This is a genomic window from Chromobacterium haemolyticum (assembly GCF_009936155.1).
In the GTDB taxonomy this organism is placed as follows: Bacteria; Pseudomonadota; Gammaproteobacteria; order Burkholderiales; family Chromobacteriaceae; genus Chromobacterium; species Chromobacterium haemolyticum.
Window position 1 is genome coordinate 4013957 of record NZ_AP019312.1, and the last position, 456149, is coordinate 4470105.

The following is a 456149-nucleotide window of genomic DNA, read 5'->3' on the forward strand; positions in this document are numbered from 1 at the left end:
GCGTCGGTATTGCTGTCCGCCGCGGTGACATAGTTGAGAAAAGCGATGAACACCACCATGGCCATCATGATTTCACTCATCGGCAGCTGACGGATGATGGTGTACAGCACATTCTCCACGCCCTGCTGCTCCAGCACGTTTTTGAGCAGGCCCGCCTGGCCCAAATCAATGGATAGGGCGGTGCCGCTGAAAATCATGATCCACAGCGCGGTAAAGCCGGCCGGCAGCAGCAAATTCATCACAATCACTTCGCGCACGGTATAACCACGCGAGATTTTGCCGAGGAACATGGCGCTGATCGGCGCCCAGGCAAACCATACCGCCCAGTAGAAGATGGTCCAGGATCCCGCCCAACCGTCCTGGCTGGCGGCTCCGGTGGACAAGCTTAGCCGGAAGAACTGGTTCAAATAGTTGCCGAACGACTCCAGGCCAAACGCCAGGATGAAGGTGGTGGGCCCAAAGATCAGCAAAAAGCCGGCCAGCGCCAGCAAGATCCAGGTATTGATGCTGGACAGCCAGGTCAGCCCGCGCTGCAGGCCGCTGAGCGCCGAGCAAACAAAGGTCACCACAATCGCGGCGATGACCAGCCCGAGGCTGAACGGACTGGCGGGCAGCGGCAAGTACTGGTTGATACCCCCCACCAATGCCAGCGCGCCGGTGCCCAGGCTGGAAGCCATGCCGGCCACCAAGGCGTACAAGGCCAGCGCGTCTATCAAATGCCCGCTGCGGCCGCTCACCCAACGCCCCAGCAAGGGCTGCAACATGCTGCCCACCGAGAACGGCAGCTTGAGGTTGTAAAACACCAGGCCGAACAGCAGGGCCGGCACGGTGTAAATCGCGTAAGGGGTGAACGTCCAGTGCAGAAACATGGCCGACATGGCGAAGCTGGCGGCCTCGGCGCTGCCGGCGCGCAGGCCATACGCCGCTGGCGGGTAGTACAGGTGGTAAATCGGCTCGGCCGAGGTCCAGAACAATACGCCCACCGCCATGGTGGTCATCAAAGTGACGGCGAACCAGCGCTTGCGACCCAGCAGCGGCTGGGCGCCCTCCCCTCCAATGCGCAGCTTGCCTATCGGCGAGCAATAGACCCAGACACAGGTCAGCAGCAAGCTGAAGCTGGCCAGACTGAACAGCCAGGAAAAATGGCCGAGTATCCATTTGTTGGCGCCGCTGGCCAGGCTGAGAAAGGCGGGCAGGTCGAGATAGCTGAGCAGCAAGGCCGCCAGCAGCAATAAGAAAGTGGGCCAGAACACCAGGGGCTTGATGCGATGATGGCTATGCATGATTTGTCTCCTCGATGGAGCCTGCCGCCGCTGTCGCCCCGAGGGCTGCCGGTCTAAGGCCGGCGCGGCTTGCAGACAGGCCAGGGCCTATTGCCCTGGCCTGGCCAGTGTCGGCGATGAGTCCAGCCCGGGACAAACGATAGTTTTAGATAGATTTATGTTGCCAGCTCATTAATCCATCTGCGCAACCCACGCATCTCGGCACCCCCGCAGCCATCTGCCGCCATTACTGCGCCGCCACCAGCGAGGTCAGCCAATCGGCGAACAGCCGAGTTGCCGGCTTGAGCTGCCGCCGCTCCGGCTGCAGCAGATAAAAGGCGCCGCTCATCATCACCTTGGCGTCCGCCGCCATCACCAACGCGCCGCTGGCCAGGTAGCTATCGATCAAATAGCCCCAGGCCAGCGCCACCCCTTGCCCGGCCAGCGCGGCCTGCACCGCCAAGTGGTGATTGGTCACGCTCAACTGCCTGGCCGCCGGCCGCCAGGCGATGTCTTGGGCGGCAAACCATTGCGGCCAGTTGAACCAGTCCCGCAAGCCGCCCTCCATGGTGATCAGCGTCTCATCCAACAAAGCCGTTGCCGACAGCGGCCCGGCCGACAAATATGTCGGACTACAGACTGCGTACATTTGCTCATCGAACAAGGCCATCGCATTAGCGGCCTTGGGAGGCTGGCGGAAGTAGTAAATACCGAGATCGAATTCACCCACCTGCAGCTCCTGGATATTATCGTTGGCCAGGATGCGGATAGAGAGATCCGGCTGCGCTTGGCGAAAGGCGGATAGATGGGGCATCAGCCATAAGGAGGCGATTGCGGTGGAACAGGCTACGGTGACCTGTTTGTCTTGCTGCCAATGCATCAGGCTGGCGGTGGCCCCAACCAGCTGCTCCAAGGCGGAACGGACTTCTTCCAGATACTGTGCGCCGGCCTGGGTCAACACCACCTTGCGGGTGCCGCGCTGCAGCAACTTGCAGCCCAGATAGTCCTCCAGCAGTAATAACTGGCGGCTCACCGCGCCTTGCGACAGATTCAGCTCCGCGGCGGCCTGAGTAAAGCTGGAGAGCCGGGCCACGGCTTCAAAAGCGACCAGGGTATAAAGTGGAGGCAGCGGTTTCATGGCCGCATTATGCCATGCTCCCGGCCAGAACCAGGTCCGGGGCGAACTCCCGGCGCCGCAATGCGAAAAGCCGAACTCAGGGAGTTCGGCTTTTTCAGGTATCTGGTGGCCAGTCGCGGAATCGAACCACGGACACGCGGATTTTCAATCCGCTGCTCTACCAACTGAGCTAACTGGCCGACGGGTGCTGAAGCTAAGGCGGTGATGGTGGCCAGTCGCGGAATCGAACCACGGACACGCGGATTTTCAATCCGCTGCTCTACCAACTGAGCTAACTGGCCATCACTGCTGCGCTGTCGCGCCGTCAGAGCCACGCATTTAATCAGAGGACGCTACTCGCGTCAAGGAATAATTACAAAAAAACGAGCTGCCGTCAGACAGGAAAAACAGACGGGCCGGTCCTCCGAGAAGACCGGCCCGCCGGATCAAAGACTTAGATCGCGTCCGGCTGACGAGACGGATGCGCGTCGGCGAAAGCCGACAACCGCTCCAGCGCGTCGGCTATGCGAACGATGTTTGGATAAGCCGCCAGATCCAAGCCGAAACGCCGGGCGCTGAATACCTGCGGCAGCAGGCAAACATCGGCCAGCGTCGGCTGCTCGCCCGCCGCGTAGCGGCCAGGCGTTGCGGCCAGCAACGGCTCCAGCGCGTCGAAGCCGGTCTGAATCCAGTGCCGTATCCATTCCGCCTTGCCTTCCTCGTCCTTGCCGTACTCGGTCTGCAGATACTTGCCAACCCGGACGTTTTGTAATGGGTGGATATCGGCGGCGATGGCCAGCGCCAGCGCGCGGACCCGCGCCCTCGCCGCCGCGCCGGCCGGCAACAGCCGCGGCGTATCCGGATAGGCTTCGTCCAGATATTCGCAGATGGCCAGGGACTGCGCGATCTTGACCCCGCCGTCATCCAGCAACGGCACCAAGCCCTGTGGGTTGATCGCCAGATACTCGGGGCTGCGCTGCTCGCCCTTGAGCAAATTGACCGCTTGATAACGGTAATCCAGCCCCTTGAGATTCAGCGCGATACGCACCCGATAGGAGGCGCTGGAACGGAAATAACCGTACAGCACGCGTTCAGTCATGCTTCACCACAATCTGCTCAATGGCGCCGAAGATGCTGGCGCCGGCGGCGTCCTTCATCTCGATGCGAACGCGGTCGCCCACTTTCATGAACGGAGTGGTCGGCGCGCCAGTCTCGATGGTCTCTATCATCCGCTGTTCCGCCAGGCAGCAGGAGCCTACGCTGCGGTCGTGATTGGACACGGTGCCGGAGCCGATGATGGAGCCGGCCGCCAGTTCTCGGGTCTTGGCTACGTGAGCCACCAACTGCGGGAAGCTGAACTGCATTTCCACGCCGGCGTTGGGATGGCCGTAAGGCGCGCCATTGTATTCAACCAGCAGCGGCAAATGCGCCTTGCCGTCGCGCCAGGCCGCGCCCAGCTCATCCGGGGTCACCGCAACCGGCGAGAAGGCGGTGGCGGGCTTGCTCTGGAAAAAGCCGAAACCCTTGGCCAGTTCGTTGGGAATCAGATTACGCAGGCTGACGTCGTTGACCAGCATCAGCAAGCGGATATGACCGGCGCAGGCGGCGGCGTCGGCACCAAGCGGCACATCGCCGGTGATCACCGCCACCTCGCCCTCAAAGTCCAAGCCCCAGGCTTCGTCGCGCAGCGGAATGGGCGCCAGCGGCGGCAGGAAGGCGTCGGAGCCGCCCTGGTACATCAGCGGGTCGTGGTAGAAGCTGGCCGGCACTTCCGCGCCGCGCGCCTTGCGCACCAGCTCGACATGGTTCAGATAGGCGCTACCGTCCGCCCATTGATAGGCGCGCGGCATCGGGCTATGACAACGCTGCGCCTCAAACGGGAAAGCGCCCGGCACCTCGCCTTCGTTAAGCGCGGCGTAAACCTCCTGCAAACGCGGCGCCAGCGCGTCCCAACCGTCCAGAGCCTGCTGCAGGCTGGCGGCGATCTGCGGCACCGCCACCGCGCGGGACAGGTCGCGGCTGACAACCAACAACTGGCCGTCGCGAGTTTGATTCTGATAAGTGGCGAGTTTCATCTTCTATTCTTTCTGCAGCTGGGCAGCTGAAATTCCAGTAATACGGTGTGACATCCACAACACCGCCTGAGCGCTATCGCGTCGCGAGCAGGTGGAGGCCGGCGGGAGAAGCGCAGCGGTACAAATGGCACCGCGAGCATCGCAGCGTCGAGATCGGCTTGCGCAGCAGCGATAACGCCAGGCGACTAGGGCTTGGGTTTCCAACTATCCACATATTGGGCCCACTCCACCTCCGGCATCTGCGGCCCCTGCTCCAACGCGTCGCGCGTGTCTATCATCACCGCCACTTCGTCGGTAAAGGTCTTGGGGTCTGTCATCGCCTTGGCGAAGGCTTTGGGATGGGGCCCGTGGGTGAAGCCGGCCGGGTGGAAAGTCAGCATGCCCGGCTTGATGTTGTCGCGGCTGAAGAAATCGCCGGCGTGGTAGAAGATCACTTCGTCGTAATCGTCGTTGTTGTGATAGAACGGGACCTTCAAAGCGCCGGGATCGGACTCTATCGGCCGCGGCACAAAGGTGCAGATCACGAAACCGTCAGCGACGAAAGTCGTGTGCGCAGACGGCGGCAAATGGTAGCGGTGGCTCATCAGCGGCCGGATGTCGCGCCAGTTGATGCGAGCGACGGAATGGTTGCCGTGCCAACCTATCGCGTCCAGCGGATTGAACGGATAGGTCACGGTGGACAGGGCGCCGCGGCGCTTGATCACCACTTGCCACTCGTCCTCGGTCTGCTGGGCGCGGAAGGCGTCGTTGATCGCCGGCACGTCCAGCATCGCCTCGTCGAAAATGGCGTGCGGCCCCACCAGCCCCTTGTCCGGCAACTGGTAGGCGCCGTTGCTCGCCTCAATCAATAGCATGGTGGTGGGCGCGGCCGGCTCGATACGCCAACTGGTGGAGCGCGGCATCAGGATGTAGTCGCCGTCGCGATAACTCAAATGGCCGTAATCGCAAAATAGCTCGCCACTGCCGGCGTGGATGAACAGCATGTCGTCGCCGTCGCCATTGCGGAACAGCTGAGTCATCGCCTGATCCACGCTCCAGATGCGCAGCTTGCATTGGGCGTTGTGCAACACCAGCGGAGCGGCCCAGGGCGCGGCCACGTTCTTGGGCAGCTCGTTCAGGTCAAAAGCGCGCGGGCGCAGCGGGCCCTCCCAGGCGCTCCAGCCGGTGGGCGGGTGCTTGTGATGCAGATGAGTGGCGGGGCCGAAAAAACCACTGCGGCCCACTTCGCGCTCATAGATGGCTGTGTCCGGAAAGTCGGCGTGCGCCTGGCGCGAGACGGTGCCTTCGCGGTGGGGATATTGAATCCATTTACGCATGGTGTGTCCTTCAATCCCGCCGCCCAGGCGGCGGGATGGCATCGATAGAACTGCGGGCTTAAAGCCGGTTCGTAGTCTGCCGCGCCTCAGCGACGCCGTGGTGGAACCGGCTGCGGAATGCTCATGCGCCGTGGCGCGCTCCGCTTCTTCAGCCGCAACGGCTGGCTTCGCCTTGGCCCGCGGGATCGTAAACCGCTATTTAAATGACGCCGCGGCGGATCTGATCTTCTTCAATCGACTCGAACAGCGCGCGGAAGTTGCCCTCGCCAAATCCCTCGTTGCCCTTGCGTTGAATGATCTCGAAGAAGATCGGGCCGATCACGGTCTCGGTAAAGATTTGCAGCAGGATGCCGGCACCGTCCACCGGCGCGCCGTCCACCAGGATGTGGTTCTTGCGCAGACGCTCCAGGTCCTCGCCGTGTCCCGGCACGCGCTCGTCCACTTTCTCATAATAGGTGTCGGGAGTGTCGAGAAAACGAGTGCCGGCGGCTTTCAGCGTTTCCACGGTCTTGTAAATGTCGCGGGTGGTCAACGCGATGTGCTGGATGCCTTCGCCGTGGTATTCGCGCAGGAATTCCTCGATCTGGCTCTTGTCGTCGGAGGACTCGTTGATCGGGATGCGAATCTTGCCGCAGGGGCTGGTCATCGCCTGGGACACCAGGCCGGTGAGCTTGCCTTCGATATCGAAGTAACGGATTTCGCGGAAGTTGGCGATATCGGTGTAGAAGCCCGCCCACTTGGCCATATTGCCGCGGAACACGTTGTGGGTCAGGTGATCGATCTCATACAGGCCCACGCCTTCCGGATGCTGGTCCACTCCCTCCAGCGGCACGAAGTCCACGTCGTAGATGCTGTGTTCCGGGCCGTAGCGATCGACGAAATACAGCGCCGAGCCGCCAATCCCCTCCACTGCAGGAATATTCAGCTCCATGAAACCGATTGGGCGCTCGTACTTTTTGGCGCCGTGGGCCAATGCGTATTCATAGGCCTTGGCCGCGTCCTTGACGCGCCACGCCATCGCACAAGCCGACGGGCCGTGTTCATGGCCAAAGGCGTTGGCCGGCTGCGACGGTTCGCCGTTCAAGATGAAATTGATATCGCCCTGGCGGAACAGGCTGACGTTCTTGCTGCGGTGGCGCGCGACTTCGCTGAACCCCAACGACAGGAACAGGGCCTTCAGCTTGGCGATGCCTTCCGTTGTGGGGGACGTGTATTCGACAAATTCAAAACCGTCGGTAGCCAGAGGATTCTGCAGCATAGTTTCCATTTTCATCTGTTTCTCCTGTTGTAGATGAGTGTGTGGCCGGTAGGCGGCAAGCGGAGCATGACGCCGCTCTGAACTGGCGACTTGATCTTGCGTTCCGCGCAACAAGCTTGTTTATAAACAAATAACAGTAGCTTTTGATGACATGTCTTGTGATAGTCTTGTCATGACATGTTGTAAAAAGCCCTGCGCAACGCATTTGGCTTCACGTGGAAAAGTCGGAAGAAAAAAGACTTATCAGGAGGGGCGCGCTAGCCGCGCGTTGATTAAGCTTGCCGTGACGCGCGGCAAGCTTCTCCTCAAAATGTGAATCTTATCTCCGCCGTCTTATTCACTCGACAAACCCCGGTGCTTTTTTAGCGCCGTGTGTAGAATGCGTTTTTAGGCTTTTTATTCTATGGAAACTACGGGGCAATTTTCTTGCTAAATACCAAGAAACCATTAATAACTAAGTATAAAACACTAATATTTTGCCTCTTTTAGGAGAAAACATGCCAAGTCTTACATTAGATAAGACAGACTTGCGTATTCTGGCCGAACTTCAGCATGACGGCCGCTTAACCAATGTGGAATTAGCAGAACGGGTGGCCCTGTCTCCATCCCCTTGCCTGCGTCGCCTGAAACAGCTGGAGGAGTCCGGCGTGATTCGCCAATACGTGGCGCTGCTGGACCCCGCCCGCATTGGCTTGGGCCTGCAAGCCTGGGTGCGGGTTACGCTGGAAAAACGCGGCAACGCGCATTTGCAAAGCTTCATCGAGGCGGTGCAAAGCTGGCAGGAGGTCATCAATTGCTTTGCGATGACCGGCGAGATGGACTATCTGCTGCAAGTGTATTTCGAGGACATGGAGCACTTTTCGCGCTTCGTGATGGACGAGCTGTTGCAACACCCCGGTGTCGCCGATGTGAAGTCCAGTTTCGTGCTCAAGGAGATCAAGCGGACGACCTCACTGCCGCTCGGCCAGTTGCGTGGTCTTTAAGGCGGAGCGGCCTTGCGCCGCATGTGGATTCGAAACAAAACGGCCCGGTGCACCGGGCCGTTTTGCATGGGAGCGCGTTCCCGTTCACAAACCTAGCCGCTGCCAAATGGTGGACACCAAGCCGGCCTGATTCAGCGTGTAGAAGTGCAGACCCGGCGCGCCGTGCTGCAATAAGCGATCGCACAACTCGGTCACCACGTCCAAACCCAGCGCGCGGATGGACGCGCTGTCGTCGTAATAGGCCTGCATGCGCTGGCGCAGCCAACGCGGCACTTCCGCGCCGCACATGTCGGAAAAACGACACAGTTGCCCGAAGTTGGAGATCGGCATGATGCCCGGAACGATGGGAATATTCACACCCCTGGCCTGAACTTCGTCGACGAAACGGAAATAGGCGTCGGCGTTGAAGAAATACTGAGTCATCGCCGAGTTGGCGCCGGCATGGACCTTGCGCACGAAGTTGTTGAGATCGTCCTCGGCCGAGCGCGCCTGCGGATGGAATTCCGGATAGGCCGCTACTTCGATGTGGAAATGATCGCCGTGCTCGGCGCGGATGAACTCCACCAGCTCGTTGGCGTAACGAAACTCGCCGGCCGCCACCATGCCGGACGGGATGTCGCCGCGCAATGCGACGATGTGTCGGATGCCGTTGTTGCGGTATTCGTTGAGGATGGCCCCGATATTCTCGCGGGTGGAACCGATGCAGGACAAGTGCGGCGCGGCGGCGTGGCCTTCACTGCGGATTTCCAGCACTGTCGCCAGCGTCCCGTCGCGGGTGGTGCCGCCGGCGCCAAAGGTGACGGAGAAAAACTGCGGCTTGAATTGAGCCAATTGCTGGCGCGTGGTGCGCAGCTTGGCAATCCCTTCCGGGGTCTTGGGCGGAAAGAATTCGAAACTGAAGGTTCGGCTCTGTGCTGTCATGATCTCTCTGTATCTCCCAACGGGAGACTCCTTTGTTTTTATATAGGATGACCGCGGTCCGCGGCGGCGGACAAGAAAAAACGGACAGCACCATTCTAATAGCCCTGTCCGTTTTTCTATCGTTATAAAAATCAATAACGATAGTGATCCGGCTTATAAGGGCCTTGTTTGGGCACGCTGATGTAGGCGGCCTGCTCGTCGGACAGCTCGGTCAGCCGGGCGCCGATGCGGGCCAGATGCAGGCGCGCCACCTTCTCGTCCAGATGTTTGGGCAGCACATACACCTGCTTGCCGTATTGCTGGCCGTTGGCGAAAATTTCCACCTGGGCCAGCACTTGGTTGGTGAAGGAATTGGACATCACGAAGCTAGGGTGGCCGGTGGCGCAGCCCAAGTTGACCAGGCGGCCTTCGGCCAACAGGATCACTCGCTTGCCGTCTGGGAAGATGATGTGGTCCACCTGCGGCTTGATATTGTCCCACTGGTACTGGCGCAGGCTGGCAACCTCGATCTCACTGTCGAAATGGCCGATATTGCAGACGATGGCGTTATTGCGCATCTTCTTCATGTGTTCGTGAGTGATCACGCCGACATTGCCGGTGGCGGTGACAAAGATGTCGGCCTGATCGGCCACCTCGTCCATGCGCACCACGCGGTAGCCCTCCATAGCCGCTTGCAGCGCGCAAATCGGGTCCACCTCGGTCACCCACACCGTGGCGCCCAGGCCGCGCAGGCTCTGCGCGCACCCCTTGCCCACGTCGCCGTAACCCAGCACCACCGCCACCTTGCCGGCCACCATCACATCGGTGGCCCGTTTGATGCCGTCCACCAGCGATTCACGGCAGCCATAGAGGTTGTCAAACTTGGACTTGGTGACCGAATCATTGACGTTGAAGGCCGGGAACGGCAAGCGGCCTTCCTTCTCCAGCTGGTACAGGCGATGCACGCCGGTGGTGGTTTCCTCGGTCACGCCCTTGATGTGCTTGAGCCGCTTGGAGTACCACTGCGGATCTTTCTGCAGATAGCGGGCAATGGCGGCGAACAACGCGGTCTCTTCCTCGTTGGACGGATGACTGATCGCCCCGCGATCGGTTTCCGCCTTGCTGCCCAGCATCAGCAGCAAGGTGGCGTCGCCGCCGTCGTCCAGAATCATATTGGCCGGCTCATGCTCCGGCCATTCGAAGATCTTGTGGCTGAACTCCCAATACTCGTCCAAGCTCTCGCCCTTGAAGGCGAACACCGGGATGCCGGCCGCGGCGATGGCGGCGGCGGCGTGGTCCTGGGTGGAGAAGATATTGCAAGAGGCCCAGCGCACTTCCGCGCCCAGCGCCACCAGGGTTTCAATCAAAACCCCGGTCTGGATCGTCATGTGCAGACTGCCGGCAATACGCGCGCCGCGCAGCGGCTGGCTATGCCGGTGCTCATCGCGCAAGGCCATCAGGCCCGGCATCTCGGTTTCGGCAATCGCCAGTTCCTTGCGGCCCCAGGCGGACAAATTAATATCGGCAACATGAAAATCGGTGAAATCAGCCATCGCGAGCATTCCTTAGTTCACGCAGCCGGCCAGGATGCGGCTCACCCGCTCCCGTGCCCGGCACGGTTTTGATCAGGTGAGCGCCGTTGAAACGGGAGCGGCCCGAGCCTGGGGATGGATCATCCTCGCAGCGCCCCTCGGGCCGACCGGCCGCCGGCGGCGTGGACACGCGGACGGCGACGTTTCGATTATACCTATGCCGCTCGGAAAAGGTAGGAGTCTGCATGCCAAGAAGATACACTACCGGCTTGCCGATTCATCGTCGCCCCATGACTTTCGACTTCACCCCGCTGGCCGCCCTGTCCGGGATCGCCGCGCTGATTTCAACCGCTATCGCCGCCATTGCCTGGTATCGCCGCCAGTTTCCTGGCGTGCGGTGGCTGGCGCTGCTGATGAGTTCGGTGGCATTCTGGGCCGCCGGCGCCATGTGCGAGCTGGCCGCCGCCAGCCTGTCCGCCAAAATCGCCTGGTCCAAACTGGAATACCTCGGCACGCTGAGCACGCCGGTGCTGTTCCTGCTGCTGGCGCTGGACTACAACCGCATTCAGCTGAGCCGGCGCTGGTTGGCAGCGCTGTTCGCCCTGCCCTTGCTCTGCTTCGTCCTGGCGCTCAGCAACGAAAGCCACCATCTGGTGTGGACCAGTTACCGGCCCAGCCCCTCCGGCTACAACCTCCTGGTCTATGGGCACGGCCCGGCATTCTGGGTCGGCGTCGCCGGCTACTCCTACCTGATGATGCTGATCGGCTCGCTGATGCTGATCCGCGCGCTGCACTACTATCCGGCCCATTTTCGCGGTCAGTCCATCGTGCTGATGATCAGCGCCTGCGCGCCCTGGCTGGGCAATATTCTCTACCTGAGCGGCGCGATGCCGCTGCAAGGGCTGGACCCGACGCCCCACTCCTTCACCGTGACCGGCCTGGTGTTCGCGCTGGATCTGCTCTACCTGCGTCTGCTCTATCTGGTGCCGGTGGCGCGCGCGCGCTCTTTCGAAGCCATGGGAGACGGAGTGCTGGTGATAGACGACAAGTTCCGCATCCTGGACCTCAACCCAGCCGCGGCGCGGCTGCTGGGTCTGCCGGGTCGACAGCTATTGGGCCGGCCCTTGCCGGCCGACTGGCCACATGCCCAGCTCCTGTCCAGCCAGGAGCAGCCACTGGAATTGTCGCTGCAGGACGGCTTGCGCATCCTGGACCTGCGGGTCTATCCGATCACCCAACAAAGCAAGCCGCACTCCAGCCGCATGCTGGTGCTGCGCGACATCACCGAGCGGCGTCAGGCGGAGGAAGCGCTGCGCAGCGCCAATCAAACCCTGGCCTTGCGCATCGCCGAAATCGAATCCTTGCAGGCGGCGCTGCGCGAACAGGCTTTGCGCGATCCGCTGACCGGCCTGTACAACCGCCGCTATCTGGATGAGATCTTTCCGCGCGAGCTGAGCCGCGCCCGCCGCGACGGCATTCCGCTGGCCATCGCCTTGATCGACCTAGATGATTTCAAGCGCATCAACGACAGTTTCGGCCACTTCCACGGCGACCAGGTCTTGCGCCGGCTCGCGGCTTTGCTGGACGCCGACGGCAACGGAGCAGACATGATCTGCCGGCTGGGCGGCGAGGAGTTCCTGGTATTGATGCCCGGCGCTGGCGGCGAACAGGCCTTGCGCCGCGCCGAAGCCTGGCGCACCGCCTTCGAGCGGCTGCCGCACGGCGCCGGCGACGACAGCTTCTGCGCCACTTTTTCCTGCGGCATCGCTCTCTTCCCTGAACACGCCGGCGCCCCGCCCCAGCTCTACCAGGCAGCGGACCAGGCTCTGTACGCGGTCAAGGCCGCCGGCAAGAATGCCTGCCTCCTGAGCGCGGCCCTCTAGCAAGAGGCAAAAAAAACGCCTGTCCGCGGACAGGCGTTTCTTGGCATAAAGCCCAGCGGGGCTTACAGGCCGGCGTCGGCGCGCAGCGCCTCCACCTTGTCGGTGCGCTCCCAGCTGAATTCCGGCTCTTCGCGGCCAAAGTGGCCGTAAGCGGCGGTCTTGCTGTAGATCGGGCGCAGCAGATCCAGCATCTGGATAATTCCTTTGGGACGCAGGTCGAAGTGCTTTTTCACCAGCTCCACGATCTTTTCGTTCGGAATCGAGTTGGTGCCGAAGGTGTCCACCGCGATGGAGGTCGGCTCGGCCACGCCAATGGCGTAGGAAACCTGGATCTGGCACTGGCGCGCCAGGCCCGCGGCAACGATGTTCTTCGCCACGTAGCGGCCGGCATAGGCGGCGGAACGGTCCACTTTGGACGGATCCTTGCCGGAGAAAGCGCCGCCGCCGTGCGGCGCCGCGCCGCCATAGGTGTCGACGATGATCTTGCGGCCGGTCAGACCGCAATCGCCCATCGGGCCGCCAATGACGAAACGGCCGGTCGGGTTGATCAGGAATTTGGTTTCCGGGGTAATCATCTCCGGCGGCAGCACCGGCTTGATGATGTCCTCAATCACCGCCTCGGTCAGCGTCTTGTGATCAATTTCCGGGGTGTGCTGGGTGGACAGCACCACGGTGTCGATGCGCTTGGGCAGGCCGGTGGCGCCGTCGTATACGCAAGTGATCTGGCTCTTGGCGTCCGGACGCAGCCACGGCAGGCGGCCGTCCTTGCGCAACTCGGCCTGACGCTGCACCAAGCGGTGCGCGTAGTAGATCGGGAACGGCATCAGCGTCGGCGTTTCGTCGCAAGCGTAGCCGAACATCAGGCCCTGGTCGCCGGCGCCCTGATTCAAATCCAGGCCTTCGCCTTCATTGACGCCTTGGGCGATGTCCTGCGACTGCTTGTCGTAGCAAGCCATCACCGCGCAGCCGCGGAAGTCGAAACCCAACGCGGAATCGTCGTAACCGATGCGCTTGATGGTCTCGCGGGCGATCTTGATGTAGTCGATATTGGCGCTGGTGGTGATTTCGCCGGCCAGCACGACCAGGCCGGTGTTCACCAGGGTCTCGGCGGCGACGCGCGCGTGCTTGTCCTCGCGCAGAATGGCGTCAAGGATGGCGTCGGAGATCTGATCGGCGACTTTGTCCGGGTGCCCTTCCGACACCGACTCAGATGTAAACAGATATTCGCTCATTTATTATTCGTTCCCGAAAAATGCAAAACCTTGTGATGATAAAATAGGTCGCTTTAAGACCAAGACTGAGCTTCATATGTCTAAGCTAGTCCATTTATTGCTGTCTTTCCTGGCGCACCTGCCTTTATCCTGGCTACAAGGCCTAGGTGCCGTTCTTGGACGACTGACTTATCATGCGTCCCCCCGCTACAGAGCACGGCTCCGGGAGAACCTAAGTTCTAGTAAAATCTGTGGAAATTATCAGCTTTTACCGCGTTTAGTCAAACAAAGCGCCGCGGAAACCGGCAAGGGCGCGCTGGAACTGGCCATCGCCTGGTGCCGCGAGCCGGACGACATCGCCGCCATGGTCAAGTCGTGCACCGGCTGGGAGCACGTCGAGGCGGCATTGGCCAAAGGCCACGGCATCGTCTTCGTCACCCCGCACCTGGGCAGCTACGACATCGCCGGCCGCTATATCAGCTCGCGGCTGCCGTTTCCGCTGACCGCGATGTACCGCCCTCCCAAGCTCTCCTGGCTGGAACCGGTGATGCAGGCCGGCCGCGCCCGCGGCAAGGGCAAGACCGCGCCGGCCACCGGCGCCGGAGTGCGCGTGCTTATGAAAGCGCTGAAATCCGGCGAAGCCACCATCATCCTGCCGGATCAAGTGCCCGGCAACGGCGAAGGCGTGTGGGCGCCGTTCTTCGAGCGTCCGGCCTACACCATGACTCTGGTGCCGCGGCTGGCTCAGATCAGCGGCGTGGAGACGCTGTTCTTCGTCGGCGAGCGCCTGCCTTGCGGCCAAGGCTTCCGCGTTCACATCGAACCGCCCGCGCAAGCGTTCAGCGGCGATAAGGAGCAGGACGCCGCTCAGCTCAACGCCCAGGTGGAGGCGCTGATTCGCCGCTTCCCCAGCCAATACCTGTGGAGCTATAACCGCTATAAATGCCCGCCTGGCGTCAGCCGGCCGGACACGCAATAACAGAGAGGCTCGGAACACTCTCGCCCAGGACGCGCGGCGGGTTGTTCGAGCTTCTCGACAAGGAAACCTATGAAATTCGCTTTTTCCCTGCTGTGGTTGATCCGCCTGCTGCCGATGTGGGCGATCGGCCTGCTGGCCCGCGGCCTGGGCAATATCGCCTACTGCCTGGCACATGGCCGCCGTCGCGTCGGCATGATCAATCTGAGGCTATGCTTCCCCGACATGCCGTTGGCGGAACGCCGCCGGCTGATCCGCCGCAATTTCCAGCACATGATACGCATGGTGCTGGAGTACGGCGTGGTCTGGTGGAGTTCGGCCGCTCGCATCGACAAGCTGGTCAAGATCAAAAACCTGCACTACGTCACCGAGCTGCGCGAGCGCGGCGAAGACGTGATCCTGTTTTACCCTCACTTCGTCGGTTTCGAAATGTGCGTGTACTCGCTGAACCAGCACATCCCATTGGTTAGCGTCTACTCCCACCAGAAGAACGAAGCGCTGGACCGCCAAATCTATAAAGGCCGCCAGCGCTACGACAACGCCTACATCGTGTCTCGTCAGGAAGGCCTGCGTCCCATCATCAAGGCAATGCGCAAGGACCACGCCCCCTTCCTCTACTTGCCTGATCAAGACTTTGGCGTGCGCGACTCGGTATTCGTCGACTTTTTCGGCGTCAAGGCCGCCACCATCACCGGCCTGTCCCGCATCAGCAAGCTGGCGCGCGCCAAAGTCGTCCCGGCCATCGCCCGACGGGTGGGCAACCGCTTCGAGCTGGAGTTCTACCCGCCCTGGGACGATTACCCCAGCGAAGACGTGGAGGCCGACACTCGCCGCATGAACGCCTTCCTGGAACAACGCGTCCGCGAAATCCCGGACCAGTACTTCTGGCTGCACAAGCGCTTCAAGAGCCGGCCGCAAGGCGAGGCGCGTTTCTACTAAGTCCACAAGCCTCACTCTATCAGGGTGCCGCACAGCGGCGCCCTTCTCCGTCAGACCTCGGCGAACGCGTCCATCAGCAAGAAAGTGCCAGCCTGCCGCTGACGGCTGTCTATCTGCGGCACCAGCCGCTGGAAATGCTCGGTGGCGCAATGACGGTCCAAGGCCGCACGGTCCGGCCAGGTTTCGATGAAGACGAAATGGCCGGGGTCTTTCTGGTCAATGAACAGCTCATAGCGGATGCAGTCCGGCTCTTGCCGCGTCTTCGCCAGCAGTTCGCGATACAGCGGCATCACCTCGGCCACCCGGTCCGGCTGAATGAAGTCCTGAGCGATCACTTTCAACATTCCATTCCCCCTTCTCTGCATTTTGCGGCTTGACACGCGCCGCCGCTCTCCCCAAAAAAACAGCGCGGACGGGGAAACCCCGTCCGCGCTGCGTATTGCGTCCACCCGGCTCGCGCTAGGCCCGTCGCCGCCAGAAATAGCGGTAGACGTAACCCGGAAACGCGAACACCAGGAACAAGGACAAGGTCGTCACATAGAACTGCCAATTCTGCGGCTGCACCGGCATCAACCGGCTTTCCAGCAGGTAGGCGAAGCCGCCCACCAGCAGATACAGCGCCATCAGTTCCAGAAAGCGCCAACCAAAATGCTTATTGGCCACTTTCCACACGCCGCCCACTTTCTGGGTCAAGAACGGCAGGTTGGCCGCCGCCAAGGCGATGATCAGCAAAGCGATGACGCTGGATTGCATGGTATGGCGGCCTTAAATCACGGTAAGCGATTGACGCACGACTTGCAGGCACAACTCCAGCGCGCGCTCCGGCAGCAGGCCGATGACGAGCAAGGCCAGCGCGTTCAGCGACAGCACCAGCTTCATATCGCCGCGCACCACGATATCGCTGCGGTCTTCGGCATCGTCGAAATACATGGTCTTGACCACGCGCAGGTAGTAGAACGCGCCGATCACCGACATCAGCACCGCGAAGATGGCCAGCTTGATCATGCCGATATCCACGATAGCCTTGATCACCGCGAACTTGGCGTAGAAGCCCACCAGCGGCGGAATGCCGGCCATGGAGAACATGGTCAGCAGCATCAGCAGCGCATACCAGCTGTTGCGGCTGTTCAGGCCCTTCAGATCCTCAACCTTCTCGCACTCGAAACCGGCGCGCGAGAGGGCCAGCAGCATGCCGAAGCTGACCAGCGACATCAGCACATAGCTCAGCGCGTAGAACAGCGCCGCCGAGTAGCCCACCTTGGTGCCCGCCAGGACACCCAAGAGCAGAAAGCCCATGTGCGAGATCGTCGAGTAAGCCAGCATCCGTTTGATGTTGGTCTGCACGATAGCGGTTACGTTGCCGATCGCCATCGACAGCGCGGACACGATCACCAGCATCAGTTGCCAGTCCGCCACCAGCGCGTCCAGGCCCTGAGCCAGGATGCGCAGCGTGAAGACGAAGGCCGCCAGCTTGGGGGCCGCGCCCACCATCAGCGTCACCGAAGTCGGCGCGCCGTGGTAAACGTCCGGCACCCACATGTGGAACGGCACAGCGCCCAGCTTGAAGGACAGGCCGGCCACGATGAACACCAGACCGAAGACCAGCAGCACGTCGTTGGCCTTATGCGCGGCGATGGACTTGGCTACCGTCGCCAGTTCCAGCGAACCAGTGGCGCCGTAGACCATGGAAATGCCGTAGAGCAGCAGGCCGGAGGCCAGCGCGCCCAGCACGAAGTACTTCATCGCCGCTTCGGTGGCCTTAACGGACTCGCGCTGCAGAGCGATCAGCGAGTACAGCGCCAGCGAGAGCAGTTCCAGGCCCATATACAGGGTCAGGAAATGCGAAGCCGACACCATCAGGTTCATGCCCAGCAAAGCGAACAGCGCCAGCGAGAAATACTCGCCCTTGAACAGCTGGCGATCAGCGGTGTACTGCCGGCTGTAGATCAGCACGATGGCGGTCACAGCGTACATGGCCAGCTTGACCACGCCGCCCATCGGATCCGCGACGAACATGCCGGAGAAAGTCACGACCGGCTGCGAAGAGAAAGTCATCACCTGCGCCACCGCCGCGCCCAAGAGGGTCAGCAGGGTCAGGCCCAGGGTGATGCCGCGCTTTTCGTCCGAAACGAACAGGTCCGCCATCAGCACGAACAGGATCGCGCCGGCGAGGAACATCTCGGGGATTGCCGGTATCAGGTTGAGATCAGCCCAATTCATTGTTTCCATTCCTTCCGCGCTTACAGCTTGCTCTGCGAGACATGCAGGATCAGGTCATTGACCGACAGGTGCATTTTCTCGACGAAGGCTTGCGGATACAGGCCCATGCCCAGCACCGCGATGGCCAGGATGGCCAGCACCAGGAATTCGCGCTTGTTGACGTCGGACAGCTCCGCCACATGGCTGTTGCCCACATCGCCGAAGATCACGCGCTTGTACATCCACAAGGTATAGGCCGCGCCGAAGATCAGCGTGGTGGCGGCCAAGGCCGCGTACCAGAAGTTCACCTGCACCGCGCCCATGATCACCATGAACTCGCCGACGAAGCCGGAGGTGGCCGGCAGACCGGAGTTGGCCATGGCGAACAGCATCATGAAGGCCGCGAAGATCGGCATCTTGTTGGCCACGCCGCCGTAGTCGGCGATATTGCGGCTGTGCACGCGGTCGTACATCACGCCGATGCAGAAGAACATCGCGGCGGACACGAAGCCGTGGGACACCATCTGCACCAGCGCGCCTTCAACCGCCCACTGGTTCAGTTCGGAACCGGTGAACAGGAACAGACCCAGAGTGACGAAGCCCATGTGCGAAATAGACGAATAAGCCACCAGCTTCTTCATGTCGGACTGCACCAGCGCCACCAGACCGATGTAAACCACCGCCACCAGCGACAGCGCCACCATCACGCCGGACAGCTCGCGCGCGGCGTCGGGGAGGATGGGCAGCACGAACCGCAGGAAGCCGTAGGCGCCGATCTTCAGCGTGATCGCGGCCAGCACCATGGAGCCGCCGGTTGGCGCTTCCACGTGGGCGTCCGGCAACCAGGTGTGCACCGGCCACATCGGCACCTTCACCGCGAAGGACAGGAAGAAGGCGACGAAGAGCAGGATCTGCCCCGTCAGCGGGATCTTGGCGATGTCGTGGAAAGCCTGGATGTCGAAGGACTTGCCGGCCTGGAAGTAAAGGTAGATCAAGGCCACCAGCATCAGCAGCGAGCCCAGCAGGGTGTAAAGGAAGAACTTGATCGACGCGTACACGCGACGCGGGCCGCCCCAGACGCCGATGATCAGATACATCGGAATCAGCATGCCTTCAAAGAAGACATAGAACAGGATGGCGTCCAACGCGGCGAAAGCGCCGTTGATCAAGCCGGACATGATCAGGAAGGCGGCCATGTACTGCGACACGCGCTTCTGGATCACCTGCCAGCCGGCCACCACCACCAGCAAGGTGGTGAAGCTGTTGAGCACCACGAACAGCATCGAGATGCCGTCCACGCCCAAGTGGTAGTTGATGCCGAGGGATTCGATCCACGGCTTCATCTCGACGAACTGCATGCCGCCGCTGAGATTGTTGAATTCAGTGAACAGCGGCAGCGACAGCAGGAAGCCCGCCAGGGCCCCCGCCGCGGCCAGCCAGCGCGCCAGCGTGGCCCGCTGATCGCCCCCGGTTGCCAGCACCAGCAACCCGGCCGCTATCGGGGCCCAGATCACCAGAGTCAATAGATTTGTGAACATAGTCAAACCCAAGTTGTTATTCCAATCCCGGAGTCCGGGCTCAACGCCAGATCAGCGGCCAGAACCACATCGTCATCAGCGCCAGCACCCCGATGATCATCGCGGTGGCGTAGCTGTAGATGAAGCCGGTTTGCGCGCGGCGGATGAAGCCGGAGAACGTCGCCACCAGCTTGGCGGTGCCGTTCACTACCAGACCATCGATCAGCAACATGTCGCCCACCTTCCAGAAGAAGGTGCCCAGAGCGCGAGAGCCCTTGGCGAACACGGCGAAATAGATCTCGTCCAGGTAGTACTTGTTTTCCAGAACCTTGTTCACCAGGCTGAACTTCTGCTTGATGGCGGCCGGAATCTGCGGCGCCTTCATATAGAAGAACCAGGCGGTGGCCACGCCGGCCAGCGCAAGCCACAGCGGCAGCGTGCTCAGCGAATGCACGCCCATGGCGGCGGCGCCATGGAACTCGCGGGCGATCTCTTCCATCGCCGGGTGCAGTTCATGGTTGACTGTGATCACGCCCTTGAAGAAGTCGCCGTACAGCAGCGGCTCGATCGCGAAGTACCCCACCAGCACCGACGGAATCGCCAGCAGCACCAGCGGCAGGGTCACCACCCACGGCGACTCGTGCGGCTTATCGTTCGGGCCCAGGCCATGGTGATGATCGTGATCGTCATGGCCATGGTCGTGATGATCGTCCTTCCTCTCCATCCAGCGCTCCTTGCCATGGAAGACCAGGAAGTACATGCGGAAGGAGTAGAAGGCGGTCACGAACACACCGGCGATCACCGCGAAGTAGGCGAAACCGGCCGCGGACAGATTGGACGCGTGCACCGCCTCGATGATGGAGTCCTTGGAGTAGAAGCCGGAGAAGAACGGCGTGCCGATCAAGGCCAGCGAACCCAAGAGCGAAGTCAGCCAGGTGATGGGCATGTACTTGCGCAGGCCGCCCATATTGCGCATGTCCTGATCGTGATGCATGCCGATGATCACCGAACCCGCCGCCAGGAACAGCAGCGCCTTGAAGAAGGCGTGGGTCATCACATGGAACATCGCCACCGAGTAGGCCGAGGCACCCAGCGCCACGGTCATGTAACCCAGCTGCGACAGCGTGGAGTAAGCCACCACGCGCTTGATGTCGTTCTGGACGATGCCGAGGAAGCCCATGAACAGCGCGGTGATGGAACCAGCGACCATGATCACGTTCAACGCGGTGTCGGACAGTTCGAACAGGGGGCTCATCCGCGACACCATGAAGATGCCGGCGGTCACCATGGTGGCCGCGTGGATCAGCGCCGAGATTGGGGTCGGGCCTTCCATCGAATCCGGCAGCCACACGTGCAGCGGGAACTGCGCCGATTTGCCCATCGCGCCGATGAACAGCAGGATGCAGGTCACGCTCAGCAGCGACCACTCGGTACCCGGAATCAGGCTGATGGTCTTGTTAGCCAGCGCCGGAGCGGCGGCGAACACATCGCTGTAATTCAGCGAGCCGCCGAAATAAGCCAACACCAGGCCGATGCCCAGCAGGAAGCCGAAGTCGCCGACGCGGTTGACCAGGAAGGCCTTCAGGTTGGCGTAGATCGCAGTCGGACGCTTGAACCAGAAGCCGATCAGCAGGTAGGACACCAGGCCCACCGCTTCCCAACCGAAGAACAGCTGGATGAAGTTGTTGCTCATCACCAGCATCAGCATCGAGAAGGTAAACAGCGAGATATAGCTGAAGAAGCGCTGATAGCCCGGGTCTTCCTGCATGTAGCCTATGGTGTAAATGTGCACCATCAGCGACACGCTGGTCACCACCACCAGCATCATCGCGGTCAGCGAATCCACCAGGAAGCCCACCGAGAACTCGTAGCCTCCCACTGTCAGCCAGGTGTAAACCGGACCGTTGAACACTTCAGCCTGCCCGGTCAGGAAGGCGTGAAGCACCTTGAGCGACAGCGCGGCGGACAGCGCCACGCCGGCTATCGTCACGACGTGCGAAGCGCGCCGGCCGATGGCCCATCCAAATAGGCCTGCAATGATGGAACCCGCCAGCGGGGCGAGTGCAATCAGCAGGTATAAGCTCTTCATATCCATGCTTGTGTGCTTTGTGTAGGTTCCGGTTTGCCTTAGCCTTTGAGGCTGCCCAAGTCTTCAACGTTGATGGTGCGCAGATTGCGGAACAGCACCACCAGAATGGCGAGACCAATCGCGGCTTCGGCCGCAGCCACCGTCAGGATGAAGAATACGAAGATCTGGCCCGCCGTATCCGACAGGTAATGCGAGAACGCGATGAAATTGAAGTTCACCGCGAGCAGCATCAGCTCGATGGCCATCAGCAGCACGATCAGATTTTTCCGGTTCAGGAAAACGCCTAGCACGCCGATGGCAAACAGGATTGCGGCCAGCACCAGGAAGTGAGTCAGTGTCAGCACATTTCCTCCCTTATGTTGATTGGCCGTCAGGCCTGTTGCTTACCGGATTCGGCCTCGGAGGCCTCCTCCACCGTGGATTCTTCAGCAGGCTGTTCGGCCTGCATTTTCACCAGTCGCACGCGGTCGTTGCGCTTGACCTTGACCTGCAGCGCCGGATCGATCGCCTTGGTGTCCTTGCGGCTGCGCATGGTCAGGCCGATGGCGGCCACCATGGCCAGCAGCAGCACCACCGCCGCCACTTCGAAAGGCAGCAGATAAGTGGTGTACAGCTGACGACCCAGCACTTTGACGTTGCTGAAGTCGGCCGCCAGCGGCGCGGCGGCCTGGTAGGCATCCAGCTTGGCGCTGGGGCTGGCCAGAATCATCGCCATTTCAAACACCATGATGATGCCGACGGCGGCGGCGACCGGAAGATTCTTCCAGAAGCCCTCGCGCAGTTTCTCGATGTTGATGTCCAGCATCATCACCACAAACAGGAACAACACCATCACCGCGCCCACATACACCACCACGAGGGTGATGGCCAGGAACTCGGCCTCCATCAGCAGCCACAGACCGGCGCTGTTGAAGAAGGCCAGCACCAGGAACAGTGCGGCGTGAATCGGGTTCTTGGCCGTCACCACGCGGATACCCGCGAACACCAGGATGACGGACAGAACATAGAAGACAAACATTGTGAAGTTCATGACCCCCCCTTAGCGATACTTGGCGTCGGCCGCCTTGTTGGCGGCGATCTCGGCTTCGTACTTGTCGCCGATCGCCAGCAGCATCGGCTTGGTGTAGTACAGATCGCCACGTTTTTCGCCGTGGTATTCGAAGATGTGGGTTTCCACGATGGCGTCCACCGGACAGGCTTCCTCGCAGAAGCCGCAGAAGATGCACTTGGTCAGATCGATGTCGTAGCGCGTGGTGCGGCGGGTGCCGTCATCGCGCTGTTCGGACTCGATGCTGATCGCCATCGCCGGGCACACCGCCTCGCACAGCTTGCAGGCGATGCAGCGTTCTTCGCCGTTGGCGTAGCGGCGCTGAGCGTGCAGGCCGCGGAAGCGCGGCGAAATCGGCGTCTTCTCTTCAGGGAACTGAACCGTGATCTTGCGGGCGAAGAAGTAGCGGCCAGTGACCATCAGGCCCTTGACCAGCTCCACCAGCAGGAAGGTCTTGAAAAAGTTGCGGATCGAATTCATCTTTTCACCTATCCCCGTCTCAGTGCCACAAGGACAGCGGGGTCATCATCCAGACGCCCACCACCAGGATCCACACCAGGGTCACCGGGATGAACACCTTCCAGCCCAGACGCATGATTTGGTCATAGCGATAACGCGGGAAGGTGGCGCGGAACCACAGGAAGCAGAACAGCACCATGGCTACCTTGAGCGCCAGCCAGAAGAAACCGCCCGCGCCCAGAATGCCCCAGGACGCCGGGAACGGCGACAGCCAGCCGCCGAGGAACAGCAGCGAGGTCAGCGCGGCAACCAGAATCATGTTGGCGTATTCGGCCAGGAAGAAGATGGCGAAGGCCATGCCCGAGTACTCAACGTGGAAACCGGCCACGATCTCGGATTCGCCCTCGGCCACGTCAAACGGCGCGCGGTTGGTTTCGGCCACACCGGAAATCAGGTAGACCACGAACAGCGGGAACAGCGGCAGCCAGTTCCACGACAGCACGGAACCGCCCGCCATGCCCTGCCCTTGCTGCTGGACGATCTCCACCAGGTTCAGGCTGCTGGACACCATCAGCACGCCGATCAGCGCGAAGCCCATCGCCAGTTCGTAAGACACGATCTGAGCGGCGGAACGCATGGCGCCGAGGAAGGAGTACTTGGAGTTGCCCGCCCAGCCGGCGATGATCACGCCGTAAACCCCCATCGAGGTCAGCGCCAGGATGTAGAGCAGCGAGGCGTTGACGTTGGCCAGCACCAGCTTGTCGGTGAAGGGAATCACCGCCCAGGCCGCCAACGCCGGAGCGATGGACAGCACCGGCGCCAGCAGGAACAGGCCCTTGCTGGAGTTGGTGGGCAGGATGATTTCCTTCATCAGCAGCTTGACCGCGTCGGCGATGGGCTGCAGCAGCCCCAGCGGGCCTACCCGGTTGGGGCCGATGCGGATCTGCATGAAGCCGATGACCTTGCGCTCGGCATAGGTCAGGTAGGCGACGCACAGCAGCATCGGCAATACGATGGCGATGATCTTCAACAGGGTCCAAACCACGAGCCCCGCGTCAGTGCCAAGAATACCTTGCAAGAACTCCATGCTTTACCCCTGGGTGATCTCGATAGCGTCGAACATGCCGCCCAGCGCCAGCGTGGCCGCGTGAGCGGTGGCGATGCGGACCGTACCCTGCGGCAGGCTGTCGTCGGCGACGATGCGCACGCGCGCCTGGCCGGAACCCTGGCTCAGCAATGCGGTGCTGTCGACGGCAATGCCCAGCTTCTGCAGCAGGCCGCTGTGAGCGGAAGCCACCGGCTCGGCCGCATCGCGGGTCTGTTGCAGCGACTTGGCGCGGCGGCAGATGGCGTCGGCCTGATACAGCGGCACTTCGCCGATACGGCTCAGACCGGCAGCAGCGGTAGCGGCGACGTTCAGCTGGCTCAGCGCGTTGTTCAGACGCGCGGCGATGTCGCCCTTGGCCAACAGCTCGGCGCGTACTTCCTCCGCGCTGTTGAACTCAAAGCCGGACAGATTCAGCATATTGCCCAGTACCCGCAGCACTTTCCAGGCCGGGCGCGCTTCGCCCAACGGACGCACCACGCCGTTGAACGGCTGCAGCTTGCCTTCCATATTCACGAAGGAGCCGGCGGTCTCGGAGAACGGCGCGATCGGCAGCAGCACATCGGCGTAATCCAGCAGACCCTGGCCCTTGAACGCGGTCAGCGCGATCACGGTGGCGGCCTGCTTCATCGCGGCGACGGCGGCCTGCGGGTTGTAGCTGTCGAACTCGACTTCGGTGTTCAGCAGCACGTAAGCCTTCTTCGGCTGCGCGATCATCGCGGCGGCGTTGGCGCCCGCGCCTTGCGGCAGCGCGCCCGCCAGTTCCGCGCCCACGCTGTTGGCGGCCTCGGACAGCACGCCGAAGCTGGCGCGGCTCAGGCGCGCGATCTCCTGCGCCACGGCCAGCAGTTGGCCGAACGCCGGATGATGCTGAGCCACATTGCCCAGCACCACGGCGGCGGTTTCCGCGCCGCTTAGGCTTTCGGCGATGCGGCGCGCCTCGGCGGAGACCTCCACCGCGGACAGATCAACGGAGGTTTCTCCGCCCTTGATTTCCGCCACAGCCTTCAGCACCTGGGCGAAGCCGTTGACCAGCGCCAGCGGCGACACGATCAGCTTGGCGTTGATCTTGATCAGCAGGTCGTCGTCGGCAACGTGGATAATATTAAGCTCGCTGCCTTTTTTGGCCGCTGTGCGGAGGCGCGAAGTCAGCAGAGGCTGTTCCTTGCGCAGCGTGGAGCCCACCACCAGTACCGACTTGGCCGCGGCCAGATCGGAAATGCTGGAGCCCAGCCATTCCGCGCCCTGCTTGGCCGCATCGGCGGCGAAGTCGCTGCGGCGCAGGCGGTAATCAATGCTTTCCACGCCGAAGGCGCGCGCCAGCTTCTGCGCCAGATACAGCTCTTCGGTGGTGGAGTGCGGGCTGGTCAGGAAACCGATGGCGTCCTTGCCGTGATCGGCGGACACGCCGTTCAGGCCCTTGACCACGTAATTGAGCGCGGTCTCCCAATCGGTTTCGTGCCACTTGCCGTCAAACTTGATCATCGGCTGCTTCAGACGCTCGGCCGAGTTCAAGCCCTCGTAGGAGAAGCGGTCGCGGTCGGCGATCCAGCACTCGTTGATGGCTTCGTTTTCCAGCGGCAGCACGCGCATCACTTCATTGCTCTTGACCTGAACGATCAGGTTGGAGCCCAGGCCGTCGTGCGGGCTGACCGATTTGCGGCGCGACAGCTCCCAGGCGCGGGTGCTGTAGCGGAACGGCTTGGAGGTCAGCGCGCCCACCGGGCACAGATCGATGACATTGCCGGAGATTTCCGAATCCACGGTCTTGCCGAGGAAGGGCAGAATCTCGGAGAACTCGCCGCGATGAGCCATGCCGATTTCCTGGAAGCCGCCGACTTCCTCGGTAAAGCGCACGCAGCGTGTGCAGTGAATGCAGCGCGACATTTCTTCCGCCGAGACCAGCGGGCCCATGTCCTTGCCCACCACCACGCGCTTTTCTTCCTGATAGCGCGAGGAGGAGTTGCCGTAGCCCACGGCCAGATCCTGCAGCTGACATTCGCCGCCTTGGTCGCAGATCGGGCAATCCAGCGGGTGGTTGATCAGCAAGAACTCCATCACGCCCGCCTGGGCCTTCTTGGCCATGTCGGAGTGGGTATGGACCTTCATGCCGTCGGTCACCGGGGTGGCGCAAGCCGGCAACGGCTTGGGCGCCTTCTCCACTTCCACCAGGCACATGCGGCAGTTGGCCGCGATGGACAGCTTCTTGTGGTAGCAGAAGTGCGGAATGTACGTGCCCACCGAGTGGGCCGCTTCCATGACGGTGCTGCCTTGCGGGACCGTCAGTTTTTTTCCGTCGATTTCGATTTCAAGCATCGCTCAACACCATTTGTGGTCCACCAAGGTCTTTCCGTGTTCGATCGCGTACTCGAACTCGTGACGGAAATGCTTGGTGAAACTGCGAACCGGGAACACGGCGGCGTCGGCCAGCGCACAGATAGTGCGGCCCGCCATGTTATTGCCCACGGAATCCAGAAGCTCCAGATCGCCCGGACGGCCCTGGCCGTTGGCGATGCGGTGGATCACACGGTACAGCCAACCGGTGCCTTCTCGGCACGGCGTGCACTGGCCGCAGGATTCTTCGTGGTAGAAGTAGGCCAGACGCTCCAGCGCCTTGATCATGCACACGTCTTCATTCATCACGATGACAGCGCCGGAACCCAGCATCGAGCCGGCTTTGGCTATGCTGTCGTAGTCCATCGTGCATTGCATCATGACGTCGGCGGGCAGAATGGGCGCGGACGAACCACCCGGGATCACCGCCTTAAGCTTCTTGCCGTCGCGCATGCCGCCGGCCATTTCCAGCAGCTCGGAGAACGGAGTGCCCAGCGGGATCTCGTAGTTGCCCGGACGGTTCACATGGCCGGAGACCGAGAACAGCTTGGTGCCGCCGTTGTTCGGCTTGCCCTTTTCCAGGAACGGCTGCGCGCCGTCGCGGATGATGAAGGGCACCGAGGCGAACGATTCGGTGTTGTTGATGGTGGTCGGCTTGCCGTACAGGCCGAAGCTGGCCGGGAACGGCGGCTTGAAACGCGGTTGTCCCTTCTTGCCTTCCAGCGACTCCAGCAGCGCGGTTTCCTCGCCGCAGATATAAGCGCCGTAGCCATGATGGGCAAACAGGTCGAAGTTGAAGCCGGAGCCCAGAATGTTCTGTCCCAGCAGACCCGCTTTGCGCGCCTCATCCAACGCCTCTTCGAAGCGCTCGTATTCGGCGAAGATTTCACCGTGGATGTAGTTGTAGCCGGCCTTGGTGCCCATCGCGTAACCGGCGATGATCATGCCTTCAATCAGCGAATGCGGATTGAAGCGCAGGATGTCGCGGTCCTTGAAGGTGCCCGGCTCGCCCTCGTCGGTATTGCAAACGACGTATTTGTCGCCCGGGAACGAACGCGGCATGAAGCTCCACTTCAGGCCGGTGGGGAAACCCGCGCCGCCGCGGCCGCGCAGGCCGGAGTTTTTCACTTCGGCGATCACGTCTTCCTGGGCCATCTTGCTGTCCAGAATGCGGCGCAGCGCCTGGTAGCCGCCGCGCGCCTCGTAGGCGCTCAGTTGCCAGCAATTGGGATCGGAAGTGTCGACGCCATCGAAAATCACGCCATTGACGAAGATTGCCATTATTTCAGCTCCGCCAGTTTCTTATCGATTGCTTCGGGCGTCATGAAGCTGCACATCTTGTGGTTGTTGACCAGCAAGACCGGCGCGTCGCCACAGGCCCCCATGCACTCCCCTTCCAGCAAGGTGTACTTGCCGTCCGCGCTGGTTTCGCCGATGGCGATGCCCAGCTTCTTGGAGATGTACTCAGCCGCGTTGACGCCGCCGGACAAGGCACAGGGCAAGTTGGTGCAGACGGTGATCTTGTACTGCCCAACCGGCTTCATGTCGTACATATTGTAGAAAGTGGCGACTTCGTAAGCGGCTACCGGCGGAATCTGCAGGTAGTTGGCGACGAATTCGATCACCTCGGTATTCAGGCAACGCTCCTCCGGAGCGGAGCCCGCTTCGCGACGTTCAGTCAGCGCGATGCGCAAGGCGCCCATCACCGCGGACCGTTTCTGGTCTGCGGGATATTTGGCGACTTCGCGATCGATTTTGGCTAGCGATTCAGCGGACAGCATCAGCGGTCAATCTCCCCAAACACGATATCCTGCGTACCGATGATGGCCACCACGTCGGCGATCATATGGCCCTTGGCCATCTCGTCCAGCGCCGCAAGGTGGGCGTAGCCGGGCGCGCGAATCTTCATGCGGTACGGCTTGTTTGCGCCGTCGGACACCAGATAGACGCCGAACTCGCCTTTCGGGTGCTCGGTGCCCACGTAGGCCTCGCCCTCCGGCACGTGCATGCCTTCGGTAAACAGTTTGAAGTGGTGGATCAGGTCTTCCATATTGGCCTTCATGCCTTCGCGCGAAGGCGGCGCCACTTTATGGTTGTCGGTGATCACCGGGCCTGGGTTCTTACGCAGCCATTCCACGCACTGGCGGATGATGCGGTTGGACTGGCGCATCTCTTCGACGCGCACCAAGTAGCGGTCGTAGCAATCGCCGTTGACGCCCACGGGAATATCGAAGTCCAGCTTGGAATACACATCGTAGGGCTGCTTCTTGCGCAAATCCCAGGCGATGCCGGAGCCGCGCAGCATCGGACCGGTCAGGCCCAGGTTCAGCGCGCGCTCGGGCGACACCACGCCGATCCCGACGGTGCGCTGCTTCCAGATGCGGTTGTCGGTCAGCAAGGTCTCGTATTCGTCGACATAAGTCGGGAAACGCTTGGTGAAATCGTCGATGAAGTCCAGCAGCGAACCCTGGCGGCCTTCGTTCAGGCGGGCCAGTTCGCGGGCGTTCTTGATCTTGGAGACGGTGTACTGCGGCATGCTGTCCGGCAGATCGCGATACACGCCGCCGGGACGGAAGTAGGCCGCGTGCAGACGCGCGCCGGACACCGCTTCGTAGCAGTCCATCAAGTCTTCGCGTTCGCGGAAGGCGTACAGAAATACGGTCATCGCGCCGATGTCGAGACCATGCGCGCCAATCCACAGCAAGTGGTTCAGCAGGCGGGTGATCTCGGCGAACATCACGCGGATGTATTGCGCCCGCTCAGGCACTTCGATGCCCAGCAGCTTCTCGATGGACAAACAGTACGCGTGCTCATTGCACATCATGGACACGTAGTCCAGACGGTCCATGTAAGGCAGCGACTGAATGAAGGTCTTGCTCTCGGCCAGCTTCTCGGTGCCGCGATGCAGCAGGCCGATATGCGGGTCCGCGCGCTGGACGACTTCGCCGTCCAGTTCCAGCACCAGACGCAACACACCGTGAGCGGCAGGGTGTTGCGGGCCGAAGTTGAGGGTGTAGTTACGGATTTCAGCCACCGTAGTTCTCCTCGCGAATGATGCGCGGCGTAATTTCACGCGGCTCAATGGTCACCGGCTGATAAATCACGCGCTGTTGTGTCGGGTCGTAACGCATTTCCACGTGACCGGACAGCGGGAAGTCCTTGCGGAACGGATGGCCGACGAAGCCGTAGTCGGTCAGGATGCGGCGCAGGTCAGGATGACCGTCGAAAACGATGCCGAACAGGTCGAACGCCTCGCGCTCGAACCAGTTGGCGCCGCTCCAGACGCCCACGACCGAAGCGACCACCGGGAAGGCGTCGTCTTCGGCGAACACGCGCAGGCGGATGCGCTGATTGTGCTTGACCGACAGCAGATGGTAGACCACGGCGAAGCGCGGACCGTCCCATACCTCGTCGCGGTACGCGCTGTAGTCCACACCGCACAAATCGATGCATTGCTCAAAAGACAGGTCGGCGTGGTCGCGCAGCGTGGTCGCCACGGCGATCAGATCCGCCGCCTTGCATACAATGGTCAGCTCTTCCAGAGCCAGCGTGCTTTGCACGAGCTTGTCGCCCAGCGCCTGCTGCACAGCCGACCCTAACGCTTCCATTTTCTTGGAGGCCATAAGTTTCTACCTTAGCGGGCGATGGTGTTGGTGCGTTTGATCTTGTTCTGCAGCTGAATGATGCCGTACAGCAAGGCCTCTGCAGTTGGCGGACAGCCGGGCACGTAGACGTCGACCGGCACAATGCGGTCGCAGCCTCGCACGACTGAATAGGAATAATGGTAATAGCCGCCGCCGTTGGCACAGGACCCCATCGAGATCACCCAGCGAGGCTCGGCCATCTGGTCGTAAACCTTGCGCAGGGCCGGAGCCATCTTGTTGCACAGCGTGCCGGCCACGATCATCAGATCGGACTGGCGCGGGCTGGGACGGAACACGATGCCGAAACGGTCCAGATCGTAACGCGCCGCGCCGGCGTGCATCATCTCCACCGCGCAACAGGCCAGACCAAAGGTCATCGGCCACAGCGAACCGGTTCGGGTGTAATTGATGAGCTTGTCAGCCGTTGTGGTGACAAACCCTTTCTCCAGAATACCTTCTACTCCCATTCCAGAGCTCCTTTTTTCCACATGTAGACGAAGCCCAGGGTCAACACGCCCAGGAACTCCACCATGACGCCCAGACCATAAGTCCCCAACTCCTTCAACACCACGGCCCACGGCAGCAGGAAAGCGACCTCTAGGTCGAACAGGATGAAGAGGATGGCTATCAGATAATAGCGGACGTCAAACTTCATGCGAGCGTCTTCGAAAGCCTCGAAGCCGCACTCATACGGAGACAGTTTCTCAGGATCGGGACGATTGGGAGCCAGCAGTTTGCCCAATAAAATAGGGCCTACGCCGACCAACAGTCCGACCATGACAAACAGCAGAATGGGAAAGTAATTTTGCAGCATTTCCCGTACACCCCCACGAAATAAAGGGGGTTACCCCCCTTTGGCTCCAAATAAAACAGGCCACCGGAGTCCCGGTGGCCTGTTTTTGAATGGTGGTGCCGACAGTGAGACTCGAACTCACACAGCTTTCGCCACTACCCCCTCAAGATAGCGTGTCTACCAATTTCACCATGTCGGCACAGCAAGCTTTAATTGTTACTCCGGTATTTTCGATGCCGTACCCGAAGCTTTATCGCTAGGCACACCGGCCGGGATTTGCGGTGCAACCTGTTCAACCTTGGTTCCCATTACGCCCAAATCGCTTTTTCCGCCCCCAGACAGAAAAACCAGAGCAAGGGAAGTCGAGAAGAACACGGCCGCTGCGACAGCGGTTGTCCTACTCAAGAAATTCGCAGAACCAGACGCGCCGAACAAGCTACCGGAAGAGCCGCTACCGAAAGCCGCCCCCATGTCCGCGCCTTTACCGTGCTGCATCAAAACCAGCACGATAATAGTCCCTGCAGACAGGAGATTTACGATCCAAATAAGCGTCTTAATAAGTTCCATACTATATCAATTTTCCTGCGGCTTGGCAAATTGCCCTGAATGAACCGGCGTCCAGAGATGCCCCTCCAACAAGGGCTCCGTCGACATTTTCAGTCGCCAGAATCGCTTCGGCATTCTCTGCCTTGACACTGCCGCCGTAGAGGACGCGAATATTATCGGAGGCCTTGACGTTTTGCAAGCACCATTTTTTGATCGCGCCGTGGATTTCGGCGATTTGCGCCAGCGTCGCCACCTTGCCGGTGCCGATCGCCCAGACCGGTTCATAAGCCACAACGTATTCACCATGGTCTATCTCGGACAGAAGCGCAAGCTGATCTCTAATCACCTCTAGCTGACGGCCGGCCTCCCGCTCTTCCAGGGTCTCGCCCACGCACAGCACCGGCACCAGGCCGGCCGCGATGGCGTTCCGCATCTTCCGCAACAAAGCGGCGTTGCTCTCGCCGAAATACTGGCGGCGCTCCGAGTGACCCACCAAAGTGTAGCCGCAGCCGATATCGGCCAGCATCGCGGCGCTGGTTTCGCCGGTGAAGGCGCCGTCTTGATCGAAGGCGCTGACATCCTGCGCGCACAGCCGGAGCGGCTGACCGCGCAGCCGTTCCGCCAGACCGGCCAGGTAGACTGCCGGCGCGGCCACGCCCACCCAATCGCGGTTGCTCGTCTCATCCGCCAGCAGCGCCTGCAACAGCGTCTGAGCGCTGTCGGCGCGGGTATTCATCTTCCAGTTGCCAATTACCAGCTTGCCGGCCATTTCCGCCTCCCGCGATTCTTGAATATCAGCCGATTATATCCGCAGCCGCCTTGTTGGCTCAAACCGACATCCAGCTGACATTGATTGTCCGCAAACGAAGCCGTTTCCACGACTTGTAATATTCCTGAAAAATTTCCGTCTTAGCATGCGCCCATTACCACGCACCTCATCCATTCTCAGGAGTAGGCATGAAACAGTCTGTTCGTCTGGCCGCATCGTTTGTTCTCGGTTCCGTCTGCCTGTCCGGCGCGGCCGCGGCCGCCGACATCACCGGCGCGGGCGCTACCTTCCCGTACCCGCTGTACGCCAAATGGGCCGCCGCCTACAAAGCCGGCACCAACAACAACCTGAACTACCAGTCCATCGGCTCCGGCGGCGGCATCAAGCAGATCCAGTCCAAGACCGTGGACTTCGGCGCGTCCGACATGCCGCTGAAGCCGGAAGAGCTGGAAAAATCCGGCCTGACCCAATTCCCCACCGTGATCGGCGGCGTGGTGCCGGTGCTGAACGTGCCCGGCATCGCTCCGGGACAGGTGAAGTTCACCGGCCCGCTGCTGGCGGACATCTACTTGGGCAAAGTCGCCAAGTGGAACGACCCGGTCATCGCCAAGCTGAATCCCGGCGTCAAACTGCCGGACCTGCGCATCTCCGTGGTGCGTCGCTCCGACGGTTCCGGCACCACCTTCATCTTCACCAACTACCTGTCCAAGGTCTCTCCGGACTGGGCCAAGGAAGTCGGCTCCAACACCGCGGTCAGCTGGAAAGGCAACCCGGTGGGCGGCAAAGGCAATGAAGGCGTGGCCAACTACGTGACCCGCATCAAGGGCGCGATCGGCTACGTGGAATACGCCTACGCCAAGCAGAACAAGTTGGCCTTCGGCCTGATGCAGAACCAGGCCGGCAGCTTCGTGAAGCCGGATGAGTCCAGCTTCAAGGCCGCCGCCGCCAACGCCGACTGGAAAAAAGCGCCGGGCTTCTACCTGCTGCTGACCAACCAGCCGGGCAAGGACAGCTGGCCCATCGCCGGCGCCACCTTCATCTTGATGCACAAGAAGCAGGACAAGCCGGCTCAAGGCGGCGAAGTGTTGAAATTCTTCGACTGGGCTTACAAGAACGGCGACAAGACCGCGCTGGATCTGGACTACATCCCGATGCCGGATGCGATCAAGGGCGTGATTCGCGCCAGCTGGAAGCAAATTGCCGACAACAGCGGCAAATCGGTGTGGAACTGAGCCGCATACCATGCACGCAGGCCGGGGAAGGCTTCCCCGGCTTTTTGTCTGATAAATGAGCATGCATATGCAAAAGTTGAGTCACTCGCAGCAAATCAAAACCCAGCTGCTGCTGGACAATCTGTTCCGCTGGGTTACCCGTTTCTTCGCCTTCCTGGTGCTGGCCTTGCTGGTGGGCATCCTGATTTCGCTGTTGATCGGCGCGCTGCCCAGCATTCAAGCCTTCGGCTTCAAGTTTCTGGTCACCAGCGACTGGGATCCGGTCAATGAGCAATTTGGCGCGCTGGTGCCCATTTTCGGCACCCTGGCCACCTCTTTCATCGCCCTGCTGATCGGGGTGCCGGTCAGCTTCGGCATTGCCCTGTTCCTGACCGAATTGTGCCCCACCTGGCTGAAGCGACCGCTGGGCATCGCGGTGGAACTGCTGGCAGGCATTCCGTCCATCATCTACGGCATGTGGGGCCTGTTCGTGTTCGCTCCCATTTTCGCCGACCACGTGCAGCCGCTGCTGACCGACACCCTGGGCAATATCCCGCTGCTGGGCGTGCTGTTCCAGGGCGCGCCGATGGGCATTGGCATTTTCACCGCCGGGCTGATCCTGGCCATCATGATCATCCCCTTCATCGCCTCGGTGATGCGCGATGTGTTCGAAGTGGTGCCGGTGATGCTGAAGGAGTCCGCCTACGGTCTGGGCTCCACCACCTGGGAAGTGGTGCGCTATGTGGTGCTGCCTTACACCAAGACCGGCGTGGTCGGCGGCATCATGCTCGGCTTGGGCCGCGCGCTGGGCGAGACCATGGCGGTAACCTTCGTCATCGGCAACTCCACCCGCTTCGCCGCCGGCCTGTTCGAGCCGGGCAATTCCATCGCCTCCTCTCTGGCGAATGAATTCGCCGAAGCCAATGGCGAGCTTTATCTCTCCTCCCTGATTCAACTGGGCCTGATCCTGTTCTTCATCACCTTCGTGGTGCTGGCGTGCTCCAAACTGTTGTTGCTGCGCCTGAAGAAACAGGAAGGTCGCCCGTCCTGAACACGAGAGACGCTAACCGCATGAGCCAAACCCTTATGAATTCCGCCCTGCGCCCGCCCCAATCCGCCATTTCCTCCAAGGCCGACAGCAGCGTTTACCGCCGCCGCCGGCTGGTGAACCGCATCAATATGGGCGCGTCGATGTTCACCATGGCCTTCGGCCTGTTCTGGTTGTTCTGGATTCTGAGCACCTTGCTGCAGCACGGCTTGTCCGGACTCAATTGGGAGGTGTTCACCGCCAGCACGCCACCGCCGGGCAGCACCGGCGGCTTGGCCAACGCCATTTACGGCAGCCTGATGATGACGGCCTTCGGCACCCTGTTCGGCACACCGATCGGCATCCTGGCCGGCATCTATCTGGCCGAGTTCGGCCAGCGCGGCTGGCTGGCGCCGGCCACCCGCTTCATCAACGACATCCTGCTGTCCGCGCCGTCCATCGTCATCGGCCTGTTCATCTACGAGGTCTACGTGGTGTCGGTCGGCCACTTCTCCGGCTGGGCCGGCTCCTTCGCGCTGGCCATCCTGGTGATTCCGGTGGTGGTGCGCACCACCGAGAACATGCTGCGCCTGGTGCCGGGCAGCCTGCGCGAAGCGGCGTCGGCGCTGGGCGCGCCGCAGTGGAAGGTCACCTTGCACGTCACCTTGCGCTCGGCCAAGGCCGGCGTGTTGACCGGCATTCTGCTGGCGGTGGCGCGCATTTCCGGCGAAACCGCGCCGCTGCTGTTCACCGCGCTGAACAACCAGTTCTTCAACAGCAATATGAACCAGCCGATGGCCAACCTGCCCATTGTGATCTTCCAGTTCGCGATGAGCCCGTACGAGGACTGGCACAAGCTGGCCTGGGCCGGCTCCCTGTTGATCACCTTCAGCGTGCTGACGCTGAACATCGTTGCCCGCTGGATGGGCAGCCAGAAAAACCAATCGCATTAAGGCTTGCAGACCATGGCTGAAATCCACTCCAAGCTTCAGGTCAAGAATCTGAACTTCTTTTACGGTAATTTCCACGCGCTGAAGAACATCCAGCTGGAGATCGCTTCGCGCAAGGTCACCGCCTTCATCGGCCCGTCCGGCTGCGGCAAATCCACGCTGCTGCGCACCTTCAACCGCATGTACGAGCTCTACCCCGGCCTGCGCGCCGAGGGCGACATCCTGCTGGACGGCCACAATGTCCTGGGCCGCGACGTGGACGTCAACCTGCTGCGTGCCAAAGTGGGCATGGTGTTCCAGAAGCCCACCCCGTTCCCGATGTCCATCTACGACAACATCACCTTCGGCGTGAAGCTCTACGAAAAACTGTCCAAGGGCGAGATGGAGGACCGGGTGGAATGGGCGCTGCGCAAGGCCGCGCTGTGGGACGAGGTCAAGGACAAGCTCAAGCAGTCCGGCAATTCGCTGTCCGGCGGCCAGCAGCAGCGGCTGTGCATCGCGCGCGCGGTGGCGTCCAAGCCGGAGGTGCTGCTGCTGGACGAGCCCACCTCGGCGCTGGATCCGATTTCCACCGCTCACATCGAAGAGCTGATTCATGAGCTCAAAGAGGACTACACCATCGCCATCGTCACCCACAATATGCAGCAGGCGGCTCGGGTGTCGGACTACACTGCCTATATGTATTTGGGCGAACTGATCGAGTTCGGCGACACCGACTCCATCTTCACCACCCCGCAGAAGAAGGCCACCGAAGACTACATCACCGGCAAGTTCGGCTGATTCCGCCCCAGCTCGCAGACCGCCGTCATGACCGTTTCCGGCATGACGGCTTTTGGCGTTCGCAGGCGCGGAAAAGCGCATGACGGCGGCAAAAAACCGCCTAAATCAGCCGGTCTCCCGGACCGGTCTGTCAAGGCGATTCCACATGGTTTGCCGGCAAATACGACACCATTTATTTTTTTTTTATAAGTACTTGACGGCATTGGCCTTGGACACAACAATCCCGCCTTTACGATACTGTGTGCACATTTCACCATGTTGGACCTGTTTTCCGGGCTTGAGACCCACGTCGCCATCACCCTGGTGCTTTCCCTGGGCTTCGTGCTCGCCTTTGAGTTCATCAACGGCTTCCATGACACTGCCAACGCGGTGGCTACCGTTATCTATACCCAGTCGATGAAACCGCGCCTCGCGGTGTTCTACTCCGGTATTTTCAATTTCCTCGGCGTCATCACCGGCGGCCTCGCCGTAGCCTACGCCATCGTGCACTTGCTGCCCGTGGACCTGCTGATCTCGATCAACACTACCCGCGGCATGGCCATGGTGTTCGCGCTGCTGACCGCCGCCATCGCCTGGAACCTGGGCACGTGGTACTTCGGCCTGCCCGCCTCCAGCAGCCACACGCTGATCGGCGCCATTCTGGGCGTGGGCGTGGCCAACAGCCTCATCCACGGCACTTCGCTGTCCCATGGCATCAACTGGAGCAAGGCCATCGACGTCGGCGCCTCGCTGCTGGCCTCGCCACTGGTGGGCGCCTTGCTCGCCGCGCTGATCGTCATCCTGCTGCGGCGCTACCGGCCTCACAGCAATGTGCACAAGACCCCTTACCAACGCCAGCAGGTCGAAGGCCGTAAACATCCGCCGTTCTGGACCCGCTTCATGCTGATCGTGTCTTCCATGGGCGTCAGCTTCGCCCACGGCTCCAACGACGGCCAGAAAGGCGTCGGCCTGATCATGCTGGTGCTGATCGGCATCGTGCCGGCCAAGTTCGTGCTGGATCTGGACAGCACGCCCTACCAGCTGGACCGCACTCGCGACGCCGCCATTCACTTGCAGAAGTTCTACGAGCGTCATCAAGTCGAACTGAGCAAGATCATCGTGCCGTCCAAGGGCTCCAGCCAGTACGAATGCCACCCGCTGGAAACCGGCGACACCGTCAAGCGCCTGCTGAACACCATGGGCGACGGCGGCGACTACCATGCGCTGAGCTCCGAACAGCGCTGGAATGTGCGCACCGAACTGCTGTGCCTGGACGACGCCGCCAAGAAGGCCTCCGCCCTGCCCAAGCTGTCCGCCGACGACAAGCAGATGCTGCAGAACCTGCGCAAGGATTTGACCACCACCACTGAATACGCGCCCACCTGGGTGATCGTCGCCGTGGCGCTGTCCCTTGGCATCGGCACCATGGTCGGCTGGCGCCGCGTGGTGAAAACCGTGGGCGAAGGCATTGGCAAGAAAGACATGACTTACGCTCAGGGCGTATCCGCGCAAATGACCGCCGCCATCTCCATCGGCCTCGCCAGCCAGTTCGGCTTCCCGGTATCCACCACTCAGGTGCTGTCCAGCGCCGTGGCCGGCACCATGGTGGCGGACAAGGCCGGCTTGCAGATGTCCACTATCCGCTCGATCGCATTGGCCTGGCTGTTCACGCTGCCGGTATCGATGTTGCTGGCGGGCGGACTGTACTACGTGGCCTCGCTCTGGTTGTAATATAAGGTCTTCCCTGCCTCTTCTAAGAACCTGCGCTTCAGCGATACGGCGTTGAAAACAAGCTCAAAATGCTCATGTACCACTTGTACATTCCGCTTTTTCGCTTGTTTTCGCCTTGTCTCGCCCTTGCTCGCGAGACTTTGAACAGGCTCTAAGGCTGTCGAGAAAGTCAAAGCCACCGCATTGCGGTGGCTTTTTCTTTTGGCATTTCCTTGTCGGAAAATTTTCGATTGACCTGGGTCAAGCTTTAAGCCGGCACTGCTTGTGCCAATATTTTATAAATTGCTAATATTTGCTCGCTTCATCATGGTTTCTCCTTTGTTGTTTGCAGCAATCCCTTTGCGCCTCAGCCCCCCAGCCGAGGCGCTTTTTTTTTTGCACTCGCCATGACGCACTTAAGCCTTGAGAAACTGCTCGCGCCCCGCCAGCCAACGGTCCAGATGAGCATCCACCGCCTGCGGGTGGCGCTCCAGCAGCAAGGGCGCCAGTTCCCGCGCCGCCTCCAACAGTTCCAGGTCCTCCTCCAGATTGGCGAAGCGCAGCATGGGCAGGCCGCTCTGGCGTGCGCCCAGTAGTTCGCCGGGCCCGCGAATCAGCAAGTCCTGCCGCGCGATCTCGAAACCATCAACATTCTCGTAAATCACTTTCAAGCGCGCCTTGGCCAAGTCGGATAACGGATTGTCGAACATCAGCACGCAGACGCTGCGCGCGCTGCCGCGCCCCACCCGGCCGCGCAGCTGGTGCAACTGAGCCAGGCCCATGCGCTCTGCGTGCTCTATCACCATCAAGCTGGCGTTAGGCACGTCCACGCCCACCTCGATCACCGTGGTGGCCACCAACACTTGCAGTTCGTTTCGGGCAAAAGCCGCCATCACCGCCGCTTTTTCGTCCGCCTTCATCCGGCCATGCACCAGCCCGACGCCAAGCTGCGGCAGGTCGGCGGTGAGTTGCTGATGGGTGTCCACCGCGGTCTGCAATTGCAGGGTTTCCGATTCTTCGATCAGCGGGCACACCCAGTAGGCCTGCTGCCCGTCGGCGCAGGTCTTGGCCACGTGGGCGATGATCTCCTCGCGGCGCGCGCTATTGATTAGCTTGGTGACGATGGGCGTGCGCCCCGGCGGCAGTTCGTCTATCACCGACACGTCGAGATCGGCATAGAAACTCATCGCCAGCGTGCGCGGAATCGGCGTCGCCGACATCATCAGCTGGTGCGGCTCGCCACCCTTCTCCTTCAACGCCAGCCGCTGGCCGACGCCGAAACGGTGTTGCTCGTCGACAATGACCAGGCCCAGGCGATGGAAGGCCACCTCGTCCTGGAACAAGGCATGGGTGCCCACCGCCAGCCGCGTTTCGCCGCTGGCGATCGCCGCCATCGCTTCTTGCTTTTGCTTCTTGCGCAAGCTGCCGGCCAGCCAGCGCACGGGAACGCCCAAGGGCTCCAGCCAGGCGGACAGTTTGAGGAAGTGCTGCTCCGCCAGAATCTCGGTCGGCGCCATCAGCGCCACTTGGTAGCCGGATTCAATCGCGGTCAAGGCGGCCAGGGCCGCGACGATGGTCTTCCCGCTGCCCACGTCGCCTTGCAGCAGACGGTGCATCGGATGCGGCTGAGTCAGGTCGGCGCGGACTTCAGCCAAGGCCCGTTGCTGCGCGCCAGTCAGCGAGAACGGCAGGCGCTCGACCAACGCTCGGCTCAACATGCCGTCGCCGCGCAGCGGCGGCGCGCGGCCCAGCCGTCGAGCGCGATAGGCCAAACGCATCGACAGCTGCTGCGCCAGCAATTCGTCGAACTTGAGCCGCTGCCAGGCCGGCAGTCTAGGGTCGGCCAATTGGCTGGCGCTGTAATCCGGCGTTGGCAAGTGCAGCAGGCGGATCGCCTCGGCGAACAGCGTCAGCCGCAACGGCGCGGCCAGTTCCTCCGGCAGCGTCTCGCCCAAAGGCTGGCTGTCCAGCTCGGCATGGATCAGCTTGCGCAGCGCCGGCTGGGTGAGGCCGTTGACCGTGGGATAGATCGGAGTCAGGCTGTCCGCCAGCGGCGCGCCATTGCCCACTTCGCGGATTTTGGGGTGCACCATCTCGTCGCCGGCGAAGCCGCGGCGGATCTCGCCCAAGGCGCGCACCCGGTTGCCAGTGGTGAATTGCTTGACCTGATTGGGATAGAAATGAATGAAGCGCAGCACCAGGCTGCCGCTGGCGTCCTCAATGCGCGCCACCAGCTGACGGCGCGGCCGGAACTGGATTTCATGGGCGATCACCTCGCCCTCCACCAGCACCGCCTGGCCATACGGCGCGTCGGCGATGGCGTACAGATGGGTCTCGTCCTCATAGCGCAGCGGCAGATGCAGGACCAGGTCGAAACGGCGGTGTATGCCCAGCTTTTCCAGCTTCTTGGCCAGTGCCGGCGCCACGGCCGGCGGCTGATTGGCGGGGTCGATTAGGGAGCTCATCAGCAGCGATTGTACCCAATAAAGAAAAAGGCGGAAGCTGTTCGCGCTCCCGCCTTGCTCATTCTCGCCGCGGCGCTTGCGCTTACTGGCGCTCCCACACCTGAGAACGGAAGAAGGGGCCAATGTAGCCGCGCACGCGCAGCTTCTTGCCATCTTCGATCAGCTTGGCGCCGGAGGTGTAGATCTTGCCGGACTTGGGGTCCAGAATTTTGCCGCTGCCCCACTCTGCGCCGTCTTTCTTCAGCCCCCAGAGGATTTGCATGCCGTTTACCGGCTTGCCTTTGCGATCGCCTTCGCATTTGTCGCACACCGCTTCCGGGTTGGCGAACAGCTTGATGATCTTGCCGTTCAGTTCCCCGCTGGCGCTTTCCGTGATCTGCACCAGGGCCTTGGCCTGCTTGGTTTCGTCGTCTATCGTCTTCCAGACGCCGGCGGCGCTGTCGGCCAGCGCCATGTGGCTGAACAGGCCCAGCACGGACGCCAGGCAGGCGGCTTTGGCGAATTTGCTCATCTTGATTTCCTCGCGAGTCGGGCCGAGAGGCCGCTCCGCGAACGGGCGGCCGCAGCGGCCTTTTAATTATCAGAACGCCGCCCCGGAACAGCCGGCACGCCGAAAAGAAACGTTGGTTTGGAGCAGCGGCTCTAGGATGCCAACAGCCAATGCCGCCGTCAAGAATGGAGACGAAGAGCGATGAAACTCACAAAAATATCTCTCCGCGCCCTACCCTCTGCACTCGCCCGCCCACTAGGATCTCGCCCTCGGCGCCCACTTGCAGATGCAGCACATTGGGCCGCGCCAGCGCCGCCCCCTGCTCCACTCGCCACTGCAAGGGCCCAAGGCCGTTGAGCGCGCACCAGCCGCCCAGATTGGCGCATGCCGATCCGGTGCCTGGATCTTCCAGCACTGCGCCCTGCTGTTCGAAAAACAGCCGCACGGTGGCGACGCCGCCGTCCTCGTGCCACAGATAGGCGACGCTGCGTCCCGGCCTCAAGGTGGCGTCGCGCAGCAGCAAGGCATGCACCGGACGGGCGCGCAACACCGCGCCGGCGCTGGCGGCGCGAATCAGCAGCTGTTCGCTGCCGGTGTCCACCCATACCGGCTCCAGCGCGATGTCCTCCTCGTCCAGCCCCAGCATCGCCGCGGCCTGAGCGCGGCTGAGGCCGGCGGCGCGCGCGCTGGGCGGGTTCGCCCGCAAGGTGTAAACGCCGTCGCTGTGGAGGATGGGAATCAGGCCGGCGTTGGTGCGCAACTGAAAGCGGGAGTCCAGCTCCCCGCGCCAGTGCAGCGCCGCCGCCGCGCCCAGCGTGGGATGGCCGGCGAACGGCAGTTCCTGGCTGGGGGTGAAGATGCGCAGCCGCGCAGCCGCCTCCCCGTCCGGGAACAAAAATACGGTTTCCGACAGATTCATCTGTCTGGCCAAGAGCTGCATCTCGCGCTCGTCCAGCCCGCTGGCGTCGGAGAACACCGCCAGTGGATTGCCGCCAAAGCGCTCCTCGGCGAACACATTGACCAATTCGAACGAATACCCGCTCATGCCCCCTCCCGGAATGGATGACACGCCGCCGCGGCCAGTTTTTCCTCGACGCCGGCCAGACGCTCGGCCAGGGACTTCCTGGCCGGCGCAGCCGCCAAGGACTGCCGCAAGCGCCGCTGTTGAAGCTCCAGACCATGACAGCGGCGACGCGCTTTGTCCAGTTCCCGCGCCTGCGTATTCTCGGCGCGGCTGCGTTGCGCCTGTCGCCGCCGGGCCTCGCGCGCCTCCTCGGCGGCCCAGCGCCGGCTTTGGGCCTGGGACTCGGCCACGCCCCGGCGCTGGCGCTCATCCTGTTCCACCACGCTCAACGGGGGCGGCCGGAACGCTTCCGCCGCGCCGCCGTCGGCGCAGGCCCGGTCGCGGTAGGTCAATCCGCCTTCCGCGTCCCGACATTTGTAAACCTGAGCCCAGACCAGGCCCGGCAGCAATAACAACAGTGCGATCCAGATGCTCATGCGACCTCCGCGGCAGGAATGAACGATCCAGATAGTTAACATGAAAAAAGGCGGCCTGGGCCGCCTTGTGGTCTGACATTTCGAGCAGTTGGGCTGCTCAGAGCCTGTTTACGATCTCGCGAGCAAGAGCGAGACAAGGCAAAACGAGCGAAAAAGCGGAATGGTCACGTGGTACATGAGCATTTTGAGGATGTTTTCAACGCCGTATCGCCAACGCGCAGCAGATCGTGAACAGGTTCTTAGAGCACCAGAACCGCTTCCGCCTCCACCAACACGCCCTTGGGCAGGCTGGCCACGCCCACGGCGGCACGCGCAGGGAAGGGCTGGCTGAAATACTGACCCATGATTTCGTTGAAGATGGCGAAATTGGACAGATCGGTCAGGTAAGCGTTGAGTTTGACGATCTGGTCCAGGCTGCCGCCGGCGGCTTCGCATACCGCCTTCATGTTCTTGAACACCTGGTGGGTTTCAGCGGCGAAACCGCCTTCCACCACGTTCATGGTGGCCGGGTCCAGCGGGATCTGGCCGGACAAGTAAACGGTGTTGCCGGCTTTCACGGCTTGCGAGTAAGCGCCGATGGCGGCCGGGGCCTTGTCGGTGTGAATGATTTCCTTAGCCATTATTCATCTCCTTCTTTCAGGAACAGGGTTAATAAGTCATTGAGGAAGCGTTGGCCCTTGAGCGTGGGCCGCAACATCACGGCGTCGCGCTCAATCAGGCCTTGCGCCTCGGCTTGCGTCAACGCGGATTGTATGCCGGACAGCGGCAGACCGGTGCGCTCTTGGAACAGACGCAATTCGAAGCCTTCGGTCAGCCTCAGCAGATTCATCATGAATTCGAACGGCAGTTCGTCGCGCGTCACCTTGCGGCTGCTTTGCAAGGGCTTGCCCTCGGCCACCGCTTTCAGATAGGCGGCCGGCTGCTTGTGACGCATCTGGCGGACAATGCCCGCGTGGCTGCTGATCTTGCCGTGGGCGCCGGCGCCGATGCCGATATAGTCGCCGAACTGCCAGTAGTTGAGATTGTGCCGCGCGCGGCGGCCCGGCCGCGCGAAGGCCGAGGTCTCGTAGTGCTCGAAACCGGCGGCGGCGAGCCGGGCTTCGATCGCCTCCTGCATGTCGGCGGACACTTCGTCGTCCGGCAGATTGCGCGGCGTCTCCACGGCGAACAGGGTGTTGGGTTCTATCGTCAGATGATAGGCGGACAGATGGGTGACCCCGTAGGACAAGGCGGTGTCCAGATCGGCCAGCGCCTCGTCCAGGGTCTGCCCAGGCAGCGCGTACATCAGGTCCAGATTGACGTTGTCGAAGTGGCTGAGCGCGATGTCGATGGCGCGGCGCGCCTCTTCGCCGTCGTGAATGCGGCCCAGCGCCTGCAGATGCGCCGGCTTGAAGCTCTGGATGCCGATGGACAGGCGGTTGATGCCGGCCTCGCGGTAGCCGCGGAAGCGCTCGGCCTCGAAGGTGCCGGGGTTGGCCTCCATGGTGATTTCCGCGTCCGGCTGCAGCCGCATGCGCGCGCGCACGCCGGCCAGCAACGCGTCCATCGCCTGCGGCGAGAACAGGCTGGGCGTGCCGCCGCCCATGAAGATGCTGCTCAGCGGACGGCCCCAGACTTCGGGCAGGCTGAACTCCAGATCGCGCAGCAAGGCGTCGACATAGGCCATCTCGTCGAAGCCGCTCTTGGGCTCGTGCGAGTTGAAGTCGCAATACGGGCATTTGCGCACGCACCACGGGAAATGGATGTACAGCGACAGCGGCGGCAGCTCCGTCAAAGCGGGCTGCCCGCCCAAGCCCCCAAGCGCGGACAGCGAGATCTTGGTCACCTGCACGTTGCGGATCCTTGTCGCTTCAGCCGGGCGCAGAAAGGAAGAAAGGGCTTCATGCCAGCGCGCGCAGCTTGGCCAGCAGCGCCTGCATCGCCTGGCCGCGGTGGCTGACGCGGTTCTTCTCCGCCGCGTCCAATTCGGCCACGCTACAGCCGTGTTGCGGCAGCCAGAAATGCGGATCGTAACCGAAGCCGCCCGCGCCGGCCGCCTCGTCTCTCACCTCGCCGAACCACATGCCGTCGGCCACCAGCGGCTGCGGATCGTCGGCGTGGCGCACCAAGACCAGCACGCAGTAATACCAGGCGCGGCGGTTGGCTTCGCCTTGCAGCGCCGCCACCAGCTTGGCGTTGTTGGCGGCGTCGGACTTGGGCTCGCCGGCGTAGCGGGCCGAATACACGCCCGGCGCGCCGGACAATGCCTCGACGCAGATGCCGGAGTCGTCGGCCAACGCCGGCAAGCCGGTCATGCGGCTGGCGTGGCGCGCTTTTTCCAGCGCGTTTTCCAGGAAAGTGTGGTGCGGCTCCGGACATTCCGGCACCTGCAGCTCCACCTGCGGAATCACTTGTATGCCCAGCGGCGCCAGCAGCGAGGAGAATTCCTTCAGCTTGCCGACGTTATTGCTGGCCATCACTAATTTATCGAACATGAGAACTCCATCGAATGCGACGCAGCCCCGACGACGCCGGGGCTGCGGACATAAGTATAAGAACTTATTCAAAGTCTCGCGAGCTAGCGCGAGACAAGGCGAAAACCGCTGAGAAAGCGGAACGTGCACGTGGCACATGAGCATTTCGAAGCGGTACTCACCGTGCCACCCCTCACGACACGCGGTAGACTTTGCTCAAAACAAGCTTAACGGCTGACCTTCACTTCCGTCCACATCCGCGCCAGCGAGCGCCGTTCCACCGGCGTCAGCTCACGCAGCACCGTCCATTTCTTCACGGTGTCCGGCGTCGGATCTATCACCGGATGAGCTTTCAAATCCGCTCGAAAGAAGGGCGCGGCGGTCTTGACCGGATTGGTGGCGCCGTTGAGATTGGTCAGTTGGGCGGCGTTTTTGCCGTCCAGCATGAAGTTGATGAACTGATGCGCCAGGTCCGGGCGTTTGGCGCTGGCCAACACAGCCATGGTGTCCACGCCCAGCTCATTGCCTTCCTTCTGCGCCACATTGACGATGTGGAAGCGGCGCTTGGCCTGCCGCGCATCTTCTGCGGCCTGGAAGAACTCGGTGGAATAGCCCAGCGACACCCAGATATTGCCCACCGCCAACTCTTTCAGATAGCTGGCGTTGGAGAAGGTGGCCCAGTAGGGCTTGGCCTGCTTGATCACCGCCTGCGCCGCGCGATAGTCGGCCTGGCTGGCGGTGTTGGGGTTCTTGCCCAGGTAGAACAGCGCGGCGGCGAACACCTCGCGCGAGCTGTCCAGCACGGTGACCTTGCCCTTGATCTTCTGCAGCACCTTGGGATCGAAGATCACCGACCAGCTGTGCGGATCGATGCCCAGTTTCTGCAGGCGCTCCGCGTTGTAGCCGACCGAAGTCAGCGACAGCACCGTGGGCACGGTGTAGCGGTTGCCCGGATCGTAACTTTGGGACAAATAGGCGGGGTCGACGTTCTTCAGATTCGGCAGCTTGGCGTGATCCAGCGGCCGCAGCAGCTTCTGTTTGCTCATCGCCTCGATCACGAAGCTGGATGGAAACACCATGTCGTAACCCTTGGCCCCGGCCGCCAGCTTGGCCAGCATTTCCTCATTGTCGCCGTAGTAATTCTGCACCACGCGGCAATCACAGCTTTTCTCGAACTGACGGAGGATGGCGTCCGACAGCGAGCCGCTCCAGTTATAGATGTGCAAGACGTCCTTGGGTCCGGCCCAGACGGCGGACGACAGGATGGAGGACAATAGGACAAGCTTCAGCGGTTTCAATTCAGATTCACCTCCAGACAGCCATGACCAGCATGGCGAACAGAAAAGGCGGCAAGCCGCCATGGCGGGTTTTCCTCTTGGGAAGCCCCGCGACGTAGAACCTGTTCAAAGTCCGCTTAGCATCGACAAGCGTCGCGTTCTGATACCCATGCGCGGTAGGCGCATTAACGCTTCTTCAACGGTTTCGGTCTTGTCTCGCGCTAGCCAGCGAGACTTTGAACAAGCTCTTAAATACGGCGGCGTCGGGCCCGGCCTCGGCAAGAACAACGCTCTCGCCTTGCTACAGCAGACCCCGTCGCCGCGAATCCGTTCCTGGCCGCAACGGCCAGGCGGTTTATTCGGCGCGGCGGGCTGCGCCCAGCGTCGCCTCCAGCGCCTGTTGCAGCAGGCGCTCGTCGGCGCCGTCCAGCAATTTGGCGTCGGACAGCATGCGCCGCCAGTTGCGCGCACCGGGAATGCCCTGAAACAGGCCCAGGATGTGGCGGGCGATATTGCGTGTCTTGTGACCCTCGGCCAGGCGCGCCGCCACATAGGGCATCATCGCGGCCACCACCTGCTCGCGCTCCGGCGCGGCGCCGCCGCCGTAGTAGCGCTGGTCCCAATCCGCCATCAGCCAGGGGTTGTGGTAGGCCTCGCGCCCCACCATCACGCCGTCGACGTGGCGCAGATGCTCGTCAATGTCGGCCTGGCTTTTGACGCCGCCGTTGATCAAGATTTCCAGATCCGGACGCTCCTGCTTCAGCCGATAGACGTAATCGTATTTCAAGGGCGGGATTTCGCGGTTTTCCTTGGGGCTCAGGCCTTTGAGGATGGCGTTGCGCGCATGGACGATGAAGGTGCGGCAACCGGCGTCCGCCACCTGGCCGACGAAATCGCTCAGGTAATCGTAATGCTCGATGCGGTCGATGCCGATGCGGTGCTTGACCGTCACATCGATGGACACCGCGTCGCGCATCGCCTTGACACAGTCGGCCACCAGCTGCGGCTCGGCCATCAGGCAAGCGCCGAAAGCGCCTTTCTGCACCCGTTCCGACGGGCAGCCCACGTTCAGATTGACCTCGTCGTAGCCCCACTCAGCCGCCAGCTTGGCGCAACGCGCCAGCTCCGCCGGCTCGCTGCCGCCCAGTTGCAAAGCCAGCGGATGTTCCGCCTCGTCGAAACGCAGGTGGCGTTCAACGTCGCCATGCAACAACGCTCCGGTGGTCACCATCTCGGTGTACAGCCAGGCATGCCGAGTGATCTGACGCGCGAAATAGCGGTAGTGACGGTCGGTCCAATCCAGCATCGGCGCCACCGATAAACGGCGCGGCGGCAAGCCGTCGCTGTTCCCAACCCTAGAATGCTGCACTCCGCTGTCCTGCATCGTATCCATATCCACCCGAAACCAGATCGCCGCTCAGCGCTGGCGGCAGACCGGCCCGCCATCGCGCTAAGCGTTTGAAAAAAGGCATGAATTATCCTCCCGCACCCGAACAAGGGTCAAGCATTTAGGCAAAAACACCGAGCAATCAAAGGGATATGGCGATTATGGCCCAACGATTCTCCCCCGCAGGCAACTTTTTCAAAAATTGAATTTCATAAGCTTTAACCTCGGCAGCGGCTTCTTCGCGCCGGACGCGCCTGGCAGGGGTGTCTGGCGTGCCAATCCATTACTAACAAGAATCATTCACAAATGAATATATTCAAGAAAAGAGAATCCAGCCCTCGCACCTGTCCGCCGGACCAGCGTTGCAGGCTGTAGGGCGGGCCTGCCCGCTATTCCGGATGTTTCCACTTCAGCACAAGGTTGACCCATGTTTAAACCACACTCCCTGCGCTTACCCGCGCTGATGCTATTGCCGGCGCTGCTGAGCGGCTGCCTGGAACAGCCCAGCGTCGAACAGCAAGCCGCGCGCATCGTCGAACAAATGAGCCCCCGCGAGAAAATCGGCCAGAAAATCATGATGGCCTTCCGCTACTGGTGCCCGGACGATCAGCCCGCCTGCACCGCCGGCATGACCGAACTGCCGGAAGCCGCCAGCCGCGCCTTGCGCGACAACGCCATCGGCGGCGTGATTCTGTTCGCCAACAATCTGACCGATCTGCAGCAAACCCGCCGCCTGTCCGAGCAGATCCGCAAGGCGCGGCCGCAAAACAGCCCGGTCGGCCTGTTGATTGGTTCTGACCAGGAGGGCGGCAATGTCTTCCGCCTGCCGCGTCCGCTGGCCACCAGCTTTCCCGGCAATATGGCGCTGGGCGCCGCCTATGAAGCGACTCGGGATAGCGGCCTGGCCCGCGACTCCGGCCGCGTGCTGGCCGCCGAGATCCGCGCCGTCGGCTTCAACGTCAACTTTGCCCCGGACGTGGACGTCAACAGCAATCCGCTCAACCCGGTGATCAATGTCCGCGCCTACGGCGACGACCCGGCCACCATCAGCCTGCTGGGCCAGGCCACGACGCAAGGCATGCGCGAGCAAGGCGTGATCGGTTCCTTCAAGCACTTCCCCGGCCACGGCGACACCGCCACCGACTCCCACTACGGCCTGCCGGTAGTCAACAAATCCCGCGCCGACGCCTACGCCATCGACCTGGCGCCCTACCGCCAAGCCATCGCCTCCGGCCAGCCCCCGGAGATGATCATGACCGCCCACATCCAGTACCCGGCGCTGGACAACAGCCAAATCACCGCCCGCAACGGCGAACGCATGATCGCGCCGGCGACCATGTCGCGCAAAATCCAGCACGATCTGCTGCGCGGCGAGATGGGCTACCAGGGCGTCACCGTCACTGACGCGCTGGACATGAAGGGCATCAGCGATTTCTTCGAGCAGGCCGACGCGGTAATCAAGGTGTTCCAGGCCGATGTCGACATCGCGCTGATGCCCACCGAGTTCCGCACCGCCGCGCAAGCCGGCCGGCTGCGTCAATTAATCGACCAGGTGGCCGCCGCGGTGGCGGACGGACGGATAGACCGCGCCGAACTAGACCGCTCGGTGCGGCGCATCGTGGCAATGAAGTTGCGCAACGAGGTCACCCCTGCCGGCGAAGCCAAGCCGCTGCCGGAGTTGAGCACCATAGGCGGCGCGGAACACCGCGCGGTGGAAGATAAGATCACCCGGCACTCCATCACCCTGCTGCGCAATCAGGGCGCGGCGCTGCCGTTGCGCTCGCCCAGCCAGCGCATCTTCATCCTGACGCCCTGGGGCGAACAGGCCGAGGCGATGCGTCGCCGCTTTGATGAGAAAGGCTATCGCCAAGTCAGCGGCGCCAAGCTGAGCGCCACGCCGTGGGAAGCGCAGAAACAGGCGATCGATCAGGCCGACGTGGTCGTCATCGGCACCTTGGCCACCGGCGTCAGCCCAGTGGAGCGCAACGGTGACCCCAACGCGCCGGCCATCGCGCCGCGGATGAAGCGCAGCCTGCAGACCGAGCCGGCGCCGGCCGCCGGCAACGGTTCCCTGGTCTTCAATGTGGCGGAAGACCTGCCCGCGCTCCGGACCCGCTTCGCCCGCAGCCTGTCCGCGCCGCCGCTCAGCGAGGCGCAGCAAATGCGCAATGCGATGGAATACGCCAAGCGGCAAGGCAAGAAGCTGATCCACGTGACCCTGCGCGCGCCTTACGACGTGATCAATTACGACGATCTGGCAGACGCCACGCTGGCCACCTACTCCTACTACGGTTATGAGAACGGCCTGCGCGGGCCCTCCATGCCGGCGCTGGTGGACGTGATGCTGGGCGCGAACCCGCCCGGCGGCAAGCTGCCGGTGGCCATCCACGCGCTGGACGAAAACGGCCAGCCGGGCGCGCTGCGCTACGCGCGCGGTTTTGGGCTGAGCTTCTGACAAAGCATCGCTCTTCTTAACCCTCCTCCTAACGCACCGCGGCCCTCCGGCCGCGGTGTTTTCTTTTGTCCCTGCGGCGGGCGGCTCCGCTGATCCAAGGCATTCGCATTGAAATAGACACAATTTATACTGTATGAATATTTTGTGCACTGCAGTATCATGAGCCTGAACCGACGGCTGAAGACGCCCGCACAACAGGGCCGCAAGCTGCGCGGAACCGGGCTACCCTCAAATAAGAAAGCAAGCGCATGGCCATAGAATCCAACGCCGTCCTACCGGACTTCGCCGCGTGGAGCATGTCCAAGGACTTTCCTAGCGGTCATCAAATCGGCCGCCACCAACACCGCGAAGGCCAACTGATTTTCGCCGTCTCCGGCGTGATGGAGCTGTCTACCTCCGACGGCCTGTGGCTGGTGCCGCCGCAGCGCGGCGTCTGGATGCCCCCGGCGGTGGAACACAGCATGCGCGCCCGCGGCACGGTGTCGCTGCGCACGCTGTACATCCAGTCTCCCCACTACCTGGCGCAGTTGCCGCTTTGCTCCAAGGCCATCGCCATTTCGCCGCTGATGCGGGAACTCATCATCCGCCTGATGCGCACTCGCGGCATTCCGCACGCGGACCAGAAGGAAGGCCGCTTGCTGGACTTGCTGATCGACGAAATCGAATGGTCCAGCGAAACGGCCTTGCCGCTGCCCCCGCTGGGCGATCCGCGCTTGCAACGGGTATGCTCGGCGATTCTGGCCAATCCAGGCGACCGCCGCGGCCTGAGCGAATGGGCGGAACTGGTGGGCGCGTCCAGCCGCACGCTGGCGCGCTTGTTCCAGCAGGAGTTGGGCGTGTCCTATCTATACTGGCGCCAACAAGTATGCGCAATGGCGGCCCTGCCGCGGCTGGGCGCTGGCGAGCCGGTCACCCTGATCGCCTCCGACCTGGGCTATGAAACCCCCGGCGCGTTTTCCTCCATGTTCCGCCGCATTATGAACGCGGCCCCCAGCCAGTACTTCTCCTGATCTCATAAGCTGTTCAAAGCCGCGCCCACATGAGCGAGGCTTTGAACAGCCTCTCCTCCGCCCCACGCGCCGGCACGGTTTTGCCGCAGCGCAGCATGATTGTCCGTTTTGAAGCAGTAATTGTCCGCTTGCAAGAAGCCTGAACCAAACCGTTTCAATATGATAAATGGCTATTGAAACCGCTGTCTGGCCAGGTGACCATGTCCCATCCCAACTACGACGCCAAACGCTATTGGCTGCTGATTCTGGCCGCCACCTTTTTGTTCGGCTCCACCTTTCCCACCTCCAAGATCGTGCTGTCGGAAATGCCGCCCTTGTGGGCCGCGGTGGCGCGCTTCACTGCCGCCGCCGCCGGCATCGTGCCCATTTTGCTGTGGCAGCGCTTCCGCTATCCGCGCGCTTTCGTCCGCCCGCACCCCTGGGGCGTGCTGGCCTTGATCGGGCTGCTGCAAACCGCCGGCTCGATGGGCTTTCTCAATATCGGGCTGCGCAGCACTACCCCGGCCAAAGCAGCCATTCTGATGGCCTGCACCCCACTGATCGTGGCCTTGATGTCGCGGCTGGCGCTAAAGGAAAAAATTCACCCCCTGGCCGCCGTCGGCCTGGTCCTGGCCTTCTTCGGCGTCGCCGTCTGCATAGGCTTGAACAAGCTGGACGGCTTCGGCGCAGGCGACGCGCTGGTGCTGTGCGGCGCCGCCTGCTGGGCGGCGTCCACGCTGGTGGTCAAGGGCAGCCGCATCGTAATCAACGTCTGGGCGCTGACCTTCTGGCAGATGCTGGTGGGTTCGGCCTGCCTGGCGCTGTTGGCCTGGGCCGGCGGCGAAGTCCCGACGCCGCCGCACAGCGAGCGGGTGCTGATCGCTTTCCTGTGGCTGGCGCTGCCGGCCACCACCGGGGCCATGGCGCTGTGGTTCATGGCGCTGGATCTGGGCGGCGCGGTGCGCACCAGCGGCTTCCTGTTTCTATCCCCGCTGTTCGCCACCCTGATTTCCTTCGCCGCCTTCGGCTATTCGCTGTCGCTGCATGAATTGATCGGCGGCGTGCTGATCGGCATCGGCATTTATCTGGTGTCCAAGCGCCCAACCTCCGCCGCGCAGCCTCAAACCGCTCCAGCAGGCGACCAGATCTGAGCGCCGTCGCTTTTTACCCTTTATTCACATGAGCTTTCCCACCATGCAAAAACTCATCATCACCGCCGCCGTCAACGGCGGCATCACCAGCCGGCAGAAACATCCGGGCGTACCGTTCTCGCCGGAGGAGATCGCCCAGGCCGCCTACGAATGCTGGAACGCCGGCGCGGCGGTAGTCCACATCCACGCCCGCAACCCGGACGGCACGCCCAGCTACGACGCGAACGTCTACGGCGAGATCGTCCGCCGCATCCGCGAGCGCTGCGACATCCTGATCAATCTGAGCACCTCAGGCCTCAACCTGCCGCCGCAACTGGAGAAGAAGGAAGCCTGGAATCACCTGCCCTTCCGCCCCGACATCGCCTCCTTCAACTGCGGCTCGGTCAACCACGGCAGCAAGCCCTTCATCAATCCGCCGGAGCTGGCGCGCGCGCTGGCCTTGGATATCCGCGAATACCGCGCCAAGCCGGAGATCGAGGTCTACCACCAGGGCATCATCGGCGAGGCGCTGAAACTGCAAGAAGACGGCTACCTGAGCGGCCCGCTGTGCTTCAGCTTCGCCATGGGCATACAGGGCGGCGCCGCCGCCACTTGCAAGAACCTGCTGCATTTCGTCGAAAGCATTCCGCAGGACAGCGTGTGGTCCGCGCTGGGCATAGGCAAACACCAGCTGGCGATCAATCTGCACACCCTGCTGCTGGGCGGCCATGTTCGCACCGGCCTGGAAGACAACGTCTATTACCGCTACGGCGAACTGGCCCGCGACAACGCCCAACTGGTGGAGCGCCTGGCGCGCCTGGCCGGCGAAGTCGGCCGCGATATCGCCTCTCCCGCCGAAGCCAAGCAGATTCTGGGCATTCACTAAGAACCAAGCCATTAAGTAAAGACACACTACATGAGCACGATCGATCCCAATCCGCATAAAGAACAGGGCCTGGAAATCTACGGCGCGCCGCTGAACCAGGCCAAACTGGCCGTGGTGCTGCTGCACGGCCGCCGCCAGAGCGCCCAGGACGCCTACAAGAACGGCGAGGCCATCGGCCTGGCCGACGTCGCCTACATCCTGCCCAGCGCCAAGGACCGCACCTGGTATCCGCACAGCTTCATGGCGCCGCTGGACAGCAATCAGCCCTCGCTGGACCAGGCGCTGGATTGCGTCGAGGCCACCATCGAAGAATTGCGCGGCTACGGCTTCGCTAACCGCCAGATCGTATTGATGGGCTTCTCCCAGGGCGCTTGCCTGGCCGCCGAGTACATCTATCGCCGCCCCGGCCCGATAGGCGGGCTGATCGCCTTCTCCGGCGGCCTGTTCGGCCCCGACGAGGCCGCCTGGAGCGCGCCGTCCGCGGCGCTGGACTTCCCGGCCTTCTTCGGCACCAGCGACAGCGACAGCTGGATGCCGCTGGAGCGGATCCAACGCAGCGCCGAGGCCTTCCGCCGCGCCGGCGCCAAGGTGGATTTCCGCGTTTATCCGGACATGCCCCACCACGTTTGCGCCGACGAAATCGACGCGGCGCGCGATTTGCTGTCCGCGCTGTTGCAACCGCAAACCAGCTTGAGCTGAGAGGAGACCGCGATGACCGACGCCTTCATCTGCGACGCCGTGCGCACCCCCATCGGCCGCTTCGGCGGCGCCTTGTCCGGCGTGCGCGCCGACGATCTGGCCGCGGCGCCGCTGCGCGCGCTGCTGGAGCGCAATCCGGGCCTGGACCCGGCGGCGATAGACGAAGTGATCCTGGGCTGCGCCAACCAGGCCGGCGAGGACAACCGCAACGTGGCCCGCATGAGCCTGCTGCTGGCCGGCTATCCGGAGAGCGTCCCGGGCCTGACCGTGAACCGCCTGTGCGCGTCCGGCCTGGACGCGGTGGCGCTGGCGGCGCGCGCAATCAAGTCCGGCGAGGCAGAGCTGCTGATCGCCGGCGGCGTGGAATCCATGTCGCGCGCGCCCTTCGTGATGCCGAAGTCGGAAAAAGCCTTCGGCCGCGACATGCAGATCTACGACACCACCATAGGCTGGCGCTTCGTCAATCCTGTCATGGAGAAGCAATACGGCGTGGACACCATGCCGGCCACCGCGGAGAACGTGGCTCGCGAATTCGGCGTTAGCCGCCAGGATCAGGACGCCTTCGCTCTGCGCAGCCAGCAGCGTTACTTCGCCGCGCTGGAAACCGGCGCCTTCGCCGAGGAAATCGTGCCGGTGACGATTCCTCGCCGCAAGCAGGACCCGCTCATCGTCAGCCGCGACGAGCACCCGCGCCAGACTTCGCTGGAGGATCTGGCCAAGCTCAAGGCGCTGTTCGGCCCGGAATCCAGCATCACCGCCGGCAACGCCTCCGGCGTCAACGACGGCGCGGCGGCGATGATCGTCGCCTCGGCCGCGGCGGCACAACGCCACGGCCTGCGTCCGCGCGCGCGAGTGCTGACATCGGCCAGCTCCGGCATCGCGCCGCGCATTATGGGCGCGGGCCCGATCGAGGCCAGCCGCAAGGCGCTGCGCCAGGCCGGCCTGGGCATCGAGGACATCGACATCATTGAACTGAACGAAGCCTTCGCCGCTCAGGCGCTGGCGGTCACCCGCGCGCTGGACCTGCCGGACGACAGCGAACGGGTGAACCCCAAGGGCGGCGCCATCGCGCTGGGCCACCCGCTGGGGATGAGCGGCAGCCGGTTGGTGTTGACCGCCGCCGCGCAGTTGCAGGCCAGCGGCAAGCGCTACGCGCTGTGCACCATGTGCGTGGGCGTGGGACAGGGCGCGGCTCTGATTCTGGAGCGGGTATAAGCCGGACGAGGCGGCCATGACGGCCGCCGCCAAACCATACGAGGGGGGAAACATGCATCAACACGCCAATATCAAAAAAGCCATTCAGTTGAGCAACAGCTTCTGGGACATCACCACCCAGGCCGGCATGGCCAATATCGTCACCCGCAACCTGGGCGACGGCCGTCACGAGGCGGTGGCCAACGGCCGGCGCTTCGTCAATATGTCGTCCTATTCCTATCTGGGCCTGGACTCGCACCCGGACATCCTGCAAGCGGCGGCGGACGCGGTGCTGAACACCGGCTCGTTGAATACCTCGATTTCGCGCATCCGCGTGCAGTTCGACATCCTGCAGCAGGCCGAGGACGCGCTGGCGGAACTGGTGGACGCGGAAACGCTGACAGTGCCGTCCTGCGCCGCCGCCGCCGCGGCCGCCCTGCCCCTGCTCGCCTCCGGCGCGCTGACCGAGGATGTGCCGCCCTTGATGGTGTTCGACAAGAACGCCCACTTCTGCCTGAACATGATGAAGCCGATCTGCGCCGACGAGGCCGAGATCCACACCATCCGCCACAACGATCTGAACGCGCTGGAAGACCTGTGCAAAACGCATGCGCGCGTGGCCTACGTCGCCGACGGGGTCTACAGCACCGGCGGCATGGCCCCGGTGCCGGAATTGCTGGCGCTGCAGGACAAATACGGTTTGTTCCTGTTTTTCGACGAAGCTCACGGTCTGTCCACGCTGGGCCGCCATGGCCGCGGCCTGGTACTGGAAACCATGGGCGGCATCAATGAACGCACCTTGATCGTCACCTCGCTGAACAAGGGCTTCGGCGCGTCCGGCGGCGCCATCTTCCTGGGCCCGCGCCACGACGCGGAGCGCCGCAAGCTGGCCACCCGCTTCGGCGGACCTGTGACTTGGTCGCAACGCATCAACACCGCCGGCCTGGGCGCCATCATCCAGTCCGCGGCCATTCACCGCTCCGAGGAGCTGCCGCGGCTGCAACAACGGTTGCAGGACAATATCCGTCTGTTCGACCAACACGTGGCCTCGGACAACAGCGGCGAACCGCTGCCCATCCGCTTTGTCTCCATCGGCTCGGAAGAAAACACCATCTTCTACGCCAAGAGCTTGCTGGAAGACGGTTTCTACACCTCGCCCATCTTCTTCCCGGTGATCGCCAAGGGCCGCGCCGGCCTGCGCATCATGATCCGCGCCAATATGACGACGCAGGAGATCGAACGCTTCGCCGCCTGCCTCAATCAGTTGCGAGCCGCCCATGAGTGAGAAAACCCTGACCGCGCCGCAAGCGGCGCTGGCGCAGCCGGCCGGCCGGCTGATGGCGCTGGCCTGCCTGATCGTGTTCATGGCGCAGATGGCCACCACCGTGTATCTGCCTTCGCTGCCGGCGGTGATGCGGGAATTGGCGATGAGCCAGAGCCTGGTGGAGATGTCCATTTCCGGCTATGTGGTGGGCGCGGCCTTGCCGGTGCTGTTCTGGGGCTCGGCGGCCGACCGCTGGGGCCGGCGCGGACCGCTGCTGATTTCGCTGGCGCTATTCATCGTCTGCAGCCTGCTGCTCGCCTTCGTGTCCAACGCCGCGGAGCTGCTGGCGCTGCGCGTGGCGCAGGGCATCGCCGGCGGCGGCGCGGCCATCATCGCCCGCATCATCGTGCGCGATCACTGGCGCGGCGACGATCTGGCTCGCAAATTATCCGTGCTGTCCATCGCCTTCATCACCGCGCTGGGCGGCGGCCAGTTCATCGGCGGTCTGATCGGCAAATACAGTCATTGGGAAGCCGGTTTCGCCTTGATGGCGGTCACCGGCGTCGCGGCGGCGCTGCTGAGCATGGGCCTGCCGCTGCAAGCCGGCCGCCCGGCCGCCGCGGCCTCCGGCCCCAGCCCGTACTGGAGCATCCTGCGCCGCCCCGGCTTCCTGTGGCCGGCCTGCGCCGGCGGTCTGGGCTTCGCCACCACGGTGACCTTGCAAGAGGTCAGTCCCTTTGTGTTTCAGGAGCACTTCGGCCTCGCGGTAGCCGGCTTCGGCAACGTCGGCCTGTTGATCGGCCTGTCCTATTTCAGCGGCGCCATGGTGGTGAACCGCCTGGTGGCCCGCGTGGGCGGGCTGCGCCTGATGCGCGCCGGCGCGGCGCTGCTGGCCGCGGCCACGCTGGCCATGCTGCTGGGCTGGCATCTGGGCCTGCTGGAGCGCCTGCCCGGCCTGTGGCTGTTCATCGGCCTCTACTGCCTGACCATTTTCGGCCAGGCCGTGCTGTTTCCCAACAGCATGGCCACCGCCGTCAGCGACGCCAAGGAGCACGGCGCGCACGCGATGGCGCTGTGCGGCTTCCTGCAGCAGGGGCTGGCCGGCATCGCCGCCACCGTCTCGGTGCTGCTGCATCACGATGGCGCCTGGACGCTGGCGGTGGCCGCCCTCGGCCTGTTGACCCTGTTCCAAGTGCTGTTCAAGGTGCGCCCGCGCGCGTCCTGAATCGAGGAAGCTTATTCATGTCCCGTATTGAATCCCGCGTTCCCGCCTCCGGCGAGGCGTTTGAACGCAATGCCGAAGCCTACCGCCAACTGCGCGAGTGCATCGCCTCCGCCCGCGACGCCGCCCTGCAAGGCGGCGGCCCCGAGGCGCGCGCCAAACAGGCGGCCAAGGGCAAGCTGTCCCCGCGCGAGCGCTTGTCGCTGCTGCTGGACCCCGGCACGCCCTTTCTGGAGATCGGCCAACTGGCCGCCCACGAGGTTTACGACCACGCGGTGCCTTGCGCCGGCATCGTCACCGGCATCGGCATCGTCGCCGGCCACGCGGTGGCGGTGTTCGCCAACGACGCCTCGGTCAAGGGCGGCACCTATTACCCGCTGACGCTGCGCAAGCATCTGCGCACCCAGCAGATCGCCCGCGAACAAGGCCTGCCCTGCCTCTATCTGGTGGATTCCGGCGGAGTCTACCTCCCCTTGCAGGAAGACATTTTCCCGGATGAGCAACACTTCGGCCGCATCTTCCGCAATATCGCCGAGATGTCGGCGCTGGGCCTGCCGCAGATCTCCGCGGTGCTCGGCTCCTGCACCGCCGGCGGCGCCTACATCCCGGCGATGAGCGACGAAACCATCATCGTGCGCGGCAACGGCTCCATCTTTCTGGGCGGCCCGCAACTGGTGCGCGCCGCCACCGGAGTGATCGTGGACGCGGAAACCCTGGGCGGAGCCGACGTGCACGCCCGCGACAGCGGCGTGGCAGACCACTATGCGCTGAGCGACGAGCACGCGCTGCGGCTGATGCGCGACATCGTGGCCCGCCGCGGCCGCGGCAGGCAGTACGCGCCGCCGCAAACGCCGCGGCCGCCGCGTTATGATCCGGCTGAGCTGGCCGGCATCGTCAGCGCCAACCCGCGCGAAGCGATTCCGGCGCGGGAAATCCTGGCCCGGCTGCTGGACGACTCCGCCTTCGCCGAATACCGCGCCCGTTTCGGCGCCACCATTCTGTGCGGCACCGGCCACATCGGCGGCTATCCGGTGGGCGTGCTGATCAACGACGGCGTGCTGTTCTCGGAGAGCGCGCAAAAAGCGGCCAACTTCATCGAACTGTGCGCGCAGCGCGGCATTCCGCTGCTGTTCCTGCACAATATCAACGGCTTCATGGTGGGCGCGGAATACGAGGCCGGCGGCATCGCCAAGCACGGAGCCAAGATGGTCAACGCCGCCTCCTGCGCCCGCGTGCCCAAATTCAGCATCCTGATCGGCGGCAGCTACGGCGCCGGCAATCTGGCCATGTGCGGCCGCGCCATCGGCCCGCAGTTGATGGCGATGTGGCCCAACGCCAAGACCACGGTGGTGGGCGGCGAACAGGCGGCGACGGTGCTGGCGCTGATCCGCGCCGAGCAGCTGGAAAAACAGGGCAAGGCCTGGACGCCGGAAGAAGAGGAAAGCTTCAAGCGGCCGATCCGCGACGCCTACGAGCGCCAGGGCCAGGCGCTGTACGTGGCGGCCCGCATGTGGGTGGACGCCATCGTCGACCCGGCCCAGACCCGCGAATGGCTGGCGCTCAGCCTGGCGCTGGCCGCCGCCGCTCCCGTCCAAGACACCCGCTTCGGCGTTTTCAGGATGTAAACACCATGTTCAAACGAATTTTGATCGCCAACCGCGGCGAGATCGCGCGCCGCATCGCCCGCAGCTGCCGGCGGCTCGGTATCGAGCATGTCGCCGTCTACTCCACGGCCGACGCCGGCGCGGCTCACCTGGAAGGGGCCGCGGAGCGGCGCTGGATAGGCGAGGCCCCGGCCAGCGCCAGCTATCTGAATGGAGAGGCCATCATCGCCGCGGCGCTGGCCAGCGGCTGCGAGGCCATTCATCCCGGCTACGGCTTCCTCTCGGAAAACGCCGACTTCGCCCGAGCGGTGACCGCCGCCGGCCTGGTCTTCATCGGCCCGGACGCCGACACCATCGCCCAGATGGGAGACAAAGCGCGCGCGCGTCAGTTGATGGCGGCGGCGGGCGTGCCGGTAACGCCGGGCTCGGCGGAGGCCACCGAATCCTACGGTCTGATCCTGGAGAGCAGCGCCGAGATAGGCTATCCGGTCATCCTCAAGCCGGTGGCCGGCGGCGGCGGCAAGGGCATGCAGGTGGTGTGGGAAGAAGCCGCGCTGCGCGAGGCGGTGGACGCCGCCGTGCGCGTCGGTCGCTCCAGCTTCGGCGACGGCCGCTTGCTGGTGGAGCGCTACATCGCCCAACCGCGCCACCTGGAAGTACAGGTGTTCGGCGATAGTCGCGGCAATGTGGTGCATCTGTTCGAACGCGAGTGCTCCTTGCAGCGTCGCCACCAAAAAATCATCGAAGAGGCGCCGGCCTGCGCGATGCCGGCCGCCACCCGCGCCGCGCTGCTGGACACCGCGGTGCGCGGCGCGGCAGCCATCGGCTACCGGAACGCCGGCACTTTTGAATTCATTCTGGCGCCGGACGGCCAGTTCTATTTCCTGGAGGTGAACACCCGCTTGCAGGTGGAGCACCCGGTCACCGAGGCCGTCACCGGCCTGGACCTGGTGGAATGGCAGCTGCGCGTGGCCGCCGGCGAAGCCTTGCCGCTGCGCCAGGAGGAGGTCCGCGCAGATGGCCACGCCATCGAATGCCGAGTCTACGCCGAAGACCCGCTGCGGGAATTCGCGCCCATGCCGGGCAAGGCGCTGCTGGCGCGCTGGCCGCAAGGCTGCCGAGTGGACGCGGCCTTCGACGGCGGCGGCGGCGAAGTACCGGCCTTCTACGATCCAATGCTGGCCAAGCTGATCGCCCACGGCGGCAACCGCGGCGCGGCGCTGGACACGCTACAGGCCGCCGCGCGCGACACCGCGCTGCCGGGCCTGACCAGCAATCTGGGCTTCATCGACCGGCTGCTGCGCGAACCGCGGGTGCGGGCCGGCCTGCTGGACACCCATCTGGTCGACCAGCTCGCCGCCGCGCCGGAAAGCGCGCCGGTGGCCGAAGCCGTCGCCTGCGCCGCAGCCGTCGAACTGGCGCTGAACTGCGCCGAATCATCCTCGCCCTGGCAGGGCGGCATCGGCCCCCACGACCGCGCCGCGCTGGACCCGGACGCGCCCTTGGGCCGCCTGAGCTATCGCGCCGGCGCTTCGCGCTGGCAGGCCCGGCTGCTGGAACGCGCCGGCGCCCATGCCCGCGTGGCGGTGGGAGAACGGAGCCTGTGCGTGGAACTGAGCCGCGACGGCGAGCTGTGGCGCGGCGAGGTGGACGGGCTGCGCTGGAGCGCCCTGCCCTGCGGCGACGACATGGAGCTGACGGTGGGCGGCCATCGGCTGCGCTTGCAGGCGGAGCAGCCGGAGGCAGCCGAGGCGGACGCCGACGCCGGCCAACGGGTAACCTCGCCGATGCCGGGCACGGTAGTGGCGCTGCCGGTGGCCGTCGAACAGCGCGTGGAAGCCAACCAGGTACTGGCCGTGGTCGAAGCGATGAAGATGGAAAACCGGATCTATGCGCCGCGCGCCGGCGTCGTCAGCGCGCTGCACTGCCGGGTGGGCGACATTGTCGCCGCCGACCAAGTGCTGGTCAGCGTCGCGGCCGACGACGTGTGATCGCGCTCTAGCCGCTCAGCCATGAAAAAAGCGCGGGCCACGGCCCGCGCTTTGTCTTGGCTTGCTGACATTCAGGACTGCGCGGTGGCGCTCAGGCCGGCCAGCTGTTGACGTTCCGGCTGCCGGAAATCCACCGCCATCATCACGGATAGCGCGGTGATGGTGATGATGGAAAAGAAGAACACCTGACGCGCCCAGACGCGGTCGTCGGTGCTGCTCTTGTAGCCGGACAAGGCCATCTTCAGCCACCACAGGCTGGTGGCTCCGGCCACCGCCAGATAGCCGTAGCCGGCGTATCCGCCGAAAGCCAGCATCGCGGTGGCGGCGCCGAAGGCCAGGATGTAAAGCACGATCTGGCGCTTGGCGCTGGAAATGCCCTTGACCACCGGCAACACCGGAATCCCCGCCGCCTGGTAATCCTGCAGGCGGAAGATGGCGATGGCGTAGGAATGCGGCATCTGCCACAGACAGAACATCAGCAGCAGAATAGCCGCGCCGGCGTCGAAACGGCCGGTCACCGCGCAGTAGCCGGCGACCGGCGGCACCGCGCCGGACAAGCTGCCCACCAGGGTGCCGTACACCGAATGGCGCTTCATATAGAGGCTGTACACCCCCACATAGATGACGAAGCCGAACAGCACGCAGCCGAAGGCCAGCGGATTGGTCCAGCGCCACAGCGCGTAGAAGCCGGCCAGGCCGAGCAGCAGGCCGTGAGCCAGCGCCGCCCGGGTGCTCATCGCGCCGGTGACCAACACCCGCTTGCGGGTACGGGCCATCTTGGCGTCGATGTCCTGGTCTATGCAGTTGTTGATCGCACAGCCGGACGCCACCACCAGCGAGAGGCCGGCCAGCGTGGCCAGCAGCAAGCTCCAGTCAACCCGGCCCTGGGCCGCCAGCAGAAAGCCGCCGACGGCCGAGATCAGGTTACCGAAGATGATGCCCGGCTTGGTCACCTGCAGATAGCGCTTGAATTTCAAGGCGGTCTCTCTCAACGCCGTCTCAACGCATCATCAGCGCGTCGGCGGTGTAGATGATCCAGATCGACAGCCCGACCAGCAGCACGATCACCATGCCGGTGAACAGGAAGGACATGGTGTTGAGCTTGCCCTCCTTGCTGAAGTCCAGGTGCAGGAAATACTTCAGATGCACCACGATCTGCACCACCGCCAGCGCGAAGATGCCGATGGCCGTCGCCTGCGGCGTGAAGGCGCCGCCCATCACCATCCAGAACGGAATGGCGGTGAGCACCACCGACAGCAGGAAGCCGATCAGATAGCTTTTCACGCTGCCGTGCGCGGCGTGTTCATGTGCCTGGCTCATCCCATGGCTCCTTTCAGGTAGACGACGGTGAACACGCAAATCCACACGATGTCGAGGAAGTGCCAGAACAGCGACAGGCAGTTCAGGCGCGTCATCGCGCGGCCGGTCAGGCCGGTCTTGGCCACTTCCATCATCATCACCGCCATCCAGATCAGGCCGGCGGTCACGTGCAGGCCGTGCAGCCCCACCAGGCCGAAGAAGGCCGACAGGAAGGCGCTGACCTGCGGGCCGTGGCCCTCGGAGATCAGGTGATGAAACTCGTTGATTTCCAGGCCGATGAAGGCGGCGCCAAACAGGAAGGTCATGCCCAGCCAGCCCAGCACCGCGGATTTATTGCCCTTCTGACCGGCGATCATCGCAAAGCCGTAGGTGATGGAGGACAGCAGCAGCGCCGCGGTTTCCACCAGCACGTATTGCAGATCGAAGATATCCTTGCCGGACACGCCTTCCGCCACATTGCGGAACAGCACGGCGTAAGCCGCGAACGCGCTGGCGAACAGGATGCAGTCGGTCATCAGGTAGAACCAGAAGCCCAGCACGGTTTGCGAACCGCTGTCGTGGTGCTCGTGGTCCTCATGCGCTTCGTGCGCGTCTTTTACATAAGTCGTCATGTCGGATTCAGCCCCTTACGCGGTGGTGGTCGGACGCACAGCCTTTTGCGGCTGGGCCGGATCACGCTCAGTGTAGTTGTCCACGTCGATGCCCAGCTTCTCGAAGCGCTCGCGCTCGATGGCTTCCACTTCCTCCGGCTGCACGTAGTAGTCCAGGTCGTTGTCGTAGGCGCGCGCCAGCATGCAGCCAACGATGCCCACCAGGCCAACGATGGCCAACCACCAGATATGCCAGATCAAGGCGAAGCCCAGCACCGTGGTAAAGCCGCCGATGTAGACGCCCACCGCGGTGTTCTTCGGCATGTGGATGGGCTCGTAGGACTTCGGCACCGCATAGGCCACGCCTTTTTCCTTCATGTCGGTGAAGGCGTCGATGTCATGCACCACCGGCAGCTTGGCAAAGTTGTAGAACGGCGCCGGCGACGAGGTGGACCACTCCAGGGTATGGCCGTTCCACGGGTCGCCGCTGACGTCGGCCAGCTTCTTGCGGTCGCGGATGCTAACCGCGATCTGCAGCAGTTGGCAGGCGATGCCGCAGGCGATCAACAGCGCGCCGAACAGCGCCAGGTACAACCACGGCTCCCATTCAGGATTGGTGGTGTAGTTCAGGCGGCGGGTCATGCCGAGGAAGCCCAACACATACAGCGGCATGAAGGCGAACATGAAGCCGATCTGCCAGAACCAGAACGAGGCCTTGCCCAGTTTCGGGTTCAACTTGAAACCAAACACTTTCGGGAACCAGAAGGTCACGCCGGCCAGGTAGCCGAACACCGCGCCGCCGATAATGGTGTTGTGGAAGTGGGCGATCAGGAATAGGCTGTTGTGCAACACGAAGTCCGCGCCCGGCACCGCCATCAACACGCCGGTCATGCCGCCGATGGAGAAGGTGACCATGAAACCCAGCGTCCACAGGATGGGAGTTTCAAAGCGCAGGCGGCCGCGGTAGATGGTGAATAACCAGTTGAACAGCTTCACCCCGGTCGGGATCGAAATGATCATGGTGGCGATGCCGAAGAAGGCGTTGACGCTGGCGCCGGAACCCATGGTGAAGAAGTGATGCAGCCACACCATGAAGCCCAGGATGGAAATCGCGCCGCTGGCGTAGATCATGGACTTATGGCCGAACAGGCGCTTGCCGGTAAAGGTGGACACCACCTCGGAGAAAATGCCGAAGGCGGGCAGCACCAGAATGTACACCTCGGGGTGACCCCAGGCCCAGAACAGGTTCAGATACATCATGGCGTTGCCGCCGGCTTCCGCGGTGAAGAAATGGAAATCCAGGTAACGGTCCAGGCTCAGCATGGCCAGCGCGCCGGTCAGGATCGGGAAGGAACTGGCGATCAGCACATTGGCCCAGGTGCAGGTCCAGGTGAAGATGGGCATGTCCATCAGCTTCATGCCCGGAGCGCGCATCTTGATCACGGTGACCAGGAAGTTGATCGCCGTCAGCGTCGTTCCTATCCCTGATATCTGCAAGGCCCAGGTGTAGTAATCCACCCCCACGTCTGGACTGAATGCAATGCCAGCCAAGGGCGGATAGGCCACCCAGCCGGTGCGGGCGAAGTTGCCCACGCCCAACGACAGGTTGACCAGAATCACCGCCGCCACCAGCAACCAGAAGCTCAGCGAGTTCAGGAAGGGGAAGGCCACGTCGCGCGCGCCGATCTGCAGCGGCACCACGATGTTCATCAGGCCCGTCATGAACGGCATCGCCATGAAAATGATCATGATCACGCCGTGGGCGGTGAAGATCTGATCGTAGTGATCGGGCGGCAGCACGCCATGGCTGCCGCCGGTGGCGATGGCCAGTTGCGCGCGCATCATCAGCGCGTCGGCGAAGCCGCGCAGCAACATGATCATGGCGACGATGATGTACATCACGCCGATCTTCTTGTGGTCGACCGAAGTCAGCCACTCATGCCACAGATAGCCCCATTTGCCCATTTTGGAGATCAGGGCCACCAGCATCAGCCCGATCAGGCCGGCGCCGCCCAGCGCGCCCATCACGATGGGTTCGTGGAAAGGGATGGCGTCCAGCGTCAGTTTGCCTAACAGCATGTCTTGATTACTCCTTCACCGTCAGCGGTTCACACAGGCTCTTGGCCAGCGCGGCCAGCTTGACGTCGGCCTCGGTGGCGGCCAGCGAGGTGCGGCCGGTCATGTATTTGTGCAACACGCCCTGGAACAGATAGGGGGTGACGGCGCCGTAATAGGCTACCGGGTTCTTTTCGCTAGGCAGCACCAGGCCGCGATAGCCGTTCACGTCCAGCGTCTTGCCGGAAGCCTTGACCTTGGCCACCCAGGCATCGAACTCAGCCGGCGTCTTGGTGGCGACGGCGTTGAACTTCATGCCGGAGAAGCCGGCGCCGCTGTAATTGGCGGAGAAGCCCTTGTACACGCCCGGCTCATGCGCCAGCAGATGCAACTGGGTCTGCATGCCGGCCATCGCGTAAATCTGGCCGCCCAATTGCGGGATGAAGAAGGAGTTCATCGCCGCGTCGGAAGTGATCTTGAAATTCACCGGCACATTGCTGGGGAAGGCCAGCTCGTTGATCGTGGCGATCTGCTGTTCCGGGTAGATGAACAACCATTTCCAGTTCAACGCCACCACCTGCACCTCGATCGGCTTCTGATCCGAATCCAGCGGGCGGTACGGGTCCAGCTTGTGGGTGGTTTCCCAGGTGAGCACGGCAAGGAAGGCGATGATGATGCAGGGAATCAGCCAGACCACCAGCTCGATCTTGGTCGAGTGCGACCATTTGGGCTCGTAGACGGCGTCCTTGTTGCTGGCTCGGTACTTCCAGGCGAAGAACAGGGTCATCACGATCACCGGGATGACCACCAACAGCATCAGCGCGGTTGCCGTGATGATCAGGGACTTCTGCTCCGCCGCCACCGGGCCCTTGGGGTCAAGGATTCCGCCTTGACACCCGGCGAGCAGCAACGCCGAAGCAACAGCAAGTCCCCGCCACAGGCGTGAGGGTCTTTGGTTTCTCATCATTTACGACTTTACGGGTTGAACATTCTTGTTATCTCGCCCGGGCGCTACGGCTGCGCGCCATCGGCCCCGGCGGCGGTAATCCAGGCCCGGCTCATGACCGGACGGCAACAGCGAGCCCTTGCGCGGCCGACGGCCATGCAAATGCTATCGTCATAATAAAAAACAATGCGGAACTCGCAGCGCGAGCTGATCAAAATCGAAAGGTCGGTATGATCAATCGACAGGGGCGACGTGAATCGCTCCAAGTGGATGACGCGACAGGAGAGCGGCGACAGCCGGCTTTCTCCTGCTGGGACATCACAACGCTGACAGCCGGCGAACCCTCGGGCGGAGACGCGTCTTCCAGCGGGCAAGCGGCCCTGGACGGCGCAGAAAGCGGCGGGAGCATCCCGGTTGTGAAGCCAGGCGGCGCTATTAAAAACAGTTCGCCCCCAACTTTCAAGGGCAAATTTGATCCAGGTTAATGGCCGCCCGCAGGGCAAAACCAGATCACTTGTTACAGATCAATGACAAAAATAACGCCCAAGCTCAGACATGGCGTGATCTAGAACGAAAGCATGAAGTAAATACTCGAACATATATACAGTTTCAAACTGTTACAAAAAAGCCGGAACTCCCCCCTTTGCGGTGCACAAAAACAACGCGATTCAACACAAATCGCAACAAAAACATAAACCAAACCGTATGGATTGACAGCCGCGGGAAAAGCCCTTCCCGCGTGCTTCAGGACTCAGGCAGGCATAGCAAGGCATTGCGCAGAAACTCTTCGAAGCTGCGGCTTTCCACCAGCCGAACGCCGGCGCGCTGGCGCATGAAGGAAACGAACAGTTCGTAGATCGCCATCGCCTCCTCGTACTCGGTCTTGCTGATCGCCAGCAGAAAAATCACCCGCGCCACGCTGCCCTCGCCCCAGGCGACGCCGTGCGGCGCGATGATGGTGCACACCGTGGTTTTGCGCGCCAGCAGACCCAGCGAGTGCGGCAAGGCGATACCGTCCCCCAGCATGGTGCTGAGAATGTCCTCACGCTCGCGCACCGAAGGCAGGAAATCGGCGTCGACATAGCCCTCCTCGCGCAACTGCCCGCAAACACGCTCGAACAAGGCCTGCTGACTCAGCCCCGCTTCCGCCACCCAGAAATGCTTGGCGGAAAAATAGCGTTCCAACATATAAGGCCGGGTACGGTCCACCGCCACCAGCCGCGCCAATTGCTCCAACTGGTAATCCGATGGAAACGGCGACAGCAGCGCCACGGGCTTGCGCTTGTCTTCCAAGCGCACCGTGGACACCACGAAATCCGCGCTCACATGCTCCAGCGCCTCGTATTCCTGACAGGACAAGGAGGCGCATACATCCAACTGCGGAAAACGACGCCGCAGCAACGCCTCCAGCGTGCGCAGCGTGGCGTTGCCGCCGTCGCACACCAGCAGGGCCTGCGGCCGGCGCAGATAGCCGATCTGGTAATGGCGCTCCAGCCCCACGCCGATGTGCAGCACCAGATAGCCGATCTCATTTTCCGAGATCCGGTACGGCGAGTGCTTGGCCCAGCTAGACACCGCCGCCAGCGTGAAGTCGTAGGCCAGCGCGTAATGCTGCTTGATGTCGGCCAACACCGGATTGGGCAGGTTAATCTGGTAACGCACCCGGGTGATCATGGTTTTAACATGGGTGATCAAGTCCTCTCGCAATTGCCGGTCGGCGCGCAGATCGTAACGGTAATGGCGGTTGATGTAGTCGAGGATGTAGCAGACCAAGGCGTCGGCGTCGTCGGCGTTGATCGCGCTGGGCAACATGCCGGTCAGGCTGCGCGCGGCGATGTTGACGCAGAGAAAGGCCCGCTCGGCGGCGGCGATTTCCACTCCGCTCATGCGCCTCAGCAGGCCGACGATATGCGTGGCGGCCTGATCCACCGCCGGCAGCGTCTCCTCGCCGCAGAAGTCCTGCAGCGGAAAACCGTCGACGATGCGCTTGGCCGCCACCGCGCAATAAAAGGTCAGAAACTGAGCGCCATCGTCGCTGAGACGGACGCCGGCGCGGCTCAAACAGCCCGGCAGGCCAGCCCGCACCGTCGCCAGCGCGTCGGCCAGCACCGGGTCAGCGCTCAACAGCGGGTGGTCCGGCCGCTCCGCCGCCAGTTGCGCCAATAGATCGCTAAGGCAGACGCGGATGGAGGATTCCGCGCCCAACAGCTTCATGCCGTAGTGCGGCTTGGCCTCTATGCTCAGACCGTAAGCGGCCAGACGCTCGCGCGCCTCGGCCATGTCCGTCTGCAAGGTGGCGCGGCTGACGCACCAGGCGTCGGCCAGATCTTGCAGCTTCAAGGCGTAGGCGGAGCCGAGAAACTGCGCCAGCAGATAATGCACCCGCTCGCCGGCCTGGCGCGGAATGGCGCGGTCGCTGCCGGCCTGCGGCCGCACCCGCTGGAAGCGTTCCGGGTCGTCGGCCTGCAGCCGGTAGCCCTCGCCGCGCTTGAGCACAAAGCGCGCGCCGTGCTCGGCCAGAATGGCGTTGAGCGCGTCGATGTCGTTGCGCACGGTGCGAGTGGACACCGCCAACCGACGCGCCAGTTCTTCCTGCGGCAGCGCTTCCGCCTGCAGGGCGGCAAAGGCCTGTGCCAGCCGTTGATAGGGGAATTTGACCATGAGCCTCTTTCTTGAACCCATCCGCGCCCGGCCTCCCCGGACGCGTCTACAACAAGGCTTTCACCATTGACAGCAGCCGCTCAACGTCGCCCGGCCGAGTTTCGCCGTTCGCGTCGATGATGGAGCTGTACACATGCGGAATCACCTTGGGCACGCCGGCCTCCAGCGCCAGGCGGACGATCTCGCTGAAGTTCTCCAGCGAGATGCCGCCGGTGGGCTCCAGCCAGAAATCATGGCGCGCGCAGGCTTCCGCCACCGCCAGGTACTCATCGCGGCAGTCCAGTCCTCCCATGGGGAAGTACTTGATCGAACTGCCGCCCATATCCTTGAGCATGGCGATGGCGGTGTCCACCGGCGCCGCGCAAACGGGCGATTCCGCGCTGAGCGGACCGGTGGACACCTTCACCAAGCCAGGAATGCCGCTGGGCGAAACCAGGCCGTTGACCACGGTACGCGCCTGGCCCAGCAGCGCGCGGCTGGCGCCGACGCCGGTGAACACCTGATTGACGTGCTGCGGCTGCACTTGGCCGGCAATGGCGCTGACCATGTCCGACTGGCGCGGATCGCCGGCACCCAGCCCCACCGACAAGGCGTTGTCGATCAAGGCCGCGTATTCGCGCATGTCCGCCACCGCGCTGTCCACGTCGGCGTAGTTCTTCGACAAGACCCCCACCAATACGTGTCCTTCCGCCGCCTGGTGGATATCTCTGGCATTGTGCTTGCTTCCCGCCAACACATTCAAGCAAACGCGGTCTTGATAAAAATTGGGTTCCAGTTTCATGCTTGTTCTCCCGTCAGCAAGCGGCGGATGCGCGCGCCGATCTGTTCCAGCTGGGCGGCGTCCACGCTGCGCGCGTCCACTTCCAGCTTGCCCTCGTTAGCCCGGTATTCCCGGAAATAAATGGCGATGTCGCCCTGTTTCAGCGCGGCGGCCGCGGCGGCCGCGCTGAGGCCGGACGCGGCGGCGTCAAAAGCGATCTCGGCGCGAGCGATGTCGCGGCCGGCGGCGTCCCAGACCAGCCGCGCGCTCACGCCGGCCAGTTGGTTCAAGCCGGCGATGAAGGGCCGCAGCCGTTCCGCCATCGCCGCCCCGCTTTCCTTGTCCTGTTTGAGATAGCGTTCGATCGCGCAGCTCAGGCCCAGGATGCCCTCCTTGCCCACCTTCATCGCCCGGCCTATGCCCTGGCTTTGCAGCTTGACCCATTCCACATACTGGCGGCGGCCCAGCACCAGGCCGCTGGTCGGCCCCTCTATCGCCTTGGCCCCGCTGTAAATCACCAGGTCCGCCCCTTGCAGGTAGTAGGCGCGCAAGTCCTCCTCCGCCGCCGCGTCGACGATCAGCGGCACATGGCGGCGGCGCGCCACCTCGGCGGCCTCAGCCACGCTGAGCACGCTTTTCTGCAAAGCGTGATGCGACTTGATGTACAGAATGGCGGCCGTGTCGGGCCCCACCGCGGCCTCAAGCTGCGCGGCCGAACACTCATTGCCCCAGCCGGCCTCCACCACCCGACCTCCGCCCAACGCCACCATGGTGCCGACCGGCGCGCCGAAATTGACGTTGTGCCCTTTGGGCAGCACGATTTCACGCGGCCCGTTGACTGCCTGCGCGTGCAGGTTCACCAGCAGGCGCGGATCATCGCGGACAATGACCGCCGCCACCGACTGAGCAATGCCGGCGGAAGCGCAGGACACCACGGTGGCGGCCTCCACCTCCAGCAAGCGGGCAATGTAGTCGCCGGTTTTGTCGATCAAATCCTTCATCTCGAAATACTGGCCCAGGCCCTGCGCCACCGCGGCCGTCACCTCCGGCGCAGGCGTGGACACGCCGAGCATGGTCATGCGGCCGGAGGCGTTGATCACCGGCCGCAGCTGGTACCGCTCATAGATCGAAGACATGACAAGCCTTTCCTTGTTCGGTGGGCAACAAGACGCCGCCCGCCACCGCCGCCAGCGGCGCCAGGTTACGCACGCAAGTCAGCGTGTCGCCGTCGCTGTCGCTCAGCGGCCGCGGCGCGGTTTCGATGTCGAAAATGGTGAGATCGGCGTCAGCGCCGACTTCCAGCCGCCCTTTGCCGCTGAGCCGCAGCGCCTCTGCCGGCCGCCGGGTCACGCAGTCCAGCACCCGATCCAGCGGCATGCCCAGGCTCAGGAATTTGGACATCACCACCGCCAGGCCGAACACCGGCCCGCTGACGCGGTTGCGGCAATAGATGTCCGAGCTGATAGTGTCCGGGTACACGCCCAGCGCCATGGCCTCGCGCGCTACGCGGAAACTGAAGCTGGCGCTACCGTGGCCGACATCCAACAACACGCCGCGCTCGATCGCGGCCCGCACCGAGGCGCGCAGCGCGCCGGCGGCGTCCAGGATGCGGTTGGGCTTGCCGTTGAAGCAGTGGGTGACGATATCGCCCGGCTCCAGCCATTCTGCGATCTCGTCCAGCGACGGCGGAGTATTGCCGATGTGCACCATCAGCGGCAGCGGCCCAAAGCGGCGCTGGATCTCCTTGGCCCGCGCCAGCGGCGCGATCCCGTTGGCGCCGACCACGCTGCCGCTCAGCCGAGCCTTGATGCCGACGATGAAATCGCGATGAGCGCGGATCGCCGCGCCCGCCAACGCCACATCGACATCGTCCAGATTGGCCAACTCATGCTGAGTGGCGAGACCGATGCGCGAAATATTCAACAGCGCGCGCACATCGGTGCGGCAGCCGCCGGCCAACTCGCGGAAAGCGGCGACATCGTCGGCTCCGACGCTCCCCGCGTCCACTACCGTGGTGACGCCGCCGGCCACGCCCACCTGGTCCGGCTCATCGTGATAAATCGGCGAAGCCGGGTTGCAATGCACATGGCCGTCTATCCAGCCGGCGCTGAGCCGCCAACGGCCATCCAGCCGCACCGTGCGCCGGGCCGGTCCTTCCTGGCGCCCTAGCCCGGCGATCTTGCCGTGACAGACGGCGACGTCCAGCACCGAGCCATCGGCCAGCAAGGCATCCTTGATCAGCAAGTCATCCATCAGCGCCTCCTCAGGCAATCGCCACCGGGAACAGCGTGCCCAGCAGCATCGCGCCCAGGATGGCGCCGCCGGTGATGGGCTTGCCCCACAGATAGAAGACCAGCGCGCCCAGCAGCGAGCCGACGCCGATGGGGATCGACGCCGCCATCGCCGACAGGATGATCAGCGGGCCGAGGAAACGGCCGGAGGAGTTGCCCGCGCCCATCATCACGTCGGCACCGTAAGTGGAATTGCCCTGATTGATGGTGAATTTGCGCGCGAAAATAATAACCGCGCCGATCAGCAAGCCAATCACCATCCCGGTGGCCAGCGCCGCGCCGAAGTTTTCCACTGGAAACAAAATCCCCGCGCCGAGGAACATCGCCGGAATACCCAGGCCGACGCCGGTCATAATGGCCCCGCCTATATCCAGAATGCCCACCAGCGAGCCTTCTATCACCCGGGCAAAGAGGAAGCTGGCGCCGAAGGCCGCCACCGCGCCGTAAACGCCGGTATCCATGCCCGCTCTCAGCATCGAGACGAAAGCCACCTCGTTGAAAGCACCGATGCCGTAGACGTAATACATATGAGTGCCGGCGAACACGCCGGCGGACAGCAGCCCCACCAAGAGCGGGAAAGACCAATCCGCCAGCCAGAAACCCCCGGTTTGTGCTTGTTCAGTCATCATGCTCTCCTTCAGCCTCAAGCGCCACGCACGGCGGCGTGCAGCAGTTCCAACCAGGACGGTGCGTTCAAGTGGAAGCTGCTGAGCAACTTCAGATCAAAGCCGCGGAAGAAGGCGCTGAGCGCGAACAAGGCCACGATAGCCGCCATCATCAACTTGGTGATCTTGTTCCAGCCGCCCTCGTCCACTCCCTTGCCGATCAGAATGCCCAACACCAGGCCCGGCACGGCATTGCCCATGATCAACTGGGCCAGACCGCCAAACACCGTGCCCCACAAACCGGAGCGACGGCCGGCCTCAATCGCCGCCAGCCAGAAAATCACCGGCATCACGGTATTGACCAGCAGATTGGCCGCGGGCACCAAGACCTTGACCGCGGTGATTTGCAGCGAAGCCGGCACCGCCGAAGCGGTGGTGTTCAGGAAGGCCACCAGCAGCATGCCTATCACCCCGCACACCAAGGCCATCTTGCGCGGGTTGTGCAGGGTCTCCGCCAGGTTGCGGTTGCGCGCCAACAGCGCCGCCGCCCCCCAATGCGGGATCACCCGGTGATCGATGTCCTGGGTGAAAGCCCCGGCCGCCACCGACGAGGCCCAGGCGTTGAAGAAGAAGCCCAGGCCGAAGGAAAAATGCGAGGCCGGGTCGCCCTCGCAGGAATTGAGCTCGCCCAGGGTGCGGAAGGCGCCCATGCCCTGGGAAGTCGGCGCGTGGAACATGCGGGCCGCGCCGGCGCCCACCGCAACCCCGACCAGTCCGCCGATCAACAGCGACTTGAGAAGAATGATCAGAAGCATGGCTTCCTCCTCTGGTATGAAACGACAGCCAGCGCCTAAGCTTGGCGCACAGTGAACGGCACGGCCTCGATATCCAGTACGGTCACGCTGACCTCTACCTCCAAGGTGACGGCATAGCTGAGCCGGTCCCGCGGCAGAAAGAAGAACAAAAAGCGCTCGCGACGGCGGACTTCCTCCGCCGCGACCACCGTCACCCGCAGGGGCTCAATGCGCAGCAGCACCTGATGGCCGGCCGCCGTCACCGCGCGCTGCACGCCGGACAAGGCATCGGCGCAAGCCTGCGCCTTGCTGTCGCCGCGGCCACTGACCGTCACGCTGGATTCGAAACGCCTTTGCATCGCTCAGCCGCCGTATTTCTTCAAATAGGCGGCCACCAGCCGCTGCCCCAGCTCTTCCTTGTCCATGAAACCGAACCCGAGCACGGTGTAGCCCTCCTCGATCGCAGTCACGCCCTCCTCCACCGAACGCATGCCGTATTTGGCCTTGTAGCCGTACTTGGTCTGCGCGGTGATCGCGCCGGCGCCGCCGCTGCCGCAGAAGGAAATCCCCAGCTGCGCGCCCTCCGCCTGCATCACGTCGCCCAATTTCATGTCCGCGGCCATGCCCGGAACCACCACCGCGCGCGCGCCGGCGGCTTCCGCCCCCGCGCCCACTTTCTGTCCCTTGCCCAGGCGGTCGCCAATCACTACGGTTATCTGCGTCATGGTCTTCTCCTCTATCTCTCTAGCTTTGCACGGCGGACTTCAGGCCTTGTTCTTGGCCATCTCGAAATGAATGGACAGCAGCAGCGCTTCTTCTTCCGGCAGGTTGCCGAACAGGGCCACCACCGCGGCGGACAAACGCCGCGTAGTGTCCGAGATCTCGTCGAACAGGCTCTTGTCGAAATCCGGCAGGCCCTCTCCGGTCAAGGAACGGCGCGCCATCGCCTGCACATGCGAATCCAGCTTCTGCTGCTGAACCTCGGTCAAATATTTGCCGGCCGCGTCCAGCAAGGCGGGAACCTGCCCCAAGACCTGGTCCGCCAGACGGCGGATAGCGGCCTGGTCGACGGCGATGGGATGGACTTGATCGTTCATGGGGTTTCCTTTGCAAAACGGTTGGCGATGTCGAGAAACTGTAATCAAGCCGCCGCCAACTGTGGACCGGTGGATTTTCCGCTTCGAAACGGAAATCGCCTGCGCGCCAGGCGGGAACAACACCGTCCTGACCGTGCTTGCAGTTGAAGCGCGCGGCGGCTCGGGCGATACTTCGCGGATTGACCACTGAATAGATGGATGCAAGGCATGACTCACCGCATCGTGTTTGTAGAAGACGACGCCGACCTGGCCGAGCTGATCAGCGACTTCCTGTCCCGTCATGAAATGGACGTGGTGGTGGAACCGCGCGGCGACGCCGCGCTGGACACCATAGCCCGCGAAGCGCCGGATCTGGTGCTGCTGGACATCATGCTGCCCGGCAAGGACGGTCTCTCCATCTGCCGCGAGCTGCGCCCCAAGTTTGACGGCCCCATCATCATGCTGACCTCGCTGGACAGCGATATGAACCAGATTCTGGGCCTGGAACTGGGCGCCAACGACTACATTCTGAAAACCACGCCACCCTCCGTGCTGGTAGCGCGGCTGCGCGCCCAATTGCGCAATCTGCGGCCCGCTCCAGCCAACGCCGACGCCTCCGCGCCCAAGTCGGGCACCCGGAAAGTGGTGTTCGGTCAGTTGGCCATAGATCCGATCAGCCGCGACGTGACGCTGGCCAACGAGAAGATTCCGCTGTCCACCTCGGACTTCGATCTGTTGTGGCTGCTGGCCAGCCACGCCGGCGAAACCCTGAACCGCGATATCCTGCTCAAGGAAATGCGCGGCGTCAGCTACGACGGACTGGACCGCAGCATAGATGTGGCCATCTCGCGGCTGCGCAAAAAACTGGGCGACAACCCCAGCGAGCCGTTCCGCATCAAGACCGTGCGCAACCGCGGCTATCTGTTCTCCTTGTCCGGCTGGGAGTAAGCGCGCATGCGCCGATTGTTCATCCAGTTCTACCTGCTGCTGATGACCTGTTTCCTGGTGGCGGTGGTCTTGGTCGGCGCGGTCTACAAACAGGCGGTGGACGATGTGGGCGAGCGCTATCTGTCCGATCTGCTGCGCACCACGCTGTCGCTGATCGAAGCCGACTTGCGCGGCGTGCCGGAAGACCGCTGGAGCGAAACGCTGGCCAACTCCGATCACGGCTTCACCTTCCGCGTCAAAGTGGAAAAAATGAGCAGCTATCTGCTGGACGACGAATCCAAGCAGGCGCTGGACCGCGGCGAAATCGTGATGCTGGAAGACAAATACGTATTCCTGCAAAAACTGGAGGACAGCAACTACCTGTTGGTGGCCGGCCCGCTGCGCTACCTCTTTTTCCTGCATCAGCTCAAATGGTTCGACTACGCGCTGCTGGGCTTCATCGGCCTGTCGCTGGCGATCCCGGTTTTCCTATGGATGCGTCCGCACTGGCGCGACCTGGTAGCGCTGGAACAGACCGCCGGCAAGCTGGCCAGCGGCAACCTTTCCGCCCGCGTCGACCTGCCGCCGCGCTCCGGCGTCAGCCAGTTGGGCGTCGCCTTCAACCACATGGCCGACAATATCGCCGCGCTGATCAACAGCAAGAAAACGCTGACCAACGCCGTGGCCCATGAGCTGCGCACGCCGCTGGCGCGGCTGCGCTACCGGATGGCACTGCTGGAAGGCGACGAGAGCAGCCCGGAGCGGCAGGCGATCGAACGCGACTTGTCCGCCATCGACAAACTCGTAGAAGAATTGCTGCTGCACGCGCGGCTGGACCGGCCGGAAGCGCCTCTGAAGCTCAGCAGCTTCGACGCCATTCCCTGGGCCAAGGACCGCATCGCCGGCCAAGCCGCGTTGACTCAGGACATTCAATGGCTGGAGCCCGCCGGAGCCAGCTTGGCCATCACCGCCGACGAACACCTGCTGACCCGGGTGCTGGACAACTTCCTGTCCAACGCCCGCCGCCACGCCAACCGCCTGGTGCAAACCAGCATCATCGTCGAGCAGCGCCACTGCATCATCATGGTGGACGACGACGGCCCCGGCATCCCCGAACAGGATCGCAGCCGGGTATTCGACGCCTTCGTGCGGCTGGACGAAAGCCGCGGCCGCAAAACCGGCGGTCATGGTCTGGGCCTGGCCATCGTCGCCGGCATCGCCCGCGCTCACCGAGGAGAAGTCAAAGTGGAAAGCTCGCCGCTGGGCGGCGCGCGCTTCCTGTTCCGCTGGCCGATCTGAACCCCGCCGCCGCCCCGTATGTACATTTCGTAACATTGGGATACACAGAGAGCATAGACTCAGCCCCTTGTCATGGTTAGCATTTCGGCCTGAAAAGGACTATGTGTCCACTTTCATACCAATCCAAGAAACTTAGGAGTTTCATAAATGAAAAAGCTGGCTCTGCTTGCTCTGACCGCTGCTTTCAGCCTGGTGTCCGTTAACGGCTTCGCCGCTGAAAAAGCTGCTGCTTCCGCCCCGGTTGCTATCCACAAGGCTAAAAAAGCCGAGAAAAAAGTAGCGAAGAAAGAAGCTTCCGCTGCTCAAAAAGCTCAGGCCGCCAAAGCCGAAGCTTCCGCTCCGAAGGCTAAAAAAGCCAAGAAGCACGTAGCTAAGAAAGAAGCTTCCGCCGCTCAGAAAGCTCAAGCCGCCAAAGCTGAAGCTTCCGCTCCGAAAGCTAAAAAAGCCAAGAAGCACGTAGCCAAGAAAGAAGCTTCCGCCGCTCAGAAAGCTCAAGCCGCTAAAGCCGACGCGTCCGCTCCGAAAGCTAAAAAAGCCAAGAAGCACGCTAAGAAAGAAGCTTCCGCCGCTCAGAAAGCCCAAGCCGCCAAGGCCGACGCTTCCGCTCCGAAAGCTAAAAAAGCCAAGAAGCACGTAGCTAAGAAAGAAGCTTCCGCCGCTCAGAAAGCCCAAGCCGCCAAGGCCGACGCTTCCGCTCCGAAAAAAGCCAAAAAAGCCAAAAAGCACGTAGCTAAGAAAGAAGCTTCCGCTGCTCAGAAAGCTCAAGCCGCTAAAGCCGACGCTTCCGCTCCGGCCAAAAAAGCCGCTAAAAAGCACAAAAAGCACGCTGCTAAGAAAGAAGCTTCCGCTGCTCAGAAAGCCCAGGCCGCTAAAGCCGACGCTTCCGCCCCGGCCAAAAAAGCCGCTAAAAAGCACAAAAAGCACGTAGCCAAGAAAGAGGCTTCCGCTGCTCAGAAAGCCCAAGCCGCTAAGAAAGAAGCTTCCGCTCCGGCCAAGAAAGCCGAGAAGAAAGCTTCCAAAAAAGCTGCTTCCGCTGCCAAGTAATCAGGCGGCGAGCATTGCCGGCACCTCCGGCAATCGCACATAATTCGGGGCGCTTCGGCGCCCCGTTTTCATTTGCAAGGCCACACTCGATGAAACTCCTCCTGCTTGTCCTCAGTCTGCTGCTGGCTCCGCTGGCTTCCGCCGCCCCCAAGATCTCCGCGGAACACAAAGTCCTGTTCTTCGGCCAGGACGACCGCGTCCGCACCCGCCCCGACCATCAACCCTGGCTTGCGGTAGGGCAATTGCAAACTCGTTCGCGCACCATTTGCACCGGTGCGCTAGTGGCCCGCGACGTGGTGCTGACCGCAGGGCATTGCTTTGTTGACGAGAAAGGCCGGTTCGACCCTGCCGTCAGCTTCACCGTCGGCCTGTGGGGCGACGAATACACCGCCCGCAGCAAAATCCTCGAAGTTCAGGTGGACAAGAGCTTTCTCAAAGGCCTGGACCGCCGGGCGGACGGGCTCTACATCCCCCCGCGCATCGCGCCGCGCGACTTCGCCTTCGTGCGCCTGGCCACTCCACTGGGCGATACCCAGGGCGTTCTGACGGTCTTCAGCGGCAACGCCAAACAGTTGCGCGAACTGCTGAACCAGCAAAGTTGGACGCTGACCCAAGGCGGCTACCCCATCGACGATCAAAAGCACCTGCTGGTGCATAATGCCTGCAAAGCCACCAAACTGCGCCCGGACGGCCGGCTGACGCACCGCTGCGACACCCTGGAGGGCAATAGCGGCTCGCCTGTGTTCGTGATGGGGCCGGGACAGCCCGTGATCGTCTCGGTGCAAAGCTCCGCCCCCGTCGCCGCGCGACGCAAACAAGAAGACAATATGAGCGTCAGCGCGCCGATGTTCTACGATGCGCTGCAGCAGTTCATTCGCAAGAGCGCCAAGCCATGAAAAAAGCCCCGTTTCCGGGGCTTTTTATTGAACTGGGCTTGACTCACTCCGCCAGCGCTTGGCGCTGCAAAGCCACCAATTCGCCGATTCCGGCGCGCGCCAGGCCCAGCATCGCCTGCAGCTCTTGATCGCCAAACGGCTCGCCTTCAGCCGTGCCCTGCACTTCAACAAAACGGCCGTCGCCGGTCATCACCACATTCATATCGGTGTCGCAGTTGGAGTCTTCCGCGTAATCCAGATCCAAGACCGGCACGCCCTGATACAAGCCGACCGAAATCGCGGCCACCTGGTCGCGCAGCGGATTCTCGCTCAGCTTGCCCTCGCGCAGCAGCAGGCCGATCGCGTCGGCCAAAGCCACATAAGCGCCGGTAATGCTGGCGGTGCGGGTGCCGCCGTCGGCCTGGATCACATCGCAATCAATCTGGATCTGGCGCTCGCCCAACTTCTCCAGATCCACCACCGCGCGCAGCGAACGACCGATCAGGCGCTGGATCTCCTGAGTACGGCCGGACTGCTTGCCGGCGGAAGACTCTCGCCGCATGCGGGAGCCCGTGGAACGCGGCAACATGCCGTACTCGGCCGTTACCCAGCCGCGGCCCTTGCCCTTCAGGAAGCCCGGCACGCCGTCGTCCACGCTGGCGGTGCAAATCACCTTGGTATCGCCAAACTCAATCAACACCGAGCCTTCGGCGTGCTTGAGGTAATGGCGGCTGATCCGCACCGTGCGCAGAGCATCGGCGGGGCGTTGGGAAGGTCGCATCATGTCATCGTCCAGAACGGGAAATGCCGACGATTATAACAGTCGTCGCTGCCGGCGCAGGCGCTCAGTCGTGCTTGCCCGCTACCCGGCTGGCCAGAATCTCCTGATGCATGGTTTCCAGGTTGGAATCCAGAATCATCCGTCCCAGCTGACGCGGTGTCGCCTTCTCGGTGTCCAGCACGTCTTCGCGCTCGCCGTAGTCCTGCGTCTCGTCCAGCAAGGTCACCGCCGCCGCGGACAAATTATCTCCTCCCGCGCCGGCGCGGCGTTCCGCCACATTCATCAACGCCGGCAACACCTGGCTGACGTTTCGTCGGACAAACACCTTTTCCAGTTCGGGGTCCATGACTTGCGACCACAGGCCATCTGAACACAGCAGGATGGAGCACCCCGCGCCCACGCTCTGTTTCTCGCCGACATCGATGTCCGGATCGCTGGCCGCCCCCAGACAGTTGTAGATCTTGTGACGCTCCGGATGCACCTTGGCGGCATCCTCGCTCAACTGGCCCTGATCGATCAGGCGTTGCACCTGAGAATGGTCGCGTGAACGCAGCCGCAGCCCCTTATCATCCAGCAGATAGAGCCGGGAATCGCCTACATGACACCAATACAACTGACCCTGCTGGATGATGGCGGCCACCACCGTGGTACTTGGCACCTCAGGCAGCCTATGATCTGCGGCGTAGTCGAGGATAACCTGATGCGCGGTGCTCACCGCGTTGACCAGAAAACGGTTGGGATGCGTCAAAAGCGGGGTGGCTTGCTGATAGAACAACTCGCTGAGCAGATCAACCGTGATCTGCGCCGCCACCTCTCCACGCAAATGCCCGCCCATGCCGTCCGCCACCGCCAGCATCACGGCATCGCGAGAATGCGCAATCACCAACCTGTCCTGGTTATACGCCCGCCCGCCGATTCGGCTTTCCTGATAAATGGATAGTTTCATGCCGATCCCCTCATCATGAGCGTCCGCCAGTCAGGTTTTTTATCCATCCCACCCACTTACTGCCCGCCAACTCTTCAGGCGGACTGTACTCCTCCGCCATCAGACGCTTTTGCATCCCCGGCACCGTGGCCGGCCTCTCTTCCGGAGACAGCGCCAGGCACTGGTCGGTCAACTCCAGCAACTCGCGGGAATACAAATGACGAAACGCCTTGCTCGCCGGCGTCAGCCTGTCGCTTTCCTTGCGTTCCTTGGAAATCTGCGGCGTACCGCCGCCCATGCAGGCATAAAGACAGGCACCCAAGGCGTAGATGTCAGTCCAGGGCCCAAGCGGCGCATCTTTCTCATACTGCTCGGGCGCAGCGAAACCGGGGGTGTACATCGAGGCGAAATGTTTGTCGCGGCGCGACAAAGTCTGCCTGGCCGCGCCAAAGTCCAGCAATAACGGCGCGCCGTTGCGGCGTACATAGATATTGGCCGGCTTAATGTCCAGATGCAGCAGGCGCTGCAGATGAACTTCGCGCAGCCCGGACAACAGCGCGGCGAACCATTTGCGCAAACGCCGCTCGTCCAGCCGGCCGCCAGCGAGCTCCAACTCGCGCACCAGCGAACGACCGTCGGCATATTCCATCACCATGTAAACCGTCTGATTCGCGCGAAAGAAATTGATCACGCGCACCACGGTGGGGTGGGAAATGCCGGAGAGAATCCGCCCTTCTTCAAAGAAACACTTCAAGCCCAGATTGAAAGCCTCCCGATCCAGCTCGTGTGGCACCGTCACGTGCCCATCCTCGTCCCGCAGCGCCAGATTGCGCGGCAAGTACTCCTTGATCGCGAACTTATTGTCCTGATCGTCCAAGGCCAGATAGACAACGCTGAAGCCGCCCACAGAGAGTTGGCGGACAATCGTGTACTCCCCCAGCCGGGAGCCGGCCGGCAGGGCTGTCTGCTGGTTCGATTGAGTCATGGGATGTCAGTTGTTATAGTGTCCACAGGCCTTGGATTGAGCTTAGCAAAGCAATTCGGGCCCAGCCTTGAGAATGTAAACAATCCGCTCATCTAAGGGGGTGTCTGATGATTTTAAGTATGACAGGCTTTGCCGCAACCAGCAGGGAATTTCCCGGCGGCTTGCTTAGCCTAGAAATTCGCTCGGTCAACCACCGCTACCTTGATCTGCAAATGCGTTTGCCGGAAGAGCTGCGCGTGATAGAACCTCAACTGCGCGAGCTGATTTCCGCCAAAGTCAGCCGCGGCAAGCTGGAATGCCGCGTCGGCATCAATCAGGTGGACAGCGCCGTGCCGACGCTGGAACTGAATCAGAGCGTTCTGCAGCGCCTGATCGAAGTCTCCCAGCAGGTGCGCGAGCAAGCGGGGGAGAACCGCGGCCTGTCCGTAGGCGAACTGATGCGCTGGCCTGGCGTGATGAAAACCAACGAACTGGCGCCGGAAGTGCTGCAACAACTGTGCACGGAAAGCCTCACCGTGGCCTTGAAGGACTTCAACGCTTCGCGCAGCCGTGAAGGTGAAAAGCTGAAGGTGGTGCTGGAGGAGCGCATCGCCGGCATGGAAGCCATCGTTGTCGCCATCAAACCCAAGCTGCCGGCCATTCTGGACGCTCATATGTCCAAACTGTCCAGCCGCCTGCAAGAAGCGCTGGGCAATATCGACGAAGACCGGCTGAAGCAGGAATTCGCGCTGTTCGCGCAGAAGATAGACGTCGACGAAGAACTGGCCCGCCTCAGCACCCATCTGAGCGAAGTGCGCCGCATCCTGAAGGCCGGCGGTCAATCCGGTAAACGCCTGGACTTCCTGATGCAGGAACTGAACCGCGAAGCCAACACTCTCGGGTCCAAATCGGTATCCACCGAAACCACCCAAGCCTCGGTGGAGCTGAAAGTCCTGATCGAACAGATGCGCGAGCAGATCCAGAATATCGAGTAAGCACGGCGCCGGCGGCCAAAGCCGCTGCAGCAAGCGTTCCTAGACCTTAGGGAAAGACCAAGACATGACCAAAGCAGAACTGATCGCGGCATTGGCGGAAACATCCGGCCTGAGCAAGGCCGACGTGCTCCGCGTATTGGGCGCTTTTGATGAAGTGCTGCAAAACGCGTTGGCCAAGGGCGATGAAATCACCACCGTGGTGGGTAAGTACAAAGTCAAGGAAAGCGCCGCGCGAACCGGCCGCAACCCCAAGACCGGCGAAACCATCGAGATCGCCGCCAAGCGTAAAGTGGTGTTTCTGCCCAGCAAGCAGTTGAAGGACAAAGTCGCCTGAGGCGTCCTCAGGTCTCACCGCTGTTCGAAAACGGCGAGGCTGAGCCTCGCCGTTTTCTTAAGCACCGATTCCCGGTCTGCTGCGCTGCGTCGATACGACGAAAACAAGCTCAAAACGCTCATGTCCCCCTCGACCATTCCGCTTTTTTGCTTGTTTTCGCCTTTGTCGCTCGTGCTCACGAGATCGGGAACAGGTCCTTATCCTCCGGCTCAGTTCAGCCGCCAGATCAGCCTGGCGATCGCCGACGAATCCAACTCGCCCTCGCCCTCGGCCACTAGCTGATCGATCAGGCCCGATACCCGTTCGGCTTCCGGCAAACGGATGCCCTGCTCGCGCGCCGTCTCCAGCACGATGCGCATGTCCTTGGCGTGCAACTTAGCCTTGAAGCCTGGCGCGTAATTGTCATCTATCATCCGCTGGCCATGGATATCTAGCACTTTGCTCTGCGCAAAACCGCCCAGCAAGGCCGCTCGTACCGGCGCGGGATCAACATTGCAGGCCTGGGCCAGCTTCATGATTTCCGCCACCGCGGCAACCCCGACGCCGACCGCGATCTGATTGCAGGCCTTGGCCACCTGACCGGCGCCGCTGGCGCCGATATGGGTGATGGTTTGCCCCATGGCCTGCAAGGCCGCCCGCGCCCGCTCCAAGGCTTCCGCCTTGCCGCCCACCATGATGGTTAGCGTGCCGTTGACAGCGCCCACCTCGCCTCCGGAAACCGGGCAGTCCAGGAAGTCCACGCCGAAAGACGCCAACTTTTCCGCAATGCGGCGCGCGCCATTGGGGGCGATGGTGCTCATATCGGCGCATACCAGGCCCGCGCTGGCTCCGTGAACCGCGCCTTCCTCGCCCAGCAACACCTGCTCAACATCCGCGGTATCCGACACATTGGTGATCAACAGCTCAACCTGGCCTGCCAGCTCGGCCGGGCTGGCCGCCCAACTGGCGCCGGCCTGCAACACATCCTCCGCCCGTTCGCGGCTGCGCGCCCACACCGCCACCTGATGGCCCGCCTTCAGCAGATTCAATACGCAGGGACGGCCCATGATGCCCAGACCGATATAACCGACTTTCATTTGCGACTCCAAGATGAAAACGACGACATTCATCGAGGATAAGGGGAAGCGCGCCGCAACGCCAGCGCGCGGCGAAGGGAAATCAGGGCTCGGGCAAGGGCGCCGGCTTGCGCCCGCCCAACCAGGCCTCGAACTCATAATCCTTGCCGGAGGCGTGATGCTCCAGAAAATAGACGAAGGCCAGCACCTCGGCCACCGCGCGGTAGAGTTCCGGCGGGATATTCTTGTCCAGGTCCACCTGCATCAGCAAGGACACCAGCTCCGGGGAGTCATGGACAAACACGCCGGCTTCCCGCGCGCGGTCGATGATGCGCTCGGCCAGCTCGCCATAGCCCTTGGCGACGACTTTGGGAGAACGATGCCCCTCCTGGTAAGACAAAGCCACCGCCGAGCGGCGCTTGTCCTCACTCGGCGGCCGCGCCATCGTCCTTCACCACCAAGCTGGCCAAAGCCAGACCAGCCGAGGCCAAACCCGCCTCCAGCCGGCTGGCGTTTTGGGTGATCAGCTGTCCCGCCTGTTCGTCTTCGGCGGCAAAAGACACCTGCACGGTCTGGCCCACCAGACGGATGCGCGCAGCCATGCCGCCCAGCGCTGGCAGATTCAGGGACAGGCTGGTGGACCAGGCTTGCATCTCCTGCTGGCCGTTGCCCTCGCGGTCGGCCTCGGTCTTTTCCTGCTCTATCACCATCTGCATCGGCTGGCCGGGCCAGGCCATGCCCTGAAACTGCAGTTGCTGGTTTTCCAGGCCATTGAGCTGCCTTTGCACCAGATTGCCCAATTCCTGAGTCGGAGCCTGCGGCCGCGCACTGGCAGCCGCGTGCTCGGAGCTGGCCAACGTCTGGCTCATTTTGGCCTGCGGTTCCTGTTTGATCTCGGCCAGGCTGGTGCGGCCGTCGGCGAAGTCCTTCAGATGAGACTCATAGAACAAGCCGCTCTTGGCCACACCCTGCTGCAAATCCTCCGCCACCTTGGGCGGCGGCTGCTGCGCCGCGTTGACCAGCACCGGCTTGCCGGCGTCGCTGGTCTGGGTGGACAACAAATGGGTCAGATACTTGGAGGCAGGGCTCAGGGCCACCTGCACCGAGCTGGCCTTGTTTTGCTCCGTGCTCTCCTTGCTGCCGTCCTGCAGCAAAAAGGTCAGCGCCGGCTGCAAGGACGCCACTTTCAGCTGCAAGGTGTCGCCGCTCACCGTCGCGCCTTGAGGCAGGTTCAGCGTGAACAGCGAATTCTTGATCAATACCGCCAGTTGGTTATTGTCCAGCCGGTCCGCCACGCGCGCGGTCACCTGCTCGCCCAGCAGCAGCGTCGGCAACCGGCTGGGCAGGGTCGCGGTTTCCAGCAACAGCTTGGCGCCCTCGCCCAACAGCTGCGAGGGGTTGATCTGCTGCGCCGGCAAGACGCCGGTATTGATCGACGGAATCATGAGGTGGGACTATTTCGATACAGGGAAACGATCAACTCGGCCTCGCTGCGGGAAATGCCGCAGCGGGAGGCCACTTCGGAAGCCGTCAGGCCCTGGCGTATCATCTCGATAGCTTGATTGTAAGGGCTGAGTCCGACATCCCCGTGAGCCTGCTGCTCCATGCGGGACAATAGGCGCGACATATCCCGCTGCATAGCGCTGATCTGCTGTTGCTGCTGGTCGAGATACATGGTGGTCAAGCTGTCGCGTTTGGTTTCCAAGCGCAGCACTCGCCAGTAAACATACGCTACCGCCATGGCCAGCATCAGCCAGAGCACAACCATCAGGTATGGGAAGAAGGTGCCGGACATCTTGGTTCCCCATGGAAAAGTTTCCGCCATGACTTAATTTTATGGCGAAACCTCCAACAACCCAAGGCCAACCCGCCATCAAATCTCCCCCGTCGTCCTGGCTGGGCAATCGCGGCGGCTTGAGGTCAACGATAGTGTTTGAGCACTCGGGAATTCTGATTGATCAGCACCAGTTCCGAGCGAAGCGCCTCCGACCATTGCGCCAGATCGGCCTGGATGGCCTCGCGCCGCCGCACCAGTTCGCGCAGCCTGTCGCGCTGAGTCCCCTCCAGGCCTGACAGCGCCTCCTGGGTCAGCGAAGTCAGCAGCCGGGACATCAGCTTTTCCTGCTGCGCCTGCAAGGCGCTGAAACGCTCATAGTCCTTGGCGGACACCGCGGCGGACACCTGGAGCGTCAAGGCCTCCAATTCCGCCACCAGTTGGACCAAGGCCGTCGCGCGCGTCTTCGTCGTCATGCGCCCGCCGCCGCGCTGGCCGCGGGCTGGCTACGGTCAACCTGCTGCCAAGCGGGAAGAATGGTTTCCAACAACCCACGTACCTCAGCCAGGATTTCCAGATCGTTCTTAAGGCTGGCCCGCCCCAAACGCGTCTTCATATAGAGGTATAGCTCGTTCAAATTGACTGCGGCCTCGCTACCGGCCTCGACATCCAAAGCGATGCGTAGGCCTTCGATGATGTCCATCGCCTTCGAAATCATGCGCGCCTTTTCATCGAAACGCTGTGCCTCGATCGCAATACTGGCGGTCATGATCGCCTTGATCGCGCCTTCGTACAGCATGACCACGATCCCAATCGGACTGGCGCCGTATACCGCGGCCTTCAAGGCGTCATTTTCATAAGCCTTGTTGAATTGCTTCAACATTCTGGAGTTCAGCATAATGTTACCACCAACAGAGCTAGGCCGACGGGCGCTTCAGCCCGATCCGACCTCAGCGTAAAGTCATGACGAGAGACCAAATTCATACTTGAGACATCAAACCGCTAAGATTATTGGTGGCAGCGGTCATTTTAGATAATGTCGAGTTCAGTGCGGTGTATTGCTGGATATATTGTTTTTGCCGCGCAGCGAGCCGGGCAGTCAACGCATCCTGCGAGGCTTTCTCGGTGCTGATGCGCGTATTGATAGAAGTCTTGCTGCTTTCCACGACTCCGGTGGGGCCTAGCAGGCTATTGATTTCTTTATTCAACAACTGCGCAATCCCGGTAGTGCTGGTATTTCCGAATAGATTTTTGACCGCGGTCGGATCTTTTTTCAGAGCATCGTTGAACTTGGTCTGATCCAGCTTGAGAGTACCGTCCTTTTGAATGGCAATCCCGACCTGGGACAGGTATGCATAGGAGTTAACCGGATCGACTCCCGGGATAGACTTGGTCAACACATCCTGTAGTTTTTGCTGAATCGACAAAACCGAAGCATTGCCCTTCATGCTGCCGCCACGCGCGTCTTTGATCGAACTCAGCACTTGATTATACGCGTCGACAAAACTTTGTAGATTCTTACCGATCCCCGCAGTGTCCTGATTCAGAGTCACCGTAGTGGAAACGCCTGCCCCGCCTTTGTACAGATCCAGCTCAACCCCTGGAATCGCATTGCTGACTTTATTACTACCGGAAGACACCTGAACGCCGTTCACGGTCAAGTCAGCATTGCCAGCGTCCTTGGACTCATTAGCGGCGGTCGGACTTTGCGTCAAACCCGCCAGCGTCGAACCACTAGTTGAACCCGAATCGGTGCCCCCAGCGCTGATGGTGAATTTATTGTCGGTGCCGGACGCGGTCGACGCCACCACCAGCTTATAGTTATCACCGTTTTTCACAACGGAGGCATTAACCCCCATGCCCTCGGCGTTGATCTTGTCGGAAATGGACTGCAGGGTAACTTTGTCGCCGGGCTTATCCCGCAACTTGACCGTCTGTTCCTTACCGTTGATGGTGAACTTTAATTCATCAGGCGCGCCAGTGATTTCCGCTTGCGCGTCCTTGATATCTACACCGTTAAACTGGTCGAAAACCAGTTGCCGGGAGGTTGCCAGTTTGGCTACGTTGACGACATAAGTTCCGTTTACACCGCCGGAGGTGGTGCTGACCCCGGCTACCGAAGTGTCACTGGATGACACCTTGAACGCTTGCAAGAACGATCCCGTCGACAAGCTGGTGATCGCGCTTTGCAGTGCGGACAAAGCAGAGCCAATTTTGCCAAGGTCGCTGAGCTGGGTATTGTAGCCGTCTAGTTTCTTCTGACTGGCGACCAATGGCCGGGAATCGATCGCCATCAGTTGGCTTACGATGGTTTGGACGTCGAGCGAGCCGACCGATGTTGTTATCCCTGCCATGTTCATCACCCTTTATGTGTATTTTGTTGAGCCGCTCCTGGGACTCAAGCTTTGTCCTTCAGCAGCATGCCCTTGAAGTCGCCGATCGCCTTGGCAATCCGGATGGCATCCTCGGAAGGGATCTGCCGGATCACCTTCTGAGTTTCCTTGTCCACGACTTTCACCACCTGCAAATCAGTGTCCTTGTCCACTGAGAACTCCAGCTGGTTATTGTACAGCGAGGCGACGCTATTCAGCTGCTTCAACGATGACTGCAGCTGCTCGGTAACCGATGGTTTTTCCTTGGCCGCGGTGTTCTGCGCTTGCTGCTGCTGCGCCTGCCCAGCGGCGGCGACAGCCTGAGCATTATCCGGCAAGGCGGAAGCAGCCTTATCGGCCCCTTGCCCACTCTGCGCCAGTTCCACCGTTTGCTGCCGCGGCGTAGAAGCCCCCGCGTTGGCAATCGGCAGTGATTGTAAAGAAGGTATTTGCATGGCAACTCTCCTGACGCGCGCAGCTCCGGTTGCCCAACCAACCGGAGCCGCCGCTGGCTCATACCATCATTCTAGACTTATTGCAGCAGGGTCAGTGCCGACTGCGGCAGCGAGTTGGCGTTCTTCAGAATCGAAGTGCCGGCCTGTTGCAAAATCTGGTTCTTGGTCAGGTTAGCAGTTTCCGCCGCGAAGTCCACATCCACGATGCGGCTGTTGGCCGCTGTCAGGTTTTCCACGTAGTTCTGCAAGTTGGCCACTACCGCATCGAAACGGTTCTGTACCGCACCAAAGGTCGACCGGATGTTCGAGATCGAAGCAATATCGGCATCCAGCGACGACAGCGCGCCGGATGCTGCACCTTGAGTGGTCACACTCACAGTGCCGGTGTTGGTCAAGCTCGAGTTGTAGCTATTCAAAACGCCGGCGGAAGTCAGGTCAGTCGACGAAATGGAAACTTGGTTGTTGGTCGCGCCGGACGAGCCCACCTGGAAGGTCAGTACCGAGCCACCGGACAACAGGCTAGTGCCGTTGAACTGAGTGGTTTGCACGATACGCGAGATTTCCTGGGTCAGCTGATCCACTTCGCTTTGCAGCTGCGAACGGTTGGTGTTGCTCACAGAGCCGTTAGCGGCCTGCACCGCGATTTCACGGATACGCTGTAGGTTGTTGGCAATCTGGCCCAACGCGCCTTCAGCAGTCTGGCCGACAGAGATGCCGTCGTTGGCGTTCTTGATCGACTGGTTGTTACCACGGATAGCAGCAGTCAAAGTCTGCGAAATCGCCAGACCTGCGGCGTCATCCTTGGCGCTGTTCACGCGCAGACCGGAAGACAGGCGCTGCAAAGAGACCTGCAACGCGTTGTTCGAGTTGCCGAGGTTGCGCTGCGCATTCAGCGAAGCAATGTTGGTGTTGACGGTAATAGCCATGTTAGTTCTCCTGAGATACAGTTGGGCAAAGCGACTTGCTTACTCACCATATCGTCAACGCTGCAATAAACTTTACAGCCAGAACGTGAATTTTACCGACACCTCTGCATCACCCCCCGCCCAGGACTCTGCTCCTCGGTGAACGAGCCCTAGCCCAAATCAGCCAGAGCCCGTTAATCCAAAGCTTACTGCAGCAGGGTCAGAGCCGATTGCGGCAACGAGTTGGCGTTTTTCAGAATCGAAGTGCCAGCCTGTTGCAGAATCTGGTTCTTGGTCAAGTTCGCGGTTTCCGCCGCAAAATCCACGTCGATGATACGGCTGTTAGCCGCAGTCAGATTTTCAGTGTAGTTCTGCAAATTGTTGACTACCGCGTCAAAACGGTTCTGTACCGCGCCAAAAGTCGAGCGGATATTCGATATCTGCGCAATATCCGTATCTAGTGCCGACAAAGCAGCGGAAGCCGCGCCCTGAGTCGTTACATTAATAGTGCCGGTATTGCTCAAGCTGGAACTATAGGTGTTCAGCGTGCCGGCTGAGGTCAAGTCAGTGGAGGAGATCGAGACCTGGTTTGTTGCCGCGCCGGAAGAACCCACCTGGAAAGTCAGCACCGAACCACCGGACAACAGGCTAGTGCCGTTGAACTGGGTAGTTTGCACGATACGCGAGATTTCCTGGGTCAGCTGGTCCACTTCGCTTTGCAGCTGCGAACGGTTGGTGTTGCTCACCGAGCCGTTGGACGCTTGCACCGCAATTTCGCGGATACGCTGCATATTATTGGCCAGCTGGCCCAAGGCACCTTCAGCCGTCTGACCAACCGAGATACCATCGTTGGCGTTCTTGATCGCCTGGTTGTTACCGCGGATGGCGGAAGTCAGGGTCTGGGAGATGGCCAGACCGGCGGCATCATCCTTGGCGCTGTTGACCCGCAGGCCGGAAGACAGGCGCTGCAGGGATACTTGCAACGAGTTATTGGAACTGCCTAGGTTGCGCTGCGCGTTCAGCGACGCAATATTGGTGTTTACGGTAATAGCCATGTTATTCCCCTTAAGAGATCAAAACTGCGTCAAGCGGAACGCCGTGATTTGCGCAGCATGCTTACTAGATCGTCTAAAGGTTAATAAACTTGACCGAAATGGTATTTTTACCAAACATCAGTCTCAACTAATCTACCCTTGACCTTCACCTCTGATATACATTTCCAATGGAAAAATAAAAATGCCCGGCAGTCCATCGCAGGGCATTTCCTCAAAACATACAGCTCAACGCTCACCCATGTAGTACACGGAACCAGTCTTCATTGTGCTCCTCCAGCCAGTAATGCTGCTCCACCCACTCCCTTAGCAGCCTCCCTTCGCGCTCACTGGCGTCCAGGTCATACACCCTGCTTCTGATTGCCTCAATCCAGGCCTCCGCCACATTAGGCACCCGGCACACTGGAGCCGCATTGGTCTGATAGGGATAAATATCCGTGCACACAACCGGCCATCCCAAAGCGCCATACTCCAGCAAACGCAGATTGCTCTTGGCCTCGTTAAAGGCATTGAGTTCCAGCGGCGCCACCGCCAAATCTAGGTTCAACTTGGCAATCGTCTCAGGGTATTGATCAAACGGCACCGAGTGATGCACCTCGGCCACATATGGGCGGAATTGAGGCAGGCACATACCCATGAAAACCCAATCCACCTCTCCAGCGGTTCGCTTGATAACCTCAAGCAACAGCTCCAAATCCCCCCTGTGTTGAGACGCGCCAACCCAGCCAACCCGAGGCTTCGCACCAAACCGCCTTTGAGATCTCAACTGCCCCCACACACTTTTCCGCAAGCGATTCGGCACTACAACAATCTCATCCACCATTCCTTGAGTGAACTCGGCCAAGGGCTCGGTCGACACCACCAAGGCGTCGCTCAACTTCAGAACCCTACGAAGCCTCTGCTTCGCATCCGGATACAAGCGTTTCCAATGGTCATACAGATTACTCTTCACCGGTGTCCCACCGACTAAGTCGTCAATCCCGAAAACCACCCGCATCTGCGGAATGAACTCACGATAAGCTGTCAGCGCATCATAGATTCCATCATTGATCCCTGTATGCAATAACAAGGTATCTGGAGCATGACGAGCCATCTCAACGACAGATAATACCCCCTGAGTCGGCTGGTGAATCTCTCCATCAAGCCGTCCCTGCTCTTGTAGGATGGAGAGGGGCTGGCTTAATCGATACTCACCACTTCCACCAGGAACCGGCATTCCTAACACACGCTTGCGTCCAGGCAACTCTGGATCCCAGGCAACGCAACGCTGCCATTCCACTTCCATCCTCCTGCCGCGCAAAGACAAATGGCGGTTAAAGAATGGGTCGCGCCGTATAAGCGGCAGCCATTGCCGCAACATCGCATCCATTTCATCACGCTCTCGTACTGCCGCCTGCAAGGCGATGCGAGGATCCGATGTGGTGCGGCCAATACTTTTCGCGTGATGGTGGTACAACACCACAAAGGGGTTATACACATTCCGGTAGCCCGCAGCTTGGACTTTCAGGCAGAAGTCCACATCATTAAAGCAGACCTTAAACTTGTCTTCATCCAAACCGTTTACCTGCAGGTAAATCTCTTTATTCACCAAAAGGCAAGCCCCGGTCACCGCCGAATAGTTCTGTCCAGTCAAAATCCGGTTCTGATACCCTGACTCCGAGATGTCCATCGGCTCAAACACATGATCAGCAACAGACCTCATTCCCCCCGGCAACCCGAGGATGATGCCGGCATGCTGTATTTGCCCCACTTCGGGATACAGCAGACGCGCGCCAACAACCCCCACTCCACTTTGCTGCCCCACCCCCACCAAACGCTCCAGCCAAGACTCTAAGATGACTTCGGTATCGTTGTTCAGCAACAAGACAAACTCACCGGCCGCTATACTAACGCCTAAATTGCATTGTGCCGAAAAATTAAATGGCGCGTCATACTCGACAACTTTGATCCGCTCAGGAAATCTTTCGGCCATATCCGCGTAAAACTCACGAGTTTCAGGCTGCTCCGAGCGATTATCGACAATAATGACTTCAAACGACTGATACCGGGTTTTCTCAAATAGACTTTCAATGCAAGGTTCCAAAAACTCCAGTTTATCCCGGGTTGGAATGATAATAGAAACCAGCGGACTACCCTGCACCTTGATATCAAAATGATGGGTTCCCTGTACATAACCGTCACCCACCTCCGCTTGCAACCCTAATCTTGCCGCATGGTTTTCCAAAGCCACTTTTCTCGCTGCCGTCGGCAGAGGGGCGATGTCACTCTTATCATATGGCAGGGACAACAAGACGTCATCCACATGTCCTATCGCCTCTTTCCCTTTCAACTCGAATAAGCGTAGCAGGCATTCATAAACATAAGCGCCCGGGTAAGGTTGCAAACCATTCAAAGCCACCAAAGCTCTGGTTGAAATCGTTACCGCGGCCCCTATATAGTCCATGGAACGCAAATATTCCGGGGAGAAGTCTGGCCTGAACGAAGGCAGAAAATACTCCCCCATCGGGGATACAACATCACTGTCGCAATAAATCGCCATCCACTCCGGGTGAGCGTGGGCTCCCTCGGCCAACCTAAGCAGTGCTCGCGGCTCCAAGCGGAATCCCGCAGGCAAGAGCATGGCCCAGTCGGCATAGGAATCGGCAACGACATCGTTGAATGCCTGGGCTAGCCGCTCCGGATCCTCCAGAGTAGGCAAGCTAACCCAGCCCAACTGCGGGCTGTTCTTAAATACTGGATCCGGCATTTCCCAATCCGCGAATACCAGCAAACGCCAATTTGGGTATAGTTGCTTCTCCATCGCCGCCAACGACTCGACTAAACGTCGCTTTTGTGCAGCGGGCACAACTGTCACCAAGTTGAATGTCGGCCGCACCGACCAAGCCTTCACCATTCTCTCCGCAAACTGTTCCGCATGGACTTCACGCAACTGATGATTGTTCTTCCAAATCTTGTAGCGCTGCTCCTCGATGGCATCCTCAGGGCATGAGGAATGCATAATCGGTTTGCCTATTGTGCTGGGAACGCTAATTTGAAGCGCCTTGGGTAAAACACTATTCCATACTGAAATATGCTGGCTAATCGCCCCTTCCAGCGTACGCTGCTGCGAAATGTAGTTTCGCGCTCTGGAAGCTATCGACTTTCTTGCCGCATGGTCCTCAATCAAGGAGACAATGGCGTTGAACCAAGCGTCTTCATTGTTTTCAACAGCTAGCGCCAACCCCTTTTCTTTAGCTTCAGCATAAGGAGGCAGATCCGATACAATGCTGGCCGCGCCAACCACCGCATAGTCAATCCACTTGATATCAGATTTGCACAAATTGAATCCATCTTCCTCTAATGGAGCCAATCCAATATCTATTTTCAAATCAGCAAGATAGGAAAAGTAGTCATGATACATTACCCCTTTGGGACCTTGTTTCACTCCTTTCAGGCCAATCATATTTTTGGGAACATTTCCCCAAAACACAAACTTCACCGCATCGGCATACTCATGATAAACCCGTAACAGAGCTCCAGAAATCAAATCCAAATCACGACCATGAGTGCTGGTACCCGCAAACCCAACAACCACCTGATCATCCCGCTCTCTTGGTTCGACAAAACGAAACCGGCTCAGAGAGTTAGGAATCACCACAACATTTTCATTATACGCAATAAATTTTTTAGCTAGCTCTGACGTACTCACCGTCACCACAGAACAATAAGGCAAAATCCATTTAATATACTCAGTAGATTTAAAGAAGTCATCATACATTGGGTTACTACTTGGCAACCCTAGCAACCAATCATCAATATCAAAAATAATTGGCTTCTTAGAATCAATAATAGCCTTCATTAAATCCACATAACATTTATCGACAAACCATCGCTGCACAATAAATGCATCCATGGACTCAATAAAATGTGTGTCGGACTCAAAACCATAGTCGCCCACCAAACGATGAGCCTCCAGGTTTTTGTAAAAATAAGTGTCAACCACACCGGCGAGCAAAGACAGAGGGTCACCTAATCGGAGCTTGAAACAAGCATGATCAAAGTGGTCTCTAGACAAGACGCCGATACGGGGATTTCTTTTTTCCATGAGATAAGGCCCACCTGCAGTGACGACACCACGCCCACTATAGTCAAACTACTATTTCAGCGGCAACTATCGCTACTCACACATTCAATTAGACTATTTAGGCATAGGTAGAAAAGCAACAAATAAACAAGAAGCGACCCCTTGGAGGTCGCTTCTCACTCAACAGTCAAACAACTCTATGCCTTTTCAAGCAAGAGATAAAATTGTAACGAGCACATTTCCAACATTTCATCATGGGTAACATTTTTAATTACCATGCGCTCTGTCTCAATATTGCACGGCAGTGAGCCTTGAGCCCTATTGAAAATATCTTGTAGCCTGCCATCAAGTGCATTCATTTTATTAACGACCTTATAGCCGGTTTCCTGGCAAAACTTAAGCAGCTCCCGCAAGGTAAAGAAGCGAATATGCGTAATATCTAGCAAGCCCTCCTTAGCATACGTCCAGTTACCTTTAGCCAAGTCATCCATCAGAGCTAGATTGCGCACATTCGGCACACTGAGCAACACTTGTCCTTGCGGAGATAAATAGCGATGGATTTTCACCATCACATCCCATGGGTTATACATATGCTCCAGCACATCGGCTAACACCACAGCATCTAGGCTGCCCACAGCCATCCCTTCTGCCACCAGATCAAAGTCCTCAAATTTTCCCAGCAGAACTTTATCCAATTGCCGGCTGGCCATCTCAGCCGCGGCATGGTTCATTTCAATTCCCCACACCTGACAAGATGGAAAGCGCTGTTTAATCAAAGCGCCATTGCCGCCACCCGCGCAGCCAATATCCAAAGCCAGACTAGGCTGATTGCTGAACAGGCTGATTAAATCCTTGCGTCCCGTTGTATGGTAGCCCGCCGTCAAATCTGTATTCTCATTATCCAGATATTGCTGCCATACCAATCTTTGCGGACGTACTTGCAGCCCCTGTGCCATACTTGCCATCAGTTGCGCTACCCGCGCCGCCGCCAAACCATCTACCCCGCCATGATGATAATAGACCAGCCGCTGGCGGGCCTGATGCAACTGAGCGTTTCGTTCGTCCTTGTCTTCCAACAGTTGCAAAATGCATGCAGCCAGCTCATGGGCCTCCACTTCCTTGATCCCAGTCTCGGCCTCAAAGCATGGCCCCATCAACATGCCTGCACTATTCATCAAGTTGATGACAGGCGTATCCGCCATCATCCCCTCCACTAAATAGTTGGAATCCACTGCTACCAACACATCCGCAGCAACGGCAAAGGCGGAAGTATCCTCCATCGCGTAATAATACTGACGACCATCTGACCCCAAGGCCGCCAGCAGTTCGGAGCAGCAACGCTCGCCTACCGCTTGATTAGCCGGCCGGTCCTTGATAACGGCATTGATTTTGCAGCCATGCTGCGACAAAGCTTCGCAAGCGCTCAAGAACGCTAGCATCGTGTCCGCATAAGCATGCTCATTGCAATGTGCGCTAAGATTAGCTGCCCATGTCGTGCCGAAAACCACAATCGGCAAGCTCGGGTCCATCTCATACTTTTCGACTAAGGCTTGTCGATAAGCTGCCTTTTGGACCCGCAATTGCGCATAGCAGTCCCAAGCGGGGTTGCCTGTCAACACCAGACGCTCCGGCTCTATCCCCAAATCCAAAAAGCCTTCTTTGCCACGCTCCCCATAAACAGCCATCTTATCCGCGATCAGCTCAGCGTGGACTGTGTAGGGGTCAACCAGTGCGATGCCATGGGAAAGATGCAAGCTGGGAATGCTATGTGCCTTTGCCCAGGCGGTTGCGACCTTGCCCAAACGAGTCACATCTTCGCTGGTGACAAAGAGCGAGACATCAAACTCGTCCGCCGCTGCGGCCAAGCCATCTAACAACTGTACCGACATCGGTAGTTCGAGGCCCAAACGCTCCTTGATCAACCCGGCCAATTGTTCGGTATTGTCCTCGTCAGCAAACTCTTCACTCCAGTTCAAGGCCGCCAAATGCGCACTCAGCGCAGCCAGAGATGGACTTGCTTCGCCAACCGCGTTATATCCATCCGGGAGCAGGCTCTCCAAACCCACTACAGCGCAGCCGCAATCTGCGGCCAAATTAAGTAGTGCGGGGGTCATGCCCGATGAAGTGGTCACAATCACCATGGGGTCGAACATCGCCAGAAATTGGCGCAGAGCTCCCAATTGGTTATCCCACAGCAGACTTATAATTGCCTTTGGTTTCATCCTTGGTTCCCGCCGAAAATGCCATAGTGTTTTGCCAACAAGGTATCTACCAAGTGGTAATCTGCCCCCAAGGTGAGGTCAACTCCATGCCTGAGCTTATCAGGGCAGCCAACCGACCACCCCTTGGCCAGACTCATAACCCGGCGATCCAGAGCTTCAGCCGCCAACCATACGGAGAACTGCTGCACTCGCTCTTCGGAGAGTAAGCCAGCAAAATCATAGCTAGGGCAACGTTGTACTAAAACTTTCAACAGGCAGTAGAAGAAATGTCGTGCCCGCAAAGGTTGCAACAGGCGGTCCAACTCTTGGGAAAGATCCTCGCTCGACAACAACATCCATGGCATTAGAGCTCGAAACGACAGCTGCTCTAGCGCCGCGTTTTTTTTCCTCTGCTCCTCAGCCCAAGCCCTGTTTCCTTCCGCATCTGTTCTGTTCTCCAAAACCACAAACATGCGCCCTGCGACTTTTGGCGTCAGGCGCGCCACCAAAAGCTCCTCAAGAAACAAGCCCAACTCTAGCAACTGCGGATCACGGGCAAACCATGACAGCACACGCGTCCAACGCTTGCTCTTCTCTAGCGGCTCGTACAAAAAGGCATTGATATTCCCGCCTCCGAGAAATGCCCCGTGCGGCACGGCATCCACAATGGCAAAACCTTCCTGGTCGGCAAACGCCACCAGCTCATCAACCCGGATCCGGGACATGTAACGGCCAAAGTTGGTGGGATCTTCCGCTTCGCGTATCACCGCCGGCCACTTATCGATATCCGCGCCATACGCCGCTTCAAAGTGATCTCGGGAGTGAATGTCGAACACGATGCGGCCGCCAGGCCTGACCACTCGCTTCCACTCCAGCAAAGCCTCCCGCCAGTTGGGAAAATGCACCATCACATTCAATGCAATCGCGCTATCAAAACTCTCCGCGTCAAACGGCAGCTTGGTAATATCGCCCAACTTCAACGTGATGGGTAAATTGCCAGCCAGCCTTCGCGTCTCGTTCAGCATGGCTTGGGAACTGTCTATGCCTGTTACTGCAAACCCTTGTTCGATCAAGGGAAGACTAGCCCGGCCAGTGCCGATTCCAATATCGAGCACCTCTTTGCCTCGGATATGGCGCTTGACAGTGCCCACCTCCAAAACATTTTTCAGATAGTTGGTACTGGTATTTTCCACCATCCTGCCGGAATACCAACTAACCATGCCCGCATCCTGCCACGCGTGGGTTTTCCAGTTGATCAGACTGTCGTCTTCGTGACTCGCGGCTGTAGCCGCGGCTTGATTACTCATTTCAACGCTTCCCATGTGAGCGGCATGCCCCGTTTCAGGGCTTTCGTGGCTGGCATACCAATGACAATGTCAAAAAATTTCGGAGCTAAGCCAAACCCTGGCCGAATGACTCTGATGTTCTCCGAGCTGAAGAGCTCCCCCTCCGCAATATCCTGAGCAACATAAAGGGATCGGCGAAAAACTTGTGATTTGCTTTCAATCGGGCTACTACCGTAACTGATATTTCCCAACGCCAGCCAAGCTCGCTCACTTTCAATTACCAACTGAGCTAACTCCTCGGGTTCTAGGGAAAAAGCTGAATCCACCCCGCCATCTGCCCGTCGCAAAGTGAAGTGCTTTTCAATCACGGAGGCGCCGAGAGCGACCGCGGCAATCCCAGCGCCAACCCCCATGGTGTGGTCGGACAAACCCACCTCGCAACCGAACAGATCGCGTAAATGCGGGATGGTACGCAGATCACTGTGCACAGGGGGGGCAGGGTATGAACTGGTACACTTGAGTAAGACTAATTGCTGGCAACCTGCCGCTCTTGCTTCCCTCACAGTTTCATCGAGTTCGGCTACCGAAGCCATTCCGGTTGAAATAATCATGGGTTTACCGGTTGCCGCCACTTTACGAATCAAGGGCAAATCCGTATTTTCAAAACTCGCAATCTTATAAGCGGGAACCTCGAGTGTTTCCAGAAAATCTACCGCCGTTTCGTCAAAAGGCGTCGAAAATACCAGCATACCCAGTGACTTGGCATAATCAAAAATAGGCTGGTGCCACTCCCATGGGGTATAGGCTTGCTGATATAGTTTATAAAGCGAGGAGCCGCTCCATAAACTGTCCGGATCTGAAATATGAAACTCACCCTCATCTAGATCGAGCGTCATGGTGTCCGGTGTATACGTTTGTAATTTCAATGCATGCGCACCACTGCTGGCGGCGGCGGCAACAATGGCCATAGCCCGATCCAGCGACTGGTTATGATTACCGGACATCTCTGCAATAATGAAAGGCGGGGCCTCTCTGGAAATCGGCCTACCACCGATATGAACGCCTTTTCCCATTAGACATCGTCCTTTTCAATTGTCAGCTTATAGCGGTGCCCAGCCCATTCAAAAAAAGCCGGATAGCGTTGATTATCAACCACTCGCAATAAATTAAACTGCTCCTGCAGAGACTGCCCAGGGTCAAGGCGGCTATCCTCAGGTCCCCGTCTCGGATACAGACTGGGCTCGCCTCGCTGCTCTTGAGGTTCCGCACCATCACAATGGTGTACAGCCCAATCCATCAAGCGCAACTCGCAGTCAAATAATTTGGCATTGATTTCCGTGCTAAGCTCATGCCCCTCTAGATCAAACGCATATTGTTGCCAAATGGCACCAGTATCTATGCCATCCTCGGCGTTCAATAAGCTAACCAGAATACGCTGTCGACCTTCAAGAACCTGCCAAATATGAGGAGACATACCCCTTCCTTTGGGTAAATCACTGGCATGCAGCACCAAGGTGTAACGGTAGCGCTCGCGACATGGCTTGGAAATCAATTGCTGGCAAGATACTAAAAAGAGGAAGTCCCCCCCGCCGGCCTGATTGCAATCAGTCAGCAGGCTTACGGAACATTGTGGATGCTCAACTTTCCATTGCCTCAACCATGGCCAAACCGGGTGTTCTGGGTCTGTGCACAAGATATCGACTTTGCTCATACCATTTCTTCCATTGCCAAGGCTACGCGGCCTGCGCCGCGGCCATCCACGAGTTCTTGTCCAAGCATGGACATGGTTCGTCGCAAGATGACATTATTGCAACAAGCATCCAGAGCTTGAGCCAAGTCATCAACCGTTACCGACATAGAGGGCCCCAAATACTCTATAGCCCCAGCCTTTGCTAGCGCCTCGCCTATTAGCAGTTGATTCTCCGCCACGGCAACCCCTACCGTCGGCAAACCCAGTGCGCAGCGCTCCCAAGCGCTACTTCCAGTAGCGCCAATCGCCACATCCGCCCAGCACATCCACTTGGCCATATCGTTTGTATGACGATAAACGCGCCACTGCGGTGACGCCATGTATGCAATATCCTCGAATTTCGGATTTGCGGCCCCCGCAATCACGGTCACCTCCGTAAACGCCAAACGCTGCAACGCCAACATGCTCTTGACCGTTTCTCCTGTTGGATCAGAACCGCCAAAATTCAGCAGAACCCTGCTTGCTCTTGATGGATGGTCTCTAACGCAAGTAGTAGAAAACTCATCACGCAACATGGCAAAACGCGGACCAAGCAATAAGACCGTCTCATCAGGCACCAATGATTGGTAGGCGGCTGCGTCCGCAAACAGGTTCTGGTTCAACAGTAGATCTACGTCATGGTTACGATTTGTAAGATCGTCTATCGCCAAAACGCGTTTAGCCAAACACTTCGCATCAGCCTCCCACTCCCTCCCCAAACCATAATGATCTACCACCACCCAATCAAAAACGGTGCTCTGCGGCAATACTGAGCGCAATGCGTGTAGATCAGCGGCCTCTCCCTCTGGTAGTTGTCCCGGCAACCAAAAACTAGACATGCCGGAATCAGTCAGCAACTCTCTGGCAGCTCCGGGCAGATCCTTGCACACAAAGCAGACCTCCGCCCCATTCCGTCTCAACAAGTCAGCCAGAGTCAGACAACGCATAACATGACCGCTGCCTATCTCAACTGAAGCATCGGCCCGGAACAGCACCTTCACGTAGCCTCCCCTGCCGCTTGCAATACCGCATACATCCACTCCGCCCGCCGCCAATCCTCTTCAGTATCAATATCTTGAACAAGATGACGTGGGAGACGGACTGCCAACGAACGCTCCGAAAAAAATGGCTCGCACTCAAGCCAAGCCTGACGCCGTCCCCAATAAAATTGCCCAGCATCTTGAAAAGACTCTTCAAGATCTTGCGATCGAGTATCCCGATATTGTGGATACATCGGTACCAAGTTGCCCTCGGATGAAATTTTTAACGCTCTCTGCACAGGAAAACCGAATGAGGTCACCGACACGGCATAGTGCTTTCCAGCATCCATTTCAAGCAAATTCAAGCCTCTGCGCAAGCAAGAGGCTTGCATCAAAGGAGCCGTCGCGTACAAGCAGCAGGCATAATCAAAAACCTCTCCCTGTTCTTGCAAAAATGCCACTGCATGACGGATCACAGCCACAGTCGTCGTATAGTCATCCGAGAGTTCCCGCGGACGCACAAATGGCACATCTGCACCATACTGCCTCGCCACTTGAGCAATTTGATCATCATCAGTGCTTACAATAATGCGGGAAAACAGACCACACGCCTGTGCTGTGCGTATCGAATACGCAATCAAAGGCAAGCCGTGAAATGGCTTGATATTCTTACCTGGAATCCGCTTGCTTCCTCCACGAGCCGGGATGACAGCTACGCTGCGGCTCATTGAATTGCCTTCTTCAAACTGGCAACAACATCGTTCTGCTGGCGCTCCGTTAAACCAGGAAACAAGGGCAGGGTCAATGCCTCGCGATAATGTCTTTCCGCCATAGGAAAATCTCCGAACTGGAAACCAAGACGACGGTAGTAGGGCTGCATATGTACCGGTATGTAATGAACATTGACCCCGATGCCATCAGCCCGCATACGCTCAAACACCTGGGCTCGACTGCTAGCGACCTGCTCTAAGCTCAGTCTCACTACAAACAGATGCCAGGCAGATTCATCGATAGGCTCTAGACAAGGTAAACTCAAGGGCTGCTGCGCCAACAACTCCGCATAGCGGCGGGCCAACATGCGGCGCTCTATCAAAAAACCGTCCAATTTACTCAACTGAGATAGTCCAATCGCCGCCTGTATATCCGTCATTCGGTAGTTGAACCCCAGTCCAGTCATTTGATAGTACCAAGCGCCGTCTGAATTGCCCTCCATGCGGCACTCATCACGGGTAATTCCATGACTACGCAATTCGCCCAGGCGCTGGTATAAAGCGAAATCATTGCACAATATCGCACCACCTTCCCCCGTCGTAATCACTTTGACCGGGTGGAAGCTGAAAACCGTCATATCAGCGTGACTCCCACAACCAACAGGCTGACCAGCAAACTCGGCACCAATCGCATGGGAAGCATCTTCGATCACAACAAAACCATAACGCCGTGATAGGGACTTAAGGGCAGCCATATCACAGCTGCGACCGGCAAACGCCACTGGCACGACTACCTTGGGCAAGCGCCCTAACTGCTCGCTCTGTTGCAGTTTGCTTTCCAGCTTGCCCATATCCATATTCCCACTGGCAATATTGATATCGACAAAATCAACCTCCGCCCCACAATAGCGCCCGCAATTAGCCGAAGCGACAAAGGTGTTAGGACTCGTCCACAGCCAGTCTCCCGGTCCCAAACCTGCCGCAACACAAGCAATATGCAAAGCAGCTGTCGCACTACTAACCGCCACGGCATGCGTAGCCTGACAACGCAGTGCCAGAGCCTGCTCAAAAGCAGGCACGACAGGCCCCTGCGTCAGCCAATCCGAACGCAACACCTCCACAACCGCCTCAATGTCGTCCTCATCGAGTTGTTGTCGACCATATGGAATCATGCTCATGGCGTTGCCTGATCCAAAATTTCTAGCTCGGGAATACTCAGAAACCAGGGATTGCTCTCGGAAGAATATTGAAACCCCTCCGACACTAATGTTCCGACCTCGCTCAACTGATTGGAATCATAACCATGGTGAACTGTAAAGCGAATCGAAGGAGCGATCACATAATGATCGTCAAACTCGTAGGTATGTAGGCTGTCATCAGCGGAAATCATCAGTTCATGCAACTTTTCCCCTGGCCTGATGCCAATCTGGTGTTGCAATAACTGGGGGGCCATTGCTGTCGCCAAGTCCACAATGCTCACGGAAGGAATCTTGGGCACAAAAAGCTCCCCGCCCTGCATCCGCTCAAAGTTGCTGAGCACAAAGTCCACCCCTTGTTGCAGGGTGATCCAGAAGCGGGTCATCCGCACATCGGTAATGGGCAGGCTATCAGCCCCGCTCGCAATCAATTTTCGAAAGAACGGCACCACAGAGCCCCGCGAGCCGACGACGTTGCCATAGCGCACTACCGCGAAACGGGTCTTGTGGCCGCCTACAATATTATTCGCGGCCACAAACAACTTATCCGACAACAGCTTGGTTGCCCCATACAGATTGATTGGACTAGCCGCTTTATCGGTAGACAGCGCAATCACCTTCTCCACCCCGCATTCGATAGCGGCATTGATCACATTTTCCGCGCCATTCACATTGGTGCGAATGCACTCGGTAGGGTTGTACTCGGCGGCAGGCACTTGCTTGAGAGCGGCGGCATGCACCACTAGATCAATGCCGCGCATTGCCTGCTTCAAGCGGTCGCCATCTCGTACATCGCCTAGGAAAAAACGCATGCAGGGATCGGAAAACTCCTGTTGCATCTCAAACTGTTTCAACTCATCGCGAGAAAACACCACCACCCGCGCCGGTTTGAACCGTTCCAATAGCGTGGTAATGAATTTACGGCCGAAGGAGCCCGTTCCGCCGGTAATTAAGATGGACTTGTTGTCAAACATCGCCAATATGCCTTGATTTCTTTGAAAAAGACGGAGCAATCGTCCGCCATCAGCGCCAGGCTTCCGGTCCCAGCCCGCCAAAACAACGCTTGCCGATAACCCGCAAGCCCACCTTCCAGTACCATGCCTTAAAACGACACAAGCACACCAATCCAACCATCCTACTGTTTGCTTGACAATAGCTCAGCCAGCACCGACATCACCACCTCCACCCCCATCGCGCCGGTGGTCGCGTCGAACTCCACCGTCGCCGCGCCGCCCTTGCCAGCGGCCCAATTGCTGACCAGGCACAGGTGCGCATAAGGCAGGTTCATCTCCCGCGCCAATGCCGCTTCCGGCATGCCGGTCATGCCGACTATATCGGCGCCATCCCGCTCCAACTTCAATATTTCCGCGGCGCTTTCCAAACGCGGCCCCTGGGTGCAGGCGTAAACGCCGCCCACCACCCCGCTGTGGCCGCTGTCCGCCATCGCGCGGATCAGCCGCTGACGCAGCGCGTCGTCATAGGGAGAGGAGAATTCGGCGTGCACCACCGGCCGGTCCAGACCTTCAAAGAAGGTATGCTTGCGGCCCCAGCTGTAGTCGATGATGTTGTCCGGCACCACCAGGCGGCCCGGCGGCATGTCGGGACGAATGCCGCCCACGGTGCCGATGGCGATCACGCCTTTCACGCCTTGATCGTGCAGCGCCCAGATATTGGCGCGGTAATTGATTTCATGCGGCGCCAGCGAATGGCCGTAGCCATGGCGCGCGATAAACACCACGTTCTGCCCGTTCAATAGGCCGAAGGTCAGCGCGCAGGAGGGGTCGCCATACGGGGTACGCACGACTTGACGATGGGTGACTTCCAATACGGGCAGCTGGGCCAGGCCGCTGCCGCCGATGATGGCCAACATGATGTGTCCCCTTTGTAATAGTGCGACGGATCGCTGTTTTTGCCGCGGCCTGAGCTGGATACGCCCGGCGCGGCTGCGGGATTCTTGCTTGCGGCGGAGCGCCGACGCTCCAATTATGGCCGATTATTTTCCGCCGGCACATGCCGCCGCGCGGTGAATTTGCCCGCGGCGGCAGCCACGACAATCACCGCTTTGAAAAACAAGCACTTGGCGGTTTCCTCCGGATTTCGCAAATTTTATACACCCGTACAAATTCGGCTTGCATAGGCTTATACGTTCGTATAAAAATACAAATATGAAATCGACCAACGCCACTCGACAGCAGCTGCTGGACTGCGGACTAATCATGGCCAAAGAAGCCGGCCTGCGCGCACTCACCGTACGCGGCCTGTGCCAGCGTGCCGGGGTCAACCCGGGCAGCTTTGTCTACCACTTCGGCAGCCGAGAACGCTACCTGAGCGAGCTGCTGGAACACTGGTACGCGCCGCTGTTCCAGCAACTGCAATGGCAGCAGCAGCAACAGCCGTCCGCCTTGCCGCGCTTGCAGGCCATACTGCGGCAGTTGCTGGACTTCATCACCGAGCACGGCGGCCTGATCGCCCACATGCTGCTGGACGCCGCCGCAGGCGAAGCCGCCGCACAGGCCTTCCTGTCCACGCTGGCGCCGCGCCATCCCAAGCTGCTGCTGCAAAGCATTGTCGACGCGCAGCAGGCCGGCGAGCTGGAGCGAGGCGATCCCTTGCACCAGGCCCTGTTCCTGATGTCCGCGCTGGGCCTGCCGGCACTGGCTCAGCACATCATCGCCGGCAAACCATTGCTGCCCGACCTGATCCAGCAGGCTTTCAACACCTACGCCATCGATCCGCGCCACATCGAGCAACGCCTGCAATGGGCGCTGCGCGGTCTGCGCCCATTGGAGCCACAGCCATGAAGCGTCCCCTTCTGCTCATCGGCCTCGTCGTCGCCCTGCTCGCCGGCGGCGGCTACGCCTGGCGGCAGCGGCAATTAGCCCAAGAACGTCTGAGCCTGTCCGGCAACGTCGACATCCGCGAAGTCAGCCTGTCCTTCCGGGTGGCGGGCCGCTTGCACAGCCTGAACGTGGACGAGGGCGCCGCCGTGCGCGCCGGAGACGTGCTGGGCGAACTGGACCCCGCCCCTTACCGCAACGCCTTGCGCGACGCCGACGCCGGCCTGGCCGCCGCCCAGGCGCGGCAGGCGCTGTACCGCGCCGGCCCGCGCCGCGAGGATATCGAGCAGGCGCAGGCCAATCTGGACGCGCGCCGCGCCGCGCAGCTCAACGCCGAGCAGACTTACCAGCGCCAGCGCCAGCTGGCCGACACCGGCGCCTCCGCCCAACGCGCGCTGGACGACGCCCGCGCGCAGCGCGACCAGGCCGCCGCGCAGGCCGAGGCGGCGCGCCAGCAGTGGCAGGCGCTCAAGCGCGGCTACCGCAAGGAGGAAATCGCCGAGGCCGAAGCCAATGCCGAACGCGCGGCGGCGCAACTGGCCCAGGCCAAGCTGCAACTGGCCGACACCCGCTTGCTGGCCCCGGCCGACGGCGTCATCCTCACCCGCGCGGTCGAACCCGGCGGCATGCTGCCCGCCGGCGGCGCGGTGTTCACCTTGTCGCTGACCCGGCCGGTATGGGTGCGCGCCTACGTCGCCGAGCCCGATCTGGGCAAGATGGCGCCCGGAACCAAGGTCAAGGTCCGCAGCGACGGCCGCGCCCAGCCTTACGACGGCGTGGTCGGCTTCGTCTCCCCCAGCGCCGAATTCACCCCCAAGAACGTGGAAACCCAGGATCTGCGCACCGCGCTGGTCTACCGGCTGCGCGTGGTGGTGCAAAACCCGGACGCCGCGCTGCGCCAGGGCATGCCGGTGACGGTAACGCTGGCGGACGGCGGCTGAGATGGACGCGCCGGACGCCATCATCCTCCGCGGCCTCTGCCAGCGCTTCGGCGCGCACGAGGCGCTGACCGGCATAGACGCGACGATACGCCGCGGCGCGATCACCGGCCTGGCCGGGCCGGACGGCGCCGGCAAGACCACCCTGCTGCGACTGCTGGCCGGCCTGCTGCAAGCCAGCGACGGCGCCGTCCGCGTCGAAGGGCTGGACCCCATCGCCGACGGCGACGCGCTGCGCGCGCTGATCGGCTATATGCCGCAGCAATTCGGCCTCTACGAAGACCTGACGGTGCAGGAAAACCTGGAGTTGTACGCCGATCTGCGCGGCGTCGTCGGCGAGCGCCGCCGACACAGCTTCGAGCGCCTGCTGGCCTTCACCGACCTGGCCCGCTTCACCCCGCGGCCGGCCGGCAAGCTGTCCGGCGGCATGAAGCAGAAGCTGGGCCTAGCCTGCGCGCTGCTGGGCGAACCACGAGTGCTGCTACTGGACGAACCCAGCGTCGGCGTCGATCCGATTTCCCGGCGCGAGTTGTGGAAGATGGTGGGCGAGCTGGCCGCGGATGGCATGACCGTGCTGTGGAGCACCTCCTACCTGGACGAGGCCGAACGCTGCGACCAAGTGCTGCTGATGAACGCCGGACAGCTGGCTTACGCCGGCGCGCCCGGCGAGCTGATCCGCCGCATGGAAGGCCGCAGCGTGCAGTTGCGCGGCATCGCCGGCAACCGCCGCCAGACGCTGCGGCGCGCCTTGCGCCAGCCGCAAGTGCTGGACGGCGTGATCCAGGGCCAAGCGCTGCGACTGGTGCTGCGCCAGGCCGGCCAGTCGCCTGAGCTGGCGGCGCTGCAAGCCGGGCCGGACGCCCATTTCACCGTTGTTCCGCCGCGGCTGGAGGACGCCTTCATCGAACTGCTGGGCGGCGGCCCCGGCGGCGATTCGGCGCTGGCGGAACGGATGCCGCCGGCGCAACTGCCGGCGGGCGTGGACCCTGACGCGGTGATCCGCGCCAAACAGCTCACCCGCCGCTTCGGCGACTTCGTCGCCGCCGACAATATCGACTTCCAGGTGCGGCGCGGTGAAATCTACGGCCTGCTAGGCCCCAACGGCGCCGGCAAATCCACCACCTTCAAAATGCTGTGCGGCCTGCTGCGCCCCAGCGCCGGCGAGGCCAGCGTGATGGGCATAGACCTGAAGCGCAGCGCCAGCCGCGCGCGCCGGCAGCTGGGTTATATGGCGCAGAAATTCGCGCTCTACGGCAACCTCAGCGTCGCCCACAATCTGGACTTCTTCTCCGGCATCTACGGCTTGAGCGGCCAGGCGCGGCGCGACACCGTCGCGGAGATGGTCCGCGTGTTCGCGCTCGCGCCCTATCTGGACATGCTCGCCGGCGCTCTGCCCCTGGGCTTCAAACAGCGGCTGGCGCTGGCCTGCGCGCTGATGCACCGCCCGCCGCTGCTGTTTCTCGACGAACCCACCTCCGGCGTCGACCCCATCACCCGCCGCGAATTCTGGACCCACATCAACGGCCTGGTGGACAAGGGCGTCACCGTGATGGTCACCACCCACTTCATGGACGAAGCCGAATACTGCGACCGCATCGGCCTGGTCTACCGCGGCCGGCTGATCGCCAGCGGCACGCCGGACCAACTCAAGCGCCAGGCCGCCGGCCCGGAAGAGGAGATCACGATGGAGGAAGCCTTCATCCGCCTGGTGGCGGCCAACGACCGCGCCGGAGCAGGAATATGAGCGCCGCCGTCAAGCCCGCCCGCCTGCTGGCGCTGTGCCGCAAGGAAGCCATGCAGATCGTGCGCGACCCCAGCAGCATTCTGATCGCCTTCGTGCTGCCTGTGCTGCTGCTGTTCATCTTCGGCTACGGCATCAATCTGGACGCCAACAAGGTGCTCATCGGCGTGGTGCTGGAGGACAGCGGCGCCGAGGCCCATCGCTTCGCCGCCGCGCTGGCCGGCTCGCCCTATCTGGAGGTCCGCCCCGGCCATGACCGCGCCGACATGCGCGCGCGGCTGGCCGCCGGCGAAGTGCGCGGCATGGTGGTGATTCCCGCCGATTTCTCCGCCAAGACCGCGCAGGGACGCGGCGCGGCCGCGGCGCAGCTGCTGACCGATGGCGCCGAGCCCAATACCGCCAACTTCCTGGCCAGCTATCTGCAAGGGGCCTGGCAAGTCTGGCTGACCCAGCACGCTCAGGACCGCGGCCAGCCGCCGCCGGCCCAGTTGCAACTGGAGCCGCGCTACTGGTTCAACCCCGACACCGTCAGCCGCAACTACCTGGTGCCCGGCTCGATCTCGGTGATCATGACCATCATCGGCGCGCTGCTGACCTCACTGGTGGTGGCGCGCGAATGGGAGCGCGGCACCATGGAAGCGCTGCTATCCACCCCGGTGACCCGCGCCGAACTGCTCTTGTCCAAAATTCTGCCCTACTACCTGCTGGGCATGGCCGCGATGCTGGTCTGCGTGCTGGCGGCCACCTTGCTGATGAACGTGCCGCTGCGCGGCTCCTGGTGGCTGCTGTTCGTCGTCAGCAGCCTGTTCCTCGGCAGCGCGCTCGGCCTGGGCCTGCTGCTCTCCACCATCACCCGCAATCAGTTCGTCGCAGCCCAGGGCGCGCTCACCGCCGCCTTCCTGCCGGCCACCATGCTGTCCGGCTTCGTTTTCGAAATCAACAGCATGCCGCCGCCGGTGCAAGCCGCCACCTATCTGGTGCCGGCGCGCTACTTCGTCAGCGCGCTGCAAACCCTGTTCCAGGCCGGCGACATCTGGCCGGTACTGCTGCTCAACACCGGCTGGCTACTGCTGTCCGCCTGCTTCTGGCTGGGGCTGACCGCGCTCAAATTCCGCCGCCGGCTGGATGCGAGCTAGGAGAAGACACCATGTGGCGCGCGCTGCTGACCCTGATCCACAAAGAACTGCGGGCCCTGCTGTCCAGCCCGCAAAGCCGCCGGCTGCTGATCATGCCGGTGCTGCTGCAACTGCTGCTGTTTCCCTTTGCCGCCACGCTGGAGGTCAAGAACAGCACGCTGGCCATCTACAATCAGGACGGCGGCGCGGCTTCCATCGAACTATCCCAACGCCTGGCCGCGGCCCAGGCCTTTCCGCACTTGCTCAACATCCATAGCGAAGCCCGGCTGCGCGAGGTCATCGACCGCCAGCAAGCGCTGCTGGCCATCCGTATTCCGCCGGATTTCTCGCGGCGGCTGGCCCAGGGTGCAGCACCGCGGCTGCAGGCCGTCATCGATGGCCGCCGCTCCAACAGCGCGCAGATCGCCTTCGGCTATGCCCAGCAAATCGTCGCCCAATACGCGCGCGAACTCAGCCCCGCGCCGCCGCCGGCCCAGCTGCAGCTCCGTCATCTGTACAACCCCAATCTGGAATACCGCTGGTTCGTGCTGCCCAGCCTGGTGGCCATCATCACTACCATCGGCTGCCTGATGGTCACCGCGCTGTCCCTGGCGCGCGAACGCGAGGAAGGCACTTTCGACCAATTGCTGGTCACCCCGCTGACCCCCGGCTACATCATGGCCGGCAAGGCGGTGCCCGGCATGCTGGTGGCCGCGCTGCAAGGCAGCGTCATTTCCGCCGCCGCGGTGTGGCTCTACCAAGTGCCCTTCGGCGGCGGCATCGCCCTGCTCTACCTCGCCATGCTGTGCTACGGCCTGGCCCTGTCCGGCTGCGGCCTGCTGATCTCGGCGCTGTGCGCCAACCAGCAGCAGGCCTTTCTCGGCGTGTTCGGCTTCATGGCCCCCGCGGTGATTCTGTCCGGCTATATGGCGCCGGTGGAAAACATGCCCTGGCCACTGCGCGCGCTCAGCGCCGCGGACCCGCTCAGCCATTTCATCGTCGTGGTCAAGGGCCTGTTCCTCAAAGGCTACGGCGCGGCGGAAGCCTGGCCGCACTTGTGGCCGCTGTTGTTGATCGCCGCCATCGCCCTTGGCCTCGCCTACCTGATTTTCCGTCAAAGGAGCGGACAATGAATTCATCCCGCCTTGCCGTTTCTCTGTCCCTCGTCCTGCTCGCCGGCTGCGCCGTCGGCCCCAACTACCAGCCGCCGACGCCGGCGCAACTGCTGCCCGCCGCTACAGCGGAAACCGAACCGGAAGCCGCCGGCTGGTGGCAGGCCTTCCAGGACCCGGCGCTGAACCGGCTGGTCGGCGCCGCGCTGCGCCACAGCCCGGACCTGGCCAGCGCCGACGCCAATATCCGCCAGGCGCGCGCCGCGCTGGAGATGAACAGCGGCGCGCAATGGCCGCAGCTCAACGCCGCCGGCCGCGTCAGCCGCGATCAGCTGAGCCGGCGCGGCGAGGCGCTGGCCAATATCCCCTTCGCCAACCCGCAGACCCTGTTCACCGATTACCGCGCCGGCTTTGACGCCAGTTGGGAAATCGACCTGTTCGGCCACACCGCCCGTAGCGTGGAAGCCGGCCGCGCCCGGCTGGAAGCCAGCCGCGAGCAAGCCGCCGACGCCGCGCTGCGCGTGACGGCGGAAACCGCGCGGCTGACGCTGGACTACCGCTACTGGAGCCTGCGCGCCGACAACGCCGCCGCCCAGGCCGGCTGGCGCGCGGAGCTGGCGCGGCTGACTCGGCTGCAATTCCAGGCCGGCCTGGCCGGCGCCGGCGAAGTGGACCAGGCCGAGGCCGAACGGCTGCGCGCCGACGCCCAGCTGCAACCGCTGCTCGCCGCCCGCCAGGCCGCGCTCGCCGCGCTGGGCCCGCTGACCGCGCTGCCGACGGCCGCTCTGCGCGCGCAGCTGGACGGCGTCGCGCCGGAACCGCGCCTGCCGCCGACGCCCGCCGCCGGTCTGCCGTCGGAGCTGCTGCTGCGCCGGCCGGACCTGCGCGCCGCGGAACGACAGCTTGCCGCCGCCAGCGCCGACATCGGCGTAGCCACCGCCGAGCAATACCCGCGCTTCAGCCTGCTGGCCAGCGGCGGCTGGGACAGCGTCCGCCCCGGCGACTTCGCCTCCCAGGCCAGCCGCTACTGGAGCCTGGGCCCGCAACTGAACTTGCCGCTGTTTGCCGGCGGCCGGCTGCAAGCCCAGGTCCGGGCTCGCGAGGCCGGCTACGACGCCGCGCTGGCGCAATACCGCAAGGCGGTGCTGCAAGCGCTGGCCGATGTGGAAACCGCGTTCTTGCGCAGCCAGGCCGGCCGCGTCCAGGAGGCGAGACTGAGCGACGGCGAAACCACGCTGCAACGCCAGCTCGGCTACGCCCGCCAGCGCGTCGCCGTCGGCGAAGCCGCGCAAAGCCACGCGCTGGAAGCGCAACTACAGCTCGCCGCGCTGCGCGAGCAAAGGCTGGCGGCGCGGCAAACGCTATCAGCCGACCTGATCGCGCTGTATAAGGCGCTGGGCGGCGCGCCAACGCGTCAACCACCCGGAGAATCTTCACGCTAAGCCGGCCCGAGCGCCGCGTTTAAGCTTGGCTTAAGCTTGCAATGTTCCAATCGTCTTAATCCCCCTATTAAAAGAAAGGATATGGCGATGAAGCGCAATCTTCCCCTGCTCAGCCTGCTGCTGCTCGTCAGCGGCGCCTTGTACGCCGCCGCCAGCCTGTGGCAAAACGGCTTGCCGGCCAGCTACTGGCAATGGCGGCGCGAACTGGTGATGCTCAGCGGCGTGCAATTGATGACCGTGATGAGCGCCGCCATGCTGCTGGCCGCGCGCCCGCGTTGGCTGGAGCCGCTGCTGGGCGGCCTGGACCGCCTGTACGCGCTGCACAAGCGCCTGGGCATCGCCGCCGGCCTGCTGCTGGCGGCTCATTGGCTGATCAAGCTGTCGCCCAAGCTGATGCTGGCGCTGGCCTGGGTCGCTCCTCGCATCAAGAGCGGCGGCGGCGGCAAAGACCCGCTGGTCTCACTGGCCAAGGATGTGGGCGAATGGGCGGCCTGGGCGGTGCTGGCCATGGTGACCCTGGCGCTGCTGCGCGCCGTGCCCTATCGCTTCTGGCGCAAACTGCACAAGCTGTTCGCCCCGCTCTACCTGATGGGCGCCTTCCACGGCCTGATCCTGATGCCGGCCGAGATGTGGGCGCAGCCGGTGGGCTGGCTGCTGGCCGCGCTGATGCTGATCGGTTCCGGCTGCGCGCTCTACTCGCTGGCCGGCCGTATCGGCAAACAAGGGCAATACGCCGGCCGGGTGGACCGCATAGAAGCCCTGCCGGCCGGGCAACTGGAAGTGATCTGCCAGATGGACGGCTGGCCCGGCCACCGCGCCGGACAATTCGCTCTGGTCAACTTCGCCGCCGCCGAAGGCGCCCACCCCTTCACCATCGCCAGCGCCGACCACGGCGACGGCCGGCTGCGTTTCATCATCAAGGCGCTGGGCGATTACACCCGCCGCCTGCCGGCCGAACTCGAAATCGGCCAGACCGTCACCGTGGAAGGCCCTTACGGCTGCTTCCAGCCGCGCGGCGGCGCGCGCCAGGCCTGGGTGGCCGGCGGCATCGGCGTCACGCCTTTCCTGGCCTGGCTGCAAAGCCGGGAACTGGCGGAGAAGCCGCTGGACGTGGATTTCTACTACTGTGTGCGCAGCCGCGGCGATGCGGCGCGGCTGGAGGAAGTGCGGCAAGCCTGTCATCAACGCGGCGTGCGGCTGCATCTGATCGAGAGCGAGGCCGGAGCGCTATTGAACGCCGACATGCTGCCGGAAGTGGACGAAGTCTGGTTCTGTGGTCCGCAGGGGCTGGGCGAGACACTGCGGCGCGGCCTGAAACAACGCGGCGCCCAGGCGCCGGCTTTCCACAACGAGGCGTTCTCAATGCGCTGACGCAAAACGGGCATTCCAACATGCCGGAACGCCCGTCATACCCTCAAGCAAGCCGCTGCAACGCGGCTTGCGCCTCGCCGGCTTTAGCGCGTGGCGTAGACGCTGCGCCTTCCCTGCTCGTCAAAACTCAACACCTGATACGGCTGCTTGCTCGGCCCTTCCATACCCGGGCTACCCATGGGCATGCCCGGCACCGCCAGGCCCACGATCTTGGGTTTGTCCTTCAGCACCTTCTTCACCAAATCCGCCGGCACATGGCCCTCGAACACATAGCCGCCGATCTCGGCGGTGTGGCAGGAACGCAGATCCGCCGGCACCTTCAAGCGGGCCTTGAGCGCGGACATGTCGGCCTCGTTGCGGCTTTGCATCGCCACCCCGTTTTTCTGCATATGCTCGGCCCAAGCGGTGCAGCAACCGCAATACGGGTCCTTGTGCATCACGCCGTCGGCGGCGGCGGCAAGCGGAGAAAGCAGGGAAACGGCCAGCGCGGCGGCGGCCCAGTACAAATGTTTATTCATGACATGAATTCCAATGCTGTTTGAATGAAAAAGCGCCATAGCCCGCAAACACGCGGCTGACGCAAAAAAACGGCTCATTCAACAGATTGGGGCGGGCGCTCCGGCGGCGCGGGGATGAAACCGGACCACACTATTTCAGCCTTGGCCTGCAGCACCGGGCGGATCGCCTGCAAGGGCAAGCTGGGCGCCGCCGGCCATGGCGCGGCCGGCAACTGACAACAGGCCGCGGCCTGCGCCGCGCTGGCCGGCTGGGTGTGGCAGGCCGCGCCATCGTCGGCCATCCAGACGCAGGGCGCGCTGGCCGCCACGCGTCCGCCCATGCTCCAACCCGCCTGCGGCAACAGCAGCAGACACGTTAGCAACAGTAGCAAGGGCAGACGAATAGGCATCGATTCAGATAGGGCGCTTAGTGCGGAACAGGCTTGGGACTGACGGCTAGCGCCTTGGTTCCCAAGCTGTTTCTCTATTTCATACGCTTCGCTCAAAGTTTGAGCCATGTCATGTTAGCGCCAGATCGTGGTCGCAAAGTCTGGATTGCTGACCAATCAATAACGATTCGCATTTGCGTTCGCATTAATTCAGTGGGATACTTATGGTCCCATTTGACATTCCTTGCGCAAACTAAACGCCAACGGCATGCAGGAGCGCCGGCCATGCCGAGACGCGGATCAAATGGGCCTCGTTCATGTGATGATTTCCTGGTATCCACGACAATGAAAACCAATGACTCCGCCACCCGCCACGGTGTGCGCCTCGCCCTGCTCTCCGCTGCCGTCTCCGCGCTCTACCTGCCCGCCGCCCATGCTGCGGAAGCCGAAGCCACCCTGCCCTCGGTGGTGGTGACCGCCTCCGGTTACGAGCAAAAGATCAAACAGGCTCCGGCCAGCATCTCGGTGATTACCCGTGAAGAACTGGCGAAAAAACCGTTCACCAATCTGACCGACGCGCTGACCGATCTGGAGGGCGTCAGCATCAATGGCTCCGGCCCCGGTGACAAGGACATCGCCATCCGCGGCATGCCTGGCGAATACTCGCTGATCCTGGTGGATGGGCGCCGTCAAAACACCCGCGAAACCCGCAGCCGCGGCACTGGCGGTTTCCAGCAGTACCAGATCCCGCCGATGGAAGCGATTGAGCGCATCGAAGTGGTGCGCGGACCGATGTCCTCGCTGTACGGCTCCGATGCGATGGGCGGCGTGGTCAACATCATCACCCGCAAAGCGCCCAAGGAATGGCACGGCTCGATGACTCTGGGCGGCACCATCACCGAGCATTCGAACGAAGGCAATACCGGCCAGAGCAGCTTCTGGCTGGGCGGCCCGTTGATGAAGGACCTGCTGTCGTTGCAAGTCTACGGCGCAATGAACAACCAGGCCGAAGACAATATCTACTACACCAAGAGCGGCGATGGCGGCAAAGTCGCCAGCCACGTGGCCGACATCAACGCCAAGCTCAGCTTCACCCCGAATCAGGACCACGAGATCACCTTCGAGGCTGGCCATAATGAGCTGCGCAAAACCACGACGCCAGGTAAAAGCGACTCAGTAATTTCGCGCGGCAAGCCGAACAAGAAGAATGACTATTTTGATGTCCGCGACCACTGGAGCCTGAGCCACAACGGCAAGTACGGCAATGTGCGCTCCAATGTCTCCCTGTATCAGGAAATCGACAAACCCAGCCACTCGCTTAATAACGTGGACGATGGCACAGGCCTGAAACTGACCAACACCACGCTGGACGGCCAACTGACCTTCCTGCTGGATCGCCACACCGTAAAAGTCGGCACTCAAGTAGGCCAGCAAGTCGGTTCCGGCATGCGTGCTCAAGAAGCCATTGTGGGCTTCATCGGCCCCGCCAACCCAGACAAAATCACCGTCAACACTTGGGCGTTGTTTGCCGAGGACAGCTTCGAAGCCACAGACAGCCTGACCATCACCGCCGGCGGCCGTGTCGACCACCACAGCGTGTTCGGCACCCACTTTACTCCACGTGTTTATCTGGTTGAGCACCTGAGCCCGCAATGGACGTTGAAAGGCGGCGTCGGCAAGGGCTTCAAGGCACCAACCATCCGCCAGAGCACCGACGGCTACTGCATGCGTACCGGTGCGGGCAACGAGGCCGGCATCCTGTGCGGCAACTCCAAGTTGAAGCCGGAGGAAAGCACTTCCTACGAAATCGGCCTGCACTTCGACAATGAGCAAGGCCTGAGTGCCAACGCCACCCTGTTCAACAACGACTTCAAGAACAAAGTGGTCAGCTACGGCACCGACAAGTTCTCCAACCAGTATGCGCCTGGCACAGACCCGGTTCGTATCTACATTTACGACAATGTGGACTCGGTCAACATCCGCGGCCTGGAACTGTCCGGTAGCTGGGCCTTCATGCCGAAGTGGACGCTGTCCGGCAACTACACCTACACCAAGTCCAAACGCGAAGGCGGCAAGGAAACCAGTTTCCTTGGCCAGTCGTTGAACGGCATGCCGCTGGACAAGACCCCGGAACACGCCGGCAATGTGAAGCTGGCCTGGGCGCCGATGGAAAAGCTGGACCTGTACACCCGCCTGAACTTCGAAGGCAAGCAGTACTACACCGGCTTCCGCAATGGCGCCAACGTGGCCCGTACCCGCGGCGGTTCCAGCACTTGGGACTTTGGCGGCAGCTACAAGCTGAACAAGAGCTTTGACGTCAACTTCGCCGTGTACAACCTGGCCGACCGCACCGTCGCGATCGACAATCGCGGCCGCTACGATGGCCTGGACGGCAACTGGATGGTCGACGAGGGCCGCCGCTATTGGCTGACCTTGACCGGCAAGTTCTAAGAAGGGGTTCACGATCTCGCGAGCTAGAGCGAGACAAGGCGCAAACGGTTGAGGAAGCGGAATGTACAAGTTGGTACATGAGCATTCCGAAGCCGTTGGCAACGCGGTATCGCCGACGCGCAGCAGATTGTGAACAGCTTCTAAGCCGCACCCTGACGGCCCGTCTCCCGACGGGCCGGAAACACCGCACGGCAGTTGCCGAATCCGCCGGATTCGCCAACTGCCTGTTCCCGTTTTTACGATTGGAGAATTGATGATGTTGAGCAGCCGCGCCCAATTGACCACGCCCAATGCCGACAAGGTGCTGTACAAGCTGTGCAAGCACTACGCGCTGAAAGTGCCGGTGGAGTTCGACAGCCACCAGGCCCATGTGCACTTCCCCATCGGCGAATGCCGGATCCAGCGCCAGGACGACACCCTGGACATGATCTGTGCCGCCGACGCCGCCGACAAGCTGGCCAAGATCGAATTCATCATGGACGAGCATCTGGGCCTGATGGCCAAGACGCCGGACTTGAAGCTGGACTGGGCCAAGACCGAGTAAGAGCCACAACCCAGCGGCGTTTTCCGAGCGCGCCGGGCCTGCCCTGCCGCTCCCGTTTCTGTATGATGACCCGCTCCGCTGCCAAAGCCCGTCCACCCGCCCCCACGGCGGGCTTTGACAGCGGAGCCGTATCGCTCAAGGAATCACAATGAAAACACTGTTCTCCCGTCTGCTGCTGGCCGGCGCGCTGGCTGCGGCCACGCTGGCGGCCCAAGCCGCCACCGTCACCGATATCGCCGGCCGTAAAGTGGAAGTGCCGGCCAAGGTCAACCGCATCCTTTTGGGCGAAGGCCGGCTGTTCTACGCGCTGGCCTTGCTGGAAGGCAAGCAGCCCATCGCCCGCATCGCCGGCTGGCAGGGCGATTTCCGCCAGCTGGACCCGCAAACCTACGCCCAGTACAAGCAGCGCTTCCCGGCCATCGACCAGATTCCCTTGATCGGCAAGACCAGCGAGAACTCGGTCAGCGCCGAAAAAGTGCTGACCCTGCGTCCCGACATCGCCGTGTTCAGCATCTCCGGCCACGGCCCGGGCCTGAACAATCCCATCGTGCAGCAATTGCAAGCGGCCAAGGTGCCGGTGGTGTTCGTCGACTTCCGCAACGCGCCGCTGGAGCACACCGTGCCCAGCCTGCGCATCATGGGCAAGGCGCTGCAACGCGAAGCCGAGGCTGAACGCTTCATCCGCTTCTACCAGGGCAAGATGGACGCCATCCGCAAGGTGGTGGCCGCCATCCCGGCGCAGCAAAAGCCCAAGGCCTTCCTAGACCTCCGCGCCGGCGCCTTCAGCAATGTCACCAGCGCCGGACGCGGCAGCCTGGGCGAGCTGGTGGACGCCGCCGGCGGTGTCAATATCGCCGACAAGCTGATCCCCGGCGCAGTGGGCGAAGTGAATATGGAGCATGTGCTGGCCAGCAATCCGGACCTGTACATCGGTACCGGCACCGCGGACGCCGCCGAGAAAACCGGCATCCAGTTCGGCGCCAACATCAGCGCGGCACAGGCTCAGGCCTCGCTCAAGCGCACCGCCGCGCGCAGCCCGGTGGGCGCGCTGCGCGCGGTGCGCGAAGGCCGCACCTTCGGCGCCTGGCACCACTTCTACAACACGCCTTACCACATCGTGCTGCTGGAAGCCTTCGCCAAGGAGCTGCAGCCGGCGCGCTTCGCCAAGCTGGACCCGGACGCCAGCTGGAAACAGCTGCATCGCGACTTCCTAGCCATAGAGCCGCAAGGCACTTACTGGGTCAAGGGCGTTAAATGAGCAGCGAGACCATGACGCTTTCCGCCGCCGCGGTGGCGGCGGACTACCGCCGCACCCTGCTGCGCCGGCTGCTGCTGGTGGCCGTGCTGCTGAGCCTGCTCGCCGTCTCGCTGACGCTGGACGTCACCACCGGCGCCAGCGGCATGCCGCTGGCCGAATTCTGGCAGACGCTGTGGCACCCGGCCGCCGCCGATCCGGCCACCGAAGTCATCGTCTGGCAAATCCGCCTGCCCTACGCGCTGATCGCCATCGCAGCCGGCCTGGCGCTGGGCCTGGCCGGCGCCGAAATGCAGACCGTGCTGCACAACCCGCTGGCGGACCCGTTCACCCTGGGCCTGCAGCCGGCGGCCGCCTTTGGCGCGGCGCTGGCCATTCTGCTGGACGTCAGCATCCCCGGCGTGCCCGGCCCATGGATGCTGCCGGTCAACGCCTTCGTGTTCGCGCTCGGCTCCGCTCTGCTGCTGGACGTGGTGGCACGCTGGAGCAATATGCCCACCAGCGGCGTGGTGTTGTTCGGCATTGCGCTGTTCTTCAGCTTCAACGCCCTGGTGTCCCTGCTGCAATTCGTCTCCACCGCGGACTCGCTGCAAGACCTGGTGTTCTGGCTGATGGGCAGCCTGTCGCGCGCGGACTGGCCCAAGATCGCGCTGCTGTTCGGCGCCTTCGCGCTGATCCTGCCCTGGTCGCTGAGCCAGTCCTGGCGGCTGACCGCGCTGCGGCTGGGTGAGGACCGCGCCGCAAGCTTCGGCATCAATGTGCGCCGGCTGCGGCTCAGCTCGCTGCTGCGCGCCAGCCTGCTCACCGCGCTGGCGGTGGCCTTCGTCGGCACCATAGGCTTCATCGGCCTGATCGCGCCGCACATCGCGCGCCGGCTAGTGGGCGAGGATCACCGCTTCTACCTGCCGGTGAGCGCGCTGACCGGCGCCGCCATCCTGTCCATGGCCTCGGTGGTGACCAAGAACCTGGTGCCCGGCGTCATCGTGCCGGTGGGCATCGTCACCTCGCTGGTGGGCATCCCCTTCTTCATCGCCATCGTGCTGCGCAACGGAGGCCGCCAATGAGCTCCGCCCTGTCCATCCATCAACTCTCGGTCAGCTACGGCAAGCGCCAGGTGATACGCGCGCTGGACGTGCCCTGTCTGCGGGCGGGCGACATCACAGCCTTGCTGGGCCCCAACGGCAGCGGCAAGTCCACCTTGCTGCGCGCCCTGGCCGGCCTGCAGCACAGCAGTGGCGACGTCCGCCTGGACCAGCGCGCGCTCAGCCGCCAGCGCGGCGAAGTGGCCTATCTGCCGCAAACCCTGCCGCCCAGCGTGCATCTGTCGGTGTTCGAATCGCTGATGGTGGCCGGCCAGGCCACCGCCGCGGGCCTGTCGCGCCGCCATGACGACCAGCAAGTGTTCGCGCTGCTGCAATCGCTGGGCATCGAGCAACTGGCGCTGCGCTATCTGGACCAGTTGTCCGGCGGCCAACGCCAGCTGGTGGGCATCGCCCAGGCGCTGATCCGCGAACCGGCGGTGCTGCTGCTGGACGAGCCGCTGTCGGCGCTGGACCTCAACTACCAGTTCCACGTGATGGACCTGCTGCGCCGCGAAACCCGCCGCCGCGGCATGGTCACCGTCATCGTGCTGCACGACCTCAACGTGGCGCTGCGCCACTGCGACCGGGTGCTGATGCTGAAGGACGGCGCTTTGCAAGCCAACGGCGCGCCGGACGAGGTGATAGACAGCCAAAGCCTGCGCCGCGTCTACGGCGTCAGCGGCCGGGTGGAGCGTTGCTCTCAAGGCGTGGCGCATGTGCTGGTGGACGGGCTGCACAGCGGTTTGCGCTGAGGACTGGTTTACGATCTTTTCCGACCACGGGTATTGCTCAAGGGAAAGCATTGAATCCGCTAAGCGGATGATGATTTTCATTGCCGGGGCTGCCCGGCGGGCAGGGAAAGGATATTTGCTTGGCCAAATATCCTCTCCACTCCTAAAGGCCACCCTGCAAACCTGGCCTGCGGCTTCCCGCCGGGTCCCGTCAGGCCCGAGGCGCGGCTGAACTCGCGATTTGCTAACGTCAAATCGCTCAAACAAAGCAGCCGCTTAAAACCTCGGGCCGGCCACCCGACGGCAGGCTTGAAGGGGCTCAGGGTACGTCGAATACGCGGTTTCCTACGTATCTACACAACGCTTCACCTTACTCATATAAAGATCATCACAGGCTCCAAGAAGCGCCCCACTCGGCCAAGATTGCCGGCAATACCCACACCGCTATCTCGAACGTTTGCCACGTCTGGCCTCAAGCCTTGCAAAACCCCAGTGCCGGATGGAAGCGCCAGCCATTGTCAGACTGCGGCAAGCTCAACCCGCCAAAGCGCCGCGCGCAAGTCTCCAGTTCCATGCCCAGCTCCGCCGCCAGCTCGGCCAAGGCCGCCGGATATTCGCTGACGCCCCAGGGCCGGATATTCGGCTGCGTCAACGCCGCCTCCGGCACCCGCTGGTTCAGGCTGGCCTCCACCGGCGTGAAATGCGGCGGCTCCGGCCACGGCCGGCTTTCCACTCGGTGCAGCGCGTAATCGTCCCCGTCCTCGGTGGGCAGCAACAGCAAGTCCACTTCCGGCTCGCCGCCGGCGCGAAAGGGCTGCTGCTGCGCCAGCACCCCGCTGAGCAGCGCCTGCGGCTGCTGCCAACAGCTATACGCACCCAGCGGCGCGATGGCCTGGCCCTCCCGCCCCGGCCGGCTGCTGGCGGCTCTGACCTGGCCAGCCGGCGACATCAGCTGCGCCAGCCGCGCGTGCTCCAGGTGCGACAAGCGCCGCTTCGGCTGCAGCGGCTCCGGTTGCACGATGCGCGGCCGCGCGTCCAGATGCCGGTACTCGTCCTCCTCCAGCAGCTCGCTCAACAGATGGCTGTCCAAGGGGAAGGCCTCGTCCTCGAAACCCGGCCAGCGGAAAGCCGGCTGATCCGGCTGTTCCACGCTGCTTAGATTGCGCTCGCAAATCAGCACGTTCACCGCCTCCCAGGGATCCGGGCGGTGGCGGCGCAGCCGGCCGGCCAGCTGGATCAGCGAACGCATGGACGAAGGCTCGACAATCGCCCAATCGTAATCATGATCCCGCCCCACCTCGGTCACCGGCGAACCCAGCACGATGAACACATGCTCGCGCTCCGGCTCCGCGTCCAGCTCGCGACGGATGGCCGGCAGCGTGAACACCGCTTCCGCTTGCTCGCGGTTCAGCGCCTGGTCCAGCTGGCGCTCGATGGCGGAACGCAGCAGCAAGGGGTATTGCGAGTGGTAAACGCATAAATGCAGCTGCCAGTGCGCCGGCCACGGCAGCGCGTACAAGGCCAGCGCCACCTCGAACAAGGGCTGGATATTGGCCATGCGCACCAGGCCGAAGCTGACCGCCTGGCCGCTGATTGGATCCCGCTGCTGATTGAGCCGGTGCAAGCGCTCTATGGCCGGCTGCAACTGGGCGGCGAACTCGCGGCGCAACGCCGGCGCCTGCCCCTGGCCAAAGCTCAACGGCAGCAGTTCGGCGTTGCGCCGCGCCGGCTGCGTGGCCAGCCAATCGGCGCGCCGGCCGGCGAACTGCCGCTGCCGCCGGCGGAAAGCGTCGACATCGGCGCAATCCTCCTGGGCCTGGTCCTGTTCATCCACCCAGGCGCAGCACGCCGCCAGCGGCCGCCCCGGCTGGCCGCGATTGGCCTGAAACTGACGACGGCCGGCCAGATACGCTTCGAACAAACCTTCAATCAGCGCCGGCGGCAAGGTGGCGGACGACAGCAACAGCCGGCTGCCCAGCAGGCCGGCCCAATGCGCCAGCCGGGTCAGCGCCGGCAAGTCCGCCAGATCGAAGTCGTCCGGCTCGTCCAGCACCAGGTCCCCGCTCATCAGCCGCAGCATGGGCGCAATCTGCCGCCCGCCGCGCAGGCTTTCCGTCGCTGGCGTCAGGTGGTCTATGGTGCACACCAGCAGCGGCGCCTGCAGCAGCTTGGCCGTTTGCGGATCGCGCAGCGCGCGCGACAACAGCGGGTGCTCGCCGCCGGCCTCGTAGCGCACCTCGCCGCCCTCGTCCCACAAGGCTTGGCGCGAGGCAGAGCCGCTGGCCTCCGCCTGCTGTTGATGGTGTTTGAACAACTGGGTGTTGGCGCTGCCGCCCACGCAGATGGCCAGATCGTCGTCGTTCAGGCGCAGCTGCTGGCAGAAGGCCTGACCGGTTTGCAGCGTCAGCGCGCGCAAGCCCAGCGCAAACGCGCAACGCAGGCCCAGCGCCGGGTCCGCCAAGGCATACATGATCCGCGCATTGCCCAGTGTCTTGCCGCAGCCGGTGGACGCCATATTGACGATGAAAGCGCCCTGCTCCGCCGCCCGCGCGCGCATCCCCGCGGCCAGATCCGCAGCCCGGTCCTGCCAACGGAAGCGTGTGTCGGCGCTGCGCTGCAGCAAGCGCTTGCGCCGCAACAGCCGCGGCAACTCCCGCTCAAAACCGGGCAAGGCGCGGCATACCAGGGCGCTATGCTCCGCCACGCCCAGTAAATGCTCGTCCAGCGGCTGATTGAAATCGCCGGACCCGCCATGGGTATTGGCCCACAGCGGATAGCCGGCCTGGCCGCGCTTGTGCCGCAGCTGCGCGTAATCCAGGCTGGAGAAATGATGGTCCGCCAGCATCAGGCTCAGCCGCGCCACGTGCATCGCGTAAAGATTGTCCAGCCAGCGCGTCTCGCCGCGCGCGGCCAAACGCGCGGCCAGCTTGTCCGCCAGCCGCGCGGCGCGGCGGCTCCAGGCCGGCGTGCTCACCGGCAGGCCCTGCGGAAAGCGCCAGTACGGCGCCAGCTGCGCCGGCTCGGCCTCAGCATCCCGCCATTCATTCCAGCGCGCGTCGATATGAGCGGGAATGTTCAACAACATCCGGCTTTGAAAACCCTGCAGCTTGCCGCCCAAGCGGCACTGTTTGCCCTCCGCGAAGTCCGGTATCAGCGGCAGCCGGTGATGCGTCAGCACCAGCCAGCCCACCGCGGCGGCCAGCGGCGGCAAACGGGAAAACGGCGGCTCGCACTCCGCCCCCATGCCGTCCGCCTGCAAGCGCTCCAACCAGATGGCATGGTCCTGCTCCGTCGGCTGCCGCAAGCGCGCCAGCCAGCCGGCGTCGTCGTCGTCGCCGACAAAGGCCTGAAACAAACGCAAGGACACCCACTCGTGGCGGTAGAGATTGCGCTCGGTCCGCTCGCCGCGCAGCCGTTGCTGAAACGCCTGGCTGGCCTTGCCCAGATCGTGCAGCAAGGCCGCCAGGCCAGCCAGCAGCTGGATGTCCTCGCCGCTGTGCCAATCGTTCTCATCCGCGCTGCGCAGCACATTGCGGCGGGTGCTATGCGTGGGCGTGGCGCCGTCGGCATTGAAGCGGCTGGCGTCGCCCACTATCCACAACAGCTCGCTATGGTCCTGGCCGCGTATCCAGTGGCAGGCCACCGCGGTATTCTTGCGCGCGCTCTGGCGCAGCAAACGCCGCAGCGTGTCCAGCCCGGCTTGGGTGATCGGCGTTTGCCAGACGCGGTCGCCGCGGCGTTCGGCGAACTGGTCCAGAATCTGCCGGCTGCGCGTCAGCGCCTTCTTGTCGCATTGCGAGATCAGCAGGATATTCATGCCGCCCGCCCCCGCCGCTCGGCAATGTCCTTCAAGGTGTCGATGATGAAATCCAGCGCCTCGCCGCGGGTCAGCGCCTCGATGCAGGCCTGGCGGAAGGTCTGCTCATCGTCGCCGCGCATCGCGGAGACAAAGGCCTGCGGCAGGATCAGCGCGTCCTTGACCAGGTCCGCCGCGTCAAACACCAGCCCTCCGCGCCGGGTCTTGCCGTGCAGCACCGCCAGGCCGTGCGGCAAGCCCAGCACCCAGGCCGCGGTGGCGCCCAGGCCGTAAGCCAGGTAATTGCCGTGGTCCAGAAACGCGTTGGCCGGGTCCGTGCCGGCGCCGCGCTTGGCGCGGCTGAAATCGCCATAGCCGGTGGCCTGCGCCGCTAGGCGGAACAGCAGCTTGGTCAGCCGCGCCTCCTCGGTCAGCAAATGCGCGTGGTCCGGCGCCTGGGCAATCGCCTGGCGCGAGGCCTGCAAGGCCGCCTCCAGGCTGGCCTCTTCCACCACGAAACCGGCTTCACGCAAAGCGCGGCTGCCCAGCCAATGCCGCTGCAAACAGCCCAGCCGCGCCAGCTGCACATCCTTGGCGGCCGCCAGCCGCTGCGCGTCGTCAAACCAGAAGCGCACCCAGTACTGCAGATATTCCGTGGGCCGGTACTCGCTTTGCGGCGCAAACCACGCCGCCTCCTGCTCCAGCTCATTGGCGCTGAACAAGGGCGTGCCGCCCCCGCCGCAAAAGCCCACCATCACCCCGGCCTTGGCCAGCTCCCGCATCGCCGCCTGCGTCACCGAAGTGCCGGTGCCCAGCAGGATGCAGCTGGTGTTGGCGATGGGGATATTCCAATACAACGAAGCCTTGCCGGCATCGGTGACGTACTCCACCCGCCCGCCGTTGACCAGCACCCGGCAGTGCTGCAGGTAATAAAGATTGGCGCGCTTGGAATGCAGAATGGTCTTGAGATCGGACGGGGAAAAATCGGACATGACGATACCTTCGGGATGGAACTCGATGGCATATTTTGCCATGGGCATGAACGGCATGGCAGCCTGCGCGACAAACCCTTTTTTTCCGCCCCCTGTGGCTGACATTTAAAAACAATGACTTAGCGATGGCATGGAAATTTGGGTCAAAGCCGGAAGAATCGCTGCAAATGCCCACGCCATAAGGACTGTGGGCGGTGTAGACTCTAGTTCACTGCCGGATAGGCAGCTTAGAAATCCTTGAGCTTGACCAAGGCCATGCTCAGGTCGTTCACTGCCGGATAGGCAGCTTAGAAAAAAGCCCGAGAATGGCGCCAGAAACAAGCACGGTTCACTGCCGGATAGGCAGCTTAGAAAACACGATGATCGGCGCGGCGGTGTTGTTGATCGTTCACTGCCGGATAGGCAGCTTAGAAATCGCCCCCGCCCCGCCGCCACCAGCGGCAGGGGTTCACTGCCGGATAGGCAGCTTAGAAAAAGGAAGTGGCCGGCGTAGAACTGAAGGGTGAGTTCACTGCCGGATAGGCAGCTTAGAAAACTATCGACACTGTGACCACGCAACTACACGGGTTCTCTGCCGGATAGGCAGCTTAGAAAAGACAGACAAGGCCGGCAAGATTTCGACCTCTGTTCTCTGCCGGATAGGCAGCTTAGAAATCTGCATGGGGGCATGACTATGAAGAGTCATGGTTCTCTGCCGGATGGGCAGCCTAGAAAGGCTCCCCAACCCCTCCCCCGCAATGCTTCCAATCACATTATTCTTAATTTGAATAACAATCTAATTTTCCAGATTTTTAACACATATGCAATCGTGCTAGATTTTGTTCTCCAAAATCAATAAAGGGCCGGCACAGCCGGCGTTCCACGATGGCATATCCACATTTCACCCTCTCCGCGCTGGCGCTGGCCTTGGCAGGGCAAGCCTTGCCGGCGCTGGCCGCCGACGGCAACACGCTGGACAGCGTCACCATCACCGGGTCGCGCATTGCGCGCGCCGGCAAGGAAGGTCCCACCGGGGTCACGGTGCTGAGCGGCGCCGATATCGAAAAACAGGGTTACACCAATGTCTACGACGCGCTGAACAATCTGGCGCAGAACACCGGCTTTACCCAGGGCGCGGATTTCGGCAATACCTTCACCCCGGCCGCCAACGCCATCAGCCTGCGCGGGCTGGGGCCCAACCATACGCTGACCCTGCTCAACGGCCGCCGCATCGCCGATTACCCGGTGGCTTACGAGGGTTCGGTCAACTTCGTCAATCTGGCCAATATCCCGGCGGCGATGATTGAGCGCATCGAGGTGCTTAACGGCGGCGCGTCGGCGATTTACGGCTCGGACGCCATCGCCGGCGTGGTCAATGTGATCCTGAAAAAGAAGGCCGACGGCACCACGGTCAACGTCAAGGCCGGCGGCAGCGAGCATCACGGCGGCGAAAACCTGCGCCTGCAGCTGAGCGGCGGCAAGAGCTGGGACAAGCTGAACCTGGTCTACGCGCTGGAATTGAGCCAACGCAACCCGATCTGGTCGCGCCAGCGCGGCTTCATGGCGGACAACACCGTCAACGGCGCGGCGCCCACCACGGTGTGGTCGCAGAAGGATGTGAAGACCGGCAAGTTCATCGATCCCGGCGCGGCTTGCGGCGAGCTGGGCGGCTTGTACGCCGGCAGCGTGCGCGCCTACCGCACCAGCAAGACCAATGTTTGCGCCAGCCCGCTGGCCAAGGCCTCGTACTGGACGGTGCAGACCGCCAACCAAAGCCAAAACGGTTATCTGAGCCTGAACTACGCGCTCAACGATCATCTTGAGCTCTTTGGCGACGCGCTGCTGGCCTTCAATCACAGCGAGAACAACACCCGCGGCCCCAGCTGGACCTCCGCCGGCGGCAACGGCGGCTATTTCCTGAACCAGAACAGCGGCCGCTACGAGGCCTGGACCCGGCTGCTGTCGCCGGAGGAGATGGGCGGCGCCAGCCGTTACAACCGCAAATGGGACGATGTGGCGGCCAACCTGACCTTCGGCCTGCGCGGCGCGGTGCCGGACAGCAGCTGGAGTTACGAAGCCGCTTACAACGCGTCTATCTACACCAGCCAGAACATCGCGCCGCGGCTGCTGGCCAATGCGGACAGCTTCTTCCTGGGCCAGCAGCAGGGCGTGGACGCCAAGGGGGTGCCGATTTACGCGCCGTCGGCCGGGCCGTTCAACCGCCGGCTGAGCCAGACGGAGTTCGACAGCATCGCCGGGCGCTCGGTGAGCCAGAACAAGTCCTGGCTGCAGGCGCTGAGCCTAAGCGGCAGCGGCGAGTTGTTCAAGCTGCCGGCCGGAGCGGTGAAGCTGGCCGGCACGCTGGAATGGGGCAGCCAGGGCTTCAGCAACGATCCGGACCCGCTGATCAATCAGGGCGCTTTCTACAATACCTCGCCGGCCGCGCACGCCGGCGGCACCCGCTCGCGCCAGGCGGCGGGCGGCGAGCTGTACATCCCGGTATTCAAGCAGCTGAACCTGACCCTGTCCGGCCGCTACGACCGCTACCAGCTGCCGGACAGCAGCGCCGGCAAGTTCACTTACGGCGCCGGCCTGGAGTTCCGGCCGCTGAACACGCTGCTGCTGCGCGGTAGTTACGCCACCAGCTTCCGCGCGCCGGACATGAATTACCTGTTCCTGACTCAGAGCCGCGGCTATTACTCGTCCAGCACCGATTACTGGCGTTGCGCCCAGGCCGGCCAGCCGCTGGCTAGCTGCGACTATAAGAGCATGTCGCCGGGCGCGGATTACGTGAAGAACGGCAACTCCGAACTGAAACCGGAAAACGGCAAGTCCTACGGCTTCGGCTTTGTGTGGTCGCCCAGCAGCAGCGCGGATATTTCGGTGGATTACTGGGACATCGCCATCAATGATCTGGTCACCGACCTGAGCGGCGACAAGCTGCTGCGCGACGAGGCGCTATGCCGCGCCGGCATGCTGGACGCGTCGTCCCAGCTGTGCCAGGACACGCTGCGCCGAGTGCAGCGCAATCCCGACAGCGCGCTGATCAACCCGGGCGCGGTCAAGCAGATCGTGGTCAACCCGATCAACGCCGCCAGCGAGCGCACCAGCGGTTTCGACATCGCCGGCAAGCTGCGCTGGAGAACCGCCAACTGGGGCGGCTTCCTGCTGAAAGCCAATTACACCAAGGTGTTGAAGCACACTTACCAGCAGTTTGCCGGCGATGCGGAAAAGAATATGTTGAACGACCCGGAAAACACCGATTGGCCGGACAAGCTGGACACCAGCCTGACCTGGGACATCGGCCCGTGGTCGTCCACCGTGCTGCTGACCCGCTACGGCAAGATCCCCAAAGCCAACGGCTCCGGCAATTTGACGCCCACGGTGCTGGCCAATTTCAGCACTCAGTACCAGTGGAACAAGCGGACGTCGGTGGGGCTTATCGTCAACAATGTGCTGGACACCATCAAGCGCGACGACACCAGCGGCTGGCCTTACTACCCGGTGGGCAGTTATCTGCCCTATGGCCGCCAGTGGTGGGTTGAGTTGAACCACAAGTTCTGAGCCAGACGGCCTGCGCCGATCCGCGCGGGCGGCCTGCCGCCGCCTGCGCTCAAAGCAACGGCGCAATGCAAAAAACCCACCGCTTGCGCGATGGGTTTTTCTAAATCTGGCGTCCCCACGGGGAATCGAACCCCGGCTACCGCCGTGAAAGGGCGGTGTTCTAACCGCTAAACTATAGGGACATCAAGTGGCGCACCCGGAGCGATTCGAACGCCCGACCCTCTGGTTCGTAGCCAGATACTCTATCCAACTGAGCTACGGGTGCGCTGACTGGCGGAGAAAGAGGGATTCGAACCCTCGATACAGGTTTAAGCCCGTATGCTTCCTTAGCAGGGAAGTGCCTTCGACCACTCGGCCATTTCTCCGTTCAGAGAGCGCCATATTAATTAGCGCTGCGCCCTCTGTCAAGCGTGAATCCGAAATTATTTACGCCGGCTGGTCCAGTCCAAAAACTTTATGCAAAACGCGAACCGCCAGCTCCAGATACTTCTCGTCCAACAGCACCGATACCTTGATTTCCGAGGTGGAGATCATCTGGATGTTGATGCCCTCTTCCGCCAGAGTGCGGAACATGGTGGAGGCGATGCCGCAGTGCGAACGCATGCCCACGCCCACAATGGAAATCTTGGCCACCTTGTCGTCGGCGTCGATCTTGGCGGCGCCGATATGGGTCTGCACTTCGCGCAGGATGGTCAGCGCGCGCTGGAATTCGCCGCGCGGCACGGTGAAGGAGAAATCGGTCGCGCCGTTTTCGCCCACGTTCTGGATGATCATGTCCACTTCGATATTGGCATCGGCGATCGGCCCCAGAATCTGGTAGGCGATGCCAGGCTTGTCCGGCACGCCCTTGACGTTGATGCGCGCTTCGTTACGGTCAAATGCGATGCCTGCGACAACGGCCTTTTCCATGCTTTCATCTTCCTCATACGTAATCAGGGTGCCTTCGCCTTCGTCTTCGAAGCTGGAGAGCACGCGCAAACGAACCTTGTACTTGCCGGCGAACTCCACCGAGCGGATTTGCAGCACCTTGGAGCCCAAGGACGCCATTTCGATCATTTCCTCGAAAGTGACGGTCTTCAGGCGGCGCGCTTCCGGCACCACGCGCGGATCGGTGGTGTATACGCCGTCCACATCGGTGTAGATCTGGCATTCGTCGGCCTTCAGCGCGGCGGCCAGCGCCACGGCGGAGGTGTCCGAGCCGCCGCGGCCCAGCGTGGTGATGTCGCCGTCTTCGTCCACGCCCTGGAAGCCGGCGACGATGACGACGCGGCCTTCATTGAGGTCTGAGCGCATCGCGGCGTCGTCGATATCCTGAATGCGGGCCTTGGTGTGGGCGTTGTCGGTGACCAGTTTCACTTGCCAGCCGCAGTAGCTCTTGGCCGGCACGCCGATTTCCTTCAGCGCCATGGCCAGCAGGCCGATGGTGACTTGCTCGCCGGTGGATACCACCACATCCAGCTCGCGCGGGTCCGGATAGTCCTGAATCTCCTTTGCCAGGGCGATGAGGCGGTTGGTTTCGCCGCTCATGGCGGACACCACCACCACGACATCATGTCCCTGCGACTTCCACTTGGCGACACGGCGGGCAACGTTCTTGATCCGTTCGGTGGTTCCAACCGAAGTGCCGCCGTACTTTTGTACGATGAGTGCCATGCTTGTTTCTTATATTCGAAAGGGTTGAAATGTCGAGCTTCGATTCTGACCCCAACTTGCCAAGAATTGCAAGACGGAATTCACCGCCGATATTGCATTGCAAAACCAGCTGCCGGCCCCTGCCGGAGTATCGCGACGCAAGCTGCCGGCGCTGCCGTGCTTGCCGGCATCAATCCACGGCAGCCATGCCGTTTACTGGCAGATTATTTCTGTTGGATTACATGCGCAAACGTTCGGGACAACTATAGAGATTGGCGCGGCCGCAGCCGGCGAAGCCGATCAAGGTCAGGCTGTAGCGCGCGGCCATCTCCACCGCCAGCGAAGTGGGCGCGGACATCGCTATCAGGATTTCGATGCCGGCGGCGGCGGCCTTCTGCGCCATTTCATAACTGGCGCGGCTGGTGACGACGGCTGCGCCATCGCGCCAGCCCTGGCGCGCGCGCGCGCCGATCAGCTTGTCCAGCGCCACATGACGGCCCACGTCCTCGCTAAGATGCAGTAGTTCGCCCTGAGGCGTCACCCAGCCGGCGGCGTGGGCGCAGGCGGTGGCTTGAGATAGGCTTTGCGCCTGCTGCAAGGCCGGCAAGGCGCGCGCTAGCGCGTCCAGGCTAAAGCTTTGAGTAACCGGCAGCGGCGGCAGCGGCCGGTGGATTTCGGCCAACTGCTCCACGCCGCACAAGCCGCAGCCGGTGCGCCCGGCCAGTTGGCGGCGGCGTTCTTTCAGGGCCATGAACCGGGCCGAAGCCAGCTCGATATGGACCTCCACCCCGCGCTCGCCCGGAAGGATGTCGACGCCGTAGATCTCGCCCGGATGGGCGATGATGCCTTCGGCCAGGCTAAAACCGAGCGCGAAGTCTTCCAGCGCCATCGGGCTGGCCATCATCACCACGTGGGACAGGCCGTTGTACACCAGCGCCACCGGGGTTTCCACCGCCACCCAGTCTTGCCTGGCCTGAGCGCCGCCATCGCGGCAATCTAGAATGCCCAGCTCAAGCGCCGCATGCTCCAGCGCTTCATTTTTTTTCATAGAATTTGGCCTGCCATCAGCTGCAATAGTTTGTACTAATTGATACCTAGGGCGATAATAGATTTTCCGCTGTGAGTGAGCAATGCGCCCTTGGTGGGTCAAGGGCGCCAGGTTCATACCAAGGAGACAAACCCATGCAAGTCAGCAGACGGCAGTTTTTCAAGCTCTGCGCCGGCGGCATGGCAGGCACCACCATCGCGACCCTGGGCTTCATGCCCGAAACCGCGCTGGCCGACACGCGCAGCTATAAATTGATGCGCGCGACGGAAACCCGGAATACCTGTCCATACTGTTCGGTGGGCTGTGGCATCTTGATGTACAGCCTGGGCGACGGCGCCAAGAACGCCAAAGCCGATATTTTCCACATTGAAGGCGATCCGGACCACCCGGTCAATCGCGGCGCGCTCTGTCCCAAGGGCGCCGGCCTGATCGACTTCATCCACAGCCCCAACCGCCTACGCTACCCCGAAGTGCGCGAAGCGGGCTCCAACGAATTCAAACGCATCAGCTGGGACGAAGCCTTCGAGCGCATCGCCGCCCACATGAAGCGCGACCGCGACGCCAACTTTGTCGAGAAAAACGCCGATGGCGTCACCGTCAACCGTTGGCTGACCACGGGCTTCCTGGCCGCATCCGCGTCCAGCAACGAGGCCGGCTGGCTCACCCACAAATTCACCCGCAGCCTGGGGCTGCTGGCGGTCGACAACCAGGCGCGTGTATGACACGGACCAACGGTGGCAAGTCTTGCCCCAACATTTGGTCGCGGTGCCATGACAAACCATTGGGTCGACATCAAGAACGCCAACCTCATTGTCGTCATGGGCGGCAATGCGGCCGAGGCGCACCCGGTGGGTTTCCGCTGGGCGATTGAAGCCAAGACCCGCAACAAGGCGAAGCTGATCGTCATTGATCCGCGCTTCACCCGCACGGCCTCGGTGGCGGATTATTACGCCCCCATCCGCACCGGCACGGACATTGCGTTCCTGTCCGGCGTGATCCGCTACCTGCTGCAAACCGGCAAGTACAATAAGGAATACACGCTGGCCTACACCAATGCCGCGCTCTTGGTGAACCCGGACTTCAAGTTCGACGATGGCCTGTTCTCCGGCTACAACGCGGAGAAGCACAGCTACGACAAATCCACCTGGACTTACCAGCTGGACGACAAGGGCATGGCCAAGCGCGACGACAGCCTGTCCGACCCGCGCTGCGTAATCAATCTGATGCGCGACCACGTGGCCCGCTATACGCCGGAAATGGTGGAAACCCTGTGCGGCACACCCAAGGACGCCTTCCTCAAGGTATGCGAATACCTGGCGGAAACCGGCGCCCACGACAAGACCACCTCCTTCCTGTACGCGCTGGGCTGGACGCAGCACTCCATCGGTTCGCAGAACATCCGCACCATGGCGATGATCCAGCTGCTGCTGGGCAATATGGGCATGGCCGGCGGCGGGGTCAACGCCTTGCGCGGCCACTCCAACATCCAGGGTCTGACCGATATCGGCCTGCTGTCCACCAGCTTGCCGGGCTATCTGAACATGCCCTCGGAGAAAGAGCCCACGCTGGAGGCCTATCTGGCCAAGTACACCAGCAAGCCGCTGGCCGACGGGCAGATGAACTACTGGCAGAACTATCCCAAGTTCTTCATCTCGCTGATGAAGGCGATGTGGGGCGACAAGGCCACCGCCGACAACCAGTGGGGCTATGACTGGCTGCCCAAGTGGGACAAGAGCTACGACGTGCTGCAGTACTTCGAGCTGATGCACCAGGGCAAGATCAACGGCTATTTCTGTCAGGGCTTCAACCCGGTACTGGCTTTCCCGGACAAGAACAAGGTGGTGTCTTCGCTCTCCAAGCTGAAGTACTTGGTGATCATGGACCCGCTGGCCACCGACACCTCCACCTTCTGGAAAAACCACGGCGAACAGAACGATGTGAAGACCGCGGAGATCCAGACCGAGGTGTTCCGCCTGCCCACCACCTGTTTCGCCGAGGAAGACGGCGCGGTGGTCAACTCCGGCCGCTGGCTGCAATGGCACTGGAAAGGCGCGGACGCGCCGGGCGAAGCCATCACCGACGCGGAAATCCTGGCCGGCATCTTCACCCGCCTGAAGGCGCAGTACGCCAAGGATGGCGGCAAGAACGCCGAGGCCATCATGAGCCTGTCCTGGGCTTACGGCAACCCGCACGAGCCCAAGCCGGAAGAACTGGCCAAGGAGCTCAACGGCAAGGCGCTGGCGGACATCCCGGATCCAAAGAACCCGGGACAGTTCCTGGCCAGGAAAGGCGAGCTGCTGTCCGGCTTCGCCCTGATGCAGGCGGACGGCAGCACCGCGTCCGGCTGTTGGATTTTCGCCGGCAGCTGGACCCAGGCCGGCAACCAGATGGCGCGCCGCGACAACAGCGACCCGTCCGGGCTGGGCAACACTCTGGGCTGGGCCTGGGCGTGGCCGGCCAACCGCCGCGTGCTGTACAACCGCGCTTCCTGTAAGCCGGACGGCACGCCGTGGGACAAGAAGCGGACGCTGATCAAGTGGAACGGCGAAAAATGGGTGGGCGTGGACGTGCCTGACTTCAAGGCCGACGAGCCGCCCGGCAGCGCCATGGGCCCCTTCATCATGCAGGCCGAGGGCCTGGGGCGGCTGTTCGCGCTCGACAAGATGGCGGAAGGCCCGTTCCCCGAGCACTACGAGCCGTTCGAAACGCCGCTGGGCACCAACCCGCTGCATCCCAAGGTGGTGTCCAATCCGGCTGCGCGGGTGTTCGCCGCGGACCGCGAACAGATGGGCAAGCACGACGCCTTCCCGTACGCGGCCACCACTTACCGGCTGACCGAGCACTTCCACGGCTGGACCAAGCACGCGCGGCTGAACGCGATCGCCCAGCCGGAGCAGTTCGTGGAAATCGGCGAGGCGCTGGCCAAGGAGAAAGGCATCGCCCACGGCGACACGGTGAAAGTGTCGTCCAAGCGCGGCTATATCAAGGCCAAGGCGGTGGTGACCAAGCGCATCCGCGCGCTGCAGTCGGGCGGCAAGACGGTGCACCAGGTCGGGATTCCGATTCACTGGGGTTATGAAGGAGTGGCCAAGAAAGGCTTCAGCGCCAACACGCTGACGCCGTTTGTCGGCGACGCCAACACCCAGACCCCGGAATTCAAGTCCTTCCTGGTCAACGTCGAGAAAGTATAAGGAGCGACCATGTCACTGCAATCGCAAGATATCCAGCGCCGCTCCGCCAGCCCCACCCAGCCGCCGGTGGTGCGCGATTACAAGGCCGAGGTGGCCAAGCTGATCGACGTGTCCACCTGCATCGGCTGCAAGGCCTGCCAGGTGGCCTGCTCGGAGTGGAACGACATCCGCGACGAAGTGGGCAGCAACGTCGGCGTCTACGACAACCCGGCCGATCTCACCGCCCACAGCTGGACGGTGATGCGCTACAGCGAGGTGGAAGAAAGCGGCAAGCTGGAGTGGCTGATCCGCAAGGACGGCTGCATGCACTGCGCCGATCCGGGCTGTCTGAAGGCCTGTCCGTCGCCGGGTGCCATCATCCAGTACGCCAACGGCATCGTGGACTTTCAGTCCGAGCACTGCATCGGCTGCGGCTATTGCATCTCCGGCTGTCCGTTCAACGTCCCGCGCATCAATCAGAAGGACAACAAGGCGTATAAATGCACCTTGTGCTCCGACCGGGTGATGGTGGGCCAGGAGCCGGCCTGCGTGAAGACCTGTCCCACCGGAGCCATCCGCTTCGGCACCAAGTCCGATATGCAGACCTACGCGCACGAGCGGGTGGAAGAGCTGAAGACCCGCGGCTACGCCAACGCCGGGCTGTACGATCCGGAAGGCGTGGGCGGCACCCACGTGATGTACGTGCTGCACCACGCCGACAAGCCGGAGCTGTATTCCGGCCTGGCCAAGGATCCCAAGATCAGTCCGGTGGTCAGCCTGTGGAAAGGCATCCTCAAGCCGCTGTCCACCATAGGCCTGGCGGCTTCAGTGTTGTTCGGCTTCTTCCACTACATCGGCGTCGGCCCCAATAAGGCGGAAGAGGAAGAGGAGGAACAGGCATGAGCAAGGAAAAGCTGATCAAGCGCTACAGCGCGGCGGAACGCCTCAACCACTGGATCGTGGCGGTGTGCTTCGTGCTGTTGGCGATTTCCGGCCTGGCCTTCTTCTACCCGGCCTTCTTCTGGCTGACCGGCGTATTCGGCACGCCGCAGCTGGCGCGCATCATCCACCCCTTCGTCGGGGTGCTGATGTTCGTCGGCTTCGCGCGCCAGTTCCTGCGTTACTGGCATCACAACTTCCTGGACAAGGAAGACGTGAAGTGGATGATGGCGGTGAAGTCGGTGCTGTCCGGTCATGAGGTCGGCGACATCGGCAAGTACAACGGCGGCCAAAAAGGCATGTTCTGGCTAATGACCGGCTGCATGCTGGTGCTGGTGTGCACCGGCTTCATCATGTGGCGGCCGTACTTCGCGATGTACTTCCCCATCCCGGTGATACGCGTGGCGCTGCTCCTGCACGCCTGGAGCGCGCTGATCCTGATCGCCGGCATCATCGTCCACGTCTACGCCGCCATCTGGGTGCGCGGCACGATACGGGCGATGGTGGAAGGCGTGGTCACCCACGCCTGGGCCAAGAAGCATCATCCGCGTTGGTATCGTGAAATGACCGGAGACAAGAACAAGCCATGAGCATACGCATCGTCCCTCTGGACGAGGCTGGCCGGCTGCAAACCACGGCGGGAGAGATCCCGCCGTTGTTGCTGCCCCAGCCCGCCGAACGTTATCTGGCCCGCAGCCAGCGCCTGACAACGCTGGCCGACGGCCACCCGATGGCGGCCTATCTGGCATTCGCCGCCCGCATCGCCGCCGCGCAGCACCGCTTGGTGCGCGAACAGCCGGTGACGCTGCCGCCGCGCGGCGACTACTTCCATCATTGCGCCGAGCACGGCCTGCCGCCGCTGGGCGCCGCCGCCTGGCCGCGCGATCCGGTCTGGCGCGATCTGCTGCGCGCGCTGTGCGCGGAGCTAGCCGCCCTGCCCGGCCCCGCCGGCGAAGTAGCGCGCGAGTTGGAACAAGCGAACGACGCGGCGCTGGAAAGCGCCGCCCGCGCGCTGCTCGACGGCGATTTCGCCGCGGTTGGCTCGGCGCGCGCGCCCTTGCTGTGGGCGGCGCTGTCGGTCTACTTCAGCCAGCTGGCCGCGCAGTTGCAGGTGACGGCGGTGGCCGAACCGGACGACGCCCGCCATCTGTGCCCGGTGTGCGCGATGCCGCCGGTGGCCAGCGTGGTGCGCCTCGGCAACGAGTCCGGCCTGCGCTATCTGCATTGCAGCCTGTGCGAGAGCGAATGGCATCTGGTGCGCGCCAAGTGCAGCAATTGCGAAGCCACGCGCGACATCGGCTACTGGTCGCTGGAGCAAGGCGACAGCCAGCAGGCCGCGGTGCGAGGCGAAAGCTGCGGCGACTGCGGCAGCTACCTGAAGATCCTGGCGCTGGACAAGGACCTGAACGCCGAGCCGGTAGCCGATGACCTGGCCTCGCTGGCGCTGGATCAGCAGCTGGAGCAGCGCGGCTTTGCCCGCAGCGGGGTGAATCCGCTGCTGTTCCCCGGCTGAGAAGCGCTTCTGTTTCCACCCTGCCAGCCTCCTTCACGGAGGCTTTTTTATTGCCTAAGCAAGCGGCTTGGCCGCGCCGGCCGTTTGCATAAGAAAAAACCAACAACTACAAAAAAGGTATGACTTTTTTCTATTCCGGTTAATCGACATGGCTCTGCTCCCGCCTCTGACGCCAAGAAACCGCCTGCTGCTGGGTCTGGCCATCAATGGCGGCGTCTTGTGCTGGCTGTTTTGGGGGCATGCCCTGCTCTGGGCCGGGCTGGCGCTCAGCTCCGCCGCGCTGGCGCTGGCGCTGAGCTGGCCCTCTCCGGTCGACGCCGCGGAGCAGACGCCGAACCCCGACGCCTACTGGCAAGGCTTCGCCAGCCATGTTTGCGCCTTGCTCCCGCTGTGGGCCGGCCACATCTCCTTGGGCAAGGAACAAATGGACGACGCCGCCAATCGGTTGACCCTGCGCTTTGACGGCATCTTGCGCCAAGTCGGCGGCGCGGTGCCCAAACCCGGCGAGCACACCGACCAAGCGGCGCTGGCGCAAGCGGAAAGCCGGCTCAAGCACATGCTGCAGCTCTTGCAAAACGCCACCCGGCAGCAAACCGACCTCGCCATCCATCTGCACACACTGGGCCAATCGGCCAATACCCTGCAAAACCTGGTGCGTAGTCTGATCAGCGGCCGCCAGCTGGACGGCGAGCAAAGCATGGAACAACTGGGCAGCGATACGCTGGAGCAACTGTCCCGCTTGCAAAACCAGATCGACAAGGCGATGGACAGCCTGGCGCAGATGGCGCACGAGCCGCTGCGGCCGCATGCGCCGCTAAACCCCGCCGACCCGGCCGCCCAGGATAAAGAAGCCATGCAGGACGAAGAGGCCGCTCAGTCTCAATCCTTGCAGCAGGCGCTGGAAGATATTCTGGTGCAACTGCAATTCCAGGATAGGGTGGATCAAATCCTCAGCGGAGTGCAAAACGACATGCGCCGGCTGGAAAGCGTCTTCAGCCAGGCGCTGATCGATACCGAACAGCGGCCGACGCCGCCGGACACGGCAGCCTGGCTAGAGGCCTTGAAAAACAGCTATACCACCCATGAGCAGCGCGTCCTGCACAGCAGCGACAAGACTGAATCGGGCAATAACCAAAACAACATCACCTTTTTTTGATCCGGGGAACGCTTCCGATGGCCAAAACCATACTCATCGTCGATGATTCGGCCAGCCTGCGACAGGTGGTGCGCATGACGCTTGCCGGCGCGGGCTATGAGGTGCTGGAGGCCGGCAACGGCCAGGAGGCGCTGGATGTGCTGGACGGACGCAAAGTCCATCTGATCGTCTCCGATGTGAACATGCCGCTGATGGACGGCATCGCCTTGCTGCGCAATATCAAGGTCCATCCTAATTACAAATTCACTCCGGTGATCATGCTGACCACGGAATCCTCCGAGGAAAAGAAGCAGGAAGGCAAGGCCGCCGGCGCCAAAGCCTGGGTGGTCAAACCATTTCAGCCGCCGGTGCTGTTAACCGCCGTTTCCAAATTGATCCTGCCCTGAACGGGAGCCCGACATGCCGCGCACCCGCAAAAAATCAGACGCCCGAGACGGCGCGCCCGCCACACTGTCCGCCGACGTTTTCCAACTGACGCTCAGCGGAGAACAAACCATTTACCAGGCGGCGGAACTGCATCAGCAGCTTCACGCAGCCCTGACCGGCCACGCCGCCATCGAGCTGGATATGTCCTGTGTAGGAGAACTGGACTGCGCCATCGCCCAGGTGCTGCTGTGGCTGCGCCGGGAAAGCCTGCGCAAGGGCGTCGCGTTGCGCTTCATCGCCCCCAGCCCGGCCTCTCAGGACTTCATACGACTCGTCGGCCTGCAAGGCGAGCTCTCATTGGAAGAGGCCGCGCATGGATCTTGAACTGGCGCTGCAAACCTTCTTCGAAGAGTCCAACGATCTGCTGGGGGAGATGGAAAGCATCCTGCTGGACGCGGAGGCCGACTCCACCACCACGGAACAGCTGAACGCCCTGTTCCGCTCCATGCACACCATCAAGGGTTCCGCCGGGCTGTTTGGTCTGGACATCGTCGTCGGCTTCACCCATGAAGTGGAAAACGTGCTGGACCTGCTGCGCGACGGCGCCCTGCGGCTGGACGATATGCTGACCGGCCTGCTGCTGCGCTGCCACGACCACGTCAAGGAGATGCTCACCGCGCTGGCGGCCAAGGACAGCCTGGAGCGCTTCGCCGACACCGAACTGCTGGACGAACTGATCGCCTACAACCGCGCGGCCGGCGGCGCCGCGGCTCAGGATGCGGCGGAAACAACCCCGCCCCCGGAAGCGCCGCCAGCAGCGGCCCCATCCGAACCTCCGGCCGCGCCCGACGCGCAAAAGCCGGAGCAGTGGCTGCTGTCGCTGCGCTTCGGCCCGGACATGTTGCGCAACGGCATGGACCCGTCTTCCTTCATCCGCTATCTCGCCACCATCGGCGAGATCGATCGGATCGAAGCCATCACCACCCAACTGCCGGCCGGCGACGCCTTCAATCCGGAAACCAACTATCTGCGCCTGGAGGCGCTGTACCGCAGCCCGGAAGAACAGCAGACGCTGCTGGATGTCTTCGAATTCGCCCGCGAAGACAGCGAGGTCCATATTTGGCCGTGGCCGCCCACTTCGCGACAACAAGCGCAGACGCTGGCCAGCGCCGCGCCGGAGGAGGCCGAGGCGGTGCTGGCGGTATGGCTGCGCTTTGGCCTGGAACCCGAGACCGCCGAGCCGGAAGCCGCGCCCGACGAGTCCTTCGCGATGGAGGTGGAAACGCCGCAGGCGGAAGTCGTGGAATTGGCGCAGGAGGAACATTCCACCGCGGACCTCGATCCTGTTTTGCTCGTCGACGCGGCCCAGGAGGCCCCGGCAGCCCGCGCCGGCGTCAAGACCTCCGGCGACGCCAAAAGCGGCAAGCAGGCTGAAAGCAAATTCATCAAGGTGGAGGCTGGCAAGCTGGACAGCCTGATCAACCTGATAGGCGAACTGGTGATCGCCGGCGCCGCCGCCAACCTGGTGGCGCGCCGTTCTCAGCAAAGCGCGCTGGTGGAGGCCACTCAAACCATCGCCAACCTGATCGAACAGATCCGCGCCGGAACGCTGTCCATGCGCATGATCCAGATCGGCGAAATCTTCAGCCGCTTCCCGCGCGTGGCGCGCGATGTCTCCCGCGAACTGGGCAAGGACATCCAGCTGCACATCTCCGGCGCGGAAACCGAGCTGGACAAATCCATGGTGGAAAAACTGGGCGACCCGCTGATGCACATCGTGCGCAACGCCATAGACCACGGCATCGAAACCACGGAGCGCCGGCTCGCCAGCGGCAAGCCGGCCGAAGGGCATGTCTGGCTCAACGCCTACCATGAGTCCGGCAGCATCGTGATCGAAGTGGCCGACGACGGCGGCGGCCTCAACCAAGAGCGCATCCTGGCCAAGGCGGTGGAACGCGGCTTGGTTCCCGCCGACTCCGCGCTGCCGGAGCAGGACGTGTTCCGGCTGATCTTCGAGGCGGGCTTCTCCACCGCGGACCAGGTCACCAACATCTCCGGCCGAGGCGTCGGCATGGACGTGGTGAGAAAAAGCATAGAGCAGCTTCGCGGCACCATAGACATCGAATCAGAACTCGGGCTCGGCACCACCTTCCGCATCCGGCTGCCGCTGACGCTGGCCATCATTGACGGCTTCCTGGTGGAAGTGGCCGCCGCCACCTTCGTGGTGCCGCTGGAAGCGGTGATCGAATGCATAGAACTACCCGCCGCTCTGGACAAAGACAGCGTTCACGACTGCCTGAATCTGCGCGGCGAGTTGCTGCCGCTGCTGCGCCTGGACAGCTTCCTGGATCTGCCGTCCGTCCCGGCCAAACGCCGCAACGTGGTGGTGGTCCACTACGGCGACCGCAAGGCTGGTCTGGTAGTGGATGCCCTGCTAGGCGAATTCCAGACGGTGATCAAGCCGCTGGGCAATCTGTTCCGCCATCTCAAGGCCATCAGCGGCTCCACCATCTTGGGCACAGGCGAAGTCGCCTTGATTCTCGACGTGCCCGCCCTGATCCACCATGCCACCCAAAAAGAGGCGGAGCGGTACGCGCTGCTTCCCGCCCGGGAATGGGACGCTGGCACGACAAACACCGCGGCGAAAACGGATAGGAGCGCCCAATGAGCCAATACAAACACGGCATGTCCATCGCGCAGAAGCTCGGGCTGGGTTTCGGCCTGATCATCGCGCTGATGCTGATCTGCGTCAGCGCGGCGTTGTACGGGCTGGAAATCAGCAATATCGCCCTGCGCGACATCACCCAGATCAACAATATGGAAAGCCGGCTGGCGCGCCAATTGATCAGCGACAATCAGGACATCCGGATTGCCTACCGCAACGTGATGCTGGCGGAGGGGCCTGCCGACATCAACAACGCGCTGCAAGCCTATCAAGCGGCCAAAATCATCTATATGGACCGGGAAAAGAAGCTGGCCGAAGTGTTCCGGCAAGCCAGCAACAACACCCCACAAGAACTGGAGCAGATGAGCCGCATCCAGAATATGCGCCCCGCCACGCTGGCCCTGGTGGACAAGGCGGTGGATCTAGCCAACCAGGGCCGCCAGGACGAGGCCAAGAAATTGATGCAGAACGAGATCGCTCCGCAAATGATCGCCTTCAACCAGCAACTGACCGCGCTGGCGGACCTGGAAGACAAACTCAACGACCAACTGGCCAATCAGGCCGACGCCAGCTATCAGCAAGCCCACTGGGTGATGATAGCGCTGTCCTTGCTGGCCACCTTGATCAGCGCCGGCCTCGCCACCCTGATCACCCGCAACCTGCTGCGCACTCTGGGCGGCGAACCGCACTACGTGTCCGAAGTGATGCGTCAGGTGGCCGACGGCAATCTGGACGCGGAAATCCGGTTGCGGCCGGGCGACCAAAACAGCCTGTGCGCCGCCATCGCCGTCACCATAGAGCGGATGCGCAACATCATCGCCGAGGTCAAGAGCGGCTCCGAGGCGCTGTCCAGCGCCGCGCAGCAGATCAACTCCACCTCCCAGGCGCTGTCCCAGGCCGCCAGCGAACAGGCCGCCGGCATTGAGGAGACATCGGCCTCCGTGGAAGAGATGTCCTCGTCCATCAGCCAGACCAACGACAACGCCCGCGTCACCGAGAGCATCGCCACCAAGGCCTCGCGCGAGGCGGCCGAGGGCGGCGAGGCGGTACGCCGCACCGTAGAGGCGATGCGTCAGATCGCCGATAAGATCGGCATCGTCGACGACATCGCCTACCAAACCAATCTGCTGGCGCTCAACGCCGCCATCGAAGCCGCGCGCGCCGGCGAGCACGGCAAGGGCTTCGCCGTGGTGGCCGCCGAAGTGCGCAAGCTGGCCGAGCGCAGCCAGATCGCCGCTCAGGAAATCAGCGGCGTGGCCGGCAGCAGCGTCAAGCTGGCCGAGCAGGCCGGCCAGTTCCTGGAGGAAATCGTCCGCTCCAGCAGCCGCACCGCCGATCTGGTGCAGGAAATCGCAGCCGCCTCCAATGAACAGGCCAGCGGCGTCAGCCAGATCAACTCCGCCATCCAGCAACTGAGCCTGACCACGCAGCAGAACGCGTCCGCCAGCGAAGAACTGGCCTCCACCGCCGAGGAAATGAACGACCAGGCCGAACATCTTCACGAATTGATGGGCTACTTCAAGCTGGGCGCCGCCGAATCCTTCCACCCCGCGCCGCGCGCGCGGCGCGAGTCCGTGCTGCAGCACAAACCGCTGCACCCGCCGCTGGCGGAAGAGTCCGACTTCATCCGTTTCTAACCGGACTAGCGCCATGAAACCGCTCCATCTGCAGCGCAAACACGACAACGCCGTCTCCGCCGAAGGGCAGACCGACGCACGCCAATACCTGACCTTCCAGCTGGGCGGCGACGTCTTCGCCATCGGCATCCTGGCAATACGTGAAATCCTGGAATATTTGAAACCCACCCATGTGCCGCTGATGCCGCCCTTCATTCGCGGCGTGATGAATTTGCGCGGCTCGGTGGTGCCGGTAATAGACCTGTCGTTGCGCTTCGCACGAGGCGAAACCGAAATCAATCGCCGCACCTGCGTCGTCATCATCGAGGTTGAAGGAGAGGACCAGCTGCAGTTGATCGGCATTCTGGTGGACGCGGTGCACGAAGTGCTGGCCATTCCCGACGCAGACATCGAGCCTCCGCCCCAGTTCGGCAGCAAGATCCGCGTCGACTTCATTGCCGGCATGGCCAAGCTGGACGGCCACTTCATCGTGCTGCTCAATGTCAACAAAGTGCTGTCGGTCGATGAAATGGCCCTGATCTCCAGCCTGGGCCAGCAGGAAACCGCAGCGGAAACCCAAACGGAAAAGGCCTGAGCGGCCATGCCGGCCCACTTCGCCTCCGCGCCCGGCCCAAGTTTTCTGTCCGTCTCCCGGCAGTTGAAACTGGGCTTCGGCGCGCTGCTGTTTCTGCTGCTGGCCTTGATTGGCGCGGGGCTGTACGGCCTGGAGCAATTCCATGTTCAATTGGAGGAGATCACCCAAGTCTATGGCCGCCACGCCCGGCTCAGCGACCGCATGCAGGTCCAGATCCAGGAAATGCGCATCGACTACCGCTCGCTGATCATCGTCTCCTCCCGCCACGACATCGACACCTGGCGCGAACGCTATTTGAGCGCGCGCAACCGCTACCTGGAGCTGGAACAGCGTCTGGCCGACGGCATCGCCCGGCAACAAGCGCCGGGCCGGGCCAGCCTGCAACAGGCCCTGCGGCAACTGCAAAATCGCCGCATAGAGGCCTTCATCCAGTTGGACCAGGCGATGCGCCAGGCCGCCGCCAACCAAAAATACGAAGCGCGCAAAGTCCTGGGCCACGCTACGCCCAATTTCCTGGCCGCCTTGCGGAGGCTGCGGACCGAAACCCACGCCTTGCAGCAACAAGCCGCCCTGCAAGCGGAGAGCCGCGGCCGGGAATTGAAAACGCTGTTGCTGACGCTGGCCGGAGGCAGCGCGCTGGCCGGCCTCCTGCTGGCTTGGGCCATTCACCGCAACCTGTGGCGCATCCTGGGCGCGGAGCCCGACGAGCTGGCCGAGCGCATGCGCGAAATGGCCGCCGGCCGGCTATGGCGCGGGGGAAAACCGCCCGCGGGAACGCGCCGCAGCGTGCACTCCACCTTGGAATACAGCAGCCGCCACCTGAGCGACATCATCCAAGACGTGCGTCACAGCGCCGACCAACTTGCCGACAGCGCCCGCGAAATCCGAGCCACCGCCGAGGCGCTGGCGCAAAACAGCTGGGCCGCCGCGCTCAGCGTTAGCGCCACCGCCCAATCCTGCGCTCAAATGCACGAAGTCAGCCAAGGCAACCTGGCTCAGGCCGAACTGACCAACGCCGCCGCGCACGACGCCGCGCGCCAGGTGGCTGACGGCAAACAAGCGGTGCAGACCGCGGAAAACGCGCTGGAACAGATTGCCGAGCGTATCGCAACCGTCGAAGACATCGCCTACCAAACCAATTTGCTGGCGCTCAACGCCGCCATAGAGGCCGCCACCGCCGGCCGGCACGGCCATGGTTTCGCCGTGGTGGCCGGCGACGTGCGCAAGCTGGCCGAACGCAGCCATCACGCCGCCCGGGAAATCAGCGAACTGGCCCGGCACAGTCGCCATGAAGCGCGTCAGGCCGCGCGCGCGCTGTCCGGCATTCTGGAACGCAGCGCGGCCACCGCGGAACTGGTGGGCGGCATCAGCGCCGCCAGCCGGGAAGAGGCGCGCGGCATATCCCAAGTCCGCGACGCGATGGAGCACCTGGGCGAGGTGTCCCAGCGCAACACCTCCAACAGCGAAGCGCTGGCGGCCACCGCCGCCGAAGTGCACAAACAGGCGGCGCGTCTGCAACAGCAAATCGCTTACTTTCTGATTCAGGAGACAAGCGCGGAGACGGGGAGCGCGTCGAATCCACCCTGAAACGGCGCGGCAACTGATCTACATTAAAACGAATGAACCGGTCGCTTGGCCACCTTCGGCACAAAGGCCCTGGTAATGACAAAACAAGACGTCGATATTTTCCTGCATCCCGGCGATTGGTACTTCGGCGACAAGCACCACAAGGTCCGCACGCTGCTAGGTTCCTGCGTCTCGATCACGCTGTGGCATCCCAAAGCCAAAATCGGAGGGATGTGCCACTACCTGCTGGCTCGGCGCACCGACCGCAGGGCATCGACACTGTCGGGCCGCTACGGCGACGAAGCCATGCTGTTGATGCTGCACGAGGTGCTGAACTCCGGACTGCCCTTGCAGGAATTCCACGCCAAGCTGGTGGGCGGAGCCGCAGTGCTGGCCGGCATTGAACGCGATCAGCCGCACGACGTGCCGTCGCGCAATATCGACATGGCCTACCAGTTGGTGAAACAACTCGGGCTATCCGTGCATGCGGAGGATTTGGGCGGCAACAGCCCGCGGTTGGTGATGTTCGATCTGGCCACGGGCGATGTGTGGGTAAAACAAACGCAAGACGCGGACATGAGCAAGATCTCCGCACACCATAAGGCAAGGACTCGGGCATGACTATCAAAGTGCTGATCGTGGACGACTCTGCAGTGGTTCGCCAAGTGCTGAGCCAGGTTTTCAGCCAGGCAACCGGCATGACGGTGATGGATGTGGCCACCGACCCCATCGCCGCGATGGAAAAAATGAAACAGCAATGGCCGGACGTCATCGTGCTGGACATCGAGATGCCCCGCATGGACGGCATTACCTTCCTCAAACAGTTGATGGCCAGCCGGCCGACGCCGGTGGTGATCTGCTCGTCGCTGACGCAAAAAGGCACCGACATCAGCATGCAAGCGATGGCCGCCGGCGCGGTGGAGGTGATCGCCAAACCCATGGCCGGGGTCAAGGGCTTTCTCGAAGAGAGCGCCAGCCAACTGGTGCATGCGGTGCGCAGCGCCGCCGCCGCCCGAATGAACCGAGTGCGGGTGATGCCCTCCGCCGGCGGCGGAGCGCCCTCTGGCGGCCCGGCGCCAACACCCAACCCGCTGGAAACCCGGCCCAAGCTGTCCGCCGACGCCATCCTGTCCGCGCCCACCGGCGGCAATATGTTCGCCACCACGGAACGCATCATTGCCGTGGGCACCTCCACTGGCGGCACCCAGGCCTTGGAAACCGTCCTCACCGCTTTGCCGCGCACCTGCCCCGGCCTCGCCATCGTCCAGCACATGCCGGAAAAATTCACCCGCTCTTTCGCTGAGCGGCTGGACAGCCTGTCCCAGATCGAAGTCAAGGAAGCCAGCAACGGCGACCGAATCCTGCCGGGCCGCGCGCTGATCGCCCCCGGCGGCAAGCACATGATGATCAAACGCAGCGGCGCCTTCTATCTGGTGGAAGTGGTGGATGGACCGCTGGTCAGCCGCCACAAGCCGTCGGTGGACGTGCTGTTCCGCTCCGCCGCCAAGTTCGCCGGCAAAAACGCGCTGGGCATCATCATGACCGGCATGGGAGACGACGGCGCCAAGGGCTTGAAGGAAATGCACGACTGCGGCGCCAAGACCATCGCCCAAGACGAGGAAAGCTGTGTCGTGTTCGGCATGCCCAAGGAAGCGATCCGCCTGGGCGCGGCCGACGAAGTGATGTCGCTGGACACCATCGCCAAGGCGATTTGCCGCTGAACGAGGAAACACCATGCAACTGGATATCCAGGACGTCCTGATCATTGACGACAGCACCTTGCAACGCCAGCACGGCTGCGAGATCTGCCAAGGCCTGGGCGCGCAGCAGATCCGCCAGGCCGCCAACGGCGAGGAAGGTCTGGAGCGGATGCGCGAGCAGCTGCCCAGCCTGATCCTGCTGGATTTGGAAATGCCCAAACTGGACGGCGTGCAAGTGATGCAACACATGGCCAAAGAGGGGCTGACCGCGCCGCTGGTGGTCACTTCCAGCAAAGACTATCTGTTGATCTCCACCGTGGAGCTGATGGGGCGGGAGCTTGGGCTGCCGGTGCTGGGCGGCTTAAAGAAGCCGCTGCGCCAGCCCGAGCTGCTGGACCTGCTCAAACGGGTCTGGACGCCCAAGGGCAGCGACGAACACCATGCCGAACTGTTCAGCGAGGTGGAGGTGCGCGAGGCCCTGGACAAGGGCGAGATCATTCCCTACTACCAGCCCAAGGTCACCCTCAACGGCGGCTTGCTCAAAGGCGCGGAAATGCTGGCGCGCTGGCAGCACCCGGAGCTCGGCATCGTCTCGCCCGCCCGCTTCATCCCGGTGGTGGAAGCCAGCGGCTGGGCCACCGAACTGACGCTCAGCATGCTGGACCAAGGCCTGAAGCAATGGCAGGAATGGGCGCGTCGCGGGCTGCGGCTGCCGCTATCGGTCAATCTGTCGGCGCTGTCGCTGAAGGGCGACGACCTGACACAGCAGATCGAGCAGCGGCTGCTTAGCACCCATGTGCCGCCGCGCTTCATCATCTTCGAAGTGACCGAGACCGCGATCGCCGACAACCTGGCCGAGGCCATCGGCATCGCCGCCCGGCTGCGGCTGGGCGGCCTGGGCCTGTCCATCGACGACTTCGGCACCGGCTTCGCCACCTTGCAGCAACTGACCCGCTTCCCGTTCACCGAACTGAAAATCGATCAATCGCTGGTCACCTCGGTGTCCACCAAGCCGCACCTGGAAGCCGTACTCAACAGCGTGATCGAACTGGCGCAACGCATGCAACTGACTACCGTGGCCGAGGGCATAGAAACCACCACCGATCTCGACTTCATGGGCAACCGCGGTTGCCTGATGGGCCAGGGCTATTTCATCGCCAAGCCGATGGACGCTCCCCACTTTGAAAGCTGGGTCAAGGAAAGAATGCAGCAGCATAAGGAGGCCAGCACCGGCTGAACCCCACGCTCAGGCAGACCACAACGGCGGCTCGTCCAACAGCGCGATCTGCTCGCGCAAGGTCAGAATCTGCTCCTCCCAATAACGCTGGCTGTTGAACCAGGGGAAGGCGACCGGAAAGGCCGGATCATGCCAACGCCGAGCCAGCCAGGCGCTGTAATGGATCAAGCGCAAGGTGCGCAGCGCCTCCAGCAGATGCAGCTCGCGCAGATCGAACTCGCAGAAATCCTCGTAGCCGGCCAGCACCTCGGCCAGTTGCGCCGACTGCTCCTCGCGGCTGCCGGACAGCAACATCCACAAATCCTGCACCGCCGGCCCCATGCGGCTGTCGTCGAAGTCGACGAAATGCGGGCCGTCGTCGGTCCACAGCATATTCCCGACATGGCAATCGCCGTGCAGCCGCAGCGCGCTCACCGCGCCGGCGCGCTGGTAAGCGCGCTCGACGCCGGCCAAGGCTTGCTCCAGCACGCCGCGAAACACCTCGCGCAATTCCGGCGGCAAATCCGCGTGCCGCAGCAGGTATTCCGCCGGCTCGCGGCCAAAACTGTCCGGGTCCAGCGCCGGCCGCCGCGCGTAGCCCTCCACTCGGCCCAAGGCGTGAATGCGCCCAAGGAAACGGCCGATCCACTCCAAGGTTCGCGCGTCGCCCAGCTCAGGCACCCGGCCTCCGCGGCGAGGAAACAAGGCGAAGCGGAAACCGCCGTGATGGTGCAGCGTCGCGCCGTTGAAAGCCAACGGCGGCACCACCGGGATCTCGCGTTCCGCCAGCTCCAGCGAAAACGCGTGCTCCTCCAGTATCTGCTCGTCGCTCCAGCGCTCCGGCCGGTAAAACTTGGCCACCAGCGGCGCGGCGTCGTCGATGCCGATCTGATAAACCCGGTTCTCATAGCTGTTCAGCGCCAGCAGGCTGCCGGAGCTGAAAAGGCCCAGGCTGTCCACTGCGTCGAGAATGGCGTCCGGCGTGAGACCGGCGAAGGGAGGCGTTTGATGTGTCTGCATCCGGGCATTATACGCAGCCGGCAGCTCTCGAGCGTAAGCGGGTAAAATGAAGGAATCTGACGTCGCGCCGGAAGCCCCCATGGATCTGAAAAACCTGTATACCCGCCTGCCCTCCGTAGACCGCCTGCTGAGCCACGACCGTCTGTCCCGCCTGCTGGGCCGCCACGGCAACGCCGCGCTGGCCGAAGCCGTGCGCCAGACGCTGGAGCAGGCGCGGCGGACCATACGCGAACAGCACGCGCTGCCGCCCTGGGCCGCCAGCGACGACAGCCTGGCCGCCGCGGTAGGCGACCGCGTCGCCGAGCGCCAGCGCATGCGGATGCGCCCGGTGTTCAACCTGTCCGGCACCGTCTTGCACACCAATTTGGGCCGCGCGCCGATGGCCGAGGCCGCGGTGGACGCGGTGACCGCGACGATGCGCGAAGCCGCCACGCTGGAATTCGACCTGCAAGGCGCTGGCCGCGGCCACCGCGACCAGGCGGTCAGCGAACTATTGCGCGAACTCACCGGCGCTGAAGCCGCCTGCGTGGTCAACAATAACGCGGCGGCGGTGCTCATCATGCTGTCCACCGTGGCCGCCGGCCGCGAGGTCATTCTGTCCCGCGGCGAGATGGTGGAGATCGGCGGCGCCTTCCGCATGCCGGACGTGATGCGCCAGGCCGGCTGCCGGCTGGTGGAAGTGGGCGCCACCAACCGCACTCACCTGAAGGACTATCGCAACGCGATCACGGCGGAAACCGGCCTCCTGCTCAAGGTCCACACCAGCAATTACGCGATTCAGGGCTTCGCCAGCAGCGTGGCGGAGGCGGAACTGGCCGAACTGGCGCGCGAACGCGGCCTGCCGGTGGCCACCGACCTGGGCTCCGGCGCGCTGATCGACCTGGCCGCCCACGGCCTGCCTCACGAGCCGATGCCGCAGCAGATGATCGCCGCCGGCGTAGACTTGGTCAGCTTCTCCGGCGACAAGCTGCTGGGCGGGCCGCAGGCCGGCCTGATCATCGGCAAGCGCGAATGGATAGACAAGATTCAGCAACACCCGCTCAAACGCGCGCTGCGCTGCGACAAAATGACGCTCGCGGCGTTGGAAGCCACGCTGCGGCTTTATCTGGAATCGGACCGGCTGCCCGAAACCCTGCCGACGCTGCGCCTGCTGACCCGCCCGCAAACAACGATGCGCGCCAGCGCCGAGCGCCTGCGCGCCCCGCTGGCCGCCGCGCTGGGAACGGACTATCTGGTAGAGGACGCCGCCTGCCTGTCCCAGATCGGCAGCGGCTCGCTGCCGGTGGACCGCTTGCCCAGCTGGGCGCTGGCGGTTTCGCCCGCCGACGGCCGAGGCGGCACGCTGGAACGGCTGGCCGAAGCGCTGCGCGCGCTGCCGCGGCCGGTAATCGGCCGCTTGGCCGACGGCCGGTTATGGCTGGACCTGCGCTGCCTGGAGGATGAAACCGGCTTTATCGACAACCTGGGCTCATTGGCGCGTCCATAGCCACACCAAAACGCCGGCGGCCATGGTCCAGCATGCCGCCGCGCCCAGCAAGGCCGCGCCCAAGCGCCAACGGTCGATCAGCCAATACAAAGCCAACAAATAAATAAAATAAGGCAGCAGCGAAGCCATGCCGAACAGCAAGGTGGTTTTCAGCTCGGCCACGCCGCGCTCGCTGCCCACAATATAATGCGCGATCAGCGCGAAGGTGGGAAACAGCGGCACCAGGCCGGCGATATAGTAATTTCTGGACCTGGCCAACACGCTGATCAACAAGACCGCCAGCGCGCCCAAGGCGCTTTTCAACAATAAAGCCATTTCCTTACCCACCCGCGGAAAACCACGATTGTGTCACAAGCCGTCCAGCCAACGGCTGAGGTTCATTCTTGTTCTCATTCTCATTAATAAAAACAATCAATTTTTTAAAATTAATAGCCAATATGCGATAATAGCGATATCCCACCCACTGCCGGACTGCACTGCCATGGCCCACACTCATCACGCCATCGACGGCGACAGCGTAGAAAAACGCCGCGCCGGCCGCATCAGCACGCTCGTCAGCGTCGCGGTCAACCTGATTCTCTCCACCACCCAGATCGTGGTGGGCGCCCTGGCGCACTCCTCCGCCTTGATCGCCGACGGCCTGCACTCGCTGTCCGACCTGATCGCCGACTTCGTCGTCTTGCTGGCCGGCAAACACAGCCACAAAGCGCCGGACAACGATCACCACTACGGCCACCACCGCTACGAGAACGCCGCCTCGCTGGTTCTGGGCCTGCTGTTGCTGGGCGTCGGCCTGGGCATGCTGTACAGCGCCGCCGCTAAATTCCACGACCCCGCCTCCATCCCCACCGTCCATGTCGTCGCCTTGTGGGTGGCGCTGCTGGCCCTGGTGGTCAAAGAGGCGCTATTCCGCTACATGCTGGCGGTGGCTAAACGCGTGCGCTCCAGCATGCTGGTGGCCAATGCCTGGCACGCGCGCTCCGACGCGGCCTCCTCCCTCGTGGTGGCGCTGGGCATTATCGGCAACCTGATGGGCTACCCGCTGCTGGACCCGGTGGCCGCGCTGCTGGTGGGGCTGCTGGTCGCCCGCATGGGCTGGCGCTTCGGCTGGGACGCAATGCATGACCTGATGGATCGCGCCGCCGACGACGACGCCGTCGCCGCCATCCGCCAGACCCTGCTGGCCACCCCCGGCATCCACGGCGTGCATGACCTGCGCACTCGCAAGATGGGCGATCTGATCCAAGTGGATGTGCATCTGGAAGTAGACGGCGCCATTAGCGTGGAACAAGCCCACGCCATCTCAGAGGCCGCGCGCCACCATGTGCTGGAGCTCCACCCGGTGCTGGACGTGCTGATCCATATCGATCCCGTCGGGCACTACCTTCCGGACGCCGCGCCCGCAAGCTGAGCGAGGCCCCATGGCCAAGCCCGCCGTTTCTGGCGATACTTGGCCTTTTCCCCCTTCAGCTTCGCCCGCCATGATTATCGCCACCGCTGGACACGTAGACCACGGCAAAACCACCCTGCTGCACGCCCTGACCGGCACCGACGCCGACCGTCTGCCGGAAGAAAAAAAACGCGGCATGACCATAGATCTGGGCTATGCCTATTTGCCCACGCCAGACGGCGGCGCGATCGGTTTCATCGACGTGCCCGGCCATGAACGCTTCCTCGGCAATATGCTGGCCGGCGTAGGCGGCGTGCGCCACGCCCTGCTGGTCATCGCAGCCGACGACGGCGTGATGCCGCAAACCCGCGAACACCTCGCCATTCTGCAATTGCTGCAACTGGACAGCCTGACCGTGGCCGTCAGCAAAAGCGATCTGGTCGGCCCGGAAGCACTGGAACGCGTCATGAGCGCGGTGCGACAGACGCTGACGGAGCACGGCCTGCAAGCGACAGCGCTGCTCCCGGTTTCCGCGCGCACCGGCGTCGGCGTCGATGCTTTACGGCGGCAACTGCTGCAACAGCGCGGCGACGCGGCTGGCACGGAACGGCGCTTCCGTCTGGCGATAGACCGCGCCTTCACCATAGGCGGCGCCGGCCTTGTGGTAACTGGCACGGCTTGGGGCGGCCGCGTCAGCATAGGCGACACGCTATGGCTGAGCGGCAAGGACGTTCCGGTCCGCGTACGCGGCCTGCATGTGCAAAACCAGCCGGCGCGGCAAGGCCAGGCGGGGCAGCGCATCGCGCTCAACCTGGCAGGCGACATCGAAAAACAACAGATTCAGCGCGGCGACTGGCTGCTGGCGCAAGCGGCCCCGGCACCGAGCTCCCGCGTCAGCGTCCGCTTGCGCTTGGCTCCGGGCCTTCACGCCGCGCTGCGCCATTGGCAGGCCGTACATATCCATCACGCAGCCAGCCACTGCACCGGCCGGGTGGCGCTACTGGAACGCTCGCAGCTCCATTCCGGCGACGAGGGGTTGGCGGAACTGAGCCTGGACCGTCCGCTCCACCTGGCCGACGGCGACCGGATAATCCTACGAGACGCCGGCGCGCAGCACACGCTGGCCTGCGCCACGGTGTTGGAGCGGCAACCGCCCACCCGCGGCAAGCGACACGACGAACGGCTGGCCTACCTTCGCGCCCTGGCCGCGGCGGGAATGGAGGATGTCGAGAATCTGCGGCTCCGCCTCAGCCGGCAAGCGGTTTCCCTGCCCGATCTGGCCTGGGACCGGCAATTAAACGAAACCGGCCTGGCGGAACTGCTGCGCGCCGCGCCGCTACGCATCGCCGGCCAACATGCTTATGCGCCGGAACACTGGGTAAGTTTGCTAGAACAACTGCTGCAACGACTGGCGGCGCTGCATCTTCAGCAACCGGATCAACTGGGCGCCAGCCGCGGCCGCGCGCGCCGGCTGGCGCTGCCGCAGGAAAGCGAGGCGGCGGTCAACTTGATGATTGATCAGTTGCTGGCGGAAGGGAGGCTGGCCAACACCCACGGCTGGCTGCACCTGCCCGAGCACGTGCTGGCTTTCAACGCAGAAGAGACCGCGCAGTGGCGGCGATTGGAACCGGCTTTCGCCGAGGAGAACCAAGCGCACTGGGTACGGGATCTGGCAACGGCTGCCGGCTTGGAAGAAGAACAGGCGCGCGCCTTGCTGCGCAAAGCCGCACGACTAAGTCATGTCCACGCCGTGGTGCGGGACCGCTATTGCTCTAGCGCGACCATACGCGGCATGGCGGCCATCGTTCGAAACCTGAACCAAGACGTCGGCTACGCCGACGCCGCCAACTTCCGCGATCAGTTGGGCTGCGGCCGCAAACTGGCGATTCAGATCCTGGAATACTTCGACCGCTGCGGTTTTACCCGTCGCTTGGGCGACAAACACCTTCTGCGCGAAGCCCGACTGTTCGACTAGCCGACATGCCCGGGGCCTGGCGGCGACTCCAAGGCCCGGCCCAGCACCGCGCGCAGCCGGCTGATGTCAAACGGCTTCTCCAGACGCGCGGCGAACCAAGCGGCGCGCGGGTCCGCGTACTCTTCCGGATACGCCGTCATCGCGATGATTTTCACGCCACGGTGGCGCACGCTGCGCTTCAGCGCTTCCGCCACTGAATAACCGCTCTCATTACCCAGCTGCATGTCCAACAACACCACGTTGAAACTCGCCTGCTGCAGCTTTTGACAAGCTTCCGCCACCGAGCTGGCGGTGGACACCGCGTAACCGTTCATCTGCAGACAATCTGAAAATGGCTCTCGGATATTCTTGTCGTCGTCCACCACCAACACCGAGCGCTCCGGCCCCGGCAGTTGGTCGGGCACCACAATCGGCAAACGGACGATGAATTCGGAGCCGACGCCTACCACGCTCTTCAGCTCCAACTCGCCGCCCAGCAGCGACACCAGCTCCTTGACCACCGCCAAGCCCAGCCCGCTGCTGCCCACTCGACGCGCATGCCCCTGGAAAAACGGCTGGAAAATGCGAGATTGAAACTCCTCAGGCACGCCGATGCCGGTATCTATCACCCGGATATCCAAAATATTGCGGCCATCGGCGGCGTCCACACCGGCCTCAACAGTAACCGTCCCGTGATCCGTGTAACGAATGGCGTTGGTCAGCAGATTCCCGACTATCTGCCGCAAACGGTCTCCGTCCAACCTCACCTTCGGCGGCAACTCGCCCAGCCGCACATGCAGGCCCAGCCCCTTGCCATCCAGCTGAGCGCGATGCACGTCGATCACCTCGTTCAGCGCCGCCGCCACATCCACATCGCTGATATGCAAGCGGAACTGCATGTTTTTGATCGCGGAGATGTCCATGATGTCCCGCACCTGGGTCATCAGATGCGCCATGCAGGTTTTCAAGCGCCCCACCGCCTTGGCCGCCTTTCCTGCCGGATCAATGTCGGGTTCGATCAGCTCCACGCATACCTGCATGGTCTGCAACGGCGAGCGGATCTCGTGGCTCAGCGTGGCGAGGAAGGTGGTGCGGTCCAGTTCCGCGTTCACCGTGGCCTTATGCGCCTCACGCTCTTGTTCCAATAGTTGCTGACGGGCGGCGGCGTCGCGACGCGCGCCCTGATAGCGGTACAAGAGCACGAAAATCACCATGCAAATACCGCCCAGCGCGAACCACAGTGAAGCGACCAACTGCTGGTTGTGCCGCAAATCCTTATTGCGCGCGTCGCGGGACGACACCTCGGCCACGCGCGCCTGAACCGCGAACTCCGCCAGCGAAGGCCTGATGCTGTCGATGCGGTCTATATTCTGCTGCGCGGTCCTTAGGCTGGGATGCAGAATATTCTCGTCCTCGAAGAAATCCTGCAACAGGCTGGCGGTGCCCTTGAAGCCGTCCACGCGGCTCAGCATCTCCTGCATCTTGGATGGAGTGACGAAATCGAGGAAACGGCTGTTGGCCACCGCCAAGCGAAATTGCACTTGCGACTCGGGGACTTCCCCCGCCTTCAACCTCAACAGGTCCGCGCGGGCTTTCTCAAGCTCAAGCTGCATCTGCGCCACCGACCAGTACAAATCTTCGCTGCGCCCCTCAAAGCCGCGCGCCGGCACATAACGCTCGATCGCCATGTAAACGCCGATGGCGAGCAACAAAAAGCCAAGCAAGGCCAGCGCCGGAATCCCCTTCCAGCCGGACAGCATCGATTTGTTCATCGCTCGTCCCGAGCCCTCCTGACCGGCCGGCATCAAAACACCACCAGGCGATTGATCTGCCATACCAGCTTGGCGTCCATCACCGGCCCTTTCTTATCCTCCGGCATTTGGTCCAGTGGATACATCAGCCAAAGCGGCCCGCGGTTGGTGATGTCCAAAGGCTTGTTGTTGACCGAGCGGGCCAGCACGACGTCGAAGTCGTAGAATTCGCGGCGGTCTATCCAGTACACGTAGTCGTTCAGCGCGCGCAGTTTCACCTTCTGGCCGCTGGCGCCCACCTTGGCCAGGATGTCCCGCATCAGCGGTCCGCTGAACACCGATTGCGGCGTCCAGCTGGTCCTGGTCACCACCGAATGCTGCTTCAAGTCCTGCAAATCCTGCTCGCGGAACTCGTACACATTCTTTTCTTTATTAGTGAACTGGCTGATCTTGCCCGACACCGTCAACACCACTGGCCCCGGTTCGGCATACAGCGCGGCCATGCAACACGCCAGCGCCATTCCGCCCAAGACCGCCTTCCAGCTCTTCCCCATGCCACGCTCCCAACCCTGCTCATCCCGTGCCCGTCGTCCGACGTCTTCCGGCGCCGGGCTCATGACATTTGAACTTTGATTTCACAAGCAAAACAATTAAATCTAATTAGAACAAAAATGCCATTAAAATATTTCTGGCCAATATATCAAGCTGCCCGACAAAAAACCATCCGCCCCTATCCGGACCAGTACCATGGGACAGTAGCCGTCGCTCGCGGCGCTCAATGCGAAAGCGGCCCTTCAGGGCCGCTTTCGCATTGCTCCGCCGGCCTCGCCGGCGATAGGCTCATTTGCCGCGACGCAGCCCCGGACGTCCCGCGACATGGCAAAGCTGGGTAAACAAAGACAGAAGGTGCTTCATGCTGATTTCCTTTATTCTCAGTAGACGGAATGACCCGCGCGCTCTTGCGGCGCATTGCAGCGGGCCATCCATTCTAATGGCATGAGGCTCTGTCTAGAAATTCATTTTATTTATAAGGCATAAAATTGGCTTATCGCGATTCCGCGATATAATGCCCGCTGGCGTCGGCTTGACGCCAGCGGGCCAATAGTCCGTTCACACTCTGGAAGAGACTCGTCCCCGGTGGGGCGGCTGGTCTTCAAAATCAGATGGGGCCGCCAGCGGTCCCGGGCAGGTTCGACTCCTGTTCTCTTCCGCCAGCTTCAAGCCGTTGAAAACCACGCCAAGCCAAGGAAAGCCAAGCAAGTAAAGGGCTTCCGGTGTGCATCACTCCAATCGCCGCCGGCCTTGAACGGCTTGCCGCGGCTTCGGAATTCGCACAACTATCGCACATATTTTCCAGCGCCCCACCATTCCTTATATATGGCATTTTGTGCATCACATTCGGCCAGGGCCGTGGCCTCTGCTGAAAGCCTTTGCGCTTGCTGCGATTGCATGCATAGCGCGCATGAAAACGCATGAACAAACCAACCCGCCAGCCTACCGGAGCGCCGCGCCTGGAGCGTTTGCAGGGCATCTATGCAGGTGCATAAATCCCGACCTATTTAGTGCGGGGGCGAGGCGGGGCTTCGATAGCGCGCGCCGGGTGCTGATGGGGGTTCTTTGCGGTCTGGAACCGGCAGACTGTACTACTTACAACAAAAAGCCCCGCTTCCGCGGGGCTGCTGGATCGAGAGGGCTGGCGTCAGCCTGAGACTGTGGCCAGTGCATACTCGCGGAACTGAATAATATCCTCGCGAAGTCCTAGCGCGTTGTGAGCCCAATCATTGGCCTCTTGCAGCCGCAGCTGCAATGGGCGGATTTCATTTTCGTAGAACACGCCAGCCGCCTTAGGCGCATCGCCGAAGCCACCGACGTTGCCAGGCATGATGCCAAGTAGTTGGGGCGGAACCCGATGTGAGGCCAGCACGTCGTCGCGCGTCACGCTCTTGATGTTGAAAAACTCATCCTTCGCAGCCACCTCGGCAAGCGGGATAACTTGGACTCCGTCCTTCTTGCCATTCGGCGTGTAGAGGAAAAGGTTTTTGAAGTTGCCCGGCCCCTTGCTGTCCTTCAGCGCCTGGCGCATGGCGTCAATGTCTTTCTCGTTGTGGGCGGTGTCGGATAGATGCAAGATGAAGCCGGCGTGCGAGCCGTTTAGGTAGTACTTGCGGCGGAACAGCGTCGCCGATTCGTTGAGCCATGCCGATTGCAGCGCGGCCAGATATTCCGGCAGTCCATACACCTCCTGATTGATGTCGGCATCCATCAAGTGCATCACCTGGCCGGCAAGCAGCTGCTCTTGATCGTATCCCGGCACCCACCAGAATCCGCGCAGGTCTTTGGCGCGTCGCACATACTTGGCGCGCGCCGGCTTCAGTTCCATCACTCCGCCCAGCCTGTTGGTGATGGCCTGCAGGTAAGCATTGCCGAAAACCAGATAATCCATCAGCCAGGCCGAAAACGCCGACCGGCTCAGCAGCCGATGCGGCTTGAAGGTGCTGACCAGCACATTGCGCTTTACCGTCAGCGCGCTGGCATGGTGGACATTGGCGCGCAGGCTACGCGCCAGGCCATCCCAACTGATGGGCGGTTCATACCAATGGTCATTGCCCGTGCACTGCAGATAGTCCATGATCTCGCGCCGATCCAACATCGGCACCGGCTCGCCAAAAGTAAACGCAAGCGGCGAGCCGCTGTCGCCGGAGGCTGCCGGCGTGCCAAGATGCGGCGGTGGCGTGTGGGGAAGAAGGCGATAACGGTTACGCATTAGAAAATCTCCATGAGGCTGGAATTGGTGGTGGTCGCGCCTTCAAGCGGCTCGTTGAAAAGGGCGTGCATTGTGGCCCACGCGAGATCCGCGTGACTGGTTTCTTCGGAGCGTCCGGCCTGGTATGTCGCCTGGCGGCCGGACGGTGTCAGGACTTTCTTGATGGACATGAAGCTGGCGGCGATATCGGTATGGCCGGCGTCGTACTCCAGTCGGCCATTGCCAAGCACGTTCATCGCTTTCAGCACCATCTTGGTTTTCAGCTCGACGTTGTATTCAAATGCAACGGCATCCGGCCGGAACTTCTGCACCAGTTGATAAACCGCAGACCCAAGCCCTGTCGTGTCGATACCAATGAACGCCACATGGAAGCGGTCGCAGGTGTCCTTGATGAATTTGGCCTGCGCCTCATAGTCCGCGCCCTGGAACTGGTGGCGCTCAAGAATGCGGAACTTGCCGCCGGGGACGGCCGGCGGCGCCAGCACCACCAGCGCCGATTTGTCGCCGCTCTTGGCCGGGTCATAGCCCAGCCACACCGGGCGATTGCCGAACGGTCTCAAGGTGAAGGGCTTCCAATCACCGCCCCACTCTTCAAGGCTATCCACCATGGCCCGCTGCATCAGGTTGAAGCTGAACACCGATGCACCGTCGTCGATGAATTGGCACAGGTAGAGCTGGGCGAAAACGTCCGGCGTGTTCTTGCGGCGCAAATATTCGATGTTGAACAGGTTGCAGCCACTGGCCTGGGCATCCTCAATCGTCACAATCTGGCGCCACAAGCCATCACCGCCGCGCGCGCCACCTTGCAACGCACCGTGGCTGACGTCGATTTGTACTTGCTCGGCCTTTGGCCTGCCCTGGTTGAACTCGTCGCCGGTCCACCACTTGTACGCCTCATGCGTCATGGTGGATGGCGTGGAAAAGTAAGTGCTGCGGTATCGGGACTGCGAGGCGATAGCGCCCGCCAAGTCCCTCAATTGGCGATAGCGCGGAATCCAGAAAAACTCGTCCAAATACAGGTTGCCGTGATAGCCCTGCGCGGTGCGTGAGTTGGTCCCCAGGAATGCCATTTCCGCGCCGTTGGGCAAGATAATCGTCTCGCCTTTTAGTTCCACGTCCGCCACCTGGGCGGCGAACTTCACGATGTAGTTGCGGAACAGCAGCGCCTGGCTTTTCGAGGCCGACAGGAAAATCTGATTCCGGCCGGTTTCGATGGCGTCAATCAGCGCCTCATGGGCGAAATAATAAGTAGCCCCAATCTGCCGCGACTTCAAAATAACGCGGTCGCGCTCCGCCAGGCCGGCTCTGTGCCAGTGTTTCTGGTAGCCAAACATCCGCTCCAGAAAAGCGGCCTTAAGCTGGGCTGCCTGTTCCTCGCTGATCGCGTTCTTGACCGGCTGGCGCTTCGGCGCTGCGTTGCGGTTCGCAACCTTTGGGTTGAGGTCCGCCGCGTTGCCGCCGTCGCGAAAGCGTCGCACTCGCTCCAGCCGCTCCATCTGCCGGCCGAGGGCGTCCAGCTCCTTGTATTCGCTGTTTCCCTTCGTCGGCAGGCTGATCAGCTGAATCATGCGCGTTTCCAGCGCGCAATCCACTCGCTCCAGTGGCGTGGTGTCGTCCCACTGGTCGCGCCGCTTCCAGCTATGGATGGTCGCCGGCTTCTGTTTCAGCGTCTCCGCAATGCGCGCCACCCGCCAGCCCTGAAAGTACAGATGCTTGGCCAGGCGACGCGGGTCCAGATCGTCGGGAATGGGAAAAGTGCTTGTCATGCCGCGAGTGTGCAGAGCGCTCCCGGCTAAATCCCGCCATGCCGGTTGTCCTGCGGCGTGACACAACGACATGTCGATGACGGCACGGCCTCACCGCCGGAATATGGGCGCATCGCCACGACCCATACCCGACCGAGGACAGCAAACCATGGCAAGCAAGGCAAAGAAATTCCGTGTCGCCACCGAGGGCGCGACCACCGACGGCCGCATTATCGAACGCAGCTGGATCGAGCAGATGGCCGCCAACTACAACCCGAAAAAGTACGCCGCCCGCGTCAACTTGGAGCACTTCAAGGGCTTGCTGCCCGATGGCCCGTTCAAGCGCTATGGCGACGTTCTAGAGGTGGGCGCGGAAAAGGTTGAAGACGAAAAGTTGGGGCTGTTCGTCGTTCTCGACCCGACCGAGGATCTGGTGGCGATGAACAAGGCGCGCCAGAAGATATTCGCGTCCATCGAAGTGGATACGGATTTTGCCGGCACCGGCGAAGCCTATCTGGTGGGCCTGGCTGTCACCGACGACCCGGCCAGCCTGGGTTGCGAAATGCTGAAGTTCAGTGCCACCCAGCGCAAAAACCCGCTGGCCGGCCGCAAGCTCAGCCCCGGCAATCTGTTCACCGAAGCCGTCGAATTCACCCTGGAGCTTGAAGAAGACGGCACCAGCGCGCTGGCCGGTTTCAACGACAAGATCAAGGGCTTGATTGGCAAGTTCACCAAACGTCAAAGCGCCGACACCGCCGAGCTGTCCGCCGCCGTCCAAACCATTGCAGAGAGTCAGGGCGAGCTGCTGGAGCAATTCAGGGGCATGCCGACCGCTGCCGAGTTCAAGACGCTCAGCGAGCAAGTCGCCGCAGGCAAGGCTGAGCATGAGGCTCTGGTCGTCAGGCTGAGCAAAGAGCCAGCCAACCCGGCGCGTCCCCCCGCCACCGGCGGCGACGTCGAACACGTCACCGACTGCTGATCAGCCCTCACCTATCACGGAGCCAAACCGAATGAAGACCAATACCCGCAATGTGTTCACCCAGCTGATCGAGCAAATCGCCAAGCTGAACGGCGTCAGCGCCAGCGCCGTCGAAAAATCCTTCAGCGTCCAGCCGTCGATCCAGCAAAAGCTGGAGACTCGGCTTCAGGAATCCAGCGAATTCCTGTCCCGCATCAACATTGTCGGCGTCGATGAACTGGAAGGCGAAAAGCTGGGCCTGGGCGTATTCGGCACCATTGCCGGCCGCACCAAGGTCACGCCAAACAACCCGCGCCGCCCGCGCAATCTGACGGACATGAACAGCCACAAGTATCGCTGTGAGTTCACCGAGTTCGACACCGCGCTGCCCTATGTTCAGCTCGACGCGTGGGCCAAGTTCCCGGATTTCCAGACCAAGCTGCGCGACGTCATCATCAAGCAGCAAGCGCTGGACCGCATGATGATCGGCTTTAACGGCGTCAGCGTGGCCGAACAAACCGACCGCGCTAAAAATCCGCTGCTGCAGGACGTTAACAAGGGCTGGCTGCAGCACTACCGCGAGAAAGCATCGGAACGCGTAATGGCCGAAGTCAAAAAAGGTTCCGGCAAAGTGGTGATCGGTAAGTCCGACAAGGGCGGCGACTACGCCAACCTGGACGCGTTGGTGATGGATGCCGTCGCCGGTCTGATCGACCCGACCCTGGCCGGCAATCCTGGGCTGGTGGTCATCCTGGGCCGCGACCTGCTGCATGACAAATACTTCCCCATCGTCAACCAAGACAACCCGCCGTCCGAGCAAATGGCGGCGGACATGGTCATCAGCCAGAAGCGCGTCGGCGGACTGCCGGCCGTCACCGTCCCGTTCTTCCCGGCTGGCGCGATGTTGATCACCCCGCTGTCGAACTTGTCCATCTACTACCAGAACGGCAGCCGCCGCCGTCATCTGCGCGAAGAGCCTGATTACAACCAAGCCGCCAACTACGAGAGCAACAACGAAGCCTACGTGGTGGAACGCTACGAGGCCGGTTGCCTGGTGGAAAACATCGAGCCGGTTAAAGCGGCATGAGCCACGCCCGCGCCCACTTCCAGCGGGCCAGCGCCGCCAAGGCTTCGGCCTTGACCGGCGACGAAGGCCCGGTCAATTGCTCCGCCTACGAGCTGATGCTGGTCAAGCTGGCGGAAGATCGCCGCCAGCTCAAACTGGTGCACTCCATGGAACGCAAGGCAGAGGTCAAACGCCAGGTGCTGCCGGACTACCTGCCTTGGGTGGAAGGCGCGCTGCAATCGGATAGTGGGCGGCCTGACGATGTGGTCACCACCGTCATGATGTGGAGCATCGACGCCGGCTGCTTCAGCACTGCCCTGGACATCGCTGAGTACGTGCTCCGCCATGATCTGCCGCTGCCGGACCAATTCACGCGCACGCCGGCCACGGCTGTTGTCGATCAGTTCGCCATCGCCGCCAAGGTCGCCAGAGATGGCAAGAAGCCATTTGATGTCGGCATCCTCGTCTACACCAACGAGCTGACCAAGGGGCATGACATCCCGGATGCCGCGCGCGCCAAGCTGCTCAAAGAAATCGGCCTTGCGCTCGCCGAAAGTGACCCGGCCGGCGCACTGGAGCATTTGCGCCGTGCTCAGCAGCTGTATGACAGCGTCGGCGTGAAAAAAGATATTGAGCGCATTGAACGCGCCATCAAGAACAACGCCCAGCCGCCCACAGGCGGACAGGCGTAACCGAGCGACCCCGCGCGACTGACGGCAGGGGGTGGACGCCGGGCGCCAGCCCACAGCCGAAGCCCCCTCCACCGTCACACCAAGGACAGCAGCCCATGATCATCCCCTCCACCGCCGCCCCGGCGCCCAACAGCCCGCTGGCCAAGCCCATCCGCGCCGGCGCGTTCTGGCCGGAGATTGACCCGGCCCACGCCCGCGCCGTGATGCGCCTGGACGGCACCGTCACCGACGAACGGCTGCGCCATGAACTGGTGGTCGCCATCGCCAGCGTCAACGCCGAGCTGAGCGAGTGGCGCCAGCGCCAGCAGGCCGCCGGCGTCCAGCGGCTGGCCGATGTGGCCGGCGAAGACATCGACGGCGAGCCCGTCCACTTGAGTCACTGGCGCCGCGCCATTTACGCCACCGCCGCCGCCGCGCTGAACGAACGTTTTCGCGGCTTCGACAGCACCGCCGAGGGCCGGCGCCGCGCCGAAGAGCTGGACCTGGCCGCCGACGACCTGCGCCGCGACGCGCGCTGGGCCATCAGCGACATCCAGAGCAAGGGCCGCGCCACCGTGGACCTGATCTGATGCGCACCGTTCGCGCCCAGCAGCATGACAGCGTCGACGCCATCGCCTGGCGGCACTACGGCAAAACCGCCGGCGTGGTGGAAGCCATCCTGGCCGCCAACCCCGGGCTGGCGGACCACGGCCCAACGCTGCCCATGGGCCTGGCGGTGCAACTGCCGGAGCTGGACGCCGCCGACGCGGAACCCGTCAAAACCTTAATCAACCTGTGGGACTAAACATGGCAGAACCCATCAGCACCACCACCACCGCCGGAGCGCTCGCCGCCGCCGCGCTGCTGACCCTGATTCCCGGCGTCGACGCCGCCGTCGTGCTCGGCGCCTTCGCCGGCGGCGCCGTCTTCGTCATCAGCTCCAGCGACATCGGCGTCGGCAAAAAGGCGGTTTTCTTCGTGCTCAGCTTCGTGGCCGGCCTGATTGCCGCCCGCGGCGTCGCCACCTTCGTTGACTGGCTGCTGCCGGAACCTGTGGAAGTCAGCAACGGCGTCGGCGCGCTGATCGCCTCTGCCCTCGCCGTCAAGGCGCTGCTGAGCCTGATCAGCGCCGCCGACAACCCGGAGTTTTTCCAAAAGCTACGCCTGCTCAAAGGGAAAGAGAAATGACCCTGCCCACCGCCACCGCCCTGGTTTGCCTGCTAATCGCCGCCCGCCTGCTGCTGTTCGCCCGCGGCGGCGCCACTCACCGGCCGCGCGCCGGCCTGTTCGCCTACCTGCTCGCCGTCGCCGCCGGCAGCGTCGGCGTGTTCGAGCTGTTCGGCCTGGATAGCCGCCTGCCGCAGCTGGTGCTGCACCTGGCCTTGCTGCTGGCGCTGCTGGCGGTGCGCGGCAATGTGGTGGAGCTGTTCCGCACCACCGACAACCGCCAGTCCTGGCTGGCCATCCTGTTGCGCAAAGAAAAGTGGATCTGAGGGAGGAAACCGCCATGCCCAGCCGTCGCATTGAAGACCTGCACCCGGCGCTGCAGCCGCTGTGCCGCCAGTTCCTGGAGCGTTGCCAGGCAGCCGGCCTCGACATCCTGATCACCTGCACCTGGCGCAGCGGTCAAGAGCAAGGCCAGCTCTATGCCCAGGGCCGCACCGCCCCCGGTGCCAAAGTCACCAACGCCCGCGCCGGTCAGTCCGCCCACAACGCCACGCTTGGCGGCAAGCCGGCGGCTCGCGCCTTCGACATCGTGCCAAAAGTGAACGGCAAGCCGGAATGGAGCGCCGCGCACCCGCACTGGCAGATTGCCGGCCGCATCGGCATGGAGCTGGGCCTCAACTGGTACGGCCGCCCCGGCGCGCCATTCCGCGAGTTTCCCCACTTCGAACTGCCCAAGGAAGTGCGCTGATGCTTGCCGACCTCGTCAAGCGCTACGCCGCCGCCCTGGCCCTGCTCGCCGCGCTGCTCGGCGGGCTCGGCCTGTGGCTGCAGTACCGCGTCATCCAGCAACAGCAAGCGGCGGCGCGGGAACGGATCGCCGCCTACGCGCAGCTGGAAGCCGCCCACCGCCAGCAGGCCGCGCAGCTACGCCAGCAAGAGCAGGATGCCCGCGCCCAGGCCACCGCCGTGCGTCAGCTGACCGAGCGGCTGGAAACCCTCGCCCGCAAACACGCCGCCAACGCGGCCAAACTGGAGCAAGCCTTCAATGCCACCCCGGAAACTCTCGCTTGGGGCGATGTGGCTATCCCTGCTGACATTGCCCGCCTGCTCGACTACGCCGCCGCCGGCGCCCACGGTGCTGAGCAGCCCGCGCTGCGCGCCGTTGACCCGTTGCCAGCTGCCGCCGACGGCGCCGGCCACCAACCGCCAGCTGGCCCAGGCGCTGCAACTGCAGCGGCAGGCGCTTGAAGTCTGCGCCGCCAAAGTCAACGCCACCATCGAATGCCAAGACCATGACTGACTTTTACGACCGCGCCCAGGCGCTGGAGCAGCTGCAGCGCGACGCCGCCATCGACGCCCACTTCGCCGGCGCCCGCGCCGCCGGCGACAGCCTCAGCCACTGCGAGGACTGCGGCGAACCCATTCCCGCCGCACGCCAGCGCATCGTCCCCGGCTGCACCCGCTGCGTGCCCTGCCAGCAATGGGCGGAAAGATGAACAAGCCGCACACCCTGCGCGCCGCGCTGGAGGCCGCGCTGCCCGAGCTGCGTCACAACCCGGACCGGCTGACCATGTGGACCGAGGACGGCCAGCTGGCCATCCGCCCCGGCGCACTGCATTTCACCCTGCACTACACTCTGAAGCTGGTCGTCATCGAATACGGCCGCGGCATCGAATCCATCTTGCTGCCGCTGCTGGACTGGATCGCCATCAACGAACCACCGCTGCTGCAAAACCCGGACGCGCGCGCCGATGGCCTCAGCTACCGCAGCGAAATCATCAGCCATAGCGCCGAGGACATCGAAATCACCGTCAAGCTGAGCGAGCGCGTCAAGGCGGTCAAAGACGCCGCCGGCGGCTTCGCCTTCGAATACCTGGGCGAGCCGGAAGACCCGCCGGGCATGTTCTGATGGCGGACGCCCTCGCCCAGTTGGACAGCAAGCTGTCCGGCCTGCTCGCCCAGCTCGGCCCCGCCCAGCGCCGCGCGCTGGCGCGCCAGATCGTCACCCGCCTGCGCGCCAGCCAGCAGCAGCGCATCCGTCTGCAGCAAAACCCGGACGGCAGCGGCTTTGAAGCGCGTCGGCCGCAGCTGCGCAAGAAAAAGGGCGCCATCCGCCGTCAGATGTTCGCCAAGCTACGCCTGGCGCGCTACCTCAAGACCCAGTCCAGCCCGGCCGGCGGCGCGGTGGAGTTCATCGGCCAGGTCCAGCGCATCGCCCGCGTGCATCAGCTCGGTCTGCGCGACCGAGTCAGCCGAACCCGCAGCGTGATGGCGCAATACCCTGCACGCCAATTACTGGGATTTTCTCCCCCGGATATTGAAGATATTAGCGACACAATACTTAAGTATTTGTCCCGATAAAAAATGCATTGAAATGAGGAATCTCGAAACTAAGATTTAAACACATCATTCGAATAAGGACTATCAAAATGGGAAAGAATATCATTTACTGCGCGGATGGAACGTGGAATGGCGCAGGCAACGACAATACTGGAAAGCTGAAATCAGAAATCGCCACCAATGTGGTCAAGCTATACAACTGGATAGCCGGAGATAACTCCGGCCCTCTGGAGCAAAGTGATGGTGAATATGAAAAAAAAATAACTCAAGGCAACTCGGTCACCCAAATTGCAAAATACATTCATGGCGTCGGAGACGACGACAATTTCTTGGCACGCATGCTGGATGGAATGACCGGCTATGGCCTGATGACGCAAATCATCCGCGGCTATACCTTTATTTCCAGAAACTACCATAATGGCGACAATATATATATTCTAGGATTCAGCCGCGGTGCCTACGCGGCCCGTGCACTCGCAGGCCTGATCTGCTCCCAGGGTTTACTAGCTGGCGATCACACTAAAGAAGATGCCTATAAATTAGGCTGTACTGCCTGGTATAGATACCAGAACCGTAACAACAACTCTCCAATCATGAGTGCCTTACATGCGCTGTTTGCCGGGATGAGTTTTACAAACTTAATCCAGGCCCTCACAGCAAACCAAATTCAGTTCATTAGCACCAATATATATGCAGTTGCAGTTTGGGATACTGTGGGAGCCATGGGCATCCCTGCCTTTAACGACACGAATCAACTGCTTGACACATTCCAATTTGCAGATCTTGATTTAAGCACCAAGGTCTCTTATGGCCTTCATGCCATTTCGCTGGATGAAAAGCGAAAAAACTTCATTCCAACACTGTGGAACTATCGAGACGGCGTCACTCAGGTGCTACTACCTGGTGCACATGCGGATGTAGGCGGCGGCTACCCCATCTCAAACAATGAGAGTGGCCTTTCTGACGGCTCCCTTCTGTGGATGAAAAGCCAGCTTAGCGCCTTACCCAGCCCAATTATTTTTGGAAGCCCCCCGAAGGATATTTCAGCGGACCCCTTGGCTGTCGCGCATCAGGAATGGGATGGCATTCAAGCCATTCTACATTCTCGCACATTTCCAAAATCCCAAAACATCGGCCGTGACACTTCCGTCACCCAACGCCTAGGAAGACTGGTTAGAGTCAATCTTAACGGGCCTCTTTCTAATTACAACCCCAAAAACCTAGTTTAACCACATAAAAATCCACTCCACATCACGCACAAATAGAAAATATAAAACACGTTGCGCGACAAATAAATACACCAAACAAAGCACACAACAGATTCATTAAGGGAGACAATCAAAGGAACCGAAAAATGACCACCGTACTCGCAAAAACGCTTGACCAAGCAATCCAACCCATATTACTACGGGCTCCTATTCCACTGCTTTCTTCAGTCTTGAGCGAAGCCAAGCTAAATAACATCATCATCAAACGAGAGCGCATTGAAGTTCACAAACTTGCCACAGCATACGTCACCCGTGTCAAGGTGATGTATGACGCATTCCACGACCACAGACAAGACGCCTCGACTACAGAATTAAACCCAATGCCTACATGGGAAGAGCTATTCAAACTAGAGGTAAAAATTATTAATGAAGCCAATCATGAATCATTGCCGTATTTGATTGCATACTATGCGGAAAATTCTTTAGATTACTGCACATTAGGAAGCGAAAACCAAGCCCCAATCAAACCCAACAGTAGAGTAGAACATAATGATGCAATCAAGCATCTCAAAAAATCACCTATACATCAAAACCTTCAAAACAAAACGGACGATGAAACCAATAAAAAGAAATACAAACTATTAACCGATGCAATAAATGGGCAACGTTCGTTCTACAGAGCAATCAGAAAGGAAAGAGCCGTTGATGGATTACGTTTAAAACTACTACTCGCCGCATTCCTAATAGAGGTTCCATTTTTCATAGCATTAATATCAGACCATACTGGACTACCAATAAAATCATTAGCAATCGCTGTAACATTTGGTGTACTGGGGGCATTCACCAGTGTACTAAGACGTTTGCAGGGCGTAGAAACCAAAGAAGAAATCAATCAAAAATCCGGAGTCGGCATATCCATTCTCATTGATGGATCATGGAGCCTTTATTTAGCGCTAGCCAGTGGAGCAGTATTTGGTGCCATGGGGCTTTTTATTTTTGGCTCAGGATTGCTCAAAGGAATAATTACCGAAAATCTAATACCTAAAATATCAGATATCGCAGACAACTCATATTATTTCAAACTTGCAGGCTATATCGACACGTGCAAAATGGCTGTATGGGCATTCATTTTTGGATTTGCCGAAAAATTCATACCTGACCTACTAAACATTCTCGGCAATGGTGTCAAGAAAGACGGCCCTCCAAATCAAAACAAAGGAGCCAATTAAAAGCCCCAGTGGAAATGAGTATCTACCTCGTAGTTGTGCTCACTCCCCACACAACACCCACCCCGCCACAAGCCACGCCATGCCGGGCACACTGCCCGGCATGGACCCCATCGACCTGATCACCCGCTTTGAAAACCTGCTGCGCACCGGCACCGTCGCCGCCGTGCAAGCCAGGCCGCCGCGCGTCCGCGTCCGCTCCGGCGGCCTGCTGACCGGCTGGCTGGCCTGGTTTCACGCACGCGCCGGCGGCACCTGCGATTGGGATCCGCCGACACCGGGCGAACAATGTCTGATCCTGAGCCCGTCCGGCGAAACCACCGCCGGCCTGGTGCTGCTCGGCCTCAATGCCGACGACGCGCCGCCGCCCAGCGCGGACACGGGGGAATGGGTTCGGGTGTTTCCAGACGGTGCCCGCTTCGCTTACCACCATGGCCGCGGCGAACTCAGCGTGTCTGGCATCCAGACCGCCACCATTCAAGCCGCCGTGCGTTGCGTCATCCGCTGCCCGGAAACCGAAACCAGCGGCAACCTGACCGTCGGCGGCAATCTGACCGTCAAGGGCGCCACCACCAGCGAAGGCCTGCTCAGCTATCAAGCCGGCCTGGCCGGCACTGGCGGCGGCACCGGCACCGCCATCAGCGGCACCCTTACCCACAGCGGCGGCCAGCTCAGCAGCAACGGTGTGGTGCTGGACGGCCACACCCACCCCGACACCCACGGCGGCAACACCGGAGCCCCGCAATGAACTACCTCGGACTCAACGCCAACACCGGCCGCGCCATCGTCGACGACGCGCAGCTGTGCCAGTGCGTGCAAAAAGTGCTGACCACACCGCTGTATCAACGCGTCCAGCGCCGGCTGTTTGGCAGCCAGTTGCCGGAACTGGTCGATGCGCCGCTCAACGGCAAAACCCGCATGCAATGCCTGGCCGCCACTGCGATGGCGCTGGCGCGTCATGAGCCACGCATCGAGCTGCATCGGGTGGGCATGCGCATCGGCGCCGGCAGCCAGGCCGGCACGCTGGCCATCGACATCGAAGCGCGGCGCCGCGACGGCCCGGCCGCCGGGCAAGCGCTCAATCTCTCGGTTGGCCTGCGATGATAGACCTGACCCAACTGCCGCCGCCGGACGTCATCGAGGCGCTGGACTTCGAAACCCTGTTCCAAAGCCGCAAGGCCCGGCTGCTGGCGGCCGCGCCGCCGGATCTGCGCGCCGGGCTCGCCGCCGCTCTGCAATTGGACAGCGAACCGCTGACCATGCTGCTGCAAGAGTTCGCTTACAACGAGCTGCTGCAGCGCCAGCGCATCAATGAAGCCGCCCGTGCCAGCCTGCTGGCCTACGCCGCCGGTGCCGACCTGGACAACCGCGCCGCCGACTACGGCGTGCAGCGGCTGCTGCTGCAGCCGGCCGACCCGGACACCGTGCCGCCCACGCCGGCGGAGTGGGAAGAAGACCCCGCGCTGCGCCGGCGCTGCCAGATGGCGCTGGAAGGCCTCAGCGTGGCCGGCCCGGCCGGCGCCTACAAATTCCACGCTCTCAGCGCCAGCGGCCAGGTGCTGGACGCCAGCGTCGAAGGCCCGAACAGTCCCTTGCCTATGCCGCCGGAGCCCGGCACCGTGCGCGTGTTCGTGATGGACCGTCGCGGCGACGGCGTGCCCGACGCCGCGCTGCAGGCCACCGTCGCCGAGGCGCTCAACGACGAAGCCGTGCGGCCGATTTGCGACACCGTCGAGGTGCGGCCAGCCGAGCCGCTGGCCTTTGCCGTGGAGGCCGCCATCGAATGGGAGCCGGGCGGCAAGGCCGCCAGCGGCGGGCTGGACGGCGCCAGACTGAGGCTGGCCAGCCTGTTGGAATCGCGCCGCCGGCTGGGCTCCGCCGTCGCGCGTTCAGCCATCGACGCCGCGCTGCATGTCGCCGGCGTGCGCCGCGTGCTGCTCACCGCGCCGGCAGCCGATGTGCTGTGCTCGCTGCGCCAATTCCCCAAAGCCGAGGAGATTACCCTTCATGACTAGCCGCCTGCTGCCCGGCAATCGCACCCCGCTGGAGGCTGCCATCGCCGACAGCTGCACGCCGGATATCGACCCCACGACGATACGCGGCATCGCCGACAGCGCCCGCTGCCCGGTGGCGCTGCTGCCGCTGCTGGCCTGGGAGCGCAGCATCGACGACTTCAACGCCGCCGCCAGCGAGGCGCGCCAGCGTGCCGTGATTCGCTCCTCCGTCGCCGTGCATCGCCGCAAAGGCACCGTCGCCGCGGTGCGCCAGCTGTTCCGGGATCTCGGCCTGGGTGAAGTCGACATCGAACAAGGCCGCAGCGGCTACCGGCGCGACGGCAGCCGTCGGCGCGAAGCCTACAACCGGCGCGGGCCGCGCGGCACGCATTGGGCCGAATACCGCGTCATCTGTTACAGCCTGCTGACCAACCAACAAGCCAGGACCGCGCGCGCGCTGCTGGACGACATCGCCGCCGGTCGCTGCCGGCTGGTGGCGCTGGACTTCAGCCACGCGGCGCTAACACGCAACGGCTACGGCCAGCGCAATGGCGCGTTCTCGCGCGGCCTGGTGTGAGGAGAGAGGAGCACGATGGGATATCTGAACGATAAGGAAAGCTGGGACCGCGTCCCCTATTTTGCCGAAGACGCGGTGCTAACCGGCGGGCCGGACTGCCCGGACAACATCCCGATTCAGGCGTTGACCAACCGGACGGCCCTGCTTAAGAAGCGGCTGGACGACGCCGTGGCCGGTGCGCTGGCCATCGAGTACGCCAACAAGCTGAGCACAGCACGCAAAATCGGAATGAGCGGGGACGGTAGTTGGTCTGTGCAATTCGATGGCGGCGGCAACGTCAGCGCTGCGCTGACGCTGACGGACTCCGGCGTGGAGGCCGGCACTTATCCGGTGCTGACCGTTGACAAGAAGGGCCGCGCCACTGCCGGCCGCGCGCTGCAATCGGCTGATTTGCCGATGAATGCCGCGCTGCCCGGCGAGCCCACGGTAAAAACGCCACCGCCCGGCGCTGGCGACAAGCGCATTGTTAACGCGGAATTCGTAGCCGGGGCGCTGGCGTCATTGGTGGGGTCCGCGCCGGCAGTGCTGGACACGCTGAACGAACTAGCGGCGGCGTTGGGCAATGATCCCAACTTTGCCGCGACGATGGCGGCAGCGCTGGCCGCCAAGGCGCCGCTTGCCGGTGCGCAATTGAGGGGCGAGCCCACGGCGCCGACGCCGCCGCAATTTGACAACAGCGACCGACTCGCAACAACGGCCGCGGTGAAGGCTGCCGGCCTGACGTTTTCGGGTGTCGCCTATATGAACTCGCTGCCTGCGGTGGTTGACGCCACGCTTGCGGGCAAACTCATAGTGATTAACGCGAGCGCGACGGGTACGGTCGCGCTACCGCTGGCATCGGGTTTGCCAGTGGGGGCGACTATCACCCTTGTGAATGAATCCAATTACGCTCAGACGATTGCTCGCCAGGGCGCAGACATCATTGTTGCCGGTAACTCAAACAGCGCAAATGCCTATTCCATGGAGCCGGGAACATTTGCAGTGTTCATCGTGGATGTCGGCGGGTGGCATATGGGTTTGCGGACGGCACAGCTTGGGCTGACGGGTGCATTCGGATCTTCCGGCGCACCCAACGACTACCGGCGCCTGCCGGGCGGGCTGATTATTCAATGGGGGCGCCAATATATCGCTAGCGGTAACGGGGACACCATCACATTCCCCACCGCGTTCCCAAATGCGGTGTTTGTTGTCATGGCAACGGACTACGGAACCGGTTGCAACCAGATGGGGGCGGTTACATCAGCTTCGAAGACATCATTTTCGGCATATGGCAAAGCCGCCGGAACGAACAGTTTCGTGAGCTCTGCATATAGTTGGTTTGCCATCGGCAACTGACAAGGAAGAAAACAATGTTTCTCTACTACGCAAAATCTACTGCTGGTTTCTACGACCCTGCCATTCACGGAGAAGCAATCCCCTCCGACGCCGTCGAAATCACGACTGAAGAGCATGCAGCCCTGCTGTTTGCGCAATCCGCCGGCAAGGTGATCCGGGCCGGCGAGGACGGTAAGCCGCTGGCCGTTGATCCGCCGCCGCCGCCGCTGGAATCGCTCAAAGCGGTGCAGGCCAAAATCCTGACGGACACAATGGACGAGCTTGAAGCCGAGCAACACCGCGCCACGCGAGAAGCCCTAAACGCACTGTTGGTGGGCGTGCCACCAGCAGAGATTGCGGCGACGCCGGCCGGTAAGCGGCTGGCTGCAGTGGATGCGGAAATGGCGGCTATGCGCGGCAAGCTGGCCGCAGTTGAAGCGGCCAAGGATGCAGACGAATTGGATTCCCTTTCGCGCTCGATATAACGTCAACACCAAACAAAAAGCCCGGCCAAGCGCCGGGCTGTTTCATTGAGATGATGGGAATTAACGCTGGCTCAGCCTGCCGGCCTCAAACTTCAGCGCCGCCGCGCAGCTGGCGGTGAAAAAATAGATGGACGGATCGGCGTGGCTGGCCGCCAGCGTTTCGCCCAGCCGGTTCAGACAGGTGGTCAAGTTTTCCAGTGTGTCCTGGCAGGTGTCCCCTATCAAAGGGTTTAATTGTTGTGGAGTCGTCACGGTGCCTAGAGTCATTTTTAACCTCGCTTGCTTAATGTACTGCAACGACGATTGTGAAGGCTCGGCTCCCACCCGTTAATCGGCGGAAACGCCGATGTCCCGCATAGTCTCCGCAAAATAGACATGGCGGATGATTTTTCTAACGGTGATTTTGCCCTCGTCAGAACGGCCCACGCCGAGCTTTCTCCCAATGTTTTCAATGTGATTCCGCACGGTTCGCTCGCTAATGCCCAAAGCTTCCGCCGCTTGCCAATTGCTACAACCAGCAGCCACCGCCTCAAGAACCTGAATTTCCCTGTCCGTCAATTGGCCTAAAGCATGGGATTTATTTTGCTCACGCGCCGCGGCATCGCCCAGCAAGCTCCGCAAACCCAGCGTCATGCCGCCCACCAAATGGGGCGGAATCTCAAGATGAGCAACGCCGGACAGATGCCGCAACAACGTGCGAATCTCGCGGTCCCCCGCCGCCGCCAAGTAATGCTGGAGCAAGCCGGCGGCGTCAGGCGGCATCCTAAAACATTCTAATTCAGACCATCGGCCTGCCACTCTAAGTTGTCCGGGCAGCTGACACAACGTAGCGACGTCGCATCTAAGCGCGGGCTGCGCCACCATGCCGGAAACCCCGCATGGAGAAGCCCCGCATGGCCACTGACTACCATCACGGCGTCCGCGTTGTCGAAATCGACGAAGGCAGCCGTCCCATTCGCACCATCGCCACCGCCGTCATCGGCATGGTTTGCACCTCCGACGACGCCGACCCGGTCGCGTTCCCGGAAGACGTGCCGGTGCTGATCACCGACGTTGACCGCGTCATCGGCAAGGCTGGCGTCAAGGGCACGCTGGCGCCCAGCCTGGCCGCCATCGCCGACCAATGCAAACCGGTGGTCATCGTCGTGCGCGTCAAACCCGGCAAAACCGCAGAGGAAACCACCACCAAGGTGATTGGCACCACCGGCGCCGACGGCCGCAAGACCGGCATCAAGGCCTTGCTGAACAGCAAAGCCCGCTTTGCCCTGTCGCCGCGCATTCTTGGCGCGCCCGGCCTGGACAGCCAGCCGGTGGCGGCGGCGTTGGCCGCACTGGCGCAGCAGATACGCGCTTTTGCCTACTTGTCCGCCTACGGCTGCAAAACCATGGAAGACGCGGTGGCCTACCGCAAGAACTTTGGCCAGCGCGAGGCCATGGTGATCTGGCCGGACTTCATCGCCTGGGACGGCGCCGCCAACAAAGAGGCCGCCGCCTACGCCACCGCTCGCGCGCTGGGCCTGCGCGCCTTCATCGACGAAACCGTCGGCTGGCACAAGACCTTGTCCAACGTGCCGGTGCAGGGCGTCACCGGCATCAGCGCCGACGTCTACTTCGATCTGCAAGGCACCGCCACCGATGCCGACTACCTGAACAGCAACGACGTCACTACGCTGATCAACCAGAACGGCTACCGCTTCTGGGGCTCGCGCACCTGCAGCGCGGACCCGCTGTATGCCTTCGAAAGCTACACCCGCACCGCCCAGGTGCTGGCCGATACCTTCGCCGAGGCGCAATTCTGGGCCGTCGACAAACCGCTGACCCCAGGCCTGGCGCGCGACATCATCGAAAGCCTGAAAGCCAAGGGCCGCAGCCTGGTCAACCAGGGCTATCTGCTGGGCTTTGATTGCTGGTTCGACGACAAGGTCAACGACAAGGACAGTCTCAAGGCCGGCAAGCTGGCCATCGACTATGACTACACCCCGGTGCCGCCGGCGGAGAACATCACCCTGCGCCAGCGCATCACCGATCACTACCTGATGGACTTCGCCAGCCAGGTCAAAGCATAAGGACACCCCATGTCAGGCATCGCACTGCCGCGCGCCTTGCGCAAATTCAATGTTTTCATCGACGGCGTCGGCTTCATCGGCCAGGCGCTGGAAGTTAAGCTGCCCAAGATCACAATGGAAACCGAAAAGTATCGCGGCGCCGGCATGATCGGCTCCGTCGCGCTGCTCAAGGGCCTGGGCGATCTGGAGCTGGAGCAGACCTATAACGGACCCATCCGCGAAATCGTCATGACTTTCGGCGCCGAACGCCACGACGCCGCCCAAATCCGCTTCATGGGCAGCTACGCAAAGGAGGATGACGGCAGCGCCCAGGCGGTGGAAGTCGTCGTCCGCGGCCGCCACAACGAGATGGACATGGGCGACGCCAAGGCCAAGGAAAACGGCTCATTCAAGGTTAAAACCGACCTCAGCTACTACAAGCTGATTGTCGACGGCGAGGAGTGGCTGGAAGTCGATGTCGTCAACGACGTGTTCAAGGTTTTCGGCAAGGATATCCAAGCCGCGCACCGCGCCAACGTTGGCCTGTAAACCCACCATCCGGCCCACCCCGGCCGCTCAAATCAAGGACATGCCATGCAAGACAAAGACCCCATCACCCTGGACCAACCGATCCAGCGCGGACAGACCCAAATCGCCTCCATCCGCATCAGCAAGCCCAGCGCCGGCCAGCTGCGCGGCACCAAGCTGGTGGATCTGCTGCAAATGGACGTCGGCGCGCTGATCACCCTGTTGCCGCGCATCACCCTGCCGCCGCTGACCGAACAGGAAGTGCAAGGCATGGACCCGGCTGACCTGACCGAATGCGGCATCGCGGTGGCCAGTTTTTTGGGGAAGAAGGAACGGCTGCCGAGCGAAGCGGACACGGCCTCCCCGGCCGCGTAGAAGACGCCATCGCCGACGTCGCGGTCATCTTTCACTGGCCGCCGTCGGCGTTTGATCACATGAACCTGGCCGAGCTGGCCGACTGGCGCGAACACGCCCGCCTGCGCAGCGGCAACGAGGACACATGAGCGATACCCGGATGAAGCTGGAAGTGCTGCTGGCGGGCGTGGACAAGCTGACCCGCCCGCTGCGCGACGCCATGGCCGGCAGCAAGGAACTGGCCCAGGCGGTCAAGCACTCCCGCGAGCAACTAAAAGCGCTGGAGCGGACCCAGGGGCAAATGGCATCCTTCAACCGGCTGCGCGAACAATCCAAGGCCTCCACCGAAGCCATGCGCAAGTCCAACGAGGCGCTGGACAAGCACCGCCGCGCGCTGGGGCTGGCGCAGACCGAACGCACCGCCACCGCCGCCAAGCTCAAAGCCGCGCAAAAGAGCTATGACAACCTCAATCACGCGCTGATCAAGTTTCCTAATCTGGCCGGCAACTACACCGCCGCCATCGCCAAACAAAAGTTTGAGCTGGAAGCGCTGCAGCACAAGCACAACCTGCAAACCAACGCCATCCGCCGCGCCAAGGACGCGATGCAAAAGGAAAGCGTGACGCTCAAGGAAAACACCGCCAACCGCCAGCGGCTGGCGCAAGAGCTGGTGAAAAGCCGCCAGCTACTGAGCAATGCCGGCATCAAGGTGGGACAGCTGGCCCGGCACGAGGATCAGCTCAAGTCCAGTGTCGCCGGCGTCACCGCCTCGCTGGAGAAGCAGCAGGCCGCGCTGGAAAAAGTAAGCCGCCACCAGCAGCGGCTGAACGACATTCGCGGCCGCTACGGCCGGGCAAAGGAGGTGCGCGACAAGGTGGCCGGCGTTGGCGTGGCCTCCATGGCCGGCGGCGTGGCCACCGGCGCGGCGGTGCTAAAGCCGGTAGCGGCCTACGCGGAGGCGGAAGACTCGGCAACCCAGTTGAAGGGCGCCATGATGCGCGCCGGTGGCGTCGTGCCCCCCGAATACGAGCAAGTCAACCGGCTGGCCGAAAAGTTGGGCGACCGCTTGCCGGGTACCACGGCGGACTTTCAGGACATGATGACGATGCTGCAGCGTCAGGGCATGAGCGCCCAGTCCGTGCTGGGCGGCTTGGGCGAAGCCACTGCCTACCTGGGCGTGCAACTGAAGATGGCGCCTACAGAGGCCGCTGAATTCACCGCCAAGCTGCAAGACGCCACCCGCACCAGCGAAAAAGACATGATGGGGCTGGTGGACATGATCCAGCGCGGCTTCTACGCCGGCGTCGACTCCGGCAACATGCTGGAAGCCTACAAGGGTTTGGGCGCGGCGATGGACATGATCAAGGTCAAGGGCCTGGAGGGCGCCAAAGCCTTCGCGCCCTTCGTCGTGATGATGGACCAAGCCGGCATGCGTGGAGAGTCCGCCGGCAACGCCATCCGCAAAGTCATCGCGGCGGGGCTGAACATCGACAAGATCAAAAAAGTGGAGAAGTCCCTGCTCAAGAAGAAAAAGATAAGCCTGGGGCTGGACTTCACAAATGGAAAGGGCGAGTTCGGCGGTCTGGACAACCTGATGAAGCAGCTGGCCAAGCTGCAGAAGCTGGACACCGTCAATCGCCTGGCGGTGCTGAAAGACATTTTTGGCGACGACAAGGAAACCAATGAGGTTCTTTCCAAGATCATCGAGAAGGGCCAGGGCGGCTACGACGATGTGGTGAAGAACTTGGCGGAACAAGCCAGCCTGCAGGAACGCGTCAACCAGCAGCTCGGCACCCTCAAGAATCTGTGGGATGCGGCCAGCGGCACCTTTACCAATGCCATGGTGAAGTTTGGCGAATCCATCTCGCCGGAGCTGAAATCCGCTGCAGAGTGGATCGCCAACCTATCCGAAAAAACCGGCGCCTGGGCGCGGGAAAATCCCAAGCTCGCCAATGCGCTGATGAAAGGCGCGGCGGTGCTGGCCATCATCATGGTCACATTCGGCGCGTTCGCCCTGGTGCTGGCTACCCTGATCGGACCATTGGCGCTCGCCCGCATGAGCGTGTCCACGCTGTTTGCAGGGTTGAGCAGCGGCCTAGGCGTCTTGGGCCGGATAGGCCCGGCGCTGATGACGGTGCTGAAGGTTGTCGGCTTCGTCGGCCGCATGATGATGTTCACCCCCATTGGCCTCGCCATCACCGCCATTGCCGCCGCCGCCACGCTGATCTACCTCTATTGGGAGCCGATCAAGGCCTTCTTCGCCGATATCTGGGCGGAAATCAAAACGGCGTTCAGCGGCGGCGTGGCCGGCATTGCCGCGCTGATCCTCAACTGGTCGCCGCTGGGGCTGTTCTATCGCGCCTTCGCCGCAGTAATGGGCTGGTTCGGCGTGGAGCTGCCGAACCGCTTTACCGGCTTCGGCACCATGATCATTCAAGGCCTGGTCAACGGCATCAAAAACAGCCTGGGCGGGGTCAAGGACGCCATCCTCGGCGTCGGCGACATGCTGCCGGAGTGGCTGCGCAACAAGCTGGACATCCACTCGCCGTCCCGCGTATTCGCCGGCATTGGCGGCTACACCATGGCCGGGCTGGAACAAGGCATCGTTAAGGGCCAGGACGGCCCGCTGGCCGCACTGCGCCAGGCCACCGGCAAGCTGACCGCCATCGGCGCCGGCGTCATGCTGGGCGCCGGGCCGGCGCTGGCCGGCCAGTTGGACACCCGCCCGCCGCTGGCGCGGCCGGCGGCGGCGACCGCCGCTCCGGTGATGATCAACGCCCCCATCACCATCCACGCCGCGCCCGGCATGGACGAACGCGCATTGGCGCGGCTGGTGCGTCTGGAACTGGAGAAAGCCCAGCGCGACGCCCAGGCCCGTCAGCGCAGCAAATTTGGAGACATCGACTAATGCTAGGCCTGCCGATGATGGCGCTCGGGCTGTTCGTGTTCACCCGCAGCACCCTGCCCTACCAGGAAATGAAACAGCAGTACGGCTGGCGCTGGCCGGGCAATCCCCGCGTCGGCGCCGCGCCCGGCCGCCAGTACACCGGGCCGGAGGAGGAACCCATCACCCTGTCCGGCAAGCTGCTGCCGGAGCTGACCGGCGGCGACAGCTCGCTGGCCCTGCTCAAGCTGATGGCCGATCAGGCCAAGGCCTGGCCGCTGATCGAAGGCACCGGCATGATTTACGGCTTCTATGTCATCGAGAAGCTGGACCTGACCCGCCGCGAGTTCTTCAGCGACGGCAAGGCGCGCGAGATCGACTTCACCCTGACACTGCAGCGCGTTGACGGCAGCATGCTGGACCTGCTCGGCAACCTCAGCCGGGCGGTGATGGAGCTGGCGTTTTGAGCCTGGACAGCCTGACGGCCGCCGGCCAGGGCATCGCCCAGCAAGGCCTGGACCTGGCCGGCCAAGCGCTGGACAACCTCGCCGGCTTTGCCGGCCTCAATGGCGCGCCGACACCGGCCTGGCGGCTCACGCTCAACGGCAAGCCGCTGGACAGCGCGCTGCGCCGCCGGCTGGTGGCGCTGACGCTGACCGACAACCGCGGCTTCGAAGCCGACCAGCTCGACATCGTGCTGGACGACAGCGACGGCATGCTGGAGCTGCCAGGCCGCGGCGCCGTCATCGCCGTGGCGCTGGGCTGGCAACATAGCGGCCTGATCGACAAGGGCAGCTACACCGTTGACGAAGTGGAGCACAGCAGCACCCCTGACATTCTGACCCTGCGCGCCCGCTCCACCGACCTGCGCGAAGGCATCGCCGCCAAGCGCGAAAAAAGCTGGAGCAAGACCACGCTCGGCGCCATCGTCCGCGCCATCGCCGCCGCCAACCAACTGCAGCCGGCAATACCCGACTGGCTGGCCAAGCGCCGCGTCGAACAGCTGGATCAGCGCAACGAAAGCGACGCTCAACTGCTGCACCGGCTGGCGCGCGAACACGACGCCGTGGCCACGGTGAAAAATGGCCGCCTGGTGTTCTGCAAGGCCGGCGACGCCGAAACTGTCAGCGGCAAGCCCTTCCCGGTCTGCACCCTCACCCGCGCCAGCGGCGACAGCCACCGCTTCAACATCGCCGACCGCAACGCCTACACCGCCGTCAAAGCGCAATGGCAGGATCTGAACCGCGCCAAGCGCGGCGAAGTCGTTGTCGACAAAAACACCCGCTTCGAACGCCGCGCCACCGTCACCAAACTGGGGCGCCAGACCAAACGCAAAAAGCTCACCGCCATCCAGCAAAAAGGCGTGGAGCCCAGCGCCGGCAACGTCAAGGTACTACGCCACATCTATGCCAGCGAAGCCAGCGCGCTGCAGGGGGCGAAAGCCGCATGGGAGAAGCTGCAGCGCGGCGCCGCCGAGTTCAGCATCAACCTGGCCTACGGCCGGCCGGAGCTGTTCGCCGAGCTGCCGGCCAGGGTGCAGGGCTTCAAGCCGGCCATCGACGCCACGGAATGGGTGATCAACAAGATCACTCACACCCTCAACGACGGCGGCTTTACCAGCCAGCTGGAGCTGGAGATGAAGCTGGAAGCGGTGGAGGCGTCTATCCCTCCGAGTATTTAAGGCTCGACCAGATAAACTGCGACAAGGAAGTTGGGCACGCCAAAAATGACAAAAAGATTAAAATTGACATAAGGGCTGCCCTAGATATGCTGGACTCGTTCGTGCTCATAACTCACCAGAATGTCCATCAGCACAGAAGCCAAACCTGGGGTTAAAATTGTAAGTTGCTCCGAGGTGTAGGCTTCGCTTATAGCATAAAATATTGCTCTACTATCCCCTGCCAAGTCCCTCAAATCATTTACAGTAAACAGTCGAATATCGTAGCGCCCACCCATCAACAACCAGAAGCTAGCTAGCAACGCACTATCGCGATTTCCATTCATCGCTTCGATTCGTTCCAAAATCTCACTTTCAGTCATCGAGCGCCTCTCATTCCAAGTATTAGCGTTGTCTGCAACCGAACTTTCAGAAGTTCCACATGTTCTAACAAAAAGTCGGCCAATAGCTCTACTTTTGTTTACTTCTTCGCATCTGTTTGTGTCTGCCAGTGGCACCATTCAGGGCTAATCATTGAAACGACTTAACGGAACAACAGGTTTGCGACATTAGACAAGGTGACTTCGTCACTGATGTCCTGTTGTAGTCGTCTGGAGAAGTTCAGCACGAAATCAGCCGCAGCAGTAGCACTGGCAGCTCCCGCATCATGACAGGGGCCTGGGGTGACGAACAAGGCCTTTGGGTCGGCTACGATGGCTTTGAGTAGCGCCGCCAGTGCTAGTACGTCGGCATTTGTTTTGTGCATAATATTTTCCCAAATAAATTATTTCAGTCTTGTGCGTTGTAGAGAGGGGCGAGTAGACGGATACACTGGGCTTGCAAACCATTCACGCCGATAGCCTTTATGTAGCTGACACGTTGCCCTGGAGGTAAATATTCCGGGATATCCATCATTACTTGCGACACCTCCAGATACAGATTATCTCCACGAAAGTCTGGCTGGATAATACCGGCACCTTTGACCGGATCAAAAAATTTGATAATGCCTGTTGCCATAATAGCAATCTCCTTATTCATTAGTATCAATACATTCTAGAAGAAGTGGGGGATATACCTGACCTTGATGCTTTTTCATTTAATGGAGATATTTATGCCCAAGCCGTGCCTTCCGTTGCAAAATCGATTACTTGCAGCTTTGCCTCCCGAAGTACAACAACGTCTTCTGCAGCATTTGGAGTACGTGTCGCTAGCCTTGGGGGAGATGCTAAGTGATGCTAGCCGCCCCATGTCCCGTGTTTACTTCCCTGCTGATTCAATCGTGTCGATTTTGTATGTAATGGAGAATGGCGCGTCAGCAGAAATCGCCGTGATTGGCAATGAAGGGCTGGTAGGCGTGTCAGCTTTCATGGGTGGGGCACCCTCCACCGGTCAAGCCATTGTTCAAAGCGCTGGTCATGCTTACGCTTTACCCGCTACACATTTTTTGCACGAGTTCAGTCGCCATGGCGAGATGTTACTGTTGATGCTGCGCTACACCCAAGCGTTAATGGCGCAAATGGTACAGACAGCTGCATGCAACCGGCATCACTCCATCGACCAACAACTCTGCCGCTGGTTGCTGCTGTCCTTAGATTGTTTATCAGGCAACCAATTGTGTATGACTCAGGAACTGATTGCTAATATGTTGGGAGTAAGGCGTGCTGGGGTCACCCATGCCGCAGGCAAACTGCAAAAACTGAAAATAATCGAATACCGGCGCGGTCATATTACCGTCCTGGATAGAGTAAGACTGGAGAAACTGAGTTGCGAGTGTTATGCGGTAGTGAGAGCTGAAATGGACCGCCTGTTGCCACCACCGGCCAAAAGCTAATTCGGAGTGCTTGCCGTTCCATTTTAGGATCTGGAACGGCAAGATTTCTGCTGTTTCACGATTACTATTTTTTTATTAAGTCTGAACTCAGCCCTACAAAGCCTGTTGACTATTATTGGGCTTTACGAAAACCAGAGTTCGAGCCAGATGCTTCTTTAGGCGGGGTATGTGTGATGGGTTCCTTCGGTTCAGTTTTCGGGGCACTCGGTTTGGGCGAGGCATCTGCTGGCTGTGAAGGCTTGACAACATCAGAGGGGTTGCTGTGATCACCGGTAGTTTGTTGAGTGGGGCTAGTCATGAAGATCACCTTAAATTGGTATGTGCCGCACTTGCAAGGTTGCAGGTGTCGGTAAGCCTATAATGTCCGCTTGTTTCTTCCATGTCTGTGCGGTAGCGCACATAATCTATATTTTCTTAATTGCATTGGGATGCCCGATCCATTTTGTTTGCTACCTTTACTAGCAACTCTCTTGTTTTTCCTCTTGGTTCAGCCATAGCAGTTTCTGCCATTTTTTGTGTAATCAAAGCAATTGCCGAAGCCAATCTCGCTGTTATATAAAGTTAACGCAGCTGAGCTTCCCAACCGTTTTCCCGGCTGAAGTGGTATGTTCCACATGGAGAGTGAATTGCTGCAAAGCGGTACATCGGAGGTACCTGTGCATCCAAAGCATTATCAATGGATTCGAACCTAGCGCATGCCTCGTGCTTGGAGCGATGAATCTGACTATTTCTGGCTGTGATATCGCCAGCAAATAAGTGTTTATTGCTGTAGTAAAAGACAAGTACAAAATGGTTTGATTCGATCATCATTATTTCCTTAATTTTAGATTCAAAAATTAGTAGATTTTTTTAGACACGATTTTGACAATTAGGTTCAGATTTCTGCAAATTCATTTTAATATTTAATTGTAAAGTTCATTACAAAAATAAGATGGCAAATGTTGATACTGACCGCTCGGCCCTAGCTAGACCTCCCACGTAAAAAAATTACATCTAAAGTACGGTAGCGGACAGACTCTCGTTGAGGCCTCGTTGAGGATGAAAATCCAATAAACTAAGGAGCTCAAGTCATGATCAAGACAGATAGCCAGTTACAAGCTGACGTAATGGCCGAACTAATGTGGGACCCAGCTATCAACTCCACTCATATTGGGGTACAGGTAAATGATGGGGTTGTTACACTCTGTGGACATGTTGCCAACTATGCACAGAAATGGTCTGCGGAACGCGCGACGCTGCGTGTAGGCGGTGTAACAGCCATTGCGGAGGGAATAACGGTGGAACTCCCTGGCCAAGAAAATCCTAATGATGCAGATATTTCACGTACTGCAGCCCGTGTGCTTCAGATGATGGGATATCTCAAGGAGAACTCTATCAAAGTCATGGTAGAGCATGGCTGGGTCACCCTTTCCGGCCAAGTTGAGTGGGACTACCAGAGAAAGGATGCCTGCAAGCTAGTGTGCCACCTTTCGGGTGTCACCGGGATTAGCAGCGACATTGGCATTCGCCCTAAAGAAATCAGCCGAGCGGTCAAAGAAGAGGTGGAGGCAGCCCTGAAGCGTCGGGCAATCCGTGATATTGCAAGCATCACCGTCAGTATTGATGGTTCCGATGTCATTCTGGGGGGTACTGTACACAGTTGGTCGGAACGTGCACTGGCCCAACATGCTGCCGCGGGAATGCCTGGTGTCCGTAATGTTATTGACAAAATCAAAGTCACTATCTGACACCTAAAATCTATCTACAGGAGAAAATACCATGCTCAAACGTATCGGTATGATATTGCTACTCGGTGGTTCGCTGATCAGCTGCACGACGACATCGCCAAATTATCAAGCAAGTGACATGACGAGAAATCTGGCCATTGATGCCAATGTAGATGAAACACTAAGCGAGCTTTATCAGCAGGCAAAAGGATCTCGCGAACTGATGGGCCGCGCCAAAGGGGCGCTGGTTTTTCCCTCAGTGCTAACTGCCGGCCTTGTCGTTGGAGCCGCTTATGGAGAGGGCCAATTACGTATTGGAAACCAGCATGCAGGTTATTACAAGACAATGACGGGCTCTGTCGGCTTCCAGGCGGGGGCGCAGTCTAAGGCCATTATATTTTTGTTCATGACACAGGAGTCATTGGATCATTTCCGCAAAGGGAATGGCTGGACCGCCGGGGTTGATGCCAATGTGGTGCTGTTGAAAATTGGCGCGGATGGGTCGGTTGATACTGAAACAGCCAAAGCCCCAGTCATTGGTTTTGTGCTGACCAATGGCGGCCTAATGTTCAATGTCTCTCTACAAGGCACCAAGGTATCCAAGCTTAAGCCGTGACTTAGTCAGGTCCAGTTTCGTTTCCATATGGCTGCTAGCGTACAGACCGCTGCGCACGCAAGCCATATAGTAATGATGCTGAATGTTGATTCTACGTAATTTTACGTGGAGCAACCTAATCAGAGGTGAAGAAAATGACCAATATCCAAGAGAAGCATGAAACCGCAAAAACTGGCGAAACTGACAAAAACAAAACCAGTACCGGCCAAGCATTCGAAAATAAGGCAAAACCTACCAACGACCCCCAAAAAGACCACAACAAGGACTCCGATAAAAAAAAAGATGGTGGAACATATGGGAATAAGCAGGACGGAGTGTTGACCCATAAGGCTAAACCGTAACTGCCGAATTAGTTCTGGAATTCTGTCAACCAAGAAGACTAGAATTTTAATTGGCGCGATGAATGCCCATTAATTCAAAATGTGAATTGATGGGCATCGTTCTTTTCACTTTCAATGTATGGTACAAGCAGAATAGTCCTACTGGCTGGCGCGTCGGGCAGGTTACCATCGGCGGCGAGTTGGTCGCGCAGCCGGAGTTGAACGCGCATATGAGCAATAGAGTTCTGCCGTTCAATTTTTCGCTCTCCATTCGGCGATAGCGCCTGTCCTACCATATCAATTCTGAAAATCTCGATATATTCCCCATGTGTATGGCAACGAACAGACCAGATGTAGCCGATGAGCTACGATGCGAATGTGTGGCCGTCGCCATGCGTCGACACCGAGTCGACTGAATTTTTCAGGAGCGCATCATGGGTATCAACAAAGATCAAATCAAAGGACGTGCGGAAGAAGCGAAGGGCAAAGTGAAGGAAGTCATTGGCAAAGCCATGGGTAACAAGGACCTAGAAGCGAAAGGCAGCATCCAGAAAAACCTTGGGGCTGTTCAGGCATCAGTAGGCGATATGAAAGAGGATCTCGCGAAGAAACTGAAAACGCCTTAATTACAACGCAGAACCGGCGCTTAGATTCAATCGACGCCCGTTCGGTTGAAACAAACCAAATGGAGAAATCATGGACATCAAATTCACCGGCACCTTGCTTTTGTTGGGTGCCTTGCTTGGTCCAGTCAGTGTATACGCCGAAGACTTAACGAGCGAAATGCCTGGGCAGTATCTTGATGACTCCGTCATCACCACCAAGGTCAAGGCCGTATTCGTCAAGGACATGTGGCTCAAAGGACTTGGCATCAATGTCCGCACTGACCATGGCATTGTCGATCTAAACGGCACCGTAAACAGTCAAAATCAATCTGATCGCGCCACGAAGCTGGCGGCACAGGTCAAGTCGGTTATCGCTGTTAACAACAAACTGACCGTTCAGCCGCGCTAGTGATGAATCGTGGTTATTAGCACTAGCATGGAGGAAAATCTGTGTGCATCAATGTTGACGGTCGAAGTTTCGCTTCTTACTTAGGAGAGAAAGCATGGACTTACTCATTATTGCGATTTTGCTCTTGCTGCTGTTTGGCAGCGGCTTGTATTGGGGTCTGGGCATGGGCTGGGGAATTGGCCCTATTGGACTGATTGTTGTAGCGCTGATTGTCTCTATTGTGCTGTTTGGCTGTCGCCGTCGAAGTGGCAGCTGAAATGGAGTGCGCTCCGACCCATAGGACAGGATTGCCCATAGAAGCCGGGGCAGTTCAGTGAGGCTCACAAGGTATCTGGGAACGTAGGGGCGATTCAAGATTCATGCGTCGACTCCAGCAAAAAGCCCTGCTAATGCGGGGCTATTGTTTTAGAGGATCGCGCAGCGGTCCAGCGTGGGGCTGCCAATGATTCGGGTGCTGCCCTGGCAGGACACGGTCACGGTTTGCCCTTTCTTCAGCACTTTGGCCTTGGGGGCTTCCTCGTCACTCAGCTTGGCCATGACACGGTTGAAATCGTCCTTGGCACGCAGCCAGACTATCGTGTTGTCGAAAGCGTCTTTGTCGATGGAGGCAATGCGGCCTTCCACCTCCAACAGCTTGCCTTTGTATTCATTATCCGCAGCGGCCTCGTTATCGTCATAGGCCTGGAATAGCTTCTTGGCGCTAACCTTGATGGCCGCCTGGGCCGGCGCAGTGGCGGGAGCCTCTTGCTGCGCCGTCTGTTGGGCGCCGCTGGCATCATTGCTGGCCGTGGCCGGCACCTTGCCCTTGTTCTCTCCGAAGATAATGCCGATGGCGATCAAGGCCACCAGGGCAATCCCAATCCATTTCAGGGCTTTTTTCATAGCGTGCATCCTAAGCGATATTTGTCATTATCAAATATAACATTTCAAGCCTATAGCATATCATGCAGGCATAGTGTGAATCACACAAGCAACGCCCGGCACATGGCCGGGCGTTGTTTTTGGGTTTGAGTTTGCGCTACATACAAAACGGCGAACAGGCAGCCCACCTAGGCCGCGCTTTCGACCTGAGCGTCACGGCCAAGATCAAGCCGGTGTAGATTTGTTGGTTACCACACTTCAGCAGCTGCCGTGCCCTGGTGATAGCGTAGTTTCCAGTCGCCCCCCACTGCGACCCAGATGGATGAGCGCAAAGTATGATGCGAGAGGGATCCATCCTCCTGCATAAGAGCTGATCGATATTTCAAAAGAGCGACCCCTTTACACAACTCGGCTGCAATATATGAATCAGCCATAATTTCGTTGGTGCACTCCTCTGTCGACAATGCCTCCACTGTCTCTTCGCGACTGTAAAGAGAGCCAGACCTCCCTACCTCTTCAAAGTCTGGATGAAGCAACCTGCAAATGTACGTGTAATCCCGACGCACACTCGGCTTGTGCAGTTCAGACTCCAATTTTGATAGCGTTTGGACTAAAGAATCAGACATCAATTATTCCCGTTCAGGCCGAGCCAGCAGCTTGATTTCATCCGGTCTTAACTTGCTGCGCGATAAGACATGTCGAAACAAAACTAGATTGCCAACCTCGATTCAGTGCGACTCGGACAGGTTTTGATGGATCTGCTGCATCACCCCGAGGGCCAGCCGCTGGCCGCGCGGGTCCAGTTGCTGGAACTGGTTCAAGAGGGCGTGAGCTTCAGGCGACAACTTCGAGTCGTAGCGCTTGCCGGTGATGATGTAGGTGACGTCAAAGCCGACAGTAAAGAGTCTTGCTAGCACTTCAGCGTTAGGGAAGCTGGTCCCTTTTTCATAGCCAAGATAGGTCGCATAGCTAACATCAGCGGCCTTATGCGCTTCCATCTGGATCATGTTCAGTCGGATACGCTCTTGCTTCAACCGCTCTGAGATCGACACGCCACACGTCATCACCACCCCACTGAATAGCCAATAGGCTTCATCCTGCAACTAGCTGTGGGCCTTGTTGTAGGCTTGGATCATGTCAGAAATGAAGTGCTTGCCACGTTCGTCTAGTTGGGCAAAGGAAGCCAAAACGGCGTTCTGTTCGGGGGAGAGCTCAGAGGCGTTCCGCTGTCCGGTGACGATGTAAAGCACATCAAACCCCGCTATAGCCCAGCTTGCCAATGACTGAGCGTCAGGATATCTGTCGCCCCTCTCATACCCTTGATATGTGGAATAGGCGATGCCACCGACCTTGGCAGCCTCTTGCTGATTCCATCCAAAACGGGCTCTTTCCGCCCGCAATCTATCCCCAAGGCTCAATTTTTTAATCCATACCTGTTGCGTAGATCAATTTTTTAATCCATCATGTGCTTGCGAATCACTTTCTTGAGCATAGTAACTCACATGCAAAACGCCGAACAGACAGCCCGCCCGCGCCGCGCTTACGGTCCGCGCGGCACTTCCAAGGTCAAGCCGGTGCAGATGCGCCTGCTGCAAGCCGAACGCAGCGAGTTTGATCAGGCCATCGCCGACACCGGTTACTCCGAAAGCAAGCTGGCCCGCGACATCTATCTGCTGGGCCTAGCCGCTTGGAAAGCCGGCCGCACCGGCCATGTTTGAACTGTAGCCAAGCCGCCGCGGCCTGGAAACCACAAGACCTCTAGATTTTTGGTGATACCCGATGGACAACTTCAGAAATTGCTTCCAACAGATGTGCAAGGGCATGCCCGGCGGATGGCCGGCGATGGCCGCCGCGCTGGGGATCACCAAGGATGCGCTGGAGAACCGCGTCTACGAACGCCGGGGCCAGGAAGTGAGCCTGCATGAGGCGATGCAGATGCAGGCCTTCCACGGCTCCACGCTGTTTGCCGAGGCGGTGGCGATGGACAGCGGCGGCGTGTTTGTGCGCATGCCGGACGCCGAGCGGGTGGACAACGAGGAAATCCAGACCCTGTACATGGAGCTGGTGGAAGACGTGGCGCGGCTGGCGCGCGAGTGGCGCGAGGCCACCCGTGACGGCGAGGTGGACAGCCGCGAGCGCCGCCGCCTGGAGCGCATCCAGCACGATATCTGCGCCAAGACGGTGCAGATGAACGAGCTGACCTTTCAGTTGTTTTGCCGGAGCTGAGGCATGGCGTACCCGTGCAAATACTGCGGCTTTGTCTCCTACGCGCGCACTAGCCGGATGCTGACGGAAACGGTGAGGGAAACCTACTACCAGTGCGGCGATTACGAGCACTGCGGCAAGCCGTTCAAAACCTACAGCGAGTCCTGCGCCATCGAGCATAAGCGCACGCGCCTGGGCTTGAGAACGCCGATTGACGATAGGCAGCTGGAGCTGCCCGGCCTCGCCTGACGAGCTGATTTAACCCCGTTCCCCCTTGCAAAAATCGCACCCGCGCGGCGCGAGGGGGCTTTTTACGCCCAAAAACTGGAGAACCCCATGAAAAAGCTGCGTTACGTCCGCTTCCAAAACGGCACCGGCTGCTACACCGCGCCGCTGCGCCAGCCAGCCGGCAACGGCCAGGCCATCGCCGCCGCCCTGGTGCTGGCGTTGCTGGTGGTGCTCCAGTTCACCCTGCCCGTCTGATCAGAGGAAAAGCCATGTCCTACGAAAACTTTCAGGCCACCCGCCAGCGGCTGGCCGCCCAGGTGGACGAACGCCGCGCGGTCCGTCACCTGCAGTCGGTGCGCGCCTTGCAGTCCAAGGTGCTGACGCTGGCGCAGCTGGAAGCCATCGCCGATATGCAGGACGGGCTGAAAGTGATGGCCGGCGTGCGCGAGCAGATTATCCGCATGGCCGCGATGCACCGCCTGCCGCTGAAAGGGCTGGGGCTGGGCATGACGGGGATGGGGCAGCTTTGGTACGAGTTGGAAACCATGCTGGCGGAGAGCGAGCACGCCGCGGCGCGGCTGGCGGCCGGCGCGGTGGAGGGAGAAGCACCGGCGGAGCCGCAGCACAGCCAGGACGCAGCGGCATGACATCCAAGATGCCAGAGCTAAGCCACCTGCCGGACAGCTGGGCGCTGACCAAGATCGGCCACTTCCCGCGTCACCTGCAGCGCGCGGTGCGCTTCAACTGGCTGCGCCGGCGCAACCGCAAACTCACCGGCCGCAAGGGCGTGCTGGACGATGGGCGCGAGGCGGAGGCGAACAACTACCTGCGTGAGCTGGTGGGCCGTTTCCCGGCCAAGGCGCTGGAGCTGGGCGCCTGCGAAAGCCAACTGGTGGAATACGCCAAGGCCAAGGCCAGCCAGGCGGAGGCGCTGCACCGCGACGGCGCAAGCATGGAAGACCTGGAGCGCTTCTGCAGCGAGCACGGCATCGCGCTGCCCAACGCGGACACCGACGGCGGCATCAAGCTGCGGCTGGCCTGCTCGCTGTGGTGGCGCCGGAACCTGCGCCGTGTGAACGCCCGCAAGGCGGAAGCCTTGTCTATCGCCCTGGGCCTGGTGCACAAGCGCCACGCGCTGTACGCCAGTCATGACGCGGTGACACGCCGGCGCGAGCAGAAGCGCCGCAACCGTGCGCTGCTGGAGGCGCTGACCGCCATCAATGAGCTGGGCGAGGAGTTCAGTCTGGCGGACGTGGCCGACGCCGGCATGAGCAATCCACGCATCCGTCGTGCTGAGCTGATGTGCCGCATTGCCGGTTTTGAGCATATCGCCATTGGCCTGGAGCTGGCCGGCGAGTTCATCACCCTTACCGCCCCTAGCCGCTTCCACCCGCGTGTGGCGGCCAGCGGCCAGCGCAATCCGCATTACGACGGCGTGAGCACGCCGACGGATACGCGGGATTACCTGGGCGGGGTGTGGTCACGCATTGGCGCCAGCTTGGCGCGCGCCGACATCAAGATTTTTGGGTTCCGGGTGGCGGAGCCGCATCACGACGGCACGCCGCACTATCACGGCTTGTTCTTCATGAAGCCGGAGCATGTGCGCGAGTTTCGCCGCATCGTGGCGCGCCATGCGGTGCGTGAGGACCGCCAGGAGCTGGGCCTGCGCTACGCGCTGACGAGGGCCGACGCCATGGCCATGGCGCGTAAGCAAAAGGCCGCCGGCGCCAAGGAACCGCTGGCCAAGCTGGCGGAGGCCATCGGCTGGGAGAAGGCCTTCTGGAACGCCAAGCGTTCGCGCTGGGTGTGGAAGGCCATCAAGGCCCGTGTGGACTTCAAGCGCATTGACTGGAGCCGGGGCACCGCTGCCGGCTACATCGCCAAATACATCGCCAAGAACGTGGATGGCACCCGCCAGGACGGGTTTTCCATCGGCCAGGACTATGAAGCCGTTGGCGGCCGGCCAGATGGCGACGATGGCGTAACGCTGGCCGAGGACTACGCCACCGACGCCACCGTTACCGCCCAGCGCGTGGACGCCTGGGCCAGTACCTGGGGCATTCGTCAGTTTCAGCAAGTGGGCGGCCCGCCGGTGGGCGTGTGGCGCGAGCTGCGCCGCATTGACTATGCGGACGCTGAGGACGTGCTGATGCGCGCCGCCGCTGCGGCAGACGCCGGTAACTGGGGGCGTTTCGTGGAGGTGATGGGCGGCCATGAGGCCAGCCGTAAGAACATGCCGCTGCGTCTGGCCAAGGACAGCGCACCGGCCACCAACCGCTACGGCGAGCCGGGACAGAAGCGGCTGTTTGGGGTGGTGGAGGTGGACGGCGGACAGCTGGCGGTGACTCGGATGCACACCTGGGAAATCAAGCGCGGGGTTGAGGTGTTAGGGCGCGAAAGCGCCCCTTGGACTCGTGTCAATAACTCTACGGAAACGAAATTTACCCCGATTCCCGCCCAGTCGGGCGACGCCCAGCGCATCGCGGCCGAGGCGGCGGAGATGGACATCTACATGAGCACACGGCCGGAAGACGACGCCTTTCTGCCAGAGGCCGAAAACCGCGCCCGCCAGCAGCGGGGCCGCGCCGCTCAGCAGCAGTTCCAGCAGCAGATCAGCGAGTTCATGAAGTTTGCGGACGGCTGGGTGCAGCAAGCCCAGCGCCAGGCCGAACAGAAACGCGCCGACACCGTGCTGCGCCTGACTAGCCAGCGCCTGACTAAGCGCTTCAAGCGCATGGCGCCGGCGGCCGGCCTGGAACACATCAACGAAATTCGCATGGCCGCCCTGCTCCAAAGCCAGGACGCGCCACGGCCAGGCGCCCGCTGGCGCGCCGAGGGCGGCAGCAGCAAGCCCATCGCCAGACAGCTGAACAACGCAATCGACCGCGCGCGGAAGTTCACCGCTCGGGTCCAGTGAGGAGGAAGGGAACATGCAGCTAGAAGTGTATGGGCCGGACAGGAATGTAATGGCGAACCTGCTAATCGAGGAAGCCAGGGACATTGAGGGCCTTAGCAACGCCATGGCGCGTGTCGTGTGCCTGCAGCTTATAGATGGGCGTGGATATGGCGAAACACTGCAGCGGTTTCAGCAAGCGTATGCGGAGTCCCGCGCAAAGTGGGCTCGATGCAGACAACTCTTGGGGATGAATCAGATATGAACGTGCAAACCAATCTCTACACCCGCCTGGTGCAAGCCGCAACCGGCAAATTCCGCGCGGAGCTGGACGCGGTCAACGGCCAGCTCCACAACATCGACCGCGCCGAACGCATTGCCCGGCGCCTGCGCGACATCGAGCTGGACGCCACGGCAGAGGCCGGGCCGGGCGCTGTCCCGTTCATCGTGTTGCGCTGGCCGATTGAGCTGTTGCAACTGCAAGGCAACGTCATCGCCCTGGTGCGCAACACCCTGGATCGCCAGCTGGTGCAAAACGGCCGCGACAGCCAAGGCCGCGACTGCTTCCAGATCCTGGACGAAGAGCGCGCCAGCCTGGCCATGGTGGTGGAGCCCATCTAAACCCCGGCCGCAAACGCGGCCATAGGCGAGCGGCCAGCCCAATCAACTAGGGTGCGCCGTTCTCTGATAAGCCGGCAAGGCCGCTCACCTATGGCCGCCAGAGCAAGGAAGCAAGACATGATAGAAATCGGCGATAATGTAAAAATCCACCTGGAATGGCTACCGCAGGCGCGCTACTGCGAAATCATGGGCGATACGCCTGATGGGGTCCGCGCCAAACGGCGCGGCGGCGTCTGGCGCGAGAATGTGGAGTGGAGGATTGCCGGCGACGGTAAGGTCTGGGTCAACATCAAGGCGGTTCAAGAATGGGCAGCGAGCAGCAGAGCACCAAAAGCACGCCACGCGGCGTAAACATCAGGGGGAAAAGCCTGCAGGTGGCTTTTTCCTTCCGGGGGGTCGAGTGCCGTGAGACGCTGAAACTCGACCCCACCGCGGCAAATATTCGATATGCAGAGCGCCTACGCGCCGAAATCCTGAACGCTATCGAGCGTCAAACCTTCCGCTACTCCGACTACTTTCCCAACTCAAAACGCGCAGCCCTGTTTGGCCATGCGGTGTCTTCCGTCACCGTTGGCCAGCTGCTGGACAAGCTGATTGCGCAGACGGAAAAGACGCTGGAGTTCGGCACGTGGAATGAATACCGCAAGGCGGTTGAGTTCAAGCTGAAACCCAAGTTTGGAGCCAAGCGGATCACCGACTTGATAGGTGCCGATATCCGCGACTGGGTGGTCGAGCGCAATGTCACCATCAAGACCATCAGCAACGACTTGATACCGCTGCGCCATGTTGTCGAGCAAGCGCTGTCGGATGGCCTTATTGAGCGCAACCCATTCGCCGGCGTCATCCTGAAAAAGCTGGTCAACAAGGAAACAGCCAGCACCGATTATGAGGTGGACCCGCTCAACCGCCGGGAGATTGCCGCAGTGGTGGCCACCGCCGAGGGGCAGCTTAGAAACCAGTTTCAGTTCGCCATCTATAGCGGGCTGCGCACTGGCGAATTGATGGCGCTGCGCTGGGAGGATATCGACTTTGTGAACGGCGTTATCAAGGTCCGTCGTGCCATCAGCCGCAAGCGCGAGAAGGGAACCAAGACCAATGCCGGCAAGCGCGACGTGCTGATGCTACCGCCGGCGCGCGCAGCGTTGCTTGAGCAAAAGCGGTTTACGCTGACAGACCGTGAACGATTCGCCGGCCACGGCCGCGTGTTTATCAACCCGTACACAAAAGCCCCCTGGACGCTGCCGGACCAAATCAACCAGCAATGGGGAACGGTGCTCAAGCGTGCGGGTGTCCGCGCGCGCAATGCCTACCAGACCCGCCACACCTATGCGTCGATGCTGTTGTCTGCCGGCGAAAATATCATGTGGGTATCCAATCAGCTGGGGCACGTCGACACCGAGATGGTAATCAGGACATACGGCAGGTGGATACCGGACCCAGATAAGCAAGGGGGGTATCAGCCAGTTAACGACTGGCAGCTGCCTGGTGAAAAACAGGCATAACTAATGAATACCTCCCTCTATTTGAGGGAGTATTTCATTAAGAAATGGAAATTCCAAAACGCACAGTGCATCAATTTCACTTCTAATTTTTTGATCTTGACCGTGTTTGCCTAAGCACAAATAGTAATTCAGCCCTTTATGCTGGGCAAAAATAATCCACTCACCTGTCAGCTGCTGATCATTAGATCGTCGTTGATAATTCGTTAATACCGCCTCATTGACTAGCGCGTTAATGTCGTCAATAGAAACAACCCCTCCGTCTTTTTCTGCTTCAATGCTTATCTTTTCAAAATCAGGGAGGCCGTAGGTCTTTAGCGCATTCAGTAGATTTTGCGCTAACGCAGGAAGTCCATCTTCCATATGATGTTTGTGGAAAAGCCCTCTCAAAAATGGGCCATTAAACTTTGTGGCGGGTTTTGTTCTGCTTTCCCCTGGCGCTGACTCTAAAGCTTCAATCTCTTTCATCACTTTAAATGGATTGAGTCCGCCAGAGTAAAAATACGTAAACAATTGAATTTGCAAGAGTATGCTTATGCGAGGGTGTGCAACTGACTTGAAAATAAAATACTCTCTGAAGCGGTTAAATTCCTCGGTGGAGTCAATCTCCTTCTCGTCTCCCGGCTCCATGTGGTGCATGAGTTCTCCTAAGTGCAGGGGTGTTGCTTCGAGCATCAACGTGACAAAGTATAGTCACACATTCGCACAGCTATCGCACAATTAAGGGAGCAAAACAGCAAAACCCGCGCCGTTACTGGGCTATAGAGGGGTAAGTAGCAGGTTCGACTCCTGTTCTCTTCCGCCGTTCGCTCCGCCAACATCCCGCCACAGGCATAGCGAGCAATGGCATTGGATCGCATGCTGTTTCACCAGCGCGCGCAGGCGTTCCAGCCGCTGCGCCTCCGCCAGCATCACAGATGCCGCCACGGGCTTGGCCTCAGTGTTCCGCGAAGCGGATGGAAGCATCGTCGTCGCTCCCGCCGCCGCGCCGATGCCCAGCATCACCCCGCCCATGCCGATATACCGCCATTTCACCCGCATCGCTCTCCCTCTCTTTGCCTAGCCGTTCACCCTGAAGTCCGACCCCGCCGACAACGGGAAGTGCCGGCGACGCCCATAAAAAAACGGCCCCATGCAGGGCCGTTCCATGTGTGTTCGCCAAATCAGCGAATGATTTCCACCTTATAGCGCGGCGGCAGCAGCAAGGCCGGCACCTCCCGCTTCGCCTTGCGGCTACGACGGCCGCTCAAAGGTCTCTTCACACCCTCGGTCGAACCGGCCAGAACCGAAGCTTCCGGCTTGGACGGCGCCGGCAAGCGCTCACGCTCCCGTTCGCGCTCACTGGGGCGCGTCAGCCAGGAAGGGCGGAAACCGTCGACGATCTGCGGCGTCAACGTCTGCTTGGTCAGCTTCTCGATAGACTCGTGCTGACGGGTTTCTTCCGGGGACATTAACGAAATCGCCACGCCCTTGGCGCCGGCGCGGCCGGTACGGCCAATCCGGTGCACATAATCTTCCGGGGCGTTCGGCAGCTCGAAGTTGACCACATAGGGCAACTCCGTCACATCCAGGCCGCGAGCGGCGACATCGGTGGCCACCAATATGCGCAGTTTGCCTTCCTTGAACCCCGCCAGCGTTTCCAGACGCGCGCCCTGAGCCTTGTCGCCGTGAATGGCTTCGGCTTGCAGGCCGTCGCGCTGCAGTTCACGCGCCAGACGGTCGGCGCTGAGCTTGGTCTTGCAAAACACGATGACCTGGCTCATCTCGCGAGATTTGATCAGATGCGTCAACAGATGGCGCTTTTTGAAGGCATCCACCGAGTAAACAATCTGCTCGACCTGATCGTTGGTGGCGTTTTGACGCGCGACCTCCACCGTTTGCGGCGACTTCATGAAGTCAGCGGCCAGCCGTTTGATCTCCGGCGCAAAAGTGGCGGAGAACAATAGGGTCTGACGCTCTTTGGGCAGCATCCCCATGATCTTGCGGATGTCCTGAATAAAGCCCATATCCAGCATGCGGTCGCCTTCGTCCAGCACCAGCACTTCCACCTTGTTCAATTGAACGGTTTTTTGCTGGATGTGGTCTAGCAGGCGGCCCGGCGTGGCGATCAGGATTTCCACGCCGCGGCGCAGTTCCTGAGTTTGCGGGTCCATATTGACGCCGCCAAACACCGTGGTGGCGCGCAGAGGCAGGTATTTGGTGTAGCTCTTGACGTTGACGCCGATCTGATCCGCCAATTCGCGGGTAGGAGACAACACCAGGGCACGCAGCGGATGCATCGCCGGGGACACGCTGGTATTGGCGTATTTCTTCAGGCGCTCCAGAATGGGCAGCATGAAGGCTGCGGTTTTGCCGGTGCCGGTTTGGGCGGCGGCCAGCAAATCGCGGCTCGACAAGACCAGAGGGATCGCCTTTTCCTGAATCGGGGTGGGCTGGGAATAGCCCTGTTCTTCGATGGCGCGCAGAATCTCGGGCGACAGCCCGAGTTCGGAAAACAGCATGGACAACACTCCTGCAAAACTCGCGGGGCCTGTTGCGCGCACGCGCCAACACGCCCCCGTATTCAAATGACACAAACGGACAAGACAACGCCGCCCTAACGGCGGCGTTGGGTCGTCAGCCCATGTGGCTTGCGACGCTGAGCAGCAGGATTACGGCCAACCATAGCAAGGCGGAACGCCAGACCAGACCAACCGCGCTTTTCAGGTAGTTGGGGTCGGCTTCGTCGCCCAAGCCCAGTTCGGGCCGGAAGCGTATGGAGTAATCCTGTCTGAGCGGATCGCCCAATTTCACGCCGATCGCACCCGCGGCCGAAGCCAGAAGAATGCCATTGGCGTAGTTCCCCCATGTTTTGGCCTGGGAGCGCCAGCAATACACCGCATCTTCGAAATCGCCCATGATGGCGAAGCTGGCGGCGGTCAAACGCACCGGAATCCAGTCCAGCCAGGCAGCGGCGCTAGCCGAGAAACGACCGAACGGGTCTTCGTCCGCGTCGCGGTTGCCCCACTTCTGATTCAGCATAGAACAGAGTCGGTACAACAGCGCGCCGGCCGGACCCGGCAACAACACGAACCAGAACATGGTGCCGAACACATGGCGGTAGCTGTCCACCACCCCCTGCTCAATCGCCAGCCGGGAAATTTCCTCGACAGACAATTCAGCGGTGCCCTGTCCAGTCCAATTCGCCAGCGCGGTGCGCGCGTCCAGATCCCGCCCTTCGGCCAAGGCCTGGGAGATTTCGGAGAACGCACTGGAGAAATGGCGGAAACCCATGGTCAGATACAAGATCAGGACATTCCACAACATCGCCAGGATCGGGCTCAAGGCGTGCAGCGCGTAATAGATCAGCAAGCTGAGCAAGACCGCCGGCACGATCGCCAAGGACCACGCCAACACGCCATGGCGGTTGGAGCCGGCATTCAGATTGCGTTCCAAATGATTGGCGTAGCGAGTGAACAGCAGCCAGACGCGATTGCGATTGCCTAGCGGCCGCAACTGCTCCAGTGCCAGAGCGATAATCAAGGAAATCAGGGTCATTGGTTCCGGATAGTGGTTTTCTCAGGCCCGGAGAGGAAGATACCATAAAGGCCAGGGCATTCCCACTGCTCCTTGAGAATAGACTCTAAAACCGGCCGGGCGCGGTGAAAAAGCCAAGAGCGCCGAAAGGCGCTCTCTTGTGTATTGACGCTTGCCGGGGGCGTTTTCACCCCCCTTTTCCAGCCATCCCGCCTACGCGCGGCGGACTTTGAACAAACCTCAGGCGGAGCCGAGAAAGCGCCGCCCGGTCGCCAACTCCGGCAACTGGCCAGCCTTGTCGTAGCCCACGGTGGACGCTGCGGCATCGCGCAAGGTGTTCAGCGCGCCCTCCACCAGCGACAAGCGCTGGTCGATAAAGCTGCCGTTGAGCTGATTGATGCTCTGCGCCCGCTGGATCGCCTCTTCCAGCCCGGTCCAGGCCAAACTGGCTTCCGGCTTGTCCGCCAGCCAGATGTAAACCGTCTCGCTGTCCTGCACGCCGATCTGACGCATGAGTTCGCCGCGCTGAGCGGCGCTGACGGCCAGTTGGTCCAGCACGGCGCTCTTGCTCTCTGCCAGGGCGTCCAGCTGAATGTCAAAGCCCTGCACCAATACTTTTTGTTCCTGCTCCAGCAATGCGATCAGCCGGGCAACAAGATCGCTCTCGGCCCGGCACAACTGGCAGAATTCTTCAACAACGTTCATGCCTGACTCTCAACTGCGCGCTTAACGCGCCAACAATTCCTTGGTGGAGGCGATCAAACCGTCGGCGATCTTCTCCGGATTGACGTTGAACGTACCCGCGGCAATCGCCGATTTGATCGCGGCCACCTTTCCGGCGTCGAAGCCGGAATCGCCGCTGACCTTGCTTTCCACCGCGCTCAGACGGCTGGCCAAAGGGTTGATCGTCACGCTGTCGGATCCACTGGCGGCAGGGTTGGCATTGGCGGCCGCATCTCGCGGCGCGGCCTTGTTCTGGGTGCTGTAGCTTGCTGACAGCTTGCCCGAGTTATCTACTTTCATGGCATGGCCTTCCCAAAGGGAACCTGGATTACCTCTATTATCGGACGGAAAAACAATATCTTGAAGACTTTCTCCAAATATCCGCCCCCGCCCGCCGCGGCCATCACCTCGGCTTGCCGGCGAGCCGTCTCAATATATCACCATCACGCTGCCGTCCGCCTGCACTTGCCCGCGTATCACACGACCGGAGGCCATACGCACCGACACTTGCTCGCCTTCGGCGGCATTGCCTATCGCCAGCCCGTCGGCCGCCGCGGCGAAACCTTCTCCCGACGCCACCACCTTCACTCGCTGGTTGCTGTTCACTAGATAAGGCGCACGCACCATAAAGCTGCGCAACCAGGCGCCGGCCGGCGCGCCGGAGCGCATGGTCTTACCTATGGCCTGCTGCAGGTCGTCCAACACATTCCGCGCCAGGCTGGGATTGGCCACGTCGACTAAGCGCACGTCGGCGGCGCTCAGCACCTCGCCGGCCGCCACGGCCCGGCTCAGGGCCACGCCCATTTTCTTTTCATTGATCCGCACGGGAATCCGAAGTGCCCAACCCAGCTCCGGGCACGACACCGCGACGAAGGTGGCGCCGGTGGTCACGCCTGGCGTCGCCCAATCCGCCTTGGGCTGCGCGCAGGCCGGCACCGCCAGCTTACGGTCCAACTGCCCCAAGGTCCAAGTGGCGGGACGCATCGACAATTCGTGCTTGAGGAAGTCTCCGGCTAAAGCCTCCAAGCGTCCCAGGTCCTGCATGCCCGCGGCCGATGCCGCCACAGCCCAGACGCAGCACATCATCCAAAGTAGTAAACGTCGCATATCCGCATTCTAGCGCAAGCAGGGCCGGGACTGCAGCCTGCGCCCTCCTATTGACAATGCAGCGGAGAAATTAAAATACTCGCTTGAATAGAGCTTAGAGCCTGTTCAAAGTCTCGCGAGCAAGAGCGAGACAAGGCTAAAATGACTGAGAAAGCGGAATGTACGCGTGGTACATGAGCATTTCGAAGACGTTTTAACGCCGTATCGCTGAAGCGCAGCAGACTATGAACAGGTTCTAAGAATTTGTTCACGGTCTCTAGAGCTAAAGCGAGACTTTGAATAAGCTCTAACACTGCGGCAGACGCAAAAAAAAACGGCCCCCATGGGGCCGTTTTCGCGTCCAAAGCGCTTCAGCTCAAACTGCGTTCGATGAAGGCTTTGACCTCGTCGGCGTCCGCCGGAAACACCGACACTTTCTGCGGCAGATCCTCCAGGCCGTCAAAACCGTCAGGCCGCGGCGGATCGCGGTCCAGCGCTTCGCGGATGGTGGCGGCGAACTTGGCGGGCAAAGCGGTTTCCAGACAAACCACGGTTTCGCCAGGGCTGCGCAACTCGCGAGCCACCTTGACCCCGTCGGCGGTATGAGTGTCCACCACCACGCCGTCTTCTCGGTCCAGCTGGCGGATAGTGGCCAGGCGGTCGGCATGGCTGCTCTTGCCGGAAACGAAGCCGAAGACCTCTGCTGCGGCGGCGGTCTGTTCCTCGGACAAGGTGAAACCGGTTCCGGCGTCCACCTGGCGCCACAGCGCTTTCAGCGCTTCCGGGTCCCGTCCCAGCAGATCGAACACGAAGCGCTCGAAGTTGGATGCCTTGGAAATATCCATCGACGGACTGGAGGTAACGTAGGTGTTGGCCGTGCCGCGAGGGCGGTAGGCGCCGGTGCGAAAGAACTCGTCCAGCACGTCGTTCTCGTTGGTGGCCACCAGCAGCCGTTCTATCGGCAAGCCCATCTGACGCGCAATGTGACCGGCGCAGACATTGCCGAAGTTGCCGGACGGCACGCAGAAGCTGACCTTTTCCTCATTGCTTGCCGTGGCGTTGAAATAGCCCTTGAAGTAATACACCACCTGGGCCACCACTCGCGCCCAGTTGATCGAGTTGACGGTGCCTATCTTGTGATGCGCTTTGAAGGCATGGTCGTTCTGCACCGCCTTCACGATGTCCTGGCAGTCGTCGAACATGCCCTGGATCGCGATATTGTGGATATTGGCGTCGTGCAGGCTATACATTTGCGCGCGCTGGAACGGGCTCATCAGTCCGTCCGGGCTCAACATGAACACTTGGATGCCAGCCTTGCCCCGCATCGCGTACTCGGCGGCGCTGCCGGTGTCGCCCGAGGTGGCGCCCAGAATATTCAGACGCTCGCCCTTCCTGGCCAGCACGTATTCGAACAGATTGCCCAGCAACTGCATCGCCATGTCCTTGAAGGCCAGCGTCGGGCCGTTGGACAGTTCCAGGATGGCCAGGCCATCATGCAGCCGCTTGAGCGGTGTGATCGCCTCGCTGCCGAAGGTCGCGCGGGTATAGGTACGCTCGACGATGGATTTGAGATCGTCTTCCGGGATATCGGTAGCGAACAGACGGATGACTTCAAAGGCCAATTCGGCATAGGACAGGCCGCGCCAGGCGTCCAGCCGCTCGCGATCAATCCGCGGATAGCTCTCCGGCAACACCAGGCCGCCGTCGGGCGCCAGGCCCATCAGCAGGATGTCGCTGAACGATTGCGGGGCCATGCCCCCGCGGGTGCTGATATAACGCATCAGGGAGTTTCCAGATATTGGGCGCAGGCGGCGGAGGCGTCCTTCATCCGCTGTTTGCCGCGCGGGTCGTCTTTCTTGATCTGGCCGGTCAGCACGCCCATCACCTCTTCCGAGGAAAAGCGGCCGGCCAGATGCTGGCTGGCGCACTGGCAATATTTTTGCACTTGTTCCGACGAGTGCTGGCCAACGCCGTCCGAAGCCGGAGTGCGTTTGACGCAGCCACGCATCAAAAAGCCCTGCAACAGGCTGTGCTGGCCGGGGGACAAGGGCGTCGCCCCGGCGCTTGCCAGGATCAGACCGGCGCCGAGGCCGGTCAGCCAGCGTTTAATCATTCAGTTCTTCCATGCGCAGGCGCACCACTTTGCCGGTGATGCTTTCCAGCGCCTCGATGCCGGAGATGGCGCGGTCAATCGCCTGTTCCTGCACGCGATGGGTCAGGATCACCACTTCGGCGGTGCCGTCGGACACCGAGCCTTTCTGGATGACCGCCTCGATCGAGATGCCGTTTTCCGCCAGCAAACGGGTGATGTTGGCCAGCACGCCGGCGCGGTCAGCGGCGCCGATGCGCAGATAGTAGGAGCTGACCACGTCGGAAATCGGCAGGATGGGCAGGTCCTGCAACTGGTCCGGCTGGAAGGCCAGATGCGGCACGCGGTGCTCCGGGTCCGCCGTCAGCAAGCGAGTCACGTCGACGATGTCGGCCACCACCGCGGAGGCTGTGGGCAGCGCGCCTGCGCCGGCGCCGTAGTACAAGGTGGGCCCCACCGCGTCGCCCTTAGCCAGCACGGCGTTCATCACGCCGTTGACGTTGGCGATCAACTGGCGCGCCGGAATCAGCGTCGGGTGCACGCGCAACTCCACGCCGGCGGGGGTGCGGCGGGTCAGGCCCAACAGCTTGACGCGGTAGCCCAATTCCTCGGCGTATTTGATGTCGCGCCCTTCCAGCTTGCTGATGCCTTCCAGATAACAGCGGTCGAACTGCATCGGAATGCCGAAGGCCAGCGCCGCCATGATGGTGAGCTTGTGGCCGGCGTCATGGCCTTCGATGTCGAAGGTGGGGTCGGCTTCCGCGTAGCCCAGCTGCTGCGCCTCGGCCAGCACTTCGGCGAAGCTCGCGCCCTTCTCGCGCATCTCGGTCAGGATAAAGTTGGAAGTGCCGTTGATGATGCCGGCAATCCACTCGATGCGGTTGGCGGACAAGCCTTCGCGCAGCGCCTTGATGATGGGAATGCCGCCGGCCACCGCGGCCTCGAAGGCCACCATCACGCCCTGTTCCTGCGCGCGGGCGAAGATCTCGGTGCCGTGCAGCGCCAGCAGCTTCTTGTTGGCGGTGACCACGTGCTTGCCGTTGGCGATGGCCTTGAGCACCAGCTCCTTGGCCACGGTGTCGCCGCCGATCAATTCCACCACGATGTCGACATCGGGGTTGTTCACCACCTGCATCGCGTCGGCCACCACGTCCACGTCCGGACCCAGCAAGGATTGCGCGCGGGCCTGGTTGCGGTTGGCCGCTTGCAGCAGGCGGATCTGACGGCCGGCGCGGCGGCTGATTTCCTCGGCGTTGCGTTTGAGAACGGTGGCGGTGCCGCCACCCACAGTCCCCACGCCCAATAGGCCGATATTGATCGGTTTCATTATCTGCTCCCTGTCTCTAGTATTTTGTCCCTGCCCGCGACGGCCAGCCCTGATCAAGAGCCGTGCCGCCAAGCCATTGCCGGCGCAGCGGGCGCGTGTCCCAAGTTTTCCTTGTCAGCGGACCGTATCCGCTGACAAGGAAAGCCTGATGGCAAGACGGGAGCCGCAGCCCCCGTCCCTCCGCTCAAACCTCAAGCCTCAAGCAACCGCGGTTTCAGGCTTCGCCGCCGTGGCGCTTGCGATAGTTTTCCAGGAAACGCGCAATGCGGCCGATGGCCTCGACCAAATCGTCCGAGTTGGGAAGGAATACCACGCGGAAGTGATCGGGCGCAATCCAGTTAAACCCTGAGCCCTGAACCAGCAACACCTTCTCCTCCTGCAACAGCTCCAGGATGAACTGCTGATCGTCGCCTATCGGGTAGACTTTGGGGTCCAGCTTGGGGAACAGGTAGAGCGCGCCCTGCGGCTTGACGCAACTGACGCCGGGGATGTCGGTCAGCAGCTTGTGCGCCAGATCGCGCTGGCGCGCGAGGCGGCCACCAGGCGCCACCAGGTCGTCTATGCTCTGGTAGCCGCCCAGCGCCGTCTGGATCGCGAACTGCGCCGGCACGTTGGCGCACAAACGCATCGAGGCCAACATGTTCAGGCCTTCGATATAGTCCTTCGCGTGTTTCTTTTCCCCGGACAGAATCATCCAGCCCGCGCGGTAACCGCAAGCGCGGTAGTTCTTGGACAGGCCGTTGAAAGTGACCACGAACAGGTCCGGCGCCAGGGAGGCGATGGAGGTGTGCTTGACCTCGTCGTAGAGCACCTTGTCGTAGATTTCATCGGCGTAGATGATCAGCTGATGCTGGCGAGCCACCTCTACGATCTGCTTGAGCAGCGCCGGCGGGTAAACCGCGCCGGTGGGATTGTTGGGGTTGATTACCACGATGGCGCGGGTTGAGGGCGTGATCTTGGCGCGGATGTCGTCGATGCTGGGGAACCAGCCTTGCTCTTCGTCACACAGATAATGCACCGCCTTGCCGCCTGCCAGGCTGACGCCTGCGGTCCAGAGCGGGTAGTCCGGCGCCGGCACCAGCACTTCGTCGCCGTTGTCCAGCAGCGCCTGCATCGCCATAACAATCAGTTCGGACACGCCGTTGCCGACGATGATGTCGTCCATGCCCACATTGGGCAGCTGTTTTTGCTGGGCGTAATGCATGATCGCCTTGCGCGCGGCGAACAGGCCCTTGGAGTCGGAATAGCCGGAGGCTGACGGCAGGTTGACGATCACATCCTCGATGATTTCGTCCGGTGCGAAGAAACCGAACGGCGCGGGGTTGCCGATGTTCAGCTTGATGATACGATGGCCTTCGTCTTCCATCTTCTTGGCGTGCTCAAGCACCGGACCGCGGATGTCGTAACAGACGTTGGCGAGTTTTTGCGATTTATGGACTGGCTGCATGACGACAATGTTTTCCGTGGCTTGCCGCCCGCCGGAGACGGCGGTCTTGCCCTGGCGGCGCGGTTTGTGTTCTTTCATCTGATCTCTTTGGATGTCCCCGCTGAAGCGATGACCACGTTAACGTTGTGGCGGCAATCAGCGGCGGGGTCGAGTTATAATCCTATCCCAATCTCTGATGCACTGCAGCAGGTTCTTCGCCCCCGAAAAGGGCCGTCCGCCGCAGCGCTCGCAATCGGGAATCCACTCACATGAAAATGCAGCAATCGCTTGGACAGGGCCGCAACTTGTTCACCGGCTATGGCGAAGGCCATGTTCTGATCAACGCCCAGCGTCACGAAGGCAATCTGATCGTAACCGCGGACAGCGTGGCGCCTTGGCCGGTAACCGCTTTCGAGGATTTGCAAGAAAGCCATTTCAGCGCGCTGCTGGCGCTGCAGCCGGAAGTGGTGCTGTTCGGCACCGGCAAAAGCCTGCGCTTTTGCCACCCACGCCTGTCCGCCGCGCTGGCCAACGCCGGCATTGGCGTGGAAACCATGGACACCCAGGCCGCCTGCCGCACCTTCAACATCCTGCTGGCGGAAGACCGTCGCGTCGTCGCCGCGCTGCTGGCGATTTGACTCAACCGGCGACCGGCCGCTCCGCCTGCGGACACATCCACACCAGCCAGGCCGCCAATAAGGCCGGCGTCGCGGCCAGCATGAACAGGCTGGCCAGGCTCCAGTCCTGACGCAGCAACTCGCCGCCCAGCCATGGCCCCAACACCGACCCCACCCTGCCGACGCCCAGGCTCCAGCCCACGCCGGTGGCGCGCAAGGAGGTGGGATAGGCGTTGGCCGCCAGGGCGTTGATCGCCGGCTGGCCGCCCACCACGCAAAAACCGGCGGCGAACAACAGGCCAAACAAGCCGGCCTGCTGCGCGCCCAACTGCCCCAGCATGGCAACGGCCGCCGCCGCCAGCGCGAAGCTTGGCAGCATCACCCGCAAAAAACCCAGCCGGTCTATCCAGATCCCCAACAGCAAAGTGCCGGCCACGCCGCCCAGTTGCAGCGCGGCGCCGGCGAGAATGGCGCTTTGCGTGTCCAACCCGGCGTCCCGCGCCAGGGCCGGCATCCAGTTGGACAGGAAATAGAGCAGAAGCAGATTCAAAAAGCTGAGCGTCCACAGGGTCAGCGTCAGCCGTGCGCGGCCGGCCCGGAACAAATGCGGCAACGACGCGGCGGCGACGGGCTCCCGCAGCGTCAGGCAAGACACCGTCGTCCCTCTCATCGCCGGGTCCAGACGCCGCAACCAGAACAGCGCCTGTTCGCGCCGTTGCCGCGACAACAGAAACTGCAACGACTCCGGCAACTGCCGCCACATCCACAGCGCCAACAGCAGCGGCGCGGCCCCGCCAACCGCAAACACCGCGCGCCAACCGTGGGCAGGAACCAGCCAAGCCGCCAGCAAGCCGCCCAACAGCGCGCCGACGGTGAAGCCGCAGGAAATCAGCATCATCATACTGACCCTGCGCCGGAGCGGACTGTACTCGCCGGCCAGCGCCATCGCGTTCGGCATGATGCCGCCCAGCCCCAGGCCGGTCAGGAAGCGCAGCCACAGCAGGTGCTCCAGTGTGGCGGCGAAGGCGGTGGCCAGCATGCCCAGGCCGAACCACAAAGTGCACAACAGCAGCAAGGCACGGCGGCCGAAGCGGTCCGCCAGCGGACTGAACAGTAAAGCGCCCAGCAGCAAACCAAGCAAGCCGGCGCTGAACACCGGCCCCAAGGACGGTTTGGCCAAGCCCCAATCCGCCAGCAGCGCCGGCGCGACATAGGCCATGGCCTGAACATCGAACCCATCCAGAATCATCAGCAAGCCGCAAAGCAGCAGCAGCCGACGCTGAAACCCGCCCAGCGGCCGCTGATCCAGCCAGACGTCGATCTCCAAACTTGAAGCTTGCGCCATTTCCACCCCCGTTATGCCAATGGCAAACAAGATGTCCACAAAGCGCCCTCCGGTCAAGCCGCGCCTACAAAAAGCCCACCTTGAGGGTGGGCTTGTCGTCGGTCTGAACCGGATCAGTGTAGCTTCAAAGACGGCCTCGCGGCGCGGCGCAACTTGTCTCCGACATAGAGCAGGCCGGCCAGCACCCAGCCGTGTACAGCCGCTTGGTGCATACGGTACAGAGAGCTGTAGATCAGCTTGGCGCCGCGGCCCTCCACATAGTAGTCGCGCTTGGGGCCGACCACCGCCGCCAAGCTGCCCACCGCGCTGTGCTTGCCCAGCGACACCAGCATGCCCTGTGGCTTGAAGACGAAGGGCTTGCCCTGGCGGCCGGCAACGCGCCGGCTCAGTTCGTCCGCCAGCCAGCGCGCCTGCTGGTGCGCCACCTGGGCGGTGGCCGGCAGATTGCGGCCGCTGTCGCCGTCCGGCGCTTCGGCGCAATCGCCCAGCGCATAGACGCAGGCGGCGCCCTGGCAGCGCAGCCACTTGTCCACCTGCAATTGGTTGATGCGGTTGGTCTGCAGGCCCCCCAAACCGGCCAGCCACCCCGGCGCCTTGACCCCGGCGGCCCAGACAGTGATGTCGGCCGCCACCTTGTCGCCGCCCTGCAGTTCCACGCCATCGGCGTGCACGGCCGCCACCCGGCTGCCGGTCAGCACCTTGATGTTGCGCGCGGCCAATTGCTCCTGAGCATAAGCGGACAAAGACGGCGGCGCGGCGGCCAGGATGCGGTCCGCGCCTTCGATCACGCTGATTTCCACACGCTCCGGCTGCAGGCGCGCGCCGTAATGATGCAGTTCGCACAAGGTGTGGTTCAATTCCGCCGCCAGTTCGACTCCGGTGGCGCCGCCGCCGACGATGGCGATTCCAAGCTTGGCCAGCGGTTGCAAGCCGCTGCTGCAGCGGAAGGCCAGTTCCAACACCCGGTGGCGCAGCTTCTCCGCGTCGTCAGGGGTGTTCAGGAACATCGCGTGCTCGCCGACGCCGGGCGTGCCGAAATCGTTCGCCTCTGCGCCCACCGCCAGCACCAACCAGTCATAGGACACTTCGCGCGGCGGGCTCAGTTGCGCTCCGCCCGCATCGCGCACTTCGGCAAGCTGGATACTGCGCCGTTCGGTGTCCAACGACTGCATATAGCCGAACTCGAACTCGTAACCGTTGCGATAGCCATGGGCGAAGTAATTGACCTCGTCCTCACCGGTGTTGAGCGCGCCGGTGGCCACCTCGTGCAACAGCGGCTTCCAGATGTGGGTGGGCGAGCCGTCGACCAGCACGACGCGGGCCTTGTGCTGCGCGCCCAGGGTGCGCCCCAGCCGGGTGGCGAGTTCCAGGCCGCCGGCGCCGCCGCCAACGACGACGATGCTGGGCAATGCGGAATTGCGACTTAACATGACAGATCCTTACAAGGTAGAAATCACTAAACAAACGTTCTGGCGGCAACACGCTTGTTTAGGGAGTTCTTGCTTCAGATCAAGGAAGAAGTATGCACAGGCTGGCAGTGCAAGCCAAGATTACACAGCAGAAAAAACCAAAGACATGACGGAGGGGAAAATGGCGAAACCAGCCGCCCGAGACGAAGCCGGCCCGGATTTCGCCATGAAAACCGGGTCGGGTAAGCGTTACGGAAAATGAAGGCGTCGGCAGTCTCGCGACTTGAAAACGATCAGTGCCGGCTTGGTTCGTCGCCGATGGACGCTTCCAGTTCGCTCAGTCCCAGAAGCAGCAACTGCTCCAGTTGATTGAAAAAGCCCTCGCACTGGCCGCGTTGCGCCTCGTTCTCGAAATCGATGTCGTCGACGATGCGGCCAAGCAAGCCCAAGCCCACGCAATCCGGATTCGCGGCCAGCCACAGGGCTAGTTCATCCGCGGCTTCGCTGCCGATGTCGTGGCCATGTCGTAGTTCCCGCGCCTCCGGCACTTGCCAATAATGAGGCGCAGCGCGGCCGGGGATATAACGGACATAGGGCAAGGCCGTTTCCCTGGCTTCAAGCTCGGACGGCCGATGGCGGAGAGGGGGAGCAAACCAAGATTTCATGATGAAGCCTCCTGTATGGAAGACATCTTTCAGCCCCGCTCACCGCCGCGGGGCGTAGCACTCACGACATGAAGCGTAAACACGCCTTGCGCTCCCAACCGGCTCCGGAGCTCACGCCATGACCCGCCGCCCAGTCTCGGCCAGACGTGCCGGCAGGGTCAAGGCGCGGCGGCCGCTTTCCCCGAAAAAGCTTTCAACGAGCTCTCAAAAGGACGCCTTGGCGACAAACTCCATTTCCTCGCGCGTGATCGGGTGACGCAAAGTCAGCCGCTCCGCGTGCAACAGCAAGCGCTCGGCTTTCGCCAACACCGCCTCCGGCGCGTAGATGTCGTCGCCCAGAATGGGATGGCCCAGATGCAGCATATGCATGCGCAGCTGATGGGCACGGCCGGTCAAGGGTTCCAGCTCCACTCGGCTGGTCTGGCGCAAGCCATCGCGCAACACCACCCGGTAATGAGTGACGGCCTGCTTGCCGTTCTCGAAATCCACCTTCTGACGCGGGCGGTTCGGCCAGTCAATGATCAGCGGCAGGTCCACGGTGCCGCTGTTCTGTTCGACGATGCCGTCCACCACCGCCACATAGCGCTTGTCCACCTTGCGATCCATGAAGGCGATGGATAACTCGCGCTGCATGCTGGCGCCGCGCCCCATCACCACCAGGCCGGATGTCGCCATATCGAGCCTATGCACGGTCAGCGCATCCGGATAAAGCCGCTGAACGCGGCTGATCAAGCAGTCCGCCTTGTCCTCGCCGCGGCCCGGCACCGACAGCAAGCCGGCAGGCTTGTTCAACACCAGGATCGCCTCGTCGGCGTAGATCACGTCTAGGCCTGTGTCCGGCGGCGGATTGTAATGTTCCAGATTATGGCGAATGGTCATGGGGCAATGGAAAGGAAAGCGGAAAAAGGCGGCGATTATCTGCGCTAAACGCTGCTGCGACAAGCTGTTGCCATGATTTTTCGCTAGCGCTGTCTCTTGAAATACACAGCCGGCGGCAGCATTCTCAACATCATCGCCTCCGGCGGCCGCAAGCGTCGCCGGTCTTCCCAGCATAGTCTGAAAAGGAACCGCCGCATGGCAGAACGCTTTTACATCGACCCCTATCAAACCCGGCTGGAAACCCGCGTGGCGCGGCACGACGACGCCGGTCTGGTGCTGGAGGACACGCTTTGCTACCCGCTTGGCGGCGGCCAGCCGGGCGATACCGCCACGCTAAGCTGGGACGGCGGCGGCTGTGCGATAAGCGATACCCGACGAGACCGCGAAACACGCGCCATCGTCCACTTGGTGCCCCCCGATACGCCGCGGCTCGCCGCCGGCACGGCGGTCACCCAGGAACTCGACTGGGCGCGCCGCCATCGCCACATGCGCATTCACACCTGTCTGCACTTATTGTCCGTGGTGATCAAGGCGGGTGTCACCGGCGGCAATCTGAGCGCGGAATCCGGCCGCCTGGATTTCGACTTGCCCGAGGGCATGGAGTTGGACCGCGAGCACATCGAAAACGAGTTGAACCGGCTAGTGGCGGAAGACCGCGCGGTGCGCATCGAAATGAGCAGTGGCGAGGCGCTGCAGCGGCAACCGGAGTTGATAAAGACCATGTCGGTGACGCCGCCGCTCCACCTGCCTGAAATCCGCTTGATCAATATCGACGGCATCGATCTACAGCCCTGCGGCGGCACTCATGTGCGCAGCACCGGCGAGATTGGCCCCGTCGTGGTGAAAAAGATTGAAAGCAAAGGCGCGCGCAACAAGCGGGTGGTAGTGGCGCTACGCGACTAAGAACCTGTTCACGATCTCGCGAGCTAAGGTGAGACAAGGCGAAAACGGCTGAGAAAACGGAGTGTACACACGGTACATGAGCATTTCGAAGCCGTACTCACCGTGTAACGCTCTACGACGCACAGCGGATCGTAAACAGCTTCTAAACCCCTGCCGGCGCGGCCAGCCGTTGGCTAATCACGGCCAGTTCGACCTTCAGACTATCGACGAAACGCTCCAGCAACGGAGAGACGGGCCGGTGCAGCGGCCGCACCAGATTGACCGCGAACGGAATGGACACGCTAAAGCGCCTCACGGCGAGGCCCGCGCCGGCGTAATCCAGCGCGGTCAACGGATTAACCACGGCCACGCCAATGCCCTGCCGCGCCATGGCGCATACCGAGGCGGCGCTATGCGTCTCCACCACCATGCGCCGCTTGACCCCCCTCTCGGAGAACACCTGATCCAGCTGTTGCCGATAGCTATCAGCCGCCGCCAGGCTGATGAAGGCTTCGCCCTCGAAGTCTTCTGGCGCCAGCACCGTCTTGCTCAATAAGCGATGCCCTTCCGGCAACACGCACAACTCGTCCGCCTGCAGCAGGGGCTCCACCCTGGTTCCCGCCGGCGCGTGCGCGCTCTCGCTCAAACCCAGGTCATGGCGTTGCGCCGCCAGCCACTCCTCCAACAACGGCGATTCCTGCGGCGCGATGTTCAGGCTAATGCCCGGCGCTTGCGACAAAAAACGCCGACACACCGCCGGCAATAGCGATTGAGCGAAAACCGGCAAACAGACAATCGACAATTGCCCTTGTTCGAACTGGCGAATCGCCGCCGCGCTGCTGACGATGCGCTCCAGGCCCTGATAACTGCGCTGCACTTCCTCGAACAACAGCAACCCCTGCGCGCTAGGCCGCAAGCGGCCGCGGCTGCGCTCGAACAAGGCCATGCCCAGCAATTGTTCACAGCGCGCCAGTTCGCGGCTGACCGTGGGCTGCGAAGTGCGCAGCAAAACGGCCGCCTCGGTAACACTGCCGGTGGTCATCACCGCGCGAAACACTTCGATATGGCGCAGGCTGATGTCCATTCCGCCTCCTCTTAAGCAACTTGGCAATCCATATCATAAATGAAAGAGGTGGCGATAATTTGATATTTTATTTTTGCCGGGGCACGCGCCATGATGCTTCTGTCTGCCACCCCTAGCCAACGCCACGCCATGAAATGCTTTGACGCCCGCCAACTGACCGAACTCGCCCGCCAGTACGGCAGCCCGCTCTGGGTTTACCACGCCGACACCATTCGCCGGCGCATCGCCGAACTGAAGCGCTTCGACGTGATCCGCTATGCGCAAAAAGCCAACTCCAATATCCATATCCTCAGCTTGATGCGAGAACAGGGCGTCAAAGTGGACGCAGTGTCGCAGGGCGAAATCGAGCGCGCGCTCGCCGCCGGCTACAAGGCCGACTCCGCCGAGCCCTCCGACATCGTCTTCACCGCCGACGTGCTGGACCGCGCCACGCTGGAACGCGTGGCGGCCGCGGGCATCGCGGTCAACGCCGGTTCCATCGACATGCTGCGTCAGCTGGGCGCGGTCTCGCCCGGCCATAGGGTCTGGCTGCGCGTCAACCCCGGTTTTGGCCACGGCCATAGCCAGAAAACCAATACAGGCGGCGAGAATAGCAAGCACGGCATCTGGCATGAGCAAGTATCCGACGCGCTGGACATGATCCGTCAATTCGGCCTTCATCTGGTAGGCCTGCACATGCACATCGGTTCGGGCGTTGATTACGGCCACCTGCAGCAGGTCTGCGGCGCCATGGTCAAGCTGGCGACTGAACTGGGGCACGACATCGAAGCGATCTCCGCCGGCGGCGGCCTGTCCATTCCTTACCGCGACGGCGACGCACGCATCGATACCGCGCATTACTTCGATCTATGGGACGAGGCGCGGCGGCGGATCGCCGCGCATCTGGGGCATCCGGTGCGGCTGGAAATCGAGCCGGGCCGTTTTCTGGTAGCTGAATCCGGCGCTCTGATCACCGAAGTGAGAGCGGTCAAGACCATGGGCTGTCGACGTTTCGTATTGGTGGACGCGGGATTCAACGATTTGATGCGCCCCGCCATGTACGGCAGCCATCACGATATTTCCGTCCTGAGCGTGGACGGAACGGAAAAATCCGGCGAGCGCGCGCCTTGCGTGGTGGCCGGGCCCTTGTGCGAATCGGGGGACGTCTTCACCCAACAGGAAGGCGGCGTGGTGGAAAGCCGCCCACTGCCGGACGCTCAGGTAGGGGATCTGCTGGTGTTTCACGATGCCGGCGCCTACGGCGCCACCATGTCGTCTAACTACAATAGCCGGCCGCTGCTGGCCGAAACCTTGATCGACGGCTCCTCTAGCCGCCTGATCCGCCGCCGCCAAACCATGGCGGAATTGTTGGAGCTGGAACGAGTCTAGGCCTGGATCAACTGAGCTTCAGGTCGTCCAGCGTCTGCTGGAAGGCCTGATAAATATCCTGATAACTGGCGTAGCCGTTGAACACGCCCACCACTTGGGGCGATTGCAAGCCGCGCGCCAGCAATTGCCGGCCGCGGCGCGAGCGCGGGCTCAGCGCGCGCAGCCGCTGGCTGCGCTCGTCCCAATACACCAGCTTGGCTTCGTCCGCGCCCTCCAGCCGTGAAATCAATTTGTCCACCTGCTCCGCCGGTTGCAGCATCATGCGGTGGGAGAGCCTCTTGCCAAGGGCGGATGCATATTCCATGAGTCATGTCCGGTGCTTCGCAGTGGGCCGGCGTGCGATCCATACTGCGGATTGGAAAAACCTTGCCGGCCCATGCCTCCAGAAAGGCAGCCAGCCGGCAACACCTCACATTTTTCTCAATAAGGGAATGCGCCACAATCGGATTAATCTTAAATTCCTGGCGAAAATACTGGCCGGCGAAAATGACAAAAGGGCGTCGAAACGCCCTTTGATACCGCCGTCCCAGGCTGTTCCCGCCTAGTTTTTCAGCACCATATTGTTGATAACGAACTTCACGCCCGGAACTTTTTCGGCAATCTGCCCTGCTTTGAACATTTGCTGGTCGTCGGTCATGCCGCCTTCAATCGTCACCTCACTCTTCTTGCTGCTCACCTTCAAACCAAGCGCCTGCAATTCGGCATCGCCGTTCAAGGCCTGCTGCACGCTGGCGGCCAGCTCCTCATCCGTCGGCGGGGTCTGTTCGGCGTAAGCCGGCAGGCCGGCGGACAGCAAGGTGGTCAACAGCAAGGCGCGGATGCAAAAACGTTTCATCAGATTCTCCAGTGATATGGCTCAAGCCCAAGCTTCAGCGCGAATGTTTTACCGCATACTAGCGAGGAAACTTTTCAATTTTGTTGCCGGTCCATGACAACGCGGCATGACGCTTCCGACCGTTAGCGCCGCCGCAACATTCGCCGCGGGCATCATTGCCCCGTCATGTGCGTCCCAGCGTAAAATCAGACCGAATTTGCAGCGCGTCGCTGCCTTAGCCCTGTTTCAGAGAATCTACCGCATGTTTAGAAAATGGCTGTTGTTACTGCTCGTCGTCGGCCTGGCCGCCTGCTCTACTTCCAGCCCGCCGGGCAAGCCTGGCGGCGCGGCGCGTGAAAGCGACGCGCCCACCTCGCTGCCGGCCTGGAGCCAGCAAGAACTGGGCGATACCCTCGTCGCGCTGAAGCAAAGCTGTAAAGCCATTGCCAGAAAGCCGGGCTGGTCCGAAGTGTGCAGGCAAGCCAACGGCATTGCCGCCGACAACGCTCAGGCTGTGCGCCAATTCTTTGAAAATCGCTTTGCCGCCTGGAAGGTCAACGACGGCGGCCGCGACAGCGGTTTGATCACCGGTTATTACGAGCCGCTGCTCAGCGGCAGCCGGACACGCAGCGAACGCACTCCCTGGCCGGTGTATGGCATTCCAGCGGACTTCTACAGCGTGGACGTTCCGGCCTCCCTCCGCGGCAAATCCAGCCTGACTGCGCGCCGCAGCGGTCCCAACCGGCTGGCGCTGAGCGCGGCCGGCGACATTGAGATCCGCCCCGCCGACTTTCCCGCAGACAGCCGCGGCACGCGGCTGAAAGGCAGACTGGACGGCAAACGCCTGCTGCCTTATTACACCCGCGCCGAAATCAATCAGGGCAAGGGCGTGGCCAACGCGCCCATCCTGGCCTGGGTCGAAGATCCGGTGGAGTTGTTCTTCCTGCAAGTGCAAGGCTCGGGTCGCATCCAGTTGGACGACGGCAGCTTCATCCACGTCGGCTACGCCGAACAAAACGGTTACGGTTACCAATCGATCGGCAAATGGCTGGTGGACAAGGGGGAGTTGACCCTGGGCGACGCATCGATGCAGGGCATCAAGGACTGGCTGGCCCGCAACCCGCAACGCCGGCAGGAGCTGTTCGCGGTGAACCCCAGCTATGTGTTCTTCAAAAGCTTGCCGGGCGACAACGGCGGGCCAATGGGCGCGCTGGGCGTACCGCTGACCGGGGGCTACAGCATCGCGGTAGACCCGCGCTACATCCCGCTGGGCGCGCCGGTCTACCTGGTCACCACTTGGCCTCACTCCACCCAGCCGTTGACGCGGCTGGTGCACGCACAGGATACCGGCAGCGCGATCAAGGGCGCGGTGCGCGCCGATTTCTTCTGGGGTTACGGCACCGAAGCCGGCATGTACGCCGGCAGAATGAAGCAGCAAGGCAATCTGTGGATGCTGCTGCCCAAAGGCATGAACCCGTCCCAGGCCCTGTAAGCTGTTAAGCTCCCGGCGGCGCGCGCGCGCCAGCGCCGCCGCCTTCTTTTGTTCCCAACAGCCGCAAACCTCGCCCTCCTCCGACGATCCACCCTCTTTGTTCTCTCCGCCCGCGGCTTGGGCGACGCTTCGTCCAAGCTGACGCGGCGAGCGTATTGCCACCTAGCCTCTCCGCATTAGAGCCGGTTCAAAGCCTGCTGTGCATCGTCTATGCAGCTACGAATCCGCACCAAGAAACCTCTCGCCCTTCCCCTACGCAAGCGCGTCTGTCATGGCCCCTTGCAGTCACAGTCCCATAGAACCCTTTTCAGGCAAGGCTTTCCTGCGTCCAAAGCATTATTCCATTCAAATTATCTTTTATTGAATTTTCCTAATATTGATTTTCATCAAGCGTCGAACAACACGAAATAAATAATATTTTCGAAATTTTATATTTTTACGTTTTTATTGTTTTGTTCGATGGAGATGAAAATGACGACAATAGATAAGACGCCTCCCAAGATCAGCGTCTTTGCCTTTGTCATGATCACCGCCGCCGTGGTCGTCAGCGTCCGCACGCTGCCAATGACGGCTCAACCGGGGATGATGACGATTTTCCTGACCTTGGCGGCCGCGCTGCTGTTTCTGGTGCCCACCGCCCTGGTGTCCGCTGAACTGGCCACCGCCTGGCCACAGGATGGCGGCCTGTTCATCTGGGTTCGCGAAGCCTTTGGCGAGCGCATGGGCTTTGTCGCAGTGTGGATGCAGTGGATACAGATGGTGTTCGGCATGACCTCCATCATCATGATCATCGCCGCCACTTTCGCCTATGTGTTCGACCCTGCCCTCGCCAGCAACAAGTTCTACATGCTGGCGATGATCGTGGGCATCTGGTGGGCCTGCACCTTGGTGAACATGCGCGGCGTGAAAACCCTGGGCTGGGTGTCCACCATCTGCGTGAGCCTGGGCGTCTTCATGCCCGGCGTGGTGCTGATCGGTTGCGGCATCGCCTATCTGGCCGGCGGCCATCCCATCATGACCGACGTGTCCTGGAGCTGGAACAACCTGGTCCCCAGCTTTAGCGACAGCGGCACGCTCGGCCTCTTCATCGGCTTCATTTTCGTGGTGATGGGCATGGAGGTGTCCGCGTCCAACGTCTCCGCCATCAAAGACGCCCGGCGCAATTATCCCATTGCCATCATCCTGGTGTCGGTGATCATGGTATTGCTATCCGTGATCGGCTCCGCGGCGATCTTCATAGCCATCCCCAAGGAAAAAATCTCGATGACCGCCGGCTTGATGCAGGCCTTCGAGCTCTACTTCAATCAATGGGGCATGGGCTGGCTGGCTCCTGTCATGGGCCTGTGCATCGGCCTGGGTCTGGTGGGCCAGGTGAACTCCTGGGTGCTGGGCCCGGTGCGCGGCTTGCAAGCCACCGCGGACTCCGGCGCACTGCCCAAATTCCTGCAGACGACCAACCGCCACGGCGTGCCGGTCACTCTGGTGCTGATCCAGGCGGCGGCCATTACCGTCGTCGGCGTGCTGATCACCGTGATGCCGAACGTGGATAACTTCTACTTCATGCTGATGGGCCTGACCGGGCTCGTCTATCTGGTGGCCTATCTGTTCATGTTCTCCGCCGCCATCTACCTGCGTTACAAGCGTCCGGACGTGGAACGCAGCTTCCGAGTGCCCGGAGGCAACGCGGGCATGTGGGTCTGCTCCGGCCTGGGCATCGTCATCTCGCTGCTGGCCGGCTACCTGGGTTTCATCCCGCCGGGCAGCTTCCATGGCTCCTCCCATGAATACCTGCAATTCCAGCTCATCGGGCTCGCCATCATGCTGGTGATTCCCTTCCTTGTGTACGCCTACGGCCAAAAAGCCAGGCACGCCCGCTCCGCCGGCGTTGCGCCGCGCACTTCTCCCGCCAGCAAAGCGCGCCCCGCCGAAGGCAAATGAGCCGCTTACGCCCCCTAAATTACAAGGTTAATCTGTTATGAACACTCCGAACGCCTCCCCGCTTAACGTCGATGCCCTGTTCATCGGCCCCAAATCCGAAAACCGCGTGTTCTTCAAGGAAATGATGGAATACGCCGTGTCCGAACACCTGCACTGGCGCGCGGACTTCCATCCGGAAGACCCGGCGCTGGTCACCCCGGTGGAGCAGCACGCCGGCGATTTCCGCCAGACCCTGTACCGAACCGAAGGCATCCTGCGTCAGCTGTCCTCCAAGCTGAAAAACACCTCTGTGCCCTGGTTCTCCCCGCGCTATCTGGGCCACATGAATGCGGACACGCTGATGGTGTCCAACCTGGCCTACGTGATGACCATGATGTACAACCCCAACAACTGCGCGCACGAAGCCTCGCCCACCACCACCGAACTGGAAGTGGAAGCCGGCCTCGACCTGTGCCGGATGTTCGGCTACGACCCCAAACGCAGCTGGGGCCACATCACATCCGGCGGCACCGTGGCCAACTACGAAGGCATGTGGGTGGCGCGTAATCTGAAGACCATTCCGCTGGCTATCGCCCAGCATGAAAAAGCCCGCGATCTGGTCGCCGGCAAGAGCGAGAAGGAGCTGTTGAACCTATCGCCCAGCGCGGTGCTGGACCTGACCGACGAATTGAAAAAGCGCGGCCTGTTTGAAGAAGTGCGCGCCTTGTCCTGCCGCGGCGTCGGCATCAAGCAAGGTTCGCTGGGCAAGATCCTGGTGCCGCAATCCAAGCACTACTCGTGGATGAAGGCGATGGACGTGCTGGGCATCGGCCAGGAACACATCGTGCCGCTGCCTGTGGACGAAAACTACCGCACCGACGTCGCCAAGATGCGCGAGATCACCTTCCGCCTGATCGAGGAAGGCCATCCTATCCTGGCCATGGTGTCCGTGGTAGGCACCACGGAAGAAGGCTCGATCGACCATGTCGACGAGGTGATCAAGCTGCGCGCCGAATGCGAACGGAAATACGGCGCCTCCTTCTACGTGCACGTGGACGCGGCCTACGGCGGCTATGCGCGCGCGATGTTCCTCGATGAGGACAACCGCTTCATGGACTACGACGCGCTGCTGGCCCGCTACCGCGCCGAAGACATCATCCCGGCCGGCGTCACCTGGCCCAAGCGCGAAGTTTACGCAGGCTTCAAAGCGATGGCGGAAGCGGACTCCATCACCGTGGATCCGCACAAGGTGGGCTACATCCAGTACGCGGCCGGCGCCGTCTGTATGAAGGACAAGCGCATCGTCGACCTGATCTCCTACCACGCGGCCTATGTGTTCGAAGAAGTGGACGAAGCCGAAGGCGCCGACACCAAGGTGGTGCTGGGCTCCTCCATCATGGAAGGCTCCAAGGCCGGCGCCACCGCCGCCGCGGTATGGGCGGCCCACCGCCTGGTGCCGCTGAACATCGGCGGCTACGGCAAAGTGATTGGCCGCGGCATCGTGACCGCGGACTGGTTCGCCCAGCGCCTGGCCTCCGCCAAGCCGCTGACCGTTGGCCGCCGCCGTTTCGAAGTGCGCCCCATCATGCACCCTGACTTCCACATGGTGAACTTCACCTTCAAGGAAATCGGCAACGACAGCCTGGAAGACCACAACCGGCTGAACAAGAAGATGTACGAGATCTGCTCCTACGCTTCAGGCCGCACCTACACCAACGATTTCCTGACCTCCTCCACCTCCTTGTCCGTGGAAGAGTACGGCGACACCCCTTGGCACTACGTGGCTAGCCGCGGCTTCAGCCGGGCCGAATGGGACAAGGTGGAAAGCGTCTACATCCTGCGCGCCGCCGTGATGACCCACTTCCTGCGCAAAGCAGAGGATTTCGACGCCTACTGGGAACAGTTGCGCGAGGTCTTCGCCGCCAAGCTGGCCCAGATCGTGGACATGGAAGACAAAACCGGCGCCGACACCCTGATCGCGGCCTGATCCACCTCCGCTCCCGGCTTGGCCGGGAGCGTTTTTTTCATCACCAGACCCAATACCGACTATGAGTTTGTCCGGTTTTTACGAACGCATCCTTCTCTTCATCAAGGATGGTTGAGGATTCCACATGCAAGTCAATTTCAAGGCCATAGGGGCCACCTTGCTGATTTCCGGCACCATGCTGGGCGCCGGCATGCTGGCGCTGCCGCTGGTGTCCGCCGGCATGGGTTTCGGCTACGCCTGCCTGACCCTGTTTCTGATCTGGGCGTTGATGACCTACACCGGCCTGATGCTGCTGGAGGTCTGCCTGTCCTTTCCCGAAGGCTACGGCTTCGACGCCATCGCCCGCTCGCTGTTCAAGGCCAAGGGCAGCTATCTGATCAACGCCAGCCTGCTGCTCTTGCTCTACGCGCTCTCCTCCGCCTATATCTCCGGCGGCGGCTCCACCTATCAATCCAGCCTGCACCAGTACCTGGGCCTAAGCCTGTCTCCCGCCCAGGTCTCGCTGGTCTTCACCGTCCTGATCGGCGGCATCGTCTTCGCCAGCACCACGGCGGTGGACAAGGTCAACCGGCTGCTGTTCAGCCTGAACATCCTGATCTTTCTGGCGCTAAGCGCGGTCATCCAGCCCTACGTCGACACCGGCAATCTGTCGGAAAGCACGGATTCCGCCAAATACATGCTGGCCGCCATCCCCATGTTTCTGACCGCCTTCGGGTTTCACGGCAGCGTGCCCAGCATGGTCAAATACCTGGGCCGCGACCAGCCTCGCACGCTGCGCAACGTCTTCATCGCCGGCAGCCTGATCCCCATGGGCGTCTACCTGCTGTGGGTGTTCAACACCCTGGGCACGCTGCCGCGCTATGGCAGCCACAGCTTCCAAGCGATCTCGGCCCATAATGGATCGGTGGGCATGTTTCTGGACGAATTCCACGCGCTGGTGCCCACGCCGCAAGTGCCATCCCTGCTGTCCGCCTTCTCGTCCATCGCGCTGTTCACCTCCTATCTTTGCGTATCGCTCGGCTTGTTCGACGCCATGGCCAGCACTCTGAAACGCGGAGACAGCCTGCGGCAGCGGCTGCAAACCGCGCTGATCACTTATCTGCCGCCGCTGGGCTTCGCGCTGTTCTTCCCCGGCGGCTTCGTCGCCGCGCTGGGCGCCGCCGCCATTTTCCTGGTGGTGCTCGCCATCCTGTTCCCGGCGCTGGCCCTGATCAAGCTGCGTAGCCAGGACAACTACCAGCCCGACTACCAAGTCAGCGGCGGCGGCACCCTGCACTGGGCGATAGGCGGTTCAGGCCTCGCCATCATCCTGTTCCAGATCTTGGTGATGCAAGGACTGCTGCCCGTGTTCTGACGGCGCCTCCGCGCCGTCGTCCGGACGCGCGGCCAACACGGCCGCGCGCCGCAATCATGGAGGTAAACGAAATGAAGCAATCGACCCTGATCCGGGATCTGCAGCAACGCGGCCTGATCTCGCAGGTCACCGACGCGGACGCGCTCGACGCGCTGCTGTCCCGGGAAACGGTCACCCTGTACTGCGGTTTCGACCCCACCGCCGATAGCCTGCACCTGGGCCATCTGGTGCCGCTGCTGCTGCTCAAGCGCTTCCAGATGGCCGGGCACCGCCCCATCGCCCTGGTGGGCGGTGCCACCGGCATGATAGGCGACCCCAGCTTCAAGGCCAGCGAGCGCAAGCTCAACACCTCGGAGGTGGTGGCCGGCTGGGTGGACAAGATCCGCCGTCAGGTGGAGCCCTTCCTCAGCTTCGAAGGCGACAATGCCGCCCTGTTGGCCAACAACCACGAATGGTTCGCCAGCATGAGCGCGCTGGATTTCCTCCGCGATGTCGGCAAGCATTTCTCAGTCAACGCCATGATCAAGAAGGAATCCGTACAGCAGCGGATCCACCGCGACGATGTCGGCATCTCCTTCACCGAGTTCGCCTACAGCCTGCTCCAGAGCCACGACTACGTTGAGCTGAACCGCCGTTTCGGCTGCAAGCTGCAGATCGGCGGCTCCGACCAATGGGGCAACATCACCGCCGGCGTCGACCTGGTCAGACGGGTGAACCAGCAGCAGGCCTTCGGCCTGGCCATGCCCTTGATCACCAATAGCGATGGCACCAAGTTCGGCAAGAGCGAAGGCAACGCGGTCTGGCTGGACCCGAACAAGTGCTCGCCCTACGCCTTCTACCAGTTCTGGCTGGGCGCGGCCGATGCCGACGTCTACCGCTTTCTGCGCTACTTCACCTTTTTGTCCAATGAAGAGATCCAGGCCATCGAGGCCGAAGACCGCGCCTCCGGCGGCAAACCGCGGGCTCAGCGCATCCTGGCCGAGCAAGTCACCGAGCTGGTGCACGGTCCGGCCGCGCTCGCCGCCGCTCAGCGGATCACGCTTAGTCTGTTCGACAACGACGTGGAAGGCCTCAGCGCCGCGGACTTTGCTCAACTGGCCCAGGACGGCATGCCGCGGCTGACCCTGCCGCCGCAATCCACCCCGCTGATCGACGCCTTGGCGGCCAGCGGCCTGGCCGCGTCCAAAAGCGAGGCCCGCACGCTGCTGCAAAGCGGCGCGGTCAGCGTTAACGGTGCCAGAACGGAGGCGCTGGAAGCTCGGCTGGAACAGGCCGATCGCCGCCATCAACGCTATACCTTGTTGCGGCGCGGCAAGAAACAGTACTGTCTGTTGATTTGGGAATAAACGCGAGAAACCGCATGAAACGGCCCGGACGCTGAAGCGCCGGGCTCGCCCCGCCCCAAGCCTGACGGTGAACGGGCGGGGCCGCCGGCCTCGAATCGGCCAGCGAGCTAGCGGGGCTGGAAGGCTTCCGTGCTCAATCCTTCCACCACCTGCATCACGTGGGAATAGTGCTGATCCAGCAATTGCAAGGTCCGGTCCGCATCCCTGGCCAACACGGCCTGCATGATGGCCTGGTGCTCGCCCTCGTCGCTGTAACGCTTGGAGGACGGCAAAGCCGGATCAAACCAGATGTGCCGATAGCGCTCTAAGCGGTTGTACAAGGACTCCATCACCTCCACAATCACCGGCGAGTGGCTGCCGCTGATGATGGCCAGGTGGAACGCCATGTGGCGGTCCGCCCAGTCCTGAAGATCCACATCCGCGTCGTTCAGATCTATTCGGCTCAAACGGTGGTAGCTGGCCAACACCTCCAGTTCCCACGCCTCGTCTCCCTGCTCCAGCGAGCGGCGCACCGCCTCCTCCGCCAGCACTCGGCGCACCAGCAGAATGTCGTAAAGCTCATGGCGGGAAATCGGCGCCACCCAAAAACCGCGCTGCGGCTCCATCACCACGTATTTGCACCAGCTCAGGCGCAACAGCGCTTCCCGGATCGGAGAGCCTCCGGCGTCGTAACGCGCCTTGAGGTCATGCAACAGCAATTTCTGCGACGGGCGGTATACGCCCAACAGAATGTCCCGTCGCAACTCCTGGAATACCTTGTCGGCCAATGTGGCGTTACTGCTTGCCGCCTTTTTTTCCTTCTGTGGCATTCGGTTTTTTCCACATGAGAGCGCGCAATAGCGCGCGAAACGCTAGATAGTAACTGAAAACGACGTCGCATATTGATTTTCCCCATCGGAACAGGGGGGAAATAGCTAAAAGCTACGCCTATCCGGCATGGAAATCCGCAATCAGGGAAGCATTCAACAAAGAGACGGGCGAGGTGGCAATAACAGAGCGGCCGACCAAAACAAAAAGCCGACCTAAGCGTCGGCTTCTGATTTGAATCGCCAAGAACCGCCGCGTTTAGCGAGGAAGTCTTGGTGGGCCCCCGGGGAGTCGAACCCCGCACCAACGGATTATGAGTCCGCTGCTCTAACCAAGCATGAGCTAGAGGCCCAGAGCTGCGCATTATAACAGCCCAAAAGCAAAACCCCAAGCGTCTAATACCGACGGCTTGGGGTTTTCGTCCGGCGCAGGCTGTTAGCCTAAACCGGCGTCACATCGAATCACTGACCGCCCGGCTCGTTGTCCAGGAAGCTGCGCAGGCGTTCCGAACGGGTCGGGTGACGCAGCTTGCGCAGAGCCTTGGCTTCGATCTGGCGGATGCGCTCGCGAGTCACGTCGAACTGCTTGCCCACCTCTTCCAGCGTGTGGTCGGTGTTCATGTCGATGCCAAAACGCATGCGCAACACCTTGGCCTCACGCGGGGTCAGCGTGTCCAGCACTTCCTTGGTGGCGTCCTTCAGGCTGGAATACATCGCAGCGTCGGACGGCGCCAGGTTGTTCTGGTCTTCGATGAAATCGCCAAGATGGGAATCGTCGTCGTCGCCGATCGGGGTTTCCATGGAGATGGGCTCCTTGGAAATCTTCATGATCTTGCGAATCTTCTCTTCCGGCATCTCCATCTTTTCCGCCAGCTCGGCCGGGTCCGGCTCATGGCCGGTTTCCTGCAGAATCTGACGGCTGATGCGATTCATCTTGTTGATGGTCTCGATCATGTGCACCGGAATACGAATGGTGCGCGCCTGGTCCGCGATGGAGCGGGTGATCGCCTGGCGAATCCACCAGGTGGCGTAGGTCGAGAACTTGTAGCCGCGGCGGTATTCGAACTTGTCCACCGCCTTCATCAAACCGATATTGCCTTCCTGGATCAGATCGAGGAACTGCAGGCCGCGGTTGGTGTACTTCTTGGCGATGGAGATCACCAGACGCAGGTTGGCCTCGATCATCTCTTTCTTGGCGCGGCGCGCCTTGGATTCGCCCGCCGACATCTGGCGATTGATTTCCTTAAGCGCCTTGATCGGCAGCATCGCGCGATCTTGCAACTCGGATAGCTTGGTCTGCTTCTCGATGATCGCGTGTTTGAAGCGGGTCAACGCCTCCGCCCAGCCCTTGCCCGAATGGATCTCGTTTTCCACCCAATCAAGATTGGTCTCGTTGCCCGGGAACACCTTGATGAAGTGAGCACGCTCCATGCGCACGCGGCTGACACAGATATCCTGGATGTCGCGCTCGTAAGTGCGGATTTCGTTGACGCGGCTGCGCAGCGAGTCGCACAGGCTTTCCACTTGGCGGGTGGAGAAGCGCACCAGCATGAACTCCGTGGTGATCGCGTCTTGCAGCTCCAGGTATTCCTTACTCTGCGCACCCTTGGCGGAGAGCACCTTGACCATCTTGTCAAACAACATGCGCACGCCGGCGAAGTGCTCCAGTGCATGCTGCTTCAGCTCTTCGAGGTTGATACCGGCGGCGTCGGCGGCATCGCCTTCCTCCTCCTCTTCTTCCTCTTCCTCTTCGGCCTCGGCGTCGAGCAACTCGTCCTCGTCCGCCTGCGCAGCGAACGCGGCCTCCTCCTCGGACGGCGCGTTCAGATCGATGAAGCCATCAACCACCTCGTCCACGCGCACTTCGTCGCGGCCGACGCGTTCCACCAGCTCCAACACTTCGGCGATGGTGCCCGGACAAGCCGAAATCGCCTGGATCATGTACTTCAGGCCGTCTTCGATCCGCTTGGCGATTTCGATCTCGCCTTCGCGGGTCAGCAACTCCACCGAACCCATTTCGCGCATATACATGCGCACCGGATCCGTGGTGCGGCCAAATTCGGAATCCACCGAGGACAGCGCCGCTTCGGCTTCTTCCACGGCGTCTTCATCGGCCACCGGCGGAGTGGCGTCGGACATCAGCAGGGTGTCCGCATCCGGCGCTTCGTCGTAAACCTGGATGCCCAGACCGGAAATCATCGTGATGATGTTTTCGATCTGCTCTGCGTCGGACACGTCTTCCGGCAGGTGGTCGTTGATTTCCGCGTAGGTCAGATACCCACGCTCTTTACCCAAGGCGATCAGCTGGCGCAGGCGTTTACGCTGCTCTTCCAGGCTCATCACTTCGGTTTCGTTTTCCTGCACGTCTTTTTGATTTTCGGGAGAGGCCGCCATTTCGCTTCCTGCTTGAAATAAGCCGAAAAAAACAGTTGATAATAACACAAGCAAACAACGCTGTTTGTGTAGCCCTGCGGGGCGCTTTTAAAACCGCGGCATCGCTTTCGGCAATCCGGCGCGCGCGCCCGACTGCTCGGCAATCTGCCGGGGCGGCGACATCGTCAAGCGTTTGGCGCCAGCAAATCCCGCAGCAATTCCCCTAGCAATCTGACTTCTTCCGGAGTCAGGCCTTCGTTCCGGTCCTTTTGTTTTAGCCGTTCCACCTGAGTTTGATGCAGCATTTTCAGGAGCTTGGCAGCGCCGTCCTGAAACTGCTGTCTATCCTCCTCGCTGGGATCGGCGAACTCGTCCGGGTCCTGCATGGCCTGCTGCAGAACACTATCCACCAGCCCTTCGTATGGAGTGCCGCGCAGGCTTTCCATCAATTGCGCCGTATTCGGCGGCTGGTCGTGCCCTTGCACGCATTCGGCCAACATGGCAAAACAGGCAAGCTCGTCGGACAGTGCCATACTGTCCGGCAAACGCACATCGCCGGCCCAACCAGGGTTCAATAGCAGCCATTTGATCAGGCGCGTCACCATGGAGGACTGTGGCGGGCGATGCGATACCTCCGGCAAACGGTGCTCCCGCTTGCCTTTGCGCTCCGACTTCCGTTGGCCCGTCGTCAACATGTCGAATTCGTCGACATCCACACCGGCGAGTTCCGCCAGTCTTTTCTTGATGATGAAGCCCAGGGCCGGAGCGGCAATCTGCGCCAGAAGGGGCGCGGCCTGACGGATCAGATCGGCCTTGCCTTCCGGCGTGGTCAGGTTCACCTCGCGACACAATTCGCGGGTGAAGTAAACGGACAGAGGCAAGCTCTGCTCTTCCAATACTTTTTCAAAGGCCTCGGCGCCGAACTCGCGGATATAGCTGTCCGGGTCATGTTCCTGCGGCAGGAACAGAAAATTCAACGCCTTGCCATCCTGCAATTGCGGCAGGCTGTTTTCCAGCGCTCGCCAGGCGGCCTTTTGGCCAGCCTTATCACCATCGAAACAGAAGTAAACTTGGTCGGCGTGGCGCATCAACTTGCGCACGTGTTCGCCGGTGGTGGCGGTACCCAGCGTGGCCACCGCATAGCCGACTCCAAACTGAGCCAGCGCCACCACATCCATATAGCCTTCGACCACCAGCACGCGGTTTTTATCCCGTATCGCCTGGCGCGCCTCGTAGAGGCCGTACAGTTCCCGGCCCTTCTCGAACAAGGGCGTTTCCGGCGAGTTCAGGTACTTGGGCTCGCCCTTGCCCATCACCCGGCCGCCAAAGCCGATGATGGCGCCGCGCTGGTTGCGGATCGGGAACATCACCCGATCGCGGAATCGGTCGTAACGCTGGCCCTTCTCTTCGTTGACGATGACCAAGCCGGTATCAACCAGCTTGTCGTCCTGGTAATCCGGAAAAACCGTCTCCAGGTTCTGCCAGCCGTCCGGGGCGAAGCCAAGGCCGAAGCGACCGGCCACTTCGCCGCTCAAACCCCGGCCTTTCAGATAGGAAATGGCGTTGGGCGCGGACTTCAGCTGCTGTTTGTAGTAGCCTGCCGCCATTTGCATTATCTGCTCCAGCGACAGTTTGCGTTCGCGCGCGGCGCGGCTGGCCTCTGGATTGGCGTGAGCGCGGCTGTCCGGCACCTGCATGCCGATGCCTTCCGCCAGCAGCTTCACGGCGTCGACGAAGCCCAGCCCTTGGTATTCCATCACGAAGCCGATAGCCGAACCGTGAGCGCCGCAGCCAAAGCAGTGATAAAACTGCTTGGACGGACTCACCGTGAACGACGGCGACTTTTCCTTATGAAACGGGCAGCAGGCCAGATAGTTCTGGCCACCCTTTTTCAAAGGGACGTAACGATCCACCACGTCGACGATATCGACGCGGGACAACAACTGATCAACAAAATCCTGAGGGATCAAGCAAGGTCACCGTTGGCTCGGGCCGACAAAGCGGCCCGAAGCGGGCTCAACCGGCCAGCTTGGCCTTGATGCTGGCGGACACCTGCGCCATGTCGGCACGGCCGGCCAATTGCGGCCGCAGCAGCCCCATCACCTTGCCCATGTCCTGCATGCCAGCGGCGCCGCTGTCAGCGACGGCCTTGGCCACCAGAACATCAATCTCCTCGGCGGACAGTTGCTGCGGCATATAGGCCATCAGCACGTCCATCTCGAATTTTTCCTTGTCGGCCAGGTCCTGGCGCTGAGCCGCCTCGTACTGGCTGATCGAATCACGGCGCTGCTTGAGCATCTTGTCGATGACGGCCACAACGCCGGCGTCGTCCAGCTCCACCCGCTCGTCCACTTCCTTCTGCTTGATGGCCGCCAGCAACAGGCGGATGGCCGCCAGTTTGTCGCTTTCCCGCGCTTTCATTGCAGATTTCATGTCGTCGCTGATTCGCTGCTTGAGGCTCATTGCTTGCTTTCCGGAAGATGACCGCCACCCGTCGCGGGCGGCGAGTGCGCACTTGAGAGAGAGTCAAACCCTGATGACATTGGTTTTGAAAAGCTCAAAACCCATGCCGTCAGAGTCTGCTAACGGGGAACTACAAATGGCAAAACCGCAGGCTAGGCCTGCGGTCCTGCTTACTGACCAGACGAACTCTTAGTAGAGTTTCGGCGGCAGCATTTGGCTGCGGATGCGCTTGTAGTGGCGCTTAACAGCAGCGGCGTGCTTGCGCTTGCGCTCGGCAGTCGGTTTTTCGTAGAACTCGCGGGCGCGCAGTTCGGTCAGCAGACCGGTTTTTTCCACCGCGCGCTTGAAGCGACGCATTGCAACTTCAAACGGCTCGTTCTCTTTAACACGAATGTTCGGCATTGAATCTAGTATCCTTAGTTCCTAGCGCCCAGACGTGACTGGGGCTATAAAAAACAGCATTTTAACAACGTTACGCGGTTTGGAAAAGTCTGAAGCGTTCCGACCAAGCAATCTGTGGCGCTTTACGCATCACGGCTTGACGGAAGAAATCACCCCCTCACTAGGAGAACTAGGTACTGCACTATAAAAACGTTTCGGCATCCGGCCGGCAAGATATGCCGAGCGGCCTGCTTCTACAGCCTGTTTCATGGCGTGCGCCATCAACACCGGTTGTTGCGCGGCGGCAATCGCGGTGTTCATCAGCACGCCATCGCAGCCCAGTTCCATCGCGATTGCCGCGTCGGACGCGGTGCCGACGCCGGCGTCAACCAGCACGGGAACCTTGGACTGCTCAATAATCAACTTCAAATTCCACGGATTCAGAATCCCCATCCCGGAGCCAATCAAGCTGGCCAGCGGCATGATGGCGCAGCAGCCTATTTGCTCCAACTCGCGGGCGATAATGGGATCATCCGAGGTATACACCATGACGTCGAACCCCTCGGCCACCAATACTTCAGCCGCTTTAAGGGTTTCCTTGACGTTGGGGAACAAGGTATTCGGATCGCCCAGCACTTCCAGCTTGACAAAACGATGGTCGTCCAGAAGCTCTCTGGCCAGGCGCAAAGTGCGAATGGCATCGACGGCGGAATAACATCCCGCCGTGTTGGGGAGAAGGTTATACCGGTTTTTGGGCAAAAAGTCCAGCAAATTGGGTTCGCCGGCGTTCTGCCCCAGGTTGACTCGGCGAATGGCGACGGTGACGATTTCCGTTCCCGACGCGTCAAGCGCCTGCGCCGTCTCCTCAAAATCCCGATACTTGCCGGTCCCCACCAGCAAACGCGAATTGTAAGCCTTGCCTGCGATGATCAGTTGATCCGCCACTCCTGCACCTCTATCAGCTTTGCCGCTCAGCCTCCGCCGACGGCCACCACGATTTCGAGTTCGTCGCCGTCGGCCAGCCCGGTGGCCGGATACTGGCTGCGCGGCACGATCTCGCCATTCTTTTCCAGCGCTACGCGCTTGCCGGTAAGGTCCAGCGCCGCCACCAGCTCGGCCACGTTGGCTACGTCGGCCAGTTCGCGGCCCTCGCCGTTGATCTTGAGTTTCAGCATCTCATCTCCGTTGCACGCGCTGCACCACCGGCAGCACGCGAATAGCGCTCAGCACCCGCTCCAGGTGCTCGACGCCCTCCACCTGCAAGCGGAAGTGGATATTGAACAGACCGTCGCCATCGCGGCTGCTGTCCTGGGTGTCGGCGCTTTCGATATTGGCCGAAGCCTGCGAGATCGCGGTGGCGATATCCGCCAGCGCGCCGCGCTCGTTGCGGGACAACACGCCAACGGTGACGCCGAACATACGGTCGCGTTGCGCTTCCCAATTGACGTCGAGAAGCTTGTCGTGATCCGCCCGCCGCGCGTTCGGACACCCCTTGCGGTGGATGACCAGGCCTTGGCCCTTGGTGATCACGCCTAGAATCTCGTCGCCCGGCAGCGGGTTGCAGCACGGCGACAGCTGCACCATGCCGCCCTCGTTGCCGCGTATGGTCACGGGGCCCACCTTCACTTCCTCGCCCAGCCGTTCGCCAGCCAGCTCCAGCAAGCGCCGCGCCACCACGATGGGCATCAGCTTGCCGGCGCCGATATCGGCCAGCACGTCTTGATGAGAAGCGAGCTTCTCGCCGAAAGCGGCCAGATACTCTACCCATAGCTCATCGCTCAGCGCCAACGGCGTCACCGCCAGCGCGCCTATCGCTTGCTTGAGCAGCTTCTCGCCCAAGCCCACCGCCTCTTCCTGCTGCAGGCTCTTCAGATAGTTGCGAATGCCGGAGCGCGCCCGCCCGCTCTGCACGAAGGTCAGCCAGGACGGATTGGGCTTGGCCTGGGTGGAGGTGATGATTTCCACGGTATCGCCGTTGCGTAGCACGGTGCGTAAAGGCACCAACGCGTGATTGACGCGCGCGGCGATGCAGCGATGGCCGATGTCGGTGTGCACCGCGTAGGCGAAGTCCACCGGCGTCGCGCCCTGAGGCATCACCATGATCTTGCCCTTGGGCGTGAATACGTAGACCTCGTCCGGGAACAGGTCGATCTTGATATGCTCGAGGAATTCGACCGGATCGTCGCTCTCCTCCTGCATGTCCATGATTTTCTGCAGCCACTGATGGGTGCGCTGCTGGGCGGTGTTAACACCATCGCCGCTCTTGTACATCCAGTGCGAGGCCACGCCGGCCTCGGCCACGCTATTCATCTCGCGGGTGCGGATCTGCATCTCCACCGGCGTGCCATAGGGACCGAACAAGGTGGTGTGCAGGCTCTGATAGCCATTGCCCTTGGGAATGGCGATGTAATCCTTGAATTTGCCGGGAATCGGCTTGTACAGACTATGCAAGGCGCCCAGCGCCAGGTAACAGCCGGGAATGTCGTTGACGACGACGCGGAAGCCGTAAATGTCCAGCACCTCGGAAAACGACAGGTGTTTTTCCTGCATTTTCTTGTAGATGCTGTAGAGGTTTTTCTCCCGCCCCTTGATCGTGGCTTCGATATTGCTTTGCACCAGCTTCTGACTGACGGACTGCAAAATCTTGGTCACCACTTCGCGGCGGTTACCGCGCGCAGCGCGCACCGCCTTGGACAGCACGCCGTAGCGATGCGGATGCAGGTGCTTGAACGCCAGATCCTGGAGTTCGCGGTAAACCTTGTTGAGGCCGATGCGATTGGCGATCGGCGCGTAGATCTCCAGGGTTTCCAGCGCGATGCGTCGCCGCTTGTCTTCGCGCATCGAGTCCAGCGTGCGCATATTGTGCAGGCGGTCCGCCAGCTTGACGATGATGACGCGGATATCGCGCGCCATCGCCAGCACCATTTTGCGGAAGCTTTCCGCTTGCGCGGTTTCCTTGGTCTGGTATTCCAACCTCTCCAACTTGGAAAGGCCGTCCACCAGATCGGCGATGATCTTGCCGAACTTTTCGATCAGCGTCGGCTTGGTGACGCCGGTGTCTTCCAGCACATCGTGGAGCAATGCGGCGGCGAGCCCCTGTACGTCCAGCCGCCACTCGGCCAGCATGCCGGCCACCGCCAGCGGGTGGGTGATGTAAGGTTCGCCGCTCTTGCGGGTTTGCCCTTCGTGCGCCGCGCGGCTGACCTCGAAAGCCTGCCGCAACAGCTGGACGTCCTCCGGCTTGAGATAACGCGCGACAGACTCGAAAAACGCTTGCGCTTCGCTGTCGATCAGGGCGTTATAGTCGATTTCATCCTCGATGCCGGTTGCCATAACCCACCACCCACTTGCAATCAGGCTTTGCCGCGGCTCAGAACTTCCTTGCCAACATGGCCGGCGGCGATTTCACGCAGCGCGACAACGGTGGGCTTATGGCGACCGGCTTCAACGAAGGGGCTGGCGCCGGAAGCCACTTGACGCGCGCGGTAGGCCGCGGCCAGGGTCAGGTCGAAACGGTTCTGGATGCGGTCCAGGCAATCGTCAACAGTAATACGGGCCATATGCTTTCTTTCTCAAAGTTGCCAAGGGCATTGTCGATCGCCGTTCTTGCGGCGGCAACAACGCCCAGAGGGATCACTATATCTAAATTTTAGTCGACTCACCAACAAACGGTCGGATCAGCCGCCCTGCCCCATCCGCGCCAGCATCGGGGCCAGCTTGCGGCACTGGATGGCGCTGCGCAGCCGGTTGGCGCGCACCACGCTGATCAGATCGAGGCGAGCGCGTTCGAAATCATCGTTGACCACGATGTAGTCGTACTCAGATATCTTGTCGATCTCGGCGCGAGCGGAGGCCAGCCGGCGGCGGATCACATCCTCGCTGTCGGTGGCGCGGCCGCGCAGCCGGCGCTCCAGTTCTTCGATGGACGGCGGCGCGATGAAAATGCCGATCGCCTCGGGAAAGACCTTGCGCACCTGCTCGGCGCCCTGCCAATCGATTTCCAGCAGGATGTCCTGCCCCACGTCCAGGCGGCTGCGTATCCACGGCGCGCTGGTGCCGTAATAGTTGCCGTAGACTTCCGCGTACTCGAGGAAATCGCCGCGCTCTATCATGGACTTGAACGTGGCCTGATCGACGAAATGGTAATGCTTGCCGTCCACCTCGCCCTTGCGCGGCGCGCGCGTGCTATAAGAAATGGACAGCTCCACGGATGGCTCCGCCTGGAGCAAGGCCGTGACCAGCGAGGTTTTCCCCGCGCCGGAAGGAGCGACCACGATAAAGATATTACCGGTTGGCTGGCTCATGAAAAGGCGCTTTCCTGCCAAATGAGTAATTCTCCAGAATACCATAAGCGGGCTGTTGCTGTTAATCGCCAAGTTATTTTCACGTCAAGATTTAGGTAAATCTCTTCAGGCTGAATAAAATGGCTTGTTTTTTTCCTACCTATCTCCTTTGGAGCGCGTTTCGCCATGCAATTCCTTGACAGCTTCTTCAAGCTGAAAGAACACGGCACCACGGTGAAGACCGAAGTCATCGCCGGCTTTACCACCTTCTTGACCATGGCTTACATCATCCTGGTCAACCCGCTGATCCTGTCGAGCACCGGCATGGACTTGAACGCCGTCTTCGTGGCCACCTGTCTGGCCGCCGCCCTCGGCACCTCGATCATGGGCCTGGTGGCCAATTACCCAATCGCGCTGGCGCCGGGCATGGGTCTGAACGCCTACTTCACCTTCAGCGTGGTCAAGGGCATGGGGCTCTCTTGGGAAACCGCGCTGGGCGCGGTGTTCATCTCCGGCATCGTGTTCCTGGCGGTGAGCCTGTTCCGCGTGCGCGAGGCCATCGTCAACGCCATCCCGCAATCGCTGAAATTCGCCATTTCCGCCGGCGTAGGCATGTTCCTGGCCATCATCGCTCTGAAGAACGCCGGCGTGATCGCGCCGCACCCGGAAACCTATCTGACCCTGGGCGACATCCACAAACCCACCACCCTGCTGGCCGTCCTGGGCTTCTTCCTGATCGTGGCGCTGGAATACCGCAAGGTGCCGGGCTCCATCATCATCGGCATCCTGGTGGTGACGGTGCTGTCCATCGCCATGGGCTTGTCTCCGTTCAAGGGCGTGGTGGCGCCGGTGCCCAGCATGGCGCCCACCTTCATGAAGATGGATATCGCCGGCGCGCTGCAAGCCGGCCTGATCGGCGTGATCTTCGTGTTCTTCTTCGTGGATCTGTTCGACACCACCGGCACTTTGGTGGGCGTGTCCCATCGCGCCGGCCTGCTCAAGGACGGCAAATTGCCGCGCCTGAAGCGCGCGCTGCTGGCTGATTCGGTGGCGATCACCGCCGGCGCGGTGATGGGCACTTCGTCCACCACCGCCTATGTGGAATCCGCCGCCGGCACCGCCGTGGGCGGCCGCACCGGCCTGACCGCCATGGTGGTGGCGCTGCTGTTCCTGGCCTCGCTGTGGCTGTCGCCTTTGGCCGCCACCGTGCCCGCCTACGCCACCGCGCCGGCGCTGTGCTACGTGGCGGTGCTGATGGCGCGCGGCCTGGCCGAGATCGACTGGAGCGATCTGACCGAATCCGCGCCGGCGGTGATGACCGCGCTGGCGATGCCGTTCACTTTCTCCATCGCCGACGGCATCGCCTTCGGCTTCATCAGCTATGCGGTGATCAAGATCCTGGCCGGTCGTTTCTCCGACCTGAAACTGCCGGTGCTGATCATCGCCGCGCTGTGGATCTTCAAGCTGGCTTTCTTCCACTGAAACGTCAATAATTGATGCGGACTCCTAGCCTGCCGCGCTGCGCGGCGGGCTTTTTCTTGTGGGCCGCGCGGCGATTCTCTTCATTTAGAAGTACAATAAGGCCATGGAAAACCTTAGCAATCTCGACTACTCCAGCTATCTGAAAGGCTGGATCCGCACTGTGCCCAACTGGCCGCAACAAGGCGTGATGTTCCGCGACATCACCCCGCTGCTGCAGAACCCCAAAACCTTCCGCATGCTGATCGACATCTATGTGCACCGCTACATGATGGAGAAGGTGGACCTGGTGGCCGGCCTGGACGCGCGCGGCTTCATCATCGGCTCGGTGCTGGCTTACGAGTTGAACGTAGGCTTTGTGCCTATCCGCAAGCGCGGCAAGCTGCCTTTCACCACGGTGGAAGAGGAATACGAGCTGGAATACGGCAACGCCGCTGTGGAAATGCACACCGACGCCTGCAAGCCGGGCGACCGCGTAATCCTGATCGACGACCTGGTGGCCACCGGCGGCACCATGATGGCCGGCTACAAGCTGCTCAAGCGCATGGGCGCCGACGTGTTGGAAGCCGCCGCCATCATTGAGTTACCCGAGCTGGGCGGCGGCAAGCTGGTGCGCGACGGCGGCCTGGAGTTGTTCACCGTCTGTGCTTACTGAGCCGGATTCGCCCGCCATGCGAACGGAGCCCTTGGGCTCCGTTTTTGCTTGGCCGCGACCTAGACCTGTTTACGATCGACTACCCGTCGTGAAACGTGGCTCGGTGAGCGCACCTTCAAAATGCTCATGTACCGTGTGTACACTCCGCTTTTGAGCCGTTTTCGCCTTGCCTCGCCCTTGCTCGCGAGATCGTAAACAGGTTCTTAATCCGCCTCCACCGCCACCTTCAAGGCCTGGCCGCGCGCACTCAGCTTCAGCGGCGCGCCGGCGGTGCTGGGCAACTTGCTATCCACCGAGGCCGCCGCGCCGCGCACTTCGTACTGCAGCGTTGCGGACTTCGGCAGCGTCAGCGCCAACTTGCCGGTGGTGGCATCCAACGACAAGGAACCGCTGGGCTTGGCGTCGGTCAGCCTCACCTTCGCCTTCACCGCCTGGCCGTCAAAGGCCATGTCGCGGCTACTGCCCTCGAAAGCCAGCGTCAACGCCTGCCCCTTGAACGCCAGCTTGTCGTAAGCGCCCTTGGCCTGCGCCCTGATCGCGTCGGCGGACATGGAGAGGCTGGCAGCCTTGCCTTCCAGCGTCAGATCCACCGCTTTGCTGTCCACCCGGATCGCAGAATAAGCGCCACGGATCGAACCCTTGACCGCGGCCAGCCCCAACTCCACCTGCTTGCCCGGTTTCAGATTGCCCGCGATCTCCAGCCCGCAGCCGGCGCCCAGCAGTTTGTTGTTGAGCTTGATCGTGATCGTAACCACGCCGCCTTCGCGCCGCACTTGGGCACTGCACTGATTCGCGTCCCAATTGCTTTTGTTCAGATCAAGCTGATACGGTCGTTTGTCGTCCGCACTCAGCTTGAGCACGGCGGCGTCTCCCTTGATCACCAGCTTTTCAATCGGCGCCTCCGCCGCGTGAACCGCCGCGCCGCACGCCATGCCCGTCAACATCAGCAACCGCATTGCCTCACGCATCATCACGTTCCCCTTTCTCAAGTTGAAACCGCCGCCGCGGCCGGCGGCGCTTGTTTTCGTCACTGCATAAACAGCCAGTACATCGCGATAACGCCGCAAGCCGCCGCCATCCCGCCCACAGCATGGCGGGCTAGCCGCGCCCACAGAGCGCTCGACACCCCTTGGCGCGCAAAGGCCGAAACGGTGCGCCTCCGGGAGTCCGCCAGCGCGGCGATCAGGCGGCTCTCATTGCGCTGGTCTGCCACCGCGTCGCGAATGTATTCGCGATAGTCGCTCAGAATCTTGCGCAGCTCGGATTCGGGCAAGCGCTCCATGGTCAGTTGCAATTGTTGAATGCATGCGTCGTGTTTCATGTTTCTCTCCCAAATCCGGTCAAAATCTCACTCTTCACACCGCGTTGCCGCCCAAGCTCCTGCCCGCCACCAAGTCGATCTGATAACGGACGTAGTGCACCAATCCGCGCCAGGTCAGCCGCGTCAGCCATACGCAAAACACCAGCCCCAATCCCCCAACCAGCAACAACACGAATCCGCTGACCGCCGCCGAACTCTGTAACGACAAGCCCGGAATGCCATTGATCTCGAAATGGTCCTTGCCGTCCTTCAGCGACAGCCGGTTCTCCTTGATCACCAGTGAACTCTCGCCGTCGCTCAACACCAGATCGCCCGCTTGCCCGGCCTCGCCGGCGGCGGCGGAAGCTTCCGCCGAGATCATCCGCCAGCGCAGCGAGCGGCCGTCCCCATCCTGCGCCAGCACCATGCTCTCTCCGCCGTCAGATGTCAGCGTCAGCGCGCGCATTTGCCCGCGCTCTAGGCTGACGGAGCGCTCGCTCTCGCGTTTGATCGATTGCCGCGCGGCCGCATTGCTGGCGTCCACTTTCAATTCGCCGCCGTCGTAGCTGACCCGCACCGGATCGCCGCTCCGCAGTTGCAGGCTGGCGGTTTCATCCTCCTCCAGCGTCAGCAGCAGCCTCCCCTGCCTCAGGGTCACGCCGTGGACCGGCTTTCCGTCGGCCTCGACTTTGAACTCAACCTTGCCGTTCACGGGCGACAGGCTGGGCTCCAGCTCCGGCCAGCCGAACAGGCTGTTGCCGCCCCAGGCCGCCACCAGCGCCACACCGGCTATCAACAGGCTGCCGGACACCATGTAGCCTATGGACAGGCATAGCAGGTAGAGCATGAACGGCAGCGCCAGGAAGAAATTCAGCACGCCCAGGCCGGCGACCGAGGCCACCACCCTCATCAAATTGCCGAAGGAACGATGGTTCTCCCATTGGCGGTAATGCGCCTGCGCTTTCAGCTCCTTGGCCAGCTTCTGCGGGCTGCCCAACGCGGCAACCACCTCGTCCTCGGCGCGGCCGGCTTCTTGCGCGTCGCTGAAATACTCTTGGTAGTCGGCGACGATTTCACGGATCTCCTCCGCCGGCATGCCGGCCAGAGCCTGTTCCAACTGCTCCAAAAACACTTTGCGATTCATGCTTGTCGTTCTCCTGGCTGGCCGGCCGCCGGCAGGCGACTCAGCACGCTGTCCACTTCGCTGACGAACTCCTGCCACTCACGTCGCATCAGCTCCAGTTCCCGCTTTCCCGCCTCGGTCAGCGCGTAATACTTGCGCGACGGTCCGGACGCGGATTCCACCAGATAGGTGCTGACCCAGGATTCGTTCTGCAGCCGGCGCATCAGCGGATAAATCGTCCCTTCGCTGATTTCCATCGTGCGCGACAAGGTGCTGACCAATTCGTAGGCGTAACTGTCTGACTGGGCCAATACCGCCAATACGCACATGTCCAGGGTCCCCTTCTTCAACTGGGTTTTCATCTTGCCTTCCTTGAAACCGCCCGGTCCTTCTCGCCCAGCTACCTTGCATTGCAAGATAGCTGGGCGGACCAAGGCATAAATCTGCTTGTGGTTGCACTATACAAACCACTACCTTGTACCGCAAGGTATCTTTCATTACCCAATGACAAATAGTTCTTACTGCGGCTTTCTCGCAACAAATCAGAATGTCATTACTGACACCATATTGCGTTGCAAAATACGCCTTGCCATCCATAATTCAACAGCAACAATGACATTGAACTAAATATCAACCAAGCCGGTTCCCGCAACCGGCCACTCTTTCGACGGGGATTTCGATGGCAAAAGCAAACAGGCCCAGCATTGCGCTGGTCTTGGGCGGCGGTGCGCCCAACGCAACCTTGATGGCCGGCGCACTGGTCGCGCTGATGGAGGCCGGCGTCGAATTCGACATCATCTCCACCTCCGGCGCCGGCGCCATCGTCGGCCTCTTGTACGCGGCGCCGCGCAAGGGCACGCCGCTGGACAATTTGCGCCGGCTGGCCGATCTAGGCGTATCCGATCCGATTTACCGGCTGCTGCCGATCAACTACAAGGTGTTCAACAAACCCGGCCCGGCCGCCGACATGTGGCGCAGTTGGCAAAGCCAAAATCCGCTGCTGCAATCCATTCAGCAACAAGCCGACCAAGGCCCCTGGCAACGCCTGCTGGCCGATTGGACATCGCTGCTGCTGGCCACGCTCTGCCCCAGCGATCTGGGCCCCAACAGCCAAGGCCTGTGCGCGCACGTGCCCTTCATCGAGGAGATCGTGGATTTCGATCGCCTCAAGGCCATTGCGCCTCAGTTCTACCTGAACGCCTACAACATCACCCGCGGCGAGATGCGCTGCTGGGACAAGAGCGAAATCGGCCACGAGCACTTTCTGGCCGCGCTGTCCTTTCCCTTCATCTACCCGCCGTATCCGCTGGCCGACGGCGACTACATCGAAGGCGCGGCCATAGACACGCTGAACTTCAAGCAGTTGTTCCGCGATCACCCGCATATCGACTACACCCTGGTGTTCGACGTGCTGGGCAGCGACAGGCTGCTGCACCCGCCGCGCGGCCTTTACGACGCCTGGGTGCAATCCATCATCACCCCGCTGACCGAAATCGCGCGCGACGACCTGAAGCTGTTCGAGGCCTTGCACAACAAGGACGATCAAGGCCGGCCGCGCACCGAGGTGCTGAAGATCCAGTTCGACAAGCTGATTGACCCGCAGCGCCGCGCGGAAGAGTTGGACTGGTCGCACTCCAATCTGTCCCAGCTGTATCAGATCGGCTATCAGGCCGGACAGGATCTGCTCCGCCAGCACCGCGCCAAGCTGCTGGGCTAGGTCTAGACGACAAAAAGGGCTGCCTGACGGCAGCCCTTGACGCTTGGCTAAGCACCGGCGACATCAATACCAGCTGATGCCGGCCTTCTCGGTGGAAATCACGGTGCCGGCCTCGCCCTTGACGATTTTCTCGATGTCTTCCAAGGCGCCGATCACCGCTTTCTTGCCGGTCAGGCGGGCGAATTCGCAAGCGGCCTCCACTTTCGGGCCCATCGATCCGGCAGCGAAGCCCAGCTTGTCCATTTCGTCCGGATGCGCCTGCTTGATCGCCTTGGCTTCCGGCGTGCCCCAACCGACAAACACGCTCTTCACGTCGGTGGCGATCACGAAGTAGTCAGCGTCGATTTCACGCGCCAGCAAGGCAGAGGCCAGATCCTTGTCGATCACCGCTTCCACGCCCACCAGCTTGTCGCCCTCGTACATGGTGGGAATGCCGCCGCCGCCGGCCGCGATCACCACCACGCCTTTTTCGATCAGCCATTTGATCGGGCGCATTTCGAAGATGCGCTTCGGTTTCGGGCTGGGCACCACGCGGCGGAAGTATTCGCCGTCGGCCTTCACCGTCCAGCCTTTTTCCGCCGCCAGCTTGTTGGCTTCTTCCTTGCTGTAGACCGGGCCGACAAACTTGGTCGGGTTCTTGAACGCCGGGTCCTTGGCGTCCACTTCGGTCTGGGTCAGGATGGTGGCGATGGGCACTTCGAACGGCAACACATTGCCGAGTTCCTGCTCAACCATGTAGCCGATCATGCCTTCGGTCTGCGCGCCCAGCACATCCAGCGGATAGGGCGTCACTTTTTCGTCCACATGGCGGGCATAAGCATCGTTCTGCAGGCCCAGCAGGCCCACTTGCGGCCCGTTGCCGTGGCACATCACCAGGTTGTGGCCCAGCCGGGTCACGCCGGCCAGTTGTTCGGCGGCCACTTTGACGTTGGCGCGCTGATTGTCGGCGGTCATGGCCTCGCCGCGACGTTGCAGGGCATTGCCGCCCAGAGCTACGACGACTCGCATATTCTGTTCCTCGCTATTGCCGCGCCCGCCGTCTGCGACGGCGAGCCGCGTTCTTGATGTGAAACCGGCCAAGGTTCCCGGTCAGGGAAGCCTTGGCCGGCAAAAGTGCAGCTAGGGATGCCTAAGACCGGATCAATCGCCCAGCGTGGCCACCAGGATGGCCTTGATGGTGTGCATGCGGTTCTCGGCCTGTTCGAAGGCGATGCAGGCTTCGGACTCGAACACGTCCTCGGTCACTTCAATGCCGTTGGCCAGGTCCGGATACTGCGCGGCGATTTCCTTGCCCACCTTGGTTTCGCTGTTGTGGTAGGCCGGCAGGCAGTGCATGAACTTCACTTGCGGGTTTTCGGCGGCGGCCATCAGCGCGGCGTTCACTTGGTAAGGCTTCAGCAGCTTGATGCGTTCGGCCCAGACTTCGGCCGGCTCGCCCATGGACACCCATACGTCGGTGTGGATGAAGTCGGTGCCTTTGACCGCGGCTTTGGCGTCTTCGGTCAGCGTGATGCGCGCGCCGGTCTTGGCGGCGATTTCACGACACTGCGCCACCAACTCGTCGGTCGGCCACAGGTGCTTGGGCGCGCCGATGCGCACGTCCATGCCTAATTTGGCGCCGATCACCAGCAGGGAGTTGCCCATATTGTTGCGGGCGTCGCCCAGGTAGGTGTAGCTGATCTGGGAGATAGGCTTATCGCTGTTTTCCCACATGGTCAGCACATCGGCCAGCATCTGGGTCGGGTGCCATTCATCGGTCAGGCCGTTGTACACCGGCACGCCGGCGAACTTGGCCAATTCGGTCTCCACCATGTGCTGGTCGAAGCCGCGGTATTCGATCGCGTCGTACATCCGGCCCAACACGCGGGCGGTGTCCTTCATCGATTCCTTGATGCCGATTTGCGAACCGGACGGCCCAAGGTAAGTCACGTTGGCGCCCTGGTCGTAGCAGGCCACTTCAAACGCGCAGCGGGTGCGGGTCGAGGTTTTTTCAAAGATCAGGGCGATGTTCTTGCCCTTCAGGTGCTGCTGTTCGGTGCCGGTGTACTTGGCGCGCTTCAGGTCGCGGGCCAGGTCGAGCATGTAGCGGATTTCGCGCGGGGTGAAGTCCAGCATGCGGAGGAAGTTACGGTTGCGCAGATTGAAAGCCATGATATTGCTCCTGATTAGAGTCTGGGCAAGCCGGCCGTCGTTTCCGGGGAAACCGGCGGTCAACCTGTCTTTTTGCACATGAATTTTGAGTTGTCCTCCCGGCCGCGCCCGCGGCCGGGACACTACAGCCGAATTACACTTTCACTTCGTCTCGAGTGATCGGGCAAGTCATGCAGTGACCGCCGCCGCGGCCGCGGCCCAGCTCGGAAGCCGGAATCTCGATCACTTCCACGCCGTGCTCGCGCATCAGGCGGTTGGTGTAGGTGTTGCGGTCGTAAGCCACGACCACGCGGCGATCCAGCGCCACCACGTTGTTGCCGTCGTCCCACTGTTCGCGTTCGCGCTGGTAAGCGTCGCCGCCGGTCTGGATCACGCGGATTTCCTTGAGACCCAGCGCCTGGCGCACCACTTCCACCAGGTGCACGCCCTCATGGCGTTCGAAGCGGATTTCGCCTTCGCGGTCGCCGGCGTACATGCTGGTGCATGTAATGTCGTCCACCACGTCCGGGAACAGCGACAGCAGGTCGATGTCGAGGAAGCTGAACACGGTGTCCAGGTGCATCGCCGCGCGGGACTTAGGCATCTGGCAAGCGATCACGCGAGTGGCGCCGCCTTCCTTGCCCAGCACGCGCTTGGCCACTTGCACCACCGCCTGCGGGCTGGTGCGTTCTCCCATGCCGATCAGGACCACGCCGTTGCCGATCGGCATCACGTCGCCGCCTTCCAGCGTGGCCGGGCCGTGTTCCTGGTCGCAATCGCCCCACCATACTTTCACCTTGCCGGCGAACATCGGGTGGAATTTGTAGATGGATTGCAGGATCAGGGTTTCCTGACGGCGCGCCGGCCAGTACATCGGGTTCAACGTGACGCCTTCATAGATCCAGCAAGACGGGTCACGCTGGAACAGGCTGTTAGGCACCGGCGGCAGTACGAATTCAGACTGGTCCAGATAGCCGCCGAACAGGCCTTTCGGATCAAACGGCAGTTCGAACTTGGCGATGCCGCCCACCAGATGCTCGGCCAGTTGCGACGAAGGCATTTCGTCCAGCCAGCTGCGCAGGTCGCGCAACATGCCGATACCTACGTTGTCGGCCTTGACCTTGCGATCCAGAATCCAGGCGCGGGAGGCCTTGTCGTCCAATACTTTGGCCAGCGCATCGTGCACTTCCACCACTTCGATGCCGCGGGAGCGCATTTGCTCAACCATGTAGGCGTGGTCTTTCTGTGCGCGCTCTACCCAGATGACGTCGTCGAACAGCAGGCCGTGGCAGTTGTCCGGGGTCAGGCGCTTATGCGCCAGGCCGGGACGGCACACCATCACAGTTCGCAACTTGCCACACTCGGAATGAACACCAAACTTGGTCATGACAAACTCCTTAATGATATTGGGGGAGCTGGTGGAGGCCCGAGGATCTCGCGCGCCTCCGGTAATCTTCTTACTTCTAAATCCGACTTAGAGCGTCAGCGCTCCGGTGAGCAACTCGTAGCCGGCGAACAAACCCGCCACCACGATCAGCGCAGCCAGTATCGCTTCCGGACCGGTGAACGCTTTCTCGCCGCGTTCCTTGCGAGCCCACAGGTAGAACAGCAGACCCGGAGCGTACAGCACCATCGACAGGAACAGGTACTTCAGGCCGGCGGCGTAGATCAGCCAGATGCCGTAGACCGAAGCGATGGTGGCGATGCCGAACTCTTTGCCGCTGGACTCGCCCTGGGCGTAGCCCTCGCCGCGCTTGGCCACCAGCAAGGCATAGCCGGCGCACAGCAGGTAGGGAATCAGAATCATCGAGGTGGCCAGCGACAGCAGCGCCAGGTAGCCCGCGGAACTGAACAGCGTGATGATCAGGAACAGTTGGATCAGACCGTTGGTCAGCCACAGCGAGGCGGCCGGAGAACCATTGGCGTTGGTGGTGCCGAATACCTTGGGCATCACGCCGTCCTTGCCTGCCAGGTAGGGCGCTTCGGAAGCCAGCAGCGTCCAAGCCAACAACGCGCCGCCCACGGAGATCACCAGACCGGCGTTCATCAAGTTGGCGCCCCATGGACCGATGGCTTTTTCCAGCACATAGGCGGTGGACGGGTTTTTCAGCGCGGCCAGTTCAGCCTGGGTCATGACGCCCAGCGACAGCACAGACACCGCAACCAGCAAGGCGATGGTCAGCAGGAAACCAATCACAGTGGCCTTGCCCACTTCTTTCATGTTTTCCGCACGGCTGGAGAACATCGATGCGCCTTCGATGCCGATGAACACCCATACCGTCACCAACATGGTGCTCTTCACTTGGTCGACAACCGAGCCGAGTTTGGTCGAGCCCCAGAAATCCAGGTTAAAGGTATCCACTTTGAAGGCGAAGATAACCAGCAGAATGAACAACGCCAGCGGGACCAGTTTGGCTACGGTGGTGATGGTGTTGATGAAGGCAGCGCCGTGCACGCCGCGCAGCACTAGGAAGTGCAAGGCCCACAACAGGATGGATGCGCAGACGATGGCGGTGGTGGTATTGCCCTCGCCGAACACAGGAAACCAGAAGGCCAGCGCCGAGAACATCACCACAAAATAGGATACGTTGCCGATCCAGGCTGAAATCCAGTAACCCCAAGCCGAGTTGAAGCCCATGTAGTTGCCGAAACCCGCCTTGGCGTAGCCATAAACGCCGCCTTCAACTTCCGGCTTGCGGTTGGCCAGCATCTGGAAGGCAAATGCCAGAGTCAACATCCCGAAGAAGGTAATCACCCAACCGATCAAGATAGCGCCGGCTCCGGCACCCGCCGCCATGTTCTGAGGCAGCGAGAAGATGCCGCCACCGATCATGGAGCCCACCACCAGAGCGGTCAGCGCGCCAAGCTTGAGCTTGGGAGCGCCGCCGCCTTGGGTTTCAGTTTCCGTAGACATTTTCGTTCTCCGTGAGAGTACATTAACCTGCAAATCTGTTGTTATATAATTAAATTCTTATCATCTGAGACAATGGTATACCTCGGATTTAGTGATCGCCAGAACAGTCGAACATCCGTTTGACCTGCATCAAATAGCTTCCCCTGCCCTATCTCACCCACTATGGCAATAGAACAAAAGCTTTATAGAACTCACCCATAAGAATGACAAAATAATAAAATGTGCAGCGCACAAAATATTTGCTTACTTTTCTTTTAAATAATTATTAATTATTACTGCGTGAAATATTGCGGGAGACAATTCAGAAAGGGGATATTCCGGCAAGCAGAAATCAAGACAAGCGCCTATCGACGTGATAAGCGATAAAAGAACGCGGGATCAAGAACAAGGCGTAAAACGCAAAAAAAAAAGTGGATGCGGCCCACCACCGCATCCACCAACACACACATCAAGAGGATAAACACATGCTGTTTGCTCAGACGCTCACTCCGGCTTTTTCACGTTCTTGAAAATCGCCACCAGAGCGCCTAGCACCACCAGGGTAGTCACCACAATGGTCACCAAGCTTAAAATGCCGACATCGTCGGAGAGAAGCAGAGTCAGAAGTTCCATCGCCACTCCTTTTCCGGGGCCACGCCCCATATAGGTTTCTTGACCCTCATCTTAGCCAGTTGGGGCGCCCGCCCATTGACCCAAATCAAATGGCATGCCTCACAAATTTGATGCAAGACAAATAAAAAGCCCCTGGCTCTAGCCAGGGGCTCATTTCCTAAAAATCAGCAACTTATATCATTACAGTTGCTCGAAAAGCGATACAGTCCGGATCCGTTCCATCTCAAAAATTGGCGCTCGTCATCCACGTCGAGCCGATGCGCTCACTTGCTGCCGCCCATATCCTTGGACAGGAAAAACGCGTCGGAAAAGAATTCATCCTCCGGCAAGCCGCGTTCGCGCGTGAAGCTGCCGTGCGCGGCCTCCACCATCAGCGGCGCGCCGCAAGCGTAAACCTGATAGCCGGACAAATTTTCGAAATCCTCCAGCACCGCCTGATGAACGAAGCCGGTACGGCCCGCCCACTCGTCTGTCGGCAGCGCGTCGGACAATACCGGTATGAAGGTGATGTTGGGGTTCTGCGCCTGCCAGGCCCCGGCCAGTTCCGCCATATAGAGGTCGGCCTTGGTCCGCGCGCCCCAATAGAACACCATCTCGCGCTGGATTCCGCTGTGGATCGCATGCTCGATAATGCCCTTGACCGGGGCGAAGCCGGTGCCGCTGGCCACGAAGAGGATGGGCTTGTCGGAATCCTCGCGCAGGAAGAAGGAGCCCAGCGGGCCCTTGAAGCGCATGATTTCGCGTTCCTTCATCTGACTGAACACGTAGTCGGAGAACGAACCGCCAGGTTGATGACGGATGTGCAACTCTAGAAAAGCGTCGTCATGCGGCGCGTTGGCGATGGAGAAGCTGCGCTTCTTTCCATCCTTCATCAGGATGTCGATGTATTGACCAGCCTTGAACTGCAGGCGCTCCGATACCGGCAACTTGAGCTTGAGCACCGCCACGTCGTGGATTTTCTCGATTTTCTCTACACGGCACGGCAAGGTCTTGATCTGGATATCGCCCGCTCCAGCCACTTCGCGAGCCTCGATGGTGATGTCGCCCTGAGGGCGGGCGCAACAGAACAGAGCCAGCCCTTGGGCGCGTTCGGCCTCGGTCAGGGCTTTTTCCTGGAAACCATCCTGGCTCACTTCGCCATCCACTACCTTGCCTTTGCAGGCGCCGCATGCCCCGTCACGGCAGCCGTAGGGCAGGCCCACTCCCTGACGCAAAGCCGCTTCCAATACGGTTTCATGCGGCTCGACGCCAAATGTATGCCCGCTGGGGAGCACTTTCACCTGCGCTGTCATCTGTTTCCTCTACTCAATATCTGGCTAAAATGCGCATCATGCGAACCCTGATGATCATCGGCGCCGGCGATGTCGCGCGCCGCGCTTTGCCGGAACTGACCCGCCGCTGGCGAGTGCTGGCGCTATGCCGCTCAAGCGCGAGCGCCGAAGCGCTGCGCCGGCAGGGCGTCACGCCCATCCGGGGCGATCTGGACAACCCCGTCACTTTGCGCCGATTGGCCGGCCTGGCCGACGATCTGCTGCTGACCGCTCCCCCCCAGGAAACCGGCCGCAAGGACTTGCGCATGCGCAAGTTGTTGTCTGCGTTGGCAAAAGGTTGCAGGATACCACAGCGCCTAGTCTATATCAGCACCAGCGGCGTGTACGGCAATGCCGATGGCGCTTTGCTGGATGAAGGCGCCCGTCCTCGCCCGCACAACGATCGCGCCTTCCGACGCTTGGACGCCGAAACCCAATTGCGAAGCTTTGCCGCAGCCCACGGCAGTCAACTGACCGTGTTGCGCGCACCGGGCATCTACGCCGACAATCGCCTTCCGTTGAGCCGTTTCGCCTCGCAAACGCCGCTGATCCGCCCGGAAGAGGACAGCTGGAGCAATCACATCCACGCCGACGACCTTGCCGCCGCCTGCGTGGCGGCATTGCGGCAATGCCGCGGCGGCCCTCGCGTATACAACGCCAGCGACGATCAGCCGCTTCCAATCAGCGAATGGTACCGCCGGCTCGCCGCCACGCTGGACCTGGTCTTGCCGCCCTTGCTGCCGCGCGAGGAAGTCCGCGCCCGAGTCTCCGCTGGTCTATGGTCGTATATGATGGAGTCCAGGCAGTTGGACAACAGGCGTTTGCGCCGGGAATTGCTGCCGGTACTCCGCTGGCCCGACACTGCCGTCTACCTGGCGGCGCTGGCCCAAGCGCCGGAACGCATCGCCGTCGCACTCGCCTCGGCGGCCAAGATTCGGTAACATCGCGGTTTTTTTGAGTTTTCAGCAGGCTTCTCTATGGAAAATCCGGCATTTCAACGCGCCATCCGCAGCTTCGTCCTGCGCCAAGGCCATCTGTCCCCCGGCCAGCAACGCGCGATGGACGAAGGCATGCCGCGCTGGGGCATAGAATACCGCCCCGAGCGCATCGATCTGGAGCAGGCCTTCGGCCGCGCCGCGCCCAAAATTCTGGAGATCGGCTTTGGCATGGGCGGCGCCACCGCCGAAATCGCCGCCGCCAATCCGGATCAAGACTACCTGGGCGTGGAAGTGCACTCTCCCGGCGTCGGCAATCTGTGCAAGCTGATCGCGGAAAAAGAATTGAGCAATCTGCGCATCATCCGACACGACGCGGTGGAAGTGCTGGATCACATGCTGGCCGACGGCAGCCTGGATGGAGTGCATATTTTCTTCCCCGACCCCTGGCACAAGAAACGCCACAACAAACGGCGCTTGATCCAGGCGCCGCTGGTGGAGAAGCTGATCACCAAGCTCAAGCCGGGCGGCTACCTGCACGCCGCCACCGATTGGGAAGACTACGCCTTGCAAATCATGGACGTGTTCAGCAGCCAGCCGCAGCTGGTCAATACCGCCGATGGCTACGCGCCACGCCCGGACTACCGCCCGCTGACCAAGTTCGAGGCCCGCGGCATCAAACTGGGCCACGGCGTGTGGGACGTCATTTTCCGCCGCCTCTGATCCCCTCTCACGCCCGTCGCAAGCGGCGGGCGTCAGCGCCTGTTCAAAAGCTCTCCGGCCAGAGAGAGATCATGAACACGTTCTGAGCACGTACCCGCCGGGCCACGCATCACGCAGCGCGGTAGTCTTTGAACAGGCTCTCAGCCGGCTCGCGGCAATAAAGCCTCGATATCCTCCAGCAACTCGTGCGGCTCCACCGCCGGCTCGTAACGCTTGACCACCCTTCCCTTCGCATCGATCAGGAATTTGGTGAAGTTCCACTTCACCGGGTGTGGATGGGTGGAGTCTGCTTGAGTCAGCCAGCGCCACAGCGGATGAGCCCGCGGCCCGTTAACCTCCACCTTCGCGAACATGGGGAAATCCACCTCGAAGCGCGTCCGGCAAAAACGCTCGATCTCGGCCTCGTCGCCCGGCTCCTGGCCGCCGAACTGATTGCAGGGGAATCCCAGCACAACCAGCCCGCGGCCGCCCAAGCCTTGCTGCAAATCCTGCAAGCCGGCGTACTGCCGGGTGTAGCCGCACTCGCTGGCGGTATTCACCACCAACGTCACTTGACCGGTGTACGCCGACAGCGGCTGTTCGCTGCCGTCTATGCGCGCGGCGGTGAAGTCGTAAAGCGTGGTCATGGCCACCTCCGTCTCGTATAATGAGCGCTCCCGAGAATCCACTCAGGCACTATCCGATGTTGTTCAATCCCAGCCGGCAGGACGCCCGGCGCTTCTTCTTCGACACCTGGCAGAAATCCAAATCCGGGACGGACTTGTCCGATCTGGAAAAAATGGTGCTCCCCATTCTTATAGACCACCCGGAGTATCACGCCATTCTGGATCGGCCGGAACAGTATATGGAACAGGAGTGGACTCCGGAAATGGGCCAGAGCAATCCCTTCCTGCACCTGGGCCTGCATGTGGCTATTGAGGAACAACGCTCCATCGACCAGCCCTTCGGCATCCGCTCCTTGTACGCCCAGCTGGCGCTGCGCCACGGCAGCGAACATCTGGCTCAGCACGCGATGATGGATTGTCTCGGCGAAATGATCTGGCATGCTCAGCGCCATGGCGGCGGACCGGACGTGAACCGCTACATAGGCTGTATTCGCGGCAAGTTGGGCATGGGAGCGGAGGAACAGCCCCGCATCAACCCTAATGACATCCCAGACTGACGCCGCACGCCCGAGAAGCGCTTGCTCATGACCAACGCCCGGCTCAGCCGGGCGTTTTGCATTGCCCGGCGACAGGCAAAAAAAGAGCCGTGGGGGGAAACCCTCCACGGCGATCAAGCGGGGCAGCTCGTACTGGCAAAGCCAGAAGAGCAGCTTCATGCTATTCCCACAATAAACAAAATGCAAATAGTTTTTCAACAGTTAACAACAAATAAAATATTGAATCATTTATATAAATATAATATTTAAAATGAATCATTAAAAAAGCCGGCCTTCGCCGGCTTGAAGCCTGAAACGAACGCGTCTCACAACAAACGGTTGCGCTCTATCCCAGCTACAAAGGCCGCGATATTGTCCACCAGCTGCGCGGCCAGACGCTCCATCGCCTGCCGGCTGGCCCAGCCCACATGAGGGGTGACAATCAAATTGGGCAAGCGGGTTTTCAACAGAGGGTTGCCATGTACCGGCGGCTCTTCGCTCAGCACGTCGAAACCGGCTCCGCCCAGTTGCCCGTATTTCAGCGCGGCCACCAGGTCCTCCTCGTTAACCAGGCCCCCGCGCGCGGTGTTGATCAACAAGGCGCCGGGCTTCATCAGCATCAGCTCCGGCTGGGCGATCAAGTCCCGGGTTTCCTCGGTCAGCGGGCAATGCAGCGAAATCACATCGGCCTGCGCCAAGGCCTCGGCAAAAGCCACATGACCGGAGCGCAACACCTTCGCGCCTTTGCGCTCGACGAACAACACTTCCATGCCAAGCGCGCCGGCCATCTCCGCCAAGCGCAGGCCAATACCGCCCGCGCCGACAATCCCCAGGGTCGCGCCGCGCAAATCGCGGATCGGCGCGCCGAAATGGCAGAACTGTCTCGATTGCTGCCACACCCCTGCGGCGACGTCGCGCTGATAAGCCGGCAGGTTCTTGGCCAGGGCCAGCATCAGGGTCAGCGCGTGTTCGGCCACGGTGTCGTCGCCATAATGACGGATATTGCAGACCGCGATGCCCAGCTCGCGACAGGCGTCCAGGTCGATATGGTTGTAGCCCGTGGCGGCCACCGCCACCAGCTTAAGCCCGGGCAATTGCTCCAGGGTTTCCCGACGCAACGGCACCTTGTTGGTGATGACGATGTCCGCCCCCGAGCAATTTATCGCCGCGTCTTCGACGCTGGTGGAGGGGAACTCGTGATATTCGGACGGGAACGGCAAAAGCGGAACCGGGACAGGCAAGCTGTCCCGGTCAAGAAACACGACGGAGTGGGTCATCGGCTATTCAGTCATCTCTCGAAAGTGATCAAATCGCGGTAAGCATGCCAGCTGGCCAGCGCCAGAACCGGCATGATGATGATCAGGCCCAGGAAATAAGTCGCAAAGCCCACCGCGCTCAGCGTCACAATGATAGCCGCCCATATGCCCATCGTCAGCAGATTCTTCAGCACCGCCTGCACGCTGGCGATCATGGCGGTGACGGTGTCCACTTCCTTATCCAGCATCAAGGGGATAGAGACCACGCTGACCGAAAATACCACCTGAGCAAACAGGAAGCCCACCGCGAAGTAAGCCACCAGGAAGGCGAGATTGTCCGGATTGAAGGCATTGACCACAATGTCGTTCAAGGATGGCAAGGCGGCGGTGTCGTAGAACAGCGCGAACATCAGCAAGGACACCCGGAACCAGCCGAACACCAGCACCGCCAGCAAGGCCGCGTACAAGGTGAAAGCCGGCAAGTTGACGCGCCAGGCCGCCATGCTGTGCGCCAGCTTGACCCGTCCATGACCGTCGAAAGCCTCCATCTGCTTGGCGATGTCGTACAGACCTATCGCCAGAAAGGGGCCGGCCAACAGGAAAATGGTGGCGAAGGTGATGATCAGCTCAGGAGAGTGTTCGGAGTACAAGGTCAGCAAATACCCCATCAATACGAATACCGCGCCGTAAAACAGGCAGTCGGCCGGGGCTTTTTGAAAATCGCGGAAGCCTTTTTTCAGCCATTGCAACGGCCGGGAGGTTTCCACCCTGCGCGCAACCGGGCGATCGCGCGGGATATCGTGAGTCGCGTCCATGACAAGTCCCCCTCAAGGATACGATGCGAGGCAGCCCCCGCATCCTTACCGTTATACGCCACGCGTCGCAAAACACAAGCTGGCCGTCCGGCTGCTATAATCCCGCGATTGCCACGGCCCTTGGCGCGCGCCGCGCTTCGCGCCGCCGGGCCGGGCCTCATCCCGCGCTTGCGCGAAAGGACATCTCATGAGCGAACTGATTATCGAAGAACTGGCGATCGGCGACGGCGCCGAAGCCGTCAGCGGCCAGGAAGTCACCGTGCACTACACTGGCTGGCTGACCGACGGCACCAAGTTCGATTCCAGCAAGGATCGTTTCCAGCCGTTCAGCTTCCCGCTGGGCGCCGGCTATGTGATCAAGGGCTGGGACCAAGGCGTGGCCGGCATGAAAGTGGGCGGCAAACGCAAGCTGACCATCCCGGCCGAGCTGGGCTACGGCGCGCGCGGCGCCGGCGGCGTGATTCCTCCCAACGCCACTCTGGTGTTCGAGGTGGAGCTCTTGCAAGTGGGTTGAACCCCTGCTGTGCAAGGACGTAAAAAAAGCTTCCCCAGGGAAGCTTTTTTCATTGGATGGCGCGGGCTTATTTCTTCACGCACTGATGCTGACGACGGCGGCGCATCCAGACGAAGGCCACGCCCAGCAGCAAGGCGGCCACCACCGCCAGAATGCCGGCCTGCCCGCGATGCACCATGGTCATCAACCACTCGCGGTTGGCGGCGCCGTAATAGCCCAGATACACCCATACCGGCACCGAGATCAGCGCGGCGAAGCCGTCCATCAGCAAGAAACGCCAGTAGGAGATGCGGCGAGTCATGCCGGCGGTAATGAAGATGGGAGAGCGCAGTCCCGGTAGAAAACGGGCGACGAACAATACCCAATTGCCGTACTTTTCGAACTTCTCCTGCACCGCTTCAAAACGCTCTTGAGTCAGTATCCGCGCGATGGGCCGGAACTTCAGCACCCGGTTGCCAAACACTCGCCCGGCGGTGAACATGATGCCGTCGCCTGCCAGCACCCCGGCCATGCCGACGAGAAACATCCAATGCACATTGGTGTAGCCTAGGCCGGAAATAATGCCGCCGGCCACCAAGGTGATGTCTTCGGGAATCGGCACGCCGAAACCGCATACCAGCAACACGGTGAATACGGCGACATAGCCGTAGCCAGTGAAAAAATCGAGAAGTATTTGCAGAGTGTCCATTTTGTTCCGCTTGCCGCCATGTCTCCGTTCAGGACGATCCTGGCGCGGCTGCGTTATCGGGGTACATCACCAGGGGCTTATAATAGCACACCTCCAACGCAGACTTTCTTGACATGACTCGCCCTATCCAGGTGGAAATCCACCGCGCCGCCATCCGCCACAACTACCTGCTTTCCCGCGCCCAGGCCCCTCAAGCCAAGGCGTACGCCGTGCTCAAGGCCAATGCCTACGGCCATGGACTGCTGGATGCGGTCCAAGCCTTGGCCGATGTCGCCGACGGCTTCGCCCTGCTCAATATCGAGGACGCCGTCCGCTTGCGCGAAGCCGGCATCCAACAGGACATCGTACTGCTGGAAGGCGCTTTCGACGCCGAGGAAGCCGCGGCGATGGCGCATTACCGGCTAGGCGGCGCGGTACATTCCCAACAACAGATAAGCTGGCTGGCCAAAGGTTCCGCCAAACAGCCGGTTTCCGTTTGGCTGAAGATCAATAGCGGCATGAACCGGCTGGGCTTCACCCCGGCGGAGGCCCCCGCCGCGCTCGCGCAATTGCGCGCTCAACCCGGCGCGCGCGTCGATGCGCTGATGACCCACTTCGCCACCGCCGACGACGACTACGGCGTCGCCGAACAATGGGGGCGCTTCCAGCCCTTGATCGCGCCCAGCGCGCTGCCGGTCAGCGCCGCCAACTCCGCCGCGCTGTTCCGCCACCCGCATACCCACGGCGCCATCGTGCGGCCCGGCATCGTGCTCTACGGCTGTTCTCCCTTCGCCGACATCGACGCCGCCGGCTTGGGCCTACAGGCAGCGATGACGCTGAGCAGCCGGGTCATCGCGGTGCAAAAGGTGCCAGCCGGCGACGCCGTCGGCTACGGCCGACGCCTGGTGGCCGAACGCGACATGCGCGTCGGCATCGTCGCTTGCGGCTACGCCGACGGCTATCCGCGCATCGCCGACAACGGCACGCCGGTCGCGGTGGATGGCCTGCCCAGCGGCATCGTCGGCCGGGTATCCATGGACATGCTGGCGGTGGACCTGAGCGCACTGCCTCAAGCCGGCATTGGCAGCCGGGTTGAACTGTGGGGCCCTCAAGTGCCGATAGAACAAGTCGCCGCCGGCGCGGGCACTTTGGGCTACGAACTGATGTGCGCAGTGGCGCCGAGAGTGCCGCGCGTCGTCAATAACTGAGCCCGGCGCAGCCAGCCGCAGGCGGCCAACATACCCAAGACCGCGCCGCTCCAATGCGCCGACGTCAAGACCGGCTCGCCGCCGCTCCAGTTGCCTGGAAACAGGCTTTGCCACACCAGCCGGGCCAGCAGGGCGGCCAGCCACAAGCCGCGCCAGCGCGGCTGCGTCACTGCCAGCGCCGCCCACCAGCAATAAACCAGGCCGGATGCGCCGACAAAAGCCTGCGGCGTCGGCCACAGCCACTGCATGACGGCGATTAGCGGCGGCGCCGCCAGCGCCAACCCCAGCAGCAGCGACGCCCGTCCCTGCCCCAAGCAGGCCAGCACAGCCAGCGCCGCGCTGTTTAAGCAGGCGTGGCGCGCGTCGGCATGCACCCAGCCGCCGCTCAGCGCCCGCCACCACTCCTCGGCGTTCCAAGGCTCGAAACGCCACGCCAGCGCCCCCGCGCCCCAAGGCGAGGCCAGCGGCAGCAGGACGACGAGGCATAAACCCAGCTGCAGCCGGCCGGCCAGGGTCTTCAGCGCTTGCGGCGCCACAGCGCCGTCGCTCCTAATGCGCCCAAGCCCAGCAGCAACGCCAGGCCGCCTTCGTCCGCTGCCGCCACCGCGTTGCCGCGACGCGCCACGTCGACGTACAAGGGATCATGATCCGAAGAACGGTAAGCGTCCGCCGCGTAGTATTTCTGCTGCTGCTCCGCGCTCTTGAACTCGCTGCTGTACTCCAGCGCCGTCGGCTCATCGGCGTTGATGTGCCACTCCCCGGCGGCCAGCACCATGGAGCTCAGCGGCTTATCGGCCAAGGCATGGTCCAGGTTGCCGGATTCACCGTTGAATACATAGGAATAGGCATCGCGGCTCCAACGCGCCAGCAGATTATTGAAGCCCGCGCTTTCAAAGGCGCGGATTGGATCTTCTTTGGCGTAGGAATTCATATCGCCCAGCAATAGCATGCCATCGTTAGGGCCGGGCTGCGGACGGGTGGCGTACCACGCCATCAGATCGCGCACCGCCTGCACCCGGGTCAGATTGCAATTGCCCTGACCGTCGCCCTTATCCACGTCGGCCTGCCCGTCCACTACCATGTCCGCGCAGCTGCTGCCCTTGGACTTCAGATGGTTGACCGCCACGGTGACCCGGGTCTTGCTCTTGGCGTCCAGCACAAAAGTCTGCAACAAGGCCGGCCGATTCTTCTGCGGATTGCCTACCACCCTCACCTCGGCCTTGCCCTCCGCCGTCACCACGGTCGGACGGTAGATCAGGCCGGTGGTGATCGCGTCGCTGCCCACTTGCGGCAGGCCGGGGTTGGCGAATTGATATTGCTTGGGCTGGGGTTGGCCCTGATTTAGCGCATTCACCAAGTCCTGAATCGCCGAGTAGCGGTCGAAGCCATCATTCTCGATTTCCATCAGGCCTACCACATCAGCGTCCAATTGACGAATCGCGGCCACGATCTTGGCGCGTTGGCGCTCGAAATCCTGCTGAGTCTTGGCGCCGCGCGGCGTCGGGAAACCCTTGCCTTGGCCGTCGCCATTAAAGAAGTTGAGCACATTGAAACTGGCGAAGCGCACGCTCTCCGGCTGGCGCTTGGGCGCGCCTGGGCGCGGATTACTGGCCACCACGCTCGGCGCAGCCAGCGGTTGCAGCCGATATTTGCCAAAGGCGTAGCTGACCACGCCGGTCACGCCGTCCAGGCGGTCGCCGCTGCGCAGGGTGCGGCTGGCGGACAGGCCGCCGGGCGCCGGCAGCCAGGCGTCGGCGTTCTGGATCTGCAGGCCGTCGTCCAGGGTCAGCTTGTCCAGCTGATTGGCCTCGCTCAGCGCCTTGGCCTCGGCGCTGCCGGGCAGGAAGCGCTGGGTGGCGGTCCACAAGCGCGGCCGGCTGGACAACGTCAACTCGCCGTAGCGGCCATAGTCGTAATTGGCGGCGACGTAGACCGGTCCTTCCAGGCGCACGGCCATGCCGGCCAGCGCCTCCAGCTGAGCGCTGGATTGCAAGGGCAGCCGCAGCGTGGCGTAGCTCAAGGGCTCGCTGTAAGCGCACTGCTCCACCGCGGCGATCGTGGACGGGGTGATCTGGGTTTCGCTGGCGGCGTCGCCCTTGCGGCTGTACTCGGACACCTTGCCAGTGACGCGCACCACATCGCCGGGTTTAAGCGTCGGCGCCGCCAGATTGCCGAGAAACACGAAGATGCCTTCCGAGGTGGTCGGGTCGGCATCCTGATCCCGCACCTCTTCTTGCAGGTAGAAGCCTCGCAATTGCCCGGCCCCGGTGAAAGCACCGCTGACGACGCCTTCCACAGTGACGGTCTTGCCCTGCATCGGGCTTCCGACGACGCGGCCCTGCACATCATGGATTAAAGTGGCGCCGGCGGCGCCGCAAGCGGCCTGGGCCAAGGCCGGAGTCGCCAACGCCACTGCCATGGCGATAGGGCTCAAGGTCCTGAATGCTGTTGCTGTTTTCATGGTCTGGGTTCATCACAAGCGTAAGGAGCGCTGATTCTAACCAGAGCGCAATGACAAAAAGATGTCATTAGATACAGTTGCACGCAAAGTCGCTATCTGTATGTTTTTCCTGAAAACAGTAAGCTCCGCATCTTTCCAAATCCAGGCAATAAAAAAACGCCAAACAAACAATGTATGGCGTTTTCATGCTGATGCCGGCACTTGCCGGCTGTGGCAATCAGGCGACGCTCTGGATCGCCGCCGCAATGGACTGCGCCCACTGATCGGCCAGAGCCTTGTCGTCGGCTTCCACCATCACCCTCACTACCGGCTCAGTGCCGGACGGACGCAACACCACGCGGCCGCGGCCTTGCAAAGCCTGCTCGGCAGCGGCCAGCGACGCCGCGGAAGCGCTCTTCCAATCGCAGCCGTTATGGCGAACATTGATCAGCGTCTGCGGATACGGCTGCCAGTCGCTGCAGGCGTCGGCCAGGCTCATGCCCAGATCCGTCAGGCTAGCCAGCACTTGCAGGCTGGAAATGATGCCGTCGCCGGTTGAGTGACAGTCCAGGCACAAGATATGGCCGGAAGCTTCCCCGCCCACCTGCCAACCCTTGCCATGCAGCATTTCCAGCACATAGCGGTCGCCCACCTTGGCGCGGCCGAAGGCCACGCCCTGTTTGTTCAGCGCCAGCTCCATCGCCAGATTGGTCATCACCGTGCCGACCACGCCGCCCTTGAGCTCGCCCCTGGCCGCGCGCGCCTTGGCGATCACATAGATCAGCTGATCGCCGTCGTACACGGTGCCTTCGCGGTCCACCATGATCAGCCGGTCGCCATCGCCATCCAGCGCGATGCCGTAGTCGGCGTGGTGCTCCAGCACCGCTACCTGCAAAGTCTTGGGATAGGTGGCGCCCACCTTCTCGTTGATGTTGTAGCCGTCCGGCTCGCCGCCGATGGTGACCACCTCCGCGCCCAGTTCATGGAACACCTTGGGCGCTACGTGGTAAGTGGCGCCGTGGGCGCAATCCACCACCAGCTTCAAGCCCTTGAGATCGCGATCGTTGGGAAAGCTGCTCTTGCAGAACTCGATGTAGCGCTCCACCGCGCCCTCGATGCGACGCACCCGGCCCAATTGTTCGGACGGATTGGTCGCCATCGGCTGCTCCAGCATCGCCTCGATTTCCAACTCAACGGCATCGTCCAGCTTCTTGCCGCCTTCGGCGAAGAACTTGATGCCGTTATCCTGGAAGGGATTATGCGAAGCGGAGATCATCACCCCGGCCTCGAGGCGCAGCGCGCGGGTCAGGTAGGCGATGCCCGGCGTCGGCAACGGGCCGGTCAGCAGCACATTGACGCCGGCGGCGGAAAAGCCGGCTTGCAGCGCCGCTTCCAGCATATAGCCGGAAATCCGGGTATCTTTGCCGATCAAGACCGTAGGACGATGCGCCTTGTCGTGGTCGACCAAAACGCGGCCGGCGGCATAGCCCAGTTTCATCACGAATTCAGGCGTGATCGGGAATTGACCGACCTCGCCGCGCACGCCATCGGTGCCAAAGTATTTACGGCTCATGTTTCTCTCTCGAATCCGGCCGGCTTCTGGCCAACCGCTGTAATCGCTACGCCGGCTATTGTGCGCCAGACACCCCTTTCAGTTCAAACTTTCCAAGGCGGCCAGCACTTGCAAGGCCTGGCGCGTGGCCTTGACGTCGTGCACGCGAATGATGCGTGCGCCGCGCCGCGCCGACTCCAGCGCCGCGGCCACGCTGGCGCCCAACCGCTCCGCGGGCACGGCTTCGCCAGTGATCGCGCCCAGCATGGATTTGCGGCTCAAACCCACCAGTAACGGCGCGCCGGCGGCGCGTTCAATCTCCGGCAGCCCGCGCAGCAAGGCCAGATTGTGTTCCAGCGTCTTGCCGAAACCAAAGCCAGGGTCAACCAGCAGCCTGCCACGGGCGATACCGGCATCCAGACAAAGCTGGACGCGGCGCGCCAGATAGCCGGCCACTTCAGCCACCACGTCAGCGTATTCCGGCCGATCCTGCATCGTGTCCGGGTTGCCTTGCTTGTGCATCAGACAAATTGCGGCATCCGAAGCCGCCACCAACTCCAACGCGCCCGCGTCTTCCAACGCAGACACATCGTTGACCAGATCCACCGCGCCCATGGCCAGCGCCTCGCGCATGACCACAGTGCGCCGCGTGTCCAGCGACAGCGGCGCGCCTAGCTCTCGCAAACGCTCCAACACCGGCAGCACCCGCTCCATTTCCTGTTCAGGGCTGACATGAGGCGCGTTCGGTCGTGTCGACTCGCCGCCGATATCGAGAATGGCCGCGCCGTCCGCCAGCATTTGCTCGGCGTGGCGCAGCGCCTGGTCCAAGGCGTTGAAACGCCCGCCGTCGGAAAAGGAGTCCGGGGTGACGTTCAGAATGCCCATCACCAGGGGACGGGACAGATCGAGCGTGAAGCGCCCGCATTGCAAAGAGGGTTTCATGATCTGAACTACGCTCATGGATGGAGGGGTGTTGTCGCAAAAAAGCCGGGCAAGCCTGTCAAGGCTTGCCCGGCTTGATGACTGAGAGACTCAGACTTCCTGGGCCGGATCGGCGGTCGGCTCGGCGGCCGGCGGCGTCGGTTTGTCTTCCTGCGGCTTGGCCGCGAAACCAGAGCCAGGCTTGGGCGGACGCGGCGGCTTGCCGTCCATCAGGTCGTTGATCTGATCCGCATCGATGGTTTCCCATTCCAGCAGCGCGGCGGTCATCGCCTCGACTTTGTCGCGGTTCTCTTCCAGCAAGCGGCGCGCCAGCGCGTATTGCTCGTCGATAATGCGGCGGATTTCAGCGTCTACCTGCTGCATGGTGGCTTCAGACAGGTTTTTGTGGGTAGTGATGGAGCGGCCGAGGAAGACTTCGCCCTCGTTCTCGCCGTACACCATCGGGCCCAGCTTGTCGCTCATGCCGTAGCGGGTCACCATGTCGCGCGCCATTTGCGTGGCGCGCTCGAAGTCGTTGGAAGCGCCGGTGGTCATCTGATTCATGAACAGCTCTTCCGCGATGCGGCCGCCGAACAAGATGGCGATGCGGTCCAGCAGATAACCTCGGTCATAGGCGAAGCGGTCCTGCTCCGGCAACTGCATGGTCACGCCCAGCGCGCGGCCGCGCGGGATGATGGTGACCTTGTGCACCGGGTCCGCCTTGGGCAAGAGCTTGGCGACGACTGCGTGGCCGGACTCGTGGTAAGCGGTGTTGCGCTTCTCTTCGTCGGTCATCACCATGCTGCGGCGCTCTGCGCCCATCATGATCTTGTCCTTGGCGGACTCGAGGTCTTCCATGTCCACCAGGCGCTTGTTGCGACGCGCGGCGAACAAGGCGGCTTCGTTGATCAGGTTGGCGAGGTCGGCGCCGGAGAAACCCGGCGTGCCGCGCGCGATCACCTCGGCGTTGACATCGGCGGCGATCGGCACTTTGCGCATATGCACGCCCAGAATCTGTTCGCGGCCGCGGATATCGGGCAGCGGAACCACCACCTGACGGTCGAAACGGCCCGGACGCTGCAGCGCAGGGTCCAGCACGTCCGGACGGTTGGTCGCGGCGATCACGATCACGGTGGAATTGGTGTCGAAACCGTCCATTTCCACCAGAAGTTGGTTCAGCGTCTGTTCTCGCTCGTCGTTGCCGCCGCCCAAACCGGCGCCGCGTTGACGACCAACCGCGTCGATTTCGTCGATGAAGATGATGCACGGCGAGTTCTTCTTGGCCTGCTCGAACATGTCGCGCACGCGGGCCGCGCCCACGCCGACGAACATTTCAACGAAGTCGGAGCCGGAAATGCTGAAGAACGGCACCTTGGCTTCTCCGGCGATGGCCTTGGCCAGCAAGGTCTTACCGGTACCAGGCGAGCCGGCCAGCAAGATGCCGCGCGGAATGCGACCGCCCAGGCTCTGGTAGCGGGAAGGGTCGCGCAGATAATCGACGATCTCCTTCACTTCTTCCTTGGCTTCGTCGCAACCGGCGACGTCAGCGAAAGTAACGGTATTGGCGTCCTGGTCCAGCATTCTGGCCTTGCTCTTGCCGAAGGAGAACGCGCCGCCCTTGCCACCGCCCTGCATCTGACGCATGAAGAACACCCATACGCCGATCAGCAGCAGCATCGGGAACCAGCTGATGAAAATATTCATCAGCATTGACGGTTCCTCTTCCGGCTTGGCGGAGAAACGAACGTTGTTCTTGATCAGATCGTCGACCAGTTGCGGGTCGTAAGGGGCGTAGGTGCTGAACGCGGAGCCGTCGGTCAGCTTGCCTTTCAGCCATTGCCCGCGCAGCGGGTGGCCTTCTATGGTCAGGGACTGGACCTTGCCGGACTCGACATCGCTGATGAACTGCGAATATTCAAGCTGATTCTGGGTATCCTGACGCTTGTTGAACTGATTGAATACCGTCATCAGTACCAAACCGATGATGACCCATATCGCGATGTTTTTGCCGATATTGTTCACGAGTAGCGGACTCCTCTGTGCCCTGACTTTTTGGTTGCTTGTCTAGATATTTGCTTTGATTGTACGCCGCGAGCCACTTTATGTCAGCGTCGGCCTTTGCCCAGCAGGTAAATTTCGCTGGAACGGTCGCGCGACGCTTTCGGCTTGCGGGTGACTACCTCGTCGAACAGCTCGCGCATGGACTTGAGATAGGCTTGGAAATCGCTGCCCTGGAACACTTTGACGAGAAAATGGCCGCCAGGTTTCAAATGATCTCGCGCAAATTCCAACGCCAGCTCGCACAACAGAAAACTTCTGGCCTGGTCAATGGCGCTCATGCCTGACATATTGGGCGCCATATCGGAAATTACAAGGTCCAATTCGCGACCGCCGAGCAATTGCACGAATTGCGCCAGCACTTCTTCCTCGCGGAAGTCGCCCTGGATGAAGTCCACGCCGGGCACCGGGACCATGTCCAGAATGTCGAGCGCGAACACCTTGCCGCTGTCGCCGACAATGCGCGCAGCCACCTGCGACCAACTGCCGGGGGTGGACCCCAGATCGGCCAATACCGTGCCGGGACGGATCAGCTTGTCCTTGTCGTTGATTTCCAGCAGCTTGTAAGCGGCCCGCGCGCGGTAGCCGTCTTTCTGCGCTTGGTTGACATAGGGATCGTTGACGTGTTCCTGCAACCAGTGGTTGCTGCTCTTGCTTCTAGCCATTGCGCTGCGCTCTTAAAAAGGTGGGCAACAGGTCAGCCGCGCTATCCTGTTGTTTTTCATTTATTTTAGGTCCGGACTTTGGGAAAGCGCCCAACTCGAGTAGAATCGGCTTTTGCTTTGTAAATCCGTATTTCTCATGAAAATTGAACTCAAGCCGTTCCAGCGCAAGTATCTGCAGGGACTGGCGCACGACCTCAACCCGGTGGTGATGATAGGCAACAACGGCCTGACCGAAGCGGTGATCCGCGAAATCGCCATCAATCTGGACGCACACGAACTGATCAAGGTCCGCGTGCAGGGCGACGACCGCGAAGCGCGCGTCGCCATGTTCGAGCAGATCTGCGAAGACCTGGGCGCCGCCCCGGTCCAACACATCGGCAAGTTGCTGGTGCTATGGCGTCCAAGCGATAAACAACGCATCATCCTGCCCAAGAACAAGCAGGCGCTGAAAGGCTGAACGTCGTTCGCGGCGATCGCGCTTGGTAGAAAAGCGGTGGCATGCCACCGCTTTTGTTTTCCGCTCCATACAGGGAACGGCGTCCTAGAGCCTGCTCAAAGTCTCGCCAGCGAGAGCGAGACCAGGCGTTTCAACCGAGAAAACGGAATGTACATACGGTACATCTGCATTTCTGAAGATGTTTTCAACGTCCTCTTCCATCCATCTCGCCGAAGCACAGCAGATCAAGAACAGGTTCTTAGTCGTTGCGCCAGACGTAAACCAAACCCATCAAGCTCTGCACCAGATAGATCAGGCTGGAAATCGCATGCCAGGTGGCGAAGCCGCCGCCGAACAGGCCTTCGGCCGCATGATTCATTTGCGCCTTGAGATTGGCGATGATGGGAGTGACGGCGAAATGATTGATCAGCGTGCAGGCCAGCATGCCCATCACCAGCCAGAAGCCGCTTTCCTTGACCCCGGCCGCGCCGTTGCGGCGGATATGGTCCACCAGCAGAATCGCCCCGCACACCAGCCCCACCCAGGCGATGCTGGCGAACAGCTTGCCGGCTACCATGCCGGCGGTAACCCGGTCCAGCATGGCGAACAGCACCGGCGCCACGATGATGCCGATCACCCACAAGCCGCCAATCCAGAACGTCTTGGCGATTGAACGCAATCCATCCATGTCTCAGCCCCTCTCCCACGCCGCGCCGCGCGCGGACCGTCAGGCCCGCTCGCCGGCGGGACTCAGATGTATTTGACGTCGAGCACTTCGTATTCGCGGATGCCGCCCGGGGCCACCACCTCGGCCACGTCGCCAGCTTCCTTGCCGATCAGCGCGCGCGCGATCGGGGAGTTCACCGACACCTTGCATACCTTGATATCGGCCTCGTCGTCGCCAACGATCTGGTAGGTGACGTTTTCCTCGGTCTCCAGGTCCATCAGTTCGACGGTGGCGCCGAACACCACGCGGCCGTCGGCGTCCAGTTCAGCCGGGTTCACGATCAGCGCGTTGGAAATCTTGCCTTCCAGTTCGGCGATGCGGCCTTCGACAAAACCCTGACGCTCCTTGGCGGCGTCGTATTCGGCGTTCTCGGACAGGTCGCCATGCGAGCGAGCCTCGGCAATCGCCTCGATCACTGCCGGACGTTCCACGCTCTTGAGGCGTTGCAGCTCTTCTTTCAGCAGCTCGGCACCGCGCACGGTCAACGGGACTTTGATCATTTCAGAATTCTCTCCAGAGGCGGCATCCGCCTTCATCAAAAGCACAAGCCGCCGTACTGGACGGCGGCTTGAAGTAGCGGGTTATGGGAGGGATTGTAACGGCAAACCCCTCCCGCTTCCAAGCCCCCGCGTCAGGACTCAGCCCTGAATCTGGCTGTGCAGTTCCTGCACGCTGTAGACGTCGAACTCCTCGGCGTGGGCCATGCCCACGCACACCGCCTTGGCGCCGGCCAGGGTGGTGTACTGCGGAATCCGCGCCTGCAAGGCCGAACGGCGGATGGAGTGACTGTCTTGAATCGCCTGACGCTTTTCGTCGACGGTGTTGATCAGCAGATCGATTTCCGAGTTTTTGATCATGTCGACGATGTGCGGGCGGCCTTCATTAACCTTGTTGACCACCTGCACCACAATGCCCGCCGCGGACAAGTGCTTGGCGGTGCCGCGCGTCGCGCAGACGCCGAAACCCAAGCGCTGCAGTTCGCGCGCCACTTCCACCGCGCCGTTCTTGTCGCTGTCGCGCACGGACAAGAACACCTTGCCGGTCTTGGGCAGACGGTCGCCTGCGCCCAGCTGGCCCTTCACATAGGCTTCGGCAAAGGTTTTGCCCACGCCCATCACCTCGCCGGTGGACTTCATTTCCGGCCCCAGGATGGTGTCCACGCCGGGGAACTTGATGAAGGGGAATACCGCTTCCTTCACCGCGTAGAACGGCGGAATCACCTCCTTGGTGAAGCCCTGCTCGTTGAGGCCGATGCCGGCCATCGCGCGCGCCGCGATCTTGGCCAGCGGAGCGGAAGTCACTTTGGAGACGAAGGGCACGGTGCGGCTGGCGCGCGGATTCACCTCCAGCACGTAGATGGTGTCGCCCTGAATGGCGAACTGCACGTTCATCAGGCCAACCACGTTCAAAGCGCGGGCCATGGCCACGGTCTGGCGGCGGATCTCATCCTGCACCGCCGGGAACAGGCTGTACGGCGGCAGCGAGCAGGCGGAATCGCCGGAGTGAACCCCGGCCTGCTCCACGTGCTGCATGATGCCGCCGATCACCACGTTCTCGCCGTCGGACACGCAGTCGACGTCGACTTCGATGGCATCGTTGAGGAAGCGGTCCAGCAGCACCGGGCTGTCATTGGACACCTTCACCGCCTCGCGCATATAGCGCTCTAGGTCGGCCGGTTCGTGGACGATTTCCATCGCGCGGCCGCCCAGCACGTAGGACGGACGCACCACCAGCGGATAGCCGATTTCCTCGGCCAGCTTCATCGCTTCGGCCGGCGCGCGCGCGGTGCGGTTGGGCGGCTGCTTCAGGCCCAGCTCGTGCAGCAGCTTCTGGAAGCGCTCGCGGTCCTCGGCGGCGTCGATCATATCCGGGGTGGTGCCGATGATGGGCACGCCGTTGGCTTCCAGCGCGCGCGCCAGTTTCAGCGGGGTCTGGCCGCCGTACTGGACGATGACGCCGAACGGTTTTTCGATACGGCAGATTTCCAGCACGTCTTCCAGCGTCAACGGTTCGAAGTACAGGCGGTCGGAGGTGTCGTAGTCGGTGGATACGGTTTCCGGGTTGCAGTTGACCATGATGGTCTCGAAACCGGATTCGCGCAGCGCCAGCGCAGCGTGCACGCAGCAGTAGTCGAACTCGATGCCCTGACCGATGCGGTTCGGCCCGCCGCCCAACACCATCACCTTCTTGCGGTCGGACGGGTTGGACTCGCACTCCTCCTCGTAGCTGGAGTACATATAGGCGGTGTTGGTGGCGAATTCGGCGGCGCAGGTATCCACGCGCTTGTACACCGGGTGCAGGTTCAGGCTCCAGCGCTTGGCGCGCACCGCGGCCTGGTCCGAGCCCAAGAGCTCGCCCAGACGACGGTCGGAGAAGCCCTTGCGCTTCAAGCGGCGCAGTTCTGCGTAGTCCAGTTCTTCGATCTTGCGGCCGGCCAGCGCTTGTTCTTCGCCAATCAGGTCTTCGATCTGCGCCAGGAACCAGGGGTCGATCTTGCTGACCGCGTGGATATCGTCGCGGCTCATGCCGATGCGGAAGGCGTCGGCCACGTACAGGATGCGCTCCGGTCCCGGCGTGCCCAGTTCATGGCGGATAGCCGCTTCGTCGCTCGTGACCGGGTCGAAGCCGGCCAGGCCGGTTTCCAGGCCGCGCAGCGCTTTCTGCATCGATTCCTGCAAGGTGCGGCCCATCGCCATCACCTCGCCCACCGACTTCATCTGGGTGGTCAGGCGGTCGTCGGCCTGCGGGAATTTTTCAAAGGCGAAACGCGGAATCTTGGTGACCACGTAGTCGATGGACGGTTCGAAGGAGGCCGGGGTGGCGCCGCCGGTGATGTCGTTCTTCAATTCGTCCAGCGTGAAGCCCACCGCCAGCTTGGCGGCGATCTTGGCGATGGGGAAGCCGGTGGCCTTGGACGCCAAGGCCGAGGAACGGCTGACGCGCGGGTTCATTTCGATGACGATCATTTCGCCGGTGGCCGGATTGGTGGCGAACTGCACATTGGAGCCGCCGGTGTCCACGCCGATCTCGCGCAGCACCGCCAGGCTGGCGTTGCGCATGATCTGGTATTCCTTGTCGGTCAGCGTTTGCGCCGGCGCCACGGTGATGGAGTCGCCAGTGTGCACGCCCATCGGGTCGAAGTTCTCGATCGAGCAAATGATGATGCAGTTGTCGTTCTTGTCGCGCACCACCTCCATTTCGTACTCTTTCCAGCCCAGCACCGATTGTTCGATCAGCAGCTCATGGGTGGGAGAGGCTTCGAAACCACGCTCGCAGATGGCCAGGAATTCTTCGCGGTTATAGGCGATGCCGCCACCGGAACCGCCCATGGTGAAGGACGGGCGGATCAGTGTCGGAAAACCCACCTTGGACTGCGCGTCCAGCGCCGCTTCCATGGTGTGGCAAACAAAGGACAGCGGGCAGGACAGGCCGATCTTGGCCATCGCTTCCTTGAAACGGCCGCGGTCTTCGGCCTTGTCGATGGCGTCCTCGGTGGCGCCGATCAGCTCCACCTTGTATTTTTCCAGCACCCCGTTCTTGGCCAGGTCCAGCGCGCAGTTCAACGCGGTCTGGCCGCCCATGGTCGGCAGGATGGCGTCCGGGCGCTCCTTGGCGATGATCTTTTCCACCACTTTCCAAGTGATGGGCTCGATGTAGGTGACATCGGCCATGTCCGGATCGGTCATGATGGTGGCCGGGTTGGAGTTCACCAGGATGACTTTGTAGCCCTCTTCGCGCAGGGCCTTGCACGCTTGCGCGCCGGAGTAGTCGAATTCGCAGGCCTGGCCGATGACGATGGGGCCGGCTCCGATGATCAGAATGCTTTTGAGGTCGCTACGCTTTGGCATGGTTCTACTCTTTATGATTGCATTTTGTTTGCCGCCAAGCCCGGACGCCTGGGACGCCCGGCGGCATGGCGGCGAATGTTAAATCTCTGTCTTACAGGCTGGCCGCGGCCAGCTTGGCGCCGAAGCCGACGAACAGCGCGCCCACCGAGCCGCCCAGCGCCGCGCTCAACCTGCGGCGGCGGCGGAAAGCCTGGGCCAGCCGGTGGCCGGCGACGATCAGCGCGGTCAGGTACAGCGTGCTGCACACTTCCACGATCAAGCCCAGCGCGACGAAGGTCAGCGCAGGATGCGGGTAAGCGGGATCAACGAATTGAACAAAGAAGGACACGAAAAACAGGATGGCCTTTGGATTCATCAAGCTGATCAGCAAGGCTTTGACGAAAGGATTTTCCTCTCCCACCAGCACCGACTTGGCCTCGGCCGCTTCGCCGCGGGCGGAGCGGCGCCAGGCCGTCAGCGCGCCGCGCAGCATATTGAAGCCCAGCCAGGCCAGATAGCCGCCGCCCAGATACTTGACCACGGCGAACAGCATCGGGTTGGCCTTCAGCAGACCAGCCGCGCCAGTAGCCGCCAGCGTCATCAGGATGAAGTCGCCGATGATGATGCCGCCGGCGCCGGCAAAGCCGGCGCGCGTGCCGCGCTGCGCCGCCACCGACAGCACATACATGGAGTTGGGCCCCGGCAACAGCACAATGAGAACGGCGCCCAGCAGATAGGTGGTGAGATCGGTAATCCCCAGCATGTCCCCGCTCCCCGCTTAAACGCGTTCCGCCATCGAGGCGATGAAACGGTCGAACAGATAAGCGACGTCTTCCGGCCCCGGACTGGCTTCCGGGTGGCCCTGGAAGGAGAAGGCCGGACGGTCGGTCAATGCGATGCCCTGCACCGTGCCGTCGAACAAGGAACGGTGAGTCACGCGCACGTTGGCCGGCAGGCTGGTTTCATCCACCTGGAAACCATGGTTCTGGCTGGTGATCATCACCCGGCCGCTGTCCAGGTCCTGCACCGGATGGTTGGCGCCGTGGTGGCCGAACTTCATCTTGGACGTCTTGCCGCCGCTAGCCAGGCCCAACAGTTGATGGCCGAGGCAAATGCCGAATACCGGGAGCTTGGCGTTCAGGATGTCCCGGATGGTGGCGATGGCGTAATCGCACGGTTCCGGATCGCCAGGGCCGTTGGACAGGAAGACGCCGTGCGGATTCAGCGCCAGCACGTCGGCGGCCGGGGTCTTGGCCGGCACCACCGTCAACTGACAGCCGCGTTCGGCCAGCATGCGCAGAATATTGTGCTTGACGCCGAAGTCGTAGGCGACCACGTGGAAGCGGGTAGACGACTGCACCTGATAGCCGGCGCCCAGCTTCCACTCGCGCTCGGTCCAGGCGTAAGGCTTGTCGCAGCTGACCACCTGGGCCAGATCCTGGCCGGCCATGGAGCCGAAGCCGCGCGCCAGCTCCAGCGCGCGCGCCTCGTCGATGTCCCCGGCCATGATGCAGCCGGCCTGGGCGCCCTTCTCGCGCAGGATGCGGGTCAGCCGGCGGGTGTCGATGTCGGCGATGGCGACGACATTGTGCTGCTTCAGATAGCCGGACAAGGAGTTTTCGGCGCGGAAGTTGCTATGCAGCAGCGGCAGATCGCGAATGATCAGGCCGGATGCAAAAACGGCGCGAGATTCGGTGTCTTCCGAATTCGCGCCGACGTTGCCGATATGGGGATAAGTCAGGGTGACGATCTGTTTGGTATAGGAGGGGTCGGTCAAAATCTCCTGATAGCCGGTGATGGCGGTATTGAACACCACCTCGCCCACCGTATGTCCGGCGGCCCCGATAGCACTGCCCTTGAACACGGTGCCGTCGGCCAAGACAAGGATTGCGGGTACGGTTGACACAAGCTGCTCCTATTGCGTTTGCGGCGGGTAAGGAAAAACCGGCTGCGCCGGTTTGTTTGACCCCGTCCGCCCGCCTGGCCGCCTTGCTCGCGCAAGACCCTGGCCGCGACAGATGGGATCTGTCCCTACCCTAAGTTTTCGAATTGCTTTATGTGAAGAACGGGACTCGATGCCTGGCGCATCAGTCCCGTTTGGTTAAACCTTTCTATAGTAACCCCGAACCGAAAAACTCACAAGAAAAATCGATAACATGACAAATGAGCGGCAATCAGGCCCCGGGGCGGATCTGCCACTGCACGCTGGTCGGCCCGCTCGGTTTGCCCAGCATCAGCATCAACGGCTTCAAGGCGTCGTATTTTTCCGGCGGGCTGTCGGCGCTGCCGCTCAGCGCGAAGGCCGCGCCCGGCAGCCACTGCCCCTGCCCGCTCAGATTCAACGGTCCGTCCAGCGTCGACACGTTCAGCGCCACGCCCGCGCCGGCGCCGTTGACGTCCATCTGGTAGGAGCCGAACGGCGACAACGGGCTCAAGGGCGAGGCCGCGCCCAGCCAGCTGAGCTGCAGATTGCCGGCCAACTGGCCGTCCTTGCGGCTGAACTGGCCGATCTTGAGCTGCAGATCGCCGCCCAAGCGCGCCGCCTGCCAGGTCTTGGACAAATTCGCCAGCGCCGCCACCGGCAGAGTCAGGTTGACGCCGTTGACCTCCATCCCGCCCCAGCCCCACTCCAGCTTGCCGTCCTGGCCGTCGCTCTCCAGCAGCCAGATCGCCCGCCCCGACAGCAAGGCCTTGGGTTGGAAGCGCCAGCCTATCCGGCTCATCGGCAACACCTCGCCCTTGTCGCCGACATAGACCAATTGCGTCTTGCCCTGCCACACCGTGCCTTGCGCGCCGCTGAACTGCCAGCGATCGCCGGTGGCTCGCAACAGCGGCAGCGACAGCAAGCTCGCCGGCAAAGCGGTGATCAGGCCGGCCAGGAACAACGCGCCCAATAGCGCGCCAATCAGAATCTTTCGTTTCATGCGCCGCCTCCGGCATGCGCCAGCAGCGCCTTGATATGCACTTGGCCCGGCATCGGCTGCGCCTCCGCCCTCACACTGAGCACGCGCACCTGGTGCTGAGCCGCCAGCACGCCGGCCAATTTGACCCAGGCGTCGAACGCCATCGTCCCCTCCATCGCCACGCCGGACTCGCCCTCGGGGCTCAAGTGCCAGCCAGCCTCGGACAAGCCTTGGCTCTGCGCCACCTGACGAATCACCGGCAACAGCTCCTTGGCGGGCAGCGCCGCTTGCGCGGGCTGGCGCTTCAGTTGCTCTGCCTCCCGAGCCAAAGACTGCACATGGCTTAGTTCGGCTTGAAGGCGCGCCGCCGCGGCGCGGTTGCGCTCCACCGATTTGCCCGCCGGCTCCCAGACGCCGGCGTAGAGCACGCCGACGCCGAGCACGACGGCCATCGCCAGCAGCAGCCCTTGTTCCCGGCGGCTGCGCTGCCGCCAGTAAGCGACGAATTGTTCACGGTATTGCTTCATTTCAAGGCTCCCGGGACAAGCTGAGTTCTTTGGTCCCTTGCTGGGTGGCGGTCACGTCCAAGCGGATTTGCTTAGCCGCCAGTTGACTACGCCAGCGTTGCAAGGTTTCCCCCGGCACGTCCGCCACTTGCAGCTTGAGCCGCCCGCCTTCGTAGCTGAGCGTGCGGGTCTGCAAATCGCGGCCGCTGAGCGCGGCCAGCGCGCCCATCAGTTCCAAGGCGTCGTCGCGAGCCGGCAGGCCGTGGCTCAGCCGCAGCTTGTCCACCGCCCGCGTCATTGCCAGCGCGCTGCTGCCCGGCATCGCCTGACCGCCGATCCAAGGTTTGGCGGCGGCGCGAATGTCGGCCGACAGGCTTTGTTTCTGCCAGGCATACCAAGCGGCCTGGCCGAGGGTCAGCGCCAGCTGCGCCGCCAGCAAGCCGCCCAGCACCAGCCCGGTCCGTCTCAGCGCCGGTCCCCAGTCGCGCCAGCGGCGATTGGCCGCCAATTCGCCGTTGGCGAAATCGAAAGCCTGTTGTGCCTGGCCATGCCGCCAATCATGAGCGGCCAATTGCTTGGGCTCGCCTTGCCACGCCGGCAGCCGCGAGCCGATCAGACCGGCCGCTTCAGCCCCGCACACAATCAGGCTGGCCGGCGGCAGCTGTGTCGCCAGCCGTGCAAACAACAGTTGTTCGGTGGTTTCGCCGCAATAGGGCAGCCAGGCCGCGCGCGTGGCGCTCAGCCGCAGCAGCCAGCCCTCGCTACCGCGCGCCACGCTCCAACCGTCGCGCGCAGGCGACGGCAACAGGCTTTCCTCCGGCAGGATGCGGTCGCAGAGCCGCCCCGCGCTCTTGAGCATGGCCACGGCGCGGCGCACCGGAAACGCCTCGGTCACCGCCACGGCCCGGCTGCCATCCGGCAACTCCCCGCCAAGAGCGTAAAGATTGGCGGAGGGATCATTGATCAGCCCCTCCTCCAGAGCGAAACCCATCATCGCCGCCGTCGGCTGCTTGACCGCGGCCGGCAGCCGCGCCTGGGTGAACAGAGTGCGGCCGGCGGGCAGGATCAGTTCGCAACGATCGGCGCGCGGCCAGCCGGCCGGCGCGCTGTCGCCCTGAGCGCTCGGCTCGCCGCGCGCGCCCAGCAAGGCCCAGGGCAGCCCCGGTTCGCTATCGGGCCAACCGGCCCGCAGATACAGTCTAAGCGTTGTCATTCTGATTTCCGTTTCCCCTGGCCGGCGGCGGACGTCCCGCGCCGTCTTGCCGCCACAGCGTCTTCACCACATTCATATTGCTGTAGATCAGCGCCCGCATTTCCAGCCGCGCCCGTTCTAGCCGGGCAGAGCTGTCCAGCATGAAGTAATTGGACGCCGCGGCGATGTCGGTGTCGGCGATGATGCCCGGCGCCGGCAACCGCGCCTTGAAGTCGTTGGCGTCCTTGTAGTAATTGACCTTGCGCTGGTTGAGCAAGACCAGCAAATTGCCGTCGCCGACGCCGGGCAACAAGGTTTTCATCACCGCCGGCGTGGCGGTGTTGATGTTGATCTGGCTGACATCCGCCGGCAAGGCCGCTACGTGCGGCAGCAACTTGTCCAGCACCTCCGGGGTGTAGCCCGGCAGCCAGCGCAACATCTCCACGCGAAGCAGCGGATGGCCCGGCGCCGTCGCGCCCGGCTCCGGCGGACGGTTCTCGCCCGCCGGCTGGCTGGCGTCCTCCGAATCCTTGCCGCCGCGCAACTGTCTGACCAAGGGTTCGGACAAGCGCGTGGGCAGGCCCAGCGTGGTCAGCAGCCGCTTGTAGAACACCAGCTGCCGCGCATTGGTCTGGCCGTTCTGCACCAGCGAATTCAGATTGAAGCGTCCCTGCAGATCGCTCAGCTGCCCGGCCACGGTCACGCCCTGCGCCTCGGTCTGCGGCAAAGGTTGCGCCCACAGCTGGGACAAGGCCACCACGCCGTTGCCGGCCGCGCCGTTGTTGAAACGCAGGATTTCCATCGCCCAGCCCAGGCCGGCGTCCGCCACCAGTCGCAGTTGGGCGCGATTGCGATCATTGTCCAGCTGGTGCCACCACAGGCCTTGCTGCCACAGCACCAGCGAGGCGGCGGTGGTGGCCAAGGCCACGATCAGCAAGGCCATGATCACCGCCATGCCGCGCTGCTTCCGGCACCCCGACGCCCTCATGGCAGCGCCCATATCCGTTTCGCCCATTCATTGCCCGGCATGCGGATGCGCATTTCCAGCGCGCGCGGGCTGCGCGCCAAGCTGGCTTCTCGCGGCGGCCAGTTCTCCAGCCAGTTGCCGTCGTCCAACATCACGCGCCATCGCACCGCGGCGTCCTTGCCTAAAAGCACGTAGGCGGTCGGCGCCGCGCCCTGAGCGTCGCCCGCCGCCCAACTGAGGCCTTGCGCGCCGGCATGGTAGCTGATGCGCTCCTGGCCGCCGGGATAGCGGGCGGAAAAACTCTGCAGGGTCAGCGTCTGTCCGTCGCCGTCGCTTTGCAGCAGCAACTGGCTGCCGCCCAGGCTCGGCCCCTGCCCTTGCGTCGGCGCCGGCATCTGGCCGGTCAAATCGCCCTCCAGCCGCCGGAAGGCGCGCGCGGCGTCCACCCATTGCTCGCTGGTCTGCATCAGCCGTTCGCGCGAGATCAGCAAGGAGCCGAACGCCTTGTAGCCGAGCACCGACAAGATGGCGAGCAAGCTCATCGCCACCAAAATCTCGATCAAGGTCATGCCGCCCTGCCGGCCGTCCCTCACGACCCGCCTCCAACATTCATGCGCAGGTAGCCGGTCATCTCGGCCAGCACATAACGGCCATCGCCCTGAGCCAACACCCGTACCACCACCTTGCGGAAATTCGGGTTGGGCGTCTGGCTGATCACGCGCTGCCAGCGCCAGCGCGCGCCGTCGTCGTCCAATTCTCCAGCCTGCTCGCCCACGTCCGGCCATTCGCGGCGCGCCTGCATCAGAGCGATCATGTTCTGCGCCTCCCAGGCCGCCTGCATCCGGCGCTTCATGCCTTCGCCGTTGTCGGCGGCCAGACCGGTGGCTCGCAACAACGCGCCCAAGGCCACAGCGATGATGGCCAGCGCCACCAGCACTTCAAACAAGGTAAAGCCGCGCTCGCGCTTCATGAGCCTTCGTCCACCCGGCTGCGTCCCAACGGCGACAGGGTCACGGCCAAGCTGCGCGTCTCGGTCTTGATCTGCAAAGCCAGCGCGTTGGCGCGCCCGTCCTGCCACAAGAGCAGCGGCCGCCCCGCCGGCCAGGGTTGGCCGTCCAGCAACAGCGCGCCGCCGTGCACACCCTCCGGCCACAGCCGGTCGGCCAGCAATTCGTCGTTGGCGCCGCCCCAGTCGTCGTTGGCGCCGCCCCAGTCGCCGTTGTCGCCGCGACGGCGGAAACCATAACCCTTGGCGTCCCACATCAGGGCCAGCGGATCCCCCATTTCGGCGGCGTCCGCCGCCTGCTCCAGCACCCGCGCCAATCGGTAGGCCTCATCCGAAGCCTGACGATGGGTATCCGGCCGCATGCTGAGCGTCACCGTGGTGGCCAGCACGCCGATGATCAGCATCACCACCATCACCTCAATCAGGGTGAAGCCGCGCGCAGGAAGGGAGGGGCTCATCAACGGCTCCGGCCTTACTTGACCGCGTCCCAGTTGCCGATGTCGGCGTCCACGCCCTCGCCGCCCGGCTCGCCGTCGGCGCCGAAGCTCCAGATGTCGATCTCGCCGTGAGTGCCGGGGTTGGCGTACTGGTAGGGATTGCCCCACGGGTCCTTGGGCAAACGCTCCAGATAGCCGCCCGGCTTCCAGTTCTTCGGCTCCGGTGCCGAAGTCGGTTTTTGCACCAGCGCCTGCAGGCCTTGCTCGCTGCTAGGGTAGCGGCCGTTGTCCAGACGATACAATTTCAGGGCCTGGCTCAGTGCGCCCAAGTCCTGCTTGGCGGCGACGGCGCGCGCCTCGTCCGGACGGCTCATCACCTTGGGCACCACCAGCGCCGCCAGTACGCCGAGAATCACGATCACCACCATGATTTCGATCAGGGTGAAGCCTCGCTGGGCCGCTTTGGAAAGGTGTCGCATATCTACTCCTACTACCGAGGTTTCAAAGGGTCAAAACAGGGAGGGGCCTTCGCCGGACAATTCCCAGACGCCGGCGGGTCCGGCATTGGCCGGCTTGAGCTGGCCCAGCTTTCTCAACTCGCTCGCCGCCCAGCTCATATCGTATTGCCAGGTGTAGAACAACTCGGTGCCTTCCAGCTCGCGCCCGCGCGCCTGCCAGATGTGCTTGGCCACCGTCAGCCGGTCCGCCTTGCCGCCGTGCGCGGCCAGCGCTTCCAACACCCATTGCTGTAAAACTGCCTTGTGAGACATTGCCGTGCTTCTTTCCGCAAAAATCAATGCACCATCTGGTTCATATCGATGATGGGCATCATGATGGCCAGCACGATCAACAAGACCATGCCGCCCATGAACAGGATCAGCAGCGGCTCCATCAGGGTGGTGAAGGTGGCGAGTTTGCGCTCCACCTCCTGCTCCTGCTGCTGAGCGGCGCGGTCCAGCATATGGGCCAGCGTGCCGCTGGATTCGCCGCTGCCTATCAGATGGATCAGCACCGGCGGGAATTGACGGGTGGCGTGCAGCGCGCGCGACAGCGCCACGCCTTCCCTCACCTTGGCCATCGCCTCGCTGACCGCGTCCTGCATCGGCAGCAAGGTCATCAGGCCGCGCGCGGTTTCTAGCGCGGTCAGCAGCGGCACGCCGCTGCCCACCAGAATGGACAGGGTGCTGGCCATGCGCGCGGTGTTCAGCGCGCGCAGCAGACGGCCGAACACCGGCAGCTTCAGCAGCCGGGCGTGAAAGCGCCGCTTCAGCGCCGGCGCGCGCAAGGCGCGCACGGTCAGGAATAGCGCGGCGACGATGCCGGCCAGCAGCGCGACGCCCCACTGGCGCAGAAAATCGCTGGCGGCCACCAGCGCCCGGGTCAGGAAGGGCAAGGTCTGCTTGGTCTGCGCGAACACGCTGACCACTTGCGGCACCACATAGCTCATCAAACCGGCCACCACCAGAATGGCCACCACGGTGACCACGGCCGGATAGGCCATCGCCAGCATCACCTTTTGCTGGGTGTTCTGGCGCTTGTCCAGATATTCGGCCAAACGCGCCATCACGGTGTCGAGATGACCGGATTGCTCCCCGGCCTGCACCAGTGAACGATACAAGGGGAAGAACACGCCCGGCGCGGCGGACAGCGCCTGGGCGAAGCTCTTGCCTTCGAGAATGTCGCTGCGCAAGGCCGCCAGCACGGTGCGGCTGCGCGGGTGTTCGCACTGCTCGGTCACCGCGGTCAGCGCTTTTTCCAGCGGCAGGCCGGCGTTGAGCAGGGTGGACAGCTGTTCGGTGATCATCACCAGTTCGGCGCGCGGCAAGCCGCGGCGCAACGCCGAGCTGCCGGCGTCTCCGTTCTTGGCGCTGACGCTTTCCACCTCCAAGGGCAGCAGGCCGCGCTCTCGCAGCTGGCTGCGCGCGGCGCGCGCGGAGTCCGCCTCCAGCAAGCCCTTTTGCTCCTTGCCGGCGGGGTCGAAAGCGGTAAAGCGGAAGGCGGCCATCAGTTCCTCGTCACCCGCATGATTTCTTCCAGCGAGGTTTCGCCGTCCTTGACCCAACGCAGGCCATCGTCGCGCAGCGAGCGCATGCCGTGGCGGGCGGCGTAGTCGCGCATTTTCTGCTCGGAAGCGCGATCATGGATCAAGCGTTGCAACTGATCGTCGACCAAGAGCAGTTCATAGACGCCGTAGCGCCCCTTGTAGCCGGAATGGCCGCAGCTTGGACACCCCGCAGGCCGGTAATGCGGCGTGTCCTCCGAACCTTCCAGCGGCACCGGATGCGGCGCCTTGCAGTGCGGACACAGCCGACGCACCAGCCGTTGCGCCATCACGCCCAGCAGGCTGGACGCCAAAAGGAAGGGCTCGACGCCCATGTCCACCAGCCGCGTCACCGCCGAGGCCGCGTCGTTGGTATGCAGCGTGGCCAACACCAGATGACCGGTCAGCGAGGCCTGCACCGCGATCTGCGCGGTTTCCAGATCGCGAATCTCCCCTATCATCACCACGTCCGGATCCTGGCGCAGAATCGCGCGCAGCGCCTTGGCGAAACTCATGTCGATGCGCGGGTTGACCTGGGTCTGGCCGACGCCGTCAAGGTGGTACTCCACCGGGTCCTCCACCGTCATGATGTTGGTATGGCGCGCATCCAGCCTCGACAAAGCCGCGTACAGCGTGGTTGTCTTGCCCGAACCGGTGGGGCCGGTGACCAGCAGGATGCCGTGAGGCTGGCGGATCACCTTGTCCACCGCCTGCAAGGTGTCCGCCGCCATGCCCAGCGTGGCCAGATCCAGGCGGGCGTTTTCCTTGTCCAGCAGACGCAGCACCACGCGCTCGCCGTGACTGGTGGGCAGCGTGGACACCCGCACGTCCACAGGGCGGCCGCCCAGGCGCAACGAGATGCGGCCATCCTGCGGAATGCGTTTTTCGGCTATATCGAGGTTGGCCATGATCTTGATCCGCGACACCATGGCCGCATGCAGCGCGCGGTGCGGGCTGACCACGTCGCGCAGCGAGCCGTCCAGGCGGAAACGCACCACCGAGCGGTCTTCGAAAGCCTCGATATGAATGTCCGAGGCGCCGTCGCGCAGCGCCTGGGTCAGCAAGGCGTTGATCATGCGGATGATGGGCGCGTCGCCCTCGCTTTCCAGTAGATCCTCCACCGTCGGCAAGGACTCCACCATCTGGGTCAGGTCCAAATCCTGACCGATGTCGTCCACCACCTCGGCCGCCGCGCCGTCGCGGTTGGCGTAATGCTCGGACAGGAGCTTGTCGAACAAGGCCGCCTCCAGCGTCTCCACGCTGGCCAGCCCCTGGCCGTGCAGGCGCAGCACTTCGGCCCAAGCCTCGTGCCGGCTGTCTTCGCGCAGCAGCAGATGCCGGCCGCTCTCGCCGTCCAACAGGATGACGCCGTTGGCGCGCGCGAACGGGAAACCCAGCGCCGGCGACAGCTTGGGCTTGTTCATTTCGGCTGCGCTTTCAGGCTCTGTTCCAGCGTCGAGCGGATGCCACTCTCCGGCAGGGACTTCAGCGCCGAATCCAGGTTCATCTGCAGTTTTTCCTTCTCCGCCTTATGGCCTTCACCGATGATGTAGTTGTAGCGATCGGTGGCGATGGAACGCGCCCCCAGATCGTCGCGGATGATGGTGGGCTTGATGAAAATCATCAGGTTGGTCTTGTTGCGCTGCTTGTTGCTGTAGCGGAACAAGGCGCCCAGCCATGGGATGTCGCCCAGCAGGGGCACCTTGCTTTCATTGTCGCTGACCGTTTCTTGCAACAGGCCGCCAATGGCGATGATGCCGCCGTCGTCGACATTGGCGATGGTTTCTATCATCCGCTTGTTGGTGGTAGGACCCTGCGGGTTCTTATCGGTGCCCGGCACGATGGTGGACGCTTCCTGCAAAATCTTCATGCGGATGGAGCCGCCTTCGGAAATCTGAGGCGTGATTTCCAGATTGAAACCAATGGTCTTGCGGTCATAGGTCTGGAAGGGGTTGACCGAGCCATTGCTATTGCTTCCGGTATTGCTGTATTGGCCGGTCAGGATAGGCACTTCCTGGCCAATCTGGATCTTGGCCTTCTCATTGTCCATCGCCATCAGGGACGGGCTGGACACGATGTTGCCTCCCATCTCCGTCTCCATCGCCCGGGCCAACGCGCCCATGTTCAACACGGTGCCGATGCCGGGGATGTTGACGGTGCCCTTGACCCAGCCGATGTTGAGGCCGCCGGTGGTGGCCAGCGTGTTGATCGGACTGCTGGGCGCGCCCGAGCCGGACACTGAGGGGGCAGACAAGCCGATGATTCCCGGATTGGTGGTGCCGGGGAAGTTGGTTCCACCGAAAACCCCGGCGCCGTTGCCGTTGAGCGCGCCCAACGCCTGCCATTGCACGCCCAGCTCCATCACCCGCTGCGCGGCCACTTCCACCACCAGCGCTTCCACCATCACTTGCGCTCGGCGCTTGTCCAAGAGGTCGATGACATTGCGCAGGTTCTGGTACATGGAATCCGGCACATTCAGAATCAGCGCGTTGTTAGTGGGGTCGGCCTGGATCATGGAACCGCCGCCTCCGGCCCCGCCGCCGCTACTGCTGCTGGACGCGCTGTCGCCTCCCACCGGACTGGCCGCCTGCGCGGCGCTAGCAGAACCGCTGGACGAAGACGCGGAACCGCTGCCCGAACCGCTCTGATTCAACAGGCTGGAGCTGGAGCCGCCATTGGTACTCACCGCGGTGCGGCCCTGCAAGGGGCCTGCGTCGCCAGTCATCAGCGCGCGCAGGGTCTGCGCCACTTTGCCGGCCTCTGCATTTTTCAGGTAGACCACGCGCACATTGGCACCGGCCTGACTGGGCTGATCCAGGAGCTTTAGCAGGCTTTTGATCTTGCCGATCTTGCCCGGGGTGTCGGCGCGTACCATCAGCACATTGGCGCGCGCGTCCGGGATGATGGTGGTCTTGCCGCCGTCGGCGCCGGCGCCGCTGTCCTGCAGCAGCTTGTTCAGGCTGCCGGCCAATTCCACCGCGGAGCCAAACAGCACCGGCACCACCACGGTATCGCCCGAAGCCGCGCTCTCGATCGAGTCGATAATGGACTCGATGCGCTGGATATTGTCCGCGTAGTCGGTGACGATCAGCGCGTTGGACTGCGGGTAGGCTGCAATCGTGTTGTTGGGCGACACGATGGGACGGATCACCGGCACCAGCTGATTCGCATTGCCGTATTTGAGCGTGAACACCTTGGTGATCAAGCGATCGCCGTCGCCGCGCGGAATGCTCTTGCTGGCCTTGGCGTGCAACTTGGCGTCGGCCTCCGGCACGATCTTGACCACGCCGCCGCCCTCCACCGCTGAGAAGCCCTGCAAACGCAAGGAAGACAACAGGATCTGATAGGACAAGGCGCGCGGCACCGGCTTGCTGGACACGATGTTGACCGTGCCCTTCACTCGCGGGTCGATGATGAAGTTTTTGCCGGTGATCTCGCCTATCGCCTTGACCACGGTTTCGATATCGGCGTTGACGAAGTTGAGCATCACTCCATCGTTCTGCGGGGTGGCGGCCAATGCGGCGTTGCAACCGTAGACCAGGGCCAGGATGGCGACGAGTTTGTGGATACGCATATTCAGTCTTCTTATTGGCGAACCATGCTGGCGGAATCCAGCCCAGGTTGCGGCGGGGTTTCAGGATTCACAGGGACCACGGCGGGGGGAGAAACGGGGGCCTGGGAAGGAGGAGAAATCGGCGGCGGCATCGTTGGCGGGATATTGCCGCCAACCACGCCCCCCGCGCCGGGCACGCGCTCAACCAAGGGCACAAACTGCTCGCTGCCGCCGGAACGCATCAACACGCCGGAGGCGGTGATCTGGGCTAGCTCCCAGCCATCCGGCGTCGTTTTGCCCAGCAACAAGGCCACCGAACGGCCATTGTCGTCTATCACCGCGAAGCCGGGCGCGCCGGAAGCCTGCGGAGCGTACACGCCGATTAGCTTGACCGGCGGCAAAGCCGCGGCTTGTTGCGCCACCGGCTCGCCAAACCAGTGCGCCATCGCCACATTGGCGGCAGCGGACTGCGGCGCCGGCTCGCTTAAGCCTCGCCACTGCTTGGCGGCGGGGCCCAGCAAGGGCGCGGCGACCGTACCCAGCCACGCGGCGGCGCCTGCCAGCGCCAGCCAAGGCAAAGCGGCGACCAGACGCCCCAGCGTCGCGGCCGACGGCAACAATCGCTTCCCCTTTTCACTCCAATGGACCACTTGCTTCATTGCATCCTGGCTTCTGTATTCATTCTTGAAATCTAAGCGCGGACCTTGCGGCCAAGTTCAAGCGGACGCCCGCGCCGTGGTGGAATCGGCCGGGGTTGGGCTCAAGCATGGCTGTGAGTCATGCAGCGGATTATTTGCACGCCATCAGGATACGGTCAATCCAAAAAAAGACCGAATTGCATAGCCTAGCAATATTCAAGCGAATATCAGCGCGCCATGCGATTAATTCTTCTATTAAGGACTATTTTTTCGCCTGATTTCGCACACAGCCCGTAGCTAGGGGCGGAGCAAACACTATGCGGCAAAATAATTTTAATGACAAACGGTTTTTGATATTGCAACGCGGCATCACGCAACAAGCTCTTTTCCATTATCTCAAAGACGGATTACAAGCTCATGCAAGAATCGCTCTTGCGTCGGTCAGGCAACAAAAAACGCCGCGGAATCCCCGCGGCGTCTCCTTCGTATCTCCCTCCGCCTCAGAACCAGGCTTCGTCCATCTCCAGCACGCTGTCAGCGCCCTCCACGATGGCGGCCGCCAAACCGCCCGCCTGGGGCAGCAGGTGCTCGCCGTAGAAACGCGCGGTGGCCAGCTTGGCGTTGAGAAAGTCTTGATCCACGTCGGCCTCTCCCTGCTTGGCCTTGGCAATAAGCGCCGCGCGCGCCATCTGCCAACCACCCAAGGTAATACCCATCAGCTTGAGGAAGGGCACCGATCCGGCAGCCGCCCGTTGCGGCTGCCCCGCGAAGGTGGCCAGGATGAAATCGACGCTGCGGCGCGCCTGCTTGACCGCCTCATCCAGATTGTCCGCCAGGCTGGTCAAACCCGCCGCGCGCAGCTTGACCGCGCAACCGGCCGCCTCTTCCAGCAAGGCGCGGGCAGTGACGCCACTCTCGCCGGCGGTCTTGCGACCAATCAAGTCCAGCGCCTGAATGCCGGTAGTGCCTTCGTAGATGGCGGTGATGCGCGCATCGCGGTAGTACTGCGCAACCCCGGTTTCCTCGATATATCCCATGCCGCCGTGCACCTGCAGCGCCAGACTGGTGATTTCATTAGCCTGCTCGGTGTTCCATCCCTTGACGATAGGGATCAGGAAATTGGCCAGCGCCTGATTGCGTGCTTTTTCGCTCGCCACCGGATGACGCGCGGCGCGATCCAGCGCCGCCGCGGTATACAGGGCCAGCGCGCGCTGCGCTTCCACTTGGGCGCGCATGGTCAGCAGCATGCGGCGCACATCCGGGTGCTGAATAATGGCCACGCCGGTCGGATCGGGCGAGCCCACGGCACGGCTCTGCACCCGATCACGCGCGTACTCCACCGCCTTCTGGTAGGCGCGTTCCGATACCGCCAGACCTTCGATGCCCACGCCCAGGCGTGCGTGGTTCATCATGGTGAACATATAGTTCAGGCCCTTGTTGGCCTCGCCAACCAGATAACCGATCGCGCCGCCCTGATCTCCGAAGCTCATCACGGCGGTGGGGCTGCCGTGGATGCCCAGCTTGTGCTCCAGCGATACGCAACGCACGTCGTTGCGCGCGCCCAGGCTACCGTCGGCATTGACCAGGAATTTGGGCACGATGAACAAGGAGATGCCCTTCACCCCGGCCGGCGCGTCCGGCAAGCGGGCCAACACCAGATGGACAATGTTGTCCGCCATATCGTGCTCGCCCCAGGTGATGAAGATTTTCTGGCCGCTGACGCGATAGCTGCCGTCAGCCTGCGGCATCGCCTTGCTGCGCACCTGAGCCAGATCTGAGCCGGCTTGCGGCTCGGTCAAATTCATAGTGCCGGTCCAGGCGCCGCTGGACATCGGCGGCAGATAGACGCTCTTGAGTTCGTCCGACGCGTGATGGTGAATGGCTTCGATCGCCCCCAAGGTCAGCAGCGGCGCCAGCGAGAAGGCCAGATTGGCGGAACACCACATCTCCTCGGCCGCGGTGGCCACCAGGGCCGGCATGCCCTGACCGCCGTAGGCCTCCGGCGCGCGCAGGCCCACCCAGCCGGACTCGACGTATTGCTGCCAGGCGTCTTTGAAGCCCGGTGCGGCGCTGACTTCGCCGTCGCGCCATTTCGCGCCCTGATCGCCTTGCTTGTTGATGGGAGCCAATACGCCCTCGGCAAACTTGGCGCCCTCTTCCAAAATGGCGTCCACCAGCTCCACCGAGCACTCGCCATAGCCCGGCAGGCCGCAAATGGCCGGAAGCTCGGCCAACTCGTTAAGCGCGAATTGGATGTCCTTGATCGGTGCTTGATAAATCATCGCCTTCTCCTCGTGTTTGGATGGCTGGGATGGCCTCCGCAGCCGGCAATCGGTTTCTATTCGCAGACATGAAAAAGCCGGCAAGCGCCGCACGGGTCCGGCCCGCATCGGGCCGATGACTGCGCGCGGGCGTTGCCGGCTGAATGTTCTTGTTCCGGCGGCCATGCGGCGCGCCGAACCCCATCCACGCCGGCGAGAGGCTCGCGGCGCGGACGCGGGATTATTTGGACAACTCGGCCATCAACTCCGGAACAACAGTGAACAGATCGCCGACGATGCCGTAATCCGCCACTTGGAAGATAGGCGCTTCCTCGTCCTTGTTGATGGCGACGATCACCTTGGAATCCTTCATACCGGCCAAGTGTTGGATGGCGCCGGAAATGCCGACTGCGAAGTACAGCTGCGGCGCCACTACCTTGCCCGTCTGACCCACTTGGTAGTCGTTTGGCGCGTAGCCGGCGTCCACCGCGGCGCGGGAAGCGCCAACGGCAGCGGAGAGCTTGTCCGCCAGCGGATCGATCACCGCCTTGAACTGCTCCTCCGAACCCAAGGCGCGGCCGCCGGAAACGATGACCTTGGCCGAACCCAGTTCCGGACGATCGGACTTGGTCAGCTCCTGACCCACAAAACTGGACAGCTGCGCGTCGGCGGCAGCGGCCACGGCTTCCACCGCGGCGGAGCCGCCCTGGCCCGCCGCGTCGAAGGCGGTGGTGCGCACGGTGATGACCTTGATCGGGTCTGCGGACTGCACGGTGGCCAGCACGTTGCCGGCGTAGATGGGCCGCACGAAGGTATCGGCGGACTCAATGGCGACGATCTCGGAGATCTGCGCCACGTCCAGCAGCGCGGCTACTCGCGGCAGCAGGTTTTTGCCGAAGGAAGACGCCGGCGCCAGCACGTGGCTGTAGCTCGTGGCCAGGCCGGACACCAGCACGCCCAGGTTCTCGGCCAGACCGTGCGCGTAGTGCGCGGCATCCGCCAGCAGCACTTTGGCCACGCCCGCCACGCTCTTGGCGGCTTCTGCTGCTGCGGCGGCGTTGTGGCCGGCCACCAGCAGGTGCACTTCGCCCAGCTTGGCGGCGGCGGTAATGGTATTCAGGGTGCCTGCTTTCAGGCTCTGGTTGTCGTGTTCAGCGATAACGAGAATGGCCATGGCTTACAGCACCTTTGCTTCGGTTTTCAGTTTGGCGACCAGCTCGGCGGCGTTGGCCACCTTGATGCCGGCGCTGCGCTTGGAAGGCTCCGCCACCTTCAACGTCTTCAGACGGGGAGCGGCGTCCACGCCCAGCTCCGCCGGCGTGATCTTGTCCAGCGGCTTTTTCTTGGCCGCCATGATGTTGGGCAGCTTGATGAAACGCGGCTCGTTCAAGCGCAGGTCGGAAGTGACCACCGCAGGAAGGCGCAGCTTGACGGTTTCCAAACCGCCGTCGATCTCGCGGGTCACGTCCACGGTCTCCGCCGACAGTTCCACCTTGGAGGCGAAAGCGCCCTGGCCCCAGCCCAACAGCGCGGACACCATCTGGCCGGTTTGGTTGGCGTCGTCGTCAATCGCCTGCTTGCCCACGATCAAGAGCTGCGGCTGCTCCTTGTCCGCCACCGCCTTCAACAGCTTGGCCACTGCCAGCGGCTGCAGCTCCACGTCGGTCTCCACCAGGATGGCGCGGTCGGCTCCCATCGCCAGCGCGGTGCGCAGCGTTTCCTCGCATTGCTTGACGCCCAGCGACACCGCCACGATTTCACTGACCTTGCCGGCTTCCTTGAGGCGCACCGCCTCTTCCACCGCGATTTCGTCAAACGGGTTCATCGACATCTTGACGTTGGCGATATCCACGTCAGTGCCGTCGGCCTTGACCCGAACCTTCACGTTGTAATCCACAACGCGTTTCACAGCGACTAGAACTTTCATATTCCTCCAACAAACCTCTGGACATCTCTCAAAAGAAACCTGGAGCGGCTTATAACCGCCGCCGCGCCGCCAAGCGCGGCCGTTTCAGAAATGCCGCTCTGGATTGATCGAACGCGGAAGCAGCAATTGCCGAAGCAAGCCTGATTATGCCCCAAGGACAAATTCAAACGAGCGTTTGGTTGATTTGTATTGCATACAGCGTGGCAAAAACGCAACTTATCGCCGATAGTACGTGATTTCTCGGTAATTTGCATTTCGGCCAAAAGCTGTCACAATGCACCGCAGCATTTTATCGTCATATCAAGTCAGGAGCGGTCATGACTGTTTGGTTTGAAGATCTTCAGCTCGGCGATTTCGCCGAATTCAGCAAGACCATCACCGAAGCCGACGTGCTGATGTTCGCCGCCGTATCCGGCGACAACAACCCGGTGCACATCAATCAGGAATACGCGGAACAAACGCCGTTCGAGACACGCATCGCGCACGGCATGCTGACCGCCAGCCTGATCTCCACCGTAGTGGGCACCCAATTGCCCGGCCACGGCACCATCTATCTATCGCAATCCACCCGTTTCAAAGCGCCGGTGCGCATCGGCGACACCGTAACCGCCCGCGCCACCGTGATAGAGCTGAACCCGGACAAACACTTCGTCAAATTGGCGACTCAATGCTCGGTCCGCGGCAAGGTGGTGCTGGAAGGCGAATCCTTGGTCAAGGCGCCCAGCAAACCCTGAGCTTCAGACGATGACGCCGTGCCGGCCCAGCGCCCAGCGCACAGGCTCGGCCACCATTTCGTCGGGAAAATCCAAACGCGCCCGCAGCCCCGCCACCACTTCCGGCGTGGTGGGCGCGTTACCCAGGCCCACCGCCAAGTTAGACAGCCACTTAAGGTAGCCGATGCGGTAAATCGGGCTGCCAGCCATCTTTTCCTTGAACTCGGCCTCGCTCCAAGCGAACAACTCTAGCAAGCTCACGTCGTCCAGACCATGACGCACCGCAAAATCCGTCTCACGGCTATCGACCGCGAAACGGTTCCACGGACAGAACAACTGACAATCGTCGCAACCGTAAACACGGTTGCCGATCAAGGGCCGCATCTCCTCCGGAATCGCCCGCTTCAATTCTATCGTCAGGTAGGAAATGCAGCGCCGCGCGTCCACGGTATAGGGCGCGACGATGGCCGCCGTGGGACAGACATCGATGCAGCGGGTGCAGCGGCCGCAATGACCGTCCTCCGCCTCGTCCTCCGGCAAGGGCAGATCGGTGAAGACCTCCCCCAGGAAAAACAAGGAGCCCTCGTTCTTGGTCAGCAGCAGAGTATGTTTGCCTCGCCAGCCCAAGCCGGCCTGGGCCGCCAGCGCCACCTCCGCCACAGGAGCGCTATCGGTGAACACCCGGTAGCCGAAATCGCCGATTTCCCGCTTGATCCGCTCCGCCAGCGCCTGCAGCCGGTTGCGCAAGACCTTGTGATAATCGCGTCCCAGCGCGTAACGCGATAAATAGGCTTTGCCGCCGTCTGCCAGCACTTCGGCCGAAGCGCGGGCCTGCGGCCAGTAATGCATGCGCAGAGAAATAACGGACAGGGTGCCGGGCACCAGATCCGCCGGCTTGACCCGCAAGGAGCCGTGGCGAGCCATATAGTCCATCTCGCCGTGATAACCGGCGGCCAGCCAGGCGTTCAACTTCTGTTCCGCCTCCGGCGGCAGGCCGGCGCGACCGATTCTGGCGTCGGCGAAACCCAATTCGCGCGCCCAGGCTTTGATTTGGCGCGCCAATTCGGGATAATCCGTTTTTTGTAAAGAGTTTTCGGTCATGGCCATGGATGATACCAGCGTTCGCTGCGGCTACCTGGAAGATGAAACCGCTACTCTGGCGCTGGGCAAAGCCTTCGCCGAAGCGGCGCAAGCCGGCCTCGTCGTCTATCTATTAGGCGATCTGGGCGCAGGCAAGACCACGTTCACGCGCGGCCTGCTGACCACGCTCGGCCATGCCGGCAAGGTCAAAAGCCCCACCTATACTCTGGTGGAGAGCTATTCTTTTCCTCACTATAGCGTGCACCATTTCGACCTGTACCGTTTCGCCGACCCCGAGGAATGGGAGGATGCAGGCTTCCGCGAATACTTCGGTCCGGACAGCCTGTGTCTGGTCGAATGGCCGGACAAGGCCGCGGACCTGCTGCCGCGCGCCGACATCGTGTTGGAACTAGCCGTGGCCGGAAATGGTCGCAATTATCGTTTACTTGCCCACTCAGAAACCGGACAGTCATGCCTGATTCGACTTTCGACCCCATCCGCCGCCGCTTGATCGGTGCCGCGGCCGCCACCTTCATGCTGTCGGTGAGCCGCGTCGGCTTCGCCTCCGGCAGCCAGGTTGTCGCCTTGCGCATATGGCCTGCGTCGACCTATACCCGCATCACGCTGGAAGCCAGCGAGGCCATCCAATACAAGCAGTTCACCATCCCCAACCCCAACCGCTTGGTGATCGACCTGCAAGGCGTGCAGCTCAACAGCGTGCTGAAAGACATCGGTGGCCAGATTTCCGCCGCCGACCCCTATATCAAGACCGCCCGCGCCGGCCAGTTCGACCCGGAAACCGTACGCCTGGTGCTGGAGTTGAAAGCCGACGTCAAGCCGCAAGCCTTCACCCTGGCACCGGTGGCCGAATACAAACACCGGCTGGTGGTGGATCTTTACCCGGCCGGCGGCCAGCAAGACGATCCCCTGCTCGCCCTGCTGCAGGACTACAACAAGGGCAAGCTGGAACAGCCTGCGCCGCAGATCAAGCCCAAGAAAAAAGACAGCAACCGCCCCATCATCGTGATGCTGGACCCGGGCCACGGCGGCGAAGACCCCGGTGCCGTCGGCCTGAACGGCACTCGCGAGAAAGACGTGGTGCTGCGCATCGGCAAACAGTTGAAACGGCTGGTCGACGCGGAAAGCAATATGAAGGCCTATATGACCCGCGAGGAGGACGTGTTCATCCCGCTGGGCGTGCGTGTGGCCAAGGCCCGCAAGCTGAACGCCGACCTCTTTGTGTCCATCCACGCCGACGCCGCGCCCAACCGCGCCGCGCGCGGATCCTCGGTGTTCGCGCTGTCGGAAAAAGGCGCTACCAGCGCCTTCGCCAAGGCACTGGCGCAAAGCCAGAACGACGCCGACCTGATCGGCGGCGTCAAGATTGGCAGCAAAGACAAATACTTGGCGCACACCCTGCTGGACCTGACCCAGACCGCCACCATCAACGATAGCCTGAAACTGGGCAAGACCGTGCTGGGGCATCTGGGCGGCCTCAACAAACTGCACAAGAGCGCGGTGGAGCAAGCCGGCTTCGCGGTGCTGAAAGCGCCAGACATCCCGTCCATCCTGGTGGAGACCGCCTTCATCTCCAACCCGGAGGAAGAACAGCGCCTCCTCAGCAGCGACTTCCAGCAGCAAATGGCCAATGCCATCTTCACCGGCATGAAGGGTTATTTTTCGCAAGGCGCGGCGCTGGCCGCCCGAGCCTGAGCGGCTCCCTCCCCCCAAACAAAACAGGTCCCGTACGGGACCTGTTTTTCATTGAGGCCGGGCGCTCACTCGCCGCGGCTCGCCTCGCTCGGCGACTCCTCCTGCGCCGGCACCCGGTAGCTTTCCGACGCCCACTCGCCCAAATCAATCAAACGGCAGCGCTTGCTGCAAAATGGACGGAACTGGCTTTGCGGCTCCCAGCGCACCGGAGCGTGACAAGTGGGACAGGCGACAACGCGAACAGAATCAGACATGGCTTCTCAAAACGGGGCAAAGACCAGCGCACGCCGGTCAGAATTTGCAATTGGTCAGGTGAAACTCGACATCCTGCTCGGTCTGCCGCGGCCGGGACTCCCCGGTCACCGCGCTGACAAAGCGGATATTGAGCGCATATTTATTGGCGGACAGCTCGGGCAGCAATTCCAGGCCGCCGTCGTAGGCCACACGGATCAGCTGCACCACCTTGCCGCCGGACATCTGCTGGAACACGCCTCGGCGCGCCACGTAATGATGGGTCTTGCCGCTATCGCGCAACAGGGTCAACAGAATGCCCGCCGCCTCGGCGGTGGGCATCAACGGCGACGCCCAGCGCTTGATATCTTGGCGCCGCACTTCAGCCGACTTCTGCTGCCACTGGTGATAGGACGGCAAATCGAACTGGCAGGTGCCGCCGGGAATGCCCGCGCGCTGCTTGATCGCCATCAGCCACTCGTTTTCACGCAAGTGTTGACCAAACTTGCCGGTCAGCGCCAGCAAACGGCTGGACGCGTGCTCAATGTCCTCCAGCACGCCCTCCAGGGTCTCCTCCGCCACCTGCGGATTCTCGCGCAGCGCTTCCAGCATCTGTTTCTGCCGCTCCAGCTCCTGCAGCAGATCCGCCTTCAAATCCGCGCGCGAGGCGGTTTCCATCAGCTCGAACAACACCAGCAGGGCCGCATGATGATCATACGGATGGTCCTTGCCGATGAAATACCCAAGACGTGCGTAGAGATGCTCCAGGCGGAGCAGGATGCGGGTTCGCTCGGTGACGGGAAACTCAAAACTGATCACGGCGCATCGGCCCTTCTGCTTGGCTCGCGAGAGCCCGGTTATGATCTATCGGCTAGGCTGGCAAGATAATAATCGTGTTTGGCGTCGACTTGAAGCCTCAATGCAGCCAAGCTGTCATTATTACAAATTATATCGTCGGCGCGTTCACGTCGCTGCGCTCGCGAACATTGCGCCGCCATGATCGCGCGCACGGCTTTTTCGTCCATGCCGTTGCGCCGCATCACCCGCTCTAGTTGCACCGACTCGTCGCAGTCCACCAGCAAGGTACGCGACAGCATCGGCAGATAATGCCCGGTTTCGAACAATAAGGGCACCACCAACACGCAATACGGCCCGCGCGCAGCGGCCACCCCGGCTTCGCTCTGCCGTCGGATCAGCGGATGCAACACGCTCTCAAGCCGCTGCCGGCTGCTTGAGTCGGCGAACACCCGCTCGCGCATCCAGCCCCGATCCAAACCACCATCCGCTCGCACCGCCTCCGCGCCGAACTCCGCCTCCAAGGCCGGCATCGCCGCGCCGCACGGGCCGGTCAACTCATGCGCGATGGCGTCGGTATCAATCACCGGCACGCCCAATTCAGCGAAACGATCAGCCGCCGCGCTTTTGCCGGAACCAATGCCGCCGGTCAAACCCACGACTTTAATAGGCATGCAAATACCAATTCACAATGTCCTGCCCCCAGATCAAAGCAATCCAGCCGGCGGCCGCAAGATAAGGGCCAAACGGCAGCGGCTGACCGCGTCCGTGCTTGGACAGCAAAATCAAGATCACGCCCACCACGGCCCCCACCAGCGAAGACAGCAAAAGCACCAAGGGCAGCAAAGTCCACCCCAACCACGCGCCCAAAGCGGCCAGCAGCTTGAAGTCGCCATAGCCCATGCCCTCCTTGCCGGTGGCCAGCTTGAAGCCGTGAAACAGCAACCACAGGCACAGATAGCCCGCCATCGCGCCTATCACCGCGTCGGCCAGCGGCACGGTGCCGGTCAGCAAATTGAATAACAAGCCCCCCCACAGCAAGGGCAAAGTCAGGTTGTCCGGCAGCAGCTGCGTATCCGCGTCGATAAAAGTCAGGGCCAGCAGCACCGCGGTCAAACCCATATAGGCCGGCAGCTGTTCCGACCAGCCGAAACGCCAGGCCAGGAAAGCGAACAACAGCCCAGTCGACAGCTCCACGACCGGATAGCACCAAGGGATCTTGGCTCGGCAACTGCCGCAGCGTCCGCGCAGCAACACAAAGCTCAATACCGGGATATTCTGCCACGGACGCACCGCGGCCCGGCATTGCGGGCAGTGCGAGGCAGGCCGCATTAAGTTATAGGGCTCGGACGTCTCGTCCTCTTCCAACTGCAGACAATCAACGCAATTGCGCCGCCACTCGGCCTCCAGCATCTTGGGCAAGCGATGAATGATCACATTCAGAAAACTGCCAACCAACAAACCCAGCGCCAGCGCCGCGCCGGCGAAAGCCAGCGGATACGAGCCGGCGATCCAGCGCCACTCCTCAATCATCCAACCACCTGCCCCATTTTGAAAATCGGCATATACATCGCAATGATCAAACCGCCGATCAAGACCCCCAGAATCACCATGATGGCCGGCTCCAGCAAACTGGACAGCGCGGCAACCGCATTGTCGACTTCTTCTTCGTAAAAATCCGCCACCTTGTCCAACATCTGGTCCAACGAACCGGACTCCTCCCCAATCGAGGTCATCTGCAGCACCATATTAGGGAACAAGTCGGTCCGCTGCATCGAATAGTTGAGGCTGGAACCGGTGCTGACATCGTTCTGAATCCGCTTGGTGGCATCCGCGTACACCTGGTTGCCGGAGGCGCCGCCCACCGAATCCAGCGCTTCCACCAGCGGCACCCCGGCGGCGAACAAGGTGGATAAGGTGCGCGCCCAGCGCGCGATGGTGGCCTTGCGGATGATATCGCCGATCACCGGCAGGCGCAGCAGGATGCGATCCATCCGCTCTTGCAACTTGGGCGTTCGCTTGAAGGCGTAGAGAAAGCCGAACAGGCTACCGAAAATCACCCCGAAGATCAGCCACCAGTAATGGACAAAGCCATCCGACAGCCAGATCACAAACAGCGTCGGCGCCGGCAAATTGGCGCCGAAACTAGAGAACAAATCCTTGAATGCCGGAATCACGTAAATCATGATTACGGCGGTAATGATGAAGGCAGTGCCGACAATGGCGGACGGATAGATCAGGGCCGACTTGATCTTACCCTTGATCGCCATCACTTTTTCCTTGTAAGTGGCCAATTTGTCCAGCAAGGAGTCCAGCACGCCGCCGGTTTCGCCCGCGGCGATGATGTTGCAGAACAGCTTGTCAAAGTACAAGGGACGTTTGCGGAATGCCTCCGCCAGCGACAATCCGGTTTCAACATCGGCTCGCACCTCCAGCAGCATCTTGGTCACGGCGGGATTACTGTGGCCCTTGGCCGCGATGTCGAAGGCCTGCAACAGGGGCACGCCGGCGCGCATCATGGTCGCCAACTGCCGGGTGAACAGGGTGATGTCCCGCTCGGTGATGCGCTTGCCAAACCCGGCGCGCCGACGCTTGATCTTGACGACATTGATGCCTTGACGCCGCAGCTGAGTCTTGGCCACCGCCTCGGACTCCGCTCTCAATTCCCCGCGTATCGCCTTGCCCGCCTTGTCCTTGCCTTCCCACTCCCAGACAAAGCCCGGCGTCGCTTTTTTCGCTACCGTGACTGCCATTCCATGGCCTCTTTCTTATTCCAAGCCGTTAAGTCAGCTTTCCGGCTGCTGCCGGAGGCGCGAAACCGCTTTTATTCGTTAGTCACCGCTTCGATCTCGGTCAACGAGGTCAAGCCCGCCTTCACCTTCAGCAAACCGGCGTGGCGCAAGTCCACCATGCCCTCCTTGCGCGCCAAGTCGGCGATATCGATGGCGGTGCCATTCTGCATGATCAAACGCGTCATCGCGTCGGTAATCGGCATCACTTCGTAAATGCCGGTACGGCCGCGGTAGCCAGTGTTGCGGCACTCCTCGCACCCTACCGGCGCATAGGGCTTCCAGCTTCCGTCCAACTCCTCTTGCTTGAATCCCGCCCGCAGCAATGCCTCCTCCGGAATCTCCGCAGGTTTCTTGCAATGCGCGCACAGACGACGCGCCAAACGCTGCGCCATGATCAGCAGCACCGAGCTGGCAATATTGAACGGCGCCACCCCCATATTCAGCATCCGGGTCAAAGTCGCCGGCGCGTTATTGGTGTGTAGAGTGGAAAACACCATATGGCCAGTCTGAGCCGCCTTGATCGCGATGTCCGCCGTTTCGAAATCCCGGATCTCACCCACCATGATCACGTCCGGATCCTGACGCAGGAAGGCCTTCAAGGCCGAAGCGAAGGTCAAGCCGGCTCGCTCGTTGACGTTGACCTGATTGATGCCCGGCAAGTTGATTTCCACAGGGTCTTCCGCCGTGGCGATATTGATGTCCGGCTTGTTCAACAAATTAAGACAGGTATACAGCGACACCGTTTTACCACTGCCGGTGGGGCCGGTAACCAACACCATCCCGTAGGGGCGTCCGATAGCCTCCAGCAACAACCGTTTCTGCTCCGGCTCGAAGCCCAGCTGCTCGATATCCAGATTCGCCGCCGACGAGTCCAGAATACGCATCACGATCTTCTCGCCGTACAAGGTGGGCAAGGTGCTGACCCGGAAGTCGATCGCCCGCGCCTTGGAAATGACCAGCTTCATCCGACCGTCCTGCGGCACCCGCTTCTCCGAAATATCCAACTTGGAAATCACCTTGATCCGAGAGGCGATCTTTTCCTTCAATACCAGAGGCGGCTGTGAAATCTCCTTCAACACCCCGTCTACCCGGTAGCGAATGCGGTAAAACTTCTCATAGGGCTCGAAATGAATATCGGACGCGCCTCCATTGATAGCGTCCAACAACACCTTATGAATGAACTTGACCACCGGCGCATCGTCGACATCTGGCTGTGGACCGGTATCCGTCGGCGCATCCGGATCGGCGAATTCAAGATCGCCAAAATCCTCGTTCTCCAGAGCCTTGATTGCGGCGGTGGCGTCCTCGCTGTACTTGCCAAGCATCTTGCCCAGCTTATCATCCTCCACCACCACGATTTCCACCGTCATACCGGTCTTGAAGGTGATGGCGTGATAGGCCGAGGTCTGGGTGGGATCGGAGGTGCCTACATACAGCTTGTTGCCGCGCTTGAGCAGGGGCAGCAAGCGCCGGCTGGCGATCAACTCGTCATCAACCACGCCCTTGGGCAACTGATCAAGATCAATGGCCGACATGTCCAACAAGGGGTAACCAAAGGTCTTGGACGCGAACATCGCAACATCTTGCGCCGTCATCTTCTTGCTCTGAATCAGCTGCTCGACGAAGCTGATATGCGACGCCTGAGACTGGCGCAGAATGGCGTCCGCATCCTGCTGCAACAGCATATTGTTTTGCACCAAGGCCCGACCCAAGCCGGAAATCCCAGCCGAAGCTTCCATACGCTTGCAACTCACCTGTGAACAGATTGGACGACACTGCGCGGCGCCCCGTATCAGAGCTCGCCACCTTGAAGACAGCCGCACTACCGTTACAACATTATATGCAAAATGCGGATGCTGCTTTGACTTAAATCCCGGCGCGACCGGATTCCATCGGCAGCCAAGCCAAAAACAAAAAGGACTGCCGAAGCAGTCCTTTCAAGCTCAAACTCAAATGTGCTTAGAAGCGGTGCACCAAGCCCACGCCGAAGGAGTTTTCCTTATCAAAAGCGCCGTCTTTCCACTTCACGTGACCGTAGGAAGTGTAAACCTCGGTACGCTTGGACAAAGCATAGTCCAGAGCCAAGACAAACTGATCATAGCCGGACTTGTCGATGGTATTGCCGTTCAAGCTGGCGTCATAGCCTTTGACATAGGAGAAGTACGGGGTAAAGGCGCCGAAGGTGTAGCCGAGAGTCAGGGCGAGTTCTTTGGTTTTCAGCTTAGCCCCATCAATCTGAGCTTGGGTCGCGCCAGTATTCAATGTCGCAGTGTTATAACTGGAACTCAGCGACCCGTTATAGAAAGTGCCAAAACCATAACCCTGAATTTGCTGATAGCCCACAGCGGCGTAGAGGTTGTTGGCCATATAGCCAGCCTCAAGGCGGTGCCAGTCTTTGGCGCTCGCAAGCTTGCTGGCATCATTCCAGTTTTGGTAGTTGTACTTACCGAAGAAACCTGAATTCTCATAGCTCAGGCCCAGGTTCCAAGTCTGATTATTGGTGGTAGAGCCGCTAACAACCTTGCGGGTTTCATCGGTGCCGTACAGCAAGGCAAAGCTGAAACCATTCCAGTTCGGGCTATCATAACGGACCGCGTTAGTCACACGATCATCCAGACGGGTAAACATCCCCAGGCCGCCAACACTCTGGTTGCTATAGTAACCAGGGTCAACCTGCTCCATCATATCGTTAGCGTAATTGGACAGTTTGCCCAAGCGAATCTTACCCCAGCTGTCGCCGGCCAGACCGATGAAACTGTCACGAGTGGCAAAGCCATCAGAACTCGGCTCGTTAGCAGTGCCTTTAGTGCCATCGATGTGCACGCGGCTTTCCACTTGCCAGATCGCCTTCAGACCATTGCCCAGATCTTCGTTGCCCTTGAAGCCGATGCGCGAAGTCCAGTCATTGATCTCGGAGCCGCCTTGCAGCTTGCCGTTAGCATCCAGGTTGATCGTGGAGCTGTAAGATTTGTTGTACTCGTAACCACCACGGATTTCACCGTATACGGTGACGTCGGCCATCGCGGCGGCGGCCGGCATCAGGGCGGCGATTGCAAGAGCGATATGCGTCTTGTTCATTGCAGTTCCTTTCAAGTCAGTTGATGTTGTCCTGTTGATTTCGCTGCTCTAAAGCCAGAGAACCCGGACATTTATGTGCCACCGATATGCTTCGGTGATCGCTAGCCTCAATATAAGACCGACGTTGCGAAAAAACAAAAACAGCATGTACTTTCGACAAAAAATCACTCAAAAAAACAACACCATCATCACAAACCATTGTTTTACATGAGCAAAGCCCCTAAATACCCCAATCATTAAGATGCAATTACACAACACAAGCGGTAACTTGGTGCAAAAAAGCAACAAACCACCAGACACAAAAAAGGACAACACATTGTCAGACAACCAAACCACAACGAATCCACCTGTAAGCAAGACCGCTCTTTACTGGCTCAGACGCGATTTGCGCCTGGAAGACAACCACGCCTTGCAGCAAGCGCTGGCCTCGGGCCTCCCGGTTCAATGCGTCTTTATCTTCGACGGCAATATTCTAGGCACGCTCCCCCCCGCTGATCGACGCCTCGGCTTCATCTGGCAATCCCTGCGGGAAATACAAAACACCCTACGCGCAGCGGGCGGCGAACTGTGGTGCGAAACGGGACCCGCGCAAGACGTCATCCCCAGGCTAGCGGCACAGTTAGACGCCAACGCCGTTTACGCGAACGAGGATTACGAGCCCTATGCGCGCCAGCGAGACACGATAGTTGCCCAAACCTTGGCGACGATGGGCAAAACCTTTCACACCTACAAGGACCAGGTCATTTTCGCTCGGGACGAACTGCTCACGGCCAGCGGCAAACCATTCACAGTGTTTACCCCATATTGCAATGCCTGGCTCAAAAGGCTGAGCCCACAGCACAGCCAAGCGCTGACCGTGCCGCCGCTGACTGGCCGACTGCGCCCACCAGCGGGTACGCCGGCCATGCCCAGCCTGACAGAACTAGGATTTGGCCAGGCCGAGCCTTGCTTGCTGGCGCCGGGCGCGTCCGGCGCAAAAGAACTGTTTGCCGATTTTTGCCAGCAACGCATTCAACGCTACCATCAACAAAGAGACTATCCCGGCGTAAAAGGCGTGTCCTACCTCTCCACCCACTTGCGCTTCGGCACCATCTCGATTCGCCAATTGGTGCAATTCGCCTGCTTCGACGGCGGCGAAGGCGCTATGTGCTGGCTGAAGGAGTTGATCTGGCGGGAGTTTTATCAGCAACTGCTGTGGCACTTCCCGGATGCGGCCACTCACAGTTTCAAGCCGCAATACCGCGATCTGCCCTTTCCCAACCGTCTGGACTGGTTGGAAAGCTGGCAGAAAGGACTAAGCGGTTATCCGCTGATTGATGCGGCTATGCGACAACTGAACCAAACCGGCTATATGCACAACCGGCTGCGCATGATCGCCGCCAGCTTTCTGGTCAAGGATCTGCTGATTGATTGGCGCCTGGGAGAACGCTATTTCGCGGAGAAACTGTTGGATTTCGATCTGGCGTCGAACAACGGCGGCTGGCAATGGGCCGCCTCCACCGGCTGCGACGCACAGCCCTATTTCCGCATCTTCAACCCGGTCACTCAATCGCAGAAATTCGACCCGGATGGACGCTTCATCCGCCGCTACGTACCGGAGCTGGCGGCGCTAAACGATCAGGCGATTCACGCCCCCTGGCAAGCCAAGACGCTGCCAGAAGGCCTCAAACTGGGCCGAGACTATCCGCTTCCCATCGTCGATCACGCCAAGCAACGACAGCTGGCGTTGGCCCTGTTCGGCAAGCAATGAAAAACGCCCGTAGATGCGGGCGCTGTTTCCTGCAAACCGTTGCCGGGCGGGGGGTCAGGGCTTTTTCTTGGCCGCCGGCTTGGAGGCTTCTTTCTTGGCTCCGGCCACCGGCTTGGCCGCAGCCGCAGCCGGTTTGGCGGCGGCAGCGGGCTTGACCGCCGCTTTCGGAGCAGCGCTGGACGCTCCGCTGACCGCGATCTCACTGCGCAGTTTCTCCAAGGTCTTGTCGCCGATTCCACTGACATTCTTCAGGTCGTCAACACTCTTGAATGGCCCGTTTTTGGCGCGGTATTCCACAATCGCCTTGGCCTTGACCGGGCCAATACCATTCAGCGCCTCCAACTCCTGCTGGTTAGCGGTATTGATGTTGACGGCGGCAAAAGCGGTGCCGCAAATCAGCATCAGGGCGGCAAACAGGGCTAACAATTTTTTCATCATTGATCTCCTTGTGAGACAGGACTGAGCAACCTCAACCGCGTTGCAGGATCAATTCTATGACGACCTTGCTCCCAATGTAAGCCAGCGCCAAGGACAGGAAACCGGCCAAAGTCCAACGAATCGCCACCCGGCCTCGCCAGCCTTGCAACTTGCGGCCGATCAACAAGCCGCCGAACAGCAACCATGACAACACGGCGAAAACCGTCTTGTGCGTCAGCGCCGCGGCATGCCCCAGCACTTCCTCGGAAAACACCACCCCGGTCAACAAAGAAACCGTCAACAACAAAAAGCCGACGCCAATCACTTGGAACATCATTTTTTCCAGGGAAAGCAAAGGCGGCAATTGCCTAACCAGCGGAGACGCCCGTTTATCGTGCAGAGCCTTTTCCAAAAACAGCATCAAAATAGCGATCAGAGCGCCGATGGCGAACAGGCTGTAGGCGAACAAGGACACTAGGATATGCAGCACAAAAGCCGGATTGCTCAGATCCTGAACCACGTGTTGGCCGGGAAACAGCAAGGCGAAACCCAGCGCGGCCATCGCCAGCGGCATCATGAACAGCTGCAAGCCTTCCACACGATAGAAAAAACTGCAGGTCCAATAAATCAGCAGCATGATCCACACCATTACCGACAGCGCGCGGCCAACGCCAAGAGACAGCAATGCCCCCTGTGTCAGCGGTAACAGCACGGCTATCGCCTGCAGCAGCAGCAGCACGCCCAATAGGCTGTGTTCCAGCCGCGGCTTGCGCGGCCAGCAAGCCAAGCCTCGCCAGTTGGCGAAGTAATGCCAGGTGAAGACCCCGTAAGAGAGGATCAACGCAATAGAAAGTATGAGCAGGAAGCTGGTCATGGCGGGTGTTTTATCAAAACCGGGTGCAGCCCGGCGGCTCGTGGTAAAATCAATGGTTTGAGAGTCTACACCAACCGGCAAGCCGTTGGCAGAAGTAAGGACGCACCATGCTAGACAACCTGACCAGCCGCCTGTCCGGCGTGATGAAAAATCTGCGCGGCAATGCGCGCTTGACCGAGGCCAATATCCAGGACGCGATGCGCGAAGTGCGCATGGCCCTGCTGGAGGCCGACGTCGCCCTGCCCGTGGTCAAAACCTTTATCGCCCAGGTCAAGGAACGCGCCCTTGGCCAGGACGTGGCCGGCAGCCTGACTCCCGGCCAGGCCCTGGTGGGCGTGGTCAATGAAGAATTGACCAAATTGATGGGCGAGAAGAACGACGCCCTCAATCTGGCGGCCGTGCCCCCTGCCATCGTACTGATGGCCGGCCTGCAGGGCGCCGGTAAAACCACCACGGTGGGCAAACTCGCCAAGCTGCTGAAAGAGACCCAGAAGAAAAAAGTGCTGGTCGTCTCCGCCGACGTCTACCGTCCCGCCGCGATCGAACAGTTGAAACTGCTGGCCCAGCAGGTCGAAGTCGAATGGTTCCCCTCTTCCGGCGACCAGAATCCCATCGACATCGCCCGCGCCGCGGTGGATCACGCCAAGCGCCATTTCTTCGATGTCCTGATGGTCGACACCGCCGGCCGCTTGGCCATCGACGAGGCGATGATGGCCGAGATCAAGGCGCTGCACGCGGCGCTGAATCCGGTGGAAACCCTGTTCGTCGTCGATGCGATGCAAGGCCAAGACGCGGTCAACACCGCCCAGGCTTTCAATGAAGCGCTGCCGCTGACCGGCGTCATCCTCACCAAGATGGACGGCGACTCGCGCGGCGGCGCGGCGCTGTCGGTCCGCCACATCACCGGCAAGCCAATCAAATTCATCGGCGTCGGCGAAAAGGTGTCCGGCCTGGAACCCTTCCACCCGGACCGGATCGCCAGCCGCATTCTGGGCATGGGCGATGTGCTGTCGCTGATCGAGGAAGTGCAAAAAGGCATCGATCAGGACGAAGCCGCCGCCATGGCCAAGAAGCTGAAATCCGGCAAGGGTTTCGACCTTGAGGACTTCAAGGCCCAGATGCAGCAGATGAAGAAAATGGGCGGCATGAGCAATCTGCTGGAGAAAATGCCGGGACAGCTGGGCCAGATGGCCAAAGGCGTGCAGGGCGCGGAGGCGGAGAAAGCCATGCGCCGCATTGAAGGCATCATCAACTCGATGACACCGCAAGAACGCCACAAACCAGAGTTGCTCAAAGCCAGCCGCAAGCGACGCATCGCCGCCGGCGCAGGCGTGACGGTACAGGAAGTCAACAAGCTGCTGAACCAGTTCGAGCAGACGCAGAAAATGATGAAGCAGTTCTCCTCCAAGGGAGGCATGATGAAAATGCTTCGCGGCATGAAGGGCATGATGCCCGGCATGTAAGCTGAAACGGGTGCCTGGCACCCGTTTTTCTTGATGTAAAAGGATTTCGATGTCGCTCGATGTTGCCGTTCTGACCGATTCGCGCCTGCTGCCGCCGGACGACCGCGACTGGTATCGCCGCCAGGTTCATCATGAGGACGGTTTGGTCCTGACAGCGCTACAGCGCCAGGGTTTGCTTGTTCGTCGTCTGGCCTGGGATGACCCGGACATGGACTGGGCCGACGCGCGCTGCGCGCTGTTCCGCACCACTTGGGATTACTTCGAGCGCCTGCCCGCGTTTTCCAACTGGCTGGCGCGCGCGGCCGGCCAAACGCGGCTATTCAACGAGATTGGGCTCATTCGCTGGAATCTGGACAAACACTACCTGGCCGAACTGCAACAAAACGCTGTTCATACGGTGGACACGCACTACATTGAGAAAGGCGCGCCGCAAACACTGCGCCAACTACTGGCGGAACGAGGCTGGAACGACGCCATCTTGAAGCCGGTCGTCTCCGGCGCCGCCCGGCACACCTATCGCGTCGCCCCGGCGAACGCTGAAACGCTGGAATGCGTGTATGCCGAGCTGATCCAACAAGAAGCCATGTTGCTGCAACCCATGCAACACAGCGTGTTGACTCAGGGGGAGCTGTCCCTGATCGTCATCGATGGTCATTTCAGCCACGCCATCCGCAAAACGCCGAAGTCCGGCGACTTCCGCGTGCAGGACGACCACGGCGGCCAGGTGCACCCGCATCAGGCCGACGCGCAAGAGATCGCCTTTGCAGAAGCCGCCGTGCAAGCAGTGCCTTTCGACGTGCTGTACGCGCGCGTCGACGTGATTCGCGACAACCATGGCCGCCTGGCGGTCATGGAGTTGGAAATGATCGAACCGGAGCTGTTTTTCCGCTTCCGGCCGCAAGCCGCGGAGGAGTTGGCCGCGGCGCTCGCGCGACGCCTGCGTTGAACATTAAGGGATTTTGTACCGCAACCCGCCAGAACACCGGCAACCCACGTTTGGAACTACCCAGCATGAACCTGACCACGCTGACCGCCCTAAGCCCCCTGGATGGCCGCTACGCCGGCCAAGTCGAGGCCTTGCGCAATCTGTTTTCCGAGTACGGCCTGATGAAGTTCCGCATTAAAGTGGAGCTGGAATGGCTGAAAATGCTGGCCGCTGAGCCAGGCATCGAGGAAGTGCCTTCCTTCTCGGAAGCCACCATCCGTGAAATCGACGACGTGATCGCCAACTTCAACGTGCAGCACGGCGAAGAAGTCAAAGCCATCGAGGCGCGGACCAATCACGACGTGAAAGCCATCGAGTACTGGCTGAAGGAACGTCTGTCCGGCAACCCGGAAGTCATGGCGGCCAGCGAATTCATCCACTTCGCCTGCACCTCCGAAGACATCAACAACCTGTCGCACGCGCTGATGCTGAAAACCGCGCGCAACACCGTAGTGCTGCCCACCATCGACGAAGTCATCCACAAGCTGCAAAAACTGTCGCATGAGCTGGCCGACACCGCGATGATGTGCCGTACCCACGGCCAGCCGGCGACACCGTCCACCATGGGCAAGGAACTGGCCAATACGGTCTACCGCCTGAAACGCCAACGCGAACAACTGGTACACCAGGAAATCCTCGGCAAGATCAACGGCGCGGTGGGCAACTACAACGCCCATCTGGTCGCTTACCCCGACATCGACTGGGAAAGCTTCTGCGGCCGCTTCGTCACCGGCCTGGGTCTGACCTTCAACCCTTACACCATCCAGATCGAACCGCACGACTATATGGCCGAGCTGTATCAGGTTCTGGCGCGGGTCAACACTATCCTGGTAGACCTGAACCGCGATATCTGGGGCTATATCTCGCTGGGCTATTTCAAGCAGAAGGTGAAGAAGGACGAAGTCGGCAGCTCCACCATGCCGCACAAGGTCAACCCTATCGACTTCGAAAACGCCGAGGGCAATCTGGGCATGGCCAACGCCATCCTGGGCCACTTGGCGGAAAAACTGCCGGTATCGCGCTGGCAGCGCGACCTGACCGACTCCACGGTTCTGCGCAATATGGGCGTGGGCTTCGGCTACACCATTCTTGGCCTCAAAGCCTGCCTGAAGGGCTTGAACAAGCTGGAAATCAATCCACAGGCGATTGCCGCCGATCTGGACAATAGTTGGGAACTGTTGGCGGAGCCAGTACAAACCGTAATGCGGCGCCACGGCGTGCCCAATCCGTACGAACAGCTGAAGGAATTGACGCGCGGCAAGGGCGGCATCACCCGTGAAACCTTGCATGCCTTCATCAAAAACCTGGAACTACCGGAAACGGAAAAAGCCCGCCTGCTGGAATTAACCCCGGCCAGCTATATCGGCAAGGCATCGGAACTGGCCAAGCGCATTTAATCACGCCTGCTTGAGCAATAAAAAGCCGCCGTTACCCGGCGGTTTTTTTAATTCAGCGGCCATTGATCGGACAGACCACTGGAAGGAGAACAAAAAACCCAGCTTTCAAAAGAAAGCTGGGTTTTTGAATTTGGTTGCGGGGGCAGGATTTGAACCTACGACCTTCGGGTTATGAGCCCGACGAGCTACCAGACTGCTCCACCCCGCGTCAGAGAGGTTGCATATTATACAAGCCATTCTTGGCTGTCAAGATATTTCTATCTTGAGCCAATTCAAACACTCCAATCCACCCAGCCCAACTGCCATGTAGCCAATATCACCAAGCCGAATACGATGCGATACCAAGCGAACGCATTGAAGTTGTGGCTGGACACATAGCGAATCAAACCACGCACCGCGAAGAAAGCGCTGATAAACGCCGCGATGAAACCAACGCCTATCACCGGCACATCCGCGGCGGTGAACTGGTGCCAATGCTTGTACACGTCGTAGAACGTGGCCGCGAACATGGTAGGCACCGCCAGGAAAAAGGAAAACTCAGTGGCTACTTTGCGGTCCAGGCCAAACAACATGCCGCCGATAATGGTGGAACCGGAGCGCGATGTGCCGGGTACCATGGCAAACACCTGAGCGATCCCCACTTTCAAGGCGTCTTGCCAGCTCATCGCATCCACGCTGTTCACCCGCGGCACGCGCTGCCTGCGCTCAACCAGCAGAATGATGATGCCGCCCACCACCAAGGCCAGCGCCACGGTCAGCGGGTTGAACAAATAGTGTTTGATCGCCTTGATCGCGAAGAAACCGATGACCGCCGCCGGCAGGAAGGCCACCAGCAAGTTGCTGATGAAGCGCAACGACTGCGCATCCCGCTGCAAAGCGCCCTGCGCCACGCCCAGAAAACGCTGGCGGTATTCCCAAACCACCGCCAGGATCGCCCCCAGCTGAATCACCACCTCAAACACGTCGGCATTGTTTTGAAAACCGATCAGGTCCCCCACCACAATCAAATGCCCGGTGCTGGAAATCGGGAAAAACTCCGTCACCCCTTCGACAATGCCCAGCAATAAAGCCTTGGCCAACAGCATCACATCCATGTCCACCCATCCCCCATCAAGGATTAATACGCACAAAAGGCAGCCCCAGGGCTGCCTTCTTCACCAAGCGTCTTGCTCGATTCTTATTTTTTCTCGGCTCGGGCTTTGGCCACCAGCTCGTTGATCACCTGCACCATGCGCTCCGGCGCCACCGGCGTCACCACGTACTTGCCGTTGACGATCACCGTCGGGGTGCCCTGGATCGCATAATCGCGAGTCATCTTGGCCGCCTTGGCCACCTGCGCGTTCACGCCGAAGGATTTGTACGCCTGCATCACCTTGGCGGCGTCAACGCCCTTCTGCTGCTTGAGCCAGTTAGCGAACACACTCTCGTCAGACAGATTGATGCGCGACTTCACTACAGCCTCGAAAGCCGGGCGGTGCAGTTTGTCGTAGGAACCGGAGGTCTTGAAGGCGGAGAACATGCGCACGAAGCCTTCCATCGACTTTTGCCACACGATCTGCTCCTTGGAGAACGCCACGTCGGCGGGCTTGCTCTTTTCCCAAGCGCTCATCGCCGGCTCAAGCTCCAGGCAGTGAATGCAGTGATAGGAGAAGAACTCGATCACCTCCACCTTTTTCGGATCCGCCACCGGCTGCGGCGTCGCCAGCATGGTGTAATCCTTGCCCAGCTCAATCGCCGCGTTTGCCAGGCCGCTGAACAGCATCAACGAAAGCAATAACCACTTTTTCATTATCGATTCCCTAATAGAGGAAGAGTTTATTCCGCCTTGACGACTGTCGCGCCAATGCCATCCTGCTTCAACTGAGCCTTCACTCGGTCCACCTCGTCCTGGCGGCTATACGGCCCCACCCTGACCCGATGCACCAGTCCCTTTTCCGGCACAGTCACCGACTGGATTTTGGCCTCCACGCCCAACAAAGCCAGCTTAGCCTTGAGGTTGTCCGCCTCGTCCTGATTCTGGAAGGAACCCAGCTGCAAGTAGACCTTTTTGGCTGCCTGCTGAGCAGAAGGTTCCGCCGCCTTGCCGTTCTTGCCGGGCACCGCATCCACCTGCCCAGGCAAGATCTTGTAGAAATCAAAGCGCTGCTCTTCCTTGCCTGCGTCCTTGGTCGCCGGCGCGGTTGCGGCCGGCTTGGCGGGAGCTTCCGCCGGCATCGGCGGTGGAGCGGACGGCGCCTCCTGAGCCGGCTTGGCCACCGGGGCCGGCGCAGTAGTGGTTTCCGAAGCTGCATCCGCAATGCGCGTGCCCGGAGCCAGCAGCTCCGTCGGCGGCGCGGAAGCGCCGGCCGCTTTGCGATCCAACTTTTCCAAGTTGCTGAACGGCGTAGAGGACTTATTCAGATACATGGCGAGGCCAACCGCGACGGCAACGCCGACGATCAGGCCGATGACGATGCCCGCCACCATGCCGCCGCCTCCGCTCTTAGAGCTGGATGAGCGGCCACGGGAACTACGGGAGGAATTTTTTAAATCTCGATTTGCCATGCAGCACTTACGCTTTTAACTAATCAAATAGTTCAACAAACTATCTGGATTGATCAATTCTTTATTTATTGTTAGCCATTAGGCATTGCAGCTCGTCGTAATTGAATCGCCTGCAACACATGCTCCCGCATGACCATAGCCTGACCCTGCAAATCGGCAATGGTTCTGGAAACCCGAAGTATCCGATGATAACTCCGCGCCGACAAGCCGATCTTGTCCAAAACTTGCCGCAATAATGCCAGCCCTTCGGCGTGAAAATCGCCAAGCGCTTCAAGTTCGGCCCCGCTCAAGCCGGCATTCGCCTTTCCCTGCCTCGCCAATTGTCGACGATACGCCGACTCCACCCGTTCACGCACCAAAGCGCTGGGCTCGCCGGCGGCCCCATCCACCAACTCGTCGGCAGGCAAGGACTGCACTTCAACATGCAAATCGATGCGGTCCAATAAGGGACCGGATATTTTACCTCGATAGCGCCCCACTTGCTCGGGCGTGCACCGGCATTTTCCGCTGAAATGCCCAAGATAGCCACACGGGCAGGGATTCATTGCCGCAATCAGCTGAAATCGCGCGGGAAAACTGGCTTGGCGCGCGGCGCGCGAAATGTGGATTACTCCGGCCTCCAGCGGCTCGCGCAAGACCTCCAGCACTTTACGATCGAACTCCGGCAATTCGTCCAAAAACAAGACCCCATGATGCGCCAGGCTAATTTCTCCAGGCCGGGGATCGCTGCCACCGCCCACCAGCGCAACCGCGGACGCGGTATGGTGCGGAGAACGGAACGGCCGTACGCCCCAATCGTCCAGGGCAAAGCCATCGGTCCCCAAAGAACGCACGGCGGCGCTTTCCAGCGCCTCTTCATCCGGCATGCCGGGCAAGATACCGGGCAGGCGGGCGGCCAACATGGATTTGCCGGTGCCGGGCGGGCCGATCAACAAGAGGCTATGCCGCCCTGCCGCGGCTACTTCCAGCGCATGGCGCGCCATGGACTGGCCTTTGATATCCAATAGATCAAGGTAATCCGGAAGCGAGCGGGACGAACCGCCCTCTTGTCGGTACGGCTCCAGCTCGGAGAGACCGTTGAGAAAGGCGCAGGCCTCAACCAGGGTGCTCACGCCATACAAAGGCATGCCCTCAAGCACAGCGGCCTCCTTGGCGCTGGCTACCGGCAAGATGAAGGCGCGCCCCGCCTCCCTCGTTTTGCACGCCATCGCCAAGGCCCCGCGCACCGGCCGCAGGGCCCCGGTCAACGCCAACTCTCCCGCGATTTCATATTCCGCCAATTTGGGACAGCGTACCTGTCCGCTGGCAACAAGAATGCCAATGGCGATGGGCAGGTCAAAACGGCCGGAGTCTTTGGGAAGATCGGCCGGGGCCAGGTTGACGGTGATGCGCCGGGCCGGGAACTCAAAACCAGAAGTCAAGATTGCCGCGCGGACTCGCTCCCGGCTTTCCCTCACCTCCAGATCAGGCAAGCCGACAATGGTGAAAGCGGGCAAGCCGTTGGCCAAATGCACTTCCACCGCAACCTCAGGCGCGTCCACTCCGGCCAGCGCCCGACTTGCGACCACAGCCAGCGCCATGTCGCTCAGGAATGGCCGAGTTCTGATTGAGCCTCTACCGTGGCTCGCGCCTCCTCCGGGAACACCTGCGCCTCTAAGCGCGCTAGCTTCTGCTCCAGTTGAGCCAGCTTCTCCCGAGTTCGCACCAACACTTCCTGCTGCACGTCGAACTCCTCGCGCGTCACCAGATCCATTTTGCTGAATGTAGAGGCCATCATCGCTTTGACGTTTTTCTCGATGTCCTTGGCCGGACTGGCGGCAATAGTTTCGCTGATCTTGTTGCCGATTTCCTCGAACAGCTTTTGGCTCAACATGACGCGGCTCCTTGAGTGAATAAGTGATAACAGAGCAGAGTGTAGCAAAAAGCCAAGTCCGCTACCCGCCAGCGCGTACCCATTGGCAACCCCCATCCCAACTCCGCGCCCTTCGCGGCACCAAATCAGTGCGGCCCCTCATCGCCGCATGCACCGGGAAAGTGCCAAAAAGGCCAGTACAGACCTTTTTTGCATTGCAACATGATCTTAGCGTTTTCTTTTGCGCCAATCCGGCCTGGCACGATTCATGCGTACTGACGCGACAGCAGCGCTCAACTCAAGACACCGGATCATCAGACCCAAGGAGCAGTCATGAAACTCGTTTCTGCCATTATCAAGCCCTTCAAGCTGGACGAAGTCCGCGAAGCCTTGTCCTCCATCGGCGTGCAAGGAGTCACCGTCACCGAAGTCAAAGGCTTTGGTCGCCAGAAAGGGCATACCGAACTCTACCGCGGCGCCGAATACGTGGTGGACTTCCTGCCCAAGGTCAAACTGGAGATCGCCATAGACGACGCTTTGCTCGACCAAGTCGTGGAAGCCATCGAAAAATCCGCCCGCACCGGCAAGATCGGCGACGGGAAGATCTTCGTTTACGATCTGGAACAAGTGGTGCGCATCCGTACCGGCGAAACCGGCGCCGACGCGGTCTGAACCGCAATAGAGACTTAGGGGAAACGACAATGAAAAAACTGCTCGCAACCATTCAGCTCGCCGGCTTGGGCCTAATGGCTCCGCTGGCGTTCGCCGCCGCGCCGGCAGGGCCCGCGATTGCCGACGCCAAGAGCATCAGCGCCGGCGACACCGCCTGGATGCTGATCTCCACCGCCTTGGTTCTGTTCATGACGATTCCCGGCCTGGCCCTGTTCTATGGCGGCATGGTGCGCAAGAAAAACGTGTTGGCGACGCTCATGCAAAGTTTCGCCATCACCGCGCTGATCACGGTGCTGTGGGCGGTCATCGGCTACAGCCTGGCCTTCACCGTCGGCACGCCTTATCTCGGCGACTTGAGCCGCGTGATGCTGGACGGCATGGTTTACCTGAAAGACGCCGGCAAATTGGCGGTACATCCGCTGGCCGGCACCATACCTGAATCGGTGTTCATGACCTTTCAGATGACTTTCGCCATCATCACCCCCGCGCTGATCACCGGGGCCTTCGCCGAGCGAATGAAGTTTTCCGCGATGTTGGTCTTTATGGCCCTGTGGTCCTTGCTGGTCTACGTACCGGTGGCGCATTGGGTCTGGGCGCCAGGCGGCTGGATGGCCGACAAGGGCGTGCTGGACTTCGCCGGCGGAACCGTAGTGCATATCAACGCCGGTATCGCCGGCTTGGTAACCGCCTTGGTGCTGGGCAAGCGCGTTGGTTTCGGCAAGGAAGCGATGCCTCCCCATAACTTGGTACTGACCCTGGTGGGGGCATCGATGCTGTGGGTGGGCTGGTTCGGCTTCAACGCCGGTTCCGCCGCCGCTGCGGACGGCCGCGCCGGCATGGCCATGGTCACTACCCAGCTTGCCACCGCCGCTGCCGCACTGGCCTGGATGTTTGCCGAATGGCTCACCAAGAAAAAGCCTTCAGTGCTGGGTATTGCCTCGGGCGCGGTCGCCGGTTTAGTCGCCATCACGCCCGCGGCCGGTTTCGTCGACGTCAAAGGCGCGCTGATTATCGGCCTGGCGGCCGGCGTGGTGTGCTTCTGGGGCGCCACCGGACTCAAGCACATGCTGGGCTATGACGACTCTTTGGACGCCTTCGGCGTACATGGCATCGGCGGCATCCTGGGAGCATTGCTCACCGGTGTCTTCGCGGTCAAAGAAATCGGCGGCGCGGAAGGCAGCCTCGCCGCTCAAGCGCTAGGCGTGGGCGTCACTGCGGCCTATTGCGCCGTCGTCACCTTCATCCTGCTGAAGCTGATCGATGTGGCGATCGGGCTGCGCGTCGCGGAAGACGAAGAACGCGAAGGGCTGGATGTGATTCTGCACGGGGAGCGTGTCGAATAAACCCAAATTTTCTTGTTGTGGTAAGGGACTTGGGGCGCCACTGGCGCCCTTTTTTTTGCAAAGCGTGTTTACGATTTCGCAAGCTTTCGAAGATGTTTTCAACACCGCATCGCTGACGCGTAGCAGAGCGTAAACACATTCGAAGCCACCAATGAAAAAGCCGGCCCTTACGGACCGGCTTTCGCTTACGGAATTAAAACCGTTATTTGACGATGCGCAGGCTGGGACGCCCCGTCGGCTTGACCGGAGCCTCCGGCTCGGAAGCTTCCGCCGGCTTGGCTTCGTCGTCGGCCGCCACCGGTTTCAGTGCCGGCGCGGCGGCTTCAGCCTCTCCCAGCTCAACTTCGAAACCCATGCCTTCGCCGGTTTCCCGCGCAAAAATCGACATCACATTGCCAATCGGCACCCAGATGTCGCGGGAAACGCCGCCGAAGCGAGCGGAGAACGACAACCAGTCATTGTCGATACGCAGATTCTTGGTGGCCGAAAGACCGATATTCAGCACGATTTCGTTGTTTTTCACGTACTCGTGCGGCACATCGGCGCGCTCGTTGACCCATACCACCACATAGGGTGTGAAACCGTTGTCGCCACACCACTCGTGCAGCGCTCGGATCATGTAGGGCTTGGTACTGGAGCTCATTGGCAATCCTTATTTGCGCATGGCCTTTTCGGACGGCGTCAGCGAATCGATGAAGGACTGACGCTGGAAAATACGCTCAGCGTACTTCAGGATGGGAGCGGAGTTTTTGCCCAGATCAATGTTGTAATGCTCCAAACGCCACATCAGCGGCGCAATTGCCACGTCGATCATCGAGAAATCATCGCCCAACATGAACTTCTGCTTGGCGAAAATCGGCGCGATCGTAGTCAAACCGTCACGGATGGCCTCGCGGGCCTTGTTCGCTTCCTTGCCGGTGGCGCCGGCTTCCAGCGCCTTGACGTGGATAAACAGCTCGTTTTCAAAACGGTAAAGGAACAGGCGGGCGCGCGCGCGCATCACCGGGTCCGCCGGCATCAGTTGCGGGTGTGGGAAACGCTCGTCAATGTACTCGTTGATGATATTGGATTCGTGCAGGATCAAATCGCGCTCGACCAATACCGGCACCTCATTGTAGGGGTTCATCACCGCCAGATCTTCCGGCTTGTTATGGATGTCCACATCAATGATTTCGAAATCCATTCCCTTTTCAAAAAGCACGATACGGCAACGCTGGCTGAACGGGCAGGTAATTCCGGAGTAAAGAGTCATCATGGCAGGAGGAAATCCTTAACTAACAATGGGTTGATTCAGCTGGGCATTCTAGCACTTTCCCCCACCCCATTTCCAGCACTGCATCATAAGACCATGATTTAAAATAAAAAAGGCGGATTTCTCCGCCTTGATCAAAGCCGACAAGTTAGCTTAATGCACGTCGCGCCAGTACTCTTTCTTCAAGAAATACGCCAGCGGCAACAGCAACAGCGAGAGGAACATCAATACGACATAGCCAATCTGCTGACGCTTCACTTGTGCCGGTTCGCCGATGTAGACCAGGAAGTTGGTCAAGTCCGCCATCCGCTTGTCGAATTCCACGGTGTTGGCCTTGCCGTTCTCAAGCTTGGTCAAAGTACCGGCCTTGATCAGCTCCAGCTTGTGCTCCTCATGGCCTTCCGCATTCTTCTCGGTTTTCAGCACCTGCTCGCCTTGCCATTCCCAGAAGATGTGAGGCATGCCCACCTTGTCGAACACCGCGTTATTCCATCCGGTAGGCCGGCTCGGATCACGGTAGAAGCCGCGCAGATAGCCGTACAGATAGTCGGCGCCGCGAGAACGCGCGATCAACGACAAGTCCGGCGGCGTGGCGCCAAACCAGGCTTGAGCATCCTTCTTATTCATCGCGATGTTCATCTGATCCCCAATCTTGGCGCCCTCCGGCAGCAAGTTCGCCTTGATCTGCTCTTCAGTCAGGCCGATATCGGTCAGGCGGTTGTAACGCATCGCGCTGGCCGAATGGCAAGACAAGCAGTAGTTGGTGAAGATCTGCGCCCCGCGTTGCAAGCTTTCCGTATCTTGGATATTGATAGGCGCCTTGGGCAGCTTGGCCCCTTCGCTTGCAGCCAGCGCCGTAGCGCTGAACGGCAACGCCAGCGCCATGGCCGCGATTAGGTGGCGGATTTTGCTTTTCATGAGTCCTCTCCCCTTTTTACACGTTCATGGCGAATACGGCGGCGGCCACGATGGTCACCACCACCAGCACCGCAAACCGAATTTGGCGCTGGGCGTTGGTATCAGTCACCCGCGTCGGCACCGGAATGCTGCCCACATCGTTCTTGGTGTAGAACGGCATGCCCAGGAAGAAGGCGAAGTAGACGAACGAGAGCACCTGCGCAATTACGGTACGGGCATTGGTGGACGGCAAAGCGCCCAGAATGCCAAGGCCGATGAAGGATATGATGAACAGAACCAGCATGAACTTGAACTTGGGACCGCGGTAACGGATGGACTTCACCGGCGAGCGGTCCAGCCACGGCAGGAAGGCGATCAGCACCACCGCCGCGCCCATCGCCAATACGCCCCATACCTGAGTGCCCAGGAAGGACGGGATGGCACGCAAGATGGCGTAGAACGGGGTGAAGTACCATACCGGCGCGATATGCGGCGGAGTCTTCAGCGGGTCGGCCTGGTCAAAGTTGGGGTGCTCCAGGAAGTAACCGCCCATTTCCGGCATGAAGAACACAATGGCCGAGAACACGATCAGGAACACCACCACGCCCAGCACATCCTTAACGGTGTAGTACGGGTGGAACGGGATACCGTCAAGCGGAATACCCTTGTCATCCTTCAGTTTCTTGATCTCAACGCCGTCCGGATTATTGGAGCCCACTTCATGCAAAGCGATCAGGTGAGCGACCACCAGGGCCAGTAGCACCAGCGGCACCGCGATCACGTGCAGCGCGAAGAAGCGGTTCAGTGTAGCGTCAGACACCACGTAATCGCCGCGGATCCACACCGACAAGTCAGGGCCGATCACCGGAATGGAGCCGAAGAGGTTGACGATCACCTGCGCGCCCCAGAACGACATCTGGCCCCAAGGCAGCAGATAGCCCATGAAGGCCTCGGCCATCAGGCACAGGAAGATCAAGGTGCCGAACACCCACACCAGTTCGCGCGGCTGCTTGTAGGAACCGTAGATCAGGCCGCGGAACATGTGCAGATACACCACCACGAAGAACATCGAAGCGCCGGTGGAGTGCATGTAACGGATGATCCAGCCTCCGGCCACATCGCGCATGATGTATTCGACCGAAGCAAAGGCGACCGGGATGCCGGCCCCATTCAAGGTGCCGTCCGGCTTGTAGTTCATGGTCAGGAAGATGCCGGTGACAATTTGAATCACCAGTACCAGCATGGCCAGCGAACCGAAGAAGTACCAGAAGTTGAAGTTCTTCGGCGCGTAATACTCGGTAACGTGCTCCTTGAGCATCGACGATAGCGGAAAACGCTCGTCCACCCAGTTGAGCAACTTTTGTCCTTTAGTCATGTAGCCCCCTCAGCTTATTTGTCTTCGCCAATCAGCAGGCGGGTGTCGGACAGATATTTGTGCGGCGGAATTTCCAGATTCTTCGGTGCCGGCACGCCTTTGTAAACGCGCGCGGCCAAGTCGAACTTGGAACCATGACAGGGGCAGTAGAAGCCACCCAACCAGTCCGGGCCCAGATCGGCGGGCGCGATATCCGGACGGTGGGTCGGCGAACAGCCCAAATGCGTACAGATGCCGACGGCAACCAGCAACTCGGGTTTGATCGAGCGGTGCTCGTTCTGGCAATAAGTAGGCTGCTGATCCATCTCGGATTTGGGATCAACCAGCTTCTCGTCCAGCTTCGGCAGGTTTTTCAATTGCTCCGGCGTGCGGTTCAGCACCCATACCGGCTTGCCGCGCCATTCGACGTTGATCTTCTGGCCCGGCTCGATCTTGCCGATATCCACCTCGACGGGAGCGCCGGCGGCCTTTGCCCTCTCGGACGGGAAGAAACTCATCAGAAACGGCGTAGCCACTCCGGCCGCCGCCACACCACCAACAGCGCTGGTTGCAACCGTCAGAAAGCGACGGCGCCCCGCATCGACTTGTTGTTCACTCATTACAGTCATCCTCAAACGTGGAAACCGAGCCCAAAACTGCCTGATTTTACCCGATTCCGAGTAGGGACTTGAAGCTTCTATGCAAATAAATTGGCCGAAGCCCCGCTTAGCCTCTTAAACCGGGTTGGAAATGTCTACAAATTCAACACTTATGCCATGAAGCTGAGCCACGCGCTCACCCAAAGCCTTGATGCCAAAACGCTCCGTGGCGTGATGCCCCGCCGCGATGAAAGCCACATCACACTCCATTGCCATATGATGATTTTGCTCGGACGCTTCGCCGGTGATGAAAGCATCCACCCCCAGATCGATGGCTTCGGCGAAGAAGCTCTGCGCACCGCCAGTACACCAGGCCACGCGCGAAATCGGTTTGTCCGCCCTGCCCAACAGCAAGGCCTCGCGCCCTAGGCGAGCTGAAACATGCTCGCGAAAATCCACCGCGCGGCCTCCACCTCGCCATGACCCATGCCACAGCAAGCCCTGCTCGCCCCCCTGCCCCAAAGCGTCCAAATCGAGCACTTTGCCCAGCATCGCGTTATTGCCCAACTCCGGATGAGCATCCAAAGGCAGGTGGTAAGCCAGCAAACTCAAATCATGCTCCAGCAATGTCTTGACCCGTTGACGCTTCATACCGCAAATCCGGGCGTCCTCTCCCTTCCAGAAATAGCCGTGGTGCACCAGCACGGCGTCCGCTCCGCGCGACGCCGCCGCCTCAATCAGCGCCTGGGAGGCCGTTACCCCGGTCACCAACTTGCGCACCGCCGGCCCGCCCTCCACCTGCAGGCCGTTGGGCGCGTAGTCCTTGTAGCGCCACGGCTCCAAAATCTCGTCCAGACTGCCCAACAACACCTTCAATTCCATCACGCACTCCTTAACTTAATATATGCCCCGACCTTATTTTGCCAGAAGCCTACACATTTTAAGCCCGCAAAAGAAAAACCCCGCTGTAGCGGGGTTTTTTCAAAGCCTAGGAGGCGTCGACTTACATCATGCCGCCCATGCCGCCCATGCCGCCCATATCCGGCATGCCGGCCGCCGGCTTGTCTTCCGGCAGTTCAGCGATCATGCAGTCGGTGGTCAGCATCAGGCCAGCAACCGAAGCAGCGTGCTGCAGAGCGGAGCGGGTTACCTTGGCCGGATCCAGCACGCCCATTTCCAGCATATCGCCGTACTCGCCGCTAGCCGCGTTGTAACCGAAGTTGCCCTTGCCTTCCAGCACCTTGTTCACCACAACCGACGGCTCTTCGCCAGCGTTCTTGACGATCTGGCGCAGCGGCGCTTCGATGGCCTTCAGTACGATCTTGATACCGGCGTCCTGATCGGTGTTATCGGTTTTCAGGCTGTCCAAAGTGGAGCGGGCGCGCAGCAGAGCAACGCCGCCGCCGGCCACAACGCCTTCTTCCACAGCGGCGCGGGTAGCGTGCAGCGCGTCTTCAACGCGAGCCTTCTTCTCTTTCATTTCCACTTCGGTCGCGGCGCCAACCTTGATCACCGCAACGCCGCCGGCCAGCTTGGCCACGCGCTCTTGCAGTTTCTCGCGGTCATAGTCGGAAGTGGCTTCTTCCATCTGCTTGCGGATCTCGCCCACACGGGACTGGATCTCGGCAGCTTGGCCAGCGCCGTCGATGATAGTGGTGTTTTCCTTGCCCACTTCAACGCGCTTGGCTTGGCCCAGCATTTCCAGCGAAGCTTTTTCCAGAGTCAGGCCAACTTCTTCGGCAATCACGGTGCCGCCGGTCAAGATGGCGATATCCTGCAGCATGGCTTTGCGACGATCACCAAAGCCCGGGGCTTTAACGGCAACCACTTTCAGAATGCCGCGAATAGTGTTGACCACCAGAGTCGCCAGCGCTTCGCCTTCAACGTCTTCGGCGATGATCAGCAGCGGACGGCCGGACTTGGCCACTTGCTCCAGAACCGGCAGCAGGTCGCGAATATTGGAGATCTTCTTGTCGAACAACAGGATGAAGGGATTGTCCAGAGCGGCAATCTGCTTGTCCTGATTGTTGATGAAGTACGGGGACAGGTAGCCGCGGTCGAACTGCATGCCTTCAACCACGTCCAGCTCGTTGTTCAGGCTCTTGCCGTCTTCAACGGTAATCACGCCTTCCTTGCCCACTTTTTCCATGGCATTGGCGATGATGTCGCCGATGTCGGAATCGGAGTTGGCGGAGATGGAGCCTACCTGAGCGATTTCCTTAGTGGTAGCGCACGGCTTGGCGATCTTGGCGATTTCACCCACCAGCGAGGCAACGGCTTTGTCGATGCCGCGCTTCAGATCCATCGGGTTCATGCCGGCGGCAACGTATTTCATACCTTCCAGCACGATGGCTTGAGCCAGCACGGTGGCGGTGGTGGTGCCGTCGCCGGCAACGTCGGAAGTCTTGGAAGCGACTTCTTTCACCATCTGCGCGCCCATGTTCTCGAACTTATCTTTCAGCTCGATTTCCTTGGCGACGGATACGCCGTCCTTGGTGATGGTCGGAGCGCCGAAGGAGCGGTCCAACACCACGTTGCGGCCTTTCGGGCCCAGAGTCACTTTAACGGCATCAGCCAGGATGTTGACGCCGGTTACCATCTTGGCGCGAGCGGAATCACCAAACTTTACGTCTTTAGCAGCCATTCTTAAATCTCCAGAATTCTGAGTAAGGGAAGTTCAGATGCGGGTCGGATTACTCAACGATACCCATTACATCTTCCTCGCGCATCACGAGGACTTCATCACCGTCAACCTTGACGGTCTGACCGGAGTACTTGCCGAAGATGACCTTGTCGCCTTTCTTCAATTCCAGAGCGCGGCGTTCGCCGTTTTCCAGAATCTTGCCGTTGCCGACGGCCAAAACCTCGCCCATGTCCGGCTTCTCAGCGGCTGCGCCCGGCAGAACGATGCCGGAAGCAGTTTTTTCTTCAGCCTCGAGGCGCTTGATAACAACACGGTCGTGCAAAGGACGAATTGCCATGGATCTCTCCTGTTACAGTGGCTGTTGAGAGTTGAAACCTGTTTGAGTTGAGGCGGGCGTTAGCACTCGCCTGCTGCGAGTGCTAATAATAGGGACGAGAGGAAGGGTTTTCAAGAGCCTGCCGCAGCAATTTTCGATGAAAGCCCTCTAGAGCCTGTTCAAAGTCTCTAGATAGCGTGGAATGAGAGAAACTTCCGCTGTGAGAAAAAGCAACCCAAGCGATGGACTGTTCCAGTCGGTGTCGGTCGCATGAGCTGCTGATGATCTGCCTCCCTTAGGCCTTACCAATCAAAAGTAGAGAGAAGTCCGTCACTGAAGGAGAATGACGGACATGAAGAAGAGCAGATTCACCGAAGAACAGATCATTGGCTTTCTCAAGCAGACCGAACTGGGCATGGCCATCAAAGAGGTCTGCCGGCAGGGCGGTTTCTCCGAGGCCACCTTCTATAAGTGGCGCAGTAAATACGGCGGCATGAATGTCGCCGAGCTTCAGCGCGCCCGAGATCTGGAGGCCGAGAACGCCCGTCTCAAGAAGTTGCTGGCCGAGGCCCATCTCGACATCGAAGCCCTCAAGGTCGCCTTCGGGGTAAAGCGTTAGCCCCGCAGGCCAAGCGGCAGGCCATTAGCGTGATGTTGAGCAGTGGATTAGCGCTCTCAGAGCGCCGCGCCTGCCGGCTTGGGGGGCTCTCCCGAGATGCATGGCGGCATCCGCCACAGGCAGATGCGCTGACGTGTCAGCTGACGGCTCGCATCGTCGAGATCGCGCAGACACGCCGCCGTTTTGGCTACCGGCGGGTGCATGATCTGCTGCGTCACGAATTCCCTGGCATCAATCACAAACGGGTTTACCGCTTGTACCGCGAGCAGGGCCTGGCCGTCAGGCGACGCAACCGCCGGCGCAAGCTCACTGGCGTGCGTACGCCACTGCAGGCGGCCACGCAGTTGAACGAGGTGTGGAGCATGGATTTTGTCAGCGACCAGTTAGCCTGTGGCCGACGCTTGAAATGCCTGACGGTAGCCGATGACTTCAGCCACGAGGCGGTACAGGTTGCGGTAGATTTCTCGATGTCTGGCCAATACGTCACGCGCATGTTGGATCAGGTGGCGCAATTTCGCGGCTATCCGTTGGCAGTCAGGACGGATAATGGGCCAGAGTTCACCAGTCGTGTGTTTATGGGGTGGGCGCGAACGCATGGTATCCGGCACATTCTGATTCAGCCGGGTCGGCCGATGCAGAATGGTTACGTTGAAAGTTTCAACGCCAGATTCCGCGATGAGTGCCTGAATGAGCATGTCTTCGATTCGTTGGCAGAAGCGCGGCAGATCATTGCGGCTTGGCGAGACGACTACAACCAGGTGCGCCCCCACGGTTCGATTGGCCGCATACCACCAGCAGTGTTTGCGGCACGCTATCGCCAGCAGCGGACTACCGAACTATCAAGCAGTACCACTACCATGCAAACCTAGGACTTCTCTCCTTATCGCTGGTATGGCTGGAGGGGGCAGATCAACCCCAGGTTTGCGGGCGCACATCATGGATTGGGTCAGCCATCTCAAGCTCCTCCATCGGTTCAAGTCGCTCGGAAAGGATGTGGATCTTGACGATGGTTGACCACTATTCCGCAGGTACTATGGCAGCGAGTTTATATCGATGGCGCTGGATCAATGGGCATACCAACAAGGTGTCACGCTGGACTTCTCGCGGCCAGGAAAACCGACGGATAATGCTTTTATCAAGTCGTTTAACGGCAGTCTGCGGGATGAGTGCCTGAATGTGCATTGGTTTCTGTCGCTGGATGACGCACGTGACAAAATCGAGCGTTGGCGACAGGATTACAACGAATTCAGGCCTCACAGTTCGCTGGGCGACCAGACCCCGAGCGAGTTCCGGCTTGCTCATCTTTAAGCCGGAAATCTCCAGCTTAGACCGCTCGGTTAGTCGGGAGGAGGTCAGGGGCAGATCACTACCCCCGCCGAGTCATTATCGAGCGGACTTGCGCAACAACATCCAACGTGGCGTACGGAAGCGGATGATCATCCGATACAACTTAACATAGGTAACCATGAAGGCAAGCACGAATCCGATCAATACCGGAGTGTTATTCCAGAAAAGCATAGCTGGAACTACTGATACGGAAGATAGAGCCCACAAATAGGGGGAGGTCAAACTATTCCGCATAGTTTTATGATCAACATCTTTACTACCAACCATCCAGCGAACAAGACGCATATACACTAACTGATGCAAGTGCAGGGCATCCGGGTAACCAATGCGACGACCTTGCAAGAATTTACGGCGGTAAATCGAGAACACTGTCTCAAATACAGGATAGATTACACATAGAAGCGGAAACCAAGGGGAAATCTGCTCATGGCGTGCGACCAATAGCACAGACACTTCCGCAATCATGAAGCCCACTAGATAAGCGCCACCATCCCCCGCAAAAATAAGACCGCGCGGGAAGTTCCAGAACAGGAAACCGGCAATAGCCCCCACCATGGCGAAACAAACGCCCATCAAAGCAGTATCTTGAACCTTGAAAGCGGCATACGCCATCGCCAGGAAGATAAAGATGGACACCACCCCGGACAAACCATTGTAGCCATCGATAATATTGACCGCATGTGCCACTCCACCAACGGCCACAACGGTCAGCAACAGCGACAGCGCCCAGAACTGCGACAGCAAGCCGTCCACGACAGGAATGTCTAGGCGCTGCAACCCAGCCCCCAGCATGAAATAGCCCAGAATTGCCGCGACAAAAGTAGCCAACAACCGCGGCAACGGCCCCACCTGTTTCGTCACATCCTCAAGCATTCCCGCCGCAAAAGCCGGCAGCGCCACAACAAGAAACAATAGCGGCAGTGCATCCCTCTGCGACCAAGCCAACAAACCACAACCGGCAACCAAACCGGCAGCCATCGGGACACCTCCGATACGAGGCACAGGGCGGGCGTGGAACTTCTGCACCCCCCCCAAATCATGGTCTGCTGAAAAACGCTCGTGCAAGTGAGAGAAATGGATCAGGCACATGCCGACAAGTAACGACAAAAATATAGCCAACAATAGAATTTGTAACATTAGACGTCTCTTCAACAATTTGACGATGCAAATAAATTAGTACCGCCCGATGACGACAAATCTGAACTTGCCATTGTAAGTGCCATGCCATTTTCAAGCCACAGCTTTCATGTAACAACATCTGGACATTATCACTTTTTGATGCATTACACATAAAACCCGAACTCATCATGACCATTCTCGTGCCCCCCCTCCCGACTAATCGAGCGGTCTAAGCTGGAGATTTCCGGCTTAATGACCCCCTTCCGCAAAAACGTAGCGGCGAAAAGTAGAGATTTCTGGCAAATTTAAGCCCATCCGGGCAGGAGGTTTGTCATGAAAAAATCGAAGTTCACCGAAGAACAGATCGCCTTCGCATTGCGCCAGGCGGAATCCGGCACCACCGTCGCCGAGGTCTGCCGCAAGATGGGTATCTCTGAAGCCACCTTCTACAACTGGAAGAAGAAATACGGCTGCCTGGGTGTCAGCGAGCTGCGCCGCCTGAAACAACTGGAAGAAGAGAACGCCCGCCTCAAGCGCATGGTCGCTGACCTGAGCCTGGACAAGCAGATGCTGCAGGAAGTCATCCAAAAAAAGCTGTGAGGCCGGCCCGCAAACGCGAGTTGGCCAACTTCCTGATTGACGCGTACCGCGTCAGCATCCGTCTCGCCACCGCAGTCATTCAACTGCGGCAAGCTAGCTATTTTTATCGCCCTCATCTTCGAGACGATCGCGCGGAGCGACAGCGGATCCGCGAGATCGCCGCCACGCGTATTCGTTATGGCGCGCGCCGCATCCACGTCCTGCTACGGCGTGAGGGCTGGCAGATCAATCACAAGAAGACCTACCGGATCTACTGCGAGGAAGGTCTGAACCTGCGGCGCAAGCGGCCCAAGCGGCGAGTGGCGGCCGCACACCGGCAAGCCCGGCCGGCGGTCTCCAGTTTGAATGCCTGCTGGAGCATGGATTTCGTCGCCGATCAGCTGTTCAACGGCCAGAAAATCCGGGCCTTAACTGTAGTGGATAATTTTAGCCGGGAGAGCCTGGCGATCACGGTGGATTTCGCGCTGAAAGCCGCGGACGTGGTTGCTACGATGCGGCATGTTCAAGTCTTGCGCGGGACACCACAACGGATTCAGGTCGACAACGTACTAACTGCAAGTGGTTTGTCCATCGCCAGGCAACACTGATCCTCAGACGAGCAATCGTCTGTAAAAACACTTTTCGACGCACACAGCGCCCCCCGTGCTTCCACCCTTTGACGGGAATCCCGCTGACCATAATAAACATAGGATCCAGCCAGCGGCTGGCCCTGACCTAACCTAAAACAGCATAGAAGTCCCGGTGGAAGGCCCAAGCATTATCTACGAGGTCATAGTTGCCTCAATGGCCAGCGCGAGAGAGGTCGATCCACCGGGTAAAGCGTGTTCGAAATAGCCTTGATACATGGTGCGGGTCTTCAGTAGTCCATAAGCCACCCTCGCCATTTTGGCGGCAATGGCGGTCAGCGCCATCCGTTTCCGATCCGCGTCATGGGGTGCCGATGCAAGATAGCGTTCATACTTGTCTCGGAACGAGTTCTCGGTCATACGTACCGCCACTAAAGCCGCCATCCAGAAAGCGTAACGCAGGCGCGCATTGCCCCGCTTGGAAAGCCGCTCCTTTCCTTTCGACTGCCCCGACTGGGACTTCGCTAAGTCCAGGCCACAATATTTGAGGAACTGTCGGTGGTGGCCAAAGCGACGGATATCCCCAACCTCAGCCAGAATGATCAGGGCCAAGATGGTTGCGACGCCAGGCAGAGACGACAGGCAACGAAATTCCCAGCGGTCCTGGAGAAGGACCTGCGCCTGCTGTTCCAAAGTCCGACGCAGTGCCGCTACATGGGCCATATGCGCTAACTGCTGCCGGAACGTCTGCACGGCCAGCGAATCCTCCAGGACTGGCAAGGCTGAGCTATGTTGCGCCAGCGCATACATCTCCAACAGCTTTCCCGTCTTGTTCACCTTGCGGCCCAGCAATGGCCCTGCGGCTTGCACAAATTCGCTTTCATTCAACGTCAGAATGGCCCCTGGCGTGGGAAATCGTTGCAGAAAGGCAATGAACCATTCGGCGCGCGTCGCTTCCCAATAACGCGCCATTTCGGGAAAGTAGAGAGGCAGGTAGTGATTCAGCAGCGTATCGGCCAGCCGCTTGCGGGCCAAGGCGACCTGGTGATAGGTCTTGGACAGCTCCTGCAAGTCATGGCATCCCGTCAGCAAGGGCTCATGGTAAAACTGCGTCAGGCCCTGTTTGAGCATTTCCAGAATGACTTGAGCATCTTTAGGGTCATTCTTATCCCAAGAGTTGAAACGCGCTTCCCGATAGCGGGCGGCAGCCACCGTCGAAACGGTTACCACGTCAAAGCCGGCAGCTAGCAAGCGCCATGCTAATGTCCGGTGGAAATTACCAGTCGGTTCGAAGGCAATGCGGCACGGCTGCGGCAATGAGGATAGCAACGCAATGAGTCGATCATGCTCACAGGCTGTCGAAGCCATCTTGAAGCGCTGGCGTCGGCCTTGCGAGGTTTCAATCAATACTGCATGAAATTGTTTGGCGATATCAATTGCCACCCAGGTTTGCGGGCGCACATCATGGATTGGGTCAGCCATCTCAAGCTCCTCCATCGGTTCAAGTCGCTCGGAAAGGATGTGGATCTTGACGATGGTTGACCACTATTCCGCAGGTACTATGGCAGCGAGTTTATATCGATGGCGCTGGATCAATGGGCATACCAACAAGGTGTCACGCTGGACTTCTCGCGGCCAGGAAAACCGACGGATAATGCTTTTATCAAGTCGTTTAACGGCAGTCTGCGGGATGAGTGCCTGAATGTGCATTGGTTTCTGTCGCTGGATGACGCACGTGACAAAATCGAGCGTTGGCGACAGGATTACAACGAATTCAGGCCTCACAGTTCGCTGGGCGACCAGACCCCGAGCGAGTTCCGGCTTGCTCATCTTTAAGCCGGAAATCTCCAGCTTAGACCGCTCGGTTAGTCGGGAGGAGGTCAGCAGTCCCAAGCAAACCAAGCGCTTCCGCTGCGCTGCGCGGCGAACGTGGACCATCCGAAGCGGACCGTCGCAGCCCTGCAATGGACTACCTGGCGTTACGCGGGACAAAGAAGCGGAGACGTGATTGAGTAGGAAGTAGCCCAGCAAATACGCCCCCCGCCGTTACCTGTTCAGTGCGCCAGTACGGCAGCGTACAGCGCGCGCTCCTCGGGCTGGAACAAATAAGAATTGTGCCAAAGCAGGACAAAGCTGCCCTCCACGCGCCTGCAACGTTCCTTCAGCATCGTGAACATGGCATGGGCCGCATCGGACACACCCAGCCCCAAATAGCGTTTCGCCATTACCGTGCACTCCATCGCAATCAGCGGGCGCATCCGCAGCGCCGTCGCGCGTCCGTTCGTGAGATCGAAATAGTCGAATTCGTGGCAGGTTCCGCAGCGAAAGCCCGGATGGTCGGCATAACCCAGGCTGGAATCGTAAGCGAATCCCGCGGCTGCTTGCGCTTGCGGCGTGCTGGCGTGGTGCCAGCGCAGATAATGCATCCGGCCACCAATATCAGACTGGTCAATGCCGGCCGCGGTCAGCGCTGCCCGCAAGGCGGCCATTTCCATCGCAATCAGGACAGGGTCGCGGTAGCTCTCGTAACTGGGGTGGATGCCGATTTCATGACCGCGCCCATGGATGGCTTGCATGAGCCGTCGGATTGGCGGCGCCATCAGGGCATATTCGGCATCGACCGGCCGGCTGCCCTGGGTGGGAATGAAATAGAAGCGGCTCGTCAGGCCGCCCTGCTCGGACTGCGTCATCAACCAGTCGAAGGTGTCACAGGGGTCTGCGCAGTCAAGACCGAACTGCGCTCCAAGGTAGTTACCCGCAAGCCGGATCCCCATGCCCGGTGAGCGAGCCTTGACGGCATTCGCAGCCAAAAGGCGCAGAGCCTTGGCGGTGCCCATGAAGCGGTGCGCGAACGGATCGTCGACATCGTGGGTCGGTATTTGGCGGAAGCCGCTCTTGGCGAAAGTCAGGCCTGGCCAGACTCTGCGCATGAGCGCCTTCAACACCAGTACCGCTTCGTCAACCCAGGGCGTCATCAAATAGCCGTTGCGCCAGGCGTGCGAGGCATGGGCGCTGAACCGGTCGTGCCCATCGCGCTCCGCGGCCTGGTCTTCCTCAAGCCGCGTCAGCATCCAAAAGGCGGAGCCGAACAAATCCAGATCGAAGCGGTAGTCTTGGCCGGCTTCGGCCGGCGCGGCCGGCCGCCCCGCTTGGCCAAACAGAATCGGAATCCGCACGCGGCCCTCATCCACTTCATCATGATGGAAGGCGCAAGGATCGTGCGGCACCACGGCGCCGAGCCCCCCCTGCGCAGTAGCGCGCGCGAAGAAATCGTCGGGCAGACAGATCGTGCCCGGTCGTCCCGGCACGGAGAGACGCCAGTCCGCGCCGGCGTACGGCACCAGTTGGAGCGCAGGATCCAGGCGGCGCAAGAGCGTCGCCGCGATCCACGTGCGCTGAGCCATCCACCCGTCCGGCAATTCGAGTAAGAGCATCGCGCACCGCCTTTCAAGAATTCAAGGCCGTTTGCACTTTCTCTGCGATCTTAGCCGCCACCAAACCATGCCTTTCCAACAGGAAGCGGTAATCGCCCGTGACGTCGAACGCGTCGGGCAAGCCCAGGATCAATTGGGGCGGCGCCTGGCGCTTGGCCGCCTTGTATTCGGCCACTGCGCTGCCGAGGCCGCCGATGACACTGTGCTCTTCGACCGTCACCAGCAGTTTAGCGCGCTCCAAGGCAGTTCCCAGCGCCGCGACATCGAGGGGCTTGATGGTGTGCATATTGATCACCCCGGCCGAGACCCCTGTTTGCTCAAGCAATTTGGCCGCCTCTAGCGACTCGTGCACCATACTGCCGGTAGCGATGAAAGTCACGTCACCGGGTTCGCGCAAGGTGACAGCCTTTCCGATTTCAAAGCTGTAATCTGCGGTGTACACGGGCGGGTTGCCCACGGCCCCAGTCAGGCGGATGTACATCGGACCGTCGAACCTGGCGGCGGCCTGCACCGTCTTGAAGATTTCGGCGCAGTCCGCCGGGCAGACGACTGTGAGATTCGGAATGGCGCGCATCACGGCCATATCCTCGATGCCGTAGTGCGAATTGCCGAGGAAAGCCATCGAGACGCCGCTACCGATCGCGACCGCCTTCACATTCATGCCCATATAGCCGAGATTCATGCGCACCTGTTCCGACGCACGCATGGCGATGAAGGGCGCGAAGGAGGTGGCGAATACGTTATAGCCTTCCTTTGCCATGCCAGCCGCCACCCCAATCATGTTTTGTTCGGCGATCCCGATGTTCAGGAATTGTTCCGGATAAGCCTTCTTGAAACGATCCAGGCCCGATGAATTGCCCAGGTCGGCGGAAACGGCGATCATGTTCGGATGATGTTCCGCCACCGCCAGGATGGCTTGGCCAAACACCCCGCGCGACCCGATCCGTGACCATTGACGCGCATTGCTCGGATTGATCTCAAACATGCTCATGCCCCGTAGTTTCAAGGCACACGCCCAACTCGCCCAACGCCTGCTCGTAGTGAACCTTGGTCAAGCGGTTGTGATGCCATTCATTGTTGTTTTCCATAAAAGAGACCCCCTTCCCTTTGACCGTGTGCGCCACCAGCACACGTGGCTTGCCGGCTTCGCGCGGTGCTTCGAAAGCGCCGACGACCTGATCCAGGTCGTGGCCGTCGATGTCGCGCACGTCCCAGCCGAAGGCGCGGAATTTGCCCGCCAGGTCGGCAAGGTCCATGATTTGCCGGGCGTCCCCATCGCTTTGCAGCTTGTTGTAGTCGACCACGGCGGTCAAATTGTCGAGCTTGAGCTGGGCCGCAGACATCACGGCTTCCCACACCGAGCCTTCGTTGCACTCGCCATCGCCCATGTACACGAAGACGCGGAAGTCCGCCTGCTTTTTCTTGCCCGCCAGCGCGATACCCACACCCATCGACAGGCCCTGGCCCAAGCTGCCGTTCGAGGATTCGATGCCCAGATCGAGGTTCATCACGGGGTGGGCGATCAAATCGCTTTCATTGGTTTGAAAGGTCTTGTACGTCTCTTCGCTAATCAAGCCGGCCGCCAGCAGCGCCGAAAAGAAGCCCAGCACGCCGTGGCCCTTGCTGAGGATGAAGCGGTCGCGCCCGGCCCAACGCGGATTGCCCTTTTCATAGCGCAAGACGCGGCCGTACAACACCGCCATGATTTCCACCATCGACAAGCCGCCGCCCAAATGGGCGCTCAGATTGCAGGCGTGGCTGATCTCGAGGATCTTGTGGCGCATGGTTTTGGCCATGCTCTGCAGTTCTTCCGTATTCATCGCTCTCTCCTTCTCAAACCATGCCGCCGTCGACGCGCAAGACCTGCCCTGTGACAAAAGCCGAAAGCTCGCTTGCGAGAAACAACGCTACATTTGCAATATCCTGGGGTTCGGCGGCGCGCTTGAGTGCGGAGCTCGCGATCAAGCGCTCGCGCGCGTCCGGTGCCATTTGATCGAACATGTCGGTGCGCGTCACGCCCGGTGCAATGGTGTTGACGCGCACGCCCGCCGCCCCCAGCTCCGTGGCCATGCTGCACGATGCGCGCGCGAACGCGGCCTTGCTGGCGCCGTAGGCCAGGGTGCCGGGATCGGCGATCTCGGCCGCCGTCGAGGCGATATTGATGATGCTGCCCGAACGGTGGCGCGTCATCAGGCGCGACAGGCCCTGAGTCAACTGGATCTGCCCAAAGAAATTGACGTCAAAGACGCGGCGCAATTCCGCTACCGGCATCATCTGGAACAGACCGCCAGAAGCCGTGCCGGCATTGTTCACCAAAACATCGATCTTGTTGCCGCTCAGGGTCGCGATCTCCTTGATGGCTGCCTTGATTGAGGCCTCCTGCTCTAGGTCCAAGGCCACCCCTTTCACCAGGCCAGGCTGGCCGGCCGACGCGATCGATTGCAGCACTGCCTCGTCGACCGTGCGCATGCAAGCCAGAACCTGGGCGCCGTGGGCCGCCAAAGTCTGCGCAATGGTCAGGCCGATACCCCGGTTTGCGCCTGTTACCACCGCGATCTTGTTCTTCAACATCCTTGCAGTCTCCTGGCGTGTGCCTAGTGGGTTTCACGGTACATCTGACCGCGTTCGTAAACGGGGATCAGGATCTCCCAATCGTCATCCCCTATGGAATTACCATTTGGGAAAGGCGGTACGCTGCCGGCGCCCACCAGGACCAACACCGCTGGCTCGGTGTAATACGCTCTGAATACCTGCGTAAGCAGGGCGGAAAACACGCGCACATTGGCCAGCTTGCAGGCATTGATCGCTTGCAGTCTCTGCACCGCGTCCAAGTCTGCAAAGGCTGCGCCGAATTTCTCGGTACAGACCTCGCCGAGTAGGGCCGCGAAATCGCTGGCCAGCTCCGTCAGACGGTGCTTCGCAAAGTATAGGCCGACGCCGCTGCGCGAGGCCGGCGGCATGCCTAGCTCCACATCGCCCGGCAACATCGTGTCGATGATCAAGTCGAAATCGCTCACGTTAACAGCTCGCTCCAATGCTTGCTCAGGTAATCGCAGGCCCACAGCGTAACAGCTTGCGCAGTGGCCACGGGGTTCACGGCGCCCGAAGTCACGAAGACGCTGCTGTCGACCACGAACAGGTTCTTGATGCCATGCACTTGGCAATGCCGGTTGACAACCGAATAGCGCGGATCGTCCCCCATGCGCGCCGTACCCATCAAATGCCAGCCTGTGTGCTTGACGGGCGCAAACGAAGAACTCACTTTGGCACCGGCCGCTTCCAACACCTGTTTCGACGCGTCGATCCCATGGCGCAGCATCTTCTTGGTGTTATCGCTAAGTGCGTAATAGACTTTCACCCCCGGCATGCCAAACGCATCGCAATGTGTCGCGTCCAGTTCTATCCGGTTATGCAACTCTGGCAAATCCTCGGAAATCACGGCGATCCCGGCTGTTCGATTGTAGATGCGGGCAAAGTGGCGGTGGTGATCCGGCCCCAGCGGGATTTGGCGCATGAAATGGCCCGATACGGCCGTCTCTGCGGGCGGCGCCCCGCGCAAGACTTGCAAGGTGTAGCCGCGCACGAAATCACGGTCGGCACCGGTCTCGTAAAACTGTTGGCTCAGCATGCAGGCCCCATGCGGCCCTAGGCTCGATTGCAAATCGCGCTCAAACACACCTTCGACATAGGCAAGCGGGTGCAACATGAGGTTCTTGCCGAGCAAACCCGAATCGTTGCCAAGGCCATCCGGATGGGCCGCACTGCGAGAATGGAGCATCAGGCGCGGCGTGCCGATGCCGCTGCAGGCAAGCACGACGACCCGGGCGGCTAGCTCGTGGAGGGCGCCACTAGCATCCGCATAGATCACGCCGCGCGCACGCCCGTGGCGATCCAGCAGCACCTCCAGCACGCGCGCCTGGGTGCGCAACTCCACGCCCTGGCGCTTCGCCAGCGGCCAATAGGTCACGTCGACGCTGCCTTTTGCGCCTTGCACGCAGCCCGTATTGCATGGACCTAAGTTGATGCAGGAGCCACGCTGCCCGTGGCGGCGCGTATTGATCGCTGCATAGGAGGGCCACCAATGCCAGCCCAAGCGATTGAAACCGGCCGCCACGGCCTGCCCCATGGCCCCCAGGGGCACCGGTGGCAACAGGCTCGGGTACTCTGGATTGGCCGGATCGCCCACCATGCCGGCCACTCCCATCATCGATTCATTCAACTCGAAGTAGGCTTGCAAATCGGCATAATCCAGAGGCCAATCATCGGCCACATCGTCGAGCGTGCGCGTGCGAAAATCGGAAGGATGCATGCGCGGGAAGTGGGCCGAATACAGGATCGTGCTGCCGCCGACGCCGTTGTAATTAGCGATCGCGATCGGAGACTGGCTGTCGTCGATAGGATAATCCGCCTCATTGCGCCTTTGGCCCGGATTCGAACTATAAGCGCCCGCGCGCGACAACTCCCAATCGGGGCTCGTGCTCGGGTAGCGCGCGGGATCGGTCTCCACGCCCTGCTCGAGGCAAACGATACGGCGGACACCGTTCTGGCTCAGGCGCCAAGCGGCGGCGGCGCCGCTGGCGCCCGACCCCACGATCACAATATCGACTTCTTCCTTCATTCGGGTCTCGTCGGGCGCGGCAGGTATTGCTCAAGGATTTCTGGAATCGTGATCAGCATGTCGGCTTCGCAAGCTACTTCGCCATCAACAATGGCCATGCCGCGCCCCTTGCAAATGCCACGGTTCCAGGAAATGACCTGGGCATCGATCTCGAATTTCTTGCCGGGCAGGACTTCCTTCTTGAAGCGCACCGTGTGCTGGAGAGCGTGTGTCACCTTGCCCTTCAGCCCAGGCAGGGTTGTGATCGCCACGGTCAACATCTGCGCCAGGGCTTCGAGCTGCAGGGCGCCCGGCATGTTCGGTCCATCCGGAAAATGCACGGGAAAATACCATTCATTCATGGTCAGGTTCTTGTAGCCGCGCGCATATTTGCCGGGCAAGACCTCGTCGACGTGGTCGATCATGAGGAAGGGATAGCGGTTCGGCTGGTAAGCCTGCAACTCCAGGCAATTCAGGCTGAAGGCTTCCGGATTCTTGGCATCACTCAAAATAGGCCTCCTAGGGTTCACAAGCTGATGAGTCGGGACAGGCTGGCCACTATGTCATAACCGTCCCACACGATATCCATGTCCAGAGCGCGCCCAACCGGCACCACGCGGTCGATCCCACGCAAGCCATGGCGCAACATCCAGGCGCGGATGTGCGCGGGGTCGAGCCCGTGCTGGCTCAAGGTCTGGAAACGTTCGTTCACGATCGGCGCGAGTGCGTCCAGATCGGGCAGCGTCACTTCATGGACCGTGCCGAAGTAGCCGCGGCAGGTATCCTGGTCCGGGCCCAGCGCGGCCAGAGACACGCGGTACAAGAGGTTGTCATGGCGGTCGATGCGCTCGACCTGAGCATTGCCCATAGCCTGCCGGCAGGCCTGGACGAATTTGTCCATCACATGCACGGCTTGCAAGGTGTATTTTTGCTCCACGAGCCGGACCAACGCCGGCCACAGCCGCGCCTGAGCGGCGCGCACGCTGGCGGCATCACCGATCCAGGCGAACAGCTGCGGCGAGGAACAGGCAGCCTGGTCCATCAGGTAGATGTCGTTGAACAGGTCACGGCAGAATTGCTGCAGGTCGGCCTCGTCCAGCGCCAGCACGGCCTGCGGCACCAGGGCACATAGGGAATAGCGGTCAGGGAAAGCCACTTCGCGCGACCTGGCCTTGGGGCGGAAAGCACGCATGTGCGCCACCGTCTCATCGCCGCCCCAAACAATGCGGCCATCGGCCACCGACATCCAGAAGCGATTGACCTCCTCGTCGCGTTCAAAACGCAATAAGAGCAAGCCATCACTCAAGGCTGCGTGGGCCGGCTCGTCCAGCTCGGCCTGGATAGCCGCTGTCAGCAACTCGGCAGTGGGCGAGGCCTTGCTAGGCAGACGCAAGACGCAGGTATTGCCGGCCAAAAGGCCGAAGGCCATCGAAAATGCGAAATTGACGGGAACATTGGCCGGGCAGATATGGAAAGACAAACCCAGTCCCATGCGTAAGCGCTCGTCACGCCGGCTGGCGGCGCCCATCCGCGCCAGATTCGCTTGGCGGCACCAATAGGCGAAGGCGGCAACATCGGGCATGGCCTTGGTGCGCGGGTCCGCCAACAGGCGCCGCGACAGTTGCGCCAGAAAGGCCACTCGCGAGTCGTCGAAGACCGCAACGGGCGTGTTGGCAACCCGGTCGGCAGCGCCGGCCAGCACCGTCATGCGCGCCGCAATGCTATCGGGAATAGGTATCACTGCAGCCTCGGACTTCAGCATTTTGAATACGCCCCAACACTTTGAAATACGTCCCTTTGCGACCGCAGGCGCAATCGTCGATCCCAAGCAAGACGCCTTCGTCTTCGCTCAGCAGCGAATGCCCGGGGTAGCTGTACGGGATCAGGGAGAGCAATTGGATCAGGCCAGGACGGCCCGGCGGCAAAGGTGAGAAATCGCGCGGATCGCGCACGATCACGTCTGACCAGACCGAGGCGTGCAGATGACCATGCTCGCACTCCATGAAGATCGATCCGGTCTGCTCCACCATGCCATAGTAATTGTGCACGCGCCCGATGCCGGTCACGGCCTGCAGCCGCCGCTTGAATTCGGACGCGTCGACGGCCTCGGACTGCAATTGCTTCCAACCGCCGCCGTGGATCAGAATCCCCTGCTCCAAAGCCAGCCGGCCGCTGCGCGTTTCGAGCGCACGAAGCAAATGCCGCCACACGATGAAGGTGAAGCCAAAGATCAGCAGCGGCTGTCCCGCATGCTTTTCGACGAAGGCCTCGACGCGGGACACGCTCAGGCTCATGTCGTCGTCCAGAGCGAACTCGACCTCGCGCCCGAACATAGAGAAGCCAAGGATGCCCGCGGTGCGCGCGGAAAAGCGCAGGCGGTCGGCGATGGTGGCACGGCAATCAACCACCAGCATCGGCAAGCGCTTCGGGCCAATGAAATCGCCCATGATGCGCGACAGCACCTTGACTTGCATGGCTGAGGTCTGCTTGTCGAGGAATATCTGCGACACGCTTTGCCCGCTCGTCCCGGACGAGGTCATCGTCTTCACGATCTCGGTATCGGCGACACTGAGCAGTCGCTCGTGTTTGAACAGGCGGACCGGCAGGAAGGGCAAGGCCTCCAGCGTTGGCGACGGTGCCGCCTGCCACAGCTTGCGAAAGATCGCGTCATAGCCCGCGCAATGCTGCGCGTGGCGCGCAGTCAAGGCCTGCAGGCCCGCCAGCAGCAAGGGCGTCTTCGTGGCCCGGTCCAGGCCGTACGCCGGCTGAGCCATCATCTCGTTCACTGCATCGCGTTCAGACATGGATAATCCACCTTCCCCGAACTCAGTCTGGGCAATGCCTCGATCACGCGCAGCTTCAGTGCCGATGGGTGGATTCGCAAATCCGCAGCCAAAGCCTGCGCGTACTGCTGCAGATCGCAGCGTTCATCCGCCTCGACGCTCACGCACAAGAGGTCGTCACGTCCGTGCGCTGCGCCGACCAACGCGTGCTGCGCGCACCAGGCTTCGACCGCGTCCAGCGATACCCGCACGCCGAAAATTTTCAGGAAACGGTGCTTGCGGCCGGAGAGGAAGAAATAGCCTTCCTCGTCTTGCCGCGCCAGATCACCGGTTCGCAACTGCCCGCGCCAATCGTCTCCGCGCATCAAGTCTTCCGGCTGCTCGGCATAACCGAGCGCGACATTGGGACCGCTGTAGACCAACTCGCCGATCTGCCCTGGCGCGTCGATGACCGCCCCCGACTCGTCTTCCAGCCACAGACGGCCGCCCGGGATCGCGCGGCCGATGCTGCCCAATTTGCGTTCCAGGTCTTGCGGCGGCAGATAGGCGATACGCGCTGTCGCCTCGGTCTGCCCATACATGGTGAAGAAGCGCATGTCGCGCGCCTGGCAGATCGCGTGCACTTGCGCCGCTTTCGTACTGTCCAAGCGCCCCCCTGCTTGCGTCAGAGTGCGCAGCGAGGGCAAGTTCATCCGTTCGAAGCGCAGCTTGAGCAACATGTCGTAGCTGTAGGGCACGCCCGCGAGGCTACGCACTTGCTGGGTTTTAACTTGCTGCCAAAAGGCTGCGTCGAAGAAAGTACACTGGCTCAGAACGATTGAGGCGCCGGCTTTCAAATGGCTGTTGATGACCGACAGCCCGTAGGAATAATTGAAAGGCAGGGACGTAATAGCCCGCTCATCGACATTGATGCCCAGGTAGTCGACAATGGACTGGGCGTTCGCCGCCAAATTCTGGCGCGACAGGCGCACCAGTTTAGGGGAGCCGGTCGAGCCGGACGTGGCCAGCAGCAGCGCCAAATCCGGGTGCAACTGCGGCCCGGTGGCACCTTTGCTGAAGTAGAGGCCGTACTCGCCCTCGGTCCGCGCCAGTTCGAACGCCTCCAGCGGCGCCGGATACTCTTGTGGCAGGAACAAGCAGGCCGGCCCGTACACGGTGAACAGCTGCGAGAACGCAGCGGCCGACAAGTCCCGACTCAGGAGCAGGGGCACGGCACCTGCCTCGAGGCAGGCCAGATAGGCCGTGATCGTGGCTGCATCGTTTTGCCCCACGAGGAAGACCAAGGCGCGCGCCGGCAAAGCCCGCGCCAGCGCCTGGACATCCTGACGAAGCTGGCCATAGCTCACGACCTGCCCCGACTCAGTAACCAGCGCTGGTCGGTCGGAACTAGCCCAACTGACCAAGCCCGATGTCATACCTCGACACCGTACTTCTTGAGTTTTTCGATGCCGATGGTGTAGGAACCGAATTCGATAATGTCTTCGGTTTCCATCATGATGCCGAAAGTGTCTTCAAGCGCGGCCACCATACCCATGTGGCCGACCGAATCCCAAGCCGGCACGCATTGGTAGGTGAAGCTCTCGTTGAGCACATCGGCCGTCACCGAAAAACAATCTATGAAAACTTTGTCGTACTTATCCTTATTGGTCATTTTGGAGTCCGTTTGAAATGACGTTGATGAGCAAAAGCCTTGGAAAGGATTTTCTTGGGCCAAAACGGCAAGGCTCCCAAGCCGTTGTAGACGAAACGTCCATAACAGGACACGCAATCCTGATGGCCGCAACGAATCAGCCGGGGATTATTGAGTAACACGTCCTCGATGATCTCGGCCGACTTGCCGATATCGAGGCAGGCAGAAAGGCCCTTTCCAACGAAGCCCACCGTCATCGCGTTTTCGATGAGGTGTCGACCGGTCAGATTATACAAGCCCCTTGTACAACCACCAACATCCTTCCTGGTATACAAGCGGAGTTCGGACGTGGCGGGATCTTTAAAGTAAGTCTGGCGCAAATAATTCGACGGGTGCGTCGCCGTATGCCCGAGTTTTTCCTGGACGAGATGAAACGCCATCGGACCGTTATTCTTGTCTAGGGTTCCCAGCATCAAATTCTTCCCTTTTAATTCGCGCACGCGATGATAGGGCAAATAACTGCTGGCCGTGTGATCATGACCGCGCAAGATATAATCCGCCATCGGTCCCATGGCAAAACAGGAATTGGTCGGATGCAGGCTGCGCGCGGGTCGCGCGAACTGGTGCAAGGCCTTGGACAGGGCTCCCGCGCTCGGTTCCGCGTCGATGTCGAAAACAATCCCGCGGTCTTTCCGGAAACGCGAAAAAGTCGGCGTATAGGCCGGAATAACGAAAGTACCTTTCGAACCGATCAGAGAGTGGAATATATCAACCCAATCTTGATAAGTCTGCTCGACCGAACGATTGAAATAGCCTACCTTCAGCAAATCGGCGGAAATGAACAGCACATCCTCTTCGACGATTCCCAACAGATGGATTTGATCGAGGATTTGATTAATCGTGGGCCTCATCGTTCAAATTCCACCGAAAATTTCTTTTGCCAGGCTGCCAGATTCAGATAATAGAAACTCGTGGGAAGTTGGTCCGACTCCAAGGCAATGCCGCGCTGCTGGAGGAAATACTCGACAAGATTCGACTCATTCACCGTGCTCCAGAACCAGGATTTCAACGGACCGGTCATCCAGAGCTTTTCCGGCACCGGCCAGCCCATCTTGTCCCTGCGCCAGCATATGTGGTCGGGCAACAACCCGTCGAAGGCCAACCGCGCCAAATACTTAGTCCAGCCATTGTGCATCTTGTAGCAGGCCGGCACCGAGGCTAGGAACTCGGCCAGACGGTAATCCAAAAAGGGCATGCGAGATTCGATCGAATGCGCCATCGACACTCGGTCGCCGTAATGGAGCAAATTCACCAAACCCGTCATGGAATCGGCCGCCAGCCGCTCATTCAGGCACCGGGCGAGGTTATGCTGGGACTTAGTGATTTTCTTGTATAAGCCATTCGACAGCGCATACAAGCCGAGCTTGTTCAACACATTGAACACGACGCCTGCAAGAACGTGCTTGGTGGTGCCGGGCACCTTTTGAAAGGCCCGCGCCTCTTTGATCAAATCTCCCAGACTCAAAGTCGACAGGTAGATGTAGATATAACCCAGATAACCGGACATCTGTTCGTCGGCGCCCTGCCCCTCTAGCGTTACCTTGATCTGATGCGCCTGCACCAACTTGTAGGTATGCCAGCCGGACATGCTGCTGTTTGCAAATGGCGTGTCCATGGCCCAGGTCACGAGATCGTGTTCGGACGGGACGCTTTCCCAGCACGGCTCAATCTTGTGCGACTTCACCGCCAAGGCCTTGGCCAGGTCGTCGATGTATTCGCTTTCGTCGCAATGCTTTTCTTCGGGTTTCGAATACACGCAAGAGAACGTCTCTTGCTTGTCGACGATGCCCTGTTCGCGGTGGATTTTATTGACGAGATAGACGATCGAACTACTATCCAAACCACCCGACAAGGCCGAGCCCACCGTGACGTCTGCCCGCAAGCGCAAGCGGACCGCATCCTCCAGGATTTGCCGGTACGTGGCCGCATACTCTTGGGCCCGTTCTGTGTTAAAGGTTTCGCGACTGGGATTCGGATTGAGCTTCCAGTATTGTCGCTGCACGAAACGACCGTGGATCAAATCGTCCAGACTGCAATGGACATAATGCGAGGGATTGAGTCGGCGGATATTTTGGAAAGCGGTGCGGTCCGTGCTTTCGTCCGGTCCAGTCCGGAGATACTCGTCGATATAGGCCAGATTCGGACTCGGCCCGATGCAGCCCGTTTCCAAGATGGCTTTCGGCTCCGACGCGAATGCGAAGACACCCTCGGCTTGGAAAAAATACAGGGGTTTGACGCCGAAACGGTCGCGCGAAATGAACACGCTGTTCGTGGCACGGTCGTAAAGAACGAACCCCCACATCCCATTGAACTTATTTTGACAATCAACGCCCCACTTGTCGTAGGCGGCCAGAATGACCTCCGTGTCCGAATGTGATTCGAAACGGTAGCCGCATTCCACCAGTTCTTCGCGCAGTTCGATGTAATTGTAGATTTCGCCGTTGAAGACGATCCAGTAGCGCTCACGATATTGCATGGGCTGGTGCCCGCGCGCCGATAAGTCGAGGATCGACAGACGCCTGTGACCGAGAAAACCAGTGTACTCGCCAGCACCGGCAAGGTCGGTGATGCTGCTCGCCAGCTGCAATGCCTCCGCCACCTCGGCCGGTGTGTCCTCCCCCTTGAGGGCGAGGGCCTCCTGCCGATTGAGCACGAGAAAGCCCTCGTCATCGGGCCCTCGATGGCGCAAGACCTGGCTCATGCGTTGCGCACGACTCAAATCGAGCGCGCTGGCGCCAAAAATGCCGAAAATGCCACACATTTAGGCGCCTCCCTTGCTCACGCGGCGGTAACCAATGTATTCGAACGGATGTTTGTGCTCGACCACTTGTTCTTTCGGCAGCTCGCGTAGCTTCCGCGCCGGATTGCCGCCCAAGATGCAGTAGCCTTCTGGAAAGGACTTCGTGACGACCGCGCCGGCAGCCACGATCGTGTGGTCACCCAGCGTCACGCCGGGGACGATGATCGAATTCATGCCAAGCCAGCAATAACGACCGATGTGCACGCCGCCGCCAGATTCGAAACGAGAAATATCAAAGACGTCGTGATTGAAACCTGCGATACCTACATTCGGCGCAACAATCGTGTAATCGCCGATCTCGATGGGCGCGTCTTCCTTGGCGAAAATGTAGCAGCCATGCGAACCGCCTGGCGCCGTGTTCACACCCAGCTTGATCCAGCGGATCCCGAAGATGCGTGAACTTCGGTGCACGGGCCAGGGGATGAAACGATTAAAGCCGATCACTCTCTGGAGGAACAGATTGCTCATCGTGATCGGCGCCGACGACCCCTTTGTTTCATAGACGCACCGCAAGAACCAGACGTGCTTGCAAATGAAGTCGTGCACAACATTCAACATGTCGCGAATTTTGTAGAGGTCAATCATTTTTTCAACAAGTTTCTTCGTCAACAATGTTATTCAACTGTTTTTCTTCAACAAGTAGCGCCATCGTAAACCCAAAATTATATACATAACAGCACCGGCATTCAAGGCTAGGTTGAGCGCATGCGCCTGTGCGAATAAGCCAAACACGCCCCCCCAAATCAAGAGGGCGGCGGCTTGCCATATGGTTAGAAACCATTCATCGCGCAGACGCACTGCCAGCATGCTGATCGCCCCGACAGAAAAGGAGAAAGTCAGGAACATGCTCATCGAAAAATAGAAATCTCCGCGGTAGCGCCAACCCGCACCAAGCCAGGACTCCGACATGCCACTGAGAAAAGGCACGGCCAGCACAAGGCAAAACAGCAACGAGCACGCAAGATTGACAAGGAAGATCCTCTTCACGCCAGCGAGGCCGGCGCGCACGTAATCCTGGCGCACGAACACCATCGCCGTCGCTGTGCTGATCAGACCGAGACTACCGCCCAGCACCCGTTGCAGCATCGAGAATTGCCCCGCCGCGGTCGGCGAGGCGAACGCATTTAGGAAGGGCGCCAGGCCGTTCAACCAAACTCCGTTCAAGAAACACAGCAAGAGAGAGGGAACCAGGCCGGCCCAATGGCGCCGTAGAAGCGCGCGCGTCAAGCGCGCCCAACGACGCAGGCCGATCCAACGACGCCAGACGAGCAAGGCGATGGCAACGGTGCCGCCAGCCTGCCACAGGACTACGACGTCGACTTGGTTCGTCAACAGGGCCGCGACCAGGGCAATGAACAAGGGAGCGAGGATGCGCAAGGCGCGCATCACAATGACCTTTCTTTGCTCCCCCGAGAAGGCACTACGCAAGGACAGAGCATCGAAAACGCACAAGGCAAAACCGGACAGGAAAATCAGCCAGTAATGGTGGCCCGAGCGAAAAATGAGAAAACAGACAACCGCGGCCAACGAGGACAGCACCGCCCCCGCCAGGAAGCCGGCCATCAAAATCTTGTCGGCTTCTACGCTATTGCTACTGGTGGCCAAGCGAGTCTCGATCCGCATGAAACCGAGCGCCGCCCAAATGTTCTGCAAGGCAATGAAGCTTGCCAGCTCCCCGAATCGCGCGACACCGAAGAGTTTGCCGATTGCAAGGGTGAGCAGTAAACCAGAGAATGCGATGCAGGCATTCGAGGCGGCATAGATACCAGCTGAGCGAAAATGGCGCATCAGTCTACGAGATCTCAGTCAATACACAGAATATCTTCGCCTGAATAGCATCCGTGAGGTCGCCCCCTACCGACAAACGGACCCCTTGCTGGGCCAAAGCGCTAGCCGTGACGCGCGCGCGCCTGCCCACCGCCCATAGCGCGCGGCAAGCGGACTGCTGCTTGAGGGGCATCGGATAATGGACCGCCGCGGCAATGCCCGCCCAGTCCAACTGCACGCGGCCTTCGGCCTGGATCGCGCATTGCGCGGAGGTACTGGTTCGGCCGGAACGCAACTGTATACGCCGCGCGCCGATCAGGTCGAAAAAGGCATTGTAGAGCCCCCCTACCCGCGGGCGCTGCGCGCGCCCCCACTTGAAGCACTCCATCTCGGCCAGGGCAACAGAGCATTGCAGGGCATCCATGCTCCTGCCCACGCCCGCGCGTGCGTGAAAATAGCGCTGACTTTGGCCACGCCCCCGAATTTCGCGACAGGCCAGGGCCAGGGCATCATCGTGCGTGAAGATCGCACCGCCGTCGCCATAGCGGCCGAGCGGTTTGCTGGGGAAAAAGCTGGTGCAGCCCAAGTCCAAGGCATTGCGGCTCTTCTTGCCTAGATAGGTCGCGCCCAAAATTTGGGCGTCGCCTTCAATCACAGGCACATTGCAGTGACGGGCGGCGATAACGTTTTGTACCTCTTTATTACTCCGCCCCCCTCTCTCTGGCACGCCTCCCTGCCATACCCCCCCCCCCATGCTCGACGACGGTCGCGAACTGCGGAGCGGATTGCGATCTAGGAGATTGCGCGACTCGATCAGACCTTCAAGGAGCGTCAACACCGGCTTGCGCAAAGTCCCCTTCGACAAGCCCATGAGCTTCTTCGGATTAAGTTGCAGCAGCTCGTGGCGGGCTAGTTTCATCAGGCGCGGAGAAAAGGGAAGAATTAACGGGTATATTTAGGGGCGAATGGAGCCCGAACTTACCAAAGTTTGGGTGGGGTGTAAATGCCCACGCGGCGTGAGCACGTGGGCGTAGCCAAACTTGCGCCTGGAATGGACGAAGTTTTTCAACTTCACTCAACCCTTTTCGATCAAGGCTTTGAGCTAATAATTCAGGCCGCTCACGCCATTCCATTACCCGCGGCTCCACTGGCATATCCCCATTGAGCTGCAAGTAGTTTATTTCCCGACAAACCAGGCATTTTTGAGGTCTTTGCGAGGCAAATGGCAAGACCTGATTTTGAAAGCTCATCTCGGGCCGTTCAGACATATGGACAATGAAATGCACTCAGGCCGCCCCAGTTGCTCAGCGAGCTCGCGCTGCGCGAGATCCGGGTTTGTAACCATCTCCCCCAAACCGGATAGATTAACGGCCCGTTCATGCCATTTTTATAAGCACGCCACCCACCTCAAGCATTTGAGATTCAGCGCCCCTCGTGGGACACCAACAATGCGCATTATATGCACATGTATTGTAATCATCGATAAGCGGAGTCGATGAACAAAACACGAGCGCGGGTATTACTGCCGAATCTCCAGCAGATGGAACTACGGGCCAACGACTTGAAGTCCCCGCTCCCTGCAAGGCACCGCGCTCACTTGGTGTCGGCCTCTGTGGAAAGGCAGGATCCTGAAGATTTCTATCGCGACATCCGTGCGTGAGACATGCAGCAATCGCGCCAGAGATCCTGCTGATGCTGTGCCTGTACGCCGCGGGACAGCATGGGCAGCACGCGCGAAGGCCCGTCTGACGGAGGCGCACGACGCCTACCACTGGCTATGCGATGGCGTGCTGGTGAATCAACACACGATCTTCGGCTTCCGCAAGGATTACGCTCCCTCCTTGGACGAACTACGTCCGCGAGTATCCCCAGCGTGGTGAAGTTCAAGCACGCTACACACGACGGCTTGCGGGTACGTCCCGGCGCGAGTTTGAGCGTGGCACTGGCAACCCCGAAATCGTGGAAGGCTTGCCTTTGGGTGTGGAGTCTTGCTTCAAGCTGATGCAGAAGTGGCGCTGGCAAGCATTCAGCAGCGCAAACAGCCAGTAGGCGAAGTAACCGTGATCGAGTATCAGCAGATCATCCGCGCGCAAAACATAGAGCTCTTCGGTCAGTTTCTGCGCTCGTCGCACATTTCCGCAATCAGGCCGGCTCTATGACCAAGCCTTAATTTCGAGGTAGTAGCACCCTCCCTAGTGCCGCGCTCGGCGTGATGTCCAGCTATCGACCAAGACGGGGGCTAATAGTTACGGCGAGAGGTCCTACGAAATTGTCATATTAAAAATTGATTTTACAAAAGTGATATAAACTGCTTGGGCGGCGAATCCGGAGAAAACTAAAAATTTCACCATCCTATTTCTTTCACTATTACAAATAGAATAAATAAGCAGAGTTGTAAACAACTCAAAAACCCTAGCCGCCATTGGCGTTGAAGCCATACCGATAAAACTTATTGCAATTCCTAGCAAAGAAATTGCAGAATAACCACCATCCCCACTATTTTTCTTATAGTTCAAAACTGCGAGCACAAGGAATGGCAAATGCGTTAGGAGATAAAGCTCCGGAGACATTGCATTTTGGATTAAATTATATGAATTCACTTTTTCAATGAATAGCAAAAAATCAACAACATATGCGCTAAAGAGATACCCAAGAAGCGGAGCAAGCACAGCAACACAATAAAGAGAACGCCCAACAAATCTAGACACAATCAACACTAAAATAAACAAGATAGCAGAGGCATGAAACACAACTGCCAATGCAAAGAGCGCATATGATTTTTTTACTTCTTTATTAATAAAATAGTGTGCTCCCAGACTGCACAACCCTGTGGCAACGGCATTCCTAATCTGCGTAAGCTCTTGAAACAAAAAACAACCAAGTATATATGTGGATAGCGCCAAGAAAAAATATTTATTATTTTTAAAAAGCTTAAATTTTAAGAAAAGAGCAAGTCCACAAAAAAATGCAAACAAATAATGGATGCCTAAATCAAAATTCTTACAAAAGGCCGCCACAAAGATGAACGCAGAATCAACAAACTTATTATAAGGCAGCTGATCGAGACTTGCTGCATCTATTATTTCAAATTGTTCGAGATACGCATAAGAGTCAGGATCAAGTCCGATAGGCTTTGAAAATGAAACAACCCAAAGCAGCACAAAGAAAAGCCTAAGAAAATTAATGGCACCACATCTTGAAATCTTTAAAAAATGCAAAAATAGTGCGCAAATGGAAATTGAATAGACCGTTATTATTTCAAACATGGCTATGCTTTTTAATATCATTTAGGATAATTTCATTTGTAACTTTTCTTTCTTTATCAAACACCCACCCCCATTTATTAAAATATTTTACTGCAGAAACCGTATGAAAAATAAACATTTTTAAATTTTTAAATGACGACTTCTCGAAATTATGCACAACTGTAAAGTTAGGATTAAAAATAGAGCCATGTCTATTAAATAATCTTCTTGAAAGATCCACATCCTCAAGATACATAAAGAATCTTTCGTCAAATCCTTTGCAATCTACTAGGCATGACGTTCTGGTAAACATAAAACAGCCAGAAAGATTAGGGATGCATACGGGGATCTTAAGATGGCTAGCATCAATAACGTAATTGCTATATTTTGCAAGACTTGGGATAAATCGACGCAGGATCAAATCTATAGGCGTTGGCAACAACTTGCATAACTGCTGCACCTCTCCTGAAGGGTAGAGAATTTTTGGCATTAAAAGTCCAAAACTGTTTTGCTCAGCATATTGTAGGATCTTCTTAATAGTATCCTCCATTATAAATATGTCTGGATTACAAATAATATGGTATGTAGAATTTGATTCTGTAAGCTTTGCAATAGCCAAGTTATGTCCCCTGCCATAGCCTATATTCCCCTGTCCACTTATACAGTGTACTTTCCCACCAGACAGGTCATGCACCCATTCGCAATATCCATTATTGATTAAATATATCGTGGAAATATCATCACACGCCAACAATACATTCAGAAGTGGCTCTAAAAATTCTTTACTATGCTTATAAAGAACTATGGAAACAGTAATTTTTCTCATTTTGCCATTAGCTCCTGATATAGCGCTATATAATTTTCAGCATTTTTCGTGTAGTCAAAACATTTTTTGGCAACATCGATCGCATGATCGCTAAATTCAGATCGCAAAAAGTGATCTAGCATATAATTATTAATGCTATCTTCGCAATTAATAGGGTCGAAGGTTAGCCCAACGTTAAATTTATTAGCAATTGTTGCAGCTCCGCCACAATACTTGTTTACAAGCACAGGCAAGCCAGCTGAAAGGTATTCAGCCGTCTTTACAGCCATAATGGTGCTTGCAATCTGTATTTCGTGATCTTCCTTTGGATGCAAATAAGGAAGAACTCCAAAGTCAGCGGTACTTAATAAAGTGGCAAGCTCCTCTGAGTTATTTGTACTCGTAATGTATATTTCAGACTCAGGGAATTCTAATGCCTGGGCCATAATTTTATTCTTATTTGATTGCGTGACAATAAGCAGCTTTGTCTTCGCATATGCTTTTCTAAACGCCCGATAAGTATTCATCAAAATATATGGCTTATGCCATGTGTCATCCGACAATGCACCCACATAGCATAAAACCTTTTCATCACTACTCCCACGCTCGATTAACTTCGGCCGTAATGAATTAACATCTGAACTGAGGTAAATTGTTTCAACACGCTTTGCACCAATTTTTTCAAAATGGAGACTCATGGGATCCGAGACGGAGATTGTAATATCAGCACTATTGAGTACAAACATCTCAACTTCTTTTAAAAACCTGTATTGCGGACTTCCATTTACAACTTTATTTTTCAGCACAGCTTCTTCCGGCCATAAGCCTCTGGCATCAAAAATAACCTTGTAATTTAGGCCCAATTTCGCCCTAGCGATTAATGCCGCATAAGCAGCATGATATGAGCGACAATGTACAATATCGGGCTTATCTTTTTTGAGCCTATTTCTTAATAAAAAATTAGAAAGCAAATGAAATCCATTGAAACCAAACCTCCCTGACGGATAAAACTCAGTCTGCACTCCAAGAATTGGAATAATATTAAGAGATTTTTGGGGTAGCGATACTCCTATTTTTCTAATATCTGAAAAATAAGATAAAGTCCTTCGTACCAAACCACTATTTATCAAAGGCAAACCACAATACAAACTTATATCAATTGATTTATCCAGCTTGCTTATGCGATTAATTTGCCCTAAGACTTGGCTACCATAAACACCATTTAATCTTGGGGTTTCTCCCCAGGTTAGATAGATAATCTTCATTATTAAATAAATTGAATTAAGTAGAAATTGATAAAATTAGGCTTGGAGTTATTTTAAAGAAAGTGAAAGTTGTTGAGGTAATTTTGAACAATACCTCAGCGGGACAATCTGAGCCACAAAGGAAAGGACAATACAAGAAAATAGTCCGACTCCAATCAAAGAGCTTGTTTCTTTCCTCTCAGCATCAGCCAATGCCAAATCATAGAAAAAACACCCTGCGATTGAAAAATCCAACAACAACCATGAGTATAGATGACTCTCCAAATTTATATGGAGGATAGATGCAAGTCAAAATTGTACTCGCTAAAAATAGCATACCTGGCCTTAACCCCGCACCAATGGCTTTCAGGCTAATAGCCTTAATTGCTTTATTCCGTTTGAAAAAGTTCTTTTCTAAACAAGTAGTCACGCGTAACTAAATGTGAGTTTACGCACCTCGGAACTATAGGCCATAAAGGTATCTTCCCGTATCAAAAAAATTTCAACCTAGTTATGCACGACCGCTTTATTTACTCTAACTCAAAACATTTATTAAAGCCTCAACAATGTGATTTTGCGTCGCCTCGTCCAGGAAGGGATGCATCGGCAGACTCATCACCCGGCGGCCGGCGGCCTCCGACAGCGGGAAGCTGCCTTCCGGCAGGTTCAGGTGAGCGAAAGCCGGCTGCAGATGCAGCGGAATCGGGTAATGCACGGCGGTGGGCACGCCCAACTCCTTCAGCTTGGCCTGCACCGCCTCGCGATCGTCCACCTCGATGGTGTACTGCGCGTAGACATGACTGTTGCCCTCGGCGATCACCGGCACCCGCGCCACCTCGCGCAGCAGCGCGCTGTAACGCGCGCCGATGCGCTCGCGCGCCGCCACTTCGTCCGCGAAGCTGGGCAGCTTGGCCAGCAGCACCGCCGCCTGTATGGTGTCCAGCCGGCCGTTCAGGCCGATGATGGGGTGGTGATAGCGGCGGTCCTGGCCGTGCACGCGAATCTCGCGCATTTTCTTGGCCAGCGCGTCGTCGTTGGTGAAGCAGGCACCGCCGTCGCCGTAGCAGCCCAAGGGCTTGCTGGGGAAGAAGCTGGTGCAGCCTATGGTGGACAGATTGCCGGACTTCTTGCCGTTCTGGCTGGCGCCGAAGCTCTGCGCGCCGTCCTCGATCACCGCGACGCCGTGTTTGGCGGCGATGGCGTTGATAGCGTCGAAATCAGCGCACTGACCGTACAGGCTCACCGGCATGATGGCCCGGGTGCGGGGCGTAATCGCCGCTTCCAACAGCGCCGGGTCCAGGTTGTAGCTGACGGGATCGATGTCGACGAACACCGGCTTGGCCCCCAGCAAGGCGATCATCTCGCCGGTGGCGATGAAGGTGAACGGGGTGGTGATCACTTCGTCGCCGGGACCAATGTCCAAAGCCATCATCGCGATCAGCAGCGCCTTGGTCCCGTCGCAGACGCCGATGGCGTGCTTGGCGCCGGTGTATTCCGCCAGCCCCTGCTCCACCTCCTTCACCTCCGGCCCCATGATGTACTGGCCGTGGTCCAGCACCGCGTGGATGCGGACGTCGATGTCGGCTTTCAGGTGCTGGTACTGCGCTTTCAGATCAATGAACTGGATGGACATAACGGGATCAACCCCAAATCAATTTTTGAAAGATATCGCATCAATAGCGACACGTAGAACAACTGAGCAGCGCCCTGAAGCAAAGCCGCATCAGGAAGGCTTGTCAGTCGTTCTTGAGCGGCGAGCAGTGATTGCCGCCCACCTCGTAATGCTTGCCGCAGGCCGGGCAGCTGTGGGTGCCGATGTCGTTGGCCAGCCTCTCGCCGCAGGAACACATCCAGCCGATGCGTTTGGCCGGCGTGCCCACCATCAGCGCGTAGGCCGGCACATCGCGGGTCACCACCGCCCCGGCGCCGACGAAGGCGTACTCGCCTATGGTGTGGCCGCACACCACGGTGGCGTTGGCCCCGATGGACGCCCCTCGTTTCACCAGGGTGCGGCGGTACTCATTCTTGCGCGCGACATGGCTGCGCGGATTGTTGACATTGGTGAACACCATGGACGGGCCGCAAAACACATCGTCCTCCAGCGTCACCGCATCGTAGATGGACACATTGTTCTGCACCTTGACGGTGTCGCCGATCAGCACGTCGTTGCCCACGAACACGTTCTGGCCGAAGGAACAGCCGGCGCCGATCTGAGCGCCGCCGCAAATATGGACCCAGTGCCAGACGCGGGTGTTCTCACCGATCTGCGCGCCGTCGTCGACGATGGCGCTGGAGTGGATGGTGTAAGTCATGATTTAAAACCTTAAACTTAGCCACGGGAGCCCACAACGAGTTCAACTTGTAGGTCGGGCTGCCACAGGCGTAACCCTACATCATCGTCACACGCTTTTTGGTTACGTCTCCAAAACCGGACTAACCCAACCTACGAAACCCATGCCATCAATAATCCAGCGGCAGGCTGACACGGCGGCCGTCGCGCGCGGACAGGTACATCGCGATAAGCAGCTCAAGCGACTTCAACCCTTCGCGGCCGTCCGTCTCCGGCTCGGCTTCGCCGCGCATGGTCTTGATCACATTGTCGTAGTACAAGGGGTGGCCGAAACCGTAAACGCTGGTGGTGGCGTAGCTGGCCTGCTTGATGTCTTCGTCCATCGCATGCGGCTCGGCGAATTCCCAATGCTGGATTTCATTGACCGCCATGCCGCCCACGCGCACCGAGCCCTTCTCGCCCAGGATGGTGATGCTGCCTTCCAGGTTCTTCGGGTAGGTCAGCATGGTCACGTTCATGCTGCCCAGCGCGCCGCTGCGCCATTTGACGCTGACGGTCCCGGTGTCCTCCACCTCGATATTGCGCGCCAGCGTCGCGGTGTAAGCCTGCACGCTTTCCACCGGGCCGATCAGCCAGTCCAGCAGATCCACGTAATGACTGGCCTGGTTCATGAAGGCGCCGCCGTCGAACTCCCAGGTGCCGCGCCAGCCGGCCGCGTCGTAGTACTCCTGCGGACGGGTCCAGAACACATTGACGTTGACCATGTAGATACGGCCAAAGCGCTTCTCCCGCATCGCACGCTTCAAGAGCTGCAAGGTGGCGTTGCGGCGGTTTTGCTTGACCACGAACAGATGCTTGTTGGCGCGGTCGGCGGCCTTGACCATTTCCAGGCCGTCTTCCCATCGGGTCGCCATCGGCTTTTCCGTCATCACGTGGAAACCGGCTTCCGAGCAGGCGATGCTCTGGCTCGGATGCAAGCCGGAGGGCGTGGTCAGGATAACGATGTCCGCGTCGGTCTTGCCCAGCATCTCGGCCAGGCTGGCGTGGCCGCGCGCACCGGTGCGCGCCACCGCCGCCGTCAGGGCGGCCGGGTCGATGTCGCAAACGTCGACCAGCTCGGCGCGGTCGGCGTGCTGCTCCAGCGCGCCGAAGTGGTTCTGGGCGATGCGGCCGCAGCCCACCAGCGCGAAGCGGATCTTGCGGTCGGTAATCGGGGGAAGGTGCAATGTTTGCATGGTTCTGCCTCAAATTCCTTCAAAACACGCGGGCGCATCGCTTAACGATGCACCCGCTTGGGCACTTGTCTCACCACGCCCGGCAAGCGCAGGGACAAGACGCGCGGCGTTGCGGCTTAGGCCTTGACGATGTTGTCCGCCGGCTCCAGATACTTGCCGCGGCTGTCCACCACCAGTTGCGCGTGCGCCTTGATCTGCGCGTAGTCGAACTTGTCGTGGTCGGTGGCCAGCAGCACGCAGTCGTAGCCGGCCAGGCTCTCCGCGCTCAAGGCCACGCTGGACAGCTCGAAATGATGCTCGCGCATCTTGGGGAACACCGGCACGTGCGGGTCGCTGTAGGCCACTTCCGCGCCCAGATCGCGCAGCTTCTCCATCAGGAACACCGACGGGCTTTCGCGCATGTCGTCGACGTTCTTCTTATAGGCGATACCCAGCACCAGCACGCGGCTGCCGTTGATGGACTTCTTGCGCAGGTTCAGCGCGGCCGCCACTTTGGACACCACGTAGTCGGGCATATTGCTGTTCACTTCGCCGGCCAGCTCGATGAAACGGGTGTTGACGCCGTATTCGCGCGCTTTCCAGGTCAGGTAGAACGGGTCGATCGGAATGCAGTGGCCGCCCAGCCCCGGACCCGGATAGTAGGGCACGAAGCCGAACGGCTTGGTGGCCGCCGCGCGGATCACTTCGTGGATGTCGATGCCCATCTTGTCGGCGACGATCTTCATCTCGTTGACCAGGCCGATGTTCACCGCGCGGTGGATGTTTTCCAGCAGCTTGGTCATTTCCGCGGCGCGGGTGGAGGACACCGGCACCACCTTGTCGATCACCGCGCTGTACAGCGCCACGCCGATTTCCTGGCAGGCCGGGGTCACACCGCCGCACACCTTGGGAATGGTGCGGGTGGTGAAGTCCGGATTGCCCGGATCTTCGCGCTCCGGCGAGAACACCAGGAAGGCGTTGTCGCCCACCTTCAACCCGCGCGATTCCATGCGCGGTAACAGTTCTTCGTCGGTGGTGCCCGGATAGGTGGTGGACTCCAGCGACACCAGGTGGCCTTCGCGCAGATAGGGCACCAGGCTGTCTATGGTGTTCAGCACGAAGGACAGATCCGGCTCGCGGTATTTGTTCAACGGCGTCGGCACGCACAAAATCAGCGTGTCGGCTTCGACAGCGCGAGAGAAATCGGTGGTGGCTTCGAAACCGCGGCTCAGCGCGGTGGCGATGCTGTCCGCGCTAATGTGTTCGATGTAGCTCTTGCCAGCCATCAGCGCATCGACCTTGCCCTGGTCGATGTCGAAGCCCAGCACTTTGTAGCCGACTTCGGCGAAGCGCAGCATCAGCGGCAGGCCGACATAGCCCAGGCCCACGATGCCGATGACGGCGGACTTGTCCGCAATGCGATTGCATAATTTATTTTTCACAATAACTAAAAATCCTTGAGAAATATAGTAATGGCAATTACAAAACTAACTAAGTTTGCTACATAAAAAATCTTAAAACATGGTCGGCCAAACCGCACTCTTCAAAAATCCAGCACGTTTAAAGTTGCAGTAATTATTACTGGAAATGTCGGCCTCCTTCTAGACATCCAAGAGAATACCTAAACTTTCTAATTCCACTACCATGCTTCCAAATACCCCAATATCCCCTCCGCAGCCTCCCGCCCCTCAAACACTGCCCGCACCACCAAATCCGCGCCGCGGACCATATCGCCACCGGCGAAAACCTTGGGGTTGCTGGTCTGATATTTGTGGACACCGTACGCGGCCGCTAGGGTGCGACCGTTTGCTGCAACCGCGATGTCGTGCTTCTCCGCCCATGAAGCCGCTTCAGCCTGGAAACCGAAGGCTATGATGGCATGGTCGCATTCTACGATTTCTTCGCTGCCCGGCACAATCTCTGCATTCCGGCGACCTTTGGCATCGGGTTCTCCTAGGTGGGTTTCGGCCAGTTTCACGGCCAGGGTTCCATTTATCATCGGCTCTATAGAAAGGGGCTGCCGGTTCCACTGGAATTCGACGCCTTCTTCGCGCGCATTGGCGACCTCTCGCTTGGAACCTGGCATATTCGCCTCATCGCGTCGGTAGGCACAGATCACGCTTTTGGCGCCCTGGCGTATCGCCGTCCGGTTGCAGTCCATCGCCGTGTCGCCACCGCCCAGCACCAGCACGCGTTTGCCTCGTATTGAAATGGAGGTCTCGCCCTCGGGCAGCGTACCCAGCCCCTGACGAACGTTATTGATCAAATAAGGCAAAGCCTCCAACACTCCGGGCAAATCCTCTCCAGGAAAACCGCCCTTCATATACTTGTATGCGCCCATGCCCATGAAGATGGCGTCGTATTGTTCCAGCAGTTCTTCTATCTGGACGTCCTTGCCGATCTCGGTGTTGAGCACGAACTCCACCCCCATGCCCTCCATGATCTCGCGGCGGCGCTTGATCACCGATTTTTCCAGCTTGAACTCGGGAATGCCGAAGGTCAGCAGGCCGCCGATCTCCTCATAGCGGTCAAACACCACAGCCTTGACGCCATTGCGCACCAGCACGTCGGCACAGGCGAGGCCGGCCGGACCGGCGCCGATCACCGCCACTTTCTTGTCCGTCCACACCACCTTGGACATGTCCGGCCGCCAGCCGGCCTTGAAGGCCTCGTCGGTGATGTATTTTTCGATGCTGCCGATGGAAACCGCGCCAAAGCCTCCCTGGTTCAAGGTGCAAGCGCCTTCACACAAACGATCCTGCGGGCAGACCCTGCCGCAAATCTCCGGCAGGCTATTGGTTTTGTGCGACATTTCCGCCGCCTCGAACAAGCGCCCCTCCTCCACCAGCTTCAGCCAGTTGGGGATGTAGTTGTGCACCGGGCACTCCCATTCGCAGTACGGATTGCCACAGGACAGGCAGCGGCCGGCCTGGTCGGCCGCATCCACGCTGTGCAACGGTTGGTAGATTTCTTTGAATTCGATCTTGCGCACCGAGGCGTCGACCTTGTCGCCGGGGTTGCGCGAGAGCTTCATGAATTGGAAAACATCGCTCATGGTTGTTTCCTATCTTGCTGTACCCGCCGCTCACCGGCGGCCGGATTTTGAATGAGGTGTGGGCGGGACGGCGTGTGGGCCGCCCCGCTCTGCGCGTCTTAGTCCTTGAGCAGGCTGTCTAGCGTGGCCGCCTTGGGTTTGACCAGCCAGAAGTAGTCGACGTAATCGTCGAAGTTCTCCAACATCGCCTTGGCCGTCTCGGAGCCGGTCAATTCAACGTGCTTGGCGATCTTTTCCAATAGATAAGCGCGGTACATGCCCATGGCCTCGCCGTTGATCAGATGGATGTCGATCAGCTCGTTGTTGTAGCGATAAGCGAATTTCTCATTCGGGTCGTAGACGAAGGCGAAGCCACCGGTCATGCCGGCGCCGAAGTTGTAGCCGGTTTCACCCAGCACGATGACGCTGCCGCCGGTCATGTATTCGCAGCAATGGTCGCCCGCGCCTTCGATGACGGCCAGCGCGCCGGAGTTGCGCACCCCGAAACGCTCGCCCGCCACGCCGGCGGCGAACAGTTGTCCGCCGGTGGCGCCGTACAAACAGGTGTTGCCGATGATGATGGACTCGCCCGCCCGGTATCCGGCGTTCTTGGGCGGGTAGATGGTCACCCGGCCGCCGGCCATGCCTTTGCCGACATAGTCGTTGGCATCGCCTTCCAACTCTAGGTGCAGGCCGGACGCGTTCCACACGCCGAAGCTTTGACCGGCGCTGCCGCTGAACTTGATCTTGAGACAGCCGAACGGCAAGCCCGCGGCGCCGTGAACGCGGGCGATTTCGCCGGACAGGCGCGCACCGATGGAGCGGTGGGTGTTCTCGATTGGGTAGCTCAGCTCCAGCATCTGTTTATTGTGGATGGCGGACAAGGCGTCCTGCAGAATGGCTTCCGCCAATTCGCCCTTGTCGAAGGAGGGATTGCTGGCGCTGACGCAGAAACGCGGCTCGCTGTCCGGAACCCGGCCTTGCGACAACAAGGGCGACAGGTCGAGCTTCTGCTGCTTGTCGGTGTCGCCGGCCGCCAGGCTCAGCAGGTCCATTCGGCCGATCAGCTGCTCCATATTGCGCACGCCCAGCTTGGCCATCCACTCGCGGGTTTCGCGCGCGATGAACAGGAAATAGTTCATCACCATTTCCGGCAAGCCGGTGAAGTACTTGGAGCGCAGCTTGATTTCCTGGGTGGCCACGCCGGTGGCGCAGTTGTTCAAATGGCAGATGCGCAAGTATTTGCAGCCCAGCGCCACCATAGGCCCGGTGCCGAAGCCGAAGCTTTCCGCTCCCATCATCGCCGCCTTGACCACATCCAGCCCGGTCTTCAAGCCGCCGTCGGTCTGCACCCGCACCCGGCCGCGCAGGCCGTTGGCGCGCAGCACTTGCTGCGCTTCGGACAGGCCCAGCTCCCAAGGGGAGCCGGCGTATTTGACCGAGGTCAGCGGCGAAGCGCCAGTGCCGCCGTCGTAGCCCGAGATGGTGATCAGATCGGCGTAGGCCTTGGCCACGCCGGCGGCGATGGTTCCGACGCCGGGCTCGGCCACCAGCTTGACCGACACCAGCGCGGACGGGTTGACCTGCTTGAGGTCGAAAATCAGCTGCGCCAGGTCTTCGATCGAATAGATGTCATGATGCGGCGGCGGCGAGATCAGGCTGATGCCTTCCTTAGCGTGGCGCAGCCGCGCAATCAGGCCGGACACCTTGTCGCCCGGCAGTTGGCCGCCCTCGCCCGGCTTGGCGCCCTGGGCCACCTTGATCTGCAGCACTTCGGCATTGACCAGGTAATGCGGCGTGACGCCGAAGCGCCCCGACGCCACCTGCTTGATCTTGGACATCTTCTCAGTGCCGTAGCGCGCGGCGTCCTCGCCGCCCTCGCCGGAGTTGGAGCGGCCGCCCAGACGGTTCATCGCGATCGCCAGCGCCTCGTGCGCCTCCGGCGACAAGGCCCCCAGGGACATGCCCGCGGAGTCGAAGCGCTTGAGGATGGCTTCCACCGGCTCCACTTCATCGATAGAGATGGGCTCGCCCAACGGCTGCACCTGCATCAGATCTCGCAGCATCGCCACCGGGCGCTGGTTCACCGCCTCGGCGTACTGCTGATAGGCCTGGTAGTCGTCGTTCTGCACCGCCTTTTGCAGCAAGGTCACCACGTCGGGGTTGTAAGCGTGGTATTCCTCGCCGTGCACGTACTTGAGCAAGCCGCCCTGTGAGATCGGCCGCATCGGGTTGAAGGCGAAACGCGCCAGCTTGCGCTGATCGTCCTCGAAATCGGCAAAACCCGCGCCGGACACTCGCGACACCGTGCCCTTCAGGCACAGCTCCACCACCTCTTCATGGATGCCCACTGCCTCGAACAGCTGTGCGCCACGATAGGAAGCGATGGTGGAGATACCCATCTTGGACAGTACTTTGAGCAAACCTTTGTTGATGCCCTTGCGATAGTGCTGCAAGGCTTCGTTGAGCTTGAGTTTGACCTCGCCGCTCTGCACCAGCTCGATGATGCTCTGGTAAGCCAGGTAAGGGTAGACCGCGGTGGCGCCGTAGCCGATGATGCAAGCCATCTGGTGCGCATCGCGCACCGTGCCGGTTTCCAGCACGATATTGGTTTTGCAACGCAGGCCGCTGTCGATCAGCGCGTGATGCACCGCGCCAGTGGCGAACAAGGCAGGAATAGGCAGCCGTTGCGCCGTCACGTGGCGGTCGGACAGCACGACGATGACGGTGCCCTCCTCCACAGCTTCGACCACATGCCGGCTCAGGCTCTCTATCGCCTGGCGCAGATCGGTCTCGGCCGGGTCGTAGCACAGATCAAAGGTCGTCGCCTTCAGATAGGGCTCCGGCCGCGTGGTGACGCGGGTGAATTTCTCGTGCGACAGCACCGGCGAACGCACTTCCAGCCGCTTGGCGTGCTCGGCGCTCTCCTCGAACATATTGCGCTCGGGTCCGAACACCGTATTCAGCGACATCACCACCGCTTCGCGAATGGGGTCGATCGGCGGGTTGGTCACCTGGGCGAACTGTTGGCGCAGATAATCAAACGGCGAGCGCACCTTCCGGCTCAGCACCGCCATCGGTGTATCGTCCCCCATCGAACCCACCGCCTCCTGGCCGTCCTCGGCCAGCACGCGCAGGATCTGATCCCGCTCCTCGAAGCTGATGTTGAACAACTTCTGCAGGCGCGCCAGCTCGTCCTTGGACAAAGGCTCGACTCCGGCGTCGTCCTCGATCGACAACTCCAGGTATTTGGCGCTGTCCTTGATCCATTGCCGGTACGGCTTGGCGCTCTTGAGCTGAGCGTCGATTTCCTCCGGCAGCAACAGCTCGCCGGTGGCCAGGTCCGCGGCGAACAGCTGACCCGGCTTGACCCTGCCCTTGCGCACTACGTTTTCAGGCTGGTAGTCCCACACCCCCACTTCGGAGGCGATGGTCAGGATATTGTCGCGTGTCAGCACCCAACGCGCCGGCCGCAGGCCGTTGCGATCCAACATACAGGCGGCGTAGCGACCGTCGGTGAGCACGATGCCGGCCGGGCCGTCCCACGGTTCCATATGCATGGAGTTGAATTCGTAAAAGGCGCGCAAATCCTTATCGGTCGAATCGACATTCTGCCAAGCCGGCGGCACCAGCAGGCGCAGCGCGCGGAACAGCGGAATGCCCCCCATCAGCAGGCCTTCCAGCATATTGTCCAGCGACATCGAGTCGGAGCCGTCGGTCTGCACGATGGGACGCACCGTGTCCATGTCCAGATGTGGAGACGCCATGATGCGCTCGCGCGCTCGCGCCCAATGACGATTGCCCTGCACAGTGTTGATTTCGCCGTTGTGAGCGAGAAAACGGAAAGGCTGCGCCAGCTTCCATTGCGGCCAGGTATTCGTGGAGAAGCGCTGGTGGAACACGGCCAGGCTGGACTCGAAGCGGGGATCGTTCAAATCCGGAAAGAACTTGGACAGGTTCTCTGGCGTCACCAAGCCTTTGTAGGACAGGGTGTGCGGCGACAAGGTCGGCAGATAAAAAAACGGGTCGTCCGCCTTATTGGCTTTCTCAGCCTGGCGACGACCCATGTACAAACGGCGCTGGAACATTAATTCGTCCATGCCGAACGGACAGTTAACAAAGACCTGGACCATGGCGGGAAGCGATGCCAAGGCCGCCTCCCCACAGGCGCTGTCGTCGGTGGGAACCTGCCGGAAGCCGGCCACCTCCAATCCTTGGGATTCCAGGAACTCGCGCAGACGGCGCAAGCTGCGCTCGCCCTGCTCCGAATCGGGGTGGTGGAACACCAGACCGGCAGCGTACACTGGCTTCAGCGCCAAGCCTGCCTCAGCGGCGACTTCGCGCAAAAAACCGTCCGGCTTGCGAAACAGCAGGCCGCAGCCGTCGCCGGATTTGCCGTCGGCGGCCACTGCGCCGCGATGAGTCAGTTTGGCCAGCGAGGAAATGGCGGTATCCACCAGCCAGTGACTGGGTTTATCGTCAAGCTGGGCGATCAAGCCAAAACCGCAGCTATCCTGTTCGAAGTCCGGATGGTACAGGGTGCCCTGTAGCCAGCGTTGTCTGTCCATAGCTTTGTCCTGCTTATAATGTGAAACGAATGTTTCGATTCTAAGGGCAAGGAGCTTGACCCTGCAACCGGTTTTTGTGCACCGCATTAGACGATAAAAATCATCAAGTTACAGCATATTTTTTAATTTTTCGATATCGAAAAATCGTATTTTTACGACGGATTAATTGTGATTTTGTGACGTGAACGTTCAATAAAACGACTGTCAAGCCGCCTTGTCAAGGACATCCAAAATGGCCATTTCAATCAAAATAAGTATATTGTCAAACAATAGCCAAGCATAATGCCCATCCTGTCTCCTTCTCCCGCCAATCAGGAGCTGATCCGTCACCTGGCCGAGCAGGCGTTTTCCCGCTCCGCCGGCGCCCCGCTGGTGGGCGGCAATCACCTGGAATTGCTCTACGACAGCGCGGAGAATTTCCCGGCATGGGAACAAGCCATCGCCGATAGCCGGGAGTCGATATTCATAGAGATGTATATCTTCGCCAACGACGCGTTCGGCCTGCGGGTGCGGGACCTGCTGACCGAGCGCGCGCGCGCCGGGGTGAAGGTCTGCGTGCTTTACGACTGGCTGGGCAGTTGGAAAACCCATCTGGGCAGTTTTTTCAAGCCCTTGCAGGCCGCGGGAGCGGAATTGCGCGCCTACAACCCGCCGTCGCTGACCGCCGGCCTCAGCATGCTGGGCCGCAACCATCGCAAGCTGATCGTGATTGATCGCCAGACCGTCTTCGTGTCCGGCCTGTGCATCAGCTCCAGTTGGGAAGGGCGGCCGGAACGCGGCCAAGAGCCCTGGCGCGATACCGGCGTCAAATTCAGCGGACCGCTGGCGGCCGACGCGCTGGCCGCCTTCGCCGACAGCTGGGCCAGCTGCGGCGGCCCGCTGCCCGAGGAATGGCTGACCCCGCCGCCGGCGGAGAACCGCGGCGCCGTGGCGGCGCGTCTGATCGCCACCACGCCCGCCACCGCGCAAATGATGCGCCTGGATTTGCTGATCGCCTGCTTCGCCCGACGCACGCTGTGGCTGACCGACGCCTACTTCATGGGCACCAGCATGTATCTGACCGCGCTGAAACAGGCCGCGCGCGACGGCGTCGACGTCCGCTTGCTGGTGCCGCGCTCCAGCGACATCGGCTGGATCGCCACCGTGTCGCGCACCCAGTATCGCCCGCTGCTGGAAGCCGGCGTGCGCGTCTTCGAATGGGACGGCCCGATGATCCACGCCAAGACCGCGGTGGCGGACGGCCGCTGGGCGCGCATCGGCTCCACCAATCTCAATCTGTCCAGCTGGCTCGCCAACCGCGAACTGGACGTGGCGGTGGAGGACCAGGCCTTGGCGGAAAAGCTGGCCGAGCAATTCCTGCAGGATCTGGACCACGCCACCGAAGTGATTCTGGCCGGCCAGCGCCGCCGCCCGACGCTGACCAAGCCGCGCCCCAAGGACTATCACGGCCTGCTGTTGCCACCGCACACCGCCGCCATCAGCGGTGCCAGCGCCGCCGCGCGGCAAGCGGCGCGGATTGGCGACGCGCTGGGCGTGGTGGTGCGCGGCACCCGCAATGTCGACGCCAGCGAGGCGTCCGCCTTCCTGACCATAGGCATGGCCCTGCTGATCTTCGCCGGCCTGATCGCCTTCTTCCCCTGGCTGGTGGCCGCGCCCTTGCTGTTTCTGCTGCTGCTCAGCGGCGGCGCCATCGTCGCCAAGGCTCTGGGCTTGTACTGGGCCAGACGTGGCAAAAAACAACAGCAGCCGCCGGCCGCGCCGGCAAGCGCTCAAGATGGCACGCCCCAGGACAAAGGCGATTAAAAACAAATCCTTGACCTAGGGCGAGGTCTTCAATACATCCCCGCCGCACCGCGTGAGGCCGCCGCCAGCCGCTTTTTTCTGGGAAAAGTTTTTGCTGCGCAACAACATGACAAGCAAAAGGTCTAAAATGCGCGCTTTCTTGGGATGTTCTCCAGGCCGGCAGACGTGAAGCGCGCGCAAACTGAATGAGATGCGTGCCAGCTACGGACCGCGGCGCAAAGCGCCCTGTTTTTATTCGCGCCTCAAGGCCAGCCTCCATGGCGGCGGCGGACCCCGCGTCTGCCCGTGCGTACAGAACTGCGCCCCAACGCGCACCGAGTGACACCGCAAAGGGTTACAGGTGCCCGCGGCTCCGGCCCCGCCTACGGCGAACCGGCGGCCAACCCGCGTCCCGCCCCGCGCGTGTCCGAGTTAAAGCAACTAAGGACTCAGGTATGCGTTTTCATTTCCCCATCGTGATCATCGACGAGGACTTCCGCTCGGAAAACACCAGCGGCTCCGGCATCCGCGAACTCGCCGCCGCCATGGAGGCGGAAGGCATGAGCGTGATCGGCTACACCAGCTACGGCGATCTGACTTCCTTCGCCCAGCAGCAAAGCCGCGCCGCCGGCTTCATCCTGTCGATAGACGACGAGGAATTCCACACCGAGGACGCGGCGCAGGAAGCGCTGGGCAAACTCTACGGCTTCGTCGCGGAAATCCGTCGCCGCAATCCGGACATCCCGGTCTATCTGTACGGCGAAACCCGCACCGCGCGCCACATTCCCAACGACATCCTGCGCGAGTTGCACGGCTTCATCCACATGCACGAGGACACGCCGGAGTTCGTCGCCCGCCACATCATCCGCGAGGCCAAAAGCTATCTGGACAGCCTGGCGCCGCCGTTCTTCCGCGCGCTGGTGGACTACGCCCACGACGGCTCTTACTCCTGGCACTGCCCCGGCCACTCCGGCGGCGTCGCCTTCCTGAAGAGCCCGGTGGGCCAGATGTTCCACCAGTTCTTCGGCGAGAACATGCTGCGCGCCGACGTCTGCAACGCGGTGGACGAACTGGGCCAGTTGCTGGACCACACCGGCCCCATCGCCGCCTCCGAGCGCAACGCCGCGCGCATCTTCAACGCCGACCATCTGTTCTTCGTCACCAACGGCACCTCCACCTCCAACAAGATCGTCTGGCACAGCTGCGTGGCGGCCGGCGACATCGTGCTGGTGGACCGCAACTGCCACAAATCCAATCTGCACGCCATCATGATGACCGGCGCGATCCCGGTGTTCCTGATGCCGACGCGCAACCATTACGGCATCATCGGCCCGATTCCGAAGTCCGAATTCCAGCTCGACAACATCAAGAAGAAAATCCAGGCCAATCCCTTTGCCCGCGAAGCGCTGGCCAAGAACCCGCAGGCCAAGCCGCGCATCCTGACGCTGACCCAGTCCACCTACGACGGCATTCTCTACAACGTGGAGGAAATCAAGCATCTGCTGGACGGCGAGGTCGACACCCTGCACTTTGACGAAGCCTGGCTGCCCCACGCCGGCTTCCACGATTTCTACGGCGACTTCCACGCCATCGGCGAAGGGCGGCCGCGCTGCAAGGACAGCCTGATCTTCTCCACCCAGTCCACCCACAAGCTGCTGGCCGGCATCAGCCAGGCCTCGCAGATCCTGGTGCAGGACCCGGAGCAGCGTCAGCTGGATACCGCCTGGTTCAACGAGGCCTATCTGATGCACACCTCCACCAGCCCGCAATATTCCATCATCGCCAGCTGCGACGTGGCCGCGGCGATGATGGAACAGCCGGGCGGACAGGCGCTGGTGGAAGAATCGCTGGTGGAGGCGCTGGACTTCCGCCGCGCCATGCGCAAGGTGGACGAGGAATACGGCCGCGACTGGTGGTTCAGCGTCTGGGGCCCGGACGACCTGTCCGACGACGGCATCTGCGACCCGGCCGAGTGGCAGTTGCGTCCGGACGAGCGCTGGCACGGTTTCGCCGGCATCGAGGACGGCTTCAATATGCTGGACCCGATCAAGGCCACGGTGCTGACCCCGGGCCTGGATGTGGACGGCAGCTTCGAAGAGATGGGCATTCCCGCCGCCATCGTCACCAAGTACCTGACCGAGCACGGCGTGGTGGTGGAAAAGACCGGGCTGTACAGCTTCTTCATCATGTTCACCATCGGCATCACCAAGGGCCGCTGGAACACGCTGATCTCCCTGTTGCAACAGTTCAAGGACGACTTCGACAAGAACCAGCCCATGTGGCGGGTGATGCCGGAGTTCATCGCCAAATATCCGCAATACGAGCGCGTCGGCCTGCGCGATCTGTGCCAGCGCATCCACCAGCTCTACAGCAAGCACGACGTGGCCCGCATCACCACCGAGATCTATCTGTCGGAAATGGAGCCGGCGATGCGCCCGGCCGACGCCTTCGCCAAAATGGCCCACCGCGAAATCGAGCGCGTGCCGGTGGAACAGCTGGAAGGCCGCGTCACCGCGGTGCTGTTGACGCCGTACCCACCGGGCATCCCGCTGCTGATCCCCGGCGAGCGTTTCAACAAGACCATCGTCGACTATCTGCGTTTCGCCCAGGACTTCAACCGCGAGCTGCCCGGCTTTGAAACCGATGTGCACGGGCTGGTGGCGGCGGAGCTTGACGGCCGCAAGGTCTACTGCGTCGACTGCGTGAAATGAGGAACGGCGGGCGGCGCTCCGCCCGCCGCACACTTTCTACACAATAATCCTTAACACACCAGGCTGGCGCGCCCTCGGCGGCGTGCGATAATCGCCGCCATGATGTCATTGGATCGCCGCTACGCCCTCACCGCCTGGCTGTTGCTCAGCCTGGCGGGCTGCCTATGGCTGGGCTGGCGCCAGTTTGGCGAATTGGAGCAGCGCTTCCGCCAGGAATCCTTTATTGCCCTGCGCCTGCTGAGCCAGAAAGCCTCGCAACACGACGCGGTGCTGGCCACCCTGGCAGCCTCGGAACAAAGCCGTTTGCCGACCGACATGCTCAAGCGCCTGCAAACGGCCATGCCCCAGCTCAGCGCCATTGGTTACTGGCGGCAACAGCAATGGCATGGCGACCCCGGCGGTCTCCGCCCGCCGCTGGCCTTGTTGTGGCAGGCCCAGCAACAAGGCCAGACCGTCCTCGGCTTCGACGCGCAACAGCGCTACTGGCTGCAAAGCCCCGGCGGCTGGGCGCTGCTGATCGATCCGCTGCACATGCTGGTCCAAGCCGAACTGCCCGAACCGCTGGAAAACATCTCGCTGCAATTGCGCGGCCATCGCATCGAATTGCTGCAACGCAAGGCCGGCGCGCCGGCTAATGACTGGGACCTGAGCCTGGACCGCAAACTGCCCAGCACCAGCCAGCCCTTCCGTCTATCCAGCCGCACTGCCTTGAGTTGGAACAGTTTGCCCTGGATGGAAATCCTGCTGTGGAACGCACTGCTCGCAGCCATTGCCGTCGCCTTGTACGCCAGGCATCGCCAACGTGCCTCTCAACAACGTCAGCAGCAACAGGACCGGCTGGCCGCTCAAGCCCGGCTCAACACTCTGAATGAAATGATGGCCGGGCTAGCGCAGGAGTTGACCCCACCGCTCACCGCCATCATCGCCAACACCCGCCAGCTGGAGCGGACGCTGGACGAACCCTCGCAGCGCGAAACCGTGCGCGACACGCTGCTGGCCACCGGCGCGCAAGCGCGTCGCGCCGCCGCCTTGATCAGTCGGCTCAGTCGCCTGCTGGCCCATCCCAAAGCCACTGAAACCACGCCGCTGGACCCAGACGCCCTGGTGAATTCCCTGCTGTTCCTACGCCAAGCCGAACTGGCCAACCAAAACATCACCCTGGAATGGCATAACTTAAGCCCGGACGAATGGCCCCGCGCGGAACGCACCGCGCTGGAACAGATCCTGCACAATCTGGTGCAGAACGCCTGCGAAGCGCTACAAGAACAAGGCGGTCGCATCGTGATCAGCGGCGAAAGCGACGGACACAACTATCGTTTCAAGGTCATAGACAACGGCCCGGGGATTCCCGACGCCATCCTGCCCAAGATCTTCCTCCCCTTCTTCACCACTCGCTCCCGCGGCATGGGCCTGGGTTTACCGCTATGCGAAACCCTGGCTCGGGCCCAAGGCGGCAAACTGCACGTGCAAAACGCCGCCAACGGCGGCGTCATCGCCCAGTTGATTCTGCCCTGGGCCAGGCGCGACGCATGAGGCGTTGAACAGGCGCTCTCAGTCCTTGCTCGCCAGCGCCAAGCGCAAAGCCAAGCCGCCAAACACCGAGGCCAGCAGCCATTGCGGCAGCCGGCTGCTTCCCAGCCTGTCGCCAAGCGCGCGCCCGAAACGGCTGGCCGCCAAGATGATCGCGCCGTTGATCAGCAGGCCGATCCCGTTCAGCACAGTAGCCAACACCATGATCTGCAGGGAAACCGGCCCAGCTGACGGGTGCACAAATTGGGGGAACAAAGCCAACACGAAAAGCGCCATCTTTGGGTTGAGCAAGTTGGTGATCAGACCTTGGGCCACGATGCGCGGCATCGATTGCGCGCCCGCCGCGCCGGGGATGCTCAACACACTGCCGCTACGCAGCGTGGTCCAAGCGAGGTAGAACAGGTAGGCGGCGCCGGCGATTCGCACCGAATCGTAGGCCATTGGCGCATGCGCGAACAACTGCGCCAAGCCGAAGGCCGCCGCCAGAGCATGGCAGTAAGTCCCCATCTGAATACCCGCCAAGGTGGCGAAACCAGCCTTGCAACCCTGGCTGGCGCTGCGGCTGGCGATCAACAGCATATCGGGACCCGGCGTCGCCGCGAGCGCGACGCAGGCGAGGCTGAACAACAATAGCGTAGACAAATCAGGCATGGCGGACATTCCGAATAGATACAAATTGCCATGATACAAGCCGGCCCGACTGAATCAAAGCCTCAATCCAGCGCAAAGCCTCAATCCAGCGCCGCGCCGCGTTCCCGCAGCAAAGCCCGCAGCACCGAACGATGGCAGCGCGCCTCGTCCTGACAGTAACAGCCGATGGAAAAGTCGCTGCCGTGCGACAGCGCCGCTAGCAAATCCAGCTCGCGGCTTTGCGCCGGCGCCTTCATCTCCGCGCGATACGCCCGCTCGAAAGCCTGCCATTCAGCGGAACCCTGCGCGGCCTGTGCCTGTTTCACCAGCTCCGCGCTAGGCGCCAGATTGGGAAACCAGACGTCGTACCAATCACCGCTGGCAAACGCCTCCTTGGACACACCGCGCGGAGGCCTCCGCACCGTACCGATGCGCGGGCCCTCCTGCGGGTGACGCGGACTGCCCAATCGCACGACACGTATCGTCATAGCTCGCTCCCCAAAACAGCGCGGCCCGTGCGCCGCGCACAACAACATTGTCATCGATGGCGAACCCTGCGTAGACTAAGGGCCTGCCCCAACCAGAACAATCCTCATGCAACACTATCCGCTTTATCTACTGATGGCGGCGGCCGCCGTGGTCAGCCCCGGCCCCGGCATTTTGATGACCCTGACCAATTCTCTGCGCTTCGGCCTGCGCGGCACCATGGGCGGCATTCTCGGCACCGCCTGCGGCTCCTTCATCGTCGCCGGCGTGTCGGCCACCAGCCTCGGCCTGTTGCTGGCGGCCTCAGCGCTGGCCTTCACCGTGATGAAATGGATAGGCGCCGCCTATCTGTTTTATCTTGGCGTCAAACTTCTGCTCGCGCCGGCTTTCCGTTTCGATGAGATTAAAACCCAGCCGCGCGGTTTTGCCCGACGCTTTGGAGAAGGCATGGCGGTGCAACTGACCAATCCCAAATCCATTTTCTTCTTTCTGTCCATCTTCCCTCAGTTTATCGACACCCAGGGCGCTTACGCGCCGCAGTTCCTGCTGCTGGTCGGCACCTTCAGCAGCCTCATCATCCTGATCCACACCGTGTATGCGCTGACCGCGCAACGCGCGCGGCGCTGGCTGGCCAGCGAACGCGGCGGCAAGTGGGTGAACAAGGCTGGCGGCATGACTTTTCTGCTGTTCGGCGCCCTGCTCGCCAACGCCAACAAGTAACAGCGCCATGCATCTGCAACAGGAATCGCCGCGGCAACACGATGTATTGGAACTGATTCGACAACTGGACGAATACCAGGCCGCCCTCTACCCGGCGGAAAGCAATCACTTGATGGACCCGGTGGAGCTGGAGCGCCAGCAGGTTTACTTCATCGTCGCCCGCGACGACAAGCATGCGGCGGTCGGCTGCGCCGCGCTGGTGCCGCATGAGGATTACGGCGAAATCAGGCGCATGTTTGTGGCGACGTCCCAACGCGGCAAGGGCGTGGCTCAGGCGCTGCTGGCGCGCCTGGAGGAAGAAGCCCGCGCCGCCGGCCTGTCCGCGCTTAAACTGGAAACCGGCGTGTCGCAGCCTGAAGCCATCGGCCTGTACCGGCGCGCCGGATTCGATCCCTGTCCGCCGTTCGGCGACTACCGGCCCGACCCGCTTAGCCTGTTCATGAGCAAGGCCTTGTAGGCCGGCCGGCTTGCGACGGCTACCAGCCGTTCTCCAATACCAGATGGCCCGGCGCGCTTTGCCGGCTCATCCGGTAGCCCATCTTCATCAATTGCCTATGGGTGTCCTCCACCATCGCCGGGTTGCCGCAGATCATGAAACGCGAGTCTTCCGGCGACATCGACAGCCCAGCCGCCCGCTCCAAACGTCCATTGGCCAGCAAGGCCGGTATACGTTCGTCCAACACGCCTTCCGGCGCGTCGCGCGTCACGATGGGCAGGTATTGCAGTTTATGGCCGTGCTCTTCCCACAACGGATGCTCGCATAAAGAAGCAATGAAATCCTGGTAGCTGAGCTCCTCGGCGCGTCGCACGCAGTGCGCCAGCACGATGTGCTCGAAACGCCGCCACTGAGCGGGGTCTTGCAGAATCGACAAATACGGCGCCAAACCGGTGCCGGTGGCCAACAACCACAAATCCTTGCCCGCCGGCAGCCGGTCTGCCAGGAAGAAGCCCATCGCCTTCTTGTCCAACATCACTTCCGCGCCCACCTGCAGCCGCGCCAGACGCGAACTGAACTGGCCGTCCGGCACCACGATGGAATAGAACTCCAGATACTCGTCGGTCACCGCCGAACACATCGAATACGCCCGCCACACCTGACCGCCGTGTTCGCCCAACGGCAGGCCCAGCCTCGCGAACTGCCCCGGCTCAAAACGATAGGCGTCCGGCCGCCGCAAGCGGAAGCTGAGCAGATTGTCCGCCCAGCGCCGCAACCATAAAATGGGTTGAACCGTGTATTTCTCTTCGATCGCTGTATCCATTGCTCGCCAATACCCAAGTAAATCACTCGAGTATTGTCCTCCAGATCGGCTACGGCTTCAAGCCGGCGTCACAGAGGCGCTCAACGATAGGCGGCCAGCCATTCCTCATGCAGCGTGGCGACTAGTTGCCCCGCGGGCAGCTCCCGGCCGGCGGCCACGTTTTCGCCAGCCCACAAGGATAGAAAATCAGACAGTTCTGCCTTGGCCGCAGCAGCTCGCAAGGGCCCGGTCAAGGCGTTCATCACAGGATAAGCCGGCACCAGGTCTTCCTTGTCGGCCATCAATTCCATATAACGGTTGCTCAGGCCGCGCGCGTGGCGCCCGGAAAACGCGCGGGTCAAACGGGTGCCGCCGGGCGCGGCCTTGGCCAGCTCGCTTTTCCACAAGGCGGAAATGCCAGACTCCGGACAACGCAAGAACGCAGTGCCCAACTGGCACGCCTGGGCGCCGTGACGCATCGCGGCGGCGATGTCGCGCCCATGCATGATGCCGCCGGCGGCGATCACCGGCAGCGGTTGGTTCTGCGCCAATTCGTAAACCAGCGACAGCGTCGGCCGCAGGCTGTCCTGCGGCCGGCCGATGAAGGTGCCGCGATGGCCACCCGCTTCCCGGCCCTGCGCGCAGATCGCGTCAGCGCCCAGTTCGGCCCAGGCCAACCCTTCCGCCATATTGGTGGCGGTGCCGATCACGTCAATCTTGGCCTGCTTCAACAATTTGAGCTGATTGCGGTTGAGGATGCCGAAGGTGAAGCTGGCCACCGCCGGCTTAGCCTCCAGCAACGCTTCGAACTGACGTGCGAACGGCTCACAGAAGCGCTCCGGGATTTGCGGCGCCGGCAGTCCCAGTTCACGGTGCAGCGGCGCCAGCCATTCCAGCGCCTGTTCCAAGGCCTCTCTGCTGGGAGCGGGATCCTCCTGCACAAATAAATTGATGCCGAAAGGCTTGTCCGTGAGGCGACGCACCGCGGCGGCTTCGCTGAGCAGGCGTTCCGGCGGCAGCAGCGCCGCCGCCAGGAAACCCAGGCCGCCGGCCTGGCTGACCGAGGCCACCAAGGTAGGGGTAGTGGCGCCGCCCGCCATCGGCGCCTGAATCAAAGGGGTGTGCAACTGCCAGCGACGACACAAAGCGGAAGCCATATTTATCCTCAGATTACGCCCGCGCGGGCGTCGGTTGAAAGACTGCGCTATCAGACGCGCTCTTCAATCAGTCCGCCAAAGCCTGCTCCAGATCAGCCAGGATGTCCTCGATGTCTTCTATGCCTATCGACAGTCTCACTCCACCTTCGCGGATCCCCAACTGGGCCTTCTGCTCGGGCGGCATGCCGCCGTGCGACATCGTATAGCTGTGATTGATCAACGACTCGACTCCACCCAGCGACTCCGCCAACGCGAACAAGCGCAGCCGCTCCGCCAATCTGCTGGCCGCCTCGCGGCTATCGTCCTTAAGCCAGATGCTGACGATGCCGCCGAAGCGACGCATCTGTCGGCGGGCCAAATCATGCCCCGGATGCTCAGGCAGCCCCGGGAAGAACACCCGCTCCACCTTGGGGTGCGATTGCAGGTAATTCGCCACCCGCTCCGCGTTGTCGCAATGGCGGTCCATGCGCAAATGCAGGGTCTTGATGCCGCGCAGGGTCAGGAAGCAATCCTGCGGCCCCGGCACCGCGCCGGCGGCGTTCTGGATGAATTTGATCTCGCGGTGCAAGGCATCGTCGTTGACCACCGCCAGGCCCAGCAAGACGTCGGAGTGACCGGCCAGATACTTGGTGGCGGAATGTACAACGATGTCGGCGCCCAAATCGAGCGGATTCTGTAAATAAGGCGTGGCGAAAGTGCTGTCCACCGCCACTCGCGAGCCATGAGCGTGCGCGATCTTGGACAACTCCGCGATGTCCACCATGCCCAACAACGGATTAGTGGGCGACTCCAGCCACAGCAGCCTGGTCCGCGCGCTGATCAGCGCCGTCAGGTTCCGACTATCGCTCAAATCCGCGAAAGTGATCTTGACGCCCGCCGGCTCCATCACCTTGCTCAGCAGCCGGTAAGCACCGCCATAAAGGTCCGCCACCGCGATCACCTCGTCGCCCGGCTTCAGGCAGGCACGCAGCACCGCGTCGATAGCCGCCATGCCGCTGGCGAAGGCCAGGCCGTGGCGGGCGTTCTCCAGGCTGGCCAGGCAGGCCTCCAGCGCTGCCCGCGTGGGATTGCCGGTACGGGCGTACACAAAGGGCATGGATTCGCCGACATGGCCGTATTCGAACACCGAAGTCTGGTACACCGGCGGCATCACCGCCTTGCCATGCTCTGCGTTGTCATAGCCGGCATGAATGGATCTGGTTGCAAATTTCACGACTTTTCCTCAAAAAATCATTCACTTGTCCGCCTTGTCGGACAAACCGACTGCAATCAAGCTTCTAGCGCGCCGCAGCCATGACTCTTTCATCATTTTTCGAAAACTTCAAGGAAACCGCTGTTAAAACGGTGACTACTCCCTTGATCTTGACTAAATTTTTAGCAGCTTTGGCTTTACATCCACGCTCTTTAGGACTATTTTGCAGCGTTTCGCATTCAAACAATTGTACGAATGAAGCTAGAACGCGTATTTGACATCCTGCCCCGCCAACTCGAACGCCACCCGCGCACCGACTGCCTCGCCGCCAAAACCGGCAAGGAATGGCGCAGGTTGTCCACCGAGGAAGTCGCGGACAGCGTCAACCGCTTCAGCCTGGGTCTGCTGGAGTTGGGCATCGCCAACGGCGACAAAGTCGCCCTCGCCGCCGACAACTCCATAGAATGGGTGCTGGCCGATCTGGCGCTGCAGCAAATCGGCGCCGTCAGCGTGCCGCTCTACCCCACAATGACCCTTGATGATGCACGCTATATCCTGACTCATGCCGAGGTCAAGCTCGCTTTCGTCGGTAATGCCGCATTGCAACGCAAATTGCATGAAGCGCTGGGCAAGTTCAGCTGCCCGATCTACGGCCTGAGCCAGATCGAAGGCTGCCCGTCCTGGACCGAAATCCTGGCCCTGGCCAAACCGGAGCGGCAGGCCGAGCTGGAACGCCGCCGCGACGCGATCCAGCCGGACGACGTCTACACCATCATTTACACCTCCGGCACCACCGGGCGCTCCAAAGGCGTGATGCTGTCGCACCGCAACGTGCTCAGCACCGTGGTCGCCACCGCGGAATTCACCCGCCTGCCGCACGGAGAATGCCGCGCGCTAAGCTTTTTGCCGCTGTCGCACATCTTCGAGCGCGCCGGGGTCTTCTACTATATGTACAGCAGCGCCGGCGTTTACTTCTCCAGCGTGGAATGCCTGTCCTCCGCGCTCGCCGACATCCGTCCGCACACTTTCAGCGCGGTGCCGCGCGTGCTGGAGAAAGTGCACGACAAGCTGGTGGGCAAGGCGCGCGAATTCAGCGGCTTCAAACGCCGTCTTTATCTGTGGGCCGTGGAGCGCGCCGAGCGCTTCGACCCCAACGCCCGCCACTCGCCGCTGGAAGCCGCCAAGCACGCGCTGGCCGACAAGCTGGTTTACCGCAAATGGCGCGCCGCGATGGGCGGCGAGCTCAAATGGATCAATGTCGGCTCCGCCGCGCTGCAGCCGCGGCTGGCGCGCCTGTTCTGGGCCTGCGGCGTGTCGGTGGCGGAGGGCTACGGCATGACCGAATCCGCGCCGGTGATCTCCGCCAACCCGTTCAACGCCCGGGACACCCGGATCGGCAGCGTGGGCCTGCCCTTGCCCGGCGTGGAAGTGCGCCTGGCCGACGACGGCGAAATCCTGGTGCGCGGCGACAATGTGATGCTCGGCTATTACAAGGAGCCGGGACTTACCGCCGAAGCGCTGAACAACGGCTGGCTGCACACCGGCGACATCGGCGTGCTGGAGCACGGCTATCTGCGCATCACTGACCGCAAGAAGGAAATGTTCAAGACCAGCAACGGCAAATACATTGCGCCGCAAGCGCTGGAGAACAAGCTGAAGGAATCCGCCTTCATCGACCAGATCATGGTGGTGGGCGACGGTCAGAAGTACGCGGCGGCGCTGATTGTCCCGCTCTTCGAGAAACTGAAGGAATGGTGCGCCGAACACGGCATCGCCTACACCACCGACAGCGAGATGAGCAGCCACCCCAAGATCGTCGAGTTGATTGACCGCGAGATCAAGCGCTTCAACCGCTACTTCGGCAACTGGGAACACATCAAGAAATTCACCCTGATCGACAAGCCCTGGTGCGTCGACGCCGGCGAATTGGCGCCCACGCTGAAGCTGCGCCGCAAGGTGATCGCCGAACGCTGCCGTGCAATGATAGAAAACCTCTACGCCCCGGCCTGAGCCGGATGCGACAAAGCCCCGCAACGCGGGGCTTTTTGCTTGAAGACGGCGGTCAACGCTTGTGGGCTAATTCCAGCCGCCGCTCCACATAACCCTGCACCCGCTCGAAGCTGGCGCTCAGCACCCAGTAGATCGCCGCCGCGGCCAGATAGAGCGGCAAGGGCTGAAAGGTCTGGGCGATCACTTCCTTGGTCGCCAGCATCAATTCGGTCACGGTGATCACCGATACCAGCGAAGTATCCTTGATCAAGCTGATCAGCGAATTGGACAGGCTGGGCACCGACAAACGCAAAGCCTGCGGAGCGATGATGTGGCGCATGGTCTGCCACCAGCTCAGGCCCAAGGATAGGCCGGCGTCCCACTGGCCGCGGTGCACGCCGGCGATGCCGCCGCGCAGGCTTTCCGACAAATAGGCGGCCACATTCAGCGTCAAGGCCAGAATGCCCGCCGTCACCGGCCCAAACTCGATGCCAGCGCCGGGCAAGCCGTAATAGATGACGAAAATCTGCACCAAGAGCGGGGTGCCGCGCATCGCGCTGACATAGAAGGCGGCCAGTTGCGCCAGGACCGGCACTTGCGCCACTCGGAGCAAGGCCACGACGAAGCCCAGCGCCAGCCCCAGGATCATGGAAACCATCGCGAACATCAAGGTATAGCCCGCGCCTTGCAATAGCACCGGCAGCGCCGATTCGAACAGGACGATCCAGTCAGTCATTCACGTTTTTCCAAAAAAAAACCGACGCCCCCGCGCAAGCAGGGGCGTCTTGCCCTATCCACTCTGAAATCAACTGCCGCTTATTTCTTGGCCGCCACCGGCGCTTTCGACACGTCGATGCCGAACCATTTGACCGAGATCTTCTTGAAGCTGCCGTCGGCCTTCATATCGCCCAGCGCCTTGTCTATCGCCGCCTTGAACTGCGGATTGTTCTTGGCGAACGGGATAGCCATCGTCGCCACCTCGCCCACCGGCGCGCCGGCCTTCAAGGGCAACTTGGCCTGCTTGATGGCGAAGGGAATCAGCAAGCTGTCGTTCAGCGCCGCGTCCACGCGGCCGCTGGCCAGATCCTGTAGGTATTCGGGCGCGCCGGGATAGGTTTTCACCTCGATGCCGGCCACGGCCTTGGCCATATCGGCGTAATTGCTGCCCTGGCCCACGCCCAGCTTCTTGCCTTTCAGGTCCGCCAGGCTCTTGAAAACGCGACTCTCGTTCTTGCGCACGATCAGCTGCGCACTGGAATAAGTATAAGGCTGGGAAAAGTCGAACACGTCCTTGCGTTTGTCGGTCACGCCCACCTGATTGACCACGATGTCGAACTTGCCGGCCTGCAAGCCCGCCAGCAGGCCGCTCCACTCCGCGGTGGTGAATTCCGGCTTCACTTTCAGACGCTTGGCGATTTCAGTGGCAATCTCGACATCAAAACCAGTCAATTGCTGCTTGGCGTCCTTGAAGTTGAACGGCGGATACGTGCCTTCCAAAGCGATTTTCAAACTGCCGCGCTGCTTGACCGTATCCAGCAAGTCCGCCGCAAACGCCTGGCCAGCCAGGCCCGCCATTACAAGAACCGTCATCAGCTTGCGCATATCAATATAACCTTTGGTGATTTTGAAAAACAAAATAACAAAAATGGAGAATATCACCGGCCATGGCCGCTGCCAAGTTCTAGATAAAACAATGGCCGCGAACCGCGGCCATTTCGTCACCCCCCCTCTCACTCGGCGGCTTGCAAGCGCTGACACACGGAACCCCAAGCTTTGCGCCCCAAGCCAATCAACACCGCCAAGGCAAACCCTCCCAAACCAGCCAGCAACACCATCGCCGCGCGCTTAGGTCCGGCCTTTTCCAAAGGCGGACTCGCAGGCAACACCACCTGCACATCCTGCGACATCAAGGCTTTGGCCACCAAAGCCTGTTTCTGCAGTTCCTCCAGCGTGGCCTGGTAGAAGAACAAATCACGCATCGTGGCCAACTGCCGCGGGGAGATTGACTTTATCTGCGGATTGCTGCGCTCCAATTCCGCGCGCAATTGCAATAAGGACGACTGTATCGGACTATTCCCCTCCATTTGCTGGGCGTTCATCTGTGCTTCCAGACGTGTGAAGCTCTCGATCACTCGCGCAGACTCACTGTTCAAGAAAGCCTCCGCCATGCTACCCAACTGTTTCTGCTGCCGCTTCGCCTCCGACACCTGGCCTTGCACTACCTTGATCCGCTCCTTCAACACTAGGTATTTCTTGCTCTGCTCCGTCACGTGCAAGCCCAGAATCCGCTGCCGGGTCTGCTCCACCAGGTAGTTGGCGAGCCGGGCGGCGAATGCCGGGTCCACGTCGGTGACCGAGACCTCAAGCAAACCATCTTTGCCGGCGGTGACCTTGAGATTGTCCAACAGGCTGAGCTTGGTCTTGTCCACACCCACCACATCGTAATGCTTGGCCAGTTCAAAATGACTCGCGGCCTCACCCAGCATCGCATTGTCCTTCAACACGCTGGCCCCACCCTGAGGACCTAGCGGCGCAGGCACCAGAAGCAGAGATGTTGCCGCATACCTTTCCGGCACAATCAACACCACCACCGCTGAGAGCATAATCGCAATAATGGGCAGAAACACCATCAAACGCCATTGATCCTTACAAAAACGAACGACATCAATCAAACTAATCTCATCCACAATTTCAGCTTGGCGTTCCAAAACGTATTCCCTTTTATCAACATCCCGCTGGCATTACATTGCCGCGCACCAGTTTACTTCCAAAAAAAAGGCATGAGCCTGAGCTGCATGCCTTTATTTCGATCCGATAAGATCACACATTAAATAAGAAGTTCATCACATCGCCGTCTTGGACCACGTAGTCCTTGCCCTCGGCCCGCATCTTGCCAGCCTCCTTGGCCTTGGCCTCGCCGCCCAGTGCGATGAAGTCAGTATAGGCGATGGTCTGCGCGCGAATGAAGCCGCGCTCGAAATCGGTGTGAATCACGCCGGCCGCCTGCGGCGCGGTGTCGCCGATGTGAATGGTCCAAGCGCGCACTTCCTTAACGCCGGCGGTGAAGTAGGTCTGCAGACCCAGCAGCTTGTAACCTGCGCGGATCAGACGATCCAGACCCGGCTCTTCCAAGCCCAAGGTTTCCAGGAACTCGGCCTTGTCGGCGTCGTCCAGCTCAGCGATTTCGGACTCGATCGCCGCACATAGCGCCACAACCGGCGCGCCTTCTTTATCCGCCAGCTGCTGCACCCGCTCCAGCAAGGGGTTGTTGCTGAAGCCGTCTTCAGCCACGTTGGCCACATACATCGCCGGCTTGATCGTCAGCAGACACAGCGGCTTGACCAAGACCATTTCTTCCGGGCTCAGGTCCAGCGAGCGCGCCGGCAGGCCTTGATCCAGATGCGGCACCAGCTTTTCCAGCACCGCGATCAAGGCGCGCGCATCCTTGTCGCCGGATTTCGCCTTCTTGCCCTCACGGTTCATCGCCTTTTCCACCGCGGACAGATCGGCCAACGCCAGCTCTGTGCCTATGGTTTCGATATCGGCGATAGGATCCACCTTGCCGGCAACGTGAACGATATTCTCATCCTCGAAGCAGCGCACCACGTTGACGATAGCGTCGGTCTCGCGGATATTGGCCAGGAACTGATTGCCCAGGCCTTCGCCCTTGGAAGCGCCCGCCACCAAGCCGGCAATGTCGACGAATTCGACGATGGCCGGCTGAATGCGTTGCGGATTGATGATCTTGGCCAGTTCGGCCAGACGCTGGTCCGGTACTTCCACGATGCCGACATTGGGCTCGATGGTGCAGAACGGATAGTTGGCGGCCTCGATGCCAGCCTTGGTCAGCGCATTGAACAGGGTGGACTTGCCCACATTGGGCAGGCCGACGATACCGCATTTCAGACTCATGTCCGCATTCCTTCGAATTCTTGAAAAATCTTGTTCTGCCGCAGCATAGCCGCAAGCCGGCGGTTTGCCCAGCCGCTCATTTGGCCGCGGTGTGCAATTCCTTCATCGCCGCCGCCATCTTGCCGCCGATGGCCGCCGGCAATTGCCGCAACGCCTGCTCGATCGCCTCGTCCAGCCCCTGCTGTTCCTCGGCGCGCGGCTTCTTCAGCACAAAATTGGCGACTTCGTTGCGGTCTCCCGGATGACCGATGCCCAAACGCAAGCGCCAGAAAGCCGGCGAGCCCAAGCGAGCGGCGATGTCCTTCAAGCCATTGTGGCCCCCATGGCCGCCGCCCTGCTTGAAACGGGCCGCGCCCGGAGGCAGATCCAGTTCGTCGTGCACGACGAGAATCTGATCCGGCAGAATCTTATAAAAATGGGCCAGCGCCAACACCGCCTGCCCGGACAGATTCATATAAGTCATCGGTTTGAGCAGCCAGACGTCCTGTCCCTCGATATCCACGCGGGCGATATCGCCGTGAAATTTGCCGTCGGTGCGCCAACTTCCCTTATAGCGCCAGCACAACTCATCCAACAGCCAGAAACCGGCGTTATGGCGCGTTCTATCGTATTCGGGGCCGGGGTTGCCCAAACCCACTATCAGGCGAATGCCGGACATATTCTCTTATTCCAAATGAAAAAGCTCGTTGCGGGCCGACGGCTAGCAACGAGCTTTTCAACCGTTACCGTCAGACGGCACGGCAGCTAGATTACACGCGAGCGAAGTCGATGTGCATTACTTGCTGTTTGTACGGGTGCATTTGGAACGCAGCCACTTTAACTTGTTCTTTCTGGCCGTCGATCACCAGATCCAGAACGGAAGTGTGGAACGCTTCGTTCTTCAGCGCGTAGTACATGGTGTTGTGGTCCAGAACGATGGACACGGCTTCTTTGGAAGCGCCGTAAACAACGGCCGGAACCTGGCCGGCGTGACGCAGGCGGCGGCTCGCACTCGTACCCGACTCTTCACGCTTGCTGGCGGTATATTCAAAAGACATGGCAAAACTCCAGTTTCAGATTAAAAGCACCCGGCCCGCCGCGACCAGCGAGCCCGATGTTCACGGCAGGCAGGCGCCCGCCGCAACCAGTTCCTCATTGAAGAGGTAGGACACCGATTCTTCGTTGTTGATCCGGCGCAGCGTCTCGGCCAGCAGGCCGGCGATGGAGGCCACCCTGATATTCGGGCAGGCTTTGGCCTCGGCGGTCAACGGGATGGTGTCGGTCACCACCACCATATCGATGTCGGAATTCTTGATGCGATCGATCGCCTGACCGGAGAAGATCGGGTGAGTCGCATAGGCCAGCACGCGCTGGGCGCCGCGCTCTTTCAGAGCGCTGGCCGCCTTGCACAGGGTGTTGGCGGTGTCGATCATGTCGTCGACGATCAGGCAGGTGCGGCCGGACACGTCGCCGATGATGTTCATCACTTCGGCCACATTGGCCTTGGGGCGGCGCTTGTCGATGATGGCCAAGTCGGTGTTCAAGGCCTTGGCCATCGCGCGGGCGCGGACCACGCCGCCGACGTCCGGGCTGACCACGATCAGGTCTTCGATGCGCTGCGAGCGGATGTCCTTCAACAGCACCGGCGTCGCGTAGACGTTGTCCACCGGGATGTCGAAGAAACCCTGAATCTGGTCGGCGTGCAGGTCGACGGTGAGCACGCGGTCGATGCCGGCGCTGGTCAGCATATTGGCCACCAGCTTGGCGGAAATCGGCACGCGGGCGGAACGCGGACGACGGTCCTGGCGCGCATAACCGAAGTACGGAATTGCCGCGGTAATACGACCGGCCGAAGCGCGTTTCAGCGCGTCGGCCATAGTCAGGATTTCCATCAGATTGTCATTGGTCGGCGCACAGGTCGACTGCAGAATGAACACGTCGCGTCCGCGGACGTTTTCCAGCAGCTCCACCGCCACTTCGCCGTCGCTGAACTTGCCGACGTCGGCGCGTCCCAACGAGATATCCAGATGTTTGACTACGTTTTGGGCCAGTTCCGGGTTCGCGGTCCCGGTGAATACCATCAAACTGTCGTATGCCGCCATGATTCGTGTGCCTTAGCTAGATAAAGAAAAAGCGTGTAAGGGATTCTTACACGCTTTTTTCATGCTCTCTCTTATTGAGAGAAAGTCTTGGCTGGGGAGGTAGGGATCGAACCTACGAATGCCGGAATCAAAATCCGGTGCCTTACCACTTGGCGACTCCCCAGTAACCTTTATTCAGCGTTGTCAATCAAGGGATGGACATCGAGTCCTTTTGCTAAAAAACCCTTATATTTTATCGACACCGCCTGATAAACTTTATCGGCTTCGTCTTTAGACTGGCACTCCAGAAACACACAGGAACCGGAACCAGTCATCAGCGGCGAACCATATTTTCTTAATTCGGTCAGCACTTCATTCACCGCTGGGTACATATTCGAAACAACGTCTTGCAGATCGTTTCGTCGTTGCTGCGTTGTTTCGAGGATTCGCATTATGCCGACGCCCCCTACCTCTGTCAACACCTCTTGCGAGAAATTTTGAAATATTTTGCTGGTGGGCACTTGCACCTGAGGGTGAATTACCACATACCATGCCGGCTTCAATTTGATTTCATTCAGTTTTTCGCCAACGCCGGTAGCCAGCGCGCTGCGACCAAAAATAAACACCGGAACGTCCGCGCCCAGCTTCAAGCCCAGTTCCTGCAACACCGCCCGCGGCAGATTCAGTTCCCACATGCGGTTAAGGGCCAGCAAAACGGTGGCGGCGTCGGAGCTTCCGCCGCCCAAACCACCGCCCATAGGTATCTTTTTATCCAGACGAATGGCCACGCCCAACCCGCACTGGGCATGGGCCTGCAATAGACGCGCCGCGCGCACCGTCAGGTCCTGCTCCGGATCCACGCCGGCAATCGGCGTCTCCAGCACAACACGGCCGTCGTCGCGCAGGGCCAGCGACACTGTGTCGCTGAAGTCGACGAAGCGGAACACCGTCTCCAGCAAATGGTAGCCGTCCGGGCGCTTGCCGACGACGTGCAATAAAAGGTTGAGCTTGGCCGGGGCCGGAAAGTCTTGGAATACGGGGGAACTCATCAACAGAACACCATGGCAATCATTGAAATAACACGTATGTGGCGATGCGGTCAGCGCCAGTCGCGGGTCACCACTCTGACCGTCAAACCGTCTCGGGCCAGATCCACGCGCTTGGGATAGCGCTCGCCGGACTCGGCCTCGCGCACGAAGCGGATACGCCACCCCTGCTGCAACAGCTCGCCGTCGGGACGGATCTCGCTAGCTTCGCCCGGCACCGGCATGCCGCGGATCCACCAGGCCAAGCCGGACAGCGGTAGCGGCCAGCCCAGGGTTTTCTCGGTCAGGCTTTCCACATCCGGCGCCTGCCAGGCCTTGCCGTCCGCCAGCAGGGTGACGCCGCCGGCGTCGCGGACCACTTCGGCCACTGTATTGCCCAACGGCGAGTTGATCGCCAATTGGTCGCGCTCGGGCTGATGCCGCCAATCGAAGTTGGCGACATGCCCCTTGCCGTCCAGATTGACCGACAGACGCCCGCTGACCGCGAACGGCTGATCCGCGGACTGCGTCGCGGAGGGCATGAACACCGCCTCGCGCGTCGCGCAGCCGGTCACAACAAGCGACAAAGCCAGAATCAGACCGCCCCACCTCATCAATGCGCCCCCAGACGGCGCATGGTATCGCGCAGCACATCATGTTCCGGGCTAGCTTCCAGCGCCTTGTTCCACACCCCCAGCGCCTCCTCTTTCTTACCCAGCTTCCACAGCACTTCGCCCAGATGGGCGGCCAGCTCTGGGTCCGGCAACAGCGCATAGGCCTTCTGCAGCGTCTTCAAGGCCGCGTCCAGGCGGCCCAGCTTGTACTGCGCCCAGCCCAGGCTGTCCAGGATGGTGGGATTGTCCGGCTCGCTCTTCAGCGCCTTCTCGATATAGCCCAGCGCTTCCTGATGACGGCTGGTGCGATTGGTCAGGGTATAGCCCAGCGCGTTCAGCGCCTGGGCGTCGCCCGGCTTTTCCTTCAGCACTTGCTTGAGATCGCGCTCGGCGTTGCCGACATTGCCCAGGGTGTCCGACACCAGCGCCCGCTCGTACAGCAGCTCCGGCGCCTTGGGCATGCGCAGCAGCGCCTTGCTCAGCAAATCGTGGGCCTTGCCCGGCTGTTTGGCTTCGCGCGCCAGCTGGGACTGCAGCAGGGCCAGGGTGATTTTCTCCTGGTCGTTGCCGCCCAAGGGCGCCAGACGCGCCAGGGCCAGATCCAGCTTGCCGTCGCCGGCCTCCATCACCGCCAGCCGGCCTTGCGCCGGCAGAAATTGCGGCCCGGCGCCCACCATCTCATACCAACCCTTGGCCGCGCCGACGTCCTGGCGCTCCTCCGCGATCTGCCCCAGGGTGTAGCGAATGAAATTGGCCTCCGGATGCCCTGCCGCCAGCGCCTGGCGCAGATGCCGCTCCGCGGCAGGCAGATCGCGCATCTGGTAAGCCATCAGGCCGGACGCGTAGAGCAAATCGGGATTATTGGGATTGCCGGGCAAGAGCTGATCGAAAGCCTGTCGCGCCTCGGCGAAGCGCTTGGCGCCCACCAGCAGCCGCGGCTTGGCCAGCTTCAGCTCCAGGCCGGCATTAGGCCGTCGCGCCAGTTCGCGTTGCAGAAAATCAATGGCCTGATCCAACTGCTCGCGGCGCAGCCGATCCACTTGCCAGGCCACCGGCAAGTCCCAGGCCGGCGCGATCTGCGCCAGCCGGTCGAACTCGCGGTTCATCGTGGCCTGGTCGCCGGCTTCGGCGGCCACAGCCAACAGCGCGAAGCGCGCCTCGGCCAGGTCCGGATAACGGGCGGCGAACTGCTTGACCAATTCATAAGCGGCCTGCTTGTCGCTCTGGCGCGAGGTCAACCGCGCCAACTGAACGAAGATGGCCGGCGCGCGCTCCGGCTCTTTCTGCAGCAGCGCCTCGATCAGCGGCTTGCTTTCCGCCAACTTGCCGGCGCGCAGCAGGGTGATGAACAGCTGTTCTCTCGCCGGCACCGAATCCGGCGCCAGTTCCATCCACAAGGTCAAGGCTTCCGAGGTTTCCTTCAGCAGCCCTGCGAACATAGAAAACTCGGCGGCCCGTTGCGCCAGCCGCGGATCGCGCGTTTGTCGCGCCAGTTCCAGATAGGTCACGGCGGAAGCGCCCACCGAGCCGCGCTGGGCGGCGATTTCGCCGGCCACCACGCCATAAAGGATTTCCGGCGTCAGCTCCGCCTTGGGCAATAGAGTTTCATCTTCTTTCTGCGTTATCGCGGCCTCGTCGCCGGCCGGTTTGCCGGCATCGACCGCCTTCGCCGCGCCCGGGTGCTTGAAATTGGCGCATGCCGACAGCAGCGCGACCATCAGCAAAGGGAGTGTTTTTTTCAGCCGTTGCATTCGCATGGAGTCAGAGACCTGCTTATAAACCTGTTGAATGCGTAGAATAGCATGACCTGTTTTTATCTTCGCGCCATTCTACCCATGCCTGAACTGCCAGAAGTCGAAACCACCCGCCGCGGGATTCTGCCCCACCTCTTGAACGCCAAACTGGACGGCGCCGTGGTCCGCCACGCCGGCCTGCGTTGGCCGGTGCCGCCGGAGCTGCATGCCACCCTGCGCGGCCTGACGATACGTTCCGTCGACCGCCGCGCCAAATACCTGCTGCTGGGCACCGACGCCGGCACCCTGATCATCCATCTGGGCATGTCCGGCAGCCTGCGTTTCCTGCCTGCGGACACTCCACCGGAGAAACACGACCACGTCGACCTGCTGTTGGGCCCCAATGTGCTGCGCTACCGCGACCCGCGACGCTTCGGCGCGGTGCTGTGGCATGTCGGCGCCATCGAGCACCATCCCTTGTTGCAAGCGCTGGGGCCCGAGCCGCTGTCCGACGACTTTGACGGCGACACGCTGATCCGGGCCGCGCAACGCCGCGGCAGCGCAGTCAAGCTGATGCTGATGGACAACCACGTGGTGGTCGGGGTCGGCAACATCTACGCCAACGAGGCGCTGTTCCACGCCGGCATCCATCCAGCACGCGCAGCCAACACGGTGCGCGACGGCGAATACCGCCGGCTGGCCGAGGAAATCCGCAGCGTGCTGAACCGAGCCATCCAGGCCGGCGGCAGCACGCTGCGCGACTTCGTGCACAGCGACGGCAAGCCCGGCTATTTCCAGCAAACTTATATGGTGTACGGCCGGCAGGACCAGCCCTGCCGGCAATGCGGCACGCCGATCCGGCATTTGCGCCAGGGCCAACGCAGTTCCTACTATTGTCCGCTATGCCAGCCATGCTAGAGTTACGGCCTCAACCTTGCGCACCGAGCCTCAAAGCATCTTGAAGTCAACCGCCACAACCTCTTCGCTCACCCGGATAGGACGCGTCGCGCGCCTGTTCGGCCACTTGGCCATAGGAGTCTTCATCCTGGCCACCCGTTATTCTCGGCTGGCCCACGCCGAACGCGCCGTCGTTACCCGGCGCTGGGCCGCCCACGCGCTGAAAATTCTGGGCATCAGCGTGCGGATCAACGGCGTCAATCCCGGCTTTTACCCGCCCAACACCTTGCTGGTGGCCAACCACATTTCCTGGCTGGACATCTTCGTGCTCAATAGCTGCACGGTGTCCCGCTTCGTCGCCAAACGAGAGATTCGCTCCTGGCCGGTGCTGGGCTGGCTGGCGCACCTGGGCGGCACTCTGTTCATCGACCGCAGCAAGCGCAAGGACGCCAGCCGCGTCTACAAGGCGTTGGCGCATGCGATGGAGAACGGCGCATGCATGGCGGTGTTTCCCGAATCCACCACCTCCGACGGCCTGAATCTCTTGCCGTTCAAGGCCTCGTTGTTCGAAGCCGCCTTGCTGTCGCGCGGCACCGTGCAGCCAGTGGGCTTGCGCTATTACGGCGCGGACGGACAACAAACGCTGGAGCCCGCCTTTATCGGCGATCTGACTTTTCTGCAAAGCGTGCGCAAAGTGCTGGCGATGCCGGCGATGGAGGTGGAAGTCAGCTACGGCCAGCCGCTGAAAGCCTGGGAAAACGGACTGGAAACCCGCTTTGCGCTAGCCGAGCGGGCACAGCAGGAAGTGGCGCGCGCGCTGCGCCTGAGCCCGCCTCCGGCCGCGGAAGCGCCGCAGGAACCGGCTCGGCAACACTGAGCACCAGCTGCGAAACCTCGCCAATGCAAAAGCCCCCGTTCCGGGGGCTTTTCTCATCCAGCGCCGACTACGCTCACAGGCTGAGCCGCGCCATCAGGTTATCGAATAAATCATCGGCCAACTTGGCATAGCCTTGCTGCGAGAAGTGCACCATGTCCGGCCGCGCCAGCTGCTGCGCTTGCCAACGCTTCATGCTGCAAGGGCCGCCCATCGCCTGCTCCCAATCCCAATACAGCACATGGCTGTCGCGCGCGACTTTCTGTTGAATGCGCTTGACCGCGGCCAGTTGCAAGGGACGACCCGGCACGCACTCCTTGCTGGCCGCGCCCCGCTTGCGCGCGGCATCCTGCGCGCCCAGCATCAGGATAGCCGCCTGCGGCAGATCCCGGCGTATGGTGTTGATAGCCGCCTGCAGATTGAGCTGATACTCGATCAGGTCCAGACGATCGTCAAAGGCTTCGTTGACGCCGTAGGCCAAGATCACCAGATCGCTGCCGCGCTCCGCCAGCTGCGCGCTCCAGCTCTTGCCCCAGCGCTGCCAGATCGAAAGCTGAGCGCCGTTGCTGCCGATGCTGTCCAGCACCACGCCCGGCGCCAGCCGCTCCAGCTCTATCCCGCCCAGCTCCACCGCCGGCAGCGCGCCGGCACGCACCACGAAGGGGAAATACAGCTTCTGTTCCACCGTCTGCCAGCCTCTGCCCGGTTCTGGCGGATTCAACTTGCGGCTGCCGTGACCATCGTCCACGTCCAGCGCGCCGGCCCCATCCTGGGCCGCTCGTACGCGGAAACGCACCCGCCACAAGCCGTCCAGCGGATTACGCGGCAACAGGCTGATGGCAGCGCCCGGCCTCTGGGCTTGGGCAATATAGCCGCCCAGCGGGAAGTCCGGATCGCCGTCCTTGCGGCTATTGGTCAAGGCCCAACCCTCGCTGCGCTCGATCACCAGGGCGTGGCGCTGGCCGGGCACGGCCATCGGCGGCGTCCAGCCGATGCCGGCGTCGCCGAATTTGGCCTGGAAACGCTCGCGCAACGTGCCGGTCAGATAATCCGCCGCGGTGTGCGAATCCCCCAGTTGGGTGACTCGCACCGGTTGCACTGCTGTGGAGATCGCCTTCAACCGCGACGCCAGCCTCGGCAGGTTGATCTCGCCGAAATCCTGCACCGGCGCGGCCAACGCCGATGCCGCCACCAGCCAGCCGACCCATGCCGCGCTGATTCTCAACTTCATTCAAACCTCAATTCTGCCAACACGCGCCGCGCCAGCAATACCTGGCCCTGGCGAGTGAAATGAATGCCATCGGCGGTGCGTACCGCCACTTCGCCCTGATCGGGCAGCGTCATGAACTTGGTGAACGCCTCGTCCTCGCTCCCCAGGGCTTCGCGGGTGGACAAATAACGCTGGCCTGCGCCTTCAACTTCCTCCCGGAAAATGCCATTGATGTAATGCACCCCGCGATTGAGCTTGTCCTTGCCCATGTTCGGCGCGCCCAACCACAACAGTTGCGTCCGGTGCTTGCGAGCCGAAGCCAGGATGGCGCGGATGCGCTCGCGGTAGCGCTGCTCCCACTCCTCGGAGGCAAAGCGGATGTAGCGGCTGCCGCCCACCATGTCCCAAGTATCGTTGGCGCCCAAGAAAATCACCACGAGGCCGGTGTCCGGATTCGCCGCCAACTGTCGTTCTATCGTGTCCGGCCAATTGAAAAAGTCCGGATAGGTCAGCCCGGTGCTCTGCTTGCTGAGGTCCAGCGCCTTGATCTGGTGCAGCTTGAACAAGGGCCGCAGCAAATGCGGCGCCACCCCCTGCATCATGGAATCGCCAGCCAGCAACACCTTGCTCCCCGGCCGCAGCAAGATGCGGGGATCTTTGGCCGCCGCTTGCGGCGGCGGAGCCGACGGCGACGGCAATGGCTGCAGCGGGCCGCTGGGCACTACCGCCGTTGTCCGCGCCGCGGCGGGCTCCACCGGCGCAGCTTCCGGCGACAAAGCCGGTCGCAGGCAGCAGGCGTTGAAATAGGCGATCATCTCGTCGTCCCACCGATCCAGCCTGGTCAACAGCCCTCGGCTCTGATCCCGGAACTCCCGCCCCAGCTCCGCTCCTAGACGCCAGACGCTCAACTCGGACAAAGCCTCCAGCTGACTGGGGCGGTGAAAGGTCTGCCGCCAATAGGCGTTGATTGAGGTCTGCTCAATCCAGCACAACAGCAACATGCTGCTGCCGAGGATGGCCAGGGCCTGACGGATGGCGGAACGGGCGATCATTTGACGCTTGCCTCAATGCGGTAAGAAACGAAAAGCGCGAGAGCGGAGATGCCATCGCGCCGGCACGGCTAAAACTGGTAATAAATAAAGCCAGGAATGCCCGGCGGCGACACCACGATGATCAGCAAGGCGCAGCCGGCCAGCAAGCTGGGCTTGCCCCACCACGGCAGGCGACCCAATTGGGCGATGCCGCGTTCGCAAGCCGCCCCCAGATAGGGCAGCGCGGCAAACGCCGCGGCGCTCAGCGCCAGGAAGCCCGGCGCGTTCAGCGTCAGTTCCTGATCGGTGCCGGTCATGGCTTCCAAGAAACTCCAGGCGTCTTCCAGCGACGCGGCGCGGAAAAACACCCAGGCCAGACAAACGTAATGGAAGGTCAGCAGACGCGCCAGCCAGGTCAGCCGCCGCGACACAGCCTCCTTGCCAAGCAGCTTGTCTCCCAGATTCAAACCCACCACGCCCAAACCGTGCATGCCGCCCCACGCCAGGTATTTCAGGCTGGCGCCGTGCCACAGGCCGGACAACACCATGGCAAGCAGTAAATTGAGCTGGGCGCGGGCAAAGCCCAGCCGGTTGCCGCCCAAGGGAATATAAATGTAATCGCGAATCCAGCTGGACAGCGACATATGCCAGCGCCGCCAGAAATCGCGTAGATTGTGAGCCAGATACGGCGCGTCGAAATTGCGCGGCAACTGGATGCCCAGCAGCAGCGCCAAGGCGGTGACCAGATCGGTATAGCCGGAGAAATCCAGATAGATCTGGAAGGCGTAGGCGTAGAACGCCGCCCAGACCTCCAGCGCGTGGTAGGTTTCCGGCGCGCTGAACACCGGGTCCACCCAGGCGCTGGCCAGCCAGCCGGCCAGCCACAGTTTTTTGGCCAGGGCCAGCACGATCAGTCCCAACGCGCGGTCCAGTTGCAAGATGTGGCGGCGTTCGCCGCTGCGCAACTGCTCCAGCAGCCCGGTGGCCCGGCAGATAGGCCCGGCCAACAAAGTGGGGAAGAAAGCCAGGAACAGCCCCAGTTCCCTGGCCCGGGCGAAACGCAACTCGCCGCGGTACAAGGACACCAGATAACTGACCGATTGAAAAGTGTAAAAGGAGATGCCCACCGGCATCAGGAAATCCACCGCCGGCAATATCGCCGCAATACCCAGCGCATGCAAAGCCGCTTGCGCGCTTTCACGGAAGAAGTCGAAGTATTTGAATACCGCCAGATTGCCCACCGCCATCAGCAGCCCCATGCGCAACCAGCGCTTGGGTCGGACGGAATCAAGCATCCACGACGATATCAGGGTCAATAACAGGGTATAAACGGCCAGAATCAGCGCAAAACGCCAATCTAGCTTGGCATAAAAGGCGTAACTGCCCAATAACAGCAAACCATTCTGCCAATCCGTGCGCTTGCGGCACAGCCAATACAGGGCGAAAAAGGCGAGGAATGCCAGTGCGAACTCAATCGAAAGGTAACTCATACAAATAAAAAACGGCTCTGGCAAGAGCCGAGATTATGACAGCCATAGGGCCCGGCTGACTATGGCTTGCCAATATTTTATTTACAGCGCCGCCGCCAATATTCTTTACGCGGTTATTTCGCGATATGCGGAACACGGCAAGGAAAATAAAGCTTGGTCGCCCAAACGCATCGCGGTCAGGCTGCCGCCCCACAAACAACCGGAGTCGATAGCCACCACATCGTCGGTGATATGCACGCCCAGCGCAGACCAATGGCCGCAGATAATGGGCATCTCGCCTTGCCAGCGTCCCGGCGCCTCGAACCAGGGCGTCAGGCCGGCCGGCGCGTTCTCCAGCTCGCCCTTATAATTAAGATCGATCTCTCCGTCGCGGTTCAAGAAACGCATCCGGGTCATCGCGTTGACGATCACGCGCAAACGGTCCGAGCCGCGCAGCTCCTCGCTCCAGCGCGTTGGCCGGTTGCCGTACAAGCGCGACAGGAATTCACGATGCCTGGGGCCTGACAGCCCGGCTTCCACTTCCTCCGCCAGATCCAGCGCGCGATCTATGCTCCACTCCGGCAGCAACCCAGCGTGCACCATCGCGTAGCCCTGGCCGGCTATCATCATTGGCTGGCAGCGCAACCAGTCCAGCAGGACCTTGCCATCGGCGGCGTTGAGGATGTCCAGCACCGTATCGCTGCGGTGCAGTTTGCCGAAGCCCTCGGACACCGCCAGCAAGTGCAGGTCATGATTGCCCAACACGATCTCGACATGATCCTGATGCTGGAACACCCAGCGCAGTACTTCCAGCGACTGCGGCCCGCGATTGACCAAATCTCCCGTCAACCACAAAGTATCCTTGCCGGGATTGAAATCGATTTGCCGCAGCAACTGCTGAAACGGCTGGAAACACCCTTGAATGTCGCCAATAGCGTAGATGGCCATATGCACCCCATAAGTGGCGGATCGATCTGAGATGTCATCCGCGGATAGCGCCATGATACCGCATGCTACAATGCACTGGCTGAGTTACCGATTTACTGCGCCCTGCCGGGCCCCTTCCCCCATACCGCCATGTCCGCTCCCTTGCTCAATCCGCCGCAACGCGCGGCGATCCAGTATCTTGACGGCCCCTTGCTGGTGCTTGCCGGCGCAGGTTCCGGCAAAACCCGAGTCATCACCTTCAAGATTTCGCACCTGATCCGCGAAGGCGGCATCAATGCGCGCAATATCGCCGCCATCACCTTCACCAACAAGGCCGCGCGCGAGATGCTGGAACGGGTGGGCAAGCTGATGACGCCGGCGGAAATCCGCGGCATCACCGTATCCACTTTCCACTCTCTGGGCATGCAAATGCTGCGCCAGGAAGCGCCGCACCTGGGCTATAAACCGCAATTCTCCATTCTCGACGCCTTTGACGCCGGCAAGATCATCTCCGACATTCTGAAAACCACCTCAAAGGATGAGGTGCGCAAGGTGCAGAGCCAGATCTCGCTATGGAAGAACGATCTGAAAACACCGGACCAGATGCTGCTGGAGGCTCAGGGCGAATGGGAAAGCATCTGCGCCACCACGTATGTGGCCTATCAAGACACTTTAAGCGCCTACCAGGCGATGGACTTCGACGACCTGATCCGCCTGCCGGTGCAACTGTTCCAGAGTAATGAAGAAGTGCTGCAGAAGTGGCAGAACAAGCTGCGCTACCTGCTGATAGACGAATACCAGGACACCAACACCTGCCAATACCAGCTGGTCAAGCTGCTGACCGGCCTGCGCGGCATGTTCACCGCGGTGGGCGACGACGACCAGTCCATCTACGCTTGGCGCGGCGCCAATATGGAAAACCTGAGGCTGCTGCAAAGCGACTTCCCCAAGCTCAAGGTCATCAAGCTGGAGCAGAACTACCGCTCCACCGCCCGGATCCTGCGCGCGGCCAACTCGGTGATCTCCAACAACCCCAAGCTGTTCGAGAAACAACTGTGGAGCGAACTGGGCCTGGGCGAACCCATCCACGTGGTTCAGTGCAAGGACGAAGAGCACGAAGCTGAGACCGTGGTGCAAAGGCTGCTGGCGCATAAATTCGAATACCGCACCGAGTTCAAGGACTACGCCATCCTCTATCGCGGCAACTACCAGGCGCGCATCTTCGAACAAGCCTTGCGCAACCAACGCATTCCTTACCAGATGGCCGGCGGCCAGAGTTTTTTCGACAAGCCGGAAATCAAAGACATGCTGGCTTATATGCGCTTGATCGCCAATCCCAACGACGACCCGGCCTTCATCCGCGCGCTGACCACGCCCAAGCGCGGCGTAGGCGCCACCACGCTGGAACGTCTGGGCGCCTGGGCCGGCGAACGCGGCAAGAGCCTGTTCGCCTGCGCCCATGAAGAGGGTTTCCGCCTGCAAGTACAAAAAGCCCAACTCGAGCCGTTGGAACAGTTCTGCGACTTCATCGCCAATCTGCAATACCGCGCCACCCGCGAGGATGGCGGCCCACTGGCGATGGAAATGATGCAGGCGATAGGCTACGAGGCCTGGCTTTACGATAGCGAGGACAGCCCGCGCATCGCCGAAACCAAGTGGAAAAACATCCTGGAAATGGTGAGCTGGCTTAGCCGCAAAGGCGAGGACAGCGGCAAGAATCTGGTGGAGCTGACCCAGACCATCGCTCTGATCACCATGCTGGAAGGCCGCGAGGAAGGCGAGGTAGACGCGGTGAAAATGTCCACGCTGCACGCGTCCAAGGGCCTGGAATACCCTTACGTGTTCCTGGTAGGCACCGAGGAAGGCATCCTGCCCCACAGCGAATCGGTGGACAACGGCATGGTGGAGGAAGAGCGCCGGCTGATGTACGTCGGCATCACCCGCGCGCAGCGCATGCTGACGCTCACCTATTGCGTCAAGCGCAAACGCGCCGGTGAATGGCAGTTTGTCGAGCCGTCGCGCTTTATCTCCGAGATCAACGGCGATGATCTGCGCCACTTCGGCAAACCCGGCGCCGAACCCATCGTCAGCAAAACCGAGGGCAAATCGCGGTTGGCCAGCCTCAGCGCCATGCTGGCCAACAAGGAGAAACCGGCGGATTCATGAAGGCGCCGGCGACGCAGGCGAGAACTTGCTTCCGCGCCGACGGTCTATACCGGCCACCAAAAAGAAAATGGCGCCAGCGGCGCCATATGAAGAATGAGGAACATCTCTGGGTGAAGCGAAAGTGGAAGCCCACTGAATCCCCACACCAAGCCGCGAAGCGCCTGACGCTTCACGACCTAAACAGATGAAGCCATCATGCACTATGCGCCTCCGAAGGGCACCTGTCCCTTCTTACAGCGGGGTTTTGTTGACATAGCACATTGCCATTTCATCCGGTAGAAATTTCCCAAAAAACATAGAAATCCTCGCTTTTAGGCGATAAAAAACGCCTTGCGGTATTGCAAGGCGTTTTTTGCTGCGCTGATCAGCCGATTATTTGGAATTATTCACCATGTACTCGACAGCGGAGCGGAACTCGGCGTCGCTGCCGGTGTAACCGCCTTTGGCCGGCATCGCGTTCAAGCCCTTGATGCCGATCTTGACCACTTCGTCCAGGCCCGGCTTCAGACGCACGGCCCAGGCCGCCTTGTCGCCTAACTTAGGCGCGCCGGCGATGCCTGCCGCGTGGCAGGCCATGCACACGCTGTCGTAGATCTTCTTGCCCACCACGGCCGGATCGGCCGCCGCGGCCGCGCCGCCTGCGCCGCCCACCGGCGGCTCAGTGAACTTTCCACCCGCGGAGTTGCCCATATAGGCTACCGCGCGCTTCACTTCATCATCGCTCAAGTCGGTTGCGCCGCCCTTGGCCGGCATCGCGTTGAAGCCCTGCAGCGCGTGCTGGGTCAGCATGTCCCAGCCTTTGGCGATGCGCGAGCCCCAAGCAGCGGTGTCGCCAAACTTGGGGGCGCCGGCAAGGCCGGTGCCGTGACAGGAGATACAGATGCCTTTATATACCTGTTCGCCAGTGCGCATTCCCGGAGGCGCGTCGCTGGCCTTGGCTTCACCGACCGGTTTCAGGCGAGACGCGACGGCCTCCTTGGTCATTACTTCGGCATCCACGTTGTAACCGCTGGTGGCCAGCTTGGCCAGAAGCCAAATTGCCACCACAAGAAAGACAACGACGCCAACCAGCACTTTGATGACCTGGCCGGGAGCCATTCCGTTCTCATTACTCATTACGAGCCTCGCCTGGAATTAATGACATTTAAAATAGGATAATTATACGGTAAGCCTGAAGGCAAGGCAAAACCATACACTGGACTCGGGTAAGGAAGTTGCGCTATGATGCGGGCCTGCCTCAAAGCAAGCACAGCGCACCCGTAGCTCAGTTGGATAGAGTGTCAGTTTCCGAAGCTGAAGGTCACAGGTTCGATCCCTGTCGGGTGCGCCACAACTCCTCGAAGTTTTCTGTTTTTCCCGCTTTTCCTCATTATTTCCCACGCTTAACGTCAAAACCATGTTTTCGTCGAAACACGTCCTGCGCGGTCATGCTGCTCTAGCGTCGCCGCAATGAAAAAGCGGGCCGCTCACGCGTCCCGCTTCGCTCCATTCGTCTAGCCTCAGGCCAACGTGGCCACCGGCTCGGCGGCATCGTCGTCCTCTTCGCCGAGAAAGCCTCCGCTCTGGTGCGCCCACAGCCTCGAATACAACCCGCCCTTGGCCAACAGGCTGCGGTGATCGCCCTCTTCCACGATGCGTCCCTTGTCCAGCACGATCAGCCGGTCCATCGCCGCGATGGTGGACAAGCGGTGAGCGATAGCCACCACGGTTTTGCCTTCCATCAGCCGGTACAAGCTGCGCTGGATCGCCGCTTCCACTTCCGAATCCAGCGCGCTGGTGGCCTCATCCAGCAACAGGATGGGCGCATCCTTCAACATCACCCTGGCGATGGCGATGCGCTGGCGCTGCCCGCCGGACAGCTTGACCCCCCGCTCTCCTACATGGGCATCGTAAGCGCTGCGACCTTTCGGATCGGTCAAGGTCAGGATGAAGTCATGCGCCTCGGCTCGGCGCGCGGCCGCCTCCATCTCGGCGTCGCCGGCGTCCGGCCTGCCGTAGAGCAGGTTGTCGCGCACAGAGCGGTGCAACAAGGAAGTATCCTGCGTCACCATCCCCACCTGGGCGCGCAGGCTGTCTTGCGTCACATGAGCGATGTCCTGGCCATCAATCAAAATGCGGCCGCCGTCCAAATCATAGAAACGCAACAGCAAGTTGACGATGGTGGACTTGCCCGCGCCCGAACGGCCGACCAGGCCGATCTTCTCGCCCGGGCGTATCGTTAGCGACAATTGCTCGATCACGGTCTTGCTGCCGCCGTAACTGAAGTCCACTTGGTCGAAGCGGATTTCTCCCTGCTTCACTTCCAAGGGCTTGGCGTCGGCCCGGTCATTGATCGACACCGGCCGCGACAAGGTGGCGATGCCGTCCTGCACCGTGCCCACTTGCTCGAACAGCGAAGCCATCTCCCACATGATCCAGTGCGAAATGCCGTTTAACCTCAAGGCCATCGCGGTGGCCGCCGCCACCGCGCCGACGCCGACTTCGCCCATGCTCCACAGCCACAAGGTCGCGCCGGCGGTACTGGCGATCAGCAACATGCTCAGGCTGTGGTTGATGATTTCGAAGCCGCTGATCAAACGCATCTGACGATAGGCCGTGGCCAGGAATTCCTGCATCGCGCCGCGGGCGAAGCCGGCCTCCCGCTGGGCGTGCGAGAACAGCTTCACCGTGGCGATATTGGTATAGGCGTCGGTGATGCGGCCGGTCATCAGGCTGCGCGCGTCTGCCTGCGCGGTGGCGGCCAGACCCAGGCGCGGCACAAAGAAATACAGCGTGGCCACGTACAAGGCCAGCCAGGCCAGGAAGGGCCACAGCAAACGGCTGTCGAAACTGCCGACCACGGCGATCATGGTGACAAAGTAAATCACCACGAACACCAGAATGTCGGCGACGATCATCACTGTTTCGCGCACCGCGATCGCGGTTTGCATCACCTTGGCGGATACCCTGCCAGCGAACTCGTCTTGATAAAAGTTCATGCTCTGCCGCAGCAGGTGGCGATGGAAATTCCAGCGCAGCAGCATCGGAAAATTGGCGGAAATGCCCTGATACTTGATCAAGGCCTGCAGGGCGATCAGCAACGGGCTCGCCAGCAGAATGCCCGCCAGCAGCAGCAGATTATGGCGCTGCGTGTCCCACAACAGCGCGGGCTTGACCAAGCTTAGCCAGTCCACGACGGAACCGAGCATGGAGAACAGCAAAGCCTCAAAGGCGCCGATGCCGGCGGTCAACAGAATGACGGCCGCAATCAGGCCGCGCAAGCCGCGGGTGCAGAACCACAAAAATGGGAAAAAGCCCTTGGGGGGTTGGGCGGGAGACGTGTCGGGATACGGATTGATCCGCTTTTCGAACCAGTTGAACAAAGATCGCTCCAGTGCAGAGGCCGCCGCTTGGGCCGCGCCTGCTTTGGGTTTAATAGGAAGTAGGACAATAGCCAAGGGCTGGAAATCACGCAATGGAAAATTAGCGTCGACCACGCCCCCATTTGTCATATTCAGCCAATGAACACGAACGTAGTTTATTTGTCGTCAACTACATTGGCTAAAACGCGACAGTCAGCAAAACTCCTCAAGCTTTTCCGTCTTGCGGCTGCGCAGGTCCACCACTCTGTGAATCTCGATGCGCAGTTGGCCGCGGTAGACGTTCCACATCACCAGCGCGGCCCGCCGCGCCTGCTCCTGGCTGGGATGCAGCGGCCCGCTGTCGTCGACGCCGAACTGCTCCGAGATCAGTTTCAAACGATACATCCCCCTTGAGTCCCCCAAGGCCGCGGCGGCTTCCATCGCCGCCGACAAAAAGTGAGAAATTCGCCATGCCGCCGTTTCGTTAATCCTGCCAAAATGAATCCAATGGCATAAATCAATACAAGCCAAGCGCCGTTTCGTAGATGACGGCGTGTGGTGGCTCGGTGTTTGGCGTGGGAAAACGGCGCGGGCCTTTAGCCCATGGCATTTATTGACGGCTTTTGCCGCTCTTGTGAATGATTCTACCCATTACTAGCAGTATCAGGCAAAGATTCCTGAATTAATTCACGCAGTTGTAACATAAACCAAGGGGAGTTATTCCAATGCCGCGCCCGGCCAGGCGGAACCGCCGCTGAGGCGGCCCGGCGCTTTCGAAACCGGCTAGTGAGCCAGTGCGTGCACGTCGTGCAGCTGCGGACGGCGGATGCGCGCCAAGGCGGCGTCTATCGTCGGGGTGTGCTCTCCCCAATAGCCGTGGCGCGCCAGGCAGTCGGTAGCCACCAGCGCCGCATCTATCATGAAACGCTCTTCCAGCAGCAAGCGCTCGACTTCGGCAAACGGCGTCAGGATGTGCTCGGCCACCTCGCCGTCCTGATTACAGGGGATTTCGCCGGACTCCAACCACAGGTCGAAGGCGTAAATCCATTCGCGATGCAGGCCTCGCTGCACAGGACGCTCGGCCAGCAGCAAGCTGGATTGCGGCAAGCCGAGCACCTGCTCGCGGCGCACGCCGGCTTCCTCCCAGCCCTCGCGCTCCAGAGCCAGTTCAATGGTCTCTCCGGCGGCCACCCCGCCGCCAACCAGATTGTCCATGCGATTGGGGTCCACCGCCTTGTGCGGGCTGCGGCGCCCCACCCACATCCGCACTTCGCCGGACGGCAGCCGGGTCAGCCCGTTCAGGTGCACGGCGCGGCTGGTCAGGCCCAGCGGGCGGAAGGCGGCCCGCTCCAGCTCAAAATACGGGGATCCATCGTGACGGAAGGCGGTGAAGTTTTCATTGCGCCAGCCATTGAGCCAGCCTGCCTGTTGCCAGCGCCGCGCCGCTTGGGCCAGCGCATGGCTGATGCTGCGGTAACTACCGTCGAGACGGCAATGCAGTTTCTGGTATTGCTCCTCGAACAGCTGGGATTCGCTGTTCAGCAAACGTTCCTTCCACGCCGCGTTGACCCAACCCAAGCGCTCCTTGCCGATATACAAGGGCGTGAACTGCTGACGATCAAAACGGGTGATCTTGTCGAGATAGGCCAGAACCGCATCCACTTGCATTGCCGACTCCGCTGCGATGTGTTTCGGGAAGGCTGCATCTTAGGATGCTTCTTCGGCTTTGACTATATCTGGCGTAACAGCCGGCAAATAAACAGATTATTTTGCGGTAGGATGTTGCGGAATTGTCTCGGTGGCCAATACGAAAACCGCGTCGCTCATTCAATTTAACAACAACGTCATTTCAGTTTGTCGGCCAGCCCGGAGTAACGTTGCGGCGCCGCCTCTGCCGCCTGTTCCCACACCGGCTGCGCGCCGGACACGACGAAACGCTCCCGCGCCCGGGTGATCGCGGTATACACCAGCGCCCGGTTTAGCAGCGGCCCCGCCGCCTCCGGCAGCTGCAAACAGACTTCGCCGAACTCGGACCCCTGGCTCTTGTGCACCGTCATCGCGTACACGGTATCGTGCTGCGGCAGGCGGCCGGGAGCGAACTCGCGCCAGCCGCCGTCGTCTCCGGGAAAAGCCACCCTCAAACCGGCCTCGCCTTGCACCGTGAAGCCGATGTCGCCGTTAAACAGGCCCAGGCCGTAATCGTTCTCGCTGATCATCACCGGACGCCCCGGATACCAGTCTCGGCCGGCCGGCTTGTCCCCATCGGCTTCCAGTTGTCGCTCAATGCGCAGATTGAAGGCCTCTACCTGCCGCCGCTCCGCCGCCAGCAACATGAAACCGGCGAAGGCTCGCTGGCGCTCGGCCAGGGGCTCACCGGCGCGCACCGCCCGCCAATACGGCCGCCAGCGCGCCAGCACTTCCGCCGCGTCCAGCGTCGGCACCGCCTCTACATCGCGCCAAGCCGGATCTTGCAACACCGCCCAACTGCCGGCGCCATCGCCGGCGTTCACCCTTCTCGCCAGTTCGCCAATGCCGGAGTCGGCGCCGAAACGATGGCTGTGAGTGAGCAGCGCCACGCAATCGGTGAGTTTGCCTCCCGCGCCCGGCGTGGGCGGCAAAGTTTCGCCGCAGTTCACCCGCAGCCACTCCAGCGTGTCCGGCCGGTAATGGATGTTGGCGCACAGATCGCCCAGCACCGCGCCGGCGTCCACCGAGGCCAACTGATCGCGATCGCCCAGCAGAATCAGCCGCGCTTGGGACGGCAGGGCCTCCACCATGCGCGCCATCAAGGACAGATCTATCATCGACGCCTCGTCCACCACCAGCACGTCCAGCGGTAAAGGGTTGCCCGCGTGGTGGCGCGGCGCCGCCGCGCCCGGACGCAAGCCCAGCAGACGGTGCAGGGTCTGCGCCTGCTGCGGCAATTGCCGCAGTGTTTCCTCGGCCAGGTCCAGCCGCTCGCGCGCGCCGCGCACTGACTCAGACAGCCGCGCGGCGGCCTTGCCGGTGGGCGCAGCCATCGCCATGACCAGCGGCCGCGGCGACAGGCCGGCAAGCAAGGCCAACAGTTTGAGCACGGTGGTGGTCTTACCGGTGCCCGGGCCGCCGGAAATGACCATCAAGCGCTGGCGCGCCGCCAGAGCCGCTGCCAGCTTCTGCCGGTCCGGCCCCGTCGCGGATGCCGAACCGAACAAGGCCTCCAGCAGCGGACGCAAGCGCGCGCCGTCCAGCGCCGGCCCCGGCTCGGCCAGGGCGGCCAGGCGCTCGGCAAGCCGTGCTTCATCGAACCAGTGACGGGCAAAATACAAGCGGCCGGCCGCGTCCAGGATCAAGGGAGCGTAATCGCCGGGGCGGCCAACCAGCGCGCTGGCCTGCAAGGCTTTGCGCTCCGGACGCTGCGCCAGCGGCAGGCAGACGTGGCCGGCCTGATTGGCGCTGGCCAGTTCATGAATCAGCGCCAACGCGGCCTCATCCACTCCGGGATCGAGGCGGACGAACAAGCGCGCCAGTTCGGCGGGCAACAGGGCTTGCTGGACAGACATGGGCGAGAATCCGGATGCTTTGCGCTCCGCGCGGCGCGGAGCCTTAATGGGAAGACTGGAGGCGCTTCAGCGCAATTTGCCGTTATCTTGCAACTGCTGAATCGCCTTGTCCAATTGCGGCAACAGCTGCCGGTATTGCGGATGCAGACGCAACATCACCGGCACGCTGCCCACGGCGTCGCCCGCCGCGCAGGGCTGCGCCTCCGGCGCGCGGTTCAGCAGCGCGTCCAGCTGACGCTGGCTCAGGACGATGGCCTGCATGCTGCCCTGACGCAGGCCGCTGAGCAGATCGCTCTCGCTGGCGGCCTCCACCCGCTTGAGCTGACCGCTGGCGAAACCAGGCTCCAGCACAGGGTAGGTCCGCCCCTGCAGCACACCCAGACTCAGGCCGTTGAGGCTGGCCGGCGTCGCCCCCTTGCGCCGCTTGCCGGCGGCGAAGCACAGCCGCAGCGTCTGTACGTCGATGGGCCGAGTGTAGAAGCCGGCCACCGGGGACAAGGCGCGCCAGGCCGGATTGACCCCCACCTCCACATCCACCTTGCCCACCTCGAACAATTGCTGCAGCCGCGACGACGGGTAGTACTCCAGTTCGAAGCGGACGCCGCTGTGCCGGCCGATCAGCTCCAGCGCGGCACGGTACTGAGTGGCCAGCGCGCCGTCCTGCACGCTGTACAGCGGGCCAAAACTGTCATTGGCCACACCGGCGCGCAGGCTAGGCACCGCCGCGGGCGCGGCCTGCGCCGCCAGCAGCAAGGCAATCAGGCTGACGCCACGCTCAAGCAAGCCGGGCTTCCAGCGCATCGCAAATGGTTTTGAGAATTTTGATGCGTGCATAGTATTTATTGTTGGCCTCCACCAGCGTCCAGGGCACTTTGCTGGTGCTGGTGCGGTCCACCATATCGCTGACGGCCAGCTTGTAGGCGTCCCACTTGTCGCGATTGCGCCAGTCTTCCTCCGTGATCTTGAAGCGTTTGAAACCGGTTTCCTCGCGTCCTTTGAAACGCGCCATCTGCTCTTCCTTGCTGATGGCCAGCCAGAATTTAACGATGACGGCGCCGTTTTCGCTCAGTTGATGCTCAAAGTCGTTGATTTCGTAATAGGCGCGCATCCAGTCCGCCTCTTTGGCGAAGCCTTCCACCCGCTCCACCAGCACCCGGCCGTACCAGGTGCGGTCGAAGATGGTGATGCCGCCCTTGCCCGGCACATGACGCCAGAAGCGCCACAACCAGGGCTTGGCCTTTTCTTCCTGGGTGGGCGCGGCGATGGGCACCACTCGGTAGCGGCGCGCGTCCAGCGCCTGGGTGATGCGGCGGATGCTCCCGCCCTTGCCGGCGGCGTCGTTGCCTTCGAAAGCCAGTACCAACGAATGCTGGGCGAAGCGCGGATGTCGGGTCAGCCGGTGCAGCCGGCCCTGCAATTGCTCCAGTTCGGCCTTGTACTTGGCCTTGTCCATGGATTGGTCCAGTTGCAGGGTGTCCAGCAACAGCTTGTTGTCTATCGGCGCCAGCAACGGCGGCGCGTCTATCAGCTCGGCCTTAGAACCCTGCGCCTGAGCAAGCCGGTTGCGAATGGCGTTGAGCAGGGTGTTGCCCACCGTCAGGCTGCGGTAATTGGCGTCCTCGCCGTCCACCACCACCCAGGGCGCGGCGGCGGTATTGGTCAGCCGCAAAATGTGCTCGGCGGACTTGCGTATCTTGTCGTAGCGCTCGTAATGCTCCCAATCGGTCTTGGTCACGCGCCAACTGCTGGCTGGATCTTTTTCCATCTGCTTGAGCCGCTTGTGCTGCTGCTCCCGAGTCAGATGGAACCAGAATTTCAGCACTAACGCGCCGTCCATGGTCAGCATGCGTTCAAAACGCAGGATGTCGAAGATCTGCTTGTCCAGCGCGTCGCGGTCGCTGCGGGCGAACACCCGGTCGAACAAGGCGTCGGAGTAATAGGAGCCGAAGAACATGCCGATGCGGCCCTTGGCCGGCAATTGCATCCAGTAGCGCCACATCCAGGGACGGGCGCGGGCGTCGTCGTTGGCCTCGGCGAAAGCCACGGTGTCGATCAGGCGCGGGTCCAGCCATTCGTTGATCAGATTCATGGTTTCGCCGCGACCGGCGCCGTCGAAGCCGTGAATCAGAATCAGCACCGGAAAGTCGGCTTTTTCCTTCAAATCATATTGCAGGTCCAGCAAGGCCTCACGCAACTTTGGCATGGCTTCGCGGAAAGTCTTTTTATCTATGCTGTGGCCGATTTCGGCGGATTCGAACATGATGCGTCCTTGGTTTTAACCTGTTCCAAGGTCTCGCGAGCAAGAACGAGACAAGGCGAAAACAGCTGAGAAAGCGGAATGCACAGGTGGTACATGAGCATTCCGAAGCTGTACTCACCGTGTGACGTCTCACGACGCTCATCAGACTTTGAACAGGTTCTTATTGTCGGCCCGCGCCCGGTGCCACTTTCCCCTTCCGGCCGCGTTCCACTCCAGATAGTTCAGCTTAGCCTTATGACCGCGGCTTGCGCACTCCGCATTCCTACGCATGCCCGGCGAACCATTGGTCCAGCGCCTCCAGCAGGGCCGGCGCGGGTTGATCGCTCCAGATCCCGCAGGCCTCGACGCCGACGCCGCGCAGATAAAGATAACGCACACCGCCGAAGCGGGCGGCGAAGTCCACGCCGCGAACGCTGAAATAGCGCCGCAGAGCCACGCAGTAAATCAGGTATTGCAGGTAATAATGTTCTTGGGCGATGGATTCCGCCAGCCGCTCGGCGCGATAGTCTTCGTGCCGCCCTCCCAGGTGGTTGGATTTATAATCCACCAGATAAATGCGTCCGTCGGACTCGAACACCAAGTCCATGAAGCCCTTGAGAAAACCGCGCACGGTGGAAAAATCCAACTGCGCCGCGGCCGCGCGCAAAGGCGCGGCCAAGCCGTGTTCCGGCGCGGACAGGATGGCGGCCAGCTTCGCCACCTCCAACCTGGGCGCCGGCAACATGAATTCCATTTCCACCAGCCGCTTGCCGTCCGGTACTTCAACCAGCTTCACGCCCGGGTCCAGTTCCGCGTTCAGCGTGGCCGTCACCATTTCACAAGCGGCATCGCCCCACTCCGGCGCGAAGCCGTGCTTGGCCAGAGCCAGCTCCACCGCCTGCCGCAGCCCGGCCGCATCGACACCGAAGCTGATGGTTTCAAAAATCTCGTGCAGGCAGGTACCGGCCTTGGCGCCGCGCGGAAAACCGAAACGATCCAAAACCGGGGGCGCTTGCAGTTCCGCCGCCGCCGGCTGACCCGCGTCGTGGTCCGGGCTTTCCTGCCATTTGCCGGCCGCCTGCGCATGGGTCAGCGAGGTGAAACTGGCTACCCGCCACGGCGCGGCCAGCCGGCGCGTGAATGTCTGGGCCAGATAATTCCGTCCTGCTTCGCGCCGCGCGGCCAAGGCCGGCCCCACGCCGCTCTCCTCCAGCACCGCGCACGCGCCCGCCGCCTGGGCGTTGGCCGCGGCCGCGAAAGCGCCCAGCTCTCGTCTCAGCACCTCGGCGTCCAACTCCAGCGTCTCCAGTTCCGGCAGCGCGCGCGCGTCGCGGCCATGCAGCAGCCAGCTCAAAGCCGCCGTCTCCATGCCCCGCACCCAGCCCCAGCACAGGTATTGGCGATACTGCGCCCGAGTCAGCGCCACATAGAGCAGGCGCAGCTTCTCCGCCAACAACTCGCTGCGCGCCGCCAGCTTCACCCCGGCGTCGGCCGCGGCGTCCGGCGCCAGCCAGGATTGATCTTCAGCGTGGTAGCGCCAGAACGCGGCGTCGCGCCGTTCCAGCGCCCCGCCCCACAGAAAGGGGCAGAAGGCCACTGGATACTGAAGCCCCTTCGCGGTGTGGATGGTGACGATCTTGACCAGGGCCGCGTCGCTCTCCAACCTCAACACCGCCTCCTCTCCGCCCGGCGGCTGCGCCACTCGCGTCTCCAGCCAGCCCAGCAGCGGCGCCATGCCCTGACGCTGGTCGCTCTCTTGTTGCAACAATTCAGCCAGGTGTGACAAATTGGTCAAACGTCGCTCACCGTCCGGCAGCGGCAACAAGCGTTCCGCCACCCGTTCACGAGCGAAGAAATGCCGCCAGGCCGCCATGAATCCGCGCTCGCGCCAAAGCAGGTGGTCTGCGGCGTTGGCCTGCAGTTGCGCTTCCCAGCGCGTCTCGTCCTCCACCCTGGCCAGCAATTCGCCGGCGTCGACCCCGGCCAGTTCCGTCACCAGCGCCGCGCGCAGACGCGCCTCGCTGGCCGGCTCCGCCCAAGCGCGCAGCAAGGCCAGCATCTCGCCGGCCTCGCGGCTGGCGAACACGCTTTCCTGGGTCAGCGCCACGCTGGCCACGCCGCGCTCCGCCAAGGCCTGGCGCACCCGGTCGCCCTGACGGTGGGTGGACACCAGCACCGCGATATCGCCGCCGGCCAAAGGCCGTCGGGCGTCGCCGGCGACGATGGCGGCGCGGCTGTCGGCGGCCAGCGCCAGCAAGCGCGCGATCTCGTCGGCGCTGGCGTTGGCCGCCAGTTCGGCGGCGTTCTCGCCGCTGGCGGCCTTGTCCGCCTTCTCCGGCTGCAGCCATTGGAAGCAGAACGGCGGCCTGTCGTCGTCGATCTCCAGCCGGCCGCCGGAAGCCGGTTGCGCCGCCACCGGCTGATAGGCGATGCCTTCGATCAGAAACGGCAGCTCGCGCGCGAACAAGGCGTTGACGGTGCTCACCAGCGGCGCCTCGGACCGGCGGTTGGTGTCCAGCGTGTAATGATGTTGCGCGTCTCCGCGCGCCGCCAGATAGGCGAAGATGTCTGCGCCGCGAAAGCTGTAGATGGCCTGTTTCGGGTCGCCCACCAGAAAAACCGGCCGCTGCTGCGCTACAAAGCAATGTCGGAAGATCGAGTACTGGATGGGGTCCGTGTCCTGAAACTCGTCGATCAGCGCCACCTGAAAGCTGCGGGCCACGTGAGCCGCCAGCAGCGGGCCGCTGATCGGATCGGCCAGCGCCGCCCCCAGGTCGGTCAGCAAATCGTCGAAGCTGCGGCTGCGCTCGCTCGCCCGGCGCGCGCTCAGTTGCTCGTTGGTCCAGGCGATCAGTTCCAACTTGAGCTGGGCCACGGACAGCGCCACTTCGTCCAGATAGGCGTCCCAGGCCCCTAGCCAGGCCTCCGCCAGCCCGAACAAGGGATGTTCCGGCGCAGCGTGGCCTTTCTTCACCCCCTTGGCCAGCGAGGCCGACAGCAGCTTGTCGAGCTGGCGACGGCTTTCCTTGTCCAGCACCGGCGTGGTTTCCGGCGTCGCCAGCAGGCCGTCCAAAGCGCCGATGGCGCGCTCGATGATGGCGGGGCTGTAGCTGCGCGCGTTGAAACCGGCGGCGGAGCGCAGCAAATCGGCCGCCTCCGCCGCGTATTCCGGCCGCGCCGCCAGCGCCCGCCAGCCTTGCTCCACCGCGAGCAAGGCGCGCTCCAGGCCGGCGGTGTGGGGCGCGCGCATGCGCAGATAAGGTTTGGACAGATAGGGCCGGATGTCGGCCAACCAACCGTCCGGGGTCTCCCCGTTGTCCACCAGCACTTGGGCAAGCAAGGGGTCGTCCACCACCCGTCGACGCCAAAAATCGTCGACGATTTCGATCAGGCGATCCTCGTCGTCGCTGACCAGTTCGGCGTCGAAGGTCTGGCTGCTTTCAAAAGCGGCGTCGGTCAGCACCCGCTGGCAGAAGCCGTGGATGGTGTAGATGGCGGCGGCGTCGAAGCCGGTGATCGCGGCGTTAAGCCGCTGCAACGCCTGCTCCCGCGCCGAGCCGGGCGGAAAGCGCGCCGCCAGCGCCGACAGGAAGGGATCTCCGCCAAGCTCGCCTTCTCCCGCCAGCGTCTGGGCCAGCTCGCTCAGCCGTCGGCGCAGGCGCTCGCGCAGCTCGGCGGTGGCTGCCTTGGTATAGGTGACCACCAACACTTGATCGACAGTGGGCGGCGGCTGGCCGTCGCGCTCTTCCAGCAATAGCCGGGCGAACAGGGCCGCGATGGTCCACGTCTTGCCGGTACCGGCCGAAGCCTCGATCAGGTTGATGCCGGTCAGCGGGCAGTTCAGCGCATCCAGCGCTTGGGGAAGCAGGCTCATGATGGCGACACTTTAATGCGATTTGAGCATTTAAACGACCCGGAAAACGAGATTAGATGCGCTTGTCCACACCGCGCGCCCACGTTCAGAAGCGCTCGTCCAAGATCGCGGGCAGGACGATTTCCCGCGCGAAGGAAGCATCGGACAAATTCAGCAAAGCCCGCGTCAAGCTCACTACGTCATGCAGCGGGATCAGATGACCGGCTCCCCGTTCGGCGGCTTGCTCGCGGGACACGGACAAATCGTCCTCCGTGTTAAGGTAGCCCAATTGCAGGCACGTCACGGCCAGCCGCTGTTCGCGGTACTCCTCTCGCAGCGCGTCGGCCATGCCGCTCAAGGCGAACTTGCTAGCGGCGAAAGCCACTTCGGGGCGGCCGCTGCGCGGAAGGCCCGATGTCGACCCGGTCAGGAACAACTGCGGTTTGGCCGCGCCCGACATGCGCGGCAACACATGCTTGAGCAAGAGAATGGTCGAAGCGATATTGACCTGGACCACTTCCATCAGCTCCAGATCCGAACAACGGGAAAACGCATAAGACGGCTCAAACGCCTCCCGCTCCCAAATGCCCACATTGCACATCACCACGTCCAACTGTTCCGGAAGCGCGCTAATGACCTGTTGCACGGCCAGGGCCGGCTTGGACAAGTCGGCTTCGATCCAGTCCACGCCAACGCCGGTTGGCGGCTTCAAGCCCTCCGGCCTGCGCCTGGAAACGCCGATCACCCGGTCCCCTTTTGTCCCCAGCCCCTCCACAAAAGCCTTGCCAAGCCCCCGGCTCGCTCCAATGATCAGTATATTCACGGCTTCTCCAAAATGAATCCGCGCGGCGGTCCCGCGGCAGTACCAAACGAGAAGGATACTCGATTCGTCGAATTTGTCGGCTGCGCCGACAAAGGGGATAATCGCCGCCCGACCACCCGCACTCAAGGCCAGACACAATGAGCGACGCCGCAATCCGACTTTCAAAACGCATGGTGGAGCTGGGCCTGTGCACGCGGCGCGAAGCCGACGCCTGTATCGAACAAGGACTGGTGAAAGTGGACGGCCAGACCGTCACCGCGCTGGGCAGCCGGGTGGAACCGCAACAGCGCGTCGAACTCATGGGCCGGCCCGACGCGCAGCGCGAAGCGGCGGTCACCCTGCTGCTGCACAAGCCCGCCGGCGCCGAGCCGCTGGCGCTGCTGGGGCCGGACAGCCAGTTGCCGGGCGATATCAGCGGGCTGAGCTGGCTGCCGCGACATCGCCAGCATCTGCAAGGTTTCGGCGCCATCGCCGACCACGCCCACGGCCTGGTGGCGCTGACCCAGGACCGCAAGCTGGCGCAGCGGCTGGCCGATTGCCAGCTGGAGTTCCTGATCAATGTCGACGCCGCGCCCGCCGCCGGCGACCTGCAGCAGCGTCAAAAAGGCTTGCGCCCCGGCGGCAAGCCGCTGCGCGACCTCAAGGTTTCGCGCCAAAGCGACCGTCAGCTGCGCCTGGTGCTCGCGGCGCGCGACGCGCGCTGGCTGGACGATATCTGCGCCGGCCTGGGCGTCAGCCCTCTGGCGCTGCGCTGCATCCGCATCGGCCGGCTGGCCATCGGCCCGTTGGCCGCCGGGCAGTGGCGTTATGTGCCGGACTTCGAGCGTTTCTGAGAGCTTAGCCTCATGCCCAGGGCCAATGCCGCCGCCGCGTTGCGCGCGGCGCGGCTCACATTGTCCGCGGCCTCGGCCAAAGCCTGTTCCTGACTGCACGGGCGGCTGACCGCGGCGAACACGGCGTCCAGCCCGTGCGCGTGGGTCAGTTCGCTGCCCGCGCCCAAACACCCCCCTATCGCCAGCACCGGCACGCCATATCGCTGAGCGACGCGGGCGACGCCAATCGGCGTCTTACCTTGCACGCTCTGGCTATCGATGCGGCCTTCGCCGGTCAGCGCCAGATCGGCGTCGGTCAGCGCCGCGTCCAGACCGACGGCCTCCGCGACGATGGCGCTGCCGGAACGCAGATGGCCGCCCAGGCAAGCCAGCAGCGCGGCGCCCATGCCGCCGGCCGCGCCAGCGCCGGCCTCCCCTGCCGCGGCCACTCCCGACGCGGCCTCCATCAACACCGCGAAATGCGCCAGCGCCGCGTCCAGTTCCGCCACCATCTCCGGCGTCGCGCCCTTCTGCGGCCCGAAAACCGCCGACGCGCCGCGCGGGCCGATCAGGGGGTTGTCGACGTCGCAAGCCACATCGATGCGGCAGGCGGCCAAGCGCGGGTCCAGTCCGGACAGATCCAGCCGCGCCAGTCTCGCCAAAGCAGCGCCGCCGGCCGGCAGGTCTCGTCCTTCCGCGTCCAGCAGCCTGGCGCCCAAGGCCTGCAACATACCGGCGCCGCCGTCGTTGGTGGCGCTGCCGCCTATGCCCAACACGAAGCGGCGCGCCCCCGCGTCCAACGCGTCGCGAATCATGTCGCCGGTGCCGTGGCTGCCAGTCAGCAAGGGGTTGCGTCGCGCCGGCGGCAACAGCGCCAGACCGCTGGCGGCGGCCATTTCAATCACCGCCACGCCGTCCGCGGTCAAACCGTAGCTCGCGGACAGCGTCTCGCCCAGCGGGCTTCGCGCCGTGGCCTCGCGCCGCTGGCCGCCCAGCGCGTCCAACATGGCCTGCACCGTGCCCTCGCCTCCGTCCGCCATCGGCAGCTTGTGGTAGAGAGCGGCGGGGAATACCTGGCGGAAGCCGTCCTCTATCGCCTGAGCCACCTGCAGCGCGCTCAGGCTTTCCTTGTAGGAGTCCGGGGCAATCACGATTTTCATGCGGTTTTCAATCACAAAAGATGACAAGAGCAAGATATTAGCGATTGACCAGCCGCGGCGGAATCCTCAGCACCAGCAGCGCGCCGGCCAGCATCACCCCGGACAGAATATACAGCGCCGGGTCCGTGCTATGGGTCAGGTCCTTGATCCAGCCCACCAGGAAGGGGCTGACGAAACCGGCCACCTGTCCCAGCGAATTGATCAAGGCCAGCCCGCCGGCGGCGGCGGCGCTGCCAAGAAAGGCTGTGGGCAGCGGCCAGAACATGGACAGGCCGGCCAACGCGCCCATGGTGGCCAGGGTCAGGCCCAGCATGGACAGCCAGACCGCGCCGCCGCTATTGGCCGCCAACAGCAGGCCAAGCACGCCCATCAGCAGCGGCAGCACCACGTGCCAGCGGCGCTCCCCGCGCAGGTCGCCGGAACGGCCGACCCAGACCATGAAGAAACAAGCGGCCAAGTAGGGCAAGGCGCTGAGCCAGCCGATGACGCCTGCGCTCTGGAAACCCAGGCTCTTGATGATGGACGGCAGCCAGAAGTTGATGGCGTACACCCCCATCTGGATGGCGAAGTAAATCGCGCCCAGCATCCAGACGTTGGCGTTGCGCAACACGCTGGCGAAAGACTGTTCCATTGGACGCTGCGCCGCGCGCCGCGCCTCATCGTCGATCAGAGCCTGTTGCATCGCCGCCTTTTCTTCCGCGCTCAGCCAGCGCGCCTGGGCGATGCCGTCGTTCAGATAGAAATACACGCCCAGGCCCAACAGCACCGTGGGCAGGCCCTGTAACAGAAACAGCCATTGCCAGCCGGCCAGGCCGCCTTGTCCGGCGGCGAAATGCTGCAGCATCCAGCCGGACAACGGCCCGCCCAGCACGCCGGACACCGGGATCGCGGACATGAACAGCGCCATCACCTGGCCGCGTTTGTCGGCCGGAAACCAACGGGTGAAGTACAGCACGATGCCGGGGAAGAAACCGGCCTCGGCCACGCCGGTGAAAAAACGCAACACATAGAAAGATTGCGGCGTGGAAACAAACATCAGGCAGGCGGACAGCGTGCCCCACACCAGCATCAGCAGCGCGATCCAGCGCCGCGCGCCCACCTTGTGCAGCATCAGGTTGCTGGGCACGCCGCACAACACATAGCCGATGAAGAAAATGCCGGCGCCCAAGCCGTAGACGGTTTCGCTCAAACCCAACGCGTCCAGCATCTCCAGCTTGGCGAAGCCGACGTTGACGCGGTCCAGGTAGTTGAACAGGTAACAGACAAAAATAAAGGGAATCAGCCGCCACACGGCTTTCTTGTAAGCGCCGGCCAGAATGTCTTGCCGCGGCGCGCTCAGGGTGTCGCTAGGGTTCAAATCCATCTCCTCTGCGCGCGGGGGCCGTCCCTCCGGCGCGTCTCCTTGGTTCTGATGAATATTGTTTTTGTATTGTGCCGCCCATTCTGGTCAGCGCGCTCGGAAAATGCTTCATGCAAACGCACTATTTATATCGGATCAATCCACGGATATATTGGGCAAAAGCACATCAACGGGAGTGTCCATGTCCATTCTGACCACGGAACTGGCGCAAGACATCGTCAGCCGCACCATGCGCATCATCCCTTTCAACGTGAATGTAATGGATGCCCAAGGCGCAATCCTGGGCAGCGGCGACTCCGACAGGCTGGGGCAATTGCACGATGGCGCGCTGCTGGCGCTGGCGCAGCGGCGCACGGTGGAAATCGACGACGTCACCGCCGGCAAACTGCACGGCTCCCGCCCCGGCATCAACCTGCCCTTGCATGTGGACGGTCGTATCGCGGGCGTGGTCGGCCTTACCGGCCAGCCGGAGCAGGTGCGCCAGTTTGGCGAATTGGTGCGGCTCACCGCCGAGATGATTCTGGAGCAGGCCCAGTTGCAGCGGGCGCTGCAACACGATGCGCGCCAGCGCGAAGCTTTTGTGCTGGAATGGATACGAGGCGAACCCGGCCCGGCGCTGGACGCTTGGGCGCAGCGGCTGGGGCTAAGGCTGGAACAACCTCATGTGGTGCTGAGCCTGCAACTGGACGAGGATAACTTGGCCGCCGATCAGGCCCAGGCAACGCTGCAGCAGTTGCAATCAGCGTTGGCCGCACGCTGGCCGCGACTGCTTAGCGCGGCCACCGGCCCTTACGAACTGGTGCTGGTGGAGGCCTGCGAGGAAAACGGCGAAGCCGAGCGCGAAGCGCTGCTGCAACGCCGGCTGAGCGCGCTGGCAGGCTGGCTGGAGGAGATGGACACTCCCGGCTTCCGCCTGGGCATGGGCATTGCGCTACCCGGCCGGGACGGCGCGGCCCAATCCTGCCTCAGCGCGCGCGCCGCCGCGCGCATCGGCCGGCAACGGCAGCCCAAAAAGCGGGCGCACAGCTATTACGAACTGGCGCTGCCCGTGTTGCTGTCCGGCCTCGACCACGGCTGGCAGGCCCAACAATTGCGGCAGCCGCTACAACGGCTGGAGCAAGCCGGCAAGAGCGGGCTGCGCCGCACCGCCGAAGCCTGGTTCGCCCATCAATCGCATCCCGGCGCCACCGCGCGGGCGCTGCACATCCACCGCAACACGCTGGACTACCGGCTGGACCGCATCGCCGAAATCACCGGCCTGGATCTGGAGCGCCACGAGGACCGTTTCCGGCTCTACGTCGCGCTGCTGCTGGGCTGAAACTCACTCACCGCCGGCATCGGCTTCAGGCTGCCGGCCTATGCGCTTGAGCCGCGCCGGCTTGGCCCCCTGCTGCGCCAGCGCGATTTCCAGCAGAGTCTCCAAGCGGATCACGCGCTCGGTCAGGCTTTCAATCTTAGCCTGCTGGCTTTTCAGCGCGCCGGCCATGCGCTCCACCTTGTCGTTCATCTTGATCACGGTGGTCAGCGCGTCCCACATCTTGTCGCCCACGCCCATCACGCCACCCGCTTGCCGCTGGCGCGCGCTTCCATCGCCGCGATGCGGCGGTTGGAAGCTTCTACATAGCTCAAGGCTTCGTCGATGGCAGCGCCGGCCTGCGCGGTGGTTTTCTCCATCTGCGCCATCATGCCGGCCAGCAAGGCGTCGTCGTCCCCGGGCCGGAAGGCATCTGCGCGACCGGATGCGCTACACTAGCGCTTTTCTCCCGAATTCGCTGCCATGACGCGGACCACCTCACTCTCCCGCCGGCTGGCCTGGACCGCCGCCGCCGGCTGCCTGGGCTACTACCTGCTGCTGGCGCTGCGCCCGGCCTGGCTGGAAGCCAAGCTCGCCGGCTGGCCGGCGTCCGTCCTGCTCGCGCTGGCCATGTTCCTGCTGTTCTTCCTGCTGGCCGCCGGCTACGCGCTGGCCGCCGGCCGCGCCGACGACTCGGAGCCTTCATGAGCCACGCCTCCGCCTTTTTCCTATTGTTCGTGCTGCTGACCCTGGCCATCACCGCCGCCGCCGCGCGGCGCACCGCCTCGACCGGCGATTTCTACACCGCCGGCGGCCGCATCCGCGGCTGGCAGAACGGGCTGGCACTGGCCGGCGATTATCTGTCCGCGGCGGCCTTCCTCGGTGCCGCCGGCATGTATTTGTCCCAGGGCTACGATTCGCTGGCCTACGCCGTCGGCACCCTGGCCGGCTGGCCGCTATTACTGCTGTTGCTGGCGGAGAAGCTGCGCGGCAGCGGCTGCTACACCGCCGCCGCAGTGCTGGGCCGGCGCTTCGACCACGACGGGGTGCGGCTGGCCGCCAGCGTCAACTCGCTGACGGTGACGCTGTTCTACCTGATCGTGCAGATGGTGGGGGCCGGCAAGCTGATCGAGCTGTTGTTCGGCCTGCCCTATCTGGCCGCCGTAAGCCTGGTCGGCGCGCTGATGGTTCTCTACGTGGCGCTGGGCGGCATGCTGGCCACCACCTGGGTGCAGATGGTCAAGGCGGCGCTGATGTTCGTCTGCGCGCTGCTGCTGGCTGGCGGCGTGCTGGCGCGCTTTGGCGGCGATCCGGCGCGGCTGTTCGCCGCAGTCGAGGCGCTGCGCGGGCCGCAGGCCTTCCTGCCTAGCCCGGCGCTGAGCGAGCCGCTGGAAGTGTTGTCGCTAGGCCTGGGCCTGTGCCTGGGTCTGCTCGGCCTGCCCCATGTGCTGATGCGCTTCTTCACCGTGCCGGACCGCCGCGCCGCGCGTCAGTCCGCCTGCTTCGCCACCGGCCTGATCGCACTGTTCTTCGCCGTCAACATCGTCATTGGCTACGGCGCCCTGGCCTTGGTGACGCCGGAGCCCGGTTTCCATGACGCCGCCGGCAAGCTGCTGGGCGGCGGCAATATGGCCGCCATCCATCTGGCCACCCTGCTGGGCGGGCCGGCCTGGCAGGGCCTGGTGGCGGCGGTGGCTTTCGCCACCATCCTGGCGGTGGTGGCCGGCCTGGCCATGGCCGGCGCCAGCGCCATCAGTCACGATCTCTACGCCGCCTGGTGGCGGCGCGGCCGAGCCGATGCCAACGCCGAACTGCGGGTATCGCGATGGGCCACCGTCGGTCTGGGTCTGCTGGCGCTGCTGCTGTCCACGCTGTTCCAGCAGCAAAACATCGCTTTCCTGATGGGCCTGGCCTTCGCCATCGCCGCCTCCGCCAATTTCCCGGTGCAGCTGCTCGCCCTGCACTGGCCCGGCCTCAGCGCGCGCGGCGCGCTGTGGGGCAGCCTGGGCGGGCTGGCCGCCGCGGTGACGCTGATCGTGGCCGGCCCGGCGGTATGGGTGGGCGCGCTGGGCCACGCCAAGCCGCTGTTCCCTTACGCCAACCCGGCCTTGTTCTCGGTGCCGCTGGCCTTTGCGCTGGCCTGGCTGGGTTCGCGCCGCGGCGCAACGGCGGTATCATCGACTAGCTAAACTTCGAATCAACCCTGACGCTCATGACCACACTCACCCTTTACGGCAATCGCCTGTCCGGCCACAGCTACAAAGTCCGCCTGGCGCTGATGCTGGCCGACGTTTCCCATGATTACGTCCACGTGGACCTGGCCGTGCCGCGCGAGCAGCGCCCGGAGGACTTCCGCGCCGCCAGCCGCTTCGGCGAAGTGCCGGTGCTGGTGGCCGACGGCACCGCGCTCTGTCAGTCCAACGCCATCCTGCAATGGCTGGCCAATAATTTCGGTCAGCTCAGCGGCGAGCACGGCAGCCGGGAAACCGTGCGCGAATGGCTAAGCTGGGAAGCCAACCGCATTGGCCTGTCGGTGCCCAATCTGCGCTGGTCGCGGCTGAACCGCCTGCCGCAGCCGGAAGTGGAGGCCTGGCTGGAACAGCGCGCGCGCGCCGACCTGGACACTCTGGACACCGCGCTGGCCGAACAACCCTATCTCGCCGGCCAGCGGCCGAGCATCGCCGACCTGTCCGCCAGCGCCTATCTATGGTGGCTGGCCGACGCCGGCCTCGACATCGCCGGCTGGCCGCGGGTCCAGGCCTGGCTGGAACGCATCGCCCAACAGCCGGGCTGGCAGCACCCAGACGTGCTGATGGCCCCGGATATTCCCGACTGAGCGCCCACGGAGCCCCGTCATGTCCCCCCGTCCTGATTGCATCCGACACTGGAGCGAGTTGATCGAAGCCGACTCGCAAAGCTACCCCGACAGCCGGGAGCCGCTGGCGCGCGGCGCTGCGCTGGGCAAGCATTACGGTTTCGCCCGGCTGGGCATCCATCACGAACTCTTGGCGCCGGGCCAGCGCACCAGTTGGCCGCACGCCGAAAAAACCGAGGATGAATTCGTCCATGTACTGGAAGGCGAGCCCGACGTCTGGCTGGACGGCGCGCTGCACCGGCTGCGGCCGGGCGATTCAGTCGGCTTCAAGGCTGGCACCGGCCTGGCTCACACCTTCATCAACAACACCGCGCAGCCCGTGCGCCTGCTCTGCGTCGGCGACGTCAACCGCGCCGACAACCAGGTGCACTACCCGCTGCACCCGGCGCGCAACGCCGCCATCGGCCCTTTGCACTGGAGCGACGCGCCGGAGCGGCCCTTGGGCGACCACGACGGCCTACCCGACCTGCTGCGCGCAGCCGGAGGCCCTTTCTGACATGCACGATTTTCTCCAGGCCGTCGCGGCTCTGATCGGCCCGGCCCATCTGCTGACCGACACCGCCGACACCGCGCCCTACACCCTGGACTGGCGCCGCCGCTACCAGGGCTTCCCGCTGGCGGTGGCGCTGCCCGGCAGCACAGCCGAGGCCGCCGAGCTGGTCAAGCTCTGCCGCCGCCATCAGGTGGCCATCGTGCCGCAAGGCGGCAACACCTCCACCTGCGGCGCAGCCACGCCTGACGCCAGCGGCCGCCAATTGGTGGTGGCGATGCGGCGCCTGCGCGCCGTGCGCAGGCTGGACGCGGACAACAACGCCATCACCGTGGAGGCCGGCGCCACCCTACGCGAAGTGCAACTGGCGGCGGAGCAGGCCGGCCGGCTGTTTCCTCTGTCGCTGGCCTCGGAAGGCAGTTGCCAGATCGGCGGCAACCTGTCCACCAACGCCGGCGGCGTGGCGGTGCTGCGCTACGGCACCATGCGCGAACTGACGCTGGGCCTGGAAGTGGTACTGCCGGACGGCCGGGTGCTGGACGCGCTGGCCGGCCTGCGCAAAGACACCACCGGCCTGGATCTGAAGCAATGGTTCATCGGCGCAGAGGGACAACTGGGCCTGATCACCGCCGCCACGCTCAAGCTGTTCCCGCTGCCCAGCGCCCGCGCCACGGCGCTGATCGGCGTCGACGACATCGAAACCGCCATTCGCTGGCTCAACGGCCTGCGCCAACGCTTCGACGACCGCCTCACCGCCTTCGAGGTGATCGAGGCCGATTGCCAACAAGCGATAGCACGCCACCGGCCCGGCCAGTTGCCGTTCACCGCGCCGTGGCTGCTGTTGATCGAGTTGTCCGATGGCGGCGACGACTCCGCGCTGAACGAGGCTCTGCTGGACTGGCTGGCCGGGCAGACCCCGCGCGACGGGGTGGTGGCGCAAAGCGAGGCCGAGCGACGCAAGCTGTGGCTGCTGCGCGAGGAGATTTCGGAAATCCAGAAACAAGACGGCCCCAGCATCAAGCACGACATCGCAGTGCCCACCTCGGCCTTGCCGCAACTGGTGCGCGACTGCGGCGCCGCCCTGCGCCAGGCTTACCCCGGCGTGCGCATCGTCGCCTTTGGTCACGCCGGCGACGGCAATTTGCATTACAACATCAGCTACACCCGGCCCGGCAACGTCGATCTGTTCGACGACGAGCCCGCGGTCAACGCCATAGTCTACGACCACGTCTACCGGCTGGGCGGCACGCTGGCGGCCGAACACGGCATAGGCCAGCTCAAACCGCAATGGCTGGAACGCTACAAGAACCCGCTGGCGCTGGAGTTGATGCGCACGCTCAAAGCCGCGCTGGACCCGGAGCGCTTGATGAATCCGGGCAAATGGCTGTAAGCCGCCGGCTCAGGCGCTAGCGCCGAAACCCGCCGACAGGACCCGCGCCAACGGCTCGGTCCAATCGCCCGGCTCGCTTTGGCGGAACAAGCGATGCTCCGGGTACCAGGGCGTGGTTTCGCTGTCCAGCCCCCAGCGCCAGTCGGTGTGATCGGCCGACAGCAACAAGGCGCAGGGCAGTCCCAAGGCGCCGGCCAGGTGGCCGAAGGCGGTGTCCACCGTCACCAGCCCGTCCAATTCCGCCAGCAAGGCGGCGCTGGCGGCGAAGTCCGTCAGTTCATCTCCCAGTGCCTCCACGCCGCGCGCGCGCAGCCAGTCGCGCTCCGTCTCGTTCAACTCCGGCTGCAAGGCCAGCCAGGTGATCCCTGGCGCTGTCAGCAACGGATTCAGCGTTTCCAGATCCGGCAAAGAGCGGCAATGGTCGAATTCATGCTCCGGTCTGCCGCGCCACACCAGCCCCACTTTGCATCCGCCGGCCGGCAAGCGCGCGCGCCAGGCGGCGCGGCCGGCTGAGTCGGCGCGCAGATACGCCGGCTCCGGCATCGGCTCCGGTTGCAACAAACCGGGCAAGCTCATCGAAAATACATGACAATCGTGCTCGGGCCACGGCCCGCCCAGGTCGGAGATCGACAAGCACTCCACTGGCCAGCCCTGAGCCGCCAACAAGGGCAGCAAGGCCGGCCGGCAGGCGGCGACCACGCTCCCTGGCGAACGCTGCAACAGCGGCGGCAAGTAACGCGCCATCTGCAAGGCGTCGCCGTAGCCCTGCTCGAACCACAGCAGCAGACGACGTCCGGTCAATGCCTCGCCGCGCCAGCGCGGCGACATCAAAGCCGGAGACGGCACGGTTTCCAGCCGGGCCTCGTGCAAGGGCCAGCCTTCTCCCCAGCGCCGCAGGGTCAGCAGCAGATAGCCCAGATTGCGACGCAGCCCGGCGTGCAGCGGCTGAGCGTCCAACCCGGCGCGCAACGTCGCCTCGGCCTCATCCCAAGCGCCTTGCTGCGCCAGAGCCAGCGCCAATTGCTGATGCGCTTCCGCGCCAGCCGGTTCCAGCGTCAAGGCCCGGCGCGCCAGCGGCTCCGCCTCAGCGCTGCGCCCTTGGCGCCATAAGCATAAGGCCAGATTGCCCAGCACCTGCGCCTGTTCCGGTGTTCGCTCCGCCGCCGCGCTCAAGCAGGCTTCCGCCTCGGCCCAACGCCGCTGAGCCTGTAACAGCAAACCCAGATTGGTCAGCGCGCCGGCATGGCTCGCCTCCAGCGCCAACGCCCGGCGCAACAGCGTTTCCGCCTCGCCCCGCTCGCCGCGCTCCGCCAGCAGCTGTCCCAGCAGATTGAGCGCGTCGACATCGTCCGGCGCGCAGGCCAATGCCCGGCGCAGCCAGTCCTCGGCCTCTTCCGGTTGCTGCCGATACAATAAACGGCCTAGGTTGAAACAATGAGCGGCGGACTGCGGCCGCAAGCGCAAGGCCTGCCGATATTGGGCCTCGGCCTCATCCAGCCGCCCCGCCTCCTCCAACAACACCCCCAGATTGCCTTGGCAGGCGGCGTGCTCCGGGCGTTGCGCCAGTTCCGCGCGGTAATGCGCCTCCGCCTGCGCCAGCTGGCCCTGCGCCATCAGACAGCGGCCCAGATTGTAATGCGCGTCCGGAGTCCGCGGATCGCATTGCAGCGCCTGGCGCCAACACTGCTCGGCCATCGCCAGTTGCTCCAGCCGCACGGCGCACACGCCCAGCAGGTTCCACAATTCTGCGTTGTCTGCCTGGGCCTGCAAGCCGCTTTGCGCGGCCAGCAGCGCGCCGTGCAGGTCGCCGGCGGCCAGCAAGGCGCCTGCGCGCAGGGCGTCGGAAGTCGATTCAGTCATAAATTGTCGGCGCCCGGAACGCGCCTGGCCGGCGTCGTCCCGATAAGCGCTTTTTGAAATCAGCGGAATATCGTCTCCCGCATAGTAACCAGCATCTCTTCTTGATGAAATGTCCTTTATCATGCTCCGCCTGAATTTCCTCCAAGCACTACGCCCCTCTCACTGGATGCACGGCAATAACGCCCAAGCCGCCCCCCAAGCCCAGTCCGCTCCCGTTGCCGGCAGTGCGCCGGCGCCGCGCAAACTCAACGCCGCCGGCATCCAACGCGTGGAACCCGCCGGCGGCTGGCTCAGCCACCTGAGCCAGCATGCACAAGCCTCGCAGGCGTCCTCGCGCTCACTGCATGGCTTGTACACGCTGCAAACCCACAGGTTGAATACCGCCATCCAGCTCCTAAGCGACTTAGGATGTCGTAACAGCCCCGAAACCAGTGCCCTGCGGGCTATGAAGCAACAATTGCCCGCGGTTCCCATCTCGATGGGGCTCACCGCGCAACGACAGGAAATGGATGCCTGCTTGCAACAGCAACTTCAGGTAAAAGAGTTGGTTGCCAGCGCCTTGATGCGGCTCGGCCATTCAGCCAAGCAGGCCCGCCACGCCGCCAAGTTCGCCTTACAAGAGGCCAGCACCCGCTTGTTGAACCAGCGCCCGTGGCAGACGGTGGCAACCCAGGTGCAACACAATGAGCGCGGCTACAGCTGCACCCTGACCCCGGCCGGCCAGATGAAGCTGAGCGCCTCCGGCGACATCTTCCCCAACCGCTACCACGACCACGGCGTCTGCTCCGCGTCCACCACCGAAACCCGCCACGCGGCCAATCTGTGGCAGTCCGAACTGAAGGACGATGCCGGCCAGACCCTGTTCAAAGGCATCCGCCACGGCATTCTGTCACCTTACGGCGTGGAAGACGCCACGCTGCGCCAGGACGGCGCCCGCCAGCGCGCGACCGAAGTCGCCACCGCCGCGCTGTTCTCACAGCCCGACAAGCTGCAACAAGCGCTGGCCGGCGACACCGTCACCCTGCGGCTGACCTCCACCGCGCTGGTGACGCCGGGTCTGGGCGGCGAAAGCGGCATGCTGCGCGACCAGATCGGCGCCTGGCGCGCTTTGACATCGGCGCCGCAACCGCTAACGCTGCAAATCAAAAACGCCGATGGCGAGCTGCAACCCGTCAGGGTGAACCTGGAGGTGGCCGCCTTCAATTTCGGCGTCAACGAACTGGCGCTCAAGCTGGGCATGGGCCACAAAGAATCCGACAAGCTCAACCTCGAAGCCTTGCATCAATTGTTGGGTCTGGATCTGAAGCCGGGTAAAGCCCCAGGCGGCTGGGTGGGCGACTACCTGGCGCAAAACCCGGCCAATAAGAAGCAGGTCGAAATCATGGCCATGCAGCTTCAGGAAATCTGGGCAAAGCAATCCCACCGCAGCGACGGCGGCGAGCCTTACAAGGCTGCGCAACGGGTAGCGATGCTGGCCTTCGAGATCGGCGCGGTGCCGTGCTGGAACTGCAAGAGCGGCAAGGATCGCACCGGCATGCTGGATGCGGAGATCAAGCGCGAGGCGATTGCCCAGCATCAGGGACGCGCGCCCAGCCGGCCGGGAGTGGCGCTGGACCCGGAGATGCGCGAGCTGTTCGGCAAGGTGCTGACCCAGGGCGGCAATCTGGAAGTGCAGGCCTACAACACCGGCGCGCCCGGCAACAAGGTGATGAAGCAGCTACCCTTCGGCTCGCTGCTCAATCTGTCCTACGCCCGGCGTGTCGGCGACGTCGCGGCCTGGCAGCAGGCGCAGGGCTTATCCACCCTGCTCAAATCCTGAGGAGGTGCGCGATGAATACGCTGATGCTCAGTTTGTACGACACCTTGGGACTGACGCTGGACGACGAGGAGCCGGTGCTGTTCTTCGGCGACGACTTCGCGGTGCACTTCGAGGAAAGCGCCGCCGGCTTGGAAATGGTGTGCCCGCTGGGCGCGCTGCCCACCGATGCCGGCACGCTGCAGCGCCTGTTGCAGCACAACTTCGCCAATCGGGTCACGCTGGCGGCGGACGCTGACGGCGAGCTGCTGCTGGCGCTGCTGCGGCTGCCGGACGACAGCAGCGGCGCCGAACTGCAAGCCGGGTTGGAGTTCCTGGTCGGAGCCGCCCGCGGCCTGCAGGTCGATCTGGGGCTGGGCGGCCGCTTGGATGCGCAAGCCGGCTGATAGGCGACACATGAAAACGGCCGGGGAGCAAACCTCCCCGGCCGTTTCTCGCGTCAGCCGCCGACTATGAACATTGTTTAGAGGCGGAACTTGTTGAACTCCGCATTCATCTTGCTGGCATTGAGCGACAAGCCGGTCAGTGTGCTGCTGACGTTCTGCAAGGAGTCGTCGTTTTCCAGCACATGGCCGTTGATCGCCTCCGAGCTTTGCGCGATCAAGGTGGTCGCCTTGTGCTGTTCGCTGGTGGAATCGGAAATCTCGTTCATCTTGGCCACCACGTCCAGCATGGAGGCGCGGATTTCCTCTATCTTGGCCACGGCTTCTCGGGTCAGTTCCACGCCCTCGTCCACCGCGGCCACGGTCTGGTTGACGTCGTTGACCGCGCGGCCCGTTTCGTCGCGGATCGCGCTGACCATATTGGATATCTCCAGCGTGGCCTGGGCGGTGCGCTCGGCCAGCTTGCGCACTTCGTCGGCCACCACGGCGAAGCCGCGGCCCTGTTCGCCGGCGCGCGCCGCCTCGATCGCCGCGTTCAAGGCCAACAGATTAGTCTGGTCCGCGATGTCGCGAATCACATTGGTGATGCCGGAGATTTCCTGCGAGCGCTTGTCCAGCGAGGACAGCATGGACTCCAGGCCGCGCACCGACTGCACCGTGCCCTCCATACCGCTGGACAGGCGCTGCATATTGCTGGCGCTGGCTTCCAGGCTGGCGCCGGTCAGGCTGGTCAGTTCGTCCGCCTGGCGCGCGCTGTCCGCGATGTGGGAGATCGACACCGTGATCTGCTCCAGCGTGGCCGCGTTGGACGAGGACACGTCCGAAATGTGGCGCGAGCTGTCCGCCACGCCGGCCACCAACTGACTGGCGTCCTGCACCCCGTTGACCACCCCTGCGGCGTCCTGCTTCAGGCCGCGGAACAGCTGGGCCAATTGAGCGACAAAGGTGTTGAAGGCGCGCGCGGTGGCGGCTATCTCATCCTGGCCGTCGTCCTTCAACCGCAAGGTCAGATCGCCTTCGCCGTGGGAAATGTCCTCCATCGCGTTTTTCAGGCGCACCAAACCGGCCAACATGCGGCCGATCACCAGGCTCGCCAACGGAATCATCAGCACAAACACCAGCGCGGTAAGGCCGGCGATGGTGTACAGCAAGGTGGTCAACGGCGCCAGCACGGTGGCGCGGTCCGCCGCCAAGGCCATCACCCAGTTGGTGCCGGGGATTTCCTGCGCGGACAGCAACATGGCCTGGCCCCCGATCTGCACTTCCGACGCCTGGTCGTGGCTAACGATGTCGGCCAAGCGCTCTGGCGTCAGTTCCGGCGCCACGCTGGTGATGGGCTTCAAGGCCAGGTCGGTTTGCGGATGGGCGATCACCGTGCCCTTCTTGTCCATGATGAAGGCGTAGCCGTTGCCGCGCACCTTCAGGCCCAGTACCGATTTCACCAGCGCGTCCACCATCACGTCGCCGCCCACCACGCCGGCGAAAGCGCCGTTGTGGTTGAAGGGCGCGGAAATGGTCACCGTCAGTTTCTTGGTGGCTTCGTCCAGGTACGGGTCGGTCACCACGGCCTGGCCGCTATCCTTCGCGCGCTTGTACCAATCGCGGTCGGCTACCTTGTAGTCCGCCGGCGCGGTCCAGTCATCGGAAAACAGCGACCGGCCGTCGGCGTAGCCGGCGTAGTTCACGTTGAAGCCGCCGGCCTTGGCGCCGGTTTTCAGAAAACGAATGGCGTCGGACTCGGACGCCATTGTGCTTTGCGCGACGATTTGCTGCTTCTTCTCTCCCAGCCAGGTGGTCACCACCGAGCTTTGCCCCTTAAGGCTGGCCTCGAACTCCTGGTCCAGACCCTGCAGTATTTCCGTGCGCATCTGCACGAAGACGATGACGACGAGCACCAGCCCGAACAATGCCATCAATAGCGCGTTCAAGGCGATCAGCCGGCTACGAAGAGATTTCATGAACAGTCCTTTTTTTCTCGCGTGATTGACAACCATGGCTCCAATGCCGCGCGTTGCCGGCGACACTCCCCATACCGTTGGCAGCCAATTGTTATTGTTGATTTATATCCGGCCAGTTTAACGGAAGTCACCCGTTATAAATATCAAATATGGGTACAGTTGTGACAGATTATGATTTTGTTTGATCAAACGCAGGAGGATAGGGACATGGCCAGCCGGTGCGACGGGCAAAAAAACCCCCTGCGGTTTGACAACGGCAGGGGCCAACACGAGGAAGAAACGTCGTCCGGCGGACCGGCCGACATTTCGAGGGGCTAACACCTCAAAACCATACGGTTTTCAGTGCAGCCGCCACTGTAGCGTAATTACTCTATTCAGTCCAGCCTATTCCTCCGCCGGCGTCAGGAACGCCAGCGATAATCGCGGAACTGCTCGCGCAGCCGCACTTTCTGCAATTTGCCGGTGGCGGTGTGCGGCAACTCCTCAACAAAGACCACATCGTCCGGCGTCCACCACTTGGCGATCTTGCCTTCGTAGAAGCCCAGCAATTCTTCCACCGTGGCCCCGGCGCCGGGCTTGAGCACCACCACCATCAGCGGCCGCTCGTCCCACTTGGGATGCGGAATGCCGATGGCCGCAGCCTCCGCCACCGCCGGGTGGCCCACCAGGATATTCTCCAGTTCGATGGAGCTGATCCACTCGCCACCGGACTTGATCACGTCCTTGGTGCGGTCGGTGATGCGCATGAAACCATCGGCGTCTATGGTCACCACGTCGCCGGTGTTGAACCAGCCGTCGGCGCTGTGGCTGGCGTCCAGTTCGCGGCGGAAGTATTGCGACAATACCCACAGGCCGCGCACTTGCAAATTCCCGAAGGCCACGCCGTCGTGCGGCAGAGGCTTGCCGGCGTCGTCGACGATGCGAAGCTCGATGCCGTAAATCGGCCGCCCTTGCTTGCTGAGCAAGGCGTTGAGTCCGGCCTGGTCCAGGCCTTCATGCTTGAGCTTGGGCGTGCCGGTGGTGCCGCATGGCGACAGCTCGGTCATGCCCCATAGTTGACGCATTTCCACGCCGTGCTCGGCCAGTTGTTCGATCATGCTTTCCGGCACCGCCGAGCCGCCGGCGATCACCCGCTTCAGGGAATGCAGTTTCAGATGGTTCTTCTGGCAATGCTGCAACAGCATCATCCACACCGTCGGCACCCCGGCTGTCACGGTCACCTGCTCGCTTTCGATCAGTTCGTACAGATTGACCCCGTCCAACTTGGGCCCCGGCAGCACCAGCTTGCTGCCGTTCATGGTGCAACTGTAAGGCAGGCCCCAGGCGTTGACATGGAACATCGGCACCACCGGCATCACGCAGGCGCGCGCCGAGATGTCGAAGCTGTCCGGCAAGGCGCTGCCGTAGGCGTGCAGCACAGTGGAACGATGCGAGAACAGCACGCCCTTGGGGTTGCCGGTGGTGCCGGAGGTGTAGCACAGGCTGGACGCTGCGTTTTCGTCCAGCAACGGCCACTGGTACTGGTCGCTGTGGCTGTTGACCAGGTCTTCGTAGCACAGCAGGTTGGCCAGCGGCGTCTGCGCCGGCATATGCGCCTTGTCCGTCATCAACACGAAGGTTTCCACCGTGCCCAGCTGCGACGCGATCTGCTCCACCAGCGGCAGGAAGCTCAGGTCGAACATCAGCACCTTGTCTTCCGCGTGGTTGACGATCCAGGCGATCTGCTCCGCGAACAGCCGCGGGTTTACCGTGTGGCATACCGCGCCGTAGCCGGACACGGCGAAATAGGTTTCGTAATGGCGGTAGCCGTTCCAGGCCAGGGTACCCACGCAATCGCCCTGGCGCACGCCCAGCGCCGCCAGCGCGTTGGCCAGCTGGCGCGCGCGCCGCGCCGCTTCGCGATAGGTGTAGCGATGGATGGGCCCCTCCACGGTGCGCGACACGATGGGCGTGTCGCCGTGATAGGTTTCGGCGTGGCGCAGCAAGTCGGAAATCAGCAAAGGCCGGTCCATCATCTGTCCGCGAAGCATGGTTGTCCCCTCCATTGGCATGGTTATGGACATTCACCATACGGCGGCTAGAGTGGACGCTCCAATCAATTTTTCTGATGGCGTGGCCAAGCCGGATTTATACCCCCGTCATTGCCCGGTAATTGAAGAACAAAGACCGCTACAGTCCGCATCCAGCCAATTGCCGGCGGTCGGAAGACGCTGTAGCAATGCAACAGGCCCGCATTCAACTCTTCACCGGTTTCTTCGCCAGCATCCGTTGCAAAGTGCGACGGTGCATGTTCAAGGCGCGCGCGGTGGCGGAGATATTGCCGTCGTTCTCGCTAAGCACCCGTTGTAGATGCTCCCAGGTCACCCGTCGCAGCGACATCGGTTGCGGTGTAAGAGGCAGTTCCGGATTGGCCCGCTGTTGCTCGAAAGCCGCCAGGATTTCATCCACCGTCGCCGGCTTGGCCAGGTATTGCACCGCGCCCAGCTTGGTGGCCTCCACCGCGGTGGCGATGCTGGCGTAGCCGGTCAGGATCAGAATGGCGCTGTGCGGACAGGCGGCATGCAGCGCCGGCAGCAAGCGCAGCCCGCTGTCGCCGTCCAGATTCAAGTCCAGCACGATGCGCGCCGGCGCTTCGCCGGCCAGTTCCAAAGCTTGCTCGGAGGTCTGAGCCGCCGCCACCTTAAAACCGCGCCGGCTAAGCGAGCGCGCCAAAATGGCGACAAAGGCTTCGTCGTCGTCCACCAAAAGAAAATCCAGCATCAGGCTCCGTCCTTATCATCCACCAGCAAGGGCAGGCGCACCTGCGCATGCACGCCGCCCTCCGGCCGGTTCAGCAAGCGCAGCGAACCGCCCAGCCGCGCCAGCGTGGCGTGGCTCAGCATCACGCCCAGCCCCATGCCCACCGGCTTGTCGGACGGCAACGGGGTCAGACCGGCGCGCTCCAGCTGCTGGTCGGTCAAACAGCCTTGGTGGTTGACGATGTCTAGCAGCAAGGCCCCCTGCTCCAGCCACGCCGCCACCGTCAGTTCTCCGCCGCCGGCCTCGGCCGCGTTGTTGATCAGATTGAAAAACGCCGGCCAGAACGCCGGGTCCAGCGCCACCAGCGGGTCCGGTCCCTGCGGCGCCTGCCAATCCAGCCGCACGTCCGGCCGCAATGAACGCCAGCCGGCCAGCCGCTCGGCCAACGCGGCGAACAGCCCGCTCTCGCCCGGCGCGGACTCCGACCCCAGCTTCAAGCGCGCCAACGCGCTGCCACAATTGGCCAGTTGCGCCTTCATCAGCCGCAAGTCCTCCATCAACTCGGCGTCCCGCTGCCGGGTGGCCAGCAACTCGTCCACCAGCAGGGTCATGGTGTTCAACGGCGTGGACAGCGAGTGGGCGGCTCCGGCCGCCTGCATGCCCACCGCCAACAGTTGCTCGTCGCGCAACTGGGTCTCCCGCGCCGTCGCCAGTGCCGCTTCTCGCAGCGCCAGCTGCCGCGCCAGCCAGGATACGAAGCCGGCGATCAACAGCGCCGACAGCGCGAAGCTCAACCACATCCCGGTCAAATGCATGGAAAAGATATGCAGCGCGTTGCCGTGGTCCACCGGCCATGACAGATGCCACTCGAACAACAGGCCGTAGGCCGCGACGCTGGCCAGCGCCAGGGCCCAGGCGAACAGCCCTGGCGACAGCAAGGCGGCGAACAACACCGGTGGCAGAAACAGCGAAGCGAGCGGATTGGCCGCGCCGCCGGTGAAAGCTAACAGTTCGGTCAACACCAATACGTCTGCGGCCAGTCCCAGGCGCAGAGCCAGCAGGGGGTCGCCGCCATGGCGCAGCCACCACGGCAGACAGACGTTGACCGCGGCCAGCGTCAGCAGCGCTTGGGAGAGCAAAGGCCAGGGCAGATAAACATGCTGCCACCAGCAGGCCAAGGCCACCGTCGAGCCCAGCAGCAACATCAGCCAGCGCAGCCAGCCTATCAGCCGCGCCGAGCGCGCGATGTCCGCGGTCAGGCCCAGCCGCGGAGAGGAAACAGGGAATCCGGCAATCATGGCCGACACTTTATCACCATGCGGCAAGCAGGGGCGCTGCGACACTTTGCCGCATTGGGGCGGGACATCATGCAATTTAGAATTGTCACCCTCAAATTTGTTAACGTTAGTTTCTAAAAAATGTCTAAAAAACACTATTTGCTGCCTATCCCGCTGGCGCTCGCCGTCGGCCACGCCTTTGCCCAGGAGCTGCCGGAATTCCGCGGCGAGGAAGTGCTGGTCACCGCCGCCAAGGAGGAACAGCCGCTGAAAATGTCGGTGGACCCGCGCGCGCCGCGCCAGCCGCTGCCGTCCGCCGACGGCGCCGGCTTGCTCAAGGGCTTGCCCGGTTTCAACGTCATCCGCAAGGGCGGCGCCTCCGGCGATCCGCTGCTGCGCGGCCTGGGCGGCTCGCGCCTGGCCATTCTCGCCGACGGCAATTTCGTGTTCGGCGGCTGCGGCGGCCGCATGGACCCGCCCACCGCCTATCTTTACCCGGACGCCTATGACGAAGTGAACGTGGTCAAGGGTCCGCAAAGCGTCAAACTCGGGCCCGGCCTGATCAGCGGCGGCGTCAACTTCGAGCGCAAGACCAAGCGCTTCGACGAGGCCGGCGTGCGCTTCAACGGCAGCCTGACCGGCGGCAACGCCGACCGCAACGACGTCTACGCCGACGCCGCCTTCGGCTCCAGCCAGGGCTATGTGCGCGCCATCGCCAGCCGCAATCACGGCGGCGACTACAAGGACGGCAACGGCGCCAAGGTCCACTCCAGCTTCGACCGCGACAGCCAGACCCTGATCGCCGGACTGACTCCGGACCGGGACACCACGCTGGAACTGGCTCTGGACCGCAGCCGCGGCCAGGCCGCCTACGCGGACCGAGGCATGGACGGCAGCAAGTTCGACCGCGACGCCTGGAGCTTCAAAGCCGAGCGCCGCAACCTCAGCGGTTGGCTGGACGCGCTGCGGCTGCAACTGGGTCATAGCTATGTCGACCACGTGATGGACAACTACTCCCTGCGTCCGCAGACCGCCCCGGCCAGCCGTTCCGCGATGAACCCGGACCGCAGCGCCGACACCGGCCGCCTGGCCGCCGACATGGCGTTTGGCGACTGGGAAGTGAGCGCCGGGTTCGACTGGCTCAGCGACCGCCACCGCAGCCGCATGGGCAAAGGCGTCAATGCCGGCCAATACGTGGACCAGCCGCGCGCGCCCAACCAAAGCTTCGACAATCACGGCGTCTACGCCGAAGCCAGCCACCCGCTGGGCGCCGGCGGCAAGCTGATTGCCGGTCTGCGCCGCGACCAGACCCAGGCGGTGTTCGAGCCCAAGGCCGCGGCCATGGGCAAGCCGGCCCAAGCGCGCCAGGAAACCCAGTACCAGCTCAACGCCGGCTTCCTGCGCTACGAACACACGGCGGGCAGTTGGACCCGCTACGTCGGCCTGGGCCAAGCCGAACGCGCGCCGGACTTCTGGGAACGCAATAAAAGCCCCAGCCTGAACAGCGAGACCAACCGCCAACTGGACGCCGGCCTACTCTACCGCGACGACAAACTGCAAGGCTCGCTGTCCGCCTACGCCAGCCGCGTGCAGAACTTCATTCTGGTGGAAGGCGAGGCCGGCGCAATCGGCGGCAAGGCCCGCAATATCGATGCCCGCCGCTACGGTTTCGAAGGCGACCTCAGCTGGCGCTTCGCGCCGGAATGGACGCTGTCCGGCAGCCTGGCCTGGGTCTGGGCCGCCAACCTCGATGAGAACCGCCCGCTGGGCCAGACTCCGCCGCTGGACGCCAAAGCGGCGCTGAAATGGGACAACGGCAAATACGCGGCCGGCCTGACCGTGCGCGGCGTGCAGCGCCAGGACCGCGTGGCTCCGGGCCAGGGCAATATCGTCGGCACCGACATCGGCGCGACGCCGGGCTTCGGCGTGGTGTCGCTGGACGGCGGCCTGCGGCTGAACAAACACGCAAAACTGCTGTTCGGCGTGGACAACCTGTTCAACAAGGCCTACGCCGAAAGCGTCAGCAAGGGCGGCGCGATGGTGGCCGGTTACGACCGCACCCTGCAGGTCAACGAGCCCGGCCGTACGGTGTGGGGCCGCGTGCAATTACAGTTCTGATTCCGCGGCCTCTCGCCGCCGTGCCTCCAGTCTGCTAGGCTGGAGGCCTTTTGCCACCGCTCCCTCCCCGCCGGATGAAAACGCCCTATCTGAAAATCCTCGCTTGCGGCCTGACCCTGTTCATCCTGCTCGGCCCGCTGGTGGCCTTGCTGGCCAGCGGCGTGGTGCCGATGATGGCTTATTTGATGGGTGCGATCCCGGCGCTGGGATTCGGTCTGCTGCTCTGCCTGCTCCGCATGTTGCTGGCCCGTCCCATCGCTGGCTGGCAGCAGGGATGGCCGCGCTGGCTGTTGGCCTTGGTCGCCTTCCTGCCCGGCGCCTTCAGCGGTAGCGCGGTCACCTTCGTCTACGCCAGACTGGCCGAACCGCTGCTGTACAACGACCTGATGAACCTCTACCTTGGCGCCATGGCAGGCGGCGTCTGCAACGCGCTGTTCTGGCTAATGCGCTTTGGCGCGCCGTCCCGACCCGACTAGGCAAAAAGAAAGCCCGCCGAAACCGGCGGGCCGCAACCAAATGTAGAACGCTGGCTGCGTCAGGGCCAGCGCAGCCAGCATAACCGGATTCCCCCGGCGTTCCCATGCGGCGAATTGCCGCAGTCTCAGCGCCGCCTCAAGCCGGCTTCCAGCCCGCCGCCGTCGCGGTTGGCCAAGCTCAGCCTCAGGCCGTGCAGCTCCGCCACCCGCTCGACGATCGACAGCCCCAGCCCGCTGCCGGCCACGTCCTGGCCCGGCGGGCGGAAGAAGCGCTCGCGTATCCGTGCCAGCCATTCCGCCGCCACGCCCGGACCACGGTCCAGCACGCTAACCGCGTCCTCGGCTAGCACCAGCCGCGCCTCGCCGCCCTCGGCGCCGTAGCGGATGGCGTTCTCCAGCAGATTGCGCAGCATCAGCCCCACCAGGGTTTCGTCGCCGCTCAAGGGCAAGGCCCGCTCCGGCACGCAACGCCATTCCGTCTCCAGCTTCACCCCCTTGAGCGCAGCCTCCGCCGCCATCTCCGCCAGCAAGCGCTCCGCCAGCGTCGCCCAGGCGATGGGCTGCCCCTGTCCCGGCCGGCTAAGCGGATCCAGCCGCGACAGCGCCAGCAACTGCTCCACCAGCCTCGTGGCGCGGTCTATGCCCAACATCAGCTGCCGCAGCGCATGCTTGCGCCGTCCCTCGTCCGGCAACAGCTCCAACACCTCGGCCTGCACTTTCAGCGCCGCCAGCGGCGTGCGCAGCTCGTGCGCGGCGTCGGCGGTGAAGCGGCGCTCATGTTCCAGCGTGGAGGCAATGCGAGCGAACAAGGCGTTGAGCGCGTCCACCAACGGCATCACTTCCCTCGGCACCTCGCGCGACACCGGCTCGCTGTCGTCCGGCGCGCGCTGGGCGAGGCCGGCGGCCAGGCGCTTGAGCGGCCCCAGTTCGCGGCGCACCGCCAGCAGGATCAGCAACAGCATCACAGGCAGACCCAGCAGCCACGGCAGCAGTTGGGCGGACACCACCTTCAGCACCATGTCGTGTCGCAAGCCCTGCTTCTGCCCCACCGCCACCAGCCGCGAACCGTCCGGAGCCGCCAGGTAAATCAGCCGCCAGTCGTGATCGCTGTCCTTACCGCGGTAATCGTAGAAGCCGCGCCGTTCCGGCTCGAAATCGAAACGACGGCCGCGGCCGTCGCTGAGCAGCAACCGGCCGTGGCGGTCCCATACCGCCAGGCCGAAATCGTCGTTGTCCAACTGCCCCTTGTCCGCGTGCTTGAGCAGATGCTTGAGCTTGGGCAGATCGATCACCTCCTCGTCGCCGACATCCACCAGCAGCAGCTGCCGGGCGAACTGGCCCATCTGGGTGTCGAACAGCTCGTCCACCTCCTCATGCGCCAACCAGGCCGCGGTGGCGGAAGCCACCAGCCAGATCACCGGCACAATCAACAACAGCAGCAGCAATAGCCGCGCCTGCAAGCTGCGCGGTCCTCTCATGCCGGATCTCCCAAGGTATAGCCGACGCCGCGCAGCGTGCGGATGAAGGCGCTGCCCAGCTTCTTGCGCAAATGATGCACATGCACCTCCACCGCGTTGCTTTCCAGCTCCTGGCCCCAACCGTAGAGCTTGTCCTCGATCAGCTCGCGCGGCAGCACCCGTCCCTTATGGCTGAGCAGCAACTCAAGCAGCGCCAGCTCGCGCGCGGTCAACTCAAGCGGCGCGCCGTCCAGCGTGGCCGCGCGCGCCACCGGGTCCAGACAGAGACGGCCATGCCGCCATTCCGGATGGCTCTGGCCGTGGCGGCGACGATGGAGCGCGCGCAGCCGCGCCGCCACCTCCGTCAGCGCGAACGGCTTGACCAAGTAATCGTCGGCGCCGGCGTCCAGGCCGCCCACGCGGTCTGCCAGCGCGTCGCGCGCGGTCAACACCAGCACCGGCACATCCTGGCCGCCGCGCCGCCAGGCGGACAAGATATCCATGCCGTCCATGCCCGGTAGCCCCAGGTCCAGCACCACCGCGTCGTAAGGCGCGGCGCCAAGCGCCGCCAGGCCCTGCTTGCCGTCGCGAAACCAATCCGCGACGAAACCCAGCTGCTCCAGGCCCATCTTCAACCCGTCGCCGATCTGAGCGTCGTCCTCCACCACCAAAACCCGCATATCCGTCTCCCCGCCGCCGGGCGTTCAAGGTCCCGGCAGCCTAGCGCGCTCTCGCCGCCGTAACAAGCGCCCGCCGCAAAACCTTGATTGCAGCAGCCTGCGCTTAAGACAATCTTAAAGGCTGCGCTCAAGAAATTTCATCGCCTCGTCACTGAAATCTCACGCGGCTGTCACCTGCCGCTGGCAGCATCGCCAGCAGTCCACAGGCCGACGGAGCCGCCATGCAGCCAGACCCCGCCCCCGACAGCGCCCGACAACTGCGCGCGATCTGGATTTCCGACGTCCACCTCGGCACCTCCGGCTGCCGCGCCGACCACCTGCTGGATTTCCTGCGTTTCCACGAATCCGAATACCTGTACCTGGTCGGCGACATCGTCGACGGCTGGCAACTGAAAAAATCCTGGTACTGGAAACAAAGCCACAACGATGTGGTACAGAAAGTGCTGCGCAAGGCTCGCAAGGGCACCAAGGTGATCTACGTGCCCGGCAACCACGACGAGGCGGCGCGCCAATACGCCGGACTGGACTTCGGCGGCATCGCCATCCGCCAGGAGGCCGAGCACCGCACCGCCGACGGCAAGCGGCTGCTGATCCTGCACGGCGACGAGTTCGACGGCGTGATTCAATACGCCAAATGGCTGGCCTACGTCGGCGACACCCTATACACCCTGATCCTGGAACTGAACCGCGGCTTCAACTGGGCGCGGCTGAAACTGGGCCTGCCGTACTGGTCGCTGTCGCAATACCTGAAACACAAGGTCAAAAACGCAGTCAACTTCATCAGCAACTTCGAAACCATTCTCGCCGGAGAAGCGCGCCGGCGCGGCTTCGACGGCGTGATCTGCGGCCATATCCACAAGGCCGAGGTACGCGATATCGACGGCATCCTCTACGGCAACAGCGGCGACTGGGTGGAAAGCCTGTCCGCGCTGGTGGAACACCCCGACGGACGGCTGGAAGTGCTGTACTGGACCCAGCTGGGGCAGCCGGCCGCCACGCCGCAACCCCAAGCGGCGCAAGCCGACCACAAGGAACCGACATGCGCATCCTGATCGTCACCGACGCCTGGCTGCCCCAGGTCAACGGCGTGGTCCGCTCGCTGACCGAAACCGCCCGTGAACTGGCCGGCTTCGGACACCAGGTGGAAATGATCACCCCGCAGGCCTTTCGCACTCTGCCCTGCCCCACTTACCCCGACATCCGGCTGTCGCTGTTCCCCTACAGCAAAGTGGCCGCGCGCATCGCCGCCTTCGCCCCGGACGCCGTCCACATCGCCACCGAGGGACCGCTGGGCCTGGCCGCTCGCCGCTATTGCCTGCGCCACGGCCTGGCCTTCTCCACCGCCTACCACACTCGCTTTCCGGAATACGTGCACGCCCGCTGCCGGCTGCCGCTGGCGGTCAGTTACGCCTGGATGCGCCGCTTCCACAACGCCGCCCATTGCGTGATGGTGCCCACCCAATCCATCGCCGACGATTTGACCGCCCGCGGCTTCCGCAACGTCAAGCTGTGGAGCCGCGGCGTGGACACCGCGCTGTTCAGCCCCGGCCCGCGCGATCGGCTGGACGGCACCGCGCCGCCGCGCTTCGTCTACATCGGCCGGGTGGCGGTGGAAAAGAACATCGAAGCCTTCCTCAAGCTGGACTTGCCGGGCAGCAAATGGGTGGTGGGCGACGGCCCACAACTGGCGCGGCTGAAACAGCAATATCAGGACGTCCACTTTGCCGGCATCTTTCCCCAGCATGAGCTGGCGCGTTTCTACCGCGCAGCCGACGTCTTCGTGTTCCCCAGCCTGACCGACACCTTCGGCCTGGTGCTGCTGGAGGCGATGGCCTGCGGCACGCCGGTGGCCGCCTATCCAGTGGCAGGCCCTCTGGACGTAGTGGGCGACAGCGGCGCCGGCGTGCTGGACGCGGATCTGCGCGCCGCCTGCCTCAAGGCGCTGGTGCTGGACCGCGGCCATGTTCGCGCCGTCGCGGAACGTTATTCCTGGCAGGCCGCCAGCCGCCAGTTCGAACAACATTTGCGCCCCGCGCGGCTGGCGCTGGCCGCCCCGCTGCCAGACCCAAAGGCCGGCTGAACCCCTCTTGCATTGGGCGCGGCAGAGTCTTATAGTGGAATGGTCAACACGACAGGGAGGGTTCCGAATGCTTTCACGGCAGAATGCCGGCGGCCATCCAGTGATACACGCGTTGAGCATCGGCCAATAACCACGGCCAGCCAAATCGGCACAGTCCGCAACGCCAAGCCAGCCTCCAAGACGGAGCATCAGCAGTCCCGGCCCGGCCGGTCCGCCAAATTCAGAGTTAGCAAACTTGAAATTACCGTTTGTCGATTTGCCAAATAAGAAAGAAGCGGTTGGTCTTTCTGTGATGTCCATCAAGGACACATGCGCGGCAGCCCGTCATGATGATGGCTCCGCCTCAACACGGCAACGTCATTGAGCTGTCTTCGACAGCCCGCTCTTTGGTAACGGCCTTGCGGCAGTAGTAGTGGTAGTGAAGCCAGCAAGGGTAAAGCGCACAGTATCTCTCCGTATGTTGTCTGAGAGGGCGTCCCGCCATGGTGACGCCCTCTTTCGTTATGGCGAATCGGCAAATAACGCTCAGCGATAAACACATCAGAAAACAATCGTTCAGCTACGTCCGCAATGTCGGTTAACATGCTGTTCCAATTGAATTTAACGCCGATTGCTCCGGATTTTCCCAGCAAGAGCGAGCGGCGAAGCGACAAACCGGTTAAAATCGGCCCCAATACTTTTCGAGCTTCTACTTCATAAATTAGCGAGCAGCAAACCTTATGTCCTCTCCCAACCTGACCTCCGAAAAGGTCCTGTCCGTCCATCACTGGAACGACACCCTGTTCAGCTTCACCTGCACCCGCGACGCCGGTCTGCGCTTCATCAACGGCCAGTTCGTGATGATAGGTCTGGAAGTCAACGGCAAACCGCTGATGCGCGCCTACTCCATCGTTAGCTCCAACTACGAAGAGCACATGGAGTTCTACAGCATCAAGGTTCAGGACGGTCCGCTGACCTCCCGCCTGCAGCACCTGAAGGTGGGCGACACCGTGATGATCAGCAAGAAGCCCACCGGCACCCTGGTGCAGGACAACCTGCTGCCCGGCAAGAACCTCTACCTGCTGTCCACCGGTACCGGCCTCGCCCCCTTCATGTCCATCATCAAAGATCCGGACGTGTACGAGCGTTACGACAAAGTGATTTTGACCCACGGCGTGCGCTGGGTCAGCGAGCTGGGCTACCACGACTACATCACCAAAGAACTGCCGGAAAACGAATTCTTCGGCGAGATGGTGCGCGAAAAACTGATCTACTATCCGACCGTGACTCGCGAACCGTTCCGCAATCAGGGCCGACTGACCGATCTGATCACCAGCGGCAAACTGTGCGCCGACATCGGCCTGCCGCAAATGAACCCGGAACACGACCGCGCGCTGATCTGCGGCAGCCCGTCCATGCTGCACGACCTGTGCGAGATCCTGAACGGCATGGGCTTCAAGGAATCGCCGCGCATGGGCGAACCGGCCGACTACGCGATCGAACGCGCCTTCGTCGAAAAATAAGCCGGCGCCAGACCGCCGCCGCAATAAAAACGCCATCCTTCACGGATGGCGTTTTTCTATTCCAATGGCGGGCCGGCGCTTACTTCAGCACGCTCTCCAGCGCTTTCAGACACAAGGCCACGTTCTCGCGGCGCGCGCCGTAACCCATCAGGCCGATGCGCCAGGCCTTGCCGGCCAAATCACCCAGGCCGCCGCCTATCTCCAGGTTGTACTCCTGCAACAAACGATTGCGCGCGGCGGCGTCGTCTATGCCTTCGGGAATATAGACCGCGTTCAACTGCGGCAGCCGCGCCGCGGCGTCCACCACAAACTTCAGCCCCAACTTTTCCAAGCCGTCGCGCAGAATCAGATGCATATCGCGATGGCGCTGCCAGGCTGCCTCCAGCCCCTCGCCGGCCAACTGACGCAACGACTCATGCAACGCGTACAAGGCGTTCACCGGCGCGGTGTGATGGTAGCTGCGCTTGCCGCCGCCCCAGTAGGCCATCACCAGGGTCTGGTCCAGGAACCAGCTAGGCACCGGGCTTTGCCGCGCCTGCAGCTTGTCCACCGCCGCCGGCGAGAACGACAGCGGCGACAGCCCAGGCACGCAGGACAAACACTTCTGGCTGCCGGAATACACCGCGTCCACGCCCCATTCGTCCACCCGCAGCTCCACCCCGCCCAGCGAAGTCACCGCGTCGACGATGCTCAGGCAGCCGTGGCTCTTGGCCAGCGCGCACAGCGTCTTGGCGTCGGACAGCGCGCCGGTGGAGGTTTCGGCGTGGACAAAAGCCAGGAAACGAGCATCCGGATTGGCTTTCAGCGCGCTCTCCACCGCGTCCGGGTCCACCGGCTGGCCCCAGGGGCTGTCCACCAATACCGGCACCGCGCCCAGCCGCACTACATTCTGGCGCATGCGCTCGCCGAACACGCCGTTGCGACAAACGATGACTTTCTCGCCCGGCTCAACCAGGTTGACGAAGCAGGCCTCCATGCCGGCGGAGCCCGGCGCAGACAGCGCCACTGTCATCGGATTTGCAGTTTGGAACGCGTATTGCAGCAGACTTTTCACCTCGTCCATCATGCCGACGAACAGCGGGTCCAGATGGCCGACGGTGGGGCGGGCCTGAGCGGCCAGCACTTCCGGATAAACATCGGACGGACCCGGTCCCATCAGAATGCGGCGCGGCGGCAGGAAGGCTGAAACTTGCGGGGCGGCTAACATGGAAGCTCCTTAAGCGCGAAATGAACGAAAGCGGTTTCAAGGCCGGAGCATGCGACCGGCATCGAACCGCTCGAGTGTAACAGCATAAGGCCGCCGGGCGCGCCTGTCCCGCCGGCGGTCCCGTTCACAAAGAAAAAGGAGGCCGAAGCCTCCTTTGAGTCTTAGCCTCCCTGAGGGGCCTGTTTTTTTAGCGAGCCAGACGCGAAGTCCGGTTTATTTGGCAGCCGAAGCAGCGGCCTTCTTGGCCTTGCCGGCGTGCTTCTTGTGAGCGGCTTTCTTCTCGACCTTCTTGGCCGGGGCGGAAGCTTCGGCCTTGGCGGCCTGGGCTTTTTGAGCCGGAGCGGAAGCTACTTTCTTGGCGTGCTTGGCGTGCGGCTTTTTAGCGGCGTGCTTCTTGGCCGGAGCGGAAGCTTCAGCCTTGGCGGCCTGGGCTTTCTGAGCGGCGGCGGAAGCGGCCTTCTTCGCATGCGGCTTCTTAGCGGCGTGCTTCTTGGCCGGAGAAGAGGCTTCAGCCTTGGCGGCCTGGGCTTTTTGCGCCGGAGCGGAAGCGGCTACCTTTTCGCCTTTCTTGGCGTGGTGGATCTTGGCCGGGTGCTTTTCAACTTTCTTGGCGGCCGGAGCCATTTTGGCTACCGGAGCGGAAGCGGCCGGCTTGGCGGTTTCGGCGGCGAAACCAGCGGCGGAGCTCAGGCCGAAAGCGGCGGTCAGGGCAAGCAGAGTCAGTTTGTTCATGATGCATCTCCAGTTTCAGGCTTGGGAGCCTGGGCTCCCGTTCACCGATCAATCGCGCCGGATTCGGCGCTTCCTTGAGACGTATCCTAGCCCTGCCCCCTTCCCGGGTCTGTTAGTCGCTTGTAAGCCCGTGTAACGTCAAGTACGGCGCGCCCTCAAGGCTTCCTCTTAGCCGTCGTCACCTGATACACCCCGCCGAACAAGGTGCGCTTGCTCCAGTCGAAACCGTCGGCCTCTTGCGCATAGTCGCGGATCTCATGATTCCACAGCGCCTCGGCGAACGGCTCCAGCGCGCGGTTCACCCATTTAAGCAGCCAGCCTATCGGCTGCCACGGCTTGGGCCTATGGTAGTCGACGAAGACCGCGCGGCCGCCGGGCGGCACTTGCGACAGCATATTGTCGACGATGGCGCGCTTCAGATGATCCGGCACCTCGTGCAGCAGGAAGAAGCTGCAGATCAAGTTGAAGTCGTCGGATTCCAGCCGGTAATTGCCGGCGTTGGCGCGCACCACCGCGGCTTGAGGACGATCGCGCAGCTTGCGCTCGGCGTGTTCTATCTGCACCGGGGTGATGTCGGTGAGCACGAAGCGCCCGTCCTGGCCCGCCCGGTCCGCGGCCCGCTGCACCAGGTCGCCGTAGACATGGGCTACCTGCCACACCTTGTCGCCGGGCCGGATCTGCTCAAGATAGGCGCGCATCAGTCTTTGATCGTTGAAGAACAGCAACACGCGCACAACCAGGTTGCGATCCAGCCAGCCGGCCTTGCGCGGGTTGACGTAAGCCCAGTCGTATACCTGGGTCATATATTCCGGCACGCCCTCGTAATACGGGTCTACCGGCAGCTTGGGGTGGTTTTGGGTCATCGCGCAGCCATCTGAAAGCAAGAAAGCTCCAGACTAGCAAAACCGGCCGGCGATATTTTTGAGGCAAGCCAAGAAAGCTGGCGGATAGGCCGGCGGCAGCCGGCCTTTAGAATGGCGGAGACACTCAATCCGCCAGCGTCAGCACCACCGGAGTATGGTCCGACGGCCGCTCCCACTTGCGCGGCGCCTTGTCGATCACGCAGTCCAGCGCCCGCGGCTTCAACGCGTCGCTTACCAGGATATGGTCGATGCGCACGCCCTTGTTGCGGCGGAACATCATCGCGCGGTAATCCCACCAGCTGTATTGCTTCTCCTCCTGATTGAACAGTCGGAAGCTGTCGCTCAGGCCCAACGCGATCAGACGGCGGAAGGAGTCGCGCTCCGGCGTGCTGCACAGCACTTGCTCGTGCCAGCTTTCCGGGTCATACACATCGCGGTCTTCCGGAGCGATATTGTAGTCGCCCAACAGCAGCAGCTGCGGGTGGCGCTGCAACTCGGCGGCGACATAGCGCTCCAGATTGGCCAGCCATTCCAGCTTGTACGGATACTTGGGCGAATCCACCGCCTCGCCGTTGACGAAATAGCCGCAGATCACCCGGATGCCGTTCACCGTGGCGGCAATCACCCGGCGCTGCTCGTCTCCGTAATCCGGGATGCCGCACACCACGTCCTCCAGCTCCAGCGGCGCGCGGACCAGAATGGCCACGCCGTTGTAGGTTTTCTGGCCGAACCAGGCGGCGCGGTAGCCGGCCGCTTCGATCTCGGCCAGCGGAAACACATCCTGATCCATTTTCAGTTCTTGCAGGCAGAGCACATCCACCGGGCTGTCGGACAACCATTGGATCACCTGCGGCAGGCGGACCTTGAGGGAATTGACGTTCCAGGTGGCAAAACGCATCGGTGGGCTCTCCAAATGTTTTTCATGCAAAGGCCGACACCATAACCGCAGCGCGCGGCACTGCCAAGCTTTGGGCGGCGACAGTCTCTGACGTCGATTATTTAATGGTTGATTAAACAAAAGTGTTTAAACAAATAAACAACAGCCGGACGACGGGAATTTGCCAAGGCCCGGAATGCCCGCCTATGATCGAAAGCGTCGTTGTAACCGGAGCAAGTTCTTGACTATCAAGCACAAGCAGCACGACGCGCAACAGGCATTATGCCCGACGCGCAATCCCAACCGTCCTCGTCTGGCGCCGTTGACGCCGCCCTTCTCGATGCGAACTCCCACCTTCCAGCGCCGCCACATCTTGCAGCCGCTGACGCCGTCCGCCAAACCAGAGCGAGATAGCTGAATCTTTTAGCCGCGCGATCCGCGGCAAAAAAAAGGCGCCTCCGTCTACACGGAGGCGCGCAATAGACACTATATCAATCTACCCTGATATGCGTCTGGCTCGCTTGCTGCTCTGGAGATAACCCACTGAGCAAAAAATTAGAGCCGCGACACTTCACAAGAGTTCCGACAAAGACCGGAATATTTTTCCCCCGGCATAAAACGGCCGTTTCAAACCGTCTCCACCATGCCGGAATGGCGCAGCAAGGCGTCGATCTGCGGGTCGCGGCCGCGGAAAGCGCGGAAGGACTCCAGCGCCGGGCGGCTGCCGCCCACCGCCAGAATCTCGTCCCAGAAGCGCTTGCCAGTGTCCGGGTTAGCGCCGCCGGCCTCCTCGAAAGCCGCATAGGCGTCCGCGGACAGCACTTCCGCCCATTTGTAGCTGTAATAGCCGGCCGAATAGCCGCCGGCGAAGATATGGCTGAAGCTGTTGGGAAAGCGGTTGTAAGCCGGCGGGAAGTTCACCGCCACCTCGCGGCGCACTTCATCCAGCAAGGCCAGCCAGTCGCCCTTGTCGGCGTCGAATACGCTGTACAGCTGCAGGTCGAACAGCGCGAACTCCAGCTGGCGCACCGTAGCCATGCCGCTCTGGAAGTTCTTGGCCGCCAGCATCTTGTCGAACAGCTCGCGCGGTAAAGTCGCCCCGCTGTCCACATGGCTAGTCATGCCCTGCACTACGTCCCATTCCCAGGCGAAGTTTTCCAGGAACTGGCTGGGCAACTCCACCGCGTCCCACTCCACGCCGTTGATGCCCGCCACGCCCAATTCATCGACGCGGGTCAGCATGTGATGCAGACCGTGGCCGAACTCGTGGAACAAGGTGATCACTTCATCGTGGGTGAACAGCGCCGGCTTGTCGCCCACCGGACGGGTGAAGTTGCAGGTCAGATAGGCGATAGGCGTCTGCACCTGGCCGCTCTTGCTGCGGCGGCCGCGCGCGTCGTCCATCCAGGCGCCGGAACGCTTGCCGTCGCGGGCGTACAGGTCGAAATAGAAGCTGCCGACCAACTGGCCGTCCTTATGGATGTCGAAGAAGCGCACGTCCGGATGCCAGACCGGCGCGCTGCTTGGGCGCACTTCCACGCCAAACAGTGTGGACACCACGCCGAACAGGCCGGGCAGCACCTTGCTTTCCGGGAAGTACTGTTTGACCTCCTGCTCGGAGAAGGCGTAGCGCGCCACGCGCAGCTTTTCCGCGGCGTAGGCCAGATCCCAGGCTTCCAGCTTAGCCAGACCCAGTTCGGCGGCGGCGAAGGCTTCCAGTTCCTGGCGGTCCTTGACCGCGAACGGTTTGGCGCGCGCGGCCAGGTCGCGCAGGAAGGCAATCACCTGTTCCGGGCTTTCCGCCATCTTGGTGAACAGCGATAGTTCGGCGAAGTTGGCGAAGCCCAGCAGCTGTGCCTCCTCGCGCGCCAGTTTCAGCTTTTCGCGGATGATGGGGCTGTTGTCGCGTTCGGCCGGGCCGAACTCCGAGGCGCGCTGCACATTGGCCTGGTACAGCTTTTCGCGCAGCGCGCGGTTGTCCGCGTACTGCAACACCGGGAAGTAGAACGGGAATTGCAGCGTGATCTTGTAGCCGCTCTTGTCGTCGCCGGCCGCGGCGGCGGCGAACAGTTCCAGCGAATCCTCGGGCACGCCGGACAGCTCGGCCTTGTCCTCGATGTACAGGCTGAAGGCGTCGGTGGCGTCCAGCACATTCTGCTCGAACTTGGCGGACAGCTCGGCCAGCCGCGTCTGAATGGCGGCGAAACGCTCTTTCTCCGCCTGCGGCAGTTCCGCGCCGGACAGGCGGAAATCACGCAGATCGTTGGAAACGATTTTCTTGCGCGCCGCGCTGTAGCCGTCATGCTCGGGACTGGCCGCCAGCGCCTTGAAGCGAGCGTACAAATCCAGGTTCTGGCCCATCTCGGTCCAAAACTCAGAAATGCGCGGAATATTGGCGTTGTAAGCCTCGCGCAGCTCCGGCGTGTTCACCACCGCGTTCAAATGGCCCACCACGCCCCAGGCGCGGCCCAGATGCTCGGTGGCGTCGGTCAGCGGATCGACGAAGCTTTCCCAGCTGGGCGCGCCCTGCTCCGCGGTCAGCCGCGCCACCGCGGCGCGCGCGGCGGACAGCAATTCGTCGATGGCGGGGGAAATGTGCTCCGGTTTGATCTCCGCGAAACGGGTCAGTCCGGAAAAGTCCAGCAAGGGGTTCTGGCTCATATTGGCATCCTGTGGGGGTATGATGGGAACTTTACCCGATTTCAGATGAGGACAGACCGATGAAAAGCAATATCCGCCCTTATGACGGGCATCAGCCGCAAATCCACGACAGCTGCTACATCGACCCGGCTGCGGTGGTCATCGGCGAAGTCTCGTTGGCGGAAGGCGCCTCGGTCTGGCCCTACGCCGTGATCCGCGGCGACGTCAACGCCATCAGCATTGGCGAGAACTCCAACATCCAGGATTTCGCCATGCTGCACGTCAGCCACAGAAGCGCCGCGGACCCGGCCGGCGCGCCGCTGGTGATAGGCCGCAACGTCACCATCGGCCACCACGTCACCCTGCACGGCTGCACCATAGGCGACGAAGTGCTGGTCGGCATCGGCAGCATCGTGCTGGACCGCGCGGTGATCGAACCGCGGGTGCTGATCGGCGCCGGTAGCCTGGTGCCGCCGGGCAAGCGGCTGGAGTCCGGCTATCTTTACCTGGGCAACCCGGTCAAGCAGGCGCGGCCGCTGACCGACAAAGAACTGGCCTACTTCCAATACTCCGCCGAACACTACCTGCGCGTGGCGGCCAAGCACAAACCCAATCTGGAGGACTGAAGATGCAAGAGGGCACGGAAGAACTGGAATACGTCGGCTTCTGGCTGCGGGTGCTAGCCAGTCTGGTCGACACCCTGCTGCTGTGCCTCGTGTTGGCTCCGGCGATCTGGCTGCTGGCCAGCGCAGGCGGCGAAACCAGCCGCGTGGCGGAAAGCGGCGACGGCTGGATGATGCAGGCCTTCATGATGCAAGGCCGCTTTGAGTTGAGCCCGTTGGCCGGCCTGATGATCAACTGGGTGCTGCCCGCGGCGGCGGTGCTGGCCTTCTGGTGGTTCAAGAGCAGCACGCCGGGCAAGATGCTGCTGGGCGCTCGCATCGTGGACGCCAAAACCGGCGCGCCGATGACGCCGGGGCAAGCGGCGCTGCGCTATCTAGGCTACTTCGTATCCTGCTTCCCCTTCTTGCTGGGCCTGATCTGGGTAGGCCTGGACGCCCGCAAACAGGGTTGGCACGACAAGATCGCCGGCACCGTGGTGGTGCGGGCCAAGCGCCTGGGCAAACAGCCTGTGCGCTTTGAGCAACAAGCCTGATTTTCCCTCGCGCCGCCAGCCCCGGCGGCGCGATTTTCTACCCCTCCCCACCCTAAGCCCGCGCGCAAGCCCCATCCCCTCTTTATTTCCAACTGCCATTAAGTACGGCTGAAAATAAAATCAAAGGTTATATAACTACAGGGCAGCAGCGGTTACCGCCGCGGCTCGCACATCGCCATTGGGCCTGGACGTCCCACCAGACGCTCCAACTTCTCATCTGATGTTATTGATCTCAAGGAGTCCAAACATGACTATCGATCGCGATCAAAAATCCGGCCTGTTCATCGTCAGCTACAACGTCAACAAACCCGGCCAAGCGGGCGGCCTGAACCTGCGGCTGGACCTGACCGTATACACCCCGTCGCGCCATATCACCGGCCGCGCCACCATCACCCACGCCACGCTGCAGCCGCTGGTGTTCGAGCACCCGATCCAGGGCCGCTACGAAGAGCAGGGCCGCGACATCGAACTGCATCTGGTGGGCGCGCCGCGCCTGCACGAGCAGCACGCGCAAAACCAGGCCCACGCCGCCGGCCACGCGCTGCTGGAACAGTTCTTCTTCGACGGTCAACTGAAAGACGGCTGGCAAGCCGGCAACAACTCCAAGGCGCGCTACGCCTTCTTCCAGAACCAGCAATGGCACGAGCAGCTGGGTCAGGAAGTACGGCTGGCGGATGAAATCAACAACGCGATCAAAGCGCTGAACCTGCGCTAAGAACAGGTTTACGATTTCGCGAGCTAAGGCGAGACAAGGCGAAAACGGCTGAGAAAGCGGAATGTACGAGTGGTACATGAGCATTTCGAAGCGGATTTCAACGCCGTATCGCCGACGCGCAGCAGATCGTAAACATGGTTCTAAGCGCATGCGCCCGGTTCCCTAACCGGGCCATCCATCAGTACCCGAAGCCCGCCCCCAGGCGGGCTTCGGGCGTTTTGGCGCTGGCTCAGGCGCGTATTCCGTCGAACTGATCGTCCAACGCCTGGCAAGCCTCGGCCAAGCGTTGCTGCACCGGCTCCAGCAAGGCCCACAGCGTACGGCCCGGCAATTGCGCCTGTCCGCTCAAGCTCAGCAGTTGCAGCAGCAAGGCCAAAGCCTGCTTGCACTGGATGACGTGGTCCAGGATGTCGTCGATTTCACCGATCGCGTGGTCCAGCCAGGCTAGTTGAGTGTCGATCAAGGCCAGGCTCTCGTGCTCCATCCGCATCTGATGCAGACGGCTCAAGGTGCGGGCCAGCTCCCGGCGCGGGCTCTGGGAGGAGGCGGCAAGTGGCAGCGCAGTCATGGCCGGGCCTCCTCAGAGTGCGGAGACGGCAAGGGGGACGGTAATGAGAAATGAGACAAATAGCGGATGAGCATGGGGCCTCCTTCTTCGAAAAGATCGGCCCGACACCCGTTTCCACTCAGGTGGCGGGCAGGTGACAGGGGTGGAAAACCGACAAGAAGGCAATCGGCAGGCGCTAGGGCCTCCCTGCCACCCCCCGCCTTGCAGGCGTGGAATGGCCACCAGACGCGCGCATACAACGCGTCTGCCTTCTTACAGCAATACGGGTTTCCACTCCCGGTGCCGCTATGGCGGCAGCACGGCAAGGATTGTTACTTGCTTGTCCATCAGGGTCAAGGCCATGGCGGCCACCGTTCCCGGCTAAGCCGCGGGAACATCTGCCACACATGGGGGAAAACAGGCACGTGACAGGGTTAGCGAACCGGCGCACTGAGAACCGGCAGACCATCAAGGTCTTCCTGCCACGGCCTGCCATAGGAAACACAACTACATTGCTTTAAATAGGTGCGAGAAAACCACCCTCGACAGAGGAATGCATACATTCAGGTCGCCAAGTCCGGCTCCGCCAATTGAACGGCACGGCCAAGATTGTACTTGCCGGTTCATCAGGGTCAAAGCCATGGCGACCGGCGTAAAAACAACACCCCGGCTGGGCGGGGTGTTGGCCTGCAATGGACGAAGCCGCGCGGAAGTCCTCTACCCGTCGCCCTCGTCCCGGCCGTCCTCGACATCGTCCCGGGCCTGGAAGAACACATGCTTGAACACATCCAGCCGCACCGGGTCCAGACGCCGCTCCGCGGCGCTCAAAATCGCCTCAGGGTCAAAGTCGTTGTCGGACTCGTAGACGAAAAACGGCTCTTCGTCGTCGATCTCGTACACGGAAATGACCAATACGCCATTCGTCCGCAGTTCCAGCTTGAGCTGCGCCATGGGAATGGCGCTGCCCACCAAGTCGCGTTCTTCCATTTCAAACCCGCCTTCTCACTACGCCCATGCCTCCTCCTCAGCATAGGCCAGAGACGGCGAACCGCCATTCAAGCGCCCCTGTCCCGCTCAAGCGCGCCATCGCCGCTTGCCCGCCCCGGTATTAAGGACTGGCATGCGACGCTTGCTGATCGCTCCGCGCTCGCCTATCTTCACAATCTAAATGTCATTAAATTAGGTAGTTTAATTGCCATTTGTATAAATAGGCGACATTTACGCGCCATTTCACGACGCTAACGCCTCGCCGGCAAAGCCGACCGCTTGCCGACGGTTCTCAACCATTACCTGAAGGAATGCCATGAATCCCCCACTCAACTTCCTGTTCCGCCGCGTCGCGGCCTTGCTGGCCGTCAGCGCGCTGTCTCTGACCGCCGGCGGCGCGCTGGCGGCCAACATCAGCGGCAGCCTGCCCAATTACAAAAACAGCGGCATCACCTTTAACTACGTGGAGCAAAAGAGCGGCGGCTCCGGCCCCGGCGCGCGCGGCATCCGCATTTACATCGCCGGCGGCCGGGACCAGAGCTACAAATTCAATCCCAACCCCCACGACGACCCTTGGTACAACAAGAACCAGACTAAGTTCTACCGCCAGGCGGCCGAGGCGCTGGCGGACGCTTACCTCGCCAAGAACCCGAATCCGGCCTTCCCGCGATATGGCTTCAAGTCCACGATCAACGGCATCGAGTACAGCTACAACCAGCCATGAGCGGCGGTGCCCGCCCAATAGAAAAAAGCCGCCCCTAGGGGCGGCTGCATGGTCTGGCTCAAACCGGCTCGCCGCCGTCCACTCGACGGCGGGTTTGCAGAATGGGCGGCGCCCATTGCTCGCCCGGCCGCTTCTTGCGGGTGGCCAGCGTCAGCTCCGACGGCGCGAAGATATTGATGTTGTGGGTATTCGGCGTAGTGATCAGGTACTGCGCCTCGGTGGCTTTGAGGAAGCCGGCGACGCGGTCGATGTTGAAGATGTCCAGATGGGCGAACGGTTCGTCGATGAAGACGAAGCCGGACGGGTTGGACTCGTCCATCATCAGGCCGATCAACAGGATTAGCGACTTCATCACCTGCTGGCCGCCGGAGGCCTCGCCATCGTTCATGCCCATCAGGCCCTTCTGGTCGAAGTTGAACCTGAGCACCAGCCCTGCCTGGGCCAGCGCGGCGTCGTCGTTGGACAGCTGCGGCAGTTCCACTTCCACCTGGATGCCGGCCAGCTCGCCCAGACGCTTGACGTTTTGGCCGTAGACGCGGACGGTGGCGCGCAACTTGCCCATATAGGCGGCGCGCGCTTCGTCGGTGAGTTCACGCGAGCGGTCCACTTCACTCTGGCGGCGCTGACGTTCGCGGTCCAGAGCGGTCAGATCCTCCACCAGCTTGTCCTTCAAGGCCAGCACGGCTTCGTCCTGCTCCCAGTCGCCGTTTTGCAGCCGCTCTTCCAGGTAGTTGAGCTGATGCTTGGCATCCGCGGCGGTATCGAACTCGCTTTCGAGCGCTGCGACGTTATCCGGCGCTAGCGCCGCATCAGGCAGACGCTCCGCCCATTCGCGCAGTTCGGACAGCAGGCGGCGCACTTGGCGACGCGCCTGCTCCACTTCCTGTTGTTTTTGGCGGAAGGCGGCCAGGCTGTCCTGTTCGCGCTGGCAAACGCGGTCGTGCGCCAACCGAGCGTCGCTGTAGCGCTGATCGGCGGCTTCCTTCTCCGCGCTGACAAGGCCCAGCGCCGCGCCCAAGCGGGCGATTTCGCTTTCCAGCCCCTGCTTGCGCGTTTCCAACGCGGCAAACTCTTCGGCGCGGCTGTCCAGTTGGCGGATGGCGTCCATGCCGCCCAGGTATTCAGCCAAGCCGGCGGCCTCGCGGGTGGCCGCCACCAAGCGCTCTTCGTCGGCCAGGATGCGCGTGTTCAACGCCTTCAAGGCTTCGCGCACCGCCAGCAGCCGCGATTGGCGCGCGGCTTCGCCGAAGGCGAACTCATGCGCCGGCACGCCGATGTGGCGCGCGCCGCGACGTTCGCGGAAGTAGCCGTCGCGGGTGATCCAGTCTCCGCTGACGTCGGCGCCCTGCTCCGCGCTGTCTACGCGGCTGACGCTGTTCAACTGCCGGTACAGCCACTCGGGCGCGTCGGCGGAGAAGCGCACCACTTCCATCAGGCTGCCGGCGTTGGCGCGCGGCGGGCTGCAGCGCTCCGGCACCACGAAGTGGCGATAGCGAAGTTTCTCGCCGATGCGCCAGGCTTCGCGGCGGTCGCTTTCGCGTTCCAGCAGCACCACATGGCGATAGCCGCGCAACAGCGCTTCCACCGCCGCCTGCCAGTTCGGGTCCAGCACTTCCACGATGTCGGACAACATCAGATGGCCAATGCCGGCCTCGTCCAGCGCGGCCTTGAACTGGCGCACGTCTTCCGGCGCGCGGCCGCGGCCGATTTCCAGCGCCTCCAGATGCTGGGAGCTGTCCTGGCGCTGCTTTTTCAGTTCGCGCAGGCCGTCCTTCAATTGCTCGGCTTCGCCGCGCAGCGCGGCCAGCTTATCGGCCAACTGGGCGGCGTCGGCGCCGTATTCCTTGCTGGCCAGCGCTTGCAGCCGGTCCCGTTCCTTGAGCTGACCGGCCACGCCGGCGTGCTCGCCCTTGGCCGCCATGAAGGCTTCCTGCGCGCCGACGCGGGCGGTTTCCGCCGCCTTGCGCGAGGCGTCGGCGGCCACTTCCGCGGCCTTGAGCTTGGCCACCAGCTGCAAGGTGTCGGCATGCTCGCCCCGGGCCTGGTTCAGCGAGTGGAAATTGCCCCGGTAGTTTTTCCAGACATTGCCGAGCGCGGACTTGGCGTCCAGATAGGCCAGCACCGGCAGCGCCTCGTCGCGCAGCCGGGCGATGCCGGTATTCAGCTGCCGCCATTCCAGATAGCGGTTGGCGCGGGTCTTCATGGTTTCCACCCGCGTCTGCAGCGCTTCTTCCTGACGGCTCAGCGATTCCAGTTCCAGCTCGGTGGCGCGTTGCTCGTCGCGGGCGCGCTGGTAGTTGTCCAGCACGTCCTTATCGCCAAAAACCTGGAACACCAGGTCCAGCAGTTGGCGCGGGCTGTATTCGGTGAGTTTGTCGGTATCGCCCTGTTCCAACGCCAGCACTTCGGCTACCGCCGGGGTCAGGCCAGCCATTTCCAACCGGCGGCGGTATTCCTGCACGCCCAGCCATTGGGCCTGGCCTTCGGCCTGCTCCAGCGGCACGTCGCCGTCCAGAATGGCGTAGTGGCGCACCCAGTCCCCGCCTTGCTTCTTGACCCGGCACAGCAAGGTGACAGCGTCCGCGACGATGGGGAAGAAGGGCGTCGGATACAGGCCGCCGCTGGGGCGACGCGGGTTGTCCACCACGCCGCGCAGATAGGCGAAGGGCTCTTTGTTGTTGCGAACGTAGCGCTTGTAATCTCGCTTGCCCGAGCATTTGATCGCCAACAGGGTGCGCATCGCGTCCAGCAAGGTGGTCTTGCCGGAGCCGTTGGGGCCGATGATGGTGACGATCTGCGCGTCCAACGGCACGGTCAGCCGCTGCCAGAAGTCCCAGTGCACCATTTCCACCGATTTCATCTGGAACATCAGCGCGTCTCCTCGTGGGCCGCGTCCTCGTCCGGCGGCAGGTCAAACAGCGGGCCGGCGGAGTCGTCGGCGTCCGCGGCGGCATCTGCCTCGTCCTCGGTCGCTTCCGCGCGCTTGTCGGCCAGCGCGTCGCGGCCTTCGCGGCGCAGCAGCACATCGGCCAGCGCGCCTTCGATGATGCGCGGCGCCAGCTGGGCGTAGTCGATCATCAGGTCCAGCATCGGCCCTTCGTCCAGCCAGCGGTTGCGGCGCACGATGAAGCCCAGGTTGACCAGGCGGCCCAGGTTGGCGTTGAAACGGGTGCGGCCGCCCAGCGCCTTGCCGAAGTCGGCGTAAAGCGCGTCCTCGGACACGCCGGTGGACACGGCCTCGCCGGTTTCCAGCGGCTTTTGCGCGCCGAACATATCGCTCTGATTTTCCTTGCCGGCCTCCACGCGGGCGATCTGGCGCTCGCGCTTGGGCAGAATGATCAAGGACCACAGGATGACCAGCAACGCCACGCCGTCGCGCGGCAGGCCCAGGTTGTTGTTGAGCCAGGCGTCGCCGGAGCCAAACACCGGCTCGGTCATTTCCGGCAGCAGCGCCACGGCCACATGCTCGGCGTAGGGGTTCTCCACCAAGCGCAGGCCGACGGCGGCCAGGCTCTTGTCCAACTCTAGGCGGAAGCTGTCGTCCAGCAGCGCCTTCTTCGCCAGCGCGTCGCCGCGCGGCACCACCCGGTGCGCCAGCAGACGGGCGGTCAGGGTTTTGATTTCTGTTTCCATTAAGAACCTTTTTGCGCCGCGGCCACCAAGCGCGCGTCGGACAGCGACGCCACTTCCGGGTGGTCCGGCTCGATCACGCGCTCGCCGCCTTGCAGGCTGAACGGCAGCTTGGCCAGCGCGGCGACGATGCTTTGGTCGTTACTGGTTTCCGGGTCGCCGATCAAAGACAGCAGCGACAGCCGGTAGGCGGTTTCGTTGTAACTGTCGGCCAGCACAGCCTGGCTGATGTGGGCGTCGGCCGCGCCGGACATGCCCAGCTCCAGCAAGGCGTCGTACATGGCCTCGGCCTCCAGCAAGCGCTCCATTTCCGGCGCGTCGGCCAGCGGCGCGGCTTCCCCACCCGGCAGCGTCATGGAGCCGGCCTTGGCGCGCTCCCGCGCCAGCAGTTCGAATTCAGCCACGTCGGCCAGCTCCGGCGTGGACAGGAAGGCGGGCTCGGGGGCGATGGACAGACAGGCGTCCAGCTTGTGCGCCAGCTGGCCGGCCGCCATGCGGCGCAGCCAGTCCGCGATGTCGGTGGAGGTGAGGCCGGAACCGCCCAGGTGCACGCGCTGCGAGGCCAATTGCGCCAGCCGGCGCTCAAACGTGCCGGCCAGCGCCAGCATGCGGCTTTGCGCCAGCGCGATGGCCTGGGCCTGATTGAGCACCAGCAGGCTCAGCGTGTCGTCCTGGGTCAGGCTCTTAACCACTTCGGTGGATTTGGCCACCCAGCGCCACACCGCTTCCAAGCGGTGCTGGGCGGCGCGGATACGGAATTCGGATTGCGACTCCAGCGCTTCCTCGAATTCCGCGTACAGTTCGTTCAAGCGCGCCAGCAGGTGTTTGAGCGCCTCGTCGGACACCTGGCCCACCGCCTGGCCGGCGGCCACTTGGCTGGTCAGATAGCCCAGCTCCACATCGTCGCCGGCAAAATCCACCATGGTGGCCAGCGCCGCCAGCGCGACGCGCGCGCCTTCGGACAGCTGGTAGACGCCGCCGTCGCTGTCGTAAACCAGAAGGCCGCCTTCGCGCAGCCGGCCCAGAATGGTGGCCAGCTTGGTGTCGTTCAAATAGGCGAAACGCTGGGCGATTTCCTGCGGCGTCCATAGCGGCGCTTCGGCTCGGCCGCCCAGTTCCCGCAACACCAGCAGCCGCATCAGCACTTCTTCGTCGCCACCGCGAAACAGGGTGACGAAGACGGCGAGATAAGGCCAGGCGCCGGTCAGGCGCGACACCGCCTGCAAGGAGGCGGGCTCGATGCCGGGCTGGAAGAAGTCGGAGAGAGAATCCAAGGGCACTCCACCACGCACGCGGGCGTGGAATGGCAAAAGCCATGATTGTCCGGGGGGCATGGTCGTTCGTCAACGCATGTCCGCGCGGCGGCCCTATCTTGCCTCGGCAGGTTTGGAATAAGATTCCACGACCGAGCCGCACACCGTAAGAGGAGAACCCATGTACACCCACCGCCAGCCCTTGCTGTCGCCCAGCCTGGGCAGCCAGCGCGATCTGACCAGCTTCCATTTCGGCGTGCCGCAAAGCGGCCAGAAAATCTATATCCAGGCCAGCCTGCACGCCGACGAATTGCCCGGCATGCTGACCGCCTGGCACTTGAAGCAAGGCTTGCAGCGACTGGACGCCGCCAGCCTGCTGCGCGGCGAGGTGATCCTGGTGCCGGTGGCCAACCCCATCGGCCTGAACCAGAACCAGAGCGAAAAGCTGCTGGGGCGTTTCGATCTGCAAACCGGCCAGAACTTCAACCGCTATTACCCGGTGCTGTCCGAAACGATTTTCGAGGCGGTGAAAGGACAGCTGGGCCGCGACGGCAAGGCCAATACCGCGCTGATCCGCGCGGAAGCGCGCCAGCAATTGGGCGCGCTGCGCGCCGACAGCGAGCTGCAGTCGCTGCGCCACACGCTGATGAAGCTGGCCTTCGACGCTGACGTGGTGCTGGATCTGCACTGCGACTGCCGCGCCGGCCTGCACCTGTACACCGGCACCCCGCTATGGGAACAATGCGAGCCGCTGTCGCGCTATCTGGGCGCTTGCGCCACCCTGCTGGCCACCGACTCCGGCGACCATCCCTTCGACGAAGCCTGCAGCCAGCTGTGGTGGCAACTGCGCGATCTGGCGACGGCTGAAGGCCTGGACGCGCAGATCGACATGGCCTGCCTGGCGGTAACGGTGGAACTGCGCGGAGAAAGCGACGTCCATCACGATTACGCGCGCCAGGACGCGGAAGGCATCCTCAACTTCCTGCGCCACCGCGGCGTCATCGCCGAAGCCGCGCCGCCGCTGCCGGAACTGCCCTTCCCCGCCACGCCGCTGGCCGGTTCGGAAAACCTGTACGCACCACATGCTGGCGTGGTGGTGTATCACGCCCAACCGGGCAGCGAGGTGGCCAGCGGCGAACTGCTGGCCGAAGTCATCGACCCGATCAGCGATCGCTGCAGCGAGATCCGCGCCAACCGCCCGGGCATGTTGTACGCCACCAGCGCCCGCACCTACACCACCACCGGCCTGTCACTGGCCAAGGTGGCCAGCCGCGAGGCCTTTAAATCCGGCAAGCTGTTGTCGGCCTGACCTTGAAAGGAAACCGCATGAGAATCTTGATTTGCGCCGCCGCGCTGCTGGGCCTGAGCGCCTGCAGCCAGACCAAGGCCCCGGAGCGCCCAGCGGTGGGCATGGCTAATCCAGCCTCGGTGTATTGCGTGGAAAAAGGCGGCAAGCTGTTGCCGCAAAAAGACGCTCAGGGCAATGAGTACGCGCTGTGCCAGCTGCCGGACGGCCGCACGGTGGAAGAATGGACGCTGTTCCGCGCCGACCATCCCCAATAGCCGCGCCCGGCTTATCCACAGCCTTTTCCATTTTCCTGATTTATCCACAAGCCTGAAAACAACGAACCCGCCGGTCATATTGCGCCGGCGGGCTGTATCCCCCTTGAGCAGGGTAAAACTAAGAACCGGTTTACGATCTGCTGCGCGTCGGCAATACGGCGTTGAAAACATCTTCGAAATGCTCATGTACCATCTGTACATTCCGCTTTCTCAGCCGTTTCCGCCTTGTCTCGCCTTAGCTCGCAAGATCGTAAACACGTTCTAAGATCACTTCAGGCTGCCGGACAAGAAAGCCTTCAGCCGCTCGCTCTTGGTATTGCCGAACACCTCGTCCGGGCAGCCCTCCTCCTCCACCCGCCCCTGATGCAGGAACATCACGTGGTTGGACACATTGCGGGCGAAGCCCATCTCGTGGGTAACCACGATCATGGTACGGCCCTCCTCGGCCAGCGCCTGCATCACTTTCAGCACCTCGCCCACCAGTTCCGGGTCCAGCGCCGAGGTGGGCTCGTCAAACAGCATGACTTCCGGCTCCATCGCCAACGCGCGCGCAATTGCCACCCGCTGTTGCTGGCCGCCAGACAAATGCGCCGGGTACTTTCCCTGCGCGTGCTCGTCCAGGCCCACCTTGCGCAGGTATTTGACCGCACGCTGGGTGGCCTCCTCCTTGGAAATCCCCAACACGTGCACCGGCGCTTCGATCACGTTCTCCAGCACCGTCATGTGCGCCCACAGATTAAAGTGCTGAAACACCATGGCCAGCTTGGTGCGCATGCCTTGCAGCTGCTTCTGGTCCGCCGGCGTCAGCTCGCCGTTCTTGGTGGTGGCCAGGCGGATGGGCTCGCCATTGAGGCTGATGCTGCCCTGATTCGGCTTTTCCAGGAAGTTGATGCAACGCAGAAAGGTGCTTTTGCCTGAGCCTGACGAACCGATGATGCTGATCACGTCGCCGGCCTTGGCCGTCAGCGAAACGCCTTTGAGCACCTCGTGACTGCCGTAGCTCTTGTGAATGTTCTGGATATTCAGCTTGTCCATCTTCTTAATCCGTTTCTCAGGTTTTCGCCGGCTGCAAATAGGCCAGCCATCTGGTCTCGGCCTTGCGGAACAGGCCCACCAGGACGAAGGTGACGCCCAGATAGATCAGGGCGGCCAGACCGAAGGCGTTGAAGGAGTCGTAGGTGGCGGCGTTGACGTCCCGCGCCACTTTCAGCACGTCCGGCACGGTGGCGGTAAAGGCCACGGTAGTGGCGTGCAGCATCAGGATCACTTCATTGCTGTACGCCGGCAGCGCGCGGCGCAGCGCGGATGGAATGATCACCCGGCGGTAGAGGGTGAACTTGCTCATGCCGTAAGCCCGCCCTGCCTCAATCTCGCCGTAAGGGGTGGCCTTGATCGCTCCGGCGAAGATCTCGGTGGTGTAAGCGCAGGTGTTGAGCGCGAACGCCAGGATGGTGCAGTTGTAACCCTCGCGGAAGAAGTGGTTGAGGAACCCCACCTCCCGCACCGCGTCCAGGCTGTACATGCCGGTGTAGAAGAACAGCAGCTGCACATAGAGCGGCGTGCCGCGGAACACATAGGTGTAGAACCAGACGCTGCGCGCCAGCCACTTGACCTTGGATACCCGCGCCACCGCCAGCGGGATGGACACGACAAAGCCGAAGGCGATGGACAGCACCAGCAGCCACATGGTGACGGCGAGGCCGGAGAGATGGTAGCCGTCCGACCACAGGAAGGGACGCCAGTATTGTTGAATGATGTCAATCATAGCTCGGCCTCCCGCACGCCCATGGAATAACGGCGCTCCAGCCACATCAGCACGAAGTTGGACACCGTGGTGAGCAGCAGGTAGATCGCCCCGGCCACCAAGGTGAAGAAGAACACTTTGTAAGTGCTCTTGCCTGCGTCTATCGACACTTTGACCACATCGGTCAGGCCAATGATGGACACCAGAGCGGTGGCTTTCAGCATCACCTGCCAGTTATTGGAAATGCCGGGCAAGGCGAAGCGCATCATCTGCGGGAACTGGATGCGGGAAAACACCTGCCAGTGGCTCATGCCGTAAGCGGTGCCGGCCTCCAGTTGGCCCTTGGGCACTGAGATGAAGGCGCCGCGCAGCGTTTCGGTAAAGTAGGCGCCATAGATGAAGCCCAGAGTCACCACGCCGGAAACGAAGGGATTGAGATCAATCCGTTCCATGCCTTGCCATTCGGTGAGATGGTTGATGCCGATCTGCAGGCTGTAAAAAATCAGCAGCATCAGCACCAAGTCCGGCACCCCGCGGATCAAGGTGGTGTACAACGTGGACACGCCGCTCAGCAAGGGATTGCTGGACAGCTTGGCCCCGGCCCCGATGAGGCCGATGAGAAAAGCCAGCAGCAAGGACAGCACCGCCAGCTCCAGCGTCACCAGCGTGCCGTCCCAGATAATGGAACCAAATCCATGCAAAAACATGCTCATCCCCTTTCAGGAACGGCGACGGTGGGCGTCGGGCCGTTCCTGACTTGCGCAAAAGACGAGCCGCCGACAAAACGGATGGCCAACTCCGGCCACGGAGGCGCTGCGGGTTCCAATGCAACGGTTTTGTCGGCGGCTTACAAGAGCCGGTTCAAAGTCTGCCGCACTGCGGCGATACGACTCTGAACAGGCTCTTACGGTTTACTTGCCGTAAACGTCGAAGTTGAAATATTTCTTTTCAATCTTCTGGTAAGTGCCGTCTTTGAGCATGCCGGCGATGGCTTTGTCGATGTCGGCCTTCAGCTCCTTATCTTCTTTGCGCAAGCCGATGGCGGCGCCTTCGCCCAGGGTTTTCGGGTCCACCAGTTCTTTGCCGGCAAAAGCGAAGCCCTTGCCTTCCGGCTTCTTCAGGAAGCCTTCATCCGCCTGCACCGCGTCTTGCAGCGAGGCGTCCAGGCGGCCCGCCGTCAGGTCGGACAGCACTTGGGTCTGGTTCTGGTAAGGCACCACTTCCACGCCGGCCGGCGCCCAGTGTTTCTTGGCGTAGGCTTCCTGGATGGTGCCCTGCTCCACGCCCACGCGCTTGCCCTTCAGCGAGGCCGGGGTGGGCAGCAGGCCGGAACCGCTCTTGGCCACCATGCGGGTAGGAGTGTTGAACAATTTGGAGGAAAAGCTGATTTCCTTCATCCGCGCTTCCGTCATCGACATCGAGGACAGCACGCCGTCGAATTTTTTGGCTTTCAAGGCCGGGATCATGCCGTCGAAATCATTTTCCACCCACACGCACTTGGCTTTCAGGCGCTTACAGATTTCATTGCCCAGATCGATGTCGAAACCCACTAGCTGACCATTGGCCGCTTTGGATTCAAACGGCGCGTAACTGGCGTCCACTCCGAAGCGGACTTCCTTCCAATCCTTGGCCCATGCTCCGATAGACGCGGTCATCAGACCCAGGGCCATCACAGCCAATGCTTTCTTCATTTGCTTCTCCTCATAGACTTCATCTACAGCCAACGGTGAAAACCCCGGGCCGACGGCCGGGCATAGGTATTTCACAAGATAAAGCGCTTGGGGCTTTTGCCCTCTAGATTTGCTCCAGCTCCGCAAGGGGCTGAGCGGTTCATGTTATATAAATAGAGCAATTTGTCTATACCGTCTCTCACGCCCGGATACCATGACGCGCCCAGCCAGCTCTTTGTCATGCCAAGCAACGCGATTAATGACTTTAGATTCCAGGGAGCGGCACAAACCTGCGCTTTATTGAGGAAAAAATACAACATCCAGGCGCCAACTCAAGTAACGCTTGGTATCCACGTACGAGAAAAGGAAGGGGAAGATGGGCGCAGGCAGAAACCGCATGCAAAAAGGCCAGTCGCTAGACTGGCCTTGTTGCTTACCGTGAATGCCGACGCGCGGCGGGCTTGGACGGACTCTTATTCTTCGGTCGTATCCTGATGCATGGCCGCATCCGGCGTAATCACGGTTTGGCGCGCGGCGGCGGCTTGCTGTTGCGCCTCGTCCGCCAGCTTGCGCTGCTCGGCGCGCACCACGTCCAGGTAGGACATGATGGCGAAAGTCAGCTCGCGGGTGCCTTCGTGGTTCAACGCGGAGATGCTGAACACGCGCGGCGCCTTGATATCGAAGCCGAAACGGTCGTCCGGTTGCTCTTCCGGCCAGCCATAGGCTTTAAGGAAGGCGGACACCGTCAGCTCGCGCTCGTCCGGAGGCAGCATATCCACCTTGTTCAACACCAGCCAGCGCGGCTTACCGTGCAGCTCCTCGTCGTACTTCTTCAATTCCTCGACGATGGCGCGCGCCTCGCGCACCGGATCAACGTCCGGATCAAACGGAGCCACGTCCACCACGTGCAACAGCAGGCCCGTGCGCTGCAAATGCTTGAGGAAGCGGTGACCCAAACCGGCGCCTTCCGCCGCGCCTTCAATCAGCCCCGGAATATCCGCGATCACAAAGCTGCGCGTATCGTCCATCCGCACCACGCCCAAGTTGGGGTGCAGCGTGGTGAACGGATAATCCGCCACCTTGGGACGCGCCGCCGACACCGCGCGGATAAAGGTGGACTTGCCCGCGTTGGGCATGCCCAGCAGGCCCACGTCCGCCAGCACCTTCAGCTCCAGCTTCAAAGTGCGCTGCTCGCCCTGCTCGCCCGGCGTGCATTGGCGCGGCGCGCGGTTGGTGGAGGATTTGAAATGAATGTTGCCCAGGCCGCCCTTGCCGCCGCGCGCAATCATGATGCGCTGGCCGTGGTGGGTCAAGTCCGCCACCAACTCGCCCGTGTCGTGGTCGGTAATCACCGTGCCCACCGGCATCTTCAGTTCGATATCGTCGCCGCCCTTGCCGTAGCAATCGGCGCCGCGACCGCGTTCGCCGTGTTCCGCCAAGTATTTTTTGACGAAACGGAACTCCACCAAAGTGTTGACGTTTTCATCCGCCACCGCGTACACGCTGCCGCCCTTGCCGCCGTCGCCGCCGTCCGGGCCGCCGAAGGGAACGAACTTCTCTCGGCGGAAACTGGCCACGCCGTTGCCGCCGCGGCCCGCGAACACTTCAATGCGGGCTTCATCAATAAACTTCATGTTTTCAACCTCTGTCTGGCGAGGAGTCAGGGGTCAGGATTGACACGCTTCAACCCTCACGCCTTGCCCCTCGGTATAAAAAAAGCCCTATCGCAGGATAGGGCTTTCTCGGTCACTAGAAAGCGAAAAATTATTCGCCGTCTACGCCGGTGTACGGAACCACATTAACGATCTTGCGCTTCATTGCACCTTTGATGGTGAATTCAACGTAGCCGTCAACCTTGGCGAACAAGGTGTGATCCTTGCCCTGACCAACGTTCTCACCAGCATGGAAGCGGGTGCCGCGCTGACGCACGATGATGGAACCTGCCGGAATCAGTTCGCTGCCGTAAACCTTAACGCCCAAGCGTTTGGCTTCGGAGTCACGACCGTTGCGGGAGCTACCGCCTGCTTTTTTGTGTGCCATGACTGTTTATCCTTACTTCGAAATCGCGTCGATGCGGATTTCGGTGAAGTTTTGACGATGACCCTGATGTTTCTGGTAGTGCTTGCGACGACGCATCTTGAAGATGCGGATCTTGTCGCCACGACCGTGGGAAACAACGGTGGCCTTAACAGTGGCGCCGGCAATCATCGGGGCGCCTACAACAACCTGTTCACCGTCAGCAATCATCAGCACTTCTTCAAGTACGATCTGGCTGTCGACGTCTGCAGGTATCTGTTCTACTTTGAGTTTTTCACCAACGACAACTTTGTACTGCTTGCCGCCGGTTTTTATGACCGCATACATTCGCATGAGCTCCTGAATATAAAAATCTCGCCGCCTATCGCGGGAGAACGCGAAACTATACGGACAGACCGTCAAGTTGTCAATGATTTCATCGACTTAGTCCTAAGGAGTACGCGCCGTGGCGGCTGGAGGGGCTTTTCTGGTAACATTCTTGGCTTTGGCGTACCCATCTCAAATAACTGGTTGAAATCGTGTCCACCCCGCTTTTCCGTACACTGATAGCCGACGACATGCAGGCCGTAGACCGCGTCATCCGCGCCCGGCTGCACTCTGATGTCGTCCTGATCCGCCAGGTAGCGGAATACATCATTTCCGCCGGCGGCAAACGCCTGCGCCCGGTGCTGACGCTATTGTCCGGCCGCGCGCTGGGCCACGGCGGCGAACAATTGCACGAGCTGGCGGCGATGATCGAATTCATCCACACCGCCACCTTGCTGCACGACGACGTGGTGGACGAATCCGACCTGCGCCGCGGCCGCGAAACCGCCAACGCGCTGTTCGGCAACGCCGCCAGCGTGCTGGTGGGCGACTTCCTCTACACCCGCGCCTTCCAGATGATGGTGACCACCCGCAATATGGACATCCTGGCGGTGATGGCGGAAGCCACCAACATCATCGCCGAGGGCGAAGTGCTGCAGCTGCTCAACATCGGCAACACCGACGTCACCGAAGACGAATACCTGCGCGTGATCAAGTACAAGACCGCCAAGCTGTTTGAAGCCTCCGCCCGCGTGGGCGCGCTCAGCGCCGGCGCCAGCGCCGAGCAGGTGCAGGCGATGGCCGAATACGGCATGTGCTTGGGCACCGCCTTCCAGATCATCGACGACGTGCTGGACTACAGCGGCGACGCCGACACCATAGGCAAGAGCCTGGGCGACGACCTGGCCGAAGGCAAGCCGACGCTGCCGCTGATCTACACCATGCGCAACGGCAATCCGGAAGCCTCCGCCACCGTGCGCGAGGCGCTGGAACACGCCAGCCGCGATCGTTTCCAGGACGTGCTGGCTGCGGTACAATCCTGCGGCGCTCTGGACTACGCTCGGGCCGAAGCGGTCAAAGTGGCCGAACAAGCCGTCGCCGCGCTGGCGCCGATTCCGGAATCGGACACCCGCCAGGCCTTGGTGGAATTGGCCCGCCTGTCGGTGGACCGCAGCGCCTGACCCAGCAGTTTCTCTAAGCGTCTCCGTAGTTAAATGGATATAACGGCCCCCTCCTAAGGGGCAGTTACAGGTTCGATTCCTGTCGGGGGCGCCACTTACACTTCCAAAGCAGTCCGAGAAAGTCCAAAAACCCGCGCCAAATAAGGATTTGCGGGTTTTTTTACGTCCATAACCGTCCAAACAGATCCATTGAAAGCCAGGGGCACATGGGGGCATACTTAGGGGAATCACTAAAGGTGGCACATTTCGATGCCCCCAATTGCACCCGAGGCCCCGCCCATGCCCCTAACCGATACCGCCTGCAAGACGGCCAAACCGAGAGAAGACGGCAAGCCGCTTCGCCTGTCCGACGAAAAAGGCATGTACCTGGAAGTCATGCCCAATGGCTCCAAATACTGGCGGTTGAAGTACCGCTTCAATGCCAAGGAAAAACGCCTGGCTCTGGGCGTTTATCCCGAGACCACGCTGAAGGAGGCCCGTCAGAAGCGAGACGACGCCCGCAGGCGGCTAGCCAATGGCGAAGACCCAGGTGAACAGCGCAAGCTGGAAAAAATGCTGAAGCAGGTCGCGACGGCCAACAAGTTTGAAGCCATCGCGCTAGAGTGGCATGCAAGGGAAAGCCACGAATGGTCCGCCGCTCACAGCGAGCGGGTCTTGTCAGCAATGCAGACCCACATCTTCCCCTACATCGGCGACAGGCCAATCCACGAGATTCGTCCGCTGGAGCTGCTGGAAGTGCTGCGCAAGGTGGAAAGCGCCGGCAACATCGACACCACCAAGCGCCTGCGGCAACGTTGCTCAGCAGTCTTCCGCCTAGCCATCCTGACCGGCCGCTGCGACAGCGACCCAGCCACACCGCTAACCGACGCCCTCAAGAGCCAGCAATCCACTCCACGCAAGGCGCTGATGCGCGAGGACATCCCCGACTTTCTGGAAGCGCTGGAGAAGTACGATGGCAACGTGCAAACCAAGCTGATGATGAAGCTAATGCTTCTGACCTTCACCCGCGTCGGAGAAATGGCTATGGCCCAATGGGAAGAGATCGACTTCGACAAGGCTCTGTGGACCATCCCTCCCGAGCATCGCAAGTTACCTGAGAAATCCAAGAAAACCGCACCGCCGCATCTCGTACCGCTATCCACGCAAGCCCTGGACGTGCTGCGCCAGCTTCATGCCATCAGTGGCGGCCGCGAGCATATTTTTCCTAACCGCAACAACCCTCGCCGACCAATGTCTCCGGAAACCCTACGCCGCGCCCTTCACAGCATGGGCTTTCGAGGTAAAGCCGATGTCCATGGCTTCCGCTCCACAGCCTCGACCATCCTGAACGAAGAAGGCTTCAATCCTGATGCGATTGAGCGGCAGCTATCCCATATCGAAACGAATAAGGTACGGGCCGCTTATAATCGGGCGGAGTATATGGAAGAACGCAAGAAGATGATGCAATGGTGGGCGGATACTTTACATTCGCTCAATCTGAAAATATAAGCCTCATAATACAAGAGAAAAAAATGTCAAGCACATGCCACCTCATTCCTCGCAACCGATTAAACTGGATACCGAGAAAACACCGGTTAACACATGAGTACTGCTTTTTTCTTCATGATGAAATCGTGAGAATTTTGAAAGAGTATGAAGAGGCAGAGGCACACCTTGTTAAATTCCAATTTAATGACGAGACCGAGAGAGAAAAATTTATTGATGTATCACAGAGCCATGACACCATTACTGCCCTACGGTCACTGGAGCGACAAGACATTGCTCGTCAAGTGATATTAAACACTATAACCATGGCCTTAGTTTCAGACTGCGCGCATCATATTTATGAATCACTAAAATGTTTCGAGAAACGAAAATTCATCCCTGCCTTTAACTTACTTCGAAAACCACTGATTGATAACTTATTATATATCTCTTGGATGGTTGCCGATGAAGATGATTTTTACAGTGCTTACACTTCTGGCTCTCCCGAAAAATTAACACAAAAAATAATTGGAAATCGAAGAGCCAATATCATTCATTCTGCAATAGAAAAAACTGATTTAGGCGATCTCATTACCGCTAATGAAATAGTTACCACCATATATAATTCAAAAAATACAAATGGCTTATATGGATTATTTCAACATGCAGTCCACTTAGTGACGGTGGATCGAATAGAAATCAAAACTTCACCAGAGAATTTTAATTTTATCTTTAAATCACCAAACGATAACGACCTATATGAAACCTTATACACACAGCTACCAACCTTGCTATTATATCTAACACAAATCATTGCCAAATTATTCGACCGAATCTCACCCATGGACACTGGATCTCAAAAGGCTTTCTCATTTAGAACGATAAACGGATATAGATTAATCAAATCAAAAAAGAATGCATTAACGTTAGCCAAAATTCTTGACAAGAATTTATCACAGAAATTTCACTACCACTCCTGCAAGACTCCATTTAGCGTATCACCACACAATGCGGCTCGCCTATTACTAACTGACACCTACCGATGCGGAAAATGTAAAAGAGTACATCCCTTTCCTTTCTCATGGATACTTTAATAAAACCACATAAGAGATAGAAAAAAACTCACTCACCCTTTCCAGACAAATAAATACCTAAAATATGAACCAAATCTGAAGAAACGTTCAAACCATACGTAACTTTTGTCTATTTTTTTAACTTACTATCCTATGTTTTACCACTAGCCCCCAGCGCGCGCTATCGAAGCCCCGCCTCGCCCCCGCACTTCATGGGCCGCTAATCATGCAGCTGCATGAACCCGTGCCAGGCCCTTGCCGTATGGCCTGGCGCGCCCTTGCCCCCCTGCCCGGATTCATGCGTTTTCATGCACGCTATGCATGCAGTCGCCCTGTCCGCTGACCGTCCCCGCTTCACGTTTTCCTGCTGTTCCCCGTTTCCTTGCCGCTGAGTTCGTCCTAGCCCGTCCACCGCCATCCGATGCCGTTCCATGGCCGGCCATTTTGCGCCCGCGTTCCTTTTTTCCCGCCCATCGTCAATAGCAAATTCCGCGTTTTTTGGGCATTTCAAATTTTTTTGTTGTGTGGGAGCGCGGCACAACCCTACCCCAAAACCCCCTTTGTAATTTCCGCAATACTGCGTTCGCTGATCGGCGTATCCGATGCCATCCACTGATATCCACCTCCACCAACAAGGACGCTTCATGACCGCTGTTGCCGCTTCGCCCTCTTCTCAACCGCTGCGCTTTCTGCGCCTGCCGGAAGTCATCGCCACTTGCGGCCTGTCCCGCTCGTCGGTGTACGACGCCATCAAGCAGGGCCGTTTCCCGGCACCGGTGCCGCTGGGCGGCAAGAGCGTGGCCTGGCTGTCCTCTGAAATCGAGAGCTGGATGGCGGCACGCATCGCGGCCCGCCGCGCCTAACCCCGCAACTTCCCGGACTCAGACCATGCATATCCAGAACCCCACCACCCAAACCCGCCTCGCCGCCGCCGTGGCCGAGCTGGCAGAACGCCAGACCGCCTTCGAACACGCGCTCGACGCCTGGCAGCAGTTGACCAGCCAGACCACCCGCCGCGAGCACACCGCCGCCGCGCTGCGCATGGAGGCCGAGCAGGCGCGCAAGGATTGCCGTCAGGCGATGCGCTCGACCTTGGGCATTCCCACCAAGGCCGTGCGCGAGTTGAAGCACAAGGAGATGGCCAACCTGGAATTGGCCGAGGAAACGCTGAAAATCGCCGAGGAAGAGAAGATTCAAGCCGAAATCCTGCATGAAGCGCTGTTCGAGCAGCGCAAGGCGCTGGCCGAGGCGCGCGACGCGCTGCAGCGCCAGTACTGGGACGCGGTGCTCGACGACCACCTGCCCCAATGGGGCGAGCAACTGCCGGTACTGACGCTGTTGCTGACCCAAGCGCCGCCGGCCTGCATCGAGCGCGTGTTCGGCAGCGCCGACTGGCATCGCGAGGAAGAGCAAGTCCATGCCGTGCTCAAGCCCGGCGCGCTGCAGCAGACGCTATGCAACGCTTCGCCGGCGACCCCGGACGACCTGCTCGCCCGCTTGAACCAGCCGCTGCCGCCGTTGGCCACCCCGCCGCTACAGCAACACAACGTGATTGCCCGACAGCGATACCAAGCCCAGCGCGACGCGCAGTACCAAGCCCTGATCAACCGCTAACCGAGACGAAACATGCAGAACCCCACCCGCCACGCGCTGAACCAGTTCATCGACCGCTATTACCACGAGCTGGAGCAGTACCGCGCCCAGGACAGCCTGTTCGCCACCCCGACGCCCCAGGCGGCGCAAGCCCGCCTCAACGCGCTGAAGGCCCGCAGCCGGCTGCTGTCCGCGATCAACCTGCTCGGCGTCTCCGATATCCGCGGGCAGGCCAAGCACTTCGAACTCGCCGGCACCTTGGCCGCCACTGTCGACACCCAGCGCCATGAACGCCAGCCGGCCGGCAAGACCTGGCGGCCAGTGCAATACCACTGCCAGCAAACCAACTTCGACGCCGCCTTCAGTTACGACACGCTGGACGCCTGGTGGAGCGAGACCCAGACGCCGGCCGGCTTTGAAGCCCGCGCGCGGCAGGTGCTGGAACGCCGCATCCTACTGGACCGCATCATGATCGGCTTCCACGGTCTGCAGCGCGCGCCGAACTCGAACCGGGACAGCCATCCGCTGTTGGAAGACGTCAATATCGGCTGGCTGCAGCAGATCCGCGAGCAAGCCCCGCAACACTGGATCGAGGGCGCCCGCATCGGCGAGAGCGAACGCTTCCGCTCGCTGCATCGCCTAGTGCGCTACGCGTTCAAGCAACGGCTAGCGCCGGCGTGGCGCGATGATCCCGGCCTGGTGGTGCTGGTGGGCGCGGACTTGCTGCCGGATGCGGTCTGCGACGCCAACCCACAAGCCGAGGGCGACGACCTGGTGTTTCACCAGCAGCGCCTGGGCGGGCTGCAGGCGGCGACGGCCGCCTTCTTCCCCGGCGACAGCATCTTGATTACCCGGCTGGACAACCTGTCGCTGTACTTCAATCCACACGCCAGCCGCTACCACTACCATGAAGAGCCGTCGCTGAACCGGGTGGAGTTCTATCACGCCAGCCACGATGCCTACGTCGTCGAAAACCTCGCCGCCTGCGTGCTGATTGACGCCGTTGAAATCGTCGACTGAAGGAGATTGCATCATGGCCTTCCCTTGCCCCTTATGCGGCGCGGTGTCGCGGGTGCGGACCAGCCGCATGCTCAGCGCCGCGACCAAGGAGATTTACTACAACTGCAGCAACGATGACTGCTGCCACCAGTACAAGACGCTGGAGGGCGAGCCGATCACCCTGGCCCAGCCCATCCACGGCGGCGCGCGGATTCCGCCGGAGCGGCTGCGCACCTTGCCGGGCCTGTCGCCCTCGCCTCGGCAAGCGCTGATCGTGACGCCCGGCCGCATCCGGCACCGCGTCTTAGAGTAATGAAAATGGCCCGCTGTAGGGCGGGCCATGTAGTCCCCCTGAAATTGACCTTGAATAGCGTCGACTGAAATGGATTTAATTCACTTATTTAATATTGAGTGGCGGCTTCATTTTTATGCCCGCTAAAACTCTGTCCCATTCTCGATGACACCGCTCCACGCTTTAGAAATATCACCCCCGATGAACTGCGCGAATCTGATCTCCCACCCCCGCCAGCGAATTGACAAGCCCGCTCGATTGCTGCACCATCTTTACGTCGCATTCAAAACAGCGACCGGGTTTGGCGACCCGATCAGTAAGGCGGACAGCCGCCATTTGCGGCTATTTTTACGTCCGTTGCACACCATTGGTATGCCTTCTTCTATGGCGGGCCGTGGTGGGGATACCCTAGGGTATGCCGGTTCCTTACTGCCGGTTCGCCAACCCCGCCATGCGCCCGCCACCCTCGTTTGGCGACGAGGGTCGGGCATTACGCTCAGTAAGGAGGCAACCATGCCCAAGATTTCCCGCGCCCTGTTCCGCCTGTTCCCTGCCGTTACCACGCCTGTTTCTGTACTGCCTTCCGAGGCCGAAGCCCGCGCTTTGTCTGCGCTGCTGGTGGCTCAAGGCCGTCGCGCCGTGTTTCATCGCACCGCCGCCGGTTTCGCCGTGGAGGTGCTGGCATGAACGCCCTGATCCTGTCCGCCGTCCATCACCAACTGGCCCAGCTGCAGCAGCTGGCCGACACCCCCGAACATGCCGAGCTGCGCGAGCCGCTGAGCCAACTGGCCAGCCTGTGCCGCCGCATCGAACACACCGTCAGCGCCGGCGTCTCGCGCCTGACGCGTACCGGCGACGGCCTGCAAGGGCTGGTCGAGTTGCTGGACCACGCCGAGAACCAGCCACTGCCGGCGCAACGCCTGGCCGGGCTGCTGGCGCCGCTGCAGCAACAAGTCATCGACGCCAGCGCCGACATCGGCCAACTGCTCTAAGGACACCCCCATGAATGCTAGAAACCCTCTCCCGCGTACCGGGCGAGACGCCCCCGGCTTGTCTGGCGGCGCGCCGACCGCGCTTGGCCAATGGTTCTACCAACTCAAGGAACAGATCGACTTGCACGACCTGGCGACCCGGCTGGGCCTGAAGCGTCAGGGCAAGGGCAACTATCACAGCCCACACCATCCGGACCGCCAAGCGTCGCTGTCGATCTTCGCCGACGGCCGCGGCTGGAAGGACTGGAGCGGCGACGCCGGCGGCAGTTGCATCGACTTGCTGCGCTACTGCCAACCGGAGCTGGACACGCCGTTGGCGGCCGCGCGCCTGCTGGGCGACTGGTACGGCCTGCCGCAACCGAAACCCGCGATGAAGGACCAGGCCGCGCCGGCGCGCAAATCCACCCTCGACTACATTGGCGAACGGTGCCTGGCCCAAGCCGATGCGGCCATCGCCTACCTGACCGGCCGGGGCATCGATGAAGCGGTGATCCGGCGCGCGCTGCGCTGCAAGACGCTGGGCTGGAACGATTGGCACAGCGCCAAGATCGCCGCCGGCGAAGTGGGTCATGGCGGCGCGGCCGTCGCCTTCCTGGTGCGCAGCGGCGGCCGGCTGGCGGCGGTGGATCTGCGCTATGTCGATCCGGCCTTGAACGGCGGCGTGAAGACCCAATGCCAAGGCGCGCGCGAGGGCCATGGCTGGTGCAGCGACCCGCAACGGCTGCAGCGGGCGCGGCTGGTCTATCTGGTGGAAAGCCCGATCAATGCGCTGTCGGTGGAAAGCTGCACCCCGCCGGACGTGGCGGCGCTGGCGTTGCGCGGCGTCGGCAATGTCGACAGCCTCGATTGGACGGTGTTGCGTGGTAAGGCGGTGCGGGTGGCGCTGGACCATAGCGACCCGGTGAACCCGGCCAGCGGCGTGCGGCCGGGGCTGGCGGCGGCCTGGCGCTTGTCGGAGAAGCTGACGGCGGCGGACATCGGCCATTTGCTGGTGGACATGCAGGACTGGGACGAAGGGGAAGACCTCAACGACGTGTTGCGCCAGCACGGCGCGGACGTGCTGCGCGGCCGGCTGCGCAAGCTGGAGGCGTGGCTGTTGCCCGGCATGCCCGGTGGCGGCGAACGGCTGGAGGGCACGCGGCGGGTGCAACTGCCGGGCCATGACTGGGCGGTGTACTGGCGTTTCCGGGTAAAGGAGGACTTCACCCAATACGTCGACGAGTTCAAGACCGACGACGACGGCAACCGCTCGGAGACGCTGGGCGACCTGTGTTCCTTCCGCGTCGCCAGCCTGTCGCGGCTGCGCATTCAAAGCCATCTGGCCACCATCAGCGGCGCGGCCGACCATCAGCCGGAAACCGTGTTCGGCGTCAGCGCCCAGCTGGCGCGACATGGGGTGACGCTGCAGCGCGAGGTGGCCACCGACGACAAGCTGTACAACCTCGAGTGGTGGAAAAGCCGCTTCGGCGCAATCTGGAAGCCGGCGCAGTTCCAGCGCCTGGTCAACCTGATGGAGCGGGCCGCCGACCTGGGGGCGCGCGACGTGGTCAACTTCGTCGGCCTGGCGTGGAAGGCCGGCGCGCTGACGGCGCAGGAGGGGCAGGACTGCTATTTCGTCGAGCCGCAGAAGCAATGCCTGTACTACAACCTGACCTTCCCGCGCGGCACCACGCAGCAGGCGCGCACCGTGATTCAAGCCTATCAGGACACCTTCCGCGACAATGCGGCCGCCATCCCCCTGGTGTGGGCCTTGGGCGCACACCTCAAAACCCTGCTCGGCTTCTATCCGCACTTCCAGATGCAGGCCGAGAAGGGTTCGGGCAAATCCAAGCTGCTGGAAAGTCTGCAAACCACCCTGGCGTTTCAGGTGCTGTCCGGGCAGATGCTCAAAACCGACCACCGCCGGCGGGCGTCAGTCTCCTTCACCTCGCAGCCGGTGGGCTGGGATGAATTCTCCAAGCTGCCGAAAGCGGTGCTGTCCGACATCGACGCGCTGCTGCAGTCGACCTATCGTTTCGAGTTCACCCGCGTCGGGGCCAGCCTGACGCCGTATCTGATGTGCGCGCCGGTGCTGTTGGCCGGCGAGGAAGTCGACGTGCAAAGCCTGCAGTCCAAGCTGTGCCGCAGCAGCCTGTCGGTAGCGCGACAAGGGGCGTTGATTCCGCATGATCTGCCGGCCTTCCCGTTGTGGCCGTGGCTACAGTTTCTGGCCGACGTCGAGCCGGCCCGGCTGCGCGACCTGCACCGCCATTACCTGGGACTGTGCGAACGCCACAGCCGCGCCCCCACCGGCGACGCCACCGCGCGGCGGATGATGGAGAACTACGCCGCCCTGCTGTGCAGCTGGGCCTTGCTGTGCGAGTTTGCCGACCTCGACCCGCAGCAAGGCGGCTTCATCGAAGACCTGCTGGCGGAGATGAACAGCCATATCGTCGACACCGACGGCAGCCGGCTGCCCTGGGTATGGATCATGGAAATCCTGCTGTCCGAGCTGGAGGCGCGGCGCTTTGACTACCCGCACTGCTGGGACCGGGTCAAACTCCCTGACGGCCGCAGCGAGATGGCGCTGTTCCTGCGGCCGAATCACGTGATGGACCACCTCTCCACCGCGCCGCATCTGCGCGCCAAGTTCGACGCGTTGCCGGTGAAGACGGGGCGTATCTTCAAGCATCAGCTGCTGCAAAGCCCGGTGGTGCTGGCCGACGGCGTCGAGAAGACCATCCACGGCCGCCGCCAAGGCCACCTGACTGCGATCAGCCTGCCGCAGCTGGAAAAGCTGGGCCTCTACGCCGCGCCGGACATCCAGCCCTAACCCTATCCGCCTCCCCCTCGACAGCCCGCCTTGTGTGGGCTGTCACGCATTCCCCCGCTCAAATTGCAAAATGGTAAAGCCTTTTACACACCAATTATGACATTAGCAACGCAAGACCAGCGAGAACGGCCGGAAATCGCCGGTTTCCGCGCCATTGGGTAGGGGAGGATGTAAAAAAATTCCGTGGATTGCCCCTGCTTCACGACCTAAGCCATTGATTGTTGAGAACAACCCATCCACGGTTTGCCCTCCGAAATCCACGGTTTCCCCTCAAACTTCCACGGTTTGCTCCATTTCTTCCACATTGGGGTTTTACCCTTTTACGACCTCTAAGTATTTCTTCTTATTTAAAAAACAAAGAGATAGAGATAAAAAGCCATGAAAAAGGAAGGCAGGGGCCATCCACGGTTTCGGAGCGCTGCCTAAAAATTAATCCACGGGTTTGCCAGCGGAAGTCGTGGAAATGGTGGATACGCCCTTCCCTTCATGGCATTGATTTTATTGAGGTT

Annotated in this window: 436 protein-coding genes, 12 tRNA genes, 5 pseudogenes, 1 CRISPR repeat array and 1 riboswitch (1 of these 455 cut by a window edge); of the genes and pseudogenes, 175 read left to right on the plus strand and 278 right to left on the minus strand. The window is 61.5% G+C overall.

All coding sequences use genetic code 11. The features are described from left to right. The 8 genes from GYH29_RS18365 to hppD form a co-directional block, all read right to left on the minus strand. A protein-coding gene (locus GYH29_RS18365) for a BCCT family transporter (protein ID WP_161524229.1) crosses the window boundary here: on the minus strand, positions 1 to 1283 show its 5' portion. It extends 286 nt beyond the left edge of the window; only the first 1283 of its 1569 coding nucleotides appear in the window; the start codon lies at positions 1281 to 1283; its stop codon lies beyond the left edge, outside the window. Positions 1284 to 1509: 226 nt separating this feature from the next. Next, positions 1510 to 2400 carry a LysR substrate-binding domain-containing protein gene (locus tag GYH29_RS18370; protein ID WP_161524230.1) on the minus strand — a complete coding sequence of 297 codons (891 nt, stop codon included), beginning with the start codon at positions 2398 to 2400 and terminating at the stop codon, positions 1510 to 1512. Positions 2401 to 2503: 103 nt separating this feature from the next. Beyond that, positions 2504 to 2579: transfer RNA gene (locus GYH29_RS18375), tRNA-Phe, on the minus strand. Between the two features lie 26 nt (positions 2580 to 2605). Continuing rightward, positions 2606 to 2681 (minus strand) — tRNA-Phe (locus GYH29_RS18380). A 152-nt stretch (positions 2682 to 2833) separates the two neighbouring features. After that, positions 2834 to 3478, minus strand: a complete 645-nt coding sequence (gene maiA / locus GYH29_RS18385; RefSeq protein ID WP_161524231.1) for a maleylacetoacetate isomerase — start codon at positions 3476 to 3478, stop codon at positions 2834 to 2836. Then, entirely contained in the window at positions 3471 to 4454 is a 984-nt protein-coding gene (locus GYH29_RS18390; protein WP_081574200.1) for a fumarylacetoacetate hydrolase family protein, read from the minus strand. Before GYH29_RS18390 ends, maiA begins: the two co-directional genes overlap by 8 nt. A gap of 185 nt (positions 4455 to 4639) precedes the next feature. After that, a complete protein-coding gene (locus GYH29_RS18395; RefSeq protein WP_019103727.1) occupies positions 4640 to 5770 on the minus strand; it encodes a homogentisate 1,2-dioxygenase in 1131 nt (376 codons plus the stop codon). Positions 5771 to 5969: 199 nt separating this feature from the next. Then, positions 5970 to 7043 carry a 4-hydroxyphenylpyruvate dioxygenase gene (gene hppD, locus GYH29_RS18400; RefSeq protein ID WP_019103728.1) on the minus strand — a complete coding sequence of 358 codons (1074 nt, stop codon included), beginning with the start codon at positions 7041 to 7043 and terminating at the stop codon, positions 5970 to 5972. A gap of 482 nt (positions 7044 to 7525) precedes the next feature. Between hppD and GYH29_RS18405 the strand changes: the two genes are divergently transcribed. After that, complete coding sequence (locus GYH29_RS18405; protein WP_039756263.1) at positions 7526 to 8011, plus strand: Lrp/AsnC family transcriptional regulator; 486 nt, start codon at positions 7526 to 7528, stop codon at positions 8009 to 8011. Between the two features lie 84 nt (positions 8012 to 8095). Here the strand turns inward: GYH29_RS18405 and metF are convergent, their stop codons facing one another. Beyond that, positions 8096 to 8932 (minus strand): methylenetetrahydrofolate reductase [NAD(P)H], encoded by an 837-nt coding sequence (metF, locus tag GYH29_RS18410; protein WP_019103730.1) that lies wholly within the window; start codon positions 8930 to 8932, stop codon positions 8096 to 8098. Between the two features lie 131 nt (positions 8933 to 9063). Then, positions 9064 to 10473 carry an adenosylhomocysteinase gene (ahcY, locus tag GYH29_RS18415; RefSeq protein ID WP_043590771.1) on the minus strand — a complete coding sequence of 470 codons (1410 nt, stop codon included), beginning with the start codon at positions 10471 to 10473 and terminating at the stop codon, positions 9064 to 9066. A 62-nt stretch (positions 10474 to 10535) separates the two neighbouring features. Then, a riboswitch (S-adenosyl-L-homocysteine riboswitch) is annotated at positions 10536 to 10609 on the minus strand. A gap of 79 nt (positions 10610 to 10688) precedes the next feature. On the opposite strand from ahcY, the gene GYH29_RS18420 reads away from it, so the two are divergent. After that, entirely contained in the window at positions 10689 to 12326 is a 1638-nt protein-coding gene (locus tag GYH29_RS18420; protein ID WP_081950295.1) for a histidine kinase N-terminal 7TM domain-containing diguanylate cyclase, read from the plus strand. Positions 12327 to 12388: 62 nt separating this feature from the next. On the opposite strand, the gene metK is transcribed toward GYH29_RS18420, so the two are convergent. Next, positions 12389 to 13558 carry a methionine adenosyltransferase gene (gene metK / locus GYH29_RS18425; protein ID WP_019101982.1) on the minus strand — a complete coding sequence of 390 codons (1170 nt, stop codon included), beginning with the start codon at positions 13556 to 13558 and terminating at the stop codon, positions 12389 to 12391. A gap of 76 nt (positions 13559 to 13634) precedes the next feature. Here metK and GYH29_RS18430 point away from each other — a divergent pair, with 76 nt between their 5' ends. Further along, positions 13635 to 14516, plus strand: coding sequence for a lysophospholipid acyltransferase family protein (locus tag GYH29_RS18430; RefSeq protein WP_039755201.1), 882 nt, complete (start codon positions 13635 to 13637; stop codon positions 14514 to 14516). 69 nt (positions 14517 to 14585) lie between these two features. After that, positions 14586 to 15452: a lipid A biosynthesis lauroyl acyltransferase gene (locus GYH29_RS18435; protein WP_019101980.1), complete on the plus strand. Its 867-nt coding sequence runs from the start codon at positions 14586 to 14588 to the stop codon at positions 15450 to 15452. Positions 15453 to 15502: 50 nt separating this feature from the next. On the opposite strand, the gene GYH29_RS18440 is transcribed toward GYH29_RS18435, so the two are convergent. From GYH29_RS18440 to tpiA, 19 genes are all read right to left on the minus strand, one after another. Beyond that, complete coding sequence (locus GYH29_RS18440) at positions 15503 to 15796, minus strand: putative quinol monooxygenase (protein WP_043590767.1); 294 nt, start codon at positions 15794 to 15796, stop codon at positions 15503 to 15505. Positions 15797 to 15911: 115 nt separating this feature from the next. After that, positions 15912 to 16205 (minus strand): DUF2818 family protein, encoded by a 294-nt coding sequence (locus GYH29_RS18445; protein WP_019101978.1) that lies wholly within the window; start codon positions 16203 to 16205, stop codon positions 15912 to 15914. A gap of 12 nt (positions 16206 to 16217) precedes the next feature. Next, on the minus strand, positions 16218 to 17672 hold the full coding sequence (gene nuoN, locus GYH29_RS18450; RefSeq protein ID WP_043590766.1) for an NADH-quinone oxidoreductase subunit NuoN: 1455 nt from the start codon (positions 17670 to 17672) through the stop codon (positions 16218 to 16220). A gap of 20 nt (positions 17673 to 17692) precedes the next feature. Beyond that, positions 17693 to 19189 (minus strand): NADH-quinone oxidoreductase subunit M, encoded by a 1497-nt coding sequence (locus GYH29_RS18455; protein WP_161524232.1) that lies wholly within the window; start codon positions 19187 to 19189, stop codon positions 17693 to 17695. A 40-nt stretch (positions 19190 to 19229) separates the two neighbouring features. After that, complete coding sequence (nuoL, locus tag GYH29_RS18460) at positions 19230 to 21263, minus strand: NADH-quinone oxidoreductase subunit L (protein WP_161524233.1); 2034 nt, start codon at positions 21261 to 21263, stop codon at positions 19230 to 19232. Positions 21264 to 21295: 32 nt separating this feature from the next. Then, positions 21296 to 21601, minus strand: coding sequence for an NADH-quinone oxidoreductase subunit NuoK (gene nuoK / locus GYH29_RS18465; protein ID WP_019102195.1), 306 nt, complete (start codon positions 21599 to 21601; stop codon positions 21296 to 21298). Positions 21602 to 21627: 26 nt separating this feature from the next. Further along, on the minus strand, positions 21628 to 22287 hold the full coding sequence (locus GYH29_RS18470) for an NADH-quinone oxidoreductase subunit J (RefSeq protein ID WP_161524234.1): 660 nt from the start codon (positions 22285 to 22287) through the stop codon (positions 21628 to 21630). 9 nt (positions 22288 to 22296) lie between these two features. Continuing rightward, positions 22297 to 22776, minus strand: a complete 480-nt coding sequence (gene nuoI, locus GYH29_RS18475; protein WP_196783887.1) for an NADH-quinone oxidoreductase subunit NuoI — start codon at positions 22774 to 22776, stop codon at positions 22297 to 22299. Between the two features lie 28 nt (positions 22777 to 22804). Continuing rightward, entirely contained in the window at positions 22805 to 23851 is a 1047-nt protein-coding gene (gene nuoH, locus GYH29_RS18480; RefSeq protein WP_043642185.1) for an NADH-quinone oxidoreductase subunit NuoH, read from the minus strand. A gap of 3 nt (positions 23852 to 23854) precedes the next feature. After that, positions 23855 to 26185, minus strand: coding sequence for an NADH-quinone oxidoreductase subunit NuoG (nuoG, locus tag GYH29_RS18485; RefSeq protein WP_161524235.1), 2331 nt, complete (start codon positions 26183 to 26185; stop codon positions 23855 to 23857). Positions 26186 to 26188: 3 nt separating this feature from the next. Next, positions 26189 to 27484 (minus strand): NADH-quinone oxidoreductase subunit NuoF, encoded by a 1296-nt coding sequence (gene nuoF / locus GYH29_RS18490; RefSeq protein ID WP_019103467.1) that lies wholly within the window; start codon positions 27482 to 27484, stop codon positions 26189 to 26191. Next, the gene (gene nuoE, locus GYH29_RS18495; RefSeq protein WP_019103468.1) at positions 27484 to 27984 is read right to left on the minus strand and encodes an NADH-quinone oxidoreductase subunit NuoE; all 501 of its coding nucleotides are present in this window, start codon (positions 27982 to 27984) and stop codon (positions 27484 to 27486) included. The genes nuoF and nuoE overlap by 1 nt, the downstream gene beginning before the upstream one ends. Next, on the minus strand, positions 27984 to 29237 hold the full coding sequence (locus tag GYH29_RS18500) for an NADH-quinone oxidoreductase subunit D (protein WP_019103469.1): 1254 nt from the start codon (positions 29235 to 29237) through the stop codon (positions 27984 to 27986). Before GYH29_RS18500 ends, nuoE begins: the two co-directional genes overlap by 1 nt. Next, entirely contained in the window at positions 29230 to 29826 is a 597-nt protein-coding gene (locus tag GYH29_RS18505; protein ID WP_019103470.1) for an NADH-quinone oxidoreductase subunit C, read from the minus strand. Before GYH29_RS18505 ends, GYH29_RS18500 begins: the two co-directional genes overlap by 8 nt. Before the next feature lie 11 nt (positions 29827 to 29837). Next, complete coding sequence (locus GYH29_RS18510; protein ID WP_019103471.1) at positions 29838 to 30314, minus strand: NuoB/complex I 20 kDa subunit family protein; 477 nt, start codon at positions 30312 to 30314, stop codon at positions 29838 to 29840. Then, the gene (locus tag GYH29_RS18515) at positions 30305 to 30661 is read right to left on the minus strand and encodes an NADH-quinone oxidoreductase subunit A (protein ID WP_019103472.1); all 357 of its coding nucleotides are present in this window, start codon (positions 30659 to 30661) and stop codon (positions 30305 to 30307) included. Before GYH29_RS18515 ends, GYH29_RS18510 begins: the two co-directional genes overlap by 10 nt. Before the next feature lie 93 nt (positions 30662 to 30754). After that, positions 30755 to 30839: transfer RNA gene (locus GYH29_RS18520), tRNA-Leu, on the minus strand. A gap of 17 nt (positions 30840 to 30856) precedes the next feature. Beyond that, positions 30857 to 31207: a preprotein translocase subunit SecG gene (gene secG, locus GYH29_RS18525; RefSeq protein WP_043590758.1), complete on the minus strand. Its 351-nt coding sequence runs from the start codon at positions 31205 to 31207 to the stop codon at positions 30857 to 30859. Between the two features lies 1 nt (position 31208). Beyond that, complete coding sequence (gene tpiA / locus GYH29_RS18530) at positions 31209 to 31955, minus strand: triose-phosphate isomerase (RefSeq protein WP_043590756.1); 747 nt, start codon at positions 31953 to 31955, stop codon at positions 31209 to 31211. Between the two features lie 188 nt (positions 31956 to 32143). On the opposite strand from tpiA, the gene pstS reads away from it, so the two are divergent. The 5 genes from pstS to GYH29_RS18555 all read left to right on the plus strand — a co-directional run bounded on the left by pstS (position 32144) and on the right by GYH29_RS18555 (position 37633). Beyond that, complete coding sequence (gene pstS / locus GYH29_RS18535; RefSeq protein WP_081574193.1) at positions 32144 to 33187, plus strand: phosphate ABC transporter substrate-binding protein PstS; 1044 nt, start codon at positions 32144 to 32146, stop codon at positions 33185 to 33187. Between the two features lie 67 nt (positions 33188 to 33254). Beyond that, positions 33255 to 34217: a phosphate ABC transporter permease subunit PstC gene (gene pstC / locus GYH29_RS18540; RefSeq protein ID WP_019103115.1), complete on the plus strand. Its 963-nt coding sequence runs from the start codon at positions 33255 to 33257 to the stop codon at positions 34215 to 34217. 35 nt (positions 34218 to 34252) lie between these two features. After that, positions 34253 to 35146: a phosphate ABC transporter permease PstA gene (gene pstA / locus GYH29_RS18545; protein ID WP_019103114.1), complete on the plus strand. Its 894-nt coding sequence runs from the start codon at positions 34253 to 34255 to the stop codon at positions 35144 to 35146. 12 nt (positions 35147 to 35158) lie between these two features. Next, complete coding sequence (gene pstB / locus GYH29_RS18550; protein WP_043590752.1) at positions 35159 to 35923, plus strand: phosphate ABC transporter ATP-binding protein PstB; 765 nt, start codon at positions 35159 to 35161, stop codon at positions 35921 to 35923. 255 nt (positions 35924 to 36178) lie between these two features. Further along, complete coding sequence (locus tag GYH29_RS18555; protein WP_081574191.1) at positions 36179 to 37633, plus strand: inorganic phosphate transporter; 1455 nt, start codon at positions 36179 to 36181, stop codon at positions 37631 to 37633. Positions 37634 to 38028: 395 nt separating this feature from the next. On the opposite strand, the gene recG is transcribed toward GYH29_RS18555, so the two are convergent. The 9 genes from recG to dusA all read right to left on the minus strand — a co-directional run bounded on the left by recG (position 38029) and on the right by dusA (position 47181). After that, complete coding sequence (gene recG / locus GYH29_RS18560; RefSeq protein WP_161524236.1) at positions 38029 to 40077, minus strand: ATP-dependent DNA helicase RecG; 2049 nt, start codon at positions 40075 to 40077, stop codon at positions 38029 to 38031. 82 nt (positions 40078 to 40159) lie between these two features. Further along, a complete protein-coding gene (locus GYH29_RS18565; RefSeq protein WP_043590748.1) occupies positions 40160 to 40588 on the minus strand; it encodes a DUF2147 domain-containing protein in 429 nt (142 codons plus the stop codon). A 187-nt stretch (positions 40589 to 40775) separates the two neighbouring features. Continuing rightward, the gene (locus GYH29_RS18570; RefSeq protein WP_043590746.1) at positions 40776 to 41612 is read right to left on the minus strand and encodes a PhzF family phenazine biosynthesis protein; all 837 of its coding nucleotides are present in this window, start codon (positions 41610 to 41612) and stop codon (positions 40776 to 40778) included. Beyond that, complete coding sequence (locus tag GYH29_RS18575; protein ID WP_019104480.1) at positions 41609 to 42067, minus strand: DUF4124 domain-containing protein; 459 nt, start codon at positions 42065 to 42067, stop codon at positions 41609 to 41611. Before GYH29_RS18575 ends, GYH29_RS18570 begins: the two co-directional genes overlap by 4 nt. 239 nt (positions 42068 to 42306) lie before the next feature. Next, entirely contained in the window at positions 42307 to 42687 is a 381-nt protein-coding gene (locus GYH29_RS18580) for a RidA family protein (RefSeq protein WP_019104481.1), read from the minus strand. Further along, positions 42687 to 43898: a radical SAM family heme chaperone HemW gene (gene hemW / locus GYH29_RS18585; protein ID WP_118268279.1), complete on the minus strand. Its 1212-nt coding sequence runs from the start codon at positions 43896 to 43898 to the stop codon at positions 42687 to 42689. Before hemW ends, GYH29_RS18580 begins: the two co-directional genes overlap by 1 nt. Before the next feature lie 49 nt (positions 43899 to 43947). After that, positions 43948 to 44541, minus strand: coding sequence for an RdgB/HAM1 family non-canonical purine NTP pyrophosphatase (rdgB, locus tag GYH29_RS18590; protein WP_107731525.1), 594 nt, complete (start codon positions 44539 to 44541; stop codon positions 43948 to 43950). Positions 44542 to 44747: 206 nt separating this feature from the next. Next, on the minus strand, positions 44748 to 45818 hold the full coding sequence (locus GYH29_RS18595; RefSeq protein WP_161524237.1) for an ABC transporter substrate-binding protein: 1071 nt from the start codon (positions 45816 to 45818) through the stop codon (positions 44748 to 44750). Positions 45819 to 46152: 334 nt separating this feature from the next. Next, entirely contained in the window at positions 46153 to 47181 is a 1029-nt protein-coding gene (gene dusA, locus GYH29_RS18600; RefSeq protein WP_019104485.1) for a tRNA dihydrouridine(20/20a) synthase DusA, read from the minus strand. Positions 47182 to 47611: 430 nt separating this feature from the next. Between dusA and GYH29_RS18605 the strand changes: the two genes are divergently transcribed. The 10 genes from GYH29_RS18605 to GYH29_RS18650 all read left to right on the plus strand — a co-directional run bounded on the left by GYH29_RS18605 (position 47612) and on the right by GYH29_RS18650 (position 60618). Further along, complete coding sequence (locus GYH29_RS18605; protein ID WP_039756853.1) at positions 47612 to 49639, plus strand: glycoside hydrolase family 3 protein; 2028 nt, start codon at positions 47612 to 47614, stop codon at positions 49637 to 49639. Positions 49640 to 49887: 248 nt separating this feature from the next. Next, positions 49888 to 50649 (plus strand): AraC family transcriptional regulator, encoded by a 762-nt coding sequence (locus tag GYH29_RS18610; protein ID WP_198001601.1) that lies wholly within the window; start codon positions 49888 to 49890, stop codon positions 50647 to 50649. 200 nt (positions 50650 to 50849) lie between these two features. Then, entirely contained in the window at positions 50850 to 51779 is a 930-nt protein-coding gene (locus GYH29_RS18615; protein WP_161524238.1) for a DMT family transporter, read from the plus strand. Positions 51780 to 51822: 43 nt separating this feature from the next. Next, positions 51823 to 52644 (plus strand): BKACE family enzyme, encoded by an 822-nt coding sequence (locus tag GYH29_RS18620; protein WP_161524239.1) that lies wholly within the window; start codon positions 51823 to 51825, stop codon positions 52642 to 52644. A 30-nt stretch (positions 52645 to 52674) separates the two neighbouring features. After that, a complete protein-coding gene (locus GYH29_RS18625; protein ID WP_161524240.1) occupies positions 52675 to 53343 on the plus strand; it encodes an alpha/beta hydrolase in 669 nt (222 codons plus the stop codon). A 12-nt stretch (positions 53344 to 53355) separates the two neighbouring features. After that, positions 53356 to 54558, plus strand: a complete 1203-nt coding sequence (gene pcaF / locus GYH29_RS18630; protein WP_161524241.1) for a 3-oxoadipyl-CoA thiolase — start codon at positions 53356 to 53358, stop codon at positions 54556 to 54558. A gap of 52 nt (positions 54559 to 54610) precedes the next feature. Next, complete coding sequence (locus tag GYH29_RS18635; protein ID WP_081574183.1) at positions 54611 to 55822, plus strand: 8-amino-7-oxononanoate synthase family protein; 1212 nt, start codon at positions 54611 to 54613, stop codon at positions 55820 to 55822. Further along, positions 55815 to 57026, plus strand: a complete 1212-nt coding sequence (locus tag GYH29_RS18640; protein ID WP_198001602.1) for an MFS transporter — start codon at positions 55815 to 55817, stop codon at positions 57024 to 57026. Before GYH29_RS18635 ends, GYH29_RS18640 begins: the two co-directional genes overlap by 8 nt. A 17-nt stretch (positions 57027 to 57043) precedes the next feature. Next, entirely contained in the window at positions 57044 to 58648 is a 1605-nt protein-coding gene (locus GYH29_RS18645) for a carboxyl transferase domain-containing protein (protein ID WP_161524242.1), read from the plus strand. 5 nt (positions 58649 to 58653) lie between these two features. After that, a complete protein-coding gene (locus GYH29_RS18650) occupies positions 58654 to 60618 on the plus strand; it encodes an acetyl/propionyl/methylcrotonyl-CoA carboxylase subunit alpha (protein ID WP_161524243.1) in 1965 nt (654 codons plus the stop codon). Between the two features lie 71 nt (positions 60619 to 60689). Here the strand turns inward: GYH29_RS18650 and cyoE are convergent, their stop codons facing one another. From cyoE to GYH29_RS18720, 14 genes are all read right to left on the minus strand, one after another. Continuing rightward, positions 60690 to 61595: a heme o synthase gene (cyoE, locus tag GYH29_RS18655; RefSeq protein ID WP_039754342.1), complete on the minus strand. Its 906-nt coding sequence runs from the start codon at positions 61593 to 61595 to the stop codon at positions 60690 to 60692. Between the two features lie 22 nt (positions 61596 to 61617). Then, on the minus strand, positions 61618 to 61938 hold the full coding sequence (cyoD, locus tag GYH29_RS18660) for a cytochrome o ubiquinol oxidase subunit IV (RefSeq protein ID WP_043591087.1): 321 nt from the start codon (positions 61936 to 61938) through the stop codon (positions 61618 to 61620). Continuing rightward, a complete protein-coding gene (gene cyoC / locus GYH29_RS18665) occupies positions 61935 to 62549 on the minus strand; it encodes a cytochrome o ubiquinol oxidase subunit III (RefSeq protein ID WP_019100421.1) in 615 nt (204 codons plus the stop codon). Before cyoC ends, cyoD begins: the two co-directional genes overlap by 4 nt. A 15-nt stretch (positions 62550 to 62564) precedes the next feature. Then, positions 62565 to 64607 (minus strand): cytochrome o ubiquinol oxidase subunit I, encoded by a 2043-nt coding sequence (gene cyoB / locus GYH29_RS18670; protein WP_019100422.1) that lies wholly within the window; start codon positions 64605 to 64607, stop codon positions 62565 to 62567. A 7-nt stretch (positions 64608 to 64614) separates the two neighbouring features. Further along, the gene (cyoA, locus tag GYH29_RS18675) at positions 64615 to 65550 is read right to left on the minus strand and encodes a ubiquinol oxidase subunit II (protein ID WP_332086449.1); all 936 of its coding nucleotides are present in this window, start codon (positions 65548 to 65550) and stop codon (positions 64615 to 64617) included. A 723-nt stretch (positions 65551 to 66273) separates the two neighbouring features. Beyond that, a complete protein-coding gene (locus GYH29_RS18680) occupies positions 66274 to 68190 on the minus strand; it encodes a BglG family transcription antiterminator (protein WP_161524244.1) in 1917 nt (638 codons plus the stop codon). Between the two features lie 46 nt (positions 68191 to 68236). Beyond that, on the minus strand, positions 68237 to 68971 hold the full coding sequence (gene dagF / locus GYH29_RS18685) for a 2-dehydro-3-deoxy-phosphogluconate aldolase (protein ID WP_043591090.1): 735 nt from the start codon (positions 68969 to 68971) through the stop codon (positions 68237 to 68239). After that, complete coding sequence (locus GYH29_RS18690; protein ID WP_161524245.1) at positions 68968 to 70086, minus strand: DgaE family pyridoxal phosphate-dependent ammonia lyase; 1119 nt, start codon at positions 70084 to 70086, stop codon at positions 68968 to 68970. The genes dagF and GYH29_RS18690 overlap by 4 nt, the downstream gene beginning before the upstream one ends. After that, on the minus strand, positions 70070 to 71203 hold the full coding sequence (locus GYH29_RS18695) for an amidohydrolase/deacetylase family metallohydrolase (protein WP_161524246.1): 1134 nt from the start codon (positions 71201 to 71203) through the stop codon (positions 70070 to 70072). Before GYH29_RS18695 ends, GYH29_RS18690 begins: the two co-directional genes overlap by 17 nt. A gap of 10 nt (positions 71204 to 71213) precedes the next feature. After that, positions 71214 to 71867: a DUF4310 family protein gene (locus GYH29_RS18700; protein WP_019101591.1), complete on the minus strand. Its 654-nt coding sequence runs from the start codon at positions 71865 to 71867 to the stop codon at positions 71214 to 71216. A gap of 17 nt (positions 71868 to 71884) precedes the next feature. Continuing rightward, a complete protein-coding gene (locus tag GYH29_RS18705; RefSeq protein ID WP_019101592.1) occupies positions 71885 to 72661 on the minus strand; it encodes a DUF4311 domain-containing protein in 777 nt (258 codons plus the stop codon). Between the two features lie 35 nt (positions 72662 to 72696). Further along, positions 72697 to 72999, minus strand: coding sequence for a DUF4312 family protein (locus GYH29_RS18710; RefSeq protein ID WP_019101593.1), 303 nt, complete (start codon positions 72997 to 72999; stop codon positions 72697 to 72699). A gap of 3 nt (positions 73000 to 73002) precedes the next feature. Next, positions 73003 to 73365: an SFCGS family glycine-rich protein gene (locus tag GYH29_RS18715; RefSeq protein WP_043642128.1), complete on the minus strand. Its 363-nt coding sequence runs from the start codon at positions 73363 to 73365 to the stop codon at positions 73003 to 73005. 39 nt (positions 73366 to 73404) lie between these two features. Continuing rightward, positions 73405 to 73737, minus strand: coding sequence for a hypothetical protein (locus GYH29_RS18720; protein ID WP_019101595.1), 333 nt, complete (start codon positions 73735 to 73737; stop codon positions 73405 to 73407). Positions 73738 to 73944: 207 nt separating this feature from the next. Between GYH29_RS18720 and rstA the strand changes: the two genes are divergently transcribed. The 4 genes from rstA to GYH29_RS18740 all read left to right on the plus strand — a co-directional run bounded on the left by rstA (position 73945) and on the right by GYH29_RS18740 (position 77882). Beyond that, positions 73945 to 74664, plus strand: a complete 720-nt coding sequence (rstA, locus tag GYH29_RS18725; protein ID WP_043591144.1) for a two-component system response regulator RstA — start codon at positions 73945 to 73947, stop codon at positions 74662 to 74664. A 6-nt stretch (positions 74665 to 74670) separates the two neighbouring features. Next, positions 74671 to 75942 (plus strand): two-component system sensor histidine kinase RstB, encoded by a 1272-nt coding sequence (gene rstB / locus GYH29_RS18730; RefSeq protein WP_019101597.1) that lies wholly within the window; start codon positions 74671 to 74673, stop codon positions 75940 to 75942. A gap of 147 nt (positions 75943 to 76089) precedes the next feature. Continuing rightward, a complete protein-coding gene (locus GYH29_RS24685) occupies positions 76090 to 76986 on the plus strand; it encodes a hypothetical protein (RefSeq protein WP_052052010.1) in 897 nt (298 codons plus the stop codon). Between the two features lie 89 nt (positions 76987 to 77075). After that, positions 77076 to 77882: a trypsin-like serine peptidase gene (locus GYH29_RS18740; RefSeq protein WP_019103805.1), complete on the plus strand. Its 807-nt coding sequence runs from the start codon at positions 77076 to 77078 to the stop codon at positions 77880 to 77882. A gap of 43 nt (positions 77883 to 77925) precedes the next feature. Here the strand turns inward: GYH29_RS18740 and rph are convergent, their stop codons facing one another. The 3 genes from rph to GYH29_RS18755 form a co-directional block, all read right to left on the minus strand. Beyond that, the gene (gene rph, locus GYH29_RS18745; RefSeq protein WP_051002765.1) at positions 77926 to 78642 is read right to left on the minus strand and encodes a ribonuclease PH; all 717 of its coding nucleotides are present in this window, start codon (positions 78640 to 78642) and stop codon (positions 77926 to 77928) included. A gap of 64 nt (positions 78643 to 78706) precedes the next feature. Then, the gene (locus tag GYH29_RS18750; protein ID WP_019103807.1) at positions 78707 to 79588 is read right to left on the minus strand and encodes a PP2C family protein-serine/threonine phosphatase; all 882 of its coding nucleotides are present in this window, start codon (positions 79586 to 79588) and stop codon (positions 78707 to 78709) included. A 13-nt stretch (positions 79589 to 79601) separates the two neighbouring features. Next, positions 79602 to 80552, minus strand: a complete 951-nt coding sequence (locus GYH29_RS18755) for a serine/threonine protein kinase (protein ID WP_019103808.1) — start codon at positions 80550 to 80552, stop codon at positions 79602 to 79604. A gap of 107 nt (positions 80553 to 80659) precedes the next feature. On the opposite strand from GYH29_RS18755, the gene GYH29_RS18760 reads away from it, so the two are divergent. After that, the gene (locus tag GYH29_RS18760; protein WP_039756321.1) at positions 80660 to 81526 is read left to right on the plus strand and encodes a YicC/YloC family endoribonuclease; all 867 of its coding nucleotides are present in this window, start codon (positions 80660 to 80662) and stop codon (positions 81524 to 81526) included. Positions 81527 to 81590: 64 nt separating this feature from the next. Then, positions 81591 to 81860 carry an HU family DNA-binding protein gene (locus tag GYH29_RS18765; protein WP_019103810.1) on the plus strand — a complete coding sequence of 90 codons (270 nt, stop codon included), beginning with the start codon at positions 81591 to 81593 and terminating at the stop codon, positions 81858 to 81860. A 209-nt stretch (positions 81861 to 82069) separates the two neighbouring features. On the opposite strand, the gene GYH29_RS18770 is transcribed toward GYH29_RS18765, so the two are convergent. The 20 genes from GYH29_RS18770 to GYH29_RS18865 all read right to left on the minus strand — a co-directional run bounded on the left by GYH29_RS18770 (position 82070) and on the right by GYH29_RS18865 (position 103508). After that, positions 82070 to 82936, minus strand: a complete 867-nt coding sequence (locus GYH29_RS18770) for an NAD(P)-dependent oxidoreductase (protein WP_019103812.1) — start codon at positions 82934 to 82936, stop codon at positions 82070 to 82072. A gap of 82 nt (positions 82937 to 83018) precedes the next feature. Beyond that, a complete protein-coding gene (locus GYH29_RS18775; RefSeq protein ID WP_019103813.1) occupies positions 83019 to 83360 on the minus strand; it encodes an EscU/YscU/HrcU family type III secretion system export apparatus switch protein in 342 nt (113 codons plus the stop codon). After that, positions 83341 to 84360: a flagellar hook-length control protein FliK gene (gene fliK / locus GYH29_RS18780; protein WP_019103814.1), complete on the minus strand. Its 1020-nt coding sequence runs from the start codon at positions 84358 to 84360 to the stop codon at positions 83341 to 83343. Before fliK ends, GYH29_RS18775 begins: the two co-directional genes overlap by 20 nt. Then, a complete protein-coding gene (locus tag GYH29_RS18785; protein ID WP_039756323.1) occupies positions 84357 to 84710 on the minus strand; it encodes a DUF2802 domain-containing protein in 354 nt (117 codons plus the stop codon). Before GYH29_RS18785 ends, fliK begins: the two co-directional genes overlap by 4 nt. Positions 84711 to 84835: 125 nt before the next feature. Then, positions 84836 to 85165, minus strand: a complete 330-nt coding sequence (locus GYH29_RS18790; RefSeq protein WP_019103816.1) for a hypothetical protein — start codon at positions 85163 to 85165, stop codon at positions 84836 to 84838. Further along, positions 85162 to 85572: a flagellar export chaperone FliS gene (fliS, locus tag GYH29_RS18795; protein ID WP_019103817.1), complete on the minus strand. Its 411-nt coding sequence runs from the start codon at positions 85570 to 85572 to the stop codon at positions 85162 to 85164. Before fliS ends, GYH29_RS18790 begins: the two co-directional genes overlap by 4 nt. Before the next feature lie 97 nt (positions 85573 to 85669). Next, a complete protein-coding gene (fliD, locus tag GYH29_RS18800; RefSeq protein WP_043591150.1) occupies positions 85670 to 87043 on the minus strand; it encodes a flagellar filament capping protein FliD in 1374 nt (457 codons plus the stop codon). Between the two features lie 44 nt (positions 87044 to 87087). After that, a complete protein-coding gene (locus tag GYH29_RS18805) occupies positions 87088 to 87516 on the minus strand; it encodes a flagellar protein FlaG (RefSeq protein WP_019100108.1) in 429 nt (142 codons plus the stop codon). Between the two features lie 77 nt (positions 87517 to 87593). Then, positions 87594 to 88442 (minus strand): flagellin N-terminal helical domain-containing protein, encoded by an 849-nt coding sequence (locus GYH29_RS18810; protein ID WP_043591108.1) that lies wholly within the window; start codon positions 88440 to 88442, stop codon positions 87594 to 87596. A 185-nt stretch (positions 88443 to 88627) separates the two neighbouring features. Then, entirely contained in the window at positions 88628 to 89476 is an 849-nt protein-coding gene (locus tag GYH29_RS18815) for a flagellin N-terminal helical domain-containing protein (protein WP_043591110.1), read from the minus strand. A gap of 232 nt (positions 89477 to 89708) precedes the next feature. Beyond that, a complete protein-coding gene (locus tag GYH29_RS18820; RefSeq protein WP_232060421.1) occupies positions 89709 to 93557 on the minus strand; it encodes a glycosyltransferase in 3849 nt (1282 codons plus the stop codon). A 176-nt stretch (positions 93558 to 93733) separates the two neighbouring features. Beyond that, positions 93734 to 95758 (minus strand): class I SAM-dependent methyltransferase, encoded by a 2025-nt coding sequence (locus tag GYH29_RS18825; protein ID WP_043591112.1) that lies wholly within the window; start codon positions 95756 to 95758, stop codon positions 93734 to 93736. After that, positions 95755 to 97044 carry a class I SAM-dependent methyltransferase gene (locus GYH29_RS18830; RefSeq protein ID WP_039755647.1) on the minus strand — a complete coding sequence of 430 codons (1290 nt, stop codon included), beginning with the start codon at positions 97042 to 97044 and terminating at the stop codon, positions 95755 to 95757. Before GYH29_RS18830 ends, GYH29_RS18825 begins: the two co-directional genes overlap by 4 nt. Continuing rightward, the gene (gene pseI / locus GYH29_RS18835) at positions 97041 to 98096 is read right to left on the minus strand and encodes a pseudaminic acid synthase (RefSeq protein WP_043591116.1); all 1056 of its coding nucleotides are present in this window, start codon (positions 98094 to 98096) and stop codon (positions 97041 to 97043) included. The genes GYH29_RS18830 and pseI overlap by 4 nt, the downstream gene beginning before the upstream one ends. Then, the gene (locus GYH29_RS18840; RefSeq protein ID WP_039756097.1) at positions 98096 to 98734 is read right to left on the minus strand and encodes a formyltransferase family protein; all 639 of its coding nucleotides are present in this window, start codon (positions 98732 to 98734) and stop codon (positions 98096 to 98098) included. Before GYH29_RS18840 ends, pseI begins: the two co-directional genes overlap by 1 nt. Beyond that, positions 98731 to 99753, minus strand: a complete 1023-nt coding sequence (gene pseG, locus GYH29_RS18845) for a UDP-2,4-diacetamido-2,4,6-trideoxy-beta-L-altropyranose hydrolase (RefSeq protein WP_161524247.1) — start codon at positions 99751 to 99753, stop codon at positions 98731 to 98733. The genes GYH29_RS18840 and pseG overlap by 4 nt, the downstream gene beginning before the upstream one ends. Further along, on the minus strand, positions 99750 to 100460 hold the full coding sequence (gene pseF / locus GYH29_RS18850) for a pseudaminic acid cytidylyltransferase (protein ID WP_081574174.1): 711 nt from the start codon (positions 100458 to 100460) through the stop codon (positions 99750 to 99752). Before pseF ends, pseG begins: the two co-directional genes overlap by 4 nt. After that, positions 100457 to 101620, minus strand: coding sequence for a UDP-4-amino-4,6-dideoxy-N-acetyl-beta-L-altrosamine transaminase (gene pseC, locus GYH29_RS18855; RefSeq protein WP_232060422.1), 1164 nt, complete (start codon positions 101618 to 101620; stop codon positions 100457 to 100459). Before pseC ends, pseF begins: the two co-directional genes overlap by 4 nt. After that, positions 101617 to 102612 (minus strand): UDP-N-acetylglucosamine 4,6-dehydratase (inverting), encoded by a 996-nt coding sequence (gene pseB, locus GYH29_RS18860; protein ID WP_043591118.1) that lies wholly within the window; start codon positions 102610 to 102612, stop codon positions 101617 to 101619. Before pseB ends, pseC begins: the two co-directional genes overlap by 4 nt. A gap of 161 nt (positions 102613 to 102773) precedes the next feature. Beyond that, a complete protein-coding gene (locus GYH29_RS18865; protein ID WP_019103057.1) occupies positions 102774 to 103508 on the minus strand; it encodes an S-methyl-5'-thioinosine phosphorylase in 735 nt (244 codons plus the stop codon). Between the two features lie 295 nt (positions 103509 to 103803). Between GYH29_RS18865 and GYH29_RS18870 the strand changes: the two genes are divergently transcribed. The 7 genes from GYH29_RS18870 (at position 103804) to GYH29_RS18900 (ending at position 112194) form a co-directional block, all read left to right on the plus strand. Continuing rightward, positions 103804 to 104439, plus strand: coding sequence for a TetR/AcrR family transcriptional regulator (locus GYH29_RS18870; RefSeq protein ID WP_019103059.1), 636 nt, complete (start codon positions 103804 to 103806; stop codon positions 104437 to 104439). After that, the gene (hlyD, locus tag GYH29_RS18875) at positions 104436 to 105416 is read left to right on the plus strand and encodes a secretion protein HlyD (protein WP_107731515.1); all 981 of its coding nucleotides are present in this window, start codon (positions 104436 to 104438) and stop codon (positions 105414 to 105416) included. Before GYH29_RS18870 ends, hlyD begins: the two co-directional genes overlap by 4 nt. 1 nt (position 105417) lies before the next feature. Next, positions 105418 to 107157, plus strand: coding sequence for an ATP-binding cassette domain-containing protein (locus GYH29_RS18880; protein WP_161524248.1), 1740 nt, complete (start codon positions 105418 to 105420; stop codon positions 107155 to 107157). Beyond that, positions 107154 to 108290, plus strand: a complete 1137-nt coding sequence (locus GYH29_RS18885; protein ID WP_161524249.1) for an ABC transporter permease — start codon at positions 107154 to 107156, stop codon at positions 108288 to 108290. The genes GYH29_RS18880 and GYH29_RS18885 overlap by 4 nt, the downstream gene beginning before the upstream one ends. Positions 108291 to 108301: 11 nt before the next feature. After that, entirely contained in the window at positions 108302 to 109402 is a 1101-nt protein-coding gene (locus GYH29_RS18890) for an ABC transporter permease (RefSeq protein ID WP_161524250.1), read from the plus strand. Beyond that, a complete protein-coding gene (locus GYH29_RS18895; protein ID WP_161524251.1) occupies positions 109399 to 110823 on the plus strand; it encodes an efflux transporter outer membrane subunit in 1425 nt (474 codons plus the stop codon). The genes GYH29_RS18890 and GYH29_RS18895 overlap by 4 nt, the downstream gene beginning before the upstream one ends. Positions 110824 to 110910: 87 nt before the next feature. Further along, positions 110911 to 112194 (plus strand): ferredoxin reductase family protein, encoded by a 1284-nt coding sequence (locus tag GYH29_RS18900; RefSeq protein ID WP_161524252.1) that lies wholly within the window; start codon positions 110911 to 110913, stop codon positions 112192 to 112194. An 83-nt stretch (positions 112195 to 112277) separates the two neighbouring features. On the opposite strand, the gene GYH29_RS18905 is transcribed toward GYH29_RS18900, so the two are convergent. Next, on the minus strand, positions 112278 to 112712 hold the full coding sequence (locus GYH29_RS18905; protein WP_118268299.1) for a DUF411 domain-containing protein: 435 nt from the start codon (positions 112710 to 112712) through the stop codon (positions 112278 to 112280). Positions 112713 to 112786: 74 nt separating this feature from the next. Then, positions 112787 to 113101: a hypothetical protein gene (locus GYH29_RS18910; protein ID WP_161524253.1), complete on the minus strand. Its 315-nt coding sequence runs from the start codon at positions 113099 to 113101 to the stop codon at positions 112787 to 112789. Positions 113102 to 113425: 324 nt separating this feature from the next. Here GYH29_RS18910 and GYH29_RS18915 point away from each other — a divergent pair, with 324 nt between their 5' ends. The 5 genes from GYH29_RS18915 to GYH29_RS18935 all read left to right on the plus strand — a co-directional run bounded on the left by GYH29_RS18915 (position 113426) and on the right by GYH29_RS18935 (position 119164). Continuing rightward, a complete protein-coding gene (locus GYH29_RS18915; protein ID WP_161524254.1) occupies positions 113426 to 115531 on the plus strand; it encodes a TonB-dependent receptor domain-containing protein in 2106 nt (701 codons plus the stop codon). 253 nt (positions 115532 to 115784) lie between these two features. After that, the gene (locus GYH29_RS18920; protein ID WP_227104831.1) at positions 115785 to 116075 is read left to right on the plus strand and encodes a DUF2218 domain-containing protein; all 291 of its coding nucleotides are present in this window, start codon (positions 115785 to 115787) and stop codon (positions 116073 to 116075) included. A gap of 148 nt (positions 116076 to 116223) precedes the next feature. After that, positions 116224 to 117333, plus strand: a complete 1110-nt coding sequence (locus tag GYH29_RS18925; RefSeq protein ID WP_161524255.1) for an ABC transporter substrate-binding protein — start codon at positions 116224 to 116226, stop codon at positions 117331 to 117333. Continuing rightward, the gene (locus GYH29_RS18930) at positions 117330 to 118394 is read left to right on the plus strand and encodes a FecCD family ABC transporter permease (protein ID WP_048414296.1); all 1065 of its coding nucleotides are present in this window, start codon (positions 117330 to 117332) and stop codon (positions 118392 to 118394) included. The genes GYH29_RS18925 and GYH29_RS18930 overlap by 4 nt, the downstream gene beginning before the upstream one ends. Beyond that, the gene (locus tag GYH29_RS18935) at positions 118391 to 119164 is read left to right on the plus strand and encodes an ABC transporter ATP-binding protein (RefSeq protein WP_019101553.1); all 774 of its coding nucleotides are present in this window, start codon (positions 118391 to 118393) and stop codon (positions 119162 to 119164) included. Before GYH29_RS18930 ends, GYH29_RS18935 begins: the two co-directional genes overlap by 4 nt. 451 nt (positions 119165 to 119615) lie before the next feature. On the opposite strand, the gene cas3f is transcribed toward GYH29_RS18935, so the two are convergent. Both cas3f and cas1f read right to left on the minus strand, forming a co-directional pair. Further along, a complete protein-coding gene (gene cas3f / locus GYH29_RS18940) occupies positions 119616 to 122960 on the minus strand; it encodes a type I-F CRISPR-associated helicase Cas3f (protein WP_161524256.1) in 3345 nt (1114 codons plus the stop codon). Further along, the gene (cas1f, locus tag GYH29_RS18945; RefSeq protein WP_039754084.1) at positions 122957 to 123931 is read right to left on the minus strand and encodes a type I-F CRISPR-associated endonuclease Cas1f; all 975 of its coding nucleotides are present in this window, start codon (positions 123929 to 123931) and stop codon (positions 122957 to 122959) included. Before cas1f ends, cas3f begins: the two co-directional genes overlap by 4 nt. 206 nt (positions 123932 to 124137) lie before the next feature. Then, positions 124138 to 124645: a CRISPR direct-repeat array (repeat unit 28 nt; unit sequence GTTCACTGCCGGATAGGCAGCTTAGAAA). Between the two features lie 150 nt (positions 124646 to 124795). Here cas1f and GYH29_RS18950 point away from each other — a divergent pair. Continuing rightward, a complete protein-coding gene (locus GYH29_RS18950; RefSeq protein ID WP_161524257.1) occupies positions 124796 to 127474 on the plus strand; it encodes a TonB-dependent receptor plug domain-containing protein in 2679 nt (892 codons plus the stop codon). A 107-nt stretch (positions 127475 to 127581) separates the two neighbouring features. Here GYH29_RS18950 and GYH29_RS18955 read toward each other — a convergent pair. From GYH29_RS18955 to fdhD, 5 genes are all read right to left on the minus strand, one after another. Then, a tRNA-Glu gene (locus GYH29_RS18955) sits at positions 127582 to 127656 on the minus strand. A gap of 6 nt (positions 127657 to 127662) precedes the next feature. Beyond that, positions 127663 to 127739 (minus strand) — tRNA-Arg (locus tag GYH29_RS18960). Between the two features lie 6 nt (positions 127740 to 127745). Next, positions 127746 to 127839 (minus strand) — tRNA-Ser (locus tag GYH29_RS18965). Between the two features lie 61 nt (positions 127840 to 127900). Then, positions 127901 to 129127 carry an aspartate kinase gene (locus GYH29_RS18970; protein ID WP_048414282.1) on the minus strand — a complete coding sequence of 409 codons (1227 nt, stop codon included), beginning with the start codon at positions 129125 to 129127 and terminating at the stop codon, positions 127901 to 127903. Positions 129128 to 129344: 217 nt separating this feature from the next. Then, entirely contained in the window at positions 129345 to 130154 is an 810-nt protein-coding gene (fdhD, locus tag GYH29_RS18975; RefSeq protein WP_161524258.1) for a formate dehydrogenase accessory sulfurtransferase FdhD, read from the minus strand. A gap of 134 nt (positions 130155 to 130288) precedes the next feature. Here fdhD and fdnG point away from each other — a divergent pair, with 134 nt between their 5' ends. The 14 genes from fdnG to GYH29_RS19045 all read left to right on the plus strand — a co-directional run bounded on the left by fdnG (position 130289) and on the right by GYH29_RS19045 (position 146677). After that, positions 130289 to 133345 (plus strand): formate dehydrogenase-N subunit alpha, encoded by a 3057-nt coding sequence (gene fdnG, locus GYH29_RS18980; RefSeq protein WP_157222135.1) that lies wholly within the window; start codon positions 130289 to 130291, stop codon positions 133343 to 133345. Between the two features lie 9 nt (positions 133346 to 133354). Continuing rightward, positions 133355 to 134227, plus strand: coding sequence for a formate dehydrogenase subunit beta (fdxH, locus tag GYH29_RS18985; protein ID WP_043591190.1), 873 nt, complete (start codon positions 133355 to 133357; stop codon positions 134225 to 134227). Next, positions 134224 to 134853 carry a formate dehydrogenase subunit gamma gene (locus GYH29_RS18990; RefSeq protein WP_043591192.1) on the plus strand — a complete coding sequence of 210 codons (630 nt, stop codon included), beginning with the start codon at positions 134224 to 134226 and terminating at the stop codon, positions 134851 to 134853. The genes fdxH and GYH29_RS18990 overlap by 4 nt, the downstream gene beginning before the upstream one ends. Continuing rightward, the gene (gene fdhE / locus GYH29_RS18995; RefSeq protein WP_161524259.1) at positions 134850 to 135776 is read left to right on the plus strand and encodes a formate dehydrogenase accessory protein FdhE; all 927 of its coding nucleotides are present in this window, start codon (positions 134850 to 134852) and stop codon (positions 135774 to 135776) included. The genes GYH29_RS18990 and fdhE overlap by 4 nt, the downstream gene beginning before the upstream one ends. 148 nt (positions 135777 to 135924) lie before the next feature. Continuing rightward, positions 135925 to 136932, plus strand: a complete 1008-nt coding sequence (locus GYH29_RS19000) for a hypothetical protein (protein ID WP_019103012.1) — start codon at positions 135925 to 135927, stop codon at positions 136930 to 136932. 17 nt (positions 136933 to 136949) lie between these two features. Further along, entirely contained in the window at positions 136950 to 137318 is a 369-nt protein-coding gene (locus GYH29_RS19005) for a response regulator (protein ID WP_019103013.1), read from the plus strand. Positions 137319 to 137331: 13 nt separating this feature from the next. Beyond that, positions 137332 to 137682 carry an STAS domain-containing protein gene (locus GYH29_RS19010; RefSeq protein WP_019103014.1) on the plus strand — a complete coding sequence of 117 codons (351 nt, stop codon included), beginning with the start codon at positions 137332 to 137334 and terminating at the stop codon, positions 137680 to 137682. After that, positions 137672 to 139966, plus strand: coding sequence for a chemotaxis protein CheA (locus GYH29_RS19015; protein WP_161524260.1), 2295 nt, complete (start codon positions 137672 to 137674; stop codon positions 139964 to 139966). The genes GYH29_RS19010 and GYH29_RS19015 overlap by 11 nt, the downstream gene beginning before the upstream one ends. After that, positions 139963 to 141600 (plus strand): methyl-accepting chemotaxis protein, encoded by a 1638-nt coding sequence (locus GYH29_RS19020; protein WP_052052019.1) that lies wholly within the window; start codon positions 139963 to 139965, stop codon positions 141598 to 141600. Before GYH29_RS19015 ends, GYH29_RS19020 begins: the two co-directional genes overlap by 4 nt. 13 nt (positions 141601 to 141613) lie before the next feature. Beyond that, positions 141614 to 142174: a chemotaxis protein CheW gene (locus tag GYH29_RS19025; RefSeq protein ID WP_019103017.1), complete on the plus strand. Its 561-nt coding sequence runs from the start codon at positions 141614 to 141616 to the stop codon at positions 142172 to 142174. A gap of 6 nt (positions 142175 to 142180) precedes the next feature. Next, positions 142181 to 143761, plus strand: a complete 1581-nt coding sequence (locus GYH29_RS19030) for a methyl-accepting chemotaxis protein (RefSeq protein WP_052052020.1) — start codon at positions 142181 to 142183, stop codon at positions 143759 to 143761. Between the two features lie 75 nt (positions 143762 to 143836). Beyond that, a complete protein-coding gene (locus GYH29_RS19035; protein WP_043591400.1) occupies positions 143837 to 144361 on the plus strand; it encodes a chemotaxis protein CheD in 525 nt (174 codons plus the stop codon). Next, positions 144358 to 145461, plus strand: a complete 1104-nt coding sequence (locus tag GYH29_RS19040) for a protein-glutamate methylesterase/protein-glutamine glutaminase (protein ID WP_043591196.1) — start codon at positions 144358 to 144360, stop codon at positions 145459 to 145461. Before GYH29_RS19035 ends, GYH29_RS19040 begins: the two co-directional genes overlap by 4 nt. A gap of 13 nt (positions 145462 to 145474) precedes the next feature. Further along, positions 145475 to 146677 (plus strand): EAL domain-containing response regulator, encoded by a 1203-nt coding sequence (locus tag GYH29_RS19045; RefSeq protein WP_043640049.1) that lies wholly within the window; start codon positions 145475 to 145477, stop codon positions 146675 to 146677. 9 nt (positions 146678 to 146686) lie between these two features. Here GYH29_RS19045 and GYH29_RS19050 read toward each other — a convergent pair whose 3' ends face one another. Then, entirely contained in the window at positions 146687 to 147676 is a 990-nt protein-coding gene (locus GYH29_RS19050) for a serine/threonine protein kinase (protein WP_161524261.1), read from the minus strand. 79 nt (positions 147677 to 147755) lie between these two features. Here GYH29_RS19050 and selA point away from each other — a divergent pair, with 79 nt between their 5' ends. After that, on the plus strand, positions 147756 to 149162 hold the full coding sequence (gene selA, locus GYH29_RS19055) for an L-seryl-tRNA(Sec) selenium transferase (RefSeq protein WP_161524262.1): 1407 nt from the start codon (positions 147756 to 147758) through the stop codon (positions 149160 to 149162). Here the strand turns inward: selA and GYH29_RS19060 are convergent. Next, positions 149145 to 149477, minus strand: a complete 333-nt coding sequence (locus GYH29_RS19060) for a GlpM family protein (protein ID WP_043640044.1) — start codon at positions 149475 to 149477, stop codon at positions 149145 to 149147. The genes selA and GYH29_RS19060 overlap by 18 nt on opposite strands. A 166-nt stretch (positions 149478 to 149643) precedes the next feature. Here GYH29_RS19060 and GYH29_RS19065 point away from each other — a divergent pair, with 166 nt between their 5' ends. Together GYH29_RS19065 and selB are read left to right on the plus strand one after the other, a co-directional pair. Then, entirely contained in the window at positions 149644 to 150573 is a 930-nt protein-coding gene (locus tag GYH29_RS19065; RefSeq protein WP_161524263.1) for a cation diffusion facilitator family transporter, read from the plus strand. A 70-nt stretch (positions 150574 to 150643) separates the two neighbouring features. Further along, the gene (selB, locus tag GYH29_RS19070; protein ID WP_161524264.1) at positions 150644 to 152527 is read left to right on the plus strand and encodes a selenocysteine-specific translation elongation factor; all 1884 of its coding nucleotides are present in this window, start codon (positions 150644 to 150646) and stop codon (positions 152525 to 152527) included. Here the strand turns inward: selB and GYH29_RS19075 are convergent. Together GYH29_RS19075 and GYH29_RS19080 are read right to left on the minus strand one after the other, a co-directional pair. Further along, entirely contained in the window at positions 152524 to 154278 is a 1755-nt protein-coding gene (locus GYH29_RS19075) for an ATP-binding response regulator (protein WP_019100624.1), read from the minus strand. The two genes, selB and GYH29_RS19075, sit on opposite strands and share 4 nt — an antisense overlap. Positions 154279 to 154310: 32 nt before the next feature. Beyond that, positions 154311 to 154811 carry a molybdopterin-dependent oxidoreductase gene (locus GYH29_RS19080; RefSeq protein WP_039753958.1) on the minus strand — a complete coding sequence of 167 codons (501 nt, stop codon included), beginning with the start codon at positions 154809 to 154811 and terminating at the stop codon, positions 154311 to 154313. Between the two features lie 565 nt (positions 154812 to 155376). Between GYH29_RS19080 and GYH29_RS19085 the strand changes: the two genes are divergently transcribed. Continuing rightward, positions 155377 to 155471: transfer RNA gene (locus GYH29_RS19085), tRNA-Sec, on the plus strand. Positions 155472 to 155956: 485 nt separating this feature from the next. On the opposite strand, the gene GYH29_RS19090 is transcribed toward GYH29_RS19085, so the two are convergent. Together GYH29_RS19090 and GYH29_RS19095 are read right to left on the minus strand one after the other, a co-directional pair. Further along, the gene (locus GYH29_RS19090) at positions 155957 to 157021 is read right to left on the minus strand and encodes a phage portal protein (RefSeq protein ID WP_052052022.1); all 1065 of its coding nucleotides are present in this window, start codon (positions 157019 to 157021) and stop codon (positions 155957 to 155959) included. Further along, positions 157021 to 158787: a terminase large subunit domain-containing protein gene (locus GYH29_RS19095; protein ID WP_043591216.1), complete on the minus strand. Its 1767-nt coding sequence runs from the start codon at positions 158785 to 158787 to the stop codon at positions 157021 to 157023. Before GYH29_RS19095 ends, GYH29_RS19090 begins: the two co-directional genes overlap by 1 nt. Before the next feature lie 148 nt (positions 158788 to 158935). Here GYH29_RS19095 and GYH29_RS19100 point away from each other — a divergent pair, with 148 nt between their 5' ends. From GYH29_RS19100 to GYH29_RS19195, 20 genes are all read left to right on the plus strand, one after another. Beyond that, positions 158936 to 159745: a GPO family capsid scaffolding protein gene (locus GYH29_RS19100; protein WP_043591219.1), complete on the plus strand. Its 810-nt coding sequence runs from the start codon at positions 158936 to 158938 to the stop codon at positions 159743 to 159745. Between the two features lie 31 nt (positions 159746 to 159776). Beyond that, entirely contained in the window at positions 159777 to 160811 is a 1035-nt protein-coding gene (locus tag GYH29_RS19105; protein WP_043591220.1) for a phage major capsid protein, P2 family, read from the plus strand. Beyond that, positions 160808 to 161482: a phage terminase small subunit gene (gpM, locus tag GYH29_RS19110; RefSeq protein ID WP_043591221.1), complete on the plus strand. Its 675-nt coding sequence runs from the start codon at positions 160808 to 160810 to the stop codon at positions 161480 to 161482. The genes GYH29_RS19105 and gpM overlap by 4 nt, the downstream gene beginning before the upstream one ends. Before the next feature lie 95 nt (positions 161483 to 161577). Further along, complete coding sequence (locus GYH29_RS19115) at positions 161578 to 162051, plus strand: head completion/stabilization protein (RefSeq protein ID WP_043591222.1); 474 nt, start codon at positions 161578 to 161580, stop codon at positions 162049 to 162051. Beyond that, entirely contained in the window at positions 162051 to 162266 is a 216-nt protein-coding gene (locus GYH29_RS19120; RefSeq protein WP_043591224.1) for a tail protein X, read from the plus strand. The genes GYH29_RS19115 and GYH29_RS19120 overlap by 1 nt, the downstream gene beginning before the upstream one ends. Before the next feature lie 2 nt (positions 162267 to 162268). Beyond that, on the plus strand, positions 162269 to 162649 hold the full coding sequence (locus GYH29_RS19125) for a putative holin (RefSeq protein ID WP_043591226.1): 381 nt from the start codon (positions 162269 to 162271) through the stop codon (positions 162647 to 162649). Continuing rightward, positions 162646 to 162954 (plus strand): phage holin family protein, encoded by a 309-nt coding sequence (locus tag GYH29_RS19130; RefSeq protein ID WP_043591227.1) that lies wholly within the window; start codon positions 162646 to 162648, stop codon positions 162952 to 162954. The genes GYH29_RS19125 and GYH29_RS19130 overlap by 4 nt, the downstream gene beginning before the upstream one ends. 14 nt (positions 162955 to 162968) lie before the next feature. Then, positions 162969 to 163376 (plus strand): M15 family metallopeptidase, encoded by a 408-nt coding sequence (locus tag GYH29_RS19135; protein ID WP_043591230.1) that lies wholly within the window; start codon positions 162969 to 162971, stop codon positions 163374 to 163376. Between the two features lie 327 nt (positions 163377 to 163703). After that, on the plus strand, positions 163704 to 163928 hold the full coding sequence (gene lysC, locus GYH29_RS25185; RefSeq protein ID WP_408610197.1) for an Rz1-like lysis system protein LysC: 225 nt from the start codon (positions 163704 to 163706) through the stop codon (positions 163926 to 163928). After that, on the plus strand, positions 163921 to 164124 hold the full coding sequence (locus tag GYH29_RS19145; RefSeq protein WP_043591235.1) for a TraR/DksA family transcriptional regulator: 204 nt from the start codon (positions 163921 to 163923) through the stop codon (positions 164122 to 164124). The genes lysC and GYH29_RS19145 overlap by 8 nt, the downstream gene beginning before the upstream one ends. After that, entirely contained in the window at positions 164121 to 164537 is a 417-nt protein-coding gene (locus tag GYH29_RS19150) for a phage tail protein (protein ID WP_043591238.1), read from the plus strand. The genes GYH29_RS19145 and GYH29_RS19150 overlap by 4 nt, the downstream gene beginning before the upstream one ends. Next, positions 164537 to 164989: a phage virion morphogenesis protein gene (locus tag GYH29_RS19155; protein ID WP_043591241.1), complete on the plus strand. Its 453-nt coding sequence runs from the start codon at positions 164537 to 164539 to the stop codon at positions 164987 to 164989. The genes GYH29_RS19150 and GYH29_RS19155 overlap by 1 nt, the downstream gene beginning before the upstream one ends. Before the next feature lie 68 nt (positions 164990 to 165057). Then, positions 165058 to 166197, plus strand: coding sequence for a DUF2235 domain-containing protein (locus GYH29_RS19160; RefSeq protein WP_052052023.1), 1140 nt, complete (start codon positions 165058 to 165060; stop codon positions 166195 to 166197). 125 nt (positions 166198 to 166322) lie between these two features. Next, a complete protein-coding gene (locus GYH29_RS19165; protein ID WP_152596901.1) occupies positions 166323 to 167405 on the plus strand; it encodes a hypothetical protein in 1083 nt (360 codons plus the stop codon). 79 nt (positions 167406 to 167484) lie between these two features. After that, the gene (locus GYH29_RS19170) at positions 167485 to 168150 is read left to right on the plus strand and encodes a phage baseplate assembly protein V (RefSeq protein WP_052052024.1); all 666 of its coding nucleotides are present in this window, start codon (positions 167485 to 167487) and stop codon (positions 168148 to 168150) included. Then, complete coding sequence (locus tag GYH29_RS19175) at positions 168147 to 168506, plus strand: GPW/gp25 family protein (protein ID WP_043591243.1); 360 nt, start codon at positions 168147 to 168149, stop codon at positions 168504 to 168506. Before GYH29_RS19170 ends, GYH29_RS19175 begins: the two co-directional genes overlap by 4 nt. Beyond that, complete coding sequence (locus GYH29_RS19180) at positions 168503 to 169417, plus strand: baseplate assembly protein (RefSeq protein WP_043591245.1); 915 nt, start codon at positions 168503 to 168505, stop codon at positions 169415 to 169417. The genes GYH29_RS19175 and GYH29_RS19180 overlap by 4 nt, the downstream gene beginning before the upstream one ends. Next, entirely contained in the window at positions 169410 to 169973 is a 564-nt protein-coding gene (locus tag GYH29_RS19185) for a phage tail protein I (protein WP_043591247.1), read from the plus strand. Before GYH29_RS19180 ends, GYH29_RS19185 begins: the two co-directional genes overlap by 8 nt. Before the next feature lie 15 nt (positions 169974 to 169988). After that, entirely contained in the window at positions 169989 to 171308 is a 1320-nt protein-coding gene (locus GYH29_RS19190; RefSeq protein ID WP_052052025.1) for a gp53-like domain-containing protein, read from the plus strand. Between the two features lie 14 nt (positions 171309 to 171322). Further along, on the plus strand, positions 171323 to 171772 hold the full coding sequence (locus GYH29_RS19195; RefSeq protein ID WP_052052026.1) for a hypothetical protein: 450 nt from the start codon (positions 171323 to 171325) through the stop codon (positions 171770 to 171772). Between the two features lie 60 nt (positions 171773 to 171832). Here GYH29_RS19195 and GYH29_RS19200 read toward each other — a convergent pair whose 3' ends face one another. Then, positions 171833 to 172039 (minus strand): hypothetical protein, encoded by a 207-nt coding sequence (locus tag GYH29_RS19200; protein WP_152596902.1) that lies wholly within the window; start codon positions 172037 to 172039, stop codon positions 171833 to 171835. A gap of 60 nt (positions 172040 to 172099) precedes the next feature. Continuing rightward, entirely contained in the window at positions 172100 to 172534 is a 435-nt protein-coding gene (locus GYH29_RS19205; protein WP_043591248.1) for a helix-turn-helix transcriptional regulator, read from the minus strand. Positions 172535 to 172665: 131 nt separating this feature from the next. On the opposite strand from GYH29_RS19205, the gene GYH29_RS19210 reads away from it, so the two are divergent. Genes GYH29_RS19210 through GYH29_RS19240 form a run of 7 tightly spaced genes read left to right on the plus strand, consistent with a single transcriptional unit; the run spans position 172666 to position 179264 of the window. After that, positions 172666 to 173838 (plus strand): phage tail sheath protein, encoded by a 1173-nt coding sequence (locus tag GYH29_RS19210; RefSeq protein WP_043591416.1) that lies wholly within the window; start codon positions 172666 to 172668, stop codon positions 173836 to 173838. Positions 173839 to 173847: 9 nt separating this feature from the next. Next, positions 173848 to 174366, plus strand: coding sequence for a phage major tail tube protein (locus tag GYH29_RS19215; protein ID WP_198001603.1), 519 nt, complete (start codon positions 173848 to 173850; stop codon positions 174364 to 174366). A gap of 45 nt (positions 174367 to 174411) precedes the next feature. After that, complete coding sequence (locus tag GYH29_RS19220; protein WP_043591249.1) at positions 174412 to 174720, plus strand: phage tail assembly protein; 309 nt, start codon at positions 174412 to 174414, stop codon at positions 174718 to 174720. After that, positions 174639 to 174848, plus strand: coding sequence for a GpE family phage tail protein (locus tag GYH29_RS25190; RefSeq protein WP_174243650.1), 210 nt, complete (start codon positions 174639 to 174641; stop codon positions 174846 to 174848). Before GYH29_RS19220 ends, GYH29_RS25190 begins: the two co-directional genes overlap by 82 nt. Continuing rightward, entirely contained in the window at positions 174845 to 177607 is a 2763-nt protein-coding gene (locus tag GYH29_RS19230) for a phage tail tape measure protein (protein WP_043591251.1), read from the plus strand. The genes GYH29_RS25190 and GYH29_RS19230 overlap by 4 nt, the downstream gene beginning before the upstream one ends. After that, positions 177607 to 178050, plus strand: a complete 444-nt coding sequence (locus GYH29_RS19235) for a phage tail protein (RefSeq protein WP_052052028.1) — start codon at positions 177607 to 177609, stop codon at positions 178048 to 178050. Before GYH29_RS19230 ends, GYH29_RS19235 begins: the two co-directional genes overlap by 1 nt. After that, positions 178047 to 179264 (plus strand): phage late control D family protein, encoded by a 1218-nt coding sequence (locus GYH29_RS19240; RefSeq protein WP_232060423.1) that lies wholly within the window; start codon positions 178047 to 178049, stop codon positions 179262 to 179264. The genes GYH29_RS19235 and GYH29_RS19240 overlap by 4 nt, the downstream gene beginning before the upstream one ends. Positions 179265 to 179344: 80 nt before the next feature. Here GYH29_RS19240 and GYH29_RS19245 read toward each other — a convergent pair whose 3' ends face one another. The 3 genes from GYH29_RS19245 to GYH29_RS19255 all read right to left on the minus strand — a co-directional run bounded on the left by GYH29_RS19245 (position 179345) and on the right by GYH29_RS19255 (position 180257). Next, positions 179345 to 179623 (minus strand): hypothetical protein, encoded by a 279-nt coding sequence (locus tag GYH29_RS19245; RefSeq protein ID WP_043591254.1) that lies wholly within the window; start codon positions 179621 to 179623, stop codon positions 179345 to 179347. A gap of 161 nt (positions 179624 to 179784) precedes the next feature. Next, positions 179785 to 180006, minus strand: a complete 222-nt coding sequence (locus tag GYH29_RS19250) for a hypothetical protein (RefSeq protein ID WP_019101111.1) — start codon at positions 180004 to 180006, stop codon at positions 179785 to 179787. 23 nt (positions 180007 to 180029) lie between these two features. Beyond that, on the minus strand, positions 180030 to 180257 hold the full coding sequence (locus tag GYH29_RS19255) for a cold-shock protein (protein ID WP_043591422.1): 228 nt from the start codon (positions 180255 to 180257) through the stop codon (positions 180030 to 180032). Between the two features lie 94 nt (positions 180258 to 180351). Between GYH29_RS19255 and GYH29_RS19260 the strand changes: the two genes are divergently transcribed. The 7 genes from GYH29_RS19260 to GYH29_RS19290 all read left to right on the plus strand — a co-directional run bounded on the left by GYH29_RS19260 (position 180352) and on the right by GYH29_RS19290 (position 184983). Continuing rightward, positions 180352 to 181071 (plus strand): Crp/Fnr family transcriptional regulator, encoded by a 720-nt coding sequence (locus GYH29_RS19260; RefSeq protein WP_043591256.1) that lies wholly within the window; start codon positions 180352 to 180354, stop codon positions 181069 to 181071. 1070 nt (positions 181072 to 182141) lie between these two features. Continuing rightward, a complete protein-coding gene (locus tag GYH29_RS19265) occupies positions 182142 to 182798 on the plus strand; it encodes a BON domain-containing protein (protein WP_198001604.1) in 657 nt (218 codons plus the stop codon). A gap of 31 nt (positions 182799 to 182829) precedes the next feature. After that, the gene (locus GYH29_RS19270) at positions 182830 to 183393 is read left to right on the plus strand and encodes a BPSL1445 family SYLF domain-containing lipoprotein (protein ID WP_019101107.1); all 564 of its coding nucleotides are present in this window, start codon (positions 182830 to 182832) and stop codon (positions 183391 to 183393) included. Positions 183394 to 183527: 134 nt separating this feature from the next. Beyond that, on the plus strand, positions 183528 to 183734 hold the full coding sequence (locus GYH29_RS19275) for a hypothetical protein (RefSeq protein WP_152596903.1): 207 nt from the start codon (positions 183528 to 183530) through the stop codon (positions 183732 to 183734). A 413-nt stretch (positions 183735 to 184147) separates the two neighbouring features. After that, positions 184148 to 184339: a CsbD family protein gene (locus tag GYH29_RS19280; RefSeq protein ID WP_232060424.1), complete on the plus strand. Its 192-nt coding sequence runs from the start codon at positions 184148 to 184150 to the stop codon at positions 184337 to 184339. Between the two features lie 70 nt (positions 184340 to 184409). Continuing rightward, the gene (locus tag GYH29_RS19285) at positions 184410 to 184727 is read left to right on the plus strand and encodes a BON domain-containing protein (protein ID WP_043591258.1); all 318 of its coding nucleotides are present in this window, start codon (positions 184410 to 184412) and stop codon (positions 184725 to 184727) included. 94 nt (positions 184728 to 184821) lie between these two features. Then, positions 184822 to 184983: a DUF3309 family protein gene (locus tag GYH29_RS19290; protein WP_019103438.1), complete on the plus strand. Its 162-nt coding sequence runs from the start codon at positions 184822 to 184824 to the stop codon at positions 184981 to 184983. Between the two features lie 149 nt (positions 184984 to 185132). Here the strand turns inward: GYH29_RS19290 and GYH29_RS19295 are convergent, their stop codons facing one another. The 4 genes from GYH29_RS19295 to GYH29_RS19310 form a co-directional block, all read right to left on the minus strand. After that, positions 185133 to 185609 (minus strand): OB-fold protein, encoded by a 477-nt coding sequence (locus tag GYH29_RS19295; RefSeq protein WP_161524265.1) that lies wholly within the window; start codon positions 185607 to 185609, stop codon positions 185133 to 185135. 227 nt (positions 185610 to 185836) lie between these two features. Further along, positions 185837 to 186214, minus strand: a complete 378-nt coding sequence (locus tag GYH29_RS25195; RefSeq protein ID WP_152596904.1) for a nuclear transport factor 2 family protein — start codon at positions 186212 to 186214, stop codon at positions 185837 to 185839. 102 nt (positions 186215 to 186316) lie between these two features. Beyond that, complete coding sequence (locus GYH29_RS19305; protein ID WP_052052031.1) at positions 186317 to 186691, minus strand: helix-turn-helix domain-containing protein; 375 nt, start codon at positions 186689 to 186691, stop codon at positions 186317 to 186319. Then, complete coding sequence (locus GYH29_RS19310) at positions 186692 to 187006, minus strand: helix-turn-helix domain-containing protein (RefSeq protein WP_052052032.1); 315 nt, start codon at positions 187004 to 187006, stop codon at positions 186692 to 186694. It abuts the gene before it with no gap. An 84-nt stretch (positions 187007 to 187090) separates the two neighbouring features. Here GYH29_RS19310 and GYH29_RS19315 point away from each other — a divergent pair, with 84 nt between their 5' ends. The 9 genes from GYH29_RS19315 to GYH29_RS19355 all read left to right on the plus strand — a co-directional run bounded on the left by GYH29_RS19315 (position 187091) and on the right by GYH29_RS19355 (position 193037). Beyond that, complete coding sequence (locus tag GYH29_RS19315; RefSeq protein ID WP_043591259.1) at positions 187091 to 187306, plus strand: hypothetical protein; 216 nt, start codon at positions 187091 to 187093, stop codon at positions 187304 to 187306. Positions 187307 to 187367: 61 nt separating this feature from the next. Next, complete coding sequence (locus GYH29_RS19320; protein WP_081950316.1) at positions 187368 to 187814, plus strand: YmfL family putative regulatory protein; 447 nt, start codon at positions 187368 to 187370, stop codon at positions 187812 to 187814. Between the two features lie 3 nt (positions 187815 to 187817). Continuing rightward, positions 187818 to 188042 carry an ogr/Delta-like zinc finger family protein gene (locus tag GYH29_RS19325; protein ID WP_019102738.1) on the plus strand — a complete coding sequence of 75 codons (225 nt, stop codon included), beginning with the start codon at positions 187818 to 187820 and terminating at the stop codon, positions 188040 to 188042. An 87-nt stretch (positions 188043 to 188129) separates the two neighbouring features. Next, entirely contained in the window at positions 188130 to 188276 is a 147-nt protein-coding gene (locus tag GYH29_RS19330) for a hypothetical protein (RefSeq protein WP_019102739.1), read from the plus strand. A gap of 14 nt (positions 188277 to 188290) precedes the next feature. Continuing rightward, entirely contained in the window at positions 188291 to 188668 is a 378-nt protein-coding gene (locus GYH29_RS19335) for a hypothetical protein (protein ID WP_043591261.1), read from the plus strand. Next, positions 188665 to 190938: a replication endonuclease gene (locus GYH29_RS19340; RefSeq protein WP_081950317.1), complete on the plus strand. Its 2274-nt coding sequence runs from the start codon at positions 188665 to 188667 to the stop codon at positions 190936 to 190938. Before GYH29_RS19335 ends, GYH29_RS19340 begins: the two co-directional genes overlap by 4 nt. Positions 190939 to 191175: 237 nt before the next feature. After that, entirely contained in the window at positions 191176 to 191535 is a 360-nt protein-coding gene (locus tag GYH29_RS19345; RefSeq protein WP_043591265.1) for a hypothetical protein, read from the plus strand. A 117-nt stretch (positions 191536 to 191652) separates the two neighbouring features. Beyond that, positions 191653 to 191886 carry a hypothetical protein gene (locus GYH29_RS19350; protein ID WP_043591267.1) on the plus strand — a complete coding sequence of 78 codons (234 nt, stop codon included), beginning with the start codon at positions 191653 to 191655 and terminating at the stop codon, positions 191884 to 191886. Continuing rightward, positions 191841 to 193037 (plus strand): Arm DNA-binding domain-containing protein, encoded by a 1197-nt coding sequence (locus tag GYH29_RS19355; protein ID WP_043591269.1) that lies wholly within the window; start codon positions 191841 to 191843, stop codon positions 193035 to 193037. The genes GYH29_RS19350 and GYH29_RS19355 overlap by 46 nt, the downstream gene beginning before the upstream one ends. Here the strand turns inward: GYH29_RS19355 and GYH29_RS19360 are convergent, their stop codons facing one another. The 11 genes from GYH29_RS19360 to GYH29_RS19410 form a co-directional block, all read right to left on the minus strand. Continuing rightward, positions 193038 to 193673, minus strand: a complete 636-nt coding sequence (locus GYH29_RS19360) for a hypothetical protein (protein WP_052052034.1) — start codon at positions 193671 to 193673, stop codon at positions 193038 to 193040. 120 nt (positions 193674 to 193793) lie between these two features. Further along, positions 193794 to 194075 (minus strand): hypothetical protein, encoded by a 282-nt coding sequence (locus GYH29_RS19365; RefSeq protein ID WP_161524266.1) that lies wholly within the window; start codon positions 194073 to 194075, stop codon positions 193794 to 193796. A 122-nt stretch (positions 194076 to 194197) separates the two neighbouring features. Continuing rightward, on the minus strand, positions 194198 to 195535 hold the full coding sequence (locus GYH29_RS19370) for a DEAD/DEAH box helicase (RefSeq protein WP_019100621.1): 1338 nt from the start codon (positions 195533 to 195535) through the stop codon (positions 194198 to 194200). Positions 195536 to 195650: 115 nt separating this feature from the next. Then, entirely contained in the window at positions 195651 to 196571 is a 921-nt protein-coding gene (locus tag GYH29_RS19375) for a CobD/CbiB family protein (RefSeq protein ID WP_019100620.1), read from the minus strand. A gap of 219 nt (positions 196572 to 196790) precedes the next feature. After that, positions 196791 to 197255, minus strand: coding sequence for a flagella synthesis protein FlgN (locus tag GYH29_RS19380; protein ID WP_019100619.1), 465 nt, complete (start codon positions 197253 to 197255; stop codon positions 196791 to 196793). A 21-nt stretch (positions 197256 to 197276) separates the two neighbouring features. Then, positions 197277 to 197573, minus strand: coding sequence for a flagellar biosynthesis anti-sigma factor FlgM (gene flgM / locus GYH29_RS19385; protein WP_019100618.1), 297 nt, complete (start codon positions 197571 to 197573; stop codon positions 197277 to 197279). 129 nt (positions 197574 to 197702) lie between these two features. Continuing rightward, positions 197703 to 198380 carry a flagellar basal body P-ring formation chaperone FlgA gene (flgA, locus tag GYH29_RS19390; RefSeq protein ID WP_039753955.1) on the minus strand — a complete coding sequence of 226 codons (678 nt, stop codon included), beginning with the start codon at positions 198378 to 198380 and terminating at the stop codon, positions 197703 to 197705. A gap of 350 nt (positions 198381 to 198730) precedes the next feature. Next, positions 198731 to 200140 (minus strand): threonine synthase, encoded by a 1410-nt coding sequence (thrC, locus tag GYH29_RS19395; RefSeq protein WP_118268315.1) that lies wholly within the window; start codon positions 200138 to 200140, stop codon positions 198731 to 198733. Beyond that, positions 200140 to 200472 carry a hypothetical protein gene (locus tag GYH29_RS19400; RefSeq protein WP_019100614.1) on the minus strand — a complete coding sequence of 111 codons (333 nt, stop codon included), beginning with the start codon at positions 200470 to 200472 and terminating at the stop codon, positions 200140 to 200142. Before GYH29_RS19400 ends, thrC begins: the two co-directional genes overlap by 1 nt. Beyond that, positions 200465 to 201775 (minus strand): homoserine dehydrogenase, encoded by a 1311-nt coding sequence (locus GYH29_RS19405; protein WP_019100613.1) that lies wholly within the window; start codon positions 201773 to 201775, stop codon positions 200465 to 200467. Before GYH29_RS19405 ends, GYH29_RS19400 begins: the two co-directional genes overlap by 8 nt. Positions 201776 to 201989: 214 nt before the next feature. Next, entirely contained in the window at positions 201990 to 203222 is a 1233-nt protein-coding gene (locus GYH29_RS19410; protein WP_039753972.1) for a pyridoxal phosphate-dependent aminotransferase, read from the minus strand. A 248-nt stretch (positions 203223 to 203470) separates the two neighbouring features. Here GYH29_RS19410 and GYH29_RS19415 point away from each other — a divergent pair, with 248 nt between their 5' ends. Then, entirely contained in the window at positions 203471 to 203839 is a 369-nt protein-coding gene (locus GYH29_RS19415; protein WP_039753953.1) for an Mth938-like domain-containing protein, read from the plus strand. A gap of 1 nt (position 203840) precedes the next feature. Here GYH29_RS19415 and GYH29_RS19420 read toward each other — a convergent pair whose 3' ends face one another. Together GYH29_RS19420 and GYH29_RS19425 are read right to left on the minus strand one after the other, a co-directional pair. Further along, a complete protein-coding gene (locus GYH29_RS19420) occupies positions 203841 to 205163 on the minus strand; it encodes an MFS transporter (protein ID WP_039753970.1) in 1323 nt (440 codons plus the stop codon). 113 nt (positions 205164 to 205276) lie between these two features. After that, positions 205277 to 206593: an NAD(P)/FAD-dependent oxidoreductase gene (locus tag GYH29_RS19425; RefSeq protein WP_019100609.1), complete on the minus strand. Its 1317-nt coding sequence runs from the start codon at positions 206591 to 206593 to the stop codon at positions 205277 to 205279. On the opposite strand from GYH29_RS19425, the gene GYH29_RS19430 reads away from it, so the two are divergent. Continuing rightward, positions 206592 to 206834, plus strand: a complete 243-nt coding sequence (locus tag GYH29_RS19430) for a hypothetical protein (protein ID WP_146176150.1) — start codon at positions 206592 to 206594, stop codon at positions 206832 to 206834. The genes GYH29_RS19425 and GYH29_RS19430 overlap by 2 nt on opposite strands. Positions 206835 to 206865: 31 nt before the next feature. Here the strand turns inward: GYH29_RS19430 and GYH29_RS19435 are convergent, their stop codons facing one another. Then, entirely contained in the window at positions 206866 to 207237 is a 372-nt protein-coding gene (locus GYH29_RS19435; protein ID WP_152596906.1) for a hypothetical protein, read from the minus strand. 204 nt (positions 207238 to 207441) lie between these two features. Next, on the minus strand, positions 207442 to 208116 hold the full coding sequence (locus tag GYH29_RS19440) for a pseudouridine synthase (RefSeq protein WP_039753968.1): 675 nt from the start codon (positions 208114 to 208116) through the stop codon (positions 207442 to 207444). Between the two features lie 195 nt (positions 208117 to 208311). On the opposite strand from GYH29_RS19440, the gene GYH29_RS19445 reads away from it, so the two are divergent. After that, on the plus strand, positions 208312 to 209019 hold the full coding sequence (locus GYH29_RS19445; RefSeq protein ID WP_039753965.1) for an alanyl-tRNA editing protein: 708 nt from the start codon (positions 208312 to 208314) through the stop codon (positions 209017 to 209019). A gap of 142 nt (positions 209020 to 209161) precedes the next feature. Here GYH29_RS19445 and GYH29_RS19450 read toward each other — a convergent pair whose 3' ends face one another. Then, positions 209162 to 210082: a LysR family transcriptional regulator gene (locus tag GYH29_RS19450; RefSeq protein WP_019100605.1), complete on the minus strand. Its 921-nt coding sequence runs from the start codon at positions 210080 to 210082 to the stop codon at positions 209162 to 209164. A gap of 90 nt (positions 210083 to 210172) precedes the next feature. On the opposite strand from GYH29_RS19450, the gene lysA reads away from it, so the two are divergent. Next, positions 210173 to 211450: a diaminopimelate decarboxylase gene (gene lysA, locus GYH29_RS19455; protein WP_232060425.1), complete on the plus strand. Its 1278-nt coding sequence runs from the start codon at positions 210173 to 210175 to the stop codon at positions 211448 to 211450. 7 nt (positions 211451 to 211457) lie between these two features. On the opposite strand, the gene GYH29_RS19460 is transcribed toward lysA, so the two are convergent. Beyond that, entirely contained in the window at positions 211458 to 211754 is a 297-nt protein-coding gene (locus GYH29_RS19460) for a hypothetical protein (protein ID WP_143330252.1), read from the minus strand. Between the two features lie 237 nt (positions 211755 to 211991). Then, positions 211992 to 212285: a BON domain-containing protein gene (locus GYH29_RS19465; RefSeq protein WP_019100602.1), complete on the minus strand. Its 294-nt coding sequence runs from the start codon at positions 212283 to 212285 to the stop codon at positions 211992 to 211994. A 241-nt stretch (positions 212286 to 212526) separates the two neighbouring features. On the opposite strand from GYH29_RS19465, the gene mltA reads away from it, so the two are divergent. The 5 genes from mltA (at position 212527) to tyrS (ending at position 220360) form a co-directional block, all read left to right on the plus strand. Then, complete coding sequence (gene mltA / locus GYH29_RS19470; protein WP_019100601.1) at positions 212527 to 213756, plus strand: murein transglycosylase A; 1230 nt, start codon at positions 212527 to 212529, stop codon at positions 213754 to 213756. A 471-nt stretch (positions 213757 to 214227) separates the two neighbouring features. Beyond that, entirely contained in the window at positions 214228 to 215694 is a 1467-nt protein-coding gene (locus GYH29_RS19475) for an amino acid permease (protein ID WP_161524267.1), read from the plus strand. Between the two features lie 37 nt (positions 215695 to 215731). Beyond that, positions 215732 to 217660 carry a pyridoxal phosphate-dependent decarboxylase family protein gene (locus GYH29_RS19480; protein ID WP_161524268.1) on the plus strand — a complete coding sequence of 643 codons (1929 nt, stop codon included), beginning with the start codon at positions 215732 to 215734 and terminating at the stop codon, positions 217658 to 217660. Between the two features lie 124 nt (positions 217661 to 217784). Then, the gene (locus tag GYH29_RS19485; protein WP_043637802.1) at positions 217785 to 219014 is read left to right on the plus strand and encodes an aromatic amino acid transport family protein; all 1230 of its coding nucleotides are present in this window, start codon (positions 217785 to 217787) and stop codon (positions 219012 to 219014) included. Positions 219015 to 219085: 71 nt separating this feature from the next. Further along, a complete protein-coding gene (gene tyrS / locus GYH29_RS19490) occupies positions 219086 to 220360 on the plus strand; it encodes a tyrosine--tRNA ligase (RefSeq protein WP_161524269.1) in 1275 nt (424 codons plus the stop codon). A 107-nt stretch (positions 220361 to 220467) separates the two neighbouring features. Here tyrS and GYH29_RS19495 read toward each other — a convergent pair whose 3' ends face one another. The 12 genes from GYH29_RS19495 to GYH29_RS19550 all read right to left on the minus strand — a co-directional run bounded on the left by GYH29_RS19495 (position 220468) and on the right by GYH29_RS19550 (position 230854). After that, the gene (locus GYH29_RS19495) at positions 220468 to 221169 is read right to left on the minus strand and encodes an FCD domain-containing protein (protein ID WP_019100596.1); all 702 of its coding nucleotides are present in this window, start codon (positions 221167 to 221169) and stop codon (positions 220468 to 220470) included. Between the two features lie 271 nt (positions 221170 to 221440). Beyond that, positions 221441 to 221519, minus strand: a tRNA-Ile gene (locus tag GYH29_RS19500). A gap of 109 nt (positions 221520 to 221628) precedes the next feature. After that, complete coding sequence (rpoD, locus tag GYH29_RS19505) at positions 221629 to 223560, minus strand: RNA polymerase sigma factor RpoD (protein WP_043591289.1); 1932 nt, start codon at positions 223558 to 223560, stop codon at positions 221629 to 221631. A 164-nt stretch (positions 223561 to 223724) separates the two neighbouring features. Then, positions 223725 to 225509, minus strand: coding sequence for a DNA primase (dnaG, locus tag GYH29_RS19510; protein WP_043591294.1), 1785 nt, complete (start codon positions 225507 to 225509; stop codon positions 223725 to 223727). Positions 225510 to 225555: 46 nt separating this feature from the next. After that, positions 225556 to 226002 carry a GatB/YqeY domain-containing protein gene (locus GYH29_RS19515; RefSeq protein ID WP_039756348.1) on the minus strand — a complete coding sequence of 149 codons (447 nt, stop codon included), beginning with the start codon at positions 226000 to 226002 and terminating at the stop codon, positions 225556 to 225558. A 189-nt stretch (positions 226003 to 226191) separates the two neighbouring features. After that, entirely contained in the window at positions 226192 to 226404 is a 213-nt protein-coding gene (rpsU, locus tag GYH29_RS19520) for a 30S ribosomal protein S21 (RefSeq protein ID WP_039756346.1), read from the minus strand. A gap of 129 nt (positions 226405 to 226533) precedes the next feature. Next, the gene (locus tag GYH29_RS19525; protein ID WP_019103872.1) at positions 226534 to 227328 is read right to left on the minus strand and encodes a thiazole synthase; all 795 of its coding nucleotides are present in this window, start codon (positions 227326 to 227328) and stop codon (positions 226534 to 226536) included. Positions 227329 to 227354: 26 nt separating this feature from the next. Further along, a complete protein-coding gene (gene thiS, locus GYH29_RS19530; protein WP_019103871.1) occupies positions 227355 to 227558 on the minus strand; it encodes a sulfur carrier protein ThiS in 204 nt (67 codons plus the stop codon). Between the two features lies 1 nt (position 227559). Continuing rightward, the gene (locus GYH29_RS19535) at positions 227560 to 229716 is read right to left on the minus strand and encodes a RelA/SpoT family protein (protein ID WP_019103870.1); all 2157 of its coding nucleotides are present in this window, start codon (positions 229714 to 229716) and stop codon (positions 227560 to 227562) included. 20 nt (positions 229717 to 229736) lie between these two features. Continuing rightward, positions 229737 to 229943 carry a DNA-directed RNA polymerase subunit omega gene (rpoZ, locus tag GYH29_RS19540; protein ID WP_019103869.1) on the minus strand — a complete coding sequence of 69 codons (207 nt, stop codon included), beginning with the start codon at positions 229941 to 229943 and terminating at the stop codon, positions 229737 to 229739. A gap of 117 nt (positions 229944 to 230060) precedes the next feature. Then, positions 230061 to 230687: a guanylate kinase gene (gene gmk / locus GYH29_RS19545; RefSeq protein ID WP_081574132.1), complete on the minus strand. Its 627-nt coding sequence runs from the start codon at positions 230685 to 230687 to the stop codon at positions 230061 to 230063. Next, entirely contained in the window at positions 230684 to 230854 is a 171-nt protein-coding gene (locus GYH29_RS19550; protein WP_161524270.1) for a hypothetical protein, read from the minus strand. The genes gmk and GYH29_RS19550 overlap by 4 nt, the downstream gene beginning before the upstream one ends. On the opposite strand from GYH29_RS19550, the gene GYH29_RS19555 reads away from it, so the two are divergent. Both GYH29_RS19555 and GYH29_RS19560 read left to right on the plus strand, forming a co-directional pair. Next, the gene (locus GYH29_RS19555) at positions 230853 to 232148 is read left to right on the plus strand and encodes an NCS2 family permease (protein WP_114155119.1); all 1296 of its coding nucleotides are present in this window, start codon (positions 230853 to 230855) and stop codon (positions 232146 to 232148) included. The two genes, GYH29_RS19550 and GYH29_RS19555, sit on opposite strands and share 2 nt — an antisense overlap. 103 nt (positions 232149 to 232251) lie before the next feature. Further along, on the plus strand, positions 232252 to 232800 hold the full coding sequence (locus GYH29_RS19560; RefSeq protein WP_019103866.1) for an adenine phosphoribosyltransferase: 549 nt from the start codon (positions 232252 to 232254) through the stop codon (positions 232798 to 232800). Between the two features lie 203 nt (positions 232801 to 233003). On the opposite strand, the gene GYH29_RS19565 is transcribed toward GYH29_RS19560, so the two are convergent. Genes GYH29_RS19565 through GYH29_RS19580 form a run of 4 tightly spaced genes read right to left on the minus strand, consistent with a single transcriptional unit; the run spans position 233004 to position 235585 of the window. Then, positions 233004 to 233771, minus strand: coding sequence for a hypothetical protein (locus tag GYH29_RS19565; protein ID WP_141113092.1), 768 nt, complete (start codon positions 233769 to 233771; stop codon positions 233004 to 233006). Between the two features lie 56 nt (positions 233772 to 233827). After that, positions 233828 to 234121 carry a DUF1700 domain-containing protein gene (locus GYH29_RS19570; protein WP_019103864.1) on the minus strand — a complete coding sequence of 98 codons (294 nt, stop codon included), beginning with the start codon at positions 234119 to 234121 and terminating at the stop codon, positions 233828 to 233830. 34 nt (positions 234122 to 234155) lie between these two features. After that, positions 234156 to 235244 carry a DUF1700 domain-containing protein gene (locus GYH29_RS19575; RefSeq protein WP_081574130.1) on the minus strand — a complete coding sequence of 363 codons (1089 nt, stop codon included), beginning with the start codon at positions 235242 to 235244 and terminating at the stop codon, positions 234156 to 234158. Then, positions 235241 to 235585 carry a PadR family transcriptional regulator gene (locus GYH29_RS19580; RefSeq protein ID WP_019103862.1) on the minus strand — a complete coding sequence of 115 codons (345 nt, stop codon included), beginning with the start codon at positions 235583 to 235585 and terminating at the stop codon, positions 235241 to 235243. The genes GYH29_RS19575 and GYH29_RS19580 overlap by 4 nt, the downstream gene beginning before the upstream one ends. Before the next feature lie 317 nt (positions 235586 to 235902). On the opposite strand from GYH29_RS19580, the gene GYH29_RS19585 reads away from it, so the two are divergent. Continuing rightward, entirely contained in the window at positions 235903 to 236940 is a 1038-nt protein-coding gene (locus tag GYH29_RS19585; RefSeq protein ID WP_107732846.1) for a patatin-like phospholipase family protein, read from the plus strand. Between the two features lie 63 nt (positions 236941 to 237003). On the opposite strand, the gene arcC is transcribed toward GYH29_RS19585, so the two are convergent. From arcC to GYH29_RS19615, 6 genes are all read right to left on the minus strand, one after another. Continuing rightward, the gene (gene arcC / locus GYH29_RS19590) at positions 237004 to 237948 is read right to left on the minus strand and encodes a carbamate kinase (RefSeq protein WP_161524271.1); all 945 of its coding nucleotides are present in this window, start codon (positions 237946 to 237948) and stop codon (positions 237004 to 237006) included. A gap of 132 nt (positions 237949 to 238080) precedes the next feature. Next, on the minus strand, positions 238081 to 239091 hold the full coding sequence (locus GYH29_RS19595; protein WP_019103859.1) for an ornithine carbamoyltransferase: 1011 nt from the start codon (positions 239089 to 239091) through the stop codon (positions 238081 to 238083). A gap of 133 nt (positions 239092 to 239224) precedes the next feature. Beyond that, positions 239225 to 240457, minus strand: a complete 1233-nt coding sequence (locus tag GYH29_RS19600) for an arginine deiminase (RefSeq protein WP_019103858.1) — start codon at positions 240455 to 240457, stop codon at positions 239225 to 239227. Positions 240458 to 240544: 87 nt separating this feature from the next. After that, positions 240545 to 241984, minus strand: a complete 1440-nt coding sequence (gene arcD / locus GYH29_RS19605) for an arginine-ornithine antiporter (RefSeq protein ID WP_161524272.1) — start codon at positions 241982 to 241984, stop codon at positions 240545 to 240547. Between the two features lie 483 nt (positions 241985 to 242467). After that, a complete protein-coding gene (locus tag GYH29_RS19610; protein ID WP_019103856.1) occupies positions 242468 to 242596 on the minus strand; it encodes a DUF3149 domain-containing protein in 129 nt (42 codons plus the stop codon). Between the two features lie 263 nt (positions 242597 to 242859). Then, the gene (locus GYH29_RS19615) at positions 242860 to 243888 is read right to left on the minus strand and encodes a CDP-6-deoxy-delta-3,4-glucoseen reductase (RefSeq protein ID WP_043637847.1); all 1029 of its coding nucleotides are present in this window, start codon (positions 243886 to 243888) and stop codon (positions 242860 to 242862) included. 38 nt (positions 243889 to 243926) lie between these two features. Here GYH29_RS19615 and GYH29_RS19620 point away from each other — a divergent pair, with 38 nt between their 5' ends. Beyond that, positions 243927 to 244847 carry an NAD-dependent epimerase/dehydratase family protein gene (locus GYH29_RS19620; protein ID WP_161524273.1) on the plus strand — a complete coding sequence of 307 codons (921 nt, stop codon included), beginning with the start codon at positions 243927 to 243929 and terminating at the stop codon, positions 244845 to 244847. A gap of 36 nt (positions 244848 to 244883) precedes the next feature. Further along, positions 244884 to 245564 (plus strand): tRNA (guanosine(46)-N7)-methyltransferase TrmB, encoded by a 681-nt coding sequence (gene trmB, locus GYH29_RS19625; RefSeq protein ID WP_043637849.1) that lies wholly within the window; start codon positions 244884 to 244886, stop codon positions 245562 to 245564. Positions 245565 to 245704: 140 nt separating this feature from the next. Here the strand turns inward: trmB and GYH29_RS19630 are convergent, their stop codons facing one another. Then, positions 245705 to 246190: a glutathione peroxidase gene (locus GYH29_RS19630; RefSeq protein WP_019103852.1), complete on the minus strand. Its 486-nt coding sequence runs from the start codon at positions 246188 to 246190 to the stop codon at positions 245705 to 245707. Positions 246191 to 246246: 56 nt separating this feature from the next. On the opposite strand from GYH29_RS19630, the gene GYH29_RS19635 reads away from it, so the two are divergent. Together GYH29_RS19635 and GYH29_RS19640 are read left to right on the plus strand one after the other, a co-directional pair. Further along, entirely contained in the window at positions 246247 to 246726 is a 480-nt protein-coding gene (locus GYH29_RS19635) for a DUF1841 family protein (RefSeq protein WP_043591312.1), read from the plus strand. Between the two features lie 27 nt (positions 246727 to 246753). Further along, complete coding sequence (locus GYH29_RS19640; protein ID WP_141113091.1) at positions 246754 to 246975, plus strand: hypothetical protein; 222 nt, start codon at positions 246754 to 246756, stop codon at positions 246973 to 246975. A 56-nt stretch (positions 246976 to 247031) separates the two neighbouring features. On the opposite strand, the gene GYH29_RS19645 is transcribed toward GYH29_RS19640, so the two are convergent. Beyond that, positions 247032 to 247982, minus strand: a complete 951-nt coding sequence (locus GYH29_RS19645) for a D-2-hydroxyacid dehydrogenase (RefSeq protein WP_161524274.1) — start codon at positions 247980 to 247982, stop codon at positions 247032 to 247034. Positions 247983 to 247993: 11 nt separating this feature from the next. Next, positions 247994 to 248776, minus strand: coding sequence for a DUF2189 domain-containing protein (locus tag GYH29_RS19650; RefSeq protein ID WP_043591313.1), 783 nt, complete (start codon positions 248774 to 248776; stop codon positions 247994 to 247996). Between the two features lie 187 nt (positions 248777 to 248963). Between GYH29_RS19650 and GYH29_RS19655 the strand changes: the two genes are divergently transcribed. Then, entirely contained in the window at positions 248964 to 249290 is a 327-nt protein-coding gene (locus GYH29_RS19655) for an FKBP-type peptidyl-prolyl cis-trans isomerase (protein WP_019101992.1), read from the plus strand. A 67-nt stretch (positions 249291 to 249357) separates the two neighbouring features. On the opposite strand, the gene GYH29_RS19660 is transcribed toward GYH29_RS19655, so the two are convergent. Then, positions 249358 to 249978 carry a DedA family protein gene (locus tag GYH29_RS19660; RefSeq protein WP_019101991.1) on the minus strand — a complete coding sequence of 207 codons (621 nt, stop codon included), beginning with the start codon at positions 249976 to 249978 and terminating at the stop codon, positions 249358 to 249360. A gap of 113 nt (positions 249979 to 250091) precedes the next feature. Between GYH29_RS19660 and alr the strand changes: the two genes are divergently transcribed. Beyond that, positions 250092 to 251165 carry an alanine racemase gene (alr, locus tag GYH29_RS19665; RefSeq protein ID WP_161524275.1) on the plus strand — a complete coding sequence of 358 codons (1074 nt, stop codon included), beginning with the start codon at positions 250092 to 250094 and terminating at the stop codon, positions 251163 to 251165. On the opposite strand, the gene GYH29_RS19670 is transcribed toward alr, so the two are convergent. The 6 genes from GYH29_RS19670 to rlmE form a co-directional block, all read right to left on the minus strand. Beyond that, complete coding sequence (locus GYH29_RS19670) at positions 251111 to 251701, minus strand: rhomboid family intramembrane serine protease (RefSeq protein ID WP_161524276.1); 591 nt, start codon at positions 251699 to 251701, stop codon at positions 251111 to 251113. The two genes, alr and GYH29_RS19670, sit on opposite strands and share 55 nt — an antisense overlap. Next, positions 251683 to 253599, minus strand: a complete 1917-nt coding sequence (locus GYH29_RS19675; RefSeq protein WP_161524277.1) for an ExeM/NucH family extracellular endonuclease — start codon at positions 253597 to 253599, stop codon at positions 251683 to 251685. The genes GYH29_RS19670 and GYH29_RS19675 overlap by 19 nt, the downstream gene beginning before the upstream one ends. Before the next feature lie 244 nt (positions 253600 to 253843). Further along, complete coding sequence (gene glmM, locus GYH29_RS19680; protein WP_019101987.1) at positions 253844 to 255178, minus strand: phosphoglucosamine mutase; 1335 nt, start codon at positions 255176 to 255178, stop codon at positions 253844 to 253846. A 78-nt stretch (positions 255179 to 255256) separates the two neighbouring features. Continuing rightward, positions 255257 to 256099, minus strand: a complete 843-nt coding sequence (folP, locus tag GYH29_RS19685) for a dihydropteroate synthase (protein ID WP_039755206.1) — start codon at positions 256097 to 256099, stop codon at positions 255257 to 255259. A 90-nt stretch (positions 256100 to 256189) separates the two neighbouring features. Further along, on the minus strand, positions 256190 to 258100 hold the full coding sequence (ftsH, locus tag GYH29_RS19690) for an ATP-dependent zinc metalloprotease FtsH (protein WP_161524278.1): 1911 nt from the start codon (positions 258098 to 258100) through the stop codon (positions 256190 to 256192). 83 nt (positions 258101 to 258183) lie between these two features. Beyond that, positions 258184 to 258801 (minus strand): 23S rRNA (uridine(2552)-2'-O)-methyltransferase RlmE, encoded by a 618-nt coding sequence (gene rlmE / locus GYH29_RS19695; RefSeq protein ID WP_039756170.1) that lies wholly within the window; start codon positions 258799 to 258801, stop codon positions 258184 to 258186. 136 nt (positions 258802 to 258937) lie between these two features. Here rlmE and yhbY point away from each other — a divergent pair, with 136 nt between their 5' ends. Next, positions 258938 to 259258: a ribosome assembly RNA-binding protein YhbY gene (yhbY, locus tag GYH29_RS19700; protein ID WP_019103533.1), complete on the plus strand. Its 321-nt coding sequence runs from the start codon at positions 258938 to 258940 to the stop codon at positions 259256 to 259258. A gap of 238 nt (positions 259259 to 259496) precedes the next feature. Here yhbY and GYH29_RS19705 read toward each other — a convergent pair whose 3' ends face one another. The 21 genes from GYH29_RS19705 to GYH29_RS19805 all read right to left on the minus strand — a co-directional run bounded on the left by GYH29_RS19705 (position 259497) and on the right by GYH29_RS19805 (position 281222). Next, on the minus strand, positions 259497 to 259925 hold the full coding sequence (locus GYH29_RS19705) for a DUF4149 domain-containing protein (protein ID WP_043591328.1): 429 nt from the start codon (positions 259923 to 259925) through the stop codon (positions 259497 to 259499). A gap of 62 nt (positions 259926 to 259987) precedes the next feature. Continuing rightward, positions 259988 to 260464 carry a transcription elongation factor GreA gene (greA, locus tag GYH29_RS19710; protein WP_019100916.1) on the minus strand — a complete coding sequence of 159 codons (477 nt, stop codon included), beginning with the start codon at positions 260462 to 260464 and terminating at the stop codon, positions 259988 to 259990. Between the two features lie 138 nt (positions 260465 to 260602). Then, the gene (gene carB, locus GYH29_RS19715) at positions 260603 to 263812 is read right to left on the minus strand and encodes a carbamoyl-phosphate synthase large subunit (RefSeq protein WP_019100915.1); all 3210 of its coding nucleotides are present in this window, start codon (positions 263810 to 263812) and stop codon (positions 260603 to 260605) included. A 91-nt stretch (positions 263813 to 263903) separates the two neighbouring features. Continuing rightward, on the minus strand, positions 263904 to 264554 hold the full coding sequence (gene leuE, locus GYH29_RS19720; RefSeq protein WP_043591331.1) for a leucine efflux protein LeuE: 651 nt from the start codon (positions 264552 to 264554) through the stop codon (positions 263904 to 263906). A 15-nt stretch (positions 264555 to 264569) separates the two neighbouring features. Continuing rightward, positions 264570 to 265697 carry a glutamine-hydrolyzing carbamoyl-phosphate synthase small subunit gene (gene carA, locus GYH29_RS19725; protein ID WP_043591332.1) on the minus strand — a complete coding sequence of 376 codons (1128 nt, stop codon included), beginning with the start codon at positions 265695 to 265697 and terminating at the stop codon, positions 264570 to 264572. 268 nt (positions 265698 to 265965) lie between these two features. After that, positions 265966 to 266715, minus strand: a complete 750-nt coding sequence (locus GYH29_RS19730) for a type II secretion system protein N (RefSeq protein WP_043591333.1) — start codon at positions 266713 to 266715, stop codon at positions 265966 to 265968. Further along, positions 266712 to 267221, minus strand: coding sequence for a type II secretion system protein GspM (gene gspM / locus GYH29_RS19735; protein ID WP_019100911.1), 510 nt, complete (start codon positions 267219 to 267221; stop codon positions 266712 to 266714). Before gspM ends, GYH29_RS19730 begins: the two co-directional genes overlap by 4 nt. 1 nt (position 267222) lies before the next feature. Then, positions 267223 to 268413 carry a type II secretion system protein GspL gene (gene gspL, locus GYH29_RS19740; protein ID WP_081574124.1) on the minus strand — a complete coding sequence of 397 codons (1191 nt, stop codon included), beginning with the start codon at positions 268411 to 268413 and terminating at the stop codon, positions 267223 to 267225. After that, positions 268400 to 269347, minus strand: a complete 948-nt coding sequence (gene gspK, locus GYH29_RS19745) for a type II secretion system minor pseudopilin GspK (protein ID WP_019100909.1) — start codon at positions 269345 to 269347, stop codon at positions 268400 to 268402. The genes gspL and gspK overlap by 14 nt, the downstream gene beginning before the upstream one ends. Positions 269348 to 269376: 29 nt before the next feature. Next, the gene (locus GYH29_RS19750) at positions 269377 to 269952 is read right to left on the minus strand and encodes a type II secretion system protein GspJ (protein ID WP_019100908.1); all 576 of its coding nucleotides are present in this window, start codon (positions 269950 to 269952) and stop codon (positions 269377 to 269379) included. Beyond that, complete coding sequence (gene gspI / locus GYH29_RS19755) at positions 269949 to 270329, minus strand: type II secretion system minor pseudopilin GspI (RefSeq protein ID WP_019100907.1); 381 nt, start codon at positions 270327 to 270329, stop codon at positions 269949 to 269951. The genes GYH29_RS19750 and gspI overlap by 4 nt, the downstream gene beginning before the upstream one ends. Further along, positions 270326 to 270823 (minus strand): prepilin-type N-terminal cleavage/methylation domain-containing protein, encoded by a 498-nt coding sequence (locus GYH29_RS19760; RefSeq protein WP_161524279.1) that lies wholly within the window; start codon positions 270821 to 270823, stop codon positions 270326 to 270328. The genes gspI and GYH29_RS19760 overlap by 4 nt, the downstream gene beginning before the upstream one ends. A gap of 14 nt (positions 270824 to 270837) precedes the next feature. Then, positions 270838 to 271281, minus strand: coding sequence for a type II secretion system major pseudopilin GspG (gene gspG, locus GYH29_RS19765; protein ID WP_019100905.1), 444 nt, complete (start codon positions 271279 to 271281; stop codon positions 270838 to 270840). 30 nt (positions 271282 to 271311) lie between these two features. Further along, positions 271312 to 271572: a hypothetical protein gene (locus GYH29_RS19770; RefSeq protein WP_019100904.1), complete on the minus strand. Its 261-nt coding sequence runs from the start codon at positions 271570 to 271572 to the stop codon at positions 271312 to 271314. A 23-nt stretch (positions 271573 to 271595) separates the two neighbouring features. Next, positions 271596 to 272807, minus strand: a complete 1212-nt coding sequence (gene gspF / locus GYH29_RS19775; RefSeq protein WP_019100903.1) for a type II secretion system inner membrane protein GspF — start codon at positions 272805 to 272807, stop codon at positions 271596 to 271598. After that, a complete protein-coding gene (gspE, locus tag GYH29_RS19780) occupies positions 272807 to 274267 on the minus strand; it encodes a type II secretion system ATPase GspE (protein ID WP_043591340.1) in 1461 nt (486 codons plus the stop codon). The genes gspF and gspE overlap by 1 nt, the downstream gene beginning before the upstream one ends. Then, positions 274264 to 276417 carry a type II secretion system secretin GspD gene (gspD, locus tag GYH29_RS19785; protein ID WP_019100901.1) on the minus strand — a complete coding sequence of 718 codons (2154 nt, stop codon included), beginning with the start codon at positions 276415 to 276417 and terminating at the stop codon, positions 274264 to 274266. Before gspD ends, gspE begins: the two co-directional genes overlap by 4 nt. An 11-nt stretch (positions 276418 to 276428) precedes the next feature. Next, a complete protein-coding gene (locus GYH29_RS19790) occupies positions 276429 to 277055 on the minus strand; it encodes a hypothetical protein (RefSeq protein ID WP_081574121.1) in 627 nt (208 codons plus the stop codon). Positions 277056 to 277534: 479 nt separating this feature from the next. Beyond that, entirely contained in the window at positions 277535 to 279316 is a 1782-nt protein-coding gene (locus GYH29_RS19795) for an acyl-CoA dehydrogenase (protein WP_043591343.1), read from the minus strand. A 220-nt stretch (positions 279317 to 279536) separates the two neighbouring features. Continuing rightward, positions 279537 to 280469 (minus strand): electron transfer flavoprotein subunit alpha/FixB family protein, encoded by a 933-nt coding sequence (locus GYH29_RS19800; protein ID WP_043591345.1) that lies wholly within the window; start codon positions 280467 to 280469, stop codon positions 279537 to 279539. Positions 280470 to 280472: 3 nt separating this feature from the next. Then, a complete protein-coding gene (locus tag GYH29_RS19805) occupies positions 280473 to 281222 on the minus strand; it encodes an electron transfer flavoprotein subunit beta/FixA family protein (protein ID WP_039754297.1) in 750 nt (249 codons plus the stop codon). Positions 281223 to 281539: 317 nt separating this feature from the next. On the opposite strand from GYH29_RS19805, the gene GYH29_RS19810 reads away from it, so the two are divergent. After that, a complete protein-coding gene (locus tag GYH29_RS19810; RefSeq protein WP_019100896.1) occupies positions 281540 to 281956 on the plus strand; it encodes a MaoC family dehydratase in 417 nt (138 codons plus the stop codon). Positions 281957 to 281959: 3 nt separating this feature from the next. Here the strand turns inward: GYH29_RS19810 and queG are convergent, their stop codons facing one another. Further along, complete coding sequence (gene queG / locus GYH29_RS19815; protein WP_324606831.1) at positions 281960 to 283042, minus strand: tRNA epoxyqueuosine(34) reductase QueG; 1083 nt, start codon at positions 283040 to 283042, stop codon at positions 281960 to 281962. On the opposite strand from queG, the gene tsaE reads away from it, so the two are divergent. Together tsaE and GYH29_RS19825 are read left to right on the plus strand one after the other, a co-directional pair. Then, positions 283041 to 283526 carry a tRNA (adenosine(37)-N6)-threonylcarbamoyltransferase complex ATPase subunit type 1 TsaE gene (gene tsaE, locus GYH29_RS19820; RefSeq protein ID WP_373454775.1) on the plus strand — a complete coding sequence of 162 codons (486 nt, stop codon included), beginning with the start codon at positions 283041 to 283043 and terminating at the stop codon, positions 283524 to 283526. The two genes, queG and tsaE, sit on opposite strands and share 2 nt — an antisense overlap. Further along, complete coding sequence (locus tag GYH29_RS19825) at positions 283487 to 284728, plus strand: N-acetylmuramoyl-L-alanine amidase (protein WP_019100893.1); 1242 nt, start codon at positions 283487 to 283489, stop codon at positions 284726 to 284728. Before tsaE ends, GYH29_RS19825 begins: the two co-directional genes overlap by 40 nt. Positions 284729 to 284793: 65 nt before the next feature. Here GYH29_RS19825 and yacG read toward each other — a convergent pair whose 3' ends face one another. The 7 genes from yacG to GYH29_RS19860 all read right to left on the minus strand — a co-directional run bounded on the left by yacG (position 284794) and on the right by GYH29_RS19860 (position 291624). Continuing rightward, positions 284794 to 284982, minus strand: a complete 189-nt coding sequence (gene yacG / locus GYH29_RS19830) for a DNA gyrase inhibitor YacG (RefSeq protein ID WP_019100892.1) — start codon at positions 284980 to 284982, stop codon at positions 284794 to 284796. A gap of 37 nt (positions 284983 to 285019) precedes the next feature. Then, positions 285020 to 285778, minus strand: a complete 759-nt coding sequence (gene zapD / locus GYH29_RS19835) for a cell division protein ZapD (RefSeq protein ID WP_019100891.1) — start codon at positions 285776 to 285778, stop codon at positions 285020 to 285022. A 38-nt stretch (positions 285779 to 285816) separates the two neighbouring features. Beyond that, entirely contained in the window at positions 285817 to 286428 is a 612-nt protein-coding gene (coaE, locus tag GYH29_RS19840; protein WP_039754293.1) for a dephospho-CoA kinase, read from the minus strand. Then, positions 286418 to 287287, minus strand: a complete 870-nt coding sequence (locus tag GYH29_RS19845) for a prepilin peptidase (RefSeq protein WP_161524280.1) — start codon at positions 287285 to 287287, stop codon at positions 286418 to 286420. Before GYH29_RS19845 ends, coaE begins: the two co-directional genes overlap by 11 nt. Further along, positions 287284 to 288507, minus strand: a complete 1224-nt coding sequence (locus tag GYH29_RS19850; protein ID WP_043591358.1) for a type II secretion system F family protein — start codon at positions 288505 to 288507, stop codon at positions 287284 to 287286. Before GYH29_RS19850 ends, GYH29_RS19845 begins: the two co-directional genes overlap by 4 nt. A gap of 71 nt (positions 288508 to 288578) precedes the next feature. Beyond that, a complete protein-coding gene (gene pilB / locus GYH29_RS19855; RefSeq protein ID WP_019100887.1) occupies positions 288579 to 290285 on the minus strand; it encodes a type IV-A pilus assembly ATPase PilB in 1707 nt (568 codons plus the stop codon). Positions 290286 to 290505: 220 nt separating this feature from the next. Next, positions 290506 to 291624: a porin gene (locus GYH29_RS19860; RefSeq protein WP_043591364.1), complete on the minus strand. Its 1119-nt coding sequence runs from the start codon at positions 291622 to 291624 to the stop codon at positions 290506 to 290508. Between the two features lie 316 nt (positions 291625 to 291940). Between GYH29_RS19860 and GYH29_RS19865 the strand changes: the two genes are divergently transcribed. Continuing rightward, positions 291941 to 293374, plus strand: a complete 1434-nt coding sequence (locus tag GYH29_RS19865; protein WP_039756876.1) for a cryptochrome/photolyase family protein — start codon at positions 291941 to 291943, stop codon at positions 293372 to 293374. A gap of 54 nt (positions 293375 to 293428) precedes the next feature. On the opposite strand, the gene GYH29_RS19870 is transcribed toward GYH29_RS19865, so the two are convergent. Next, positions 293429 to 293809 (minus strand): ComEA family DNA-binding protein, encoded by a 381-nt coding sequence (locus GYH29_RS19870; protein ID WP_043591366.1) that lies wholly within the window; start codon positions 293807 to 293809, stop codon positions 293429 to 293431. A 34-nt stretch (positions 293810 to 293843) separates the two neighbouring features. Continuing rightward, entirely contained in the window at positions 293844 to 294665 is an 822-nt protein-coding gene (locus GYH29_RS19875) for a cytochrome C assembly family protein (protein ID WP_019103784.1), read from the minus strand. 107 nt (positions 294666 to 294772) lie between these two features. On the opposite strand from GYH29_RS19875, the gene ffh reads away from it, so the two are divergent. The 3 genes from ffh to purB all read left to right on the plus strand — a co-directional run bounded on the left by ffh (position 294773) and on the right by purB (position 298510). Further along, a complete protein-coding gene (gene ffh, locus GYH29_RS19880; RefSeq protein WP_019103785.1) occupies positions 294773 to 296128 on the plus strand; it encodes a signal recognition particle protein in 1356 nt (451 codons plus the stop codon). Between the two features lie 49 nt (positions 296129 to 296177). Continuing rightward, on the plus strand, positions 296178 to 297074 hold the full coding sequence (locus GYH29_RS19885) for an ATP-grasp domain-containing protein (protein ID WP_081575323.1): 897 nt from the start codon (positions 296178 to 296180) through the stop codon (positions 297072 to 297074). Between the two features lie 65 nt (positions 297075 to 297139). Continuing rightward, the gene (gene purB, locus GYH29_RS19890) at positions 297140 to 298510 is read left to right on the plus strand and encodes an adenylosuccinate lyase (RefSeq protein ID WP_043591371.1); all 1371 of its coding nucleotides are present in this window, start codon (positions 297140 to 297142) and stop codon (positions 298508 to 298510) included. Between the two features lie 131 nt (positions 298511 to 298641). Here purB and GYH29_RS19895 read toward each other — a convergent pair. From GYH29_RS19895 to GYH29_RS19920, 6 genes are all read right to left on the minus strand, one after another. Then, positions 298642 to 298718: transfer RNA gene (locus GYH29_RS19895), tRNA-Met, on the minus strand. A 64-nt stretch (positions 298719 to 298782) separates the two neighbouring features. After that, the gene (locus tag GYH29_RS19900) at positions 298783 to 299604 is read right to left on the minus strand and encodes an undecaprenyl-diphosphate phosphatase (RefSeq protein ID WP_019103584.1); all 822 of its coding nucleotides are present in this window, start codon (positions 299602 to 299604) and stop codon (positions 298783 to 298785) included. 83 nt (positions 299605 to 299687) lie between these two features. Then, positions 299688 to 300299 (minus strand): thiol:disulfide interchange protein DsbA/DsbL, encoded by a 612-nt coding sequence (locus tag GYH29_RS19905; RefSeq protein ID WP_039756185.1) that lies wholly within the window; start codon positions 300297 to 300299, stop codon positions 299688 to 299690. A 26-nt stretch (positions 300300 to 300325) separates the two neighbouring features. Next, complete coding sequence (locus GYH29_RS19910) at positions 300326 to 300976, minus strand: SPOR domain-containing protein (RefSeq protein WP_019103586.1); 651 nt, start codon at positions 300974 to 300976, stop codon at positions 300326 to 300328. Positions 300977 to 301125: 149 nt separating this feature from the next. Next, positions 301126 to 302634, minus strand: coding sequence for a YifB family Mg chelatase-like AAA ATPase (locus tag GYH29_RS19915; protein WP_161524281.1), 1509 nt, complete (start codon positions 302632 to 302634; stop codon positions 301126 to 301128). Between the two features lie 5 nt (positions 302635 to 302639). Continuing rightward, on the minus strand, positions 302640 to 302927 hold the full coding sequence (locus GYH29_RS19920) for an accessory factor UbiK family protein (RefSeq protein WP_019103588.1): 288 nt from the start codon (positions 302925 to 302927) through the stop codon (positions 302640 to 302642). A 312-nt stretch (positions 302928 to 303239) separates the two neighbouring features. Between GYH29_RS19920 and glnK the strand changes: the two genes are divergently transcribed. Both glnK and GYH29_RS19930 read left to right on the plus strand, forming a co-directional pair. Further along, complete coding sequence (glnK, locus tag GYH29_RS19925; protein ID WP_019103589.1) at positions 303240 to 303578, plus strand: P-II family nitrogen regulator; 339 nt, start codon at positions 303240 to 303242, stop codon at positions 303576 to 303578. Between the two features lie 29 nt (positions 303579 to 303607). Beyond that, complete coding sequence (locus tag GYH29_RS19930) at positions 303608 to 304921, plus strand: ammonium transporter (protein WP_043637959.1); 1314 nt, start codon at positions 303608 to 303610, stop codon at positions 304919 to 304921. A 202-nt stretch (positions 304922 to 305123) separates the two neighbouring features. Here the strand turns inward: GYH29_RS19930 and GYH29_RS19935 are convergent, their stop codons facing one another. The 8 genes from GYH29_RS19935 to groES form a co-directional block, all read right to left on the minus strand. Continuing rightward, positions 305124 to 305564 carry a ClpXP protease specificity-enhancing factor gene (locus tag GYH29_RS19935; protein WP_161524282.1) on the minus strand — a complete coding sequence of 147 codons (441 nt, stop codon included), beginning with the start codon at positions 305562 to 305564 and terminating at the stop codon, positions 305124 to 305126. 9 nt (positions 305565 to 305573) lie between these two features. Further along, positions 305574 to 306176 carry a glutathione S-transferase N-terminal domain-containing protein gene (locus tag GYH29_RS19940; RefSeq protein ID WP_039756141.1) on the minus strand — a complete coding sequence of 201 codons (603 nt, stop codon included), beginning with the start codon at positions 306174 to 306176 and terminating at the stop codon, positions 305574 to 305576. 150 nt (positions 306177 to 306326) lie between these two features. Then, on the minus strand, positions 306327 to 307091 hold the full coding sequence (locus GYH29_RS19945; RefSeq protein WP_019103448.1) for a cytochrome c1: 765 nt from the start codon (positions 307089 to 307091) through the stop codon (positions 306327 to 306329). A gap of 16 nt (positions 307092 to 307107) precedes the next feature. Further along, on the minus strand, positions 307108 to 308445 hold the full coding sequence (locus tag GYH29_RS19950) for a cytochrome b (protein WP_039756140.1): 1338 nt from the start codon (positions 308443 to 308445) through the stop codon (positions 307108 to 307110). Positions 308446 to 308459: 14 nt separating this feature from the next. After that, entirely contained in the window at positions 308460 to 309044 is a 585-nt protein-coding gene (petA, locus tag GYH29_RS19955; protein ID WP_039756139.1) for a ubiquinol-cytochrome c reductase iron-sulfur subunit, read from the minus strand. A 114-nt stretch (positions 309045 to 309158) separates the two neighbouring features. Next, entirely contained in the window at positions 309159 to 309905 is a 747-nt protein-coding gene (locus GYH29_RS19960; RefSeq protein WP_081575350.1) for a Nif3-like dinuclear metal center hexameric protein, read from the minus strand. A 121-nt stretch (positions 309906 to 310026) separates the two neighbouring features. Continuing rightward, positions 310027 to 311667, minus strand: a complete 1641-nt coding sequence (gene groL, locus GYH29_RS19965) for a chaperonin GroEL (protein WP_043591381.1) — start codon at positions 311665 to 311667, stop codon at positions 310027 to 310029. 49 nt (positions 311668 to 311716) lie between these two features. Then, entirely contained in the window at positions 311717 to 312004 is a 288-nt protein-coding gene (groES, locus tag GYH29_RS19970) for a co-chaperone GroES (RefSeq protein ID WP_019103401.1), read from the minus strand. 331 nt (positions 312005 to 312335) lie between these two features. Between groES and GYH29_RS19975 the strand changes: the two genes are divergently transcribed. Continuing rightward, positions 312336 to 313471 (plus strand): IS3 family transposase gene (locus GYH29_RS19975; RefSeq protein WP_408610167.1). Its coding sequence is split into 2 segments (ribosomal slippage): positions 312336 to 312591 and positions 312591 to 313471, totalling 1137 coding nucleotides; the frame shifts between segments, so codons are not numbered across the junction. 166 nt (positions 313472 to 313637) lie between these two features. Then, positions 313638 to 313910 (plus strand): annotated as a pseudogene (locus GYH29_RS19980) (integrase core domain-containing protein); the annotation flags it as partial. A 75-nt stretch (positions 313911 to 313985) separates the two neighbouring features. Here the strand turns inward: GYH29_RS19980 and GYH29_RS19985 are convergent. Then, positions 313986 to 315086, minus strand: coding sequence for an MraY family glycosyltransferase (locus GYH29_RS19985; protein ID WP_043591459.1), 1101 nt, complete (start codon positions 315084 to 315086; stop codon positions 313986 to 313988). 315 nt (positions 315087 to 315401) lie between these two features. Here GYH29_RS19985 and GYH29_RS24905 point away from each other — a divergent pair. Beyond that, positions 315402 to 316213, plus strand: a pseudogene (locus tag GYH29_RS24905) (IS3 family transposase); the annotation flags it as partial. Positions 316214 to 316429: 216 nt separating this feature from the next. Here GYH29_RS24905 and GYH29_RS20000 read toward each other — a convergent pair. Next, entirely contained in the window at positions 316430 to 317716 is a 1287-nt protein-coding gene (locus tag GYH29_RS20000) for an IS110 family RNA-guided transposase (protein WP_161524285.1), read from the minus strand. An 81-nt stretch (positions 317717 to 317797) separates the two neighbouring features. Between GYH29_RS20000 and GYH29_RS20005 the strand changes: the two are divergent. Continuing rightward, a pseudogene (locus GYH29_RS20005) lies at positions 317798 to 318070 on the plus strand (integrase core domain-containing protein); the annotation flags it as partial. A gap of 218 nt (positions 318071 to 318288) precedes the next feature. Here GYH29_RS20005 and GYH29_RS20010 read toward each other — a convergent pair. Genes GYH29_RS20010 through GYH29_RS20085 form a run of 16 tightly spaced genes read right to left on the minus strand, consistent with a single transcriptional unit; the run spans position 318289 to position 334224 of the window. Continuing rightward, complete coding sequence (locus tag GYH29_RS20010; protein ID WP_052052041.1) at positions 318289 to 319668, minus strand: polysaccharide deacetylase family protein; 1380 nt, start codon at positions 319666 to 319668, stop codon at positions 318289 to 318291. 13 nt (positions 319669 to 319681) lie between these two features. Continuing rightward, positions 319682 to 320653, minus strand: a complete 972-nt coding sequence (locus tag GYH29_RS20015) for a transketolase family protein (protein WP_043591493.1) — start codon at positions 320651 to 320653, stop codon at positions 319682 to 319684. Further along, the gene (locus GYH29_RS20020; RefSeq protein WP_043591467.1) at positions 320646 to 321488 is read right to left on the minus strand and encodes a transketolase; all 843 of its coding nucleotides are present in this window, start codon (positions 321486 to 321488) and stop codon (positions 320646 to 320648) included. The genes GYH29_RS20015 and GYH29_RS20020 overlap by 8 nt, the downstream gene beginning before the upstream one ends. Positions 321489 to 321501: 13 nt before the next feature. Next, entirely contained in the window at positions 321502 to 322239 is a 738-nt protein-coding gene (locus GYH29_RS20025; protein ID WP_081575354.1) for an SDR family NAD(P)-dependent oxidoreductase, read from the minus strand. A 23-nt stretch (positions 322240 to 322262) separates the two neighbouring features. Continuing rightward, positions 322263 to 322685 carry a gluconate 2-dehydrogenase subunit 3 family protein gene (locus tag GYH29_RS20030; RefSeq protein ID WP_043591470.1) on the minus strand — a complete coding sequence of 141 codons (423 nt, stop codon included), beginning with the start codon at positions 322683 to 322685 and terminating at the stop codon, positions 322263 to 322265. Beyond that, a complete protein-coding gene (locus tag GYH29_RS20035) occupies positions 322682 to 324286 on the minus strand; it encodes a GMC family oxidoreductase (RefSeq protein WP_043591472.1) in 1605 nt (534 codons plus the stop codon). Before GYH29_RS20035 ends, GYH29_RS20030 begins: the two co-directional genes overlap by 4 nt. Next, positions 324283 to 324774, minus strand: coding sequence for a 3-hydroxyacyl-ACP dehydratase FabZ (gene fabZ / locus GYH29_RS20040; RefSeq protein ID WP_161524286.1), 492 nt, complete (start codon positions 324772 to 324774; stop codon positions 324283 to 324285). The genes GYH29_RS20035 and fabZ overlap by 4 nt, the downstream gene beginning before the upstream one ends. A gap of 17 nt (positions 324775 to 324791) precedes the next feature. Next, positions 324792 to 326027, minus strand: coding sequence for an acyl-CoA reductase (locus GYH29_RS20045; protein WP_198001605.1), 1236 nt, complete (start codon positions 326025 to 326027; stop codon positions 324792 to 324794). Then, entirely contained in the window at positions 325987 to 327069 is a 1083-nt protein-coding gene (locus GYH29_RS20050; RefSeq protein WP_043591478.1) for a LuxE/PaaK family acyltransferase, read from the minus strand. Before GYH29_RS20050 ends, GYH29_RS20045 begins: the two co-directional genes overlap by 41 nt. Continuing rightward, a complete protein-coding gene (locus GYH29_RS20055; protein WP_043591480.1) occupies positions 327048 to 328463 on the minus strand; it encodes an AMP-binding protein in 1416 nt (471 codons plus the stop codon). The genes GYH29_RS20050 and GYH29_RS20055 overlap by 22 nt, the downstream gene beginning before the upstream one ends. After that, positions 328460 to 328699 carry an acyl carrier protein gene (locus GYH29_RS20060; RefSeq protein WP_043591482.1) on the minus strand — a complete coding sequence of 80 codons (240 nt, stop codon included), beginning with the start codon at positions 328697 to 328699 and terminating at the stop codon, positions 328460 to 328462. Before GYH29_RS20060 ends, GYH29_RS20055 begins: the two co-directional genes overlap by 4 nt. Next, a complete protein-coding gene (locus GYH29_RS20065) occupies positions 328696 to 329589 on the minus strand; it encodes an AAC(3) family N-acetyltransferase (protein WP_043591483.1) in 894 nt (297 codons plus the stop codon). Before GYH29_RS20065 ends, GYH29_RS20060 begins: the two co-directional genes overlap by 4 nt. Continuing rightward, complete coding sequence (gene asnB / locus GYH29_RS20070; RefSeq protein ID WP_052052042.1) at positions 329586 to 331499, minus strand: asparagine synthase (glutamine-hydrolyzing); 1914 nt, start codon at positions 331497 to 331499, stop codon at positions 329586 to 329588. The genes GYH29_RS20065 and asnB overlap by 4 nt, the downstream gene beginning before the upstream one ends. Beyond that, positions 331500 to 332123: an acyltransferase gene (locus GYH29_RS20075; RefSeq protein ID WP_052052043.1), complete on the minus strand. Its 624-nt coding sequence runs from the start codon at positions 332121 to 332123 to the stop codon at positions 331500 to 331502. Between the two features lie 33 nt (positions 332124 to 332156). Further along, positions 332157 to 333326 carry a hypothetical protein gene (locus GYH29_RS20080; protein ID WP_043591485.1) on the minus strand — a complete coding sequence of 390 codons (1170 nt, stop codon included), beginning with the start codon at positions 333324 to 333326 and terminating at the stop codon, positions 332157 to 332159. Positions 333327 to 333330: 4 nt separating this feature from the next. After that, complete coding sequence (locus GYH29_RS20085) at positions 333331 to 334224, minus strand: DegT/DnrJ/EryC1/StrS family aminotransferase (protein ID WP_043591487.1); 894 nt, start codon at positions 334222 to 334224, stop codon at positions 333331 to 333333. A 576-nt stretch (positions 334225 to 334800) separates the two neighbouring features. On the opposite strand from GYH29_RS20085, the pseudogene GYH29_RS24910 reads away from it, so the two are divergent. After that, a pseudogene (locus GYH29_RS24910) lies at positions 334801 to 335232 on the plus strand (IS5/IS1182 family transposase); the annotation flags it as partial. A gap of 61 nt (positions 335233 to 335293) precedes the next feature. Then, positions 335294 to 335464, plus strand: coding sequence for a hypothetical protein (locus tag GYH29_RS20090; RefSeq protein WP_161524287.1), 171 nt, complete (start codon positions 335294 to 335296; stop codon positions 335462 to 335464). A 102-nt stretch (positions 335465 to 335566) separates the two neighbouring features. Here GYH29_RS20090 and GYH29_RS20095 read toward each other — a convergent pair whose 3' ends face one another. The 9 genes from GYH29_RS20095 to gltB all read right to left on the minus strand — a co-directional run bounded on the left by GYH29_RS20095 (position 335567) and on the right by gltB (position 349705). Then, positions 335567 to 336571 (minus strand): EpsG family protein, encoded by a 1005-nt coding sequence (locus GYH29_RS20095; protein WP_161524288.1) that lies wholly within the window; start codon positions 336569 to 336571, stop codon positions 335567 to 335569. Next, on the minus strand, positions 336564 to 337376 hold the full coding sequence (locus tag GYH29_RS20100; RefSeq protein ID WP_152596912.1) for a glycosyltransferase family protein: 813 nt from the start codon (positions 337374 to 337376) through the stop codon (positions 336564 to 336566). The genes GYH29_RS20095 and GYH29_RS20100 overlap by 8 nt, the downstream gene beginning before the upstream one ends. Continuing rightward, a complete protein-coding gene (locus tag GYH29_RS20105; protein WP_081576535.1) occupies positions 337373 to 338620 on the minus strand; it encodes a glycosyltransferase family 4 protein in 1248 nt (415 codons plus the stop codon). The genes GYH29_RS20100 and GYH29_RS20105 overlap by 4 nt, the downstream gene beginning before the upstream one ends. Before the next feature lie 514 nt (positions 338621 to 339134). After that, the gene (locus tag GYH29_RS20110) at positions 339135 to 340232 is read right to left on the minus strand and encodes a DegT/DnrJ/EryC1/StrS family aminotransferase (protein ID WP_161524289.1); all 1098 of its coding nucleotides are present in this window, start codon (positions 340230 to 340232) and stop codon (positions 339135 to 339137) included. A 103-nt stretch (positions 340233 to 340335) separates the two neighbouring features. Further along, positions 340336 to 340911 (minus strand): acyltransferase, encoded by a 576-nt coding sequence (locus GYH29_RS20115; RefSeq protein WP_161524290.1) that lies wholly within the window; start codon positions 340909 to 340911, stop codon positions 340336 to 340338. 148 nt (positions 340912 to 341059) lie between these two features. After that, positions 341060 to 342124, minus strand: coding sequence for a Gfo/Idh/MocA family protein (locus GYH29_RS20120; RefSeq protein WP_019102704.1), 1065 nt, complete (start codon positions 342122 to 342124; stop codon positions 341060 to 341062). Positions 342125 to 342240: 116 nt separating this feature from the next. Continuing rightward, on the minus strand, positions 342241 to 343545 hold the full coding sequence (locus GYH29_RS20125; protein WP_161524291.1) for a nucleotide sugar dehydrogenase: 1305 nt from the start codon (positions 343543 to 343545) through the stop codon (positions 342241 to 342243). 197 nt (positions 343546 to 343742) lie between these two features. Beyond that, a complete protein-coding gene (locus GYH29_RS20130) occupies positions 343743 to 345158 on the minus strand; it encodes an FAD-dependent oxidoreductase (protein ID WP_043589914.1) in 1416 nt (471 codons plus the stop codon). A gap of 98 nt (positions 345159 to 345256) precedes the next feature. Next, entirely contained in the window at positions 345257 to 349705 is a 4449-nt protein-coding gene (gene gltB, locus GYH29_RS20135) for a glutamate synthase large subunit (protein ID WP_043589913.1), read from the minus strand. 282 nt (positions 349706 to 349987) lie between these two features. Between gltB and GYH29_RS20140 the strand changes: the two genes are divergently transcribed. The 3 genes from GYH29_RS20140 (at position 349988) to GYH29_RS20150 (ending at position 355731) form a co-directional block, all read left to right on the plus strand. Beyond that, entirely contained in the window at positions 349988 to 351508 is a 1521-nt protein-coding gene (locus tag GYH29_RS20140) for a phospholipase D-like domain-containing protein (RefSeq protein ID WP_043589912.1), read from the plus strand. 434 nt (positions 351509 to 351942) lie between these two features. Further along, positions 351943 to 354198, plus strand: coding sequence for an arginine/lysine/ornithine decarboxylase (locus GYH29_RS20145; RefSeq protein ID WP_043589911.1), 2256 nt, complete (start codon positions 351943 to 351945; stop codon positions 354196 to 354198). Positions 354199 to 354297: 99 nt separating this feature from the next. Next, positions 354298 to 355731 (plus strand): sensor histidine kinase, encoded by a 1434-nt coding sequence (locus GYH29_RS20150; protein WP_043589910.1) that lies wholly within the window; start codon positions 354298 to 354300, stop codon positions 355729 to 355731. Positions 355732 to 355749: 18 nt separating this feature from the next. Here GYH29_RS20150 and GYH29_RS20155 read toward each other — a convergent pair whose 3' ends face one another. Together GYH29_RS20155 and GYH29_RS20160 are read right to left on the minus strand one after the other, a co-directional pair. Next, positions 355750 to 356379, minus strand: coding sequence for a LysE family translocator (locus GYH29_RS20155; protein ID WP_043590018.1), 630 nt, complete (start codon positions 356377 to 356379; stop codon positions 355750 to 355752). 80 nt (positions 356380 to 356459) lie between these two features. Then, the gene (locus GYH29_RS20160; RefSeq protein WP_043589909.1) at positions 356460 to 356846 is read right to left on the minus strand and encodes a DUF488 domain-containing protein; all 387 of its coding nucleotides are present in this window, start codon (positions 356844 to 356846) and stop codon (positions 356460 to 356462) included. 106 nt (positions 356847 to 356952) lie between these two features. Here GYH29_RS20160 and GYH29_RS20165 point away from each other — a divergent pair, with 106 nt between their 5' ends. Continuing rightward, the gene (locus tag GYH29_RS20165; RefSeq protein ID WP_043589907.1) at positions 356953 to 357564 is read left to right on the plus strand and encodes a LysE family translocator; all 612 of its coding nucleotides are present in this window, start codon (positions 356953 to 356955) and stop codon (positions 357562 to 357564) included. Between the two features lie 7 nt (positions 357565 to 357571). Further along, on the plus strand, positions 357572 to 358021 hold the full coding sequence (locus tag GYH29_RS20170; RefSeq protein WP_081575113.1) for a GNAT family N-acetyltransferase: 450 nt from the start codon (positions 357572 to 357574) through the stop codon (positions 358019 to 358021). A 19-nt stretch (positions 358022 to 358040) separates the two neighbouring features. Here GYH29_RS20170 and GYH29_RS20175 read toward each other — a convergent pair whose 3' ends face one another. From GYH29_RS20175 to GYH29_RS20185, 3 genes are all read right to left on the minus strand, one after another. Then, positions 358041 to 358823, minus strand: a complete 783-nt coding sequence (locus GYH29_RS20175; RefSeq protein WP_043589904.1) for a ferredoxin--NADP reductase — start codon at positions 358821 to 358823, stop codon at positions 358041 to 358043. 80 nt (positions 358824 to 358903) lie between these two features. Further along, positions 358904 to 359959 carry an NAD(P)H-dependent flavin oxidoreductase gene (locus GYH29_RS20180; RefSeq protein ID WP_019101965.1) on the minus strand — a complete coding sequence of 352 codons (1056 nt, stop codon included), beginning with the start codon at positions 359957 to 359959 and terminating at the stop codon, positions 358904 to 358906. 67 nt (positions 359960 to 360026) lie between these two features. Continuing rightward, positions 360027 to 361172, minus strand: a complete 1146-nt coding sequence (locus GYH29_RS20185; RefSeq protein WP_043589903.1) for a trans-sulfuration enzyme family protein — start codon at positions 361170 to 361172, stop codon at positions 360027 to 360029. A gap of 234 nt (positions 361173 to 361406) precedes the next feature. Between GYH29_RS20185 and GYH29_RS20190 the strand changes: the two genes are divergently transcribed. Beyond that, the gene (locus tag GYH29_RS20190; RefSeq protein ID WP_019101963.1) at positions 361407 to 363161 is read left to right on the plus strand and encodes an AMP-dependent synthetase/ligase; all 1755 of its coding nucleotides are present in this window, start codon (positions 361407 to 361409) and stop codon (positions 363159 to 363161) included. Positions 363162 to 363213: 52 nt separating this feature from the next. Here GYH29_RS20190 and GYH29_RS20195 read toward each other — a convergent pair whose 3' ends face one another. The 11 genes from GYH29_RS20195 to GYH29_RS20245 all read right to left on the minus strand — a co-directional run bounded on the left by GYH29_RS20195 (position 363214) and on the right by GYH29_RS20245 (position 372508). After that, entirely contained in the window at positions 363214 to 363876 is a 663-nt protein-coding gene (locus tag GYH29_RS20195) for an amino acid ABC transporter permease (RefSeq protein ID WP_043589901.1), read from the minus strand. Between the two features lie 80 nt (positions 363877 to 363956). Continuing rightward, positions 363957 to 364730 carry a transporter substrate-binding domain-containing protein gene (locus GYH29_RS20200; RefSeq protein WP_232060426.1) on the minus strand — a complete coding sequence of 258 codons (774 nt, stop codon included), beginning with the start codon at positions 364728 to 364730 and terminating at the stop codon, positions 363957 to 363959. A 140-nt stretch (positions 364731 to 364870) separates the two neighbouring features. Then, the gene (locus tag GYH29_RS20205) at positions 364871 to 365848 is read right to left on the minus strand and encodes a Wzz/FepE/Etk N-terminal domain-containing protein (protein ID WP_081575118.1); all 978 of its coding nucleotides are present in this window, start codon (positions 365846 to 365848) and stop codon (positions 364871 to 364873) included. A gap of 112 nt (positions 365849 to 365960) precedes the next feature. Next, positions 365961 to 367052 (minus strand): redox-regulated ATPase YchF, encoded by a 1092-nt coding sequence (gene ychF, locus GYH29_RS20210; protein WP_043589896.1) that lies wholly within the window; start codon positions 367050 to 367052, stop codon positions 365961 to 365963. 76 nt (positions 367053 to 367128) lie between these two features. Then, on the minus strand, positions 367129 to 367710 hold the full coding sequence (pth, locus tag GYH29_RS20215; RefSeq protein ID WP_019102264.1) for an aminoacyl-tRNA hydrolase: 582 nt from the start codon (positions 367708 to 367710) through the stop codon (positions 367129 to 367131). Positions 367711 to 367801: 91 nt separating this feature from the next. Continuing rightward, the gene (rplY, locus tag GYH29_RS20220) at positions 367802 to 368089 is read right to left on the minus strand and encodes a 50S ribosomal protein L25 (RefSeq protein ID WP_043589895.1); all 288 of its coding nucleotides are present in this window, start codon (positions 368087 to 368089) and stop codon (positions 367802 to 367804) included. 60 nt (positions 368090 to 368149) lie between these two features. Next, entirely contained in the window at positions 368150 to 369133 is a 984-nt protein-coding gene (locus GYH29_RS20225; protein ID WP_043589892.1) for a ribose-phosphate pyrophosphokinase, read from the minus strand. 88 nt (positions 369134 to 369221) lie between these two features. Beyond that, a tRNA-Gln gene (locus GYH29_RS20230) sits at positions 369222 to 369296 on the minus strand. 7 nt (positions 369297 to 369303) lie between these two features. Continuing rightward, positions 369304 to 370161, minus strand: a complete 858-nt coding sequence (gene ispE / locus GYH29_RS20235; RefSeq protein ID WP_161524292.1) for a 4-(cytidine 5'-diphospho)-2-C-methyl-D-erythritol kinase — start codon at positions 370159 to 370161, stop codon at positions 369304 to 369306. Positions 370162 to 370211: 50 nt separating this feature from the next. Further along, positions 370212 to 370751: a lipoprotein insertase outer membrane protein LolB gene (gene lolB / locus GYH29_RS20240; RefSeq protein ID WP_019102260.1), complete on the minus strand. Its 540-nt coding sequence runs from the start codon at positions 370749 to 370751 to the stop codon at positions 370212 to 370214. Beyond that, positions 370751 to 372508 carry a tetratricopeptide repeat protein gene (locus GYH29_RS20245; protein ID WP_039755368.1) on the minus strand — a complete coding sequence of 586 codons (1758 nt, stop codon included), beginning with the start codon at positions 372506 to 372508 and terminating at the stop codon, positions 370751 to 370753. Before GYH29_RS20245 ends, lolB begins: the two co-directional genes overlap by 1 nt. Positions 372509 to 372586: 78 nt before the next feature. Here GYH29_RS20245 and mutM point away from each other — a divergent pair, with 78 nt between their 5' ends. Together mutM and GYH29_RS20255 are read left to right on the plus strand one after the other, a co-directional pair. Next, positions 372587 to 373402, plus strand: coding sequence for a bifunctional DNA-formamidopyrimidine glycosylase/DNA-(apurinic or apyrimidinic site) lyase (gene mutM, locus GYH29_RS20250; protein ID WP_039755375.1), 816 nt, complete (start codon positions 372587 to 372589; stop codon positions 373400 to 373402). A gap of 40 nt (positions 373403 to 373442) precedes the next feature. Next, the gene (locus GYH29_RS20255; protein ID WP_039755374.1) at positions 373443 to 374258 is read left to right on the plus strand and encodes a lysophospholipid acyltransferase family protein; all 816 of its coding nucleotides are present in this window, start codon (positions 373443 to 373445) and stop codon (positions 374256 to 374258) included. A 73-nt stretch (positions 374259 to 374331) separates the two neighbouring features. On the opposite strand, the gene GYH29_RS20260 is transcribed toward GYH29_RS20255, so the two are convergent. The 4 genes from GYH29_RS20260 to GYH29_RS20275 form a co-directional block, all read right to left on the minus strand. Next, the gene (locus GYH29_RS20260) at positions 374332 to 375486 is read right to left on the minus strand and encodes an SGNH/GDSL hydrolase family protein (protein ID WP_081575120.1); all 1155 of its coding nucleotides are present in this window, start codon (positions 375484 to 375486) and stop codon (positions 374332 to 374334) included. Beyond that, positions 375483 to 376517 carry an SGNH/GDSL hydrolase family protein gene (locus GYH29_RS20265; protein WP_081575121.1) on the minus strand — a complete coding sequence of 345 codons (1035 nt, stop codon included), beginning with the start codon at positions 376515 to 376517 and terminating at the stop codon, positions 375483 to 375485. Before GYH29_RS20265 ends, GYH29_RS20260 begins: the two co-directional genes overlap by 4 nt. Before the next feature lie 68 nt (positions 376518 to 376585). Beyond that, positions 376586 to 377986, minus strand: a complete 1401-nt coding sequence (locus GYH29_RS20270; protein ID WP_019102254.1) for an MBOAT family O-acyltransferase — start codon at positions 377984 to 377986, stop codon at positions 376586 to 376588. Positions 377987 to 378091: 105 nt separating this feature from the next. Beyond that, positions 378092 to 378913 carry a symmetrical bis(5'-nucleosyl)-tetraphosphatase gene (locus GYH29_RS20275; RefSeq protein WP_019102253.1) on the minus strand — a complete coding sequence of 274 codons (822 nt, stop codon included), beginning with the start codon at positions 378911 to 378913 and terminating at the stop codon, positions 378092 to 378094. 129 nt (positions 378914 to 379042) lie between these two features. On the opposite strand from GYH29_RS20275, the gene GYH29_RS20280 reads away from it, so the two are divergent. Further along, the gene (locus tag GYH29_RS20280) at positions 379043 to 381058 is read left to right on the plus strand and encodes a UvrD-helicase domain-containing protein (protein WP_043589886.1); all 2016 of its coding nucleotides are present in this window, start codon (positions 379043 to 379045) and stop codon (positions 381056 to 381058) included. Between the two features lie 372 nt (positions 381059 to 381430). On the opposite strand, the gene GYH29_RS20285 is transcribed toward GYH29_RS20280, so the two are convergent. Then, a complete protein-coding gene (locus tag GYH29_RS20285; protein ID WP_161524293.1) occupies positions 381431 to 382174 on the minus strand; it encodes a c-type cytochrome in 744 nt (247 codons plus the stop codon). Between the two features lie 137 nt (positions 382175 to 382311). Between GYH29_RS20285 and GYH29_RS20290 the strand changes: the two genes are divergently transcribed. Beyond that, positions 382312 to 382388 (plus strand) — tRNA-Arg (locus tag GYH29_RS20290). A gap of 169 nt (positions 382389 to 382557) precedes the next feature. Here GYH29_RS20290 and GYH29_RS20295 read toward each other — a convergent pair. The 8 genes from GYH29_RS20295 to GYH29_RS20330 all read right to left on the minus strand — a co-directional run bounded on the left by GYH29_RS20295 (position 382558) and on the right by GYH29_RS20330 (position 394856). Further along, positions 382558 to 384420, minus strand: coding sequence for an ABC transporter ATP-binding protein (locus GYH29_RS20295; protein WP_081548495.1), 1863 nt, complete (start codon positions 384418 to 384420; stop codon positions 382558 to 382560). Positions 384421 to 384612: 192 nt separating this feature from the next. Continuing rightward, positions 384613 to 384804 (minus strand): hypothetical protein, encoded by a 192-nt coding sequence (locus GYH29_RS20300; protein WP_019102249.1) that lies wholly within the window; start codon positions 384802 to 384804, stop codon positions 384613 to 384615. A gap of 378 nt (positions 384805 to 385182) precedes the next feature. Continuing rightward, complete coding sequence (locus GYH29_RS20305; RefSeq protein ID WP_019102248.1) at positions 385183 to 386067, minus strand: NUDIX hydrolase; 885 nt, start codon at positions 386065 to 386067, stop codon at positions 385183 to 385185. 176 nt (positions 386068 to 386243) lie between these two features. Continuing rightward, positions 386244 to 387941, minus strand: coding sequence for an exodeoxyribonuclease V subunit alpha (recD, locus tag GYH29_RS20310; RefSeq protein WP_161524294.1), 1698 nt, complete (start codon positions 387939 to 387941; stop codon positions 386244 to 386246). Positions 387942 to 388007: 66 nt separating this feature from the next. Continuing rightward, the gene (locus tag GYH29_RS20315) at positions 388008 to 388742 is read right to left on the minus strand and encodes a substrate-binding periplasmic protein (RefSeq protein WP_161524295.1); all 735 of its coding nucleotides are present in this window, start codon (positions 388740 to 388742) and stop codon (positions 388008 to 388010) included. After that, on the minus strand, positions 388717 to 390201 hold the full coding sequence (gene pap, locus GYH29_RS20320) for a polyphosphate:AMP phosphotransferase (protein ID WP_019102245.1): 1485 nt from the start codon (positions 390199 to 390201) through the stop codon (positions 388717 to 388719). Before pap ends, GYH29_RS20315 begins: the two co-directional genes overlap by 26 nt. Positions 390202 to 390463: 262 nt before the next feature. Then, a complete protein-coding gene (gene recB, locus GYH29_RS20325; RefSeq protein WP_161524296.1) occupies positions 390464 to 394054 on the minus strand; it encodes an exodeoxyribonuclease V subunit beta in 3591 nt (1196 codons plus the stop codon). Between the two features lie 85 nt (positions 394055 to 394139). Then, positions 394140 to 394856: an SDR family NAD(P)-dependent oxidoreductase gene (locus GYH29_RS20330; protein WP_081555754.1), complete on the minus strand. Its 717-nt coding sequence runs from the start codon at positions 394854 to 394856 to the stop codon at positions 394140 to 394142. 137 nt (positions 394857 to 394993) lie between these two features. Between GYH29_RS20330 and GYH29_RS20335 the strand changes: the two genes are divergently transcribed. Continuing rightward, positions 394994 to 395689, plus strand: a complete 696-nt coding sequence (locus tag GYH29_RS20335) for a S4 domain-containing protein (RefSeq protein ID WP_039755365.1) — start codon at positions 394994 to 394996, stop codon at positions 395687 to 395689. On the opposite strand, the gene GYH29_RS20340 is transcribed toward GYH29_RS20335, so the two are convergent. Together GYH29_RS20340 and GYH29_RS20345 are read right to left on the minus strand one after the other, a co-directional pair. Beyond that, positions 395662 to 396828: a glycerate kinase gene (locus GYH29_RS20340; protein WP_161524297.1), complete on the minus strand. Its 1167-nt coding sequence runs from the start codon at positions 396826 to 396828 to the stop codon at positions 395662 to 395664. The genes GYH29_RS20335 and GYH29_RS20340 overlap by 28 nt on opposite strands. Before the next feature lie 37 nt (positions 396829 to 396865). Beyond that, positions 396866 to 398191 carry an MFS transporter gene (locus tag GYH29_RS20345; protein ID WP_019104509.1) on the minus strand — a complete coding sequence of 442 codons (1326 nt, stop codon included), beginning with the start codon at positions 398189 to 398191 and terminating at the stop codon, positions 396866 to 396868. Positions 398192 to 398369: 178 nt separating this feature from the next. Here GYH29_RS20345 and GYH29_RS20350 point away from each other — a divergent pair, with 178 nt between their 5' ends. Continuing rightward, complete coding sequence (locus tag GYH29_RS20350) at positions 398370 to 399506, plus strand: sugar diacid recognition domain-containing protein (RefSeq protein ID WP_161524298.1); 1137 nt, start codon at positions 398370 to 398372, stop codon at positions 399504 to 399506. Positions 399507 to 399509: 3 nt separating this feature from the next. Here the strand turns inward: GYH29_RS20350 and GYH29_RS20355 are convergent, their stop codons facing one another. Beyond that, positions 399510 to 399743 carry a hypothetical protein gene (locus tag GYH29_RS20355; protein WP_043589870.1) on the minus strand — a complete coding sequence of 78 codons (234 nt, stop codon included), beginning with the start codon at positions 399741 to 399743 and terminating at the stop codon, positions 399510 to 399512. 216 nt (positions 399744 to 399959) lie between these two features. On the opposite strand from GYH29_RS20355, the pseudogene GYH29_RS20360 reads away from it, so the two are divergent. The 5 genes and pseudogenes from GYH29_RS20360 to GYH29_RS20380 form a co-directional block, all read left to right on the plus strand. Then, positions 399960 to 400190, plus strand: a pseudogene (locus tag GYH29_RS20360) (DUF485 domain-containing protein); the annotation flags it as partial. Next, the gene (locus tag GYH29_RS20365; protein WP_161524299.1) at positions 400187 to 401671 is read left to right on the plus strand and encodes a sodium:solute symporter family transporter; all 1485 of its coding nucleotides are present in this window, start codon (positions 400187 to 400189) and stop codon (positions 401669 to 401671) included. The pseudogene GYH29_RS20360 and the gene GYH29_RS20365, both read left to right, overlap by 4 nt. A gap of 23 nt (positions 401672 to 401694) precedes the next feature. After that, entirely contained in the window at positions 401695 to 402318 is a 624-nt protein-coding gene (locus GYH29_RS20370; protein WP_161524300.1) for a glutathione S-transferase family protein, read from the plus strand. Between the two features lie 19 nt (positions 402319 to 402337). Beyond that, positions 402338 to 402853: a cupin domain-containing protein gene (locus GYH29_RS20375; protein ID WP_043589867.1), complete on the plus strand. Its 516-nt coding sequence runs from the start codon at positions 402338 to 402340 to the stop codon at positions 402851 to 402853. A gap of 1 nt (position 402854) precedes the next feature. Next, a complete protein-coding gene (locus GYH29_RS20380) occupies positions 402855 to 404237 on the plus strand; it encodes an FAD-binding oxidoreductase (RefSeq protein ID WP_043589866.1) in 1383 nt (460 codons plus the stop codon). A gap of 9 nt (positions 404238 to 404246) precedes the next feature. Here GYH29_RS20380 and GYH29_RS20385 read toward each other — a convergent pair whose 3' ends face one another. Beyond that, a complete protein-coding gene (locus GYH29_RS20385) occupies positions 404247 to 406097 on the minus strand; it encodes a tetratricopeptide repeat protein (RefSeq protein ID WP_161524301.1) in 1851 nt (616 codons plus the stop codon). 121 nt (positions 406098 to 406218) lie between these two features. On the opposite strand from GYH29_RS20385, the gene GYH29_RS20390 reads away from it, so the two are divergent. Both GYH29_RS20390 and GYH29_RS20395 read left to right on the plus strand, forming a co-directional pair. Next, complete coding sequence (locus GYH29_RS20390) at positions 406219 to 407916, plus strand: inositol phosphate phosphatase SopB (protein ID WP_198001607.1); 1698 nt, start codon at positions 406219 to 406221, stop codon at positions 407914 to 407916. 11 nt (positions 407917 to 407927) lie between these two features. Next, positions 407928 to 408299: a CesT family type III secretion system chaperone gene (locus GYH29_RS20395; RefSeq protein WP_019104498.1), complete on the plus strand. Its 372-nt coding sequence runs from the start codon at positions 407928 to 407930 to the stop codon at positions 408297 to 408299. A 77-nt stretch (positions 408300 to 408376) separates the two neighbouring features. Here the strand turns inward: GYH29_RS20395 and GYH29_RS20400 are convergent, their stop codons facing one another. The 4 genes from GYH29_RS20400 to GYH29_RS20415 form a co-directional block, all read right to left on the minus strand. Then, the gene (locus tag GYH29_RS20400) at positions 408377 to 410254 is read right to left on the minus strand and encodes a methyl-accepting chemotaxis protein (RefSeq protein ID WP_107732898.1); all 1878 of its coding nucleotides are present in this window, start codon (positions 410252 to 410254) and stop codon (positions 408377 to 408379) included. Between the two features lie 401 nt (positions 410255 to 410655). Continuing rightward, positions 410656 to 412284: a 3-(methylthio)propionyl-CoA ligase gene (locus GYH29_RS20405; RefSeq protein WP_081950259.1), complete on the minus strand. Its 1629-nt coding sequence runs from the start codon at positions 412282 to 412284 to the stop codon at positions 410656 to 410658. 205 nt (positions 412285 to 412489) lie between these two features. Beyond that, on the minus strand, positions 412490 to 413014 hold the full coding sequence (locus GYH29_RS20410) for a response regulator transcription factor (RefSeq protein ID WP_019104198.1): 525 nt from the start codon (positions 413012 to 413014) through the stop codon (positions 412490 to 412492). Beyond that, positions 413014 to 414291, minus strand: a complete 1278-nt coding sequence (locus tag GYH29_RS20415) for an ATP-binding protein (RefSeq protein ID WP_161524302.1) — start codon at positions 414289 to 414291, stop codon at positions 413014 to 413016. The genes GYH29_RS20410 and GYH29_RS20415 overlap by 1 nt, the downstream gene beginning before the upstream one ends. A gap of 120 nt (positions 414292 to 414411) precedes the next feature. Here GYH29_RS20415 and GYH29_RS20420 point away from each other — a divergent pair, with 120 nt between their 5' ends. Both GYH29_RS20420 and GYH29_RS20425 read left to right on the plus strand, forming a co-directional pair. Then, positions 414412 to 416388: a TonB-dependent copper receptor gene (locus GYH29_RS20420; protein WP_161524303.1), complete on the plus strand. Its 1977-nt coding sequence runs from the start codon at positions 414412 to 414414 to the stop codon at positions 416386 to 416388. A 50-nt stretch (positions 416389 to 416438) separates the two neighbouring features. Further along, on the plus strand, positions 416439 to 416864 hold the full coding sequence (locus GYH29_RS20425; protein WP_161524304.1) for a hypothetical protein: 426 nt from the start codon (positions 416439 to 416441) through the stop codon (positions 416862 to 416864). Positions 416865 to 416989: 125 nt separating this feature from the next. On the opposite strand, the gene GYH29_RS20430 is transcribed toward GYH29_RS20425, so the two are convergent. Together GYH29_RS20430 and GYH29_RS20435 are read right to left on the minus strand one after the other, a co-directional pair. Continuing rightward, positions 416990 to 418342, minus strand: coding sequence for an ATP-binding protein (locus GYH29_RS20430; protein WP_161524305.1), 1353 nt, complete (start codon positions 418340 to 418342; stop codon positions 416990 to 416992). Next, complete coding sequence (locus tag GYH29_RS20435; protein ID WP_019104203.1) at positions 418339 to 419001, minus strand: response regulator; 663 nt, start codon at positions 418999 to 419001, stop codon at positions 418339 to 418341. The genes GYH29_RS20430 and GYH29_RS20435 overlap by 4 nt, the downstream gene beginning before the upstream one ends. A 221-nt stretch (positions 419002 to 419222) precedes the next feature. Between GYH29_RS20435 and GYH29_RS20440 the strand changes: the two genes are divergently transcribed. The 3 genes from GYH29_RS20440 (at position 419223) to GYH29_RS20450 (ending at position 422583) form a co-directional block, all read left to right on the plus strand. Next, positions 419223 to 420053 carry a UDP-2,3-diacylglucosamine diphosphatase gene (locus GYH29_RS20440; RefSeq protein WP_019104204.1) on the plus strand — a complete coding sequence of 277 codons (831 nt, stop codon included), beginning with the start codon at positions 419223 to 419225 and terminating at the stop codon, positions 420051 to 420053. Next, entirely contained in the window at positions 420041 to 421081 is a 1041-nt protein-coding gene (locus GYH29_RS20445; RefSeq protein WP_161524306.1) for a glycosyltransferase family 4 protein, read from the plus strand. The genes GYH29_RS20440 and GYH29_RS20445 overlap by 13 nt, the downstream gene beginning before the upstream one ends. 719 nt (positions 421082 to 421800) lie before the next feature. Further along, positions 421801 to 422583: a ferredoxin--NADP reductase gene (locus GYH29_RS20450; protein WP_019104206.1), complete on the plus strand. Its 783-nt coding sequence runs from the start codon at positions 421801 to 421803 to the stop codon at positions 422581 to 422583. A gap of 79 nt (positions 422584 to 422662) precedes the next feature. Here GYH29_RS20450 and GYH29_RS20455 read toward each other — a convergent pair whose 3' ends face one another. The 4 genes from GYH29_RS20455 to xth all read right to left on the minus strand — a co-directional run bounded on the left by GYH29_RS20455 (position 422663) and on the right by xth (position 426283). Next, complete coding sequence (locus tag GYH29_RS20455) at positions 422663 to 423790, minus strand: pyridoxal-phosphate-dependent aminotransferase family protein (protein WP_043589846.1); 1128 nt, start codon at positions 423788 to 423790, stop codon at positions 422663 to 422665. Between the two features lie 213 nt (positions 423791 to 424003). Then, a complete protein-coding gene (locus tag GYH29_RS20460) occupies positions 424004 to 424522 on the minus strand; it encodes an acid shock protein (protein ID WP_161524307.1) in 519 nt (172 codons plus the stop codon). Between the two features lie 155 nt (positions 424523 to 424677). Next, the gene (gene rquA / locus GYH29_RS20465; RefSeq protein ID WP_019104209.1) at positions 424678 to 425385 is read right to left on the minus strand and encodes a rhodoquinone biosynthesis methyltransferase RquA; all 708 of its coding nucleotides are present in this window, start codon (positions 425383 to 425385) and stop codon (positions 424678 to 424680) included. A gap of 124 nt (positions 425386 to 425509) precedes the next feature. Beyond that, the gene (gene xth / locus GYH29_RS20470) at positions 425510 to 426283 is read right to left on the minus strand and encodes an exodeoxyribonuclease III (protein WP_161524308.1); all 774 of its coding nucleotides are present in this window, start codon (positions 426281 to 426283) and stop codon (positions 425510 to 425512) included. A 220-nt stretch (positions 426284 to 426503) separates the two neighbouring features. On the opposite strand from xth, the gene GYH29_RS20475 reads away from it, so the two are divergent. Further along, positions 426504 to 426680, plus strand: coding sequence for a hypothetical protein (locus GYH29_RS20475; RefSeq protein ID WP_156038958.1), 177 nt, complete (start codon positions 426504 to 426506; stop codon positions 426678 to 426680). Between the two features lie 209 nt (positions 426681 to 426889). Here GYH29_RS20475 and GYH29_RS20480 read toward each other — a convergent pair whose 3' ends face one another. Next, positions 426890 to 428923, minus strand: a complete 2034-nt coding sequence (locus tag GYH29_RS20480; protein ID WP_161524309.1) for a M3 family metallopeptidase — start codon at positions 428921 to 428923, stop codon at positions 426890 to 426892. A gap of 59 nt (positions 428924 to 428982) precedes the next feature. Here GYH29_RS20480 and GYH29_RS20485 point away from each other — a divergent pair, with 59 nt between their 5' ends. The 3 genes from GYH29_RS20485 (at position 428983) to GYH29_RS20495 (ending at position 430773) form a co-directional block, all read left to right on the plus strand. After that, the gene (locus tag GYH29_RS20485) at positions 428983 to 429528 is read left to right on the plus strand and encodes a gamma carbonic anhydrase family protein (protein WP_043589840.1); all 546 of its coding nucleotides are present in this window, start codon (positions 428983 to 428985) and stop codon (positions 429526 to 429528) included. 2 nt (positions 429529 to 429530) lie between these two features. After that, positions 429531 to 430058, plus strand: coding sequence for an RDD family protein (locus GYH29_RS20490; protein WP_043589838.1), 528 nt, complete (start codon positions 429531 to 429533; stop codon positions 430056 to 430058). Positions 430059 to 430305: 247 nt separating this feature from the next. Continuing rightward, a complete protein-coding gene (locus tag GYH29_RS20495) occupies positions 430306 to 430773 on the plus strand; it encodes a DUF1842 domain-containing protein (RefSeq protein WP_043589836.1) in 468 nt (155 codons plus the stop codon). A 229-nt stretch (positions 430774 to 431002) separates the two neighbouring features. Here the strand turns inward: GYH29_RS20495 and GYH29_RS20500 are convergent, their stop codons facing one another. Further along, positions 431003 to 431341: a DUF1484 family protein gene (locus tag GYH29_RS20500; RefSeq protein WP_161524310.1), complete on the minus strand. Its 339-nt coding sequence runs from the start codon at positions 431339 to 431341 to the stop codon at positions 431003 to 431005. 696 nt (positions 431342 to 432037) lie between these two features. Next, entirely contained in the window at positions 432038 to 432307 is a 270-nt protein-coding gene (locus tag GYH29_RS20505; RefSeq protein WP_161524311.1) for a hypothetical protein, read from the minus strand. Positions 432308 to 432623: 316 nt separating this feature from the next. Here GYH29_RS20505 and GYH29_RS20510 point away from each other — a divergent pair, with 316 nt between their 5' ends. Next, positions 432624 to 433031, plus strand: a complete 408-nt coding sequence (locus GYH29_RS20510; protein ID WP_052051903.1) for a hypothetical protein — start codon at positions 432624 to 432626, stop codon at positions 433029 to 433031. A 58-nt stretch (positions 433032 to 433089) separates the two neighbouring features. Here the strand turns inward: GYH29_RS20510 and GYH29_RS20515 are convergent, their stop codons facing one another. The 3 genes from GYH29_RS20515 to GYH29_RS20525 are packed head-to-tail and all read right to left on the minus strand — an operon-like array spanning position 433090 to position 437941. Further along, entirely contained in the window at positions 433090 to 435900 is a 2811-nt protein-coding gene (locus tag GYH29_RS20515) for an ATP-binding protein (protein ID WP_043589832.1), read from the minus strand. Next, positions 435900 to 436664 (minus strand): hypothetical protein, encoded by a 765-nt coding sequence (locus GYH29_RS20520; protein WP_019104220.1) that lies wholly within the window; start codon positions 436662 to 436664, stop codon positions 435900 to 435902. Before GYH29_RS20520 ends, GYH29_RS20515 begins: the two co-directional genes overlap by 1 nt. Next, positions 436664 to 437941, minus strand: a complete 1278-nt coding sequence (locus tag GYH29_RS20525; protein ID WP_232060427.1) for a hypothetical protein — start codon at positions 437939 to 437941, stop codon at positions 436664 to 436666. Before GYH29_RS20525 ends, GYH29_RS20520 begins: the two co-directional genes overlap by 1 nt. Before the next feature lie 154 nt (positions 437942 to 438095). Here GYH29_RS20525 and GYH29_RS20530 point away from each other — a divergent pair, with 154 nt between their 5' ends. Beyond that, the gene (locus GYH29_RS20530) at positions 438096 to 439223 is read left to right on the plus strand and encodes a succinylglutamate desuccinylase/aspartoacylase family protein (RefSeq protein ID WP_161524312.1); all 1128 of its coding nucleotides are present in this window, start codon (positions 438096 to 438098) and stop codon (positions 439221 to 439223) included. 17 nt (positions 439224 to 439240) lie between these two features. Continuing rightward, complete coding sequence (locus GYH29_RS20535; protein ID WP_019104223.1) at positions 439241 to 439477, plus strand: putative hemolysin; 237 nt, start codon at positions 439241 to 439243, stop codon at positions 439475 to 439477. Between the two features lie 267 nt (positions 439478 to 439744). Here GYH29_RS20535 and GYH29_RS20540 read toward each other — a convergent pair whose 3' ends face one another. The 7 genes from GYH29_RS20540 to rplU all read right to left on the minus strand — a co-directional run bounded on the left by GYH29_RS20540 (position 439745) and on the right by rplU (position 445255). After that, positions 439745 to 440512, minus strand: a complete 768-nt coding sequence (locus tag GYH29_RS20540; RefSeq protein ID WP_019102445.1) for an ABC transporter ATP-binding protein — start codon at positions 440510 to 440512, stop codon at positions 439745 to 439747. A gap of 16 nt (positions 440513 to 440528) precedes the next feature. Further along, positions 440529 to 441242, minus strand: a complete 714-nt coding sequence (locus GYH29_RS20545; RefSeq protein ID WP_019102446.1) for an ABC transporter permease — start codon at positions 441240 to 441242, stop codon at positions 440529 to 440531. Next, positions 441239 to 441928 carry an ABC transporter permease gene (locus tag GYH29_RS20550; RefSeq protein ID WP_039755483.1) on the minus strand — a complete coding sequence of 230 codons (690 nt, stop codon included), beginning with the start codon at positions 441926 to 441928 and terminating at the stop codon, positions 441239 to 441241. The genes GYH29_RS20545 and GYH29_RS20550 overlap by 4 nt, the downstream gene beginning before the upstream one ends. A gap of 204 nt (positions 441929 to 442132) precedes the next feature. Then, on the minus strand, positions 442133 to 442912 hold the full coding sequence (locus tag GYH29_RS20555; RefSeq protein ID WP_019102448.1) for an ABC transporter substrate-binding protein: 780 nt from the start codon (positions 442910 to 442912) through the stop codon (positions 442133 to 442135). A 452-nt stretch (positions 442913 to 443364) separates the two neighbouring features. Further along, the gene (gene obgE, locus GYH29_RS20560) at positions 443365 to 444525 is read right to left on the minus strand and encodes a GTPase ObgE (protein ID WP_019099927.1); all 1161 of its coding nucleotides are present in this window, start codon (positions 444523 to 444525) and stop codon (positions 443365 to 443367) included. A 130-nt stretch (positions 444526 to 444655) separates the two neighbouring features. Then, positions 444656 to 444931 carry a 50S ribosomal protein L27 gene (rpmA, locus tag GYH29_RS20565; RefSeq protein WP_019099926.1) on the minus strand — a complete coding sequence of 92 codons (276 nt, stop codon included), beginning with the start codon at positions 444929 to 444931 and terminating at the stop codon, positions 444656 to 444658. A gap of 12 nt (positions 444932 to 444943) precedes the next feature. Beyond that, on the minus strand, positions 444944 to 445255 hold the full coding sequence (rplU, locus tag GYH29_RS20570) for a 50S ribosomal protein L21 (RefSeq protein WP_039753142.1): 312 nt from the start codon (positions 445253 to 445255) through the stop codon (positions 444944 to 444946). Positions 445256 to 445485: 230 nt separating this feature from the next. Here rplU and GYH29_RS20575 point away from each other — a divergent pair, with 230 nt between their 5' ends. The 11 genes from GYH29_RS20575 (at position 445486) to GYH29_RS20620 (ending at position 455640) form a co-directional block, all read left to right on the plus strand. Next, positions 445486 to 446415 (plus strand): polyprenyl synthetase family protein, encoded by a 930-nt coding sequence (locus tag GYH29_RS20575; protein ID WP_198001714.1) that lies wholly within the window; start codon positions 445486 to 445488, stop codon positions 446413 to 446415. 19 nt (positions 446416 to 446434) lie between these two features. Further along, positions 446435 to 446509, plus strand: a tRNA-Arg gene (locus GYH29_RS20580). Between the two features lie 185 nt (positions 446510 to 446694). After that, positions 446695 to 447903, plus strand: a complete 1209-nt coding sequence (locus tag GYH29_RS20585; protein WP_161524314.1) for a tyrosine-type recombinase/integrase — start codon at positions 446695 to 446697, stop codon at positions 447901 to 447903. Positions 447904 to 448028: 125 nt separating this feature from the next. After that, positions 448029 to 448973, plus strand: a complete 945-nt coding sequence (locus GYH29_RS20590; RefSeq protein WP_161524315.1) for a hypothetical protein — start codon at positions 448029 to 448031, stop codon at positions 448971 to 448973. Between the two features lie 623 nt (positions 448974 to 449596). Next, the gene (locus GYH29_RS20595) at positions 449597 to 449815 is read left to right on the plus strand and encodes an AlpA family transcriptional regulator (protein ID WP_019100960.1); all 219 of its coding nucleotides are present in this window, start codon (positions 449597 to 449599) and stop codon (positions 449813 to 449815) included. Positions 449816 to 449840: 25 nt separating this feature from the next. After that, a complete protein-coding gene (locus GYH29_RS20600) occupies positions 449841 to 450566 on the plus strand; it encodes a hypothetical protein (protein ID WP_161524316.1) in 726 nt (241 codons plus the stop codon). A gap of 12 nt (positions 450567 to 450578) precedes the next feature. Then, positions 450579 to 451565 carry a P2 family phage major capsid protein gene (locus tag GYH29_RS20605; RefSeq protein WP_161524317.1) on the plus strand — a complete coding sequence of 329 codons (987 nt, stop codon included), beginning with the start codon at positions 450579 to 450581 and terminating at the stop codon, positions 451563 to 451565. Positions 451566 to 451578: 13 nt separating this feature from the next. Then, positions 451579 to 451857, plus strand: a complete 279-nt coding sequence (locus GYH29_RS20610) for an ogr/Delta-like zinc finger family protein (RefSeq protein ID WP_161524318.1) — start codon at positions 451579 to 451581, stop codon at positions 451855 to 451857. A 492-nt stretch (positions 451858 to 452349) separates the two neighbouring features. Continuing rightward, the gene (locus GYH29_RS24625; RefSeq protein WP_174243651.1) at positions 452350 to 452523 is read left to right on the plus strand and encodes a hypothetical protein; all 174 of its coding nucleotides are present in this window, start codon (positions 452350 to 452352) and stop codon (positions 452521 to 452523) included. Beyond that, complete coding sequence (locus GYH29_RS20615) at positions 452520 to 452828, plus strand: DUF1484 family protein (RefSeq protein WP_043592556.1); 309 nt, start codon at positions 452520 to 452522, stop codon at positions 452826 to 452828. Before GYH29_RS24625 ends, GYH29_RS20615 begins: the two co-directional genes overlap by 4 nt. Positions 452829 to 452838: 10 nt before the next feature. Further along, positions 452839 to 455640 (plus strand): toprim domain-containing protein, encoded by a 2802-nt coding sequence (locus GYH29_RS20620; protein WP_161524319.1) that lies wholly within the window; start codon positions 452839 to 452841, stop codon positions 455638 to 455640. Positions 455641 to 456149: the final 509 nt, after the last annotated feature.

Bases quoted from the DNA above. Each gene is read 5' to 3' on its own strand.
- GYH29_RS18370 (WP_161524230.1), bottom strand. From the start codon at position 2,400: ATGAAACCGCTGCCTCCACTTTATACCCTGGTCGCTTTTGAAGCCGTG.
- maiA (WP_161524231.1), bottom strand. From the start codon at position 3,478: ATGACTGAACGCGTGCTGTACGGTTATTTCCGTTCCAGCGCCTCCTAT.
- GYH29_RS18390 (WP_081574200.1), bottom strand. From the start codon at position 4,454: ATGAAACTCGCCACTTATCAGAATCAAACTCGCGACGGCCAGTTGTTG.
- GYH29_RS18395 (WP_019103727.1), bottom strand. From the start codon at position 5,770: ATGCGTAAATGGATTCAATATCCCCACCGCGAAGGCACCGTCTCGCGC.
- hppD (WP_019103728.1), bottom strand. From the start codon at position 7,043: ATGAAAATGGAAACTATGCTGCAGAATCCTCTGGCTACCGACGGTTTT.
- GYH29_RS18405 (WP_039756263.1), top strand. From the start codon at position 7,526: ATGCCAAGTCTTACATTAGATAAGACAGACTTGCGTATTCTGGCCGAA.
- metF (WP_019103730.1), bottom strand. From the start codon at position 8,932: ATGACAGCACAGAGCCGAACCTTCAGTTTCGAATTCTTTCCGCCCAAG.
- ahcY (WP_043590771.1), bottom strand. From the start codon at position 10,473: ATGCTCGCGATGGCTGATTTCACCGATTTTCATGTTGCCGATATTAAT.
- GYH29_RS18420 (WP_081950295.1), top strand. From the start codon at position 10,689: ATGCCAAGAAGATACACTACCGGCTTGCCGATTCATCGTCGCCCCATG.
- metK (WP_019101982.1), bottom strand. From the start codon at position 13,558: ATGAGCGAATATCTGTTTACATCTGAGTCGGTGTCGGAAGGGCACCCG.
- GYH29_RS18430 (WP_039755201.1), top strand. From the start codon at position 13,635: ATGTCTAAGCTAGTCCATTTATTGCTGTCTTTCCTGGCGCACCTGCCT.
- GYH29_RS18435 (WP_019101980.1), top strand. From the start codon at position 14,586: ATGAAATTCGCTTTTTCCCTGCTGTGGTTGATCCGCCTGCTGCCGATG.
- GYH29_RS18440 (WP_043590767.1), bottom strand. From the start codon at position 15,796: ATGTTGAAAGTGATCGCTCAGGACTTCATTCAGCCGGACCGGGTGGCC.
- GYH29_RS18445 (WP_019101978.1), bottom strand. From the start codon at position 16,205: ATGCAATCCAGCGTCATCGCTTTGCTGATCATCGCCTTGGCGGCGGCC.
- nuoN (WP_043590766.1), bottom strand. From the start codon at position 17,672: ATGAATTGGGCTGATCTCAACCTGATACCGGCAATCCCCGAGATGTTC.
- GYH29_RS18455 (WP_161524232.1), bottom strand. From the start codon at position 19,189: ATGTTCACAAATCTATTGACTCTGGTGATCTGGGCCCCGATAGCGGCC.
- nuoL (WP_161524233.1), bottom strand. From the start codon at position 21,263: ATGGATATGAAGAGCTTATACCTGCTGATTGCACTCGCCCCGCTGGCG.
- GYH29_RS18470 (WP_161524234.1), bottom strand. From the start codon at position 22,287: ATGAACTTCACAATGTTTGTCTTCTATGTTCTGTCCGTCATCCTGGTG.
- nuoH (WP_043642185.1), bottom strand. From the start codon at position 23,851: ATGGAGTTCTTGCAAGGTATTCTTGGCACTGACGCGGGGCTCGTGGTT.
- nuoG (WP_161524235.1), bottom strand. From the start codon at position 26,185: ATGCTTGAAATCGAAATCGACGGAAAAAAACTGACGGTCCCGCAAGGC.
- nuoF (WP_019103467.1), bottom strand. From the start codon at position 27,484: ATGGCAATCTTCGTCAATGGCGTGATTTTCGATGGCGTCGACACTTCC.
- nuoE (WP_019103468.1), bottom strand. From the start codon at position 27,984: ATGCTGTCCGCTGAATCGCTAGCCAAAATCGATCGCGAAGTCGCCAAA.
- GYH29_RS18505 (WP_019103470.1), bottom strand. From the start codon at position 29,826: ATGGCCTCCAAGAAAATGGAAGCGTTAGGGTCGGCTGTGCAGCAGGCG.
- GYH29_RS18510 (WP_019103471.1), bottom strand. From the start codon at position 30,314: ATGGGAGTAGAAGGTATTCTGGAGAAAGGGTTTGTCACCACAACGGCT.
- GYH29_RS18515 (WP_019103472.1), bottom strand. From the start codon at position 30,661: ATGCTGCAAAATTACTTTCCCATTCTGCTGTTTGTCATGGTCGGACTG.
- secG (WP_043590758.1), bottom strand. From the start codon at position 31,207: ATGGAACTTATTAAGACGCTTATTTGGATCGTAAATCTCCTGTCTGCA.
- tpiA (WP_043590756.1), bottom strand. From the start codon at position 31,955: ATGGCCGGCAAGCTGGTAATTGGCAACTGGAAGATGAATACCCGCGCC.
- pstS (WP_081574193.1), top strand. From the start codon at position 32,144: ATGAAACAGTCTGTTCGTCTGGCCGCATCGTTTGTTCTCGGTTCCGTC.
- pstC (WP_019103115.1), top strand. From the start codon at position 33,255: ATGCAAAAGTTGAGTCACTCGCAGCAAATCAAAACCCAGCTGCTGCTG.
- pstA (WP_019103114.1), top strand. From the start codon at position 34,253: ATGAATTCCGCCCTGCGCCCGCCCCAATCCGCCATTTCCTCCAAGGCC.
- pstB (WP_043590752.1), top strand. From the start codon at position 35,159: ATGGCTGAAATCCACTCCAAGCTTCAGGTCAAGAATCTGAACTTCTTT.
- GYH29_RS18555 (WP_081574191.1), top strand. From the start codon at position 36,179: ATGTTGGACCTGTTTTCCGGGCTTGAGACCCACGTCGCCATCACCCTG.
- recG (WP_161524236.1), bottom strand. From the start codon at position 40,077: ATGAGCTCCCTAATCGACCCCGCCAATCAGCCGCCGGCCGTGGCGCCG.
- GYH29_RS18565 (WP_043590748.1), bottom strand. From the start codon at position 40,588: ATGAGCAAATTCGCCAAAGCCGCCTGCCTGGCGTCCGTGCTGGGCCTG.
- GYH29_RS18570 (WP_043590746.1), bottom strand. From the start codon at position 41,612: ATGAGCGGGTATTCGTTCGAATTGGTCAATGTGTTCGCCGAGGAGCGC.
- GYH29_RS18575 (WP_019104480.1), bottom strand. From the start codon at position 42,067: ATGAGCATCTGGATCGCACTGTTGTTATTGCTGCCGGGCCTGGTCTGG.
- GYH29_RS18580 (WP_019104481.1), bottom strand. From the start codon at position 42,687: ATGGCTAAGGAAATCATTCACACCGACAAGGCCCCGGCCGCCATCGGC.
- rdgB (WP_107731525.1), bottom strand. From the start codon at position 44,541: ATGTTCGATAAATTAGTGATGGCCAGCAATAACGTCGGCAAGCTGAAG.
- dusA (WP_019104485.1), bottom strand. From the start codon at position 47,181: ATGCAGGACAGCGGAGTGCAGCATTCTAGGGTTGGGAACAGCGACGGC.
- GYH29_RS18605 (WP_039756853.1), top strand. From the start codon at position 47,612: ATGTTTAAACCACACTCCCTGCGCTTACCCGCGCTGATGCTATTGCCG.
- GYH29_RS18610 (WP_198001601.1), top strand. From the start codon at position 49,888: ATGGCCATAGAATCCAACGCCGTCCTACCGGACTTCGCCGCGTGGAGC.
- GYH29_RS18615 (WP_161524238.1), top strand. From the start codon at position 50,850: ATGTCCCATCCCAACTACGACGCCAAACGCTATTGGCTGCTGATTCTG.
- GYH29_RS18620 (WP_161524239.1), top strand. From the start codon at position 51,823: ATGCAAAAACTCATCATCACCGCCGCCGTCAACGGCGGCATCACCAGC.
- GYH29_RS18625 (WP_161524240.1), top strand. From the start codon at position 52,675: ATGAGCACGATCGATCCCAATCCGCATAAAGAACAGGGCCTGGAAATC.
- pcaF (WP_161524241.1), top strand. From the start codon at position 53,356: ATGACCGACGCCTTCATCTGCGACGCCGTGCGCACCCCCATCGGCCGC.
- GYH29_RS18635 (WP_081574183.1), top strand. From the start codon at position 54,611: ATGCATCAACACGCCAATATCAAAAAAGCCATTCAGTTGAGCAACAGC.
- GYH29_RS18640 (WP_198001602.1), top strand. From the start codon at position 55,815: ATGAGTGAGAAAACCCTGACCGCGCCGCAAGCGGCGCTGGCGCAGCCG.
- GYH29_RS18645 (WP_161524242.1), top strand. From the start codon at position 57,044: ATGTCCCGTATTGAATCCCGCGTTCCCGCCTCCGGCGAGGCGTTTGAA.
- GYH29_RS18650 (WP_161524243.1), top strand. From the start codon at position 58,654: ATGTTCAAACGAATTTTGATCGCCAACCGCGGCGAGATCGCGCGCCGC.
- cyoD (WP_043591087.1), bottom strand. From the start codon at position 61,938: ATGAGCCAGGCACATGAACACGCCGCGCACGGCAGCGTGAAAAGCTAT.
- cyoC (WP_019100421.1), bottom strand. From the start codon at position 62,549: ATGACGACTTATGTAAAAGACGCGCACGAAGCGCATGAGGACCACGAG.
- cyoB (WP_019100422.1), bottom strand. From the start codon at position 64,607: ATGCTGTTAGGCAAACTGACGCTGGACGCCATCCCTTTCCACGAACCC.
- cyoA (WP_332086449.1), bottom strand. From the start codon at position 65,550: ATGATGAGAAACCAAAGACCCTCACGCCTGTGGCGGGGACTTGCTGTT.
- GYH29_RS18680 (WP_161524244.1), bottom strand. From the start codon at position 68,190: ATGGTCAAATTCCCCTATCAACGGCTGGCACAGGCCTTTGCCGCCCTG.
- dagF (WP_043591090.1), bottom strand. From the start codon at position 68,971: ATGAAACTGGAACCCAATTTTTATCAAGACCGCGTTTGCTTGAATGTG.
- GYH29_RS18690 (WP_161524245.1), bottom strand. From the start codon at position 70,086: ATGTCTTCGATCTATGAGCGGTACCAGCTGCGGCCGGTGATCAACGCC.
- GYH29_RS18695 (WP_161524246.1), bottom strand. From the start codon at position 71,203: ATGGATGACTTGCTGATCAAGGATGCCTTGCTGGCCGATGGCTCGGTG.
- GYH29_RS18700 (WP_019101591.1), bottom strand. From the start codon at position 71,867: ATGACTGAACAAGCACAAACCGGGGGTTTCTGGCTGGCGGATTGGTCT.
- GYH29_RS18705 (WP_019101592.1), bottom strand. From the start codon at position 72,661: ATGCTTCTGATCATTCTTCTCAAGTCGCTGTTGATCGGCGGACTGGTC.
- GYH29_RS18710 (WP_019101593.1), bottom strand. From the start codon at position 72,999: ATGCAAAGGCGTTTCGAATCCAGCGTGACGGTCAGTGGCCGCGGCGAC.
- GYH29_RS18715 (WP_043642128.1), bottom strand. From the start codon at position 73,365: ATGACGCAGATAACCGTAGTGATTGGCGACCGCCTGGGCAAGGGACAG.
- GYH29_RS18720 (WP_019101595.1), bottom strand. From the start codon at position 73,737: ATGAACGATCAAGTCCATCCCATCGCCGTCGACCAGGCCGCTATCCGC.
- rstA (WP_043591144.1), top strand. From the start codon at position 73,945: ATGACTCACCGCATCGTGTTTGTAGAAGACGACGCCGACCTGGCCGAG.
- rstB (WP_019101597.1), top strand. From the start codon at position 74,671: ATGCGCCGATTGTTCATCCAGTTCTACCTGCTGCTGATGACCTGTTTC.
- GYH29_RS24685 (WP_052052010.1), top strand. From the start codon at position 76,090: ATGAAAAAGCTGGCTCTGCTTGCTCTGACCGCTGCTTTCAGCCTGGTG.
- GYH29_RS18740 (WP_019103805.1), top strand. From the start codon at position 77,076: ATGAAACTCCTCCTGCTTGTCCTCAGTCTGCTGCTGGCTCCGCTGGCT.
- rph (WP_051002765.1), bottom strand. From the start codon at position 78,642: ATGCGACCTTCCCAACGCCCCGCCGATGCTCTGCGCACGGTGCGGATC.
- GYH29_RS18750 (WP_019103807.1), bottom strand. From the start codon at position 79,588: ATGAAACTATCCATTTATCAGGAAAGCCGAATCGGCGGGCGGGCGTAT.
- GYH29_RS18755 (WP_019103808.1), bottom strand. From the start codon at position 80,552: ATGACTCAATCGAACCAGCAGACAGCCCTGCCGGCCGGCTCCCGGCTG.
- GYH29_RS18760 (WP_039756321.1), top strand. From the start codon at position 80,660: ATGATTTTAAGTATGACAGGCTTTGCCGCAACCAGCAGGGAATTTCCC.
- GYH29_RS18765 (WP_019103810.1), top strand. From the start codon at position 81,591: ATGACCAAAGCAGAACTGATCGCGGCATTGGCGGAAACATCCGGCCTG.
- GYH29_RS18770 (WP_019103812.1), bottom strand. From the start codon at position 82,936: ATGAAAGTCGGTTATATCGGTCTGGGCATCATGGGCCGTCCCTGCGTA.
- GYH29_RS18775 (WP_019103813.1), bottom strand. From the start codon at position 83,360: ATGGCGCGGCCGCCGAGTGAGGACAAGCGCCGCTCGGCGGTGGCTTTG.
- fliK (WP_019103814.1), bottom strand. From the start codon at position 84,360: ATGATTCCGTCGATCAATACCGGCGTCTTGCCGGCGCAGCAGATCAAC.
- GYH29_RS18785 (WP_039756323.1), bottom strand. From the start codon at position 84,710: ATGTCCGGCACCTTCTTCCCATACCTGATGGTTGTGCTCTGGCTGATG.
- GYH29_RS18790 (WP_019103816.1), bottom strand. From the start codon at position 85,165: ATGACGACGAAGACGCGCGCGACGGCCTTGGTCCAACTGGTGGCGGAA.
- fliS (WP_019103817.1), bottom strand. From the start codon at position 85,572: ATGTTGAAGCAATTCAACAAGGCTTATGAAAATGACGCCTTGAAGGCC.
- fliD (WP_043591150.1), bottom strand. From the start codon at position 87,043: ATGGCAGGGATAACAACATCGGTCGGCTCGCTCGACGTCCAAACCATC.
- GYH29_RS18805 (WP_019100108.1), bottom strand. From the start codon at position 87,516: ATGCAAATACCTTCTTTACAATCACTGCCGATTGCCAACGCGGGGGCT.
- GYH29_RS18810 (WP_043591108.1), bottom strand. From the start codon at position 88,442: ATGGCTATTACCGTCAACACCAACATTGCTTCGCTGAATGCGCAGCGC.
- GYH29_RS18815 (WP_043591110.1), bottom strand. From the start codon at position 89,476: ATGGCTATTACCGTAAACACCAATATTGCGTCGCTGAACGCGCAGCGC.
- GYH29_RS18820 (WP_232060421.1), bottom strand. From the start codon at position 93,557: ATGGAAAAAAGAAATCCCCGTATCGGCGTCTTGTCTAGAGACCACTTT.
- GYH29_RS18825 (WP_043591112.1), bottom strand. From the start codon at position 95,758: ATGAAACCAAAGGCAATTATAAGTCTGCTGTGGGATAACCAATTGGGA.
- GYH29_RS18830 (WP_039755647.1), bottom strand. From the start codon at position 97,044: ATGAGTAATCAAGCCGCGGCTACAGCCGCGAGTCACGAAGACGACAGT.
- pseI (WP_043591116.1), bottom strand. From the start codon at position 98,096: ATGGGAAAAGGCGTTCATATCGGTGGTAGGCCGATTTCCAGAGAGGCC.
- GYH29_RS18840 (WP_039756097.1), bottom strand. From the start codon at position 98,734: ATGAGCAAAGTCGATATCTTGTGCACAGACCCAGAACACCCGGTTTGG.
- pseF (WP_081574174.1), bottom strand. From the start codon at position 100,460: ATGAGCCGCAGCGTAGCTGTCATCCCGGCTCGTGGAGGAAGCAAGCGG.
- pseC (WP_232060422.1), bottom strand. From the start codon at position 101,620: ATGAGCATGATTCCATATGGTCGACAACAACTCGATGAGGACGACATT.
- pseB (WP_043591118.1), bottom strand. From the start codon at position 102,612: ATGTTTGACAACAAGTCCATCTTAATTACCGGCGGAACGGGCTCCTTC.
- GYH29_RS18865 (WP_019103057.1), bottom strand. From the start codon at position 103,508: ATGTTGGCCATCATCGGCGGCAGCGGCCTGGCCCAGCTGCCCGTATTG.
- GYH29_RS18870 (WP_019103059.1), top strand. From the start codon at position 103,804: ATGAAATCGACCAACGCCACTCGACAGCAGCTGCTGGACTGCGGACTA.
- hlyD (WP_107731515.1), top strand. From the start codon at position 104,436: ATGAAGCGTCCCCTTCTGCTCATCGGCCTCGTCGTCGCCCTGCTCGCC.
- GYH29_RS18880 (WP_161524248.1), top strand. From the start codon at position 105,418: ATGGACGCGCCGGACGCCATCATCCTCCGCGGCCTCTGCCAGCGCTTC.
- GYH29_RS18885 (WP_161524249.1), top strand. From the start codon at position 107,154: ATGAGCGCCGCCGTCAAGCCCGCCCGCCTGCTGGCGCTGTGCCGCAAG.
- GYH29_RS18890 (WP_161524250.1), top strand. From the start codon at position 108,302: ATGTGGCGCGCGCTGCTGACCCTGATCCACAAAGAACTGCGGGCCCTG.
- GYH29_RS18895 (WP_161524251.1), top strand. From the start codon at position 109,399: ATGAATTCATCCCGCCTTGCCGTTTCTCTGTCCCTCGTCCTGCTCGCC.
- GYH29_RS18900 (WP_161524252.1), top strand. From the start codon at position 110,911: ATGAAGCGCAATCTTCCCCTGCTCAGCCTGCTGCTGCTCGTCAGCGGC.
- GYH29_RS18905 (WP_118268299.1), bottom strand. From the start codon at position 112,712: ATGAATAAACATTTGTACTGGGCCGCCGCCGCGCTGGCCGTTTCCCTG.
- GYH29_RS18910 (WP_161524253.1), bottom strand. From the start codon at position 113,101: ATGCCTATTCGTCTGCCCTTGCTACTGTTGCTAACGTGTCTGCTGCTG.
- GYH29_RS18915 (WP_161524254.1), top strand. From the start codon at position 113,426: ATGAAAACCAATGACTCCGCCACCCGCCACGGTGTGCGCCTCGCCCTG.
- GYH29_RS18920 (WP_227104831.1), top strand. From the start codon at position 115,785: ATGATGTTGAGCAGCCGCGCCCAATTGACCACGCCCAATGCCGACAAG.
- GYH29_RS18925 (WP_161524255.1), top strand. From the start codon at position 116,224: ATGAAAACACTGTTCTCCCGTCTGCTGCTGGCCGGCGCGCTGGCTGCG.
- GYH29_RS18930 (WP_048414296.1), top strand. From the start codon at position 117,330: ATGAGCAGCGAGACCATGACGCTTTCCGCCGCCGCGGTGGCGGCGGAC.
- GYH29_RS18935 (WP_019101553.1), top strand. From the start codon at position 118,391: ATGAGCTCCGCCCTGTCCATCCATCAACTCTCGGTCAGCTACGGCAAG.
- cas3f (WP_161524256.1), bottom strand. From the start codon at position 122,960: ATGAATATCCTGCTGATCTCGCAATGCGACAAGAAGGCGCTGACGCGC.
- cas1f (WP_039754084.1), bottom strand. From the start codon at position 123,931: ATGTCCGATTTTTCCCCGTCCGATCTCAAGACCATTCTGCATTCCAAG.
- GYH29_RS18950 (WP_161524257.1), top strand. From the start codon at position 124,796: ATGGCATATCCACATTTCACCCTCTCCGCGCTGGCGCTGGCCTTGGCA.
- GYH29_RS18970 (WP_048414282.1), bottom strand. From the start codon at position 129,127: ATGGCACTCATCGTACAAAAGTACGGCGGCACTTCGGTTGGAACCACC.
- fdhD (WP_161524258.1), bottom strand. From the start codon at position 130,154: ATGAAAAAAAATGAAGCGCTGGAGCATGCGGCGCTTGAGCTGGGCATT.
- fdxH (WP_043591190.1), top strand. From the start codon at position 133,355: ATGTCACTGCAATCGCAAGATATCCAGCGCCGCTCCGCCAGCCCCACC.
- GYH29_RS18990 (WP_043591192.1), top strand. From the start codon at position 134,224: ATGAGCAAGGAAAAGCTGATCAAGCGCTACAGCGCGGCGGAACGCCTC.
- fdhE (WP_161524259.1), top strand. From the start codon at position 134,850: ATGAGCATACGCATCGTCCCTCTGGACGAGGCTGGCCGGCTGCAAACC.
- GYH29_RS19000 (WP_019103012.1), top strand. From the start codon at position 135,925: ATGGCTCTGCTCCCGCCTCTGACGCCAAGAAACCGCCTGCTGCTGGGT.
- GYH29_RS19005 (WP_019103013.1), top strand. From the start codon at position 136,950: ATGGCCAAAACCATACTCATCGTCGATGATTCGGCCAGCCTGCGACAG.
- GYH29_RS19010 (WP_019103014.1), top strand. From the start codon at position 137,332: ATGCCGCGCACCCGCAAAAAATCAGACGCCCGAGACGGCGCGCCCGCC.
- GYH29_RS19015 (WP_161524260.1), top strand. From the start codon at position 137,672: ATGGATCTTGAACTGGCGCTGCAAACCTTCTTCGAAGAGTCCAACGAT.
- GYH29_RS19020 (WP_052052019.1), top strand. From the start codon at position 139,963: ATGAGCCAATACAAACACGGCATGTCCATCGCGCAGAAGCTCGGGCTG.
- GYH29_RS19025 (WP_019103017.1), top strand. From the start codon at position 141,614: ATGAAACCGCTCCATCTGCAGCGCAAACACGACAACGCCGTCTCCGCC.
- GYH29_RS19030 (WP_052052020.1), top strand. From the start codon at position 142,181: ATGCCGGCCCACTTCGCCTCCGCGCCCGGCCCAAGTTTTCTGTCCGTC.
- GYH29_RS19035 (WP_043591400.1), top strand. From the start codon at position 143,837: ATGACAAAACAAGACGTCGATATTTTCCTGCATCCCGGCGATTGGTAC.
- GYH29_RS19040 (WP_043591196.1), top strand. From the start codon at position 144,358: ATGACTATCAAAGTGCTGATCGTGGACGACTCTGCAGTGGTTCGCCAA.
- GYH29_RS19045 (WP_043640049.1), top strand. From the start codon at position 145,475: ATGCAACTGGATATCCAGGACGTCCTGATCATTGACGACAGCACCTTG.
- GYH29_RS19050 (WP_161524261.1), bottom strand. From the start codon at position 147,676: ATGCAGACACATCAAACGCCTCCCTTCGCCGGTCTCACGCCGGACGCC.
- selA (WP_161524262.1), top strand. From the start codon at position 147,756: ATGGATCTGAAAAACCTGTATACCCGCCTGCCCTCCGTAGACCGCCTG.
- GYH29_RS19060 (WP_043640044.1), bottom strand. From the start codon at position 149,477: ATGGCTTTATTGTTGAAAAGCGCCTTGGGCGCGCTGGCGGTCTTGTTG.
- GYH29_RS19065 (WP_161524263.1), top strand. From the start codon at position 149,644: ATGGCCCACACTCATCACGCCATCGACGGCGACAGCGTAGAAAAACGC.
- selB (WP_161524264.1), top strand. From the start codon at position 150,644: ATGATTATCGCCACCGCTGGACACGTAGACCACGGCAAAACCACCCTG.
- GYH29_RS19075 (WP_019100624.1), bottom strand. From the start codon at position 154,278: ATGAACAAATCGATGCTGTCCGGCTGGAAGGGGATTCCGGCGCTGGCC.
- GYH29_RS19080 (WP_039753958.1), bottom strand. From the start codon at position 154,811: ATGGGGAAGAGCTGGAAGGCGGTCTTGGGCGGAATGGCGCTGGCGTGT.
- GYH29_RS19090 (WP_052052022.1), bottom strand. From the start codon at position 157,021: ATGCGTAACCGTTATCGCCTTCTTCCCCACACGCCACCGCCGCATCTT.
- GYH29_RS19095 (WP_043591216.1), bottom strand. From the start codon at position 158,787: ATGACAAGCACTTTTCCCATTCCCGACGATCTGGACCCGCGTCGCCTG.
- GYH29_RS19100 (WP_043591219.1), top strand. From the start codon at position 158,936: ATGGCAAGCAAGGCAAAGAAATTCCGTGTCGCCACCGAGGGCGCGACC.
- GYH29_RS19105 (WP_043591220.1), top strand. From the start codon at position 159,777: ATGAAGACCAATACCCGCAATGTGTTCACCCAGCTGATCGAGCAAATC.
- gpM (WP_043591221.1), top strand. From the start codon at position 160,808: ATGAGCCACGCCCGCGCCCACTTCCAGCGGGCCAGCGCCGCCAAGGCT.
- GYH29_RS19115 (WP_043591222.1), top strand. From the start codon at position 161,578: ATGATCATCCCCTCCACCGCCGCCCCGGCGCCCAACAGCCCGCTGGCC.
- GYH29_RS19120 (WP_043591224.1), top strand. From the start codon at position 162,051: ATGCGCACCGTTCGCGCCCAGCAGCATGACAGCGTCGACGCCATCGCC.
- GYH29_RS19125 (WP_043591226.1), top strand. From the start codon at position 162,269: ATGGCAGAACCCATCAGCACCACCACCACCGCCGGAGCGCTCGCCGCC.
- GYH29_RS19130 (WP_043591227.1), top strand. From the start codon at position 162,646: ATGACCCTGCCCACCGCCACCGCCCTGGTTTGCCTGCTAATCGCCGCC.
- GYH29_RS19135 (WP_043591230.1), top strand. From the start codon at position 162,969: ATGCCCAGCCGTCGCATTGAAGACCTGCACCCGGCGCTGCAGCCGCTG.
- lysC (WP_408610197.1), top strand. From the start codon at position 163,704: ATGTGGCTATCCCTGCTGACATTGCCCGCCTGCTCGACTACGCCGCCG.
- GYH29_RS19145 (WP_043591235.1), top strand. From the start codon at position 163,921: ATGACTGACTTTTACGACCGCGCCCAGGCGCTGGAGCAGCTGCAGCGC.
- GYH29_RS19150 (WP_043591238.1), top strand. From the start codon at position 164,121: ATGAACAAGCCGCACACCCTGCGCGCCGCGCTGGAGGCCGCGCTGCCC.
- GYH29_RS19155 (WP_043591241.1), top strand. From the start codon at position 164,537: ATGGCGGACGCCCTCGCCCAGTTGGACAGCAAGCTGTCCGGCCTGCTC.
- GYH29_RS19160 (WP_052052023.1), top strand. From the start codon at position 165,058: ATGGGAAAGAATATCATTTACTGCGCGGATGGAACGTGGAATGGCGCA.
- GYH29_RS19165 (WP_152596901.1), top strand. From the start codon at position 166,323: ATGACCACCGTACTCGCAAAAACGCTTGACCAAGCAATCCAACCCATA.
- GYH29_RS19170 (WP_052052024.1), top strand. From the start codon at position 167,485: ATGCCGGGCACACTGCCCGGCATGGACCCCATCGACCTGATCACCCGC.
- GYH29_RS19175 (WP_043591243.1), top strand. From the start codon at position 168,147: ATGAACTACCTCGGACTCAACGCCAACACCGGCCGCGCCATCGTCGAC.
- GYH29_RS19180 (WP_043591245.1), top strand. From the start codon at position 168,503: ATGATAGACCTGACCCAACTGCCGCCGCCGGACGTCATCGAGGCGCTG.
- GYH29_RS19185 (WP_043591247.1), top strand. From the start codon at position 169,410: ATGACTAGCCGCCTGCTGCCCGGCAATCGCACCCCGCTGGAGGCTGCC.
- GYH29_RS19190 (WP_052052025.1), top strand. From the start codon at position 169,989: ATGGGATATCTGAACGATAAGGAAAGCTGGGACCGCGTCCCCTATTTT.
- GYH29_RS19195 (WP_052052026.1), top strand. From the start codon at position 171,323: ATGTTTCTCTACTACGCAAAATCTACTGCTGGTTTCTACGACCCTGCC.
- GYH29_RS19200 (WP_152596902.1), bottom strand. From the start codon at position 172,039: ATGACTCTAGGCACCGTGACGACTCCACAACAATTAAACCCTTTGATA.
- GYH29_RS19205 (WP_043591248.1), bottom strand. From the start codon at position 172,534: ATGCCGCCTGACGCCGCCGGCTTGCTCCAGCATTACTTGGCGGCGGCG.
- GYH29_RS19210 (WP_043591416.1), top strand. From the start codon at position 172,666: ATGGCCACTGACTACCATCACGGCGTCCGCGTTGTCGAAATCGACGAA.
- GYH29_RS19215 (WP_198001603.1), top strand. From the start codon at position 173,848: ATGTCAGGCATCGCACTGCCGCGCGCCTTGCGCAAATTCAATGTTTTC.
- GYH29_RS19220 (WP_043591249.1), top strand. From the start codon at position 174,412: ATGCAAGACAAAGACCCCATCACCCTGGACCAACCGATCCAGCGCGGA.
- GYH29_RS25190 (WP_174243650.1), top strand. From the start codon at position 174,639: ATGCGGCATCGCGGTGGCCAGTTTTTTGGGGAAGAAGGAACGGCTGCC.
- GYH29_RS19230 (WP_043591251.1), top strand. From the start codon at position 174,845: ATGAGCGATACCCGGATGAAGCTGGAAGTGCTGCTGGCGGGCGTGGAC.
- GYH29_RS19235 (WP_052052028.1), top strand. From the start codon at position 177,607: ATGCTAGGCCTGCCGATGATGGCGCTCGGGCTGTTCGTGTTCACCCGC.
- GYH29_RS19245 (WP_043591254.1), bottom strand. From the start codon at position 179,623: ATGACTGAAAGTGAGATTTTGGAACGAATCGAAGCGATGAATGGAAAT.
- GYH29_RS19250 (WP_019101111.1), bottom strand. From the start codon at position 180,006: ATGCACAAAACAAATGCCGACGTACTAGCACTGGCGGCGCTACTCAAA.
- GYH29_RS19255 (WP_043591422.1), bottom strand. From the start codon at position 180,257: ATGGCAACAGGCATTATCAAATTTTTTGATCCGGTCAAAGGTGCCGGT.
- GYH29_RS19260 (WP_043591256.1), top strand. From the start codon at position 180,352: ATGCCCAAGCCGTGCCTTCCGTTGCAAAATCGATTACTTGCAGCTTTG.
- GYH29_RS19265 (WP_198001604.1), top strand. From the start codon at position 182,142: ATGATCAAGACAGATAGCCAGTTACAAGCTGACGTAATGGCCGAACTA.
- GYH29_RS19270 (WP_019101107.1), top strand. From the start codon at position 182,830: ATGCTCAAACGTATCGGTATGATATTGCTACTCGGTGGTTCGCTGATC.
- GYH29_RS19275 (WP_152596903.1), top strand. From the start codon at position 183,528: ATGACCAATATCCAAGAGAAGCATGAAACCGCAAAAACTGGCGAAACT.
- GYH29_RS19280 (WP_232060424.1), top strand. From the start codon at position 184,148: ATGGGTATCAACAAAGATCAAATCAAAGGACGTGCGGAAGAAGCGAAG.
- GYH29_RS19285 (WP_043591258.1), top strand. From the start codon at position 184,410: ATGGACATCAAATTCACCGGCACCTTGCTTTTGTTGGGTGCCTTGCTT.
- GYH29_RS19290 (WP_019103438.1), top strand. From the start codon at position 184,822: ATGGACTTACTCATTATTGCGATTTTGCTCTTGCTGCTGTTTGGCAGC.
- GYH29_RS19295 (WP_161524265.1), bottom strand. From the start codon at position 185,609: ATGAAAAAAGCCCTGAAATGGATTGGGATTGCCCTGGTGGCCTTGATC.
- GYH29_RS25195 (WP_152596904.1), bottom strand. From the start codon at position 186,214: ATGTCTGATTCTTTAGTCCAAACGCTATCAAAATTGGAGTCTGAACTG.
- GYH29_RS19315 (WP_043591259.1), top strand. From the start codon at position 187,091: ATGCAAAACGCCGAACAGACAGCCCGCCCGCGCCGCGCTTACGGTCCG.
- GYH29_RS19320 (WP_081950316.1), top strand. From the start codon at position 187,368: ATGGACAACTTCAGAAATTGCTTCCAACAGATGTGCAAGGGCATGCCC.
- GYH29_RS19325 (WP_019102738.1), top strand. From the start codon at position 187,818: ATGGCGTACCCGTGCAAATACTGCGGCTTTGTCTCCTACGCGCGCACT.
- GYH29_RS19330 (WP_019102739.1), top strand. From the start codon at position 188,130: ATGAAAAAGCTGCGTTACGTCCGCTTCCAAAACGGCACCGGCTGCTAC.
- GYH29_RS19335 (WP_043591261.1), top strand. From the start codon at position 188,291: ATGTCCTACGAAAACTTTCAGGCCACCCGCCAGCGGCTGGCCGCCCAG.
- GYH29_RS19340 (WP_081950317.1), top strand. From the start codon at position 188,665: ATGACATCCAAGATGCCAGAGCTAAGCCACCTGCCGGACAGCTGGGCG.
- GYH29_RS19345 (WP_043591265.1), top strand. From the start codon at position 191,176: ATGAACGTGCAAACCAATCTCTACACCCGCCTGGTGCAAGCCGCAACC.
- GYH29_RS19350 (WP_043591267.1), top strand. From the start codon at position 191,653: ATGATAGAAATCGGCGATAATGTAAAAATCCACCTGGAATGGCTACCG.
- GYH29_RS19355 (WP_043591269.1), top strand. From the start codon at position 191,841: ATGGGCAGCGAGCAGCAGAGCACCAAAAGCACGCCACGCGGCGTAAAC.
- GYH29_RS19360 (WP_052052034.1), bottom strand. From the start codon at position 193,673: ATGCACCACATGGAGCCGGGAGACGAGAAGGAGATTGACTCCACCGAG.
- GYH29_RS19365 (WP_161524266.1), bottom strand. From the start codon at position 194,075: ATGCGGGTGAAATGGCGGTATATCGGCATGGGCGGGGTGATGCTGGGC.
- GYH29_RS19370 (WP_019100621.1), bottom strand. From the start codon at position 195,535: ATGCTGTTTTCCGAACTCGGGCTGTCGCCCGAGATTCTGCGCGCCATC.
- GYH29_RS19375 (WP_019100620.1), bottom strand. From the start codon at position 196,571: ATGACCCTGATTTCCTTGATTATCGCTCTGGCACTGGAGCAGTTGCGG.
- GYH29_RS19380 (WP_019100619.1), bottom strand. From the start codon at position 197,255: ATGAACGTTGTTGAAGAATTCTGCCAGTTGTGCCGGGCCGAGAGCGAT.
- flgM (WP_019100618.1), bottom strand. From the start codon at position 197,573: ATGAAAGTAGATAACTCGGGCAAGCTGTCAGCAAGCTACAGCACCCAG.
- flgA (WP_039753955.1), bottom strand. From the start codon at position 198,380: ATGCGACGTTTACTACTTTGGATGATGTGCTGCGTCTGGGCTGTGGCG.
- thrC (WP_118268315.1), bottom strand. From the start codon at position 200,140: ATGCGTTATATCAGCACCCGCGGGGGCATGGCCCCGCAATCGTTCAGC.
- GYH29_RS19400 (WP_019100614.1), bottom strand. From the start codon at position 200,472: ATGATTAAACGCTGGCTGACCGGCCTCGGCGCCGGTCTGATCCTGGCA.
- GYH29_RS19405 (WP_019100613.1), bottom strand. From the start codon at position 201,775: ATGAAACCGATCAATATCGGCCTATTGGGCGTGGGGACTGTGGGTGGC.
- GYH29_RS19410 (WP_039753972.1), bottom strand. From the start codon at position 203,222: ATGCAGCCAGTCCATAAATCGCAAAAACTCGCCAACGTCTGTTACGAC.
- GYH29_RS19415 (WP_039753953.1), top strand. From the start codon at position 203,471: ATGAAAATGCAGCAATCGCTTGGACAGGGCCGCAACTTGTTCACCGGC.
- GYH29_RS19420 (WP_039753970.1), bottom strand. From the start codon at position 205,163: ATGGCGCAAGCTTCAAGTTTGGAGATCGACGTCTGGCTGGATCAGCGG.
- GYH29_RS19430 (WP_146176150.1), top strand. From the start codon at position 206,592: ATGACAGATCCTTACAAGGTAGAAATCACTAAACAAACGTTCTGGCGG.
- GYH29_RS19425 (WP_019100609.1), bottom strand. From the start codon at position 206,593: ATGTTAAGTCGCAATTCCGCATTGCCCAGCATCGTCGTCGTTGGCGGC.
- GYH29_RS19435 (WP_152596906.1), bottom strand. From the start codon at position 207,237: ATGAAATCTTGGTTTGCTCCCCCTCTCCGCCATCGGCCGTCCGAGCTT.
- GYH29_RS19440 (WP_039753968.1), bottom strand. From the start codon at position 208,116: ATGACCATTCGCCATAATCTGGAACATTACAATCCGCCGCCGGACACA.
- GYH29_RS19445 (WP_039753965.1), top strand. From the start codon at position 208,312: ATGGCAGAACGCTTTTACATCGACCCCTATCAAACCCGGCTGGAAACC.
- GYH29_RS19450 (WP_019100605.1), bottom strand. From the start codon at position 210,082: ATGGACATCAGCCTGCGCCATATCGAAGTGTTTCGCGCGGTGATGACC.
- lysA (WP_232060425.1), top strand. From the start codon at position 210,173: ATGATGCTTCTGTCTGCCACCCCTAGCCAACGCCACGCCATGAAATGC.
- GYH29_RS19460 (WP_143330252.1), bottom strand. From the start codon at position 211,754: ATGGAATATGCATCCGCCCTTGGCAAGAGGCTCTCCCACCGCATGATG.
- GYH29_RS19465 (WP_019100602.1), bottom strand. From the start codon at position 212,285: ATGAAACGTTTTTGCATCCGCGCCTTGCTGTTGACCACCTTGCTGTCC.
- mltA (WP_019100601.1), top strand. From the start codon at position 212,527: ATGTTTAGAAAATGGCTGTTGTTACTGCTCGTCGTCGGCCTGGCCGCC.
- GYH29_RS19475 (WP_161524267.1), top strand. From the start codon at position 214,228: ATGACGACAATAGATAAGACGCCTCCCAAGATCAGCGTCTTTGCCTTT.
- GYH29_RS19480 (WP_161524268.1), top strand. From the start codon at position 215,732: ATGAACACTCCGAACGCCTCCCCGCTTAACGTCGATGCCCTGTTCATC.
- GYH29_RS19485 (WP_043637802.1), top strand. From the start codon at position 217,785: ATGCAAGTCAATTTCAAGGCCATAGGGGCCACCTTGCTGATTTCCGGC.
- tyrS (WP_161524269.1), top strand. From the start codon at position 219,086: ATGAAGCAATCGACCCTGATCCGGGATCTGCAGCAACGCGGCCTGATC.
- GYH29_RS19495 (WP_019100596.1), bottom strand. From the start codon at position 221,169: ATGCCACAGAAGGAAAAAAAGGCGGCAAGCAGTAACGCCACATTGGCC.
- rpoD (WP_043591289.1), bottom strand. From the start codon at position 223,560: ATGGCGGCCTCTCCCGAAAATCAAAAAGACGTGCAGGAAAACGAAACC.
- GYH29_RS19515 (WP_039756348.1), bottom strand. From the start codon at position 226,002: ATGAGCCTCAAGCAGCGAATCAGCGACGACATGAAATCTGCAATGAAA.
- rpsU (WP_039756346.1), bottom strand. From the start codon at position 226,404: ATGCCGAACATTCGTGTTAAAGAGAACGAGCCGTTTGAAGTTGCAATG.
- thiS (WP_019103871.1), bottom strand. From the start codon at position 227,558: ATGCTGAAACTCAAGATCAACGGCGAGGGCCGCGAACTGGCCGACGTA.
- GYH29_RS19535 (WP_019103870.1), bottom strand. From the start codon at position 229,716: ATGGCAACCGGCATCGAGGATGAAATCGACTATAACGCCCTGATCGAC.
- rpoZ (WP_019103869.1), bottom strand. From the start codon at position 229,943: ATGGCCCGTATTACTGTTGACGATTGCCTGGACCGCATCCAGAACCGT.
- gmk (WP_081574132.1), bottom strand. From the start codon at position 230,687: ATGAGCCAGCCAACCGGTAATATCTTTATCGTGGTCGCTCCTTCCGGC.
- GYH29_RS19555 (WP_114155119.1), top strand. From the start codon at position 230,853: ATGCAATTCCTTGACAGCTTCTTCAAGCTGAAAGAACACGGCACCACG.
- GYH29_RS19550 (WP_161524270.1), bottom strand. From the start codon at position 230,854: ATGGCGAAACGCGCTCCAAAGGAGATAGGTAGGAAAAAAACAAGCCAT.
- GYH29_RS19560 (WP_019103866.1), top strand. From the start codon at position 232,252: ATGGAAAACCTTAGCAATCTCGACTACTCCAGCTATCTGAAAGGCTGG.
- GYH29_RS19565 (WP_141113092.1), bottom strand. From the start codon at position 233,771: ATGATGCGTGAGGCAATGCGGTTGCTGATGTTGACGGGCATGGCGTGC.
- GYH29_RS19570 (WP_019103864.1), bottom strand. From the start codon at position 234,121: ATGAAACACGACGCATGCATTCAACAATTGCAACTGACCATGGAGCGC.
- GYH29_RS19575 (WP_081574130.1), bottom strand. From the start codon at position 235,244: ATGAATCGCAAAGTGTTTTTGGAGCAGTTGGAACAGGCTCTGGCCGGC.
- GYH29_RS19580 (WP_019103862.1), bottom strand. From the start codon at position 235,585: ATGAAAACCCAGTTGAAGAAGGGGACCCTGGACATGTGCGTATTGGCG.
- GYH29_RS19585 (WP_107732846.1), top strand. From the start codon at position 235,903: ATGGCAAAAGCAAACAGGCCCAGCATTGCGCTGGTCTTGGGCGGCGGT.
- arcC (WP_161524271.1), bottom strand. From the start codon at position 237,948: ATGCGAGTCGTCGTAGCTCTGGGCGGCAATGCCCTGCAACGTCGCGGC.
- GYH29_RS19595 (WP_019103859.1), bottom strand. From the start codon at position 239,091: ATGGCTTTCAATCTGCGCAACCGTAACTTCCTCCGCATGCTGGACTTC.
- GYH29_RS19600 (WP_019103858.1), bottom strand. From the start codon at position 240,457: ATGACCAAGTTTGGTGTTCATTCCGAGTGTGGCAAGTTGCGAACTGTG.
- arcD (WP_161524272.1), bottom strand. From the start codon at position 241,984: ATGTCTACGGAAACTGAAACCCAAGGCGGCGGCGCTCCCAAGCTCAAG.
- GYH29_RS19610 (WP_019103856.1), bottom strand. From the start codon at position 242,596: ATGGAACTTCTGACTCTGCTTCTCTCCGACGATGTCGGCATTTTAAGC.
- GYH29_RS19615 (WP_043637847.1), bottom strand. From the start codon at position 243,888: ATGACAGCGCAGGTGAAAGTGCTCCCCAGCGGGCATACATTTGGCGTC.
- GYH29_RS19620 (WP_161524273.1), top strand. From the start codon at position 243,927: ATGCGAACCCTGATGATCATCGGCGCCGGCGATGTCGCGCGCCGCGCT.
- trmB (WP_043637849.1), top strand. From the start codon at position 244,884: ATGGAAAATCCGGCATTTCAACGCGCCATCCGCAGCTTCGTCCTGCGC.
- GYH29_RS19630 (WP_019103852.1), bottom strand. From the start codon at position 246,190: ATGACCACGCTTTACGACTTCACCGCCGCGCGCATAGACGGCAGCGAA.
- GYH29_RS19635 (WP_043591312.1), top strand. From the start codon at position 246,247: ATGTTGTTCAATCCCAGCCGGCAGGACGCCCGGCGCTTCTTCTTCGAC.
- GYH29_RS19640 (WP_141113091.1), top strand. From the start codon at position 246,754: ATGACCAACGCCCGGCTCAGCCGGGCGTTTTGCATTGCCCGGCGACAG.
- GYH29_RS19645 (WP_161524274.1), bottom strand. From the start codon at position 247,982: ATGACCCACTCCGTCGTGTTTCTTGACCGGGACAGCTTGCCTGTCCCG.
- GYH29_RS19650 (WP_043591313.1), bottom strand. From the start codon at position 248,776: ATGGACGCGACTCACGATATCCCGCGCGATCGCCCGGTTGCGCGCAGG.
- GYH29_RS19655 (WP_019101992.1), top strand. From the start codon at position 248,964: ATGAGCGAACTGATTATCGAAGAACTGGCGATCGGCGACGGCGCCGAA.
- GYH29_RS19660 (WP_019101991.1), bottom strand. From the start codon at position 249,978: ATGGACACTCTGCAAATACTTCTCGATTTTTTCACTGGCTACGGCTAT.
- alr (WP_161524275.1), top strand. From the start codon at position 250,092: ATGACTCGCCCTATCCAGGTGGAAATCCACCGCGCCGCCATCCGCCAC.
- glmM (WP_019101987.1), bottom strand. From the start codon at position 255,178: ATGAGCCGTAAATACTTTGGCACCGATGGCGTGCGCGGCGAGGTCGGT.
- folP (WP_039755206.1), bottom strand. From the start codon at position 256,099: ATGAAACCCTCTTTGCAATGCGGGCGCTTCACGCTCGATCTGTCCCGT.
- rlmE (WP_039756170.1), bottom strand. From the start codon at position 258,801: ATGGCTAGAAGCAAGAGCAGCAACCACTGGTTGCAGGAACACGTCAAC.
- yhbY (WP_019103533.1), top strand. From the start codon at position 258,938: ATGAAAATTGAACTCAAGCCGTTCCAGCGCAAGTATCTGCAGGGACTG.
- GYH29_RS19705 (WP_043591328.1), bottom strand. From the start codon at position 259,925: ATGGATGGATTGCGTTCAATCGCCAAGACGTTCTGGATTGGCGGCTTG.
- greA (WP_019100916.1), bottom strand. From the start codon at position 260,464: ATGATCAAAGTCCCGTTGACCGTGCGCGGTGCCGAGCTGCTGAAAGAA.
- carB (WP_019100915.1), bottom strand. From the start codon at position 263,812: ATGCCAAAGCGTAGCGACCTCAAAAGCATTCTGATCATCGGAGCCGGC.
- leuE (WP_043591331.1), bottom strand. From the start codon at position 264,554: ATGCTGGGGATTACCGATCTCACCACCTATCTGCTGGGCGCCGTTCTC.
- GYH29_RS19730 (WP_043591333.1), bottom strand. From the start codon at position 266,715: ATGAAACGAAAGATTCTGATTGGCGCGCTATTGGGCGCGTTGTTCCTG.
- gspM (WP_019100911.1), bottom strand. From the start codon at position 267,221: ATGAAGCAATACCGTGAACAATTCGTCGCTTACTGGCGGCAGCGCAGC.
- gspL (WP_081574124.1), bottom strand. From the start codon at position 268,413: ATGACAACGCTTAGACTGTATCTGCGGGCCGGTTGGCCCGATAGCGAA.
- gspK (WP_019100909.1), bottom strand. From the start codon at position 269,347: ATGGCGGTGATCATGGCCTTGCTGATCGTGGCCTTGGCCACCACCGCC.
- gspI (WP_019100907.1), bottom strand. From the start codon at position 270,329: ATGAAGCGCGAGCGCGGCTTTACCTTGTTTGAAGTGCTGGTGGCGCTG.
- GYH29_RS19760 (WP_161524279.1), bottom strand. From the start codon at position 270,823: ATGAGCCCCTCCCTTCCTGCGCGCGGCTTCACCCTGATTGAGGTGATG.
- gspG (WP_019100905.1), bottom strand. From the start codon at position 271,281: ATGCGACACCTTTCCAAAGCGGCCCAGCGAGGCTTCACCCTGATCGAA.
- GYH29_RS19770 (WP_019100904.1), bottom strand. From the start codon at position 271,572: ATGTCTCACAAGGCAGTTTTACAGCAATGGGTGTTGGAAGCGCTGGCC.
- gspF (WP_019100903.1), bottom strand. From the start codon at position 272,807: ATGGCCGCCTTCCGCTTTACCGCTTTCGACCCCGCCGGCAAGGAGCAA.
- gspE (WP_043591340.1), bottom strand. From the start codon at position 274,267: ATGAACAAGCCCAAGCTGTCGCCGGCGCTGGGTTTCCCGTTCGCGCGC.
- gspD (WP_019100901.1), bottom strand. From the start codon at position 276,417: ATGCGTATCCACAAACTCGTCGCCATCCTGGCCCTGGTCTACGGTTGC.
- GYH29_RS19790 (WP_081574121.1), bottom strand. From the start codon at position 277,055: ATGAAGCAAGTGGTCCATTGGAGTGAAAAGGGGAAGCGATTGTTGCCG.
- GYH29_RS19795 (WP_043591343.1), bottom strand. From the start codon at position 279,316: ATGATTTATCAAGCACCGATCAAGGACATCCAATTCGCGCTTAACGAG.
- GYH29_RS19800 (WP_043591345.1), bottom strand. From the start codon at position 280,469: ATGGCCATTCTCGTTATCGCTGAACACGACAACCAGAGCCTGAAAGCA.
- GYH29_RS19805 (WP_039754297.1), bottom strand. From the start codon at position 281,222: ATGAAAGTTCTAGTCGCTGTGAAACGCGTTGTGGATTACAACGTGAAG.
- GYH29_RS19810 (WP_019100896.1), top strand. From the start codon at position 281,540: ATGACTGTTTGGTTTGAAGATCTTCAGCTCGGCGATTTCGCCGAATTC.
- tsaE (WP_373454775.1), top strand. From the start codon at position 283,041: ATGGATGATACCAGCGTTCGCTGCGGCTACCTGGAAGATGAAACCGCT.
- queG (WP_324606831.1), bottom strand. From the start codon at position 283,042: ATGGCCATGACCGAAAACTCTTTACAAAAAACGGATTATCCCGAATTG.
- GYH29_RS19825 (WP_019100893.1), top strand. From the start codon at position 283,487: ATGCCTGATTCGACTTTCGACCCCATCCGCCGCCGCTTGATCGGTGCC.
- yacG (WP_019100892.1), bottom strand. From the start codon at position 284,982: ATGTCTGATTCTGTTCGCGTTGTCGCCTGTCCCACTTGTCACGCTCCG.
- coaE (WP_039754293.1), bottom strand. From the start codon at position 286,428: ATGCCTATTAAAGTCGTGGGTTTGACCGGCGGCATTGGTTCCGGCAAA.
- GYH29_RS19845 (WP_161524280.1), bottom strand. From the start codon at position 287,287: ATGATTGAGGAGTGGCGCTGGATCGCCGGCTCGTATCCGCTGGCTTTC.
- GYH29_RS19850 (WP_043591358.1), bottom strand. From the start codon at position 288,507: ATGGCAGTCACGGTAGCGAAAAAAGCGACGCCGGGCTTTGTCTGGGAG.
- pilB (WP_019100887.1), bottom strand. From the start codon at position 290,285: ATGGAAGCTTCGGCTGGGATTTCCGGCTTGGGTCGGGCCTTGGTGCAA.
- GYH29_RS19860 (WP_043591364.1), bottom strand. From the start codon at position 291,624: ATGAACAAGACGCATATCGCTCTTGCAATCGCCGCCCTGATGCCGGCC.
- GYH29_RS19870 (WP_043591366.1), bottom strand. From the start codon at position 293,809: ATGAAAAAATTGTTAGCCCTGTTTGCCGCCCTGATGCTGATTTGCGGC.
- GYH29_RS19875 (WP_019103784.1), bottom strand. From the start codon at position 294,665: ATGACCAGCTTCCTGCTCATACTTTCTATTGCGTTGATCCTCTCTTAC.
- ffh (WP_019103785.1), top strand. From the start codon at position 294,773: ATGCTAGACAACCTGACCAGCCGCCTGTCCGGCGTGATGAAAAATCTG.
- GYH29_RS19885 (WP_081575323.1), top strand. From the start codon at position 296,178: ATGTCGCTCGATGTTGCCGTTCTGACCGATTCGCGCCTGCTGCCGCCG.
- purB (WP_043591371.1), top strand. From the start codon at position 297,140: ATGAACCTGACCACGCTGACCGCCCTAAGCCCCCTGGATGGCCGCTAC.
- GYH29_RS19900 (WP_019103584.1), bottom strand. From the start codon at position 299,604: ATGGATGTGATGCTGTTGGCCAAGGCTTTATTGCTGGGCATTGTCGAA.
- GYH29_RS19905 (WP_039756185.1), bottom strand. From the start codon at position 300,299: ATGAAAAAGTGGTTATTGCTTTCGTTGATGCTGTTCAGCGGCCTGGCA.
- GYH29_RS19910 (WP_019103586.1), bottom strand. From the start codon at position 300,976: ATGGTGGCGGGCATCGTCATCGGCCTGATCGTCGGCGTTGCCGTCGCG.
- GYH29_RS19915 (WP_161524281.1), bottom strand. From the start codon at position 302,634: ATGGCGCTGGCTGTGGTCGCAAGTCGGGCGCTGGCCGGAGTGGACGCG.
- GYH29_RS19920 (WP_019103588.1), bottom strand. From the start codon at position 302,927: ATGTTGAGCCAAAAGCTGTTCGAGGAAATCGGCAACAAGATCAGCGAA.
- glnK (WP_019103589.1), top strand. From the start codon at position 303,240: ATGAAACTCGTTTCTGCCATTATCAAGCCCTTCAAGCTGGACGAAGTC.
- GYH29_RS19930 (WP_043637959.1), top strand. From the start codon at position 303,608: ATGAAAAAACTGCTCGCAACCATTCAGCTCGCCGGCTTGGGCCTAATG.
- GYH29_RS19935 (WP_161524282.1), bottom strand. From the start codon at position 305,564: ATGAGCTCCAGTACCAAGCCCTACATGATCCGAGCGCTGCACGAGTGG.
- GYH29_RS19940 (WP_039756141.1), bottom strand. From the start codon at position 306,176: ATGATGACTCTTTACTCCGGAATTACCTGCCCGTTCAGCCAGCGTTGC.
- GYH29_RS19945 (WP_019103448.1), bottom strand. From the start codon at position 307,091: ATGAAAAGCAAAATCCGCCACCTAATCGCGGCCATGGCGCTGGCGTTG.
- GYH29_RS19950 (WP_039756140.1), bottom strand. From the start codon at position 308,445: ATGACTAAAGGACAAAAGTTGCTCAACTGGGTGGACGAGCGTTTTCCG.
- petA (WP_039756139.1), bottom strand. From the start codon at position 309,044: ATGAGTGAACAACAAGTCGATGCGGGGCGCCGTCGCTTTCTGACGGTT.
- GYH29_RS19960 (WP_081575350.1), bottom strand. From the start codon at position 309,905: ATGGAATTGAAGGTGTTGTTGGGCAGTCTGGACGAGATTTTGGAGCCG.
- groL (WP_043591381.1), bottom strand. From the start codon at position 311,667: ATGGCTGCTAAAGACGTAAAGTTTGGTGATTCCGCTCGCGCCAAGATG.
- groES (WP_019103401.1), bottom strand. From the start codon at position 312,004: ATGGCAATTCGTCCTTTGCACGACCGTGTTGTTATCAAGCGCCTCGAG.
- GYH29_RS19985 (WP_043591459.1), bottom strand. From the start codon at position 315,086: ATGTTACAAATTCTATTGTTGGCTATATTTTTGTCGTTACTTGTCGGC.
- GYH29_RS20000 (WP_161524285.1), bottom strand. From the start codon at position 317,716: ATGGCTGACCCAATCCATGATGTGCGCCCGCAAACCTGGGTGGCAATT.
- GYH29_RS20010 (WP_052052041.1), bottom strand. From the start codon at position 319,668: ATGCTCTTACTCGAATTGCCGGACGGGTGGATGGCTCAGCGCACGTGG.
- GYH29_RS20015 (WP_043591493.1), bottom strand. From the start codon at position 320,653: ATGTTTGAGATCAATCCGAGCAATGCGCGTCAATGGTCACGGATCGGG.
- GYH29_RS20020 (WP_043591467.1), bottom strand. From the start codon at position 321,488: ATGAATACGGAAGAACTGCAGAGCATGGCCAAAACCATGCGCCACAAG.
- GYH29_RS20025 (WP_081575354.1), bottom strand. From the start codon at position 322,239: ATGTTGAAGAACAAGATCGCGGTGGTAACAGGCGCAAACCGGGGTATC.
- GYH29_RS20035 (WP_043591472.1), bottom strand. From the start codon at position 324,286: ATGAAGGAAGAAGTCGATATTGTGATCGTGGGGTCGGGCGCCAGCGGC.
- GYH29_RS20045 (WP_198001605.1), bottom strand. From the start codon at position 326,027: ATGCTGAAGTCCGAGGCTGCAGTGATACCTATTCCCGATAGCATTGCG.
- GYH29_RS20050 (WP_043591478.1), bottom strand. From the start codon at position 327,069: ATGTCTGAACGCGATGCAGTGAACGAGATGATGGCTCAGCCGGCGTAC.
- GYH29_RS20055 (WP_043591480.1), bottom strand. From the start codon at position 328,463: ATGACATCGGGCTTGGTCAGTTGGGCTAGTTCCGACCGACCAGCGCTG.
- GYH29_RS20060 (WP_043591482.1), bottom strand. From the start codon at position 328,699: ATGACCAATAAGGATAAGTACGACAAAGTTTTCATAGATTGTTTTTCG.
- GYH29_RS20065 (WP_043591483.1), bottom strand. From the start codon at position 329,589: ATGAGGCCCACGATTAATCAAATCCTCGATCAAATCCATCTGTTGGGA.
- asnB (WP_052052042.1), bottom strand. From the start codon at position 331,499: ATGTGTGGCATTTTCGGCATTTTTGGCGCCAGCGCGCTCGATTTGAGT.
- GYH29_RS20075 (WP_052052043.1), bottom strand. From the start codon at position 332,123: ATGATTGACCTCTACAAAATTCGCGACATGTTGAATGTTGTGCACGAC.
- GYH29_RS20080 (WP_043591485.1), bottom strand. From the start codon at position 333,326: ATGCGCCATTTTCGCTCAGCTGGTATCTATGCCGCCTCGAATGCCTGC.
- GYH29_RS20085 (WP_043591487.1), bottom strand. From the start codon at position 334,224: ATGAAACTAGCCCGCCACGAGCTGCTGCAACTTAATCCGAAGAAGCTC.
- GYH29_RS20095 (WP_161524288.1), bottom strand. From the start codon at position 336,571: ATGTTTGAAATAATAACGGTCTATTCAATTTCCATTTGCGCACTATTT.
- GYH29_RS20100 (WP_152596912.1), bottom strand. From the start codon at position 337,376: ATGAGAAAAATTACTGTTTCCATAGTTCTTTATAAGCATAGTAAAGAA.
- GYH29_RS20105 (WP_081576535.1), bottom strand. From the start codon at position 338,620: ATGAAGATTATCTATCTAACCTGGGGAGAAACCCCAAGATTAAATGGT.
- GYH29_RS20110 (WP_161524289.1), bottom strand. From the start codon at position 340,232: ATGTCCATCCAGTTCATTGATCTGAAAGCGCAGTACCAGCACCTGAAA.
- GYH29_RS20115 (WP_161524290.1), bottom strand. From the start codon at position 340,911: ATGACTTACACCATCCACTCCAGCGCCATCGTCGACGACGGCGCGCAG.
- GYH29_RS20120 (WP_019102704.1), bottom strand. From the start codon at position 342,124: ATGCAAACATTGCACCTTCCCCCGATTACCGACCGCAAGATCCGCTTC.
- GYH29_RS20130 (WP_043589914.1), bottom strand. From the start codon at position 345,158: ATGAGCGATGTTTTCCAATTCATGAAGCTCTCGCGCAACCCCGGCGAC.
- gltB (WP_043589913.1), bottom strand. From the start codon at position 349,705: ATGGACAGACAACGCTGGCTACAGGGCACCCTGTACCATCCGGACTTC.
- GYH29_RS20140 (WP_043589912.1), top strand. From the start codon at position 349,988: ATGCCCATCCTGTCTCCTTCTCCCGCCAATCAGGAGCTGATCCGTCAC.
- GYH29_RS20145 (WP_043589911.1), top strand. From the start codon at position 351,943: ATGCGTTTTCATTTCCCCATCGTGATCATCGACGAGGACTTCCGCTCG.
- GYH29_RS20150 (WP_043589910.1), top strand. From the start codon at position 354,298: ATGATGTCATTGGATCGCCGCTACGCCCTCACCGCCTGGCTGTTGCTC.
- GYH29_RS20155 (WP_043590018.1), bottom strand. From the start codon at position 356,379: ATGCCTGATTTGTCTACGCTATTGTTGTTCAGCCTCGCCTGCGTCGCG.
- GYH29_RS20160 (WP_043589909.1), bottom strand. From the start codon at position 356,846: ATGACGATACGTGTCGTGCGATTGGGCAGTCCGCGTCACCCGCAGGAG.
- GYH29_RS20165 (WP_043589907.1), top strand. From the start codon at position 356,953: ATGCAACACTATCCGCTTTATCTACTGATGGCGGCGGCCGCCGTGGTC.
- GYH29_RS20170 (WP_081575113.1), top strand. From the start codon at position 357,572: ATGCATCTGCAACAGGAATCGCCGCGGCAACACGATGTATTGGAACTG.
- GYH29_RS20175 (WP_043589904.1), bottom strand. From the start codon at position 358,823: ATGGATACAGCGATCGAAGAGAAATACACGGTTCAACCCATTTTATGG.
- GYH29_RS20180 (WP_019101965.1), bottom strand. From the start codon at position 359,959: ATGGCTTCCGCTTTGTGTCGTCGCTGGCAGTTGCACACCCCTTTGATT.
- GYH29_RS20190 (WP_019101963.1), top strand. From the start codon at position 361,407: ATGAAGCTAGAACGCGTATTTGACATCCTGCCCCGCCAACTCGAACGC.
- GYH29_RS20195 (WP_043589901.1), bottom strand. From the start codon at position 363,876: ATGACTGACTGGATCGTCCTGTTCGAATCGGCGCTGCCGGTGCTATTG.
- GYH29_RS20200 (WP_232060426.1), bottom strand. From the start codon at position 364,730: ATGACGGTTCTTGTAATGGCGGGCCTGGCTGGCCAGGCGTTTGCGGCG.
- ychF (WP_043589896.1), bottom strand. From the start codon at position 367,052: ATGAGTCTGAAATGCGGTATCGTCGGCCTGCCCAATGTGGGCAAGTCC.
- pth (WP_019102264.1), bottom strand. From the start codon at position 367,710: ATGTCCGGCATTCGCCTGATAGTGGGTTTGGGCAACCCCGGCCCCGAA.
- rplY (WP_043589895.1), bottom strand. From the start codon at position 368,089: ATGTCTTTTGAATATACCGCCAGCAAGCGTGAAGAGTCGGGTACGAGT.
- GYH29_RS20225 (WP_043589892.1), bottom strand. From the start codon at position 369,133: ATGGCGGCATACGACAGTTTGATGGTATTCACCGGGACCGCGAACCCG.
- ispE (WP_161524292.1), bottom strand. From the start codon at position 370,161: ATGAGTTCCCCCGTATTCCAAGACTTTCCGGCCCCGGCCAAGCTCAAC.
- lolB (WP_019102260.1), bottom strand. From the start codon at position 370,751: ATGAGGTGGGGCGGTCTGATTCTGGCTTTGTCGCTTGTTGTGACCGGC.
- GYH29_RS20245 (WP_039755368.1), bottom strand. From the start codon at position 372,508: ATGCGAATGCAACGGCTGAAAAAAACACTCCCTTTGCTGATGGTCGCG.
- mutM (WP_039755375.1), top strand. From the start codon at position 372,587: ATGCCTGAACTGCCAGAAGTCGAAACCACCCGCCGCGGGATTCTGCCC.
- GYH29_RS20260 (WP_081575120.1), bottom strand. From the start codon at position 375,486: ATGAAGTTGAGAATCAGCGCGGCATGGGTCGGCTGGCTGGTGGCGGCA.
- GYH29_RS20265 (WP_081575121.1), bottom strand. From the start codon at position 376,517: ATGATCGCCCGTTCCGCCATCCGTCAGGCCCTGGCCATCCTCGGCAGC.
- GYH29_RS20270 (WP_019102254.1), bottom strand. From the start codon at position 377,986: ATGAGTTACCTTTCGATTGAGTTCGCACTGGCATTCCTCGCCTTTTTC.
- GYH29_RS20275 (WP_019102253.1), bottom strand. From the start codon at position 378,913: ATGGCCATCTACGCTATTGGCGACATTCAAGGGTGTTTCCAGCCGTTT.
- GYH29_RS20280 (WP_043589886.1), top strand. From the start codon at position 379,043: ATGTCCGCTCCCTTGCTCAATCCGCCGCAACGCGCGGCGATCCAGTAT.
- GYH29_RS20285 (WP_161524293.1), bottom strand. From the start codon at position 382,174: ATGAGTAATGAGAACGGAATGGCTCCCGGCCAGGTCATCAAAGTGCTG.
- GYH29_RS20300 (WP_019102249.1), bottom strand. From the start codon at position 384,804: ATGTATCGTTTGAAACTGATCTCGGAGCAGTTCGGCGTCGACGACAGC.
- GYH29_RS20305 (WP_019102248.1), bottom strand. From the start codon at position 386,067: ATGCAAGTGGATGCGGTTCTGGCCTATCTCGACAAGATCACCCGTTTT.
- recD (WP_161524294.1), bottom strand. From the start codon at position 387,941: ATGTCTGTCCAGCAAGCCCTGTTGCCCGCCGAACTGGCGCGCTTGTTC.
- GYH29_RS20315 (WP_161524295.1), bottom strand. From the start codon at position 388,742: ATGCGCTGGAAGCCCGGCTTGCTTGAGCGTGGCGTCAGCCTGATTGCC.
- pap (WP_019102245.1), bottom strand. From the start codon at position 390,201: ATGTTCGAATCCGCCGAAATCGGCCACAGCATAGATAAAAAGACTTTC.
- recB (WP_161524296.1), bottom strand. From the start codon at position 394,054: ATGAGCCTGCTTCCCCAAGCGCTGGATGCGCTGAACTGCCCGCTGACC.
- GYH29_RS20335 (WP_039755365.1), top strand. From the start codon at position 394,994: ATGAGCGACGCCGCAATCCGACTTTCAAAACGCATGGTGGAGCTGGGC.
- GYH29_RS20340 (WP_161524297.1), bottom strand. From the start codon at position 396,828: ATGAAAATCGTGATTGCCCCGGACTCCTACAAGGAAAGCCTGAGCGCG.
- GYH29_RS20345 (WP_019104509.1), bottom strand. From the start codon at position 398,191: ATGGATTTGAACCCTAGCGACACCCTGAGCGCGCCGCGGCAAGACATT.
- GYH29_RS20350 (WP_161524298.1), top strand. From the start codon at position 398,370: ATGTCCATTCTGACCACGGAACTGGCGCAAGACATCGTCAGCCGCACC.
- GYH29_RS20355 (WP_043589870.1), bottom strand. From the start codon at position 399,743: ATGGGCGTGGGCGACAAGATGTGGGACGCGCTGACCACCGTGATCAAG.
- GYH29_RS20365 (WP_161524299.1), top strand. From the start codon at position 400,187: ATGAGCCACGCCTCCGCCTTTTTCCTATTGTTCGTGCTGCTGACCCTG.
- GYH29_RS20370 (WP_161524300.1), top strand. From the start codon at position 401,695: ATGACCACACTCACCCTTTACGGCAATCGCCTGTCCGGCCACAGCTAC.
- GYH29_RS20375 (WP_043589867.1), top strand. From the start codon at position 402,338: ATGTCCCCCCGTCCTGATTGCATCCGACACTGGAGCGAGTTGATCGAA.
- GYH29_RS20380 (WP_043589866.1), top strand. From the start codon at position 402,855: ATGCACGATTTTCTCCAGGCCGTCGCGGCTCTGATCGGCCCGGCCCAT.
- GYH29_RS20385 (WP_161524301.1), bottom strand. From the start codon at position 406,097: ATGACTGAATCGACTTCCGACGCCCTGCGCGCAGGCGCCTTGCTGGCC.
- GYH29_RS20390 (WP_198001607.1), top strand. From the start codon at position 406,219: ATGCTCCGCCTGAATTTCCTCCAAGCACTACGCCCCTCTCACTGGATG.
- GYH29_RS20395 (WP_019104498.1), top strand. From the start codon at position 407,928: ATGAATACGCTGATGCTCAGTTTGTACGACACCTTGGGACTGACGCTG.
- GYH29_RS20400 (WP_107732898.1), bottom strand. From the start codon at position 410,254: ATGAAATCTCTTCGTAGCCGGCTGATCGCCTTGAACGCGCTATTGATG.
- GYH29_RS20405 (WP_081950259.1), bottom strand. From the start codon at position 412,284: ATGCTTCGCGGACAGATGATGGACCGGCCTTTGCTGATTTCCGACTTG.
- GYH29_RS20410 (WP_019104198.1), bottom strand. From the start codon at position 413,014: ATGCTGGATTTTCTTTTGGTGGACGACGACGAAGCCTTTGTCGCCATT.
- GYH29_RS20415 (WP_161524302.1), bottom strand. From the start codon at position 414,291: ATGATTGCCGGATTCCCTGTTTCCTCTCCGCGGCTGGGCCTGACCGCG.
- GYH29_RS20420 (WP_161524303.1), top strand. From the start codon at position 414,412: ATGTCTAAAAAACACTATTTGCTGCCTATCCCGCTGGCGCTCGCCGTC.
- GYH29_RS20430 (WP_161524305.1), bottom strand. From the start codon at position 418,342: ATGAGAGGACCGCGCAGCTTGCAGGCGCGGCTATTGCTGCTGCTGTTG.
- GYH29_RS20435 (WP_019104203.1), bottom strand. From the start codon at position 419,001: ATGCGGGTTTTGGTGGTGGAGGACGACGCTCAGATCGGCGACGGGTTG.
- GYH29_RS20440 (WP_019104204.1), top strand. From the start codon at position 419,223: ATGCAGCCAGACCCCGCCCCCGACAGCGCCCGACAACTGCGCGCGATC.
- GYH29_RS20445 (WP_161524306.1), top strand. From the start codon at position 420,041: ATGCGCATCCTGATCGTCACCGACGCCTGGCTGCCCCAGGTCAACGGC.
- GYH29_RS20450 (WP_019104206.1), top strand. From the start codon at position 421,801: ATGTCCTCTCCCAACCTGACCTCCGAAAAGGTCCTGTCCGTCCATCAC.
- GYH29_RS20455 (WP_043589846.1), bottom strand. From the start codon at position 423,790: ATGTTAGCCGCCCCGCAAGTTTCAGCCTTCCTGCCGCCGCGCCGCATT.
- GYH29_RS20460 (WP_161524307.1), bottom strand. From the start codon at position 424,522: ATGAACAAACTGACTCTGCTTGCCCTGACCGCCGCTTTCGGCCTGAGC.
- rquA (WP_019104209.1), bottom strand. From the start codon at position 425,385: ATGACCCAAAACCACCCCAAGCTGCCGGTAGACCCGTATTACGAGGGC.
- xth (WP_161524308.1), bottom strand. From the start codon at position 426,283: ATGCGTTTTGCCACCTGGAACGTCAATTCCCTCAAGGTCCGCCTGCCG.
- GYH29_RS20480 (WP_161524309.1), bottom strand. From the start codon at position 428,923: ATGAGCCAGAACCCCTTGCTGGACTTTTCCGGACTGACCCGTTTCGCG.
- GYH29_RS20485 (WP_043589840.1), top strand. From the start codon at position 428,983: ATGAAAAGCAATATCCGCCCTTATGACGGGCATCAGCCGCAAATCCAC.
- GYH29_RS20490 (WP_043589838.1), top strand. From the start codon at position 429,531: ATGCAAGAGGGCACGGAAGAACTGGAATACGTCGGCTTCTGGCTGCGG.
- GYH29_RS20495 (WP_043589836.1), top strand. From the start codon at position 430,306: ATGACTATCGATCGCGATCAAAAATCCGGCCTGTTCATCGTCAGCTAC.
- GYH29_RS20500 (WP_161524310.1), bottom strand. From the start codon at position 431,341: ATGACTGCGCTGCCACTTGCCGCCTCCTCCCAGAGCCCGCGCCGGGAG.
- GYH29_RS20505 (WP_161524311.1), bottom strand. From the start codon at position 432,307: ATGGAAGAACGCGACTTGGTGGGCAGCGCCATTCCCATGGCGCAGCTC.
- GYH29_RS20510 (WP_052051903.1), top strand. From the start codon at position 432,624: ATGAATCCCCCACTCAACTTCCTGTTCCGCCGCGTCGCGGCCTTGCTG.
- GYH29_RS20515 (WP_043589832.1), bottom strand. From the start codon at position 435,900: ATGTTCCAGATGAAATCGGTGGAAATGGTGCACTGGGACTTCTGGCAG.
- GYH29_RS20520 (WP_019104220.1), bottom strand. From the start codon at position 436,664: ATGGAAACAGAAATCAAAACCCTGACCGCCCGTCTGCTGGCGCACCGG.
- GYH29_RS20530 (WP_161524312.1), top strand. From the start codon at position 438,096: ATGTACACCCACCGCCAGCCCTTGCTGTCGCCCAGCCTGGGCAGCCAG.
- GYH29_RS20535 (WP_019104223.1), top strand. From the start codon at position 439,241: ATGAGAATCTTGATTTGCGCCGCCGCGCTGCTGGGCCTGAGCGCCTGC.
- GYH29_RS20540 (WP_019102445.1), bottom strand. From the start codon at position 440,512: ATGGACAAGCTGAATATCCAGAACATTCACAAGAGCTACGGCAGTCAC.
- GYH29_RS20545 (WP_019102446.1), bottom strand. From the start codon at position 441,242: ATGATTGACATCATTCAACAATACTGGCGTCCCTTCCTGTGGTCGGAC.
- GYH29_RS20550 (WP_039755483.1), bottom strand. From the start codon at position 441,928: ATGTTTTTGCATGGATTTGGTTCCATTATCTGGGACGGCACGCTGGTG.
- GYH29_RS20555 (WP_019102448.1), bottom strand. From the start codon at position 442,912: ATGAAGAAAGCATTGGCTGTGATGGCCCTGGGTCTGATGACCGCGTCT.
- obgE (WP_019099927.1), bottom strand. From the start codon at position 444,525: ATGAAGTTTATTGATGAAGCCCGCATTGAAGTGTTCGCGGGCCGCGGC.
- rpmA (WP_019099926.1), bottom strand. From the start codon at position 444,931: ATGGCACACAAAAAAGCAGGCGGTAGCTCCCGCAACGGTCGTGACTCC.
- rplU (WP_039753142.1), bottom strand. From the start codon at position 445,255: ATGTATGCGGTCATAAAAACCGGCGGCAAGCAGTACAAAGTTGTCGTT.
- GYH29_RS20575 (WP_198001714.1), top strand. From the start codon at position 445,486: ATGCAGGCCGTAGACCGCGTCATCCGCGCCCGGCTGCACTCTGATGTC.
- GYH29_RS20585 (WP_161524314.1), top strand. From the start codon at position 446,695: ATGCCCCTAACCGATACCGCCTGCAAGACGGCCAAACCGAGAGAAGAC.
- GYH29_RS20595 (WP_019100960.1), top strand. From the start codon at position 449,597: ATGACCGCTGTTGCCGCTTCGCCCTCTTCTCAACCGCTGCGCTTTCTG.
- GYH29_RS20600 (WP_161524316.1), top strand. From the start codon at position 449,841: ATGCATATCCAGAACCCCACCACCCAAACCCGCCTCGCCGCCGCCGTG.
- GYH29_RS20605 (WP_161524317.1), top strand. From the start codon at position 450,579: ATGCAGAACCCCACCCGCCACGCGCTGAACCAGTTCATCGACCGCTAT.
- GYH29_RS20610 (WP_161524318.1), top strand. From the start codon at position 451,579: ATGGCCTTCCCTTGCCCCTTATGCGGCGCGGTGTCGCGGGTGCGGACC.
- GYH29_RS24625 (WP_174243651.1), top strand. From the start codon at position 452,350: ATGCCCAAGATTTCCCGCGCCCTGTTCCGCCTGTTCCCTGCCGTTACC.
- GYH29_RS20615 (WP_043592556.1), top strand. From the start codon at position 452,520: ATGAACGCCCTGATCCTGTCCGCCGTCCATCACCAACTGGCCCAGCTG.
- GYH29_RS20620 (WP_161524319.1), top strand. From the start codon at position 452,839: ATGAATGCTAGAAACCCTCTCCCGCGTACCGGGCGAGACGCCCCCGGC.